Consider the following 457582-nt stretch of genomic DNA (forward strand, 5'->3'; position numbering starts at 1 on the left):
TGCTTCAAGCCAGGGCGACGTCTACAGCCAAAGCCAAAGCCAAAGCGGCTCTGGGTTGTCTGTGGCTTGGCGGGGCGGTGTCGGATTGCGGGGACGCCGTAAACCCCCAGACCGGCCCAGCCGCTGGCGGCTGTGCGTTCAGGCGCTTGCGAAGCAGTGCTTCGCAAGCAAAGCGCCCTCACCCCTGGGGGCTTGGCCGCGGCATCCATGCCGCGGACACCCCGCAATCCGACACCGCCCCACCTTCGACAGTTTCCCGGTGACGGTTGGATTGATCCTGGTGCGGCATGGGGTCATGGGGTCAGATCCGTTTTCCTTTGGAAAACGGATCTGACCCCAATTGATTTCGCTATCTGACAGAGATTCATCCACGCATGGCGTGGATCTACAGATCGCGGAAATCTGTCGAAGGCGGGGTGGGTCCGGTTGCGGGGGTGTCCGCGGCATGGATGCCGCGGCCAAGCCCCCAGGGACGGGTTTACGGCGTCCCCCGCAACCGGACCCAGCCCGACTCCCCGCAGGAAACCAGCTTCTGCTGTTGCTGTTGCTGTTGCTCCAGCTCGGAGCAGGTGCAGGGCGCAGCCCTGCCGAACACCCCCCTCTCATGCTGCGCCGCAGAATGCATTCGGCTGAACCTGCATGCTCTACTTGAATCGATCTAAATTCACGGTCACACGGGTCGGGCGTCATTCCAGGGGGAGCTTTCTGCCGGTTACGGCGAGGCTCAGCGGAACGGCGCCGGACGCCCCGGCCGTCTGCCTCCGTGTCATCGACTACAGGAACCCGACATGCGTCCAGTGCCGTCCGCTCCCGCCGTCCCATTGTCTTCGCGCCCGCTGGCGCGCCTGGCCTGCCTGCTCGCGCTGTCGGCGTCGCCGATGCTGCTGCAGGCCGCGCCGGCTGCGCTGGAACGCGAGGTCAACACCTTCATCGGCAGCAAGGACGACGGCAACACGTTCCCGGGCGCGTCGGCACCGTTCGGCCTGATCCAGGTCAGCCCGATCGGCAGCCACTACTCGGGCTGGCGCTATGACGACGAGAAGATCCGCGGTTTCGGCCACTCCTTCATCTCCGGCGCAGGTTGCTGGGAGCAGGGCGGCCAGGTGTCGGTGCTGCCGGTGACGGGTTCGATCGGCCCGGGCGGCGATTTCGATACCGGCAACGCCAAGCAGTTTGACCACAAGGCGTATGCCTCGTCGTACACCCATGACGGCGAGGTCGGCCAGGCCGGCTATTACAAAGTGCGGCTGACCAGCTACGGCGGCATCGACGCAGAATCGACCGCACGTACGCGCGCCGCAGCCGAGCGCTACACCTTCAGCCAGCGCCAGGGCGATGGCCACGTGCTGGTCAATGTCGGCCAGGCCAACGAGCGCCATTCGGTGATCGGCAGCGTGGTCGATGTGGTCGGCGACCGCGTGGTGGAAGGCAAGCTGGTCACCAAGAGTTTCTGTGGCGGCCACCAGTACACCACCTGGTTCCGCATCGAGTTCGATCGCCCGTTCAAGGCGCATGGCACTTGGGGCGAGGGTGGTGGCCTGCCGGGCGCACGCCACAGCATGGAAGGCGAACAGAAGCCGAATGGGGCCTGGCTCAGCTTTGATCTGGCCAAGGGCCAGTCGGTGACGGCGGTCAGCGCGATCTCGCACGTGGATGCCGAAGGCGCGCGCATCAACCTGCGCGCGGACGGCATGCAGGATGGGGCGCTGCTCGGTTTCGACCGCATGCGTGCGTTGTCCCAGCAATCCTGGCGCGAGCAGCTGGGCCGGGTGCGCGTGCAGGGTGGCAACGCCGACGACCGCGCGGTGTTCTACAGCGCGGTCTACCACGCGCTGCTGCAGCCGATGACCGGCAACGACGCCGACGGCCGCTACCGCGGCTATGACGATGGTATCCACCGTGCCGACGGCTGGACCTACTACGAGTACTTCTCGCTGTGGGATACCTACCGCGCGCAGAACCAGTGGCTGGCGCTGACCCGCCCGGACGTGGCACGCGATATCGGCCGTACCCTGCTGGCGATCGACGAGCAGGGTGGTTGGCTGCCGCGCTGGGGCTATGCCAACTTCGAGACCAACATCATGACCGGCGACCCGGTCACCCCGTTCATGGTCGACCTGTGGCGCTTCGGCGCGCTCAAGGGCCGTGAATCGCAGGCCTGGGATGCGCTGCGCCGCAACGCCTTCGGCACGCCGCCGTTGAACTCGCGCATGGCCGGCCGTTCCGGCAACCCGACCTATCTGGACAAGGGCTACGTGGTCTACGACCGCGCGTTCCCGTCCAAGGGCATGGACGTCGATCCGCACCATGGCGGTTCGGCCACCTTGGAATACGCGCTGGCCGACTGTGCGCTTTCGCAGATGGCCGATGGCCTCGGCCACGCGCAGGACGCGGCGACGCTGCGTGAGCGCGGCCGCAACTGGCGCAAGGTGTGGGACCCGCAGGTGCGTGACGCCGAGACCGGCTTCACCGGTTTTCCGCGCCCGCGCACCGAAGATGGCCAGTGGTACACGCCGGCCGATGGCCACTACAGCCCGCGCTCGCATCACGGTTTCCATGAAGGCACAGCGTGGCAGTACCAGTGGCTGGCGCAGCAGGACGTGCCGGGCCTGGTCGAGGCGATGGACGGCCGCGAACAGGCCGGCCGCCGCCTCGATGCCTTCTTCGCGATGGACGCGCTGCAGGCCGACCCGCTCAATGCCGCCCGCAAAGAGTGGGTGGTCGGGCCGTACAGCTATTACAACCAGTTCCGCTACAACCCGAACAACGAGCCCGACCTGCACTCGCCGTGGCTGTACACGCTGATCGGCCAGCCGTGGAAGACCGCCGCCGTGGTGCGCGCCGCGCAGCAGTTGTTCACCAACGCGCCCAACGGCGTGACCGGCAACGATGACCTCGGCACGATGTCGGCCTGGTACCTGTTCAGTGCCATCGGCGTGTATCCGGCGGTGCCCGGCAGCGGCCAGTTCCTGCTGCACACCCCGCGCTTCAGCAAGGTGGAAGTGGACATGGGCAACGGCCGCACCCTGCGCATCGACGCGCCGGGCGCCGATGGCCGCCGCCTGCAGTATGTGCAGGGCGTCCAGGTCGACGGCCAGGCGCATGCACCGGTATGGCTGGACTGGAACCGCCTGCAGCAGGGCCCGCGCCTGCACTTCGCGCTCGATGCGAAGGCGCCGGAGCAGGGCTGGGGTACGGCGGTGAAGGACCTGCCGGTGTCCTGGTGCGCGGCACCGGGCAGCCAGCTGCGCTGAGCCGGACTGTGCCGTTCGCGGTCACCCAGCGAACGGCACGGCACGACACGGCCCTGATCCATTAGGCTTGAGCCTCCAGCGGAGTCCGGGAAGACGATGAACGACAACGGCAGCAGTCCCAGCAAGCGCGCCGGCAAGGCGGTGACGGTGACCGACATCGCGCGTGCCATCGGCGTGTCACGGGCAACCGTGTCGCTGGTGCTGCGTGGCAGCCCACTGGTCAACGTCGATACCCGCGCCAAGGTCGAGGCCGAACTGCGTCGCCAGCGCTATGTCTACAACCGCGCGGCGGCCAACCTCCGTCGTCGAACGTCGTCAAGCATCGCGCTGGTGATCAACGATCTGTCCAACCCGTTCTTCGCCGAATTCGCCTCCGGCGTGGACGAGGCGTTGGGCGGGCGCGGCTACGTGACCCTGCTGGGCAGTACCGGTGAATCGCCGGAGCGCCAGCAGGCGGTGCTGTCCACGCTGATGGAACACACTCCGGCCGGCTTGATCCTGTCGCCGGCCGAGGGCAGCGATACCGCGCAGTTGCGGCAGGCGTTGGGTGCCAATGCCAACGTGCTGCTGTTCAATCGTGAACTGGACGGCGCCGACTGGGACTTCCTGACCTTGGACAACCAGCACGGTGCCTATCTGGCCACGCGCCACCTGATCGAGCGCGGCCATCGCCAGATTGCCTTCTTCGGCGGCCATGCTGCATCGAGCTCGTGCCACCAGCGCCGCGCCGGTTTCCAGCAGGCGCTGGCCGAAGCGGGCCTGTCACTGCCGCCGGGTTGGATGATCGAGTCGGCGCCGAACCGCCTGGAAGCCGCGGCACGTACCGATGAATTGTTTGCCGACGGCCATCGCCCGAGTGCGGCGGTCTGCTACAACGACACCGTCGCGCTGGGCCTGATGCTGGGCTTGAATTCACGTGGCATCCGTCCGGGCGGTGATTTTGCCGTTACCGGTTTCGATGATATTTCCGAGGCGTCGGTCGCGGTACCGCCACTGACCACGCTCACCGCCGATCCGCGCGAGCGGGGTCGGCAAGCTGCCGCGCTGCTGCTGCAACGATTGGACGAACCGGACGCGCCACCACGGCGCACGGTGGCGCCGGTGCAGTTGCGCATCCGCGAAAGCAGTGCCGCACGGCCGAACTGATTCCTTCCACATACCCCTTCCACGCAACAACGACCTTCCGCGCATCGAGGCGCGTACCGCATGCCGATCTCCGCAACGCCCCGTCCAACGGGATCTTCGGGCAACGCACCCGCCGTCACCAACGGCAAGGCGCTGGCTGTCGTCACCACGATCTTCTTCATGTGGGGCTTCCTGACCTGCCTCAATGACATCCTGATCCCGCACCTGAAGGCGGTGTTCGAGCTGAACTACGCCAAGGCGATGCTGGTGCAGTTCACCTTCTTCGGCACCTATTTCCTGATGTCGCTGCCGGCGGGTCGCCTGGTGGCGGCGCTGGGCTACAAGAAGGGCATCGTGGCCGGCCTGGTGATCGCCGGTATCGGTGCGCTGGGCTTCTGGCCCGCGGCCGAGCTGCGCGTGTACGGCGCCTTCCTTGGTGCGCTGTTCGTGCTGGCTACCGGCATCACCGTGCTGCAGGTGGCTGCCAATCCCTACGTCGCGCTGCTGGGCCCGGAGCAGACCAGTTCCAGCCGCCTGACCCTGGCGCAGGCACTGAACTCGCTGGGCACGGCCATCGCCCCGATCTTCGGCGGCATGCTGATCCTGTCCAACACGGTCAAGAGCGCTGACGACATCGCGGCGCTGCCGGCCGCCGAACAGCTGGCCTACCGCGCCGCCGAGGCGCAGGCGGTGCAGGGCCCGTACGTGGGCCTGGCGGTTGCGCTGGTGCTGCTGGCGCTGTTCGTGTTCCTGTTCCGCCTGCCGGCGCTGAGCGACGCCACCGAGCAGGCCGACCAGGGCCACCATCACAGCTACCTGGATGCGCTGCGCAAGCGCCACCTGCTGCTGGGCGTGCTCGGCATCTTCTTCTACGTCGGTGCCGAAGTGTCGATCGGCAGCTTCCTGGTCAATTACCTGTCGATGCCGAACATCGGTGGCTTCAGCGAACAGGAGGCCACCCATTACGTGTCGGCCTACTGGACGATGGCGATGATCGGCCGCTTCGCGGGCTCCGCGCTGCTGGCGCGCTTCTCGCCGAGCCGCCTGCTGGCGATCTTCGCGCTGGTCAACGTGGCCCTGCTGGTCACGACCATGCTGAGCTCCGGCAACATCGCGCTGTACTCGGTGGTGGCGATCGGCCTGTTCAATTCGATCATGTTCCCGACCATCTTCGCGCTGAGCATCGAGCGCCTGGGCCCGCTGACCAACAAGGGCTCCAGCCTGCTGATCATGGCCATCGTCGGTGGCGCCGTGGTGCCGTACCTGCAGGGCGTGCTGGCCGACCACATCGGCGTGCAGGCCAGCTTCATCCTGCCGCTGCTGTGCTACGGCTACATCATCTTCTACGGACTGGTCGGCGCACGTACGCCGGCTTCCGCAACGCAGGGAGGCTGAGTCCGGAATGGGTTCCATCGTTTGCTTCGGCGAAATTTTGATCGATCTACTGGCGCAGCCGCCGGCTTCGACCGACACCCCGCGCGCGTTCCTGCAGTACGCCGGCGGTGCGCCGGCCAATGTTGCGGTGGCGGCAGCGCGCCTTGGTGCGAAGACCCAGTTCGTCGGCATGCTGGGCCGCGACATGTTCGGTGACTTCCTGGCCGAAAGCCTGATCGAACACGGCGTCGGCACGGATTACATCGTGCGCACCGATGCGGCCAAGACCGCACTGGCCTTCGTCGCGCTGGATGCCAGCGGCGAGCGCAGCTTCAGTTTCTACCGCCCGCCGGCGGCCGACCTGCTGTTCCGTGACAGCGACTTCCAGGCCGCGTGCTTCGACAGCGCGCAGTGCTTCCATGTCTGCTCCAACAGCCTGACCGAGCCGGCCATTGCCGAGGCGACCTTCGCCGGCATGGAGCGCGCCCGTGACGCCGGTGCGGTGGTCAGCCTGGACCTCAATCTGCGCCCGGCGCTGTGGCCGGCCAACGAGGACCCGACGCCGCGCCTGTGGCAGGCGCTGGAACGTGCCGACCTGGTCAAGCTGTCGCGCGAGGAGCTGGATTACCTGGCGACACCGCTGGGTGCCGATGGCGAGGCAGTGGTGCTGAAGCGCCTGCTGGCCGCGCAGGCGCGCTGGGTAATCGTTACCGATGGTGCGGCCACGCTGCACTGGTATACGCGCGACGACCACGGCACGGTCACCAGCTTCCGTGTGGCCACCGTCGATACCACGGCCGCCGGCGATGCCTTCGTCGGTGGCGTGCTGGTCGGACTGCTGGAGCGTGGCGGGGCCGGTGCAGGCTTTGCAGCGTTCTGCCAGGACCCGGAGGCGATCACCGCCACGCTGCGCTTCGGTGCCGCGGTCGGCGCTCTGGCTGTTACCCGCAAGGGCGCGTTCGCCGCGATGCCCTCGCTCGATGAAGTGCAGCAGCTGCTGCAGGCCCAGGACATTACCGCATGAGCACCTCGCCCGATTTCCGTTCACCCGCGTTCCTGCGTGCGCATATCGCCGACACGATGGCGTTCTACCACCCGCGCTGCATCGATCCGAACGGCGGCTTCTTCCACTACTTCCGTGATGACGGCAGCATCTACGATGCCAGCCACCGCCACCTGGTGAGCAGCACCCGTTTCGTCTTCAACTACGCGATGGCATACCGCGAGTTCGGCAACGCCGAATACCGCGACGCAGTCGAGCATGGCGTGCGCTACCTGCGCGAGGTGCATCGCAATCCGGCCACCGGTGGCTACGCCTGGACCCTGCGCGACGGCAAGGTCGAGGACGACATGAACCACTGCTACGGCGTGGCGTTCGTGCTGCTGGCCTACAGCTGTGCGCTGAAGGCCGGCATCGAGCAGGCGCGCGCCTGGATGGACGAGACCTGGCAACTGCTGGAAGCGCGCTTCTGGGAGCCGCAGCACGGCCTGTACAAGGACGAGGCCGACGGCCAGTGGAACTTCACCGGCTATCGCGGCCAGAACGCCAACATGCACATGTGCGAGGCGATGCTGGCGGCGTTCGAGGCCAGTGGCGAACCGCGTTACGTCGAGCGTGCGCTGCAGCTGGCCGACAACATGACCCGCCGCCAGGCCGCCAAGGCTGGCGGCCTGGTCTGGGAGCACTACGATTCCAACTGGGAGATCGACTGGGACTACAACCTGGACGATCCCAAGCACCTGTTCCGCCCGTGGGGCTTCCAGCCGGGGCATCAGACCGAGTGGGCCAAGCTGCTGCTGATCCTCGATCGCCACGTGCAGGCCGACTGGCTGGTGCCGACCGCGCAGCATCTGTTCGACGTGGCCGTGGCGCGCAACTGGGACGACGCGCGAGGCGGCCTGTACTACGGCTTCGCACCGGAATCGCGCCGGCAGCCGGGCATGGATGGCGCGCCGATCGGTGGCGACAGCTTCGTCTGCGACGACGACAAGTACTTCTGGGTGCAGGCCGAAACGCTGGCCACCGCCGCACTGATGGCCAAGCGCACCGGTGATGACCGCTACTGGCAGTGGTACGAGCGCATCTGGGCGTACGCGTGGGAGCACTTCGTCGACCATCAGTACGGCGCCTGGTTCCGCATCCTCGATGCCGACAACCGCAAGTACAGCGACGAGAAGAGCCCGGCCGGCAAGGTGGATTACCACACCATGGGTGCGTGCTACGAAGTGTTGAACGTCGTGCGTTGAGGTCTGCCGCGCTGCGCGCTCGCCGGACGTGGTCCGGCGCTACCGTGGCGTGTTGAATTGGTAGCGCCGGGCCATGCCCGGCGGAAAAACAGGAGCATCCCGTGCATCGCCTTCCCCTCGTTGTCCGCCTGCTCCTGCTGCTGATCGCGGCCTCCGCCTTCCCGGCAACTGCAGTGCCTCTGCAGGCACAGTGGGAGTTCCGCATGTTGCCGGGCGACGCGCAGGGCGCCGCCCACCCGGGTCTGCAGCAATGGCGTGCGGCCACGGTGCCGGGCAGCGTGCACACCGACCTGCTGGCGCATGCGCTGATCCGCGACCCGTACGTGGGTGCGCCCGAAGCCGAGCTGCAATGGATCGGCCTGGCGGCCTGGGAGTACCGCGCGCGCTTCGACGTGGATGCGGCGACGCTGGCCAAGCCCAATGCCGAACTGCGCTTCGACGGGCTGGACACTTATGCCGAAGTCAGCCTCAACGGCAAGCCGCTGCTGCGTGCGGACAACGCGCACCGCACGTGGCGTGCGCGCGTGGATGGGCGCCTGCGCGCGAACGGCAATGAACTGCAGATCGTGTTCCGTTCGCCGATCCGCACGCTGCTTCCGGGCGTACAGGCGATGCCGCACAAGATCGCCGGCAACTATCCTTCGCCGTATGGCGACGAGCCGAAGGACGCGATGGTCGGCAACTTCGCGCGCAAGCCGGCTTACCACTTCGGCTGGGACTGGGGCCCGCGCTATGTCACGGCCGGCGTCTGGCGCGGTGTCGACCTGCAGGCCTGGGATACGCATCGATTGGCTGATCTGGCGGTGCGCACTGATGCATTGAGCGCGCAGCAGGCGAAGCTGACGGTGCTGCTGCAGGTGGAGCAGGGCGCGGCGGCGGGCTCGGCCGTGGTGAATGTGGATGTGCAGGATCCGCAGGGCCGCAGCGTGGCCCGGGTGAAGCGCACGGTGCTGCTGAAGCCCGGCCAGAACGCCGTCGAAGTACCGGTCGAACTGGTCAAGCCGCAGCGCTGGTGGCCGGTCGGCCACGGTGCACAGGACCGCTACACCGTGCAGGCCCGCCTGGATGATGGCGCCGATGCAACGCGGGCGCGCGAGCAGCGCATCGGCCTGCGCACGGTTGAACTTCGCCGCGAGGAAGACGGCAAGGGTGGGCAGGGCTTCGCCTTCGTCATCAACGGTGTGGAGATCTTTGCCAAGGGCGCCAACGTCATTCCTTTCGACGCCTTCCCCGCACGCGTCGATGCCACGCGATTGCGCCAGGTGCTGACCGCCGCGCGCGACGCCAACATGAACATGCTGCGCAACTGGGGCGGCGGCTACTACGAGGACGACGCGTTCTTCGACATCGCCGATGAGCTGGGCCTGCTGGTCTGGCAGGATTTCATGTTCGGCGGTGGCATGCAGCCCGGTTACGATCCGGCGTTCCGCGCCAGCGTGGTGGCCGAGGCGCGCGACAACGTGCGCCGCCTGCGCCATCACCCCAGCATCGTGCTGTGGTGTGGCAACAACGAGGAAGAGACCGCCTGGAAGGACTGGGGCCATGGTCGCGATCTGAAGGCGGCCGACCCGGCGTTTGCAGCGAAGGTGTGGCAGGGCTATGTCGACCTGTTCGGCAATGACCTGCGCCAGGTAGTAGGTGAGGAGGGGTTGGGCGTGCCGTACTGGTCCAGCTCGCCCAGCAACGACCTGGATGAGAAAGCCAACGATTCCAACCGTGGCGACAAGCACTACTGGCAGGTCTGGGGCAATCCGGCGCTGCCGGTGCAGGCCTACCTGCGCGAGACGCCGCGCTTCATGTCCGAGTACGGGCTGCAGGCGTGGCCGTCGGTGGCGACGGTGGACCAGATCGCCACCCGCGCCGAGCAGCGCATCGACAGCCCGGTGATTCGCGCGCACCAGAAGTTCATGGCGGGCGAGGGCAACAGCCGCCTGCTGCACTACATCGAACTGGGTTACGGCACGCCGAAGGACTTCGAGGACTTCGTCTACCTGAGCCAAGTGATGCAGGCCGATGGCATCGCGCTGGCGGCATTGCATCACCGCGCCTCGCGGCCGTACACGATGGGCTCGCTGTACTGGCAGCTCAACGACGTCTGGCCGGGCGCTTCCTGGTCCAGCGTGGACTATTTTGGCCGCTGGAAGGCACTGCATTTCGCCGCGCGGCGCTTCTTCGCGCCGGTGACGGTGGCGGCGCTGCGTGACGAGGGCAGCACGCGGGTGCGCCTGATCAATGATGGCGCCGCGCAGGATGCGCGTTGGCGGCTGCGGGTGATGGACATGGACGGCAAGGTGCTGCGTCGACGCGAGGACGCGGTGACGTTGACGGCGTCAGGCGTCACCTCGATCGGTGATTTCCGCGAAGCGGAGCTGCTGGCCGGTGCCGACCCGAAGCGCACGGTGGCCGTGTTCGAGCTGCTGCAGAATGGGGCGGTGAGCGCGCGGCAGGTGGTCGGATTCGTCGAAGCCAAGGACCAGGTGTTGCCGCGGCAGAAGCTCAAGGCCACCTTGTCCATCGAAGGCGGCCACTATCGACTACGGCTGGAAAGCGCGGCGTACGTGCGCGCGGCGTGGATTGATTTCGGTGCGTTGGATGTGCAGGTCGAAGACAACCTGCTGGACCTGCTGCCGGGCGAAACCCGCGATATCGCCGTACGCGGCCCGGTGGATATGACGACGCTGCGCGAAGCGCTGAAGGTGAAAACCCTCAACGACCGTTGAGGGCATCCGCCGGGCATGGCCCGGCGCTACCATTCATGGACCACGGTAGCGCCGGGCCATGCCCGGCGTGGGTGTGGACCGTTGAGGTGGGTGCGGACCGTAGGTCCGCACACCCTTACAGCTGGATCTGCTGGAAATTCTCGACCCGCTCGTGGCCGTTGGCGGTTTGGCCGGTACGCGGCAGCGGGTAATCGTCCAAGCGGTCGATCAGGCGGGTCTGCAGTCCAGCTTCGCGGGCGGCGTCCAGTTCCTCCACCACATCCGACAGGAACAGGATCTCGCCGGCCGGAACGCCAATGGCCTGCACGATGCGGCGATAGCTGTCGGCCTCGCGCTTGCCGCCGACTTCGGTATCGAACCAGCCCGACACCAGCGGGCTGAGGTCACCCGCATCGCTGAAGCCGAAGAACAGCTTCTGCGCCGGCACCGAACCGGAGGAGTACACGTACAGCGGCAGGCCGGAGGCGTGCCAGCCCTTCAGCACCGGCGCCACTTCCGGGTAGAAGTGCGCGGTGTAATCGCCGCGACGGTAGCCCTCGTCCCAGATCAGGCCCTGCAGCGCCTTCAGTGCGGTGTGCTTGCGGTCCTGGTCGATCCAGCCCTGCAGCGTCTCGGCCACCAGGCTGTCCTGGCAGGCACCGCCGATCTCGGTAGCCACCGCATCCAGCCAGCGGCGGACCTCCGGCTGCTGGCCATGTTCGGCGACGAACGCCGGCAAGGCCTTGCGGGCATAGGGGAACAGCACGTTCTTGACGAACGAGATGCTGCTGGTGGTGCCTTCGATGTCGGTCAGGATGACGCGGGGCTGCATGGATCAGGACGCCTGGGTAGGTACGTAACGGGGGAATTTCTGCGCGATGTCGGTACCGGTGAAGTGACCGACCCAGCCATCCGGCTCGGTGAAGAAGCGGATCGCCACGAAGCTCGGCTCCTCACCCATGTCGAACCAGTGGGTGGTGCCATCGGGCACGGCGATCAGGTCGTCCTTCACGCACTCGATCTCGTAGACCTTGTCTTCCACGTGCAGGGTGAACAGGCCGGACCCGGCGACGAAGAAGCGCACCTCGTCTTCCTTGTGGAAGTGCTCGTCGAGGAACTTCTTGCGCAGCTCGGCGCGGTTCGGGTTGTCCGGGGCGATCGAGGCCACGTCCACGCTCTTGAAGCCGTTCTCGGCGACCAGGCGGTCGATGTCGGCGCGGTACGCCGCGAATACTTCCTCCTGGCTGGCACCGGGCGCGACCGGTGCGGTGGCCTGCCAGCGTTCGAAGGTAACGCCGATCTTCTGCAGTTCGGCAGCGATGAGCGCGCCGTCCTGGGTGTCCAGCAGCGGCGATTCGGGGCGGGTGTCGTCGTAGATGCGCAGTCGGCTCATGGCGGCAGCTTGAACGTCTCGGGGGGAAGACAGGGTAGCAGGGTGGGGGCGAGGCGCAGATTCCGGATCGGCATCTGCACCTGCGCGCCGGTTCAGCCGCGCAGCCTGCGCAGCTCGAGCTCGCAGTGGAACAGGAACTCGAACGCTTCCAGGTGGCGACGCGCCTCGGCCATGTCGCGACCCCAGGCATACAGGCCGTGGCCATCGATCAGGTAGCCCCACAGGTTCTTCTGGTCGAGCAGGTCATCGACCTGCTTTGAAAGCACGTTCATGTCCTGGGTGTTGGCGAACACCGGTACGTCGATGGCCATCTCGTGGGTGCTGTTGCCGGCGAAGGCCTTCAGCAGCTCGTAGCCTTCCAGGCGGATATGGCCCTGCGGCGCGTACAGGCGCGAGGCGATGGTCTGCACCGGCGAATGGGTGTGCAGCACGCAACCCACTTCGGGGAAGCGGCGGTACAGCTGGGTGTGCAGCAGGGTTTCGGCGGACGGGCGCAGCGGGCGGCCGACGGCCTGGCCGTCGAAGTCCACCACCATGATGTCGTCCTCGATCAGGCGGCCCTTGTCCTTGCCCGAGACGGTGATCGCAGCGTGGCGGTCGTCCAGGCGGTGGGAGAAGTTGCTGCTGGTGGCCGGGGTCCAGCCGGCGTGGGCCAGTTCGCGGACGTTGTCGATCAGCAGCTGGGCCAGTTCGCTCAGGCGCGTGGTGTCGTACGGGAAGGTGGGGGCGTTCATGCCGGCGATTTTACTGGATTCGGCCAACGGCTGAGCCCCTCGTGGCTGGAGGCGGGGCTGGATTTCTTGCTTTGGCCGGGCGGGTGGGCTGTGCAGGGGACGCCGTGAACCCGTCCATGGGGGCTTGGCCGCGGCATCCATGCCGCGGACACCCCTGCACAGCCCACCCGCCCGGCCATGGACAGTTTCCGTGCGCGCCAGCCACGGAATGAAGAAGGAAGAGCGAAAAGCGGGTCGCGGCGCTGCGCTTGCTTGGAGCGGAGCATGGCTCCGCTCTACAGAGGATTCATCGAACGGAGAAAATTCATTTCCCGGATGAATTCATCCACGCATGGCGTGGATCTACCGGACGCGCCGGGAGACTGTCAGGGGCGGGGAGGCATGGGTTCGCGGGGGTGTCAGCCGCATGGATGCGGCTGCCAAGCCTACATGGACGTACTTGCGGCGTCCCCCGCGAACCCATGCCTCCCCGCCAAACCCACAGTCCCGCTCTTGCCGTTGCTCCGGCTTCAAAGGCGGGTGCAGGGCGGCAGGCCCTGCAATGCAAAACCCCTTACTTCCCCCGCAGGCGGCTGTGCCTGAAGCCGTAGCAGAAATAGATCACGAAACCGACGAAGGTCCAGACGCCCATCAGCATCCAGTTGTGCATCGTCATCGCCGACAGCAGCGCCAGGCAGCTCAGCACGCCCAGGCTGCAGATCAGCCAGGCCATCGGCATGCGGAACGGGCGCGGCAGGTCCGGCTGGGTGCGGCGCAGGATCAGCACGCCGGCACACACGGCGGCGAACGCGATCAGTGTACCCATCGAGGTCAGCTCACCGAGGATGTCCAGCGGGAACAGCGCCGCCAGCAGCGCGATGCCGATGCCGGTGATCACGGTGTTGATGTGCGGGGTGCGGTACTTCGGGTGGATCTTGGTGAACACCGGCGGCAGCAGGCCGTCGCGGCCCATGATCATGAAGATGCGCGGCTGGCCGATGATCATCACCAGCACCACCGAGGACAGGCCGACCAGCGCGCCGACCTCGACCACCCAGCGCAGCCAGCCCAGCTGCGGATGCGCGGCCACGGCAGTCACCACCGGCTCGTCGGTGCCGAGCAGCTGGAACGGCACCAGCCCGGTCATCACCGCGGCCATCGCGATGTAGAGCACGGTGCAGATCACCAGCGACAGCATCATGCCGAACGGCATGTCGCGCTGCGGATTCTTCGATTCCTGCGCCGCCACCGACACCGCCTCGAAGCCGATGTAGGCGAAGAACACCATCGCCGCGCCACGCAGCACGCCTTCCATGCCGTACTTGCCGGGGCCTTCGTTGGCGGGGATGAACGGCGTCCAGTTGCTGGTGTCCACATACTTCCAGCCGACCACAATGACCAGCAGGATCAGGCCGGTCTTCAGCACGACCATTGCCATGTTCATCGCCGATGACTTGCTGATGCCGACGTAGCACAGCCAGGTCAGCAGCAGCACCAGTGCGGCGGCCGGCAGGTTGGCGATCGCGCCGGTCGGGCGCAGCTGTGCGTCGAGCGGGGCACTGACCAGCGCCGCCGGTAGATGGATGTCGAACTGGCTGAGCAGGCTGAGGAAATAGCCGGTCCAGCTGACCGCGACCGCCGAGGCGGAGACGCCGTATTCGAGCACCAGCATCCAGCCGATGAACCAGGCCGAGAGCTCGCCGAAGGTGGCGTAGGTGTAGGTGTAGGCGCTGCCGGAGACCGGCACCATCGAGGCGAACTCGGCATAGGCCAGCGCGCAGAAAGCGCAGCAGATGGCGGCCAGCACGAAGGACAGCATGATGGCCGGGCCGGCGTGGTTGGCGGCGGCCTGGCCGGTGATGACGAAGATGCCGCCGCCGATCACCGCGCCGATACCCAGGGCGGTCAGGCCCCAGGGGCCGAGGTGGCGGCGCAGGCTCAGGCCGTTGGCGTCTTCATGGGCGGCATGCGGGTGCTTGGTGGCCCACAGTTGCTTGAACATGTGTGGTGGTCTTGTCGAAGCGCGCCATGACCGGCGCGCGGGGAAAACGGACGGGCCGGCGCGAGGCCGGCCCGTAGGCGGATCAGGGCGATTTGGCCAGCTTGCTGTTGCGGATGCCGTAGCCCAGGTAGATCAGCAGGCCGAGCAGCGTCCAGCCCACGAACAGGTGCCAGTGCACCACGAACGCCTGCCAGAACAGGAACAGGCAGGTGGCCGCGCCCAGCGGGCAGATGATCCACACCATCGGCACGCGGAACGGGCGATGGATCTCCGGCTTGGAATAGCGCAGCACGAGCACGCCGATGCAGACCGTGGCGAAGGCCAGCAGGGTGCCCATCGACACCAGTTCACCCAGCACGTTCAGCGGCACCAGGCCAGCCAGCGCGGCGGCGATCACGCCGACCACGATGGTGGCGACGTACGGGGTGCGGAAGCGGGTGTGGACCTTGCCGAAGAACTTCGGCAGCAGGCCGTCGCGGGAGATCGTGTAGGCGATGCGGGTCTGGCCCATCATCATCACCAGCACCACCGAGGACAGGCCGGCGATGGCGCCGATCTCAACGAACGTCTTCAGCCAGGACAGGGTCGGGTAGGGCTCCAGCGCGGTCGCCACCGGCTTGTCGGTGCCCAGCAGGTGGTACGGCATCATGCCGGTCAGCACCGCACAGACGATGATGTAGACGAGGGTGCACACGGCCAGCGAGCCGAGCAGGCCGATCGGCATGTTGCGCTGCGGGTCCTTGGTTTCACCGGCGGCGGTGGAAACCGCATCGAAGCCGATGTAGGCGAAGAACACGATGGTGGCCGCGCGGAACACGCCGCTCCAGCCGAATTCACCCGGCACGCCGGTGTTTTCCGGAATGAACGGCTGCCAGTTGGCCGGGTCGATGTGGGCCGCGCCGATGCCGATGAACAGGCAGATGACGGTGACCTTGATCGCCACGATGATCGCGTTGACGAAGGCCGACTGGGTCACGCCCACGTACAGCAGGCCGGACACCGCCGCCACGATCAGCACCGCTGGCAGGTTGAACAGCTTGCCGGAGGCGATGAACTCGCTGCCGGTCCAGGCGATGGGCGCGGCACTGAGTGCATCCGGGAACGGCATGTGCAGCGTGGTGGTGATGAAGCTGATCAGGTACGCCGACCAGCCCACCGCGACTGAGGCCGAAGCGAACAGGTATTCCAGCACCAGGCACCAGCCGATGAACCAGGCCATGCCTTCGCCGAGGGTGGCGTAGGAATAGGAGTAGGCACTGCCGGAGACCGGCATCATTGCCGCGAACTCGGCGTAGCACAGGCCCGCCAGGGCGCAGGCGAAGCCGGCGATCACGAACGACAGCATCACTGCCGGGCCAGCATGGTTGGCCGCGGCCTGGCCGGTCAGCACGAAGATACCAGCGCCGATCACCGCACCCACGCCAAGCAGGATGAGGTGTTTAGCCGTGAGGGTCCGTTTCAACGTGGCTTCGCCGTCCAGGCTGCCTTCGATGGGTTCGCCAGCATCGACGTGCCCGGCCGGTTCGACCGGCTTGACCCTCAACAGAGCTTTCAGCATGCAGTACTTCCTAGTGATCGGATGGGGTGGGACGCCGATACGTTGCCGGCAACCCTGGAATGGTGAAGGCCGCGCGAACGGCCCGCTGTACCTTAGCCAAAGCTGAAGCCAACGCACAAGCGCAATCGCAACAATGAACGGCGATAATGAGCAGTATTTTTCCAAACGCCGCCCATTCATGAGCCAGACCGCCGAAACCCTTGCCGTGCTTGACGATCGCCTGCGTGGCCTGCTGCGGGACTATGCCCGCCGCGAGCCTGCCCACGACGCACTGGCTGCCGAATTCGGCACATTGTTGGACGATCCGGAAGATCCGTTCCGCCGCGAGCGCCTGGCCGGCCACTTCACCGCCAGCTGCTGGCTGGTCAGTGCCGATGGCCAGCGCCTGCTGCTGACCCACCACCGCAAGCTGCAGCGCTGGCTGCAGCTGGGCGGCCACGCCGACGGCGACCGCGACCTGGCCCAGGTGGCGCTGAAGGAAGCCGAGGAGGAGTCCGGATTGAGCGGCCTGGTGCTGGAAGACCCGGCCATCTTCGATCTGGACAAGCATTGGATTCCGGAGCGCAAGGACGTGCCGGGACATTGGCACTACGACGTGCGTTTCGTGATCCGGGCGCTGGGTGGCGAGGCCTTCGTGCTCAGCGAAGAGTCGCTGGAACTGGCGTGGCGGCCGGTGACCGAAGTCGCCGCCGATCCGGAATCGGATGAGTCGATGCAGCGCATGGCGCGCCGGTGGTTGGCGCGCTAGCAACCTGTAGAGCCGAGCCGATGCTCGGCTCGATGCGGGCCGGAACCGCAGCCGAGCATGGGCTCGGCTCTACACGTGCAAGGCGGGACGCGCGTCAATACAGGATGCGCGTCCGCAGCGTGCCCGGAATCGCGGCCAGCTCGTCGCGCACGGCGGCGGCCTGCGCGTCGCTGGCGGTGATGTCGATCACCACGTAGCCCACCTTCGGGTCGGTACGCAGGAACTGGCCGTCGATGTTGACGTTGTGGCGCGAGAAGATCTCGTTGACCTTGGACAGCACGCCCGGCACGTTCTGGTGGATGTGCAGCAGGCGCAGGCTGTCTTCGTGTTCGGGTAGGGTCACTTCCGGGAAGTTGACCGCCGACAGGGTGCTGCCGTTGTCGCTGTAGCGCACCAGTTTGGCCGCCACTTCCACGCCGATGTTGTCCTGCGCTTCCAGCGTGCTGCCGCCTACGTGCGGGGTCAGGATCACGTTGTCGTGGCGGGTCAGCGGCGATTCGAAGATATCGCCGTTGCCCTTCGGCTCGACCGGGAACACGTCCAGTGCAGCGCCGCCGACGTGACCGCTGGCCAGTGCGGCATCCAGTGCATCGATGTCGACCACGGTGCCGCGCGCGGCGTTGATCAGGTGCGCGCCCTTGCGCATCTTCGCCAGCTCCGTGCTGCCGATCATCCACTGCGTGGACGGGGTTTCCGGCACGTGCAGGGTGACGATGTCGGCGCGCGCCAGCAGGTCGTCCAGGCTGGCGGCAGCACGGGCATTGCCCAGCGCCAGCTTGGTTTCCACGTCGTGGAAGATCACCTGCATGCCCAGCGATTCGGCCAGCACGCCGACCTGGGTGCCGATGTGGCCGTAACCAATGATGCCCAGCGTCTTGCCGCGCACTTCATGGCTGCCGCTGGCCGACTTCGACCAGCCGCCGCGATGGCATTCGGCGTTCTTCTGCGGAATGCCGCGGGTCAGCATGATGGCCTCGGCGATCACCAGCTCGGCCACGCTGCGGGTATTGGAGTAGGGCGCGTTGAACACCGGGATACCGGCCAGCTCGGCCGCGTCCAGGTCCACCTGGTTGGTGCCGATGCAGAAACAGCCCACCGCGATCAGGCGCTTGGCCTCGGCCAGCACCTCGGCACTGAGCTGGGTGCGCGAGCGGATGCCGACGATGTGCGCCTCGGCGATGCGTGCCTTCAGTTCGTCCTCGGGCAGCGCCTTGGTGTGCGCTTCGATCTGGCTGTAACCGGCCGCGCTGAATACCTCCACGGCGGTCTGGCTGACCCCCTCCAGCAACAGCACGCGGATATCCTGCTTCGGGAACGAGGTCTTCTTCGGCGACATGGGGCAACACGGCCAGTGGGACAGGGGCTGACCACTATGCCAGATTGGACCGCCGATGGTGCAGTGCGCAATTGGTTGCATCCGTAGCGATCGGCGCGGCTGCGGGGCTGGACGCTGGCGCGCGCCGCTGGCACGCTTGCCCGTTCTTCACGCACCGCGCTGGACCGTCATGACTGATTCCCGCATTGCCTCGCTGCTGCTGGCCTGTCCTGGCCTGAAGCTGAAGACCGACCCGGCCGACCTGGAGCATTACGGGCGCGACTGGACCCGGCGCTGGACGCCGGCGCCGCTGGCGATCGCACTGCCGGCCACGGTCGAGGAGGTGCAGGCGGTGATGCGCTGGAGTGCAGGCGAGGGTGTGGCCGTGGTGCCGTCCGGCGGCCGCACCGGCCTCTCCGGGGGCGCGGTGGCGGCCAACGGCGAGCTGGTGCTCAGCCTGGAACGGATGAACAAGGCACTGGCCTACGACGCGGTCGATCGCACCCTGGTGGTGCAGGCCGGCATGCCACTGGAAGCTGTGCACAATGCCGCGCTGGACCACGGCCTGATCTACCCGGTGGATTTCGCCGCGCGCGGGTCCTGCACGATCGGCGGCAACATCGCCACCAATGCCGGCGGCATCCGTGTGATCCGCTACGGCAACACCCGCGAATGGATCGCCGGGCTGAAGGTGGTCACCGCCAGCGGCGAGTTGCTGGAGCTCAACAAGGGCCTGATCAAGAACTCCAGCGGCTATGACTTCCGCCAGCTGCTGATCGGCTCGGAGGGCACGCTGGGCGTGATCGTCGAAGCCACGGTGAAGCTGACCGACCCGCCGCCGGCCAGCAATGTGATGCTGCTGGCACTGCCCAGCTTCGAAGTGCTGATGCAGGTATTTGCTGCGTTCCGCGCGCGCCTGCAGTTGCAGGCCTTCGAGTTCTTCACCGACCGGGCGTTGGAGCACGTGCTGGCGCACGGTGCGCAGGCGCCGTTCGACGAGGTGCATCCGTACTACGTGGTCACCGAGTTCGCCGCCGGCGACGACGCTCAGGAAGCGGCGGCGATGGCGGCCTTCGAGGACTGCATGGGCAACGGCTGGGTCAGCGATGGGGTGATCAGCGCCAGCGACGCCCAGGCCGCCCAGCTGTGGCGCCTGCGCGAAGGCATCACCGAGTCGCTGGCGCGCTACAAGCCCTACAAGAATGATGTCTCGGTGCGGATCTCGTCGATGCCGGCGTTCCTGGCTGAAACCCAGGCATTGATCGGGCAGGCCTACCCGCACTTCGACGTGGTGTGGTTCGGCCATATCGGTGACGGCAACCTGCACATCAACGTGCTCAAGCCGGATGACACCAGCGACGCCGATTTCGTGGCGCAGTGCGAGCAGGTGACCAAGTTGTTGGCGCAGGTACTGGCGCGCTTCGACGGCAGCATTTCGGCTGAACACGGCATCGGCCTGGTCAAGAAGGGCTACCTGGACAGCACCCGCGGCCCGGCCGAGATCGCGCTGATGAAGGCGGTCAAACGCGCGTTCGATCCCCAAGCGCGGCTGAATCCCGGCAAGCTGTTCGACGTTTGAGCCGGACAAATCCTTCACGCACCCGTTACGCTCCACGCTTCCTCACAACCGGCTTCGAACCGATGACCCGTCCGCTTCTGCTGCTCGCCCTGCTGTCCCTGCCGCTGGCCGGCTTCGCTTCCAGCTTCGCCGGTACGTCGGCCGGTTCGGCCACGGGTGCGTCCTCCGGTTCCTCGGGCAGCAGCTCGGGTGATGACAAGGTGGTGCTGGCTGCACGCGACGATGCGGCTGCATTCGTCGCCAGCGATGGCGAGATTCGTGGCGCCCGCCTGCAGGCCGCACTGGTCCACCTGCGTGAGCAGAGCGCCGCGGCACAGCAGCAGAGCGATCTGGAACTGGCCCGCGCGCTGCTGGCACGTTGATCCAGGCTGCATGACCTCGGCGTCATCGCCTTCTGTAGAGCCGAGCCATGCTCGGCTGCTGTTGCGATCCGCATGCGCCGGGCATTCAGCCGAGCATGGCTCGGCTCTACAGAGGCACAGCGGGCGGTGCGGGTGGATCGCCGCATTGGCGTGGCTGCTCATCCCTTCCGCGCACGCGGCTGATCGCCTGCTGCTTGATCCGTCCGGTCTCGACCCGGCGCAGCAGCAGCTCGCCAGCCAGACCCTGGCCGACGTGCAGTCCCTGCTGCCCGATGGCCTGCTGCGTGCATTGCCGTCACAGGTCCAGGTGCGTTGGCGTGATGACCTGCCGGCCGATGTGCACGGCCGGGCCTTCGCCGGGCGCATCGCCCTGCGTCGCGAGCTGCTGGATGATGCCGTGCCCGGCGCGCGTCGCGCACGCCGCAGCGCGCTGGTACACGAACTGGCCCATGTCGCCGACCGTACGGGGGCGAACTGGTCGCGCAGTGTGCGCTGGCGTGATCTGGCCGGATGGCAGCGCAAGCCCTGGCATCTCGGCCGTGGCGACAACGACTTCCGTGACCGCAGTCCCGATGCGTATGAACTGAAGGACCCGGCCGAGTACCTGGCGGTGAACGCCGAGCATTTCCTGCTGGACGCTGAGTTCGCCTGCCGGCGTCCGGCGCTGGCGCAGTGGTACCAGGTCCATTTCGGAACCCCGCCATCGCTGCCGCAGTCGCACTGCGCTACGACGCTGCCCTTGCTCCAGGCCGACTCAGAAGAGGGTGCCGCATCGCTGCTGCAGCTCGACCCCGCGCGTGTCTATGCCGTGGACTACCTGTTCGCCGAAGGCAGTGCGCAGCCGATGAGCCGCTGGGGCCACAGCATGCTGCGGCTGGTGATCTGCCGGCCCGGCCGCACGCCGGGGCCGGACTGCCGCCTGGACCTGGAGTACCACCGCGTGCTGTCGTTCCGCGCGTTCGTCGGCGATGTGCAGATTTCCAACTGGCGTGGCCTGACCGGTGGCTACCCGTCGCGCCTGTTCGTGCTGCCGCTGCAGCAGGTGGTGGACGAGTACACCAAGGTGGAGCTGCGGGGGGTGCAGTCGCTGCCGTTGCAGTTGTCGCCCGGCGAGATCGCCACCCTGCTCGAGCGCACTGCACAGGTGCACTGGAGCTATGACGGGCGCTATTACTTCGTCGGCAACAACTGCGCGGTGGAAACCGCAAAGCTGCTGCAGGCGGGTGTGCCGCGCCTGGGTGAGGCGGGCCTGGCCCAGCTGAGTCCACGCGGGTTGAAGCGTCGGCTGTCCAGGCTGCATGTGCTGGACGAGCAGGTGCTCACGGACCGCAATGCAGCGCAGGCGCAGGGGTACTACTTTGCTTCGGCGCGCGACCACTACCAGCAGTTGTTCGCGGTGGCGAGCTCACAGCTGGGGCTGCCGGTGCGCGATGTGCGCGGCTGGCTGAAGTTGCCCGCACCGCAGCGTGCGCCGTGGCTGCTGCAGGGTGACCTGCGTGCCAGCGCCGGGCTGCTGCTGCTGGAGCAGGCGGCGCAACGCCGCGCCGAACTGCGCGCGCGCGATGTGCTGAAACGGCGCCTTCTGGCCGCACCGGCCAGTGCCGAGACGCGCGGCCTGCGCCAGCTGCTGGAGCAGGGTGGGCAATGGTTGCGCCCGGGTACGCTACTGGCGGACGGTGGCTATGGGTTGCCGCTGGTCGATGAGCAGGCGGTGCTGGCCAAAGCGGTTGCCACCGCCAGCGCACAGGCGGTGCCGGCCTGGCAGGCGCTGCGCGTGCAGCTGCGCCAGCAGTTGCCGGCAGGCCAGCGCAACGAGATGGATGCGATCGATGCCAACCTCGCTGCACTCGGCGCGCGCCTGCGGGAACAGGCAGCCGCGCCCGCTACTGGCGCGGCAGTTCGATGACGAAACGGCTGCCACCGGCGTTGCCCGCCGTGCAGTAGACGCGGCCGCCGTGCGCGTCGGCGATGGCCTTGACCACCGCCAGGCCGAGGCCACTGCCACCGCCCTGGCGTGAACGCGAGCCGTCGGCACGCATGAACGGGCTGAAGATGTCGGCGTGCAGCTCCGGATCGATGCCCGGGCCCTCATCCTCGATTGCTACCTGCACATGGCCTGGTGTGTCATGCACGGCAATCCGTACCTTGCCCGGGCTGGCATAGCGACGCGCGTTTTCCAGCAGCGCCAGCAGCGCCTGGCGCAGGCGCGTGGGATCACAGTGCGCGTTGTGTTCCTCGCGGCTGGTTTCCAGCTCCAGCACGAAGCCTGCAGCGCGGAACTGCGGATCGACCAGGGTCATCACCGAATGCACCTCGGCCACCACGTCGGTGCGCGCGCGACGCACGTCCAGCCGCGCATTGTCAGACAGGCTCAGCACGCGCAGATCTTCAATCAGGCGGGACAGCCCTTCGACCTGGGCAAGCAGGCTGCGGAACTGCGACTCGTCCGGCTGGAACACGCCCTCGGCCAGCCCCTGCAGGCGGCCACGCAGGATCGTCACCGGGGTCCGCAATTCATGGGCAATAGCCGCATGCCACATCGCGCGCTCGCTCTCCATGTGCTGCAGGCGGCGCGCCATCGCATTGAAATCCTCGACCAGGGTTGCCACTTCGCCCGGTGAGTTTTCCTCGACGCTGGCGCGCGCACCGAGGTCGCCGCCGGCGAGCGCGCGCACGCTGTCGACCAGCGAATTCAAGGGCGACAGGATGCGATGCGCCAGTCGGAACGAGGCGGCGATGGCCAGTGCCAGGCCGGTCAGGATCACCCCGACCATCCATGCCAGCTCCGGGCCGGTCGGCAGCCAGCTTTCCGGTTCCTCGGCACTGCCGGGGAAGAACTCGACCAGCACCGCGTACAGCAGCCATGACGACAGGATCATCATCACAATGACGCCGATCACCATCAACGACATCGAGACGATGATGTGTCGGCTGAGCCCGGAGCGGCGCAGGTGCGCCATCAGCGGTCGGCCATCAGCCGGTAGCCGACACCGCGCACGCTGGCCGGAACATTGACCATGCCTACTTCGTCCAGTTTGCGGCGCAGCTTGCTGACATGGCTGTCGACGGTGCGTTCCAGCGCTTCGCTTTCCGGCAGGCATTCGTGCATCAGTTCGCTGCGGCTGAAGATGCGGGTCGGCGCCAGCGCCATGCAGTGCAGCAGCTTGAACTCGGTGAGCGTGAGCAGCACTTCGTGGCTGTAGCCTTCGCCCTCCACATGCACGGCATGGGTGGCCGAGTCGATCAGCAGCGGGCCGGCCCGCAGCGCGGTCGGTGCATCCACGCGCGAGGCGCGCAACGTACGCCGCAGCACGGCGCGCACGCGTGCTGCCACTTCGGCCGGATTGAACGGCTTGACCACGTAGTCGTCGGCGCCCATGCGCAGTGCGGTCAGCTTGTCCAGGTCCTGGTCCAGTGCGGTCAGCATGATCACCGGCGTTTCGCCGCGCTGGCGCAGCTGCGTCAGCACGCTCCAGCCATCCAGGCGCGGCAGCTGCACATCGAGCAGGACCAGGTCGGGGCGGGCGCTGCGGTGCAGGTCCAGTGCGCTGTGGCCGTCGGCGGCGCGCAGTGTACGCAGTCCTTCGCGTTCCAGATAGGCGGTGAGAATATCGGCGATCTCGGCCTCATCCTCGACGATCAGGACGAGGGCGGCGAGGGCAGGGGCGGCATGCATGCAGGGGCGGGGCCTTAAGGTGCTTGCCTCCATCGTATCTCCACAGTTCCTCCATCGAAACCCCATCATTGCCACGCACACTTCACGCTTCAGAACCTATCAGCCGCCTGCGCGGCATTGTGCACAGCAATGAGAACCTTCAGGACTCCGGCCACGTTGATCGCGGCCCTCGCCCTGGCCATGACGGCCTGCTCAACCCCCGAAGCTACGCCGGAAGCCACGCCGCGTGTCAGCGTGGTCACCGTCGGCCCGCAGGTGGTACAGCGCGATGACGAACTGCCCGGCCGCGTGGCTGCCGTGCGCACCGCACAGATCCGTGCCCAGGTGGGCGGCATCGTGCAACGCCGCCTGTTCGACCAGGGCGCAGAAGTGAGCGCCGGCCAGGCGCTGTTCCAGATCGATCCGGCGGCATTCCGTGCAGACGTGGATTCGGCACTGGCAGCACTTCAGCGCAGCGAAGCGGCGCTGGGCCGCAGCCGCGTGCAGTCACAGCGCCTGCATGCACTGGCGGCCGCGCAGGCGGTCAGCCAGCAGCACCGCGACGATGCCAGTGCCGAGTACGAACAGGCCCGTGCCTCGGTGAACGAGGCGCGCGCGATCCTGGCCCGTCGCCAGCTTGACCTGCGCTATGCCACGGTCAGTGCACCGATTGCCGGCCGCATCGACCAGGCGCTGGTGACCGAAGGCGCACTGGTGGGCGTGGCCGATGCCGAGCCGATGGCGGTGGTGCAGCAGATCGACCAGGTCTACGTCGATGTGCGCCAGCCGGCGGCCCAGCTGGAATCACTGCAGCGCAGCGCTGCCGGTGGCGGCGAGCTGCCGGTGACGATCATCGGTGCGGCCGGCAAGCCGCTGTCCGAGCGCGGCCAGATGCTGTTCTCCGGCATCAACGTCGATGCGCGTACCGGTGATGTGATCCTCCGCATTCTGGTCGACAACCCGCAGCGCCAGCTGCTGCCGGGCATGTACGTGCGCGCGAGGGTGCCGCGTGGTGCGCCGGCCAGTGCACTGACCGTGCCACAGCAGGCCGTGCTGCGCAGCGCCGGTGGCCAGGCCTATGCCTGGGTGATCGGTGGCGATGGCAAGGCGGTAATCCGCACGCTGGAGGTCGACGGCAGCGTTGATCGCCAGTGGCTGGTGCGCACGGGCCTGAAGGCGGGCGAAAAGGTAGTGGTCGAGGGCCAGGAACGCCTGCAGGAAGGCGTGGTGGTCGATGCGCGCGATTGGCAGATGCCGGTCGCCAGCGCCGGCGCGGTGCAGGCCGGCAGCAAGGGCTGAGCCTCTACCGGGCTGGTCCCTCCAGGGAAATCCAACATGGCACGTTTCTTCATCGATCGCCCGGTGTTCGCCTGGGTGCTGGCGATCTTCATCATCCTGGCTGGCGTACTGGCGATCCCACGGCTGGCCGTTGAGCGCTATCCGGCGGTGGCGCCACCCAGCGTCAGCATCTATGCCAGCTACCCGGGTGCCAGCCCGCAGACGCTGAATGACGCGGTGGTCGGCCTGATCGAGCGCGAGCTGTCCAGCGTCAAGCACCTGCTGTACTTCGAGTCGTCGGTGGATACCTCCGGCGAAGCCTCGATCACTGCGACCTTCAAGCCGGGTACCAACCCGGAGCTGGCGCAGGTTGACGTGCAGAACCGGATCAAGGCGATCGAACCGCGCCTGCCGCGCAGCGTGCGCCAGAACGGCCTGTTCGTGGAGGCCGCCGATTCCGGCTTCCTGATGCTGGTCGGCCTGCGTTCGCCGGATGCCAGCGTCAGCGAAGCGGCGCTGGGCGACTTCATGGCGCGCAACATCATCGAAGAGCTGCGCCGCATCGATGGCGTCGGCCGCGTGCAGCTGTTCGGCGCCGAGCAGGCGATGCGTGTGTGGCTGGACCCGACCCGGTTGACCGGCTACGGCCTGACCATGGGCGACGTCGCCGCCGCCATCGAGCAGCAGAACCTGGAGATCTCGCCGGGACGCATCGGCGATTCGCCGGGTGTGCCGGGCCAGCGCATTACCGTGCCGTTGAGTGCCGACGGCCAACTGTCCACGCCGGAACAGTTCGCTGCCATCGTGCTGCGCGCCGGGGCCGACGGCTCGCGGGTGCTGCTGGGCGATGTCGCCCGCGTCGAGCTGGGCGCCCAGAGCTATGCCTGGGGCACCCGCGAGGACGGCCATCCGGCCACCGCCGCCGGCGTGCAGCTGCGTCCTGGCGCGAACGCGGTGCGCACCGCGTCGGCGGTGCGTGAGCGCATGGCCGAGCTGGCACCGCTGCTGCCGCGCGGCGTGGAAGCGAGCATTCCGTTCGATACCGCGCCGTTCGTCAAGATCTCGATCCAGAAGGTGGTGCAGACGCTGCTGGAGGCGATGCTGCTGGTGTTCGCGGTGATGTACCTGTTCCTGCAGAACTGGCGCTACACGCTGATCCCGGCGCTGGTCGCACCGATCGCACTGCTGGGCACCTTCGCTGTGATGCTGGCGCTGGGCTTCTCGATCAACGTGCTGACCATGTTCGGCATGGTGCTGGCAATCGGCATCATCGTCGACGACGCGATCGTGGTGGTCGAAGGCGTGGAACGGATCATGGCCGAAGAAGGGCTGCCGCCGCGCGAGGCCACCATCAAGGCGATGCGTGAGCTGACCGGCGCAGTGATCGGCATCACCCTGGTGTTGACCGCGGTGTTCATCCCGATGGCGTTGGCCAGCGGCTCGGTGGGCGCGATCTACCGCCAGTTCACCGTGGCGATGGCGGTGTCGATCCTGTTCTCGGCGCTGCTGGCATTGAGCCTGACGCCGGCGCTGTGCGCGACGCTGCTGCGCCCGAACAGCCATGGCCATCATGGTCGTGGTGGGCTGTTCGGCGCCTTCAACCGTGGCTTCGAGCGGATGACCGGGCGTTACCAGCGTAGTGTGGCGTCGGTGCTGCAGCGGAGCGGGCGGGTCATGGGCGTGTTCGCCGCGCTGGTGGCGGCGTTGCTGCTGGGCCTGCACTGGCTGCCGGGCGCATTCCTGCCGGAAGAGGACCAGGGCTACTTCATGACCTCGATCCAGCTGCCGGCCGAAGCGACGGCCGAGCGCACGCTGGCCGTGGTCGAAGCCTACGAAAGGCATGTGGCGTCACGCCCGGGCATCGGCTCCAACCAGTCGATCCTCGGCTACAGCTTCTCCGGGTCCGGCCCGAGCGCGGCGCTGACCTACACCATGCTGAAGGACTGGGGCGAGCGTGCAGGAGCCACCGCGGCCGGCGAAGTGGAGGCCGCGCAGAAGGCGATGGCGACGATTGCCGAGGGCGAGGTGATGAGCGTGATGCCGCCGGCCATCGACAGCCTGGGACGCTCCTCCGGCTTCTCACTGGCGCTGCAGGCGCGCACCGGGCAGAGCCAGGCAGAGCTGCGCGCGGCCCTGCAGCAGCTGCTGAAGCGGGCCGAGGCCAGTCCGCTGCTGTCGGAGGTGCATGCCGATGGCCTGCCAGCAGGCACCAGCGTGCGGCTGGACATCGACCGCGCCAAGGCCGAGGCGATGGGCGTGGGGTTCGAGCAGATCAGCAGCACGCTGTCGGCGGCGATGGGCTCGCAGTACGTCAACGACTTCCCCAACAAGGGCCGGCTGCAGCAGGTGATCCTGCAGGCCGATGCACCGCACCGGATGGAGCTGGAGGATGTGCTGAAGCTGTACGTTCGCAACAGCGAAGGCGGCATGGTGGCGTTGTCGGAACTGGTGACGCCGCACTGGACCGAGGCGCCGTTGCAGCTGCAGCGCTATCTCGGCTTCCCGGCGCTGAACCTGTCCGGCGCACCGGCCTCCGGCGTGTCGACCGGCCAGGCCATGGCGGAGATGGAGCGGTTGGCGCAGAAGCTGCCGTCCGGCTTTGCCCTGCAGTGGACCAGCCAGTCGCTGCAGGAGCGGGAGTCGGGGGCGCAGGCACCGTGGCTGCTGTTGTTGTCGATGCTGGTGGTGTTCCTGGTGCTGGCGGCTCTCTATGAGAGCTGGTCAATCCCGCTGGCGGTGATGCTGGTGGTGCCGCTGGGCCTGCTCGGTGCGGTCGCCGCGGTGCTGCTGCGGGGCATGCCCAACGACGTGTTCTTCAAGGTCGGCATGATCACCGTGATCGGGCTGTCGGCGAAGAACGCGATCCTCATCGTCGAGTTCGCGCGCCAGCTGCAGCAGCAGGGTCGCGGCCTGGTCGAGGCGGCATTGGAAGCTGCCAGGTTGCGCCTGCGGCCGATCGTGATGACCTCGCTGGCATTCGCGCTGGGCGTGGTGCCGCTGATGCTGGCGCAGGGCGCGTCGAAGGAAACCCAGCAGGCGATTGGAACCGGTGTGTTCGGCGGCATGGTCAGTGCGACCGTGCTGGCGGTGTTCTTCGTACCGGTCTTCTATGTAGTAGTGCAGGGCGCGCGGCAGTGGATCGCGCAACGCCTGCGCAGGCGCCGGCCGATGCCGGAAGGATCCGTGGATGGAACGGAACATCGTTGAAGATCTGCATGAACAACAGTTGATGGTGCTGGAGCAGCGCCTGTGCGCAGCGTTGCTGGAAAATGATCACGATGCGCTGACCGCGCTGGTATCGCCGGCCTTGTTCATGATGGATGGCCAAGGCGGGCGCATGCTCGATCTGCCGTGGCTGGGCGATTGGCTGGCCGGCGGCCTGCAGGTGCGAAGCCTACAGCTGCACGCAGTTGAAACGCTGCTGTGTGGTCGCCTGGCACTGCTGTCCAGCAACGTGCGGTTGTCAGTGTGGCAGCAGGACCAGGAGCGTGAAGTGAAGCTGCGCCTGTTGCGCGTCTGGACCTGCAGTTCCGGCGGCAGTGGCGCACAGCTGCTGTCGATGGCGGTGCTGGCCGCCTGAGTGCGGTCAGGCCGCTTTCAGGCCCCGCTCACCGGCAGATGGTAGGGTCGAGCCTCTCTGTAGTGTCGACAAGGAGTCGAGCCATGCGTGTAGTTCCCAGTCTGTTGGCAGCCTCCCTCGGGGTGGTGCTGGCTGCGTGCCAGCCGGCCCAGGCACCCGCTGCGGGCGGCAATGACACCCCGCCTGCCACGCCGCAGCCAAGTGCCAGCACCGAAGGTGGCAGCGAGACCACCTACCAGTGTGGGGATCTCAGCGTGCGCGCGACCTTCACTGGCGAGGATACGGCCACGGTGGTGATCGGCGAGCGCACCTTTGCCATGACCTCCGAACGCGCGGCGTCCGGCGCCAAGTATGGCGATGGCCAGGGCAACAGCTTCTGGACCAGGGGCAGCGATGACGGCCTGCTGAGCCTGAAGGGCGAGGCGGACCGCGAGTGCCATGCGGTCGAAGCCACTGAAGGCGATGGCAGCGCCGGCAATGCTGCGTTCCGTGCCACCGGCAATGAGCCCGGCTGGCTGGCAGTTGTCGACGGCGACACGCCGGGCTTGCAGGTGGAAGTGGATTATGGTGAGCGTCGCTTCGATGTCGCCAAGCCCACCGAAGGTGCTGATGGCTGGAGTGGCAAGGCATCCGATGGCACCGACGTCAAGCTCAGCTTCCAGCGCACCACCTGCCAGGACGACATGAGTGGCGAGGCGTTCGAGGCCAAGGTGATGCTGACTGTCGGCACGCGCCAGTACCACGGCTGTGGCAATTTCGGCGCGAAGCAGCCGTAAGCCCTCTGTAGAGCCGAGCCCACGCTCGGCTGCGTTGTGCTCTGCACAGGCACTGCAGCTGAGCGTGGGCTCGGCTCTACACCACTGCTATCAACGATGCGCTGCTTGCTGCCTGCGGCGAACACGCCGCAGGCAGGGACAGGCAGCCGATCAGCGCAAGGCGCTTAGTCGGCATGGCCAGCGAATTCGCCGGTGGCGGTGTTCACCAGCACGCGTTCGCCGTTGACGATGTACTCCGGCACCATGATCTCGATGCCGGTGTTGAGCTTGGCCGGCTTCGGGCGCTTGGTGGCGGTGCCACCCTTCAGTTCCGGCGGGGTTTCGATCACTTCCAGCACCACCGAGGCCGGCAGCTGGATCGCCACCGGCTGCTCGTCGATCACCTGCACGTAGATGCCGGTCAGGCCGTCGGTGATGTAGCCGGCGTCATCGCCGATCACGTCCGCGTCCAGGGTGTAGGGGGTGTAGTCCTCGTCATCGAGGAACACGAAGGCATCGCCATCCTTGTACGAATAGGTGGACTGGCGGCGCAGCAGTTCGACCTCGACCAGGTTGTCGTCGGCATCGAAGCTGGCGTCGAGCTTGTTGCCGCCCGGCACGCTGTACATGATGAAGCGGAAGCGGACGTTGCCGCCGCGACCCTGCGGCGAGCTGCGTTCGATGTCGCGGATCTGGTACACGCCGTTGTTGTACTCGACGACGTTGCCCTTCTTGATGTCGTTGGCTTTCATGGTGATCTAGGTCGTTGGGGGAGGGCGCCGTCCCGGCGCCCGGGGGAATCACTTCGGAGCGAGGCGGGTAGCGCCGTCCAGGCGGATGGTCTCGCCGTTGAGGTAGGTGTTGCCAAGGATGAAGCCGACCAGGCTGGCGAAGTCTTCCGGCTTGCCCAGACGCGACGGGAACGGGATCGAGGCGGCCAGCGACTGCTGCACGGCCTCGGGCATGCCATCGACCATCGGCGTCCAGAACACGCCCGGGGCGATGGTGTTGACGCGGATGCCAAAGCGCGACAGTTCGCGCGCCATCGGCAGCGTCATCGAGACCACGCCGCCCTTGCTGGCGGCATACGCGGCCTGGCCGATCTGGCCTTCATAGGCAGCGATGCTGGCGGTGTTGATGATCACGCCGCGCTCGCCGTCGGTACCGGCTTCGTTGTGCTGCATGCGATTGGCCGCGGCCTTGGCGACGTTGAAGCTGCCGACCAGGTTGACCATCACCGTGCCCTGGAAGCCAGCCAGCGGCATCGGGCCTTCCTTGCCCAGCACGCGGCCGGCGCCGAGGATGCCGGCACAGTTCATCGCCACGTTCAGGCCGCCGAGGAAGTCGTGGGCCTGGTCGATGGCCGCAGCCACGGCCGCCTCATCGCTGACGTTGACGTTGAAGTAGCGGGCCTTGTCGGCACCCAGCCCGGCAACGGCGGCTGCACCCTTGTCGTCGTTGAGGTCGAACAGGGCCACCTTGCCGCCCTGGGCGACGAGGTGCTGGGCCACGGCCAGGCCGAGGCCGGAGACGCCGCCAGTGATCACGGCACGTACGGAAGACAGCTGCATTGAACGGTCCTGCAGGTTCGAGAACCGCCGATTCTAACGGAAGCCGCGACCGCCGCTGTTGTGCACTGCGCCGCCTTTGCGGGGCGGCGCCGTGCGGTGGTCACCCGGTGGCGGCCAGCGCCTGCCCGGTGCGGCTGGCGGTGGCGCGTCCGAGCAGGCCGGCCAGCCAGCGGCCGGTCTCGGCCAGGGCCGGCAGGTCCACGCCGCTGTCCAGGCCCAGGCCCTGCAGCAGGTAGACCACGTCTTCGCTGGCGACGTTGCCGCTGGCGCCCTTCGCATACGGGCAGCCACCGGCGCCGGAGACGGCACTGTCGACCACACGCACGCCTTCTTCCAGGCAGGTGGCGATGTTGGCGATGGCCTGGCCATAGGTGTCGTGGAAGTGCACGGCCAGCGCCGCCATCGGGATCTCGGCGGCCACCGCCTGCAGCATCGCCCGTGCCTTGCGCGGGGTGCCGACGCCGATGGTGTCGCCCAGCGAGATTTCGTAACAGCCCATCTGGTGCAGGGCGCGCGCCACCCGCACCACGTCGGCCAGCGGCACCTCGCCCTGGTAAGGACAGCCGAGCACGGTGGAGACGTAGCCGCGCACGCGCACGCCATCGGCGGCGGCACGGCGCAGGATGGGCTCGAACCGCGCCAGCGACTCATCGATGCCGGCATTGGTGTTGGTGCGGTTGAACGCCTCGGACGCAGCGGTGAACACCGCCACTTCCTCCACGCCCACTGCCCGGGCGCGGTCGTAGCCCTGTTCGTTCGGTACCAGCACCGGGTAGTGGATGCCCGGCCGGCGCTGGATGCCGGCATAGACCTCGGCGGCGTCGGCCAGCTGCGGGATCCACTTCGGGCTGACGAAGCTGGTCGCCTCGATGCTGCGCAGGCCGGTAGCCGACAGGCGGTTGATCAGTTCGATCTTGTCGGCGGTGGATACCGACTGCTTTTCGTTCTGCAGGCCGTCACGCGGGCCGACCTCGACGATGCGGACGTAATCGTTCATGCGGCCTCCCCGGTGGCGGGGCGGTGGCAGACCGCCTCGATGTTGTTGCCATCCGGGTCGAGCACGAAGGCGCCGTAGTAGTCGGGGTGGTACCACGGGCGCAGGCCCGGGGCGCCGTTGTCGCGGCCGCCGGCGGCGAGGGCGGCGGCATGGAAGGCGTCCACCTGGGCGCGGCTGGCGCAGGCAAAGGCCACGTGTACGCCGTGGCTGGCAGTGCCGCCATTGCCAAGCCAGAAGAACGGCTTGCCGTCGCTGCCGAAGCCGATGTGGTCGTGGGCGCCAGTCTGTTCGGCGGTCACTTCCATCACCACGCCGATCTGCAGCGGCGCCAGCGCCTGCAGGAAGAAGGTCTTGCTGCGCGCCAGGTCGGCGCTGGTCAAACCAAGATGATCGAGCATGTTCAGGCTTCCGTGACCCAATGGGGGGCGCGCTTGTCGAGGAAGGCGCCCAGGCCCTCCTGGCCCTCGGCGGACACCCGCAGGCGCGCGATCAGGGCCGCATTATCGCGATCCAGGGCGTCGCGGTCATGGCTGTCGCGGACCTGGCGCACCAGCTGCTTGGCGGTGGACGAGGCGATCGGGCCGGCCTTGTCGAGCAGGGCCAGCTGGCGTTGCACGGCCTCGTCCAGGCGTTCAGGCTCGAACAGTTGGTGGACCAGGCCGATGCGCAGCGCGGTGTCGGCGTCGAAATGCTCGCCGGTGGCGAACCAGCGGCGAGCCTGGCGGGGGCCGATGGCCTCGATCACATAGGGCGAGATCACCGCCGGCAGCAGGCCGAGGCGGCTTTCGGTCAGGCCGAAGCGGGCCGAGGTGCTGGCGATGGCGATGTCGCAGCAGGCGACCAGGCCGACGCCGCCGCCGAAGGCCGCGCCATGGACCCGGGCCAGGGTCGGCTTGGGCAGCTCGTCCAGGGTGCGCATCAGCCGGGCCAGGGCCAGCGAGTCCTCGCGGTTATCGGCTTCGCTGGCCGCAGCCATGCCGCGCATCCACTGCATGTCGGCGCCGGCCGAGAAGGAGGCGCCGTGGCCGGCCACTACCACCGCGCGCACCGAATCATCGTGGCCGGCGGCCTCCAGTGCGGCGGTCAGCCGGGCGATCAGCCCGGCGTCAAAGGCGTTGTGCAGCTCCGGCCGGTTCAGCCAGAGGGTGAGGACGGCGCCGCTGCGCTCGATCTGCAAAGCATCGTTCATGGGATTCCAGGGTCACTCCATACCTGTATGGATCATAGCGGGCCATTGGTCATGGGCCATGACGCGACGCGGGAATGTTAGAATCGAGAACCATTTACATCCAGCAGAGAACACGCTAGATGACGCTGTCCGAACTGCCGCTGCACACCTCGGCCGTGGTCGAGTCCGTGCAGGACCTGCATGCCAACGATGCCATCGCCCGTCGCCTGCGCGAGCTGGGTTTCGTGAAGGGCGAGGAAGTACGCCTGGTGGCCAAGGGCCCGGTGGGGGGAGAGCCGCTGCTGGTGCAGGTCGGGTTCACCCGTTTCGCGCTGCGGATCAGTGAAGCCAAGCGGGTCGTGGTCGACGCCGCCAGCCAGGAACGACGCGCATGACTGCTACTGCCACTACCGCCCCCCTGCGCGTTGCGCTGGTCGGTAACCCCAACAGCGGCAAGACCGCTCTGTTCAACCAGCTGACCGGCAGCCGGCAGAAGGTTGCCAACTACACCGGCGTCACCGTCGAGCGCAAGGAAGGCCGCCTGCGTGCGCCGTCCGGCCGCGAGTTCGCGGTACTCGACCTTCCGGGGGCCTACAGCCTGCATCCGGCCAGCCTGGACGAGGCGATCACCCGTGACCTGTGCCGGGGCTTCTATCCGGGCGAAGCCGCGCCGGATGTGCTGCTGTGCGTGATCGACGCCACCAACCTGCGCCTGCACCTGCGTTTCGCGCTGGAACTGCGCGAGCTGGGCAAGCCGATGGTGGTGGCGCTGAACATGGTCGATGCGGCCCAGCGCCGCGGCATCCAGGTGGACGTGGCCGCGCTGGAGCGCGAGCTGGGCGTGCCGGTGGTGGAGACCGTGGCGGTGCGCAAGCAAGGCGCCAAGGCCCTGGTCGAGCGCCTCGATGCGATGGTGCCGCACCTGGATGCACCGGTGCCGGGCCCGGAAGGTGGCATCGACTACCATGCCAAGGTGCGCGAGATCCTGTCGGTCGCCGTGCGGATGCCAGCGCGGACCGCGAAGATCGACGACGCGCTGGACCGCTGGCTGCTGCACCCGGTGTTCGGCCTGGTCAGCCTGGCGGTGGTGATGTTCCTGATCTTCCAGGCGGTGTACGCCTGGGCGACGCCGTTGATGGACGGCATCGAAGCCGGCTTTGCCTGGCTGGGCGAGTTTGTCGGCAGCGTGCTGCCGGAAGGTCCGCTGGCCAGCCTGCTGACCGACGGCATCATCGCTGGTGTCGGTGGCGTGGTGGTGTTCCTGCCGCAGATCCTGATCCTGTTCTTCTTCATCCTCGTGCTGGAGGAGTCCGGTTACCTGCCGCGCGCGGCGTTCCTGCTCGACCGCATGATGGCCGCCGCCGGGTTGTCCGGCCGCTCGTTCATCCCGCTGCTGTCCAGCTTTGCCTGCGCAGTGCCGGGCATCATGTCCACGCGCAGCATCCAGGACCCACGTGACCGCCTGGCCACGATCCTGGTGGCGCCGTTGATGACCTGTTCCGCACGCTTGCCGGTGTACGCGCTGCTGATTGGTGCGTTCATTCCGCAGAAGACGGTGTGGGGCGTGTTCAACCAGCAGGGGCTGGTCCTGTTCGGCCTGTACGCCGCCGGTATCCTCAGCGCGCTGGCGATGTCGTGGATCATGAAGAAGTGGCGTCGCGACAAGAGTGAGCATCCGCTGATGCTGGAGCTGCCGTCTTACCGCCTGCCGCATGCGCGCGACCTGGCCGTGGGCCTGTACGAGCGTGGCATGATCTTCCTCAAGCGCGTCGGTGGCATCATCCTGGCGCTGACCATCCTGCTGTGGGTGCTGCTGTCGTTCCCGGCGGCTCCCGCTGGCGCCACGATGCCGGCCATCGACTACAGCTACGCCGGCCAGATCGGCCATGCGATGGCCGTGTTCTTCGCGCCGCTGGGCTTCAACTGGCAGATCTGCATCGCACTGATCCCGGGCCTGGCCGCGCGCGAAGTGGCGGTATCGTCGCTGGCCACGGTCTACGCGCTGTCCGCGGCCGATGACGATGCCGCCAGCCAGGCGCTGACCCCACTGATCAGCGACGGCTGGTCGCTGGCGACCGCGCTGTCGCTGCTGGTCTGGTACATCTACGCCCCGATGTGCATCTCGACGCTGGCCACCATCAAGCGTGAGACCAATTCGTGGAAGCAGATGGGCTTCGCCGCGTTCTACCTGTTCGCCGCGGCGTATGTGGCTGCGCTGATCACCTACCAGGTGACCAAGGCGCTGGGAGGCGGCTGATGGATACCGGCCTGCTGATCCAGTACCTGATCATCGCGGTGGCCGTGCTGGTCAGTGCCTGGGTGGTGCTGAAGAAGCAATTCCCGGGCACCGTGCGCACGCTGCGCGGGGCCTTGGCGCTGGCCCTGCTGAAGCCGGGTCGCCCCGGCTGGATGCAGGCGCTGGGGCGGAAGATCGCGCCGCCGGCGACTGGAGGTGGTGGTGCCTGTGGTGGTTGTGACAGCTGCGGGCCAACTCCACCGAAGCAGCACTGACGCTGCTTTTCCTGCGCTGGTGGGTGCGAACCCTGGTTCGCACGCTTGCGGGGTTCATTCCACGCATGGCGTGGATCTACTAGACCTCTTTGCGGATGATCGCCCGGAAGCGACCATCCTGATTCAATCGCCGCACCGATTCCCGGTTTCCATGGCTGGCCGCGAAGCCGGCCACGTCGGCAAGGGCAAAGAGCAGCAGGCCTTTCAGCGCGTCGCGGTTGCCGGCCTGCAGCAGATCTTCAAGATCCTGCTGGATGAAGGTCCGGCGCAGGCCTGGCGTCTCTTCGATCCGCCAGTCGACATGGGGCGTGGGAATGCTGGAGCGGTACCTGAAGGCCGTTTCAAGATCGTCAGGCGCGAGCGGATACTCGAGCAGCTCTGGAAAGTAGAGTCCAGCATTCACATAGAAGCCCCGGCTTTCGTTGGCGCGTTGGTGATTCACGACAAGCAGGGCGGCATCCAGCAAGCGGTAGCGGGTCGTAGACGTTCCGGCAAAGCCGGTCTTCCTGGCGCACTTGCTGAAGACGGTCGAGGATTTCATGGGCTTTGCCTGGGCCGGAAGAGGGCGCACAGCCTTGAGGCGCAGTGCCTGGCGGTCAATTGGCAAACGCGACATCCGGAACACTGGCCAGCATTTCATCCACGCATGGCGTGGATCTACCGGGCGCGTGAGCCCAGCTCTGCTGCCAGCGCCAGCCACCGATTGCGTTGCTCCGGCGAGCTGCTGCGTACCGCACCGAGGCGGCTGACACGCACCGGGCGGATGCCGCAGAACTGCAGGATGGTGGCGCGGATCTGGCTGATGCCCGGGGCGCGGTAGATCCAGCGGTAATACCAGGGCGGCGTGTCCAGGGTGGTGATCACCCGTGCGCTGCGTCCGGCCAGCAGCCGGTCCCACCACACCGAATCGCGCCGGTAGCGGAAGGCGTACCCCGGCAGCAGCACGCGATCGAAGAAGCCCTTCAACAGCGCCGGCATCCCGCCCCACCAGGTGGGATAGACCAGCACCAGATGATCGCAGGCTTCAATCGCGTCGGCGGCGTCCTGCAGATCCGCTTCCAGCGGCTGGATCTGGCGGTACCCGTGGCGCAGCACCGGGTCGTATTCAAGGTCGCCCAGTGCGATCAGGCGCACCCGGTGGCCGGCATTCTCGGCGGCGGTGGCGTAGCGCTGGGCGAGGGCGCCGCACAGGCTGTCGCGGTCGGGATGGCCGAGCAGGATCAGGACGGAACGGGACACGGCAACCTCGGGCAATGGAAAGTGCGCGAGGTTGGGGTCTGCCCCAGGGGCAGAGTCAAACCGGGGTGGTGCAGCCGCTGGGATCCAGGATGCAGTCGCCGCTGCCGGAGTGCAGCCACTGCTGCAGTTCGGCGCTGACCTGCTGCAGGGCGAGCTCGACCTGCGCCAGCCGAGCCCGTTCGCTGGCAATGCGTGTGCGCTGCTGTTCCAGCAAGGCCAGCACCGCAGGCCAGTCGAGCCGTCCGTCGCGGCGCTGCAGGCGCGAGATCGCGGCCAGGCTGATGCCCAGCCCCAGTGCCTGTCGGATCAGCTGCACCCAGGCCACGTCCTGTTCGCTGTAGTCGCGATAGCGGTTCAGGCGTGGCACCGGCGGCAGCAGTCCGCGCGCCTCGTACAGGCGGATGGCCTTGGCGCTGGCACCGGTCAGGCGGCTGACTTCGGAGATGCGCATCGGCTCAGTCCCGCACCAGCCCGCCATCGACCACCAGATTCTGGCCGGTCACCGCACGCGACCACGGGCTGGCGAAGAACAGCGCGGCATCGGCGAACTCGGTCGGCGTTGTGACGCTGCGCAGCGGGGTGTTCGCAGCGATGTAGTCGAACACCGCTTCAGGCGTAGCGGCACTGGCATCGGTGGTGCGCAGCAGGCCGCCGGACAGCATGTTTACCGTGATGCCATGCGGGCCGAGGTCGCCGGCCAGGGTGCGGGTCAGCGACAGCAGTGCGGCCTTGGCGGCGGTGTAGTCGTGGTAGGGCACCACCGGGTTCTGGAACAGGTTGGTGCCGATGTTGATCACGCGGCCGAAGCGGCGGGCCTGCATGCCGGGCAGGGCGGCCTGCACGGTGTTCAGCGCGCCGCGCACGCTGCCCTCGAACTGCGCCTGGAAGGCCGGCCAGCCGATATCGGCGGCGCCGTCGCGGGCATCGCCATTGAACGAGAACGCCGCCAGCGCGTTGTTGACCACGGTTGTCACGCCTTGCCCGAAGTGGGCCAGTGCCTGCTGCAGCATCGCATCGACCTGGCCGCGGTCGGTGACGTCGGCCGGCAGTGCGATCGCCTGTCCGCCCAGCTCGGCAGCCAGGGCACGTGCGGCGCCTTCGCTGCGGTGGTAATTGACGATGACGCGCGCGCCCTGTGCGGCGAAGGCGCGGGCGATGTGCTGGCCAAGGCCGCGGCCGGCGCCGGTGACCAGCACCAGCTGTTCGCTGATCTGCATGAGGGAGCTGCCATCCATTGCATGAAAGGGCATGCAGCGTAGCAGCGATGGCGCTTGCCGGAGCGGGCGTGCTGCCGCTAGCCTGCAGGCATGAACCAGACTCCCCTGCGATTGCTCATTCACGGTGCCTCCGGGCGCATGGGCCAGGCCCTGCTGCGGCTGGCCGCCGAACATCCCGAAACCCTGCAGATCGTGGCCGCAGTGGCCGGCCGTGCGCCGGCGCAGCGCGTGGTCGACGGCGTGCCGTTCTTCGGTGCCAGCGAACTGCCCGGCGCGCCGGTGTTCGACGTGGCGATCGACTTCAGCCTGCCGGAGGGTTTCGACCCGATGCTGGCGTTGTGCGTGGAGCGGGGTGCCGGGCTGGTGTCGGGCACCACCGGGATCTCCAGCACGCAGCGCCAGGCGCTGGACGCGGCGGCTGCGAAGATCCCTCTGGTCTGGGCCTCGAATTTCAGCCTGGGCGTGGCGGTGCTGGACGAACTGGTCGAGCGCGCGGCGCAGGCGTTGGCCGGCTGGGACTGCGACATTGTCGAATCGCACCACACCCAGAAGAAGGATGCGCCTTCGGGCACCGCGCTGACCCTGGGTGCTGCCGCGCAGCGGGGCGGGGCGGAGCCGCGCTATGCCAGCCTGCGTGCCGGTGACATCGTCGGTGAGCATCTGGTCCAGTTCACCGGGCTGGGCGAGCGCATCGAACTGGTGCACCGGGCCACCAACCGCGACATCTTCGCCCGCGGCGCCCTGTTCGCCGCCCGCCAGCTGCACGGCCGCGCGCCGGGCAGCTACCGGGTGCGCGATCTGCTGGACGGGCCGCGTTAACCGGTAGCGCCGGGCCGTGCCCGGCGTCGGTGTCGGTTCCGCCGGGCATGGCCCGGCGCTACCAGCGGGCGCCGCATACGCCGCCGGATTGAAATGAATACGCAATCGCCTGTTCATGAAGCGCGATAACCGCTGGCGCGAGCGCCCCGGCAGCGCTACAATTCGCACTCGCCGAATCACGAAAGCCGGACCGGTCCCAGACCGTACGTCCGCGCTTTTTTGCAACCGGATTTCCGTGAAGCGCAGGCGTGACTTCGGCAGCCCCCTCGGTAGCCAAAGTGAGATTCCCGTGACCCAAGCCGCAATCCTCGTCCTCGAAGACGGCACCGTATTCGAGGGCGAATCCGTAGGCGCGCCCGGCCTGTCCGTCGGTGAGGTGGTGTTCAACACCGCCATGACCGGCTACCAGGAAGTGCTGACCGACCCGTCCTACGCCCGGCAGATGGTCACGCTGACCTATCCGCATATCGGTAACACCGGCATGACCGACCAGGACAATGAAGCGTCCAAGGTGTGGTCGGCCGGCCTGATCGTGCGCGACGTTCCCCGCCGTCCCAGCAACTGGCGCAGCCAGGTGTCGCTGCAGGACTGGCTGATCCAGCGCGGCGTGGTCGCCATCGCCGGCATCGACACCCGCAAGCTGACCCGCATCCTGCGCGAGAAGGGCGCGCAGAACGGTGCACTGATGGCCGGCGACATCGACGTGGAAAAGGCACTGGAAGCCGCCCGCAAGTTCCCGGGGCTGAAGGGCATGGATCTGGCCAAGGTTGTCACTACCGAGAAGACCTACACCTGGACCGAGGGCCAGCTCGACCTGGATGCCAACGCCTTCGTCAGCGTGCCGTCCCGGTTCAAGGTCGTGGCTTACGACTTCGGCGTGAAGACCAACATCCTGCGCATGCTGGCCGAGCGTGGCTGCGAAGTGACTGTGGTACCGGCGCAGACTCCGGCCGCCGAAGTGCTGGCGCTGAAGCCGGACGGCGTGTTCCTGTCCAATGGCCCGGGTGACCCGGAACCGTGCGACTACGCCATCGAAGCGATCAAGACCTTCATCGACGTGAAGATCCCGACCTTCGGCATCTGCCTGGGCCACCAGTTGCTGGGCCTGGCCTCGGGCGCGCAGACCATGAAGATGGGCCACGGCCACCACGGTGCCAACCACCCGGTGCAGGACCTGGACAGCGGCCGGGTGATGATCACCTCGCAGAACCACGGCTTCGCGATCGATGAAGCGACCCTGCCGCCGACCCTGCGCGTGACCCACCGTTCGCTGTTCGACGGCACCAACCAGGGCGTGGCCCGCACCGACGTGCCGGCGTTCTCGTTCCAGGGCCACCCGGAAGCGTCGCCGGGCCCGACCGACGTCGGTCCGTTGTTCGACCGCTTCGTGGTGCTGATGGAGCAGGCCAAGGCGTGATCAGTACGCCGCCGGCCCCCCGGTGGCGTCGCGATGGACCGTAAGCCGCCGCATCGCTGCTGCCCCCGGCGCGGCGCTGCGGATCAAGATTCCTGATCGACAGCGTGCGATCACTCCCCCTTGTCACGCTGTACTGACTTAGAGAAGAAAATGCCCAAGCGCACTGACCTCAAGACCATCCTCATCATCGGTGCTGGCCCGATCGTCATCGGCCAGGCCTGCGAGTTCGACTACTCCGGCGCCCAGGCCTGCAAGGCCCTGCGTGACGAGGGTTACCGCGTGGTGCTGGTCAACAGCAACCCGGCCACGATCATGACCGACCCGGAGATGGCCGACGCCGTCTACATCGAACCGATCAACTGGCAGACGGTCGAGAAGATCATCGCCAAGGAAAAGCCCGACGCGCTGCTGCCGACCATGGGTGGCCAGACCGCGCTGAACTGCGCGCTGGACCTGGCCGACAACGGCGTGCTGGAGAAGTACAACGTCGAACTGATCGGCGCCAAGCGCGAAGCGATCCGCATGGCCGAAGACCGCGAGCTGTTCCGCGTGGCCATGGGTGAGATCGGCCTGGAATGCCCGACCGCCGCCGTCGCCCACACCCTGGACGAAGCGCTGGAGATCCAGACCCGTGTCGGCTACCCGACCATCATCCGCCCCAGCTTCACCCTGGGCGGCAGCGGTGGCGGCATTGCCTACAACCGTGAAGAGCTGGTCGAGATCGTCAGCCGCGGCCTGGAACTGTCGCCGACCACCGAAGTGCTGGTGGAAGAGTCGGTGCTGGGCTGGAAGGAATTCGAGATGGAAGTGGTCCGCGATACTGCGGACAACTGCATCATCGTCTGCTCGATCGAAAACCTGGACCCGATGGGCGTGCACACCGGTGACTCGATCACCGTGGCGCCGGCGCAGACCCTGACCGACAAGGAATACCAGCGCCTGCGCGATGCCTCCATCGCCGTGCTGCGCAAGATCGGCGTCGATACCGGTGGCTCGAACGTGCAGTTCGGTATCAACCCGAAGACCGGCCGTGTGGTCGTCATCGAGATGAATCCGCGTGTGTCGCGTTCCTCGGCGCTGGCTTCCAAGGCCACCGGCTTCCCGATCGCCAAGGTCGCCGCCAAGCTGGCCGTGGGCTACACCCTGGACGAACTGAAGAACGAGATCACCGGTGGCCTGACCCCGGCCTCGTTCGAACCGTCCATCGACTACGTCGTCACCAAGATCCCGCGCTTCGCCTTCGAGAAGTTCCCGGCCGCCGACGCTCGCCTGACCACCCAGATGAAGTCGGTGGGCGAGGTGATGGCGATGGGCCGTACCTTCCAGGAATCGGTGCAGAAGGCCCTGCGTGGCCTGGAAACCGGCAAGGTTGGCTTCGACCCCACCGGCCTGGACCTGGCCAACGAGGAAGACCTGCAGACCCTGCGTCGCGAGCTGAAGGCGCCGGGCCCGGAGCGCCTGTTCTTCGTCGCCGATGCGTTCCGTGCTGGCATGAGCGTTGAAGAGATCTACGCACTGTCGTTCATCGATCATTGGTTCCTGGACCAGATCGAGGAAATCATTGCCGCGGAGGCCGCCGTCGCCGTCGATGGCATCGACGCGCTGGACGCTGCGCGCCTGCGCAAGCTGAAGCGTGCCGGTTTCTCCGACGCCCGCCTGGCGCAGTTGACCGGCACCAATGAGGCGGCCATCCGCGCGCTGCGCCGTGCGCACAAGGTGCGCCCGGTCTACAAGCGCGTGGACTCCTGCGCCGGTGAGTTCTCCACCGGCACTGCCTACCTGTACTCGACCTACGAGGACGAGTGCGAGGCCGCACCGAGCAACCGCGACAAGATCATGATCCTGGGCGGAGGCCCGAACCGCATCGGCCAGGGCATCGAGTTCGACTACTGCTGCGTGCACGCGGCACTGGCGCTGCGCGAGGATGGTTATGAAACCATCATGGTCAACTGCAACCCGGAAACCGTGTCGACCGACTACGACACCTCCGATCGCCTGTACTTCGAACCGCTGACCCTGGAAGACGTGCTGGAAATCGTCGAGCTGGAACAGCCGAAGGGCGTGATCGTGCAGTACGGCGGCCAGACCCCGCTGAAGCTGGCGCGAGCGCTGGAAGCCAACGGCGTGCCGGTGATCGGCACCAGCCCGGACTCCATCGACCTGGCCGAAGACCGCGAGCGCTTCCAGCAGCTGGTCGACAAGCTGGGCCTGAAGCAGCCGCCGAACCGTATCGCCCGCAACGACCAGGAAGCCCTGCTGCTGGCCCGTGAGATCGGCTACCCGCTGGTGGTGCGCCCGAGCTACGTGCTGGGCGGCCGTGCGATGGAAATCGTCTACGGCGAAGCCGACCTGGCCCGCTACGTGCGCGACGCGGTGAAGGTGTCCAACGATTCGCCGGTGCTGCTGGACCGCTTCCTCGACAACGCCGTTGAGTGCGACGTCGACATCATTGCCGACAAGGATGGCAACGTCCTGATCGGTGGCGTGATGGAGCACATCGAAGAAGCCGGCGTGCACTCGGGCGATTCCTCGTGCTCGCTGCCGCCGTACTCGCTGTCGGCGGAAACCCAGGCCGAGCTGCGCCGCCAGGTGGTGGAGCTGGCCAAGGCCCTGAACGTGGTCGGCCTGATGAACACCCAGTTCGCGATCCAGACCAGCGACGAAGGTGCCGACACCATCTACCTGCTGGAAGTGAACCCGCGTGCCTCGCGCACCGTGCCGTTCGTGTCCAAGGCCACCGGCATGCCGCTGGCGAAGATCGCCGCCCGTTGCATGGCTGGCAAGAGCCTGGCCGAGCAGGGCGCGACCAAGGAAATCGTGCCGGACTACTACTCGGTGAAGGAAGCGATCTTCCCGTTCGCCAAGTTCCAGGGCGTCGACCCGATCCTCGGGCCGGAGATGCGCTCCACCGGTGAGGTGATGGGCGTCGGCCGTACCTTCAACGCCGCTTTTGCGCGTGCGCAGGAAGCCGGTGGCATCAAGGCGCCGCCGGTCGGCAAGGCCTTCGTTTCGGTGCGCGATCCGGACAAGAAGCGCGTGCTGCCGGTGGCCAAGGCCCTGCTGGCGCGTGGTTACAGCCTGGTCGCGACCCGTGGCACCGCCGCATGGCTGCAGCAGCACGGCATGGACTGCGAGATCATCAACAAGGTGGTCGAAGGCCGTCCGCACATCGTCGACTCGATCAAGAACGGCGAGATCGTCTACATCGTCAACACGACCGAAGGTCGTTCGGCGATCAACGACTCGTTCTCGATCCGTCGCGAGGCGCTGCAGCATCGCGTCACCTACTCGACCACCATTGCCGGCGCCAAGGCGCTGGTGGATTCACTGGAATTCCGCGGCACCGGCCCCGTCTGGTCGCTGCAGGAGCTGCACAAGGAGTTGAATGCATGAGAGCCCCCATCACGATGAAGGGCGCGCAGCGTCTGCGCGATGAACTGGATCACCTGAAGTCGGTCAAGCGCCCGAAGGTGATCGCCGCGATCGCCGAAGCGCGTGAGCACGGCGACCTGAAGGAGAACGCCGAGTACCACGCTGCGCGCGAGGAACAGGGCTTCATCGAAGGCCGCATCAAGCAGCTGGAAGGTGAGCTGTCGCACGCCGAGATCATCGACGTGAGCAAGCTCAACGCCGGCTCCAAGGTGGTGTTCGGCGCCAGCGTGACGCTGGCTGACGTGGAAACCGACGAAGAGAAGAAATACCAGATCGTTGGTGACCTGGAAGCGGACATCAAGCTGGGCCTGATCGCGATTTCCTCGCCGGTGGCGCGCGCGATGATCGGCAAGCTGGAAGGCGATTCGATCGTGATCGACGCCCCGGCCGGCCAGCGCGAGTACGAGATCGTCAGCGTCAGCTACGTGGACTGACCACGTGGCGACGGCGACCCTGCTGTTGCCGGCACGCAGCCGCTTTGCCGCGGCTGCGCTGCCTGATGACGTGGCGCGCGCCCTGGGCCGCGCCAACGTCTCGCAGTTCGAAGCCGGCGAGCGGGCACAGCTGCAGCGCCATTTCACCGTCGCCGCGCCACACTGGCCGGTGGCCGCACTGAGCCGCCAGCGCGACGTCGGCGATGCGGCGGGCGCGTGCTGGCTGCGTGCCGACCCGGCCTGCATGGTGCCGGACATGCATGGCGCACGGATGATGGCTTACGGCGAGACGCTGCGGCCGACCCTGGCGGACTGCCTGGCCCTGTTGCCGGTGCTGCAGCCGCTGTTTGCCGATGCCGGATTCGTGCTCGACGCACCGGATCCTTCGCGCTGGTACCTGCGGCTTCCGATCGACCTGGCGTTGCCTGACTTCGACAGCCCGGATGAGGTGCTCGGCGATGACCTGTTCTCGCACCTGCCGGCAGGCGAGGGCGGCCGTCGTTGGCGGGCGCTGATGACCGAGGCACAGGTGCTGCTGCACAACCATTCCTGGAACCAGCAGCGCGCCGCGCAGGGACAACAGCCGATCAATTCACTGTGGTTCTGGGGCGGTGGCGTGATGCCGGTGTCGGTCGGCACGCCGCACGCACAGGTGCGCAGCCGCGATGCGCTGCTGCAGGGTCTGGCCCTGGCTGCGGGCGTTGCCGCGGATGGCGAGCAGTCGGTGGATGCATTGGTGGATCTGCGCCAGCTGCGCTCTTTGCAGCAGCTGGGCAATGATGCGATCCGTCCGCTGCTGGCCGCGCTCAAGCGTGGCGAACTACAGCGGCTGGTGCTCGATTTCGAGGACGGCCTGCAGTTCCAGCTGGACCGTGGACAGCGCTGGCAGTTCTGGAAAAAGCCGCGCCAGCTTCACGATGCCTGAAGCATCCAGGTAGCGCCGGGCCATGCCCGGCGGGTGCCCTAGCGGAACTCCGAAACGTAGGTCGGCAGCTGCCAGGTGGAGGCGCCAGAGCCACTGCAGGTGCCGCCGACGTATTCCATGGCCAGCTGCATCCGCTGCCCATCCCACGACCAGTAGCGCCCGGTTTCGCAGCGATCCTGGTCGGTCTCCACGGTTTCCTCGAGAAAGACCGCCTCGGGCGAGCGCGCAAAGAGTGCGCCCTGGGTAATGAATACGGGATTGAACGGTGCCTGGTCGTTGATCACCCACGTGCCCGCCGGCACGTTGAGCGCCTGGGTGTGGCAGACAACAGAGGCGAGCAGGTGATGATCGTCCAATCGCTGGATGGCGATGGAATGCGGCGCGGTCTGCTGCACATCCGGGGCGCATGCCCAGTCGACCTTGCTGCTGGGCTGAAGCAGACGGCGCAGGTCCTCGGGGTCCTCCAGGTGTACGTCTTCCTCATGCGGCTCGACCGCCATGGATGGCGTGGCAAGCTGTGGCTTCGGGAGGGCGGGTGGCACGCGCGACTCCGGTCTATGCCCTCGTCTCACCAGCGCGCCAGGCGTCTCCAGGCGCTGCTGGAACTGATCCATCTTCAGCATCAGCGCGGCTGCGCCGGATGCGGAGAGCGACCATGCCTGGCCCTTGCTGTCGGTGACGCTGATGGGTGAATGCTCGATGAGGGCTGCACTGAACGCCTGCACCTGGGCCGGTGTCAGCGTTGCATGCTCCGTCGCCGACTCCAGTATGCCGATGCTGCCGGCGGGCGTTCCATCCAACCGCAATTGCAGTTCGCCGGTAGGGGACTGTGCCTGCGCTTCGGGATCGTCAACGCTGTCGCGGGCGAGTGTCAGCCGGATCTCCACCGCGGCTCCGGGGCCGCCATTGCGCTCGATCAGCGCGGCCAGCCTCAGCGGCGCCAGTGCGCCGACACCGGCGAGACGACAAGTGCGCGTGTTGTCGCAGGCCATGAACCAGTCGCCATCGGCGAACGATCCGCCCACCGCATCCGTGACCGAAGCAGCCGAAGGCATCATCAGCAAACCCAGCAGGAACAGGGGCGCCTGCAGTAGAGAAGGAGCGCCCATTCAACGCACCTCGCTGAGCAGGGTTGGCAGCATCCAGTGCCCGCCCGGCATGCCACGGCACAGGCCGGTACTGAACGCACTGCTGGGCTGGAATCTGTGGCCATCCCATACCCAGTCCGAACCGGAAACGCAGTCGCCGATACCGCGGCCCTTGTAGCGCGCGTAGAGCGTGCGTTCGCCGCGCGAGAAGCCCTCTGCTTCCATCGTGACCGTCTGCGGGGCGAACGGGGGCTGGTCGCGCGCGATCCAGAAGCCATTGCTGTAGTTGTACGCGCCCATCTGGCACAGCGCCTGCACCAGTACGTGGTGCTCGTCCAGCCGCTCGATCACCATTTCCGGGGTGCCCGTGTACTCGATCATGCGCGGACAGTCGTCACTGTCGCCGAGCGTGGCGATCAGCGCGTCGCGCAGCGCTTCGCTGCTTCCCAGTTCGCTGTCTCCAGGGTGTGGGGCCACCAGTGCCGCGCTCACGATCACCGGCTTGGCGTGCGCAGCCGGCACGCTCGTTTCGGCATGCGTGCCACGCCGCACCAGGGCGCCGGGTGTTCCGATCCGCCCTTGTGCCTCGTCCATTTTCAGCAGTACGGCGGCAGCCCCACGGTCGGAAATCGGCCAGCGGGTGCCGTTGTTGTCGATGACCTCGATGCGGGCCTGGCCGGGCAGGGCCGCCAGCAGGGCTTCCACCTGCGCGGGCCGCAGCGTCACGGCCTCGTCGGCACCGGTGTCCTGCACCGGGCCCAGATCACGGCCGTTCACATGCAGGCGCATCGCTCCCTCAGGCATTGCGCTTTGGCCATCCTCGCCCACCCGCAGCCGCGCCTTTACTGCCGTACCGGGACCGCCGGCACGTTCCAACATCAGGCCCAGCAGGCTGTCTGCGTTCTCGGGGCCATAACCCGCGGCACGGCAGGTACCGGTGTTGTCGCAGGCCAGGAACCAGTCGTGGTGCACGAACTCGATACCGGCTGTGACCGGCGTGTTTGCGGCATGGCTGGCGAGCGGCAGCAACAGGCCGACAATCAGTGCGGACAACGGGCGATACATGGCGAATTCCGTTTCAGAAGCGAACAAGCATGGGCGATCGCCACCTCTGCGCCAAGCCCGGGAAGAGCCCGGCAAGCCGGGCGGGGTATCATGCCCGGGTCTTCCGTCACCCGGCGATGCCGATGTCCCTTGCCGCCGATGCTGTGCAGCCGTCCTCTGATACGCCGATGATCCGCCGCCGTGATGCGGTCGCACCCGGCAGCTGGCCGGACGGCACGCTGCCCCTGCTGGCGCGTCTCTATGCCAGCCGGGGCGCGGGCACACCGGAGCTGGCGCAGCCGAAGCTGGGCAATCTGCACGCCCCCGAACTGCTGACCGGCATCGACGATGCGGTGGGCCTGCTGGTCGAGGCCATCGCCGACGACAAGCGCATCCTGGTGGTCGGCGATTTCGACTGCGATGGCGCCACCGCCTGTGCGGTCGGCGTGCGTGGCCTGCGCATGCTCGGCGCGCAGCATGTCTTCCATGCGGTGCCGAACCGCATGGTGCACGGCTATGGCCTGTCGCCGTCGCTGGTGGAAGAACTGGCCGAGTTGAAGCCGGACCTGCTGGTCACGGTCGACCACGGTATTGCCTGCCATGCCGGCGTGACTGCGGCCAAGGCACGTGGCTGGCAGGTACTGGTCACCGACCACCATCTGCCGGGCCCGCAGCTGCCGCCGGCCGACGTCATTGTCGATCCGAATCTGGACGGCGACGCCTTCCCCAGTAAATCGCTGGCCGGTGTCGGCGTGATCTTCTACGTGCTGATGGCGCTGCGCCGACAGATGCGCGAAGCCGGTGTCTTTGCCGATGGCAAGGGACCGGACCTGACCACGCTGCTGGACCTGGTGGCGGTCGGCACCGTCGCCGATCTGGTAGCGCTGGACCCGAACAACCGTGCATTGGTGAGCGCGGGCCTGCGTCGTCTGCGCGCAGGGCAGGGCTGTGTAGGCCTGCGTGCGCTGATCGAAGCCAGCGGCCGTTACGCCACGCGACTGACGGCCACCGATATTGGCTTCGCACTCGGCCCACGCCTGAACGCGGCGGGCCGGCTGGAAGACATGGCGCTGGGCATCGCGCTGCTGCTGACCGAAGACCCACGGCAGGCGCGCGAGATCGCGCAGACGCTGGAGCAGATCAATGCGGAACGGCGCGCCGTGCAGCAGTCGATGACTGACGACGCCGAGCAGGCGTTGACCCGCGTGGTGCTGGACATGGCTGGCCAGCGACCGGTGGCGGCCTGCCTCTTCGATGCAGACTGGCATCCGGGCGTAGTTGGCCTGGTCGCGTCGAAGATGAAGGATCGCTTGCATCGCCCGGTGATCGCCTTCGCACCGGCCGAGCCGGGCGCCGACACCCTGCGTGGCTCGGCGCGCTCGATCCCCGGCCTGCATATCCGTGACGCACTGGCATTGGTCGATGCGCGCCATCCGGGCTTGATCGAACGCTTCGGCGGCCACGCCATGGCGGCCGGCCTCAGCCTGCGCCTCGATCACGTCGATGACTTCAAGGCGGCCTTCGTCGCCGTGGTGCTGGAAATGCTCGACCCGGCCGCGCTCCAGCAGCAGGTACTCAGCGACGGCGAACTGGCGGCGGACGAACTCGACCATCGCCACGCCGACGCGCTGCGTCTTGCTGGACCGTGGGGCCAAGGCTTCCCCGAGCCGCTGTTCGACGGCCACTTCGAAGTGGCCAACTGGCGCGTGCTGAAGGAACGCCACCTCAAGCTGGAACTGCGCCTGCCAGGCGTACCCGGCACGATCAACGCGATCCACTTCGGCGGCTGGCACGGGAACGCGCCGGGCCGCCACGTGCATCTCGCCTACCGGCTCGCCTGCGATGACTATCGCGGTGGCAGCGCCATCCAGCTGATTGTGGAGCACAGCCTCCCCGCTTGAAGAAAAAGGGACGGAGGGGATCAAGTCGTTTTTGCCTTGTTTGCCATTGCGACTTGATCCCCTCCGTCCCCTTTTTTGGGACCCCGCCAACCCCGTTCCGGCAGCTCGTGCGTTCAACGGTCTACGATCCCACTGGAGTCCGGTCATGGTCTTCGCCCGATGCTGCACTGTGTTGTTGCTGGCCCTTGTGGCCTGCCCCGCTGGCGCGCAGTCGCCGCCGATCTCCCGGCCGCAGGCCGCCACGCCGCTGCTGATCGCGCCGGCCGCCGAACAACCGGTGCAGCTGCAGCGCGCACGCATCGAGGGCGAAGTCCAGGCGGGCATCGCCCAGACCCGGATCACCCTGGAATTCCATAACCCGAACCGGCGCGTGCTGGAAGGTGAGCTGCAGTTCCCGCTGGGCGACGGTCAGCAGATCAGCGGCTTCGCGCTGGATATCAACGGCGAGATGCGTGACGCGGTGCCGGTGCCCAAGGACCGCGGTCGTCAGGTATTCGAGGAGATTGCCCGCCGCGGCGTCGACCCGGGCCTGCTGGAACAGACCGCTGGCAACCAGTTCCGCCTGCGCATCTACCCGCTGCCGGCCGGCGGCAGTCGGCGCGTGCAGCTGGTGATGCGTGAGCCGTTGGCCTTCGACGGCCACGGCTGGCAATGGACGCTGCCGCTGCAGTTCGCCGCCGGTGCAGCCTCGGTTGAACTGAAGCTGCAGGCCCCGGGCGCGACGGCCGCGGGTACGGCGCCATTCCGTATCAGCGCGGGCCAGCTGCAGTGGCAGGGCAGGGGCGCGCAGTTGCCGAAGCAGCTGCAGTGGAGCCTGCCCGCAGCACGTCAGGCGCAGGTCCAGGTGGCGCCCTGGCAGGACGGGCACTACCTGTTGGCGCAGCTGCAGGTGTCGACCGGCAGCACGCCGCGCACGTTGCCCCGCGAGATCGGCCTGCTGTGGGATGGCTCCGGCTCGGGTGGGCAGCGTGACCGCACGCGCGAGTTCGCCCTGCTGGATCGGTACTTCGCCGCGATGGGTGACGGCACCGTGGCGTTGACCGTGCTGCGCGATCGCGCCGAACAGGTGCGTCGATTCCGTATCCGCGCCGGCAACTGGAGTGAACTGCGCGCAGCCCTGCAGGCCGTGCGCCCGGACGGTGCCAGCGCGCTGGCACAGTGGCAGCCGCAGCCGGGCGTGAAGGAATACCTGCTGGTCAGCGATGGCCTGCTGACCTATGGGCCGGAACAGCTACCGGCGATGGTGGCGGATCAACGCCTGTTTGCGATCAGCAGCGCCGGTGCGCGCACCGATGCCGTGCGACTGCGTGGTTGGAGCGAAGCGCATGGTGGCCGCTTTGTTGCACTGGGTGAGGATGTCGATGCAGCGGCGCGCGAGCTGCTGTCGTCGCCGTTGGATGTGCAGGTCGATGCGGGGCGCGGCGTGCAGGACGTGGTGATCGATCGTCGCAGTGAAGCCCAGGGCTGGCTGTGGCTGCACGCACGACTGGCCGCCGACGGTGTGCCGATGCGGGTGCGCGTGGGTGGCGGCGAATGGCAGGCGCTGCCGGCCACGCAGAAAAGCGATGACGGCGAACTGCTGGCCGGCCTGTGGGCGCAGGCGCGCCTGCAGCAACTGGCCGTCGACCGCCGCAGCAACCGTGAGGCCATGCAGCGCCTGTCCCAGCAGTTTGGCCTGGTGGGGCCGGATACCTCGCTGATCGTGCTGGAGACACTGGACGACTACCTGCGCTATGCGATCCGTCCGTCTGGCACGCTCCGCACCGAATACGATGCACGATTCGCCGTGCAGGTGGCGGATCGCGCCGCTGCGGATCGCGAGCGCCTGGATGAAGTGGCTGCACGCTGGAAGGAGCGCCAGCAGTGGTGGAACCGCAGCTGGCCGAAGGGAATGCCGCCGCAGCCGAAGGGTGGGGCACTGGAAGTGGCCTCCGCGGACTACGCGATGGAATCGGCGCCGGTGGCGATGCTCGCCGCGCCGGCCCCTGCGGCACCGCCTGCCCCGGCACCGATGGCCGCCGCCGAGCAGCGCATGGAAGCCAGCAGCGCGCGTGCACGTCGCTCAGCGCCTGCATCGAACAAGGCCCTGGATTCAATCACGGTCACGGGTGGCCGTGTCGCTGCGCCCGCTGCCGCCAACGAGGGCGAGCTCGGCATCCAGCTGGCGGCCTGGCAGCCGGACTCGACCATCGCCCGGCGCCTGCGCCAGGGCCCGGCGTCGCAACTGTATGACCGCTACCTGGCCGAGCGCGATGCCCATGCCGACAGCAGCGCATTCTTCCTCGACGTGGCCGACCTGCTGCTGGCGCAGGGTCAGCGCGACCTGGCACTGCGCGTGTTGTCGAACCTGGCCGAGATGGACCTGGACAACCGCCACCTGCTGCGCGTGCTCGGCTATCGGCTGATGCAGGCCGATGCCCCCGCGCTGGCGGTGCCGGTGTTCGAGCAGGTGCTGGCCATGGGCCAGGAAGAGCCGCAGAGCTTCCGCGACCTCGGCCTGGCACTGGCGGCGGCCGGCAAGCCGCAGCAGGCGCTGGCGCCGCTGTACCAGGTGGTGGTGCGGCCGTGGGACAGCCGCTTCGATGGCATCGCCCTGATCGCCTTGGATGAACTGACCAACCTGGTGGCCCGCAGCACGCCCCGGCTGGATACCACCAGCATCGACCCGCGCCTGCTGCAGGCGATGCCGCTGGACCTGCGGGTGGTGCTGTCGTGGGATGCCGACAACAGCGACATGGACCTGTGGGTGACCGACCCGAACGGCGAGCGCGCCTACTACGGCAACCGCCTGACCTACCAGGGCGGGCAGATGTCGCAGGACTTCACCGGCGGCTATGGTCCCGAGCAGTTCTCGCTACGCAACGCCAAGCCGGGCAAGTACAAGGTGGAGGCGAACTACTTCGGCAGCCGCCAGCAGCTGGTGACCGGGGCGACGACGCTGATGCTGCGCCTGACCACCCACTGGGGCACGTCGAAGCAGAAGGACCAGATGGTCACGATGCGGTTGAAGGACCGCGCCGAAACCGTGCTGGTGGGCGAGTTCGAGGTGCGTTGACCGCTCGCACGCCCGTATGGAGTCGAGCGCGCTCGACCACGTTGGTGTAGAGCCGAGCCCATGCTCGGCTCATGGCAGAGGCAGCCGAGCGTTGGCTCGGCTCTACAACTGCGCAGCGTGTGCAACCGGCGATGCTGGCGGATTGGCGCGCAGGCCGAACAGGGGCCGCAGCCAGCGGGAGCGTCGGATCAGCAGTTCGTGGATCAGCAGGCAGCCGCCGACGGTGCCGCCCAGCAGTAGCGACGGCTCCAGCCAAGGACCCAGTTGCAATGGCTTGAGCCAGAACAACAGCACGATGATCAGGCTCTGGTGCAGCATGTACCAGGGATAGATGGCCTCGGTGCAGTACGGCAGCCAGCCGAACGGGCGGTCGAGGAAGACCTTGCCCCAGCCGAGGATGGCCAGCAGCGCGGTCCAGACATACACCGACTGGCTGGTCCTGCCCTGCAGGTCCCAGAACGTTTCAGGCCATTGCCGCAGCGAGGAGTCAGCCGGCAGCACCTGGCCGAGGATGCGCAACCCCAGATACCAGCCGACCGCCGCCAGCGCCAGCCACAGCGTGGTGCGGCGCAGGGAGACCACGCGCTGCCAGAACACCGGCTCGCGACCGAGCAGGTAGCCGGCCAGGAACACTGTCGCGTACTTCGCGTGCTGGTACCAGTCGCCAAGCAGGGTATTGGTGGACGGATAGACCGGCTCCAGCCAGATCACCCAGGCCAGCAGCAGCGCAGACGGAATTCCGATCAGCAGTATCGGCGAGGCGGCGCAGAACGCGATCGCACGGCGCACCACGGCCGTTCCCAGCAATGGCATCAGCAGGGCCAGGGCCAGCGTGTAGTTCCACAGATAGGCCAGGTACCACAGGTGGTTCCAGGTGATGCCGTATTGCCAGCCGGCGAAACTGCCTTCCGGCCACGGCCGCACCTGCCAGTAGCGCAGCAGGAAATGCCCGAAGCCGGGCGCAACATGACCGTTGGCCACGCCCTCGCAGTAGGGCTGGATCGGCACGATCACGAACATGCCGAACAGCAGGGGCGGCAGCAGCCGCCACGTGCGCAGGCCGGCAAAGCGCAGCAGCCTGCTTTCCGGCCGCATCAGCGCGATGGCGATGCCTGAAATCAGGAACAGCAGCGACATCCGCCAGCGGTTGACGAACAGCATCGGCCACTGCAGCCATTCGGCGGTATGCACGCTCTTGAGGTGGAAGCCCCAGTCGTCCACATAGGCCATGGCGGTGTGGTAGAGGATCAGCAGGGCGAAGGCGAACACGCGCAGGGCGTCGATGTCGTGGCGTCGGGTCATGGTGGAGGTGTGCCGGAAGGTCGAGCCAACGTGACGCCGTCCGGCCTGTGCAGCCACTGCCAAGGGGCCGCCGGAACCCGCGCAGTGACCAATGGCGGGGGTGGCGGGACCAATGGAGCGGCTACCTTTGGTCTCTTGAGGCAGGCTGGAGCACCGCAACAACATGGATGCAGCAATGACCCAGGGCCGACCATCGCGCTGGCGTACTTCAACGCGCCTGCTGGTATGGGCGACCATCCTGTCGGCTTCAGCAGTGACCAATGCGCTGGTGGAAGTGATGGACGCCAGTCGCCGCGGCGCCGATCTCGGCCTGTGGGAACCGATGATCTGGGAGTTCAGCAGCCTCGCCCTGATCCTGCTGACCCTGCCGCTGCTGTGGTGGGGCTGTGAGCGCTGGCCGCTGCATGCCGATACCTGGAAGCGGCGGTTGCCACTGTATCTGCTGGCCAGCGTGGGCTGGTCGCTGCTGCACGTGGTGGGGATGATGGTGCTGCGGCACCTGGCCTATGCGTCGATGGGCTACCGCTACCAGGACGATGCAGGATGGCTGGAGCGTCTTGCCTACGAATACCTGAAGGATATCCGCACCTTCGCGATGTTCGTGGCACTGGAGCACTTCGCCAGCTGGTTCGGGCGGCGCAGGCAGGGTGAGGCGAGCCTGCTGGCCGAGCCTGACGTCGGCCCGCCGGTGGAACCGGTCGAGCGCCCGCAGCACTTCCTGGTGCGCAAGCTGGGCAAGGAGTTCCTGGTCGCCACCGCCGACGTGGAGTACGCCCAGGCGGCGGGGAACTACGTGAACCTGCGGGTACGCGGGCACGACTACCCGCTGCGGATCACCATGGCGGTGCTGGAGCAGCGGCTGGACCCGGGTGAGTTCCTGCGCCCGCACCGCAGCTGGCTGATCCATCGCGGCCAGCTGCGCTCGATCGAGCCGCTGGAGGGGGGCGAGGCCCTGCTGCACATGGCCGACGGGGCCAAGGTGCCCTGCAGCCGGCGCCAGCTGCCGCTGCTCCGGCAGGCGTTGGGGGCCGGATGAGGCCCTCATTCCGGGCATCCCCGGCCTGCGGTATCATTACCAGTCATCTTTTGAATGCATAACCGCCGACATGATCGAACTGAATCCTGTCCGCCAGCGCATCACCGATCTGACCGATCGCGTGCTGTCGCTTCGGGGGTATCTTTGACTACGACGCCAAGAAAGAGCGTCTTGAAGAAGTAACGCGGGAGCTGGAAAGCCCCGACGTCTGGAACAACGCCGAGTACGCCCAGAATCTGGGCCGCGAGCGCTCCAGCCTGGAAAAGACCGTGGGCGGCATCGCCTCGGTGCTCGACGGCCTGGCTGATGCCACCGAACTGCTTGAGCTGGCCGAGTCCGAGCAGGACGAGGACACCGCGCTGGCCGTGGTCGCCGACCTGGACAAGCACCAGTCGCACGTCGAGAAGCTGGAATTCCAGCGCATGTTCTCCGGCGAGATGGACAATGCGGCCGCATTCGTCGACATCCAGGCCGGTGCCGGTGGCACCGAAGCCCAGGACTGGGCCGAGATCCTGCTGCGCATGTACCTGCGCTGGTGTGAATCGCGCGGCTGGAAGACCGAGCTGATGGAAGTCTCCGGTGGCGACGTCGCCGGCATCAAGTCGGCCACCCTGCGCGTGGAAGGCGACTACGCCTATGGCTGGCTGAAGACCGAGACCGGCGTGCACCGCCTGGTGCGCAAGTCGCCGTTCGACTCGGACAACCGCCGCCACACCAGCTTCACCTCGGTGTTCGTGTCGCCGGAGATCGATGACAACATCGACATCACCATCAACCCGGCCGACCTGCGTACCGACGTGTACCGTTCGTCCGGTGCCGGTGGCCAGCACGTGAACAAGACCGAGTCGGCGGTGCGAATCACCCACATCCCGACCAACATCGTTGTGGCCTGTCAGACCGGCCGCAGCCAGCACCAGAACCGCGACAACGCGATGAAGATGCTGGCCGCCAAGCTGTACGAGCTGGAGATCCAGAAGCGCAACGCCGAGAAGGACGCGGTGGAAGCCACCAAGTCCGACATCGGCTGGGGCAGTCAGATCCGCAACTACGTGCTCGACCAGAGCCGCATCAAGGACCTGCGCACCGGCATCGAACGGTCGGACACGCAGAAGGTGCTGGACGGCGACCTGGACGAGTTCGTCGAGGCCAGCCTGAAGGCCGGCCTGGCCGTGGGCTCCAAGCGCGTCGATGCCTGATCGGCGCGCCTGCGCGGATATCGTCACCCTCGTGCGCAACGCCGAGGGTGGCTGATCACGCTTCCGATGTGGGGCCGAGCCCATGCTCGGCTGCTGTTGGCGCAGTAGCAGATGCGTCGAGCATGGCTCGACGCTACAACGGGTACGGCGGTAGCGATGATGCGCAGCGAAAGTGAACGCAAGGAACTCGGCGGCTTTCTCAAGGCCTGCCGCGCCCGTGTCGATCCTGCCACGCTCGGCCTGCCGGCCGGGCGCCGGCGTACCCCGGGCCTGAAGCGCGAGGAAGTCGCGCTGGCGATCGGGGTGAGCGTCAGCTGGTACACCTGGATCGAGCAGGGCCGTGAAGTGCGCGCCTCGCCCGAGGTGCTGGAGCGCCTGGCGCAGGTGCTGCGCATGAGCGACGACGAACGCGCCTACGCGTTCGCGCTGTCCGGCTACGGCGTGCCGCTGGAATCACCGGACGAGAGCGTGACCGACGGTTTGCGCCAGCTGGTGGAGGCGATGCAGCCGATCCCGGCCTATGTGCGCAACACCCGCTTCGACATCCTCGCCTGGAACCCGGCCATCGCCGATCTGTTCGTGGACTACAGCCAACTGGCGCCGCATGAGCGCAACACGCTGCGGCTGATGTTCCTGTACCCGCCCTACCGCACGCTGATCCTCAACTGGGAAGAAATGACCCGCGGCCTGCTGGCAGGCTTCCGTGCGGCGATGGCGCAGGCGCCGGACAAGGCGCCGTTCCTGGCGCTGGTGGAGGACATCGCGGCGCATAGCGAGGAGTTCCGCCAGTGGTGGCCGGAGCACGACGTGCGCCGGTTCGATGAGGGTGCGAAGAAGCTGAACCATCCCACGCGCGGGCTGCTGGACCTGCAGTACGTGGCGCTGGTGCCGGAGAGCCGGCACGATCTTTCCCTGGTGACTTACCTGCCGCGGAAGTAGGGGGTGTTCGGCAGGGCTTGCAGCCCTGCACCAGCAGAGGCCGAAGCGACAGCAACAGCAACAGCAACAGCGGGCATTCCGTGGGATGGCGGGGCGGTGTCGGAGTGCGGGGACGCCGTAAACCCGTCCCTGAAGTGACCCCCGGGAGTTGGACACCAGATCCAACCCCGAGGGATACATGAACAGATACGACGCGCGTTTCAAACTGCAGGTCGCCAAAGAGGCCTGCAAGACCTCCACATCGGTCAAAGCCGTTGCTCGTCGCCACAGCCTGGAGTTTTCCACGGTCAGGCGCTGGGTGGCGACCTATCGGCTGCACGGTTGGCGCGGGTTTCACCGCCAGGCCCGGTCCTATGACCTCGCGTTCAAGCTGGCTGTCCTGGAGAAGATGAGCCAGGACGGCATGTCCGGGCGCGAAGCCACCACCTACTTTCAGATTGGTGATGCCGGCGCAGTGGGGCAGTGGCGGCGCCTGTATGCTCAGGGCGGTGCCCAAGCGTTGGCACCGCCCCTGCCGCCGCCCCGAAAGCCGATGAAAAAGACCCGTTCGTCCAAGCCACCTGAGGATATGAGCCGCGATGAGCTGCTCAAGGAAGTCGCCTATCTGCGCGCGGAGACCGACTACCTAAAAAAACTCGATGCCTTGATCCGGGAAGAGCAGGCGGCGCGAGACGCAAAGCGCAAGCCATCCAAGGATTGAGGCAGGTTCATACGCTGTCGCTTCTGCTCGAAGCGGCAGAGCTGTCACGCAGTACGTTCTATTACCAGAACCATGTCCTGGCCCATCCGGATCAGGACGAGGCAGATCTGCGCGAGCGCATCCGTGCAATCTACGATCAAAGCCAAGGGCGCTATGGCTATCGCACGGTAACGCTGGAATTGGCCAATCAGGGCCATCGGACCAATCGCAAGCGGGTACAGCGCCTGATGGGGGAGATGGGCCTGAAATCGCGCGTGCGCGTGAAGCGCTATCGGGCCTTCAAGGGAGCGGCCAATATTGTGGTTGGCAATGACCTCAATCGTGAGTTCCAGGCCGAGCGGCCCAACCAGAAGTGGGTGACTGACGTGACCGAGTTCAAGGTGCAGGGCATGAAGCTGTACCTGTCGCCGATCATGGACCTCTACAACGGTGAAATCGTGGCTTATCAGATCAAGCGCCAGCCCGTGTTCGATCTGGTGGGTCAGATGCTGGAGGAGGCCATCAGCAAGCTTTCCCCGGATGAGCGCCCCATGATCCATTCTGACCAGGGCTGGCAGTACCAGCATGAAAACTACCGGCACATGCTGGAAAAGCACTCGTTGAAGCAAAGCATGTCCCGGCGTGGCAACTGCTTGGACAATGCGGCAATGGAGAGCTTTTTCGGGACGCTGAAGTCGGAGTTCTTCTATCTGAACAGCTTTGACAGCATCGAGAGTCTGGAGGCTGGGCTGGTGGAATACATCCAGTACTACAACGAAGAGCGCATCAAACTGAAACTGAAAGGCCTGAGCCCGGTAAAGTACCGGGAGCAGGCCCAATCGGCCGCTTGACCCCGTCCAAGTCTCGGGGGTCACTTCACCCTGGGGGCTTGGCAGCCGCATCCATGCGGCTGACACCCCGCACTCCGACACCGCCCCACCTTCGACAGGTTCACGTGGCTGTAGGTAGGTGTCGACCTTGGTCGACACATCTGTCAGATATCGAATGAAATTCCGGGGGTCAGAGCCGTTTTCCATAGGAAAACGGCTCTGACCCCAAAAGTATTTCCGACAGATCGCGGAAAACCGTCGAAGGCGGGGTGGGTCCGGTTGCGGGAGTGTCCGCGGCATGGATGCCGCGGCCAAGCCCCAAGGACGGGTTTACGGCGTCTCCCGCAACCGGACCCACCTCGCCATCCCACGGATAGCCCGCTGTTGCTGCTGCTTCGGCTGTTGCAGTTGCCTCTGCGGGTGCAGGGCGCAGCCCTGCAAGAGCCCCCATTCAGACAGGTAAGTGCATGTCACAGGATAAGCAGACGCCTTGTTGCCTCCGCCAATCGGGTCCACATTCCTGTGCAGGAGACGGGCCACCGCCCGTTGTCGAGACAACAGGAGCCCCGCATGTCCGCTGCCCCCAGCACTGCCATTTCGCGCGATCCGGCCACCGGTGAACAGATCGCCAGCCATCCCTTCGCCACCGACGCCGAACTGGAAACAATCCTCGATCGCGGTCAGGTCGGCTTCGCGGCCTGGAGCGCCAAGAGCCTCGAACAGCGCGCGGATGTACTGCGTGCGATGGCCGCGGTACTGCGCCGCGACCGTGAGAAGTTGGCTGCGCTGGCTACCGCCGAGATGGGCAAGGTGCAGGCCGAATCGCTGGCCGAGATCGAGAAGTGTGCCGTGCTGTGCGACTGGTACGCCGACCACGGTGCGCAGTTCCTGCGCGACGAGCCGACCCAGGTGCCCGACGACAAGGCTTACGTGTCCTACCTGCCGCTGGGCGTGGTGCTGGGCATCATGCCGTGGAATTTCCCGTACTGGCAGGTGATGCGCGCGGCGGTACCGATCCTGATGGGCGGCAACGGCTTCCTGCTGAAGCCGGCCGAGAACATCGTCGGCACCGCGCAGCTGCTCGATGCCGCCTGGCGCGATGCCGGGCTGCCGGAAGGCACCTTCATCGCCGCCAACATCAGCCGCGACGGCACCAGCCGGGCGATCGCCGATGACCGCATCGCGGCGGTGACCCTGACCGGCAGTGTGGCCGCCGGCCGCAGCATTGCTGCCCAGGCCGGGCAGGCGCTGAAGAAGGTGGTGCTGGAACTGGGCGGCTCGGACCCGTTCATCGTGCTGGCCGACGCCGATCTGGACGCTGCCGTCGATGCGGCGGTGGCCTCACGCTTCCAGAACACCGGGCAGGTCTGCATCGCCGGCAAGCGCATCATCGTTGAAGACGCGGTATACGACCGTTTCGTGGCGCAGTTCTGCCAGAAGGTGCAGGCGCTGACCATCGGCGATGGTCGTGAAGCGGGTAATCGCATTGGTCCGATGGCACGCCAGGACCTGCTGGAACAGCTGGATGCGCAGGTGCGCGCCTCGGTGGACGCGGGCGCGAAGCTGCTGGTCGGTGGCCATCAGCTGGATCGCCCGGGCGCGTTCTACGCACCCACCGTGCTGGCCGACGTGGAGCCGGGCATGCAGGCCTTCGATACCGAGACCTTCGGTCCGGTGGCCTCGATCAGCCGCGCTCGTGATGCCGACCATGCGGTGGAGCTGGCCAACCAGAGCGAGTTCGGTCTCAGCGGCAACATGTGGACCGGCGACCGTGCCCGTGCGATGCAGCTTGCGCGCCGGCTGCAGACCGGCGGCGTGTTCGTCAACGGATTCTCTGCTTCGGACCCGCGCGTGCCGATCGGGGGCGTGAAGAAGAGCGGCTTCGGCCGCGAGCTCTCCCACTTCGGCATCCGCGAGTTCGTCAACGCGCAGACGGTCTGGTTCGACAAGCGTTGACGCGCAGCTTCCATCCTTCCTGCAACGATCCATCATCAGTCCAGCGAAAAGGACGGCATTCCAATGTCCAAGGGTTCAGATCTGCTTGTCGCCGCGCTTGAGAACGAAGGCGTCGAGCGCATTTTCGGCATCCCCGGCGAAGAGAATCTCGACGTGGTCGAGTCGCTCCGCCATTCCAGCATCGAGCTGGTCATCACCCGCCACGAGCAGGCAGCGGTGTTCATGGCGGCCACCTATGGCCGCCTGACCGGCAAGCCCGGCGTGTGCCTGGCCACGCTCGGCCCGGGTGCGCTCAACTTCACCACCGGTGCGGCCTATGCGCTGCTCGGTGCGTGGCCGGTCATCATGATCACCGGCCAGAAGGGCATCGTCGCCAGCAAGCAGGCGCGCTTCCAGATCGTCGACATCGTCAGCACGATGAAGCCGCTGACCAAGCAGGCGCGGCAGATCGTCTCGGCGCGCACCATCCCGACGATCGTGCGCGAGGCATTCCGCACCGCGCTGGAAGAGCGCCCGGGCCCGGTGCTGCTGGAGCTGCCCGAAGACATCGCGGCCGATGAGGTCGGGGACGTGGCGCTGATTCCGCCGCACGCGGTGGATCGTCCCATTGCCAGTCCCGAAGCACTGGACCGCGCGGCGGACATCATCCGCAACGCCAAGCGACCGTTGCTGATGATCGCTTCAGCGGCGTCGCGGCCGCAGTCCAGCGAGGCGCTGTCGGCGTTCGTGCTGCGTGCTGGTATTCCGTTCTTCACCACGCAGATGGGCAAGGGTGCGGTGGCCGGTGGTTCGGGCCTGTACATGGGCACCGCGGCGCTGACCGAGCGCGACTACGTGCACATGGCCATCGACCAGGCCGATGTGATCGTGACCATCGGCCATGAGGTCACCGAGAAGCCGCCGTTCGTGATGCGCCCGGGTGGGCCGACCGTGATCCATATCGGCTACTCGCAGGCGGCGGTGGAGCAGGTGTATTTCCCGCAGGTGGAAGTGATCGGTGACATCGGTCGTTCACTGACCCAGCTGGCCGACCGTATCGAAGGCGCGGTGCCGCATGCTGACGCGCTGCTGCCGCTGCGCACGACGATTCTCGAGCACCTGGCTGACCGTGCCGAGGAGGCTGGATTCACGCCTCAGCGGCTGGTGCACGACGTGCGCCAGGTGATGCCGCCGGACGGCATCGTGGCGCTGGACAACGGCATGTACAAGATCTGGTTTGCGCGGAACTACCGCACCCAGGTGGCCAACACGCTGCTGCTGGACAACGCGCTGGCGACCATGGGCGCGGGCCTGCCGTCGGCGATCATGGCGTCGATCCTGTATCCGCAGCGGCGGGTGCTGGCGGTGTGCGGCGACGGCGGGTTCATGATGAACAGCCAGGAGCTGGAGACCGCGCGCCGGCTGGGCCTGAACCTGGTGGTGCTGATCCTCAACGACGGCGCCTACGGCATGATCCGCTGGAAGCAGGCGGTGGATGGCTTCACCGACTACGGCATGACCTTCAGCAATCCCGATTTCGTGAAGTACGCGGGGGCCTATGGCTGCAAGGGGCATGAGGTGACCGCCATCGAGCAGTTCATCCCGACGCTGGAGGCGGCGTTCAACGAGGGAGGCGTGCACCTGGTGTCGGTGCCGATCGATTACTCGGAGAACCAGCGGGTGCTGGTGGACGAGCTGCGGCAGGCCTTCCCGGGGAACGGCTGAGGTAGCGCCGGGCCACGCCCGGCGGATTCGTGCGCCGACCGACCGCCGGGCATGGCCCGGCGCTACCGGGCGCTGCCGGGGCCGGGGCGGGGCGGTTTTGGTATGCTGTCCAACCGGCTTTGCCGGCGCAGCATCCCCCCTCACTACACGATTCCCGCAGATCCATGAGCGAAGCTACCGATACCCCCCCCGTCGACGAAAACAAGTTGATTGCCGAGCGCCGTGAGAAACTCAAAGCGCTGCGTGGGCAGGGCATCGCGTACCCGAACGACTTCCGTCGCGAGGACTTCGCCGGCCGCCTGCAGGAAGAGTTCGCCGATGCCGAACAGTGGACCGCCGAGGCCCTGGAAGGTAACGGCCGCCAGGTGAAGATGGCCGGCCGCCTGATGGCCAAGCGCATCATGGGCAAGGCCAGTTTCGCGCAGATCCAGGACGAGTCCGGTCGCATCCAGCTGTTCCTGCAGGGCACGGTGCTGGGCGATGCCTATACCGCCTTCAAGGGCTGGGACGTGGGCGACATCATCGCCGTCGAAGGCGGCCTGACCCGTACCAAGACCGGCGAGCTGTCGGTCAAGGCCGAATCGATCCGCCTGCTGACCAAGTCGCTGCGCCCGCTGCCGGACAAGTGGCATGGCCTGGCCGACGTCGAGCAGCGCTATCGCCAGCGTTACGTTGACCTGATCGTGACCCCGGAATCGCGCGCGGTATTCATCAAGCGCTCGAAGATCATCCGCGCCATGCGCGCGTGGCTGGACAACCGCGACTTCCTGGAAGTCGAGACGCCGATGATGCATTACATCCCCGGCGGCGCGGCGGCCAAGCCGTTCACCACCCACCACAACGCGCTGGACCTGGACCTGTACCTGCGCGTGGCGCCGGAGCTGTACCTCAAGCGCCTGACCGTGGGTGGCCTGGAGCGCGTGTACGAGATCAACCGCAACTTCCGCAACGAAGGCGTCAGCACCCGCCACAACCCGGAATTCACCATGATGGAGCTGTACGAGGCCTATGCCACGTACAACGAGATCATGGACCTGACCGAAGGCGTCATCCGTGACGTGGCCAAGGCGGTCAACGGCGGCACCGAGGTGGAGTGGGACGGTGCGAAGATCGACCTGGGCCCGGCGTTCCGCCGCTGGCGCATGGACGAGGCGGTGCGTCACCACAACCCGGAAATCTCCGCGGCCGACTGCACCGATCGCGACGCCCTGCTGCGCCATTGCGAGCGCTTGAAGATCCGCGTCAAGCCGTCCTACGGCTGGGGCAAGCTGCTGCTGGAGATCTTCGAGGCCACTGTCGAGCACACGCTGATCCAGCCGACCTTCATCACCGACCACCCGGTGGAAGTCTCGCCGCTGGCCCGCGCCAACGACAACGATCCGGGCTACACCGACCGCTTCGAGCTGTTCGTCAACGGCAAGGAGCTGGCCAACGGCTTCTCCGAGTTGAACGACCCGGAAGACCAGGCCCAGCGCTTCCAGGCCCAGGTGGCGGCGAAGGAGGGTGGCGACGACGAGGCCATGCACTACGACGCCGACTACATCCGTGCGTTGGAGTACGGCATGGCCCCGACCGGCGGCCTCGGCATCGGCGTTGATCGCCTGGTGATGCTGCTGACCGGCAGCAGCTCGATCCGGGACGTGCTGCTGTTCCCGTACATGCGTCCGGAGCAGTAAGTCGTCTTTTTGACTCCTGTTTGTGCGCGCCGTCGCGAAATGAGACGGCGCGATTGACGCCTCCCGCACTCGGCGTATCGTTAATGCACTACCTTGACGTCTGTTATGGCTTGATCGGCGCCAGGGGGAGTACGCATTGTGGAGAGTCCGCTTCACAATGTGATGACGATCATGAACCGGGACGCATGACACGGGAGTCAGGCCGATGCAGGGTGCGAGCGTTCGCAGCGGCAGGGTATCCTCGCCTGCTGATGATCCAGCATGGTCGAGAAACCAGGCAGAGTACGCGTTGAACATCGTCATTGTTGACGACCAGACGTCCGCCCGGACGATGCTGCGTCACGTCATCGAAGACATCGCGCCCGAACTGAGCGTGTATGACTTCGGTGATCCGCTGACCGCATTGGCCTGGTGCGAGGCGCATCCGGTCGACCTGCTGCTGCTCGATTACCGCATGCCGGAGATGGACGGGCTGGAGTTCGCCCGCCGTTTCCGCCGCCTGCCCAAGCATCGCGACATTCCGGTGATCCTGATCACCGTGGTCGGCGACGAGCCGATTCGTCAGGCGGCGCTGGAAGCGGGGGTCATCGATTTCCTGGTCAAGCCGATCCGCCCGCGCGAACTGCGCGCGCGCTGCTATAACCTGCTGCAGCTGCGCCAGCAGACCGAGAACGTGAAGCAACGCGCGTTGTCGCTGGAACAGCGCTTGCTGGCGAGCATGCACGAGGTCGAGGAACGCGAACGCGAGACCCTGTCGCGATTGGCGCGGGCGATCGAGTTCCGTGATGCCGGCACCAGCGCCTACCTTGAGCGCATGGCACGCGTGGCAGGGCTGATCGCCGAGCAGCTGGGCCTGCCCGAAGACGACGTGCGCCTGATCGAGATGGCCGCGCCCCTGCATGACATGGGCAAGATCGCCATTCCCGATGCCGTGCTGCTCAAGCAGGGCAAGCTCAACGACGAGGAGCTGGCGATCATGCGCCGGCACCCGCGCATCGGCCATGAACTGCTCAGCGGCAGCCAGAACCGCTTCATCCAGGTCGGCGCATTGATCGCGCTGCGCCACCACGAACGATACGACGGCAGCGGCTACCCGGATGGGCTGGTCGGTGAGGCGATTCCGCTGGAAGCGCGCATCGTCGCCGTGGCCGATGTCTTCGACGCACTCATCTCACCCCGTCCGTACAAGGAAGCATGGACCATGGAAGCCACACTGGCTTATCTGTACGCCCAGCGTGGCCGACTGTTCGACCCGCGCTGCGTGGATGCGCTGATGCGCGGTCACCAGCAGTTGATGGATATCTGCGCCCAGCACTCGACGGCATCGACGCGACCGGGTGGGTGACATGCAGGACCTGTTCGCACGCGTGAGGCGTCGGCTGGCGCAGCGTCCGGATTCGGAACATGGCCAGGCGATCGTGCGGGTGGTGCTGATCTCGCTGATCCTGGTCTATGTACTGTTGTCCGGTGCCCGCCTGCACCGGCTGGACCAGTACCAGGGCGTGCTGGCAACGGTGCTGACCGGGCTGGGCCTGTCGCTACTGCTGTGCGGTTGGCTGCTGTGGAAGCCTGAGCGCTCGGACCCGCGGCGGGTGGCCGGGATGCTGGCCGATTACGGCCTGATCGCGGTCGGCATGATCCAGATGGGCGAGCCGCTGGCGTGGGTGTACGCGGTGGTGATGTGGGTCACGGTGGGCAACGGCCTGCGCTTCGGGCCGCGCTACCTGGCCGCTGCCATCGTGCTGGCGATGGTCAGTTTCGGCACCACCGTGCTGTTGACCCCTTACTGGCAGGCCAATCTGGGCCTGGCCATTTCCCTGTGGTTGGGGTTGCTGGCAGTACCGTTGTGCTGCTCCTCCCTGCTGCGCCGAAGGATGCGACATCCGACCATGGATACGACGCCCGCCGCTGGCTCCGACAAGCGCTCGCTGCTGGCCCGCTTCAAGCAGCGCCTGTCCGGGCGCGAGGACAGCGAGCACGCGCAGAACCTGATCCGCATCATCATCACGGCGCTGTTCATCAGCTATCTCGGCTGGCGTTCGCTGAGCGGTGGCGGTGAAGCGCTGACGACGACGTGGCTGATCCTCGCCTTCGAGCTGACCATTTCCGCCGGCCTGCTGACCGCGATCCTGGTCAATCCGGGTGTGTCGCATGTGCGCAGGGTGATCGGCATGCTGACCGACTACACCTGCATGGCCTGGATCATGACGATCCAGGGCGAGCCGGCGGCACCGCTGTATGCGGTGATGCTGTGGGTCACGATCGGCAACGGCATGCGCTACGGCAGCACCTACCTGCGCGTGGCCACTGCCATGGGCTGCCTGGCCTTCCTGTGCACGGTGATGCTGTCGCCATACTGGCGCGGCCACGACTATCTGGGCTGGGGCCTGCTGCTGGGCCTGGGCGCGATTCCGCTGTACTTCGATTCGCTGCTGCATGCCTTGACCCGGGCGGTGGCCGAGGCGCGCCAGGCCAATGAAGCCAAGAGCCGCTTCCTGGCCAACATGAGCCATGAATTCCGCACGCCGTTGAACGGGCTGGCCGGCATGACCGAGGTGCTGGCCACCACCCGCCTGGACGATGAACAGCGCGAGTGCCTGAACACCATCCAGGCCTCGACGCGCAGCCTGCTGGCGCTGGTGGAAGAAGTGCTGGACATCTCCGCGATCGAAGCCGGCAAGGTGCGCGTGGAGTGGCACGAGTTCGCGCTGGCCGATGTGCTGCAGGCGATCAACCTGATCCTCACCCCGCAGACCCGCTCCAAATCGCTGGACTATCGCGTGCAGGTGGACGACAACGTGCCGCCGCGCCTGCTGGGTGATGCCGGGCATCTGCAGCAGATCCTGCTGAACCTGATGGGCAACGCGGTCAAGTTCACCGACAGCGGCTACGTGCATCTGCGCGTGTCCAGCCCCGATGCGCTGGGCAGCGAGCGGATGCGCCTGCGATTCGAGATCGTCGATACCGGCATCGGCGTGCCGATGGCGTTGCGCGGGCGCCTGTTCAATGCCTTCGAGCAGGGCGATGTCGGCCTGGCCCGTCGCCATGAAGGCACCGGTCTGGGCACGGCCATTGCCAAGGGCCTGGTCGAGTCGATGGGCGGGCAGGTCGGCTATGCGCCGAACAGCCCGCGCGGCAGCGTGTTCTGGGTCGAGATCACGCTGGACGTCGCAGACACCTCATCAGCCCCGGCGGTTCCGTCCGAGGTGGCTGAAGCTGGGAATGTCATCGCGTTTTCCAATCCCTTCCTGCGCCATCGTGCACGGGTGCGCAGCCTGCGGGTTCTGGTGGCCGACGACCACGAAGCCAACCGCATGGTGCTGCAGCGGTTGCTGGAGAAGGCCGGCCACAAGGTCACCTGCGTCAATGGCGGCGCCGAAGTGCTGGATGCGTTGGAGCAGGCCAGTTACGACGCAGCGATCGTCGACCTGCACATGCCCGGCATGAGCGGACTGGACCTGCTCAAGCAATTGCGGGTGATGCAGGCCAGTGGCATGCCTTACGTTCCAGTCATGGTGCTGAGCGCGGACGTCACCCCCGAGTCCATCCTGCGTTGCGAGCAGGCCGGTGCCCGCGCCTTCCTTGCCAAGCCCGTGGTGGCCACCCGCCTGCTTGAAGTGCTGGCCGATGTCGCCGCCAACACCCGCGCCGAATCCGGCATCCAGTCGGTGCCGGCATTGCCGGTCGGCGATGGCGTGCTCGATACCGCAGTACTGGACGAGCTGGCGTCGCTGGGCATGGGCGATGGCTTCGAACGCAAGTTCATCGACCAATGCCTGGCGGACGTCGACGCGAGCATGGGCCAGCTGCAGGGCTGCGGCGAGCGCCAGGCCTGGGAGGATTTCCGCGAGCACGCACACGCGCTGCGCGGTGTGGCGAGCAACCTGGGGCTTGTCCAGGTTGCCGCCTCCAGTGGCGAAATCATGCGCATGGCGGACTGGCAGCTGAAGGGTGAATGGAGCGCCCGCCTCGGCAGCCTGGCGACCGCCCTGCGCAACGGCAGGAATGCGTTGGCTGCCCGTGGCGCGGGGGCACCGCACCGCGACGACAGCGAGCGCAGCCCGTCCTGACCCGCCAGACGCTCAGGCCGGGTCGCCATTGCGCCGGGCCTGCGCCCGTACCAGCCGATCCATGGTGCGCAGGGACTTCTCGCCGAGCTGCATGGCGGTGTCCACCCAGATCTCGGTGATCCGCATCATTTCATGCAGCGGCACCATGGTGGCGATCTCGTTGACCTCACGCATCGCTGCCCATGCGTGCGGAATGCGTCGGCTTTCCTTGATCACCTGTTCGACCGCAGCAACGCCTTCGCCCGCCGGCACCACGATGTCGACCAGGCCCATCTCCTTCAGCTGGCTGGCGGTGTAGAGGTTGCCTTCCAGCATGATCTTCTCGGCCAGGCGCGGGCTGATCCGCTGGCACAGGAAGGAGTAGGCGCCCATGCCCGGGAACAGGTCGAACAGCACCTCCGGCAGGCCCATCAGCACGCCTTCCTCGGCGACGATGGTGTGGCAGCTGAGTGCGGCCTCGAAGCCGCCACCCAGTGCATTGCCCTGGACCAGGGCGATGCTGTGGGCACGGGTGCCCAGGCCGGCATGGAAGGCATGCACGCCGCGCACGCAGCGCTGGGCATAGTCGAGCAGGCGGGCGCGGTCGCCTTCGCGGATCAGGCGGCAGAACAGTTCGAGGTCGCCCCCCAGGTTGAACACGTCGCTGTCCGAGGCAAGAACGACATGGGGTGACAGGGCGTGCGAGGCGCTGAGGCGGTCGCCCAAGTCGCGCTGGTAGTCGACGATGTCATCGACCAGGCGCGAGGCGAAGCACGGCCGGCCTGGCTGGTTGACCAGGTTGGCGTGCATGTGGATCCAGTAGACATCCCGCTCGGGCTCCTCGGTGATACGCAGGGTAGGGTGCTGCGAGGGGCGGGTGATGATGGGGCGTACTGCGGACATGGGAGTTCTCCGTGTGACCGTCCGGCCAACCGCAGAGCGGACGGAGAGGAGTGAGGGGGCGGGCTGAACGTGCGGCGGCGACTGATTCTATGCACCCGTCGTGAACCGCCCGCAAGCGCTGTACCGGCCATGTTCCGGTAACAGAAAGACCCCGCCGTCTCCGGCGGGGTCCCTGTATTGTCCCGTTGCCCGGAAACCCTTACTGGGCGGGCGTATCACGCAGCTCGCGACGGAGAATCTTGCCGACATTGGTCTTCGGCAGCTCTTTTCGGAATTCTACGATTCTGGGGTGCTTGTAACCGGTCAGGTTTGCCCGTGCATGTTCCTTGACCATTTCCGCGGTCAGGTTCGGGTCCTTCTTCACGATCACGACCTTGACCACTTCGCCGGACTTCTCGTCCGGGACACCGACGGCGGCGACTTCCAGCACGCCCGGCATCATCGCGATGACGTCTTCAACCTCATTCGGGTACACGTTGAAGCCGGACACCAGGATCATGTCCTTCTTGCGGTCCACGATGTAGAAGAAGCCCTTTTCGTCCATCTTCGCCATGTCGCCGGTGTGCAGCCAGCCGTCGGCGTCGATGGCGGTGGCGGTTTCTTCCGGCCGCTGCCAGTAGCCCTTCATCACCTGCGGGCCCTTGATGCACAGCTCGCCCACTTCGCCCAGCGCCAGGATATTGCCGTTGTCGTCCTTGATGCAGGCATCGGTGGACGGGATCGGCAGGCCAATGGCGCCGTTGTACTCGGGCAGGGTGAGCGGGTTGATGCAGGCTGCCGGCGAGGTCTCGGTCAGGCCGTAGGCTTCGACCAGGGTCACGCCGGTGACCTTCTTCCAGCGTTCGGCCACGGCACGTTGCACCGCCATGCCGCCGCCCAGAGTGAACTTGACCGAAGAGAAGTCGATCTCGTCGAAGCCCGGGGTGTTGAGCAGGCCGTTGAACAGCGTGTTGACGCCGGTGATGGCAGTGAAGCGGGTGCCCTTGAGCTCCTTGACGAAGCCCTTCATGTCGCGCGGGTTGGTGATCAGGTGATTGCAGCCACCGAACTTCATGAAGACCAGGCCGTTCGCGGTCAGCGCGAAGATGTGGTACAGCGGCAGGGCGGTGATGATCACTTCCTTGCCCGGCTCGATGCCCGAGGTGGACAGCCACGCCGACGCTTGCTGCATGTTGGCGATCACGTTGCGGTTGGTCAGCATCGCACCCTTGGCCACGCCGGTGGTACCACCGGTGTACTGCAGGAAGGCGATGTCGTCGTGGTCGATCTCGACCGGCGGAAGCGCGTGGCGGCTGCCCAGCTTGAGCGCCTGCTTGAAGCGGACGGCGCCCTTGATGTGGTAGTTGGGTACCATCTTCTTGACGTACTTCAGCACGAAGTTGACGATCGCGCCCTTGGCGCCGAGCAGGTCGCCCAGGCCGGTGGTGACCACGTGCCTGACCGGCGTGTCGGCGATGACCTGCTCGACGGTGTCGCCGAAGTTGTCGACCACCACCAGCGCACTGACGCCCGCGTCGACCAGCTGGTGCTTGAGTTCGCGCGCGGTGTACAGCGGGTTGACGTTGACCACGGTCAGTCCGGCGCGCAGCACGCCGAAGGTGGCCACCGGGTACTGCAGGCAGTTGGGCATCATCAGGGCGACGCGGTCACCCTTCTTGAGCTTGAGCTCACCCAGCAGGTAGGCGGCGAACTGGGTGACCAGCGCATCCGTCTCACCATAGGTGAGGACCTTGCCGAAGCTGGAGTAGGCGGGACGGTCGCGGAATTTCGCGACGGAAGCGTCGAAGACCGAGGCGACCGAATGGAATTCGTTGACGTCGATTTCGGCGGGAACGCCTTTCGGATAGCTCTGCAGCCAGGGACGATCCAGACTCATATTCCCCCTCCAGGAATCGTGATGTATTAGGTTCGGCCCTGAGCGTAGCGACAATGGCCGTTCATTGCAGCATACCCCGCCGTAGGGAAAACGCGAAGAGGCCCCGAAGGGCCTCTTTGCTGGGTAGTGCCGGCCGCTGGCCGGCATCTGCGCTCGATCGGGCCGCTTGCGTCAGCCCTGCTTGCGCACCGGTGCGCCGTTGGCCTTGTAGTACGGCGCGGTGCTGCGGGCCAGCGGGGTGCGGCCGCGGATCACGTCGGCCAGCTTCTCGGCCATCATGATGGTCGGCGCGTTGAGGTTGCCGGTCACCACCTGCGGCATGATCGAGGCATCGACGATGCGCAGGCCTTCCAGGCCGTGCACGCGGCCCTGGCCATCGACCACCGCCATCGGGTCATCGGCATGGCCCATCTTGTTCGAGCACGACGGGTGGTAGGCGGTCTCGGCATGCTCGCGCACGAATGCGTCGATCTGCGCGTCGGTCTGCAGCGCGCTGCCCGGCGAGATCTCGCGGCCGCTGTACGGTGCCAGCGCCGGCTGCGCGAAGATCTCGCGGGTGATGCGGATCGCCGCGCGGAACTCACGCCAGTCCTGCTCGTGCGACATGTAGTTGAACAGGATGCTCGGATGTTCGCGCGGATCCTTCGAACGCACATGGATGCGGCCGCGGCTGGGCGAGCGCATCGAACCGACGTGCATCTGGAAGCTGTGCGCCTTGATCGGGTTGGAGCCGTTGTAATTGATCGCCACCGGCAGGAAGTGGTACTGCAGGTTCGGCCAGTCGAATTCGGCATCGCTGCGGATGAAGCCACCGGCCTCGAACTGGTTGCTGGCGCCGATGCCGGTGCCCAGGAACAGCCACTCGGCACCGATCGCCGGCTGGTTGTACAGCTTCAGTGCCGGCGCCAGCGACACCGGCTTCTTGCATTCGTACTGCAGGTACATCTCCAGGTGATCCTGCAGGTTGGCGCCGACGCCTGGCAGGTGGTGCACCAGGTCGATGTCCAGGCTGCGCAGCAGGTCGGCCGGGCCGACGCCCGAGCGCTGCAGGATCTGCGGCGAGGCGATGGCGCCGCCGCACAGCAGTACTTCGCGGCGGGCGGTGGCACGCTGCGGCTGGTCGTTGTGCAGCCACTGCACGCCCACCGCACGCTTGCCCGAGAACAGGATGCGGTCGGTCAGCGCGTGGGTGACGATGGTCAGGTTCGGACGCGGCTTGGCCAGGTCCAGGTAGCCGCGGGCAGTGCTGGAGCGACGGCCCTTCGGGGTCACCGTGCGGTCCATCGGGCCGAAGCCTTCCTGCTGGTAGCCGTTGAGGTCGTCGGTGCGCGGATAGCCAGCCTGCACGCCGGCTTCGACCATCGCCGCGAACAGCTCGTTGTTGCCGGCCTTCGGCGTGGTCACGCGCAGCGGGCCGTCGCCACCGTGGTAGTCATTGGGGCCGATGTCGCGGGTTTCGGCCTTGCGGAAGTAGGGCAGGCAGTCCAGGTAGGTCCAGTCTTCCAGGCCCGGCATGCTGGCCCAGTTGTCGTAGTCCATCGCGTTGCCGCGGATGTAGCACATGCCGTTGATCAGCGACGAGCCGCCCAGGCCCTTGCCGCGGCCGCAGTCCATGCGGCGGTTGTTCATGAAGGGCTCGGGATCGGTCTTGTACGCCCAGTTGTAGCGCTTGCCCTGCAGCGGGAAGGCCAGTGCCGCCGGCATCTGGGTACGGAAGTCGAGCCGGTAGTCCGGGCCACCGGCTTCCAGCAGCAGCACGCTGACATCGGCATCTTCGGTGAGGCGGGTGGCCAGCACGTTGCCGGCCGAACCGGCGCCGATGATGATGTAGTCGTACTCGTTATGGGTGCTCATGGGTGTCTCCTGCAGGCCGGGGCGCGCTGCATGCACGCGTCCCGGCGGAATGTCGGATCGGCACGATGGCCGGACGATGGGGCGCGCGCAGCGCGCGCCGGTCAGAACACGCTGGCGTAGTCGCCCAGCTCGACCTGCACCGACTTGATGCGGGTGTAGTGGCCGAGGGTGGAGATGCCGTTCTCGCGGCCGACGCCGGATTCCTTGTAGCCGCCGACCGGCATTTCGGCCGGCGATTCGCCCCAGGTGTTGATCCAGCAGATGCCGGCTTCCAGGCGGTGGATGATGCGGTGGGCGCGGCTGACGTCCTTGCTGACCACGCCGGCGGCCAGGCCGAAGGTGGTGTCGTTGGCGCGGCGCACCACTTCGTCCTCGTCGTCGTAGGCGAGGATGCTCATCACCGGCCCGAAGATCTCTTCCTTGACGATGGTCATGTCATCGCGGCAGTCGGAGAACACGGTCGGCAGCACGTAGGCGCCATTGGCCAGCGCGCCTTCGGTGGCGCGGCCGCCGCCGGTCAGCAGGCGGGCGCCTTCGGTCTTGCCGCTTTCGATGTAGCGCAGCACGTTTTCCATGTGCGGGAAGCTGGTCAGCGGGCCGAAGTTGGTCTCGGCGGCCATCGGGTCGCCGATGCGGATGCGCTTGACGCGCTCGACAACAGCGGCTTCGAACGCGGCCAGCATGCTGCGCGGCACGAACACGCGGGTACCGTTGGTGCAGACCTGGCCGGAGCTGAAGAAGTTGGCCATCACCGCGATGTCGGCGGCACGGTCCAGATCGGCGTCATCGCAGATCACCAGCGGCGACTTGCCGCCCAGCTCCATGGTCACTTCCTTCAGCGACGAGGACGCGGCGCTGGCCATGACCTTCTTGCCGGTGGCGACGCCGCCGGTGAAGGAGATCTTCTCGATCACCGGGTGCTCGGTCAGCCACTGGCCGATCTCGCGGCCCGGGCCCTGCACGACGTTGAACACACCGGCCGGCACGCCGGCTTCGGTGTAGATCTCGGCCAGCCGGATCGCGGTCAACGGGGTGACTTCGGAGGGCTTGAACACCATTGCGTTGCCGGCGGCGAGGGCCGGGGCCGACTTCCACATGGCGATCTGGATCGGGTAGTTCCAAGCACCGATGCCGGCGACCACGCCCAGCGGCTCGCGGCGGGTGTAGAAGAAGCTCGATTCGCGCAGCGGCAGCTGGATGCCTTCGATGGCGGTGGCCAGGCCGGCGTAGTACTCGACCACGTCGGCGCCGGTGACGATGTCCACGGTGGTGGTTTCGGCCAGCGCCTTGCCGGTGTCCAGGGTTTCCAGGTGGGCCAGTTCGTCGTTGCGCTCGCGCAGGAGCTCGACGGCACGGCGCAGGATGCGCGAACGCTCCATGGCCGTCATCGCGGCCCACACCTTCTGGCCTTCGGCTGCGCTCTGCACGGCACGCTCGACGTCGGTCTGGCTGGCGACCTGCACTTCAGCGATCACCTCGCCGGTGGCCGGGTTGATGGTCTTGAAGGTCTTGCCGCTGGTGGCATCGACGCGCTGGCCGTGGATGTAGAGCTGTTGGACGGGCAGGGTGGTCATGGGGCGTACTCCTTGGAAGGGGGCGGGTGCTGAAGCGCTTATAGCGCGACAGCCTGCAACTGGAAGTCGATATAGCCGTAAGCGATGCGCCGGGACTTCTCGGCATTGAACTGGCCGCCGACCAGGCTGCCGCGCAGCCACAGGCCGTCAATCATCGCGGCCAGGCCGCGGGCGGCCAGGCGGGCCTGCGGGTGGGGCAGCAGGCGGTTGAACTGGTGGCACAGGTTCGAGAACAGGCGCTGGTCGTTGGCGCGCTGCAGCCGGGCCAGTTCCGGCTGGTGCATGCTCGCGGCCCAGAAGGTGAGCCAGACGCGCATGGCGGTGCCGTTGATCTGGCTGTCGTCGAAGTTGCCATCGACGATGGCGCGCAGCTGCTCGCGCGGGTCGTCGCTGGCGTCGGCCCGGTAGCGGGCGACCGCGTCCTTCAGTTCGCGCAGGATCTGCCGCATTGCAGCATTGAGCAGGCCGTCCTTGTCGCCGAAGTAGTGGGCGACGATGCCGCTGGACAGCCCGGCCTTCTTCGCGATGGTGGCGACGGTCGCATCGGCCATGCCGATCTCGTCGATGGTCTGGAAAGTGGCCCGGATCAGCTGCTCGCGCCGTACCGGTTCCACGCCTTTCTTCGGCATTGTCTCTCCACGGATTGCGACCCGAAGGATCGGGCTGCCCGCCATTATGCTTTTTATTGATTGAACGTTCAATCAATAAACCCTAGGATGCGCTCGCGCCCCACGCCATGGGCCCGGTTTACCGGTCCGGCCCCGCCCATGTGCTCCCTCGGACTTGATGAGACGACCCCATGTCTTCCCTGGCTCATCCCAAGCGTTCGCCCCTGCGCTTGAACCGTTTTGTGTTCTTCAGTTCCTCGGTGTCGATCGGCATCCTCGGGCTGCTCACCGTTCTCTATCCCGAAGGCAGCGAGCACTGGCTGCAATGGGCGCAGGCCGAAGTGTCGGCCGCGTTCGGCTGGTGGTACATGCTGCTGATCGTGCTGTGCCTCGGCTTCGTGCTGTGGCTGGCGTTCTCGCCGTATGGCCGCATCCGCCTGGGCCACAACGAGGAATCACCGGCCTTCGGCTACGTCGCATGGGTGTCGATGCTGTTCTCGGCCGGCATCGGCATCGCGCTGCTGTACTACGGTGCCTACGAACCGCTGGACCATTTCCTCAATCCGCCCGGGCAGCCCGGCGGCACCGTGGCCGCCGGCCGCGAGGCGATGGTGCTGACCTTCCTGCACTGGGGCCTGCACGGCTGGGCGCTGTACGCGCTGGTCGGCGTGGCGCTGGGCTACTTCGCCTACCGCCGCGACCTGCCGCTGGCGTTGCGCTCGGCGCTGTACCCGATCTTCGGTGAGCGCATCCATGGCCGCATCGGCGACATGGTGGATGGCTTCGGTATCCTGGCTACGCTGATCTCGATGGTGACCAACCTCGGCATCGGTGCGCTGGTGGTGCAGTCCGGCCTGGTCTATCTGTTCCACATCCCGGATACGCCGCAGGTGCTGGTGGCGATCGTGCTGGTGATGATGGTGGTGGCCACCATCGGTGTGGTGGCTGGCGTGGAAAAGGGCATTGCCTGGCTCTCCAACCTCAACGTGCGTCTGCTGTGCGGTCTGCTGCTGTTCGTGCTGGTCACCGGCCCGACCCTGCACCTGTTCGACGGCCTGATCCAGAACACCGGCGACTACCTCGGCGCGTTCGTGCGCAAGAGCTTCGACATGTACCTCAACGACCCGAAGGGCCGTGAGTGGATGGGTTCGTGGACGCTGTTCTACTGGGCCTGGTGGATCGCCTGGGCGCCGTTTGTCGGCCTTTTCGTGGCGCGCATCTCGCGTGGCCGCACCATCCGTGAAGTGATCATGGGCGTGCTGCTGATCCCGCTCGGCTTCACCCTGGCCTGGCTGTCGATCTTCGGCAACACCGCCATCGACCTGGTGCTCAACCATGGCCAGGCGATCCTGGGTGAGGTGGCCCAGCACGATGCGGCGATGACGCTGTTCAAGCTGCTGGAATACCTGCCCGCCGCGCCGTATGTAGCCGGTGCCGCGGTGGTGATCGGTTTCGTGCTGTTCCTGACCCCGGTCGATTCGGGCACGCTGATGATCGCCAATCTGTGCACCCGTCGTGTCGATGACGGCGTCGAGGACGGTCACGACGCACCGATCTGGCTGCGCGTGTTCTGGGCGGCCGGCATCACCGTGGCCAGCGTCGGCCTGCTGCTGGCCGGCAACTTCAGTGCGATGCAGACCGCAGTGGTGCTGTGCGGCCTGCCGTTCTCGTTCACCCTGGCGTTCTACATGTGGGGCCTGCTGAAGGCGCTGCGTACCGACCCGGACGCGCCGCGGCGCTGAGGTCAGGAGGTCGCGATTTCGTTGTTGTCTGAAAGACAGCTGCGCCTGCCGGCTGCAATCATCGCTCGACATTTCGCTGCTGGAGTCGAGTGATGATTCGCACGCTGGGTCTTTCTTTACTGTTGTCCCTTTCCTGCCTGCCTGCGGCGTTGGCCGCACCTCCGGTGCAGCTTGATTTCCCGGTGCTGGCGCTGGGCGAAACCGCGCCGGTACGCCTGCAACTGGCTCCGCATGCGGGCGGGCTGGCTGCCTACTCGATCCACACGAACAGCAGGTACAGCGCAGTAGTCAGTGGCTACGAGGTGACCAGTGTGCAGTGCCCGCCGGGCTTCCAGTCCAACCTGTATGGCGAAGGCCGCGGCGCGGTCTGCTATCGCACCGAGGACGTGCTGCATGCTGGAGGCGTGATGGTGGTGCAGGTCGTCAACGTCGACGCACCCGATGGACACACCGCCTGGGAAGAGGGGCTGGGCTTCCTGGATGCCCATGGTCCGCTCCAGAATGCCCCGTGGCATCTCTTTGGTGTGCGACCTTGAGCGTGTAAAGCAGACGGCCGGATCCTTGGATCCGGCCGTCTGGGTAATGCAGGTGGTCGCAGTAGAGCGAGCTCGACTCTACTTGGCTGCCAGCTGGCGCAGCACGTACTGCAGCAGGCCGCCGTGGTGGGCGAGGAGGCGCGATTGCGAACCACTGGTTCGCGCGTCTCCGCAGCGCCCCCGCGCTGGCGCGGGGGCCGGGCTTCCGCCCGTTGGTACCGGGGGAAGGCTCAGCGACCTGCCAGCTGGCGCAGCACGTACTGCAGCAGGCCGCCGTGGCGGAAGTACTCGACTTCCTTCGGGGTCAGCAGCATCACCGACACCTCGAAGGTCTTCTTCGTGCCGTTGGCCTTGGTGGCGGTGACCGTGGCGCGCTTGCTGGCGCCGTCCTGCAGGCCGGTGATGTCGATCACTTCCGAGCCGTCCAGGCCCAGCGACTGCGCGTTTTCGCCGTTGCGGAACTGCAGCGGCAGCACGCCCATGCCGACCAGGTTGGAGCGGTGAATGCGCTCGAAGCTTTCGGCGATGACCGCCTTCACCCCCAGCAGCAGGGTGCCCTTGGCCGCCCAGTCGCGCGACGAGCCGGTGCCGTATTCCTTGCCGGCCAGCACCACCAGCGGCACCTTGTCAGCCTTGTACTTCATGGCCGCATCGTAGATCGCCAGCTTCTCCGGCTGACCGCCGCCGGCGGGGTAGTACAGGGTGTTGCCGCCTTCTTCGCCACCGAACATCAGGTTCTTGATGCGGATGTTGGCGAAGGTGCCGCGGACCATCACGTCATCGTTGCCGCGGCGGCTGCCGTAGCTGTTGAAGTCGGCCGGCTGCACGCCGCGTTCCTGCAGGAAGCGGCCCGCCGGCGAGTCCTTCTTGATGTTGCCGGCCGGGGAGATGTGGTCGGTGGTGATCGAGTCGCCGAACAGGCCCATCACGCGTGCGCCGTGCACGTCGTCGATGCTGCCGGTCTGCATGGTCATGCCATCGAAGTACGGCGGGTTCTTGATGTAGGTGGAGGCATCGCTCCACTCGTACAGGTTGCCGTCCGGCGAGGCGATGGTGTTCCAGCGGGTGTCACCCTTGAACACATCGGCGTAGTTCTGCTTGAACATCTCCGGGCCGATGGTGGCGGCGATGACATCGCCGATTTCCTTGTTGCTCGGCCAGATGTCGCGCAGGAACACCGGTTGGCCATCGCTGCCGGTCCCCAGCGGCTGGGTGGTCAGGTCGATGTCGGTGGTGCCGGCGATGGCATAGGCCACCACCAGCGGCGGGCTGGCCAGGTAGTTCATCTTCACTTCGGGATGCACGCGGCCCTCGAAGTTGCGGTTGCCGGAAAGCACCGAGGTCACCACCAGATCGCCGGTGGCGATGCCGGCGCTGACTTCGGTCGGCAGCGGGCCGGAGTTGCCGATGCAGGTGGTGCAGCCATAGCCGACCACGTAGAAGCCGATCTTCTCCAGCTCCTTCAGTACGCCAGCCTTTTCCAGGTAGTCGGTGACCACGCGCGAGCCTGGGCCGAGCGAGGTCTTGACCCACGGCTGGCGGTTCAGGCCCTTGGCGGCCGCGTTGCGCGCGAGCAGGCCGGCACCGATCATCACCGCCGGGTTGGAGGTATTGGTGCAGGAGGTGATGGCAGCGATGACCACCGCACCATCCTTCAGCCGGACCTTGCGGCCTTCGATCTCGATGTCGGCGAAGCCCTTGGCCAGTTGCTCGTTGCCGACTGCGGCGCCGCCGCCTTCGTTGACGAACGAGGACACGTCGTCGCTGCGCTTGTCGCGGTTGGCGGTCATGCCGACCAGCGCTTCGCGGTAGTTCTTCTGCACGTCTTCCAGCAGCACGCGGTCCTGCGGACGCTTCGGGCCGGCCAGCGACGGCTTCACCGTGCCCATGTCCAGTTCCAGCGTGGTGCTGTACTGCGCATGCGGGCTGTTGACGTCGTGCCACAGGCCCTGCGCCTTGGCATAGGCTTCGACCAGTGCGATCTGCTCTTCGCTACGGCCGGACAGGCGCAGGTAGGTCAGCGATTCGTTGTCGATCGGGAAGATGCCGCAGGTGGCGCCGTATTCCGGGGCCATGTTGCCGATGGTGGCGCGGTCGGCCAGCGGCAGGTGCTGCAGGCCGTCGCCGTAGAACTCGACGAACTTGCCGACCACGCCCAGCTTGCGCAGCATCTGGGTGACGGTCAGCACCAGGTCGGTGGCGGTGGCGCCTTCGGGCAGCTTGCCGGTCAGCTTGAAGCCGACCACCTGCGGGATCAGCATCGACGAGGGCTGGCCGAGCATGGCTGCCTCGGCCTCGATGCCGCCCACGCCCCAGCCGAGCACGCCGATGCCGTTGATCATCGTGGTGTGGCTGTCGGTGCCGAACACGGTATCGGGGTAGGCGATGGACTTGCCGTCCTTGTCCGCGGTCATCACCACGCGGGCCAGGTTCTCCAGGTTCACCTGGTGGACGATGCCGGTGTTCGGCGGCACCACCTTGAAGTTATCGAAGGCCTTCTGGCCCCAGCGCAGGAAGCCGTAACGCTCCTGGTTGCGCTGGAATTCGATCTTGCCGTTAAGGTCCAGCGCGTCGGGCTTGCCGAACACATCGACCTGCACCGAGTGGTCGATGACCAGTTCGGAGGGGATCTGCGGGTTGATCTGCTCCGGCGAGCCGCCGAGCTTGACCACCGCGTCGCGCATCGCGGCCAGGTCGACCACGCAGGGCACGCCGGTGAAGTCCTGCAGGACCACGCGCGCCGGCATGAAGGCGATCTCGGTGTCCGGCTCGGCCGCCGGGTTCCAGCGGGCCACTGCTTCGATGTGGTCCTTGCCGACGGTGATGCCGCCATCCTCGTGCCGGAGCAGGTTCTCCAGCAGGATCTTCATCGAGTAGGGCAGGTGGGAGATGTCGAAGTGCTGGCCCAGCGTGGGCAGGCTGAAGTAGTCGTAGGTCTTGCCGCCGACGTTCAGTTGGCTGCGGGTGGAGAACGAATCGCTCATGCGGGGTAACTCCTTCTTGCGGATGGCTTGCAGTGGCCCGCGCATGGGCGGACCTGCTTGCGGTCGCCGCGGGCCTGGTGGCCCCGGAGGTTCCAGTATGAACCCGAAACTGAATGGATTCACCCGGGCCGGGTCCGGCCTGCGGCATCGGTTCCAGACTACAGGGGAAGGTGTATGGCGTATGTCACGTTTGTGGCCGATCCTTTGCGAGGCAAGGGCTGGCGGGTCGCCGGTCCTGTTCAGAGTGGAAGTATGCCCGGGGAAGTATGTATAATTTGTGCATACTCTGGAGGGCCTACCGATGGAAGCCACTGTTGCAGAACGTGGACAGATCACCCTGCCCAAGGCGGTGCGTGATGCCCTCGGCCTGACCAAGGGCACGCTGCTGAAGGTCGAGCTGGACGGCAGCCGTATCATCCTGCGCAAGAGTGTTGACGATGCCATTTCACGGGCGCGCGGCAAGTTCGCGCTGGACGGCTTCGAGTCGTCCGATGCGGCAGTACGCGCGGTGCGCGACGAGGAATAAGCCGTGATGATCGCCGTCGATTCACCGGTACTGGTCGAGCTGCTCAGCAATGGCCCGCAGGCCGATGCCGTGGAAGCCATCCTCCGGCAGAGCCTGGTCGGCGGCCGCGTGGTGGTCTGCGGCGCGACCCTGGCCGAAGTCTGCGCATCGCTGCGCGGCGGCGCCGAGGTGCTCGAAGCGCTGGAAGAAATGGGCGTGCACTTCAACCCGATGGAAGCCAAGTCGGCGTTGCGCGCCGGCGAGATGCACCGTCGCCACCGCCAGCGCAGCGGCAGCCGCCGCAGCCTGGACGAATTCATGGTCGGCGCCCACGCACTGTTGCAGTGCGATGGCCTGATCACCTGGAACGACACGTTTTACCGCGACTACTTCAAGGGCCTGAAGCTGATCGTGCCGCACGCCTGAGCCCACTTTGTTATTTCAACCTACGCATTACCCGGGAGTTGTCATGTTGGAAGCCTACCGCCACCACGTCGCCGAGCGCGCTGCGCTTGGCATCCCGCCGCTGCCGCTGAGCGCGCAGCAGACGGCCGATGTCATCGAACTGCTGAAGAACCCGCCGCAGGGCGAGGCCGAGTTCCTGCTCGACCTGCTGACCCACCGCGTGCCGGCCGGCGTCGATGACGCCGCCAAGGTCAAGGCCTCGTACCTGGCCGCGATCGCGCTGGGCAGCGAGCAGAACCCGCTGATCAGCCGCGAGCGCGCCACCGAACTGCTGGGCACCATGCTCGGCGGTTACAACGTCGCTCCGCTGGTGCAGCTGCTGGACGACGCCAGCGTCGGCACCATCGCCGCCAACGGCCTGAAGAAGACCCTGCTGGTGTTCGACGCCTTCCACGACGTGCAGGAAAAGGCCAAGGCCGGCAACGCCAACGCCCAGGCCGTGCTGCAGAGCTGGGCCGATGCCGAGTGGTTCACTGGCAACCCGGAAGTGCCGCAGAGCCTGACCGTCACCGTGTTCAAGGTGCCGGGCGAGACCAACACCGACGACCTGTCGCCGGCGCCGGACGCGACCACCCGCCCGGACATCCCGATGCACGCCCTGGCGATGCTGAAGAACAAGCGCGACGACGCGCCGTTCACCCCGGAAGAAGACGGCAAGCGCGGCCCGATCCAGCAGATCCTGTCGCTGAAGGACAAGGGCCACCTGGTTGCCTACGTCGGCGACGTGGTCGGCACCGGCTCCTCGCGCAAGTCGGCCACCAACAGCGTGCTGTGGTGGACCGGCGATGACATTCCGTACATCCCGAACAAGCGCGCCGGTGGCGTGTGCCTGGGCGGCAAGATCGCGCCGATCTTCTACAACACCATGGAAGATGCCGGTGCGCTGCCGATCGAGCTGGACGTGTCGAAGATGGAGCACGGCGATGTGGTCGAGCTGCGTCCGTACGAAGGCAAGGCGCTGAAGAACGGCGAAGTGATCGCTGAGTTCCAGGTCAAGTCCGACGTGCTGTTCGACGAAGTGCGTGCCGGTGGCCGCATCCCGCTGATCATCGGCCGTGGCCTGACCGGCAAGGCGCGCGAGGCGCTGGGCCTGGCCCCGACCGACCTGTTCCGCCTGCCGGTGCAGCCGGCCGACACCGGCAAGGGCTTCTCGCTGGCGCAGAAGATGGTCGGCCGCGCCTGTGGCCTGCCGGAAGGCCAGGGCATGCGCCCGGGCACGTACTGCGAACCGAAGATGACCTCGGTCGGCTCGCAGGACACCACCGGCCCGATGACCCGCGACGAGCTGAAGGACCTGGCGTGCCTGGGCTTCTCGGCCGACCTGGTGATGCAGTCGTTCTGCCACACCGCCGCCTACCCGAAGCCGGTGGACGTAAAGACCCACCACACCCTGCCGGAGTTCATTTCCACCCGTGGCGGCGTTTCGCTGCGTCCGGGCGACGGCGTGATCCACAGCTGGCTCAACCGCATGCTGCTGCCGGATACCGTCGGCACCGGTGGTGACTCGCACACCCGTTTCCCGGTGGGCATTTCGTTCCCGGCCGGTTCGGGCCTGGTCGCCTTCGCCGCGGCCACCGGCGTGATGCCGCTGGACATGCCGGAGTCGGTGCTGGTGCGCTTCAAGGGCAAGATGCAGCCGGGCGTGACCCTGCGTGATCTGGTCAACGCGATCCCGCTGTACGCGATCAAGTCCGGCCTGCTGACCGTGGCCAAGGCTGGCAAGAAGAACATCTTCTCCGGCCGTATCCTGGAAATCGAAGGCCTGCCGGAGCTGAAGGTCGAGCAGGCGTTCGAACTGTCCGACGCCTCGGCCGAGCGTTCGGCCGCCGGTTGCTCGGTGCGCCTGAACAAGGAACCGATCATCGAGTACCTGACCAGCAACATCACGCTGCTGAAGTGGATGATTGCCGAGGGTTACCAGGATCCGCGTTCGTTGCAGCGCCGTATCGAGAAGATGGAAGCGTGGCTGGCCAACCCGCAGCTGCTGGAGCCGGATGCGGACGCCGAATACGCTGCCGTCATCGAGATCGACCTGGCCGACATCCACGAGCCGATCGTGGCCTGCCCGAACGATCCGGACGACGTGAAGACCCTGTCCGAAGTCGCTGGCGCCAAGATCGACGAAGTGTTCATCGGTTCGTGCATGACCAACATCGGTCACTTCCGTGCCGCTGCGAAGCTGCTGGAAGGCAAGCGTGACCTGCCGACCCGCCTGTGGGTGGCCCCGCCGACCAAGATGGATGCCTCGGAGCTGACCAAGGAAGGCGTGTACGGCACCTTCGGTGCCACCGGCGCACGCATGGAAATGCCGGGCTGCTCGCTGTGCATGGGCAACCAGGCGCAGATCCGCGAAGGCTCCACCGCGATGTCGACCTCGACCCGCAACTTCCCGAACCGCCTGGGCCGCAACACCAACGTGTACCTGGGTTCGGCGGAACTGGCCGCGATCTGCTCGCGCCTGGGCCGCATCCCGACCAAGGAAGAGTACATGGCCGATGTGGGCGTGATCGCCGCCAGCGGCGCGGAAATCTACCGCTACATGAACTTCGACCAGATCGAGGAATACCAGGACGTGGCCAAGACGGTCGCTGCTTGATGAGGTAACGAAAAACCTCCGGCTCGCGCCGGGGGTTTTTTTGTGCGCCGACGATGCACGGTAGTGCCGGCCGCTGGCCGGCCTCCCGTTGAAACGAAGAACCCCCGGTGAAAGCCGGGGGTTTTTGTCTGCTGCATCCGCTATTGCACGGTCCAGTCTGCGTTGCCCTGCAACCGACGGCCGCCGATCAGCACGTTGCCGCGCTTACCGGAGACATCCATCTCGAACCAGGGCAGTCCATCACGGTCAAGTGGACGCACGTAGGCCTGGCGCTTTGCACGGTTGAATTCGATGTAGTAGCGGCGATGCACGTTGGGGTACGGCGGGATCGACGCGCCTTTCCAGCTGACGCTTACCGCGCCGGGGTCTTCGCGACCCACCAGCATCAGCATGAAGAACACATCACCCTGCTTGGCCTCGAAGTAGAACAGATCGCCACTGGCGCTGGCGGGTGCCAGTGGCAATGAAAGCAGTACGGCCGCCAGGGCGGCCTTCCATATGCCTTTGATCATGTGCAGCATTCCTTGTGCAATACCGCTATCAAAGCACACATGCGGGTAACGCGTTGAAACGAAGAACCCCGATGAAAACCGGCGCCTTTTTCTGTTGCCTGATGGCCTGTAGCGCCGAGTCCATGCTTGGCTGCTGTTCGTGCGATGCGCGCTGAGTCGAGCGTGGCTCGACTCTACACCGGCATCCACGCATGGCGTGGATCTACTGCTCGCGGAGTCCTTGGGCCGCGGCGCGCAATCAGCCGCGGGCGAGGGCGAGCAGACGTTCGGCAATCCGCTCCAGCGGCACCTGTTCCTCGGCGGCGCCAAGCTTGAACGCTGCACCGGGCATGCCCCAGACCACACTGGTGGCCTCGTCCTGCACCAGTGTCGGCGCGCCGGCCTGGCGCATCTCCAGCAGGCCGCGTGCGCCGTCATCGCCCATCCCGGTGAGTATGGCACCGATGGCGTTGCTGCCGGCGTTCTGCGCGACCGAACGGAACAGCACGTCCACCGCGGGCTTGTGCCGGTTCACTGCCGGGCCGTCATCGACGCGGCAGCGCCAGCGCGCACCATCGCGGATGATGCGCAGGTGCTTGCCGCCGGGTGGGAGGTAGGCGTGGCCGGGCAGCACCGCTTCGCCGTCGCTGGCCTCGCGCACGGCCATCGCCGAGTGTCGGTCCAGGCGTTCGGCAAAGGCGCTGCTGAAGCTGGCCGGCAGGTGCTGGGTCATCACCACGGCGGGCGCGTCGGCGGGCATGCCTTCCAGCACCACGCGCAGCGCTTCGGTGCCACCGGCTGACGAGCCGATCGCGATCAGGCGATCGGTGGTACGGAACTGCGGTGAGGCGGGGCGCATCGAGGGGGCTGCGTCCAGCATGAGTTTCGGGACTGCAGCGCGCACCAGCGGGCGCACCCGCGAGCGCGCCGCCATCTTGACCTTGGCGATGATCTCGTCGGCGTAGCCCTGCAGGCCGCGTGCGACGTCCAGCTTGGGCTTGGAGACGAAGTCCACCGCGCCCAGAGCCAGCGCCTGCAGCGTAGTGTCGGCGCCGCGTTCGGTCAGCGACGAGATCATCACCACCGGCAGCGGGTGCAGGCGCATCAGGTTTTCCAGGAACGCCAGCCCGTCCATGCGCGGCATTTCCACGTCCAGGGTGATCACGTCCGGGGCCAGGCGCTTGATCTTCTCGCGCGCCAGCAACGGGTCGGCGGCGGTGCCGACCACGTCGATGGCCGGATCGCTGGACAGGATCTCGGTGAGCATCTGGCGCACGACGGCGGAGTCGTCGACGATCAGGACCCGGCAGGGGGCGTTGCCGGTCAGGGTCATTCGAACAGCTCCACGCCGCCGGTGACCGGGGCCTTGGACAGGCGTGCACGCACCGCCGATTCGGTCGCGGCCACCTCGGCTTCATGGGCGTGCGGCAGGCGCTGCACCACCACGCGGCCGGTATCGGCGAAGAACCAGATCTTGCGCGGATGGATGCCGCACAGGTCCTCGGCGATGATCGGAATATGCTCGGCCTGCAGGTACTGGCGCACGAACTCGGCGTTGCGCGTGCCGACCGGATTGCTGGTGAAGCCCTTGAGCACGTTGGCGCCGCCGAACACCTTGGCTTCGATGCGCTTGCGGTGGGCGCCGCGCTTGAGCATGTCGTTGATCAGCAGTTCCATCGCATAGCTGCCGTAACGCGCGGGCGCGCCGTCACCGGCATTGCCCTCGGGCAGCAGGAAGTGGTTCATGCCGCCGATCTTCAGTACCGGGTCGCGCAGGCACGCGGCCACGCAGGAACCCAGCGTGGTGGTCAGCGCGGTGGTGTCGTCCACCACCAGGTACTGGGTCGGCAGCAGCTTGGCCGCGATGGTCTGGAAGCGCGCATCCTGGTAGCGCATCACATCGTCGGTACGCAGCGAGGCGTTCATGCGCCGGCCTTTGCCGCACGGCGATACAGCGTACGGCCGCAGGGCTGGATCAGGTCGGCGGCGTGCAGGTAGTTCTCCGAGTGTCCGGTGTAAAGCAGGCCGTCATCGGCCAGGTGCTGCACCAGGCGGCCGAGGATGGCACGCTGGGTCGGCTTGTCGAAATAGATCATCACATTGCGGCAGAACAGCGCGTCGAATGGTCCGCCGACGTCGTAGCGCGGGGCGAGCAGATTCAATGGGCGGAACTCGATCAGCTCGCGTAGTGCCGGCAGCACGCGGCACTGGCCCTCATTGGGGCCGCTGCCACACTGGAAATAGCGCCGGCGCAGATCCGGGTCGAGATTGGTGACCCGGTCGATGTTGTAGACGCCACGGCCGGCGGTGGCCAGTACCTGGGTATCAACATCGGTCGCGACGATGCGCACCGGCGGCTTCAGCGTACCGAAGGCCTCACAGGCGGTGATCGCCATCGAATAGGGTTCTTCACCGGTGGACGCCGCGCATGACCACAGCAGCAGCGGCGTGCGGCTGGAGCGCTGCTGCAGTTCCTCGCGCAGCTTGTCGAAGTGGTGCGGCTCGCGGAAGAACGAGGTCAGGTTGGTGGTCAGGGCGTTGGTAAACGCCTGCCACTCGTCGCCGTCTTCCTGCTCCAGATGGTCCAGATACTGCTGGAAGCTGCGCATGCCCAGCGTGCGCAAGCGGCGCGACAGGCGGCCATAGACCATGTCGCGCTTTGCCGGTGCAAGGGCGATGCCCACGCGCTGGTAGATCAGGTCGCAGACGCGGCGGAAATCACGGTCGGCGAACTCGAATTCGCGCGGGCCGGTGACGATGGGAGTAGGACTTTGCACGGGGGACGTGTCCATCGGCAGAGGCGGCGGCCGAAGCCGCCGCGGGTGGGTCTCAGAATTCCTGCCAGTCGCTGTCGCTGGCGACGAAGGTGCTGGCGTTGCTGCCGGTGCGGCGGACCGGTGCCGGCGTTGGAACCGGCTGCGGGCGCGCCACGGCGGTGGCAACACGCACCGGTTCGACACGCGCGGCCACCGCCTTCATTGCGGCGGAGACCTGGTTGTCCAGGCGGAAGATCGCCACGGCGTCGGCCAGCTGGCCAGCCTGTTCTTCCATCGCGCGCGCGGCAGCGGTAGCTTCCTCCACCAGCGCGGCGTTCTGCTGGGTGGTCTCGTCCATCTGCACCACGGTCTGGTTGACCTGCTCAATGCCGGCCGACTGTTCCTGCGAAGCAGCGGAAATCTCGGCCATGATGTCGGTCACGCGCTGCACCGAGGCGACGATCTCGCCCATGGTGCTGCCGGCCTGGTGGACCAGGCTGGAGCCTTCGGCAACCTTGCCGACCGAATCATCGATCAGGCCCTTGATCTCCTTGGCGGCGGCGGCCGAGCGCTGGGCGAGGGTGCGCACCTCGCTGGCGACCACGGCGAAGCCGCGGCCCTGTTCACCGGCACGAGCGGCTTCCACTGCAGCGTTCAGCGCCAGGATGTTGGTCTGGAACGCAATGCCGTCGATGACGCTGATGATCTCGGCGATCTTCTTCGACGAGGCTTCGATGGCCGACATGGTGTTGACCACCTGGCCAACCACGCTGCCGCCTTGAGAGGCAACACCCTGCGCGCCGATCGCGAGCTGGTTGGCTTGGCGGGCATGCTCGGCGTTCTGGCGTACGGTGGAGGTCAGCTCCTCCATCGACGCGGCGGTTTCTTCCAGGTTCGCAGCCTGCTGCTCGGTACGGCGCGACAGATCGCTGTTTCCCGAAGCAATCTCACCGGCGGCCAGGGTGATGCTGGAGGCACTGGCCTGGATCTGGCCGACGATCTGGGTCAGCTGCGCGACGGTTGTGTTGGCGTCGTCACGCATGCGGGCGAACACGCCCTGGTAGTCACCCTGCATGCGCGCGGTCAGATCACCTTCGGCGATGGCCGACAGCAGCTGCGAGAGCTTGCCGAGGTTGTCATCGCTGACCGCCATCATCGCGTTGAGGTTTTCCAGCATCAGGCGGAAATCGTGATCGAAGCGCTGCGCATCGCCACGGCGGCTGAAGTCGCCGGCAGCGGCGGCACTGGCCAGCTGCTTGATTTCGGCGTTGATGCGGCCGAGATTGGCCTTGACGGTGTCGACGGTGGTGGTCATCGCCGCCTTTTCGCCGGGGTAGCGGGCGATGTCGCGGCTCAGGTCGCCGACCGCGTACTGCTGTACCACGTCCAGCACGTCATGCAGGGTCTGCACGTGGCCGCCTACCAGGGCGTTGGTTTCCTGCACCATCAGCCCGTACTCGCCGGGGAAGGCACTGGCGTCGATGCGATAGCTCAGTTCGCCGGCATCGTGGCGGCGGGCCATTTCGCGCTGGCCGCCGATCACTGCGTGCAGCTGCTGCTGCATGCCGGACATGGCGTCCAGCAGGCGACCGGGTTCGTCATGCGCCTGCGGACCGATGTGGCTGTCCAGCTTGCCGCGGGCGATACCCTCGGCGACGGCCGTTGCCTGCTTCAGCGGCACGGCGATGCGGTTGCCGATGAGCCAGCTCAGGGCCAGCACGATCAGTACCAGCACGCCACCGGAGACGGCCATGATGGCGGTGAACACCAGCGCCTGCTTCTGCACGTCGTCCATGTAGACGCCGCTGCTGACCACCCAGTTCCAGGGCGCGAACAGGCCGGCGTAGGCCACCTTCTCGACCTCGCCCTTGCTGCCGGGCTTGGCCCAGCGGTAGTTGACGAAGCCGCCACCGGCCTTGGCTGCTTCAACCTGGTCGTAGTAGATGCGCACGCCGTCGTCGGTGCGGAAGTCCTTCATGTCCTTGCCGACCAGATCCTTGCGGAACGGGTGCATCAGCAGGCGGTAGCCGGTGTCGTAGATGTTGAAGTAGTAGGCATCGCTCTCGGCGCGCATCACTTCCAGCGCCTGCAATGCCGCGCTCTTGGCAGCGTCCTCGCTGAGCTGGCCGGTACCGGCCAGCCGGTGATAATGCTGGAGGATGCCGTAGCTGAGTTCGACCTGGGTCTTCAGCGCGGTCTTGCGGGTCTCGGTGAGGTCCAGGTACTGCATGCGGGCGGCGATCACCGAGAGCGCGATCACGCCGAGCGCGATGAGCAGCGTCAGCAGGTTGAGCTTGCGCCGGACGGAGAGGTTGCTGAAGTAGTGTTGCCAGCGATGCAGGAGATTCATCGAGCAGGACCAGGTCGAAGCGGGCGGGCGGCGCCGAGCCGGTCAGCGGCGGGACAAGCCGTGACAACCCCGTTATCGGCCGATGGGGCGGGGGATTGAGGCGCAGTGTCCGAACGTATTCAGGTTTCCTTGCAGCGGCGGCTGCGGCGCTGCCTGCGGCAGGCTTTTGAAGCAACGGCAACGGCAACGGCAGGTCATGGCGATGGGTTGCTACGGGTTGGCCGGGTCGGGGTGGGCAGGCAGGACACGCCGTGAACCTGTGGTGGTCTAATCAACTTGGACACTCGATAGGATCAATTTCAAGCATCGAGGTAGACCCATGGCAAAGCAGATCACTCAGGGCATGAGGGACGAGGCGGTTCGCCTTGTGGTTGTGGAGGGGCAGACAGTCAGGGACGTCTGCCAGCTGATGGATGTCGGCCCGACGGCGCTGAGGCGCTGGATCGAGCAATGGCGTCGAAAACATGACCCGCAGGCCGAGGCACCGCCCGTAGATGCCCAGGTCAGAATCGCCGAGCTGGAGGCCCAGAATCGCAGGCTCAAGGAGGAGCGCGACCTACTAAAAAAATCCATCGCCTTCTTCATTCGGGACAGCGATCACCGGAACAGGTGATCCAGGAATTGGGGAAGGTCGCTCCGATCCGGTTGGTGGTCAGTTGATGGACTATCCCCGTAGCAGCTACTACGCCTGGCTGCACCGGGAGCCCCGGATTGACCGGGAACTGCTGGCCCAGGTTGATCTGGTTCGTCGCATTCATCAGTCCCACCGGGGGAGCTGTGGCTCTCGCAAGATGGCCAGGGAGCTGACCAATCGCGGCCTGCCAGTGGGTCGCTACCGCGCCCGGACGCTGATGCGCCGGGCCGGCGTCAGGGCGCGGCAGCACCGGCGGCACAAGTACCACAGTCTGGGGCCGCAGGCACTGACCGCGCCCAACGTGTTGGAACGCCAATTCAACCCGGAGGCACCCGACCAAGTTTGGGCAGGGGATATCACCTACATCCCGACCCAGCAAGGCTGGCTCTATCTGGCCATCGTGGTGGATCTGTTTGCCCGACGGATCGTGGGCTGGGCCCACTCTCACGAAGGGGATGCCTGGCTGGCCGTCAGAGCCCTGCGTGGGGCTCTGAAACAGCGTCGTCCCAACGGGCGACTACTTTTCCACTCGGATCAAGGTCGGCAGTACACCAGCCATGCCATGGCCGAAATTCTGCGTGACAACGGCATCACCCAAAGCATGAGCAGGAAGGGCAACTGCTGGGACAACGCGGTGGTGGAACGGGTTTTCGCCACCCTCAAAGGGGAGTGGCTTTACTCCAAATACCCCACTCGACAGGAGGCTGCAGCAGACATCGAGCAATTCGTGGACTGGTACAACCACCGTCGGCCGCACAGTGCCAACGGCCTTGTGCCACCTGCGCTTTGTGAAGAGCAGGTGGCCTGAACTCCCTTTGGGAGTGTCCAAAAATACTTGACCACCACAACCCATCCATGGGGGCTCGATGGCGCCATCCATGGCGCCAACGGTCCTGCCTGCCCACCCCGGCCCAGCCCTCCCGGCATTTCGGTGTCGGACGGCAAGAGCGTTGGGTTTCCAGGTGGAAAGAGGGGTCAGATCCGTTTTCCTGCGGAAAACGGATCTGACCCCGGAAGCAACGCGGCTCTTGCTCTTGCTCTTCTTTCTTCAATCCGGGGTGGACGCGCACGGAAATTTTCCGTGGCCGGGAGGGTGGGCTGCGCAGGGGTGTCCGCGGCATGGATGCCGCGGCCAAGCCCCCAGGGATGGGTTTACGGCGTCCCCTGCGCAGCCCACCCTCCCGGCCAGCCCTCAGTAGCCAAGCGCTCTCCGCGACCACCCCGAGGGGCTTCGCCGTTGGCTGGATATCCAGATACCCCGTAAACGAAAACGCCCCGGCGCAGGGCCAGGGCGTCTTCGTGGATCAGGTCAGGCTGGAATCAGAACTCCTGCCAGTCCCCGTCGGCCAGTTCCGTGGCCATCGGGCGACCACCCGCGGTGCGCCGGGCCGGCGGTGCGACCGGTGCCGGAGCGACCGGCGCCGTGGCGCGCGGGGCAGGGGCAGCGACGACGCGCGGGGCGGCCACGACCTCGGCTTCGTCCACCACGAAGATCGACACGGCCTCGCTGAGGTGGCCGGCCTGTTCTTCCATCGCGCGGGCGGCGGCGGTGGCTTCTTCCACCAGTGCAGCGTTCTGCTGGGTGGTCTCGTCCATCTGCACCACGGTCTGGTTGACCTGCTCGATGCCGGCGCTCTGTTCCTGCGAAGCCGCAGAGATCTCGGCCATGATGTCGGTCACGCGCTGCACCGAGGCGACGATCTCGCCCATGGTGGCGCCGGCCTTGTGTACCAGGGCCGAGCCGTCGTTGACCTTGCCAACGGAGTCGTCGATCAGGCCCTTGATCTCCTTGGCGGCAGCGGCCGAGCGCTGGGCGAGGGTGCGCACCTCGCTGGCGACCACGGCGAAACCACGTCCCTGTTCACCGGCACGTGCGGCTTCCACGGCGGCGTTCAGTGCCAGGATGTTGGTCTGGAACGCGATGCCGTCGATGACCGAGATGATTTCGGCGATCTTCTTCGACGAGGCTTCGATCGCCGACATGGTGGTGACCACCTGGCCGACCACTTCACCGCCCTGCGAGGCGACGCCATGCGCGCCGATCGCGAGCTGGTTGGCCTGGCGGGCGTGTTCGGCGTTCTGGCGCACGGTGGAGGTCAGTTCCTCCATCGAGGCAGCGGTTTCTTCCAGGTTGGCAGCCTGCTGTTCGGTACGGCGCGACAGGTCGCTGTTGCCCGAGGCGATTTCGCCGGCGGCCGAGCTGATCGCACGGCTGGACTGCTTGATGCGGGTGACGATCTCGCTCAGCTGCGCGGCCGTGGCGTTGGCGTCGTCGCGCATGCGGGCGAACACGCCCTGGTAGTCGCCCTGCATGCGCACGGTCAGGTCACCCTGCGACAGTGCGGCGAGCAGGCCGGAGATCTGTTCGATGCTGCCGGCATTGGCGTCCAGCAGGCCGTTGATCTGCTGGGCCAGCTGCAGGAAGAAGCCTTCCTTGTCGCTGGAATCGATGCGGCCGGACAGGTCGCCGGCGGCTGCCTGGGCGATCACGCGCGCCACTTCGGCTTCCACCTGCGCTTCCTGGGTACGGTCGCGCCATTCCACCACGTAGCCGACGGTGTCGCCGCCTTCATTGCGGATGGTCGAGACCACCTGGGCGAACTGGGCATCGCCGTACTGCATCGGGCGACGGGCCACGCCGTGTGCCTTCAGGTTACCCAGCAGGGTCTGGTCCATTTCACCGCGGTGTTCAAGCACGGTGACCGGCTTGCCGATCAGCGAGGCCTGGGCGTCGAAGTCCGGCAGGTCGCGGCGCACTTCGTCCTGGTACTGGCTCAGGGTCTGCTGCAGGGCGCGGTTGCTGTAGACGATGGTGTTGCTGGTGTCGGTCAGGTACACGCCGGTCGAGCTGTAATCCAGCGCCGTGCGGATGCGCAGGTTCTCGCGCGCCACGGCCTGGTCGGTTTCGATGCGCTCGCGCAGGTCGCGCTGCATGCGCTGCATGGCCTGCATCAGTTCGCCCACTTCATCCTGGCGGCTGACGTCGATGTGGCCATCGAGCTTGCCGCCGGCCACGTCGTTGGCAACCGACACGGCGCCGCGCACGCTGCCGACCAGGGCGCGGGCGAACAGCCAGACCAGCACCAGGCCGAGCGCGGCGCCGCCCAGCAGGGCGATCACGGTCAGCACGGCCGAGGCGGAATACGTGGAGGCGGCCTGTTCGCGCGACGCGCGGGCGAGGCGGTTGTCTTCGGCGATCAGCGCTTCCAGCGCCGAGGCGGCCTTGCGGTGCTTGGTGCGGGTTTCGCCGACGAAGGTATCGATGGCGTCGTCCGGCAGGTCCAGTTCCAGCATCTCGGTGACGCTGTCATAGGAGGCCAGGGCGTCCTTCCACTCCTTGGCGAAGGTGTCGAACAGCTTCTTCTGCTGCGCGTTGTCGACCAGGGTCGGATACTCCTTGATCGACTTGTCCATGCTCGCGCGCAGCTCGACGCCCTGCTTGCGTGCATCCGCCTTGACGTCGTCGCTGGCGCGGATCAGCTGCTGGTAGGCGGCGTTGCGGTATTCACCCAGCATGCCGCGCATCTCGCCTGCCATGCGGATGCTCTCCATGCGAGAACCCGCCAGCTCGGTGGTGACATTGTTCAGCGAATGCAGGCCACGATAGGCGACGATGCCCTGCAGCAACATCACCAGCAGGAGGACGCCGAAGGTCAGCAGCAGCTTCGGCATCAGTTTGAGGTTGTTGATCCACGGCATGGGCGTTGCGATCTCCTAAGGCAGACGCGTCCGGGCGTCGGGCCCGGTTGCAGCAGAAACCACGCCGGCACCAGGTCCGGCGTGGTTCGACGGACAGCGGATTACTTGATGTTGGCCAGCTTCAGGCCGGCCGGCGAGCTGACTTCGATTTCCGCGCGCGAGGCGTCGCGCTGGATCTTGCCGATCACGCAGACGGTCTTGCCTTCCAGGGTTTCCAGCGGGAAGGAGAACTTGCCGCGGTTCTCGCCGGCGATGCGCGCCGAGAAGGTGTGGCGCGGGAAGGCGCCGCCCATGTACAGGAAGGTCGGCTGGCCTTCGGAACCTTCTGCGTAGCGGGCCTTCTCGACCTTGCCGCAGACCATGCCGTCCTTGCCGACCGAGCGCGGTGCCAGTTCCGGCGGGATCATGTCGGCCGACTGGGCAAACGCGGCGGAAGCGGTGGTGGCCAGGACAGCGGCCGAAACGAACGCAAGCAGGGACTTCATCGAGGTGTATCTCCGGGGATGGTGATGGTCGTTCCGGTTCTGCGCGCTCCTGCGCGACCGGCTTCTGTCCCCCTATCGGCACTGCCGGAGGGAACTGAAGGGTTGTGTGACCAGAACGTGAAGCAGGTCCGCTTGATCAGGCGGCGGCGTCTTCAACGACGTTGGCCTGGCCCATGTCGGCGCTGTCCAGCAGGGTCTCGATGTCGAGCAGGATCAGCATGCGGTCGTCCTGCGTGCCGATGCCGGAGATGAAGCGGGTATCGACGGCGGCGCCGAATTCCGGGGTTGGGCGGATCTGCTCGGCCGACAGCGGGATCACGTCCGAGACGCTGTCGACCACGATGCCGACCACTCGGTCGTCGACGTTCAGCACGATCATCACGGTGAAGGCGTCGTAGCGGGCGTCGTCCAGGCGCAGCTTCAGGCGCAGGTCGATGACCGGGACGATGGTGCCGCGCAGGTTGATCACGCCCTTGATGTAGTCCGGTGCATCCGGCACCCGGGTGACCGCGTCATAGCCGCGGATTTCCTGCACCTTGAGGATGTCCACGCCGTAGTGCTCGGCACCGAGGGTGAAGCTGAGGAATTCGCCACCGGCGCTGGCGGTGGAGCTGGTCTTGTCGTTCATCGAGGGGTCCTGGTTCTGCCGGAAGTCCCGGTGTCAGGCTCGATATCGGCCCCTCGTCGGGGGACTTTAGGTTTGGGCCCCGCGTTGTCGCGAGGTTGCCGGCCAGCGGCCGGCACTACCGGTTGGACGAGCCCTACAGCTCGCCGTTGCGGCGCGCCTTGCGCTGGCGGTCGATGCGGAAGATATAGCGTTGGATGGCGCTGTCGGCGCCACGTGGCAGGATGTCGAAGCGCATGCCCACGCGCTTGATCTCGATGCCGTTGGGTTGGCGCTGCGGCAGCAGGTTGCAGACGACCAGCTCGATCTCCAGGTCCGGGCCGTCGGGCAGCGACAGCACCGCCGGGTAGCGCTTCTGCAGGCTGAACACCGCGCAGTCGGTAGGCACGGCCACCGCCAGGCCGCCACCACTGATGTCCACCACCCGCATCGACAGCGCTTCGGCGCGGCTCTCGCCGGCGGGGACCAGCAGCTGGGGCGAATCGGTGACGGGCGTCTCCAGCCGGTACATCTCACGTCGTTGCAGATGGACCAGCTCGTCCGGCAGAGGGGCGCGGAAGGCGACGTGGCCGTCATTGTCCACACGCTGCAGTGCCTGCAGGCGGAACCGCACCAGCACGCGTTCGAGCTGGGCGAAGCACAGCAGATGATCGGCCTGTTCGGCGGCGCGGTTGGACGCCTCCTGCGGGCTGCCATCGAGCAGCAGGGTGTCTTCGTCCTCGTCGAGCTCAAGCAGCGCGGTCGGGAACGAGCGGTCGCGGCCGTCGATATGCGCATTGATCAGTGATCGCTGGTCGATCAGCGATCGCAGCAGCTGCCGCAGCTGGCGCGGATTACGGACCAGGAAACGTTCGTCAGCGGCGTCAGCCGCGTGGACATCATGCACTGCAGTGTCGTTGCCGTCGGACATGGAATCTACGGTCAGGGGCGGGCGCCTGCACGCGTTGGCGCGAGGCTCGATGGGGATATCGGCCACTGTGCCGGATTATGAAGTGAGAATTGCATCACTTTCCATGCGTCCGGGGTCGGATCCCCTTCCCGAAGGAAAGGGATCCGACCCCGGGTACATCAGAACTCCTGCCAGTCGCCGTCTGCGGCCAGCGCCGGCTGGGCTGTCGCGGTGCGCAGCGTACGCGCCGGGACCGGCTTTGCGGCCGGTGCGGCGGCTGCAACCTGGCGCGGTACCGGTGCCGCCAGCGGGCGTGCCGGGATGGCCGTCGTGCCCTGTGATGCCAGCCGGAAGCGGGCCACGGCTTCACCCAGCTGCACGGCCTGGTCTTCCATTGCACGCGCGGCGGCGGTGGCTTCCTCCACCAGCGCGGCGTTCTGCTGGGTGGTCTCGTCCATCTGCACCACGGTCTGGTTGACCTGCTCAATGCCGGCCGACTGTTCCTGCGAAGCAGCGGAAATCTCGGCCATGATGTCGGTCACGCGCTGCACCGAGGCGACGATCTCGCCCATGGTGCTGCCGGCCTGGTGGACCAGGCTGGAGCCCTCGGCAACCTTGCCGACCGAATCATCGATCAGGCCCTTGATCTCCTTGGCGGCAGCCGCCGAGCGCTGGGCGAGGGTGCGCACTTCGCTGGCGACCACGGCGAAGCCGCGGCCCTGTTCACCGGCACGCGCGGCTTCCACGGCGGCATTCAGCGCCAGGATGTTGGTCTGGAACGCAATGCCGTCGATGACGCTGATGATCTCGGCGATCTTCTTCGACGAGGCTTCGATGGCGGACATGGTGGTGACCACCTGGCCGACGACTTCACCGCCCTGCGAGGCGACGCCATGGGCGCCGATGGCGAGCTGGTTGGCCTGGCGGGCGTGCTCGGCGTTCTGACGCACAGTGGAGGTCAGTTCCTCCATCGAGGCAGCGGTCTCTTCCAGGTTGGCGGCCTGCTGCTCGGTACGGCGCGACAGGTCGCTGTTACCGGAGGCGATTTCGCCGGCGGCCAAGGTGATGCTGGAGGCGCTGGCCTGGATCTGGCCGACGATCTGGGTCAGCTGTGTGACCGTGGCGTTGGCATCGTCGCGCATGCGGGCGAACACGCCGTTGAACTGGCCTTCCATGCGCGCGGTCAGGTCGCCGGTGGCGATCGACTGCAGCAGCTGCGAGAGCTGGCCGAGGTTGCCGTCAGCCACCTGCATCATGGTGTTGAGGTGCTCGATCATCAGCTTGAAGTCGTGCTGGAAGCGCTGTGCGTCGCCGCGCTGGCTGAAGTCACCGGCGGCGGCCGCCGCAGCCAGGCGCTGGATCTGTGAATTGATCGCCAGCAGGCTGGCCTTGGCCGCATCCATGGATTCGTGCAGGATCGCGCGGCTGCCGGGCAGGCGGCGTGCATCCGGGGTCAGATTGCCGATGGCATACTGGTTGAGTACTTCAATGGCATCGACGATCGCATCGAGGTGTTCGAAGATCACCGTGTTGATGCCGTTGGCCAGCTGGCCATAGACGCCCGGGAAATCTTCCGGAATGCGGTGGCTGATGTCCGGGCCGGCATGCATCTGGGCCATCAGCTGGGTCTGCTCGCTGAAGCGGCGCAGCATCGCGGTCATCTCCGCGGTGGCGGCCAGCATCTTGCCGGCCTCGTCCTTGCTGGTGGCCTGGGTGCTGACGCTGAGGTCGCCGCGGGAAACTGCCTGGATGGCATGCACGGCCTTGCCCAGCGGACCGGTGACCGCACGCGAGATGACGATGGCCAGCGCGGCGGCCACCAGTGACAGCAGTACGATGCAGCCGATGATGGCGATCATACTGTTGCGATGGGTGGCGTTGGCGTCGGCGATCTTGCCGTCCATCTGCCCGGCGATGTGGGTGCCCAGTGCCTTCATTGCAGCGAACAGGTCGCGACGTGCCGGGCGCGACTGCTCGTCGGAGATCTGCTGCGCCAGGGCGCCGTCACCGGCGGTCACGGCGTCGCGCATCGCCTTGTTGGCGGCGAAGTAGCGATCCAGCTGCGTGCTGGCCGCGCGATAGAGTTCGCGCTCCTTCTCCAGCGCCGGCAGCGCCGAGTACGCCGCCAGTTCGTCATGCACGGCTTTGGCGGTATCGTCCATGCGCTTGTTGTAGTCGGCGACCTTCTCCGGCTGGTCCAGCATGCTCAGCTGGGCCAGTTCGTAGGTACGGAACTCACCGAGCTGCGAGCGCGCCTCGCCCAGGTGCTGGACGGAGGGGATATCGTTGCCGGCCATCTCGCGCAGCTGCGCGTTGGCTTCGCTCAGGCGCAGCAGGGCGAACGCGCCGAGGACCAGGGTCATCAACGTGGTGAGGGTGAACCCCACGGCCAGCTTGCGGGCGATGGGCAGATCTTGGAACCACTTCATGCAGGGTGCTCCAGGTGGGCAGAGTGCCGGCGTCTGTGCGCCGGTTTGGGGGTGGTTGCAGAGCGAACGGTGGTGCCCGGTGGGGGTTCGGTGACGGCCGTCAAAGCGAAATAGCGGCGCAGTCCGGATGGACTTTATGGACGCAGATCACATTCGGTTGCGTAGGGATGACGGCGCGAAAGTGCCGCCGTGGCGGGGCTTGCGCTGGTGTGACGTAGTTGCGCGCGAAACCGTCGCGTTGACGGAGTTCACGGAATGCAGGGCGCAGTGGGTTGGGGGCAGATCCCTTGGCAGGGCGCGCACAGACGAAAACCGCCGCCCGGAAGGGCGGCGGTCCAGTACACGCCTGCAACGTAGATCAGGCGGCCTGCGGCATCCGCAGCGAACGCACCAGCCCGCCGATGTCGACGATCAGGGCCACGCGGCCATCGCCGAGGATGGTGGCACCGGACACCCCGCCGATGCGGCGGTAGTTGTTCTCGATGTTCTTCACCACGACCTGTTGCTGGCCGACCAGTTCGTCCACTTCCAGCGCGATCTTCTGGCCATCGCCTTCGACCACCACCACCAGCGATTCGCTGCCCGGCGCACGGTTGCCGTAGCCGTAGTATTCGCTCAGCGACAGGATCGGCAGGTACTCGCCACGTACGCGCAGCACGCGGCCTTCGCCGGCCATGCTGCGGATGTCCTCGGCCTGCGGCTGCAGGGCCTCAAGCACATAGGCCAGCGGCAGGATCAGGGTTTCACCGGCCACTGCCACGGTCATGCCATCGAGGATGGCCAGGGTCAGCGGCAGGCGGATCAGCGTGCGGGTGCCGTTACCAAGGCTGCTTTCGATCTGCACCTCGCCACCCAGCGCCTGGATGTTGCGGCGGACCACATCCATGCCGACGCCACGGCCGGACAGGTCGGTGACTGCATCGGCGGTGGAGAAACCAGGCTGGAAGATCAGGTCCCAGACCTGCGAATCGGTAGGGTTGTCCGGCACTGCCAGGCCGCGTTCGTGGGCTTTGGCCAGGATCTTGGTGCGGTCCAGGCCGCGGCCGTCGTCGCTGACTTCGATGACGATGTGGCCACCCTGATGCGAGGCTGCCAGGGTGATGGTGCCGGTTTCGTCCTTGCCCGCGCCGCGACGCACGTCCGGCATTTCCAGGCCGTGGTCGATCGAGTTGCGCACCAGGTGCACCAGCGGGTCGGCGATCTTTTCGATCAGGCCCTTGTCCAGTTCCGTGCCTTCACCGACGGTGCGCAGGCGGACCTGCTTGCCAAGGCGGCTGGACAGGTCGCGGACCAGGCGCGGGAAGCGGCGGAACACCGCATCGACCGGCAGCATGCGCACGCCGATCACGGCTTCCTGCAGGTCGCGGGTGTTGCGTTCCAGCTGGTCCAGGCCGGCGAACAGGCTCTCGGCGTGGACCGGGTCCAGAGCGTGCGAGACCTGCTTGAGCATGGCCTGGGTGATGACCAGTTCGCCGACCAGGTTGATCAGCGCATCGACCTTGTCGACGCTGACTCGGATCGAGGTTTCGGCTTCCTGGCTGGCGCCGCCGCTGGTGGCGGGCGCAGCAGGCGCCGCCGGTACGACGGCAGCCGGTGTGGAAGGGGCGGTTGCAATGGGCGCCTGTGTAGCCAGGCTCGGCGGTGCGGCCGGACGGATGTCCAGTTCGCAGTCGTCCAGTACCCAGGCGAAGGTGTCTTCGATCTTGCTGCGCGGCACCTTGCCGACCAGGCCCAGATCCCACGCTAGATGGGCCTCGAGCGGGTCGAGCTGGGCGAAGCCCGGCAGGCGTTCCATGCGCGCGGCGACCTGCAGCGAACCGAGATGCTCCAGTTCGCGGATGATGCGCAGCGGGTCGTTGCCGCTCATGAACAGCGACGGTGCCGGGGTGAAGCCGATCTGCCAGGCTTCCGGCGTATCGTCCACCTTGGCCGCGACGGCAGCGGGGGCGCTCGGTGCGGCCTGGCCGGAAAGGACCGCTTCCAGGCGCGCCTTCACCGCAGCGACTGCAGCCGGATCGGCAGCCTGGCCGTGTTCGGCTTCGCGCAGCAGGGCGCGCAGCACGTCCACCGAGGACAGCATGGCGTCGACCGCGTGGCCTTCCAGCGCCCGCTTGCCGGCACGCAGTTCATCGAGCAGCGTTTCCAGCACGTGGGTCAGGCCGGCGATCGTATCGAAGCCGAAGGTGCCGGCGCCGCCCTTGATCGAGTGGGCGGCGCGGAACACCGAATTGATGATCTCCGCGTCCTGCTGCCCCGATTCCAGGGCCAGCAGTCCAGCCTCCATCGCGTCGAGGCCTTCGCGGCTCTCCTCGAAGAAGGTGGCGTGGAAGCGTTGCAGGTCCATGCTCATGGCAGTGGTGGTCCGGAAGCGAAGAGGGGGAGCGGTGGCGGGCGATCAGCCCAGCACTTTCTGCACGGTGGCGACCAGCTGTTCGGGATTGAACGGCTTGACCAGCCAGCCGGTGGCGCCGGCGGCCTTGCCTTCGGACTTCTTGTCGGCGGCCGATTCGGTGGTCAGCATCAGCAGCGGGGTGAACTTGTAGTCCGGCAGCTGGCGCAGTTCGCGGATCAGCGCGATGCCGTCCATGTTCGGCATGTTGACGTCGGTGACCACCGCATTGAAGCGCTGGCCCTTGGCGCGACCGAGCGCGACCGCGCCGTCTTCGGCTTCTTCGACGGCAAAGCCGGCCGAGGTGAGGGCGAAGGAAACCATCTGGCGCATCGACGCCGAATCGTCCACCACCAAGATACGTGCGCTCATGCAGCGTTCTCCACAGATTTCAGGTTGTCATGGGTTACGTCCAGGCCCAGGGCCTGGGTGACGCCCAGCAGGCGCGCGGCGTCACGGAAGGTTGCAGTGCAACCGTGGAAGCCGGTGCCGAGACCTGCCTCGCGGCGGGCCTGCACGAACGCACACAGCACCTGCACGGCGGCCGTGTGGATGCGGGCGACCTGGCTTGCATCCAGGGTCAGCTCGCCTGCCTGCGCCACCAGCGGGGCGAGGCGGTTCTTGAGCTCGGTGGTGCTCTCGATGCCGAGATCCCCACCCAGTTCGACAGTGCTCATCGTTGCTCCGGACAAACGGTTCCGTGATCCATAACGGCACCCCGGCGGGGTTCTTTAGGGGAATCGACGCGGTGCGTCCCCGACAGGCAACGCGTCGGCGCAAAGCGCCGACTCAGCTCAACAGCCGCGTGGCATCCAGCAGGATCATCGGGCGCTGGCTGACCCGGGCGACGCCGCGGAACAGGTCGTTGGAGATCTGGCAGATGCGCGCGGTATCGGGCGGTTCGATCTGCGAATCGGTGAGGTTGGCGACATCTTCCACCGCCGACACGCGCAGGCCGATGGTCTCGCCGTCTTCTTCCAGGACCACGATACGGGTCTGTGAGTCGTCTTCGGCGGCCGCGGCTCCAAGGTGCAGGCCCAGATCCATCACCGGCACCACCTGGCCGCGCAGGTTCATGATGCCGAGCATGGCCGGTGCGGTGCCGCGCAACGGCAGCAGCGGCACCGGCAGCACCACTTCCTGCACCTTCAGCAGTTCCAGTGCATAGGCCTGGGTGCCGCAGCGCAGGCGCAACCAGCGCGAGGTGCGCTCGCCGGCGCGTCGGTTCTGCGGATGCGGACTGCTGGCGGGCCGATGTGCCTGTGCCTGCAGTTCCTGCCAGCTGTTCGGACGGTTGCCTGCTGGCGCGTCCACGGCCACGCGCGGTGGCGGCGCGGCATCGGTGCGTGCCGCTGGAGCGGGTGCTGCGACTACGGCCGGTGGTGGCGCAGGAACGTCCTCGCCGCCTGCTGCGGCCTCGAATGCAGCCTGCAGGCCGGGGCTGTCGGTGTGGGCGAGGCGATGGCTGTCGGCCGTATCGGTCTCGTAGATCACTTCGTCCGGCAGATCGTCCCAGGTGGGTTCCGGACCTGCCTTGGCAGCAGCCGGAGCAGGGGGCGTCTCGTGGATCACCTCGTCAGGCAGGTCATCCCAGGTCGGTTCGCGCTCGGGAGCGGCGACAGGCATTGCGGCGGCCTCGAAGGCGGCTTCCAGTGCCGCGTCGTCCTCTGCCGGGGCAGCAGCAACAGCCTCCGTTTCGTAGATCACCTCGGCCGGCAGGTCGTCCCAGGTCGGCTCGCGCTCGGGCGCGCCAGCAGCGGCCTCGAATGCAGCTTCCAGCGCAGCGTCGTCCTCAATCCGCGTGGTGGCTGCGGTGTCGGTCTCGTAGATCACTTCGGCCGGAAGATCGTCCCAGGTCGGCTCGCGTTCGGCGTCCGCTGCAATCGCCGGGCACGCTTCGTCGCTGGCCGGCGGCGGTGCAGCCGGTGGCGCCACGGCGATCGCTTCGCCCAGCAGTTCGTCCAGATAGTCGTCCAGTACGCCGGTGCTGTTCATGCGGCCTGCTCCAGGGCGCGGGCATCCTCGCCGAGGATCCAGTTGAGGGCGCGGCGGTAGGCAGCCAGGCCGCGGCCCGGGTAGTCCTCACCAACGCTTGGCAGGGTCAGGCCGGCGGCGTTGCTGATGCGGGTGTCGATGGGAATGGCGTCTTCCCAAACGCGGGTGCCGTGACGATCCTGCATCGTGCGCAGCGATTCGTTGCCGGCGCGGGTGCGGCGGTCGAACAGGGTGGGCAGAATCGAGATCGGCAGCGGGCGGCGGCGCGAGCGCTCGACCATCTCGCCGGTGCGGACCATCCCCTCCAGGCCATGCAGAGCCAGCGGCTCGGCCTGGGTGGGAATGATCAGGCGGTCGGCCGCGGCCAGTGCGTTGATCATCAACAGACCGAGGGTGGGTGCGCAGTCCAGCAGGATGTAGTCGTGCTGCCCCTGATGGCGGGCAAGCGCGTTCTGTAGGGCCAGGCCGAGGCCGGGCTGGTTGGCGCTGCGGCGTTCCAATGTGGCCAGCGCGGATTGTGCACAGACATAGTCCAGGCCGTGGATGCTGCTGGCATGGCACAGGCTGGAAAGATCGGCCGGCGGTGCGCCGAACAGTTCCAGCACGCCGGCCGGCGGCGGATCGACCGGCACGCCGAAGGCGCGGCTGAGCGAGGCGTGCGGATCGAGGTCGATCAGCAGCACGCGATGGCCAAGCGCGGCCAGGCCACGGCCGAGGGCGAGGGTGGTGGTGGTCTTGCCGACTCCGCCCTTCTGGTTGGCGACTGCCCAGATGCGCATCGGTTTACTCCTTCATTGCCGGGGGAACGGCGGCGCCGACGCGGCTGCCAGCCGGCACCGGCGGCAACTTCACCGGTGCGATGGGGGAGGTGGGGGCGGTAGCCGGAGTTGCCGCGGCTTGCTCGGTGTCGGTGCTTTGGGTGGCACCGGTGGCTGCGTTCAGGCGCTGGCCGAGCGGGTCCACCGAATGCGAGGTGTCGGCCAGGATGATGACCATCACCCGACGGTTGCGGTTGCGGCCCTGCGCGCTGTCGTTCTCTTCGCGCGGGCGGAACTGGCCGTAGCCGACCATCGCCAGCCGCGACGGTTGCACGCCCTGGTCGGCGAACAGGTGCACCACGCTGGCCGCGCGGCCGGCCGACAGTTCCCAGTTTGAAGGGAAGGTGGCGGTAGCAATCGGTACATTGTCGGTGTGCCCTTCCACGCGCACGCTGTTGGGCACGTCACGCAGCACCTCGGCCAGGCTGGCCAGGGTCTGCCGTGCATGCACGTCCAGCGCGGCCGAGCCGGTGGGGAACAGGATGTCGCTGTTGATCTCGACTTCGATCCACAGCTCGGTGCGGCGCACGCTGATCATGCCGCGGTCGATCAACGGCGCCAGTGCAGCGGTAAGGCGGTCGGCGATGCTGTTGAGCTGGCGCTCGGCGCGCGCGATCTGCTCCTGGTTGTGCACCGACACCGGCATGCGCATCTGCGAGGCCATCGATGGCAGCAGGGTCGGGTCGTGCGACGGTGCAGGCGCTGAGGGTCCGATCTTGGTGCCGGACTTGATCACCGAGGGGCTGTCCCAGCCGCCCCCCTGCACCTGTTTGTTACCCACCTGCACCGGATTGATGGTGCGCGGTGCGCCGCCGAAGGCATCGGTCAGCGCGTCGGCCATGATCCGATACTTGCCCTCGTTGACCGAGGAAATCGCGTACATGACCACGAAAAAGGCGAGCAGCAGCGTCATCAGGTCGGCATAGGGAATCGCCCATGCTTCGTGGTTGGCGTGCTCTTCGTGGTGCTTGCGGCGGGCCATGTCAGTGCAGGAAGCCGGAAAGGTTGGTTTCGATGTTGCGCGGGTTCTCGCCCTGGGCGATCGAAATCAGGCCTTCGATGACCATTTCGCGATCGCGGGTGTTGTGCGAGATCACACTCTTGAGCTTGGCGGCCACCGGCAGGAACAGCAGGTTGGCCGAGGCGATGCCGTAGATGGTGGCGGTGAACGCGGCAGCGATGCCGTGGCCCAGCTTGCTCGGGTCGGCCAGGTTCTTCATCACCGCGATCAGGCCGAGCACGGCGCCGATGATGCCCAGCGTGGGCGCGTAGATGCCCATCGCCTCGAATACCTTGGCACCGGCCTGGTCCTGGTGTTCCTGGCTGCCTAGTTCGATTTCCAGCATGTGCCGCATCGATTCGGGCTCGACGCCGTCCACCAGCAGCTGCAGGCCCTTGCGCAGGAACGGGTCCTGCTGCGCTTCCACCTGCGATTCAAGGCCCAGCAGGCCCTGGCGACGGGCGATGTTGCTCCACTCGACGATCTGCTGGATCAGTTCGCGGCGATCGCTGTGCGGCGGGCGCACGACCCAGCGCACGATCTTGAACGCATGCTTGAACACCGCCGGCGAGGTATGCAGCAGGATCGCGGCGACGGTGCCGACGATGACGATCACGAACGCCGCAGGCGACCACAACGACGCCAGGCCGGCGCCCTTGAGGATGCTGCCACCGACCAGCGAGGCCAGGGCGAGAAAGAGTCCAATGAGGCTGAGTCTATCCATGGTTCCGGTATCGGCGTGTATGAATGGGACTTGAGACACCGGTAGATCGCGTACAGACGGTAGTCACAGTTTTCGGGTCGCCGGGCGACGCCCGGCGGGGGTCATCGCAGTCCGTCCACGTCCAGGATCAAGGCCATGCGACCATCGCCGATCAAGGTTGCACCTGCATAACCACGCAGGCCGCGCAGGGCTTTCGGCAGCGGCTTGATGACCACTTCCTCGCGCCCGCGCACCTGGTCCACGACCAGCCCGAAGCGCGCTTCGCCGGCCTGCAGCACCACGATGGTCAGCAGGGGCGAGGCGGCCGGCGTCACATCCAGCCACTGGCGGAGATCGACCAGCGGCAGGGTGTGCGAGCGGCGGTCGAGCACGGCACGGCCATCGAACCAGCCCAGCGACGTGCGCGGTGCGTGCAGCACTTCCATCACGCGCGCCAGCGGCAGCGCGTAGACGTCCTCACCGGCCTGCACCAGCAGGGTCGGCAGGATCGCCAGGGTCAGCGGCACGCGGATCAGGAAGCGGCTGCCACGGCCCAGCTCCGACTGGATCTGGATCTGGCCGCTCAGTTCGCGGATGCGTGACTGCACCACGTCCATGCCGACGCCGCGGCCGGAGATGTCGGTGACCTGCTGCTTGGTCGAGAAGCCGGGCAGGAACACCAGGTGCAGGCATTCCTCGCTGCTCAGGCGCGCAGCGGCTTCCGGATCGATCAGGCCCTTCTCGCGTGCCTTGGCACGCAGCTTTTCGGGGTCGATGCCGGCGCCATCGTCCTGCACCTCGATGCTGACGTAGTCACCTTCCTGCTGCGCCGAAAGCCGCACGTGGCCCATCCGCGGCTTGCCCTGCGCCTCGCGCAGGTCGGGCATTTCCACGCCATGGTCGATGGCGTTGCGGACCAGGTGCACCAGCGGGTCGGCCAGCGCTTCGACCAGGTTGCGGTCGAGCTCGGTCTCGGCGCCGATCAGTTCCAGGTCCACTTCCTTCTTCAGCGAGCGGGCGACGTCGCGGGCCACCTTGGGGAAGCGGGAGAAGACCTTGCCCACCGGCTGCATGCGGGTACGCATCACCGCCGACTGCAGGCGGGCCGTGGCGATGTCCAGTGTGGACACGGCGCGGTCCAATTCTTCATCGCGCAGGCGTGCACGCAGGGTCTTGAGCCGATTGCGTGACAGCACCAGTTCGCCGATCAGGTTGACGATCGCGTCCAGGCGCTTGGTGTCTACGCGTACGGTGTGTTCGGCCTCGGCCAACGGCTTGGCGGCCGGCTTTGCCACCGGTGCCGGTGCGGCGACCGGGCGCGGGGCTGCAACCGGCGCCGGTGCCACGGCGGCAACAGGCTTGGTGCCCGGTGCGGCGCCACCGTGCAGCTGGTCGAGCAGGGCTTCGAACTCGTCTTCGCTGATCAGTCCGTCGTCGGCTTTCTTCGCTGGTGCGACCGCGGTCGGCGCGTTGCCACCATGCAGCTGGTCGAGCAGGGCCTCGAATTCGTCGTCGGTGATCAGGTCGCTGCCACCCGCGGCGGGTGCTGCTGCGGCGGCGGGTGCCGCCACGGTACCGCCGTGTACGTCGAACTGGGCGATCAGGTCCGGCGGTGCATAGCCCGGCTCGGTGCCGGAGGAAACTGCATCCAGCATCGACTGCAGGTAGTCCAGCGATTGCTGGGCCGCGTCGAAGTGATGGGCCTGCAGCACCGCCTGGCCGGCACGCGCGGCGCCCAGCGCTTCTTCAGCGGCATGGCACAGCTCCACCATGGCGGTGACGCCGAGGAAGCCGGCGCCGCCCTTGAGCGTGTGATAGCCGCGGAACACCGCGTTGAGCTGATCGCTGTCCTGCGGTGCCTGCTCCAGCGACACCAGCTGTTCGCCGAGGCGATCCAGGATTTCCTGTGCCTCGATGATGAAATCGGCAGTGATGTCGTCGGATACCGCGCTCATGCTTACAGCCCCAGATCCGACAACAGGTCGTCGGCGTCGTTCTGCGAGACCGCGTGGCGGTCCAGTCCCTTCAGTGCCGGCCCGGCCAGTTCCGGGTCGGTGCGATGCTGTTCCGGTGGCAGGCCGAGTGCGCCGAAGCCTTCGTGCACGCGGCGGACGATGCCCACCACGCGACGGATGATCTGCCCGGTCAGGTCCTGGTAGCTCTGGGTCAGGGCGATCTCGGTCAGGTTGTGGCGGATGCGCTCGAGCTGCGCGTCCTGGCCCGGCTGCAGGCCTTCGGCGCGCAGCTGTTCGGTCAGGCTGCGGCATTCCTCGGCCAGGTCCAGGGTGCGGTGCGTGGCCTGCTCGGTCATCGCCACCACGTGGTCCAGGCGCGCGCAGGCATCGTCCAGTTCCCCGGCTTCGCTCGGCACGGTCGGCAGTTCACCCAGCGCCTGCCCCAGTTCGCGGGCCAGCCGCGAGAGCCCACTCATCATCGGCTGCGTGCGCAGCGCGACCAGTCCGTCGATGCGCTGCCGCCAGGCGGCTTCGTCACCGGACTCGAGTGCGTCCAGGGCCTCCTGCAGGCGCAGGGCGAGGGCGCTCTTGTCGACCGTGGTATCCATCAGGCGCTGGCCGCCAGGCGTTCGAAGATCTTGCCGAGCTTCTCTTCCAGCGTCTGCGCGGTGAACGGCTTGATGATGTAGCCGTTCACGCCGCTCTGGGCGGCTTCGATGATCTGTTCACGCTTGGCTTCTGCGGTGACCATCAGCACCGGCAGGGTCTTCAGCTTGGCATCGGCACGGATCGCCTTGAGCAGCTCGATGCCGGTCATCACCGGCATGTTCCAGTCGGTGACCACGAAATCGAACGGCTGGCTCTGCAGCAGCGACAGCGCGGCATGCCCGTCCTCGGCTTCGGCGGTATTGGTGAAGCCCAGATCGCCCAGCAGGTTCTTGACGATTCGACGCATGGTCGAGAAGTCGTCGACGATCAGGATGCGCATGTTCTTGTTCAAAGCAGAATTCCTTTGTTGTTCATTCCGGACGGCCGGGGGCAGCCGCCTCGGGGATGTTCATTCTTCGAGGCCGGCGTCGGCGGCCTCGAACAGCTTCAGCCGGCCACGCAGGCGCAGTACCGCCTGGCCGTGGATCTGGCAGACCCGCGACTCGCTCACGCCGAGCACCGCGCCGATCTCCTTCAGGTTCAGTTCCTGCTCGTAGTACAGCGAGAGCACCAGCTGTTCGCGCTCGGGCAGGTGGCCGATGGCCTTGCCCAGCTCGCGGCCGAACTCGCCGCGCTCCAGCACCTGCTGCGGGGTCGGGCCGCCCTGGGCCACGGTGTCCAGCTCGCCCTGGTCCTCGATGCGCGATTCAAGACTCAGCACCTGGCCACGGGCAGCGTCTTCCATCAGCCGCAGGTACTCGGGCAATGGCATCTCCATCGCGGCGGCCACTTCGGTGGCGCTGGCGGCACGGCCACTGCTCTGTTCCAGGCGGCGGATGGTGGCGGCGGCATCACGTGCACGGCGGTGCACCGAGCGCGGCACCCAGTCGCCACGGCGGATCTCATCGATCATCGAACCGCGGATGCGGATCGAGGCATAGGTCTCGAACGAAGCCCCCTGGTCGGCGTCATAGCTGCGCGAGGCTTCGATCAGTCCCATCATGCCGGCCTGGATCAGGTCGTCGACCTCGACGCTCGCCGGCAGGCGTGCGGCCAGGTGGTGGGCGATGCGCCGCACCAGGTCCGAATGCTGGGCGATGACCTCGTTGGCCGCCGTGCGCTGGACTTCCCGGTACTGGGCTGCGCCTTTCATGCGGCCACCCCGCGCTGCTTGAGAATACGCTCGAGGAAGAACTCAACGCCGCCGCGCGGTTCGGTCGGCGCCTGCCAGCGTGCGGTACGGCGGGCAATCTCGGTGATCGCCAACGCGGCCGGGCTGGACGGGTAGGCCTTTACCACTGGCTGCTGGCGCTGCACCGACAGGCGCAGCCAATCATCCTGCGGCACACAGCCCAGATAGTTCAGCGAGACATCGGCGAGGAATTTCTCGCAGACCCGGGTCAGCTTTTCGTACAGCACGCGGCCCTCGTTGGGGTCGCGCACCATGTTGGCCACCACCTGGATGCGGTCCACGCCGCGCTCGCGCGACAGCACCTTGATCAGCGCATAGGCGTCGGTGATCGAGGCCGGCTCGTCACAGACCACCACCACGGTGTCCTGCGCGGCCTGGCAGAAGGTCAGCACGCCATCGGTGATGCCGGCGGCGGTGTCCACCACCATGATGTCCAGTTCGCGTTCCAGTTCGGAGAACACGTTGACCAGGCCGACGTGCTCGGCCGGGGCCAGCTCGGCCATGTGCCGGCGACCGGACGCGGCCGGGACCACCAGCACGCCGTTCGGGCCTTCGACGATGACGTCATCCAGCGTGCAGCGGCCGGCGACCAGGTCGGCCAGGGTAAAGGTGGGGTTCAGGCCCAGGATCACGTCGATGTTGGCAAGGCCAAGGTCGGCGTCCAGCAGCAGCGTGCGCTTGCCCATGCCAGCCAGCGCCACGGCCAGGTTGGCCGAAACGTTGGTCTTGCCCACGCCGCCCTTGCCGCCAGTGACGGCAATGGTGCGCACAGGGCCGAGCGGCTCGCTGCGGGTGGCCGACAGCGGGAAGGTCTTGGTCAGCTTGGCGTACTCACGCGACGGCATGGTTCAACTCCGGGTTGCAGGGCATATCGGCCGCGCGGCGCAAATCTTCAAGGCGAAGTACGAGATTGGCCGCACTGGCCCGGTGCAGGTCCTCCGGAACGTCCTGGCCATCGGTCACCCAGGTGATCGGCAGGGCATGGTCCACGGCCACCGACAGGGCGTTGCCGAAGCGGCCGGTCTCGTCCAGCTTGCTCAGCACCAGACCCTGCAGGTTGGCGGCGCCGAAGCGGCGGACCACCTCGTCCATGTCGCCGAAGCTGGTATTGGCCGGCAGCACCAGCAGGGTGCGCACCTGGCGGGCGGCACGCAGCCACTGCAGCTGGGCGGCCAGCGCGCGGTCGCGCGGGCCCAGGCCGGCGGTGTCGATCAGCACCAGCTTGTAGTCCTTCAGGCGTTCCAGCAGCTGGTCCAGGTCGGTGCCACTGTTGGCCTCGTGCACCGCGATGCCGAGCTGGCGGCCGTAACCGTACAGCTGCTCGCGGGCACCGATGCGGGTGGTGTCGGTGGTGACCAGGGCCACATCACGCGGCGCGTGCTTCTCGGCGAAGCGCGAGGCCAGCTTGGCGATGGTGGTGGTCTTGCCGGCGCCGGTCGGGCCAACCAGGGCGATCACGCCGCCTTCTTCCAGCGGGTCGACCGGGGCGATCGGCAGCTTGCGCGAAATCAGCCCCAGCATCAGGCCGCGGCCACGGTGGGCTTCGGTCTCCAGCGGGATCTGCATGGCCACGTCGCGGGCCAGGCCGGCGTCGAAACCGTACTCGTCCATCAGGTCCAGCGCGGTGGCGCGCACCGGGCAGCCACGCAGGCGCTCGTCGGTGAAGCGGTTCATCTCGCGCTCGATCACCTGGCGCATGCCGGCCACTTCCTGGCGCAGCTGGCGGATCTCGGCGTCGTCCTGGGCGACCACGGTCAGCACCGGGGCCGGGGCGAGGGTGGGCTCCGGCGAGGTTTCGATGACGGCGTCGGCCACTGCCGGTTCGCTGGCGGCGATCTCCGGCTGTGCTTCGGTCGGAGCCGCGCCCGGCAGCGGCGGCGGCTGCACGGCGGGGGCCGCGCTTTCGTGATGCATCTCGTGCGGCGGGTCGATCTGGAAGCGGGCACGGTTGGCTGGCGCGCTGTCGGCCGGTGCCGATGCCGGTGCAACGATGGCCTCGGCGAACGGGGCGAAGATCTGTTCGGGCAGCGCCGGTTCGTTGACGGCAGCGCGGGCCAAGGTCGCGGCGAAGCCGGTGCTGCCGCGGGTCGGCACGATCTCGTCGGCGCTGTCCAGGGTACGGCCGGTGGCACCGACCGCGGCGCGGGCGAGGGCGGCCACGGCCGAGGTGGTCGCGGCAACCGGTTCCGGAGCGGGGGTGTTGCTGCGACGGCGGGTGACTGCGGCAATGACGGCATCGGCGGCGGTGCGCGGCTTGGGTGCCGGCGGCGGTGCCACGTCACGGCGCGAGGCTTCCAGTGCACGCTGCACGGCGCTCTCGTCATAGTTCGCGGCGGCGACGATCTCGATGCCTTCCTCGATCCGGCGGTTGGACAGGATCACGGCGTCAGGACCATGTTCCTTGCGCACCAGGTTCATGGCCGAGCGCATGTCGGCGGCGACGAATCGTTTGATTTTCATGCTGTGGTCACGGGACGAAGACGGCGGGGTGGCGGTCGGAGAACTCGGGTGGTCGGTGGTCTGCACGGTGCGGGTTCCCCTTGGTGTCTGTCTGTTGCGTTGGTTCGAAAGTGGTGTCTGTTTTCTGGCGCATCGGTGGGCGGCGTCAGCTGATCGTTCCGACCAGCTTCAGTCGCTTGTCCTCCGGCACCTCGCTGTAGGCCAGGACCGACAGCGACGGGACGCTGTGGCGGACCAGGCGCGCCAGCGCGGCGCGCACCGGGCCCGGTACCAGCACGACCGCCGGCTCGTTTCGCGCTTCCTGCTTGCTGACACATTCGGCCAGGCTCTGGTGCAGTCGCTCTGCGAGTCCGGGTTCCAGCGCGGCGCCGTTGCCCTGCGTGGACTCCTGCAAGACACGTTCCAATTGCGGGTTGAGGGTGAACACCGGCAGCTCCGCCGACATTCCGGCGATCTCCTGCACGATGAAGCGGCCCAGTGCGGTGCGCACCGCGGCGGTCAGCACGGCCGGGTCCTGGCTGCTGGGCGCATGTTCGACCAGTGCCTCGGCGATCTTGCGCAGCTGGCGGATCGGAATGCGCTCGACCAGCAGGTTCTGCAGCACGCGCACCACCGCCGACAGCGGCAGCGCCTTCGGCGTCAGATCTTCGACGAGCTTGGGCGCGCTCTTGGCCAGGTTGGCCAGCAGGTGCTGCACTTCCTCATGGCCGAGCAGCTCGGGTGCGTGTTCGCGGATCAGGTGCGACAGATGGGTGGCGACCACGGTGGCCGGGTCGACCACCGTGTAGCCCAGCGTTTCGGCCTGGGCGCGCTGGTGCGGCTGGATCCAGGTGGCATCCAGGCCGAACGCGGGATCCTTGCCGGCAATGCCCTCCAGTGCGCCGAGCGCGCTGCCCGGGTCCAGGGCCAGTTCCCGGTCGGGGTGGATCTCGGCGGTGGCCACCGGCACGCCGTGCACCAGCACGCGATAGCCGTTGGCCGGCAGTTCCAGGTTGTCGCGGATGTGCACCGACGGAATCAGGAAGCCGACGTCCTGGGTCAGCTTGCGGCGCACGCCCTTGATGCGCGCCATCAGTTCGCCGCCCTGGTTGGCGTCCACCAGCGGGATCAACCGATAGCCGACCTCCAGGCCCAGTGGATCGACCGGGCGCAGCTCGTCCCAGCTCAGTTCGGCGGTGGGCGCCGGTGCGGCCGGGCGACCCAGTGCGTTGAGCGCGGCGGCGTCATTGCCTGCGGCTGCCGGGTCGGTGGCCTCGGCCTTGCCCTTGCGGTAGACCTTCCAGGCGAAGAAGCCGAGGATCGCGGACAGCGTCAGGAAAGCGACGTTGGGCATGCCCGGCACCAGGCCGACCACGCCGATGATGCCGGCGGTGATCGCCAGCGCACGGTACTGGCCGAACACCTGGCCGGTCATGGCCTGGGCCATGTCCTGCGAGCGCGAGGCGCGGGTGACCAGCATCGCCACCGCGCTGGAGACCAGCAGCGCCGGCAGCTGCGCCACCAGGCCGTCACCGATGGAGAGCAGGGTGTAGGTGGCGGCGGCGTCGCCGAACGGCATGCCATGCTGCAGCACGCCCACGGCCAGGCCGCCGAGCATGTTGATGAACAGGATCAGGATGCCGGCGATGGCGTCGCCGCGGATGAACTTGCTGGCACCGTCCATTGCACCGTAGAAGTCGGCTTCCTCGCGGACTTCTTCACGGCGCAGCTTGGCTTCTTCACGCGTCAGCAAACCGGCGTTGAGGTCGGCGTCGATCGCCATCTGCTTGCCGGGCATGGCGTCCAGGATGAAGCGCGCGGTCACTTCCGAAACGCGGCCGGCGCCCTTGGTGATGACCACGAAGTTGATGATGGTCAGGATTGCGAACACCACGATGCCGACCGCGTAGTTGCCGCCGATCACGAATTCGCCGAACGCGGCGATGACCTTGCCCGCGGCGTCGTGGCCGTTCTGGCCGTTCAGCAGGATGACGCGGGTGGAGGCCACGTTCAGCGCCAGCCGCAGCATGGTGGTGATCAGCAGCACGATCGGGAAGATAGTGAAGTCCAGCGGGCGCTTCACGTAGACCACCGCCAGCAGCACCATCAGCGAGATGGCGATGTTGAAGGTGAACAGCGCATCGAGCACCGGTGCGGCCAGCGGGACCACAACCATGGCCAGCAGGGCCAGCACGATCAGCGGCGCGCCAAGGCCCTGGCGGATCATTTCCAGAGCGCGGCGGGTGTTGAAACCGGTGGAGGGCTGGGCGCTCACGGGCGGCCTCCCTTGCCGAATTCATCCACCTGGATGTGCGGGGCGTCCGGCATCGGGCCAGTGCGCCAGGCGCGCAGCTGGTAGACGTAGGACAGGACCTGGGCGACGGCCGAATACAGTCTCACGGGGATTTCCTTTCCGAGTTGGCCTTCCCGATACAAGGCGCGTGCCAAAGGCGGGGCAGAGACGATCGCGACCTTGTTGCCGTCGGCCACTTCACGGATGCGCAGGGCGGTCTCGTCCACGCCCAGCGCGACCACGGTGGGGGCGTTCATGGCGCCACCCTCGTATTTCAGGGCCACCGCGTAGTGGGTGGGGTTGACCACCACCACGTCGGCGGTGGGCACTGCCTCCATCATCCGGCGGTTGGCCATCTGCTGCTGCAACTGGCGGATGCGGCCCTTCACCTCGGGACTGCCCTCGCTTTCCTTCATCTCCCGGCGCAGTTCCTCGCGGGTCATCTTCAGCTTGCGCATCCAGTTCCAGCGCTGGTACGGCGCATCGATGGCGGCCAGCACCAGCATCGCACCGGCGGTGGCCAGCAGCAGGCGCAGGGTGAAGCCGAGGCCATCGGTGATGGCAGTCTCCAGCGGGTGGTGGATCAACCCGCGGAGGGTGTCGAAGCCAGTCCAGACCACCAGGCCGGCGGCGACGCCGACGAAGGCCACGCGCAGCAGCGACTTGGTGAACTCGGCGATGGCCTCCGGGCCGTACAGGCGCTTGAGCCCGCTCATCGGGTTCATGCGGTTGAAGTCGGGCAGCATCGCCTTCTGCGACCAGCGCAGGCCGCCCATTACCAGCGGGGCGACAAAGCTGGCCAGCAGGCAGGCCAGCACCAGCGGCGCGATCACCAGCATGAACTGCAGCAGCAGGTCGCCGAAGTGGCCGAACAGCTCCTTCGGGTTCTGCCGCAGGCTCTGTTCCGGGCTCAGCGCCTGCTTCATCCAGGCCGTGGCGCCACGGCCGATCGAGCCGCTCATTGCCATCACCGCGAGCACGCCGGCGCCGAACACGGCGGCGGTGCCGAGCTCGCGCGAGCGCGGCAGGTTGCCCTGTTCACGGGCGTCGCGCAGGCGTTTTTCGGTAGGTTGTTCGGTCTTTTCGCCGGCGGATTCGTTCTCGGACATCACGGGCACTGCGGCAGGGGTTGCCGGGGTGGGTGCAAGAACTGTTCCGCTGCCCATTACCTGGTCTGGTGCGTTACCGCATGTGACCGTGGGGTGGGATTGCATGCACTTGATACATGAGCCTTGCTTGATTCAGTTGGTGAATCGGCGGTTGCTATAAACCTCGCGTTGCTATAAAAATGCAAATGCGAATGGTTCGCATGCGCATAAAAATTGGTGCGGGCGACATTCGCTCACAAGATGTGAACGTCAAAACTAATGAAAAGGAGTTTCAATGAACGTGTTTCGCTCACTGGGCTTGGTATCCATTGGCTTGGTCGCATGCATTCTCGGACCATACAGTGTCGAAGCTTCGGAAGACCAAACAGGCAGTCTCGCGCTTGAGCTTGCCAGCGCGTTACAGGAGACGCACAAGAGCCTGGCGCCGATCAGAACGAAGGCTGAACTCGAGCGCCACCTGGCCGCAGATGAATCCTCACCGCTAAGAAAACTGTCCGCGGAATCTCAGCGGAAGTTTGTCGACTCCCTCGTCTTCCTGGATGGAGGGCTGGCGTCCTACTCGCACCTTCCACTGAGAGATCTCTCTGTCAGCGACAGCTATAGAGTTCTGGCTCTGTTCGGCGCACAAGGAGATCTTTCGCTCAACAAGACTAGAGAGGCCGTGAACTCGTCGGAGGAGTCGATGCTTCTGCTGAGCAATGTGGAAGTCGCAGCGTTCCCGCCGACGCGTTATCCGAACGCGGTATGCATGGTTCGAGGGCCCAAGTTGGCGATGTGCGAGTATGACTACGGCTCCACCTGTGATGGGACGGTGTGCAAGCCCAAGCGCTGATCGATGGACCTGCAGTTATCTGACTGGTTCCGCCCCTGACGGGGCGGAGCTCGAATCGTGATCGAACGATGGAGTCATCATGAAAGCTGAGCTAGGGCGAAGAATTGCGAGCGTATTTTTGCTCGGATTGATGATGGAAACAGGAGCTGCCCGCTCGGAATCGGTTGCGCCTGCGTCGAATTCAAATAAGTACATTCAGGCGCTTGCCATTGCCAAGGACAAGGCGTTGCATCAAGACGAAAAACTCTATCGATTGAAGCTGTTGGTCGATTCGGTAAATAAGAGTCATTTGGGTCGAGCGAACAGCGCGGGGATAGAAGAAATCCGTGATCAATTGAAGATGCTCGATGTCGTTCTCTCCCACGATCTTGTCTTCAAAGGGCCGGATTTCAAAGCGCATCTAAAAATCGCAGTGGGACTGCTGGATGATCTCGAGTCGAGGGGGGCTGGGACAAGGGAGGATCGCGACGTCTTACTGAGAGCCCATCTTGCTGCATGGGACATTGAGAGTGCCAATAGGCTGATGGCCGTAGACCCCGGTTCGAACGCAGCTAACTCAGTTGAGAGGCTTAGGTTTCAAGGCTACGTGCCAGGCCAGCCTGCCTATGTGCGCCTTGAAGGAGGTGAAGCGACTGTCAGCAGCATTGATTTCTCAACAGGGCCGAAAGTCGTGGTTGTAGCTGGATGCGGGATTTCAGATCTGGCGGCAACTGATATAGATAAAGATGTCCGTCTGAAAAAAGCCATGTCCGCCGCCAACGCATTGTGGCTGGCACCGGCGAGCATGAACCCTAATCTGGAAGCGATCCGAGCCTGGAACATCAACATGCCATCGCAACAGATCGCTGTAAGCTATGACAACACTCAATGGCCCGATCTGGACTTTTCCAAGATGCCTGTCTTCTATTTTTATAGGGATGGAAGACTCGTCGGCAGCATCCACGGGTGGACAGCAGATAGTTCAATCCCCGCAGGTTTCGATGATCTTCTTTCAAAGATCGGACTTGGCCCTATGGATCAACAGTGATGAATTCGCAGCGTCGCGACGACCAAAGCGCGCTTTCGTCGTCCCCACCTTTGGCAGATAGCTGAGCCAGCAATTGCAGGCGCTCAGGTCCCTGCGTCTGTCGGAGGAGGCTCCGATCGAAGGCTCTGCGCCAGTTCCACCCGCGGCCGCGGCAGGTCGTGCAGCTGCATGAAGCGCGCCGCATCGACCGGGCGGCCGAGCAGGTAGCCCTGCAGGTAATCGCATCCCAGCCGCTCCAGGTAGGCGCGCTGGGCAGCGGTTTCCACGCCTTCGGCGACGATGTCCATGTCCAGCGCATGGCCCAGCGCCACGATCGCCGAGACGATCACCACATCCTCGGCGCTGTGCTCCAGATCGCGCACGAACGCATGGTCGATCTTGATCTCGGTGGCCGGCAGGCGCTTCAGGTACAGCAGGCTGGAGTAGCCCGTGCCGAAATCATCGATGGAAATGCCCACGCCCAGGGCGGAGAAGCTCTGCAGCATGCGCAGGCTGGTATCGGTATCGCGCATCACCGTGCTCTCGGTGATCTCCAGCACCAGGTTGCGCGGGGCGATCGCGTAGCGCTCGATCACCTCGCGTACGTCCTGCAGCAGGTGCGGGGAACTGAACTGCACCGGCGACAGGTTCACCGACATCGTCCAGCCGTCGTGGCCGGCATCGTGCCAGTGCCGCAGCTGCTGGCAGGCCTGGTCCAGCGCCCAGCGGCCGATGTCGTTGATCGCGCCGCTGCGCTCGGCCAGCCGGATGAAGCGGTCCGGCGGGATCAGGCCATGCTCCGGATGGCGCCAGCGGATCAACGCTTCGGCACCGGCCACCTTCTGCGTGGCTACCTGGATCTTCGGTTGGTAGTGCAGGAACAGCTGCTCGCTGCCAATGGCCCGGCGCAGGTCGGCCAGCAGCCGGAACTGTTGTTCGGCGCTGTCATTCATCCAGTCGGCGAACAACACGAAGGCGTTGCGTCCGGATTCCTTGGCCTGGTACATCGCTGCATCGGCAAAGGCCATCAGCTGCCGCTCGCTGGCAGCGTGGTCGGGACAGATCGCCACGCCGATGCTGGCGGTCACCTGCAGTTCGTTGTCCGGTAGCAGGGGCCCACTGCCGACCGCCTGCAGGATGCGCCGGGCCAGGGTCGGAAGGTCCTCGTCATGCTCGATGCGCACCACCAATACGAACTCGTCCCCGCCCAGACGGGCCAGCATGTCGTGGGGGCGCAGCAGCTGGCGCGTACGTTCGGCCACCGCCACCAGCAGTGCATCACCGGCCTGATGGCCATAGGCATCGTTGACCTGCTTGAAGCCATCCAGGTCCATGAACATCACTGCGAATCGGCTGCCGCCCTGTTCGGCCTCGGCCAGTGCCTGCACGATCCGACGCTGCAGCAGCAGGCGGTTGGGCAGGCGGGTGAGCGGGTCGTGCAGTGCAGCCTGGGTCAGTTCCTGCTGTGCGTCGGTCAGCGAGGTGCTCAACAGGGAATTGCGCAGGCGCAGCAGCTGCGCCTCCACCCGCTGGTCCAGCCAGGACACCACCAGCACCACGGCCAGGATTGCGACGGTCAGTACCACCACCAGCATCGCCAGCCATTCGCTCTGCAGGCCATCGCCGACCGCCGCGCCACAGATGCTGCCTTCCGGAAAACGTGCGGCGGCCATGCCGGTGTAGTGCATGCCGACGATCGCCAGCCCGAGCAGGCCGGCCGCTGCCAGGCGGTCGCCGACACGGGTGCGCTGCGCACGCAGGCGGAACGCCACATACAGGGCCGTCCACGACGCAGCGACTGCCACCATCAGTGAAAACAGCAGCCAGCCCGGGTCATAGTCGATGCCCGGCTGCATGCGCATTGCGGCCATACCAACGTAATGCATGCCGGCGATGCCGGTACCCATCAACAGTGCGCCGCCAGCCAGGCGCGGATGCGGCAGGGTGCGCAGCGAGACCAGCCACAGTGCGAACACTGACGAGGCGATGGCCAGGGCCAGGGAGAGCAGGGTGATGGGCAGGTCGTAGCCGAGCGGAATGGGCAGGTCGAAAGCGAGCATGCCGATGAAATGCATCGACCAGATGCCCAGGCCCATGGCGAAGCCACCACCGAGGCGCCACCACCACGCCGCGCCCTTGCCGGGTGCGGTGACCGTGCGCCCGGCCATCGCCAGCGCGGTGTACGAAGCCATTACGGCAACCAGCAACGAGATCGCCACCAGCCACGGGTTGTACGTGCCTACCAGCATTCGTCAGTCTCCCGGACCTGCCTGTCGACGGAAACCACGGTGGGGCATGCATGAGGCAGGCCGACGCAGGGCGGCGGCCACGTGCGGCATCCCCCCGGTTGCCGCGCATTCACTCTAACGCGCAGACCCGGGGGAAGGGCAAGCAGTAAAACGTGAAATTGCGCCCCTGTAGAGCCGAGCCCATGCTCGGCTGCCGCTCCTGCCGAAGACAGCCGAGCATGGGCTCGGCTCTACAGAAACAAAGGCATGGCAAGCAGTAAAACGTGATGATCAGTTCAGTGTGTGACCGCGTCCGCAGCCTGGAAGGCGGCATCGAACAGGCGCTGTACCGGCGGACCCATTTCCCCGGCCAGCAACGCTAGCAGGAACAGGCCCAGCAGCAGCGAGACCGGCAGGCCCAGCTGGATCGGGTTCAGCGCCGGGGCGGCCCGGGCCAGCACGCCGAACGCCAGATTCACTGCCAGCATCGCCACGGTCAGCGGGATCGCCAGGGTCAATGCGCCGCGCAGTACGGTCAGCAGGAAGGTCGGGGCGATGCTGAAGAAGGCGTGCGGGTCGGGCAGCGGCGCGCCGATCGGCAGCGCCCGGTAGCTGTCCACCACCAGTGAGATCAGCGCCAGGTGCCCGTTGGCGGTGAAGAACAGCAGGCCGAACAGCAGATAGAACCACTGGCCGATCACGCCCGAGGTGCCGCCACGCAGTGGGTCACTCATCTGCGCGAAGGCCAGGCCGGTGCCCTGGGCAATCAGTTCGCCGGCCATCGCCCCGGCCTCGAACACCAGCCGTAGCAGGAAGCCGATGGACACGCCGATGGCCAGTTCGCGGGCGATGGTCAGGACCGTGGCGGCATCGAAGCCCGTCCAGTCCGGTACTGGCGGCAGCAGCGGCGCCAGCGCGATGGCCAGGGTCCCGGCCAGCACGACGCGCACCCGCGCGGGAACGGCACGGGTGCCGACCATCGGCATGGCCATGGCCACGGCACCGATGCGCAGCATGGTCCACAGCACGGTGCCGATCATGCCGAAGGCCTGCAGGCCGTCGGCTGCCATCTGGGTGGCGGCGTCCATCGAAGCGCGTGTCCTAGCCGATCAGGTGTGGAATGCGCTGGAACAGCAGCGTGGTGAACTCCACCAGGTGGCCGATCAGCAGGCTGCCCAGCGCGAACAGCACCGCGGTCAGCGCCGCCGCCTTGGCAACGAAGGCGATGGTCGGTTCGTTGAGCTGGGTCGCGGCCTGCACCACGCCCACCACCACGCCCACCACCAGCACGGTGAGCAGCAGCGGGCCAGCCACCCACAATACGGTGATCAGGCCGCCACGCAGTTCGGTCAAGGCAAGTTCGGGAGACATTCGGATTCCATCTGCTTATGTAGAGTCGAGCCAGGCTCGACTGCCTTTCGATCACGCCGGATTGAAGCTCGCCGCCAACGTACCCACGGTCAGCACCCAGCCATCCACCAGCACGAACAGCAGGATCTTGAACGGTGCCGACACCAGCATCGGCGACAGCATCATCATGCCCATCGACATCAGCACGCTGGCCACGACCAGGTCGATGATCACGAACGGGATGAAGATCAGGAATCCGATTTCGAAGGCGGTCTTCAGCTCGCTGGTGACGAACGAGGCGACCAGCACCGGGAACGGAATCGCATCGGGGCTGGCGTAGGTGCCGTGCCCGGCGATGCCGGCGAAGGTCATCAGGTCGGTCTCGCGGATCTGCGCAAGCATGAAGGCGCGCAGCGGCGAGGTGGTCAGCGTCCAGGCGGTCTGGAAGTCGATCTCGCCATTGAGATAGGGCGCCATGCCGGTGCTCCAGGCCTTGTCCCAGGTCGGCAGCATGATCATTGCGGTCAGGAACAGCGCCAGACCCAGCAGCACCTGGTTGGACGGCGTCTGGCCGGTGCCCAATGCCTGGCGCAGCAGGCCCAGCACGATGATGATGCGGGTGAACGAGGTCAGCACCAGCAGCATCGACGGGATCAGGGTGATCGCCGTCATCAGCAGCAGGGTCTGCAGCGGCAGGCTGACCGGCGCACCGCCGATTTTGCCCACGTTGATGTCCGGCAGCGGCGTGGTCGGGGCGCCCGGGGCGGCGAAGGCCAGTGCCGGCAACAGGCACAGGGCAAGCATCAGCAGCCACGGCATCAGGGTGGCAAGACGGGTACGGGTGACACGCATGTCAGGGGTCCTTGCGCAGCCGCTGCTGCAGCAGCTGGGCGAAATTCGGCAGGTTCTTGAAGTCCGGCACGCGCACCGGTGCCGGCGGCGGCAGCGGTTCGGGCAGGGTATGCAGGGTGTTGATGCCGCCGGCGGTGACGCCCAGCAGCAGTTGCTGGCCATTGACCTCGACCACCACCACGCGTTCCTTGGCGCCGACACTGAGGCTGGCCACCAGCTTCATGCCTTCGGCCGGGCGGAAGCCGCTGCCGGGCATGCGCTTGAGCAACCAGCCCAGGCCGACGACCAGGGCCAGCACGGCCAGCAGCGCCAGCACCGCACCGAACAGGCTGGGTGCGGCGGCCGCATGCTGGCCGACCTGCGGGCCAACCGGGGCGGCGGTCTTGCCGACCGCCAGCAGGGTGGAGGCCAGCAGGCTCAACGCAGTCTCCGGATCCGCTCGCTCGGGCTGACCACATCGGTCAGGCGCACGCCGAAGCGGTCATTGATCACCACCACTTCGCCATGGGCGATCAGGGTGCCGTTGACGAACACATCCAGCGATTCGCCGGCGCCGCGTTCCAGTTCCACCACCGAACCCTGGTTGAGCTGTAGCAGGTTGCGGATCGGCAGGCGGGCGCGACCGACTTCCAGCGACAGGGTCACCGGCACGTCCAGGATCACGTCCAGGTTCAGGTCAGGACCGTTCGCCTCATCGGCCTGCAGGCTGCTGAACTGGGCCGGGGTCGGTTCGAGGGCGTCGATATCGTTCATTGCGGGTCTTCCTGGATGACGGGTGCGCGCGGGCGGGTGCCCGGCGGATGGGTAGCGGTGATCTTCACGGCGTTCATGCCGTTGGCGATGCCGAACTCGCCGGTGAACACGGGAATGTTCTCCACGCACAGCGGCACCTGCGGGCTGAGTTCGATCGGCAGGATGTCGCCGACCTTCAGCTGGGTCAGGTCGCGCAGGGTCATGCGCTTGCTGGCCAGTACGCTGGACAGGGTCACCTCGGCGATGTTGAGCTGTTCGCGCAGGGTCTGGCCCCAGCTCTCGTCGCGGTCATTGCGGTCGCTCTGGATGCCGGCGTCGAGCAGCTCGCGGATCGGCTCCAGCATCGAGTACGGCAGTGTCACGTGGATGTCGCCGCCACCGCCGTCGAGCTCGACGTGCAGGCGGCACACCACCACGTACTCGCGCGGCGTCACGATGTTGGCGAAGTGCGGGTTGATTTCCGAGTTGATGTACTCGAAGTCGACATCCATCACCGGTGCCCAGGCTTCGCGAAGGTCGGCGAAGGTCTGCTTCAGCAGCAGGTGGATCACCCGCATTTCGGTGGCGGTGAACTCGCGGCCTTCGATGCGGGTGGGGTAGCGCCCGTCGCCGCCGAAGAAGTTGTCGACGATGGCGAACACCAGGGTCGGTTCGAACACGATCAGGCCGGTACCGCGCAGCGGCTTGAAGCGGATCAGGTTCAGGTTGGTCGGCACATACAGCGAGTGCATGTAGTCGTTGAACTTGATCAGCTCGATGCCGCGCACCGACAGTTCGGCCGAACGGCGGATCAGATTGAACAGGCCGATCCGCCACAGCCGCGCGAAGCGCTCGTGGACCATTTCCAGGGTCGGCATGCGACCACGGATGATGCGGTCCTGGCTGGCGAAGTCGTACGAACGCGCCTCGCCTGATGGCGGTTCCGGATCGGTCTCGACCGCACCACTGTCCACGCCGTGGAGCAGGGCATCAATCTCGTCCTGGGACAGCAGGTCATTCATCGGTGCGCCCTTACTGGGTCACGAAGCTGGTGAACAGCAGATCGTCGGCGCCGTTGCTGCCGGTCTCGGCCTTGAGCACTTTCTGCACTTCGGCCAGCGAAGCGGCCTGCAGCTTCTGCTTGCCGGCGACATCGGCGATCTGGTCCGGGCTGACCTGCGAGAACAGCATCAGCAGGCGTGCGCGGATGGCGGGGGCATGGGTCTTGATCGCTTCCAGCGCGGTCGGGTCACGCGTCATCAGCTGCACTTCCAGCTGCAGGTAGCGCGGGCCGTCGACCGGGCCGTTGAGGTTGACCACGAACGCGGGGTCCAGCGCGAAGTACTGCGCCGGTGCCGGAGTGCTGGCCTTCTTCGGGGCCTGCGCGGTCTTCTCTTCGTGCTTGGACTGGATGAAGAACCAGACGCCGCCACCGGCGGCAGCGGCGGCCAGTACGGCCACCAGTGCGGTGATCAGGATCGGACTACGCGGCTTGGCGGCCTTGTCCTTCTCGGCGGTCTTCTTGGTTTTGTCAGCGGCTGCGGCCACGGGGTGAAGCTCCTGAGGGTTGCTTCACCGGGATATGCAAGGGGTGTGCCGGAGCCGGGGCGGAGGGATGCGACGGAATTCCGTCGGATGCCTGTATCGGTAGCGCCGGGCCATGCCCGGCGGAGGGTTGGGGCTCCGCCGGGCATGGCCCGGCGCTACCCGCTCGCGCGGTGTCAGGCGTATGCGTCCAGCAACCCGCGCTGGCGGATCAACTGCGCGGACGACAGGCTGGCGTCGCCTGGCGACGGTTCTCCGTCACCTGCCATGCCGCCGCCACCGGACTGGCCCGACGCATTGCCGTCACCACCGGGGGCCTGGTGGCCGACATCGGCATGAGCCAGCTGGAAGCCCTGCTCGCCGAGAAGTTCGCGCAGGCGCGGCAGGCTGCTTTCCAGTGCCTGGCGTACATCCACGTGCGGGCTGCTGAAGCTGGCATGCACCTTGTCGCCGTTCAACTGCAGGCGCACGTCGACCGGGCCCATGTCGTCCGGACTCAGGCGGATGTGGGCATGGCCGATCTTCTGGTCGGCCAGCCAGCCCAGGCGCGCACCAATGGCCTGGTCGAAACCATCGTCGCCGAGCACCGGCTTCGGTGTCGGTTCGCCATTGAAGATGGCATTGCCCGTGGCCAGCGCGGCCTTCAGATCCTGCACAGCCGCGTTGCCCGGTGCATGCAGCAGCGGCGCCGTGGCGCGGTCGCCGATGAGGGTTGCGTCGCTGCCTTCACCGCGCTCGCCGCGCTTGCCGGGCAGCACCAGCTCAGGCAACGGCAGAGTGGTCGCCTGGTCGGCCCCATTGGGGGCGTCGCCTTCGGCGGTGGCCGTAGCGGTCGCCGCTGCTGTGGAGGGCAGGGCTGCTGCGACCGGCAGTGCAGCGGGCGAGGGCAGTGCGTTGCCGTCTGCATCGGTGGCCGTCGCCACTGCTGGCAGAGTGGCGGCAGGATCGGCAGGTGTCGGTACCGCCAGTACCAGTCCTGCCAGGCCGAGCGGCGGCCATGGGGCTTCCTCGGTCGTCGCCGAGGCGTCCTTTTCGGCAGCGGGCCTGGCTTGCACCGGGGGCACCGTCGCTGCGGTCTCTTCGGGTACGGCAGCGCTGTCCGGCCTGCGCTCGGCGCTGGACTGGCCATTGCTGTCGGATGCCGGCCCCTGTGCAGGCGACGTGGGCATGTTCGAGGGCCTGGAGGATCCATCGGCGCCCGGCGCACCCCCCTGCAGCAGCTGGCTGAAATCCTTGCTGCCCTCACCGCGTGGCGCGCGCGTTGCGCTGCTGCCGGAATTCTGTGGCTGCGCGTTGGCGCTGCTGGTCAATGGCGCGGGCATCACGAGCGGCCTCCCTGCTCGGCGCCGTCCTGGTCTTCGATCTGTACCAGGCGGGCGCGGCGGGCACCGATGTCATCCATCTCGCGCTGGTCGCGGCGGTCCGTCACCACCTTCTCCTGTGCGCGGTAGCTGGCGGCCAGTTGTTCCAGCACGGCCTTGTCACGGCTGGCCAGGATCAGCCGGGCGCGCTCGGCTTCCACCTTCTCGCGGTTGCCATTGACCGTGGCCTGCTGCTGTTCGACCGCACTGTCGAGGCGGTCGAGAAACGCGCGCCGGTTCAGCAGCTGCGCCGGGCTGGTCGCCGCCATCTGCGCATTCGCATACTCCTCGGCGTAGCGGCGCAGTTCGTCCAGTCGCGACAGATGGGTATCGAGCACGCGCTGGCGTTCGGCCAGATCGCGGGCCACCGCGTCCTCGTGTTCCTGGGCCCGCTTCAGCAGGGGATCGATGCGCTTGGACTGGTTCATGGCTTAACTCTCTTGTTCCACCAGGCGCTGCAGCGCCGCCTGGCTGTGCGGGAGATCTGCGGCCTTGGCAACGTCCTGGCCGAGGAACTCCATGATTTCCGGCCAGCGTTCCAGGGCTTCGTCGGTGGCCGCGTCGTTGCCGCGCTGGTAGGCACCGATGGCGATCAGGTCGCGGTTGGCCGAGTAGGCCGAGACCAGTCGCTTCAACTTGCGGATGCGCAGGCGCCACGGCTCGTCGGCGATTTCCGTGACCACACGGCTGACCGACGATTCGACGTCGATGGCCGGGTAAAGGCCGCTGTCGGCCACGCGCCGCGAGAGCAGGATGTGGCCGTCGAGGATCGCGCGCGCTGCATCGGCGATCGGATCCTGCGGATCATCGCCTTCGGTCAGCACCGTATAGAACGCGGTGATCGAGCCACGGCCCTTGGCGCCGTTGCCGGCGCGTTCGACCAGTGCCGGCAGCTTGGCGAACACCGACGGTGGGTAACCACGGGTGGTCGGCGGCTCGCCGACCGACAGGCCGATCTCGCGCTGCGCCTGGGCGAAGCGGGTCAGTGAGTCCATCAGCAGCAGCACGTTCAGGCCCTGGTCGCGGAACCATTCGGCGATGGCGGTGGCACGGTAGGCGCCGTGCAGGCGCGCCAGTGGCGGTCGGTCGGCGGGGCTGGCCACCACCACGGCGCGGCGCAGTCCTTCTTCGCCCAGCGTGGTCTCGACGAAATCGCGGACTTCGCGGCCACGTTCACCGATCAGGCCGACCACGATCACGTCGGCGGCGGTGTAGCGGGTCATCATGCCCAGCAGCGTCGACTTGCCGACGCCAGAACCAGCGAACAGGCCGACACGCTGGCCGCGGCCGATCGGCAGCAGCGCGTTGATCGCACGCACGCCCACGTCCAGCGGCTGGGTGATCGGTTCACGTGCCAGCGGATTGATCGACACGCCGGCCATGCCGACATGGCCCTCGGCGCGGATCGGGCCCTTGCCGTCCAGCGGCACGCCGTCGCTGTCGATGACGCGGCCGAGCAGGCCTTCGCCCACTTCAACGCCGCCACGGCGTGCGGACGGCACCACCCGCGCATTGGGCAGCAGGCCGTGCAGTTCCGCGCTCGGCATCAGGTAAGTGCGCTCGCCGGCGAAGCCGACCACTTCGGCATCGACCCAGCCACCATCGACCACTTCCACCTTGCAGCTGGCACCCAGCGGCGCTTCGCAGCCGACCGCTTCCAGGGTCAGTCCGACCGCGCGGCGCAGCACGCCTTCGCGGATCAGGCCACGGCCATGGGCGGTATCCACGCGCAGGCCATCGAGCCGACGGGCCAGGCGCAGGTTGCGGGCGATGGCCCAGTCGGCCGGTGGCGGCGTCGGCTGCGGATCGGGGGTCATGCATTGGCTCCGGTCTGGCGGATCACCGCGTCCAGCGCGCCGCGCAGGCGGGCTTCCAGGGTGCCGTCGATGCGCACGGCTTCGGCGTGCACGCGAAGATCGCCGCGGCTGAGGCTGGTGTCTGGCACCAGGCGCTGTTGTGGCGGCAGGCTCAACAGCGGGGCGAGGGCGGCGATGTCGTCAGGGTGCAGTCGCACTTCGACCTCGCGGGTGCTGCCGCCCACCGCGTCGATCGCCTCACCGACCAGCTGTGCCAGCAGTGCCGGGTCAGCTTCGTAGGCGCGGCCGACCAGCGCGCCAGCGATGCGTACCGCCAGTTCGCCCAGTGCGCCGACCACTTCGTTCTCCAGCCGCACCAGCGGTCGGCTGAAGTTGTCGAGGATGCCTTCGATCTGCGCGGCGAGGCGACGCACCTCCGCCTGACCCTGGCCGTAACCTTCGTTATGGCCGTGTTGGAAGCCTTCCTTCTCGGCGCTGTCCTGGATGGCCTGGATTTCCTCCAGGGTCGGCAGCTGCAGCGGTGGCTCGGGTTCGTGTTCCGGGTCCGGCTCGGTGAGTTCGAACGCATCCTCCTGATCCAGCACCGGGTCGGGCTGGGCCAGCAGGTCCGGGGCAAGCCAGCGCACGACGTTGCTCACAGCATGGCCTCCGCGCTGCCACCAATGGTGACGGTGCCTTCATCGGCCATGCGCTTGACGATGGCCAGGATCTCGCGCTGCGCGCCTTCCACGTCGGACAGGCGCACCGGGCCACGGGCTTCCATGTCTTCCAGCAGGATCTCGGCCGCGCGCTGCGACATGTTGCGGGTGATCTTGTCGCGCACCTTGATGTCGGCACCGCGCAGGGCCAGGCCCAGGCGCTCGCCGCTCACTTCGCGCAGCACCAGCTGCATCTCGCGGTCGTCCAGGTCCACCAGGTCGTCGAACACGAACATCAGGTCCTGGATGCGGTTGCTCAACGGCGCATCGATGCGGGCGATTTCGCCCAGGATCGCCTGGTCCTGGCCGCTGTCCATGAAGTTCAGGATGTTGGCCGCGCACTGCACGCCGCCGATGTTGGACGACTTCAGGTTCTGGTTGCCGGCGAACTGGCGCTCCATGATCTCGTTGAGTTCATTGAGTGCGTTCGGCGGAATGCCGTCGAGCGTGGCGATGCGCAGCAGCACGTCCACGCGGGTGCGGTCCGGCAGCAGCTTCAGCGCGTCGGCGGCCTGGTCGGTTTCCAGGTGCGCCATCACGATAGCGATGATCTGCGGGTGCTCGTTGCGCACCAGATCGGCCACCGCGCGCGGGTCCATCCACTTCAGGGCGTCCAGGCCGGTGGTGTTGCGGCCGAGCAGGATGCGGTCGATCAGGTTGCCGGCCTTCTCGCTGCCCAGCGCCTGCACCAGCATGTTGCGGATGTAGTCGTCCGAGCCCACGCCCAGCGAGGTCTTCGAGCCCAGTTCCTGGCCGAACTGGTCCATCACCCGTTCCACCTGTTCGCGGGTGATGTCGGTCATGGTGGCCATGGCGATGCCGATCTTCTGCACCTCCTTGGGTTCCATGTGGCGCAGCACTTCGGCTGCATCCAGCTCACCCAGGGACAGCAGCAGCACGGCCGCGCGCTGCACGCCGGTCAGTTGTGCCTCAGTCATTGGCCACCCAGCCCTTGACCACCTGGGCCACGCGCTTGGAGTCGGTCTTCACGGCTTCACGCGCCATCCGCAGTCGTTCCTCATATGAATCCACCGGCAGGGCCAGTGCATCCGGCCCGCCCAGGCTGGCCCGGTCGGCGCCCAGCGCCGGCAGCGGCATGCCATCGTCATCGACCAGCTGCACGTCCGCGGTGTGCGGTTCCAGTGCCTGTTCGTCGTTCTTCCTGTTCTGGCCGGTGATCGCACGCAATGCCGGGCGCAGCACGCCGAACAGCAATGCCAGCACCACCACGGCGCCCAGCAGCATGCGGCCGGCATCGTGCACCCACGGCAGCTCCCACCAGGCCGGGCCTTCGACCGGCGTGGTATCACGCACGAACGGAGCGTTCATCACCGACACGGTATCGCCACGCTCGGCATTGAAACCGACGGCCTGCTTGACCAGTGCCTCGACGCGGGTCAGTTCGGCGGCCGACAGCGGCTGCGGGCTGACCTTGCCGTTGGCGCCGGCGCGCGGCACGTTGTCCACCAGGACCGCCACCGAGACGCGCTTGATGCGGCCCGCCGGCTGACGGGTGTGCTGCAGGGTGCGGTCCAGCTCGTAGTTGCGGGTCGCGTTCTTGCTGCTTTCGGTCGGCGCCTGCGCGGTGGCCGGCGCGGCCTGCTGGCCCGGCGGGCTGTTGCTGGTCGCGCCCGGCACGCCTTGCGGGCCCGGGGTGCTGGTGGTGTTCTCGCTCATCTGCTCGCTGCGCAGCTTCTGCGGTTCACCGTTGTAGAGCTCACGGGCTTCCTCGGTTACCGAGAAATCCATGTCCACGCTCACTTCCGGGTTGACGCGGCCGGGGCCGGTCATCGGTTCCAGCAGCTCGCGGATGCGCTGGTTGAACGAGGTTTCCTGGCGGCGCACCTGTTCGAACTGGGCAGCGTTGACCGCCGCCTCACTGTTCGGGTCGCTGACGCTGAGCATGCGCCCGCTCTGGTCGACCACGGTCACCCGTTCCGGGGCGAGATCCGGGATGCTGGCCGCGACCATGTGCACGATGGCGTCCACCTGGCTGCGTTCCAGCTGCTGGCCGCCACGCAGTTCCAGGGTCACCGAGGCGCTGGCCACGTCACGCTGGCGGGTGAAGGCGCTGGGCTTGGGAATGGCCAGGTGCACGCGCGAATCGCGCACCGGGCGCAGCGTGTTGATGGTGCGCGACAGCTCGGTTTCCAGCGCATGCTGGTAGCGCGCGCTTTCGACGAACTGGCTGACGCCGAAGCCCGGGTCGCGCTCCATCAGCTCGAAGCCGAGCTTGCCGCTGTCGGTCAGGCCGGAGCCGGCCAGCTTCAGGCGCGCGTCGTGCAGGTTCTTTTCCGGCACGGTGATGCCACCGGTGGCCGGGTCGAGCGCGAACGGAATCTGCGCGGCGCGCAGCAGGTCGGTCGCTTCAGCGGTCGCCTTCTGGTCCAGGCCGGTGTACAGCGGGACCATGCCCGGCTTCTGCGACCAGAAGAACACGGACAGGCCTGCCGCCACCGCCACCGCGATCATCGCCATCAGGCCCAGCCGACGGGTGATCTGCAGACTCTGCAGGCGGTCGAACCATTGCCCGGCCTTTTCGGCGTTCAGGCTGTCCTTGGAGAGCGTCAGTGCCATGCGTCTCTATTCCTTACAGCGGCATGTTCATCACGTCCTGGTAAGCCTGGACGAGACGGTTGCGGACTTCCACGGTGGCGCGGAAGGCGATCTGGGACTGCTGCGAGGCGACCATCACCTTGGCGAGGTCGGCGCTGGGGTCGCCCATTTCGAAGGCTTTGGCGAGGGCGCCGGATTTCTGTTGCGCATCGTTGACGCCGGCAATCGCACCACGCAGGGTTTCGGTGAAGCTGGCCGGCTGGGCCTGCGGTGCGTCCAGCACCGTGCCCGGCAGGGCGTTGCTGCGCGGCGTTTCGCCCAGCGGGTTGAGCGCCGGCTGTCCCATCTGGGTCTGATAGGAGCGGATCTGCGAAAGGATCGAAGTGACGGAGTGGGACATCTGCAACGGTTCCAGAAACAGGGATGGGGTTGTCTGCTGGAGCCAGTGCAAGTGCCGTGCCGAAACCGGTTTTCGATTCAGTGAAGTGAGGAGGTTGGGTGTGCTGGCAGGGCTGCGCCCTGCACCCGCCGAAGCAACGTCAACGTCAACGTCAAAGGCGGGGCATCTGTGGGTTGGCGGGGTGGGTCCGGTTGCGGGGGACGCCGTAAACCCGTCCTTGGGGGCTTGGCCGCGGCATCCATGCCGCGGACACCCCCGCAACCAGACCCACCCCGCCTCCGACAGTTGGCCGCTGCTGTTGGTAGGTGCCGACCGTTGGTCGGCATGCTGCTCCTGGTGGGTGTCGACCTTGGTCGACACGCTTGATCCACGGCATGGATAGATAGATGGCGCGATTCTGGGCCGTGACGCGCCATTTAACCGGCGTCGGTTTTCTGGCCTACGGCTGCGGTGTCCAGCGGCCGGCGTTCCGGCGCTGTAGATGCGCAGGGCTCCGACCCCGGGTTCTGGAAACACGAACGCCCGGGCAAGCCCAGGCGTTCGTGCCCCCTTCATGCTGGTAGCGCGCTTCAGCCGGCCAGTTCGGCCTGCTCGCGTTCGATACCGTACTTGCGCAGCTTTTCCACCAGGGTGGTGCGGCGCAGGCCGAGCAGCTGGGCGGCGTGGGCGACCACGCCCTGGGTGCGTTCCAGTGCTTCGTTGATCAGGCCCAGTTCGATGTTGGCCATGTGGTTGCGCAGGTCCATGCCTTCGTCGGGCAGGGCGGCCGGTGCCGCCGGGCGATTGACGGCGATGCCGTGCTCCAGCGCCGGCTGGTTGCCGCTGCCGGGGGTGTGGAACGAGAAGCTGCGCAGGTCCAGGCGTTCTTCGTTGGCAACCGTAGCTGCCGGTGCCGGTGCAGCCACCGCTGCCAGTGCGGCATCGCCACGGTAGCGGGCCGGCAGGTCCTGCACGCGTACTGAACCGCCCGGATGCAGCACCGCCAGGCGCTCGACCAGGTTGGTCAGCTCGCGCACGTTGCCCGGCCATTCGTAGCTGGACAGCGCCTGCAGCGCTTCGGGAGTGAAGCGCACTTCGCCACGGCCGGTGCGGGCCAGCTGCGCGGCGATGGTTTCCACCAGCGCCGGCAGGTCCTCACGGCGCTCGCGCAACGCGGGCACTTCGATCGGGAACACGTTGAGGCGGTAGAACAGATCCTCGCGGAACTTGCCCTCGGCGATGCGGGTCTCCAGGTCGCGGTGGGTCGCGGCCACGACGCGCACGTTGCAGCGGATGGTCTGGTTGCCGCCGACGCGCTCGAAGCTGCGTTCCTGCAGCACGCGCAGCAGCTTTACCTGCATCGGCAGGCTCATGTCGCCGATTTCGTCGAGCAGCAGGGTGCCGCCCTCGGCCATTTCGAAACGCCCCTTGCGGGCGGTCAGTGCGCCGGTGAACGCACCCTTTTCGTGGCCGAACAGTTCGCTTTCCAGCAGGTCCGGCGGAATGGCGCCGCAGTTGATCGCCACGAATGGGCCATCACGGCGCGGCGAGCGCTGGTGGATCGCACGCGACACGACTTCCTTGCCGGTACCGGATTCGCCCAGCACCAGTACGGTGGTATCGAACGCGGCGACCTGCTCGATCATGGTGCGCAACGCAGTCACCGCCGGGCCGTTGCCGGTCGGGCCTTGCTCCTGCGCGGCGCCGGCCTGGTGCTCGGCGTCCAGGCGCTTGAGGCTGGCGCGTCGCAGCAGGGCTTCCATCTGCGCATGGCGCAGCGGCGTTTCCAGTGGCCAGATGTTGGCTTCGTGCAGGCCGTGCTGGCGGGCAAACGTTACCCCGTCACCATCGGCCAGCAGCACCGGCGGTGGCAGGCTGCTGCCGCCCAGCCAGTTGTAGAGTGCGGTGCTGGCGGCGTTGTCGTCCAGGTTGCCGACGATCACGGCCATCCAGTCGTTCTGGCGCTGGCGACCCAGGTCGAAGTCGGCCGCGTCGGACACCCAGCGCGGGTTGAAGTCCATGAATTCCAGCAGGGCAACGGTGCGCTCTGCGCGCACGGCGTCGTTGTCCAGCACCAGGATGCGCGATTCGCTCACGATCGATCCTCCCTGAGGCCTTCCAGGATCGGCATGACTTCCTGGATGTAGGACAGCTTGCTGACGAAATTGTCGGCGCCAGCGCGCAGCGCGTGTTCGCGGTGCTCGGCGTCGTCGAAGTGGCTGGCGATCACGATGTACGGTGCATCGTCCTGCGACTTGATCAGGCGGGTGGCCTGCAGGCCACCCATCTCCGGCATGGCCAGATCCATCAATACGACCTGCGGGCGCAGCGTTTCCGAACGCTCGATCGCTTCCAGGCCGTTGCCGGCACTGCCGACGATCTGCAGCCAGTCGATCTTGCGGAAATGGCGCATCGCCGCATTGATGAAGCCCTCGTGGTCATCGACCAACAGGACCGTGAGCTTGTTCATGTCCAACATCCTTTTCAGCCCACCCGGGCCAGCTGCGGTTGCCTGGCGCCAAGCCGGCGCCGTTCACGGGCCGGGGCGATGTCCAGTTGTTCTCGGTATTTTGCGACGGTTCGGCGGGCAATGTTCACCCCCTGGCGCGACAGCAGGCCGGCGATGGCCTCGTCGGCCAGCGGCCGGCCGGCCGGTTCGGCGTCGATCAGGCGGCGGACCATGGCCTTCACGGCCTGGCCGGAGACGCTGGCGCCTTCCAGGCGCACGGCGAAGAAGTGCTTCAGTTCGAAGGTGCCGCGCGGGGTCTGCAGGAACTTGCCGGTGGTGATGCGCGAGACGGTGGACTCGTGCATGCCGATTTCCTCGGCCACTTCCTTCAGGGTCAGCGGCGCCATGGCTTCCTCGCCTCGCACCAGGAACGCGGCCTGGCGCTCGACGATCACCCGCGCGGTGCGCAGCAGGGTGTCGTAGCGCATCGACAGGCCGCGGCTGAACCAGCGCGCTTCCTGCAGCATTTCGCGCAGCGCCGGTGCGGCCTCGCTGGTCTCGGCCAAGGCCTGTTCGTACTGGCTGTTGATCGAGACCCGGCGGCTGGTGGCCGGGTTGAGGGCAACTTTCCACTGGCCGTCGGCGTGCCAGGCGACCACGTCCGGTACCACCACGGCATTGCGTTCGGGCAGCAGGCTGTCACCCGGGCGCGGCTGCAGCGACAGGATCAGGCGCACGGCTTCGCGCACGTCGTCGATCTCGGCGTCGTGCAGGCGGGCGAGGGCGGGGTAGTCGTGTGCGGCCAGTGCTTCGAGTGCGCCGTGGAGAATGCGGGTGGCCAGATGGCGGGCGGGAACTGCGCCATGCAGGCTGCGCAGCTGCGCCTGCAGGCCTTCGCGCAGGTCCTGCGCAGCCATGCCGGCGGGCTCACCGTGCAGCAGCTGCTGGCGGATGGCTTCGACGCCGTCGGCGGCGATATCGAACTGGGCGCTGGCCAGCAACTGCAGCTGGTCCAGCGGTGCCTGCAGGTAGCCGGCCTCGTCGCAGTGATCGAGCCAGAACGCGGCCACCGCCAGTTCGCGGTCGTCCATATCCAGCGACAGGCGCTGAAGCACACGCAGCTGCGGGTCGGTCGATTCGCCGGCGGCGATGCGCGCCATGCGGTCGTCGTCGCCGTCCTGCCAGCTGGCGCCGGCCACGTCCCACATCGAAGACTCCGGCAGCTCGTCGAAGGCGGCGGTGTCCATCGTCGTGGCGCTGGCCTCGGTGGCATCGGCTGCGGGCGCTTCGGCCTCTTCGATCTCCAGCAACGGATTGGAGTCCAGCAGGCGCTGGATTTCCTGTTCCAGGTGCAGCCCATCGAGCTGCAGCAGCCGGATCGACTGCAGCAACTGCGGGGTAAGGTGAAGTTGTTGGCCCAGCTGGGTCGAGAGTGCAGCCTTCATCGTGGTTCCCCGGCACCGCTCCCCGGCGCCTTGTGGAACGCATCTTGCTTTTGATCCGGCGGGGGCGGAATCAGGGGGTTCCTGAGGGGCTTCGTGAATGTCCTGACAGGATGTAGGGGTATTCCCTACATCGGCGCGGAATGTTGACGATGATCGCGCCTAAGTTGCTGATTTTCGGTGTGGTTGCCGGGTTGACCGGGCTGCGCCGTGTACGGGTTCCTGTCGGAGCGTGTCAGGGTGACGGGAATTCGTCGCCGGTGCAGTGCCGGGCAGGGGTCAGATCCCTTTCCTGCGGAAAGGGATCTGACCCCATTCGCAGGCAATCACTCCAGCTCGTGCTGGTGGCGCGCGGCCAGCAGCAGCAGATCGTTGGCGCGGCGGCAGCCGAGCGATTCCATCATGCGTGCGCGGTGGGTCTCCACCGTCTTGACGCTGATGCCGAGGTCGGCGGCGATCTCCTTGTTGCTCTCACCCTTGCCGATGCGGCGCAGGATCTCGCGCTGGCGTGGCGACAGCGCGGCGATGCCGGTGGGTTTCTCACGGCCGAGCATCGGTGCCAGCATCTTGGCGGAGATCTGTGGGCTCAGGAACACCTGTCCGGCGTGCGCGGCACGCAGCGCCAGTTCCAGCTCCTGCGGCGCCGCATCCTTGACCAGGAACCCGACCGCGCCGCGATCGAGTGCATCGCGCACGTGCGCGGCGTCGTCGTGCATGGTCATCATCACCACCCGCGTGCCGGGAGCGCGCAGGCGGATGTCACTGAGGGCTTCCAGGCCGGTGCGGCCGGGGAGTGACAGGTCCATCAGGACCACGTCCGGGGCGTGCTGCAGGGCCAGCTGCAGTGCCTGCTCGGCATTGCTGGCCTCGGCGACGAGCTGCACGTCGGCAAACCCCTGCAGCAGCCGCGCCAGGCCGGCGCGGACGAGGGTGTGATCGTCGACGATGAGAACTCGCACAGGCACGCAACAGATCCGTGTAGGGGAGTCCACCTTAACTTAGCTGAACGGGCGCGCCAAGGCTTGCCCATCCGCCGCCATGGTGGCAGGTTTCAGCGGGCGCGGCGTGCTTCGGCCACCTGGCGGCGATGCAGGCGGAACAGATGCCGCTCCATCGCCATTTCCAGGCCATCGCCGAGGCGCTGGAAACGCAGCCACAGGTAGTGGCCACCGCCGCCGTCGGCCGCTTCGGCGATCACTTCCACGGGCAGGTCGATATGGTCGGGCAGCCAGTCGCTCGGCTGCAGGCGCACCACGCCGGCCTGGCCGGTGCTGGCACCGCTGCGCGGACCCAGCTGCAGGCGGATGCCGCGCCGTGACCAGCGCACCGGGCGCAGGGTCAGTTCCTGGCCCTGCTGGCGCACTAGCCGGCCCAGCAGCACCATCGCCAGATCCAGCTTGGCTTCCAGCCGCTGCAACTGCAGGCTGGCTTCATTGCGGTCGTCATGTTCGTCCACGCGGCTGTCTTCAACCAGCGCCAGGCTGCGCAGCAGGCCTTCGGCGCTGCTGGTGCGACCGGCCGCGCTGCCTGCCTGGAACTCGGCCGGCAGGGCCAGCTCGCAGCTGAGCGTCTCGTCGAACAGCTCGCTTTCGGCCGGGTGATGCAGCGACGTGGTCGGCAGTTGGGTCATGCCAGCGATTCTGCCTGCAGGTAGGCATGTGCCGCGCGAAGGGAGCGCTGGCCGTCGTTCATCAGCGCGGCGACGGCATCACGGCGCTGGCGCAGCAGGCCGAGCAGGTTCTGCTGGCGTTCGAACAGCGCGGTCAGCGGCGCGTGGTCGGCGGCGGTCAGCGGCTGGCTGAGCAGCGCATGCAGCGTGCTGTCGTGGCCGTCGAGCAGGCTGTCGGCCTGGTCAAGGGATTCTTCGCGAAGGGCCTTCTCGAAGGCGTCCAGCTGGGCGTGCAGTTCATGCAGGCTCATGGCGCCACCGCGGCCGGGCGGCGCTGTTCCTGCGGGATCGCATTCCAGGCGCTGTCGATCTCGCCCAGCAGCTGCAGCGACTCGTCCAGCGCGGCGCGGTCGTTGTGCAGATTGGCCTCGGTCAGGCGCTGCAGTACATAGTCATACAGTGCCGACAGATTTCCGGCGATCTCGCCGCCGGCTTCATGATCCAGCGAGCCGTTGAGGTGGCCGACGATTGCGCAGACCTCGCCGATCGCCTTGCCCTTGCCGGCCTGATCGCCACGCTCGAGGCTGGCCAGGGCACGCCGCACGCGCTCCAGCGCGCCGGCCAGCAGCATCGCCACCAGCTTGTGCGGATCGGCATCGGCGACCGCACTGGTCACTCCCACCTGGCGGTACTGCTCGGCATATTGACGGCTGGAACCGTACATTCGTGATTCTCCTTGCGCGGGGTGCCGTCGGGCGATCGTGGGGACCGTTGCCGACGGCGCGGCGATGATTGCTGTTGCGTCCGTTATCGGTGCGTTACACGTCAAACTTGAGCGTCGCACGCAGTCCTTTAGCGGTTCAGCTGTGCCAGCTGTTGCTGCAATGCGGTGTTGCTCTGCTGTAGTTTGCCCATCAGGCTGTCCAATGCCAGGAACTGCTTCTTGTAGCGTTCCTCGACGTTCTTCATGCGGACGTCCAGGTCCTTGCGTCGCTTGTCGATGTTGTCCAGCGTGGTGTTCAGGCCCTTGGTACGGGCGACGAAGGCGCCCTCCTTGCCCGTGGTCGTACTGACGTAACCGTCGACCATCGTGTAGAGCTTGCCGGCGCCGCCGGTATCACCGGTGATCGCCGAGCGGATCTTCTCCGGCTGGCTGGCAAGCGCCGCTGCGAACTTGGTCGCGTCCAGCACCAGGCTACCGTCGGCATTGGGATAGCCACGGGTCTGCAGGCCGAGCTTCTTCGGATCCAATCCATCCGCGGACAGGTCCTTCAGTACAGCGCCCATCATCGAACGCAGCTGACTGGATGCGCCGCGCATCTGCGCATCGCCGGTCAGCGTCGCCGCTTCCTTGGTCTTGGCGTCGTACTTGGTCTCGGTATTGATGGCGGCGATCGCATCGTTGTAGGCCTTGACGAAGTCCTGCATGACCTTGGTGGCTGCAGTGGTGTCGGTACTGATCACGACCGTGCTCTTGCCCTTGACCTTGAGGTTCAGGGTCAGGCCTGGTACGGCATCGGTCACGGTGTTGCTGTCGCTGATCACCGTGACGCCATCAATGGTCAGCTCGGCATCGGCGGCCGCGGTGTTCTCCTGAAGGCTGCCAACCAGCGCGCTCAACTTCGGGTCGCTGCCACCGTATTCGAGCTTGATTGCATTGGCGGCGCCGGTCTTCTCCTGGGCGATCGACAGGTACTGGTTGTCGCCCGAAGCGATCAGGGTCGCCTGCACGCCTTCCTTGCGGCCTGCCGCGTCGATCTTGTTGCGCACGGTGGTCAGCGTGTCGCCGGCCTCCACCTCGACCTTCATCGTCTTTGCTTTGTCGCCCACACCAACGGTCAGCGTCAAGGTTCCGGCGCCGAAGGTGTCGGTCTTGGGCACCGAGGCGTTGGCAATCAGCTTGTGTGCTGTGGCGAGGGATTTCACCTCCACCTGGTGCGTGCCGTTGGCGGCTGCCGCCTTGGTCAAACCCTGGTCGTACAGTGCCACCGATGCCGACAGCACGTCGTCGGCATTGTTGGGTCCGGCCTTGCCGGTGGCGGTTACGGTGCGGGTGTCGAAGGCTGTCGTGGCCTTCAGTGCGGTCAATGCAGTCTTCAGCTTGTCAAAGGCCGAGGTGACGGTGCCGATTGACGACAGCTGCATCTTGGCCTTGGACTGCTGCAGGTTCAGCGCGTTGTCGGCGGGCTTGCGGTCGGCCGCCACCAGCTGGCTGACGATGTCTGAAATGTTCAGGCCCGAGCCGATGCCACCGTATCCAAAGCTTGCCATGTGATTCTCCTGGTATCGGGCCTGGCCGCTAGGTGCTGGCCCGTCGTCAACGAAAATAGCGGCCTGCGCCGCTGGGTCTTGAGGACTTCGTTGATGCATGCGCCGTGCCAATGGTCTGGCGCAGGTTCTGGCACGCAGATTGCAGGAGGATTGGGGCAGGGTGCGGGGACATTCACCGCGGGCTGCCGGGGGTCTGCAAAAGACCCTCCCCCAATGCAGGGGAGGGATCAGGCTACTGACAATCGGGGGGAGACGAAGCCGCCCGGTACGTACAGTCAAAGGTACAGCGCTGAAAGAGAGGTCCGCAGGAGCGGGCGATGCCAAGCCGGTTCGGGAGTGATCCCGGGCCGGGCATGGCCCGCGCCTTCGTGCACCGTGACTTCCGGGTTGCTGCTACCGTCGGTTTGACCCGACGGTAGCGGCACCTTCTTGCCGTGGATCAGCGCAGCAGGCTGAGCACGCCCTGCGGCACCTGGTTGGCCTGGGCCAGCATGGCCGTACCGGCCTGCTGCAGGATCTGGGTGCGGGTCAGCTCGGCGGTTTCCTTGGCGAAATCGGTATCCTTGATGCGGCTACGCGAGGCGGACATGTTCTCCGAGGAGGTCTGAAGATTAGCCACCACCGAGGTGAAGCGGTTCTGGATCGCACCGAGGTCGGCTCGGGTGCTGTTGATCGAACCCAGTGCGTTGTCGACGATCTGGAGGGCCTGCTGGGCTCCAGCGAAGGTGCTGATGTCCAGGTCACCCACGCGCTTCGGCGAGGATGCCGGAGTGCTGGCAGCATAGGTTGCGCCGGTTGCCATGTTTGCCGTGATTGCTGTGGTGCCTTCCTTCCAGGCATCCAGCACCACGTCACCTGCGCTGTCGACGGTTGCAGTTACACCATGATCGCCGGTCTTGGCATTGATCGATGCTGCCAGCGCATTGCCGACTGCCAGCTTGCCAGCGGCGGCAGCGTCGCCCGTGTTTGCATAGGCATCGGTGGAGCTCGCGGCGACGGTGACGTCGCCAATATCAGTGCCATTGATCTTCAGGCCGGCCATGCTGACCGCGTTGTAACCGAAGGTCGTGGCAGGTGCGGCTGCAGCAGTCGTAGCAACCGCTGCGACCGTGATCTTGCCCGAAGCAAAGTCGGTTGCACCCAGCGCGGTAGAGCGCGCGTCGACAATCTTGTCGATCGCGATGCCCTGGCCGGCGTTGGCACCAACCTGGAACAGCTGGCTGGTGAACGAGCCATCCAGCAACTTGGTGCCGTTGAACTCGGATTGCTTGGCAACGCGATCGATTTCGGCCTTCAGCTGGGTGACTTCCGACTGCAGTGCCTTGCGATCGCTGGCAGAGTTGGTGGCGTTCGACGACTGCACGGCCAGTTCACGGATACGCTGCAGGTTGTTACCGATCTCGGTCAGTGAACCTTCGGCGACCTGGGCCAGCGAGATGCCGTCGTTGGCATTGCGGATCGCAACATCGGTGCCGCGGATCTGGGTGCCGAAGCGCTCGGAGATTGCCAGGCCGGCGGCATCGTCCTTGGCGCTATTGATGCGCGAACCCGACGACAGGCGCTGGATGGTGGTGGCAAGCGAGCTGCCACTGGTGCTCAGGTTGCGCTGAGCGTTCAACGACATCGTATTGGTATTGATGACTTGTGCCATGATCATTTTTCCTTTGGCTAAGTACTCAAGTGCCGGGATTAGAGGCCGGTGTTGCCACGCGGCCTCATATCATCGGTTTAGGATCAGCGCAGGAGGCTGAGCACGCCCTGCGGCACCTGGTTGGCCTGGGCCAGCATGGCCGTACCGGCCTGCTGCAGGATCTGGGTGCGGGTCAGCTCGGCGGTTTCCTTGGCGAAGTCCGTATCCTTGATGCGGCTGCGCGAAGCCGACATGTTCTCCGAAGAGGTCTGCAGGTTCGCGACCACCGAAGTGAAGCGGTTCTGGATCGCACCGAGGTCGGCGCGAGTGCTGTTGATCGAACCCAGAGCATTATCGATGGTCGACAGCGCCTTCTGTGCACCGGCGAGGGTTGAAACGTCAACATCCGAGATGTGTTCGGTCGATGCCGTTCCGGCAGCGAATGTGACTGCGGTCGCACCGATCTTGACATCAATGTCGGCGGTCGCCATCGCGACGCCATCCTTGACCTGGGTCAGATTGATCTTGCCGGCAGTCTTGTCCATGACAGCCAGAACGCCGGTTTCACCGATCTTGGCATTGATTGCCGTAATGATGGCTTGGTTCTGCTCATCTGCAGTCGCATCCTTCTTCAGTGCGACGGTATCAAGCTTGATGTCTTTCCCTCCCACCTTGATTGTGCCCGTGAGGTCACTATCAGCAGCCAGCGCGGCAGCTACAGGGGTAAGTGCGCCACCAGCGTAGCTGGAGGTTCCAAGCTTCGAGACGGTTGCGTCGATCACCTTGTCGATGGCAATGGATTGACCCGCATTGGCGCCGACCTGGAACAGCTGGCTGGTGAAGGAGCCGTCCAGCAGCTTGGTGCCGTTGAACTCGGACTGCTTGGCGACGCGATCGATTTCCGACTTCAGCTGGGTTACTTCGGCCTGCAGAGCCTTGCGGTCGCTGGTCGAGTTGGTAGCGTTCGATGACTGCACAGCCAGTTCACGGATGCGCTGCAGGTTGTTGCCGATCTCGGTCAGCGAACCTTCGGCGACCTGGGCCAGCGAAATGCCGTCGTTGGCATTGCGGATCGCAACGTCGGTACCGCGGATCTGGGTGCCGAAGCGTTCGGAGATCGCCAGGCCAGCGGCGTCGTCCTTGGCGCTGTTGATGCGCGAACCGGAGGACAGGCGCTGGATGGTGGTGGCCAGCGAGCTGCCGCTGGTGCTCAGGTTACGCTGAGCATTCAACGACATCGTGTTGGTGTTGATGACTTGTGCCATGAGGAGAGGTCCTTGAGCGGTTGCACGTGAGTTGGGTTAGACGCCCCCGACGTGCCCCGGGGGCGGCTCATGTCAGCGCTGCAACAGGCTGAGCACGTTCTGCGGTACCTGGTTGGCCTGGGCCAGCATGGCCGTACCGGCCTGCTGCAGGATCTGGGTGCGGGTCAGTTCGGCGGTTTCCTTGGCGAAGTCGGTATCGCGGATGCGGCTGCGCGAGGCCGACAGGTTCTCCGAGGAGGTCTGCAGGTTGGCCACCACCGAGGTGAAGCGGTTCTGGATCGCGCCGAGGTCGGCGCGCACGCTGTTGACCGATTCCAGAGCCTTGTCGACGATTTCCAGCGCCTGCTGGGCTCCCGCTACAGTGTCAATCTTGATGTCGGCGACGTGGGCGGCAGTGGCGCCGGCGGCAGGATTGTTCAACTTGTCAGGGGTTGCGGTGTTGATGGTCACCTCTACGGCCGTCGTGGTGTTGTCGGCCTTCACCGAAGTGAGTGCAATCTCGCCTGCGGTAGTGGTGGTGGCAGCATGGAGGCCCGTCTCACCAATTTTCCCGTTCAGGGCAGCGGCGAGCGCCTTGGTTGCGTTCTGCTGATTGGCTGCACGAACTGCAGCGATCTCAGGTGCGGTAGCTGGCGCGCCAGGCGGGGTGGTGTAGTCGAACTTGACATCGCCAAGGCTTATGCCACCTACAGTGACGTTCGCGAGAGTGCCCTTCGCAGTGTCGACGCGCGCATCGGTCATGTTGATCGAGCCGGCATTGACGAAGGTGGTCGTGCCGAGCGATTCAGCCTTTGCATCCACCACGCTGTTGATCGCGATTGCCTGACCGGCATTGGCGCCGACCTGGAACAGCTGGCTGGTGAACGAGCCGTCCAGCAGCTTGGTGCCGTTGAAGTCGCTCTGCTTGGCGACGCGGTCGATTTCGCTGACCAGCTGGGTCACTTCGGCCTGCAGGGCCTTGCGGTCGCTGCTGGAGTTGGTGGCGTTGGAGGCCTGCACGGCCAGTTCGCGGATGCGCTGCAGGTTGTTGCCGACTTCGCTCAGCGAGCCTTCGGCGACCTGGGCCAGCGAGATGCCGTCGTTGGCGTTGCGGATGGCCACGTCCAGGCCGCGGATCTGGGTGCTGAAGCGCTCCGAGATCGCCAGGCCGGCGGCGTCGTCCTTCGCGCTGTTGATGCGCAGGCCGGACGAGAGGCGCTGGATGGTGGTGGCCAGCGAGTTGCCGCTGGTGCTCAGGTTGCGCTGAGCGTTGAGCGACATCGTATTGGTGTTGATTACCTGTGCCATGGGGTCGTCTCCTCTTATATGGAACCCGTTGGTGAATGAAACGAAGCGCCGCCTGTTTTTTTGTGTGGCTGTGTGCTTCGTTGTTGCCAAATGAATAACGGCGCTTTGTCAACAACCTTTAGCCGTGAATTCCGCTGAAGCCGTAATTCGTTGCCGGAGGCTGTTTTTCCGGGGTTTTCCAGCCCTGGAGGGGCGTGAAGGCGACCCCGGAGGGGGCGGTCGGGCATGCCCAACCAGCGCTGATGAAGGTATCGGCGGGCTCCGGCCGGGCTTGATGGGTAATCACGGAAAATCCGCGGAAGGTGGGTCGGCGCGCCCGGCGGCAACGGGCCCCAGAAACGAAAAAGGCCGCGATGCAGGGCATCGCGGCCTTTGAGAGCTGAGGTGGGAGCGCTGTCAGCCGATCTTGTTGAACAACGACATCGACTGCATCTGCGAGAAGATCGTCTGTGCCGCCTGCAGTGCAGTGCTCTGCAGCTGGTACTGGCTCAGCGCATCGGCGTAGTCCAGGTCGCGCATCTGCGACAGCGTGGTCTTCAACGTCACGCTGTTGGCTTCACGCATGTCGGCGGCATTGTCCAGGGCTTTCAGCTGCGCACCGCCGGCCGCACGTGAGTCGATCATCCGCTCCGACGCCCGTGCCACGTCGCGCAACGCGCTCTGCAATTCGTTCTGCTGTGCGCTCATCTTCGCGGTGGTGCCGGTGTCGGCGTCAAGCGCGGTGATCAGCTTGTCCATGGTGTCGAAGATGTCACGGCTGCTCGCCGGCTTCACGTTGAAGCTGTCGCCTGCGGCAGGCGCACCGGTGATCTGCAGGCGTACGCCGTTCACTTCCAGATCATCACCGGCCTTGTAGGTGCCGGTGCCGGTCACATTGCCGGCACCATCCAGCACTTCGTAATGGTTGGCGGCGGTGAAGCGGACGCTGAAGCTCTGGCCGTTCCAGCTGTCGCTGCCATCGCGGGTGATGTTGGTCAGCACGCCGTTGCCGGTGTTGCCGGCGGCGGCACCGCCATCGACGAAGCCATCGCCGGTGGGGATGCGCATGAAGATCTCGCTGCCGGGCAGGGCATCGCGGACGTAGGTATCGGGGCCGACCTCGATCTGGCGCTGGGTCTGGTCACCGCGGTAGACCACCTTGCCGTCGATCTTGGCGAACGGAGGATCACCATCGTTGGTGCCGCCGAACACATAGCGACCGGTGCCGTCCTCGGCGTTGGCCAGCGACAGCAGGCCGTCGCGGATCTGGTTCAGCTCGGTTATCAGTGTCTTCTTGTCGGCCGCGCTCAACGCGGGGTTGCTGGCCTGGATGGTCAGGTCGTTGACCCGCCCCATCAGATCGTTGACCTGTGCCAGGGTGTTTTCCTGCACACCCAGGCGGTTCTGTACGTTGCCGGCGTTGAGCTTCATGCGGTCCAGTGCGGCCAGGCTGCGGTCCAGTCCGACCGCAGCGCCGGCGCCGACCGGATCGTCCTTGGCGGTGACGATCTTGCTGCCGGTGGCGATCTGCTGCTCCAGGTGGCTGAGCTTGGCCTGCTTGGCCATCATCAGCGACACCGACTGGTTGTACATCATGCTGGTGGAGATGCGGCTGCTCATCGGCGGACGGCTCCCAGGATGGTCTGGAACATGCTGTCAGCGGTGGAGATCAGCTGCGAGGCTGCCTGGTAGGCCTGTTGCAGGCGCAGCATGTCGGCGGCCTCCTCGTCCAGGTTGACGCCGGACACTTCATCGCGCGCTTCCTGCGCCTTGTCGTTGATCACCAGCTGGGCATCCAGCGAGTACTCGGCCGAACGGGCCGCGGCACCGACCTGGGTGGTCAGGCCGCCCAGCGCGCCGTTCAACGTCACCGTGCCGGCGTTGAAGGCCTTGGCGCTCTCGACCTTGGCCAGCTTGGCGGCATTGCTGTTGTCAGAGGACCCGGCCGGGGTCGGGGTGATGTTGAAGGTGTCGCCGACCTTCGGAGCGCCGTCCAGCACGAAGCTCCAACCATTGGCACTGATGGTCTGGCCGGGGGTGTAGGTCTGCGGCGGGCCACCGTCGATGGTGTAGGTGGTGGCCGAGGTGAACACGATGGCCGCCGGGTTTCGCAGGTTGGCGTTGCTCGCATCGGTCACGGTCACGCCGCTCAGCTTGCCGGTACCGGTGTTGGCGGTCGCGGCCGCGCCTTTGACCGCAGCCGCAGCGGCAATGCGCGACGGATCGGTGATGGCCATCTCCATGCTGCCGGCCACACCTGCGGTGGGCTGCAGCAGGAAGCGGTCGTTGGCCGACGGCGTGCCGCCGACCACCAGCTTGACGCCGTTGATCATCAACGGGTCGGCAGCGGTGCCAGAACCGGTCAGCGGCACGCTGGCGCCGGTGTCGGCCCGGCTGGCCTTCCAGTTGGTGCCATCGAACTGCAGCACCACGTTCTGCGCGTCCAGCTTGCCCAGGTCGCCATAGGTCGCGCTGAGGCTGGCAGTGCCGGTATTGCTGTTGTTGGCGGTGACGCGCGGGTTGCCGATGTTGAAGAAGTCGCCGCCCATCTTGCCGTACAGGTCAACACCCTGGTGGTGGGCCTGGTTGAAGGTCTCGGCCAGGCCCACGGCCAGCTTGCCCAGTTCGGCCTGGGCCGGGGTCAGCACGGTGTCGCGGAACTCCATCAGGCCACCGATCTGGCCGCCGACCGCCTTTGGGTCGAGGCGGATCGTGTTGCCCTGGGTCTCCAGGGCGAGCTGCAGGCGTTCGGGCTGGTAAGGGTCGGCCACGGTGGTGACTTTGGTCGCCGTGGTGCCCACAACCAGCGCGTTGCCGCCGGCGGTGTAGACATTCATGATGCCGCCGTCCTGGATCACCGCCGTGCCACCGGTGTAGCCGATCAGCTGGGTGATCAGCTGGTCACGGCGATCGAGCAGGTCGGGTGCGGCCGTGGCGATGTTGGTGCCGATGGCGCCGTTGATCTGCGCGATCTCCTGCGCAAGCCGGTTGATCTCGGTGGCACCGGCCAGCAGGCCGTTGTTGACCTCGCTGTTGAGGTTGTTCAGGTGGGTATTGAGCTGCACGAAGCGGTTGGCCAGGGCCTTGCCGCCGTCGAGCATGTTCTGGCGATCGGCGGTGCCGGAGGCATTGGAGGACAGGCCGCTGACCGAATCGAAGAAGTTCGACCAGACGCCGGAGACGTTGGTGGCAGGATCGGAGACCAGCGCGTTGACGCGGTCGGCCATGCTGGAAAGCTGCTTCAGGCGCGCCAGTTCACCGCTGCTGTCGAGCAGCCGCGAGATCGCCAGCTGGTCGGCGGTGCGGCGTATGTCGGTGATACGGGTGCCGTTGCCGACCGTGCCATAGCCGTAGTTCTGCGGATCGGCGGTGGCGAAGTTGACCTTCTGCCGGCTGTAGCCGGGTGTATTGAGGTTGGCCACGTTGTGGCTGGTGGTCGCCAACGCACGCTGGAAGGCGAGCAGGGCACCGGTACCGGTGGAAAGTACGCTGGACATGGGGTTCCTCAACGACGAGTGATACCCAGCGCCGCGGTTGCGGTGCTGGCGAAGGTCTGGCCAAGGCGCGAGCCGGCATCGGCGACGGCACTGACGGCGCGCTCGATGGTCGGTCCGCCGGCGATCGCGGCGATCTTGGCCGCATAGCGCGGATCGGTGGCATAGCCGGCGCGCTGCAGGCCGCGGGCGAAGCCCTGCACGTCGGTGCCGGCCTGCAGGGCCTGCTGGTAACGCGGGCTGGTCTTCAGCAGGCGCACGTAGTCGGCGAAGCTCTCAGCCGGCGAACTGTAGGCGCGGAAGCTGGCGGTCTCGTTGCGGCGCACGCCGTCGACATATTCATGGGTGCCGGCCGTGGCGCGCTGGCCGTTCCAGCCGTTGGCCTTGATGCCGAACAGGTTGTGCGAAGTGCTGCCGTCGGCATGCTTGATGTGGCGCTTGCCCCAGCCGGTCTCCAGCGCCGCCTGGGCGACCAGGGCGCGGGCATCCACGCCCAGTTCCTTGGCTGCACTCTGCGCGTGCTGCCAGATACTGGCGACGAAGCCTTCCGGGGTGTGTTCGCCCAGCTGGGCGACGGCGGTGCGGGTAGCCATCGCATCGGCTGGGCTGATGGCCGTGCCGCGGTTGCTGGCAGTAGCCGACCACTGATCGCTGCTGGCGGCCCAGTCCTCGCCCTGCAGGCTGCCGATGTACGGATCCTCGGTGCCCAGCGAGCGGTGCATGCTGCTGCTCTCACGGCCGGCGATCAGGTCCAGAGCCTGCTCCATCGGCGCGACAGCCGCCTGTGCACCCTGCTGTGCACCGGCGGCCATCTGCTGCAGCAGGCGCACGGCCTGGCTGCCATCTTCCAATGGCAGCGACGGCGCCGGCTTGGCCGGTGCATTGAGCTGGTAAGCACGGCTGGCCTTGGCCGGGTCCACGCGGGTATCCAGCGCCGGACCCTCGGCGGCCTGCCCGGACAGCTGCCGGCTGATCATGCCCGACAGTCCCAGGCCCTTGCCGCGGGTCATCGCCTCGGCAATCTTCTGGTCGTACATGTCGCGGAACATCTTGTTCTCGCCGGGGAACAGCGAGTCGCCGAAGCTGGCGTCACGCATGCTCTTGACCAGCATCTGCGCGAACTGGCCTTCCAGTTGGCGCGCGACCTTGTCGATCTTGGCCGGATCGTTCTGTTGCGCCGGGTGCAGATCGAATGCGGGATTGATGCGCATATCAGATCACCTCGAGCTCGGCACTCAGGGCGCCGGCCTGCTTCAGGGCTTCCAGGATCGCGATGAGATCGCCTGGTGCTGCACCCACGGCGTTCACCGCGTGCACGATCTCGTCCAGGGTGGTGCCGCCGCTGAACTTGAACATGCGGCTGCCGTCGTTGGTGGCGGTGATGGTCGACTGCGGGCTGGCCACGGTGCGGCCGCCGGACAGCGCATTGGGCTGGCTGACGTTGGTGTTCTCCTGGATGGTCACGGTCAGCGAACCATGCGAGATCGCAGCCGGTCCCACGCGCACCTGCTGGCCGATGACCACGGTGCCGGTGCGCGAATTGACCACCACCTTGGCCGGGGCGCTGCCGGGGGTCAGTTCCAGGTTCTCGATGCGCGCCAGCAGGCCGATGCGTGCGCCCGGATCGGTCGGCGCGGTGACCGCCACGGTCACGCCGTCGACCGCACGCGCGGCACCTTCGCCAAAGGCGTTGTTGAGCGCGGCGACCATGCGCGAGACCGTGGTGAAGTCGTTGTTGTGCAGGTTCAGGGTGATGTCGCCGCCATTGGCCAGCGGATCGGGCAGGGCACGTTCCACGGTTGCACCGTTGGGAATGCGGCCGACGCTGGGCACGTTCACCGAGACACGGGAACCATCCTTGCCCTGCGCACCAAAGCCGCCGACGATCAGGTTGCCCTGGGCGATCGCGTAGATCTGGCCGTCGGCACCGCGCAACGGCGCCATCAGCAGCGAACCGCCGCGCAGCGACACCGCGTTGCCGATGGAAGACACGGTGATGTCGATCGGCTGGCCCGGCTTGGCGAACGGCGGCAGTTCGGCGTGGATCGCCACGGCGGCCACGTTCTTCAGCTGCGGGTTGACGTTTGGCGGCACGTTTACGCCCAGCTCGCCAAGCAAGTTTTTCAGGCTCTGCACGGTGAAGGGGGCCTGGCTGGTGCGGTCGCCGCTGCCATCCAGGCCGACCACCAGGCCATAGCCCACCAGCGCGTTGCCGCGAACGCCGCCGACCTGGGCCAGGTCCTTGATGCGCTCGGCACTGGCGGGCGCCGTCACGGCCAGCAGCATCAGCGCGGCGAACGACGCCACGCGGCGCTGCCAGGAGGAAGTGAGAAAGAGTTTCATGGCCATACTCAGAACGGCGTCAGGCCGGAGTTGAAGAAGCGGCTCAGCCAGCCCATCGCGTTGGACTGCGCGACCGGGCCGCGGCCGCCATAGACGATGCGGGCTTCGGCCACGCGGCTGGACGGAATGGTGTTGTCTTGGCTGATGTCGCCCGGGCGGACGATGCCCTGCACCTGCACCAGTTCATCGCCCTGGTTCAGCCGCAGGTTCTTCTGCCCCTGTACCACCAGGTTGCCGTTGGGCAGGCGTTGGACCACGGTGACCGTGACGCTGCCCTGCAGGCGGTTGCTCTGCGCGCTGTTGCCCTTGCCGGTGAAGTCACGCGCGCCCTTGGCCGTGGCACTCAGAATGTCCTTGCCGCCGAGGGTGACCGGAGCGCCGAGAATGGACGGTGTGCCCAGGCTCAGGTTGGATTCCTTGTTGGTGGCCGTGTTGGCACTGGTCTGGGCGGTGGTGTTTTCCAGCAGGGTGATGGTCAGCAGATCGCCAACATCGCGTGCGCGGCGGTCCGAATACAGCTGCAGGGTCGGGCCGGCGGCATAGATGGCACCCGCGGTCGGCTGGGCCTGCGGCGGCATGATCGGCTGGATCGGCGCCATCGTCGGGTAGGGACGCACGTCGCCGGCGATCACGCAGCCACCGAGCAGGGCGGCCACGGCGCAGGCGAGGGCAGTGCGGGCGAAGTTGGAAATGGGCGACATGGCGGTTTCCCGGTTTGGCCGGTCAGAGCTTGTTGTTGAGGTAGCCGAGCATCGAATCGGTGGTGGAGATCGCCTTGGCGTTCATTTCGTAGGCGCGCTGGGTTTCGATCATCGACACCAGCTCTTCCACCACGTTGACGTTGCTGCCTTCCAGCGCGCCCTGCACCACAGTGCCGAGGCCGTTGAGTCCGGGGTTGCCGTTCTGTGCCGGACCAGAAGCGGTGGTCTCCAGGAACAGGTTCTCGCCGCGGGCCTGCAGGCCAGCCGGATTGACGAAGTCGGTCAGGGTCAGCGCACCCACTTCCACCGACGCCGCACCGTCGGCCATCTTCACGCTGATGGTGCCGTCGGTACCGATGGTCACCGACTGCGCGCCTTCGGGAATCTGGATGCCGGGCTGCACCGGATAGCCGCTGTTGGTGACCAGCTCGCTGTCCTGGTTGATCTTGAACGAGCCATCACGGGTATAGGCCGAGCTGCCGTCGGGCATCTGCACTTCAAAGAAGCCACGGCCGTTGACCATCACGTCCAGCGCGCGGCCGGTCTGCTGCTGGCCCCCCTGTTCGAAGTTCTTGGCGGTGGCGACCACGCGCACGCCGGTACCCAGCTGCAGGCCAGTCGGCAGCTGCGTCTGTGCCGACGAGGAACCGCCCGGCTGGCGCACCTGCTGGTACAGCAGGTCCTCGAAACTGGCACGGTCCTGCTTGAAGCCGGTGGTGTTGGTGTTGGCGAGGTTGTTGGAAACCACCGACATGCGCATCTGCTGCGCATCCAGTCCGGTTTTCGCGATCCACAATGCCTGGTTCATCTTCGGTGTCCTGTCTGGTGAAGCCGGCCGCGTGGTGCGGCCCTTGAATGCGGGTGTGCAAGCGGTGTGCCAGCGCCGGCATCAGCCGGCGCCGGAATTCCGTCAGCTGCCCAGGCGCAGCATGCTGTTGGCGCTGCGCGCGTTCTCGTCGCCGTGCTTGATCACCTGCACCTGCATTTCGTACTGGCGCTGCAGCTGGATCATCTGCACCAGCGCGCCAGCGGCGTCCACGTTGCTGCCTTCCAGCTGGCCGCTGTGCACGGCCGTACCCTGTGCCGGTACGAACGGCTGGCGTGGGTCGGTGTTGCGGAACAGGCCATCCAGGCCACGCTCCAGGCGTTCATCCGGTGCCTGCACCACTTTGATGCGACCGATCTGTGCCATGGTCTGCGGGCCTTCGCCCTGCGGGATGATCGAGAGCGTGCCGTCGGCACCGATCTCCATCGCCTGGTAGGGCGGGATGGCGATCGGGTTGTTGTTGTCATCCAGTACCGGACGGCCGCTGGAGGTCACCAGCTGGCCGTTCGGCGTCACCGACAACGCCGCGCCGCGCGTGTAGGCCTCGCTGCCGTCACTGGATTGCACGGCCAGCCAGGTGCCGGTCTGCAGGGACAGATCCAGCGGCTTGCCAGTGATGTGCTGCGAGCCGGGCGTGCGGTTGAATCCGGCGTCGACATGCAGCGCATCCACCCGCGAGGCAAAGCCCGGGCCACGGATCGGGAAGGCTTCGGTATTGGCCAGCGCTTCCTTGAAGCCGGGGGTGTCGGAGTTGGCGAGGTTGTGGCTGAGCGTGCCCTGCGCCTGCAGGGAGGCGCGGGCACCGGTCATCGCCACGTAAAGGGCTTTATCCATGCGGGGAGTTCCGTGACAGGGTCAGCGCGTCATCAACGGATGTTGATGACGGTCTGGGTGATCTGGTCCTGGGTGGTGATCATCTGCGCGTTGGCCTGGAAGTTGCGCTGCGCGGTGATCATGTTGACCAGCTGCTCGGTGAGGTCGACGGTGGACGCTTCCAGCGAGCCGGCCTGGATCTTGCCGAGGTTGGAGGTGTCCGGCATGCCGGTGCGCGGCGTGCCCGAGCTGAAGGTATCCACCCACAGGTTGTTGCCCTTCGATTCCAGTCCCTGCGGATTGTTGAAGGTGGTCAGCGCGACCTGGCCCAGCGGCTTGTCGGCACCGTTGGAGTAACGGGCGTAGACCACGCCGGTTTCCGATACCGTGATTTCGTTGAGCTTGCCGGCGGCGTAGCCGTCCTGCTGGGTGTTGCGCAGCGCGAACTTTTCGCCGTACTGGGTCGAGCCGCTCACATCCAGCGTCATGTTCAGCACGCCCGCACCGGTGGTCGGGGTGAAGGTGCCGAGGCTGACCTTGCCGTTGGCTGGCGCGGTGAGCTTGCCGCTGTTGTCGAAGGTGACCGGGGTCGGCGCGCCGGCCGGCTGGCCATCCACGTAGTTGCGCACGGTCCACTCGTTCGGGTTGGCACCCTTCACGAAGTACGAGACCTGGATGTGGCTGACGCCCAGCGAGTCGTACACAGTGATGCCACCGCTGGAGTGGTTGTAGCTGTTCGAATCGGTCGGATCGAAGGTGGTGACCGTCGGCTGCTTGGCGTTGGCCGGCAGGGTGAAGCCGACCTTTACTTCGCTGGTCTGCTTCGGCGGGCTGTCGGTGGTCAGCAGCTGCAGGTCGACCATGCGGCCGGCATCGAAGTTGGTGCCGTCTGCATTCGGCGCGAACACCTGCAGGCGTGCGCCCTGCGGGTTGACCACGTAACCGGACGGATCGGTCTGGAAGTTGCCGGCGCGCGAGTACACGCGGCTGCCGTTCATGTTCATGGTGAAGAAGCCTTCACCGGAAATGGCCATATCCAGGCTGCGGCCGGTCTGTTCGTTGTGGCCCTGCTTGAACTGCTGGGCGACGTTGGAGACGCGGACGCCCGAACCGACCGCGTTCTTCGACAGGCCGTAGCCGGTGGCCGAGAACAGGTCGGCGAACTCGGCGCGCGATTCCTTGAAGCCGGTGGTATTGACGTTGGCGACGTTATTGGCAGTAACGCTCAGGTCGGAATTGGCGGCATTGATGCCGGACAGCGAGACATTGAAGCCCATGGGATGCTCCTGATAAGTACGGGGTGTGCGGCTCAGCTGACGCGGAGCACGTAGTCGATCGGGGCCGTGCCCAGGCCCTTGAGGTTCAGGTACAGGCCGTCGGAACCGACGGTCACGCTCTCCACCGGTGCCTGTACGTAGGTGGACAGCTTGGTGCTCTTGCCGGCGGTGTCGACGTGGTTGGCGACGACCGAGTACTTGCCCGGTTCCATGCGCTTGCCGTTGGCGTCCTTGCCGTCCCACTGGAACGCGGTTTCGCCGGCGGCCTTGGCTTCAACGCTCAGCGAAGTGACCTTGGTGCCGTTGGCATCGGTGATGTCCACGGTGATGATGCCGGCCGAGGGTGCGGCCACCGTGCCCTCGACGTTGCCTTCCTTTTCCAGCACCAGCTTTTCCGATGGCACCAGTACCTGGTGGCCGACCAGCGCAGCGCCACGCAGCACCTGGTCGCTGGCCATCGATTCCTGGAAGCCCTTCACCGTCTTGTTCAGATCGGTGATGCCCTGCACGGTGGACATCTGCGCCATCTGCGCGACCATCTGCGTGTTGTCCATCGGCTTCAGCGGATCCTGGTGCTGCAGCTGCTCGGTCATCAGGCGCAGGAAATCGGCCTGGTCCAGCGTGTTCTTCTTCTTGGTGGCGTTGCTGTTCGGGGCGTTCAGGCCCAGCGCGGAATAGACGTCCTGGCTGGTCTGGTTGTTGACGGCGGTGGTCATGGCGGTATCCGGTGCTGCGGGGCTCAGCGGCCCATGGTCAGGGTGGCCAGGGCCAGTTCCTTGGCGGTGGTCAACATCTCCACGCCGGCCTGGTAATTGCGCGAAGTCGAGATCAGGTTGACCATCTGCGCCACCGGATCGACGTCGGGCTGGTAGATGTAGCCATCGCCGTCGGCCAGCGGGTGGCCCGGCTCATAGCGCTTGATCGGCGCGGCCTCGCTCTGGGTGATCTCCTTGACCTTCACCGAGGTGATGTTCGGATCGTTCTTGCTGGTCACGGCCTGGAAGATCGGCTCCAGCGGCTTGTACACGGCGTCGGCGGAACCGGCGACGGTGTCGGCGTTGGAGAGGTTGGAGGCGATGGTGCTCATGCGCACCGACTGCGCCTGCAGCGCGGAGCCGGCGATATCGAAGATCGGCAGGTTGCTCATGGCTTATTGCCCCGTGATCGCGGTCAGCATGGAACGCACCTTGCTCTCGACGAAGCTGAGCGAAGCGCGGTATTCGAGTGCGGCGCGGCCATAGGCGGCACGCTCGGCATCGGGATCGACGGTGTTGCCGTCCAGGCTGGGCTGTACGCCGTCGCGCGCGATCTGGAACGGATTCAGGCCACTACTGATTTCGTAGTGCTGCTCGTTGGTGGTGGTCATCAGGCCGTTGGCATCCTGCCCCTGGGCATGGCGCAGGGCGGCATCGAAGTCCAGGTCCTGGGCCTTGTAGCCGGGAGTGTCGGCATTGCCGAGGTTGCTGGCGATCAGCTTCATCCGCTGTTCGCGCAACGGCATGGCCTGGGCGTGGACGCCCAGGTAGTCGGTAATCAGGTTGCGCACGGTGCACTCCCACGGGAACGTTGCCCGGGAAGCTGCAAGGGGTGTGCCAAAGCACGCGCGACATCGCGTCCGCCGGGCATGGCCCGGCGCTACCCCAGGGGTGGGGGAGGTTGTGGTAGCGCCGGGCCATGCCCGGCGGAGACCCGTGACGCGGCCCTACGCCGCCATCGCCACCTTGCGCAGGCGGTCCAGCACGAAGTCAGCCAGCTCGTGCGGCGAATACTTGGCGACGAACGCGTTGGCGCCCACGCGCTCGACCATCGCATTGTTGAATACGCCCGACAGCGAGGTGTGCAGCAGCACGTACAGGCCGGCCAGGCCCGGATGGCGCCGGATTTCCGTCGTCAGCGTATAGCCGTCCATGGCCGGCATCTCGATGTCCGAGATGACCATGGCGTAGCGCTCGGCCGGGTTCTCGCCGGAGGCATGGATCTGCAGCAGGTGGTCCAGTGCCTGCTTGCCATCGGAAAGCAGGGTGGCGCCCACCCCCAGCTGGTCCAGCACGCTGCGGATCTGCTGGCGGGCTACGCGCGAGTCGTCCACCACCAGCACCTGCAGCTGCGGGCCGTCGGCCGGCATTGCCATGGTCGGGTCCAGCACCGCTTCGCCACGGACCTGGGCGATGTCGGCCAGTACGCTTTCCACGTCGATCACCTGGATCAGCTCGCCCTGGAAGCGGGTCACCGCGGTCAGGTAGCTCGATTCGGCGCCCAGTTCCGGCGGCGGGTGGATGTCTTCCACCGCGATGTTGACGATGCGCTCCACGCCGCTGACCAGGAAGCCCTGGATCGAACGGTTGAATTCGGTGACGACCAGATAGCCGGGCGAGGTGTCCGCATCGGGCTCGCGCTCGGGATGGCCGATCGCCAGCCCGAGGTCCAGCACCGGCACCGAACGGCCGCGCACGTCGGCCACGCCGGAGAACTGGCTGGGCAGCCCGGGCACCTGGAACAGCTCCGGGCGCCGCAGGACCTCCTGCACCTTGAAGACATTGACGCCAAAAAGCTGACGTCCGCCGAGACGGAACAGCAGCAGCGCCAGGCGGTTGTGGCCGGCCAGACGGGTCCGCTGGTCGATCCGGTTGAGCAGGTCATGGGACATGGCTGCTGTATCGGCGCCGCAGTGGCGGAACTTGAGGGCGCCCTGCCGCCCGCGTGGTCCGCACCGCAATTGTGGCGTCGCGCCATGTTCGACCGAGGCTCGACTCTACAAAACGCAGCTCTGCCCCTCTGGCACACCCCTTGCACGCACCAGGGCCAGATCCCATCGACAGGAGGCGCCATGCGCCGGGTCACATCTCTCTTCGCCATCGCGTTGGCCTTGGCCTCGCCGTGGGCGGTTGCCGCCGACTGGCAGCCGGTGGCCAGCATTCGCGCCGCGGCGTTGTCGACGCTGCCGGCCGGCAGCGAGGGCGAGGCTCAGGTGGCCGATGCGCTGCGCCTACCCAGGTGTGGTGGCGCGCTGCAGGTGCAGCCCACCGCCAACACCACGGTCGAAGTCAGCTGCCCGGATGCCGGTGGCTGGCGCCTGTTCGTGCCCGTAAAGGTGCGGCGCAACCAGACCGTGCTGGTGCTCAATCGTGGAATCGGCACTGGAGAAACCCTCACCGCCGCCGATATCACTACTGCCCAGCGTGACGCCGCCCGGATTGCCGGTGCAGTGCTGGCCGATCCCAACGCGGCGATCGGCCGCATCGCCCGCCGTCCGTTGCAGGCCGGAGCCCTGCTGTCGAACAACGATCTGGTGGTGCAGCGTCTCATTAAGAGGGGAGACAATGTGGCCCTGGTATCGCGTCGCGGCTCGGTCGAGGTCCGCATTGCCGGTCGCGCGATGGGCGATGCCGGTGAAAACGAACGGGTCTCGGTAGAGAACCTGTCCTCGCGGCGGATCGTGCAAGGCACGGTCGATGCCGCCGGTGACGTAATCGTGGCGCGTTGATTTACCGCAAAATATCCCTAAAGATCACGGCCCTGCGGCCGTTATCCCTTGTGAACGGCAACTCCAGGACACCCCATGAGCCAGAAAATCGACGGCAACCTGCAGGTCCCCCAGGCACTGCGCAGCGTGACGCCCCCGGCCAACAAGCCCGGCGTCAGCACCGATGCGGCAGCACGTCCGGTCGAAGCGGCCGACAGCCTGCGCCTGACCGGCGAGGCCACCAATCTGCAGGCCATCGAGCGTGAGCTGACCACCGCCCCGGCGATCGACGCCCAGCGCGTGGCCGCCGTGCGCGAATCGCTGCAGAACGGCACCTACAAGATCAATCCGGACGCGATCGCATCGCGCATGCTCGAGCTGGACCAGCAGCTGCACGGATGACCGCGGCGATGAGCGAGCCGCTGCAGCGCCTTGCCCAGGCCCTGGACGTTGAACGCCAGGCCTTGGTCGAGCACGACGTGCACGCCCTGATTCGGGCCACCGGCGCCAAGCTGGAGGCGCTGCGTGCGCTGGAAGGCGCGCCGCCGGTGGGCGAGGGCGAACAGCTGCAGGAACTGGCCGAGCGCAACCGCGCCAACGGCGTACTGCTGTCGCGCCGCCGCCGCGAGGTCAACTGGGCATTGCGCCAGCTCGGCCGCACCGAAGATGCCTCGGCCTACGATGCCAAGGGCCAGGCGCACACCGTCACTGCGCGCCGTCCACTCGCCGTCGCCTGACGCGACGGCGGTCGCACAACCCATTCCTGCGGGCTGAAGCCCGCTGCGTGACCGCGTATATTGGGCGCCTGTTCGAATGCCCCGAGTCGCCGTGTCCGCTGCCAACGCCCTGGTTACCGCCCCCCTTCCGCCACAGCCGGTGCTGCAGGCCCTGCTTGAGCGCCTGCGCGAAGGGCTGCTGCTGTTCACTGAAGACGGGCAGGTGGCGCTGGCCAATCCGGCCGCGCAGAACCTGCTGGCCAGCGGCGAGGGTGGCGGTCTGCCACCACCGCAGCGCCTGCGTGAACTGCTGCCGCCCGATGCCCTGGAACAGGCGCGCCAGCATGGTCACTGGAATGGCAGCCTGCCGCTGGGCGAGGGCGTGGTCATCGCCCATCTGTATCACCACGGCCCGGTGGGCCAGGGGCACTTCCTGGCGTTGTTCCGCCATATCGAGGGGCAGGAAGACTACGAGCGCGAGCTGCAGCAGCGCCATGCCGAGCTGCGCCAGGCCTACCTGCGCCTGAACGGCACCCAGGAAAAGCTGCTGCAGTCGGAAAAGATGGCCTCGATCGGCCAGCTTGCTGCCGGCGTCGCGCACGAGATCAACAACCCGATCGGCTACGTGCACTCCAACCTGGGCAGCCTGCAGGAGTACCTGCGCAGCCTGTTCACCGTGATCGAAGCCTACGAACGCGCCCTGCGCGCGCCGGACCCGAAGGCGTTGATTCCGGAAATCGACGATATCCGTGACCGTCTGGACATCGATTTCATCAGCCGTGACCTGCCGCAGCTGATGGCTGAATCGCGCGAAGGCATCGAGCGGGTCACCCGCATCGTGCGTGACCTGAAGGACTTCTCGTATTCCGGCCGCGACGAATCGTGGAAGCTGGTCGACCTGCACGCAGGCCTGGAATCGACCATCAACATCATCTGGAACGAGCTGAAGTACAAGGTCACCCTGGTGCGGGAGTTCGGCCAGCTACCGCTGGTGGAATGCCTGCCGTCGGAGTTGAACCAGGTCTACATGAACCTGCTGCTCAACGCCGGCCATGCCATCGCCGAGCGCGGCACGATCACGGTGCGCACCGGCGTTGATGGCGATCACGTGTGGGTCGAATTCGAGGACACCGGCGGCGGCATCTCGCCGGAACTGCGCCAGCGCATCTTCGATCCGTTCTTCACCACCAAGCCCGTTGGCAGCGGCACCGGCCTGGGCCTGTCGATCTCCTACAGCATCATCAACAAGCACCACGGCCGCATCGACCTGGACAGCACCCCGGGCGTGGGCTCGCGCTTCCGCGTGGTGCTGCCGGTGAAGCAGCCGCGCTGATCGACTCTACATGTGGGTCACCGCAGCGGACGATCCTCACCGCCATCTCCGCTCTCCACCGGCGCCGGACCGGCGTTGCTGCGGCGTTGCTCCTCATAGGTGCGGAACGCCTGGTGGATGTGCTTGCGCAGCTCGTCATCGTTCCACGGCTTGGTCAGGAAGCGATAGATCGCACCGCGGTTGATCGCGTCGGTCACGGTGTTCAGATCGGTGTAACCGGACAGCACCAGGCGGATCGTGTCCGGGTACAGCATCTTCACCCGGCCCAGGAACTCGGTGCCGCTCATGTCGCTCATGCGCTGGTCGGACAGGATCACCTGCACGTCGTTGATCGCCAGCAGGTCGAACGCATCGCGCACGTTGCCGGCGGCCAGGATGCGGTAGCCATCGCGACGGAACAGGCGCACCAGCGAGCGCAGCACGTTCTCCTCGTCGTCCAGCAACAGCAGCGTGCGGTCGGGACGGGTCTCGGCAAAGGCCTCCGGGCGCAGGTAGCGGCGGCGCAGGGTCATGCCGGCGGCATCGGCCGACATCGGTTCGCCGAACAGGTAGCCCTGGAACACGTCGCAGTCGTTGCGGCGCAGGAAGCCCAGCTGCGCCTGCGATTCCACGCCGTTGGCGATCACGGTCATGCCCAGCTGGTGGCCCATGGCGATGATCGCACGAGCGATGGCCGCTTCGCGGTTACCGGCCGGCGCACTCTTGATGAAGCTGCGGTCGATCTTCAGCTTGTCCACCGGGTAGCGCACCAGCGCACTCAGGCTGGAATCGCCGGTGCCGAAATTGTCCAGGCTCAGGCTGATGCCTTCGTTGCGCAGGTTGGCCAGCGTCTCGTGCACGAAGTTGACGTTGTTGGTCAGCGCGCTTTCGTTGATCTCCAGCGTCAGCATCTGCGCCGGCACGCCCGCCGCCTGGATCAGGCCCATGACTTCTGCGAAGAAGTTGGGCCGCAGCAACTGCAGGGTGGAGACGTTCACGGCGATGGTGAAGTCGTCGAAGCCCTGGTCGCGCCACAGGCGGGCCTGCTTCAGCGCGCCCTCCAGCACCCAGGTGCCGATCTGCACGATGATGCCCAGCCGTTCGGCGGTGCGCATGAAGCGCTCCGGCACCAGCATGCCCAGCGTCGGCGACTGCCAGCGCAGCAGCGCCTCCATGCCCACCACGTGGCCGTCGCGGGCACTGACCAGCGGCTGGTAGCGAAGCTTCAGCTCGCCATTGGGGATCGCGTCGACGATCTGGCGCGCGATGATGCTCTCGCTGTGCGCGCTCGGCGGCGTGTCCACGGCGTGGATGCGCACCGCGTTGCCGCCTTCGCGGGCCGCCTGGTACAGCGCATCCTCGGCATGATCGAGCAGGCGTGAGGCGCTGCTTGCATGGTCCGGGCACAGGCTCACGCCCAGCTTGCCGGTCATGAACAACGTATACGGCAGCACCGACAGGGGCAGCTCCATCTGCTGCCGGATCTCCTCGGCAAAGTCCTCCGGCAGCGGCACGTCGGCCGTGCGTGGCACGGCGATCAGGAACTCATCGCTGCCGTGGCGCCACAGCTTGCCGCGCCCGCGCAGGTAGGACTGCAACCGCTGCGCCACCAGCGCCAGGGCCTGGTCACCCACCTCGGCGCTCATGTTTTCGTTGACCGAAGCGAAGTGGTCGATGTCGACATGCATCAGCATCAGTGCGGTGCCGCCCGAGGCCGCCTCGGCGACCATTACCTGCAGCTCGGGGTTGCCGGCGCCAAGGCGGTCAGGCGCATCATCGATGCTGACCGGGGGCTGGTTGGGATTCCACATAGGCTCAGTATTCCGGTGACTCAACGGCGGCCATGCTGGCCGCCTGGTAGGGGAGGTGGACGTCGATCAGCGTGCCTTCGCCGTGCGCGGATTCGATCCGCACATGGCCACCGACGCTCTGCGCGCGCTCACGCATCACGATCAGGCCCAGCCCGCGCGGACCATCGGGGTCGAAACCCTCGCCATCGTCGCGGATCTGCAGGTGCAGGCCGCGCTGGCCGACATCGCGCAGCTGCAGCTGCACCTGGCTGGCACGGGCGTGGCGCAATACGTTGGTCAGGCTTTCCTGCGCGATACGGAAGCAGGCCTGCTCGATGCTGTTGTCGGGACGGTGCGGCAGGGGCTCGATCTCGGCCAGCAGTTCCACCGGCGACGAACGGAACAGTACCCGTGCCTGCCAGCTCAAGGCTGCTTCCAGGCCCAGCGCGTCGAGCTGCGGCGGGCGCAGCAGGGTAGAGATGTCGCGCAGCTTGGCCACCGTGGTATCGGCCAGACTGACGATCTGCGCCAGATCCTCGGCGCGGCGCTGCGGATCATCTTCGTCCTGTGCTGCGTAGGCGGACAACTTGATCGCCGTGATCGCCTGGCCGATGTCGTCGTGCAGATCGCGCGAGATCGCGCGGCGTTCATCCTCCTGCAGCGAGAACAGGCGGCCGGCCATCGCCTGCAGTTCACGGTTGCTGGTTTCCAACGCACTGCGGGTGCGCTCGGAATCGCTCAGGTCGCGCACGATCAGCAACTTGCAGTCGCGTCCGCCATAACGCACTTCACCTACCGCCAGGCCGGCATGGAAGCTGCGGCCATCAGCGCGCTGCATCGCCACCACGCTGCTGTGACCGGGCCCCAGATGGGGCTGGCCTGCACGCAGCTGGCTACGCACGCGGGACAGATCGGCGTTGTCCACCAGTGCCGACAGCGGCTCGCCCAGCAGGGTGTGGCTGCCATAGCCGAACAGGCTGGCGGCCCAGGCATTGGCGTACAACACGTGTTCGTCGGAGAGGATCACCACGCCATCGGGCAGTACCCGTACCAGCTCGCGGAACTGCTCCTCGCGCTCGCGCAGCAGGCGTCGCGACTGCTCGCGCTCGGTCACGTCCTGCAGCGTGCCCAGCACGCGATTGCGGCCGGCCTCGTCGATGCCGCTGGCAGCACGCAGATGCACCATCAAGGCGCGGCCATCCATCGACAACAGCGGCAGCAGCACGTCCACGTGCACGGGATCGCCGGAGCAGAGTTCGGCCAGCAGCTGTTCGGTCTGGGTAGCGGTGGCCGGATCGGCCGGCACCAGCAGTTCGTCGAAGCGATGCCAGCGCCGGGCCTCGGGCGGGCGGCGACCCAGCAGGCGGTAGACCTGGTTGGAATAACGGCCGAGCCCGGTGGACGGGTCCAGCTCCCAGGCGCCGATGCGGGCCAGCTCGTGGGCTTCTTCCACCCGGGCCAGCGCCTGGTCGCGGCGCAGTTGCGCCAGATCCTCCGCAGTGCGGTCGATGGCAATCAACAAGCGGGCGTTGTGGCCGTCGTAGCTGATGGCGTTGGAGCGCAGCTCCATCTGCCGCAGCGAGCCGTCACGCAGCTGCAGCTGGGTACGCAGGATGCACAGTTCCTCTGGTGCCTCGCGGATCGCCTCCAGCTTGGTCTGCAGTGCCTGGTCCTGGCCTGGCGGCCACAACGCGTCGATGGTCTGCTCCAGCAGTTCGTCACGGTCCCAGCCGAAGGCGGTGCAGGCCGCCGGATTGGCATCGAGGATCGCCAGCGTATCGAGGTCATAGACCAGGATCGGGCCGGGGTTGCCTTCGAACATCTGCCGCAGGCGCAGCTCCGAGGCCTGCTGGCGTGCATGGGTGTGCAGCACGTGCTCGGCCAGCGGGCGCAGCAGCAGATACAGCAGGCCCGCACTGGCAAGGGCGAAGAACGAGCCCTTCAGGCCCTGCCACAAGGCCGCCTGCTGCGGGTCAGGCACCAGTGCCTGCACCGCACTGTCGGTGGAGATCATCCAGGCCAGCGCCATCGCCAGGTAGCTCAGCACCACCCGGCGCCGGTCGCGGCTCAGCGCCTGCGCCATCCGCGGGTCGGGAACTGGGGCGTTGCCGGTCGGTTCTGCGGGCATGGACAGGGCGGAAGAAAGGGGCGCCGGCCATCTTACCGCGCAGGTGCGCCCAGACCACTCAATTATCCGCCGCAGGCGCCGTTAACCACTGCGTGCCCCGCTGACGGGCGTGTCATCCGGAGCAAGATCGCGTGGACCAAGGGATCATCGCCAGCCTGCTGCAGCACCCGCTTGCGTCGGCGCTGGTCATCGTCGACCGCACGGGCCGCCCGCTGGCGGCCAATCCGGCTGCGCGCGAGCACGGCTTGCCGGCTACCGTGGCTGCGTATGCGCCGATGCTGGAAGATCTGCGCCTGATGGCCGCCGATGGCGGCATCGTGGCCTGCACGCTGCCGGGTGGCCCGCACGGGCACTACGACGGCCACCTGCGGGCCGTGCACGATGGCGCCGGCAATCTGCTGGCCTTCACGCTGAGCATTCCCGAACCGGTGCCGCTTGGCGGCGGTGGGCGCTGGGAGCTGGCGCTGGACAGTGCCGGGCACAGCCTCTGGGACTGGGACATTCCCAGCGACCGTGTGGTGCGCACCCCGGCGCTGGGTGACGAAACCGCCACCGAGATCCTGGCCCGCGTGCACAGCGAGGATATCGCCCAGGTGCGGGTCGCACTGGACGAGCATCTTCGTGGCTTGAGCGAGCAGTACAGCGCACAGTTCCGTTTCCGCCAGGCCGATGGCCAGTGGCGCTGGGTACTGGACCGCGGGCGCGTGGTCGCGCGCACCGCCGATGGCCAGCCGCTGCGCATGGTCGGCACGCATACCGATATCGAACAACAGAAGCAGCTGGAAGGGCTGCTTCAGGAACAGCAGCTGCACCTGAGCGAGGCCCAGCGCATCGCCAGCATGGGCAGCTGGTCGTTCGACCCCAACAGTGGTCATTTCTGGTGGTCGCCGGAACTGCGCTCGATGCTGGCGCTGGAGCAGGGCAGCGCGCCCGGTCAGCGCCGCTGGCTGAAGCAGCTGCATCCGCGCTCGCGGGGTGCGTTGCGTGCAGCCTGGCGGCGCCTGTGGCGTGATGGCCGGGCCGCCAACATCGAACTGGAACTGACCCGCGGCCACGAACCGTCGCAGCATCTGCGGCTGTGGATGCAGCCGCTGCTGGACATGGATGGCCAGCCCAAGCGCCTGCTCGGCCAGGTGCAGAACATCACCGAGCAGCACCAGACCGATGCACTGATCCGCTGGCGCACCGAACTGCTCAACCGTGTTTCCGCGCTGGGTCGCATCGGTGGCTGCGAGATCGAGGTGCAGACCCGGCACATGCAGTGGACCGAGGAGTGCTACCGCATCCACGGCCTGCGCAAGGAGCCGATCACCCTCGACCAGGCGCTGGCGCTGTACACCGAAGATTCGCGCAATGCCTTCGACGCCGCATTGGTCCGGATTGCCGGCGGCGGACTGCCCGAACAGCTGGACCTGTGCTTCTACCGTCAGTCCGGCCTGCGCGTGTGGGTGCAGGTGCTGATCGAGCTGGACCGTCGCGACGGACTGCCGCCGCGCTTCGTGGTGCTGTTCCGTGACATCACCCGCGAGCGCGAGGCGAATGAGCGCATCGAGCTGCTGGCCCACTACGATCTGCTCACCGGCCTGCCCAATCGCGTGCTGCTCGGCGAACAGACGGCAGAAGCCATCGAGGAAGCGCGCGACCGTGGCACCTCGCTGGCGATGCTGTTCATCGATCTGGACGGTTTCAAGACCATCAACGACAGCTTCGGTCATGCCACCGGTGATGCGCTGCTGAAGGCCGCTGCGACGCGCCTGCACCAGAACCTGCGCAACAACGACCTGTTTGGCCGCTTCAGTGGTGACGAGTTCATCGTGGTGCTGCGCGATCTGGCCGAGCCGGAAGACGCCGGCCACGTGGCGCGCAAGCTGATCGCCTCGTTGGCCGAGCCGCTGCGCCGTGGCGAGACCACCTTGAAGGTCGGCGCCAGCGTCGGCATCGCGATGCTGGGCGATGCGCAGACCGACTTTGATTCCCTGCTGCGTGCTGCCGACGCCGCGATGTACGCGGCCAAGGAAGCCGGGCGCAATACCTACCAGTACTACAGCCAGGACGCGCTGGCCCGCATCCAGCGCAAGCTGGAGCTTGAGCACGCCCTGCACGGCGCCATCGAGCGCGAAGAGTTCAGCCTGGCCTACCAGCCGCTGCTGCATGCCCACCATGGCGAGCCGCCTGCAATCGAGGCGCTGCTGCGCTGGCACCGGCCCGGGATCGGCTACTGCAGCCCGGCCGAGTTCATCCCCATTGCCGAAAAATGCGGCGAGATCGTGCGGATCGGCGACTGGGTGCTGAATGAAGCCTGCCGCCAGGCCACCGCCTGGGACCGCGCCGGCCTGCGCTTCGACCGCATTGCGGTGAATGTCTCTGCGGTGCAGCTGCGTGACCGTGGTTTCGCCGAGCGCGTGATCGAGATCTGCCACGCCCATGGTTGGCCGCCGCAGCGACTGGAACTGGAACTGACCGAGTCGGCACTGATCCGTGACACCGACATCCTGCGCCATTGCTTCGATGTGCTGGAACGGCACGGCGTGCCGCTGGCGGTGGATGACTTCGGTACCGGCTTCTCCAACCTCAATTATCTCAACCGCTTCCCGGTGGGCCGCCTGAAGATCGACCGCAGCTTCGTGCAGGGCATGCTGCATGATTCGGGCACGGCCGAAGTGACCCAGGCCATCGTGCACCTGGGCCACGCGCTGGGCATGAAGGTGGTGGCCGAGGGCGTGGAAACACACCAGGAAGAAGACATGCTGCGCCGCCAGGGCTGCGACGAGATCCAGGGCTACCTGTACTCGCGCCCGCTCAGCCCGCGCGACCTGGCGCAGTGGCTGCGCCAGCCACAGCCGGTTTCGCTGCGTACCGATGCCAGCGGGGAAGTGGTGCTGGCGCGCTGATCAGCTGCACTGGTTGGAACTGACCTTGGCTGCTGTGTCTATCCACGCATGGCGTGGATCTACCGCAACCCGTTTTGGTGGCTGCTGACCTTGGTCGGCACGAATGCCTCCTGCACGCGCGACCATCCACGCATGGGGTGGATCTACCTTGGGAACTCCGCCTTCAACTGCATGCGCAGCGCTTCGACGATGGCCGCATAGCGCCGCCTCTGGACCAGATAGCTGGCCAGGAACAGCGGCAGCACCAGCAGCATGGGCGCCACCATCGGGCGCATCGCCACCAGCGGCAACAGCAACAGCGACAGGATGGCCACGAACCAGCTGCACAGTCCGATCACCCGCACCTCGTGCCGTCGCGTGTTGAGTACGATGCGACCGCGCATCACGGGGAAGTAGCGCAGGCCGAAGCTCGGCGCGAAGCTCTCGCGGAACGCCATGCTGCCGTCAGGCAGCGCATGGAAGGCCAGTTGCAGCCATCTGTCCTGCGGCAGGTCACGTTCCAGGCTGCCCAGCGAGAGCCGGGCCTGCATGGTCGGTGACGCCGCGATGCGCTCATTGAACAGGGTGATGCCCCAGCTGAAATGGCCGGCCACCCACGCCATGAGAAGGACGGTCTCGATCAACAGCACTGCGATCAGGGCGATGGCCATCGGTCTTCCATGAACGGGACCGGGGCATCATGCCATGGGGATGGCCGGCGCTAGCACTGCGGGTTCGAGTGCGAGCAACAGGTCACATGCGTTGCCGGATCAATTTGGCTCAATCTTCTTCCACCAGATCGCTGAGATCCAGAATCCGTGGAGCAACACTGTGCGCAACGACGCTTTGGATCATTCCGGGCTTGGGCCGAAGTGAATAGGCTCGCATCGTGTGGATGGGATTGAACTCCAGCCACGGGCAGGATGAATGCCCCACGATAACCGGCATGTTGAAACTGATGTCCTTGGGATCATCCAGTGGGAGAGTCCATTTGCCGCCGTGATGCTGACACACGGTTTCCCCAAGATATCGTGCAAACACAACTCTCAAGGCAGCCTGCTCGTCCTTCGATAACGTTGCGGCCATCAACGTGTACAGGGTTTCGAGGCGATCAAGGCTCTCCAGGCTACCGTCTAGGTCGACGCCGCGCTGCTGCGCCTGCTCGATCAGCCATTCAATCTGATCGTCCATGATGATCAGAAACTGTTCGAAGGCTTCTTGCGCTTCTTCCGGATTGAATGCCATGACGCTGTCAAGGAGGGAGAGCGATGAGTGTGCCCGGAGCCGGTGATTCAGACCATGCAACAAATCTGAAATGGTGGGTGGCCGCTACCATTTCATCCACGCATGGCGTGGATCTACTTCAGCGCTTCCCCATCCAGCCCCAGGTCCCACGCCAGCCCCAGCAGCGCCTCGTCCGCGCGGGACGGCGCCGGCCGCGCATCGGCCAGCTGCTGCAGCTCGCGGATCTCCTCGCGTGCCACATCCTCCAGCTGTTGCAGCTGCTCACGCACGCTCGCGTTGCGCGGGCGCTCGGTATCGGTGAGGGAGGGCAGGGCACGGATCAGGGTCATGGTGCGCGTACAGGATGCATCCAACGGCGGGTCACAGGCAAAGGCCCCGGAGGAACCGGGGCCTTGCGGGCTGCCGGCGAGGGCAGCGGACATCAGGGTCAGAACAGCTCGACGGTGCCGGCGCCCATGCTCTGCTGGGCAACCGGCTTGTGCGGCGGGCGTTCCCATTCGCTGCGCAGTTCGCGCAGGCGGCTGCCGGTGCGCTGCAGGGCGGTGGCGATCTCTTCGTCGAACACGCCGCCGTTGCGGTGCAGCAGTTCCTGCAGGGCGACTGCTTCGCGGTTGATCGCGGTCAGGCGGTCCAGGTGGGTGTGCACGCCGCCCAGCGCCTGGGTGGCGATGTCTTCGAACTGCAGGGCGCGCACGGCTTCGGCCACGCTGCCATCAATCGAACGGGCACACTCGGAGACTTCGCGCATGCCATCGCCCAGCGAGGCATTGATCTGGGCCACGTTGTCGAGCATCGCGGCCGCTTCCTGGCGCGCTTCACGGGAGCGATCCATGTCACGCGACGCCATGTGCGAGACCGTCTCGCGCACCTTGGCAATGGCGTCCTTGGAGCTGTGCGCCAGCTTGCGGATCTGCTCGTTGAAGGTGGTCGAGCGCTCGGACAGGTTGCGGACCTCGTCGGCCACCACGGCGAAGCCGCGACCGGCTTCACCGGCACGCGCTGCTTCAATTGCAGCGTTCAGGGCTAGCAGGTTGGTCTGGTCGGCGATCGATTTGACGTCTTCCAGCAGCGCGAAGATGCCATCCAGGTGCTGCGCCATCTGGTCGATGTGCTGCACGGTGGTGCTGCTCTGGCCGCTGACCTGTTCCAGCGCTTCGACCAGCTGTTCCATGCGGTGGCTGGCGTGCTGGGCGAAACGGGCAACGTCGAGGCCGGCATTGCCTTCATCACCGGCGCGATCGACGATACGCGACAGGGCCTGGCTCTGCTGGCGCGACTTGCGGTTCATGGCATCGAAGCTGCCCCCCAGGCTGGAGACGGCCTGGCGGATCAGGTCACGGGCACGTTCCACTTCGCCGCGCGAACCGTCGATCTCGTTGCCGACGAAGTTGCGCAGTTCGGTCAGCAGCTGGTCCTGCTCACGCAGGACACGGGCATGTTCCGGGGAACGGTGCGCCTGGGCGCGGGTGGTCCACCACGCAAAGCCGAGCCAGCTCAGCGTCATCGTGGTCAGGATCGCCCAGCGCAGGGCGGCCGGCCATTCGAAACCGATGGCGAAGGGGAGCAGCAGGGTCAGAGCCAGGGGGGCGGCCAGACGGATGAAAATGCGTGAGTACATGGACGTTCTCGGGAGGTGCACGGAGGATGTATCGGCCGTACCCCCTTTCTCTTTAACGTCGATGTGCCCGGAAGTGCATTCTGAATGCGCCGGTTTTCCGGCGCCTTGGCGGCTTCAGGGTCAGAGCCCTTTCCGTGCCGGAAAGGGATCCGACCCCATGACCTCAGGCCAGCTGCCGGTCCACGGCCTCGATCATCGCCTTGCGGCTGAACAGGAAGTCCCAGTAGCTGCCGCCCAGCTGGCGCCACAGCACCGCCGAGCGCACCGCGGCCAGCAGCAGGGCGCGGATCTCGGCCACAACGCCAGCCTGGCCCAGATAGTGCGGGTTGCCCTGCACCATCACCCGCGGCTTGAGGTGGCTGATGGTGTCCGCGTAAAGGCCGCCCAGGTTGGCCAGCACGTCCGGATGGCTGCTGTCGCCCAGCTCGGTGGCCTGGCGCTGGGCGCGCTCGATGCCCGAGGCGACCTTGTTCACGGTGGCGCCGTCCTGCACGAAGCGACGCTCCAGCTGCAGCACCGACAGGGCCAGCTTGGGCAGGATTGGATCCTGGCCCTGGCTGCGGAAGTAGTTGTGCAGCAGGCGCAGGCCGGCCTTCAGTGCATGGCGGTCACCGAACACCTCCTGCGGCGAGGACGCATCGACACGGAACACGCTGTCCACGGCGGTGCGCACGGCGGCGGCGTCGGAATGGCCGGTATCGGCGATGCGGCGTACCTGCTGCAGGGCCTGGGCAATGCCGGCCAGGGCCAGGACGCGGTCGTCGACAGTGAAACTCATGCAGCGATTACCTCAAAAGGGGAGGGGGTGGTGCGCAGGCGCTGTTCCAGCGGCGCATCGGTGGCGGCGATCACCGCGCCACCCAGGCACACGTCACCGTCATACAGCACCAGTGATTGACCGGGGGTAACGGCGCGCTGCGGGCGCGCGAAGGTGACCAGCACGCTGCCATCGTCCAGCACCTCGACCGTACACGGCTCGTCGGGCTGGCGGTAGCGGGTCTGGGCGGTGCATTCAAAGCGCCGTGCCGGCGGCGCGCCGGCGATCCAGTGCGCGGTTTCCGAGCGCAGGCGATCGGACAGCATCCACTTGCTGTCGCGGTCCTGATCCACGTACAGCACGTTGCTGGCCACATCCTTGCCGACCACGTACCACGGCGCGGCCGGACGTCCACGCACGCCGCCGATGTTCAGGCCTTCGCGCTGGCCCAGGGTGAAATAGAACACGCCCGGATGTTCGGCGATGACGCTGCCGTCGGCCGGGTCGAGGATCTGGCCGGGCTTGGCCGGCAGGTAACGGCCGAGGAATTCACGGAAGTCGCGCTCACCAATGAAGCAGATGCCGGTGGAGTCCTTCTTGGCGTGGGTCGGCAGGCTGACGTCACGTGCGATCCGCCGCAGGTCGGTCTTTTCCAGGTCGCCGATCGGGAACAGGGTGGCCGCCAGCTGTTCCTGGCCCAGCTGGTGCAGGAAGTAGCTCTGGTCCTTGGAGCGGTCGGCGCCGCGCAGCAGCAGCCACTGGTGGCCGCGCTGGGTCACCCGCGCGTAGTGGCCGGTGGCGATGCGTTCGGCGCCCAGCTCGCGGGCGGCGTCCAGGAAGTGCTTGAACTTCACTTCGCGGTTGCACAGCACGTCCGGGTTCGGCGTACGGCCGGCCGCGTACTCGGCCAGGAAGTGCTCGAACACGCCCTGCCAGTATTCGCTGGAGAAATCGCGGAAGTGGAACGGAATGCCGAGCAGGCCGCAGACGGCCACCGCATCGCGGCGGTCGTCCTCGGCACGGCAGTCGCCGCTGCCGTCGTCGGCCCAGTTCTGCATGAACAGACCGGCTACGGCCTCGCCCTGCTGTACCAGGCGCCAGGCGGCGACCGAGGAGTCGACGCCACCGGAGACGCCCACCATCACGCGCGGAGTGCTCATGCGACCTCCCGGACCAGGGAAAGTGGATGGCGCTGGCCACCCAGGTAATCAGCCACCACCTGCCAGACCAGCGGGCTGCGCTGGCGCTCGCCGGCGGCTTGCAGTTCGGCCGGGGTCAGCCAGAGTGCGCGGTCGATGCCGGTGTCCAGTGGCTGCGCCGGGTCGTGCGAGACCGGGCGCGCCGCGTAGCAGAAGCGCAGGAAGGGGGTGCCGTCGCCGGCCGTCCACTGGTAGCAGCCGATGAAATGGGTCAGCTGCACGGTCCAGCCGGTTTCCTCGCGGGTCTCGCGCAGGGCTGCCTCGGCCAGGCTTTCGCCCGGCTCGAGGTGGCCGGCCGGCTGGTTCAGCACCTGGCGGCCGTCGATGGTCTCTTCAACCAGCAACACGCGGCCGCCGTCGACCACCACGGTGGCGACGGTGGCGTGCGGTGCCCAGCGCGGGTCCGGCGTAGCGTTCAACTCAGAACTCGTCCTTCTTGGTCAGTTCCAGCTCCATGGCGTCGGCGGTGCGGATGGCCGCATCGATGGCGTCGCTGAGCTGGTCGGCCGTGGCATCGGCGTCGATCTTGACCACGAACATGGCGGTGGTGTCCTGCTTCACCCAGCCGCCCATCTTGGCGTCCTGCGAATCTTCCAGCAGGCGGTTGGCCACGGCCACCGGGAACTGCTTGGTCTTGGCGTTGTAGGCCGGCGACCAGATCTCGCGGATGTTGTGGGTGCCGAAATCTTCCACCGACGAGCGCACGTAGACCATCTGGGTGCGGTCACCCTCGACGTCGAACACCATGCGGTAGTCGCCGTCCTCGTCGACCTCGTAGGTGTAGCCCAGCTTGTCCAGGTGGCGGGCCACGGCCTTGTCGGCCTGGGTCTCGGCGGCGGCGGAGCCGGCGGCGGCCAGGGCGATCAGCAGGGCGGAGAGAAGGGTCCTTTTCATGAAGATCCTGTGAAACAGTGTTGAGAGAGGATGCAATTGTGACGGCGGCGGTGCGTGCCGTCCAATCTGCGGCGGGCCGACGCAGGCCCGCTCGAGCCTCTATAATGAGCAGATGCCCCGCGAGTCTTCCCCCGATTCCCATCACGAGCACGGCGTTGCCGTGGAACCCGCGCGCCCGGAAGTGGCGCCGCCGCCGTTCTACCAGGTGATGCTGCTCAATGACGACTACACCCCGATGGATTTCGTGGTGGACGTACTGCAGCAGTTCTTCAACATGGACCTGGACAAGGCCACACAGGTGATGCTGCACGTCCATACCCGCGGCCGCGGCGTGTGCGGGGTGTTCACCCGCGAAGTGGCCGAGACCAAGGTTGCCCAGGTCAACGAGTATTCGCGGATGAACCAGCACCCGCTGCTGTGCACGATGGAAAAGGCCTGACCGCCCCCGACCTGTAGAGCCGAGCCCACGCTCGGCTGCTGTTCACCCAGGCATCCAGATCTCTGCCAGCAGCAGCCGAGCGCAGGCTCGGCTCTACAGCTGGATCAGGCCTCCGCCAACGCCTCCAGCGCCATACGCGCCACGGCCTCGTCGACCTCGGCGGGGGCGCCGTCATCCCGGAACCAGACTGCCGACAGCCCCGCGCTGGCTGCGATCCAGCGCAGCAGGCGCGTGCGCTCCAGGCCCGCCAATGCACTGACCTGTTCCAGCCGGGCGGCAAACCGCTCAGGCTGCGTCGCAACGTGGATGCCCGGACCGCACAGGTCCGGGTTGCTGAACAGTGTCGTGTAATCAAAGGCGCGATCACCCAGCAGCCGCTTCGGGTCGATCGCCAGCCAGCCACGTGCGCCGAAATCGAGCACGTTGTCGTGGTGCAGGTCGCCGTGCAGCGGCCGGATCTCGCGCTCTTCCTGCAGCAACCCCTCCGCCAGTGATCTGCACTGTTCCAGCAGTGGCGGCAGCGCAGCCCTTGGCTGCAGCAGGTCGGCGAACCATCTACGGAGGCAGACCAGTTCCGCTGGCGGCGCGTTCCGTGGCCGGTGCAGCCGCTGCAGGACCTGGCACAGGATCGTGGTGCAGGCGTCATCGTCGCCCTCGATCGAGCGTTGCCGCAGCGAGTCGCCGCCGGCACGCTCGATCAGGATCGCCGGTCCCTCGTGGGCCAGCAGGCGGGCGGCGCCATCGCCCTCCCACCAGCGCAGCAGGCGATGGCTGTTCTGCTCTTCGGTTTCGCTGCTGATCTTCAGCATGGCCGGCTCGCCGGCGATGGTCAGCACTGGCCAGAGCTGGGCATGGGGCGTTTCGATGGCTGCGCCATCACGCCGCAATCGCCAGCGGCTCAGGTAGGGTTCGCTCATGCTGGGCGGGCTGTCCTGGAGTGAATGAAGATCAAGCGATGTGTACTGCTAACGCCATCTGAACGCAGCAATCCGCTAGGGTGATGGAAATCGCGTAGTCAGGCCGCATATTGTCCCCATCTGCCGCCGGAGTAATCCATGTTCAGCAAAGACCTCGAACACACCATCGGCCAGTGCTACAAGCGCGCCCGTGAGGCCCGGCATGAGTTCATGACGGTCGAACACCTGCTGTTGGCACTGCTCGACAACCCGTCCGCCCAGGCCGTACTGAAGGCGTGTGGCGCCGACGCCGAACGCCTGCGCCAGGAGCTGGAGCAGGCCATCGAGGCCTCCGTGTCCCGCCTGGCCGAAGATGACGGCCGCGATACCCAGCCGACCCTGGGCTTCCAGCGCGTGCTGCAGCGGGCCGTGTACCACGTGCAGTCCTCGGGCAAGAAGGAGGTCACCGGCGCCAATGTGCTGGTCGCCATCTTCGGCGAAAAGGACTCCCACGCCGTCTATTACCTCAACCAGCAGGACGTCACCCGGCTGGACGTGGTCAATTACCTGTCCCATGGCATCGCCAAGCTGGGCGAAGAAGGCGAGCAGCCGTCCTCTTCGTCCGAGGGCGAAGGCCGCATTGAAGGCGGGGAGGGCGAGCCGAAGGGCGATGCCCTGACCGAGTTCGCCAGCAACCTCAACGAACAGGCCCGGGCCGGTCGCATCGACCCGCTGGTCGGTCGTGCCGACGAAATCGAGCGCACCATCCAGGTCCTGTGCCGCCGCCGCAAGAACAACCCGCTGTACGTGGGCGAGGCCGGCGTGGGCAAGACCGCGATCGCCGAGGGCCTGGCCCGCCGCATCGTCGAGGGTTCGGTGCCTGAGGTGCTGGCCGACGCGGTGATCTATTCGCTCGACCTGGGCGCACTGGTGGCTGGTACCAAGTACCGTGGCGACTTCGAGAAGCGCCTGAAGAGCGTGCTGACGGCACTGAAGAAGGTGCCCAACGCGGTGCTGTTCATCGACGAGATCCACACCATCATCGGTGCCGGTTCGGCGTCGGGCGGCACCATGGATGCGTCCAACCTGATCAAGCCGGCGCTGGCGTCGGGCGAGCTGCGCTGCATCGGCTCGACCACGTTCCAGGAATACCGCGGCATCTTCGAGAAGGACCGCGCGCTGGCGCGCCGCTTCCAGAAGATCGACATCGTCGAGCCGACGGTGGGCGAGACCTACGAGATCCTGCAGGGCCTGAAGTCCAAGTACGAGCTGCATCACGGTGTGACCTACTCCGACGAGGCCCTGCAGGCCGCAGTGGACCTGTCGGTGAAGCACATCGGCGACCGCCTGCTGCCGGACAAGGCCATCGACGTGATCGACGAGGCCGGTGCCCGCCAGCGCCTGCTGCCCGAGGAGCAGCGCAAGGAGCTGATCGACGTTGAAGAGGTCGAGGCAATCGTGGCCAAGATGGCGCGGATCCCGGCCAAGCAGGTCAGTGCCACCGACAAGGATGTGCTGCAGCACCTGGAGCGCAACCTGAAGATGGTGATCTTCGGCCAGGACCCGGCCATCGAGACGCTGTCCTCGGCGATCAAGCTGGCCCGCTCGGGCCTGGGCAATCCGGAAAAGCCGATCGGCAACTTCCTGTTCGCCGGTCCGACCGGTGTCGGCAAGACCGAGGTGACCAAGCAGCTCGCGCTGCAGCTGGGCATCGAGCTGGTCCGCTTCGACATGTCCGAGTACATGGAGCCGCATTCGATCAGCCGCCTGATCGGTGCCCCTCCGGGCTACGTCGGCTTCGACCAGGGCGGCCTGTTGACCGAGAAGATCGTCAAGACGCCGCACTGCGTGCTGCTGCTGGACGAAATCGAGAAGGCGCACCCGGACATCTTCAACATCCTGTTGCAGGTGATGGACCGCGGCGTGCTGACCGATACCAATGGTCGTGAGGCGAACTTCAAGAACGTGGTGCTGGTGATGACCACCAATGCCGGCGCGGCGCAGGCCTCGCGGCGTTCGATCGGCTTCACCAAGCAGGACCATGCCACCGACGCGATGGAGACCATCCGCCGCAGCTTCACCCCGGAATTCCGCAACCGCCTCGACGCGGTGGTGCAGTTCCAGGCGCTGGGCTTCGAGCACATCCTGCGCGTGGTCGACAAGTTCCTGATCGAGCTGGAGATGCTGCTGCAGGACAAGCACGTCAGCCTGTCGGCCACCCCGACCGCGCGCGACTGGCTGGCTCACCACGGCTTCGACCCGCTGATGGGTGCGCGCCCGATGGCCCGCGTGATCCAGGACAAGATCAAGCGCCCGCTGGCCGACGAGCTGCTGTTCGGCAAGCTGGTCAACGGTGGCAAGGTCAGCATCGATGTCCGCGACGACGAGCTGGTGGTCGAGACCCAGGCCGAGCCGGAGCGGCTGCTGCCGGTTACGGTGGAGTGAGCTGAAGGCTTGGCGTGAAAGACTGGAAACAACAAGGGCGGCTTCGGCCGCCCTTGTCCTGTCCGGGGTCAGCGGCTGCGGCGGCGTGCTTCGCGCTTGAACCGCTCGGCATCGATCGGCTCGATGCGCGCAACCTCGCAGCTGCCGCGACCGGTGTCCAGAGCGCTTCGGCCCTCGCTGCACAGCTCGCCAGCCTCCTTGCCGTCGGTCTTGAAGCCGAGGCGGGTGGCCAGCACGGCAGAAGGGCAGCTGTTGCGGAAATGCACGACATAGTGGTCTTCGCCGGAGCGAAGCAGGATGTTCTTGTCGGCGCCGGCACGAACGATCTGCTGTTCGCCGGTCAGTGGTACGCACTGCGCCGGCGGGGTGTCGGCGGCATGGGCGGGCGACGCCAGCAGGGTGGCGGCAGACAAGGCCAAGGGGATGAGCAGGGAAGAGAGGTTCATGGCGGGGCAGGGGGTGGCGATCCGGACTGGATCGGATCCCAGGATGCCGCCGCCGCTGCAAATGCGAATCTGCCGCAAGCAGGGCTGACCGACGTCACGGTGAGATCGGTCACGATGACCTTTGGCGCATCAGGCTGCGATCGAACGGAATCCCTGCTGGCGCCCCTGGTTGCCGCCATCCTCGATGACGAATGCGACCGCTTCATGCGGAATGTGCAGTCGCTGCTTGAGTGTGCTGCCCATGTGTGGGACCTCGCGCTGCACGGCCAGATACAGTGGGTGGGATGCGTCCATGCTGGTGCAGACCAGGCAGGGCTGGCCGAACCAAGTGCCGTCCGGGCCCTTGCTGGCCTAGCAGCGGCTGGTGACGGACTGCGGGTCCAGGACGATCAGGTAGGTCATGCGCGCAGCGCCTTCTGTGAAGAACGCGTTGAGTCTAGAGTCCCGGCGCGATGCCGGATTTCAGACAAGGACGAAAATCGAACGATCTCGGTGCCGCGCATTTTCTTCCGCGCACGACAAAGGGCCAGCAGCGAGGCCGGCCCTGTCGGAGTGGCGCATTGCGCCGACCGCTTACTTCATGCGGTAGGTGATACGGCCCTTGGTCAGGTCGTACGGGGTCATTTCAACCTTGACCCGGTCACCGGTGAGGATGCGGATGTAGTTCTTGCGCATGCGGCCGGAGATGTGGGCGATGATTTCGTGCCCATTTTCCAGACGAACGCGGAAAGTGGTGTTCGGCAGCGTCTCGCTGACGGTGCCCTCGAACTCGATGGAATCGTCTTTCGACATGTAGTCCTGTGCGGTTCAGAAAACGGCCACGCTGGGCCTAAGGCGCGGTATTTTACGCGTGATGGGCCCGGCTTGCAAAGTTTGTGTTAACCCCCGGCCAAACGCCGTGCTGGCAAGCGTCCGACCGCCTGGGTCCAGGGGCCTTCACGGCCGTCACGGTGTACGGCCTGACGGACGTGCTCCAGAAAGTCCGCGCGCGGCAGGTGTTCGGCGCCCATCCGCAGCAGGTGCGGATTCTCCACCTGGGCATCGATCAGTTCCCAGCCCCAGTCACGCAGGGTGGATGCGAGGGCCGCCAGGGCGATCTTGGAGCCGCCGCTGGCGCCACTGAACATGCTTTCGCCGAAAAACATCGATCCGATCGCCACCCCATAGATGCCGCCGACCAGCGTCTGCCGGTCCCAGACCTCGAAGGAGTGGGCAAACCCCAGGTCGTGCAGCTGGCTGTAAGCCTCGACCATCGCCGGGCTGATCCACGTACCGTCCTGGCCCGGTCGCGGTGCTGCGGCGCAGGCACGCATCACACGACTGAAAGCGGTGTCGGCGGTGATCTCCCACGTGCTGCCGCGCAACTGGCGGCGGAAGCGGCTGGACAGGTGCACGCCCTCGGTGCGGAACACCATGCGCGGGTCTGGCGACCACCACAGGATGGGCTCGCCCTCGCTGAACCACGGGAAGATGCCACCGGCATAGGCGTTGAGCAGGCGCACCGGATGCAGGTCGCCTCCCACCGCGAGCAGGCCGTCGGGCTGGCGCAGTGCGGTTTCAGCCGGAGGGAAGGGAGCGTCCGGCGCATCGGCCAGGCGCCAGGGCAGCTGGCGGGTCATGCCGCCATTGTATTCGTCGTGGCGATCGCTGATGTCTGGCACCATCAGCGTCCAACGGCAAGGAGCCCACGCATGAGTGACGCGATCACCGCCATCCTCGATGTGCACGATATCCCGCGCACGCGCAACGACAGCCAGGGCATGCTGCTGGCGCTGGCCACTGAACAGCCCGGCCAGCTCGGTGCGCTGATGCTGCTGGCCCTTGCCCGGCGTTCACCCAGCTCGGCCTTTCTCGACATGGCGCTGGATCTGCTGCCCGATGAAGCGATTGTGCCGGTCTGTGCCGAGGCCTGGCGCCGCTATCGGGATGGCGAGCGCGGCGAACTGCTGGCCAGCGTGATCGAATTCACCAGCTACCAGGCGCCGCAGGTGCTGCAGGACGACTGGGAGGCCTTGCTGGCGCTGGCCACCGAAGACGAGCTGCAGCTGGCTTCGCAGGTATGGCAGGGCCTGCCCTCCGTCATTGCCGTGCAGTGGGCGCAGATTCTGGTTGAGGCCGACGACGATCGCGAGATGGCGCGGGCCAGGGCGCTGCTGCTGGCGGCGCAGCCCGAGAGCTATGCCGTTGCCCGCGGCTACCTCGCTGACTGGGGCGCGCTGGATGCTGAGGTCTGGGCGCACTGGGCCGGCGTCGCGGACGGACCGCAGCCGCGGCGCCTGCATGGGGAGCGGCCGCTGCACATCCGCTTCGGCCGCGAGCAGCATCGCGCGCAGCAGGCGGACGAACCGAGCTGGCGCAAGCGCATCTGGCGCCTGCACCCGACCTGGAATGGCGGGCAGGTACAGTACGCCGGGCAGATGGGAGGGCCGCTGGAATCGTTGTGTGGCAGCTGCCATGCACCGCTGCAGCGCCTGCTGCGAACCGACGCTGCCGCGCTGCAGCCGGGCGCGGCGGGTGAGATCACGCTGGGCCTGTGCCTGGACTGCTGCGGCTGGGAAGATCCGCCCGTGCGTTTCTATCGCCACGATGCCAGCGGCCTGCCCAGCTGCCACCCCAGCCAGCGTCTGGAGGTGCCGGCGACGCCGACCGACAGCGGTGACCTGATGCAGGCCGAGGTCGGCCTGGCCGCCATGGATACCTCGCGCTGGCGGCAGCAGGACTGGGGACAGTCCAATCATCGGCAGAACCTGTCGCGCGTGGGCGGCGCACCGAGCTGGGTGCAGAGTGCCTGGTATCCGGCGTGCATCGATTGCGGTGAGGAGATGCCCTTCGTGATGCAGCTGGATTCGACGCTGCCGACCACCAGTGGAGGCGCGCTGCTATGGGGCAGTGGCGGCATGCTCTACACGTTCTGGTGTGCGAAGTGCCGGGTGAGCGGGCACTTCTGGCAGTGCACCTGAGCACAGCGCCATCGCTATTGCTCTGATAGATGCCAACGTCGGTTGGCACGCCTCATTGCCCCGGTAGGTGCCAACCTTGGTTGGCACGCTTTTCCGCACCGCGCAAGTCGAGCAAGCTCGACGCTACGGCTCTGCGCGGAACGGCCCATGCCCCTGCAACTCCTGCTGGTACCGCCGCACACTCTGCCGCTCCTGTCGGCACCAGTCCTGCAGTGCCTCTGCGAAATCCGGATCGGCCACCCAGTGTCGGCTGCGCACCAGCGTCGGCAGGAAGCCGCGTGCCAGCTTGTGCTCGCCCTGTGCGCCGGGTTCGAAACGGCTCAGCCCTTCGCGCAGGCAGTATTCGATGCCCTGGTAATAACAGGCCTCGAAGTGCAGGCCGGGCAGGGTGGCGCCGCCCCAGTAGCGGCCGTACAGCGTATCGCCACCGCGCAGGCACAGCGCGCCGGCAATCGGCTCGCCGTCCTGTTCGGCCAGAAACATCACCAGCCCGCGGCCCAGTGAAATGGCCAGATGGCGCAGGAAGGCCTCGGTCAGGGCCGGGGCGTTGCCATACTCGAGGAACGTCTGCAGATAGAAGCGGTACATCGCCTGCAGGTCGGCGCGGCCGGCCTCGTCGCCATGTACCACGCGGAAGGTGATTCCCTGGCGGGTGACTTTGGCCCGTTCCTGGCGGATGTTCTTGCGATGCTTGTGGTCCATCGCAGCGAGGAACTGGTCAAACGTCGCCCAGTCACCCGGATTCTGCCATTGGAACTGCACGTCCTCGCGCAGCAGCCAGTCGTCATCGAACAGAGCCTCATCGCTGGCGGTGTGGAAGTTGATATGGGCCGAGGATACGTGCAGCGCGGGCAGCGCCTCGCGCAATGCCGACAGCAGCGCGATGCGCCCTGAATCGTGACGGGCCAGCAACCGCGGGCCGGTGACCGGCGAGTACGGCACCGCGCCCAGCCACTTCGGATAGTAGTCGCGGCCGTGGCGGGCATACGCGTTGGCCCAGGCATGGTCGAACACGAACTCGCCGTGCGAATTGGTCTTCAGGTAACCCGGAATGGCGCCGACCAGCGTGCCGCCCTCCCACAGCGTGAAGTGCCGGGGCTGCCAGCCCCAGTCCTCGCGCAGGCAACCGTGCTGTTCAAGTCCGGAAAGGAAGGCGTGGCTGACGAAGGGGTTGCGGCCGTCGTGCAGGGCATCCCAGTCGGTCGCGGCAATGGACTGCAGGGAGTCGAGGAAGCGGGGGGAAGACATGGGGGAAGGATAGGGCAGATGAAACAGAAAGGCCGACGCACTGGCGTCGGCCTATCATCCGGAGTCGGGCCTGGCTCGACCCTACAGGAGCGGGTCAGCCTCTCAGCTGGCCTTGCCCTGGGCGTCCAGGTAGCGCTCGGCATCCAGTGCGGCCATGCAGCCGAAGCCGGCCGAGGTGATCGCCTGGCGGTAGTGCTGGTCGGCCACGTCGCCGGCGGCGAACACGCCTTCCACCGACGTCTGCGTTGCATTGCCACCCAGGCCCGAGCGGATCTCCAGGTAGCCGTTGTTCATCGCCAGCTGGCCGTCGAACAGGGTGGTGTTCGGGTGATGGCCGATGGCCACGAAAAAGCCGTGGGCATCGATGTCGCGGGTGCTGCCGTCCAGGGTGGACTTCACGCGCACACCGGTCACGCCGGCGTCGTTGCCCAGCACTTCTTCCACCTGGTGGTGCCAGACGGTCTCGATCTTGCCTTCGGCCACCTTCTTGAACAGCTTGTCCTGCATGATCTTTTCCGCCTTCAGGGTGTCGCGGCGGTGGACCAGGTAGACCTTGCGGGCGATGTTGGACAGGTACAGGGCCTCTTCCACGGCGGTGTTGCCGCCGCCGACCACGACCACGTCCTGGTCGCGGTAGAAGAAGCCGTCACAGGTGGCGCAGGCGGACACGCCGCGGCCCTTGAACTCGTCCTCGGTCGGGATGCCCAGGTACTTGGCGGTGGCGCCGGTGGCGATGATCAGCGCATCGCAGGTGTACTCGTGGCTGTCGCCGATCAGCTTGAACGGGCGCTGCGACACGTCGGCGGTGTGGATGTGGTCGAAGATGACCTCGGTCTCGAAGCGCTCGGCATGGGCCTGCATGCGCGCCATCAGGTCCGGGCCCATCAGGCCGTGGGCATCACCCGGCCAGTTGTCCACCTCGGTGGTGGTCATCAGCTGGCCGCCCTGCTGCAGGCCGGTGATGACGACCGGCTTCAGGTTGGCGCGGGCGGCGTAGACGGCGGCGGTCCAACCGGCCGGGCCGGAACCGAGGATGACGAGGCGCTGGTGGCGGGAGGGCAGGCTGGTGCTCATGTAAACTCGCGAAAAGGTAGATGGGACAAGGTGCTGGCGATGTTTGCGCAGCATCCAAGGCTGGTCATAGAGTGGCGGCTGGGGCAGGGCGATTCAAGCCGATGAACAGAACGCCGTCATCCGGCGATGGTTCCGGCGCTCTGAACGCCCTGTCGGATGTCGCATAACTGAAAACTGACGCCGTCTCATTTATTATCAATCACTAACAGCGCATTCCAAAGGTATGGTCTAAGGTGGCGAAGCAGGTCCCCGAACGCTCCAAGTCCGACGACAGCAAGGCGTCACGTCGCACGGCTGCGGCGGCGACGACCGACAATCCACGCCGCCAACGCCTCTGGCGCGATCTTGGCCTGATCGCCATCGCGCCGGCCTTGCTGTACCTGGCGGCCAGTCTTTTCACCTATTCAGCGACGGACCCGGGCTGGTCGCATACCGGCAGCGTGGTCGCGCCGGTGCACAACCTCGGCGGTCGCGCCGGCGCCTGGATCGCCGACGTGCTGCTGCAGCTGTTCGGCTACATCGCCTTCCTGCTGCCGGTGGTGCTGGGCGCGCTGGCGTGGATCGCCATGTTCGGCCTCAAGCGCGAGAGCAAGGGCGAGAACGACCTGGACCCGGCGCTGCGCCTGGTCGGCCTGGTCGGCTTCCTGATCGCCGGGACCGGCTTCCTGCACGTGCGCCTGTTCAGTGGCGATGTCTCCAGTGCCGGCGGCATCCTCGGCAAACTGGTGGGCAACTCGCTTACGGTGGGCTTCGGGGCGCTGGGCGCGAATCTGTTCGTGCTGGTACTGCTGTTGGCTTCGATCACGCTGGCCACCGGGCTGTCCTGGTTCACGGTGATGGAGAAGATCGGCCGCGGGGTGATGTCGCTGGCGCCGCTGCTGGCGCGCAAGAAGGAAGAAGTCACCGAGTGGCAGCAGACGCGGGTGATGCGCGAGGAGCGACAGGAAGTGCGCAAGGCCGACGCCGAGGTGCGTGCCAAGCGCGAGCCGGTGAAGATCGAGCCGCGCCCGGAACCGGTGATCGAGAAGAGTGATCGGGCCAAGCGCGACACGCAGATTCCGATGTTCCGTGGCGTCAACGGCGACGGCTCGGACCTGCCGCCGCTGGCCCTGCTGGACGACCCCAAGCCGCAGCCGGTGGGCTACGACAAGGAAACCCTGGACGCGCTGTCGCGGCAGATCGAGTTCAAGCTGAAGGACTTCCGCATCGACGCCCAGGTGGTCGGCGCCAACCCCGGCCCGGTCATCACCCGCTTCGAGATCGAGCCCGCGCCGGGCATCAAGGTCAGCCAGATCAGTTCGCTCGACAAGGACATCGCGCGTGGCCTGTCGGTGAAGTCGGTGCGCGTGGTGGACGTGATTCCGGGCAAGTCGGTGATCGGCCTGGAAATTCCGAACGTCACCCGCGAGATGATCTACCTCTCCGAACTGCTGCGTTCCAAGGAATACGACAAGTCGGCCAGCGTGCTGACCCTGGCGCTGGGCAAGGACATCGCTGGCCGCTCGACTGTGGCAGACCTGGCGCGCATGCCGCACCTGCTGGTGGCCGGTACCACCGGTTCGGGCAAGTCGGTGGCGGTCAACGCGATGGTGCTGAGCCTGCTGTTCAAGGCCTCGCCGAAAGACCTGCGGATGCTGATGATCGACCCGAAGATGCTCGAACTGAGCGTCTACCAGGGCATTCCGCACCTGCTGGCGCCGGTGGTCACCGACATGAAGGAGGCCGCCAACGGCCTGCGCTGGTGCGTGGCCGAGATGGAGCGCCGCTACAAGCTGATGAGCGCGGTCGGCGTGCGCAACCTGGCCGGCTTCAACAAGAAGGTGAAGGAAGCCCAGGACGCCGGCCAGCCGCTGATGGACCCGCTGTTCAAGCCGAACCCCGAGCTGGGCGAGGCGCCGCGCCCGCTGGAGACGCTGCCGTTCATCGTCATCTTCATCGACGAATTCGCCGACATGATGATGATCGTCGGCAAGAAGGTGGAAGAGCTGATCGCGCGCCTGGCACAGAAGGCGCGTGCGGCCGGCATCCACCTGATCCTGGCCACGCAGCGCCCGTCGGTGGACGTGATCACCGGCCTGATCAAGGCCAACATCCCGACGCGCATCGCCTTCCAGGTCAGCTCCAAGATCGACTCGCGCACCATCCTCGACCAGTCCGGCGCGGAAACCCTGCTCGGCCACGGCGACATGCTGTACCTGCCGCCGGGCACCGCGCTGCCCGAGCGCGTGCATGGTGCGTTCGTGTCCGACGATGAAGTGCATCGCGTGGTCGAGCACCTCAAGGCGATGGGCCCGGCCGACTATGTCGACGGCGTGCTGGACGAAGTGCAGACAATGGGCGACGGCGTGGTCGTCGGCGCCACCGGACTGCCGGAGAACAGTTCGTCCGGCGACGAGTCCGACCCGTTGTATGACGAGGCCCTGCGGGTGGTCACCGAGACCCGCCGCGCCTCGATCTCCGGCGTGCAGCGCCGGCTGAAGATCGGCTACAACCGTGCAGCGCGACTGATCGAGGCCATGGAAGCGGCCGGCGTGGTCAGTTCGCCCGAGCACAACGGCGACCGCACGGTGCTGGCTCCGCCGCCGCCGAAGTAAGACCCGACGTATCCCCCACGACGTCCAAGGAACCGACGCATGCTTCACCCCGTACCAAGCGCGCTGGCACTGGCGCTGGCAGCCTTCCTGGCTGCCGGCCCGGCACTGGCAGACACCGCCACCTCCGCGCCCGCCACGGCGCCGCCTTCCACCAGCGGCGATACCGAAGCCAGCAATAATTTCAGCATTGTCCGTTACCGCGCCGACTACCAGGTGCGGCCGGATGCGGGCAATGTGCAGACCGAAACCTACGAAGTCCTGCTCAAGACCAAGGCGTCCGTCGAGCAGTTCAGCCAGGTGCGGCTGAGCTACAGCGAGAAGATGGAGACGCTGGAAGTACTCGGCGCCTACACCATCACCGCCGACGGCCAGCGCCGCGACGTGCCGGCCGACCGCATCTACACCCAGGAGAGCTACTCCAGCGCCTCGGCGGCAATGTATGCCGACCGCAAGGTGCGGGTGATCGTATTCCCGAACCTGGCCCCGGGCACGCGCCTGTACTACCAGGTGCGCCGCACCCAGGTCACGCCGTACTTCCCGGGCTACTTTGGCCTGTGGGAAACCTTCAACGTCTTTACCGAGTACGAGGACGCTGAGGTCACCCTGAGTGCGCCGGCCAACCTGCCGATGTTCGTCGACAGCCGTGGCGTGCAGGGCAGCGATCGCCCGACAGTGAAGAATGGCCAAGCGCAATGGCGCTGGCGCTACCAGCGTCGCGAAGCCATGCCGGCACAGAACTGGTCGGCGGCGGGCTGGGAGTTCGGTCCGAACATCATGGCCAGCACGTATCGTGACTGGTCGCAGATGGGGCGCGCCTACCAGCTCAAGGCTGGCCCGGCGGCGCAGGTCACGCCGGAACTGCAGGCGCTGGCAGACGAAATCACGACGGGCATCAGCGACCGTCGCGATCAGGCTGATGCGCTGTACCGCTGGGTGGCGCAGAACATCCGCTATGTGGCGGTGTACCTGGGCAATGGTGGCCTGGAACCGAACAGCGCGCAGAGCATCCTCGACAACCACTACGGCGACTGCAAGGATCACGTGACGATCCTCGAGGCGCTGCTGGCGGCCAAGGGCATCGCCAGCTCGCCGGTGCTGATCGGTGCGGGCGGCGGCCCGACGCTGCCGAAGATTCCGGTGCTGGGCCGCTTCAACCACGCCATCACCTACATCCCCGAATTCGATCTGTACCTCGATTCGACCACCGCGTGGGCGCGCTTCGGCCAGCTGCCGGAGGGTGACCTGGGTGCGCCGGTGATGCGCACACGCGACGCCACGCTGGCACGCACCCCGGCCAACACGCCGGAGCGCAACGCCACCTCGATGGAAGTGCGTTTCACCTTCGACGCCAACGGCAACCTGCGCGGCGAGACGATCCCGAAGCTGGGCGAGAACGCCGAGATCGGCATGCGCGCCCAGTTCTCCCAGCTCAACGCGCAGAACCGTGCGCGCGCTGAAGAGCAGATCATGGCCGCCTCCGGTTTCGACGGGCGAGGGCAGCTGCAGATCCAGGGTGTGCCGGTCGACCTGACCCGGCCGTTCGGCTACCGCATGGCGTTCCAGGCCGAGGATTACGCCGACTTCAGCGTGGCCGGCGGCATGGCCGTGCCGGATCCGCCGGGTGGCGAGTCGGTGCGTGGCTTGTACGCCACTGCCTCGGCGCCGGCCAACGAGACGCCGTTCTACTGCAATGCCAGCCTGCGCGAGGAGACCTACCGCCTGCAGTTCCCGGCCAGCGCGCCGATCATCGCCATCCCGGCCAGCCAGCGATTCGCCAACGCCGCCGGCGAGTACCGCGTGGACTGGAGCCGCGAAGGGCAGGAGGTGATCGTGCACCACCGGTTGCAGCAGAATGCGGTGCGCGGCCCGGAGGCATTGTGCCAGCCGCGGGATTATCCGGCGTTCCGCGCGCTGTATCGCGAAGTGCGGCGCGGCTTCCGTGGCCAGGTGCTGTACGGCAAGCTGCCGGCATCCGGCGGCTGAATCGCCGATGGACGTTCAGGGCGGCATAATGTCGCCCTGATCGCCCATTCATCTTTCCCCGGGCACACTGGCAACCACCTTTCCTGGCGCCCGCGCCCACAGGATTCCCGCATGAACTTCCGCTTCCGCCGTTTTCTTGCCACCACCACCCTGGCCGTAGCCTGCGCCGCCGCCGGCAGCGCCTGGGCTGGCGCCCGCGATGACCTGAAGACCTTCACCAGCGGCCTAAAGGGCTTGGATGGCCAGTTCAGCCAGCAGGTGTTTGACAGTCGTGGCAAGGTGAAGGAATCGACCAGCGGCCGCGTGGCCCTGTCGGCGCCGCGCCTGTTCCGCTGGGAGTACGTGCGCCCGCACGAACAGCTGATCGTGGCCGACGGCAAGAAGGTCTGGATGTACGAGCCGGACCTGGAGCAGGCCACCGTGCGCGAGCAGGGCAAGGAAGAGCAGAACAGCCCGCTGACCGCGCTGATCAACCCGGCGCTGCTGGAGCAGCAGTACGACGTCAGCGAAGAGGCCGCGCAGCGTGACGGCCTGCAGTGGCTGTCACTGTCGCCGAAGCGGGAGACCGAAGCCAGCTTCCAGTACGCCGCGCTGGGTTTCAACGCCCAGGGCCTGGTCAGGATGGAAATCACCGACGCGGTCGGCCAGCGCACCGTGATCAGCTTCAGCGGCTGGAAGCGCAACCCGGGCTTCGCCGCCGGCACCTTCAGCTTCACCCCGCCGAAGGGCACCGACGTCATCGGTAACTGAGGGCGGCCGCCGGGCATGGCCCGGCGCTACCTGCTCTGGTGGGTATCAACCGGTACCGCCTTGGTGGGTGTCAATCTTGGTTGACACGCTCTTGAACTGCCGGCCAGCGGCCGGCACTACCGGAATCGTGGTCACCCGGCGCGGTACAATAGCCGCGTGCCAAGACATCGCTCCACTTCCTTCCCCGGCCCCGATCTGCTGAGCGTTGATCGGGATCACCTGCGCCCGCTGGCCGAGCGCATGCGCCCGCGCACCCTGGACGAAATGGTCGGGCAGAAACGCCTGCTGGCGCCGGACAGTGCGCTGCGTCGCGCCGTCGAATCCGGGCGCGTGCATTCGATGATCCTGTGGGGGCCGCCGGGCTGCGGCAAGACCACGCTGGCGCTGCTGCTGGCCGAGTACTCCGACGCTGAATTCCGTGCCATCTCCGCGGTGCTTTCCGGGTTGCCGGAAGTGCGCCAGGTGCTGGCCGAGGCCGCGCAGCGCTTCGCCGAAGGCCGTCGCACCGTGCTGTTCGTGGATGAGGTGCATCGCTTCAACAAGGCGCAGCAGGATGCGTTCCTGCCGCACATTGAACGCGGCACCATCCTGTTCGTCGGCGCCACCACCGAGAATCCGTCGTTCGAACTGAACTCGGCGCTGCTGTCGCGTTGCCGCGTGCATGTGCTGGAAGCGGTCTCGCCAACCGATATCGTCGAGGCGCTGGAACGTGCACTGGGTGACCGCGAGCGGGGCCTGGGCGAAGAGGGCATCGAGGTCGCGCCTGAGCTGCTGCTGGAAATCGCTACCGCTGCCGATGGTGATGTGCGCCGTGCGCTGACGTTGCTGGAAATTGCCGCCGAGCTGGCGGGCGGGGAGGGTGGCCGCATCACGCCGCAGACCCTGACCCAGGTTCTGGCCGATCGTACCCGCCGCTTCGACAAGGGCGGCGAGCAGTTCTACGACCAGATCTCGGCGCTGCACAAATCCGTGCGCAGCTCCAACCCGGATGCCGCGCTGTACTGGCTGACCCGCATGCTCGATGGAGGCTGCGATCCGTCATACCTGGCGCGTCGGCTGACCCGCATGGCCATCGAGGACATCGGCCTGGCCGATCCGCGCGCGCAGAGCATGGCGTTGGAAGCCTGGGACATCTACGAAAGGTTGGGCAGCCCGGAAGGCGAACTCGCCTTCGCCCAGCTGGTGCTGTACCTGGCCAGCACCGCCAAGTCGAATGCGGGCTACGCCGCGTTCAACCAGGCCAAGGCCGACGTGCGCGAAAGCGGCACCGAAGAAGTGCCGTTGCACCTGCGCAACGCGCCGACCAAGCTGATGAAGGAACTCGGCTACGGCGCCGAGTACCAGTACGACCATGACGCCGAAGGCGGCATCGCGCTGGACCAGACCGGTTTCCCGGATGCGATGGGCGAGCGCGTGTACTACAACCCGGTACCGCGTGGCCTGGAGATCAAGCTGAAGGAAAAGTTGGATCGGCTGCGCGCCGAGCGCGAAGCGGCGCGGGCCGCGAAGGGCCGCTGACCCGGCTTCTGTAGAGTCGAGCCATGCTCGACTTCGCTCTTGCATGGGCTTACAGGTACCTCTTGGAACAGCAGCCGAGCATGGCTCGGCGCTGCATTGTCCTGCGCGCGTTCATTTGGCACACTGCGCGGCTTCTCTTTTCAAGGATCGATGCCGTGCAGGAAATGATTCTGCCGTTGAAGCGCTATGCCCAGTTCGAGGGCCGCGCCAACCGCCGCGAGTATTGGATGTACCAGCTGTTCCTGTTCCTGGTGGCGACGGCAGTGATGCTGCTGGCCGGCGTGCTGGCGATCCTCCTGCGCAACAGTCCCGATGCGCTGGCCGGCATCCTGATCGGGATGGTGGTGCTGCTCTGCGTGATGTGGCTGGCGACGATCGTGCCGCTGATCGCGGTGACCGTGCGCCGCCTGCATGACTGCAACCAGTCGGGCTGGCTGTTCCTGCTGGCGCTGGTGCCGGGCGGTGGAATCGTGATCATGATCTTCTCGCTGCTGCCGGGCACGCCGCAGGAGAATGTCTATGGTCCGGTTCCGTCCGGGCCCTGACACTGCGTGAGTCGCACACGGCCCGACGCTACAGCACAGGTGAATGGAGTCGGCGTAACGCCGGCTTCATTGTTTCCGGGCCGCTGCCGGCGCTACGCCGCGCGCGCCGTTATGGGCAGGCCCAACGGGCTGTTGTGGATGATGCCCCATTGTGGGTACTGGCTGTCGTGCAGCTTGACATCGACGAAGCCTGCTTCCTCCAGCAATCGCACCAAGTGCGGGTATGAAAAGATCCTCAGTTCCAGCGTGGAGCCGTCACCGCCGTGGAAGGACAGGTCAGAGAATCGCTGCTCCCTGCCATCCTTGGTGATGTTGACAAGGATCCGGTCCGGGCCCGTGCCCTCGATCCGGTAGTCGTTGAGTTCGGGAAAGTGCTCGATCGTGACGTCGTGATATCCATAGGGAACGGTGAGTGCAAGAAGTCCGCCCGGCTTCAGCAGCGCCCGCAGGTTCCCGAGCGTGCGTTCGCACGGTCCGTCCACGTGTTCCAGGACATCGGAGCTGACAACGAAGTCATGTTTCCCCAGGTATTGCTCTGCCGGGTGCCGGATGTCCAGCATCGGCTGGGTGTGGAAGTAGGTATTGATGTAGTCGAACTTCCGCCGCAGGGCCACGGCATAGATGTGCGCGTCGGTCATTCCGATTCCCTTGAGCTGTTTGCAACCGGGGATGCGTTCAAGCACGCGGACCTCCCGCCCCTCGTCCATTTCGGTCTGCAGTGCCGCCATGAGGGCTCGGAACCGGAGCGTGGATCCGCAGCCGATGCAGCTACGCGCCTCCCGCTCGGCGATGACCTCCCGAGACGCCCGCAAACGGAAGCCACAGATGTTGCAGGCGGGCCTTTCGGCGCTCGGGACGCTCACGGCAAAGACGTGCGGGCGAATGGTGTCGAGCGCTTTTCGGGCAAGGTTACGGCAAATGGCGTACACGCTGTGACAGTCCCTGTTTGTGTTGATGTTGCGTAGCTTGCCGCATGCCCGCTGCACGAATCCAGCCTGAAGGCCTTCATCGCGCGCGTGATACACAGCGTGACGTTCGATCGATGTGATAATCATTCGCGTTTAAGGTAGACTGCGGTCCCTTGTGAACCGGCGGCCCTGGGCCGCTTCTGCTGCCGCTGATGAAGCATTTCGTCCCGCCTTCGCGCCGTGGTCTGCTGGCCCGCGGCCTGGCCGCCTTGATGATGGGTCTGCTCCTGGCCACCCCGTATGCCTATGCACAGCAGCGCAATCCGCTGCAGAAGATCGGCCACACCGTGCTCGACGAGCCGGCGGCCAGCTACCGCTTCGAGCATTTCGTGGTGGACAGCCCGGACCGGCAGCGCCGTTGGCGGGTGAACCTGGCAATCCCGGCCAAGGCCGGCAAGACACCCTCCCCAGTGTTGTACGCGCTGGACGGGAACGCCGTCGCCATGGTCCTGGACCAGCCGCTGCTGGCCGAACTGGCCACGCGCAAAGCACCACCGGTGCTGGTGCTGATCGGCTACGACAACGACCTTCGGATCGATTCCAAGGCGCGCACCCGCGACTACACCGCGTGGATCGACCGTGCCGACGACGAGAGCGGTACAACCCAGGCGGTCGGTGGTGGTGCCGCGGCCTTCCTGGATGTGATCGAGCGCCGCATCAAGCCGGAAGTCGAGCGTCGCGCACGCATTGATACGCAGCAGCAAGCGCTGTGGGGTCACTCGCTGGGCGGCCTGTTCGTGCTCAATGCGCTGTACACCCGTCCCGCCGCCTTCCAGTCCTACCTGGCGGCCAGCCCGTCGCTGTGGTGGAGCCAGGGCGCGGCGCTGGGTGATCCGGAACAGCAGTTCGTGCAGAACGTGCATGGCCAGTCGGCAAAGCTCTGGCTGATGCTGGGCGGCGCCGAGCGGGTCGGTGATCGTGGCAAGCGCGACATGAACAATCCGCGCGTGGTCGCGCACCTGCGCCGCATCGGTGGCGCCACCCCGGATGCGGCGATGCAGTTGTCCGAACGGTTGGCCAAGGTGCCGGGCCTGAGCGTGCAGTACCGCGAGTTCGACGGCCTCGGCCATGGCCCGATGCTGCCCGCGTCGTTCCATGCCGCGCTGCATGAGTTGTACGGCGTGACCGACCGCAGCGCCGGTGACGGTGTCCCCACGGGCGGTGACAACGCCGCCGAGTGAATCCCTTCGCACGCGATGCCGTGCGACCCCACTACCCAGGCGAGGCTGCCGATGTGCAGCGGCCCAGGCAACCGATGAATCCCGCGCCACGTGGCGCGGCCTACGTGTGCAAGGAGCCTTCCATGTCGTTCCGTCCGTCTTTCCGTCTCACCTCTCTCGCCGCCGGCCTTTTGCTCGCGGTGACCGCCAACGCGCAGCCGGTGTTCGATCAGCCGGCCAACGCCACCTTCAAGGGTGAGGTCGTCTCGCGCGGTGAGAACGTGGTTCCCGGCAGCACCGCCGACGTGGTCGGCCGCGGCTTCGTGCCGGGCCAGAAAGTCAGCCTGCTGCGTGGCGACAGCGTGCTCAACACGCAGCCGGTGGTGGTCGACGCCGATGGCAACTTCAAGACCCAGCTGAGCATTCCGACCGACGCGGTGCCGGGCACTCACCCGGTGGTGGTGCGCGCCAGCCAGCCGGCTGCAGCCACCGTGCTGAAGCTGCGCGTCTCGCCGCAGCTGCCGCTGTCCGGCCAGGCGCAGTTCGCCACCCAGTCCAACAAGCTGGTGCCGGGCCTGTACCAGTCCGCCTACAGCGCCGCCAGCAACGCGGTGTTCGTCACCTCGGCCGTGGGCCGCCCGCCGGTGACCCAGTCGCAGCTGCTGAAGCTGGACCCGAAGACCCTGAAGGTAACCAAGGCGATCACCCCGGCGCAGGTGCCGGGCAGCACCAATGGCGCGGTCTATGCGGTCTACGGTGTGGGCGTGGATGACACCAACGGCAATGTGTGGGTGACCAATACCCGCCAGAACTCGATCGCGGTCTACCGCCAGAAGGACCTGTCGCTGGTCCACCAGTTCCCGGTCGACACCGTGCCGCACGCGCGCGACGTAGTGGTCGACGGCACCCGCGGCAAGGTGTTCGCTTCGGCCACCGGTGAGGACCACCTGTCGGTGTTCGATGCCAGGACCTTCAAGGAACTGGCGCAGGTGACGCTGGAATCCGGCGTGGATGACGGCAAGTTCACCCCGATGAGCCTGGTGCTGGACGAAAAGGCTGGCAAGCTGTTCACCGTCAGCATCGGCACCCCGGAAGCGGCAGTGATCGATGTGGCCAGCGGCAAGGTCGACAAGGTCATCGACCTGGGCAATTCGATCAGTGCCTCGGGCGTGGCCTTCGACGCGGCACGCAACCGCCTGTACGTGGCCTCGCAGGGCACCGACAACCTGCTGATCGTCGACGTGGCTGCCGGCAAGGTGCTGCATGACGTGCCGGTCGGCGCCGGCGCGCTGAACGTCGCCTTCGATGATGCCTCCGGCCTGGCCTATGTCAGCAACCGTGGCGCTGGCACGGTCACCGTGGTGAATGGTGACGGCAAGGTGGTCGCCAACCTCGATGGTGGCACGCTGCCGAACCATGTGCGCGCCGATGGCAAGGGCAACGTGTTCGCGGTGAACAAGTCGCGCGGCGCCGAAGACCCGAAGGGTGACCGCATCACCCGCATCACCCCGAAGCAGTAAGTCACACGGTGGGGCGGCGTGTGCGTCGCCTCACCAGCAAGGAGAACGAGCATGAACATCGCGTCCCGTCTGCGCCTGTGTGCGCTTCCGTTGGCTGTTTCGCTGGCGCTGGCCGCCTGTGGCGGTGCGTCGACGCCGCCTGATGGCAAGACGCCTGCCGAGCCGCCCGCGGCAACGGCGGCGGCTGCGGAAACCGCGCTGCCGGCAGGTTGGCAGCGCGTGGCCGGTGCCGAAATGCCGGCCGTGCACGACCAGAAGGCCGTGCTGCCGGCCAAGGTGCATTCCGATGATGGTGCCGACGTCGAAGTGGCCGACACCAGCCGGATCATTGCCGGTGGTGACGATGTCATCGCGGTGATCGAGGCGCTGGGTCTGGGCAAGCAGGTATTTGCCGCGCCGACCAACACCACCACCCAGGCCGGCCTGGCCGCACCGCATCAGTTCCTGTTCAACCGCACTACCGGCGTGGAGGGCGTGCTGAGCCTGCAGGGCTCGCTGTTCCTCGGCAACAGCCTGCGCCGCCACACCGAGCTGGCCAGGAAGCTGCGCGAAGTGGGCGAGCCGGCCGTGGTCATCGATGACCTGCAGCCGGCCCCGGACAAGGTGCGCAAGGTCGCCGCCGCACTAGGGCTGGCCGAGGCAGGGCAGGCGCTTGCCACGCAGGTGCAGCGCCAGCTCGACGAGGCTGCAGCGATTGGCAAGGGCCTGGGCCATGCGCCACGAGTGATCCACGTGTCGGCAACTGGTGCCGGTGGCTCGCCGACTGTTGCCGGTGCCGACAGCGCATCGGCGCAGCTGATCGCACTGGCTGGCGGCGTCAACATCGGCACCGAGGCCGGGGTGAAGAACTACTCGCAGCTGAGCAATGAAGGCGTGGTTGCCGCGGCACCGGAGGTGATCCTGGTGACCGAGCATGACCTGGAGCTGTTCGGTGGTGCCGAGGGCCTGTGGAAGGCGTACCCGACGTTGAAGCAGACCCCGGCCGGGCAGGCCAATCGGGTCTGGGTGATGCCGGATGTGCAGCTGAAGTACACCAGTGTCGGTTCCGGTGCTGGCGCACTGGCGCTGGCCAAGGCCCTGGCGGCGTTGCCCAAGGCATGAGTCCGGCGGATCGGCGCCGCCGTCGCGGGCGGACAATGTTGCTGGTGGCGTTGCTGGCACTGCTGGGTGCGGTGCTGGCCTCGTTCGCTGTGGGCCCGCTGCGGCTGCCGCCGCTGGAGGTGATGCAGGCATTGGCGGTGAAGCTGGGCCTGCTGGATCCGCAGGCGGTCAGCAGCCGTGATCTGGCGGTGGTCTGGCAACTGCGCATTCCGCGTGCCCTGCTGGGGGCGATGGTGGGCGCGTCTCTGGCGATGGCCGGTGCCAGCCTGCAGGGCCTGTTCGGTAACCCGCTGGCCGACCCCGGCATCGTCGGTGTCAGCCAGGGTGCTGCACTGGGTGCGGTGGCCGCCATCGTGCTGGGCGCCGCCGGTGCGGCGGGCTGGCTGGTGCCTGTGGCCGCGTTCGTCGGCGGTGCGCTGGCGATCGGCCTGACGTATGCGTTGGCCCGGCCTGGCAAGGGCACGGGTAACGCCACGCTGCTGCTGGTCGGTATCGCGATGGCCGCGTTCTGCTCGGCGCTGATTGGTTTCCTCACTTACATCGCCAGCGAAAGCGAACTGCAGTCGCTGGTGTTCTGGCAGATGGGCTCGCTCGCGCGCGCCAACTGGGCCGACGTGGCTGCGGTGGTACCGTTGTTTGCGATTGGCGTGTTCGCGTTGCAGCGACTGGCCACGCCGCTGGACATGCTGGCGCTGGGCGAGCGCCAGGCACAGCATCTCGGGCTGGATGTCACCCGCACGCGGCGTCGCCTGGTGGCGTTCAGTGCGCTGCTGGTGGGTGCGGCGGTGGCATTCGCTGGTTCGATCAGTTTCGTGGGCCTGGTGGTGCCGCACGTTGCGCGCCTGCTGGTTGGCCCAGGCCATCGCTGGCTGCTGCCATTGTCCGGCCTGCTCGGCGCGTTGCTGATCGTGGTGGCCGACACCGCCGCACGCACGCTCGATCCGCCCGCGGAGATTCCGCTGGGCTTGTTCTCGGCCGCGCTGGGCGCACCGTTCTTCCTCTGGCTGGTGCTGCAGCAGCGCCGCAAGGCGGCCCCATGAGCGTGCTACTGAAACTGCACGAGGTGGTGGTGCGCCGCCAGCAGCGCGAGATCCTGCATGGCATCTCGCTGGCGTTCGAGCCGGGTACGGTGACCGCCCTGGTTGGACCGAATGGCGCGGGCAAATCCACGCTGTTGGCGGTGGCTGCCGGTGACCTGCGCGCTGATGTGGGCGAGGTGAGCCTGCTGGGCAAGCCGCTGGCCAGCTACAAGGCCGGACCACTGGCGCGCGAGCGCGCGGTAATGCCACAGGAGCACGGCGTGCGCTTTGCCTTCAGCGTGGAAGAAGTGGTGGCGATGGGGCGTTTGCCGCATCCGCCGGACCCGGTCACGGACGATGCCCGGGTGGAAGCGGCCATCGATGCAGCCGAACTGCAGGCGCTGCGCCTGCGCGAGGTGCAGCAGCTGTCCGGTGGCGAATCGGCTCGCACCACGTTCGCGCGCGTGCTGGCGCAGGACACGCCGCTGTTGTTGCTTGATGAGCCAACGGCCGCGCTGGATCTGCGCCACCAGGAGCGCACGCTGCGCAGTGTGCGTGCCTGTGCCGAAGCCGGTGCGTGCGTGATCGTGGTGCTGCACGACCTCAATCTGGCCGCAGGCTATGCCGATCGCATCGTGCTGCTGGAACAGGGCAGGGTGGCGGCCGATGGCACGCCATTGCAGGTGCTGACCGAAGACAATCTTCAGCGCGTGTACCAGCAGGATGTGGTGGTGCTGGAGCATCCACGACGTGGGGTGCCGCTGGTGGTGGTGACCTGAGCGAAGGCCGTCAGGTTGCTCCGGGTATCATGGTTGCTTCGTTTTCTTCAATGGACTGATGCCATGATCCGTACCGTTACGCGCGGCGTGCTGCTTGCCGCGATGGTTGCTTCGGTGTGCGCTGCCAATGCAGCGTCGACCTCCCAGGTTTCGCTGGCCAATGCGGCCGAGCACGCCTCGCTGATCGAGACCCGGCATTCCAGTGGCGACGGTGCCGCTGTGACGTCGATGAAGACGCAGTACTTCGCCAACGAGGAAATGTCCGTGAGCTGGGACGACCAGCAGGTGCTGGTACTGTGCAGGGAGACGGCTTACCTGAAGATTCCTGCCGCCAAGCTCAAGACCGGAGCGTTGACCGCCGAGCAGCGGCAGATGATCGTCTATCAGGCGCTGATGTCCGGCCTGGGGGCTGTCGCCGGCGTTGTCGGGCCGGCAGGCGAAGTGGTAGTCGTGGCCGATGACGGTGGCGAGACCCGCAGCGTTGGCGAAAACAGCTGGGCCTATGGTGTTGAGCGATACGAGGTGATCACCCAGCGGTTGCCGGACGGTGCACTTCGGGTCCGGACCCGCAAGACGGAAACCGTGAATACCACGCCTCCGGCGGGCCCGGACGATATGTTCAGCACCGAGGACGACCAGGCGGCACGCTTGTCCGAACTGGCGCCGGTGGGCAGCTGGACCGAAGTAGTGGTGCGCGGTGGCGCGCGCCAGCCGCATGTGGATCCGGCGATGTCGCTGCAGGGCTGGATCTCGATGGGCGATGACCGGGCTGCGACGGTGGCCGAGGCGCGCAAGCTGCACGGCTGCAAGTAAGGGCCGCCAGGGGTCAGATCCCTTTGCCAGGGGCAAAGGGATCTGACCCCTATCGTTGCCGGCCTCATCGTTCCATTTATGTGCTCAATATTCACTTGCGCGCCAGATTGGCAGGTCTAGAATGCGCCCCATGAACCGGATGCCGCTCCTGAAGTTTTTCACCCTGACCCGCGCAAGCGCGGAACGGGCGTGTCTGCCTGGAGCCCCACGAGGCCGTTGAGACGGCCATCGCTGGACCTTCGACAGAGCGCCCTTCGGGGCGCTCTTTTCGTTTCCGCAGTTCCATTTCCCGTAACCCGATGTACCGCAAGGAGAACGTGCCATGCACCAGATCGCCGAGACCGAACGCTAGCCGCGCACCCTGTCGCCAACCGGGGTGCGCGGCCCCCGAAGTTGGCTTTGCAGGAACCTTTCTCATGAACACCCAAGTCCTTTCCCGCCGTCGCAACCTCGGCATCATTGCCCACATCGATGCCGGCAAAACCACGCTGACCGAACGCCTGCTGTGGAAAAGCGGCGAGATCCACCGCGTCGGCGAAGTGCACGACGGCAATGCGACCACCGACTTTTCGGCGATCGAGCGCGAGCGTGGCATCACCATCGGCGCTGCCGCCGTGCAGGCGCAATGGGCACCGCGTGACCTGCCGCCGCATCGGCTGACCCTGATCGACACCCCCGGTCACATCGATTTCGCGATCGAAGTCGAACGTTCACTGCGCGTGCTCGACGGTGCCGTGGCCGTGTTCTCGGCCGTGGACGGCGTGCAGCCGCAGTCCGAGACGGTGTGGCGCCAGGCGCGCCGCCATCGCGTGCCGCTGATCGCTTTCGTCAACAAGATGGACCGCGTTGGCGCTTCGTTCGAGCGCGTGCTGGAGCAACTGCAGGACAAGCTGCGGGCGCGGCCGTGGGCACTGGGCGTGCCGTTGGGCAGCGAAAGCGGCTTCAACGGCTGGGTCGATCTGGTCGAAGAGCGCGTGCTGCAGTGGCAGAATGACGCCGCAACCACGATGACCCCGTGGGACGACGCGGTGCGCGCCCAGTGGCAGGCACAGCGCGATGCGCTGGTCGAAGCCGTGGCTGATCACGACGAGCAACTGGCCGATGCCTGGCTGGAAGGCCGCGTGATCGATGCCGGGACGCTGCGTGCGGCGATCCGTCGGGCGACGCTGGCAGGTGCGGGCGTGCCTGTGCTGGCCGGTGCTGCGTTCAAGGACAAGGGCATCGAAACGCTGCTGGACGCCGTGGTCGATTACCTGCCGTCGCCGCTGGATCGCCCTGCGGTGAGCGCCGAGAGCGAAGGTGGCGAGGTGGTGCTGCCGCCGGATCCGGACGGTCCGCTGGCGGGCCTGCTGTTCAAGATCACCCACCAGCAGCACGGCGCGCTGAGCTTCGTGCGGCTGTACTCGGGCACCTTGAAGGTGGGCGACGCCGTGGCCAGTTCGCAGCATCCGCAAGGGCGGCGCGTCAGCCGCCTGGTTCGCGTGCAGGCCGACCAGACCCACGACATCGAACAGGCCGTGGCCGGTGACATCGTCGCGGTACTGGGCTGGAAGGATGCGGTCAGTGGCGAGACGCTGAGCGGCCGTGCGCAGCCGCTGCGCCTGGAGAACATCCAGGCACAGGCGCCGGTGCTGGCCTGGCGGCTGGAGCCGGCGCGTGCGGCTGACCTGATCCGGATGGCGCAGGGACTGGCCAGCCTGGCCCAGGAAGATCCGTCGTTCCGCGTCGAAACCGATCGCGATACGGCGGAAACCCTGGTCTGGGGCATGGGCGAGCTGCACCTGGAGGTGATGGTCGAACGCCTGCGCAGCGAATGGAAGGTGGACGTGGGCGTGGGCTCGCCGCGCGTTGCCTACCAGGAGACGCCGATGCGTGCGATGACGGGCGTCGTCGGGCGGCTGGTCAAGCAGACCGGCGGCCAGGGCCAGTTCGCGCACGTGGTGCTGGACGTGGCGCCGCGTAAGGACGACCAGATCGTGTTCAACGATCGCATCGTCGGTGGCGTGGTGCCGCGCAGCTTCATCGCGGCGGTGGAAAAGGGCGTGCGTGCCGCACTGTCGGAAGGGCCGCAGGGTCATCCGGTGGTCGGTATCGAGGTCAGTCTTGTCGATGGCCAGACCCATGCCAAGGACTCGTCGGAGATGGCGTTCCATCGTGCGGGTGCCGAGGCGATCAAGACGGCGCTGGCCGAGGGTGGCACGCAGCTGCTGGAACCGGTGATGGCGGTGACGGTGCATTCGCCGTCGGCGTCGGTGGGTGATGTGGTGGGCGACCTCAACCGTCGGCATGGTCGCATTGCCCGCATCGACGACCAGGACGGTCGCGCCGAGGTCAGTGGCTTTGCGCCGCTGGCGCAGCTGGTGGGTTACACCACGTCGCTGCGTTCGCTCAGCCAGGGGCGGGCGAGCAGCGAGGCGCACCTGCACGGCTATGAGCCGGTACGCGCTGCATGAGGAAGGTGAGGGGAGCCCGTTCGCGGGCTCCCTTTTTTTTGTGGTCGGGAACGCGCATCCACGCATGGCGCGGATCTACTGGGAGTTGGCGGGTTTCCGTATCCACACAAGGCGCGGCGATTCCGCAGTAGATCCATGCATGCGTGGATGGAGCCCTCGGCATGCGATTTTTTGCATTGCATTGCAACAAAACTGCAGAAAAGGCTGGATTAAAGTGATGCCTCACGATAAATTGCGCACCCCCCGTTGCTCGCCGCCGCCCGCACCCCTCTCATGCGTGATGACAAAGACCCCGGAACCCTGGAGCTGACCCTGCCGCGAAAGCGCGGTCGTCCGCCCAAGTTCGGGTACGCCATGAGTGATGCGCAGCGGGCCGCGCGCTACCGCGCGCGCCGGGCAGGGCAGGCCAACCACGCCGATGTGCGCTCCTGCTCGGACATGGTACTGCTGGACAAGATCCGCGCCGCAGTCAGCGCGCGCGACACCGAGCTGGCCGGTTTCCTGGTCCACGTGCTCTGGCAGCGCTACCCCCTGCAACTGAAATAGGCCGTCGGTGGGGTGGCCGTTGTCATCGAGCTTGTTGATAATGCGGGATTCAGGTTGTTCCCGCTGGCGCGCCCGGGATGGCAGGCGCGCATGATCGAACGGTTCCCAAGATGACGACCACCAGCGACACCACCACCGAAGCGGCGCCGAGCAGCGCCCCCCTGTTCTACACCCGTCCGGTGCCGCTGCAGGCCGATGTGCATGCCGATCTGCGCATCCTGCCGGGCAAGCTCGAGTTTGCCGCCGGCAACAACGCCATTCCGCTGGTGCTGGGCGAGTTCTCGCTGGCCCTGCACCACTTCCCGATCCTGTTCGCTGGCCCGACCGCCGTGCCGATGGCCGCCGTTGGTGTTTCCGACCAGAACCTGTTCATCAAGGACGGCCTGTGGGAAGACGAGGCCTATATTCCGGCCTATCTGCGTCGCCACCCCTTCATCTTCATCGACACCGGTGCGGACAACGACTTCCTGCTGGGCATCGACGAAGAGAGTTCGCGCGTGGTCAAGGGCGGTGACGAAGGCCAGCCGCTGTTCGTGGACGGCAAGGCCACCGACATGGTGCAGCAGGCGCTGGAGTTCTGCGGCCAGTACACCCGCGAGCATGAACAGACCCAGGCCTTCTCCAAGGCCCTGATCGACAACGGCCTGCTGGTCGAGCGCAATGCCACCGTGCGTACCCCGGATGGCCGCGAGTTCAATCTCAACGGCTTCCTGGTGGTGGACGTGGAGAAGTTCGTGGCGCTGCCGGAAGCGACCGTGGTCGAGTGGCACCGCAGCGGCTGGTTGGCGCTGATCCATCAGCACCTGATGTCGCTGGGTCGCTTCAATGACCTGACCCGTCGCCAGGTCGAGCGCCTGGCGGCCTGATCAGGCCGATGGTGCGGCTTCCGCCCTGCGGGAGCCGTGCCACTGCTGCAATCCCTGCAGCAGCCGCCGCGCCTGGACCCAGTCGGGCGCGGCCTCATGCCCCATCTCCCACAGAGCGGCCGCCATGCCGGCCTGATCCATTGCCCGGCACATCTGCAGCGTGCCCTGCAGGCGGTGCGCATGGTGGCGTAGTGTCGCAGCATCGACGTCGTGCACGGCCTTTTCGATCCTGGCCAGCTCATAGGCAATGTCCGCAGCGTAATCCGGCTCGACGCCAGGGGCGTCATCGGGCGCAGTACGGTGCGCCGGGGGCGGAAGGCCCAGCGCCTGCAGCAAGCTCGCAACCCGCAATGGCTTGACCAGGATGGCGTCGAATCCGGCCCTTCGGCAGCGCGCCGCATGGCGGCGCCCCATGCGGGCGGACAGGGCAATCACTCGCAGGGGGGACTCTGCCTGCGCGCGCAGCTGCTGCGCCAGAGCGTAGCCATCCGAGTCGCGAAGCCCGATGTCCAGCACGACCGTGGCGCGCGGTCGTAGCGCGTGCTCGGCCAATGCGGTGTCGGCATCGGCAACCGCGCGTACATCCGCACCCAGCCGGCGCAGCTGCTCTGCGACGATGTGCCGGCTGAGTGCATGATCTTCGACCAGGAGCAGGTCGATGCCGGCCAGTGGTGTCTGCTGCAGCGGCTCGATGGGTGGCGGATCGCCGTGGACGGCGCGGACCGGCAATCGCAGGGTGAAGCGGCTGCCGCGCCCATGCACGCTGTGTACGGTCAGGTTGCCGCCCATGGCAACGGCCAGTTCGCGCGCGATCGTCAGGCCCAGCCCGGTGCCGCCACGTCTCTGGCCAACCTCGCTCTGCTGGAATGGCCGGAACAGAAGCGCCAGTTGAGCGGGCGCAATGCCGATGCCGCTGTCGATCACATCCAGCAACAGCTCCCGGGGAGACAGGGCGGGCGATAGTTGCAGGCGCATTTCGATACCACCGACATCCGTGAATTTCAATGCATTGCCCAGCAGGTTGTCGACAATCTGGCGCAGTCCATCGGCATCCAGCGCGACCACCGGCGCTGGATCGGGCGTGCGATCGAGCTGGAGTGACAGGCCTCTCCGTAGTGCCTCCGGCCGGATGGCTTCCAGTGCACGGGCACAGAGCTGACCGACGTCACAGGGCACGGGATGCGGCCTGAAGCTGCCGCTGGCAAGGCGCGAGAACGCCAGTGAGCGATCGAGCAGCCTGCGCAGCGACTGGCCGGCAGCAAGCGCTGCCGCGAGCAGCTCGCGCTGCCCCTTGGGCAGGTGTGACTGGCTCAGCAGGTCGATCGAAGCCAGAATCGTCTGCGCGGAATTGCGCACCTCATGGCTGATCATCCCCGCCGCGCGCCCCAGGCGGCGTTCCGTGCGGCCGATTCGCCAACGTAGCGCCTGCCAGAGCACGGGCAGGCCGATGAGTGCCGTGGCCAGACACAGCAGCCATCGCAGGAGCGGGAGGCGCATCTGGTCAAGTGGGCTCTCGATGGATGCGGGCAGCATCTGCTGTGCCCACAACTCCAGCAGCCCTGCGTGCTCTTCGAGCGTGATGGCGCGCAGCGCCTGATCGATGCGCGCCAGCAGCTGCTGGTCCTCGCGGCGGACAAACAGGTGCAGATCGGTGGAAAAATCGCTGTCGAACGGGTGCAGTTGCAGGTTGCCCGCGAAGTGCTTCCGGATCATCGACTGCAGCGTTGCTTCCAGGCCGATGGCCGCATCGGCGATACCGCTCTCCACGGCGGCCAGCGCCGCATGGCGGTCGTGAAGGTGCAGCAGGTGGATCTGAGGATGGTGGGTCGCCAGCCAGTCGGCATAGGGGCCACCGTCAACGACGGCCAGCACCTGCGCCCTCACCCCGGTGACGTCACGGGGTGGGCGCTCGCCTCTACGCGAGGCCAGCACCGTCCTGCCGCCATGGAAAGCGCCCGATGCCATCAGGTCGGGACAAGGAAGCGGGCGATGCGAAGGATTGCCCATGACCAGCACCAGGTCAGCCTCGCGCCGGCAGACGGCAGCGACCGCCGCGCTCGTGCTGGTGTAGTTGAGATCGCGGAAGCGCAGGCCGGAATGCTGAGCGACAAGGTCGGCATAACCATGGGCGAGGGTAGGGGGCGTGCGTGAATCCTCCAGCGCTGCAGGTAGCGGGCGCAGTGATGGCGCGGTGGCAACCCGCACTTCGCGGCCGGCGGACCATTCCTGCAGTTGCGCATCCTCGGCGGAGGCTGCGGGCAGCAGGATCAGGGCCAGCAGCAAGGTGCACGAAGTGCGCAGACGGAGACGAGCGCGGCGCCTCATCGCCCCCCCAGCTGCCGCCGCAGTGCATAGATCTCCACGTCATTGCGCAACCCGAGCTTGCGCAGGGCGGCGACCTTCTGGGTGCTGACCGTCTTGACGCTGCGGTGGCGGTGCAGCGCGATCTCGGAGACGGTCAGGCCTGCCAGAAGCAGGTCCAGCACTTCGCGTTCGTTGCGACTGAGTTCCTCGCGGTTGGCCGGGAACAGGCAATCGGCGGGCAGGCGGCACAGTCCCTGCGATATGCGTACGATGGCTTCAGACAGCATCTCCAGGGGCTCGGACTTGCTGACCACGCCGCTGATGCCGGCCGTCAGCAGGTGATCGATGCGGGTGGTTGGCGTCAGCGTGGCGAAGGCGAGCAGGGGAACATGAGGAAAGCACTCGCGCAGGAGAGAAACCAGTTCATCACTGCTGCGGTCGCCGGGCGCCAGGGTGAGATCGATGATGGCGACATCCACTGCCAGCCGGCGCAGGCTGCCAACGAGCTCATCGCTGCGGGTGTGGCTGGCGACGATGTCGAAGCGGATGTCGCGGGACAGGTGCAGGACGGTGCCGCGGCGGACGACTTCGTGATCGTCGAGGAGTGCCAGCCGCAGTCGGCGCGGTGCAGGGTATCCATTCATGCGCTGGGAGGTGATCGGCGCCCGAAGGGCGTGGCGATCATTCTGGCGCTGCTGTCGCGTCGAGCATCGAATTTGTTGGATTTTTGCGATTATTCCTAAGGGTCGATGTACAAGATCCATCAATCCAGTGTTGCCGATTGATGCAGTGGATCGTCAGGCCACAGTCAGGCCCTTCAGGGCACGTCGCCCCCGCTGCGCAGGTCGCGGGCCATTTCGCTGGTCGCAGCCCATCCGAGATCGGCATACAGAGGCTTCCCTTGGGCGGTAGCGTGCAGCACCGCGTAGGCCACCCCTCGCCCGGCGAACGCGTTGTCGGCCAGCTTCATCAGCTGGCGGGCGATGCCGCGACGCCGGTAGCCGGGCTCCACGTAGACATTAAGTACGTAGCCGCGCGAGTCCTGCTCTGGATGGGCGGGGTGGGGCGGCCAGTCGATCAGCATCAGGCCGATGCCTGCGATGGGTTGTCCATTGTCGGAAAGGACATGGCCGAAGTAGTCGCCCGACATCAGGCGCGGCTCCAGCCATCTACGGAACGGGGCGGCCATCTGCTGCAGGACCTCTTCGCTCCGGCCGCTTTCACGGAACATCGCTTCACGGTGGGCACAGATGAGGTCGAGATCGCACGGAAGGATCTGCCGGACGACGAAGCCATTCCAGGAGGCTGTGATGGTATTGTCCGGAGTGCTGTCCATCGATCGTGTATCCGTTCAGACCCTGCTGGCTTGCCCAGCACCGTATCTGAAGGGCGCATGGTGAAAGCACCACGTTGCAATGATTGATGATCGATTGTTGCTCCAGGACGATCCACCGGGGACGAGGGTGCGGTGTCATCGCACCGACTGCGGTACCCGCCTCAGCGTGCGGGTGTCGTAACCCATCGCCGCAATCCGCTCGACTGCCTGCTGGTAGTCTCTGTCCGACACCTGCGGGGTGCGGGCCATATACCAGACGTAATCACGCTTGCTTCGCGCCACGATGGTCTGGCGGTAGCCTTCGTCGAGCCAGGCGATCACGTACTCAGCCTGGATCGGCCAGATGAACTGCATGCCCCAGATCGCGCCATTGCCTTCCTTCTCGACACGGCCGATGGGGTGCATCGACTTCTGTGGCGCATCAAAACTGCCCTTGCGATAGGTGAAGGTGGTCTGGATGCGCCCATCGGAGCGCAGGGCATAGCTCTCCACGGCGTCGAAGGCCTCGCGTTCAGGGCGCGATGGGATATGCGCGATCACGTACCAGTCACCCATGAAACGCGGCACATCCACCGCTGACGGACGCGGCAGTGGGCGCGTGTCGCTGGAGCTGCAGCCGGAACCGAACAGGCCGATCGCGATCAGGGGAAGCAGTGCAAACTTGCGCATGTCACACCTCAGCGGGGACGGAACAGGTAGTGGGCCACCAGCCATTGCTGGCCGTCGTCGTAGCCGAACAGCTCGGCACACGCCATCCAGAACATCCGCCAGCGTTGCCACCAGATCCGCGCAGCCGCCGGCCCATAGGTCGCCGCCAGTATCGGCATCACCCGGTCGCGTGCCGCATCCTGATTGGCCAGCCAGTGCTCGGCGGTGCGCTGGTAGTGGGTGCCGTCCAGCAACCAGCGCTGATCCAGCCGCAGGTCGCGCTGGAAATGCAGAAGGGTATCGGCGGCCGGCATCAGTCCGCCGGTGAAGAAATGGCGGCCCATCCAGTTGTCGCCACCCTCGGTTTCGAACGGGTACATCAGCGTGCGATGGGCAAAGATATGCACGAACAACGCACCGTCTGGCTTCAGCCACTGCGCGATGCGCGCCAGCAGGCGCTCGTAGTTGCGCACGTGTTCGAACATCTCGACCGACACGCAGCGGTCGAAGCGTGCCGCGGGCAGCTCAAGCTGGTTGACATCGCGGGTGATCACCTCGACGTTGCGCAGCCCCCTGGCTTCACACTGCGCCATGATGTGCTGGCGTTGGCTGTGCGAATTCGAAACGGCGGTGATGCTGGCCTGCGGGTAGCGTTCTGCCATCCACAGGGTCAGTGAGCCCCAGCCGCATCCCAGTTCGAGAATCTGCTGGCCATCGGCCAGGCCTGCGCGCTGGCCGTACAGTTCCAGCATCGCGTCCTCCGCCTGGTCCAGCGTTTCGCGCCCGGTGGGGTAGTAGCAGCTGCTGTACTTCAGTCGCTTGCCCAGGCAGGCCTGGAAAAAGGCTGCTGGCACTTCATAGTGCTGTCGGTTGGCTGCGTCGGTGTGTAATGCGAGTGGGCTGTCGGCCAGCTCGGCGATGCTCCGGCTGAAGCGCGCCGACTGGCCTTCGATGCCACCCTCGCTTTCCTCATGCAGGCGTCGCGCGCACAAGCGGCGGATGCCGGCACGCAGCGCCGCATCGGGGACCAGCCCGCGTTCGGCCCAGGCGATCAGCCCGGTTTCCGCGTCTTCGGCAGGATTCAGTGAGGGGATCGCGTTCATGCGGAATGCTCCTTGGAAGGGCGGGGGAACCAGGGAAAGAACATCGGCGTGCTGCGCTGATAGGCCTGGTAGTCGTCGCCGCGGCTGCGCAGGGCCTGCTTCTCGGTGAACGGGATGCCGCTGAGATAGCGCAGGAACACATACATCAGCACGGGGCCGAGCCAGGCCAGCCACCACAGCGGGGAGCCGACGGCCAGCAGCACGTAGGTGAACCAGTGCAGCCACTCGAAGAAGTAGTTGGGGTGGCGGGAATACCGCCAGAGTCCATCACGGCAGGTGCGGCCCTTGTTCGCCGGGTTGGCGCGGAACCGGGCCAGCTGCTGGTCGGCCAGCGATTCTCCGCCCACGCTCAGCAGCCAGACGAGCGCAGCCGCCATCACCCAGGGTGCCGTGCCTGCGGTTTGATTGGCGGCGACCGCGACGAAGGGCAGGGCAAACAGCACCACCAGCAGTGCCTGTGCCATGAAGAACCCGAAGATCTTTCCCTGGTGTCCTTGCCAGTGCTCACGAAGGTAGCGATAGCGCCCGTCCTCTTCTTCGTGCCGGACCCGGTGCCAGAGATGAAGGGCCAGGCGACCGCCCCACAGGCCACCGAGCACAGCCAGCGCCACCCGTGGCGTGACCGCACCCTCGCCCAGCAACGCCAGTAGCAGCGCGGCGGCGCCCACGCCCTTGGCCCAAAGTACGTCCACAACGCCGATGTTGTGGTGGCGGCGCTGCCAGGCCCAGCCCCAGCTCATCACCAGTACCGCGTAGAGCAGCACCCAGAGCAGGTTGATCATGATGACGCTCCGACCAGAGGTGGTTGTGGCGTGGTACGCGGGCCGCCACGGGCGGCGCGGCACAAGAGGGAAAGCGCAATGGCCCAGCCTGCACCCAGCACCAGGACGCCATGCCACATCGGGCTGTTGAACTGCACTGCATCGAATCCACGCGCGGCCGACAGGTAGGCCAGTGGCGCCAGCAGCAGGCCGAACAGAGGCGGCAGGGCAGGGTGTCGCTGAAGGAAGCGCATCGAGGTGGTCAGGGTCATGGCGAATGCCGCCCACAAGGCCATGATCCAGAGCGGTGGCGCCCACCCCGGCGGGGCAGCGGCGTAGCGCACGGTGCCGCTGGCGGCCGCAGTGGCATCGACCAGCCAGGCGCAGGCCAGCGCAAGCACCAGCAGCCGCAGGTCCAGTCGCGGATGCGCCGACGCCAGCAGCTGGCTGCCGATGTAGAGCGACGCGGCCAGCAACGCAGGCCACTGCCAGCCGCGGCCCGCGCCGGCTACCGCGCACAGCCATACCAGCTGGTTGCCAAGCAGATTGGGCCAGAACCGGCGCATTTCAGTTGCCTTCACCCGGTGCGCCCGCGGGCCGATGGCCCGGGCGCGCCAACAACAGATGCGAGACGCCGATCGAACGCTCCAGGAAGCCGCCTTCGCAGTAGGCCAGGTAGAAATCCCACAGGCGGCAGAAGCGGGCATCGAACCCCTGCGCCTGCACGGCAGGCAGCTGCGCAAGGAAGCGTTGGCGCCAGGCGCGCAGGGTCAGCGCGTAGGAATGGCCGAAGTCCTGCTGGGCGATCAGCTGCAGGTCGCTGGAACGCGTCTTGGCGGCCATGATCGCGTTGATCGATGGGATGAAGCTGCCCGGGAACACATAGCGCTTGATGTAGTCGACGCTGCGCCGGGCCTGCTCGTAGCGATGATCCTCGATGGTGATGGCCTGCAGCAGGGCAACACCATCGGGCTTCAGCAGTCGCTGCAGCGTGCCCATGTAGGTGTCCAGGTATTCCGCGCCGATGGCTTCGATCATCTCGATCGACACCAGCTTGTCGAACTGGCCCTGCAGGTCGCGGTAGTCCTGCATCAGCAGCGTGACATGGTCCTGCAGGCCCGCTGCCTGCACGCGCTGGGCAGCCAGCGCGTGCTGCTCGGCGGAGATGGTGGTGGTGGTGACGTGGCAGCCGTAGTGCTGCGCGGCGTGCAGCGCAAAACCACCCCAGCCGGTGCCGATCTCCACCACGCGATCGCCCGGCTTGAGCTGGAGTTGCTGGCAGATGCGGTCCAGCTTGCGGCGCGAGGCGGACTCCAGCGATTCGGATTCGCCGGTGAACAGCGCCGACGAATACATCAGGTCAGGCGACAGGAACAGGGCGAAGAAATCGTTGCCCAGGTCGTAGTGGGCGGCGATGTTGCGCCGGCTGCCCTCACGGCTGTTGCGGTGCAGCCGGTTCCATCCGCGCAGCAGCCAGCCAGCCACACGGGCCGGGCCCTGCTCCATGCCGTCCAGCAGTTCGCGGTTGCGTACCAGCAGTTGTATCAGGGCAACCAGATCATCGCAGTGCCACTCGCCCTGGATGTAGCTCTCGCCGGCGCCGACGCTGCCCTGCGCAGCGACCTTCCGGTAGAACGCGGGGTCATCGATGGTCACCGTTACCTGCAGCCCTGCGTGGGCGTTGCCCAGCCGGACCTCGCCAAGGGCATCGCGCACGCACAGGTGGCCATCGCGCAAGGGGGCAAGCTGCGCCAGCAGGCGGCGGCGCAGGAAGGCGTCCAGCGCGCCGGGGCGCGGCAGGGTCACCGAAGGCGTCATCGAGTTCATCGTGGTTTCCCGGCAAGGGTGGGGTGGTCGTGTACGGGGTTGCGCTTCAGCCACAGCCGCAGCGCGTGCCAGTGGATGGCGGCCACCACCTGGGTGGTCATCAGTGGGTAGCAGGCGAGGAGCCGCGCCAGCCCGCGGCCATCCAGGCGGCGGCGGTGCATCGTCTGGGTGGCATCGAACTGCCGGATGCCGTCGCGCCAGACCTGCATGTGCACGCGCAGGTCCTCATCGGGGCTGCTGAAGCGCCAGTCGTAGCGGCAGTCCATCGGCATGAACGGCGAGACGTGGAAGCATTTGTCGAACTGCCAACGCAGTGAGGTGCCGTCGTGCGTGGCCGTAGCGACCGGCAATACATAAGCGTGCCGTTCCTTCCAGGGCGTGTTGGTGATCTCGGCCACGATGCAGTCCAGCGTGCTGCCGTCGGCCTGGTAGCAGTAATAGAAGCTGACCGGGTTGAATACATGCCCGGCAAAGCGAAGGTGGGTGAGCAGGCGCACCGGCCCCGAAGGTCGATGACCGAGCGTCTTCGCGGCATGGTCGCGCACGGCATCGGCCAGAGGCTGTGCGGGATCGCCGAAGTAGTCACTGCGCCGGAACTCGGCGAGGTTGCGGCGATTGAGCGACCACAGCCAGCGCCCGGCAAACACGGTCTCCAGCTCATCAAGGTCGAGCAACAGCTGCGCAACGGGGTAACGGAACGCATGCGGGTGCGGATGATGGCGGCGGTGTACCACCTGCCCGAAATACAGTGCGCTGGCGCTCATGCCGCCACCTCGCCCGGCAGCGATACCTCGCGATGCGGTGCGCAGGCCTCCAGCGCATCCACCACGCGGCGGGCGCTGCGGATGCCATCTTCATGGAAGCCCCAGCCCCAATAGGCGCCCGCAAACCATGTGTGGCGGCGGCCCTGCAGTTCCGCCCAGCGCTGCTGTGCGCGCACTGCAGCGTGGTCGTGTACCGGGTGCGCGTAATGCAGGGTCCGCAGCACCTTGGCCGGATCGATCGCCTCTCTGCGGTTGAGGGTCACTACCAGGGGGACGTCACCCGGCAGGCCCTGCAGCAGGTTCATGCAGTAGCTGACCGTGCAGGGCGCCGCGCGATCCTGTGGCACGTGCGCGTTCCAGGCCGCCCACGCTTTGCGGTTGCGCGGCAGCAATGACGCATCGGTATGCAGCACCGCCTCGTTGGACTGATAGCGGATGGCGCCGAGGACCTCACGCTCGATGGCATCTGCGTCGGCAAGCAACGCCAGTGCCTGGTCGCTGTGGCAGGCCAGGATCACTTCGTCGAAGGCCTCCACGCCGGCGCTGCTGTGCACGCGTGCACCCCAGGGCATGCGTTCGACCCTGCTGACCGGGCATTGCAGCCGCTCATGCACACGCCAGCGGCGACGCAGCGCATCCACGTAGCGCGTCGATCCCCCGCTGACCACCCGCCAGCTTGGCCTCCCGGTCATCTGCAGCATCTGGTGATTGGCCATGAACTGGGCCAGGTAGCGCGCCGGGAACGCCTGCACGGTAGCCGTCGGCGAGGACCACAGCGCCGAGGCCATCGGCAGCAGGTGCTCGTCGATGAACGCCTCGCCATAGCGCTGGCTGCGCAGGTACTCGCCGAGCGTGGGACCGTCTTCTTCGGCCAGCAGCAACGGCGCGTCGCGATAGAACCGGCGCAGGTCGGCCAGCATGCCCCAGAAGCGCGGCGATACCAGATTGCGGCGCTGGCAGAACAGCCCATCCAGCGAGGTGGCGTTGTACTCCACACCGCTGCGCTCACTGTGCATGGAGAAACTCATCGTGGTCGGTTGCGAGGCTACACCCAGCTCGTCGAACAGCGCCGTCAGCAGCGGATAGTGCTGGGGGTTGAACACAATGAAACCGGTATCCACCGCCAGGCGTGCGCCATCCACCTGCACGTCGTGGGTGTGGGTGTGGCCGCCGAGGTAGTCGTTGGCCTCGAACAGCGTGACGTCGTGCTGGCCATCCAGCCACCAGGCACTGGCCAGCCCCGCGATACCCGAGCCGATGACCGCGATACGCACGTCAGTACCTCGCCTTGGCCAGAACCCACTCGGGGATGGGCTTGAGCCCTTTGACCAGGCCCAACATCGACATCGCGCGCAGTCCGTACCAGGTGAGGTCCACTTCCCACCAGCGGAATCCCTGGCGCACGGTGCCGGGGAAGAAATGATGGTTGTTGTGCCAGCCTTCGCCGAAGGTGAGCAGCGCCAGCCACAGGTTGTTGCGGCTGTCGTCGCGGGTCTCGAAGCGGCGGCGACCGAAACGATGAGCCAGCGAGTTGATGGTGACGGTGGCATGGAACAGCACGATGGTGGAAATGAAGAAGCCCCAGACCAGCAACTGCGGTCCCGAGGTGTGCAGGCCAGGCGCCCAGTGCTCCAGGGCGGCGCCCAGTGCGTACAGCGCTGCGGCCAGCACGACCGGCACTGCGGTATCGAAGCGGTCGAGCCAGCGCAGTTCGGGGAAGCGCGCCAGGTCAGGTACCCGCGACAGATCGGTGGCGAATGCCTCGCGGGTGAGGAACCAGCCCATGTGGCTGCGCCAGAAGCCGCCTTCGCGCGGCGAGTGCGGATCCAATGGCTGGTCGGCGTGACGATGGTGGTGGCGATGATGGGCAGCCCACCACAGCGGACCGCGCTGCACGCTGGAAGCGCCGATGACAGCGAACACGAACTGCACCGTTCGCGACGCGTGGAAGGTGCGGTGCGAGAAGTAGCGGTGATAGAACGCGGTGATGGCGAACATGCGCACCGCATAAAGCGCCATGGCCACGGCGACCGCCGTCCACGACACGCCTACCCAGACCACCGCGATGCACGCCAGGTGCATCAATGCGAAGGGTACCGCGCGCAACCAGTCGATGCGGCCGGGCCGTTCACCGGTGGCCACTACGCCATTGCCGGTATCGAACCAGCTCTGGAACGTACGCAGCAGGCGCCAGCGTCGACGGGGGAGGGGCGCTACAGAGGCCATGGCGGATCTCGGCGGGTGTCTTGGCTATCTGTACGCAGCAGAGCGTGCAGTGGATGCGACGCGACGCGGAAAATTTCGCCTTCACCCGGGCGTCACGGTGCAGCCGTCAACCAAGGGCTGGGTCCATACCCGCTGCCAGTCGCTTGCCGGGCGTTCGGCAGCTGGCGAGCTGAAGCGCACCGTCACCTGCGGGTAGCTGCCGCGGGCATCACGCAGGTTGCTGGTGCCGCGGAATTCCAGCAAGCGACGGTCGGCGTTGGCATAGACCAGTGACAGGCGGGGCGCGACGCCGCCGTACCAGGTGTCCAGACTGACGTCGATCGATTGGCCATCGATACCCTGCCAACGTACCGGACCGATGCGCCGCACCTGCACCGGGAAATAGCGCTGCCGTCCCGGCACCAGGAAGGGCAGGCTGATGCGTTCGCCGCGCAGCAGCGCCGGCCAGTGCGCGCGCACCGCGGCGTCGAACCCTGCATCGATCACCGCGTCCGGTGGCAGTTCAAGCTGGCGCCGCCGCAGCTCGCTGGCGGCATCCTCCTTCCAGGCAATCGACACCGAGTCGCCAGTGGCATCGACTACAGCAGCCTGGCCGCTGCGGCGGTCTTCCAGCGAGTAACCCCGTGCCTGCGGGCGGGCACTGGCGGGCAGATGCTTGCGGGCGAAGGGTTGACCACCCGGGCACTGGTACAGCACCCAGCGCTCGGCGCCCTCCGTTGCCTCGCGCCGCCAGTGCACTTCACGGTAGAGGATGCCGCCCTGCGCGGAGGTGGCCACGCCCTCGCTTCGCAGCCAGGGTGCCGCCAGCGCGGCGTGAGGCAGGCACAGCAGCAGCCAGGCAGTGCGCATGGGTCGTGATCCGGAAGGGAGGGCTCAGGGCGTACGGCAGCGGCGGCCGGTTGGATGCACAGCGCCGGCTGCATCCAATTGCTGCCCCTGCGCGTACAGAGGACAGACCTTCACCCGCCCGCTGCGAACCCAGATGTACCCTGACGCCGCCAGCACACTCCTCAACTTCGATAGCGCACGCACCGTGTCCAGTTCCCAGCAGCCGAGCAGCGAGCCGACGAACTGGGCCGGTGACATGGACGGCGTGGCGCGCCTGCGCGACCGCGACTGTTTCATGCGGATCTACGACTACTTCATGCCGCGATTGTGCGTGTACCTGCGCGGCCTGGGTGCACCGGATGCGGTTGCCGAGGAACTGGCGCAGGAATGCCTGCTGCGCCTGTGGCTGCGAGCGGCCGACTACGATGCGGCCCAGGGCGCGCTGAGTACGTGGCTGTACCGGATTTCGCGGAACCTGCATATCGATCGCATCCGTCGCGAGCGAAGCTGGATGCAGGTGCAGTCAGCGGTGGAGGATGCTGCCACACTTGACGTGATCGAGCGCAGCAGCGCCGAGCAGTTCGCAGACCAGGCACGGCTGCGCCAGCGCATCAACGAGTTGCCCGCGGTGCAGGCGCGGCTGGTGCGGATGTCCTATTTCGAGGCCAAGAGCCACAGCGAGATCTCAGAGGCGCTGGGCATGCCGCTGGGGACGGTCAAATCACACCTGCGCCGTGCGTTTCTGCAACTACAGGCCAAAGTGGGAGGTGCGTCGTGAACCCGCATCACCACTTGCACGAATCCACCCTGATGAGCTATGCCGCCGGCGCGCTGCCGGCGCCATTGAGCATCGTGGCCGGTGCTCATCTGGAGCAGTGCCCGCATTGCCGTCACCGCCTGCGCGACGCAGAGGCGATCGGCTCGGTGCTGCTGGAGCAGACCCAGCCACCCGCAGCCGACACGCGACGCGAACAGCTGCGTGAGGCGATGCTGATGCAACTGGCCGCGGAAGCGCCGATGGCCATGGCTGGGGTCGCACGCCCCGTGCCGAAGGAGCGGCCCGAGGCCGATCCGGACCATCTTCCTGCTTCGCTTCACCCGTATTTCGGTGCGTCGCTCAGTGGCCTGCGCTGGCGCTGGATGGCGCCGGGTGTGCACTGCATCCGTGCAGAGCAGATGCCTTCGCTGATAATGCTGAAGATCGCCCCGGGCAAGTGCCTGCCGATGCACAGCCACGGCCGCAGCGAGCTGACCCAGATCCTGCGGGGCTCGTACAACGATGCGCTGGGGCTGTTCGCGCCCGGCGACGTGGCGGATCTGGATGAAGACGTGGAGCATCAGCCGGTGACTGCGCCCGGGGTTCCCTGCATCTGCGTGTCCGCGTTGGATGCACCGTTGGTGTTCAGTGGCTGGCTGGCGCGGAAGATCCAGCGTTTCGTGAAACTCTAGCGGGGGCGACGATGGCCGGGACGGGCGCATTACGGATTCTGTTGACCGGTGCCGCAGGCCTGGTCGGGCAGGGTGTGGCGTTGGCTTGCCAACGCTCACCACATGTGTCCGGCCTGACAGCGCTGGTCCGCCACCCGGGAAGTCTGAGCGGTGCCGGCAGCGAACTGATCGTTCCGGACTTCCTGCGTATCCAGGGGCGGTTGGAAGAACTGGCCGGGTTCGATGCCTGCTTCTATTGCGCCGGCGCACCACCGGTCGGCACCACTGAGGCCGAATACCGGCGCGTGACCTTGGACACGACATTGGCGGTGGCCCGTGCCTGGGCGGCTGCGAATCCCGAAGGGTTTTTTTTGTATGTATCCGGTGCCGGTGCGGACCCTCGGAGCCGGCTGATGCCGTTGAGGATCAAGGGCGAGACCGAGGTCGCATTGCAGGCCCAGCCGGTGCGTACCGTGATGCTGCGCCCGGGCGGCGTGCGGCCGGTATCGGGAACCGGCACGCGCCACGCGGTGCTCAAGCCCTTGTACTGGGGTGGCGCGCCGTTGATGAAACTGGCTGGCGCACTCGTCCCTTCACTGGTCACCAGCAATCTGGCGGTGGGCCAGGCGATGATCGCACTGGCCGGAAGAGAGCATCCGCCTGCGACGGTGGAGTGCGCGGACATCAACCGGATCGCGGCAGGCATGCGTGATCCGGCCGCGTGAGCTCAGTGCGCGGCAGCGTCCAGCGCGGTGCGTACCGCCTGCGCAAGGTCACTGCGGGTAAACGGCTTCGGCAGCAGCGCTGGGAACCGCCCCTGACTGCCCACCGCTTCGTGGTCGCGTGGATAGCCCGATGTGAAAAGCACGGCAATTTCTGGCCAGCGCTCGCGGACCTCGCGGACCAGCTCCCAGCCCGACATGCCGGGCATCACCACGTCGGAGAACAGCAGGTCGACCCTGGTGTCCGGCCGCTCCAGCAACCGCAGTGCGGATGGTCCGTCATGCGCTTCCAGTACGCGGTAGCCCAGCAGGCGCAGTGAATCAACCGTGTGCGCGCGCACATCGTCGTTGTCCTCGGCCACCAGGACGGTTTCCTCGCGCGGCGCGTAACCGGCCAGGCCAGCCTGCGGCGCACGTGCTTCGCAGGGCAGGGCCAGCGGTGAGCGCGGGAACATCATGGTGATACTGGTGCCGCCGCCTTCCACCGAATCGATCAGCACGTGGCCGCCGGACTGCTTGACGAAGCCATGCACCATCGACAGACCAAGCCCGGTGCCGCGGCCGACCTGCTTGGTAGTGAAGAACGGTTCGAACACGCGCGCCAGGGTAGCCGCGTCCATGCCGTGGCCGTTGTCGCGCACCCGCAGCATCACGTACTCGCCCGGCGTTGCATCCGGGAACAGGGCGGCGTAATCGTGGTCGAGGTGGCTGTTGTCGACCTCGATCACCAGCCGGCCGCCATGTGGCATCGCATCGCGGGCATTGACCGCCAGGTTCAGTACGGAGGCCTCCAGCTGGCTGACGTCGATCTCCACGCACCAGATGTCCTGGGCGCTGCGGATCTCCAGCTGCACCAGCTCGCCCAGCGCACGCTGCAGCATGTCGTGCATGTCCAGCAGGCGCTCGTTGAGGTTGGCGGCCTGGCTGTGCAGCGGCTGGCGTCGGGCAAAGGCCAGCAGGCGCTGGGTCAGGCTGGCGGCACGGCCCACGCCCTTCAGCGCATTGTCCAGCGCACGGCTGACCATCGCACCGGGTTCGCCTGCGCGCTCGTTGAGCAGCATGGCGTGCTCAACGTTGCCGGAAATGACCGTAAGGATGTTGTTGAAATCATGCGCGATGCCGCCGGTGAGCTGGCCGACCGCCTCGATCTTCTGTGACTGGCGCAGCGCATGTTCAGCCTGCAGCCGCGCGGTGGTTTCCACCGCCTCGGAAACCACGGCTGTGACCACGCCTTCGGTATCCAGCAGCGGACGGAACGAGAAATCGAAGCTGCGCCGGCCGGTCGGGAGCTCCAGCTCCAGTGCATGCAACGAACTCCGGCCCTGTACGGCTGCGGCGACGGCCCGGTCGATCAGCGCGCCGATGCCATCGGTTGTGCCGAACCAGATCGATTCGCCAAAGCGCTGGCCAATGACGTCCCCCTTGTCTGCCAGCACCGCGGCCAGTGACGCGTCATTGGCATCAACCACGCGTCCGGACAGATCCAGCAGCACCTGATGCTGGAAGCTGGATTCGAAGATCGCCTGCAGGCGCCGCTTGCTGGCCCTCAGTTCGGTGGTGCGCGCCTGCACCTGTCGTTCGAGTACCTGGTTGTCCTCGCGCAGCGCCAGTTCGGCCTTCTTCAACAGTGAAACATCGCTGCCCATGCAGATGTAGCCGACCACGCTGCCATCGGCGGCTTGCTCAGGCACGCAGTCCATCTGCACGAACCGTGATTCGCCGCTGCGGTGGATCAGTTCGACCTGGAAGCTGGTGCGTTCGCCCCGCAATACCCGCTCCAGGCTGGGCAGGGCGTGCTCGAAGGCAGAAGTCCCGCTGACATCCCGTGCCGCGCGACCCAACAGTTCTGCAAGGCTGAATCCGTGCCAGTCCAGGAACGCCTTGTTGGCAAACCGGTAGCGATGGTCCTTGTCCAACTGGGCGATCAGCGCCGGGACGGCATCGGTTACCTGCTGCAGCTGGGCCTGGCTTTCGTTCAGCGCGGCCTGCGCATTGGCCAGCTGGGTACGCTCGTGCGCCTCCTGGCGGGCGCGGCGGATCGCATCGGGCAAGCGTTGCAGGCGTTGCTTCACCACGTAGTCGCGCGCACCGCGCGTGAGTGCCTGTACCGCCAGTTCCTCGGTCAGCGTGCCGGAAACAAAGATGAAAGGCGTCTGCGGCACGCGTTCGCGTGCCAGGGCAAGTGCTGCGTCACCATCGAAGCCTGGCAGGACATGATCGGCGAGGATCACGTCAAACGCACGGTTGTCGATGGCCTCGATGAACGCATTGCGGGTCCACAGGCGCTCGGCCTCGAAGTCGAGGCCGGCGCGCTGCAACTGTGCGCTGATCAGCTCCGCATCAAGCGCGCTGTCCTCCAGCATGAGGATGCGCAGGCGCTCGCTGCGGCGCGATCCATCACGCATTGTGCTGCCCCGAGCCGTTGGGCCGATGCGGCGGCGGCTGGTTGGTGATGCCCCAGAACATGCCCAGCCCCTGGATGGCGTCGAAGAACTCCTTGAAGTCGACCGGCTTGACCACGAATGCGTTGACGCCCAGTTCGTAACTGCGAACCAGGTCCTGCTCTTCACGCGAAGAGGTCAGCATCACCACCGGCGTGCTGCTCAGATCCGGGTCGCTACGCACCTGTTCCAGCACCTCCAGGCCGTTGACCTTGGGCAGCTTCAGGTCCAGCAGCACCACCACCGGGCCGCCGTGCATGGCGCCGGCAAACTTGCCTTCGCAGCGCAGGTAGTCCAGCGCTTCGGCGCCGTCGCGTACATGGATGACATCGTTCAGCAACTGGCAGCGCGACAATGCGGCCAGAGTCAGCTCTGCATCCTTGGGGCTGTCCTCAACCAGGAGGATCGGCCGCAGGTCCCTCATGGGTGATCTCCTGTGGAACGGGGTAGGGTGAAGTGAATGGTGGCGCCCTTGCCGGGCTCGCCCTCGGCCCAGGTACGGCCGCCATGGCGGCTGATGATGCGGCGTACATTGGCCAGGCCGATGCCCGTGCCTTCGAACTCTTCGACGTGATGCAGGCGTTGGAACACGCCGAACAGCTTGTCCACGTAGCGCATGTCGAAGCCGCAGCCGTTGTCGCGCACGAAGAAGTGGTCTTCGTCGTCGCTGCGTTCGTGACCGACCTCGATAACAGCCTGGTCGCGCTCGCGGGTGAACTTGATCGCGTTGGCCAGCAGGTTCTGCCAGACCAGGCGCAGCATCGTCGGATCGGCTTCGACCTCCGGCAGCGGTGCGAGCGTCCACTGCACGTCGCGGCCGGCGTAGTCCAGGGCCAGGCTCCGGCGCACATCCTCGGCCAGCGCGGTCATGTCCATCCGCACACGCCCCAGCGTGGAGCGCCCCATCTGCGAGAAGCTGAGCAGGTCATCCACCAGTGTTCCGGCGGACTTGGCCGATTCCACGATCGTGTCCAGGAAGCGGCGCTCGGTATCGTTCAGGCGCTCGCCCGCCGAGCTGCCCAGCAGTTCGGAATAACCGACAATGTGACGGAACGGAGCGCGCAGGTCGTGGCTGACCGAGTAGGAGAAGGCTTCCAGTTCCTTGTTGCTGCGGAGCAGCTGCTCGTTCAGTTCGGCCATTTCCTCGGCCTTGCGCAACACGATATCGACGATGGCCGTGCGCATCTCGTGTGCCGCGTCGCAGTCAGCATCGCTCCACGGCAGGCTGCGCTGCTGCACGGTCTCCTTCCAGGCCTCGAACGAGTTGCGCGGAGACAGCGCCACGCCCGGTGCTGCTTCCTTGCGGGGATCGCCACCCCAGCGCACGGTGCGCACCACTTCCGGCCGGAACCACATCAGGTAACTGTCATGCAACTGCGAAATGGACACCGCCAGCACGCCGCTGGCTACGTCGGCCAGGTGCGCGGCAGGTGACCAGTCGGCTGCCAGGTGATCGGTGCAGTAGGTTTCCTGGCCGGCCTGCTGCGTGGCCAGCCAATTCGCCAGGGCCAGCACGTCGCTGGCAGAAGGGCACTGGCCGACACGCAGGCAATCGCCCTTGTGCACGATCACCGCGCCGGCCGCGCCAGTCAGCGACAGCAGGCTGGCCTCGTCGTCGCGCAGTGCGGCCATGAAGTCCTCATCACCGGCCATGCGTGCCAGCAGCTTGACCAGCACAGAACGCCGGGCCACGCGCTCTTCGATCGCACGCGCACGCTCCTTCAACGCAATCTGCAGCGACAGGATCTGGCCCATGAACTCGCAGGCAGTACGCACGTGGTACGGCAGGCGGCGCGGCTGCACGGTGTGACAGGACACCAGGCCCCACAGCCGGCCTTCATGCACCAACGATACCGACATCGACGCACCAGTTCCCATGTTGCGCATGTAGTGCAGGTGTACGGGCGAGACGCTGCGCAGCACGGCCAGGCTCAGGTCGGTGGGCGGCGCGTCGCGATGGTCCTCGGCCCGCATCAGCGGGGCAGGGGTGTAGTTGTTGTCCGCAATCAGGCGGACCCGGTTGCGCCGATATAGTTCGCGGGCCTGCGCGGGAATGTCCGACTCAGGGAAGCGCAGGTCCAGGTAGGACGGCAACAGGCCGTTGCCATCCTCAGCCACCACGATGCCGTTCCAGCCGGCATCGAACTGATAGACCAGGGTGCGGTCAAAGCCGGTGAGCCGCCGCATGTGCGCGGCCGCAAGCCTGCACAGGTCTTCCACGGTCGCCGCCGATTCAATGCCGGTCATCAGCTCGCGGATGGCCGGATACAGTTCTTCCAGTGAGCCCGGTTGGCCGGGAACCGGTGCTTCCAGTTCGACCAGCAGATCGTTGGCGGAACGGTGCACCAGCAACTGATGCCGGCCGAGGCCATCCAGATGCACGGCACCGACATGGGCACTGCTGCCGATCACGGCCTGCTGGAACAGGCCCTGGAACGGCGCCAGCACGCCGCCAAACACCTCGCTGACATGCTGCGTCAACGGTTCGCCGAACTGCTGCAGCAGGCCGGGATGGCTGATGGCGCGCTCGCGCACCTGCAGGGACTGCGGTTCAACGACCAGAAGCACACCGTAGGGCTGGATCGCGCCGGGGGTGTGGATCGGTTCGCGCGCGCAACTGGACAAGGCAGTGTCGTGCGCGGACTCAGCAGAAGGCATCAAGGGCGGGACTCATCATTTGTGGATGGCTGGAAAGGCCCAGTGGTACATCCGGTACCCCTCAATGGTGAAGCAAAATCATGCATTCGCCTACCAGTGTATGCGTGTGAAGCGTGCTTCTGTCCAAGCTGAATTCTTCATGTGGGGACGAGGTCGAGCACTTGCAGTTTTCGCGAAGAATACATCTCCGCTGCACATCAGCTCGACAGGTCATTGCCTAGAGTGGATCCACTTCCCTGAGCGACCGCCCCGTGAACCTGCAGCCCGCGCCCCTGTCCCCGTACCGCATGCTGGCTGACAGCTGCCAGTTTGAACTGCTGGATGTGGATGCGCTGCAGGATCCGGCCAGTGGCCGGCTGCTGCACCTGTATTCGCTGGTTGCCCGCTGCCTGTCCTGCGAGACGATCTTCAAGGCCGAAGAAGGGCAGGGCCTGGTCAGCCATACTGCGGCACGGGTGGTGCGGTGCCCCACCGGCTGCGGCCAGCAGGCATTCAAGCCGGCCCTGCTGCGGACCTGGCGCCCGCAGGCCATTGCCCAGGCGTGAGCGGCAGGCGACCTTGTCATAGCAGTCCGGGATTGGCTCGCCATACCGCAAAGTTGAGCGCCGAGGCGAACGAAATCCAGACCAGGTAAGGAAGCAACAGCACCCCCGCAATCGGGCGGGTGCGCGCGAACGTGACGATCGTCGCGCACACCAGCACAATCAATACAAGAATGTCGGCGAAGGCAAGCGCGCCCAGCCTCCAGCCGAAGAAGAGCCAGCTCCACAGTGCGTTGACGGCCAGCTGCACCAGATAGAGCACCAGCGCGGGTCGTGCCCCACGCCAGCCACGTTCGCGCCAGGCCAGCCACGCGGCAATCGCCATCATGGCGTAAAGCAGCGTCCACACCGGGCCAAAGACGCTGGCCGGTGGCGCCCACCCGGGGAGGGCAAGGGTGGCGTAGAAGGTGGCCGCCGATGTGGATGCCCACGCGCCCAGGGCGGCCGCCGCGAAGGTGATCGTCACCCATCCCAGAAGACCGGAAATCTGTGAACTCCGCTTCATACCGTACAGCTCCCTGATGCGCATGCTCCCGTATACGCACAGAGGCCGCGAATGGATGCAGGCTGCGGGCCTTCTCAGTCTGAAGAGCCGGCGGTGCTCGTGCCCTGGCTTGCCGGCAGCAGGGAAGGCTGTTGATCAAACCACTCACGTGCCTTGGACAGATGCCATTGGCGCCGGTCACCGTCCAGCTCGATGCCCGCACCCAGCAGTCCCCAGCGCAGGTAGAGATCGCCGCGTTTGCGCTGTTCCAGAAGATCCAGCCGCGCGCGTACCGACAGGCGATCATTCTCGGCCTGCAGTCCATCGATGACCAGATGGCCGGGGCGCCAGCGCAGCGTCGCCTGTGCCTGCACCTGACCGGAATCGAGGAGGGACAGCGTCCAGCGTGGGTAGTCGGTGCGCTCTGCGAACAGCGCGAGCAACGGACGGGCATCGCTGAGATCCAGATCCGTGGTGGCATCCACCTGGAATGGCGACTGCGCATCGATACGGCCACGTTTGAAGGCCGCGCGGCCTTTCCAGGCGGTTGCGCGCTCCGTACCCGCCACCTGCACGTTGCGTAGCTCGACCGTGGTGCCGGACAGATCAAAGTGGCGCTGGTTGAAGTCGCCACGGCGCAGCGTTGCGTTCACGTCGACGTCGCCGCCCATGTCCAGCCCCGCCACCTTGGCACTGGCGTTGCGCCCCAACAGCCGGGCCGTGCCATGGCCAACGCGGCCATCGGTATCGAGGGTGGCATCACCGCTGAGTGAGCCGGTGCCGCGCAGCAGGCGCACCTGTTTTGAACCGAGATAACGGTTGTAGGCCGACAGATCTGGAATGGTGGCTTCGCTGAAGCTCAGGTGCGCGCGCACGCCCTTGCGCAGCTCCTGCAGGCGACCGTCGCCGGTCAGATCCAGCGCCAGATCACGACCATCGAACAGCCGAACGTCCTTGGCATCGGTGGGACGCGCGGTGAAGCGGGGCAGGCGGACGGCAAGCAGGGCCAGATTTGGAGCGCCTGACTTCAGTTCCCCGTGCGCGCTGGCGGCACCGGCAAGCCGGACGCCGGCGACCTCGGCAACTGCTTCGGCAGAGGGAATGTCCACCGTGCTGCCTTCGCTCAGCTCGCCGTTGCGCAGCCGCAGGTCGGCCTTCAGTGTGCCGCCGCCGTCCAGTTGCAGCCACGGCTTGCGGACGAACAGGGCAGGGATCCAGTTGAGTGAGGTGAACGTCCATTCGCCGCGCACCGTGCCGGAACTGCGCTCCAACAACTGAGCGAGGTCCTGGAAGGGGATATCACGGCCGGTGATGTGCAGGTCCGCGTCCACTTCGCTGCCTGAGCCGGGCTTTGGCGGCAGGCGGGCCTGCAGGCGCAGGTCGTTGGCCACGTTGAGCTGCAGGGCCAGCACGCCGCGATCGGGGGCGCCGTCACCGAGATAGAGCGGCACCTGCCACAGCGCGTGGTCCTTGGGCTGCAGTTGGCCGTCGATCAGGTGCAGCGCCAGCTGCAGGCGGCCGGGCACGGGCGCGCTGGAGATCTTCGGCTTTGTGACATCCGTATCCATGCGCAGTCCCTGGCTGCGTGCATCAACGTCCAGCTGGGCATGCAGGATCTTCAGTTTGGCGAGGCCCGGCGCCTGGTCCCGGTAATGACGCGGATAGCTGAAGCGTGCGGCAAGGTTCATGTCATCCAGCACCTGCACGCCATCGAAGCTGGTGTCCGCACCCTTGAACGTGACGGCTGAATCGAGCAGTTCCGAGGGGCCACCGCGCAGCTGCTTGATGAAGCCGACCGTGCCCTGGCCCTTGCCGATGATCAGCAGCTTGCCGAAACGGGCGCTGCGGATGCTGTCGCTGTGGATGGCATCGAAACGCAGCGTCCAGCCCTGGTCGCTGCGCGGGGGCGGCGGAATGGCCTCGTCAACGCGGCTGATCTCGGCCGATACGCCCGTGGCCTGCAGGCGCGGAACCCGTACTTCGCGCTGGAACAGAGGCAGGACTGCCAGCCTGGCGCTTGCCCGGTCGGCATGCAGCACGTAGACGGTGTGGTTGACGTGGCCGCGCATGTGCACGTTCCAGGCGATCACGTGGCCGGGAAGCAATGTGATGGCCGGGCCTGTGGTCATCACGAACTTGTGCGGTTTGCGGTTGGTGACCTGGTCGAACAAGGGCGTGTTGAGGAAGATGTTGCCGGCCAGGAGGTACAGCGCGTAGAGGCCCAGCAGGATATAGATGGCAATGCGCCATCGCCGTGACAGGTAAAGCGCGGGCGCAGGAGGAGGGGACATGTACCACTCGAACAACGAGGACCCCCGCACTATTGCGAAGTGAGCGGCGGCAACGTGTGAAGCCGGTGCGCTGCGCAGGTTCGTTGTGATGTGCCACGCTAAATCAATTGCAATCCATCGGGATGGGGTTGGGTTTCATACAATCCTTCCGGGACCTGCTCAACATCCAAGGAAGACACTGTGAGACAACGCGTCATCGTATGCCCGCTGATCCAGAACCAGGGCGCCTATCTGCTGTGCCGTATGCCGTTGGATCGTGGTGCATTTCCAAGCCAATGGGCGCTGTCCGGTGGCGGGCTGGAGCCAGACGAACGCATCGAGGATGGCCTGCGCCGGGAAATCCGTGAAGAGCTGGGGCCCGCGTTGCGGATCGGCGCCATTCAACCGTGGACCTTCCGCGACGACATCCGCACCAAGCTCTATCCGGACGGTTCCAGTGAGCAGATTCACATGATCTACCTGATCTTCGACTGCGAAGCACTGAACCGTGACGTTACGATCAACGAAGAGTTTGATGCCCATGCCTGGGTAGAGCCGAAGGATCTGGGTGCGTACGACGTCAATGCGGCGACCCGGATCACGCTTCTGGCGAAGGGGCTGCTTTCGAACTAGTGCAGGAAGAGGTGCCAGGTCGAGATAGAGGGCCTGCGCCAGCGGACTGCCACAGGCCATTAACGTGACGCATCACACCGGGCGGAAATCACGTTCCTGTCAGGGCAAGTGGCCGGCCGATACAATTGGAGGCGGGAGAACGATGAAGGTCCTGCTTTGGGCGCCTACAGCTTTATTTGCCTTGCTGTCATTGAGAGCGTTGGCTTTCGTGGCCTATCAAGGACTGAATGGAGCCGCCTTTAAAGAGGAAGAAATCATTGTCGCGGGGGTCGGCTTGGTTTGCGGCTGGATTGCCTGGGTCATGCACAAGACCCTGATTGGACGATGGAGGAAGCCGTAGCTGCCAGGCCGCGAGGGGCACGCTGGGGAGGCTGGCTTCTTGGCTTGGCATAGCAAGGCCGGTGATTGAGGTGAGCGGTACGCCAGCGTCCTCGGGGATGCTTTGAACATAATATACATTATGCGAAATGGCGTATCGCATTTGCCGCGTGTGGTTTTCAGAAGAAGTCGTCCATCCTCGCAGTAGTTAAATGTCCATACGTCTGCGTACCCATCCATGCTGGCTCTCTCTCTCTCTCTTGAGTTGCCTCCAATCCTGCTGACTGCCACAACGGAAACGCCCAAGATCCCACAGCTGTCCGCCCGTATTTCCCCACAAGGACGCCCGCGATTTCCAGATCTCCCCCAAAGATGCCCTTGATTCCTGGATCCGCACCTAAGACGCCCTCGATTTCTGGCTCCACATCCAGCTCGCCCTTGAGTTCCCAACTGCGCACCTGATCGGTCAGAGCTTGTCGCCTGCACTTCCCAGTTCCGCCAGTCGCGACATTGGTCGCAAGAACAATTAGACGAGATCTCGGGCCTGAACGTGCGAACAGTTCAGCGGGTTGAGCAGGACTACAACACCGCGACTTCCCTGGGTGACGCGCCACGCCCCGCTCCACCTGCTCAAGCGCGTCGCTCGCCCCCTGACCAAGCTTTGACCTTAACTGGGCGTCGGTGACTCCCTCCCGTTCTGGTCGGCATCTGGGCCTTGTAGCGGCTCAAGCGCTGAGCTATAACGCCTTAGCCAGTCGCTATAAAGCGCCGGTGTTGTGCCCGCATAGCCAATAGGCTCCGGGTGCCCGAGGTCCACCCAATGGGGGCACGGGAATCCTTCGATTCCGGAGCCATCCATGACCGCCAAACGCCGCAGATCCCTTCGCACTTCTGCCTTCTACGCCCAATCGGGCCGTTGCTTCTATTGCGGCCTGCCGATGTGGCTCACTGCACCCTCAGAGCTCGGGCTGAAGGCCAGTAAGGCCCGAGCCTTTCAATGCACCGCCGAGCACCTGGTGGCCCAACAGGACGGGGGCAGAGACGTGTCCGGGAACGTGGTGGCCGCGCATAGCCGGTGCAACCAGGGCAGGCACCAGCGGAAGGGACCAGCCCCTTCCGCTGAAGCGTTCCGGGCGCTGGTTCAGACGCGGCTGGCAATGGGGAGATGGTGGTCCCGACTGCCATCAGGGATTGCACGTGCTTCCGTATGGCCAATTGAATTGAATCTTTGCAAGGAATCGGCAGCTGCTTGCCTGATTCGCTAGTCCACACTAGTGGCGCCCGGTTGCGGTGCTAGAACGGCGAGTCTGCTGCGAAATGGTCGCGCATTGGGCCTAACAAGGTCTGCGACCCTGTCAACACGTCCGAGAATTCCACCTGTCGCCACCTTCTCGTTCCAATATCGTTCCATCCACTCGGCTTTATCCAGGATCTTACCCGGAGCGCCTAGCAGCCTCTTGGCGATGAAATGCCGGATGAGAGCGGCCTGGCTATCGAGAATCACGACGCCCGCCCTTGGATTAGAGTCATAAGCGCTGTACGAGATCAGATAGTGGACATAGTGGCGGTCTGGCTCTTCGTCATCCCACGTCAACAGGTTGCTTAACCCCGCAGCGCGAGCATCCGATCGCACCTCTTCGCTCACGAGCACCATGGGATTGCGTGCTTCCTTACATTCCATGCGATAGGCGTCCAGCATCGCCGGTCCGAAGATCATCTGAGAATCATGATGAATGCTTCCAACTGTGAGCCCTCCACGTATCAATATATCAACCACTAGCAGGTTCTCGGCCAACATTCTGATGCAGCTCAGGATGTCGGCAAGGCCAGCAGGAGAGCGGCTGCTTGATATGACGATGCAGTCGCTGAAGTAAGTGAACAAAAGTCCTGTTGCTGGGTTGCAGCACGCTGTGTTCTTTAGTCTGTCGATGGCCTCTGCTATTTCATCAAGCTTGCTCATGTCGGCTGCCGACTCTTGGACAAGTGTGGAGAACCCGAGCATGTCGATGAAGGCGACGTACTTATCTTGGTAGAGCATGAAGAACTCCTTAGATGGTCGTGCCCATGGTGCCGAGGGCGGTTCCATTTGACCAGCGGGTGCGGGGCACGTCATAGGCCATGGAGCAATGTCAGCGACCTGGCTCGCGCACTAGTCTCGCAGAGGCTTGTTACGGCGCATCTTCGCATCGGATAGAAGCGAGCGAACGAGAGAGTTGAAGTCCATCCTGGCCCTAAAAGTTTCCTTCACCCTTGGTTAAACGAATGTCCGCTTTCGGTCAGAAGCGGACCAAAGTAGCCGGTGCTCTTCGCAGCCCGTACGCGACTTGGAGTCATATCATCAATCTGTATCAGGGCTCAGACCTAAGTGCCTGATGGTCCAATTCAGCGACACTATCCAGCTTCGGCGTCATCGCACACTTCGGGATACAGCCAGCGCGATCCGCTTATGGAACCAAACCGCACTGTGCCTTACTCTTAAGGAACATTGCCAACGGCAACCTTCGGCAATTGAATTTAGAGAATCCGGGCGGTTCATCCCGCGCGGCCCGTTAATGTCTACAGCTGTGGAGTTGTGAATGGCAGAAGATCAAGGTGGTGAAGAGGTAATTAGGGAGATAGGGAAGGCGCTAGCCCTTGCGTCTGAGCTTGATCCACAAATTGTTAGATCGCTTCGCTCCGCGATTGTTCAGGCGATGTCTGATTACGAGGACGACACGAATGCACAAGCTGCAGCCGCACTTGCGGCGGTTCTCGATTTTAGACCTGTGACGACCCAAGACGCCCTCTCGCAAACCTTGGGTGAGATCGGGAAGCTGGTCCAAGGTCTCACCGGACTGGAGGACGTTCATTACACTGTTGAGACACCAGAAGGTCGCCGAGTTCGCTCAATCCGGTCACATCTACCAACTGTATCACCCCAGCGTTTGACGGATCACGAGCAGGCAGATCTTGAGGCCTATATCGCTCGATATCTGCCACCGGACGACCCTCGCGAGGAACACGCGCCACGAGGACCGCGACTGTGACGATCAGTAAGTTAGCAATCCTCAACGCTGTGAAAGCAGCCATTTCGCGTGCTAAGGCGAGCGGGTCTCCCTACGCGCAAGGAAAGGCTTACGAACTTCGGGTGCTGCTTAGGCTTCTGCGAATCATCGATAGTGCGGGCTACAAGCTCACGTGTACCCCCAAGATGGCAGGCGTCCTGACGTTTGGAGGATCTCCATGCAAAGCAAACCATCCGGATCACGATTACATCAGTGGATCTACGTCTACTGAGAAGCTCGAGATTAGGATTTCAGTGCAGGTCACCACACTAAGCCATAGCTGGAAAGGCACGACGGTGGTCAAAGCGGCTGACCGTCACGAGATTGACGTCGGTGTATATCGTCCGATTAAGACCCGTCGCTATCCCGCATTTACGGAGTTACTTCTTGGGGTCTCGTGCAAGACTGGCGGCTGGAACAAGGCGTACGTCCGCGAGGCGCTAGGTATGCGTAGGGAGCTAGGATTCCTCACATCACCTAGGACGAGCTTGACGAGCTCAGCTCCGTGGTTCATCGCAACAGTTCCCTGCGATCCTCCGGTTCCCTTTGCCTTGTACGCGACCAACGCTGGGTCCGCCGTGTATGCGTCGTTGGCAGCTTTGGGGCTCTACGTCGAGCACTACAAGGGGTAGCGGAAACAGGCTTTGGAGTACGGATCAACTCAGGTGTGTCGAGAACGATGCCCGCTTTGGGTCGAAGGCGGATGCCATCACCGGGCCGGTCGCCGCCCAATGTCCGCTTCCGGCCAGAAGCGGACATCCACCCTGCCCTCGATAAACATCCCAAATCCACGGACGACCTTGGTCTGCTTTGGCCTTCTGCCTTAGGGCCAGACCTGAACTTCGATTTCAGCCCCTAGCGTATTTGACTCCCGCGACCTAGATCTCTCCTAGATCCTTGAGCAGGGCTTGCCCCTTCTGCAGAAACCCAACTAGCAGTCGACCTCCTGCTACTTTCCGGCCCAATTGCCCATTGAGGTAGCTGACCTGGAGACGCGCATGGGCCAGCAGATCCACCTGGGCCATGCTAGGGGTCGCGGCCTGGAGCGGTTCGCCCGGCGACGCCATCTGCCCCCCGATCGGCTGGACAACGCAAGGGCGCCGGCTGTCACTCTTCGCATACGCCGTGGCCATCATCCGGCCGTTCTTCAACGACCATCCACCAAGCACCAACTCGGTCCCGAGTTGCTCGATCGGCAATCCCGCTTCGCTAACCGCTTTCTCAAAGTTCGGCCAGAGTTGGTCCACCACCAGCCCTAGCTCGGCAGATAGCTGTTCTATTGTGAAATCTGCGCGGAAGCTGGCCTGCAGTGCAAGCTCGTAGATGCGGAGGAAGGGGGAACCGCAGAATTCGGAAAAAATCGTACGCTAAGCTAACGGTGTTCTCGTGACAGCTCTTTGACTAGGCTTTCTAAGGGGTCGTCTCAGAAAACGGAAAATAAAGCACGCTAAGGCATAGCCGAACCTGCCAAGCTTGCTCCACCCTGTAGTGACGCGATCAGCGGGCAGGAAACGTTCCCCCTTCGCGCATGGCAGGCGCGCACCAACTCAGACAGCACGGCCTCCATGCGCGCCAGGTCAGCCATTTTCTCGCGCACGTCCTTGAGCTTGTGCTCGGCCAGACTGCTGGCTTCCTCGCAATGGGTGCCATCCTCCAGCCGCAGCAGCTCGGCGATCTCATCCAGGCTGAAGCCCAGCCGCTGGGCTGATTTCACGAAGCGCACCCGCGTTACATTCGCCTCGCCATAGCGGCGGATGCTGCCATAGGGCTTGTCAGGCTCCAGCAACAAGCCCTTGCGCTGATAGAAACGGATGGTCTCCACATTGACCCCGGCCGCCTTGGCGAAAACGCCAATGGTCAGGTTCTCCAAATTGTTTTCCATATCGCTTGACTCCGTACATGAGTACGGAAGTAAGGTTACGCTATCCAATTTCAATTCGAAAGGACAAGCGCATGTCTGAACCAAAAACCGGGCGCGGCGCGCTCTTCACTGGAGGGCTTGCCGCCATCCTCGCCTCGGCTTGCTGCCTCGGGCCGTTGGTTCTGATCGCCTTGGGGTTCAGCGGCGCTTGGATCGGCAACTTGGCGGTGTTGGAACCCTATCGCCCCATCTTTATCGGCGTGGCGCTGGTGGCGTTGTTCTTCGCCTGGCGGCGCATCTACCGGCAGGCAGCGGCCTGCAAACCGGGTGAGGTCTGCGCGATTCCCCAAGTGCGAGCTACTTACAAGCTCATTTTCTGGATCGTGGCCGCGCTGGTTCTGGTCGCGCTCGGATTTCCCTACGTCATGCCATTTTTCTACTGATCGGAGTTCACCATGAAGAAACTGTTTGCCTCCCTCGCCCTCGCCGCCGTTGTTGCCCCCGTCTGGGCCGCCACCCAGACCGTCACGCTGTCCGTACCGGGCATGACCTGCTCCGCCTGCCCGATCACTGTCAAGAAGGCGATTTCCAAGGTCGAAGGCGTCAGCAAAGTTGACGTGACTTTCGAGACACGCCAAGCGGTCGTCACCTTCGACGATGCCAAGACCAGCGTGCAGAAGCTGACCAAGGCAACCGCAGACGCGGGCTATCCGTCCAGCGTCAAGCAGTGAGTCACTGAAAACGGCACCGCAGCACAACGGACGTCATTGTCTGGCGCCACAAACGATAAAGGATCTGTTGCATGACCCATCTAAAAATCACCGGCATGACTTGCGACTCGTGCGCGGCGCACGTCAAGGAAGCGCTGGAAAAAGTGCCAGGCGTGCAGTCGGCGCTGGTGTCCTATCCGAAGGGCACAGCGCAACTCGCCATCGTGCCGGGCACATCGCCGGACGCGCTGACTGCCGCCGTGGCCGGACTGGGCTACAAGGCAACGCTAGCCGATGCGCCACTGGCGGACAACCGCGTCGGACTGCTCGACAAGGTGCGGGGATGGATGGCCGCCGCCGAAAAGCACAGTGGCAACGAGCCCCCGGTGCAGGTAGCGGTCATTGGCAGCGGTGGAGCCGCGATGGCGGCGGCGCTGAAGGCCGTCGAGCAAGGCGCGCAGGTCACGCTGATCGAGCGCGGCACCATCGGCGGCACCTGCGTCAATGTCGGCTGTGTGCCGTCCAAGATCATGATCCGCGCCGCCCACATCGCCCATCTGCGCCGGGAAAGCCCGTTCGATGGCGGTATTGCGGCAACTGTGCCTACGATTGACCGCAGTAAGCTGCTGGCCCAGCAGCAGGCCCGCGTCGACGAACTGCGGCACGCCAAGTACGAAGGCATCCTGGGCGGTAATCCGGCCATCACCGTTGTGCACGGTGAGGCGCGCTTCAAGGACGACCAGAGCCTTACCGTCCGTTTGAACGAGGGTGGCGAGCGCGTCGTGATGTTCGACCGCTGCCTGGTCGCCACGGGTGCCAGCCCGGCGGTCCCGCCGATTCCGGGCTTGAAAGAGTCACCCTACTGGACTTCCACCGAGGCCCTGGCGAGCGACACCATTCCCGAACGCCTTGCCGTAATCGGCTCGTCGGTGGTGGCGCTGGAGCTGGCGCAAGCCTTTGCCCGGCTGGGCAGCAAGGTCACGGTCCTGGCGCGCAATACCTTGTTCTTCCGTGAAGACCCGGCCATCGGCGAGGCGGTGACAGCCGCTTTCCGTGCCGAGGGCATCGAGGTGCTGGAGCACACGCAAGCCAGCCAGGTCGCCCATATGGACGGTGAATTCGTGCTGACCACCACGCACGGTGAATTGCGCGCCGACAAACTGCTGGTTGCCACCGGTCGGACACCGAACACGCGCAGCCTCGCGCTGGACGCAGCGGGGGTCACTGTCAATGCGCAAGGTGCCATCGTCATCGACCAAGGCATGCGCACGAGCAACCCGAACATCTACGCGGCCGGCGACTGCACCGACCAGCCGCAGTTCGTCTATGTGGCGGCAGCGGCCGGCACCCGTGCCGCGATCAACATGACCGGCGGCGATGCGGCGCTCGACCTGACCGCAATGCCGGCCGTGGTGTTCACCGATCCGCAAGTGGCGACCGTGGGCTACAGCGAGGCGGAAGCCCACCACGACGGGATCGAGACCGACAGCCGCACCTTGACCTTGGACAACGTGCCGCGTGCGCTCGCCAACTTCGACACACGCGGCTTCATCAAGTTGGTTATCGAGGAAGGCAGCCATCGGCTGATCGGCGTACAGGCGGTCGCGCCGGAAGCGGGTGAACTGATCCAGACGGCGGCTCTGGCCATTCGCAACCGCATGACGGTGCAGGAACTGGCCGACCAGTTGTTCCCCTACCTGACGATGGTCGAGGGGTTGAAGCTCGCGGCGCAGACCTTCAACAAGGATGTGAAGCAGCTTTCCTGCTGCGCCGGGTGAGAAAAAGGAGGTGTTCAATGAACGCCTACACGGTGTCCCGGCTGGCTCTTGATGCCGGGGTGAGCGTGCATATCGTGCGCGACTACCTGCTGCGCGGATTGCTGCGCCCGGTGGCGTGCACACCAGGCGGCTACGGCTTGTTCGATGACGCCGCCTTGCAACGGCTGTGCTTCGTGCGGGCGGCCTTCGAGGCGGGCATCGGCCTCGACGCGCTGGCGCGGCTGTGCCGGGCGCTGGATGCGGCGGACGGCGACGAAGCGGCCGCGCAGCTTGCCCTGCTGCGTCAGTTCGTCGAGCGTCGGCGCGAAGCGTTGGCCGATCTGGAAGTGCAGTTGGCCACCCTGCCGACCGAGCCGGCACAGCACGCGGAGAGTCTGCCATGAACAACCCCGAGCGCTTGCCGTCCGAGACGCACAAACCGATCACCGGCTACCTGTGGGGCGGACTGGCTGTGCTGACTTGCCCCTGCCACCTGCCCATCCTCGCTGTCGTGCTGGCCGGCACAACCGCCGGTGCTTTCCTCGGCGAGCATTGGGTCATCGCGGCGCTCGGTTTGACCGGCCTGTTCCTTCTGTCCCTGTCGCGGGCGTTGCGGGCATTCAGGGAAAGAGAATGAGCGCTTTCCAGCCGGATGGATGGACGACGCCGGAACTGGCCCAAGCGGTCGAGCGCGGGCAGCTTGAACTGCACTACCAGCCCGTCGTCGATCTGCGCAGTGGTGGGATTGTCGGCGCGGAAGCCCTGTTGCGCTGGCGTCATCCGACGCTTGGACTATTGCCACCGGGCCAGTTCCTGCCCGTGGTCGAATCGTCCGGCCTGATGCCTGAAATCGGCGCTTGGGTGCTGGGCGAAGCCTGCCGCCAGATGCGTGACTGGCGAATGCTGGCATGGCGACCGTTCCGGCTGGCCGTCAATGTTTCGGCGAGCCAAGTGGGACCGGACTTCGACGGGTGGGTAAAGGGCGTGCTGGCTGATGCCGAGTTGCCCGCCGAGTATCTCGAAATCGAGCTGACCGAATCGGTCGCGTTTGGTGATCCGGCGATCTTCCCCGCCCTGGACGCCTTGCGGCAGATCGGTGTGCGCTTCGCCGCCGATGACTTCGGGACGGGGTATTCCTGTCTGCAACATCTGAAGTGCTGCCCAATCAGCACGCTCAAGATCGACCAATCGTTTGTCGCCGGGCTCGCCAACGACCGCCGCGACCAAACCATCGTGCACACCGTGATTCAGCTTGCGCACGGGCTGGGCATGGATGTGGTGGCTGAAGGCGTGGAAACATCGGCGAGTCTTGATCTATTGCGACAAGCGGACTGCGACACAGGACAAGGCTTCCTGTTCGCGAAGCCAATGCCGGCGGCGGCATTCGCCGTCTTCGTCAGTCAATGGAGGGGTGCCACCATGAATGCAAGTGACTCGACCACCACCAGTTGCTGCGTGTGCTGCAAGGAAATCCCGCTCGATGCCGCCTTCACCCCGGAAGGCGCGGAATACGTCGAGCACTTCTGCGGGTTGGAGTGTTATCAACGCTTCGAAGCGCGTGCCAAGACAGGGAACGAAACCGATGCCGATCCGAACGCCTGCGACTCGCTACCGTCAGATTGAGGCATACCCTAACTGGATGTCAGGCAGGGTGTCATTTTCAGAAGACGACTGCACCAATTGACGGGGCGTAACGCCAGATGTGCAGGCGACTCCTGACAACGCAATATCAGAAGTCATCTGCACCAATCTCGACTATGCTCAATACTCGTGTGCACCAAAGCGAGGTGTGAGCATGGCGTCAGACACATCATTGATTGCCGAGCAAGGCGTGGCCACCCTGCCCGATGCGGCTTGGGCGCAGGCCCGGCAACGGGCGGAAATCATCGGGCCGCTGGCAGCGCTTGATGTGGTCGGGCATGAAGCCGCCGATGCCGCTGCTCACGCGCTTGGCCTGTCCAGGCGGCAGGTGTATGTCCTAATCCGCCGTGCCCGGCAAGGTGCTGGGCTTGTGACGGACCTGGCTCGCAGCCGATCCGGCGGCGGAAAAGGCAAGGGACGCTTGCCGGAATCAGTTGAGCGCATCATCCGCGAGTTGCTGCAAAAGCGCTTCCTGACCAAGCAGAAGCGTAGCCTGGCAGCGTTCCACCGCGAGGTCGCGCAGGCTTGCAAAGCGCAAAAGCTGCGGGCGCCGGCGCGCAACACCGTGGCTCTGCGGATCGCCGGCCTCGATCCGCTCAAGGCCACTCGCCGCCGGGAAGGTCAGGATGCGTCCCGCAGCCTGCAAGGTGTCGGTGGTGAGCCTCCCGCCGTGACCGCGCCACTGGAACAAGTGCAGATTGATCACACGGTCATCGACCTGATCGTGGTGGACGAGCGCGACCGGCAACCGATTGGCCGTCCGTATCTGACCATCGCCATCGACGTGTTTACCCGCTGCGTGCTCGGCATGGTCGTCACGCTGGAAGCGCCGTCATCTGTTTCGGTCGGCCTGTGCCTTGTGCATGTCGCCTGCGACAAGCGTCCCTGGCTGGAGGGTCTGAACATAGAAATGGAGTGGCCGATGAGCGGCAAGCCCAGGCTGCTCTACCTGGACAACGCGGCCGAGTTCAAGAGCGAAGCGCTACGCCGAGGCTGCGAGCAGCATGGCATCCGGCTTGACTATCGCCCGCTCGGGCAGCCGCACTACGGCGGCATCGTGGAACGGATCATCGGCACGGCGATGCAGATGATCCACGACGAATTGCCAGGGACGACCTTCTCCAACCCTGACCAGCGCGGCGACTACGATTCCGAAAACAAGGCCGCCCTGACGCTGCGTGAGCTGGAGCGCTGGCTCACATTGGCGGTCGGCACCTACCACGGCTCCGTGCACAACGGCCTGCTCCAGCCGCCGGCAGCGCGCTGGGCCGAAGCTATCGCGCGGACCGGCGTGCCAACCGTCATCACTCGCACCACGGCTTTTCTGGTCGATTTTCTGCCCATCATCCGCCGCACGCTGACCCGCACCGGCTTCGTCATCGACCACATCCATTACTACGCCGATGCGCTCAAGCCGTGGATAGCTCGGCGCGACCGCTTGCCTGCGTTCCTGATCCGGCGCGACCCGCGCGACATCAGCCGCATTTGGGTGCTGGAGCCGGAGGGGCAGCACTATCTGGAAATTCCATACCGCACCTTGTCGCACCCGGCTGTCACCCTCTGGGAACAACGACAGGCGCTGGCGAAATTGCGGCAGCAAGGGCGCGAACAGGTGGATGAGTCGGCGCTGTTTCGCATGATCGGCCAGATGCGCGAAATCGTGTCCACCGCGCAGAAAGCTACGCGCAAGGCGCGGCGCGACGCGGATCGACGCCAGCATCTCAAGGCAACGGCAGTTCTTTTCAAAACCACGCCACCACCGGACGCGGACATGGCTGACCCGCAGGCAGACAACCAGCCACCTGCCAAACCGTTCGACCAGATTGAGGAGTGGTAGCCGTGGAAGAATATCCCATCATCGACTTGTCCCACCTGATGCCGGTGGCCCAGGGCTTGGCCCGTCTTCCGGCGGACGAACGCATCCATCGCCTTCGCGCTGACCGCTGGATCGGCTATCCGCGAGCAGTCGAGGCGCTGAATCGGCTGGAAGCCCTGTATGCGTGGCCGAACAAACAACGCATGCCCAACCTGCTGTTGGTCGGTCCAACCAACAACGGCAAGTCGATGATCGTCGAGAAATTCCGCCGCACCCACCCGGCCAGCTCCGACGCCGACCAGGAGCACATTCCGGTACTGGTCGTGCAGATGCCATCCGAACCGTCGGTAATCCGCTTCTACGTCGCGCTACTTGCCGCGATGGGCGCGCCATTGCGCCCGCGCCCACGGCTGCCGGAAATGGAGCAATTGGCGCTGGCACTGCTACGCAAGGTCGGCGTGCGCATGCTGGTGATCGACGAATTGCACAACGTCCTGGCCGGCAACAGCGTCAACCGCCGGGAATTCCTCAACCTGCTGCGTTTCCTCGGCAACGAGCTGCGCATCCCGCTGGTCGGGGTCGGCACACGCGATGCCTACTTGGCGATCCGCTCGGACGACCAGTTGGAAAACCGCTTCGAGCCGATGATGCTGCCGGTGTGGGAGGCCAACGACGATTGCTGCTCACTGCTGGCCAGCTTCGCGGCTTCGCTCCCGCTGCGGCGACCCTCGTCGATTGCCACGCTGGATATGGCCCGCTACCTGCTCACGCGCAGCGAGGGCACCATCGGCGAGCTGGCGCACCTGTTGATGGCGGCGGCCGTCGCTGCCGTGGAGAGCGGTGAGGAAGCGATCAACCATCGCACGCTCAGCATGGCCGATTACACCGGTCCCAGCGAGCGGCGGCGGCAATTCGAGCGGGAACTGATGTGAAGCCAGCGCCACACTGGCCACTGCATCCGGCTCCCAGGGAAGGCGAAGCCTTGTCTTCGTGGCTCAACCGCGTGGCCCTTTGCTATCACATGGAGGTGTCCGAGCTGCTGGAGCACGATCTTGGTCACGGCCAGGTTGATGACCTGGACACCGCGCCACCACTGGCGCTGCTGGCGATGCTCTCCCAGCGGAGCGGCATCGAGCCGGACCGGCTGCGTTGCATGAGTTTCGCCGGCTGGGTGCCTTGGCTACTGGACAGCCTTGATGATCAGATTCCAGATGCATTGGAAACCTATGCGTTCCAGCTCTCGGTGCTGCTGCCGAAACTCCGCCGTAGGACGCGATCCATCACGAGCTGGCGTGCCTGGCTGCCCAGCCAGCCGATACATCGCGCCTGCCCGCTCTGTCTGAACGATCCGGAGAACCAAGCCGTACTGCTCGCGTGGAAGCTGCCCCTGATGCTGAGCTGCCCACTGCATGGCTGCTGGCTGGAATCCTATTGGGGCGTGCCAGGGCGGTTTCTCGGCTGGGAGAACGCCGACGCCGAACCGCGCACTGCCAGCGACGCGATTGCGGCGATGGACCAGCGTACCTGGCAGGCACTGACGACCGGCCACGTGGAGTTGCCGCGCCGACGCATCCACGCCGGATTGTGGTTTAGGCTGCTACGCACGCTGCTCGATGAGCTGAACACCCCGCTTTCGACGTGCGGCACCTACGCGGGGTATCTCCGCCAAATCTGGGAATGCTGCGGGCATCCGCTGCGTGCTGGGCAAAGTCTGTGGCGACCGTATGAAACCCTGAACCCGGCAGTACGGTTGCAGATGCTGGAGGCGGCGGCAACGGCAATCAGCTTGATTGAGGTGAGGGATATAAGCCCGCCAGGCGAGCACGCAAAGCTATTCTGGTCCGAGCCCCAAACCGGGTTCACCAGTGGCCTGCCGGCGAAAGCGCCGAAGCCCGAACCCGTCGATCACTGGCAGCGTGCAATCCAGGCCATTGATGAGGCCATCATTGAAGCACGACACAACCCCGAGACGGCACGCTCGCTGTTCGCGTTGGCTTCCTATGGTCGGCGCGACCCCGCTTCCTTGGAACAGTTGCGCGCCACCTTCGCGAAGGAAGGCATCCCCCCGGAATTTCTGTCACATTATGAGCCTAGCCTACCCTTTGCATGCCTTAGACAGAATGACGGGTTAAGTGACAAATTTTGACGTGCAGAGCTTCCCGATGCAAACTGTCACATAATCGAACGTATATGTGACAGGTACAAGATGCTGATTGGCTACATGCGAGTATCGAAGGCGGATGGCTCCCAGGCGACGGACTTGCAGCGCGATGCGCTGGTCGCGGCCGGTGTTGATCCGGCGCATCTCTATGAAGACCAAGCGTCCGGAAAACGCGAGGATCGTCCCGGTCTGGCGAGCTGTCTGAAGGCACTACGGCCAGGCGACACGTTGGTCGTTTGGAAACTGGATCGGCTCGGGCGCGACCTGCGCCATCTGATCAATACCGTCCATGACCTGACCGGACGCGGCATCGGCCTCAAGGTGCTGACCGGGCACGGCGCGGCCATTGACACCACGACCGCCGCCGGCAAGCTGGTCTTCGGTATCTTCGCCGCGCTGGCCGAGTTCGAGCGCGAGTTGATCGCCGAGCGCACCGTGGCGGGCCTGGCCTCAGCACGGGCACGCGGCCGGAAAGGCGGCCGGCCGTTCAAGATGACCGCCGCCAAGCTGCGGCTGGCGATGGCGGCAATGGGGCAGTCAGAGACCAAGGTCGGCGACCTGTGCCAGGAACTTGGCATCACGCGGCAGACCCTGTATCGGCATATTTCACCCAAGGGCGAGCTACGTCCAGATGGCGAGAAGCTACTCAGCCGAATTTGATGCCGACATGAGGCGACGTAGCGAAAGCGTGGTTTGTCTCAATTTGACGGCGGCGAACCGCAAGCGTTCGGTTCGCCGCTCGTTTCGGTCGCAGTGCTGGCCCGCGCCTGGAAACGTTGATAACACTCCAGCCCGCAGAAGTGCTCGACGTACTCCGCGCCTTCCGGTGTGAAGGCGGCATCGAGCGGAATTTCCTTGCAGCACACGCAGCAACTGGTGGCGGTCGGATCATTTGCATTCATGGTGGCACCCCTCCATTGACTGACGAAGACGGCGAATGCCGCCGCCGGCATCGGCTTTGCGAACAGAAAGCCTTGCCCGCGCTCGAACGCTTGGGCCCTCCGCCGTAGTCCATCCATCCGGCCGGGAAGCGCTCATGATCTTTCCCTGAATGCCCGCAACGCCCGCGCCAGTGACAGAAGAAACAGGCCGGTCAAACCGAGCGCCGTGATGACCCAATACTCGACAAGGAATGCACCGGCGGTTGTGCCGGCCAGCACGGCAGCGAGGATGGACAGGTGGCAGGGGCAAGTCAGCACGGCCAGCGTGCCCCACAGGTAGCCGGTGAACGGTTTGTGCGTCTCGGCCGGCATGCGCTCGGGGCTGTTCATGGCAAACTCTCCGCATGCTGTGCCGGCGCGGTCGGCATGGCGGCCAACTGCACTTCCAGATTGGCCAACGCTTCGCGCCGGCGTTCGACGAACTGACGCAGCACAGCAAGCTGCGCGGCAGTTTCATCGCAGTTCGCCGCATCCAGCGCCCGGCACAGCCGCGCCAATGCGCCGAGGCCGATGCCCGCCTCGAAGGCGGCCCGCACGAAGCACAGTCGCTGCAAGGCGGCGTCATCGAACAGGCCGTAGCCACCCGTGGTGCAGGCGACTGGCCGCAGCAATCCGCGCAGCAGGTAGTCGCGCACGATATGCACGCTCACCCCGGCATCAAGGGCCAGCCGGGACACCGTGTAGGCGTTCATCGAACACCTCCTTTTGGTCGGTTCACGGCAATGCATATACCGTTTCGCCGAGTTCAATCCGCGCGCTGCGAATCCGATGCCGGTGCCGTAGAACATTGGGTCGATATCCGATCACGGTGTCCTAGATGACATGGTCTGCAACAGATGTCGATTAAACTCCTGGCCCAAGCCGAAAGCCTCGTGGACACTGACGATCGCCAATCCTTCCAATCCTTGATGCTTGGAGGCCCAGTCTTCCGCCGTCGGGACAGATGCAAAGAAATGTACATGGCAACAGAAGGACTGACGAACGTCGGCTGCTTCCTGCGGCAATACCAAGGACACCGCCATGCCGGCAGGTTCGACAGCCTGTATCTCGCTGGGTGAAACCGTAAGCGAAACGGGTGCTCCAGTTGCAGCGCAATGCGACGAGACGCGAGCTGTACGGCCGATTAACGCCGGGAGCATCAGGGTGTCCAGCGCGCACCAGGCATACAGCCGGCGGTTGTCAATTTCCAAGACATGCGACGTCTCGCGCAAGGTGAGGACATAGCCGATGATGTTCCCATCGTTGTCGTATTCGGTACTGGTGGCTTGTTCGAGCACAGCCGCCACTTGCTCAGCGGGCCAGCCAAGAGTCCTGGCAAGCGTAGTTCGCGAAATCGGGCGTCCCTTGGCAAGTTCACCCAGTAGCGCGACCAAGAACTCCGCAAAACCTTTGGGCCGGTTGGTCGGGGTGAGACGTTCTAAAATATATGGGGCGAGCTTCATGGTTCCATCTCCTATTTGAATTGGATAGCGTAACCTTACTTCCGTACTCATGTACGGAGTCAAGCGGTATGGAAAATAATTTGGAGAACCTGACCATTGGCGTTTTTGCCAAGGCAGCCGGCGTCAACGTGGAGACCATCCGGTTCTATCAGCGCAAGGGCTTGTTGCCCGAGCCGGACAAGCCCTATGGCAGCATTCGCCGCTATGGCGCGGCGGACGTGACACGGGTGCGATTCGTGAAATCGGCCCAGCGGTTGGGCTTCAGCCTGGATGAAATCGCCGAGTTGCTGCGGCTCGACGATGGCACCCACTGCGAGGAGGCCAGCAGCCTGGCCGAGCACAAGCTCCAAGACGTGCGCGAGAAGATGGCCGATTTGGCGCGCATGGAGGCTGTGCTGTCTGACCTGGTGTGCGCCTGCCATTCGCGGCAGGGGAATGTTTCGTGTCCGCTGATTGCGTCGTTGCAAGGTGGAACGAGCTTGGCAGGGGCTTCCACAGCTTAGCGTGCTTTATTTTCCGTTTTCTGAGGTGCCCCCTACCAGCAACGCACCGCCGAAGACCGGCAGCAGGAGCGCGAGCAATTCCAGATGGTTAACCGGGGCCTGAAAGACCAGATTCAAGACCTGCAAAACCGGCTCATCCAAGCCGAGTCAAGAGCGTCCGAGCTGATAGACACTAATGCGCAATTACAACGACAAACGCATGAGCTCGAACAGGCCAATGCGATGCACAAAAGCACCTTGGATAGGCAAGTGGCCGATATCCAGAACTTGGAGCATCAACTTAACGACGCCTCGGCAAAAAACCGGGAGCGGAAGCATGAAAGCAAACAATTGGCGGATAATATTGCCGCACTCGCAAGCCAGAAAGCAGATGCCGATAAGCAGGTGGCCGTACTATCCCAAGCATTAGAGGTCACCAAAACGGATCTGAAAGCCTCTCAGAATAGAGCGGAAGTTCTGTCCGATGAGAACAAGTTGATTCTTCAGGAAAAAGCGGTGATTCAGGGGCAGTTTAAGCAGCTTCAGGAGTCACTGTCGCGATAAAGGCTTTAGTCAAACATTCATCGAAAAAGCTATATTAATCAATATATTATATACGAAGTGGCTAATTCCAACGCTTTTACCGGCCGGACCTCAAGTAGCTGCACCGGCCGCCATTTCATTCAAAGAGGCCTCGACGACAGTCAAAACTGTTCGACGCACGTCGATCTTCCATCGCACGCGCTCGACGCATCGGTCCAGGCTTTCGCTATCGTCTGCGTCCAATGCTTTGCAAAGTCGCGCCAGTTCGTCGAGCCCAATTCCGGACTCGAAGGCTGCGCGGAGAAACCGCAGCCTTCCGAGTGTTTTGTCATCGAAAATGTTCTAGCCACTTTCGGTTCGCCGAGCAGGGTGCAACAAGCCGCGTATCATGTAGTCGCGCACGACATGCACGCTGACGCAAGCATCATCAGCCAGCTTCGATATCGAGTACGCATTCATACTGGGCTTTCCTCGCAGTCCTCTAGCAGCTTAAGCGCGACATCATGACCAAGGTCGAACGCACTCTCGACAGGCACGACCTCAATCCCTTGGTGGGTCGAAGCCCACGAATTTGCAATAGACGGAGACGCAAAGAAATGCACATGACAGCAAAACGAACAACGAATGTCGGGCGAAGTATCCGGAGTTCGCAGTGAAACCATTGCTTCTGCCGGTTCGACATGAAGCACTGCTTCTGGTGCAACGGTGAGAGTGATCGGCCTACCGGTGGCGGCGCAGCGGGAAGTGACACGGGCAATCTTGCCGGTCAAGGCGGGAAACATCAAGGTGTCCAGCGCACACCATGTGTACAAATGACGGCCATCCACCTCAAAAACGTGAGAGGTTTCACGTAGTGTCAGCCCCAGTCCAATGATATTGGCCTCGTCGTCATATTCCGTACCAGGTGCCTGCTCAAGTACCGTTGCAACTCTCGCTCCAGACCATCCGAGTGCGCCGGCGAGCTTTTCGCGTGATACAGGTCCCCCCATCGCTAGCTGTCGGAGCAGCGCGACAAAGAGCGTTGCGAACTCTTTAGGATGATTGCCAGATGAAAGGCTTTCGGCAATCTTTTTGGAATAAATAGTCTTGTCCATTTTCCACCTGTTATATCGGGCAGCGATCAACCGGGATAAACCTTACTCGGCGGTTACGTCCTGCGCTTAACAAAGACGAATTACTTTGTGCCTTGCCGGCGTTGCCATTCCTCGGCCAGCAGCTGGGCTTGCTGTAACTGTTCGGGCTTCATTTGAGCTGCATAGTCTGCAACGACTTTTGCTGCTGTCGGTTCTCCCGACGCTGCGGCCAGACTCATCCACTGGTATGCCTGCACCTGGTCGGGCGCGATGTCGGTAAGACCCTTTGCAAACAGCTGGGCCAGCCTGACTTGAGCCTGCGTGTGTCCCTGCTCGGCAGCGAGGCGGTACCACTTGAAAGCCTCTGCATCGTTGGCAGGAGCCGCACGCCCATTCTTATACATACCGTCGACTTCACTTCCGTAGAGGCGCCCGAGGTTGAACTGTGCATCGGCTTCACCCTGCTCGGCCGCCCTGCGGAACCACTGGATCGATGCCGCGTGGTTTTGCTTTACGCCCATACCGCATTTGTACGCAAGACCCATGATGTTCTGAGCCATGGCATCGCCAGCCCTGGCCTTCTTTTCCCAATCACTGACGGTCTCTGGCGACAATGTTTCAATCGCGGCGCCGAGCTTAGAAAAATCATAAGCCGCCAACGCTTGGTTTGGCATGCCTAACGTTGCGGTACTTGCCAGTACGATCGTCAAGCACGCGCGTACACGGCGTAATTTAAGTCTGATGTCACAAAACATAAAAACTCCTCTGTCCCTGTTTTGGTGCCCAAGGTTTAGCCGGCACAGCACGATAGCTGTGTCACATCCTTCGAAAAAGTCTGTGCCACCAGTTTGAGACCTTCAACCATGGTGAGGTAAGGGAAAAGCTGGTTAGCCAGATCCTGGACGGTCATGCGGGCCCGGATGGCAATCGCGGCAGTCTGGATGATTTCGCCTGCTTCCGGTGTCACAGCCTGGACTCCGAGAATGCGTCCGGACCCTGCCTCAGCAACAAGCTTGATAAAGCCGCGGGTATCGAAGTTGGCGAGTGCACGCGGCACATTGTCGAGCGTGAGCGTACGGCTTTCGGTTTGCAGACCAATGCGCTGGGCCTCTGCTTCACTGTAGCCTACCGTGGCAACTTGCGGATCGGTGAACACGACTGCCGGCATGGCGTCGAGATCGAGCTTTACGTCGCCGCCGGTCATATTAATGCCAGCCCGGGTACCAGCCGCGGCTGCAACGTAGACGTACTGAGGCTGGTCAGTGCAGTCGCCAGCTGCGTAAATGTTCGAAGCACTCGTGCGCATGCCTTGATCGATCAGGATGCGATGTTGCGAGTCAAACGTCACACCTGCGCGCTCGAGATTCAGGCTTGCGGTATTTGGCGTGCGGCCGGTGGCAACAAGCAATTGATCCACCTTTAACTCGCCCTGCGCGGTCGTCAGGATGAATTGGCGGTCGCAATAGGTCACGGCACTCGCCTGCGTCTGTGTCAGCACCGTGATGCCTTCCGCACGGAAAGCTGCAGTCACGGCCTCGCCAATGGCAGGGTCGTCACTGGCAAACAAGGTGCGCCGGGCCAGGACCGTCACCTCGCTGCCCAAGCGCGCAAACGCTTGTGCCAGTTCCAGTGCTACGACCGAGGCGCCAATTACTGCCAGCCGTTTAGGAATGGCTTCGCTAACCAGGGCTTCGGTGGACGTCCAATATGGCGTTCCTGCAAGACCAGGCAACGGCGGGATGGCAGCGCTTGCACCAGTGGCAATGAGACAGCGATCGAAGGCCACTTCGCGAGTGTCACCTTCTGCCGCTTCCACGATAAGCGTTTGGCCATCCTTGAATCGGGCGCTGCCTCGCACCAGATTGATCGACGGATTGCTTTCGAGGATGCTTTCATATTTAGCATGACGCAGCTCGTCCACACGGGCCTGCTGTTGCGCCAGCAGACGGTCACGCAGGACAACTGGGGGCGTTGCCGACAGTCCCACGTCAAAAGGACTTTCGCGTCGCAGATGAGCGATATGCGCTGCCCGAATCATGATCTTAGAAGGGACGCAGCCCACGTTGACGCAGGTGCCGCCGATAGTTCCCCGCTCGATCAGGGTGACACGGGCACCGTTTTCAGCTGCCTTCAGCGCTGCTGCCACAGCGGCGCCGCCAGTACCGATGATCGCCACATGCAGCTGACCTGCCGGTTTCTCCACCGCGCGCTCGCCGCTCAGCCACTGGGCGGCTTTGCCAAGGAGTCCTGGCTGTTCAACACTGCGCTCTTTGCTTTCAAATTCGTCTGTAGGCGTAGCACCGTAACCAAGGGCGCCCACTGCTGCTACGAGCGCGGACACGTCAAGCCTATTGCCTGTGACTTGCGCCTTGTTCGATGGATAATCGACAGCCGCTCGCGTTACGCCGGGGACCGCCAGCAGCGCGTCCTCAACGTGCCTTGTACAACTTGGGCAAGTCATTCCCGCCACGCTCAAACCAACTTCGTTTAACTCTTGCATTCCGCTCTCTCTTTTATCCGTTGTGCCCAAGCCAACTAGTACGACGCCTCGGTCACTGAATCGGTTGTGCGCTTCAGGGAACAGGCTCCGTGGGTCGTTTACAGGCTGCTCACGCGATGACGACCGGCAGAATCGCCTGAGCGGCATCTCTGCCGTGGTTCTAGCGATGCTGCCGTTATTTGTTGCCTTACTTCTTCAGCTCAGATGGGTAGCCTACATCCGTCGTCGCCTTGCTAAGCGCCTGGACGTTGGTCTTCGCATCGTCAAACGTTACGACGGCAAGCTTGGTTGAGAAGTCGACCTCGGTCTTGCTAACACCGTCGACCTTGCTCAAGGCCTTTTTAATGGTGATAGGACAAGTCGCGCAGGTCATGCCAGGAACGGCCAAGGTGACCGTCTGCGTGGCGGCCCACACCGGGGCAACAGCGGCGGCGAGGGCAAGGGAGGCAAACAGTTTCTTCATGATGAACTCCTGGTTAATAGAAAAATGGAACGACATAGGGAAATCCAAGCGCGACCAGGACCAGCACGGCCACGATCCAGAAAATCAGCTTGTAGGTGGCGCGCACCTGCGGAATCGCGCAGACCTCACCTGGCTTGCATGCCTGCACGGGCCGGTAAATCCGCTTCCAGGCGAAGAACAGCGCCACTAGCGCCGCGCCGATGAACAACGGTCGATAGGGTTCCAGCACCGTCAGGTTGCCGATCCAAGCACCGGAGAAGCCCAGGGCGACCAGTACTAGCGGCCCCAGGCAGCAGGTCGATGCAAGAATGGCGGCCAGCCCGCCGGCGAAGAGCGCACCGCGCCCGTTTTGTGGTTCAGACATACGTTGGCCCTTTTGAATTTGGATTGGATAGCGTAACCTTACTTCCGTACTCATGTACGGAGTCAAGCGATATGGAAAATAATTTGGAAAACCTGACCATTGGCGTTTTTGCCAAGGCGGCCGGGGTCAACGTGGAGACAATCCGCTTCTATCAGCGCAAGGGCCTGTTGCCGGAACCGGACAAGCCTTACGGCAGCATCCGCCGCTATGGGGAGGCGGACGTGGTTCGGGTGAAATTCGTGAAATCGGCACAGCGGCTGGGGTTCAGTCTGGACGAGATTGCCGAGCTGTTGCGGCTCGACGATGGCACCCACTGCGAGGAGGCCAGCAGCCTGGCCGAGCACAAGCTCCAAGACGTGCGCGAGAAGATGGCCGATTTGGCGCGCATGGAGGCTGTGCTGTCTGACCTGGTGTGCGCCTGCCATTCGCGGCAGGGGAATGTTTCGTGTCCGCTGATTGCGTCGTTGCAAGGTGGAACGAGCTTGGCAGGGGCTTCCACAGCTTAGCGTGCTTTATTTTCCGTTTTCTGAGACGACCACAGATCAGAAAAGACTGTGCAGCCGACTCTTGATATTCCGTGCAGTCACCTTCTGAAAATGACACAGGGCCGCGCCGCTTAGTCAGAATAGAGTCATCTTTCGCATTTTTTGACACATGCCTGCGAAGGTCATAGATTTCAGCCTGACAGAAACGGGGTTTGAGGCACAACGGAACAGAAGGAGCACTTAAGCCGCCTTCAACCAAGGAGACATCGTGCAGGGGCACCGCATCGGCTACGTCCGGGTCAGCAGCTTCGACCAGAACCCGGAACGCCAGCTGGAACAGACACAGGTGAGCAAGGTGTTCACCGACAAGGCATCGGGCAAGGACACCCAGCGCCCCCAGCTCGAAGCGCTGCTGAGCTTCGTCCGCGAAGGCGATACAGTGGTGGTGCACAGCATGGACCGGCTGGCCCGCAACCTCGATGACCTGCGTCGCTTGGTACAGAAGCTGACTCAACGCGGCGTGCGCATCGAGTTCCTGAAGGAGGGCCTGGTGTTCACTGGCGAGGACTCGCCGATGGCCAACCTGATGCTGTCGGTGATGGGGGCCTTCGCTGAGTTCGAGCGCGCCCTGATCCGCGAGCGGCAGCGTGAGGGCATCACCTTGGCCAAGCAGCGTGGCGCGTACCGGGGCCGCAAGAAAGCCCTGTCCGATGAGCAGGCTGCTACCCTGCGGCAGCGAGCGACGGCCGGCGAGCCCAAGGCGCAGCTTGCCCGCGAGTTCAACATCAGCCGGGAAACCCTCTACCAGTACCTCCGCACGGACGACTGACACATGCCGCGTCGCTTGATCCTCTCGGCCACGGAGCGGGGCACCCTGCTCGCGTTGCCAGAAAGCCAGGATGACCTGATCCGCTACTACACCTTCAACGACTCCGACCTGTCGCTGATCCGTCAGCGGCGCGGCGACGCCAACCGCCTCGGCTTCGCCGTGCAACTCTGCCTGCTGCGCTACCCCGGCTATGCGTTGGGCACTGACAGCGAGCTGCCCGAACCGGTCATCCTGTGGGTGGCCAAGCAAGTCCAGACCGATCCGGCGAGTTGGACGAAGTACGGCGAGCGCGATGTGACCCGTGGCGAGCACGCCCAGGAACTGCGCACCTACCTTCAACTGGCCCCGTTCGGCCTGTCCGACTTCCGCGCCCTGGTGCGCGAGCTGACCGAACTGGCCCAGCAGACCGACAAGGGCTTGCTGCTGGCCGGCCAGGCGCTGGAGAGCCTGCGGCAGAAGCGACGCATCCTGCCGGCGTTGAGCGTGATCGACCGGGCTTGCTCGGAGGCCATTGCACGGGCCAATCGGCGGGTCTACCGCGCCCTGGTTGAACCGCTCACGGACTCGCATCGGGCCAAGCTGGACGAGCTGTTGAAGCTCAAGGCCGGCAGCAGCATCACCTGGTTGACCTGGCTGCGCCAGGCACCGCTGAAACCCAACTCTCGGCACATGCTTGAGCACATCGAGCGGCTGAAGACATTTCAGCTGGTGGACTTGCCCGAAGTCCTGGGCCGGCACATCCACCAGAACCGCCTGCTCAAGCTGGCCCGCGAGGGTGGGCAGATGACGCCCAAAGACCTCGGCAAGTTCGAGCCGCAGCGGCGCTATGCGACCCTGGCCGCCGTGGTGCTGGAGAGCACTGCAACCGTGATTGATGAGCTGGTGGATCTGCACGACCGCATCCTAGTCAAGCTGTTCAGCGGCGCGAAGCACAAGCATCAGCAGCAGTTCCAGAAGCAGGGCAAGGCGATCAACGACAAGGTGCGCCTGTACTCCAAGATCGGCCAGGCGCTGCTGGAGGCCAAGGAAGCCGGCAGCGACCCCTATGCCGCCATCGAGGCGGTGATCCCCTGGGACGAGTTCACCGAGAGCGTCAGCGAAGCCGAGCTGCTGGCCCGGCCGGAGGGCTTCGACCACCTGCACCTGGTCGGCGAGAACTTCGCCACCCTGCGCCGCTACACGCCGGCTCTGCTGGAGGTATTGGAGCTGCGCGCCGCCCCGGCCGCGCAGGGCGTGCTGGCAGCCGTGCAGACGCTGCGCGAGATGAACGCCGACAACCTGCGCAAGGTGCCGGCCGATGCTCCCACCGCCTTCATCAAGCCGCGCTGGAAGCCACTGGTGATCACCCCGGAAGGCCTCGACCGGCGCTTCTACGAAATCTGCGCCCTGTCCGAGCTGAAGAACGCCCTGCGCTCCGGCGACATCTGGGTCAAGGGCTCGCGGCAGTTCCGCGACTTCGACGACTACCTGCTGCCGGCCGAGAAGTTCGCCGCGCTCAAGCGGGAACAGGCCCTGCCGCTGGCGATCAACCCGAACAGCGACCAGTATCTGGAAGAGCGCTTGCAGCTGCTGGACGAGCAGTTGGCCACTGTCGCCCGCCTGGCCAAGGACAACGAGCTGCCCGATGCCATCCTCACCGAGTCCGGGTTGAAGATCACCCCGCTGGATGCGGCGGTGCCGGATCGGGCGCAGGCGCTGATCGACCAGACCAGTCAGTTACTGCCGCGCATCAAGATCACCGAACTGCTGATGGACGTGGACGACTGGACGGGCTTCAGCCGCCACTTCACCCACCTGAAGGACGGGGCCGAGGCCAAAGACCGGACGTTGCTGCTGTCCGCGATCCTCGGTGATGCGATCAACCTCGGGCTGACCAAGATGGCCGAGTCGAGCCCCGGTCTGACCTACGCCAAGCTGTCCTGGCTGCAAGCCTGGCACATCCGCGACGAGACCTATTCGGCGGCCCTGGCCGAGCTGGTCAACCACCAGTACCAGCATGCCTTCGCCGCCCACTGGGGCGACGGCACCACCTCATCCTCCGATGGCCAGCGTTTCCGGGCTGGCGGCCGGGGCGAGAGCACCAGACACGTCAACCCGAAGTACGGCAGTGAGCCGGGACGGCTGTTCTACACCCATATCTCCGACCAGTACGCGCCGTTCAGCACCCGCGTGGTGAATGTCGGCGTGCGCGATTCCACCTATGTGCTCGACGGCCTGCTGTACCACGAGTCCGACCTGCGGATCGAGGAGCACTACACCGACACGGCCGGCTTCACCGATCACGTCTTCGCCCTGATGCACCTGCTGGGCTTCCGTTTCGCGCCGCGCATCCGCGACCTCGGCGAAACCAAGCTGTACGTGCCGCAGGGCGTGCAGACCTACCCGACGCTGCGGCCGCTGATCGGCGGCACCCTGAACATCAAGCACGTCCGCGCCCATTGGGACGACATCCTGCGCCTGGCCAGCTCGATCAAACAGGGCACCGTCACTGCCTCGCTGATGCTGCGCAAGCTCGGCAGCTATCCGCGCCAGAACGGCCTGGCCGTGGCCCTGCGCGAGCTGGGCCGGATCGAACGCACGCTGTTCATCCTAGACTGGCTGCAAAGTGTTGAGCTGCGCCGCCGCGTGCATGCCGGCCTGAACAAAGGTGAGGCGCGCAACTCGCTGGCCAGGGCGGTGTTCTTCAACCGCCTTGGGGAAATCAGGGATCGGAGCTTCGAGCAGCAGCGCTACCGGGCCAGCGGCCTCAACCTGGTGACGGCGGCTATCGTGCTGTGGAACACGGTGTACCTGGAGCGCGCCACCCAGGGGTTGGTCGAGGCCGGCAAGCCGGTGGACGGCGAGCTGCTGCAATTCCTGTCGCCGCTGGGCTGGGAGCACATCAACCTCACCGGCGATTACGTCTGGCGGCAGAGCCGCAGACTGGAAGACGGGAAGTTTCGGCCCCTACGGATGCCCGGAAAACCTTAGCGTACGATTTTTTCCGAATTCTGCGAGCCCCCCAGGAAGAATTGCGTAGACCCGCGCGCAGCAAGCACTACGTTGTGCTGAGGGATCAGCAGCAGCTTTGCCCCCGCGGAATACGCCCCTGTGAGAGCATCCTCTGCCAGGGTATCCGCTGCGACGACGAGGTGGTCACGAGTGAGGAGAACGTTGAGGATGCTCATTGCGGGATCGTCTAGACGTTTGCAGACTATCGCCTTCCCCTCCCCTCCTGTCCAGACTGCTATGGCCTCCGCGATCACACAAATTCTTGGTCGCCCCAATGCTTGCGAGAACGCACTTGAGATACGCCGCGGCTACCTCAAGGCGATGGAAGATGCGCTGCGGGTTTCGCTTCTGATCCACCAAGATCCAAGGCTTCTGTTCGACACGTGGGCCAGACTGCTCCCCTTGATCGCTCAAAGCCACGAGAGTGACGGCAGCCAGCCATTTGCGACCGGGATCGTCCGCTCGCGCGATCATGGATCCCGGCGGTTGGCTGGCTGAGCGTATGGTTGCAATATAGGAAGCAATCGCGCGCGGACCAGAACGCTGTTCATCGCAGACATTCTTAGGGTGCCATTGCAGAGATTTCAGCTTTTGAGGAATAAAATTTCAGTGCAAGACGGTCCATTGCAGAAAAATTTGACTTGCGACTGACGCAACGCAGAAATTGCTGATGCACGGATGATGCAATGCAGAGATTACCGGCTAACAGATGCTGCAGCCCAGCCGGCCAACTGAGGGCTTTGCCCGATGGACGAGCCGTTACTCTTGCCTGCAGATCACGATTCTAGGATGACTTGTGCCTCAATCGGCTGACCAGGATCGGGCGTCTGTGCTGGAGGGCTCCTTAGAGCTCTTGGGTGAAATTCGAGCCGCTTGGATGGAGATAGAGCATGGACGTGACCGAAGATCGACGGCGGTGGCGGCACTTTGCCAGATGTCCCTTGATCACGCCGTGGCAGTACAGTCCCTGATCGCTACTCTGCCCCAGTCAGCAATCTCGCTGGTCCGGCCCCAGTATGAGGCCCTCGTGCGTGCAACCTGGGCATGTTATGCAGCTACCGACACCGACATCGAGAAGCTTCTTGCGCCCCTGACTCTGGAGAGTCAGCAAGCGGCAAAGAGGCTCCCTGGCGTTCAGGACATGCTCGTAAAGCTTGAGTCCTCTGGGCCCCGAGGAGCATCACAGTTGTTGGGCAGAGCCAGACAATGCCTTTATGTCGGCTTGAACTCCTATCTCCATGCCGGGATTCACCCCTTGGCAAGGCAGTTAAATGGCTACCCGGGCGCGCTTCTGGCGGGGGTGGCCATGAACAGCAATGCGCTTGCCATGCTAACCCTTCTGAATCTGGCGCACCTGTGGCCAGGCGAACCAGTTCTGGCATGGATGAATGCACTGCATCATCAATTTGGGGGTGTTTTGCCAGAGTTGGAGCCATTGACCCCCCATCAGCCCTCGCCATAGAGCTGTCCCGGATCGCCTGCGCGTCTAGGGTGGGGTCTGTGGTGAGTGACTAGGCAGTTGGGCCTCGCCCCCCTCTGGGGGCACGGGGAGAACATCACGGGCGCATAAGCAGTTGCCCCGGATTTCTCGTTGGGGCAAGTCCTGGCAGTTGATCTGTGTCGGGGGCCTGTCGGGCGACTGTCATGTTTCCAAGTTCGGCACCCTCCTAATCTGGGCTCCCTACCCCTCCGGAGTTATCTTCTATGACCACCAAGACCCCGCCTCGCCTGCTTACCGCTGCTGAGGTTGGCGCCTGCATTCGCCAGTTCCGCCAGTTGCGTCATTGGTCGCAAGAACAATTGGCCGAGATCTCGGGCCTGAACGTGCGAACAGTTCAGCGGGTTGAGCAGGGTGACTCGGCCAGTTTCGACACCCGTCGCGCACTGGCGCGCGCCTTCGATTTCAATGACATCGATGCACTCAACAAGCCTTTCTCGCTGCCGACAGACGAGGAACTGCAGGCGGCGCAAGCGCAGTTTGAGCGCGACTACATCACCCTGGCGGTGTCCCCGCTTGCTGCTGGGCGCGAGCTGGCCAGCCTGATCGTTTCGTGCGACATGGATCTGTCCGAACCGGCTTTCGAGCTGTCGCGCGAGGCGGCGAGCGAGTTTGCTGCACTGGTCGACTACTACCGTGAGTATCGCGACTGCCAAGACCTGTATTCAGAAGTCGACAAGCTAGACATCTACGACGGGCTGCAGCAGCGCATTGAGGTCCTGCGGGAACTGGGAGTATCACTGTCGCACGGTCAGCGTAAGGTCGTCATTCGGATGGGCTCAGGTATGCCGATGGATGCCACGGTCCTGTACGTCGTGGCGTTTCGCCTCGGCCACGAGTGCAGTCAGATCGTAACTCCTAAGGCAGCACGCATCGGCTGAGTCAGCATTCATTAGATCGATAGTGGTGGCGATACATCTGACAGATGTCTATTGATCGCGCCGTCGCAGTACAGTCCCTGGAGGTTGCCCTGCCTTAGTCAGCGATAGCGCTGGTCCGGCCCCAGCACAAGACCCTGATTCGTGCGACAGCAAGGTTCTTAGCTTTCGAGGCAGCGAATTTTTGATGTGCCCTGAACCCTCGCGAAGATCCACTATGGAGACGCCGTCGATTTCTGGATCCAGACCTAAGAAGCCCTCGAGTTCTGGATCCACAGGCAACTCGTCCTTGAGTTCCTGACTGCGCACCTGAGTGGTCAAGCTCCGCCCGGGTGAAGGCTCTGCGCCCAGTACTCTAGGAACTCCTCTTGAGCAATCGTTTCGATTGCGCCTGGCCTGGCATGCCGCACCATGTGGATGGCATCCGATGCCCGCTTGGCCTCGCCAGACTGCAGCAAAAGCATGGCAGCGACCGTTCCCGCGCGTCCCAACCCCCCCTTGCAGTGGACCACGATCCTTTGACCGCTCAGCATGTCAGCGACGAGCTCAGCACTTAGCTGTAGCCAATCTTTGAGGAGTCTGTCGTCTGGTGCGGCTCCATCAGTGATTGGCAGTCCATGCCAAGAGATGCCCTTCCCCGCCACTATCGCCGGTAAGCTCTCGATTCGAAGGTCCTTGAGCTCCCAAGGCTCAAGCAAGGTGACTAGGTGAGTGGCACCCCAGTCCTGAATAGCCGAGACGTCCACATCTAGGTCTCTCGCCCATGCTCCAGTCATGGCGACTTCCTGGTACTTGCCTGGCGCAAATGTCACCCCTATGCCGCCTCCATGGGCTCCAACAGGCAACTCTGCAATCAGTAACGGGTGGCTAGCGCTGGTGCGCATCATTTCGGCTCTCCCAACATGCGGTAACGTTCTGCGTCGTGCGCCGGGGCGCTCCCCGCTCATTCGCTGCACGGCTAGGATATCGGATGTTCAGATATCGTTGAACTGGAGAGAACACCTAAGGGTCAATATCGGAAAGTCAGATAGACAGTCTGTGGGCAGGTTGATATCCTGACAACTGGTATCGCGATTTGAGGGCTGTGTGGCCTATGTCGTTAGCCAACCGACCCTCATCGCGCCCTGGCCAGAACTGGACAATTTCGTTCGTTCAATAGGTCCCTTTCTTGCGTGCGCGTGGTGCGCGCTAGAGCGCTCAAGAACGGCTAGTTCGCCGGTAGCTGCTGAGGGGTTGGCCTCGCAGGCACTTGACACGCTTGCGACGCTGCGCGTCCTCCATCGCGAACCAGTCGAATGTTCTCGGCTTGCCGCAAGATCTCTGTATGAGCCCCTGGCTTGGTCCTACAAATCTCCGTGGTCTCGCAGTGACTTGAACCTTGAGTCGGCATTGACCCGGTCGCTCACCCAGTGGGCGGCTGAGTGCACGCCCAGTGCGAGGCGGAATCTCGGAATTTCACTGGCATCCACCGAAGCTCGAGCGTACTTGGCAAACCTTCTGCGGAAGCATCGGTTGGACCCGAAGCTAGGCGACGGGCTTCAGTCGATTGGATCGCCTGAATGGAATGCGCTCAGCTTGGGGCGTAAGCGCTACGTGCTGTGGGCGAGCATGCGAAATTCTGCCTCGGAGTTCATACAAAGCGGTTTGGATGAGCATGCCGCGAGGCGAGCACTTGATCGCGAGATAAAACGCAGATGCATCTGGTTAGCTGGACGCGAGCAAGCTGGAACCCTCGCCCGGAAGGATTTTTGCTTCTTGCCTGGTCAGGGTTGGCGTCAGCCGTTGATCCTGGACGTTGCAATGGAGACTTTCCTGCCGCTGGGCATGGCGTACTGGCTGGAACCTAGCGGCAGTTGGCAGCTTTAGCTTCTAGTCTGAGTAGACCGACCAGCTGCCACGGGTCCATGAGATGGTTTGAGGGGGCTCAGGACTCTATCGCGGTAAACGCCCCCCCAGGTCTATATCGACGGTTCTCCAACGAAGCGCTGGACCTTGGTTGACCGGCGAGCCTGTGGCCCATTGGACGCTGGCCAAGAGATGGCCCTCTAGTACTCGTTCAGTCGCTTACGGATTGCCTCGATGGCATCGTCCAGTCCCGCGTCGTCCTCGGGGTAAGGAGAACAAAACAGTTGAACCGGGACCCAGCAATGTTCCTGTCCCGGTTGTACATAGGGGGCGTAATCATCTAGTAGCCATGCAGAGCCGATGGGCTGGGAAACGTTGGCAAGATCCTTCGTCGGCCCAGTCCAGTCTATGTATGGCAAGCGGGCAAACCAACCCGGGGCCGCTCCTTCGCAAGCCAATAGGTCGGCAATCTCGCGAAATCTAGGCTCCGGAACTGTGGTGAAGATGACTAGACCCTCAAAGAGCGACTTTGCCGACTCCAGAAATTCGTAGAGGCCCGGGCGCGGGATCTGGCTTACAGCGTTGGAAATCAGCGTTCCTTCTAAGTCCAAGGCGAGGATGGACGGGCGCATTGTGTAATGGTCCTCTTTGGCGGGGGTGAACGTCGGTACCGCTACCAAGCCCCGCCGGAGGGTGATCCGCCGGCGGGGCTTGGTAGCATCAGACATCTTCGAACTCGCTCGCTTGCTTGAGTTGGTTCTCAAGGAAATCAATGCGCTTCTGAAGATCGGCACTTAGATAGGCTTTGTCCGTAAAGTCCATTGCTGTCTCAGGGATCATCTCCAGCTCGACGCGTGTGGATGTAGCTTGACGAATTGCCAAGGTGGTCCAGGCCTTATCGCCCTTGACGAATCCGACAGTGAATCGAGCCGTAACATGGTGTTCGGGCTTGAGGCCTTCGATGGAACGGAAATCGCTGCGCACCTTCGACGTGGCTACAGGCTGTACATCGCCATTGATGTACAGCGCCGCATTCCAGCTCGCTTCGCTCAATGGCAGTGTTGAGCGGTTGATGATGCGGGCGGTGATGACTGGCTTGGGCCCAAAGAAGCTGTTTTCCATCCGGAACTCTGGATCAACCGCACTGACCCTCTTTAGCTCGGCGATAGTAGGAAGTTGATCGTTGGCCTCCTGTCGTAGCGCTTCTATCTCCTTGGGATTGCTATCCCTGATGTGCTTAACCTGCCCTCTCACCACCTGCCTTACGGAAGCGTTTGGGTAGGTCTGGTTCAGTTTTTCAAGAAGGTCGGCAGGGATTCGTGAGAAAAACAGCCGAATCGTCTCTAACACCATGATTCAACGAGGAAACACCCCTCGACGTCAGGCAGTTCGTGGATTACAGACCTAGGCTTGATTGAACCAGAAGCCGCGTGACACAGGCATTCCTGGAGTACTGCTCAGGCACGCGTGCCCTTCTTGAATATTGGATTCAAGAGTTTCCACGCTCCTGACCCAACGGAAACCTTCAAGAAGGCTCTGACCGTCGCCTGATCCATTGCAGTAGTTCCTCGTGCGGGATCGTACGTCCAGCGTCGACGTCGGCCATACCCTCGCGGGTCCGCCGTTCCTTCTCTTCCTCGGTCAATCCCGGAAGGAGTGCTAGTAGCTTATCTTCAGGGCTCATAGGCCGATGAGCTGTGCTCAAGTTGGCTTGATTCTCGTGAAAAAATATGGGCAGGATCTGGGGATCATCCAAGCCCGCCGGCAAAGGCAGCGATACGTCGTGGACCGCCAAGTCGATGATGACGTCCAAATCTGAGCATAAGGGCTGTATGGCGGTGGTCACCAGACGAGCCGCCCGCTCGGCGAAAGCCAGGTCCACCACCAGCCAGATCAACAGACCGGGAGGCTGTTCGACGCCCCCTGACGAGTGAGTTTCCAGGAGATAGGCCGACGAGACGAAGTCGGCGTGCTCAAGGCTGCCGCTGATGGCCGGAGCGAGCCAAGCCGGCGCGGCCTGGGCAGGTCTCACCGCGAACTCCGCCGGCGCCAGACGTTCCACCCTGGCCAGAAAGCCCGTATCCAACAATGTCGCAACCTCTTCCGGGTACAGGACAACGCCGCCGTAGTTGGGATTGAGCATCAACGTCGCGCCGCGAGTACCGGTTAGCAGCTCACGGCCTGAAACTCCCAGAATTCTGACAGCAGACGAGCTGGCCGCCTGCGCCTTGTCGAGCGAGGTAAAGAAAGGGATCGCATCGAAACCGTCAGGATGGCGGAACTGGACCAGCCGCAGTGTCTGCGCGTCGTCCGAGATGGGCGCATGCACGTACACGATCGCATCCATCAGTCGCTTGAAGAATGCGCGTTCCTCGGCCGCACTGTCGCGGGCCCGTTCAAAGGAAGCCTCCAGCGCTGTCTCCGCAGACGTAGTCCCTCTTCCACGCGGCCTGCTCGGTTGCTTCATGGTCAGATGCGATGAGGGCCGAGCGGGTACCCGGAGAACCAATCCGCCTCGATCTCGCTGCTCAGGTAGGGTCGTACGAAGGCCGACTGGGTCAGCGCTCGCAGCCGCTCTTCGTGCTCAGCAATCGCCTCGATGTCGCTGACGGTTGGATAGTGCCGCAGCAGTCGATATGCCTCTTGCCGCACCTCTTTAGGCACGGCTTGGCTGGCCGCTAGCTGCCTGAGGAACGCGCCCGCCTGCAGCACATTGCGGGTGCGCTCAGATGGCATCGTCATGACATCAAGAATGACTAGCACTAAGGAATGCTTAGCTTATCGCGTTTGTGGCCGGCCAGGGCACGGTGCAACTACAGACCTTGCGATTCCTGTATTAATGTAATATAATCAATAACTTAATTCGCATAAGTGAGCGTTATGTCCATGGAGTGAGGGCCAATAGGAACGAGCAGGTAGCCTGAGCCTTCCCATGATGGGAAGGTCAACAACGCGGGACGGATTACCACTCAACTTGCCTGTCGTTTGACCTTCCCACCGTGGGAAGGCTCATCGTCACGCCGTCGGCAAACCGCCGATGCTTTTGGAGGGTTGTCCATGAATCTCGTTGTTGAAGGTATGACCTGTGGTCACTGTGTCCGAACGGTCACCCAAGCCATTCAGGCCCTTGACCCCCACGCCCAGGTGGACGTCGATCTGGGCAGTGGCGTGGTCAAGATCGAGGGCCTGCTTGCCGTAGAACAGGCGGTTGAGGCTATCCAGCGGCAAGGCTATGTGATCGCTGCGGTGCTCCCTTCTGAGGCTGGTACGCCGGCCGCCCCGGCCGTCGCATCCTCCTGCTGCGGCGGATGCCACCGCTGAGTCCGCGCGAGGGCTTGATCCTGATCAATGACAGTCGGCCCCAAGAGGGCTAGACTGGCCATCATGAGAGCTCGCACGTCCCCTGCCCTGATCTGCCCAGCGTCCGCAGGCGCTGCTTCGGGCGTGCGGGAGCTGTCATGGTGAGGCTGCTGAGGCGATGGCGGCGACCCCGTTCTCGTGCCCGACTGGCATGGCTGGGACTGTGGGCGCTGCTGCTGCAGCAACTCGCGCTGGTGGCTTACGCCTGTCCGCTGGAATCGGTGGAAGCTGGACAAGCGACCCTGATGGTCGGTTGCGAAGAGATGTCCACGCCGGATCCCGATGCTCCGGCGTTGTGCGACCAGCATTGCCAGCGCGATCACATCGCCACGGCCGATGCGAAGGCCCCTCAAGTGCCTTACCAGCCCGCGCTGGCCGCCTTCGCGCTGGTGCAGGCTCTGTTGCCACCGGTACACGCGCAGTTGTATCGGGATGTTCCGGTGTGCGTGTCCGATCCGCCTCCCCTGCAGCGCTTCTGTAGCCTGCTGATTTAAGCCCCCTCCTGGATTGACCCGTGCTCGTGCTGCATGCGTTGCAGCGCGCTCGTTGTCGTTTCCCGGAGGTCTTATGGAGATGTCTTTCTTCTTGCGTGCAAGGCGCAAGATGGCGTGTGGGTTCGTGTTTGCCCTGGCGCTCAGTGGTCCTGTGCTGGCGGCATCGCCCGCTATCCCGATCAGCTACACAGAAGCCCTACAACGGGCGCTTGCTAACGCCCCAACCCTGCAGGTGCGCCGATCGCAGATCGATGCCAGTACCGAAGAAGCCGCGCGTGCTGGCGCGCTTCCCGACCCACGTTTGATCGTGGGGCTGGCGAACTGGCCCGTCAGCGGACCCGATGCCTTCAGCTTGCGGGCCGATGAGATGACCACCCAGCAAATCGGTCTGATGCAGGAGTTTCCTGCGCGTGCGAAACGACGTGCCGAGCACGCGTTGGCGCAAGCGACGCTGGCGCAAGCGCGCTCACTGTCGATGGCCGAACAGCAGATGGTGGCCCAAGCGGCCGCGCTGGCCTGGATCGAGCTGTGGAGTACGCAGCAAGCCGTAGATGCGTTGGAAGGTCTGCGCGAGCCGGCCCGTATAGCCGAGCGTGCGGCGCGTGCTCGCTTGGCAGGCGGCACGGCCGGGGCCAGTGATGTGCTTGCCGCCCAGGCCGCCCTACTGCAGTTGGACAATCGCCTGGAGCAGGTACATGCGGAGCACGCCGCCGCGCAGGCCGGCCTGGCGCGGTGGTTGGGTATTGCACCAGAGGCGATCTTGGCCAGTGGTGCGGCACCGGATTTTTCGCAGTTGCCATTGGAGCCCACCCAACTGCTGGCCAAACTGGACCAACACACGCCACTACTGGGCTGGGAGGCACGCGAGAGCTTAGCCCAGGCCCAGGTGGATGCGGCCGTGGCCGAAACCCGCCCGGATTGGAGTGTGGAGCTCACCTACGGACGTCGCGAGCGCGCACCCGACGGCATGGCGCGCAGCGACATGCTCATGGTGGAAGTGGGTGTGGGCCTGCCGCTGTTCCAGAAGAACCGCCAAGCACGAGGCATCGCGGCACGGCGGGCCGAGCTGGAGGCGGTGTCCGCAGAGCGCGATGAGGCCCGGCGCATCCAAGCCGAGTCGGTGCAACGCGCGATAGCGCGATGGCGCGGGTTAACCGGCCAGTTGGAGCGCCAGAACACGCAGAGCCTGCCTTTGGCGCGCGATCGTGCACGCACGGCGTTGGCCGCCTACGGCGCCGGTGCCGACCTGCAGCCGTGGCTGGAAGCGCGGCGCGATGAGATCGAATTGCACCTGGAGAACGCCCGTCTGCTGGGCGAACAGGGCCGTGCCTGGGCGGCACTGGCCTATCTGCTACCCCATGAGGAGAACACGCCATGAGCCCGACCAAGACGCGTCTCACACAGCTCGCCGTGGCCCTCGGGTTGCTGGCGCTCGGCTTTGCCGGCGGCTACGCCTGGATGACTCGAACCTCTGATACCACCCCGCCCCCCGGCACGAGCGTCGCAGATCAAGCACGCAAGGTGCTGTACTGGTACGACCCCATGGCGCCGGAGCAGCGATTCGACAAGCCGGGCAAATCTCCGTTCATGGATATGGAGTTGCTGCCCAAATACGCAGATGAGGCCATAGGGGGCGGAACGCAGATCGATCCGCGCCTGCAGCAGAACGTGGGCATACGCACTCAGGAAGTGACGGTAGAGTTACTAGGGACTGCCGTACGCGTGCCGGGCACACTGACGTGGGATCTGACCCAGGAAAGCGTGATCAGTGCGCGCATGGAAGGCTTGATCACCCACGTGCAGGTAAAGGCGCCGTTTACCGAGGTTCGTCGTGGTCAAACGCTGGCCACCGTGCAGGCCCCGGCATGGAACGCGGCCATCGCCGAAGCACATGCCCTGAGCCAAGCTCAGTCCGCGGGCGCGCGTGAGCTGCAGGGTGCGGCGCAACAACGGTTGCGTTCGTTGGGTGTTCCTTCTGGCGCCTCGGCCAGAAGTGGCGTCGTGCTTAGCGCAGACCACAGTGGTGTCGTGACCGAGATCCTGGCACGCGAGGGACAGACGGTGATGCCCGGTACGCCACTGTTCAAGATCAATGGGCTGGACACGTTGTGGCTGGAGGCCTCGGTACCCCAGGCAGCGCTGGGCACCTTGCGGCCGGGGACCTCAGTGCAGGCCACGGTCAGTGCCTGGCCGGCAGAGCGCTTTGCCGGACAGATCCAGGCGTTGCTTCCCCAGGTCGACATGGCTAGTCGCACGCAGCGGGCGCGAATTGTGCTGCGCAACCCGCAGCGTCGGCTGGTGCCGGGCATGTTCGCCGAGGTTCTGGTGCAGCCCGACGCCGAGCAGGCCCTGCCAGTCGTTCCCACGGAGGCGCTGATCGCCACCGGGCGGGACAGCCGGGTCATCGTGCAGGATCCGGACGGGAGCTTCCGGCCAGTGCGGGTGAGTGTGGGACGTAGCGTGCAAGGGCGCACGCAGATCGTGGCAGGCTTGGCCGGTGGTGAACGCGTGGTCGTCTCGGGTCAGTTCTTGCTCGACTCCGAAGCCAGTCTCTCCGGTGCGTTGGAGCGCCTGGGTGCTGCACAACCGACACGCCCTGCCAGCGCATCAGGTGTGCACGAGCGCCATGACGCCGGGCACGAACCACGCACTGTCGTGCCGTCACCGTCCAGACAGCCGGCGCCTGTCGCGCCAGACACCTCCACCTCTACGCCGCCGCGCTGCCCGGTGCAGTACTGGTATGACCCGATGGTGCCGGAGAAGCATTTCGACAAGCCGGGCAAGTCACCGTTCATGGATATGCAGTTGGTACCCAAGTTCGGCCCCGCCGCAGCCGCTGATTGCCAGGCAAGCGAGGTCATGTCCGAAGCGATGGAGGGCACACCATGATCGCGCGCCTGATCCATGCTTGCATCGCCAATCGCGTGCTGGTGCTGGTTGCCGCCGCGCTGCTGGCGGTGGTCGGTATCTGGTCGGTAAAGAACACGCCGCTGGATGCGCTGCCGGACCTGTCCGATACCCAGGTCATCATCCGCACGCAATGGGCGGGGCAAACCCCGCGCATCATCGAAGACCAGGTCACCTACCCGTTGGCCACCACGATGTTGTCCGTGCCGGGCGTGAAGGCGGTACGCGGCTTCTCCTTCTTCGGTGATTCATTCGTCTACATCCTGTTTGACGATGCCACTGATCTTTACTGGGCGCGCTCTCGAGTGCTCGAGTACTTGAGCCAGGTACGCGATCGACTTCCGCCGAATGTGAATCCGGCGCTGGGTCCTGATGCGACAGGACTGGGCTGGATCTACCAGTACGCCTTGGTGGATCGGACAGGTCAACGTGATGTGGGGCAGCTGCGTGCGTTGCAGGACTGGTTTCTTCGTTATGAGCTAAAAACCGTGCCGGACGTGGCTGAAGTAGCCAGTGTGGGCGGTGCGGTGCGCGCCTGGCAGATCCAGCCCGATCCGCAGGCGTTGGCGGCCCGTGGACTGACGGTGGCCGAGCTCATCGAGGCGGTGGATGCGGCCAACGGCGCTACCGGGGGCTCGGTGATCGAACAAGGCGAAGCCGAACTGATGGTGCGCAGCGAAGGCTACCTGCGCACACAGGAGGCGTTCGAACAGGTGCCGGTAACCGGCAACGACGGCATCCCCGTCCTGCTCGGCGAGGTGGCCACGATCAGTCGCGGGCCGGTCTTCCGTCGTGGTATCGCAGAGTTGGATGGTCAAGGTGAGGTGGCCGGCGGCGTGATCGTCCTGCGGACCGGCAAGGATGCCTTGGGGGCCATTCGGAACGTCAAAGCGCGACTGCAGGCGTTGCAATCCAGCTTGCCCGAGGGCGTGGAAGTGGTGCCGGTGTACGACCGCTCCGAGCTGATCCAGGATGCGGTACGCAACCTCACCCACAAGCTTGGCGAAGAGTTTCTGGTCGTAGCGCTGGTATGCCTGCTGTTCCTGTGGCACCTACGCTCGGCGTTGGTGGCCGTCATCACCCTGCCTTTGGGTATCCTGGCGGCCTTCATCGTGATGCACGCCCAGGGGATCTCCGCCAACTTGCTGTCATTAGGCGGCATCGCCATCGCCATTGGTGCGATGGTCGATGCAGCGGTGGTGATGATCGAAAATGCACACAAGCATCTGGAGCACTGGCGGGAGGCGCACGGCCGGGAACCTCAGGGTGAGGAGCGCTGGCAGCTGATGGCCCGCTCGGCGGCCGAGGTCGGACCGGCCCTGTTCGCCAGCTTGCTGGTCATCACCCTGTCTTTCGTGCCGGTTTTTGCCCTGCAGGCGCAGGAAGGGCGATTGTTCTCGCCTCTGGCCTACACCAAGACCTACGCGATGGCCGCCGCAGCAGGGTTGTCGGTGACCTTGATCCCCGTCTTGATGGGCTACCTGATCCGCGGCCGCATCCGCCCGGAACAGCAGAACCCCATCAATCGCATCCAGATCGCTGGCTATCGGCCCATCCTGCTGTGGGTCCTCAAACATCCCGGTGTCACCTTGCTGCTCAGCGGCCTGCTGCTAGTGCTCACCTTGATCCCCTTTAGCCGGTTGGGCAGTGAGTTCATGCCGCCCTTGGAAGAAGGCAGCCTGTTGTACATGCCCACGGCCCTGCCCGGCCTGTCCGCCGACAAGGCCCGTCAGTTGCTCCAGCTCTCGGGCCGGATGATCAAGACCGTACCGGAGGTTGAGCACGTGTTCGGCAAGGCGGGCCGTGCCGAAAGTGCGACCGATCCGGCACCGATCGAAATGTTTGAGACCACCGTGACCTTCAAGCCGCGGGATCAATGGCGCCCGGGCATGACCCCCCAGAAGCTACGCCAGGAGTTGGACGCAGCGGTCAAGATTCCCGGTCTGACCAACCTATGGGTCCCGCCCATTCGCAATCGCATCGATATGTTGGCCACCGGCATCAAGAGCCCGATTGGGATCAAGGTCTCCGGACCCGATGTGGAGCAGATCGAGCGCCTGAGCCAGCAGATCGAGCAGGTGGCCAAGACTGTGCCCGGCGTGAGTTCGGCACTGGCCGAACGCGTCACGGGTGGGCGCTATGTCGATGTACAGGTGCGCCCGGAAATCGCTGCACGTTACGGATTCACTCAAGGCCAACTCCAGCAACTGATTGCCACGGTCGTTGGCGGTGATCCAATCGGGGAAACGATCGAGGGGCGCGAACGCTATCCCATCGTCTTGCGCTACCCCCGTGGCCAGCGTGACTCGTTGCAGGCCTTGCAGGATCTGCCGCTGATCGCGCCAGGCGGTGTGCAACTGACCTTGAGCCAGGTGGCGGAGCTGTCAATCAGCCCAGGCCCGCCGATGCTCAAGAGCGATAACGGCCGGTTGGTGGGCTACATCTACGTGGATGTGGCCGATCGCGACTTGGGATCGGTGGTCCAGGACCTGCAAGCCGCGGTGCAGACCCAGGTGAGTTTGCCTGCCGGCTATGGTCTGGCGTGGTCGGGGCAGTACGAGTATCTGCAACGGGCTTTGGCACGCCTGCAATGGGTGGTGCCCGCGGCGTTGGCGATCATCTTCCTGGTCATCTGGATGGTGTTTCGCCGGCTTAGCGATGTATCCATCATCCTGCTCAGCTTGCCCTTGGCGTTGGTGGGCGGTTTCTGGTTGATCTGGGGGCTGGGCCATGCGATTTCGGTGGCCAGCATGATCGGATTCATCGCCCTGGGCGGCGTTGCGGCTGAGTTCGGCGTCATCATGCTGCTGTACCTGCGTCATGCCTGGGAGCAGCGCTTGGCCAGCGGTGCGCCGGAAGATGTGTCTACCCTGCAAGAGGCTATCTACGAAGGCGCCGTGCAACGGGTGCGCCCGAAGGCGATGACGGTAGCCGTCATCCTGGCCGGGTTGTTTCCGCTTTTCGTCGGTGCCGGTGCCGGCTCGGAGGTCATGCAACGTATCGCCGCGCCGATGCTGGGTGGCATGCTCACCGCACCGGTGCTCTCTATGGTGGTGATTCCCGCAGCGTTCTATCTAGTGCGGCGACGTGGATTGCGCGCGGCGCGGGGCGACCAATGAGAGACAGACTGAGCACTTGAGGTAAGTCCCCACAAAAAGACGCCAGTCATGGAAGAAGTCATGACTGGCGTCAAAGGGGAGAGTACCGCCTACATGCTTACTTATCAGTGCCCGGCGTGCGGGGAAATCTCAAAGCTCAGCGACGCCCGATCCGACACAAAATCCAAACCCTTTTGTGTAGAGGGCACAATGTGATTGGTGTGGATGTACCAGGTCTTGGCGGTGGTCACCTGGAAACTGGCTTGGCCTTGGGCATCGGTGCGCAGGAGCGTAGCGCTACCGTGCCCACCCTTGACCGGTGCGTCAGCACGATGACCGACGTACACGCGTAGGTTGGGCACTGGCGTGCCCTGCTGCAGCACCTGGAACGACAGCTGTTCGCCGACCTTCACGCTTCCAGGATTGCGGGCCAAGCGGATCTCCAGCGGATAGCCCAGCGAGGCAGCGAAATCGTCGGTCAGTTTTGTGCCCACCTGTCCAATGGTACGAGCATGCTTGGTATAGCTATAGGTGACCCCTTTGGGAAACTTGCTCGCATCATAGGTGGCCAGGGTATCGGGCAAGTCTTCCAACTCCAGGTACTTGCCGAACTCGCTGGCCGTACGCGTGCTGGTGGAGGCCATCGTCGAGACCCCCAGCAGATAGGTGCCCTCGCCCGCCGGATGCACGGTGAGCTGGCTCTGCTTGCCGACCTCTTTCCAACTGGCCAAGTCCGGTGCAGCCTTAGCGCCGCCCTGACTCAGCGAAACGTCCTGTAGACGCGCTCGGGTGACTGCACCTGCACTTTCATCGAAGGTGCCATTGTTCACCAACGCTGTGTTCGCCTCGCCCGCTGCGGTGCCAGGCTTGGAGAAAGCGACAAACAGGTCGTGCGCACCGGCACTGCCGGCCACAGCGAACAGCAGTAGTGTGGCGGATAGTTGCGTGTTTCTCATGATGTGTAGCTCCTCGTGATCGTGGCTTACCAGTGGTAACCAAAGCGGACATTCCAGCGACGACCCAGCAAGTCGTACGTCATGGTGTCGGTGTCGGTGTTGGGGTTGTTCTTCACGAACGGCGCCTTCTTATCGAGCACTTTTTCAACGCCGGCGGAGATATCCCACTTCTTCTTGATGCCGTAGCTCAGTTGCAGGCTGTGGTACACCACGCTGGACACATGCGAGCCGATCGTGTCGGGCACGGCGATGATGTCGTCCGCGCTGCCGATGTACTGCGCCGAATAGACGCCGGTCCAACGGTTCTTGCCCATACGCAGTGAGCCCAAGCCACGCCACTGGGTGTAGCTACCCAAGCCGCTGGTGATCTTGCCGGCGTACTCAATGGTGGTGGCCCCGGGCGTGAGCGCCCCCAACCCACGCGGGGTGAGTCTGGAGGTCCTGGAAGCCCTGCTGGATCTGGTCATGGCCTCGGGCAAGGTACGTGTGGTCGACGTGGCGGAACTGTGTCCGCCCCTGGATCCGGATCAAGCCACCGCACGTGTGGCCGCGCGTTTGATCCACCGAATGGTCAGTGCGCAGGCTCAGTGAAGTGATATCGGCTGGCAAAAGGCAGTGAGCTAATGGGAACGCTCAGCCAGCAACTGCTTCATTTGCGCGATCTCCTGTGTCTGCGAGGTAATAATGTCCTGGCAGAGCTTCACCAACTCAGGATCCTTCAGACGATTCTCCTCACACATCAGGATGGCGCCAGCGTGGTGGGGAATCATCGAACGGATGAACTGTTTGTCAGTGACCGCTGCTTGAGTGCGAATGCCCCACCAGCAGAACAGCATGAACGCCACCGTCAGACCAGCCAGAATCAGATTGCGTCGGCGATCGGGGTACATGCTGGACATTAGCCACAGCTCGATCAGCAGCATGGGAGCGGCCATCAGGCCCGCCATGTAGAACTGGTTCACGTTGTTATAGACGTTAGCCCACTGATCGACCATTGCGTACATCAATGCGTACATGGCCACGAAAGACAGGCCCATCATCAACAACAGGCGGCCGTAATGGCCTTGATGCCCTTGTTGTGCCTGGTGGGCAGGTTGGTGTGAGGCGTGCGGTTTTGCGTGCTGGGACTGCGGGTCTTGCGCGTTTTCGTGCGTACCGTGCGAAGAGGACATAACAATCTCCGTGGGAATGGCAGAACGGCGGAAGAACCCGCGAACTGTTGGAACAGCTCCCGGGCTGAGAACACTTACATACCCTTGCCGGCAGCGAATTCCTGCGGGCTCAGCTTGCCATCTTTGTTGCTATCGAGCATGCCAAAGTGCGGCGCCAGCTTGTGCTTGGCCAGTTCTTCCTTGGACAGCGAGCCGTCCTTGTTGGCATCGAGCTTGGTGAAATCGGCATCGGCCGCCGCCGGCTTGTGCTGACCGTGGTCGGTGGTGGGCGTGGTGGTCTGGCCGCCGGCGAAGGCCGCGCCCGCCATCAGGAACAAGGCCATCATCGAGAGGGAGGCATAACGCTTCATTGCAGTACTCCTTGTGGGATATGAGCCATCAGTGACAGGAATGGCCGCGCGCAGGCTCATCGGCGCGGTCAGGGTGGGGGGTGGCAACAACGGTGGAGCCGGACAAACGCAGGGCATTGGTGACCACCGAAACCGAGCTCAGGCTCATGGCCAGGGCCGCCATCATCGGACTGAGCAAAAGGCCGAAGCTGGGATACAGCAAGCCGGCGGCGATAGGCACGCCGATGGCGTTGTAGACGAAGGCGAAGCCCAGGTTCTGCTTCATATTGGCCACCGTCAAAGACGAGATGGCACGGGCTTGCACGATGCGCCTCAAATCACCCTTGACCAGGGTGAGCTGGGCGCTGGACATGGCCACATCCGTGCCCGTCCCCATCGCGATGCCCACATCGGCTGCCGCCAGGGCCGGCGCATCGTTGATGCCATCGCCAGCCATGGCCACGCGACGACCCTGGGCTTTGAGTTGCTGGACCAGGTCGGCCTTGTCCTGCGGCTTGACGCCACCACGCACATCCTCGATGCCCAGCGTGCGCCCCACGGCCTCGGCCGTCGCCTGTGCGTCACCGGAGGCCATCACCACGTGCAGGCCATCGGCACGTAGCAGGTTCAAGGCAGGCAAGGTCGTGGCTTTGATGGGATCAGCCACCGCAATGGCGCCGGCCAACCTACCATTGACCGCCAGGAACATCACGCTAGCGCCTTCTTTCCGAAGACGCTCGGCGCTGCTTTGCAAAGGTGCTACATCGGCGCCAACCGACGCCATCAGGCTTTGGTTGCCGAGCACGACATCCTGATCGGACACGCGCCCGCGGACGCCTTGGCCGGTGAGCGAATCAAAATCTTGGGCGGCCACCAGGTTCAAGCCACGTCGCTGGGCTTCAGCCACGATGGCCTCGGCCAAGGGGTGCTCACTGCCCTGCTCCAAGCTGCCGGCCAAACAAAGGATCTGATCGGCGTCGAAGCCGGCGTTGGAGAGCGTGTCGCGAAAGGCTGGACGCCCCTCGGTCAACGTACCGGTCTTGTCCACGATCAACGTGTCGATCAGACGTAGCTGCTCGATCGCCTGAGCATCGCGGAACAGGACCCCGACCTGCGCAGCGCGGCCAGTGGCGACCATGATCGACATGGGGGTAGCCAAACCCAAGGCACACGGGCAAGCAATGATCAGAACCGATACGGCATTGAGGACGGCAAAGGTCCAGGACGGTTCGGGTCCAAACAGACCCCATCCGAAGAACGTGAGCACCGCCGTGGCCAGCACGGCCAGGACAAACCAGTACGCCACCTTGTCCGCCATACGCTGCATCGGCGCGCGGGAGCGCTGGGCTTGGGCTACCAACTGCACAATCTGCGCCAGTACCGTCCCGGATCCGACTTTGTCCGCCCGGATGACTAAGGCGCCCGTCCCGTTGAGCGTGGCGCCTATAACGTGATCACCGACAGCCTTCTCCACCGGAATGGGTTCACCGGTCAGCATCGACTCATCGACACTGGCGCGGCCTTCGATGACTTCCCCATCGACCGGCACCTTCTCGCCCGGTCGTACGCGAAGCAGATCACCCACGTGCACGTGATCCAGCGCAACGTCCTCTTCGCCCCCATCGGGTTTGACGCGGCGAGCCGTCTTGGGCGCCAATCCCAGCAGGGACTTGATGGCCGCCGAGGTTTTGGAACGCGCCCGCAGTTCCAGCAGCTGTCCGAGCAGGGTGAGCGAGACGATGACCGCTGCCGCCTCGAAGTAGACCCCTACCCGTCCATGCTCGCGGAAAGAGTCCGGAAACAGGTCCGGTGCCACGGTGGCCACCACGCTGTAGCCAAACGCGGCGGCCACGCCGATGCCGATCAGCGTCCACATGTTGGGGCTGCGATTGCCGATGGACTGTAGGCAGCGCTCAAAGAAAGGCCACCCCGCCCAGAGCACCACCGGGGCGCTCAGCACGAGCTCAATCCAGGTGCGCGCCTGCGTGGACAAGCCGGGCAGACGGTGTCCCAGCATGGCCAAGACCAGGACGATCAACGTCAAAGGCAACGTCCACCAGAACCTTCGGGTGAAATCGCGTAACTCTGGATTGTCGTCCTCCTCCAGCGAGGGCATCTCCGGCTCCAGCGCCATGCCGCAGATCGGACAGGTGCCGGGACCTGGCTGACGAATCTGCGGATGCATCGGGCAGGTGTAGACCGTGGCGTGGGTACCGCTGGGTTGGGCCACCGCTGCTGGGGCGGTCACTTCAACTTGCTGGGGAGCATCGTCCGTATAGCGGACGGGATTGGTGATGACCCGTCCATCCGCAGCCTCGACAGGGGCTGCGCCTGCAGAATGGTGATGGTCATGGGACGACGGTGAGTTCATGCCGATGCTCGCTTTAGTGGGGATGGACTGCCAAGGCAGTGTGCCATTGCGGGTTACACAGCTATTCGGGGCTGAGCGTCCCGAGCACTGAAACAACAATCAGGATCAAGATGGCCAGCGCGGCCTCAGCCGTAACACTCTGCCGCAAAGCCCGCACCTCCTGCGCGGGATCTCCGCTGGTCAGCGCTCGTTCCAAGCGCGGCACCAGCGTCCATCGGTGCAGCGCTCCCAAACCCAGCATTCCAGCGAACAGGGCCAGTTTGAAAAGCAGCAACTTCCCGTAGGTGCTCTGGAACAGGGCCGAAAACGACCACGCGGTGAGATCCCCGTAGTGCGCGATGCCGGACACGATGAGCGCACCAACGAAGATCGTTCCCAGCGTCGAAAAACCATGCAGAAAGTCATGCGTTGATCGCAGACGCCCGCTGCCGTTCGTCTCTTTGCCGCGCAGCAGCATGGCAAGGAACATCAGGACCGCTGCGATCCAGCCGCCTGCCGCGAGAAGATGGACGATGCCTGCAGCAAGCCGGACCGCGCCTGCCAAGCCCTCGCCAGCGGCGGCGTGGCCGTTCCATGCCAGCGAAGCGAGTGCGCCGCCCGCCAGCATCGCCCCCAGCGGGAAGGCGGTCTCCACCTTCCCGCGGCGACGATGCCATCCGAGCACGAACATAAGGGCGACCAGCAGCGCGCCTCTCGCCATGGCTGCCCGGCCCGCGGACGTCTCGAGCAGATACCAGCCAAGCGATGCGCGATCAACCTCGGCAAGCGGCATTCCCATGATGCCCGCGGTCTTGAAGACGACATCGAGCCCGGTGAGCACGAGACCGGCTACGGCACCCGCCAATAGAACGCCCATGAGTGACCACCCGGCCAAGGCGTCGGCGAGTGCCGATCGACGCGACCCGTACCAACCGAAGAGTGGAACCCCGAAAAGAACCATGATGACAAGGTATTCCAAGAATCTCAGTGCATAAGCCGACAGGTCGAACATTCGCGACTCCTCAGCGCACCGTGAAGCTGAAGCTGCCCGGCATGGGGTGGTTGTCACCACCGACGGCGCGGTATTCCACGGTATAGACGCCCGGAGCCAGCGGTCCAGGCAACTTGGCACGCAGGGTCTTGCCGTTGTTGACGATCTCGGTCGTGAAATTCTCGATCGGCATGGTGGAACTGCCGTGCTTCATGAGCAACTTGAGACGCGACGCCCGCGGAATCAATGTCTCGTTGAACACGAGATCGATCTGGCCTGGCGAGGCCACCACCGCATTTGCCGCCGGTGTGGACTGCTGCAGCGCGGCGTGGGCGTGCGCGACCTGCAGCGAAAACTGCCCGGCCGCGATTGCGAGGACGAGCGCGAAGGAGCGAATGACGTTGGACGACTTCATATGGATAAATCCTCATTGGAATGTGATGCAAAGCCCGTTCGGGAGGGGCCGCGCTGTGTTCGATGCGACAAGCGTTAGATGTCGGACTGTCACTGAAACCACGATTTGTCGGATTTTCTTGATACTTCCGCTTTCGCGAGACGAGGATCCCACCGGCTCAGGCGGGATCCTCGACGCATTACGCTGCCATGGCGCTGCAGCTTTCCGCGCAGCGGCGACAAACTTCGGCGCAGCGCGTCATCTCAGGGTCGTTCATGGCGTCGCATGCATCGGCGCACTGGCGGCAGATCTCCGCGCAGGCACCGCAAACCACGTCGTGAACGCTGGCACCGCGCAGCATCGCGTCGGCACTGGTTGCGCAGGTATCGGCACACGTCGCCAACAGGGCGATGTGCTCCGGGGCCGCGTGAACACCTCCTTTGGTCAGGCAGTAGTTGATGGTCTCCAGGCAGATCGCATGGCATTGCGTGCAGTTGTCGATGCACTCGTTCATGGCCTGGGGCCGGTGTGCTGCGGAATGGTGAGTCATGTAGTTCTCCTTCTTCCTCGCGGGCGAGAATCGGCGCGCCCGCAACACCGTCCCCTGTTGCTGCGACGGATCAGTGCTGTGCGAACGGTTCAGTGGTTCCGTCGCGATGTATCAGCTCGACCGTGAACGGCTGCTGGCGTCCCTCCGGGACCTCCATGCCCGGAGAACCAAGCGGCATCCCTGGGAGGACCAGGCCGCGTGCGTTCGGCTTTTCTTCGAGGAGACGCTTGATGTCCGCGGCCGGAACGTGGCCTTCGATGACGTATCCGCCGATCTCGGCCGTGTGGCAGGAGCCCTTTGCATAGGGGACACCCAACCGCTCCTTGACCAGACCCAGGTCATCCATGTCGTGCACATCCACGGTGAATCCCGCCTTCTGCACGTGGTCGATCCAGACACCGCAGCACCCGCAGGTCGGGGTCTTGTGGACGGTCATGCGTGGCAGGGCTGCTGGAGTCGCGTCGGCTGATTGGACGACAACCTGTGCGGAGGGCGAGGTTGTGGGTTGCGCGGATGAAGCATCCTGGGTGCAAGCACCCAGACCAGCCACGGCAAGGACCACAAAAGTCAGACGGTGCAATGTGAGCGTAGTCATTTCAATCTCTCGACTCAGCGCTTGGTCCGCGAGGACCAGTGGATGTGGACGATCCGCCAGCCGTCCGCGGTCTCCTTCAGCACCATCGTCTCGTCGCTCTGGACGGTCAGTGGCTGGCCGTCCTTCTGGGCATGCAACTCGCTTTCGGTTCCGACCCACGCGAACTCGCCAGCGGCTCGTGCGCGCTGACGGAGCAGCTGGCGATGGGCGCCCTTGAGGAACGCCGCATCGCTGACTGCGTGATGGCCCATGTATTCCTCGCGGCTGCGTTCGGCGCCCCCGGACTCGAGGATGAGAACGTCGGCAGCGAGCAGGGCTTCGACCGTGGCCAGATCGCCGCTAGACAGGGCCCTGTTGAAACGCTCCGCTACGGCGACCGCGGCCTCTGCAGTGACTGGGACGTCGACGTCCGCAGATGCCGCGGCAGCGGGGTGATGTGCGTGCGGCTGTGTCGCCTGCGCCATTGCGGGGGACACGACGGCCAGTGCCAGTGCGAGGGTGAACGAGATTGCTGTTGCGTTCATTGCGTGGGCTCCAAGAAGATCAATGGGGGTGCGCATGGCCGTCATCGGCCACGGGCGTGTGTGGTGCAGGGTGCGACTCCACCTTGCCGTCGGGATGGCCGTGGCTCACCAACCCGACTTCCGTGTCGCTGGGTGTCGGGCCGTGGTGATCGTCGTCCACGCCCGGCGGGTGCGCATGCGGCATGGAGTTGTTGCCCGGCTCGAATAAGGCAGGGTGATCCTCGGCCTTTTCGTCGTCATGGTGGCCTTGCGTCTCGCCGCCGCCATGCGAATGGCCCTCGCTGCTGTCGACAAGTTCCTTGTACGCAGTCGCGTCCAGCGTGGGCAACTTCTGCAGGAAGGCCGACATGTTCCATATGAACTCATCGTCCATGCTGCCGCCCCAAGCGGGCATGCCGCTGGCCTTGATGCCGTGCTTGATCACCCAGAACGCCTCAGCTGGAGCGACCGGCTGTTTGCTTAGGTTCGGTGGCGCGGGGTACAGGCCCTTGCTCATCTCGGTGGCCGCCGCGTCTGGTGAAAGATGGCAGGTCACGCACATGGCGTTGTAGTTGCCCGCACCCTGGCGGATACGCTCAGGATCATCAAGGTTCGTGGGTAGCTGAAGCTTGGCGGCGCGCACCTCAATGGAACGCTCGCGCGCCGTTTCAAGTAGCGCATACACCGGGCGACTATGCGGATCGTCGGCGGCCACGTTGTACACGCCCAGAGAGAGCGTGGCGGTTGCGACCACCGCAACCAATGCCACGCCGGCACCGAGCCATACCCACATCTTTTTGTTGGATTTCATTGTCAGTTCCCCTTAGAACCAGGTACGAAGGCCGATGACCAAGCGCGTGTCTTCAAAGGACTCGCCATGCTCGCGTCGCATGTCTGCGGTATTGCCAAACGCGCGCTCGTACACCACGCCGATGTAGGGAGCGAACTTTCGGGTGAACTCATAGCGAAGTCGTAGCCCCGCCTCAGCGGCACTCAGACCCGAACCTATCCCGCGCAATGGATCGTTCTTGCCATAGGCGGTGACTTCCACCAGCGGCTGCAAGATCAGCCGGTTGGTTAGCAGCAATTCGTACTCGGCCTCGACATTGGCGGCAGTCTGGCCCCCTTCGCCGAGATAGGCTGTGGCGGACACTTCGAACTTCATCGGCGCCAAGCCCTGTACACCGATAGCGGCGAAGTTCTGCGATGCCCCAGGCTTGAAGTCATGACGCACACCGGCCACCACATCCCACCACGTGGAGATACTGCGGCCGTAAAGCACTTCCAGATCAGCCGACTCGGTCTGACCATCCGTGCGTTCGCCTTCACTGCGGAGCCAGACGCGATTGAGGTCCGTACCGATCCAGCCCTGGCCCTCCCAGCCCAGCCCGGTGCCCGGATCGGCATCCCAGGTTTCCAGGCGATTGAGCAGCACGTAGCTCTTGATCGAGTTGTCATGCACCGGATGCGCGTGTTCCGGCGCGATGGCCGCCTTGCGATCCGCGTCCGTCACCGCGGGAATCGGGGTGCGCGGCTGCGTTGGCGCTGCAGGCCCGTGTCCCATCTGACTGTGGTCCATGCCCTCCATCGATTGCATTCCCGCTTCTGGTGTAGCGGGCGCGGGCGAATCATGGCCCATCTGCGAATGGTCCATCCCCTGCATCGCAGGCGTGGCCGTGCCGGAGGTGTCGGCTGCAGCGGGCTGTGCCATCTGACTGTGATCCATGCCCTGCATCGACTGCGCCTGCGCTGTGGGCGCCGCAGGTGTGCTCGCGGGCGAGCCGTGCCCCATCTGCGAATGGTCCATGCCCTGCATGGCAGGCTCGGCTGCGTTAGCCTGCGGCTCGGCGTGGCCCATCGCCGCATGATCGATCGTCGCTTCGCTCGTCTTGGCCGGTGTTGCAGGCTTTTGGGCTGGCGCAGGTTTTGATGTCGGTGCCTGATGTGCAGAGTGATCCTGAGTCTGGGTCTGCGCGCCCTGCTCCATCTGCATGGAGCCGTGCTGCATAGATTGGGCGCTGGCCGCATTGGCCAGGGCCAGCGAGATAGCCGTCAGCGCAGTCAGGGTGGTATCGCGTCTATTGATGTTCATTCGTCGACCCTCACCGTGCGCATCATTCCGGCTTCCATGTGATAAAGCAGGTGGCAATGGAACGCCCAGCTGCCCAACGCATCGGCACGCACGCGATACGTGCGTCGGCTACCTGGCGGCATATCCACCGTGTGCTTGCGCACCATGAAGTTGCCGTTGTCGTCCTCCACGTCACTCCACATGCCGTGCAAATGGATGGGATGGGTCATCATCGTGTCGTTAACCAATACGATGCGCATACGCTCGCCGTAGTTCAGCCGCAGCGGCTCGACATCGGAAAACTTCTGACCGTTGAAGCCCCAGGAGAATTTCTCCATGTGTCCGGTCAGATGCAGCTCGATCTCGCGACCGGGGTCGCGTCCGTCAGGGTCTTCAAAGGTGCTCTTGAGCATGGAATACGTCAGCACATGACGGCCGTTATCGCGCAGGCCATTGCCCGGATCATCCAAGCGCGAACTCACGCTCATGGCTTGGTTGTCCAACAGGGGATTGTTGGTCTCGCTAGCAGGGTGTGATTGCATGCCCCCGTGCTGCATGCCTGCCATGGCACCATCGCCGGCGGCGGGCATCGCATGGCCTGCATGGGCCGAGGTCGCGTTACCGCTGACAGGTGGGGTCATGCCAGGCATGCCCATGGCCGCACCACAGCCGCCTTCCATGCCCTTGCTGCCGCCAGACATATCCATCGACCCATGATCCATGCCCATGTCTGCCATCGTCAGCAGCGGCCGGGGATCCACAGACGGAACGGGCGCGCGTAATCCTTCGCGCACAGCGAGCGTGCCGCTGATGTAGCCGGTGCGACCGGAGTCTTGGGCAAAGATGGTGAATGCGTCCTGCCCGGAGGGCTCCACGATCACATCGAAGGTTTCTGCTACCGCGATGCGGAACTCGTCGACGGAAACCGGATGGACATACAAGCCATCTGCCGCCACCACGGTCATCTTCAGCCCCGGAATACGCACATCGAAGTACGTCATGGCAGAGCCATTGATGAAACGCAGGCGCACCTTCTCGCCACTGCGGAACAAACCGGTCCAGTTGCCCAGTGAGGTCGTGCCGTTCATCAGGTAGGTGTAGGTGTTGGCGTTGACGTCGGACAGGTCCGTGGGCGTCATCCGCATCACGCCCCACATCTTGCGATCTTCCAACGTGGCCGACAGGCCGTTGCGCTTCACATCGCGCGCAAAATCGCCGACCGTGCGCTTGTAGTAATTGTCATGGCCCGGCATCTTCTTCAAACGATCGAACAGGGCCGTCGGGTCCAGGTCTGTCCAATCGCTCAGCATCACGACGTAGTCGCGATCGAAACTGAAGGGCTCCGGCTCCAATGGGTCGATGACGATCGGGCCATAGAGCCCGGCTTGTTCCTGGAACCCTGAGTGGCTGTGGTACCAGTAGGTTCCGCCCTGATGCAGGGTGAACCGGTAGTGGTAGGTCTCACCACGTCCGATACCGTCAAAGCTCAGACCCGGCACGCCGTCCATGTTGGCCGGCAAAATGATGCCGTGCCAATGGATGGAGGTGTCCGCGCCATGGATGGAGTTAGCGGGCAATGCATTAGAGACGCGCAAGTTGACCGTGGTGCCTTCCCGCCACCGCAGCAACGGCGCCGGAACGGACCCGTTGACCGTGATCGCGGTGCGGGTCTTGCCGGTGAAGTTCATCGGCGTCTCGCCAATGGTCAGGTCAAACTCAGTGCCCGATAGTACGTTGGGTTGTCCCGGCCCCTTGAGCGCCCAACTGGCTTTGGGCCAGAAACCTAATCCTGCGACTGCGCCTCCCAAGGCCAAGCCTTGGACAAATCGCCGCCGCGAAGGCAGCAGCGGTCCACCGCGTGGACCACGAAAATCATCATGCGACATGAAAATGCTCCAAGCGTCGTGTTGCCACCGGCGGGCGGTGGTACAGAGCGGGCGGCTGGCCTAAACAGGCATGCAAGCCACACCAACGGCGCCATTGCGGCGCCTAGGGACGCTTAGCCGATCGGTGGTCGGATCAGATGAGGCAAGGCAGGTGCCGCATGCCCTAGGGGCAGCGGCATGACATCCAGGCCCAAGGCCAGTTGCACCGAAACATGCAGGCGCGCAGGAAGTGCGCTCGCGCAAGCGTGTACGCAGGCGCACCGGCACGCAGAAGACTTGCAACAGTCGGGACCGGCATGGTCGCCATGCCCAGTGCCAGCCTTTTCAATCGATGTGGCATCGGGATGATGCTCAGCACTGTGATGGGCGAAGCAGTCTTCGTCGACTTGCACCGCGGCAGCCACTTCGCTGGCCTGCTCTTCCATGACCGGGTTCATACTGACGGACGCAAACGCCGACCACGCGCCGTTAAGCACGAGCATGGCGATCAGGAACAGTCGCAGTAGAAGTGAGGAGGCTGACACGGGCGACATGGTATATCACTTTAGACAAGGCGCGTGTGTATCGGTCGTGAACAAAATCTCAAGTAAGCCTGAGATGTCGCGACTTGTCAGTCGCACTAGCCGCGGACACTGCAGCTCCCTCCAGAAGCGCCCAAAGGGCGGGTTGAGGCGAAGAGTTGCCCATAGGGCGAGCGCTTGTTCGGTTTACTTCTCGGGCGTGGCCTCGATCAGCTTCACCAACTCGCGCTTCTGCTGCTTGCTTAGCGAGCCCCAGCGCAGGAGCAACTTGGCCAGCAGATCATCGTCGGTGTAAAGGAAGGCGGCGGGGATCCCCAACGCTTGGGCCAACCGCTCAGCAATCTCCAGCATGGGCTCGTGCTTGCCACGCTCGTACTGGTTGATTCGGGGGCTGGCCACGTGAGGATCCAGACCGGCCCGGATGCCCAACTCCTTCTGCGACAAACCCGTGTGCAGGCGGGCTTGTTTGAGGCGTCGAGCGAAGGTCGGTGTTGAGTCGACGGACAAAGTCACGCGCGCACCCCATGGAGACCCCATAAGGATGGCGGATGTACCCAGCCTTGCATACTAAGATATTCTTAGCTTTGAGGCAACCGGCGACACCGGTAGCGCCGCCCCCCCCCCCCCCCAGGAGCCACGCCGCTCCCTCATCCCCGGAAACCGCATGCCCGGAACCTCGTCAATGACGCCATCTGGGGTCGCCAGCATCGAGGAGTTGGGCCTTCGTGGCACCCTTTTCCTAGCCGCACTGTTAGCCGCGCAGCTACGACACCTACCGGTGGCGCCCACACGCCGCTCCACCTTGCTGGTGCTGGACACGCTGCGAGACTTGGCCTTGATCCAAGTTCCCTGGCCAGCGGATCGATGGCAGATCCGCCCCGATGCCGAGGTCACGCCCATCGAAGATCTGCAATGGGCTTTCGCCTGGTCTACCCACGAGCGCAGGCACCTGCTCCCGGTGCTGGAAGACCAACTCGGCGATATGGCACACGATGTAGACTTGGCGGACGCGAAACTGGAGCTGTGGGATGAACTTGCACTCTGGGAGACCGAGCAGTTTCTGGAGCAGCAATTGCTCAAACATCACTTCGACCCAGGCTGGGCACGTGATGTGGGGTTCGTCTTTCAATCCGGACCGCGGGGCTTGCCGATCGCGCGGTGGCGTTACTGCTGCTGGGCGGCGGTACGCCAAGGTGCCTCGGTGGCGATGCGTCTTGGCGTGCACGACAGCGCCCATGTGCGGGAAGCCATCTTTCAGGAGGTCCAGAAGCGCCTGCGCTACCTGATGACCAGTTCGCCCGAGCAAGGCATGTTCAAGCCCTATCATTTGGCACCGGAGTCCTCAGTAGCCAAACTGTTTGTAGATTGGGTCGTCCCTATGGAATGGGCGTACTGGACAGGTGAGCGCCACCCCAGCCGCTAGCAGACAAACGAGCAGCCTCGTCAGTCGGCTCCCCCATCTTGCGCATGGCCGCGCCGAGTTTTCTTCACCGCATTTTGTGCTGGCGTCAGTTGATTCAGTAGAGGCTCTAGCGCTTCAAGACGTGCATTGGCACGCAACGCATCGGCTTCAGCGCTCTCGCGGCGCTCACGCTCCCGCGCAAGGGTGTCTTGAACTTGAGCTAGCTCGTTGCGCATGGTATCCAAGGTCTTGGCGTCAGTCTTCCAGCGCTCCTGCAGTGCCAAATAGTCCGTCGCGGTCTGGCGCAACGCCACGACCTCGCTGTGTTGGCCTTCGTGGGCCTGTCGTAGCTGGGCAAGCTCACGCTCAATCCGCCCGTGGCGCTCCAGCCATTGACCATTGTCGCGGTTCAGCACCAACAGCTCCTGATTCTTCGCGCCCAAGGCTTCATTGGCCTGACGTAAGGCTACTTGCAGCTCTTGGACCTGATGCTCGTGACGGCGAAGCTCTTGCTCACGCTGCTCTTTGGTTGAAGTGCGGTAGTGCTCAAGCGCTTCCCGGGCATGGGCATGCTTGTCCTCCAGAGAACGCGTATGCGCCTCATGATCAGCCAGCCGCACCGTCATGCCAGCGATGCGCTCGTTCAACTGGGCGATTTCCGCGATCCTGTCACCTAGATTCTGTTGAAGGAGGGCGTGAGCAGCTTGCTCTTGGTGCAGGCTTGCTTCGGTGCGCTGCAGCCGAGTGCTCAAGGCGGCAGCCTCCTCTTGGGCACCGGAAAGCGCCTGTTGCCGACTGTGGAGCTCAGCCTGATGGCGCTCACGCTCCTGGGTGAGGATGGCCTCTGCTTCCTCCTGGAGCCGCGAGGCCAAGCGCGCAACCAAGTCCTGCAAAGCATCACTAACGGCTACCGTCCTCGCCGGACCGCCGCCTTCCTCTCCTTCCAGTTCACGCAAGTAGCGGTGGATCGTGGTCTTGGAGCCCGTGTTGCCCAAGGCCACTCGCACCGCGTCGACTGACGGCTTCTTGCGTTGGGCCAGCAGCGCGTCGCGCGCCTTCTGGACGTCACTCTTATAGAGTCCTGCGCGCGCCATCGTGCCACCTCACTTTATTTCGTAATGTATTACATACCATGTAATTACATACTATTAAAGCAGGTAGACGACCGCTCGTCGGCGAAAATAGTTATACGGGATAATATTGAATTATCCCGCGTAAGGCGGATTCTGACCCTTCCCGGCGTCCCAAGCAGTACGAAACCGCCCAGGGCCGGCGATCGCTGGGTAGTATGGCCCAGAGCGGAAAGGAGGCCAGCCAGGGTGCAGGCAGGCTCCGCCACCGAGCCCGTTGGCCATCATAGGACTGTGCATGCCGATCGAACGTATCGTCATCGACAACTTCAAGTCGTTTCGCCATCTGGACCTGCCCCTCAATGCCCACATGAACCTGGTGGTGGGCGACAACGAGGTCGGTAAATCCACCCTGCTGGAGGCCATCCACGCGGTGGTCACCGGCCAGCTGCATGGGCGCAATCTTGCCTACGAGCTCACGCCCTACCTGTTCCACCAGCCCACGGTGCAGGAGTACTTGGGAGCGCTTGCCACGGGCACGCCGGCCTCGCCGCCACGGATCTCCATCGAAGCCTATCTGGGCGCCGACGCCGCGCTGGCGTCGTTACGCGGCACCAACAACTCCCTGCGTCTGGATACCGCCGGCATCCGGCTGCTGGTCGAGCTCAACGACGACTACCGCGAGGAGTTCAACGCCTACCTGCAGCAGCACCAGGGCGCGGTCAGCCTGCCGGTGGAGTACTACACGGTGCGCTGGTACTCCTTCGCCAACAATGGCGTCACCGCCCGTAGTATTCCGTTCGACTCGACCATCATCGACACGCACGGCATCAAGACCTTGTCCGGTGCCGATCGCTATATCGCCGGCATCATCGAGCAGGCACTGACGCCTGCGCAGCGCGTCTCGCTGTCGCTGAGCTTCCGCCGCATGCGGCAGAGCTTTTCCGAAGAAGCGGATGTGGCAGCGATCAATGCCTACTTGACCGAGCACACCGGGGACATCAGCCACAGGGCATTGACGGTAGGCGTGGACACATCGCCGCGCTCAACGTGGGAAACCAGCCTGTCACCCTACCTGGATGAGCTCCCGTTCACCCAGGCCGGCAAGGGCGAGCAAAGCGCGGTGAAGATGAAGCTGGCGATGCACGCGGCCGGCGCGGCTCACGTGCTGCTGATCGAGGAGCCGGAGAACCATCTGTCCTATTCCAGCATGACCCAGCTGATCGACAAGATTGCGGCCCTCTCCACCGCCCAGCAGGTGATCATCGCCACCCACAGCAGCTTCGTGTTGAACAAGCTGGGCGTGGACAACGTGATCCTGTTCAGCGCGCAAGGCCAGATGAAGCTGGACCAGCTGCCCAGCGATACCCACGACTATTTCATGAAGCTGCCGGGCCACGACACGCTGCGGTTGATCCTGGCCAAGCAGGCGATCCTGGTGGAAGGCCCTTCCGACGAACTGATCGTGCAGCGTGCCTACAGTGACCATCACGGCGTGGCGCCGATGGCTCACGGCGTAGACATCATTTCGGTCAAGTCGTTGGCATTCAAACGCTTCTTGCAGATTGCCGATCGACTGAGGATTCAGGCCAAGGTGATCACCGACAACGACGGTGATATCGCAGTTGTGCAAGAGCGCTATGCCGAGCACATCAACGCGATCTATTACGATTCCGACGAGAGCGCCCCTTCGCTGGAAGAGCAGCTGATCAAAGCCAACTCGCTGGCCGAACTCAATACCGTGCTGGGCAAGGCCTTTGCCGATGAGGTGGCGCTGCTCAAGTACATGAAGGGCCATAAGACCGATACGGCCTTGGCGATTTTCAATAGCCCGCACTCGATCAGGTTCCCGGACTATGTCCAGCGTGCCATCACCTAACCGGGTCCTGCTCTCGGCAGCCGGCTCGGGCAAGACCACGTTGCTGGTCCGGCAGGCCTTGGAGCGACCTGAGCGCCGCATCGCGATTGTCACCTACACGCTGGAAAACCTGGAAGAGATCCGGCGCTCGTTTGAGGCCCACGCAGGCGCGGTCCCCGCGCATGTCACCTTGCACAGCTGGTATGGCTTTCTGCTGCGCCAGTGCATTCGCCCGTACCAGGCTGCGCTTTGCCCTGAGCCTCGCATCGAGACCATCCTGTTCGTAGAAGGTGTCACCAACAACCGCGCCCCACGCACCCAGGTGGCGCGCCACTACCTGGCGGGCAACCGGATGTATTCGGACCGAGCGGCCGATTTCGCTGTGCGCTGCGATGAGCTGACCCAAGGCCAGGTCGTGGCGCGATTGGCGGCGATGTACGACGAGCTCTACATCGACGAAGTCCAGGATCTGGCCGGCTTTGATCTGGATCTGGTCGAACGGCTGTTGAAGAGCGAGATTGCCATCACGTTGGTAGGCGATACGCGCCAAGCCACGTATGCGACCAACTATGCGCAAAGGTACAGCCAATACCGTGGTCCGAATCTGGCAGCGCTGTTTCAGATTTGGGAGGCCGACGGCTTATGCCGGCTGGATCACCGCCTCACCAGTCTGCGCTGCGTCCAGGCCCTGTGCGATATGGCTGACACGCTCTATCCGCAGATGCCGCGGACCCAATCAGGCAATGGCGAGGTCACCGGACACGATGGCATCTACCTCGTCGCTCCAGGGGATGTGGCCGCGTACATGCAGGAGTTCGCCCCCACCGTGCTCCGGCATGACCGGCGGCAGGCGTGCGACGGACTGCCGGCGGTGAACTTTGGGCAGTGCAAGGGCCGCACCTACAGTCGGGTCCTCATCTTTCCGACCGGGCCGTTGACGCAGTACCTGCGCACGGCCGATGCAGCGCGTATCACCGCGCCGCCGAAATACTACGTGGCCTTCACCCGGGCGCGGCAAAGCGTGGCCTTTGTGTATGCCGGCGCGTGCGCGTTGCCGGGTCATCAGCTCTATGCGCCTGCCAGCGCAGACGCATAGAGCCAGGGGCTGCGATCACATCTTCTTTAACGGCGCCGCGGTGGGCGGCGGCGGTACCGGGCCCGGGTCGTTGAAACACAGCATGATCTGATCGATGCCGAATTGATCGGCCAGGACCTGGGCAATCACAGCATGCACCAGGTCCAGGTCGACCGAGGGCGCCGCGACCGTGATGGTGGCCGCGATCGCACGGCCATGCTCACCGGCGACCAGGCGCAGGTCGTCCACCGCTTTCACGCCCGGGTCGGTAAACATCGCCGCACGGACCTGTTCCAGGTTGAGCTCGTTCATGGGGACTCCAAAGCAGTGCTACCGGCGCGGGGAGCTCGGTCGCGATGCAGCCAACGATAGAGCACCGGCAGCACCAACAAGGTCAATGCGGTGGATGAGACGATGCCGCCGATGACGACAGTGGCCAGCGGCCGCTGCACTTCCGAGCCAGCACCGACATTCAAGGCCATGGGTAGGAAGCCCAGCGAGGCTACCAGGGCGGTCATCAACACCGGTCGCAGGCGTCCAAGGGCGCCGTCGCGCACAGCGTCGTCTAGCGGATCGCCCTGTTCGCGCAGACGGCGGATGAAGGCGATCATGACCAGCCCGTTGAGTACGGCCACGCCCGACAGCGCGATGAAGCCCACGCCGGCAGAGATCGACAACGGAATCCCGCGCAGAGCCAGTGCCAGCACACCGCCGGTCAGCGCCAGCGGCACGCCACTGAACACAATGGCCGCATCCTTGGCCGAGCCGAAGGCCATGAATAGCAGAGCGAAGATCAACGCCAGTGTCACCGGAACGACCACGCCCAGGCGTTGGGTGGCCGAGATCAGCTGCTCGAAGGTGCCGCCGTAATCGATCCAGTAGCCCTCTGGAAGCGCGACATCCTGGCCGATGCGTGTGCGCAACTCGCCGACGAACCCGCCCAGATCGCGCTCGCGCACGTTGGCGGTGATCACCACGCGGCGCTTGCCGTTCTCGCGGTTGATCTGATTGGGCCCGCGCTCTACCTGGATCTTCGCCACTTCCCGCAGCGGCACCGTGCGAGGCCCCCCATTGGCGCCGGCGGCCAGACGGCTGGACTCATCGACACTGGTGCTTGCCGGCAGCGGAATGGGCAGATCTGCCAGCACAGCGGGGTCTTGGCGCTGCGCTTCGGGCAGGCGCACGACCAGGTCGAAGCGGCGGTCGCCCTCGATCAACTGGCCGGCAACACTGCCCCCAATGGCGGTGGCCACCGTTTCCTGCACATCGCCCGGGTTCAGGCCATACCGTGCCAATGCCGCCGGATCTGGCGTGATGGTCAGCAGCGGCAGGCCGGAGACCTGCTCGGCCTTGACGTCTTCGGCGCCGGGGACGCTACGCATGACCCGCTCGACCCGGCTGGCCAGGCGCGTCAACTGGTCAAGGTTGTCGCCGTAGACCTTGACCGCCACGTCCGAACGGACGCCGGAGATCAACTCGTTGGTGCGCATCTGGATGGGCTGGGTGAACTCGTAGTTGCTGCCCGGGATTTCCTTGGCCGCCGCCTCCAGCTCTTCCACCAGCTCGGCCTTGGGCTTGCGCGGGTCGGGCCACTGGTCGCGGGGCTTGAGCATCAGGAAGGTGTCGGCCATCGACGGCGGCATAGGATCGGTGGCCACCTCGGCGGTGCCGATCTTTGAGAAGATGTTGGCCACCTCCGGGAACTGGGCCAGGCGCTTCTCCAGCGTTTCCTGCATGGCCACCGACTGCTCCAAGCTGGTGCCGGGAATACGCATGGGCTGCAAGGTGATGTCGCCCTCATCCAGGCTCGGCACGAACTCCGAACCCAAGCGGGTGGCCAGCACGCCACAGCCCACCACCAGCACGGCCGCGCCGGCCAGCACCACCACGCGCCGACGCAGGGCCCAATCCAGCAGCGGCGTATAACGGGCACGCGACCAGCGCATCAGGCGGTTGTCGTGCTCAGCCACACGGCCGCGCAGGAAGCTGGCGATCGCCGCCGGCACGAAGGTCAGCGACAACACCATGGCGCCGGTCAGGGCCAGCACCACCGTGATCGCCATCGGGTGGAACATTTTTCCTTCTACCCCGGACAGCGAGAAGATCGGCAGGTAGACCGCGGCGATGATGCCCAGGCCAAACAGGCTGGGACGGATCACCTCGGCGGTGGCCGAGGCGGTCAGGTCATAGCGCTCTTCATCGTTGAGCTGGCGGCCTAGCGCGTGCTGCGCCTCGCCGAACCGGCGCAGACAGTTCTCGATGATGATCACCGCCCCGTCCACGATCAGGCCGAAGTCCAGCGCGCCCAGGCTCATCAGGTTGCCCGACACGCCGCCACGCACCATGCCGATGATGGTGAACAGCATCGCCAACGGGATCACCGCCGCGGTGATCAACGAGGCGCGCACATTGCCCAGCAGCAGGAACAGCACCACCACCACCAGCAGCGCGCCCTCGATCAGGTTCTTGGACACCGTGCCGATGGTGCGATCCACCAGCGCGGTGCGGTCATAGACGGCCTTGGCATGGACGCCGGCAGGCAGGCTGGCGTTGGCGGCATCCAGCTTGGCCGCGGCCGCCTGGGAGACTTCCCGGCTGTTGGCGCCGAACAACATGAAGGCGGTACCGACCACGACCTCGTGGCCATTCTGGGTGGCCGCGCCCGTGCGCAGCTCCTTGCCTTCGCCCACGCTAGCGACGTCGCGCACCCGAATGGGCACGCCATCGCGCCGGTCCAGCACGATGTTGCCGATTGCCTCCAGATTGGCTAGCTGGCCCGGCACGCGCACCAGGAACTGCTGTCCGTTGCGCTCGATGTAGCCGGCGCCGATGTTCTGGTTGTTGCGCATGACCGCGGCGACCACGTCGTTCAACGTGAAGCCCAGCGCCACCAACTGAGCTGGATCGGGAGTGATGTGGATCTGCCGCTCGAAGCCGCCGATGGTGTTGACCTCGGTGACGCCGGGCGTGGTGCGCAGCTGCGGCCGGATCACCCAGTCCTGCAGGGTGCGCAGGTCCGTGGCCGTGTACGGGGTGCCGTCGGGCTTGCGAGCGTTGGGCTCGGCCTCCACGGTGTACATGAAGATCTCGCCCAACCCGGTGGAGATCGGCCCCATTTCCGGGTCCAACCCTTCGGGAAGCTGGGAGGCGATCTGCTGCAGGCGCTCGGCGACCTGCTGGCGGGCAAAGTACAGGTCGGTGCCGTCCTTGAAGACGACGGTGACCTGCGAAAGCCCGTAGCGCGACAGCGAGCGGCTGTAGTCCAGCTTGGGCAGACCGGCCATGGCCGTTTCGATGGCAAAGGTGACCCGTTGTTCGGCCTCCAGCGGCGAGTAACCCGGGGCCTGGGTGTTGATCTGGACCTGGACGTTGGTGATGTCGGGTGTGGCGTCAATGGAAAGGTGACGGTAGCTCCACACGCCCAGCGCAACCAGCGCAGCGGTGAGCACTAGCGTCAGCCAGCGATGGCGGATGGACAGCCCAATGAGGCGTTCGAGCATGGCGGGCCTCATTCTTCTTCCACGGTGGACTTTTCGATGTCGGCCTTGATCAGGAAGCTTTGGGCCACCACCACCTGTTCACCGGCCTTGAGGCCTTCCAGCACTTCGGCGCGTTCGGCGTCGCGGCGCCCCAGCTTCACCGGCCGGGTGTGGTAGGTTTCGCCCTGCTGCACGTAGACCACGTCCTGGTCTTCTGCGGTCTGCAGCGCCGTGATCGGCACCACCAACGCTGCCGATTGGCGATCCACGGTGACCCGCGCCTTGACCGCCGACCCCGGCCGCCACAGGCCATCGGTGTTGGCCACCGTGCCGCGCGCAATGGTGCTTTGGCTGGCGGTGGCGGTGCCGGGCAGGACGCGCTCCAAGGTGGTCTGTGCGGTGACGCCATCGCTCAAGCGGGTAACCGTCACCGGCACGCCAGCACCGATGTGCTGGGCGTCGGCGCCGAAGATGTGCAGGTCCACCCACAGCGTGGACAGGTCGGCGACCTCAAACAGCGGCGCGCCCTCAGCGGCGGCCATGCCTACGGCGGCCGTGCGCGCCATGACCACGCCACTGATCGGCGCGGTGACGGTATAGGTGGTCAGGCTCAGGTTGCTCTCTACCGTGGCCAGTGCCTGGCCGGCCCGTACCTGATCACCCACGCCCGCACGCACGGAGCGGACCGGTCCGGGGAAGCGTGCCGTGACCTGCGCGATGCGACCGTCAATCGGGGTCAACAGCCCTTGCACCTCATGCTCGTCAGCAATCTCACCGGGGCCTGCCGGTGCGACCTGGATACCCGCTGCCTGCGCAGCTTTGGCGGCAATCTTGGTTTCCAGCGGCGCTTCCTCGTGCTCGCCGTGCTCTTCGCCCTCAGCGGCGGCGCCGCCTTCGGACGCTTCGTTGGGGGCCGACGCGTTGCAGGCGGCCAGCATCATCAGGGCCATGCCCAGTGCGGTCCAAGAAAAGCGATTCATGGGGTCTCTCCGGTGGAAGCAGCCGCCGGCGGCGCGACAAGCGCTTGGCCGGTCAGGCGTTGAATTTCGATCAGGGCGCGCTGCGCATCGAGCGCCACGTCCAGCTGCTGCTGGGCCATGGCCGTGCGTTCGGACTGCAGCTGTGCCCATTCCAGGTAGCTGATCGCGCCGGCGCGATAGGCGCGCTCGGCGGCCTTCTCAGCCCGGGCCAACTTCGGCAGCACCTCGCCTTGCAGCCGTGCCACCTCGGCCTGCGCCACGGTGTAGCGACCATGGGCTTCGACCAGCGTGGAATACAGCGACAGGCCCTTGGCCTCGCGCTCGATCGTCAGAACCTCCAGCTCGGCTTCGCCGGCGCGGATCTCCGGCTGCGCGCGGCTGCGGCTGCCCAGTGGCATGGACAGGCTGGCCACCAGCGCGGTGTCGTCAGTCTCCTGCAGGCGGCGCACGCCCAGCTGCCACGACAAGTCCGGCGAGGCCGCCGAACGCGCCAGCTGCAGTCGTGCCTGCGCGATCCGGCGGGCATCGGCAAACTGCGCCAACTCGGGAGTGCGCTCCAATTCCTCGGCCAGCGACTGCATGGACGCGATCGCCGGCAGGGTCATGGGATCCGCCGCGGCCACCTCGAAGCTCGGAGCACGTTCGCCCCAGAGGGCAGCAAGGTGCTGCCGGGCGGCAATGCGCTGCTGCTCGGCCCGATCACGGGTCAACTCTGCTCTCGCCAGTGCTGCTTGTGCGGTGAGCATCACCGATTCGGGAGACGCGCCAGCCTGCAGGCGCTGCCGGGCAGCGGCGACGGTCCGCTGGCGCTGGCCGACATCCATGTTCGTCAGGCTGCGTTGCCGGTCGGCACCGACAACGGCCAAATAGCGCTGCGCCGTCTCGGCGAGCAGGTCCAGCCGCCTGGTCTCGCGCTGCACGGCCAGTGCATCAATCCGGCTTTGGGCCAAGGTGCGGCGGGCGTCGAGCTTGCCGCCGCGCTCCAGGACCGAGCTCAGGCTCAAGGTCAACTCCGCGCTGTCCAGGCCACGGGCCGCGCCCGTGCCCAGCGCATTTTCAACCTCCGCCCCCAACGTCCACGGTGGCCGCTGCACGGCCTGGTCGCGCTCGGCAGCGAGCACCGTGGCTCGCGCATCGACCAGGCGCAGCTCGGGGTGGGTTTGGGCCACGCGTGCAAACGCGTCGTCCAAGGTCATCAGCTCTTCTGCTGTCGCCGGCGTTGCCGCCGCGCTCAACAGTAGCCACGCGGCCAGGGCCGCCAATCGCACATGCATGAAGTACTCCAGAATTTTCGATAGCCAACAGGGATCCGGCGCACGCCGGCGCGCATCACCCTGCGATCGGCGGCCGGAACGGCGCGAGCAGGTGCTCATGCCGATATCTGTCCGCATGGGCTGTCGCCGACGGCCAATGCCGGCCGATATGAGCAATGGCCAACACTATTTCTGGAGCCGGCGCGGCCTGGCTACAGCACAGCACCAGCTGCTGTAGCCGGTGCAGCGCGGCGTCTACGCCACGCTCGGAAGCTGGTGATGCCACTGCCGGGTCATGGTCGGCCGCGGCCAGATGGGTTTGAGCATGGAGCTCGCCAACCACTGCCAGCACCGGCTGCGTCACAAGGCCCACGGCCAAGTGCGCCAGCAGCAGCCAGCGCAGGCCACAGCTCAGCCGGCCAAGCGCTGTCATGCAGGCGTTTTGCGCGCGTCGGCACGCGCCCGGCGAGCATCACCCAAGATCTCGAAAGCCTCCTTGATCACATACAGGCCGATCAGGGCGCCGATCACGAAATCCGGGTAGGGGCTGGCCAGCCACCACACCAACAGGCCGGCCAGAATCACCCCAACGTTGGCCACCACATCGGCGCGGGTAAACAGCCAGGTCGCTCGCAGATGCACTTCGCCAGACTTCAAGGGGGCGAGCATACGGAGCACCTTCAGGTTCACGGCCAGCGAGACCAGAGCGGTACCGATCATCCAACCGCTGACCGGCTCGGCGCCGTACATCACCCGGCGGCCGACTTCGACCAGCACGCCTACGCCCAGCACCAGCAGCACGCTGCCACTGACCCACGCGGCGTTGGCCTTGAAGCGCGCCGTGCGCCCGATAGCGACCAGGCCAATGGCATAGGCGGTGGCGTCAGACAGCATGTCCAGCGCGTCAGCCAGCAGCCCGGTGGAATGGGCAATCCAGCCGGCAATGCCGCCGATCACGGCCATCGCTGCATTCAGGACCAAGGCGATCCAGAGGATGCGTCGCTCCTCCTTGTTCTTGGCTTCGTGGTGGCACCCGCAATCACTCATGTCTTGGTCCTCTGCTGTGTTGTTTCATTGCTTGTTTGCGCCTGGCTGTCTACGCACACCGGAACGGGCATTGGCGAGGAACCCCACGATGGCGGCGGTGCCTACCAATACCTGCGCCAGCAGCGACTGCCAGGTGGGATACAGGCCGATCCACTCGATGCGCGGCAACGCGAGCGGTGTTTGAGAGATCCAGCCCGCTTCCTGCAACGCGGCCACGCCTTTACCGATCAGGATGACCGCCATCACCGCGATGAGAATCGAGCTGATCGAAAAGAACCGGCCAATCGGCAGCCGCCTGCTCATGCGCAGCATCCAGTACGCCACCGCAGCCAACACCGCGATTCCCGCCGCCAGGCCTGCGAGGATGGCGGTGGACGCCTGATCGCTCCACATCGCGATGTAGAACAAGATCGTCTCAAACACCTCGCGGTACACCGCGACAAAGGCCAGCATGAACAGGAAAACAGCCGAGCGCCGTGTCAGCGCAGTCGTCAGCTTGGCGTGCAGGTACTCCTGCCACCGCCCTGCAAGGCTCTTTTGGTGCATCCAGATGCCTACGCTGAGCAGGACAGCGGCAGCGAACAAGGCCGAGACGCCCTCAGTGACTTCCCGGTTCGCACCGCTGATATCAACAAAGTAAGTGGCCACCGCCCAGGTAGCTGCGCCTGCCAACAACGCGCAGATCCAACCCGCATGCACATACGGCAACACATCAGACCGCTCGGCTTTACGCAAGAACGCCACGATACCAATCACGATCAGCAGCGCTTCCAGTCCTTCGCGTACCAAGATGGTAAAGCTGCCTAGAAACGCGGTGCTGGCGCCTATTCGGGTGTCCTGCAGCGCCACGTCCGCGCGATCAAACAGCTGGGCAATTTGCGCTGCCTGCCCGGCAACGTCAGCCGCGGGCGCATGCTGATCCAGCTGCGCGCGGTAGCCTGCCATGGCCGTCTCGATCTCTCGCAGCAATGACGGATTGCGCGTGGCCAGCGTGGGTTCAAGCGGCTCTACACCATCCAGATAGGACGAGAGCGCAAGCTTTTTGGCTTGAGCCAGGTCCTCATCAGCGTAAGCGCGCTGGCTGGCGGCCAGTCGCTGCCGCGCCACCGCAAAGCGATCGGCTCCTGGTACCGCTTCGTTTACTACCTGTGGCTGCGAACGCAGGTAGGCGATGATCGCGTTTGCCTGATCGGCGGGCATCGTGGTGGCAAGATCGGCCTCTCGCGTGCGTGTCAGCGCTTCGAGCGAGGGAATGTGCGTATGGGCCTCGGCACTGGTGCGCCATAACGCCTCACCTTGAGCCTTGGCTTGCGAGGAGTACCCCAAGCTGCCCACATAGAATGCCAACGCCCAGCGATCACTTTCTGACAGCCCAGAGAAGCTGACCATGCCGGTACCCGGCACACCCTGGGAAATGACCTCGTACAACGACAGCGGCGTTCGCTGCGCGGCGCGAGTGGCATCGGTGAACGCGATCGGCGGCGGACTTAACGCTTGCGCGGCGGGGCCATCACCGTGACCTGTGGGGCCGTGACAGGCCGCGCACTGCTGGCTGTAGATGGACGCGGCCTGGGAGGTCTTCGGCGCGCTCGCCGGAACAGCGCCGATCGGGTAGCGGGCCAACAGCGTCGTGCCGAGCCCGCGCGCCAACGTTGCCACTTGCGCCGGGTCGGCCTTCTCTGCCACCGCCTGGACCAGGCGGTCGGCCTGGGCCGTCAGCTCCTGCTGGTTCTGGCCACTGGGCAATGCTGCCAGCTGACTGCGCACGGCGCCGGCAAACTCGCTCATTTCGGCGTATTCGTTGGGGGCAATTACGCGACCGGCCTGGACCGCGCCGGGGTAGTCGACCGCGATGTAATCGAGCATCTGCCAGGTTTGGCGCAGGTCTGCTGCGGCAGGCTCCGCCTGAGCAGAAGCGGGCAGAACCCAGCCGATCAGCAAGGCAATCAGGCAGTAGCGAATCAAGGCGATGGGCAGTGGCATGGTCGTCACATGCAGCGCCGCGGCCGGAGTGGCGGCGGATACGGGTTCAGCGTAAAGTCCGTAGCTACTACGGAGTCAAGCGTACTACGAATGAAAATCAGTGAGGCTGCCGACGCCAGCGGATGCCACTTGGAGACGATTCGCTATTACGAGCGGATCGGGTTGCTGCCGCGCCCGGGGCGCACGGGCAACGGCTACCGGGTCTATGGCCCGGCCGACATCGAGCGGCTGCGCTTCATTGCGCGTGGCCGGGACCTGGGCTTCAGCCTGGAGGAGGTCCGCAGCCTGCTGCAGCTGGCCGGCGATGAGGAGCTTTCGTGCGGGGACGTGGACCGGTTGGCCCGCAGCCATCTGGCCGACGTGCGCGCCCGCATGGCCGACCTGCAGCGCATGGCCAGCGAGCTGGAACGGGTGATTGCCAGTTGCCATGGCGGGCAGCGGGCGGAATGCACCATCCTGTCGACGCTGCGCCAGACGACCTCGGTGGAGGCCACGCGCCAGTGACCGAACTGGACCGCTACCTCGATGCGGCCACGCGCCAGAACACGGTGCGCAGCTATGCGTCGGCGCTGCGGCACTTCGAGGTTGAATGGCAAGGCCACCTCCCAGCGACACCTGACAGCGTGGCCCGGTACCTGGCCGCTTATGCGCAGACCTTGGCGACCAGCACCCTCCGCCAACGTCTGGCGGCCATCGCCTCTTGGCACCGCGACCACGGCTTTGTCGACCCGACCCGATCGCCGCTGGTGCGCAAGGTGCTCAAAGGCATCCAGACCCTGCACCCGGGCCAGGTCAAGCAAGCCGCGCCGCTCCAGATTCGGCGGCTGGTCGAGCTCGATGACTGGCTGGCCGCGGCGATCGCTGCGGCACATGCCCGGGGCGATGGGCCGGCGGCGCTGCGCCATCAACGAGACCGAGCGCTGGTGCTGCTCGGGTTCTGGCGGGGATTCCGTGGCGATGAACTGCTGCGTCTGGACGTGGCCCATCTCACGCTGGTGCCGGGACAGGGGATGACCTGCTTCTTGCCACGCAGCAAGGGTGATCGCCAAGCAGCCGGCGTCACCTACAAGGTGCCGGCGCTGTCGCGGTTATGTCCGGTGGAGGCGACCCAGGCGTGGCTGCAGGCGGCCGACCTGCAAGAAGGGCCGGTGTTTCGGGCAGTCAACCAATGGGGCCAGGTGAGCGCCGAAGGCCTGCATCCCAACAGCTTGGTGCGCCTGCTGCGCGAGTTGCTGACCAGTGCAGGCTTTGCCGATGCGGGGCTCCACAGCAGCCATTCGTTGCGCCGCGGCTTTGCCAGCTGGGCCAACGACCAAGGCTGGGACATGAAGGCCTTGATGGAGTACGTGGGCTGGCGCGATGTGCAGTCGGCCATGCGTTACCTGGACGGGCGTGACCCGTTTGCCCGGGACCGCATTGAAGCAAGCCTGCCCAGTCCAACCGTGCCGGTACCGGCGATGGCACTGCCGGCGCCGGAGGGCAAATCGGCCCTGCAGCTGCGCCTGCGCATGGTGCTGACCCCGTTTGCCTGCACGGGCCGCGGCGCGGCCAAGGCCCGAGGCCGAATTGAAGAGATCTGCTTGGCCCCGTTCCAGGCTGTGCGCCTGAACACCGCCAGCAGCGAGTACCAGTTGACTGCTCCCACCGATCCCGAAAGGGATCTGGATGAAATCCTGGCCACGTTGCTCGATGACATGCACCGCATGGCCGATACGCACCAGTGCTTCCTGGAAGCGTCGCTCAGTACAGACGACGGCCGGCACTGGGACTGATCCCCCTCACACCCTCCGGATCCAATGGCTACCCTTCACGAGACCGCCTACCCGCGACTGAAGCCTGATCCCACCGCCAAGGAACTGGAGGAGATCTATACCCCGACCGCCGCTGAGATTGCATTCGCCAAGCAGCTGACCACCCAGCCGGGTCCGCAGCTGGCGGTACTGATTCATCTCAAGCTCTTCCAACGCTTGGGCTACTTCACGCTGTTGGCCGACGTACCCGAGCGGATCCGGAAGCACATCGCCAAGGCCGCCCGACTCGGGCGCGTATTGGACACCGACCAGCTCGAACGCTACGACGCTTCCGGCAGCCAGCGCCGGCATATGCCGCAGCTTCGGCAATTCATCGGGGTACGTCCCCTGGATAAATCGGGCTTGGCTTGGCTGGACACAGTGGCCACCGGAGCAGCCCAGACCAAGCACACCATCCCGGACATCGTGAACGTCCTGCTCGAAGAGCTGGTGCACCATCGCTACGAACTGCCCGGTTTCCGCACTCTGGAGCTGGCCGCCATCGGCGCCCGTGAGCGGGTCAATCTGGGCTACTACCGCAGCATCAGCCACGCGCTGACGCCTGCCACGCGCACGCTCATCGACGAACTGCTGCGCGCACCGGAAGGGTCCAGGTTCACCGGCTGGCAATCACTCAAGCGCGAGCCCGGCCGGCCCACCAACAAGGAAGTTCGGTTCTACCTGCAGCACATCCGCATGCTGCAGCAGTTGGCCGACCAGCTGCCTCCCATCGATGTGCCGGTGCCCAAGCTCAAGCAGTTCCGTGCAATGGCTCGGGCCTATGACGCCAGCGAGCTGGCCGAACTGGCTCCGGACAAGCGCTATGCGCTGGCCACCATCTTCATTCGCGCCCAGCATGCCAAGACACTGGATGATGCAGCCGAGTTGTTCATCAAGCAGGTGCGCGGGCTGGAGAACACGGCCCAGCAGAAATTGCTGGCCTACCAGCTCGAACATGCCAAACGGGCCGACTTCCTCATCGGCCAGCTCAAGGAAATCCTGCAGGCCTATCAGCTAGACGGCAGCGATAGTCAGAGCGTGGATGCCATCGACAACAGCCTGGAAGCGGAAGTGTCGACCTTGCTGGCCGAATGCGAAGAACATATGGCCTACGCCGGGAAGAACTACCTGCCTTTCATGCTGCAGCCCTATGGCGCGGTCAGGCCGCTGCTGTTCAATGGGCTGGAGCTGATGAAACTTCGGGCGACCAGCCACGACGCCGGCATGGAGCCGCTGATCGCAGCGGTGCTCTCGCTGCGCAACCAGCGCCGTGAGCTGATCGAGGTCGCCTCCCTCGGTTTGGACCCGGAAAAGGACTTTGACTGGATGTCCAAGCTCTGGTGTCAGCACGTGTTCGGCAAGCGGGCCAGTGCAGCCGGCGCCGGCTGGATGCACCGTAAGTACTTCGAGCTGGCCGTGCTGGTGCAGGTCAAGGACGAACTGAAGTCCGGAGATCTCTTCATTCCCAGCAGCGAACGGTTTGATGACTACCGTGAGCAGCTGGTCGATGAAGCCACCTTGGCCCAGGAACTGGAAGCCTACGGCCAGGTGTCAGGCCTGCCCACCGACGCCGAGTCTTTCGTGGCGGGATTACGTGCACAACTGACCTCCCTGGCCGATGAGGTCGACGCGCGTTTCCCGGAGAACGTACATGCGGACATCCTGGATGGGCGCCTGGTGCTGCGGAAGGGGCAACGCGCCGAAGTCTCCAGCGCGATTACCACGGTGGATCGCCTCATCGCCGAACGGCTTCCAGAATCCAGCATCGTCGATGTCCTGATCGATGCCAGCCAATGGCTGGATCTGCACCGTTTCTTCCGCCCGATCGCCGGCACCGAGAGCCAGGTCGAAGATCTGCCCCGACGTGTGATCACCACGCTATTCTGCTATGGCTGCAACCTGGGGCCGACGCAGACGGCGCGGTCGATCAAGGGCTTCAGCCGGCGCCAAGTCGCTTGGCTCAACCTGAAATACGTGACCGAGGATGTGCTTGAGAAGGCCATCGTGGAGGTCATCAATACCTACAACAGATTCGACCTGCCTGGCTATTGGGGCAGCGGCAAGAGCGCATCAGCTGATGGCACGAAGTGGAGCGTCTACGAGGACAACCTGCTGTCGGAGTATCACATCCGCTACGGCGGCTACGGTGGCATCGGCTACTGCCACGTGTCCGACAAATACGTAGCGCCGTTCAGCCACTTCATTCCCTGTGGCGTGCACGAGGGCATCTACATCCTCGACGGTCTGTTGGCCAACACTTCCGACATCCAGCCTGAGATCGTCCATGGCGACACGCAGGCCCAAAGCTATCCGGTCTTCGGCCTGGCCCACATGCTGGGCATCCAGCTGATGCCCCGGATCCGGAACATCAAGGACCTGACATTCTTTCGGCCCGAACCGGGTAGGGCTTATAAGAACATCCAGGCACTGTTCGGGGACAGCATCGACTGGCAACTGATCGCCACCCATCTCCACGACATGCTGCGGGTGGTGATCTCAATCCGATTGGGCAAGATCACCGCGTCCTCGATCCTGCGCCGGCTGGGCACCTACAGCCGGAAGAACAAGCTGTACTTCGCCTTCCGGGAACTTGGCAAGGCCGTTCGAACGCTGTTCTTGCTGCGCTACATTGATGACAATGAGATCCGCAAAACGATCCATGCTGCCACCAACAAGAGCGAGGAATACAACGGCTTCGTGAAATGGGTGTTCTTTGGCAGCCAGGGGATCATTGCTGAGAACGTCCAACACGAGCAGCGCAAGATCATCAAGTACAGCCAGCTGGTGGCCAACATGATCATCCTCCACAACGTGGAAGGCATGAGCCGGACCTTGGCCGAGATGAGGAAGGAGGGGATTGAACTGACGCCCGAGATCCTGGCCGGCCTGTCGCCTTATCGGACCAGCCACATCAATCGCTTCGGCGACTACCACCTGGATCTTGAAAGGGAAGTGGCGCCGCTGAGCTACACAGCCAAGGTGCTTGAACAGACCCCATAGATGGGGAGAACCTGATCGAGAGACGAGCAATCAACTTTGAAATTCAGTCGCTTAGGCAGCTTTTGGCCCTGTACGTAATGATTCCCTGCCGACCCTCTTCAAGGTTCATCCCAGCGACTGCCCAGTTGAAGGCCGCTCTTTCGTGGGCATTGAGTTCCGCGTCGATAGCGTCAATTGACTGCCGGTATTGCTGCTGGGTTCCATTCGTAACCATCTTCTTGTCTGTCGGACCGCTGCAGGCAGCTAGCAGTGCTGATGCTGCCAGGATCAGTGTTGCTCTGCTTCTGGCCGCGGTGATGAAGCGGTATGGCTGTTCGCTCATGCGTCCCCCTGTCAATGAAGAAGACAGAATATCTGGTTTTTAGATATCGGAGAACTGGATATAGCTTTCTAGGCCGCTCAGCCAAGGCGCGGTCGTGTCGAAGTCCATCCATCGAAAAGAGTACGCTGCCCTCATTGAGGCTGTTCGCGAGGCGCGGCTAGCTGCCGGTCTGACCCAGGCCCAGGTGTCCAGCATGCTGGGCCGCAGCCAGTCATTCATCAGCGACGTCGAAACAGGCAAGAGAAGGGTTGATGTGGTGGAGCTGAGAGATATCGCCCGCCTGACAGGCCTTTCGCTGGGCAAGTTGATCACAAACTTTGAGAAGCGAATCAAAGACTAAAGCCCCTTAGGGTGTAGCGGTAGGTTCGCGCTTCTTGCCGGCCGGTCGGGACCAGGCGCACACGCCAGTGACAGACGGCCAACCGGATGGAAGGGGCACGCCCTGCCGGAAATCCGTGACGTAGATCGGCCTCGGCGTGCCGGGTCGAAACTTTAGGCTGTTTTGTGGAACCGTGGGGTCTGAACCCTCGTGTAGATCCGGGTGAAGCGACGTCTTTACAGTTGTTGATGTGAAGACATTTCTCCGACCCACTCCACAGCAGCTCCACAGGTCGCTAAAGCGAACCCCTAAATGCCTCCGATGGGCTTGTCGCGGGGCCTATACCCTTTCGGCGCGACTGTCTGACGTGGAGGATTGCGCCCTACACAAGCTTCGAGACGCAAAGGCTATCGCTTGGCGGCGGCAGCGCAAGATGCGCAGCTGGGCCGCGAAGCATCCCCGGTTCCTACTGTTAGCCTTTCCGCTTTGGGGTGATCCCCGGTCATTCGCTGAGTTACCGGAACAGAAGCTTTGGCCGCGCATTCTTGGCGTTTTCGCGCTTGTTAGCCCCCATCATCGATGCGCTACAAGCCGATCCAGGAAGTGGCCAGTCACTAGTTCAATGGGCAGAAGTTGCTGGCGTATCCTCTCGGACTCCTGCAAGACGCTGGGTTGCCGCTACTGGCCTGGGATGTTGTGAGTGGCGCCAGAGGCTGAAGCTTGCTGCGTCCCTCCCTCTCCTCCAGAGCGACTGCAAAGTTGGTGATGTTGCCAAGCGGCTGGGCTATAGCGGCCCCTCCCCTTTTATTGCAATGTTTCGCCGACTAACCGGCATGTGCCCAACTCAGCTGAAGAGCGCTGTCTAGATGCAACTTCACCTTGAGGAGAGGGCCCTTTGAACCTGGCTAGCCGAAGAAGCGTTCCCCGAACAAGGAGAACGGGCCTAAAGCGGCCCGTTTTCATTTGAACTGCAGCTATGCAATTGTCTTTCAGCGCTTGGTCGAGGTGTCATCCACGACCATGACCTCGTCAGGCTTCTTGCGAGCTGCGTACTCCGCCAGTACCACACCAAATACTGCCATCAAACCGCCACCCACGACCCAGGTGCTCAGAGACTCTTTGAGGACCACCACCGCAAGCAATGCAGTGACGATCGGGACGAGATTGAAGAACCCGGCCACGCGAGCAGAGCCCAGCCGATGCAGGCCGGTCATCCATGCCAACGGTGCCATGATCGAAGCGCCGATTGCTGCGAATGCAATGCAGCCGATGGCTGCGCCACCCTGGACGCCAGTGCCTGCGACAAGGAAAAGAGGTAGCAGCAGGATCGTTGCAGACATGGCTTGAAGAAACAGGGATTCGATCAGCGTTACGGGAATGCGCCACTTGTGCATCAGCAAATTGTAGGTGGCAAAAGCCAAAGCGCCCAGCAGCATCAGGGCGTCACCTTTGTTGATTCCATGGGAAACCAAGGCTTCAAAGTCACCATGGGACACTACCGCTATCACCCCAACCAAGGAGATGATCGAACCAATCACTGCGCCACCGCGGACTGCGTGACCCATGAAGATGCGCGACAAGGCAAGAGCGATCAACGGGATGAGTGCCTGGATAACGCCCATGTTGGTCGCAGAAGTGAAATGTGCGGCGTAGTACGCCAGGCATTGGAACATGACACCGCCCAAAGCACCGAGCACGAGGAAGCGTGCCCAATTGGCTTTCAGGACCGCTAGGTTCGACTTCAGGCGCGGCAGGGCGAATGGGAGCAAGATGATGGCCGCAGCAAGCCATCGCCAGAAGCTAATATCGACCGGGCCGACGGTCCCTGCAGCGAGCTTTGTAACGATGGTGTTGGCGCCCCGGAGAAGGCAGGCCAGGAGGGGGAGCAGGTAGTACATGGCATCCTCAGATACTGGATATCAACAGCCAGTAGCGTAGACTTGGCGGAATTTCGTTACATCCATAATTTGCGCCAATCTTCATCTTGAATGCGACATGGCAATGGACCCCGTCCCCTCGTTCAGCTCCATCCCTGGAGACATCTACGTTCGGCAAGGGACTTTGCCTCCCTCCGACTGGGATGCTCGTGTGCATCCGTGGGGGCAGTTCAACTATGTTGCGCAGGGTGTCATGGAGTTACAGGTAGGCGAGGACTGGATGGTGTCCCCTACCCACTATGCGATATGGATTCCGCCTGGTGTTCACCACTCATCCCGAAACCGTGGTGCGGTTGCTTATCGATCCGCATACCTTTCGGTCGGCGCGTCGGCGCAGATGCCCAGCATTCCGACTGCGTTAGCGGTTAGCTCGTTGCTTAGGGAGATCTTGGACGAACTGGCCCGTCGTGACATCGGCGAGGCCGTTAAGCCAGAAGACCGGCGACTCTCCGCGGTCGCCCTTGACCTGATTCTGGCCGCGCCGGTGATGTCGAGCTTCCTGCCGCTGGCCAGCGGTGACGTGCTAAAGCGGATTCTGAGCTATGCCGAGACCTCCCTTCAGGACTCTCCGTCGGCACTTGAGGTCGCAGAGCGCCACCACATTAGTGTTCGATCACTTGAGCGCTTGGCAAAGCGCGAGCTAGGGATGGGGTTCGGAGAGTGGCGCAGTCGGCTTCGTTTTCTGAGGGCAATTGATGCCTTGGGTTCAGACCGATCAATTACGCAGATTGCAGACGATCTGGGCTATGCAAACTCAACGTCTTTCAGTGAGATGTTCAAGCGACACTCTGGCCGGACCCCAGACCAGTATAGAAGGGGCCTCAGTCCGCTCCAGCGAGAGGTGGAGCCCTCCTCCCGCTGAATCGAGGCAGGCCTCGAAGCTGTTGGGTCAACCATTTAGCTGGCCCAGACAGTGGCCATTCGGATCGATGGATCATCCAGAGGGTGTCAACCACCGGAGATCCACAGTCAACCACCTCAATTGCGTCTTGCCGAGCGAAGGATTCACGGGCGTGTCGCGGAATGACAGTGAATCCCAGCCCGAGCGATACCGGCTCAAGGATGAGCGCAACCTGATTGGTGAAGCCGTGTATAGGAAGCGCGCGTACGCCTGGATTTCCTGGGAACTTGCGGGCGAGAAGGCGGGTGGCCATAGCCTGGCCATCTGGATGATCAACGAAACCCAACTTTTGAAGATCCGCCCAGCTGTCCGCGCAGGCACCTCTCGGAACTACCAGCTCAAGCGCCTCCTCGGTGAAGGGCTCAGCCCGCAGCCGAGGGTCATCCGGCCGAAGTGCAAGTAGACCCACCTCGTACTTCTTCTCCAGTACCGCCGATAGGATTTCTGGGTCCGGCGAGAAGCGATGACGAATGATCAAGCCGGGATGGGTGCGCTGGAAGTCCAGCAACACCGGGTAAAGAGCAAGGCCAACACTCCCGGGGGTTATCAGCGCAAACTCCCCCTGATCGCTGTCCGCGCTCGCGAGCTTGGCTTGAAGCCGGCGATCGGCCGAATCCATCTCTTGGCAGTACTGCAATAGAGCCATTCCCGCCGGCGTCAGCTCAATAAATCGTGGTCTGCGCAGAAACAGGGCACCCAGCTGTTGCTCAAGATGACGTACATGCTGACTGACCGCAGCCTGGGTGAGCTGCAGCTGGCCTGCGGCCCTGGTAAAGCTCCCGACCTCTGCGATAGCCCGAAAGGATCGGAGCCAATGCTCATTCAGCATAAGAATATTTTATCAATCTGATAAAAATGGATCAGATCATGGTTGAGTTGCAGGGTCTAATCTTGCGGCTACCCCTCTCTTCAGTGGTGTGCCGTGCCTGCCCTACCCCCTCCCTACCCTCGCGCCTTCTCCCACATCGGCCTGTCTGTTACCGATCTCGATGCCGCGGTTTCCTTCTATACAGAAGTCTTGGGCTGGTACCTCGTCATGCCGCCGACCAGGATTGCTGAAGACGAAAGCGCAATTGGCGTGATGTGCACGGATGTGTTTGGGCCTGGATGGGGCAGCTTCCGCATTGCACATCTATCCACTGGTGACCGGGTTGGAGTCGAAATCTTCCAGTTCAATAACGCCGAGCGTCCCGCGAACAACTTCGAGTACTGGAAGTCGGGCGTCTTCCACTTCTGTATTCAGGATCCGGACGTTGAAGGCCTGGCCGCTCGGATTGTGGCAGCTGGTGGAAAGCAGCGAATGCCGGTTCGAGAGTACTTCCCAGGGGAGAAGCCCTATCGGATGGTTTACATGGAGGATCCGCTGGGCAACATCCTGGAGATCTACAGCCACAGCTACGAGCTTACGTATTCAGCTGGCGCGTACGTCTAGCTCCACGCACACCCTCAGCCAGCTTTCGACTGCCAGGCAGTCCTCGCCAAACTGAGACACGACGGTACGGAGCAAGTGTCTCGGCTGTAGAAGTCAGAGGTCTGCAAGTTAGAAGCTGGCGAACGTAATTTTAACGATTCATCGGCGAGCCGCGCCGCTAGCCCTAAGGAGCATATGATGAAAATGAACGGCATTCGTTGGCCGGAAGGCTACCTTCCTGGTTACACCGAAAACTTTGTCTCGAATGAGCTGATCGTCCTCGGCCTTGCCGCAGCTGATGTTTGGCCGTTGCTTGAAGAGCCACGTCTGTGGCCGACCTACTACGGAAATTCAGCCAATGTGCGCTTCCACGATGGCGCCGGCCCTCTGTTGCGAAACGGGGATCGATTCTACTTTGAAACCTTTGGCTTCCCCGTGGAGGCTCAATGCGTCGAGCATGAGGCTCCTACCTCCGAGGGTCCGGGCCGGATCGCTTGGCATGGCTGGGCCGGTGAGCCCGGGTCTGCCGATCGACTTGACGTTCATCATGCGTGGATTGTCGAAGACCTTGATGGTGGCCGAGTGCGGATCCTCACGCAGGAGACGCAGAAGGGACAGCCTGCAGAAGCCCTGCGTCTGGCCAAGCCGAATCCAATGATCAATGGTCACCAGGATTGGCTGGACGGCCTGGTGGAAGCAGCTCGAGCCGCCAAGTCAACGTCCTAAGCCGGAGTAAATCCCCGTGCTTGCTCCTCTTGCTCTCCCCAAAGCCCCGTTTATGTCTGCCCTGTTTAGCCCATTCGAGCTCAAAGGTGTCACTCTTAAGAATCGTATCGCGGTGCCGCCCATGTGCCAGTACAGTGCGGAGGACGGCCGTATCAACGATTGGCATCTCAGCCACTATGCCGCGCTTGCGCGCGGAGGCGCTGGGCTCGTGATTGTCGAGGCTACCGCCGTGTCTCCGGAAGGACGCATCACCCCGGGATGTGCTGGCCTGTGGGGTGATGAGCAAATTCCAGGAATGGCAGCCATCGCTTCTGCCATCAAGCAAGGCGGTGCCGTAGCTGGCATCCAGATCGGCCACGCAGGGCGCAAGGCTAGTGCAAATCGGCCATGGCAAGGCGATGACCACATCGCAGCCGATGATCCCGCAGGATGGGCGATCCTTGGTCCCTCGCCGATCGCCTTTGGCGGCTCGCTCGATAGAGTTCCCAACGAGATGACGGTTGAGGACATTCATCGCGTTCAAGCGGATTTCGTCGCTGCAGCCAAGCGTGCGCTTGCTGCAGGATTTGAATGGCTGGAGCTTCACTTCGCTCATGGCTATCTGGCGCAGAGCTTCTTCAGCCCCGACAGCAACAAGCGGGAGGATCGCTACGGTGGCAGTGCGGAGAACAGAGCACGCTTCCTGCTGGAGACATTGGCGGCCGTCCGTAAGGTTTGGCCCGAGCATCTGCCGCTGACCGCGCGCTTTGGAGTTGTGGAGTACAACTCGCGCGATGGCCAAGCACTGGTCGACTCCATTGAGATTGGCAAAGAAATGCGAGAGTTGGGGCTTGATCTGCTCAACGTGAGCATTGGCTTCAGTGCTCTTGGTGGCCGCGTCCCATGGGGTACACAGGCGTTCCTGGCACCCCTTGCTGAGCGATTTGCTAATGAAACTGGGCTTCCGGTGGCCACAGGTTGGTGCATCGATGATCCACAGACTGCCGAGCGCGTTGTAGCGGACTGTCAGGTTGACCTAGTGATGATCGGGCGGGCCCACCTATCCAATCCGCACTATCCGTACCAAATGGCCATTGCGCTTGGCCAGGAGCTCCCAGCCAGCGTGCTACCCACGCCTTACAGCTATTGGCTGAGCAGATACAAAGGCCCGGGCAAGGCGTCGGCTCAATAGGAGCGAGCCAGCCCCCTCCTCCATCGAGCAATAGGGGCAAATGATCTGGCTCCCATCGAGAATCCCTAACGCCATTGCAAGCTGCTACCCCGCCTCAACACAGGCGGGGACAGGCACCATTAAAGTTGCTCCGCCTTGTCCGCCAGGGGTCACCGAAGCGGCTGCGTGAGCGAGACGGGATGGGAGGTCTGACTAGGCGCCGAAGAAGACTCGAGCTAGCGAGAGGCACTTGGCCGACGCTGCCTTGCCGGCATGCTCAAGCGCGAGCGCTCCGCCGCCGACAAGATGACCATCAGCACAAAGGGGTTGGCTACCTGAATCATGACTACGGACGTCTCTGAGATTGCACCTTGCAGCAGGAGAATCATCGGAATAGTGAGTAGGGCATGGAACAACACTCCCGCACCAACCAAAAGGGCTAGTGCTCGATAGCTCATACGACCCGCGCCAAAGGATGTGTAGATCATCCAAGCGCAGAGGGGGATGAAGATGATGATCGCAGTTAGCGTTCCCGCGCCGTAGCCGACCCCGAGAATCAGCGGGATCACGTGGAAGACAACGTTGATCATGATGATGCTGTAGATCGCATAGCCCCTTGAGCCAGGGCAAGGCTGGAAAGATTGAAGGCGGCGATCGCCTGCCCTGGGTGAAGACGCGTGGTGAGGACAACTACGCGATCTCAGAGCAAATCGGCTGGCAGGTCCATGTCTATGGACGAGCCAGTACTGAACTAAAGGGCTGGTGCGACAGCCGCGGCATGGCTCTTCGCGAGTTTACCTGGCACGAAGAACATGGCCGCGCTGGACGTCAGCAGGACGCTGTCTACGTTCTGCGGCCTGACACTTGGGTGGGATTGGCACAGCCAACGCAGTCCCTAGACGAGCTGCAGCGCTATTGGGATTCCCGCATGGGCAAGAGATTGAGCACGTGAGCGAGATGCAACCTAAGTGGAGTCGTCGCAAGGAGGCGCGGCCGCTCGAGATTGTAGACGCTGCGGTAGATGTTTTCCTTGAGAACGGCTTTGCTGCCGCAAAGCTCTCTGATATCGCGAAGCGCGCACGAGTCGCGAAGGGCACGATCTACCTCTACTTTGAAACCAAGGAAGAGCTGTTTCGAGCCGCAGCGCGCCAGTTGATCTCCACAAATCTGGAAGGCCTTGAGACGGCACAGGCGACCTTCGACGGGTCGATTGAGGAGCTAATCCCGACGCTCCTCCAGCGAGCGGTCTCATCAGGTGGCGATGCCCGCTTGTCTGCAGCATTGCGAATGGTGCTATCGGAGAGCCGAATGTTTCCTGAGCTTGCGAGGATCTGGCATGACGAAGTTGCATCTCGCATGATCCGGCTGGTGGCAAGCGCTGTCGAGCGGGCGCAGGCCAAGGGGACCGTCCGCGCCGGCGACTCAAATCTCATGGCCTTTTCAATCATGGCTCCGATCGTAATGGGTGTGCTGTTCCACGAGCTGTTCGGGACCTCGAGTCCGCATGCACCTGCGCTGGACAAACTTGCGTCCCAGCATGCTTCAATGATCCTTCATGGCATCACTGTGGATGCGATGTAAGCCGCCCTCACGGAGTTGTTAAGGGTTAGGCCACATCTATCCCTCCATGATTGAGATCAGTTGTCCTAGCCCTGCGACTTCGAGGGTGATCGTCTGCCGGCCAGAAGCAGATTCAGCGCGGCACAATCCTAGCCAGCGCATGCGCCCAAGGCATTGCTACTTGAAGGATGGGCAGCCATTGGCAAGCCACCAGCAGGCTACCGTCCTTCGTCGCCCCATGCGCACCGTCACGCAGTTCGAGCAGGGCATCCGGCCCGGGTTAGTCGTCCATCCCGCTGCAGACGATCAGGTCGAAACGACCCGTCGGCCACTCCTGCAGTTTCTGGGCGCAGGCCGCCGGAAGCGATAGAACGTTGAGTGTCGGTCCGAGGGCTGGCGCACCTCGTAGCCGCTGCCTCGATATCCCCCCGAGAACCGCTGGCCGAACGCAAGCGTCAGCGCCTCCACGCTCAGCACCACGTTCCAGATCCTTCGTGGCCCCACTTGCCGCTTCGCTTCCTGCGTTACGACGGCCAGCGCAACGGCCCCGATGACCGCGGACTGGTACCGGAGTTCAGGCACCACTCGCCGAGCTCCCGCGCGCCTGCGATCAGACGAAGACCTCATCGAGCAGGTCCCGCAGCGCGCCGTTCAGCCTCGGGTCGCCCTGTCCCTGCAAGGACAGGTACAGCGACAACGGGTCCACGACGGTGCCCGCGCCACCCAGGCGGGTGGAGTACGCCCAATGCTGCACGTCTGCATAGCCCTCGCCGGCCACGGGAAACCATTCCGGCTCCGGATGCCGACGGAAGCAGTCTCGTCCGATCGCAGCGATCGGACGCGATGGCGCCGCCAGTTCGGTGAGAACGGACAGGCCGGTTTCTCCCGCAGCACGACAATGATCGGCCAGCAGCATGTCCAAGCCACTTTTGCCGATGCAAGTGGTGCGCAGCACCGGCGAGCGCAGCCGCGGCAGCGCGACCGCCCACAAGGAGCGGCGCGCTTTCAAGAACCGTAGCTTCGTCTCCCGCCCCTCGCGCTGGGCGCTGACGAGGTTAGCCGCCACCAGTTCACGGGCGACCCGCGAGGCAGTCATGCGTGAGTAGCCTGCCTCGCGCGCCAGGTCGAGCGGCACCCACGGGACGCTGCCAGGGATGCCGCGCTCCTCCAAGTCGGGCCGCAACAGGGCCGCGATCAGAACCGCTTGTGCCGGATGGCTCAACCGCTCCCCAGCGGATGTGAGCACCCTTGGAGACGAATCGCGCTCGCGTAAGCTCATCAGGAAGCTCGGAGCGAACAGTTGGCTACCAGGCACAACGAAATCCACCCGAGACTCGATGAGCTTGGAGCGAATGTAGGGCGAAACGCCGGAGAGCACGAGAATGACCCTCAAGCCGGCCTTTTCCGCCAATCGATGCACCTGCGCGATCAGCCGCAAAGGTGGCAACGGTTCCGTCTGCGCCGGGACGGTGGCCAGCAGCACCCTGTGGCCGAGCAGGTCAAGCTCGGCCAGGCCGAATAGGGTGGCGAGGAAGTGGGGTAAGCCGCGCGTCTTGGAGCTGGGCCAGGGCTCGAGCTCACCGACCATGTCGGGTAGTAGACCCTGAAGATAGCGGGCTGCGGCGTCGAGGTCGTTCATAGCAGCGAATGTAACGGAGGTTCTTTACCGTAACAAGGCGCGGTGACAGTGAAACTGCTCTGTTACAGTCCAGTGCACCAGGCCCCTGCTACATCGCCAGGCGAGTTCCCCCGTTCAGACGCCAGCTACTCCCTCCGACTCCGCACGATTTGCCGGATAGCCCTCGGCAGTGGATTACTAGAGAGAGGTTTGTGACTATTACCGCGTAGTTGTAACGAACAGCATTTGCATGGGCTATTCATTAGGCAGCACGATTGTGTCGTAGTTGAAGTCTCGAGGCCGCTGACCGGTTGCCTTGATTGCTTCTTCGACGGCTCTATCGAGCATGAGCAGGTACTTTTTAACGATCTCGCTCCCCCGCCCCTTTTTCATCTCTTCTTTTCTCAGAAAGAGTTCCTGGATCTCCTTAAGTGCACTCACAGCCGTTGCTGATTGCTGCAGCGCAATCGCCAAGGATCGGTTCGGCACGTCAACATAGTTGACTGAATCGAAAGCCTTATGAAGCTGGGTCAGATGCGCCAAGATCAGCCGGGGGCCGCCGAATCCTCCCTCGAACTGCGCCAGCATCAGTGTCGCTGGAAATCGCGCATAGGAAATCAGCTCTATGAGGGACTGTGTGACCTCCCGTCTCCTGACTCTGGCGTGCCAAAGGGGGATCAGTCCCGCGGCGATGATGGCTGCGATGCTGCCGATCGCTTGCACCCACGCCGGCCAGTCAAGCGCTAACGTGGCGGATTTGGGACTCGGCTTGCTCATGAGTGCCCAAGTCAAGACGGCTCCTGCGGCAAAGGTCATCACAGCGACCACCGCCCAATCTCTGTCAGTTCTTCCCTGCTTCATGGCGTTCCTCCTCCGGCGTGCTGGTTTCTACCGTTCGTACGGGGCCTGTCGCGCCGTGCTCTCGGGCGCGGTCGAGGATGAACTTTGGGGGGGGGCGTGTACGTCCTCCAAGTCTTTCGGGGAAAGAAGCCTTGATCGAATGGATGGCCTCAAGTCTTAGATTTCCTGCTATTGGGTTCTTGTGTCGGCTCGCCCACTCTTCTGGGCGCGGTGCGGCGTGGCTTGCTTTGCCTGCTTGGCGTTGCCGTGTTCGCTCTCCCTTGTCGGAGTGCCTCGGTAACTTGCCGAGTGGTTTCCTTCAGTGACGTCAGCTGCGCCTCCAAGCCATCAGCCCGCGCGTTCACGCCTTCCAGTCGGCGCAATGCCTGTTGCTCGCGGTTGGCAGCAGCAATGGCTTGTTGCTCGCTCTCTCGCAATGAGGTGGCCAAGGCCATGCGCTCCCGCCCCCACTCCTGCTCGGCTGACCGCAACGCCTGGCGATGCCGGTCAACCTCCGTATGGGCACGATCCTCCACTGCCCTGACGTGCGCCTGGAGCGCCCTCCTCTCTTCTTCGTGAGCGGCCGCGGCCTCGCCCAGACTGCGGCGTACGGCATCCAGTTCCTGCTCGAGTCGCTCCGCCCGTCCATAGGCTCCATCGCGTTGGCGCAGCAGGTCTTGTACTTGTGCCGTCATCTGGGAGACCTGTGCCGCCAACTGCTCCGCGGTGGTGGCGGCGGCCTGAGTCTGGACCTGAGCCTCCCTTTCGCGCTTCTGGCTGGCCTCAATCGCCAGCGTCAGGGCCACCCGGTCCTCCTCCAGCAGGCGCTCGCGTTCCTCCAGTGCGTGCCTGGTCGACTCCAGCTGGGTCTGAGCGAGCTCGCCGGCATCCTGCAGCGCGGCCTGCCACAAACGCTGGCTCAGGTGAGCTACCCGCTCTGGGATGCCTGGAACCGCCGCCTCAATGGCGCGCTGGCGCAGGCGAAAGCCTACGGTCTGCCACCAGGTCTCCAGCCAACGCGTGACGGTGTTGGGCGAGCCGGTGCCCAAGTGGGCTCGGATTCGCTCGACGGTGGGACGTTCGCCGGCGGCGATGATGTCGTCCGCTGCCTGGTGCACATCCAGTTCGCTGATGCCCTTGGCCATTGGGTGTCCTTCTGCGGAACGGTGAGAATTGGCAGGCCATGTCTGATAAGGCATATTTATCAGATGTAGCTCAACCTAATCATAGTGCACAATACATAGTACATATGAATAATATCACTGCTGCGTCAGGGGAACTCGTTTCGGGGCTGGTTCCGGAGCGGCTGGCCACTTCCGCCGCAGAAGCGGTGCGAGACATCCTGCAGGAGGCCGAAGCGCCTAACACCATTCGCAGCTACGCCGGCGCCCTGCGCTATTGGGCGGGCTGGTTCGAAGGGCGCTATGGCAGGCCCATCGCCCTACCCGTCCCCCCGGCGGCAGTGGTTCAGTTCATCGTGGATCACATGGGGCGCTCAGGCGATTTGGGGCTTCGTTGGGATCTGCCTGCAGACTTGGATAGTGCCTTGGTGCATGCGGGCCTGAAGAAGAAGCCTGGGCCGCTGGCGTTCTCCAGCCTGGTCCACCGGGTGGCGGTCTTGTCGGCGGCCCACAAGCAGGCCCGCCAAGACAACCCTTGCGAGGATCGCGCCGTGAGGACCCTACTGTCCAAGGGGCGCAGGGCTTCTCACAAACGAGGCGAGCGCCCGGCCAAGAAGACCGCGCTGTCAGCCGCAGATCTGCGCGCAATGGCGGCCACCTGCGACACCTCGCTCAAGGGGAAGCGCGATCGCGCCCTGCTCTACTTTGCCTTTGCTAGCGGCGGGCGCCGCCGCAGCGAAGTCGCCGAGGCGACGGTGAATCACCTCACCCGACTGCCCGAAGGCGGCTACACCTATCGCTTGGATCACGGAAAAACCTTGCAGTCCGGGCCAGTGGTTGGCAGCAGCCCCGACAAGCCCATCCTGGGAGAGGCAGCCACCGCACTGCAGGACTGGCTGGACATGGCCGAGATTACCGACGGCCCCCTGTTCCGGCGCGTCTGGCCACGGTCATTGGGCGGCGCGCTCAGCGGCAAGGCGGTCGCCGCCATCGTTAAGGACCGGGCGCGGTTGGCCGGTCTGGACGGGGACTTTGCCGGCCACAGCCTGCGCTCGGGCTTTGTTACCGAAGGTGCGCGGCGTGGGGTGGCCCTGCCGGCGCTGATGGCGATGACCGATCACCGCTCCGTGGCCAGCGTGATCGGATATTTCCAGCAGGGCGGCGTCGGCAGCAACCCCGCCGCGCGCCTGATGGATGAGGACTGAGCCTCCGGCCCGAGCGGCCAGCAGTGCGCGTTGAATGTGCCCCGCTCGGGCCCTATCCTGCACAAGACGCGCACCATCCACGGCAGGAATCAGGGGGCAGCATGAAGCTAGTCAAGGCACGGATCCGAAACTTCCGTTCTGCAGAGGATTCCGGAACGTTCGATGTCGGAGAGCTGACCTGCTTGGTCGGTAAGAACGAGGCGGGCAAGACTGCAATTCTGACGGCGTTGTTTGGTACCCGTCCCATCGCCGACCAGTTTGCTTACGACACGGTGCACGATTACCCCCGCCGCTTCCTCACGCGGTATGAGGAACGCCACGACGACGAACCCGCACCGGTTGCCACCCTGACCTGGGAGCTCAGCCACGAAGACCAAAAGGCGGTCGCCGACGTCCTGGGTGCCGGCGCGTTAAGTAGTACGACCGTTGACGTAACGACAGATTACAGTGGCCACAGCACTTGGAGCATTCACGTCGATCCCAACGTGGTGCGCGCGTTTCTGCTCGACCAGCACGGTGTGGCAGGCGAGGAGCGGGAGAAGTTTTCCAAGATATTGCTGGATCGACTCGTGGTCGAGATAGATGCGCACCCCGAGCCGTCTGACCAATTGCAGGCGGTCAAGCGGTCCATCAGCGGCTTCCGCAAGGGGAAACCAGTGCTGGCGGCCATCGATATCCTGCAGAAAAGGATGCCGGCGTTCTTCTATACCTCTCACTTTGATCGCATGTCCGGGGAGATATCGCTGGACAAGCTGTCTCGTGACACCCAAAGCGGCGCGACGATCTCCCCGGGTGACCAGATTTTCCTCGACTTCCTCGAGTACGCCGGGACGTCGGTCAGCGAATTGCAGTCCAGCACACGCCTGGAAGAGCTCAACGCACGTTGCCAAGCCGCCTCCAATGAAATTACCGATGAGATCTTCGAGTTTTGGAGTCAGAACGACGCGCTCAGTGTAGAGATAGCGCTTGCCCAAGGCCTCTCCGAGGATCCCGCCCCCTTCAATAGCGGGACTGTTGCCAAAATCCGCATTCGGAATGACAACCACAAGGTTTCGGTGCCCCTGTCTGAGCGCAGCGCCGGATTCGTCTGGTTCTTCTCCTTCCTGTCGCAGTTCAAGCAGATGCGAAAGAGGAACCCCGGTGCGATCATCCTTCTGGATGAGCCTGGATTGACGCTACATGGAAAGGCGCAAGCTGATCTGCTCCGCTACATCATTGAGCGTCTACTCCCCGACCCCCAGGTCATCTACAGCACCCACTCGCCCTTTATGGTGCCGGCCGATCGTCTTGCGGACGTTCGCGTCGTCGAGGACGTTGTCACCTACGACCAGCGTCGCCGCCCCACCGTTAAGGGCACACAGGTCTCCGCGGACGTCCTGAGCGTCGATCAGGACACGCTGTTCCCCCTTCAGGCCCATCTCGGTTACGAGGTTACCCAAAGCCTGTTTGTGGGAGCGCATACCCTGTTGGTCGAAGGACCTTCGGATGTGCTCTATCTTCAGGCGGCATCGCACGCGCTCAAGCAACGCAAGCGCCAAGGCTTGGACAGCCGGTGGGTGATCTGCCCCACAGGCGGCATAGACAAAGTGCAATCGTTCGCCTCGCTCTTCTCTGGCAAGGGCATCCACATGGTCGCCTTGTGTGACTACGGCAATGGCGATAAAGGCAAGGTGCAGCGGCTGAGGGAGTCTCAGATCATGAAGACTTCCGGCGTCTTGGTAGCCACGGATTTCACCGGAAAGGCGGAGAGCGACATTGAGGACTTCTTCGCACCCGCCGTCTTCGCCGACATCCTCAACGGTGCCTACGGTCTGAAGGGAAAAGGGCAAATTTCCGCCCGGCAGTTCAGCCAAGACGGTGCCCTGACGCGCCAGGTCAAACAGGCCGAAGCACTGTTTAATGTCATGGGGGCTTCCGTTCCGCCCCTGGATCATTTCACTCCCGCCAACTGGCTCATCCAGAATCAGCACGTGCTGGCCGCGGAAACTACGGCCATCAATGAAACGCTGGAGCGCTTTGAGAAGGCCTTCGCTGAGATCAATGCGGCGCTAGGGGCCGGTGCGTAGATGAACCTCTGCCAGAGCTCCGCAATGGCAGCGGGTTCCTCTCCCGGCGCGCACTCATCGGAGGGCAGGACTCGGCTGCCTGACTCCCGCGCCATGAAATCGGCCTCTAACAGTGCGCCCTTTCCCTGCCATGCTGGCCCTGCGAATGCCGGGTCCGCAGAGGGCGCTTTAGACGCGCCAAGCCCAGTCTGATCCGTGAATGCGGCGACCACCCTGCCGGTTCCAGCGGAACGCCTCCCACATCAGAGTCGGCGGCGTTCCACCGTACTTCAACTCATCAGCCAACCGGATGAACACCTCATCGGTAATCCAGGTTGACGGGGCAAGGTCCAGGTCCGTGAGCTTGGCCGCATGATTGGCCGCGCGTCCAACCCAGACGATGTCGTTGCCGCCTCGAATACCCGTGCGAGCAGCTCGGATTGGGCTGCTGTCGATTCCGACGACATGCCTCACGGTACCTGTCCAGTCGGGGTACTGCTGTTTCAACGCTGGCATGACGATCATCTTGACCGCATAGTTGATTTTCAACCCGGCCTTAGCCGCCGGCGTGGCTTGCCGGTCACCCACCCAGATGCCCATGACACGATCTCCGTCGTAGGAGGTGATCTTGCCGCCCTCTTTCCTGATGATCGTCGCTGCACAGTGCAGGAACGCTTTGTAGATCTCTGCACTCAACTGCCAGGCTTCGGTGTCGACCATATTCGTTGAGCCGTTCAGGTCCGCGTACAAAACAGTGGCACGATCAAACTCCACTGCGTCATTGCCCAATCGCAGATCTTCTGGATCGGGTACAACTTGACCTCTCCGTGTAGACCATCGGGTTTGTGCTATCGCCTGCACGGCGGCCGTCATCTCTTCCAGCAGTGCCACCGTCAGTCCCTCGGCCCAGCTTCGAGAATGCGGGAGCGAATTTGTTCGCATGCCGGTGCAATCAAAGCCCGGGCGTCCGGGCCAGGGGTGTATCGGTAGGGGACGGTCGTGAGCCCCGTGAGATCACTGGGAAGCTTCAGCTTGTCTTCGCGCGGCTCCATCAAGAAGGCGCGCCGACGCCCCAGGAATCCAATGAACATACCCAGTTCAAAGACGACGTTGTCGCGCATGACAGGCCACTCGTCACCGCGGCTGATGACCATGTCATCCGCGTGGGCCACGGCAATGGCAAAGTCTGCCTGTTCCAGCTGGCGCTCGAGCTCGTCAAGTGTGTAGTTGGCGGCGCGGAACACCCCGTGGTCCCATACCACCGTCAGGAACGGGTCGTGCTCGAAGTGCTGTACCAGCAACCGCGTGACAGGGAGCGCCTCCACCGACGACATCACAAAGACCCGGACCTGTCCGCGAGGTTGGGTAATCATGTGATTGCGCTCTTTTAGACGGCGCGAAAGGGTCGCGGCCAGCCGCCGCCAGATGACGGGGTGTGAATCCGCAATCCTGCTGAAATCGATTTCCGGCACCTTTAGCACTACGGTCGGCTCGCGTGCAGTAACAGTTGCCGCCCGCAGTTGCGCCGGTTCGATGGCTGCCATTTCGCCGACGTGGTCCCCAGCCCTTCGGGTATTAACCACTTTGCCGTTGACCAGCACGTCCACGGAGCCGGAGACAATGAAGAAAACGTCGGTCTCTGGGGCGCCCTGAGTGATAAAGGCCTGCCCTGTCCCCACGTCGAGCAATTCCCCGGCCTGTGCCAGCTGGGCTGCGGCCGCGTCCAAGCCGGCCAGCAGGCGGAACTCAGCCAAGGCGGCGATCAGTCGCCTGCCATCATCCGCCGCGAGGCGCTCGACGATCCCAGTCCCCATACTGCCCCCTTGAAAGTGTGAACTGGGTCCCAATATACGCCCAAAGGAGCTGGAATGAATCCGGCTGCCAGCCACGCCGTAGGCGACGCGACCCGCCCGGCCTGGCCTCCTCTTGGGCGCAGGGAGTAGCACGATGGGACACAGCTGGAAAAAAGATCGCACCAAGAAGCGCATTGCCACCCGTTACGCCGAAGTCCGCGACGTGGACATCCGCGATTACAAGCGGGAAACCTCGCTGGTGGATATTCCAGTCAATCGCGCCTATCGCGTCCAAGGGGCGCATGTCTACATCGACATCGTCAATCTGGCGGACATGCTTAGCTGCACTGACATCGAAGGCGAAACCTGCCACAAGCGGGCCCTTCGATTCCTGAATCAGCACTACCGCGCCGTCCATCGCATCCTCGTTGAAAGTGATGCCATCCGTGTGGACTTTCACAACCAGCGGCTGCATGCGGTTGTGACCAAGCCGTACGGCGATGCCAACGAACGCGCCCGGATCGAGCGCGCGGTTGCGATCGCCCAGCTCGCCATCGATGTGCTGGCTGAAACGGGCGACTCGGACGCGCACATCCCCAATGCCCAGGTTCGTGTCGGCATTGACAGCGGGATGGCGTTGGCCGTCAACAATGGTCGTCGCGCCAGCCGAGAACCTCTTTTCTTAGGCTCCCCAGCCAATCAGGCGGCCAAGTGTGCCGGGCATGGAGGGGCTGAAGGCATCTACCTGACGCACGGCGCACGTGCCGTGCTTGAACTGCCTACCTTGACCGGCAACAAGGACCGCACCACTTCGCTGACCGATGCTCAGATTTCCGCATGCGTCGAGGCCGCTGCACTCGGCATTTCCAAGTCGCGCATCATCGAACTCTGGAAAGATGAACAGGCCGAGCTCCCTATCGGCGAATTCAAGTTCAGTCGACCGACGCCTCCGCTTTCTGATCTGGACTTCTCCCTGCTCAGCGCGGCGAACTCAAGGCGATTTGATGGCGTTTCGATCTATGCCGACATTGACGGATTCACCGACTTCGTGGACAAGCACTTAGAGGAGGATCCCGAACATCTGGTTCGAACACTGCACGTATTGCGCTCTGAGCTGGATGCGGTCGTACACGAGGATTTTGGAGGGCGTCGTGTCCGTTTTATTGGCGACTGCCTTCATGGGGTGCTGCTGGAGGGCACGTCACAGACGACAGATGCGCAGGACACGGTCAGCACCGCTGCCCAGTGCGCGGGTGCATTGCGCAGCAGTTTCTCCACTGCCCTGGAGCAACTGAGCGCCGAAGGCGCGGAAGTGGCAGAGCTGGGATTGGCCATTGGCTTCGAACTTGGCCCCCTTGCCATTTCCCGCCTGGGCATGAAGGGGAGCCTTCTGCGGTGTGCCACGGGGCGAGCGGTGTTGGAATCTGAAGCCCAACAACGACTCTGCGACGGTGTGGAGACGGCCATTGGTGAAAATGCCTACAAGGCCGCCAGCGCCGCGATACGGACCGTCTTTACCGACAAGCGAAAGGCGGCGAACCTAGACTATGCCGCAGCGGTGGAGGAACTCGCCGCATCCGGGGACCGCGTGGCGAAGGCAACACTGGAGGCACACTACGCTGAAGTGGCACCCGCAGTGGCTCCTGCGCTCGCGCAGCCGATCCGTCCTCATGTGGCCGCGACGTGACGCCAAGGCCTTTGGAGCTGCTGCAGCGCGTGGCACCGGACTACGGTGCCACGTTGATCGTAGACCCTGTCGGGGGGCTGGTTGGGATCACAGTGGTTCGGGCCGGCGGAGCCGAGTACGCATTTAGATTGCTCGTCTCCGTTGCAGGCGAGCACGTCTCAGTGCGCGAGATCGCCGACCCCGGCATGCTGCCGGGGTTCTGTCCCGATCGGCATATCAACGGTGACCGTAGCTTCTGCCTCGGCTGGGGAGAAGACAATCCGAGCCGGATCCAAGACGAAGCAGCAGCGAGGCATTGGTGGGCCACGGTCTACCAGTACCTGACCTACCAGATCGGCGCGAACGCCCGCCGGGTCTTTCCTGGAGCGGAGAACGGCCGCGCGCACGGTCGTGCTGCGCAGCATCAGGCCAATGCTGAGCAGGCAGCCGAACGACTGGGTCCGGCATTCAAGGCAGATGTGCTCGCGGGGCAGTTCATGGTCCGCAAGGATTCGCGCCCTCAGAAGCGGAGGCTCGAGCTCTGGCACGGCAAACTACTCCTTGCTCGGGTGTCGACGCGCACTGAAACCTTGGTCGGGAGACCCCCAGTCTGCCCATGTGGCCGCGATCCTGACGGTGCGATCACTGCATGTGGCGACCACGCTGCGGCCCTGGTCACTTTCATCTTGGAACAGCACCGATGTGCGCTGGCCGACACAGCTTTCCTTGAGGATTGTGCGGCTGCAGGAGCGCGCTGCTGCGGAACGCTGGACATCTGCGGTCTTCGATCTGCCATCAAACGAACACAAACCGTATCCCTCAAGACAGAGAACTCACCCCGTGCAAGAACCTCAAAATTCTGGCGGCCACCCGCCAAATCAAAGCGACCGCGTTAGTGCCGCTTGGCAGCAGCTGAATTTGGTCTTGGGCTTCTTCTCCCGTGTAGACACAAAACTCTCGGTCGGCCTGGGTATCAACCTGGGCATGCTTGCCATGATCGCGACGCGGCTGCCGAAACTTGATGAACTAACGGCCCTGATCTCGGTTGCGGGCGTTTTGTTCCTTACACCGCTTACTGTTAGCTTCTGGCACCTGTGGTACGGATATTTTCCGGAACTGCGAGGCGGGTCAAATTCGCTCATCTTCTTTGAACGGGTGTCGAGCATGGCCGAGCACGAGTTCTTGCAGAAGTGCGCGGAGCGTACGCTGATGGAGTTCGAGGAAGACCTCCTGGGTCAATGTTGGCGCAATTCCAAGATTCTCTCGTCAAAATTCAGCTGTTTGAAGTACGCGTACATTGCCACTGTTCTGGCAATCGCCCCATGGATGGCACTCATCGTTGTGCTGCCTCCGCCGGCAAAGTGACACACAAGTGGCTTCTGCTCATCCAGTTGTTGAGCCGGAGCCCCGGGCAGCGCTGACAGGGCCGGGCCTTCCGGCCCAAGTCGGCCCAAGGTGAGAAACGGTGCTGGCCATTGCCGGAGTTTGGCCATCGGCTATCACACGCACGTCGCAGTTAGCTCCCTTTCGGAAGGGGATGCCAGCCTAGACGTGCAGCAAACTCACGACGATAGACGGTGTCAATCTGGGGCGGGGCTCGCCGGACGTACTCTTCTGCGAGCGTCGCAGTTTGCCCTGAGAGGCTTGCGAGGTAGGCAACTGCTTCTTCCACTGATGGGACGCGTTGATTTTCCCCGTTGAACTTCGGTGGCAGCGCCGTCCATAGCACAGTGGTAATCCCGCGAGCAGCGGCCCAGTCAGCGAGCCCAGGAATACTCGCCGGTGCTGGACAGCCATGTGTCCAGACCCCCAAGTGTCGCTCCATGTTCTTTGAGGGAATGGCTTCCCGCTCACGCAAGGCTCGCTTGGCGTCGCCCTCGTCGTCGGTACCAGCCTCAACCCAGAAGGAGGTGACAGCAGACGCGGCCGCATGCATGACCAACGTAAGCCGTCCATTGCCGGATTGCCTTAAAAACTCTACGCAAACCGTTGGCCCGTCTGCCAGCCACTGTCCACGAACCGGTAGACCGTCGGGTTGCCATACCAGCGACCCCCAACCAAGATAGGCAATCATCTTGAGCCTCTACTCGACTGCGACAGCCGTGCCGCCCACCACAAGCGGCTCATTTCGTAATCGGTCGAGCCTTTAGTCTCTGCGCTCACCATCCTGGATGCCTCCTCGTCTCAACAAGACTCTGTATTGATAGCGCTACCGCGCCATCTGCCGCGATGTTGCGCTGCAGGGTCCGACGCCGGGCGAGAAGAAGCGCGAAGACGGAGCATGCTGCTGATTGCGGACTACCCGCAAGAGCGGGTGACGCATGCCTGGGAGATAGTCGAACCCGCTGTCTTCAAGCTCAAGTACGAGGCGGGAGAGAACCTCATGCTGCAGGAGCAAGCGGCGTCGCGACGATGCAATCCGAACACCCCGGCACCCTGTGAAAGGAAGCACGAAATGGCTGAAGTACCAGAACAGCTCTTCGGCAATAAGCTGGATGGGACTATCCTGCCCCACCAGTAGCAGGCAATCGTGCAGTGCACGCCCCAAGGCAAAGCAGTCATGCCGTCTGCCCTGCTCATGGGCGACCCTCAACATCACCACTAGTGCCGCCAGGCTATCCAGAGTGCCCAGCCCGCACAAGCCCTCGGTGATCTCTCGTAACCGACGGTCTCGGCGGACAAACATGCCGGCTCGCAAGCTCGCTCCGCTGAACACTTCCAGTTGCACAGGTGCACTGAGCGACATGAGTATTGATTCTCCACAACCGCCAAGTGCCTCGTGGACATTCAGAGCGGCCCAGACCGGTGAACATAGAACCATGCGGGAGCCGGGATAGCGCGCCTCGGCTGCTGCCTGCGTCGCCTGGGACGGGACGTGTTCCGCATGGGCGTATTTCACCCACACATTGGAGTGGCAGCCGGGACGCTCCGGGGATATCGACTGTCCGAGCGCGTATGCGCTGGATAGGCCCATTCGGCTTCGCAAGCATTCAAACCACAATCCGACACTGAGTGATCGCAGGCAGTACGGCACGGCTCGGTTGGCGGGAAGTATGCTCGTGCTTGCACGCATGCGGGCAAGTCGCGCCTCGCCGTAAAAGGGTATCTCTTTGAGCGCCATGGCCGTGCCCCTCCCCATTCACCTTTGATGGGTAACGAAACGCGAGTTTGTTACTCCTTCCACCATCCGTATTAGAGGGGCAGAATCAGGAGGACACAAGCGACGGGGTGTGACCACGCCATGACGGAGCGGACCAACGAATCAATCCTGGCCCCGGAACGCCGTGAGATCGAAAGAGAATTGACCTTTCATTTCGGGCCTCTCATCGGCTATGAAAACTTGCCGCGAGCTCTTGGCTATCGCTCCAGCCACGCGCTCCGCCAAGCAGAGGCACGCGGAACCTTGCCCGTGAAGATATTCAAAGTGCCCGGCCGCCGCGGCAAATTTGCCTTTGCGATGGACATCGCCGACTGGATGGTTGGGCTGAGGGCCGCAATCAGTCCGCCGGCAGTATCTGGCACCCCGCAAGATGAAGCGGCTGCTCTGAAGCCCAACCAGGAATGACGCCCCACAACCCAAACTCAAGGGGCCGGGCTTGTAGCGTTTCAAGAACAGACTCAAGACGTCCCCGAAGATGCGCTCGCCGAGCGCCGAGGAGAGTACCAAGAGCCGGAAACTAACATCTCCGAACCCTGGAAATGACTTGCCCCCGTTGGCGCGGGGGCAAGTGACATCTGTTGGAGCAGATGGTGGTGAAACTCAGCCTGTACCCTGAGGCTCACCCTTTTCCTTGACAAAGTCAAGCGACTTCCCGTTCGCGCGGAGGGGTGCGCCCATTTCCTCCCCATCTCATATGGCGGAGGCGAACCTGAATGGGCACCTTGTTCCAATCTCGAGACCGGGCAGACGTTCGCAAGCCGACGGCTGAGGAGCAGGATGATGACCGCAGGAAAAAGCGCGACCGCCAAACCGACGGACGAAGACCGCCGTGAGGGGCATCTGCCCCATTCCCCTCTCGAGCTAGCACGCGGCAAGCGCGACCGCCGCGAAATCTTTGTATTTCAGTCCCCGAAGAATGGGCGGACCGTAACGGTGGCCGACCTGGTCAACTTTTGCCAGGCGCTGATGCTCGAATTTGACCCCCAGGTGGAGATGTATGTTGAGAGGCCGCGTCGAATCACGGTAGGCGAGAAGCGCGACCTTGAGTTGAGCTTCTGGGTCGGGCGGAGGGATGGCACCCAGCACTACCAGTTTGTAATCCCTACAAAACGGGTGGCTTCACTGAGTGTTGGCTTAGTCAAGCTTCCCGCAGATGACGAGCTCATCCACATGGCCTTGAATCAAGGGCTCGTATTGCGACTTGTCCACGAAAACTCTCTGGCATCTCGCGCCAGCGAGGTCGCTGTTGCCTACGAACTACTTCCGCTTGTCTGGGCCAATGCAAAGATCGCGGGGGCCAGGCAGTTGGAAGTGAGGATTGAGGACATGCTCCAGAACGTTGAGCGCCTCACCATGAGCGCATTACAACTGCAGACGGGCCAGGCCCGGTTCGCAGTGGCTTGCGCAGTGGCAAGCCTCGTCTACACCGGCCGCGTACAACTCGTGGACTATCGCCCAGGGGATCCGGATGCCCTCGTGGAGGTGCGTCATGGCTAGGTACGAAATCTATGATCAGGCGACACTCGACGAGTGGTACTCCCCACATCCGGTTGATATTGCACCAGATCATCTCTCCAAGTTCCGCGTGGCCAAGGAAGCACTCACCGCCTTGCTTCTGGGCCGTTCCACCATCACCGCTATATCCCGGAGATATGGAATCTGCCACAAACGCCTGAAGCGCATGGCAATGAAAGCGCCCACGATAGCCCACGATGGCATGCCGCACGGATTTCGCGTATGCATTCCATGGGGCAGTTACTCGACTGAGCTTTCCTTCGAACCCGCGGAATTGCCGCTGGTTCCAGGAAGATTTGCGTGGCACAAAGTCTCCGAAGCTGTGCCGAGTGTTAAAGCCTTGATCGATGGCTTTGCAACCCATCTGCCGCCGGGCCGCCCTCCAAGCGCGTTCGTAAAATTGCACCAACGAGTCCTTGCGGAGCTGAAGCAGCACAACCTGGAGGACAAATTCCCCCTGAACGATCCTGGCAAGGGGAAGCGCTCGCTGCTTGCTTTGCTCAAGCGGCGGCAGTCGGCAGTAGCCGACGTGGACCTTTATGAACCTCAATCGGCATCGAACGCTCCTGTCGCTTTGGAGCAAGCAGTACGGATGGGCCTGTTCGCCAGAACGGAGTTTGACGCGCACCAAATCGATGTTGAATGCAAGATCTCCATCGATATGCCCAATGGCGCGCGTGTTACGCGCAAAGTGTCACGGCTATGGCTTCTCATCGAAATAGAGACTGAATCCAGGGCGGTAACGGGATGGCTTCTCTGTGTCGGCCAGAGCTATGACAATCTTGATGTAGCGCTCTGCTTGTCCAAGTCAATGGAACCCTGGGCTCCCAGGGACCTGACGATCCCGGACCTCTTCTACGCACCTGGCGCTGGAATGCCCGTCTATCAGGCAGCAACGCCGATAGTCACGCGCTCGGCCGCTGTCGCACTGGACAACTTCCTTGCGCACTCGGCCCATGCACTCGAAGCAGCATTCTGCAGGGCTCGGGGAGGTGTGATGATCTTCGGAAAGTCGCACACACCGCGCTCACGACCCATTGTAGAGCAATTCTTCTCGCGCTTGGAACGTGGTGCGCTGCGTAAGATCCCCGGCGGTTTTGAGCCCGCCAAACGGCTGGGGGAAAACAAGATCAGGATCAGCAACTTCTCTCCGGATGCCCATCCCATCCAGATGCACCTTCTCGAGGAGCTCCTGGACGTCATCATAGCCAACTACAACGCGACGCCTCACTCCGCACTCGGACAGATGACGCCGCTAGCGTATCTCACGAATCGCAAAGAGTCAGCGTTTGCGTTTGCGCCGGAAACCTGTGGCCTGGATGCTGCAGATATGGCTTCGACAATCGTAAGCCTGCCCGTAAAAGGCAACAAGGATAATGGGGAGTTGCCCCATGTCACCTACTTGTATGCGGACTACCGATCCCCTTCCCTTAACGATAAATGGGGACTGATTGGCACCAGGATTCTTGCGCGCGTGAATAGGCGCGATCTTCGTTCAATCGTGCTACTTCAAAGTGCCACCGTGCCATTCGGAGTGGCTACCGCGCGAGCGCCTTGGTCGCGCGCGCCGCATGACGAGAGGACGCGAAGGATCATCTGTCGTTGGTCCAAACAGCGCAGTGATTTCTCAATCGCTGGCGTGGAGTGTGCAATTGAAGCCTTCATAGCGCATCTTCGATCTACTGCAGACACGTCCCAACCCGCAGTCGACCAACTTGCGCGCTTGCAGCAGTTGCACTTCGGCCGTCTGCCCGACATTCGGTCCCAGCCAGCTCACATCCCGGTAAGAGTCCCCCGGGGAGGCAAGGTGAATCTTGATGACTAGATCGGACCTTGCGGAGGCCATCATGGCCGTCCGTCGCCTTGACCCCGACCATCCACTTTTCATTGAGTCTGGCTACCGTATCAACACGAAGCCTGTCGAACGCATGGCGGATTTCGTTCTGTACAACATTCAGCAGGGTCATCATGGGTGCTCTCTTTATTCAGAGAGCGGGGTTGGCAAATCCACGGCGCAAGACTATCTAGTCGAAACCGACTGGCGCTGGCTCGTGGAGGACGGACGCCGCGCAGGTGTGGCCAGGGCAATCGTCGCAACCTCAGATGCATGCAGGAGCCCGCTGAGCTTCTGGCACGCGCTTTCACATCAACTGGGAATGCCGCGCTGGTCATCGGCCAGGCCTCACGAGCTGAGGGCACGAATACACAATCACATGCGCGCCGCGTGTGGGCACGCCGACGTACGCAGGTACGTATTGTTCATCGACAGTGCTCAACGGCTCACCAATCTTGAGTTTCAGTGCTTAGAAGATCTTGATAACTTGATGAGCAAGGACAGGCTTACTCTCTTTTTGGTCTTTGTGTACCAAAGTGACCAGCAGGGCATCGAGCTTGGCGACATGTGGCAGCACCATCCGTCACATGTTGTTCGCCGGTGGTTTCTGGACTCAGCCCCATTTCTTCCTCTTGCGGCGCGAGATGAGGTCAGGCATGCCCTGTCGCGCTACGACGGCGCAGCATGGTGGCCGACAGAGGACATGCCATTTTCTAGATACTTCGCCACCGACGCATTTGATCGCGGATGGCGGCTGGAATCTGAAACGGAGATGATTTGCGATGCTGTGTCCGCCCTCCGGAGGGAGGTGGGACTTCCCGAACATAGTGGCTGGCCGATGTGCTCCTTCACATCGACCGTGCGGAATCTGCTAACGAACGCTTGGTTTCAGCAGAGTTTCGAACGCTTCACTCCATCTGACGTCCGTGCTGCGCTTGTGCATGTCGGGTACCTGCGAACCGAGTTCATTCGCATGCGCGAGAAGATGTCCGACAAGGCAATCGCCATCATTGAGAAGATACAGAATACGGCAAACCAGGTAGGGGGAAGCAATGAATAGCTCTCGCGCCGTAAATCCTTCTACGCCTCGGATTGTCGGCGCAGAGCATGAGTTCTATCCATACATATCGGGCTACGGCGTGCTGCAGCGGATCGTTGCACTGGGCATGCCAACAAGTGAGCAACTCATGATCATGGGGGTGAGGCGTAAGACTGGGCGCTCCATGCTCCGCCCTTTGCTTCTGCCGGGCCGGGTGCAGGATACTTTTGCGTCAGCCATCGAAGTCCGTGACGTCACAACGAAGAATCTATGGAATCCGGCCGCGTGGCTTCCAGTTCAATCACTTCGACTTCTCGCGGGTAGTGAGCTTCCATATATGCGGTGCCCCGCATGCGCACTTCACGGCTACCATTGTTCACTATTTCTCCTTCCTTCCATCTCTGCGTGCCCTTGGCATGGCGAGAAGCTCATCAGCCACTGCGAGGCATGCGGAAGGACGCTGGGCACCAGTTTTGACCACTCCGGTGGTCTCGGGACTTGTACTTGTGGATTTCAGCCAATCGACGCCCACACAGCGCTACTGGACGTCAGGCAATTTCCCGCTCGTGAAGTGTCGCAGTGGGTGGATGACTACCTTCATTGGGCATCACGCCAGCGGGCAGGCCGAGTGATTCACTTCCCCAGTGATGCGCAAAGCTGGCCTTCAGCTCTGGCGCGCCTGATTGATAGAACGACTCCTATGCCGCCCGTCCACCAGGACGATGGCAATGCTCACGTAAGGTATGAGGCTTTCCAGCCATCCGCTGACGATCCGGAGCCAGGGGCGTTCTGGGGCTGGGCAATGATTGGCGGCAACTCGGGCCTCATGTGCGCTCCGCTCCCATTGATGGCCTACGATGCTTTGACGCGGGCCACTGCAGCGGCATGCGCCAGGGTCGGACTTGAAGGCCTATCTGTCCTGAGCTTCCGCTCAACGCACTACGACACCCAAGGACCCACTGAGGTAGAGCGGCACGAGTCGTTCCTAGCTCCCTATGGTGTTTCTGCCAGCGGCGCGACTTGGCTCAATCTCTCGGTTGTCGACCCGATGGTAACGTTAGCGTGCGGCACAGCGCTGGAGCTGGCCGCTGCGGCCTTTGGTATCGCGAACGACAAGCCGGATAGGTCCCCTTCCGTAATCGTCGCTTCGGTATTGGACAGCATTAAGGGAAGATCCGCCTTGGTCGACGCGCTTGTGTGGGTTCTGGCAACCGCTTATGAGGAAGGCTTGGCGTTGACGCTTGCAAGGGTGTTCAAGCTGAATCCGAAGGATGTACTGCCTTCAGGTGGGTATCCGGTCATCGAGCTTCAGGGTTCCGCCCGTTCCTTGAGAGAAGTCCGGGTCGCCTGGGTGACACCTCGAAAAACAGCTAGAATCCAGCAGAAATCCTAAGGCAGGCAGTTCTTAGCAATTTTTGCCATCATTGGGGCAACGGCACTGTCTCGTGCCGGACTGCGAACGGCAGTAGCCTTCATGCGAGTACGCAACACAAGGGGAGGCTTTGCCGCCGCGTGGGCTAATTGGCAATTCTAATGAACCCCCGGCAGTCGTGGGCGTGTTTTATGGGCTTCCGGAACTGTTGGGCGTTATTTATGTACTTCTGGAAATGCCGGGCGTCTTTGGTGAACTTCCGGGAATATCGGGCATCTTTGGTGGACTTCCGGAAATATCGGGCATCTTTGGTGGACGGAAGCTGCCAGGAAGAGGCTAAGCTCACCCCATCCATATCTTCTAAAATCAATGCGTTAGAGGCCGGGCGTTTTCGGTGCGGCAGACACCTGCCACTGGGTCTGCTGTGATTCTATGCATCAGACAGTTGGAGTACGCTTTCTCCATGGTCAAGCCCAATTCCAGCCGTTCCGAACCTGAGTCAGCTGAGGTGGTCGAGAGCGGCTGCGGCCAACACTACACGCAGCTATGCCACTGCCCTGCGCTACTGGGCCGGCTGGCACCAGGGACGCTACGGGACCGAGCTGGCGCTGCCGGTCAGCGAGGCTGTGGTGATCCAGTTCCTGGTTGACCATATTCAGCGCAAGAGCAAGGCCGAACTGGTCAGCGAGCTGCCGTCGGCGCTAGACCAGGCGCTCGTGGCCGCAGGGCTCAAGGCTAGGATCGGGCCGTTGAAGCTGTCGACCGTGGTCCAGCGCGTGGCCGTACTGTCCACTGCCCACAAGCTCAAGCGGCTGGCCAATCCTTGCGAGTTGCCTAGTGTCCGCACCCTGCTCAGCCGCGCCCGACGAGCCGCGGTGAAGCGGGGAGACCGGCCGACCAAGAAGACCGCCATTACCCGTGCCGAGCTTGAGGCCATGCTGGCCACCTGCGATGACACCCTGGAGGGCCTACGCGACCGCGCCCTGCTCTGCTTCGGCTTTGCCAGCGGAGGGCGCCGGCGCAGTGAAATCGCGGCCGCGGATATGCGGGACCTGCGCAGGGTCGGTGAGGACGGCTACATCTACCGGCTGGAGTACTCCAAGACCCAGCAAGCGGGGGTCACGGCGGATTCGACGCCTGACAAACCGATTCTGGGGCGCAGTGCTGAAGCGCTCGCGGCCTGGCTCAATGCGGCAGAAATCCAGGAAGGGGCGGTCTTCCGGCGGATTTGGAAGGGACGGGTCGGCCCTCCCCTGCTCCCAGGTTCCATAGCGACGATAGTTAAGCGGAGGGCTAGTTTGGCAGGTCTAGAGGGGGACTTTGGGGGCCACAGCCTGCGTTCCGGCTTCGTGACCGAAGCAGGCAAGCAAGGTGTGCCTCTGCCGGCTGTAATGGCGATGACCGAACACCGGTCGGTGGCGAGCGTGATCGGGTACTTCCAAGCCGGAGCAGCGGAAGACAATCCAGCTGCTCGCTTACTGAAGTGAGGAACGGTGATCGCTGGCTCGCCTTGTCTGTGTCAGGCCAGCACGAGACCCTCAATTGTTGCGATGCCGAGCCAGTACGACTGCCCCCGAACCTCACTTGAAGCAGGTGACGCCCGAATCCCTGCACGTCCCTGCTGCTGACATAAACTTACGGAGTATTCCCGTCGGCAGGGAGAACATTGGAGGTATCGGTGGATAACGTGGATGTCCCAGGTCCGAACCGCATGTCGAGCCCAATTGCTACGGGCGGTTCGGGTGTGTTCTTCGAGCAACATGTCGCGGCCTACTGGTTAGCCCAGCTGCTTGTCCGCAGCATTCCGCCGATCTTGACCGATGCCGGGGTAACCGAAGTCCATTTCCAGACCGAGCATCTCGGCTTCAATACGGATGACTTCCTTGTCGTCTGCACGCGCGCAAGTGCAGCGAATGCGCAGCTCGTAGGTCAGGTGAAACGCAGCTTCACCGTCAGTGCCGCCGATGACGAATGCAAGAAGGCCATAGGCGATTTCTGGAGGGATTTCAAGAATGCCGATCCTTTCGATCCTCTGAATGACCGTTTCGTGCTCGTCACGCTGCGCGGCACTAATACGCTTCTCGAGAATTTGGTCGGGCTGCTCGACTGCGCGCGGGGGGCGGCCGACGGGAGAGAATTCGAACGGAGGCTGTCTCTCGATGGATTCATCTCGAAGAAGTCCGTCCACCAGTGCAACGAGCTCTGCCAGATCGTCAGCGCTCTGGAAGGAGCTTCCATCACAGCCCAAGACCTGTGGCCCTTCTTGCGTCTGCTGCACGTCCTGAGCCTCGACTTACACACCTCCACCCGCCAGACCGAGGCGCACATCAAGACGCTTCTGGCCCTCAAGTCTACCGATCCGGCTCCTGTCGCCAGCGCGACGTCTGCGTGGAACGCCCTCTTAGCCTTTGCCAGCGAGGCTGGACCTACCGCGCGGAGCCTGAGACGCGCCGATCTTCCAGCCACTCTCGTTCAGGCGTACGGCGAGGTGGGCGCGAACGAGCAGCGCGTGTTGGCGGCGCTGAAGAACCACACGGAGTTCGTTCTGCGGAAGATTCGCACGACGATCGGGCCGGCTTTTAATCTGCGTCGCGCCGGCATCACCCAGAAGGTGCTTGCAGCCATCGAGGCGAAGCAGGTCGTCTTGATAGCAGGGCCGGCCGGCTGCGGCAAGTCCGTCATCGGCAAGGAAGCAGTAGCCTTCCTCTCCGGCGAATTCATCGCTCTCGGCTTCCGGGTCGAGGAATTCGCCGTTGCCCACATCGACGAAACACTCCACAACAGCCAGATTCCGGCTCGCGCCACAGAACTTCAGGCCATTCTTGGATCGCAGGGCCGCAAGTTGCTCTTGATCGAAAGCGTTGAGCGCCTTCTTGAGAAGCCAACGCGCGACGCGTTCAGCGACCTCATGACGCTCGCCCAGGATGACGACGGCCTCGGCATCCTGATGACATGCCGCGACTATTCAGTGGAGCAGGTACAGGCAAGTTTTCTTCAGGCGGCTGGGATTGATTGCGCGGTAGTCCAAGTTCCGCCGCTTGATGACGCCGAGCTGCTAGAGATCCAAGCGGCCTTTCCTTCACTGGCAGTACCACTCGCCAACCCCGCCCTGCGCGAGATACTGCGCAACCCCTACTTCATCGACAAGGCATTGCGAATTCCGTGGGATGCGGGACGTCCGCTTCCTGAGAACGAGCGCGGTTTCCGCACTGCCTTTTGGCGGCAGATCGTGCGAGCGGACCAAAATCCGACGAACGGCATGCCGCGCCAGCGCGAAGTCGCTTTGCAGGAACTGGCGGTCCGCAGGGCGCGTGCTCTGTCGGATTACGTGCCAGCTACGGGGCTGAATGCCGCAGCCATTACTCTCCTCAAGCAGGACTCCCTCGTTGTTTCGCCCGACGCCAATGCCCTGCTCGTGGCGACGGCGCACGACGTCCTCGAGGACTGGGCCATCCTGCAATGGATCGAGGAACAGCACCTCACGGATGAAACGTCTTTCAAAGCGCTGTCGTCCGCGATTGGGCCGCATCCTGCAGTGCGCCGTTCGTACCGGAAGTGGGTTGCCGAGCTGGTCGACCGTGATGCAGCCGGCGCGCACCGGCTGTTCAGTGCAGCGATCGCACAGGCTGACGTGCCCGCCCAGTTTCGCGACGATACGTTAGTCTCGCTGCTCAAGGCGCCGTCGGCGTCAGAATTCCTGACACGGCATGAGGCCGAGCTGCTCGCCAATGACCGCGCAATCCTTAAGAGGGTCATTCACCTCTTGCGCGTCGCCTGTGTGACGTCGCCCGCGTGGCTTGCCGACGTGCGCGGCCATAGCTCGATCCTTAGCGTGCCGGAAGGCGCGGCCTGGGCAACCGTGGTTAGACTGGTGTGCCGCAACATAGTCAATTTCGGACCGAACGACGAACTGCTGCTTCTCGCATTGATCGAAGATGCTGTGCGTGGCGTAAGCTGGTGGGCACCCGATATCGAAGGGGCCGAACATATTGCCGGCATTGCCCACTGGCTCCTCCCGCGCTTTGACCACTACCGGGGAGAGGACGCGCGCCAACGCATTCTGAAGGTAATTGCCAAGATCCCGAAGGCTGACCCCGCACGCTTCGAAGCCGTCTTGCGCGGACAGATCAAGAAAGGGCGCCGCCGCGATTCCATCGCCGAGGAATTCCGCGGCATCCTCCTTGCGGGCCTCGACGGTGCGCCAGCTGCGCGCGACCTGCCGGACCTCTTGATCTCCGTCGCACTTGATGCCTTCATCGCCACGGATGAGTGTCTGCGGTTGGAACCCTATAGCCGCTCACCCATCAACGTTGACCTTTACTTTGGCATAAAGGAACAAATGCGCCATGATTTCTTCCCAGCAAGTGCCTTGCGAGGGGCGTGGATCAACCTGCTCACGCAGCATCCAAGAAAGGGTCTCGATTTCCTAATCGAGGTCTTCAATCATAGCGCCGAGTGGTACGTGCATCCGCGTCTTCGCGATCCCCTCGAACCCGCTTGGGAAGTCGAGCTCACATTTGCCAACGGGACCAGGCGGAAGCAATGGGTGAACCCACGTCTCTGGGGGCTGTATCGCGGCATGACAGTTGGACCCTATTTGCTGCAGTCGCTTTTGATGGCCTTCGAGAAGTGGTTACTCAACTACGCCAAATCCTATCCCGAGGGGCTCGACGCGGTACTGCTCGAAATCCTCCAACGCAGCGATTCCGCTGCGCTCGCAGCCGTCGTTGCTAGCGTGGCAACCGCTCATCCTCACCGGTCAGGCGAGGCCCTCCTCGTGCTGCTGTCGGTGCAGGACTACATCGAGATCGACCGCAGCCGCATGGCCGGTGAGCACCAGGCTTCGAGCGTCACGGGATTGTTCCCCGCCCTCCATGTCGAAAACAAGATCTTCGAAGAGGAGCGTAAGGAGTCGAATGGGCTGCCGCACCGTAAACACGACCTTGAAGCGGCCATCGCAAACCTGCAACTCGGCCCTCTAGCCCTGCGGGCTCAGGCCATCATCGACCACCATATCGCGGCGCTGCCCGCGCCGGACCGGCGCGAGAAACGCGACCTTACATGGCAGCTTGCTCTCCACCGGATGGATTTCCGCCAGTACGATTTGGCCCCCGACCAGCCCGCAGAGGATGAAACATCAACAGCAGACGGCGGGGGCCGTCCGAAGAATTACATCCGCCTCGAACCCAAGCCCCCGGCTCCGGAAGTTCAGCGACTCATTGACGAGAACACGGAGAAGATGGGCGAGATGAATGCTCGCCTGGGTGTCTACATGTGGGGCGTCCATATCTTCCAGTGGAAGGCGGACTCTGCTGACCCGGCGCGGTGGCGAGAGAATCTGGTAAGTGCCAAGGGCATGGATCGCACCGCGGAACATCCCGACAACAGCCGTAATGCTCCAGGATTTGTGGCTGCCGTCTGCGTCCGCGATCACTGGGACGAGATGTTGCCTGAAGAGAAGGAGTGGTGTGTCGACGTCATCTGCTCCGAAATTTCCAGGCACGCGGACCAGTGGGGAACAGTCAACCGCTTCCAGCGGTTTTCGATGCTGGCTGATCGCCCCTGTGCCTTCGTGGTGACGCTGCTGCTCTCCAAGCCATTGGCAGAAGCCCAGGCGCCGCGCGTGCGGCAAGCCTTTATCGCGGCACTAACCCATCCGATCGACGAGGTCCGGTGGTACGCCATCCTGGGCATTAACGACAAGGTGTGGGCCGTGAACCCCGCTCTTGCCCTGCGCGCCGCGAACGCTCTCGCAACCGAGGCTGCTCTAGCCGACCGCGATTGGAGCGTTGAAGAGCGGAAGGGTTACGACAAGCGACGGACTCCGGACGCGATCTCCGCTGCGGCGGCCGCAGAAGTTCGCGAGCGGTTCTGGACTGAAGGGGAGATCGCGAAAGACGGATATATCAGGCTCGACACCACCGAGACATTCGGAGCCGAAGTGCACGCGAAGGTCCTCACGATCCTAGGCCAAGCTCCCCAGGAGCCATTGGCTGTGGCCGCACACCGACGTGCCAGCGAAGACCTCTTGGAGTGCTGGAACCGTGAGCACGATCGTTCTGCCGACCGGCGCGAGAGAGATTTTCACAGGGAGCAGGCCATATCTGACCGCATTCAGCAATTTGTGATGCGCGCATCAGATGCCAATGCGGAGCAGGTCCTCCAGCCAATCCTTGACGCAGTAGATCGGCATCCTCGTGAGGTCCACAACGTCATCCAGGGGCTCACAAGCAGCGAGGACAAGAACCCCAATACATCGCACTACTGGTTCCTATGGAACCTATTCGCCGAGAGGGTCAAGCGCGCCAAGTGGCTCACACATCTGGACAGGGAGCATCCTCACGGCGGCGAGGTGCTGTCAACGATATTCCTGACCGCGTGGTGGAAGGACAACGTCCGTCACTGGCGGAGCCTTGAAGGCTACGCCCAAAATGTAGACGCGTTATTCGACGCGCTGCCGCCGGTATGGATCGTACTTGACAGCTATGTCCGCTTCCTCTACCACATAGGCGAGCGCTCCCTCCCGATCGCATTTGTGCACATCGCGAATGCGCTTAGACGCGGCGACCCTGTCGACTTGCTGCACAAGTCGAATACTGTAGTCATGCTCGAAGTCCTTCTCCAACGGCATGTCTACGCAAGGCCGCTGGAACTCAAGCGCGATCCGGCCCTGCGCGAGCCAATCCTGTATGTGCTCGATAGTCTTGTCGAGAGCGGCTCTTCCGCCGCGTTCAGGATGCGAGACGATTTCGTGACTCCGGCTGCCTAGTGGGACCTACCGGTATTTTGGTTTAGGTCCACTAGATCCTCAGTGGACTCGTCCGCTTCCTCGTCAGGCTCGAGACAGTTTTTTCACAATCTTATGTACGCAAAAGCTCACGGCCACTGAGCCTAGCGCCCGCTTTGAGTCGAAAGCTGGCAGGCCGCCCTACCCCCGATAAATCGATCTAATCCCCTGCCCCAGTGCCGTCCGCTTCCGGCCAGAAGCTGACATCATCCACGTCTGATTTCAGCGACTGTCGACGGCCGTCCGCTGGAAAGACTCGCTAGGCCGATGGATCCTGACCTCATAAGGCGCCCATACATCCATCTGCTTTGATGTGATTGATGAACCCATCCGAGGCTCCCGTTTCGAAGTCCATCAATGCAATGAAGCCGCCTTTGCGATGTGGCTCGACGGATGTAACAGCTGTGACTCCTGGCGCTCGCAACAACAATTCCCTGAGGGCTACAGCCTCGTCCGGAGGCTGTCGGCGGATGCCTTCGCATGAGACGTGGTCCGAATTGCAAGCCTAACGCCTGACTTAAGCCAAACCGCAAAGCGGCGTCGGCTCGAATGAATTGTTAAAAGCCATCGCTACAGACCTTGTGAAGGCCATCTTGCCGCAGGGTGTGGACGGAACATCCAGGAAATGCATCAAGTACGGACTGCAAAGTGATGCTAATACAGCCAATCTCGTCTATTGACGTGCCGTTGAAGTGCAGCCGTTGCTTCTTCTTGGCGAAAATGTTGGACACATCCGCCACAAAGATGCCCGTTGGCTTTGCACCACGCACTCTCCACTCGTTGTAGCGTCCCGATGGAACTTCGAGACTTGCTAAAAGGGTCTCACGGGTTGGAACGTCACCCGCTGATCTCTCTTTACCCCCGAAGTCGGACGATCCAGAGTCATCTGCCAAGACCGATACAACCTGATCAATCTTCGGCTGGACGATCAATCCGATAGAGCCCGGCAGTTCCATCTCATGCCCAGGCCAGAGGGCACAGCACGACCGTGTCTCCTTATCATGATGACAGATCGCATGGAGTAGATCGTCTGGGAACTCAACCGAGTGACCCATCACAGCGAAGTGAGAAAAATGCACGATCACGACATTGTGATCTGAGAGGAGCTTCTGAAAGTCCGGATCGTTCACGTGCGACCGTCCATGGCGTCTAAAGGCTGAATTAAGCCGAGCCGCGAAGGGGCATCAGCTTGAATGTGTTGTTAGAAGGCACCTACTTCGTAGGAAATACGCACCTCATCATTGATCCTAATGCAGTGATCCAAGACAAGAATCCCTGCTCTAACAAGATTTATGTCCCGATCGCGGTTCATGTACTCAGGTGACCAGACCTTTGCGCCGTGGAAGAGGTTATTTCGAACCCTGCGAACCATTAGCAATGTCTGTTGTGCTTTCGGCAGATTGGCGTCTGGAGGTGAATCCTTCCAGCCCAGTCGCCCATCTTTAAGAACCTGCTTCCTCGGTGGTTCGGCCAGGAGATAGGCGACAGCCTCTTTGAATGCAGGGTCTTTCACTCGACGAAAGTGCCAGTCGATACTTGCAGCGAAAGAATCCCAGTTGGCTTCTACTGAGTTACCTCCGCCCCGGACGAACCCTGAGCCTTTGAGGGCGTATTCGCACCGCGCGAAAGTGCCAAGGAACTCGTACGTGAGGTCCGGGGGAAGCAGCATGTTCGGGAATGGAGCGTGCATCCATCTGTGCCTTCTAACGCCTGAAGTAATCCGCGTTGCGAGGCAACGTCGGCTTGAATGAGTGTTAGGCACTCCGCAGAGTACACCGGAGCCACTCATACATGACCTCCATGGCAAGCTTCGCATCCGCTTCCAGTATCGTGGCGGGATGCGCTTTGGTTGCCAGGAATCGCGTACCGAAAGCCTCGGGGTGACCAGGCGCCTTGCGATGAGTGAAAGGGTTCCGTAGTAGGCGAAGCCTGTCTGTGCGATCAAACAGGTCGCTAGGCAGTGGCAGTTTTTTCCGACCAGCCTTAATCATAAGCTCGAATGTGCGCCGCTCTTGCGGAGACATCACGTTCTCAAGTTCTTCGCTAAGGGTCTGCTCTACGAAAGAAGTTGCGAGGAGCAATGCGCCGACGAAGTGGCCGGAAATGAAACAGAGCCGAGCCTCTTCCAGCATGTGGAGCACAGCCAGCTCACCCATCACGGCCCCCGGATGGAAGTAGTGCTGAGCCAGCCACTCGATCCGCTTCACACGAGCGCTCCGCGACGATGCGTCGGCTAGTTCAAGAGCGGCATTAAGGTTTTCACTAGTTGCTTGAACGGGCATCGGAGTGCCTAACGCTTGAATTAGGCCTTGCCGCGAAGCGGCGTCGGCTTGAATGAATTGTTAGCGCTTCAGGTTGAATGTTGCTGCACCGGCCATCATGTTTGCCCCGATTGCCGCAGCCAACAAGAAGCTATTGGTGACAAAACTGATCTGAAGCGCATCGGTGCCTTTCGGAAGAAGAGTTGGAACTATTAGCGATGCTGCGAGGTTTACGCCAGCAATGACTGCGCCCCATCTAAATGCGACAACATGTGAACGCGCTTTCCATGTATGGAACAAGCCAAGCCCAACCAGAAGGATGAGCCAACCGCCAGCAAGTAGGGAAATGAGCATCGCCTCCCCTTAGCGCTAACTAACTAATAGCGGGCACCTGGGTCCAGTTATACAACTTATCTACAGCTCAACGTGCCGTGGGCTATCCCCTTGATACGTCTCTATCTTAGGTCGACTGGATCCGGCTAACAAGCCGACGTATAACCGGATCGACGAGACCGGCACTAGGGACTTCGAAGGTCCGCTTTGGGTCGAAAGATGCCACACCCCCTACCCCCGATAAACATCCCTTATCGCGATTGGACTGACTTGGCAGGCAGAACGAATTTTTGCGCAATCTCCAGCCTACTCACGTTGTCCACTGGCACAAGAACTGCAGCCTTCTGGACCGGCTCCCAAAGCACATAGCTATCCCCCAAGCGCCCCACCAGGCTCAGATTGCGCTGGACCTTCTCATCAATAGTCACATTGACCGTGTACTTGCTGCTGCCGGAAGTAATCGCCTTGGCGCGTTCGAAGCCAAGCCAGTTTGACGAGATCGGAACATAGACAATCATTACGAGCGCATAGGCCAGCCACGGCGAGTCCTTCACGGCGGCCGGCAACACTGGGGACAGGCGTACTGCCATTGCACATATACCCGTCAGCCCCACACCTATCAAAACGGGCCAGCCATTGGACCACCAAATCAAAGCGCCCATTCCGACAATACAAAGAGCCAGGGTCAGCCACATCAGCAGGTTGGCTTGGGACGGACTCGCCGTCACCTTCCCTTCGACCCACCCTCCAAGCAGCAGCGCAATCAGTATGAAGAACAACACCATGCCGATCCCCGCAAGCCCTGCCAGCGCAAGCTCACTCACCGCAACAAACTGAAAGGGATCCAGGCCGAAGTGCCCCCAATACGCCTTCAAATAGAAGGCCCCTTGAATCAATCCGAACGTGACGAGCGCCGAACCCCATCCAGCAACATCAGCCATCGTTAGCGTCTTCTGCGTACGTTCCATGTATCCCCTTCCATCGATGCAGCCCCGCCACATAGTGGCATGCAGCGCTCAGTCCTGCAGGATCCACCCCCATTAACGTGACGAGTCACGCCCGGTCACCCCGCCTATTGGCGCCCCACCCCTCCCCAACTATAGTTCCACCCCTCACAAGGACGAGGCGGCACACATGCCCTATATCGGAATCGGACTCCACGTACTGGCAGCCATCTACTTCGCGGTGCACGCCATCCGCTCGGGCCAGAGCCTCTACTGGCTCATCCTGCTCTTCTCGTTCCCGCTGCTCGGCAGCGTCGTCTACTTCCTGGCGATCTACTTCCCTGAAGTCCGGCACTCGCGCGGCGCCCGGCAGGTCGTCCGTTCCGCCAAGCAGCTCATGGACCCGGGCCAGGACTTGCGCAACGCTCGCACCGAACTGGCCCGCACGCCCACCGTGCAGAACCGGGTTCGCCTGGGCATGACGCTGCTGGATGCCGGCCAGGCCGAGGAAGCCAGGACCCTGCTCGAGCAGGCGGCCAGCTCGCCGCTGGGCGACGATCCCTACATCCTGACCGGCCTTGCCCGTGCCCGCCTCGAGTCCGGGCAGCCCGCGCTTGCGGTCGAGACGCTGGACGGCCTGTTCGCCCGCCATCCGGATGTGCGCCGCAAGCCGGAACAGACCCTGCTTTACGCGCAGGCACTGGCGGCTGCCCAAGCGCCCGGCACCCGTGCCGCGTTCGAGCGCGCTGTTGAATGCGGAAACGATGCGGCCGCTCGCTGCCTCTACGCCGAATGGCTGATGGCGCAGCCGCAACGCGACGATCGCGAGCAAGCCCGCAGACTGTTCGCCAGCATCATCGACGATGCGCAGCACTGGTCGCGCCACGCACGGAGCCACAATGCCACATGGCTGGAGCGGGCCAAGGTTGCGTTGAAGGGTTACTGACGCCTGGCGGCCCTTGGCAATCCTGTCGCATTCGCCTCGCTCGCGGCCTCGCCGGGCGGATGCCGACACTCGCTAGGCTTGCACCACCAACATCGCCGATAGCACTGCAGCGCAAGGCTCCAGCTTCGTTGCGTCGTATGCAACGATTCTGAAAATGTTGAAAGTGGTGTCGGCATCAGCCCTACTGCATTGGCATCGCGCACAACCGGGCGTATTCCTTGCTGTGCCACCTTGAACAGGTGGCCGGGCTTCGAAACCCCGGTTGTGCAATCGTAAAAAGCGCTTGCCAGTCGGCACCACTCCGCGTGGTGCCGACTGGCAATCCGTCAGCCGGCTATGGCGGGCGGTGCGTGGGGGCCTTGCGCCCGCCGGTCTGATTGCACACCGGGTTTCGAACCTCGCACCGTCCGCCACCTTTATCGGTGGCGGCTTCTGCATGCACGCAAGGAGCTCCGCCATGACCCAGCCCCACTCCCCTGCCCCGCACCCTATCCACGACGTGCCCGCGAACGGCCCTGCGCTGGATCCAAACACGCTCATCGCCCTGCTGCACAGCATCGGCGCCGGTGCCGCCTCCGATGGCCAGCCGTGGCCAGAACGCCATCAGATGCCCGGTCGACGCATCGCCTTGGCAGATACCGATTGCTCGCTGGCCGGCCTTCGGGTGGTGCTGGAGATCCTGCTGGCCGCGCAGCGCGCCCGCGAAAATGGCGAGCTGGAGCAGTACGTTGGCCCGCGCGTGATGGAAGGGCTGATCATGGCCGGAATCGGCCTTACCGCACACGCCAGTACCCGACTGCATCCGGAGGGCTGAGTGGCCTGGTGGCGCTGGGCGGCCACCGCGCTCTGTCTTGTGGTGGTGGTTGCGGCACAGACGCTGTGGCCGGCGCCGCCGGTGCCCTCGCCTGTCGCGTTCCAAAGCATCACCGACCATCGATTCTCACAACTGCGGCGCCAAGCCGTGCAGTTCGTGGAGGCTCGGCCACGACAGGGCTTCCAGTTCGTTGAACGGCAACGGGATGTCGCTTTCCAGATTCGTTGCAACGGCGTTCCGGTGCTCTTGCTGGAGAGGCGCCCGCAACATCTGCTGTTGTGGACCTCGCTGGACGCGAAGCAGCGGGCGCCCGCCGTTGTGCGGTTGCAGGCGCTCCTCCAATGGCAGTTGGAGCCGTTGGATTACCTGGAGCAGGTACTGGCTGGCGTGCCGGAACCTGTTCTGTTGGATCGGGTGCTGCAGATTCTTGCTGGTGATGTGCCTGATGGGGCGCGATGTGGCGTGCCGTAGTCGAGCATGGCCCGACTCTACAGGGTTGCGGGCAGCGAGGGTTCCGGCTGCAGCTCTGCCGCTCGTCGCCTGCGCGACAGGCATTTGCCCAGTGATCATGCGGGTCACCTCCCGGCATCGATCCAGCCCGCATCGCGCGCACGCGCAAGATCTTCTGGCGTATCGATATCCAGGCCCAGTTCCGGTGCCTGTAGGACATGCACCGTATCGACAGGAAGTTGCCTCAAGCGCGCTCCGAAGCCGCGGTCACCGGCTGCACCGACAGGGGTGAACCAAGCGCGCGGCACCACTGCAGGAACGCCAAGCGCGTTTCCATGACGGGTACCCGCGCACCCTGACGCCGAAGCGCGGGCACACGAAAGCAGCGCCTGCAGATGGGAGCGCTCGATTGCGGGCTGGTCGCATGCCACGACCATCACCGCGGTCACCGTGGGCAGCAGGTGTGCGCCGGCAACCTGCAGACTGCTCGCCAGGCCGCGTTCCCAGTGGTGGTTGGTTACCGGAGTGGCATCCAGCCCGGCAATGCTGGATGTCACGGCCTGTGCGTTCGCGCCCACCACGACCAGGACCTGCGCTGGCGCGACCTCCCGCGCCAAGCGCACTACGCGATGTACCAGGGTCTCGCCCTGCCGGGTCAGAAGCTGCTTGGGCTGGCCAAGCCGGGTGCTCCCGCCGGCAGCCAGCACGACGACCGCATGCGCGTCAGTCACGTGCCGTGCGCGCTTCGCCATTGCTGCAGCTGCGCGGCGATGCTGAGCGAAATCGCCTCTGGCCCTCGGCCGCCGATGTTCAGGCCGACCGGTGATCGAAGTCTCGGGGAAAGGCGGAGGCGCTGATCCGGTGTCAGCAGCTTGAACAGGTCCTCGCGCCTTCGACGCGGACCCAGCAGTCCAATGAACGCGACGTTGGTATCAGCCAGGGCCACCAGCGCCTCCCGGTCCAGTTCGAAATCGTGATGCATCACCAGTGCCGCGTCGCACGGGTCGCCATGAAGGGCCTCGGCCGGGCTGGTCTGAAGATGCGCATCCGCGCACTGCCCGGCTGAGGCCCAGCGCGCTCGCCGTTCGGCCACGCTGACCCGCCACCCCAGTCCCCGCAGCAGCGGAACCAGCAAGGGCGTTTCGGGACCGCCCCCCAACACCAGGGCCCGCGGAAGACGGGGCAACGGCAACCGCCATGCGCCCTCGCCAAAGGATTGCGCCCCCTCCATCGGATGCAGCTGCCATGCCTGCTCGCGATGGCCGGCGCGGAAGACGACCTGGCCCGACGTACGAAGGTCGCGCTGGAGTGACACGCCCTCGCGCAGCCAGACCTCGATGACGGCGTCGATGCCGGCCATGGCACGCAATGGCAGGAGCGCAATCCGCAGCCGGCCGCGGCACCCGAGCGCGGACCCACTCAACAGATCGTCGTCACTGCGGGTGTCGATCTCGATCCAGTCGACCCGCCCTGCCGCGCTCACCTGCTCCGCGCGTCGCGCGAGCTCCGGCTCCAGGCATCCGCCGCTGAGCCAGCCGACCTGGCTGCCGTTGCAGAACAGCACCATGTCGCCGGCACCGGCGTAAGTGGAGCCATCGGTTTCCAGCACCAGCGCGAGCACGGCGTGCTCCCCCGCGCGCATGCGCGTCAAGGCCGTATCGAGCACGCCGCGCGGGCTGCCTTCGGTGAGGAAGCTCGGCGGTGCGGACAGGTCCTCGGCAAGATCGCCGGGCTCCCCTCCGCCTGCAGCGGAGGCCTCCAGAGTGGTCGAGGCTGCGGGACGGTCCATGCGCAAGGGTCAGCCCACGTCGGGCAAGCCGGGCAACAGCTTGTCCAGGGTAATGGGATAGTTGCGCACGCGCACGCCGGTCGCGTTGTAGACCGCATTGGCGATCGCGGCGCCAACCCCGCAGATGCCCAGTTCACCCACACCCTTGGCCTTCATCGGCGAGATCACCGGATCCAGCGTGTCGAGGAAGACCACTTCCTGGTACGGGATGTCGGCATGCACGGGAACCTCGTAGCCGGCCAGGTCGTGGTTGATGAACAAGCCCAGCCGTTTGTCGACCACCAGCTCCTCCATCAGGGTCGCGCCCGCACCCATCACCATCCCGCCGATGACCTGGCTGCGTGCAGACAGCGGATTGAGGATCCGGCCGCCATCGCATACGGCAAGCATGCGGCGGATGCGCGTCTCTCCAGTGTAGGCATGCACGGCAACCTCGCAGAAATGCCCTGCATAGGTGCCGACGTCGTAGCCTTGTTTGAAGTCGCCGAAGGCAATGCCGTCCTCCGCCGACAGTGTGCCCGCCTCCGTCAGCTTGATGGTCCGCCCACCCGCCTGGATGCGGCCATTGGCGAAGTCTGCGGTGTCGCCGTCGAAGCCCAGTTTCTCGCCCACCTTGCGGCGCAGGCTGACGCACGCCGCGTACACGCCTGCGGTCGAGCTTGCCGCGCCCCACTGGCCGCCGGAACCGGCGGAGGCGGGATGACGGGAGTCGCCGAGGGTCACCTGGACCCGCTCCAGCGGCACGCCCATGGTCTCGGCTGCCGTCTGCGCGATGATCGTGTAGGAGCCGGTGCCGATGTCGGTCATGTCGGTCTCGACAATCACTCCGCCCTGGCCGTCAAGCCGGACCCGCGCCGCCGACTTCATCGTCGGTGCGCCGCGATAGCCCGCGGACACGCCCATGCCGACCAGCCAGTCCCCTTCCCTGACCTGCGCCGGCCTGGGGTTGCGCTTGTTCCAGTTGAAGCGCTCCGCGCCTTCGCGCAGGCAGCGCACCAGGTTGCGGTCGGAGAACTTCTTGGACGGATCGCCGGGTACCACCTCGGGCTCGTTGAGGATGCGGAACGCGATCGGGTCGAGGCCCAGCTTCTCGGCCATTTCATCCATCGCCACCTCCAGCGCCATGTGGCCCGGTGCTTCGCCCGGTGCGCGCATCGCATTGCCTTCGGGCATGTCGAGCGTGGCGATGTAGTTGGCCACCAGGCGGTTGGCGCCCGCATAGAGCTTGGGCGTCTGCAGGGTGCCGTTTTCGCCGTCCTCGCCGTTGATGTTGCCCGACCAGTTCTCATGGGCGATGGCGGAGATCCGGCCATCCTTTCCGCAGCCGATCCGCACGCGCTGGAGGGTGGCGTGCCGGTGCGTGGTGTTGTTGGGCATCAACGGGCGCTGCAGCGCGATCTTCACCGGTCGCCCGACCTGCTTGGCCGCCAACGCGGCCAGCACCGCGTCGGCACGGATGAACAGCTTGCCGCCGAAGCCGCCGCCGATATAGGGCGAGTCCACACGCACCTTGGCAGGATCGATGCCGAGGATCGCCGCCATGCCCTGCCTGGCCCAGTCGATCATCTGGTTCGCCGTCCACAACGTGAGCGTGTCACCCTCCCAGGCGGCGATGGTGGCGTGCGGCTCCATCATCGAATGACTTTCGTCGGAGGTGTGATAAGTCTCGTCGAGCTTGACCGCGGCGCTCGCGTAGGCGGTGTCGAAATCGCCCAGCGCCTGCCGGTCGGGCTTGCCGTCACGCCCCTTTGCCAGCGGCGCGGACGGTGCAAGGGCCGGGAAATCGAAGCGGCCCTTGCCGCGCTCGTAGCGGGTACGGATCAACGCCGCGGCGGCGCGGGCCTGCTCGAAGGTCTCTGCCACCACGCAGGCGATGGCCTGATGGTAGTGGGCCACTTCGGGTCCGCCGAACAGCGGCGCATTGTTCCAGTTCGATGTGCCGACCGGCTTGGTTTCCGGTGCGGTGATGACCGCCAGTACGCCGGGCGCGGCACGCGCGCGGGAGGCATCCATCGAAATGATGCGCCCTTTGCCGATGCCCGCGCCGACGATGTAGCCGTAGGCCTGGTTCGGCGCCACGTCATGGCGCTCGTAGGCATAGGGGGCGGTGCCGGTGGTCTTGCGTGGACCGTCGATGCGCGGCGTCGACTTGCCGACGACCTTGGCCTTGTCGAACAGGTTGTCGCCGGCGGGGGCGTTGAATTCAAGGGGCATCAGCGCTCTCCTTCCACCAGCACCGCTGCGAGGGTGCGCTCGGCGAGCGCGATCTTGAACGCGTTCTCCGGCGTCGGACGGGCACCGGCGAACACCTGCCGGGTCGCGGCCTTCACGCCGTCGCGCAGCAGGGGTTCGGCTGCCTCGACGCGCCACGGCTTCGGCGCGACCCCACCGAAGGCGAACCGCGCCGAGCCGTCACGCTGCACGACCGCGGCGACCGACACCAGTGCGAACGCATAGGACGCGCGGTCCCGCACCTTGTGGTACACGTGCCGACCGCCCAGAGGTTCCGGCAGCGTGACGTGGGTGATCAGCTCACCGCGCTGCAGCACGTTGTCCTGCTGCGGCCTGTCGCCGGGGGAACGATGGAAATCGGCAATCGGGATGCTTCGCGTACTGCCGTCACCCCTGACGGTCTGGATCGAGGCGTCCAGCACCCGCAGGGCCACCGCCATGTCGCCCGGATAGGTCGCGATGCAGCTGTCCGAGGTGCCGATCACGCCCATCTGCCGGGAGAACCCCTCGAGTGCGCCGCAGCCGGATCCGGGCAGGCGCTTGTTGCAGGGCAGATTGGGGTCGTAGAAATACGGGCAGCGCGTGCGCTGCAGCAGGTTGCCGCCGGTGGTGGCTTTGTTGCGCAACTGCCCGGAGGCGCCTGCCACGATCGCGCGGGTCAGCACCGCGTAGTCGCGGCGCACGCGCTCATGCGAGGCCAGCGCGGTATTGGTGACCAGCGTGCCGATGCGCAGGCCGCCCTCGTCGGTGGGTTCGATCCTGTCCAGGCCGATGTCCTGCACATCGACCAGGTGCGCTGGCGTCTCGACCTCCAGCTTCATCAGGTCGAGCAGGTTGGTCCCTCCAGCCAGGAATTTCGCGCCCTCGGTACCGGCGACGGCCCTGGCGGCCTCGGCCGGGGATTTGGCGCGTTCGTAACTGAAGGCCCTCATGAGCGCCTCCCTGCAGAGGTTGCGCCAGCGACCTCTGCCATCGCCTCGGCAATATTGGAATAGGCGCCGCAGCGGCAGAGGTTGCCGCTCATGCGTTCGCGCATTTCCATGTTGGTGGCCCGGGGCCGTGCGCTGACATCCGCCTGCACATGGCTGGGGACACCCCGCTTGATCTCGTCCAGGACCGCCACCGCCGAACAGATCTGCCCCGGCGTGCAATACCCGCACTGGTAGCCATCATGCTTGATGAAGGCGGCCTGCATCGGATGCAGGTCATCGGGGGTTCCGAGGCCTTCGATGGTGGTGATGGCGTCGCCCTGGTGCTGCACCGCCAGGCTGAGGCAGGCATTGATGCGCTCACCGTTGACCAGCACGGTACAGGCACCGCATTGACCGTGGTCGCAGCCTTTTTTTGTTCCGGTCAGCTTCAGATGTTCGCGCAGGGCATCGAGCAGCGTGGTCCGGGTGTCCAGTTCAAGTTCCCGCCGCTTGCCGTTGACGGTCAAGGCGACCGTGCTGATGACCGGCGGCCTGGGCGGCGGGGGCGCCGCCAGTTCGGCGGCGAGCGAGGAGGCCCCCGGTGCGGCGGACATCGCCACGGTCGTGACGCCGCCGGCGATCACCTGGCGACGCGTCAACTTCATTCCTTCATCACAACTTGGCACAGTGACCTCCTGGCGTTCGGGGAAACCCCGTGGCTGGATGGACGCGCTCACACTACCGAAGGGCTACTATGCCCCTCTGCGGGGCACAGACCTGTGAAGTCGGCGAAATGCACGAACATGATGCAGCACGCCCGAAGAAATCGTCTGCATCCAGCCACAGCGCGGCACTCTTGAGTCCTCAGCATGAGGAACATGATGGCCCGACGCTACAAAGGCGTTGGCTGGGAGGGCTCGGGTTCGTGGATGGAGCCCTCCAACAAGGCAACGTAGGTATCAAGCCTGGTGCGAAGGCCGATCAGCATCCAGCCCAGCAGGTACAGCAGCACCATGGCGAAGATCAGTAGTGCACCCAGCGGGCCAACATTGAAAGCGCCCGCCCAGTCGCCCCATTTCCATCCGCGGAACTGCAGGTAGAGGGCAATCAACAGCGGGAATGGTCCCAGCCGCTGCAGGCCGCCATACATCATGCCCATGCGCTCCATCATGTTTGTGCGCAAGGTGCTGACGAACTTGAGTCGCCGCTCGCGCTGGACGCGCGGGAATCCGCGAAGCTCGGTCACCACCGCTTGCCAGTGAGCGAAGTCTTCATCCATCTCCCGGGCGTGCGAGAGCCGCGGCTGGCTGAACTGGCGAATGCCCCTGCGGGCGGCCAGTACGCCACCGACAATGAACCCTCCTACTTCGATTGCCAGGCAGGCAACAACCACCTGGAGCACTACGCCAAGAGGCAGCCATCGATCCGGAAGCTGACCCATGAGAATGCCGAAGATCGCCGCACCCACGCCGATGCGAAACGCCCACGTCTCCACCCTGCCCGCCTTGGGGTAGATGCTGTGCTCAACCAGTCCCTGCACCCGCTGGTAGAGCCAGTGGAATGTCAGTTCCTGCGAATCGGTCTTTGCCGGCGGATCGAATCCGCCCCCTGCCTGCATGTCCATTGCATCCCCTGCCCCACCGGCCAGGTTGCCGGCGCCACCATCGTATCCGAGCTGGGTTGTGGCGGAATACGGCCTAGCCGTGTAATCGTCAGGGCCAGGACCTTCCCGGAGTCGAGCGTGGCTCGATTCTACAGAGGCGGAGCCTGCGGGCCGACCCGAACATGCACCACATGGCTGACGCCGCGATGGAACATCTTGGCGTATGGGCAGACGCGTTCGGTGTTGCGAACGAGTTCGCAGGCCAGGTTCTCATCCATGCCGGGAAGATGTACCACGATCTCGGCCGACAGCAGGTACAGCCCATCTGCCGGATCACGGGCGAAGGTGACCGCCACTTCGATGCTGGGGTTGTGCAGCAGCAGGCCGGCACGCGCGGCCACCAGCACCATGGCACCGTGGAAGCAGCCAGCGTAGCTTGCGGCCAGCAGCTGCTCGGGATTGGCGCCGCCGCCAGGCCCGCCGAGTTCCGGCGGCAGGCGCAGGTCCACCGCCAGTGCACCGTCGTCCGACCGCACGACGCCGGACGCCCGCCCGTGCTGGGCCTGGCCACCGCTCACCCGCACGCGGCCGGTGTACAGCGGCTTCACGTCGTCGCCCTGGTAACGGTCCAGCATGGCGGGCGAAGGAGGCTTCAGCTCGGTCATTGCGCGGCTCCATCAAGCGCAGCTGCGGCAGGTGATCGATTCGCCGCTCAGGCAGGCTGCCGCTGCAACAGGCCGGACTGCTGCAGCCAGGTGTCGAAATCGACCTGCCCCAGCCACGCGTGTCCGACCGGCACCAGCGTGTCGATCTGCAGCGGCGCGCCGAAGTACAGCGCCTGGGCATCCGCAACGACCTGCCGGGAATCACCCGTCATTTGCAGATACTGCCTGGCCAGATCCGCCATCGCGCTACGCTGCGGCCCGGCGATTTCCAGCACGCCATTGGCCGGCGGCTGCTGCGCGATGCGTGCCACCGCTTCGGCAACATCCTCGGCGGCAATCGGCTGCACGTCGGCGGCCGGCAGCCGCAGGGTCTCCCCATCGCCGGCGGAATGGATGATGCCCGGCAAGAACTCGAAGAACTGCGTGGAATGGATGATGGTGTACGGCAGGCCCGAGTCGCGGATCAGCCGCTCCTGGGCGATCTTGCCGCGGAAATAGCCACTGGCTGCCAGCATGTCGGTGCCTACGACGGAAAGCGCAACGTGGTGATGTACGCCGGCACGGATAGCGGCCGCAAGTATGTTGTGGCCAGCGGTCACGAAGAACGAAAGCACTGCCGCATCTTCGAACGAGGGCGAGTTGGCCAGGTCCACCACCACGTCGACGCCGTCCATGGCGGCATCCAGACCTTCACCGGTCAGCACATCCACCCCGGTCGAGGGCGCTGCCACCACGATCTCATGCCCGGCTACGCGCAGGCGCTCCACCACCTTGCTGCCGATGCGGCCGGTACCACCGATGACGAGGAACTTCATTGCATGTCTCCTGGAATGTGAAAGGGCTACTGGGGTGTGGCCGGGCGCAGGCATCGTAGGTAGCGCGGGCGCGAGGCAGTAGGTCCGTGACGGGCCGCGCACTGTTGCCCGGCACGCACCAGTACGCTCAGGCCCAGGCAGGCTGTGCGCCTGGGTTCAGAGGCGTGGCCTGCTGGCGCGCTTCCCAGTGCGAGATCACATCCAGCTCGAGCGCGCGCACCCGCTGCGTGCTGAAGTCGATGAAGGCCCGCACGCGCTTGGGCAGCTGGCGGCGGCTGAGGTAGCACAGGTAGTGGCCGCGATCGAGCGGCGCATGCCGATCCAGGCACGTCACCACCCTGCCCGCCCACAGCGCTTCACGCACCTGATAGCTGGGCAGCTGGGCGATTCCGAGCCCGTCGATGACGGCCTGCAGGACCAGGTCGGCATCATTGAACACCAGTGCGGCCGGCGGCTGCAGGTGCACTTCGGCACCGTCGACACGGAATTCCCAGGGCTGCATGCGTCCGCCCGGCAGGCGCCGCCCGATGCAGGCATGTATGGACAGCGCATCCACCGACACCGGTAGACCGTACGCCTGCACGTACGCTGGTGAAACACATACGACCAGCTGCATCGGCACCAGCTGCTTGGCGATCACCTGGCTGTCTTCCAGCAGGCCGTCGCGAAATGCCACGTCGATGCGGTCACCTGCCAGGTCGGGGGCCTGCTCGTCCAGCAGCAGTTCTACAGAGACCTGCGGGTACTCGGCGCGGAATGCGGCCAGCAAGGGGGCGATCACCCGCCGGCCGAAGCCGTGGCTGGCACTGATGCGCAGGTGCCCGCGCGGCGGACCCTCGCGCAGGTCGCGCATTTCCTCCAGCGCCTGCAGGATGCAGGTCACGCCCGGGTTGCAGCCCTCCAGGAACAGCTCGCCTTCCCGGGTGAGCGTGGTCGAGCGCGTGGTGCGCAGGAACAACCGCACGCCCAGCTGGCTTTCCAGCTTCTGCACGCTGCGGCTGACGGCCGAGCGGCCGATGCCGAGGCGGTCGGCCGCGCGCGCGAAACTGCCCTCGGACGCCACTGCAATGAAGGCCAGCACACCGGCGTAGCTGGTGGAGAAGGACGCATTGAGCGCATCGTGGCCGTCACTGGCCGCGCGGGGCGTTGCGGCATTCATGGGTGGCCTGGCTCCAGGCGGGCACGTTGTGCGTGCAGGTGGCTCCGCGCCAGCGCCAACCGTTGCCTGCACGTGGAAGGGTCGAGCCCCAGCAGGGGCACGATGTCCTCGAATCCGGCGCCCAGCACGTCGTGCAACAGCAGGATCGCGCGTGCGTCGGGCGGCAGTTCGCGCAATGCGGCGAGGAAGGCCTGCCAGACCTGTTCGCTGGCAGGGCGCGATGCGGTGCGCACGTGCGATGAGGTGTCCATGCCCGGCAGACGGCCGAGCATCGGCCGCTGTGACAGGACATTGGTGTTTTTCATGCAACAGCGTGCGGCCCGGCCCCCGCCTACCGGCGTTGCGAATGCAGGCCTAGCCTCGCTGTGCCCTTCACACGCTACAGGAACACACCATGACCGCACGCCTGGATTACGCCGCGCAATCCCCCGAACTGTTCAAGAAGCTCGGCCTGTACTCGCATGCCGCCCACACCGCCTCGATCGAAGGGGCCATCATTGATCTGGTCAACATCCGTGCATCGCAGCTCAACGGCTGTGGCTTCTGCCTGGACATGCACGTGAAGGAGGCCACCCTGCGTGGTGAGCGCCCGCTGCGCCTGCATCACCTGGCGGCATGGCGTGAATCAACGCTGTTCAGCCCGCGCGAGCGCGCCTGCCTGGCCTGGACCGAAGTACTGACCCAGCTGCCGGCGCAGGGGGTGCCCGACGAGCTGTACGCGCGCGTGCGCGGCCCGCTGTCCGATCAGGAAATTGTCGACCTCACCCACGCGGTGATGGCGATCAACGCCTGGAACCGCGCCAACGTTGCCTTCCGTACCACGCCCGGCACCCTGGATACGGCCTTTGGCCTGGACAAGGCCGGCCTGGCCTGATCCTTCCGCCGCTGCCCCATGCTGCGGCCCTCCTCTACCGCTTTGGAGACCTGCCATGCGTCGTTCTGTTCTGGTCCTGTTTGCGCTGCTGCCACTGTGCGGCGCTGCCGCCACCCCGCCCTCTCCTGCGCCCCAGCCCTTGGTGCGCGAGGTGATGACCCGCGCCCTGCCGGAGCAGCACGGCAAGGAAGCGCTGATCCTTACCGTGGAGTACCCGCCGGGTGGCGCCGATCCTGTCCACCGCCACGATGCCCATGGCTTCGTCTATGTCCTGGAAGGGCGGATCGTGATGGGTGTGGCCGGCGGCAAGGAAGTCACCCTTGGCCCGGGCGAGGCCTTCCATGAGGGCCCGGCCGATCTGCACACCGTAGGCCGCAACGCCAGCGCTACCGAGCCGGCGAAGTTCGTGGTGTTCCTGATCAAGGACATCGGCAAGCCGGCGGTGCTGCCGCCGCACTGATCGCACGTCCGGCGCTGGCACCAACGACAGGTTCCCGGGTGTCACAATCCGGGGACCTGTCCCGTCTACGCTGGCATGGACGAATCCACTGCGCTGTTCTCACGCCTCCGCCCACGCCTGTTCGGCGTGGCCTACCGCATGCTTGGGTCTTCGCACGAAGCCGAAGACGTGGTGCAGGATGTCTGGCTGCGCTGGCATGGCGCCGACCAGTCACAGATCGAGAATCCGGAAGCCTGGCTGGTGGCGGCCACCACCCGTCGCGCCATTGATGGCCTGCGCCTGGCACGGCATGCGCGCGAACACTATGTGGGCATGTGGTTGCCCGAGCCGCTGCTGACCGATGACGCCGCCACGCCCGAGTACGTGCTGGAAACCGCCAGCGATCTGTCGGTCGCCTTCCTCAGTGTGCTGGAACGGTTGGCCCCGGATGCACGTGCGGCCTTCCTGCTGCACGATGTGTTCGATCAGGATTACGCAGTGGTCGCGCGCACACTGGACAAGACGGAAGCCGCCTGCCGGCAGATCGTGCATCGCGCACGCCGTCAGCTCAGGCAGGAGCGCCCGCGCTACAACGTCCCGCAGGACGTGCACCAGAAACTGCTGCGCCGCTTCGCCGAGGCTGCATCCAGTGGAGATTTCCGCACGATGAAGGCGTTGATGGCCGAATCGGCCGAGCTGGTGGGTGACGGCGGCGGTATCGTCACCAGCTTTCCCGGGCCTTTGCTCGGCAGCACACGCATTGCCCAGCTGCTGTATGCCCCGCACCTGCGGCGCAGCGCGCAATTGCGGATGGTACCGGCCATGCTCAACGGACGGTTGGGACTGCTGCGCTATTTCGATGGCGTGCTGGAGGCGGCGATGGCCTTCGAGACCGATGGCGAACGGATCACGCAGATCCTGGTGCAGCGCAACCCGCACAAGCTGCAGCGGTTGGCTCGCCCTACCGCCATCCAGTAGTTTCACGCCAGGTGTGGATGGCGTCCGTTGTCGGCCTCGTCCTTGCGGGATTCGAGCGGGGCGCCGATGCGCCCCGTCGAAAACCCCTGCTTGCGCTGTATCCGCAGGATCCGATCAGAAGTCCCAGAACACCGGCACCCAGCGGAACGTCTCGCCCTCCAGCGACACCCGGCCCACTGACGGGAACGGAAGATGCGTGGCCACCAGCATTTCGCCGGTGCCGGCCAGTTCCTTCAGCAGAGCGATGCGTACGCGTGCGGATTCCTCCGGGTCGTGCTCAAAACCGTTGTGCCAGTTCGGCTGGTCGAAGCCGACCGCGAATACCGCGTCACCGGCAAAGGTCAAGGCGTGCCCCGCAGACGCCACGCGCACCACGCAGTGGCCCGGGGTATGCCCACCGGTACGGCGGGCCGTCACGCCCGGGGCGATCTGCTGTTCGTCCTGGAAGGTGTGCACATAGCTGCTGTACTCGGCCCAGAAGTGCTTGGCCGTGGCGCGTAGCGCATCGGGGAAACCCTGCGGCATGTTGGTGCGGCTGAAGTCCGGCGACTTCCAGAACTCCACCTCCGCTGCGGCCACGTGGATCTTCAGGTCCGGGCGCAGCTGTTCCTTCACACCTTCAACCAGCAGCCCGCCGACGTGGTCCATGTGCATGTGGGTGATCACCACATCGGTGATTTCGCCCAGGTTGATACCGGCAGCACCAAGGCGACGGATCAGCTGGCCGGCGCGCGGCAGCTGCAGGTCCGGGTCCATGCCCAGGCCGGCATCGATGAGAATGGTGCGATCCCCGCTGTGCACCACCATTACGTTCAATGCCCAGTCGAAGGCATCCTGCGGCAGGTACATCTCTTCGAACCATTCGGCACGGTCGGCCGCCGGTACGTTGTGGCCGAGCATCTGGGTGGGCAACGGCAGGACGCCATCGCTGATCACCAGCACTTCGACGTCGCCCACTTTCAGGGCGTAGCGCGAGGGCACCAGTTCATCGAGGGCGGGGGCAATGGGCGCGGCGGTGTTTTCCATACTGAACATGAGGGATCTCCACGAAGAGCCATTTGGCGGGCAGCAATGCAAGGCTGGCGCGAACGAATCCGGGCGCCTGCCCATGGCGCAGGCAGTGACATTGCCAGGGCACGGTTGCCTGGCAGGCCAGCGCTGCGGAGTTCATGGGAAGACGGGCCACTGCGCGGGCAATGGGCCCGGAACACGGCAGGTGCCGTGTGGGATCAGCCTAGGCAGTACGCCGCAGGTGCGGTAGCGCCGTGAAGGGGTACGTCATGTTGCGTTCCGGGAAGCAATGCGGAACCGGCTGCAATGCCACCATTGCAAGCGCCTCTGGCTTGTTCGGTAGCGCGCAGGCCCAGGTCGGGCAGCTTCGGATGATCATCCAGTCGACCCCACTGTGGATCCGTGCACTCAGGACGATCTATCAAGAAATTCGGACTTGTCATATCCCTGGCGCCTGATCGCGGGCGCAAAGTACGTCTCACCACCCACCCATGAGAGTTCCCGCATGAACACCTTCGCCCGTACCCTGGCCGTTGCCGCCCTCGCCCTCTCGGTCCAGGCCGGCCTGTCCGCGCAGGCCGCCGAACCGGCCACGCCGGCTGCAGTCACCAGCATCGCGCGCACCGCCAGCTACATCACCACCGCCGATGGCGTGCAGCTGTACTACAAGGACTGGGGCCCGAAGGACGGCCCGGTCGTCACCTTCAGCCACGGCTGGCCGTTGAACTCAGACAGCTGGGAATCGCAGATGATCTTCCTGGCCGATCATGGCTACCGTGTCATCGCGCATGACCGTCGTGGCCACGGTCGCTCCAGCCAGCCGTGGGACGGCAACGATATGGATCATTACGCCGATGACCTGGCCACGGTGATCAATACGCTGGACCTGCACGATGTGACCCTGGTGGGCTTCTCCACCGGTGGCGGCGAAGTGGCGCGCTACATTGGCCGGCATGGCACGGGGCGGGTGAAGAAGGCCGTGCTGATCAGCTCGGTACCGCCGTTCATGCTGAAGACCGCCGACAACCCGAACGGCCTGCCGATTGAAGTGTTCGATGGCATCCGCAAGGCGCAGATGGATAACCGCGCGCAGCTGTACAAGGACATTCCGTCGGGCCCGTTCTATGGCTTCAACCGCCCGGGCGCGAAGGTGTCGCAGGGGTTGATCGATGCGTGGTGGGCGCAGGGCATGCAGGGCGGCCACAAGAACACCTACGATTCGATCGCTGCGTTCTCGGCCACCGATTTCCGCGCGGACCTGAAGAAGTTCGATGTGCCCACCCTGGTCATCCACGGTGACGACGACCAGATCGTGCCGATCGATATCTCCGGCCGCCAGTCGGCGAAACTGATCAAGGGCGCAAAGCTGATTGTCTACCCGGGTGCGCCGCATGGCCTGACCGACACCCACAAGGACAAGGTCAACCAGGATCTGCTGGCGTTCCTGCAGGAAAAGTGAGTGACCGGGGCTCTGTTGTGATGGCAGAGCCCTTCCTTCCCAGAAGCAGGGCTGGCACCGGAGAAGCGCCGGGTGCCGCGTCAGTGCACGATTGCGGCCGTGGGATTTCAGGCCAACGATGGAGCGCGTTCCGCACTTTGATGAAGGGTTAACCTCCAACGGAGGACACTGCGCCCTCACGGCTCTTCTCCGGCGCAGAATCCTTTGCTCCCGTGTCCAGCCTTAGACGACACGGCCATGCATCCTCCCAATGCCTTCCGGATCCACGCGATCCAGCCCCTTCTTGCGCGCAATGGCGCAATCGTTCGCCTTGATCAGTTGCGATCTACCTGCAAGAGTTGCGGCCTGCGCTCGTCAATGAGCGAGAACGCCGGCATTCAGACAAGCCCATTGGGCACGACGCTCACTTGCCCCGCATGCGGTGCCACGGGGCTGATGGACGAGGTGGAGATATGGCACCACTGGCTCGAACAATGCCGCCGTGAACGGATGCTGGCGCTCTTTGATCCAAAGCCTGACGAACCTCTGGAACCAGACACTCCGGAATGACGAGCGCGTTCCGGGCGCTTGCGGACGCAGCGCCAGCTACGCGCCTCAACCGTCGCCCGGGTGCCGGCCCGCCAGGCTGCCCATCGTGAAGGCGTAGCCAGCTTCCTCCAGCAGCGTTCTCATGCGTAGCTCCACGCGCCTGGGTGAAAGCAGGCTGTTGGGCGCGTACAGGGCATAGACATAGCCGGCGCCGTCGATGATTTCGCGGCGCACGGCGCAGTCGCTGGATTCAGCTGCCTCGGACCAGACAGACATCAACCGGGCAGGACTGATGGACTGCCCGTTGCGAAGACGAAAGAACAGCCAGCGGACTCCCAGGGACGGGGCTGGATTCAACTTAGCCACTGCGAGCCTCCAATGCGCCGGAAAAGATCCCTGAGAACCTCAGGATCCAATCGTGGATGCTCGTCTTTCGAAGATCGCGGAAGGTCGATGCGCGCAGCACCCTTCACCAGTGCAGGCAGATCGGACTGAAGGTCGATCCACCATCCCGCGGGCAGACGGAGGCCCGTGCCCGTTCTATCGTAGATGCAGATCGTAAAATTCATCGCGTTGCTCCTGAATGACCCGAGCATACGCTTGCGCAATGTCAGGTCCGGATGCGACGCCTAGGGAGATGTCGCGTCGACGCGCTTTGCGCATTCGAATACGTGTGCTTCGTCCTGCTGGACCCTGCGGAATGATTCAAGCCAGCTGAATGCTGCGCCGCGATTGTGAATCATGTCGCCGAGCCTTCCGGTCAGGCATCGTGCGCATTCCATCCCGCCAGGGCTGGGTGCGTGGCAGCAACGGCATTGCGCCATCGTCGTGGTTCTCTCCGGACGACATTGGTACATGATCTTGGTCATCAGGCTGATCGCCTGGCTTTGCGAGGACATGCCCGCTCCCTGTCTACCGCGGAAGCAGCCGCGCGGCGCGCGGCTCCTCCTGTTCCTCAGCGGCGCGTATCGCCGCCGAGACCGCCCTTCTTTTCATCCGCTGGCTTCGGGCTCTCGCGATCCTTGTTGTCCTGCTGCTGTTGCTGTCCTTGCTTACCGGGCTCCTCCCCGCCGGGTTCGCCCCCCTCGCCCTGCCCCTGCTGTGCAGGCTGTTCTGCTTCAGCGGACGCGTTGGAGCGGTCATTCCTGTTCTGTTCGGGGACGCTGTTCATTTCGATTCTCCGCCGCAGCAAGTCTGCTGCCGATTGACTGTGGGCGTGTCGCCGTTACGGGAACGTACGGGGACGCGTCCCATATGAACAAGGGTCATGAACAGGCCCGCAGCAACAAGCGTGTACAGTGGAGTTTCGAAAAGGGGTAACGCCATGATCCATGGAAGAAGCAAGCACGTTGTCGACGTCGAGCGCGAGCTGGCCCACTGGAAAATCGCGTTCAACCTGGGCGCCCTGCCCGCGATGAGCTTCCGATATGAAGTGGCGCCCGTTATCCGGCTTGCCTGCGATATTTATGTGAGAGATCCGCATGGCACCCGGTCGGCATGGATCGACGATCTGCAGGACAGGCTTGCGAAGCGATCGAGCCTGCGCGGCCACCCTGGCGCAGCAGAGATTGCCGATCGGTGCTGGTCCCTGCTTGGCTGCGCTTAGGCGCGGCTGGCCGCGTGATTCCGCTCGCGCATCAACTCATCATTCAGTACGTGGACAATGGACATCACCGCGTCGGCAAGTCCACGAGAATCGCTGATGGATCCGTAGAAGTAGATCCTGGCGCCTTCAATGCGAACATCCGCCAGCTGGAGCTGGGACGCCAGGGCCCTGCACTTGATGAGGAACATCTCTGTCCAGCGAGCGCCGGGCGCCAGATCCAGCAGCGCGGTGATGGCTTCGTCGGTGGATGCGTCTACACGCTCATGCAACAACGGGACATCGAAGCCGACGATTCTTGGGAGCATGGAAGCGTTCACCTGACCATCCTCTCGCTGATGGGCGCTGCGAGTACTCCCACAGTACAACAGAATGCGTCCAGCCCCAGATGAGATGGCGTCAGCTGGCCTGTCCCAGCTCGCGCGCAAGAAACGGCGCCGTCCTGCTGCCCTTGGCGCGGGCCACCTGTTGCGGCGTGCCCTTCGCCACGATGGTGCCGCCCGCACCGCCTGCACCTGGCCCGACATCAATCACCCAATCTGCCTGTGCGACCGAACGCATGTCGTGTTCGATCATCACCACGGTGTTGCCTGCCTCCACCAGTCGTTGCAGCTGCGCCAGCAACCTGTCCGCGTCAGATGCATGCAGGCCGGTGGTGGGCTCATCCAGCACATACAGCGTGCGCCCGCGCTGGCTGCGCTGCAGCTCGGTCGCCAGCTTGATGCGCTGTGCTTCACCGCCTGAAAGCTCGGTGGCCGGCTGCCCCAGCCGCAGGTAGCCCAGACCTATTTCCTGCAGCAACTGCAGCGGGCGGGCAATGGCGTCTTCTTCGGCGAAGAACGCGTGCGCCTGGTCGACCGTCATCTGCAGGACCTCGGCGATGTTGCGGTCGTTCCACAACACCTTCAGCGTGGCCTCGTTGTAGCGGGCGCCATGGCAGGTCGGGCACGGCGCATAGACGCTTGGCATGAACAGCAGTTCGACACTGACGAAGCCCTCGCCTTCGCAGGTCTCGCACCGGCCCTTGGCCACGTTGAACGAGAAGCGTCCCGCATCGAAGCGACGGCGGCGCGCGTCTGGCGTTGCGGCGAACAGCTTGCGCACGTGGTCGAACAGGCCGGTGTAGGTGGCCAGGTTGGATCGTGGCGTGCGGCCGATGGGCTTCTGGTCGACCTGCACCACGCGTTGAATGGCGTCCACATCGCCGGCCAGCTGGCCCCGCGTCGCTTCCATCACGGTCGGCCCATCCGGGGGCGTGCTGTCGGCGCTGTCGTCCACGGGCTCGTGCCCCAGGTGCAGCAGCATCAGCTCGGGCAGCGCTTGTGCCATCAGGCTGGACTTGCCCGATCCGGAAATGCCGGTCACTGCTGTCAGCAGCCCCAGCGGCACCTGCGCGTCCACGCCCTGCAGGTTGTGGCGATGGATGCCCTTCAGTTCGAGCCAGCTGTTGGCACTGCGCTGCCGGCTGGCAGGCGCAGGCACCTGGTCGAACAGATACCGGGCCGTGCGCGAATCCTTTACCTGGCGCAGGCCATCGGGTTCGCCGCTGTAAAGCACGCGCCCTCCCCGCTCGCCGGCCTCCGGTCCCACGTCCACCAGCCACTGCGCGCGGCGCATCAGTTCCAGATCGTGCTCGACAACGAACACCGAGTTGCCGCCGTCGCGCAGCCGGTCCAGCGCGTCGTACAGCGCCTGGCTGTCAGCCGGATGCAGGCCGGCCGAGGGCTCGTCGAGCACGTACAGCACGCCAAACAGCAACGAGCTGAGCTGCGTGGCCAGCCGCAGGCGCTGCAGTTCGCCGGCCGATAGCGTGGGCGTGGCGCGATCAAGTGATAGATAGCCCAGGCCGAGCTCTCGCAGTTGCCGTACACGCGCCATGACCCCGCCCGCCAGGCGTTGTGCCGCCAGGCGCTTTTCCTCAGACAAGGCTGAGGTCAGGCGCACGTCGGGTGCGCCTTCGTGGGTCGCGCGGCCACTTGCTGCCCGCTTGGCGCGATCGCGGGGCGTTGCACGCCTGCTGGAACGCGCGCCGTGGCTGTGTGCACTGAAGTCGCCCCGCGCGATGGGCTCGAGCAACGCCGCCAGCTGGTCCAATGGCAGCCGCATGAACTCGCCGATATCCACACCGGCAAAGGTGACCGAAAGCGCCTCCGGCTTCAGGCGCTTTCCGTGGCAGGCGGGGCACAGCTTGCCTTCCATGTAGCGCGAAACACGCCTGCGCATCAAGGCGCTCTGGGTGTTGGCAAAGGTGTGCAGCACGTAACGGCGCGCGCCGGTATAGGTGCCCATGTAGCTGGGCTCCTGCTTGCGCTTGAGTGCGGTACGGGTCTCGGCCGGCGTGAAGCCGGCATAGACCGGCACGGTGGGCGTCTCCTCGGTGAGCAGGATCCACTCACGGTCCTTCTTCGGCAGTTTCTTCCACGGCACATCGATGTCGTAGCCCAGCGTGACCAGGATGTCGCGCAGGTTCTGGCCATGCCATGCCGGTGGCCAGGACGCGATGGCGCGCTCGCGGATGCTCAGCGACGGGTCCGGAACCATCAGTGCTTCAGTCACTTCGTAGACATACCCCAGGCCATGGCAGGTGCTGCAGGCGCCCTGTGGGGTGTTGGGCGAGAAGTCTTCGGCGTACAGCATGGGCTGGTGGGCCGGGTAGGCTCCCGCCCGCGAAAACATCATGCGCACCAGGCTGGACAGCGTGGTCACGCTGCCCACCGAGGAGCGCGCATTGCTGGCGCCGCGCTGCTGCTGCAGGGCGACCGCCGGGGGCAGCCCGTCGATGGCATCCACATCGGGCACGCCCGCCTGGTCGATCAGGCGGCGCGCATAGGGTGCGACGGATTCGAAGTAGCGCCGCTGCGCCTCGGCGAAAACCGTGCCGAAGGCCAACGAGGACTTGCCGGATCCCGACACGCCGGAGAACACCACCAGTGCATTGCGCGGAATGGAGACATCGACATTCTTCAGGTTGTGCTCGCGCGCACCGCGGACTTCGATGCAACCGCTGGCTGCGGCAGCACATGACGACTCGCCAAAGGGGGTGTTGGACATCTCAGCATTCCTGCAATCGGTGGGCGGCTCGCGCATGGTGCGCCCGGTAGGCCATTCTCGCTGTTGCGGGGTGAATGGCGTGAGGGGGTGCGCAACCACGTGCCGCATCAGAACGCCATGGCCGACGCAGACCGCGCCGCCACGCTGATTGTTAACGCGCGTTGCCTGAAGGATTGACGCCACGTTGCCCCGCCCTTGATGAGGCCGCTCACAGTGCATTCCTATGCTGGGCCCGCCACCTGCGAGGTGGTGATCAACCTGGAGATGCACCATGCAACGCGACCAGAAAGACCTTCCCCATCCGGACACGGAGGCGCAGCGCCCCGATCCTGTCAGTCCGCTGCAGGCGACGCTGCACAACCGCCGCAATCATGACGAAGCGCTGCAGGAAACCTTCCCCGCCAGTGACCCGATCTCCCCCTTCGTCGCTGCGCCCACGCCGGACGAGCAGGCCAAGCGCCTCGGGGAGCGGGTCAAACTGCCGGACCGCCACACGGATGAGGAGGCCGCGGGAGGTGACCAGTGATCCGGCGCGGTTTCGCCCGTGTCGCGGCGGCGACGGCGCGATTGTCTGGCAGCCTGGGGGCATTCGTCGCAGCGCTGGGGGTGATCATCACCTGGGCTGCCAGCGGGCCGGCCTTCCACTTCAATGACACGTGGCAGCTGGTGGTGAATACAGGAACCACTATCGTGACCTTCCTGATGGTGTTCCTGATCCAGCATACGCAGAACGCCGATACCGCTGCGCTGCACATCAAGCTGGATGAACTGATCCGGGTGAGCAAGGACGCCAACCAGGAGTTGTTGAACCTGGAGTCGATGGAGCCGGCCCATCTTGAAGAGATACGCCAGCGTTACGAGGCACTGGCGAAGACCGCTGCAGACATCAAGTCCAAGAAGGAGCGCTGCATGCCCTGCGATGCGGATGCAGCCGCCGAAGCCTGAGGTGGATGCCTGCGCCTACAGCTGTTCTGGTGTGAGGCCCTGCCTGGCAGGGCCTTCCAGCAGCGCTCCGGTGGCGGAAAAGCGGCTGCCGTGGCAGGGGCAGTCCCAGGTGCGCTCATGGCCATTCCATTGGACAACGCACTTCAGGTGCGGGCAGAGCGCCGACATCATGTGCAGGCGCCCGCACTCGTCGCGGTAGACCGCGGTGCGCTTTCCGTCCACGTCCAGCAGTGCGCCGCAACCACGGGCGAGCTCACTGGGTGAGTGCGACGGCGCCGTGGCAAGGCGATCTCCCACCATGTGCCGCGCCACCGTGGCGTTGGTGCGGGCCCAGCCCGATGCCGAGCGCACCGGCGTGAAACGCATGGGGCTGAGCAGCTGCTCGATCTCGCTGGCCGTGCCCATGATTCCCTCGGTGATCGCGCGCGCGGCCACGCCTGCCCAGGTCAAACCGTCCGGCCCATAGCCGGTAGCGACCCACACATTATCGTGCGCGCTGCTGCCGATGTAGGGCAGCTGGTCGGCGGGCCGGAATTGCTGGGCCGACCAGCACAGCGGCTCGCCCTGCACGTTGAAGTTGCGGCGCGCGTCGGCTAGCAGATGCTGGGCCGGATCCTCCGCTGGCGTTTCGCCGGTGCGGTGTGTTTCGCCAACCAGCACAAGCCAGTCGCGGCCATCAGCGCCGTGCACCCCGCGCAATGAGCGGTGCCGGTCGGCGATCCAGTGAATGCCTGCCGCAGGTAGGTTGGCAACCGGCACCGCCACCCCGTACTCGCGGTACACCTCCATCTCGGCCTGCACCAGGTTGAAGCCTGCGGGCGAATGCGTAGCCAGCACGAACTGCCTGGCCTGTATGCGGGCGCCATCGGCTGTCGCAACGCCGGCGGATGCCTCGATGCGGTTGATCCGGGTCCAGTCGTGGATGCGCACGCGACCTGCCAGATGACGTGCCAGTTGCCTGCAGAACGCCGCAGGATCCAACTGCGCCTGATCGGGAACGCGGAAGGCGTGGCCCAATGCAAACGGCAGCCCGGACTGCCGGTGTTCGCACTGCAGGCCGACGCGCTGATAGGCCTGCAGCTCACGCTCGAACTGCGCGGTGACCTCGCGGGTGCGATCCTGCACACCGTACTGCATGCCCACGCGTTGGAAGCCACAGCGCAGATCGTAGCGATGAACCAGTGTTTCGATGGACCGCAGCGCCTGCTGCCGCCACTGCACGACACGGCTGGCCGTGTCGCCGCCCCAACGGGAGATCAGATCGGCCAGCCGGGAGACGGGCGCGTAAAGATTGCCGGTGGACATCACCGTATTGCGCCCGCCGATGGGCCCCGCATCAACCACCAGCACATCCAGACCGCTATCGGCCAGGCGGGCCGCTGTCAGCAGGCCGGTCATGCCGGCGCCCACCACCAGCACGTCCGCGCGCGTCGTGCCGGCAAGGGGGCGGAAGCTGTGCGACTCGGTGTCAGCTGACCATAAGCTGGCGCGCGGTTCGGACATGAAAGAGATCCTTGCAGCTTCAGCTGGGAGGCCTCTCTGATACGCCTTGCCGGGTGAAACGACGGTGGCGTGGTCGTGCAGATGATGCTCACGCGCTGCCACGATCAACGCCATGGTCAAGGCCAGGTGAGCGTTGCGTGGGCAACACGCCTGTGTCGCCTCTGCGAACCGCAACTCCTTGCTTGCAGCGTGGTCGCTAACGTGCCTGGAAGGAGGATCAGGCAGTGAGCACGCACTTGGAAACCGATCTGATGATCGCGCAACTGGAGGAATTGCTGCCGACCTGGGCAGCGTTCTACCCCGAGCCGCAGTTCATCCGCATGCTCGCCGAGGCATTGGACTATATCGCTGCCAGCGCGGAGCCGGAGGCGCGGCTGTATTGCGTGATGCGCACCGGGCACCTCCATGTGTGCAGCGGCGAGATTCCGTGGGCCGAACGCTATGGAGGTCGCTAGGCCGGTGGATCACGCCGCGACGGCATAGGGTTCCACCAACCTGGCCAGGACATCCATCGCCGTCTCGGTTGGCGCTTCGTCACCGCTGTGCTGGGCGAACCCCGACCAGTCCGCGCACGCAAGAATTTTCAACTGCTCGGGTTGCGTCGGCAGCCAACGCATCGGCCAGAACGGGAGTCGCCGGTTGCCCACCCTGCCCCGCTGCAACTCGATGAGCCCTGCGTGGCTGGAAGCACCTACCACTCGCGAGTACGCCACGCTCAAGCCGTCCTCGGGTCCCTCCATGTACTGCAGGAAGCGGGCGCCATCGAACAGCAGAACTCCGGTAACGCCGGCATTTCGGTTGAAGCGGGCGGCATCATCGACCAGATCGTCCAGCTTCCCGCTGCGCAGGCCCAACGGGTCACCCGCAACGGCGGGGCCCGCTTCGCTGACGTATGCGACTGCCCTGATCGGCATTGACTGCTCCTGTAGTGAATCCCCCCAGATTCCGTGCCGCTAGGATAGGCCACCTGCGCCCCGCAGTTGTTCCCATCCTGTGCATTTTGTGAATCAGTTGGGACCCAGCCGACAAACGGCATGCAGGACGCCTCCCCGCCCAATGCCATGGATCGTTTACGCTTGGGGCAGATGACTCGGGAGCACCCCATGCCCAATACCGGCCTTTTCCATTTTCTGGAGCTGGACGCCGCTTCCGGCGTGCAGGGTATTGAGCGCGTCAGGTCCATTCGCGTGCGCTGCAACACCTGCGGCGGGATTACGCAGTTGTCGGGGGACGCGTTGGGGGCGGTACCCGGTGGAACGACGCTGGTGTGCGGTGCTTGTCCGTCGCGCCAGACGGTCAGCAACGCGCGGCTGGTCGAATGCGATCATGTATTGCCCGGTAGCGTGCAGGCGCCCGAAGCGTAGGCGCGGGCTACGGGTCTGCCTGCGCCCATCGCGCAAGATTCTGTTTCACTTTCCCGATACCGGCCCAAGGGTCTTTGCGCTGCCGTTTCAGCTTTGCTGGCACGTCCTTGATCGTGAACGCGTCTGCGCGCTTGAGTTTCGTCAGATCGCCCCAGGCGATCGGCAGTGCTACCGGTGCCCCCGGCCTGGCCCGCAGCGAGTAGGACGCAACCGCCGTCGCACCGCGCCCATTGCGCAGATAGTCCACGAAGATCCGCTTGTTGCGGAGGCTTTTGGTGGCCGTTGCCAGGAATCGCTGGGGCTCGGATTGCGCCAGCGCATCGGCGAAACCCTTCGCAAAGCGCCTGGTCAGGTCCCAGTCGCATCCCGGATTGAGCGGCACGACCACGTGCAGGCCCTTGCCACCGGATACACGCAGGAACGATTCCAGCTCCAGCTGCGCCAGCAGTTTCCGGATGTCGGTCGCCGCTTTCTTGACCTCGGCAAAGGGTACGTCCGGTCCTGGATCCAGGTCGAACACCACGCGGTCGGCCTTGTCGGGCGCTTCGGCGTGGCTGCCCCAGGGGTGGAACTCCAACGCGTTGAACTGCACCAGTTCAAGCAGGCTGGCTGCGTCCCGCACCACCAGGTAATGGGCGTTTATACCGCTTTCTTCTTTGAGCTTTACTGCGTCGACCAACTCCAGCCCGGCTGTATGGTGTTTCTGGAAGAAGCAGGGTTTTGCGGTGCCACTGGGGCATCGGATGATCGACAGCGGACGATCAACCACCTCGGGCAGGAGATGTTCCATCACTGCTGCGTAGTAGTCCCATACCTCCTGCTTGGTGTAGCCATCGCCAGGAAACAGGATCTTGCCGGGAGACGACAGCGCGGGCGGTGTGCGGTCGGTAGCGGGTGACGTTTTCGCATCGCGCGCAGGACGCGCCGTTGCGGACTTCCCACCAGAGACCGTGACCGGCCCGGCGCGATCGGAATCTGCGAGATCGGCGATGTCCTTGTCCGACCGTACCGCCTTCAGTGACGCCTGGTGCAACAGCTTCTGCCCGCCAATCCCGCGATAGAAGACTTCCACCACGAAACGCGGCGGGAACCAGGTCGCGGCGCGCAGGTCGGTGTCCTGGGTGGGTACGTGCGCCGTCGGCTTGCGGCCGCCGCCGCCTTCGATGCGCCTGCTGACTTGGCCGATCAGTTCGTCCGAGAACCCGGATCCGACGCGGCCGACGTAGAGCCAGCCATGTTTCGGGTCTGGCCGCGCCAGCAGCAGCGAGCCGAACCCGGTGCGGCTGCCTTTCGGCGTGGTGTATCCGACCACCGCAAACTCGTCGCTGGCCAGCTGTTTGGTCTTCCGCCAATCCTCACTGCGGCCACTGTGGTAGCTGCGATCGGCGCGCTTGGAAATGATGCCTTCGAAGTGCTGCTCACCGGCCAGGCGATAGGCCGCGTCGCCATCCCCCTGTACATGCGAACTGAACGCCAATGGCCTGCCCTGCCCTTCCAGCACGGATTGCAGGAGGGCCTTGCGTTCCAGCAAGGGCGCATCGGCGACGTCCACGCCATCAAGGTGCAGCAGATCGAACAATGCATACGTCAGCACGCCCTGGCGCTCGCCGGAGAGCGTGGCCTGCAGCAGGTTGAAGTCCTCCCTGGTGCCGGCGCCGGCGATGAGCTCACCGTCCAGTGCCGCCGAGGTGAGGCCCAGTGCCGCGATCGCGTCACGTATTTCAGGGAGCCTGCCGGTCCATTCCAGTGCGTTCCGCGACCACAGCTGCACGTTGCCCTTGGCCACCGTGGCAAGGATGCGGTACCCATCCCATTTGATCTCATGGACCCACTGCTCGCCCTGGGGCGGCGCTTCGCCCAGCTTGGCCAACTGCGGTTCGAAGGGACCGGACGGCGCTGCGGCCTTTCTTGCCTTGCTGAGCGCCAGGGCCTTCTTCGCCCAGTTCTTTCGTCGGGCGCGTGTGGCGGGTACGACCGTGAGTTTCTTCTTCGCGGTCTTTCCGGCCCCGGCACGCTTCAGGTCCACCGGGGGCGCTACAGCAACATCCGCCAGCAGATCGTCTGCCTCGATGTCGCTCGCAAATTCATCGTCGTCCTTGAACAGCAGCCACTGTGGCTGGCGCGCTGGCTTGCCTGAACGGACCAGATGCCATCCACCCTTGAGCTTGGCGCCGAACAGCTCGAATCGTAGATGGCCCTTGGCGAGCTGGGCTTCCGGGTCGCCCTGCGTAGCCCACACACCGTGGTCGAACTGGGCGACATGGCCGCCGCCGTACTGGCCTTTGGGGATTTCGCCTTCGAAGGTCGCATAGTCGACAGGATGATCTTCCACCTCCACCGCCATGCGCTTGACCTTCGGGTCGTAACTGAGCCCCTTGGGCACGGCCCAGCTCTTCAGCGCGTCACCCACCTGCAGGCGGAAGTCGTAGTGCCTGCGGCTGGCGTGGTGCAGCTGCACCACGAAAATGGCGCGTTGCCCTTTCGGTAGCGCCTTGCCCGGCTCGGGCTCCTTGGTCTTGTCAAAACTGCGCTTGCGGCGGTACTCGACCAGGGACATGGGCAACTCCGCGCTATTTTCCCAGATGCTTGCGGACAGCAACGGCTGTGGGGCCGACCGCCGCCACAGCGGCACGAAGTTCCTCGGCGGACACGCCCAGCGCCGTGGTCCAGTACTGCAGCTCGTAATCTTCGTTGACGTTGATGCGATCCCGGTCCGGGCGGCCGGTGTTCTTCTTGTCGTCGCTCATGGGAGTCTCCACGCGTGATCGGGCGTGAAGTGACCGTACCGGCCCGCTCATGGGCACCAGGCGATGTCACCGTGAAGCCATGGCGAAGGCCTGCCGGCATCGGGACTGCGGCAGGCAGGCGACAGACGCCACCTCGTGAAGACAACGCGCAAGGTTCGCGTTGGCGTTCACATGCCGCCTTCACCTGGCCCCCGCCTGATCGCAACCGGGCGGGACCTACTCTGAGTGCTCCATTCACAGCGGAGCCCAGTATGGCTATCAAGACGGCGGAAGACCTGTTCATCCACGAACTCTCGGACATCTACAGCGCCGAGAAGCAGCTGACCAAGGCCCTCCCGCGCCTGGCCCGTGCGGCCGAGAACCCGGACCTGGCCACGGCGTTTGAAACGCACCTGGAAGAAACCCAGGGCCAGATCGAGCGCATCGACCAGGTTGTGGAGATCCTGGGCATTCGCCTGAAGCGCATCAAGTGCGCGGCGATGGAGGGCCTGGTGGAGGAAGGCAAGGAAGTGATCGACAGCATCGACAAGGGCCCTGTGCGCGATGCCGCCCTGATCGGTGGCGCACAGAAGGTCGAGCATTACGAGATTGCGTCCTACGGCACCATCGCCGCGCTGGCCAAGCAACTGGGCTACAAGGACGCCCTGCCGTTGCTGCTCGAGACGCTTGAGGAAGAGAAAGCCACCGACGAAAAGCTCACCCTGCTGGCCAAGGGCGGCGGCAACGCCAAGGCAGCGCAGGCCGCCTGATCGACGCGCCCCGGAACCCGGCTGCCACGGACGGCAGCCTCAGGGCCCGTACAGCACTTGATCATTGGGGCAGAAGAACGTGTGTCGCCGCGTGGTCCCCATGTAGAGCTTGCTGATCGGGCCACCGCACACGGGACAGACCTTCTTCGTGTGCACCTGCCAATGCTTCTTCAGCTCAAGGCAGCGCTTCCATTCCAGGAAATCGAAGCTGTAGGCGCGGGCCTGCTCGATCAGCGCGGTAAGCCTGCGTGGCGGCAGGTCGCCCAATCGGGTGGCGGGATGCACGCCTATCCGGAACAGCACCTCGTTCTTGATGATGTTGCCGACGCCGGCGAAGACCGTCTGGTCCAGAAGCGCATCGCAGACAAGGACGTCCGGCATGGTTTTCAGCTTGCGCCTGGCCAGCTTCGGATCCCAGGCATCGTTCATCACGTCCGCCCGCCAATCGTAGATGTCGTCCAGAGGCTGATCGATCAGGCGCACGGAACACGCATAGAAGTTCAGCTCACCGTTGTCGAACACCAGCGATACCCGCGCCGGGGCTGGCTTCCGCTCGTCGATGCGCCAGCTGCCGAACATCATCAGATGGATGCGCAGCGTGTGATGGCTGAATTCCAGCAGGAAGTGCTTGCCCCAACTGCGGACCGCCTTGACCCTTCGGCCCTGCAGCGGCGACAGGTCGATGCGGCTGTTCCCGGAGACGGTGCGGACCACGTGCCCCTTGAAATGGCTCGTTGCTTCGCGCAGCAGGACGATCGAAGGGCCTTCAGGCATGTTCGTTCTCCTGCAGCAGCGCCTGCAGGTGCAGGGCATTGCCGGTGGCGTGACCCAGCGCGGTATTGTCCAGTACGAACCAGGCGGGTCGTTGCGCGTCGGCCTCGGCCAGCAGCTGCCGCGCAAGGTGGGCAAGGGTCGGCTCGTCGTAGGCACTGCGATAGATCTGCGGCTGGCCGTGCCAGCGCCAGTAGCTCCACGTGCGATCACCGCCGGGAATCGCTGCCGCCGGCACACGTGCTGGATCTGCGGCAACCCGTGCAACGCCATGCGCGCTCAGCAGCGCATCCACGTCCGCCGTAAACCAACTCGGATGGCGCGGCTCGCACGCTACTTCGGCCTGCGTGCGCGCGCGCAGGCCCCGCAGGAAGGCTTCGGCCGTGACCGTGTCGTACACCAGGCTGGGCGGCAACTGCAGCAGCAACGGACCGAGCTTTCCACCCAGTTCCAGCACGCCTTCAAAGAACCGCTCGAGCGGTTGCATTGCATCACGCAGCCGATGCTCATGGCTGATCTCGCGCGGGAGTTTCACCGCGAACCGGAAGCCCTCCGGCACGCTCGCCGCCCATCGCGCATAGGTCTTGGCCTGGTGCGGTCGATAGAAGGATGAGTTGATCTCCACCATCGGCAGGCGTGTGACGTAGCGCTGCAGAGCGCTGTCGCCCGCGCCGAACGCCTCCTGATCCGACCGCGACAGCGACCACCCCGCACAGCCGACGCGTAGCAGCTCAGGCACCACCGGGGCGGCTGACGACATCATCGTGCCAGCTGCCCGTCTGGTTCCATGATGCCGCCCGCGCCTGCTTCCGTCTGCGATTGCGAAACCGACAGTAGTCGATCCAGGGCGCTGGTGCCCGATTCCAGCGCCGACGCGCTGCGCACGAAGCCGGTCCAGTCGGATATGGCGATCTTCCCCAGCGCGAGCTCATCCACCCGCACGCTGCGCATCCGCCAGTGCGGAAACTGCCGGCGCCCCACCCTGCCCCGGTTCAGTTCGACGATCCCACTGTGGCTGCCGGCCGCGAGAATGCGCGCGTAAGCCGCATTGATCCCGGCCTCCGGGCCCTCCAGATACTGCAGGAAGCGCGAGCCGTCGAACAGCAATGTGCCGGTGACATCGGCGGACTCATTGAACTGCACCGCCTCTGCCACAAGTTCCTGCAGCCGCTGTTCCGTCAGGTTGCGGGAGGCTTCACTTACATAGGCAATCGCTCTGAAGGGCATGGCACCACCGGTTGTTGCAGACCGCTCTACCTTAGCCACACCGATCGTACGCGCGGTGAGACCGGTGTGGAGGCTGCGTCGAACTGTGGCGTGTACCTTCCGCATCGCGTTGACGCGCGGTTGGGCCGCTGAACGTGTGCCTGCCACTGTGCGCACGCACGAATGTTCGTGGAGGCCGGATGAGGAATCAGCGCCTTCGGGATGACGCGACGTTGGCAGTCGTGCCACCGCCGTCTAGCGCCGGATCTGGAAGATGGTCGCTGCCGCCAATGCGGCGGCTGAACCCAAGGAGACTTTCCATGGCCAACCAGAACCAGAACCAGGGCACCAGCAACCGCGGTTTCGCTTCGATGGACGAGGACAAGCAGCGCGAGATCGCCGCCAAGGGTGGACGTGCCGCGCACGAGTCAGGCAACGCCCATGAATTCAGCTCGGAAGAAGCACGCGAAGCCGGCCGCAAGGGTGGCGAAGCGGTGAGCCAGGACCGCCAGCACATGGCTGACATCGGCCGCGAAGGCGGCCAGAACAGCCGTGGCGGTGGTAACCAGGGAGGCGGGCAGCAACAGCAGCAACGCGGCGGCAACAACCGCGGTGGCCAGCAGCGCTGATCGGCGCTGAAACCCGATGCATCCCTTCGTGGGCGGACGTGATGTCCGCCCACTTTCGTATGCCCCACGCTGCCCAGGGGCGTTGCAACCGGGGCGCCGCACGGGCGCACCGGGTTCTTTCACGGCTCGCGTGGTGGCAGGTCCAGTGCGCCTGCGCCCGGGCCGGCCCCCAGCTCGGCCCCGGTGGTCGGCCGCGCTTCCGGGTCGGAGAGCGTGCGCAGGGTCATGGCCTGTACTGCCGCTTGTTCGCGTGGGTCCAGGTCCACCGTGCCGCCGCCGTCGCCACCATCCACAGCGGCCTGTGCCTCGCGGTCGCTGACCCGCTCCCAGAGCTCGCCGCTGTTCCAGCTGCCCTGCAGGTCGTCGGCGCCGTCGCCCTGCGACATGCCCATGTACAGATCGGTGAATGCAGGGTCCCCCGGCAGCTTGCCCGGCGGGAAGTTGGGCTGGATGCTGTGCAGCGCCTTCTCGAATGACTTCATGTGCGCGATCTCGCGCGTCATCAGGAAGCGCAGCGCATCCTTGATGCCGGGGTCGTCGGTGACGTTGATCAAGCGCTCATACACCAGCTTGGCGCGCGCTTCGGCCGCGATGTTCGAGCGCAGGTCGGCGGTGGGGTCGCCGATCGAGTCGATGTAGGCGGCTGTCCACGGCACCCCGCTGGAATTGACCAGCGCGGGGCCGCCACCGTACAGGATCTGTTCGGTGTGGCTGGTGCTGTTCTGGCCCAGCAGGCGCATGTCCTCGGCCTCGGCAAGCCCTTCGGACTGGATCGCCTTGGGCCCGCGGTTGAGCATGGCGATGATGGTGCCGATGATCTCCAGATGGCTGATCTCCTCGGTGGCGATGTCCATCAACAGGTCCTTGCGCCCGGGGTCGCATTCGCCAAGTCCCTGGGTGAAGTAGCGCATCGCCGCGGCCAACTCGCCCTGTGGGCCGCCGAACTGTTCAAGCATGAGACTGGCGAGCTGCGGGTTGGATTCGCGCACGCGTACGGTGTACATCAGCTTCTTGTGATGAAAGAACATGAGGGTTTCTCCGGTGGCTGGCGTGGGCTGGCTTCGGGGTCAACGCTTGGCCTGGGCGCCAGGCGTTTCGTCACGGTTGAGGAACGCTCCGACCAGTCCGTCCTGGTGGTCCTCCAGCCAACGCGCCATGGCAACCTCTTCCTGCAGGATCTGGCCACACACGGCCGCAATGTCGGGCGCGCCGGCGCGCTCGGCAGCGATCACCAGCGCTCGGTACGTGGCGATCTCGGTATTCTCGAAGCCGAACGAGAGGCCTACGCTCTTGACCACCTCGTCCTCCATCAGACTGGTGCCCGCCGCGTGGAGGGCGGCAGTCATGCTCGCGAACAGCCCCTTTGCGGTCGGCACGCTTCCCCCAAGCGCCTCAATGCACTCGCGCAGGGAAGCTGCCTGCCCCTGCGTCTCCTGGACGTGCTGGCTGACGCGTGCGGCAAGCTGGGGATAGTTCTCGATCCGCGAAGCCATGGCCTTCATCATGGTCTCCGCTTCCTGTTCCATGGCGTAGGCGTCCTGCAGCCACTTCAGCAGGCGCTCGCTTCGGGCGGTGTTCTGGTCTGCCATCTCGATCTCCGGTGCGGGGCAACATGCCTCCGGAGACCATGGTGGAGCGCTGGCAATCACCGCCTTGTCGGCCGCTGTGATCCGCCGAAGCTCGGCGCTGCACGCAGCGCTGATGCGGCGATAACAACATCCGCGTCCCCTTGCTGGACCCGGGCGCTCTCAGTTCGCCAAGGCGCTGGATACGCCTACGTTGACTGCAGGGCGCTGGCGCCTGGCGTTGGAGGCGCCAGCGCCCTCTGCCGCCATCACGGCCTGCATGACCCGATGTTCAGCACGATGCGCGCCGCCGTCCACGCCCACGACATAGACAAAGCGCCCATCAAACTTGGCCTGTGCACCGTCCAGGGCGTCGTCGGCCAGCAGCGCTCGCTTCAGCGACTTCATCCATGTCCGATCAGGCGTACGGTCCAGTTCCACGACAATGGCGGCGCCGCCACAATCGAGCGGCATGCACTCGATACGCAGCACGCCAGGAGAGGCCGCTTCGGTTCCGGATTGAGGCATGACAGAAACTCCGATAAGGGGTCGGCGGCAGTATCCACAGTGCATGCCAAGAAGCCGTCAACGAAATCCATAACGCCTTCCACGCCTCCTCCACGAGGTTGGCCACGCGCGCAGAGCTTCGCGCCGGACTGACAATGCACACGCAGGATCTTGATGCAGCACAGCAGAAACTGGTGTTCCCAGGACAACACAGGCATGCACGCATGCAATCCGCAACCGGCCAGCGCAGATGCAACCTGCTGCTGGTGGAAGACCAACTCGACCTGGCCGCACTCATGGAGCACGCCCTTGAGGACGTCGGCGATCAGGTGACGCATGCCTACAGCGTGTTCGACGCTCTCGGGCTGCTGGACACCCAGCGGTTCGACGGCGCCGTGCTCGATGTCGAACTTCGCGACGGTGTGGTCTTTCCCGTCGCTGATCGCCTGGCAGAACTCGGCATCCCCTACCTGTTTGTCTCTGCGGTCTACGACCAGCTGGTGCCGCAGCGCCACCGGCGCGCAGCCTTCGTGGCCAAACCGTTCCATGTGAGTCAATTGCAGGACACGGTCCGGCGCGTGCTGGGCGATACCTGCGCGCAGCCGCCCGCGCATTGACTCCATACAACCGTCACCCCAGGTACGGGGCCACCACCAGGCTCAGCTGGCGCAGCGCGCCACCACGGGAGAGGCCATCCCAGTTGCTGCGCGCCACGCTGCGGATCTCGTAGTAGGCAGGGATGAGGGCCTTCGTGGCCTGCCCTGTCCCAACGCTTTCCTAAACTGCACGCTCCCATAACACGGGACCCTTGCGTGACGGAGTCGCTGACCCTCAGGTGATCAGGGCGGGTGCTTCCGCGCCAGAGCGCTCGCCACCCAGCGCCGCCAGATAAGCGGAGAATCCACCTGTAGCGCGCCCCTGCAGACGCGCACTGGTCATCACCACGGGAGCGCTGGCCCATCGCACCTCCGCACCGCGGCGTTGCAGCGCTCTGACAAGCGCCACGTCTTCACTACAGTGCAGGGGAGCAAAGCCGCCAACGGCCCGATAGGAACAGGCAGAGACGCCGAGGTTGGCACCGTGGATGCGCCCATGATGGTCGCCCCACTGCTGCCTTGCCTGGAATGCCCTGCGCAGGCGCCGTTCACTCTGGCAGGTCGTCGCTATGTCCACCAGTCCGCAGAAAGTGTCACAACTGCTCTGAACCTGTGCGGCCAGCCACTCGGGAGGCACCTCACTGTCAGCGTCCGTGCTTGCCAGCCACCTGGCGCCCCGCCCCAGCAGTTCAGCAGCGGCTGCGGCCCGGGCGACACCGACGCAGCGTGCATCCAGCTGTACGCTCCCGACCCGGTATCGGTGGCAGATGGTGCCCGTTGCATCCGTACAAGCGTCCAGCGCGACCATTACCTCCACTGCTTCGCCGCCGAGGCCTGGGTGCAGGGCCGCCACCCGGATGGATTGCAGGCACCGCGCGATACTGTCCGCCTCATTGTGGGCGGGTATCAGGACGCCTATCACCGCAAGCCCTCGTTCCGGGCCAATGACAAGGGGCCCCGTGTCCATCCCTCAAGCACGAAGTCCGCATCGCGGTAGTGGAAGGCTTCCTGCAGGCCTTCCCCCAGGCATCGATGCACCACCTCGGTCCGGCTCGCGCGTCCCGGGAACGAGGGCAACCAATGGCAGGCGACCAGCAGGCCGTCATCGCGAAGTGCTTCATCGATGCCACCGCGCAGTTCGCGCAGTGCGCCTGCCCCCAGGTAGTAGCCCATTTCGCCGCAGACGATCAGGTCGAAGCGTCCTGGCGGCCATTGCTCGGGATGGCTGGCGCAATGGACCTGCACGTGCGGCAGATGGGCCAGGTTGCGGCGCGCCTGGAACGCCGCACGTGGACTGATGTCGGTTGCAAGCAGGCGTTCGCAACGTGCCGCCAGCGCCTCGGTCAGTACGCCGTTGGAACACCCCAGTTCCCAGCCGCGAGCGAACTGGCGCTGGCTGAGGCTTGCCAGCAGCAGCGCACGCTTGCGCTCTTCATACCACCGGCTGCGGTAGCCGAACGGGTCCTCCTGCTCATGCAGGTCATCAAAGTACGGTTGGGCGCTCATGCCAGAAACACCTCGTAGTTTCGGAAGAATCGGGCGAGTACATGTGCGGGCAGCACCGGCGGGCTGTTCAGGCCCGCCACGTCACCCGTCTGCGTCCGGAAATGCGCGATCGCGTTTCGTTTTGCGGACGCCACCGCTGAAATGTCGATCAGCTTCGGAACCTCCCACGCCATATGTGCGCAGGCAGGGTCAAGCCAGTGCCAGCCCCACACCGGGTACTCCAGCCGGTGGCAACCGGCCGCCCGCGCGGCGCGGCAGGCAGCGCGCCCTGCGGCTTCGTGATCGGGGTGGCCATCAAACCGCCATGGCGCCAGGACCAGATCGCGCGGTTGCAGATACTGCTGCAGCCAGCCTTCCAGCCCCTGCTCGTGCGCGCTGACCGCGCCGTCGGCGATACCCAGGTGGAAGATGGAGCCGACCGGAATACCGAGTTCGCCCAATGCCGCGGCAAGCTCCGCTCGGCGCGTTGATCGCAGGCGTTCGGGCGTCCACCACGGCTCGCCCGGATAGCATGCTTCACCGTCGGTCACCGCAACGACACTGACGTCGATACCCTGCCCCACAGCGTGATGCAGCAGCCCGCCACAGCCGAGTATTTCGTCATCCGGATGCGGCGCGACCACCACCATGCGGTCATGCCCGCTGCAGAGTGCGGTTGCCGGTATGGTCGGTTGCTGCCAGAGCCAATCGCAGTGCAGCCAGGCTTTCTCCTGGGTTCCTTCCCCTTGCAGGGGTGTCCTGGCTACAGCGCCCATGTCGCCTCCTGTGTGGCACGCTGCTCGCCCAGCCATTCCCAATCGCGATCGGCGTGGCTCTGGCGAAGGAACACGGTCAGGTCCGCGCAGCGCCGGGCATGGGAGGCCTCCAGGCACATCGGGCCCGGGCCCAGCGCGCGACCCGCCAGGTCCAGCACACGCGTTGCCGCACGCTCGACCACACAGCGCAGGCGCACCACATCTTCGCGATGGGCCAGTTCGGGCGCGGCGTCGATGCGCGCCGCCAGTTCGCGAAGCAGCGCGGCAGCCGGGCCCAGGGCGAGGTCCACTTCACCCAGCAGCCGCGCGCGATTCCCCTCGGTGCAGGCCGGTCGCATGCGCTCGGCCAATGCGGCCGCTGCGCCAAACCAGACCGCCGCGATGCCTGCCCCGCCATGCCAGAAGCCCGGGCGCTGAAGGTAGTCATCGCGCGTCCCCAGGATCACCATCGGTGCGCCGTCAAAGCGCACCGTGGTGGACGGGATTGCGGCCATGCCCACGGCGGGCCATGGCTCGCCTGCAAGTGTGTGCCAGTGTTCCGCCGCCACCTGGCATAGCCACACGCCCTGCGCGTTGCGAACCGTTACCAGTGCCGAATCCACCCATGCGCTGCCGGAACACCAGGGTTTGTCACCGTACAGTCCACCGCCGGCATCGATGCGAACGGTGTTGGCCGGACCCTCTGCAGCCCACACCGCCAGCAACGTGTCTTCAGCATGGATGGGCACCCTCAACTCGGCAGCAATCGCTTGGGCGTCATAGTGGGCCTCCAGTACCTTGGCCAGGCAGAGATCCTCTGCCCCCCAGGCTGCCAGCGCCTGCCAACGCTGCAGCGTCTGGCCGCCCCCGGGCAAAGGCAATGCCGGTTGCTGTACCAGCACCTGGCGTGCGCGATTGAACAGCGAAGAGGATGACGTCACATCCTGCATGGGTGGCAGACCTGCAATGGAGATACGCCATGAACGTAGGCGGCAGGCAGTCACATGCCTGTCTTGACGGCGTGGCGGGCACATGAATGCCCGGTACCGTGATCCTCACGGACCCGTCTGCGTGCGTTGCTCTCGTGCACGCACGCACTGCCGCAGTTCCCACAGCCATGGCAGCACCACCAGGCCCAGTGCCGGCAACAGGGTGAACCACCAGACGTCTGGTGCGGCAGATTTCACTTCGAGCGACCACCGGGGGTGCACCTGCCAGCCGACCCAGCCCAGCAGGACCCACGGCGCGGCATCCAACACGCTGTGCACATGTTGTTCCGCCGGGCTGATGCGTCGACGGCCGTCCGCGCTGACGGTATCGAAGTATCCGGCGACCGCGTGTGCGATGACCAGAAGTGCCAGAAACGTGAGGAGCGACAACGTGTTTTCCAGCAGCAGCCACGCCAGCACGCCGCTGCCGATCAGAAGCAGCTGCACCCCATGCAACAGGCTTTCGCGCATCGCGGAGGTGTGTGGAAGGTCGGTCCGGCGGTGAAAATGGAAGTCCAGCGAACCGGCAACCAACCACAGTGCGTACACACAGCCCACGACAATCGCACTCATGGCGCCACGCTCACGGTGTCAGAACGATCTTGCGGCAGTCGTCATCCTTGGCATCAAACATCGCATAGCCCTGCGCTGCATCGGCCAGGCGCATCCGGTGCGAGATGATGTCACCCGGGTCCAGCTTTCCTTCCATGATGGCGTCCAGCAGCTCGGGCATCAGCCCCTGGACATGGGTCTGCCCCATCTTGAACGTCAAGCCCTTGTCGAACGCGTCGCCCAGGAGGAAACCGTGGATGAAGCCGGCATAGACACCGGGGATGCTGACCACGCCGCCGCGGCGGGCCGCTGCGATGCACTGCCGGATCGCCACCCCGCTGCTGCCTTCCAGTTTCACGGCGGTCAGCGCTGACTCCAGCGCACTGCCTTCGGCCTCGAAGCCTACGGCCTCGATGCAGGCGTCTGCGCCGCGCCCGCTGGTCTGGGTCAGGATGTAATCGGCCGGGTCCTCGATCTCTCTGAAGTCGATGGGGGTCACCCCGTAGGCGCGACGCGCGTAGTCAAGGCGGTAGCGAAGATGGTCCACCATGAAGATGGTCTCGGCCCCCAGCAGCCGGCAGCAGGCTGCGCTCATCAGCCCCACCGGCCCGGCACCGAAGATGGCCACCGTCGAGCCTGCCTTGACCCCTGCGTTCAACGCAGCCTGGTAGCCGGTGGGGAGAATGTCAGACAGGAACAGCACCTGCTCATCAGCAATGCCTTCCGGAATGCGCAAGGGACCCACATTCGCCTTCGGTACACGCACGAATTCGGCCTGCCCACCGGCCACGCCGCCATACAGATGGCTGTAGCCGAACAAGGCGGCCGGAGGCAGTATGCCCTTCTGATTCAGTGCGGCGCCCTTGCCCGGATTTGTGGTCTCGCAGGCGGCATACTCGGCCAGCCGGCAGTGGAAGCACTCGCCACAGGCAATCACAAACGGGATCACCACGCGATCACCGGGTTTCACCTGGGTCACGCCGCTGCCGACCTCTTCCACCACGCCCATGAATTCGTGGCCCAGCACATCGCCATCGTGCAGGTCAGGAATCTTGCCCCGGTACAGGTGCAGGTCCGAACCACAGATGGCGGTGGCGGTCACCCTCAGGATCAGATCATCCTCGGCCGCCAGTACCGGGTCCGGCACGGTCTCGACGCGCACATCCTTGCGGCCGTGATAGGTCAATGCCTGCATCGCGGTGCTCCAGAAAGATCGGAACACCAGCATCGCAGGGCGCTCCTCCTACTGCGGTGACATCCGGGTGTGCGCAGCGTTCATTCCGCGGCGTCGTGGCGTTAACCCGGACCGGTGCAGGCTTCAGGTTCTCGCCGCAGGAGCTGCCCATGAACGACAAGCTGCCTTTCAATCCAACCACAGACGTGGACGATCAGTCGAAGGCCCATACGCCGGACAAACGTCGCAACGACCAGGCCAGGTGGAAGGACCACGACATGCCCGACGATGGGGACGGCCCCAAGGCGGTACCTGAAGACTACGAGCGGCCGGATCCTGACCCGACAGGCAAGCGTTGAGCCCGCCTCACATTCCGGATGCGCAGCAATCACGAGGCAAGGCCCTTTGCCCACGCAAGCTTCATGGACGGTCTTTGGAGCAGCCTGAACGAGGTGTTGCATGTGGAAACGCAACGGTCTCTCGCTGGTGCTGCTTGCGCTCACGTTGGTGTACATTGTGGGGCAGGCAGTTGCAGGGCATCACGTGCACAACCAGGAACTGGTCGAGCGCGGACGCATGCCGATCGATTTCTGGCACTACCTGGCTACCGGGCACTTCGTCAGCGCTACGTTCGAGAATTGGGAGAGCGAATTCCTGCAGATGGGGATGTACGTTCTGCTGACGGTCAGCCTGCGCCAGCGCGGTTCGGCCGAATCGCGGCCGCTGGACCCTGCGCAGGAACAGAATCGCATCGAACCCGGCCGCACGCCCTGGCCGGTCAGGCGCGGTGGCCTGTGGAAGGTTCTTTACGGTCATTCGCTGGCGATTGCGTTCGGGCTGTTGTTCCTGTTCAGCTTTACGCTGCATGCATTGGGAAGCTGGCGCGCCGAGGAGGCCGAACAGCAGTTGAAGGGATTGCCGCCGCCAGGCTTTGTGGAGCACCTCGCCAGCAGCACATTCTGGTTCGAATCCATGCAGAACTGGCAAAGCGAATTCCTGGCCGTGCTGTCTCTGGTGGTTCTGACGATCTTCCTGCGCCAGAAGGATTCACCGCAGTCCAAGCCGGTCGAGGCCCCGCACGCACAGACAGGTGATTGAGCCATGGGACATGATCCATCGACGGCCTTGCTGATCATCGACATGTTCAGCCGTTTCGACTTCCCCGGGGCGCAGGATCTTGCGCCCGCTGCGGAGCGGGCGGCCCGGCAGATCCGGCGTTTGAGAGACCACTTCGATGACCGCAGGTGGCCGGTCATCTATGCCAATGACAATTTCTCCGACTGAAAGCGTGACTTCCGCCAACAGGTCGCACAGTGCAAGCGGGACGGGGGGGCAGCCGGGCGGATAGCCGAGCTGCTCTCTCCCCTGCCCGATCACTACTTTGTGCTCAAGCCCAAGCACTCGGCGTTCCTCGCCACCCCGCTGCCGGTCCCGCTGGCCAAGCTGAGCGTGCGCCGACTTTGGCTCAGCGGGATGACAGCCGATTCGTGCGTGCTGGCAACCGCGTTGGACGCCAACGCCAGGGAGTTCGACGTCGTGTTGGCACGGGAGGCCGTGGCGGGGAGGCCGTCGCAGAAACAGCGGGCAATGGCGCTGCTCGCCGACTCGGGAGCAGCCCGAGTGGCACGAATTGCTTCTCTTGTGCCGGCATGACCAGCGGGATGGAGCTGCATCCCGCTCAAGCCCGGTCTGCGACACCCTTTACACCAGCATGACTGGCGCAATGTGCGCAGCAGAAGATCTGGCCGTTTCCCTCGACACCGTGTCCGATGATGGCGCAATCGCAGTGGGTGCAGCGCGGGGCGAACGCATGGATCGCGCATTCGAACGAATCGAACGTGCCGCTACGCCCGCCCTGCTGCACGGTGAAGCTCTTGTCGTAGTCGTTGCCGCACACATCACAGGTAGCCATCGGGCACCTCCTGCTCTGGAATGAACCTGCAGTGTGGCCAGTACGGATGTCGGTGGCCGTGAATGCAACGTGTCGTGCGGGTGTAGGGCGTTCGCACCGTCGCCAAGCAAGCGCGGCCTGCTTCATTCGTCTTTGCCGGGCTCGGCACTGCTACCACGTGATGCGCCGCGACCACAAGGAAACGCCGCCCGCAGCCCTTCGACAACCAGAGGAGACGCATCCTGCTGCAATCGCTCGCGGGGCAGTTGCCGGAGATGGGAAGAAACACGATCCACCAGCTCATGTGGAAGGATCTGGCCCTGCCCACACCACTGCCCGTGGCTGGCATCGGCAACGCCCTGGATATAGGCGCTGGCGCGAGCGCTGGACAGGCTCCGGCACTGCTCGCCGTCGCAGAACCCATCAGCGCCTTTGCCCTGCAGCAGGGTGATGAGTTCGGCTCCACTGACAAGCCAGGTGCGTGCCGGTTGCGTTGTTCCGGCGAAGGCGTATCCAGCCAGGGCGCAGAGGCCAAATGCGAAGAGCCGACGCATGCGGCGGCGCACGTGGGGGGGGTGATGTCCTTTCATGTCGGGGCCCTTGGTGGTCGTCTCTGTGGGTTCCACGCGGCGTTGGTCAAAGTCGATCGAGCTGGTTGCGCGGATGAAACTCCGGGTCGTCCTGGGCTTCCAGCATGGCCTCCACCAATGTCTCGAAGGGCGCGGTCGCGGTATCCAGGTCCGTGGAAGGCAGGAAGCTGGAGTCCCCCTGGCCGACCAGCGCAATCGCGGCAACGGTCTCCCGCTCACCTTCCTCGGCCCATAGGTAGTCGTGGATCAGTACCACGCCCCGGTCGCCCGCCTTCAGGAAGTCGGCGGCGCCTCGTGCCACAGCGAGAAACGCGATGAGATCGTAGAGGCTTTCCGAATATGTCAGCGATCCTGCAACAAAATGCGTGCTGCTGTGGTCATAGGCGGCAACCCGGATATTTTCAGCCTGTGCAGATGCCAGGAAGGCGTTCAATGCGGCGCGATTGTCGGGGTAGCGAGCCAGCAGCGCCTGGCAGTCCGCGAGCAGGTGATCCAACGCCTCGTCGCTTGAAGAGGCCAGGTATTCGCCGTTGCCCAGGTGCCACTGGCCGGCGATGCATCGCCAGTCGGACCATCGGGATGCTGCGGGCATGGGCGCCGCCAGCCATCTGGAGAGATCTTCGTGGCACAACTGCAGGCGGAGCAGCGCTGAATAAGGCTCTGACAAGGCGAGCATCCATCGTGTCTGCGTGTACAGATGGCTTGTAACAGACAACGGCTGGCCCGCCAACACCCGGACGGCGCTCTCAGGGTCGCCGCAATCGGGCGTCCAACTATCGCGCAGCCGTCGACCCTCTGACCACGCACCGGCCCGTCATCACAAGTCGGCGCACCGGCAGCTCCGGCGTGCGCAGGCGTTCAAGCAGCATCGACATCGCGGCCCGCCCCATCTCCTCAACCGGTTGCTCAAGCACGGTGATGCCCGGCACGACCAGCTCGGTCCAGCGTTCGTTGTCGAAGCCGGCCAGTGCCAACGCGTCTGGAATCGCCAGCCCTGCGCCGCGGGCGGCTTTCAATGCCCCCATCAACAGCAGGCTGTTGCTGGTGACCAGTGCTTCGGGGCGCGATGGCGCGGCCAGCCACTGCTCGACTGTCGCGATGGCGGCTTCGGCCGTGGGTTCAACCTCCCGGTAGTCCGGCTCCAACCCATGCGTGCGCATCGCAGCAAGATAGCCGTCGCGTCGCTCGGCCGCAGTGGTGCTGGTGCTGCCGAACAATCCGCCGATACGGCGATAGCCGCGCTCGACCAGGTGTTCGACCAGCCCCGCCATCGCCGCTGTGTTGTCGAGGACGACGCTGTCGATCGAGCCACCGGGTGCGGCACGATCGACCAGCACCGTCGGATAGTCCAGCGTGAGCCGCTCAAGTCGACCCACCGTGGTCCGGGTCGGCGCGAAGATCAGGCCGCTGATGCGCTCTTCGTGCATCAATTGCAGATACAGCGCCTCCCGCTCCGGGTCCTCATCGGTGTTGCAGAGGGTCACGCGCAATCCTTCGCGATAGGCCACCTCCTCCACCGCGCGGATCAGCGCAGTGAAGAACGGGTTGCGGATATCTGCCACGATCAAGCCGATGATGCCGGTGTGCCGGGAGCGCAGCCGTCTTGCCTGCAGGTTGGGTCGATAGCCGGTCTGGCGGATCGCCAGCTCGACCCTGCGGCGCACGTCCTCGCTGACCGGACCGCCCCCGAGCACCCGTGACACCGTGGATTTGGAGACCCCCGCCACGCGTGCGACGTCGTTGATGCTGATGCTCATTGGAAACGTTCCCGGAAACGTGCGCTGTTCATGGCCGAATGGCTGTCCAGGACAATCCTAACGCCAAAGGACTATTGGATTTTTGTGCACTGCACATTGAAATGCGGAGTGGGAACGTTCCCAATACGTCCCAGCCACCCCTTCCCGGAGCCCGCTTTGTCGCCCCTGACCTCCCCCTCCCCCGTCAGCCGGGAACTGATCCGCCTGGACGCGCGGGCACAGGACAAGACCGATGCCATCGCCCAGGTAGCCCAGATGCTGGTCGCCGCCGGCTGCGTGGCGCCGGGCTACGAGGCCAGCATGGGACGCCGCGAAGCGCTGGCGAACACGTTCCTCGGCCATGGTGTGGCGATCCCGCATGGGCTCGGCGAGGACCGCCACCTGGTGCGCCGCGACGGCATCGCGGTGCTGCAGTTGCCGGAAGGCGTGGAATGGAACCCCGGCCAGGCCACCCGCCTTGTGGTTGGCATCGCTGCCCAGTCCGATACCCACATCACCCTGCTGCGCAGGCTGACCCGCCTGATCCAGGACGAGGCCGCGCTGCAGCGGTTGTTCACCACCCCCGATGCGAGCGACATCGTCAATGCGCTGGCCAGTGATGTCGCGGTCACGGCAGCCCACGTGCCGGTGGCGGACCTGGCCGAGCGTTTCGACTGGACCATCGCTTACCCCAGTGGACTGCACGCGCGCCCGGCCACGCGCTGGGCCGAGACGGCGCGGGGTTTCACGGCCCGTGCGCAGGTGCGCGCGGGCGATCAGGTGGCCGATGCCAAGAGTCTGGTGGCGCTGCTGCAGCTCGGGCTTCGCGAGGGCGATGCCGTGAGTGTTTCTGCCGAGGGCGCCGATGCCCACGCCCTGCTGGCTGCACTGCGCAAGGTCATGGATGGGCTGGTGGCGCAGGAAAAGACTGATGCTGAGCGTGCAGCACAGCGAAAGGCAGCGCCGGTCGCGGGCTGGAGTCCGCCCGAAGCGCAGGCGGCGATCGTCGGCATCGGCGCCAGCCCCGGGCTGGCCATCGGACCGGTGCATGTACTGGCCAGCGCGCAGGCCGATGTTGCCGATCGCCCCACCCCGCTCGGCGAGGGCGGCGCACGCCTGCAGGATGCACTCAGCCGCACCCGCCAGCAGCTGGCCGCACTGCAGGACGACACGCAGCGCCGCCTTGGCGCCTCGGATGCGGCGATCTTCAAGGCGCAGGCTGCGCTGCTTGACGACACCGACCTGATTACCCGCACCTGCCAGCTGATGGTTGAAGGTCATGGCGTCGCGTGGTCGTGGCACCAGGCCATCGAGCAGATCGCCTCCGGGCTGGCGGCGCTGGGCAATCCGGTGCTGGCCGGGCGCGCTGCCGACCTGCGCGATGTGGGTCGGCGCGTACTGGCGCAGCTTGACCCCTCTGCGGCCGGTGGCGGCCTGGCCGATCTGCCGGCGCAGCCGTGCATCCTGCTTGCCGCCGACCTGTCGCCCTCGGATACCGCCAACCTCGACACCACCCGCGTGCTCGGCCTCGCCACCGCACTGGGCGGTCCCACCTCACACACTGCAATCCTCTCGCGCACGCTCGGCCTGCCGGCGCTGGTTGCCGGTGGCGCCGAACTGCTGGCGATCCAGGCCGGCCGCGAGGCGATCATCGACGGCAGCAGCGGGCGGCTCTACCTGTCCCCCTCCGAGGCAGATCTTGCTTCGGCTCGCGCCTGGATCGCTGGGCAGCAGCAGATCCGCGCGCGAGAAGCGGCGCAACGTGCGCAGCCAGCGCAGACCACCGATGGCCATCGCATCGACATCGGCGCCAACGTGAACCTGCCCGAGCAGGTGCCATTGGCGCTGGAACAGGGCGCGGAAGGTGTCGGCCTGATGCGCACCGAATTCCTGTTCCTCGAACGCGGCAGCACGCCCAGCGAGGAGGAGCAGTACGCAACCTACATGGCGATGGCCAACGCGCTGGACGGCCGTCCGCTGATCGTGCGCGCGCTCGATATCGGTGGCGACAAGCAGGTCGCCCACCTGGAGCTGCCACACGAGGAAAACCCGTTCCTCGGCGTGCGCGGCGCGCGCCTGCTGCTGCGCCGCCCGGATCTTCTGGAACCGCAGCTGCGTGCGCTGTATCGCGCAGCCAAGGACGGTGCACGCCTGTCCATCATGTTCCCGATGATCACCTCGGTGCCCGAGCTGGTCGCTCTGCGCGCCATCTGCGAGCGCCTGCGCACCGAACTCGAGGCGCCCGACGTGCCGATCGGCATCATGATCGAAGTGCCGGCCGCTGCCGCCCAGAGCGATGTGCTTGCCCGCCACGCCGACTTCTTCTCGATAGGTACCAACGACCTGACCCAGTACGTGCTGGCGATCGACCGCCAGAATCCGGAGCTTGCCGCAGAGGCCGACAGCCTGCATCCGGCCGTGCTGCGCGCGATCCGCGCCACGGTGGACGGTGCACGCACGCAGGGGCGCTGGGTGGGTGTCTGCGGCGGCCTGGCCGGCGATCCGTTCGGTGCGATGCTGCTGGCGGGACTGGGCGTGGACGAACTGTCGATGACCCCGAACGACATCCCGTCGGTGAAGGCACGCCTGCGCGGCACTGCGCTGGCCGATCTGCAGAAGCTCGCAGACACCGCTCTGGACTGCGAAACCGCTGAGCAGGTACGCGCGCTCGATGGAGCAGGCGCATGAATATCCGCGCAGTCACCGTCACGTTGAACCCGGCGATCGACCAGACCGTGCGGCTGGCCGGCCTGCGGCCGGGCCAGGTGCACCGCGCCCGCAGCAGCCACGACGATGCAGGAGGCAAGGGCATCAATGTGGCCGCCTGCCTGGCCGACTGGGGCGTGCCGACCACGGCGCTGGGCGTGCTCGGTGGTGGCAACGACGGTGTGTTCGGCACGTTGTTCTCGGCGCGTGGCATCGTGGATGGTTGCCTGCGTATTCCGGGCAGCACCCGCACCAACATCAAGCTGGTTGACGAGGACAACGGCGAAACCACCGACATCAACCTGCCCGGCCTGGCACTCGACGGTGCCGATCTGGATGCGGTGTCGCGCCGGCTCGCTGCCCTGCTGCGGCCGGGCCTGCCGGTGGTGCTGTCCGGCAGCCTGCCGTCCGGGCTGCCGGCCGATGCATGGGCGCGATTGCAGGTACAGGCCGGCACCGCCGATGCGCGCGTGCTGCTGGACACCAGCGGCGACGCACTTGTGGCTGCCTTGAGTGACGCCGCGGGTGCGCTGCCCTACGCGGTCAAGCCCAATCGCCACGAACTGGAGGCCTGGACCGGCACCCAGCTGCCGGACCGCGGCGCCCTGCGTGTCGCTGGCCAGGCGTTGGTCGAACGCGGTGTTGCGCTCGTAGCGATCTCGATGGGCACCGACGGCGCGCTGTTCATTGATCGCAGCGGCGCGCTGGTCGCACGACCGCCGCGACTGGCCCAGGGCAGCACGGTCGGTGCGGGCGACGCCATGGTCGCCGGCATCGCTGCCGCGATGCTGGAGTCCTCCCTAGATCTGGCCGGTTGCGCACGGCTGGCGACCGCGTTCTCGATGAGCCGGCTGCAAAGCGGTGACGCACGACGGCTGGACCCGGCGCAGGTACGCGCATGGGCCGGCGATGTACTGATCGAGCGGTTGGATTGATCCCTCCTGCCGGAGGCACGGCGGCTGGCTTCACGCCAACCTCAGCGCCCTCGGCAAGGACGAACCCGAAGAATTCCAGGAGTTCCCATGCACGCTTCCACCGTAGTCATCGCCGCTGGCGAGCGCAGCATCGAGGCGGTTCTTGCCGCCGAAGCGCTGCGCCGCGCCGCCCGCCAGTGCGGGCTCGAGCTGATGATCGAGATCCGCAGCGACCAGGGCGTGACCGGCGCACTGCCTGCATCGAACGCCGCCGCCGCGACGCACCTGCTGCTGGTGGGTGATGGTGAGGCGGACATCGCGCGCTTCGCCAATGCTGAGATCGCGCATGCCAGCCTGGGCGAAGTACTGGACGACCCGGTTGCGGCGCTCGCACCGCTCGCGGCCGCACATTCAAACGACGCCGGCACGAATGCGGACAAGCGCATCGTTGCCGTTACCTCCTGCCCCACCGGCATCGCTCACACCTTCATGGCGGCTGAGGGGCTGCAACAGGCCGCCAAAGCGCTGGGCCATGCAATCCGGGTCGAAACCCAGGGCTCGGTCGGCGCGCAGGACGCGTTGAGCGACGAGGAAATCGCGGCTGCTGACCTCGTCCTGATCGCCGCAGACCGCGAAGTCGATCTGTCGCGCTTCGCTGGCAAACGCCTGTTCAAGAGCGGCACCAAACCGGCGATCAACGACGGCCAGAACCTGATCCGCAAGGCGCTGGCCGAGGCCGGCGTGCAGGCAGGTACGGCAACTTCAGGGCGCACGACCGAAAAGACCAAGGCCACCGGGCCCTACAAGCACCTGATGACCGGCGTGTCGTTCATGCTGCCGTTCGTCACTGCCGGCGGCCTGCTGATCGCACTGGCATTCGCACTCGGCGGCATCTATGCCTTCGACGATGCCCACAAGGGCACGCTGGCCTGGTCACTTTTCCAGATCGGCGCCAAGTCCGGCTTCATGTTGATGGTGCCCGCACTGGCCGGTTACATCGCTTACTCCATCGCCGACCGCCCCGGCATTGCGCCCGGCATGATCGGCGGGCTGGTAGCAGTGAACATGGATGCTGGCTTCATCGGCGGCATCCTGGCTGGTTTCATCGCTGGCTACGGCGTGCACTGGATCAACCGTGCGCTGCGCCTGCCGCGCAGCCTGGAAGGCCTCAAGCCGGTGCTGATCCTGCCGGTCCTGGGCACGCTGCTGGTCGGCCTGTTGATGATGTATGTAATCGGTACGCCGGTGGCCGGGCTGCTGGCCTGGCTGACCGACTGGCTGCGCGGCATGCAAGGCAGCAGCGCGATCCTGCTTGGCCTGCTGCTGGGCGGCATGATGGCGGTGGACATGGGCGGGCCGGTCAACAAGGCGTCCTACGCGTTCTCTACTGCATTGATTTCCAGCCAGGTCTACACGCCGATGGCGGCGACGATGATCGGCGGCATGACGCCGCCGCTGGGTATCGCACTGGCGACATGGCTGTTCAGCAACCGCTTCACCGCCGAGGAGCGCGGCACGGCCGGTGCCGCCGGCGTGCTTGGCCTCAGTTTCGTGACCGAAGGCGCGATCCCCTACGCCGCGCGTGATCCGCTGCGCACCATTCCGGCGCTGATTCTTGGTTCTGCCGTGGCAGGTGCAATCTCGATGGCCGCTGGCGTCGAGCTGAAGGTGCCGCACGGCGGCGTGTTCGTGCTGCCGATCCCGAACGCAGTCACTCACCTCGGCATCTACCTGCTGGCACTGCTGGCGGGCGTGGCCGTCACTGCAGTCGCGTTGCGCATCCTCAAGAAGCCGGTCACCACGCCGGCCTGATCCACCCCATCGCCAAGCCCCTTCCACCGCCCCTGCGCACGCAGGGGCGCAGCGACCTAGGCCCTGCACAAGGACCCTCGCCCATGACCCGCTCTTCCCGACACATGTTGCCGATGGCGATCGCGCTTGCCCTGCCATCCCTGGCCACCACCGCAGACGCGAGCGACGTCTTCACTCGCAGGCTCGCCTACACCGGCGAAGCAGCCGCCACGCTCGACGGTGGCAAGCGCAGCGGCACGGCCTATGCCGGCCAGCTGATGTTCGGTGCCGACGTGGACCTGGACGCGGCGTTTGGCTGGCGAGGTGCGACGGTCAAGGCCTACGGCATCAACCGCCATGGCACCAATCTCGCCAACAGCAGTACGGGCAACAGCACCTCGGTGCAGGAGATCTACGGCGGCCAAGGCACGCGCCTGGCCAACCTGACCCTCGAACAGAAGCTGTTCAACGACCGGCTGGTGCTGGAAGCAGGGCGCAGCGTCGCCAACATCCACCACCTGGGTTCGGACCTGTGCCAGTACTTCCAGGGCAACTCGGCCTGTGGCAACCCGACCTACGTATTCCGCACCAGCAGTTTCACCTGGTGGCCGGTATCGAGCTGGATGGCCGATGCCACGGTCTGGGTGACGCCCGATGTCTACGTGCGCGTCGGCGCCTACCAGGTTGATCCCAGCCAGGCCGAGGATGGCCAGCATGGCCTGAAGTGGAATACGAACCAGGCCACCGGCTGGATCGTGCCCTACACGATCGGCTGGCGCAGCCCTGCTTCGGCACGACTGAAAGCCCGCTACGAACTCGGTGGCTGGCAGGACAACTCGACCTATCGCGATCCGCTGCGCGATGCCAACGGCATTCCCGCGCTGCTCAGTGGCCAGGAGTACGCGACACGTCACGGTCGCTCAGGCGCGTTCGCCCGCTTCGAGCAGCAACTCACCAGTGATGGCGCCGGCCGCGGCCTGACCTTTTTCGGTGCGGCGCTCAAGGGCACCTCCGGCCAGTTGATCGAGGATCATTTCCTGCAGGCCGGGCTGGTGCAGAAAGGCACGTTCGCCCGGCGGCCGCAGGACAGCATCGCTTTCGTCGTGACCCAGCAGAAGTACAGCAGCATGGCGCTGGAAGACCTGCGCCTCGCCCGCGCCGCAGCCGGTGGCAGCGGCACCCCGCACGGGAGCCAGGTGATGATGGAGCTGAGCTATGGCATCCAGCTCACCCCGCAGCTTCGTGTTGCACCGAACCTGCACTACATCGTGCACCCCGACCAGTTCAATGAGCCCGCACGCCAGCACGACCTGCCGGATGCGCTGATCGCGGGCATGCGGATCGACTGGAACCTGTAGGAAATGTCAGGTGGTCCTGGGCGCGGCCCGTGTCAGGCACCGGGTCCACGGCCGGTCCAGGCGGCGTACCGACCGTCCGGCACCCGGATGATCGCCTGCCCTGGCCGGGGTTTCAGGTGCTGTCCGCCGCCCACGCCAGGTCGAACGTCAACGCGAGGCGCTGGCCGGGCTCCAGCCGGTGCGGCGCCAGCGTGAAGCCGTCCGGCGGACCGCTCTGCGGCTCGACACAGGTGGCGTGCGGCGTGCCGTCGTAGACCACCCAATGGTCGTGGTCCGAGCGCAGCCGCAGGCGCTGGCCTTCACGTATCAGCGTGATGTCACTGTCGGCGATGAAGCAGTCATCCCAGGGACCGGTGGTCGGATCCACACAGGGCAGCGTGGCAATACCTTCCTCGTCCCGCGGGTACATCGCACGAGGCGTGAACAGCAGCCGGTCCGGCTTCCGGAACCAGGGATGCCAGCCCAGCACCGCCGGCATCGCCTGCTCGCCGGCCTGGACCGAAAGGCGCATCTGCAGGGTGTGGGCCTGCAGCTGCAGGTCCAGCATGGCAATGCCACCGAAGGGCCAGTAGCCGTCGCGCGGCAACGCCAGCGACAACCTGGCTGCCGCCGCATCCAGCCGGTCGATCTGCCACGGTCGCGAGAAGCCCAACCCATGAATGGCATGCCCGTCGAAGTTGAGCGGCAGCCGATGCGGCCTGTCGTCAAAGCGGAACGTTCCATGGCGGATGCGCCCGGCCCAGGGCACCATCGGGTAGCAGCCCCAGGCGATCGCAGCCGCCCCGCCCTCCTGCGCATCCACCAGCCACTCCACGCCCCGGTAACGCAGGTGCGCCACGCGCCCGCCCGCCCCTGCGGCGAGCGCAACCTCCAGTTCGCCGCATCTCAGCCAGTGCAGTTCACCGGCCGGCAGCGGGGCCAGCGCATCATCCACCGGCAGCATGCGCTCAGGCCCCATACGGATTGATCGTCCGGATGCTTCCGTCCGGCTCCATGTGCAGCGGCGTGCACTTGGCCGAGCGCAGGTGGGTGATGCCGCCGGACATCAGCGCATCGTGATAGAACAGGTACCACTGCCCTTCGAACTGGCAGATGGAGTGGTGGGTGGTCCAGCCCACGACGGGGGTGAGGATCACGCCAGCGTAGGTGAACGGGCCATACGGGCTGTCGCCGATGGCGTAGCACAGCTGATGGGTGTTGCCAGTGGAGTACGACAGATAGTAGCGACCCTGGTACCTGTGCAGCCACGGGCCTTCGAAGAAGCGGCGCGCATGGTCGTCCGCACGCAGCGGCTGGCCATGCTCATCCAGGATCTGCACTTCGCGGGTGGGTTCGGCCAGCTCGGTCATGCCGACATCCAGGCGGCCCACGCGCGGCCCCAGGGCCGGCGCGCTGCCCTCGGGCTCCTCGTGGGCCTCGCTGTACTGGTTGTCACGATACTTCTGCAGCTGCCCGCCCCAGATGCCGCCGAAGTACAGGTAGTGGCTGCCATCCTCGTCTTCGAACACGGCCGGGTCGATCGAGTACGCGTCCTTGATCGGCTCCGGCTGGGGCACGAACGGGCCCTCCGGCCGCGTACCGATCGCCACGCCGATGCGGAACCGGCCCTCGGCGTCCTTGGCCGGGAAGTACAGGTAGTAGTGGCCATCGCGGCAGGCGGCATCGGGGGCCCACATCTGTTTCCGCGCCCAGGGCACGTCGCGCACGTGCAGCGCCATGCCGCAATCCATGGCCGCGCTATCGGGCGTATCCATCTTCAGCACATGGTAATCCTGCATGCCGAAATGGCCACCTTCGTCGTCGAATGGCTGGCCACCGTCGATGTCGTGCGAGGGATAGATGTACAGGCGCCCCTCGAACACGTGCGCCGAAGGGTCGGCGGTGTAGATGTGGGTCACCAGCGGTTGCGAAATGGCGTGCGCGGTGAGCTGCGCAAGACGGGCTTTGCTGGCCTGGCCGTCTTCGCCGGCATGGAGGTCGATCATGGTTGTCATCTTGGCGTTACGCGGAGGCGTCGGCGGAACGTCGACGCAGGTGGAGGTCCTGCTCGATGCGGGTTTCGGTGCGCTTGTCGATCCTGTAGAAGAACAGCAGCGCCACGGCGAGCAGGAAAGGAAGGGAGCAGTAGGCGCTTACGGTCAAGCGGATGCCCTGCACCACGCCCTCAGGCTGTTGCGCCAGTCCTGCCTGGTAGCCGTAGTGGGCAAGGATCGCGGCGACCAGCGCGCCGCCGACGCTGAGGCCGATCTTCAGCCCGCACAACATCGCCGAGAAGATGATCGCCGTTGCCCTTCGATGGTTCTTCCACTCCGAGTAGTCCGCGACGTCGGCGATCATCGCCCACAGCAACGGGATGGTGATGCCATAGCAGAAGCCATGCAGCATGAAGGCTGCGAACGCCACCGCCACCGCCGTCGGGGGGAACAGGTAGAAGGCCAGCAGGAACAGGGTCGAGACAAACAGGGCGCCACCGAAGACATCGCGCTTGCCGAAGCGATCCGCCAGCCGCCGTGATGCGCCGATACCCAGGATCATGCAGAGGATGCCGCACGCGTTGAACAGGCTGAACGCCGAGGTGGCCGCATCCTTCGGCCAGGTGAACGCCGCGAAACCGGCGCTGGCCAGGGAGCCATTCAATGCACTGATCAGGCCGTTGAAGCCTGAGTTTTCCAGGAAGCCGGCCAGCGCCGCTTCGCTCATGTAGTACTGGAAGTAATAGATGTAGGTGCCGCCTTTCAACGCCAGGTTGATGAACACCAGCACGGTCAGCGCCAGCATCACCTGCCACGGGCGGTTGTGCAGCAGGTCCGAAAGGTCCTGCACTATGCCGCCGGTCTGCTCGCGCGTCGGCACGATGCGCTCGCGGGTGGTGGCGAAGGTGATCAGGAAGAACACCGTGCCGATCAGTGCGAAGGCGGTCATGACCTGTTCAAAGCCGCGCACCCGGTCGCCATTGCCCAGGATCAGCACCAGCGGCATCAGCAGCACCTGGATGATGAACTGCGCGATCATCACGGCCACGAAGCGGTAGGCCGACAGGCTATTGCGCTGGGCCATGCTGCCGGTCAGCACGCCGCTCAACGCGGAGTACGGCAGGTTGTTCGCGGCGTAAACGCAGACCAGCAGCGCGTAGGTGGCCAGTGCATAGATCACCTTTCCGCGCTCGCCCAGGTCGGGGGTGCTGAACGCCAGCAGTGACAGTACGCCAAAGGGAATGGCCGTCCACAGGATCCACGGGCGGAAGCGGCCCCAGCGGGTGGACGTTCGGTCAGCCGCGATGCCGATCAACGGCGTGAACACGAACGCACCCAGCAGGCCGACCACGAAGATGATCGTGGCCGCGGTGGCAGCTGGCAGGCGGTAGACGTCGGTGTAGAAGAACGCCAGGTAGGTGATCAGGGTCTGGAAGATCAGGTTGGCAGCGAGATCGCCCAGGCTGTAGCCGAGCTTCTCGCGTACCGATAGCGCGTGTTCAGTGCTTGCCATGCAGCGGACATCCTGGAAAAGGGATCTGGTCGAAGGGGAATCGATGCCGGCGGGGGCGATCAGTCATGCGCGGGCACCACGGTGAACCTGCCCTGCGCACGTATATCGGCACTGGACGCCCCCACCCTGACCTCGTAGGCACCGGGCTGCACCGCGTACGCCGCACGCGCCTCGTCATAGTGGCGCAGGGCCTGCGCCGCCTCCAGGGTGAACGTCACCGTGCGGCGTTCGCCCGGGGCCAGCTGGACGCGCTGGAAGCCACGCAGTTCCTGCACGGCATCGCCGCTGCCGGCGTGCTCGCGCCGCACGTACAGCTGTACCACTTCGTCACCGCTGCGCGTGCCCGTGTTGGCGACATCCACTGCCACGCCCAGGCGGCCATCGGCGCGGAGGCTGTCTGCATCGAGGCGGAGCGTTCCATAGTCGAACCGCGTATACGACAGACCGTGACCGAACGGATACAGCGGCGTGCCGCGGAAGTAGCGATAGGTGCGGCCCTCCATGGCGTAGTCGTCGAATGCCGGCATCGCTTCGCCGGCCTTGTAGAACGTGACCGGCAAACGGCCGGAGGGATTGACGTCGCCGAACAGCGCCTGGCCGACAGCGGTGCCGCCGCGTTGCCCCGGATACCAGCTCATCAGGATCGCCGGCAGATGCGCCTGCGCCCAGTCCACGGCGATGGCCGAGCCACCGGTGAGCACCATCACCACCGGCTTGCCGGTGCCGTGCAGGGCCTCCAGCAGGGTGCGCTGCGGCGCGGGCAGCCGCAGGTCGGTACGGTCGCCACCGGCAAAGCCCGGGTAGTTGACCGTCATCTCTTCGCCTTCGACATCGCCGGTGAGGCCACCGACGAACACCACCACATCGGCATCGCGTGCTGCATCCAGCGCTTCGTCGAAGGGCGCCTTGGCGCCGGGCATGCGCCACCCAAGGCGCAGGCCCGCATCGCGCTGGTCGTCGTAGTACTCCAGTGTCAGCGCATAGGCACGCCCGGCCTGCAGGTCCAGTTCGACGCCCTCGGCACGCAGGCGATCAGTATTCACCCAATGATCGATCACACGCTTGCCGTCCAGATACAGGCGGTAGCCATCATCGCCGGCCACCTCCAGCCGGTAACGGCCGGACATGGGTGGCAGCAGTTGGCCACTCCAGCGGATGCTGAAGCGGTCGTTGGGAATCCCCTGCCCCGGTGCCGCTTCGCCGCGTGCCAGCAGGTTGTCGGTCGGCGAGCCGCGGTCCCAGCGGAAGCCGATCTGCGCGTCGGTACGCACCAGGGCCGGAGTGCCGGACAGGTCGGGCGTGCGGAAGTACTCACCGCGCAGGCCGCGCTCGGGCGAGTCCGCCGAGGGCCGCAGGTAGGTCGGCTCGATCAGCGGTGTGGCGCCGGGATCGTCACGGCCTTCCACGAGGTCGACGCCGCGGGCATAACGCACTTCAACGCCCTTGGCCGCCTCGCGTATGCCCTGCAGGATCGTCACCGGCGCGGCCGGTGTGCCGAAGTAGTTGCCGAGCAGCGCCATGGTGTCGTCGGCGGTGGGTCCAACCACGGCAATGCGCTTGGTGTTGCGCGACAGTGGCAGGATGCCGTCGTTCTTCAGCAGCACCAGCGATGCCTGCGCAGCCTTGAGCGCGAGCGCATCATCGGCCGGCGCCTGGTTCACCGAGGCGGGAATACGCGCCCAGCGCACCCGCTCCGGTGGGTCGAACATGCCCAGGCGCATCCGTGCGGTGAACAGGCGGGTCACTGCATCGTCGATCTCCGCCTCGCTGATCAGCCCCTGGCGCACGGCCGAGGGCAATGTGGCGTACTCCTGGCCGCATTCCAGCTCGGTGCCGTTCCTCACCGCCAGCGCCGCAGCGGCTTCGCGCGTGGTGACGATACGGTGGTGCTTCCAGATATCGACGATGGCCCAGCAGTCCGAGACCACGTAGCCCTTGAAGCCCCAGTCGCGTCGAAGCACATCGCGCAGCAGGAAACGGCTGGCACTGGCGGACTCCCCGTACACGCGGTTGTAGGCGCCCATGACCGCATCGACGTCGCCCTCCTTCACCAGCGCCTCGAACGCCGGAAGGTAGGTGTCATACAGGTCGCGCCGGCTGGGCCGTGCATCGAAGTGATGGCGGTCGGCCTCCGGTCCGCTGTGCACGGCCAGATGCTTGGCGGTGGCGTCCAGCTTGCGGTAGACGGGGTCGTCGCCCTGCAGGCCACGTACGAAGGCCACGCCCATGCGCGCGGTGAGGTACGGGTCCTCGCCATAGGTTTCCTGTCCGCGGCCCCAGCGCGGGTCGCGGAAGATGTTGACGTTCGGCGACCAGAAGGTCAGCCCCTGGTAACGCCCGTGCGAGCCTTCGCGGAGGAACTGGTGGTGCTTTGCGCGGGCCTCGTCGCTGATGGTCGCGGCCACCTGCCCCATCAACGGTACATCGAAGGTCGCGGCCAGGCCGATCGCCTGCGGAAACACCGTGGCCTGCCCTGCCCGTGCGACGCCGTGCAGTCCCTCGTTCCACCAGTCGTAGGCGGGTACCCCCAGGCGTTCGATCGCCGGCGCGGCGTTCTGCATCTGCGCGGCCTTCTCTTCCAGGGTCATCTGCGCGACGAGTGCGATGGCCCGTTGCTCGAAGCTTGCCGAAACGTCCAGCCAGGGCCGTGGCGCGGCCGCGGACGCGGCAGCCGCCACGCAGGTCAGTACGAACAGGGCGGCCCCACCGCGCAAGGTACGGCGGCGGGCCTTGGACGAAATCGACAGCCTCATTTGCTTCTCCCGGTGCGCTCGTCGCGCGCGAAAGGACCCAGCAGTGCGCCCACGAAGCCGCCTGCCCGGTCCGTACTCAGAACGGTGCCGTCCACCCCGCCTGCGAGCAGTTGCCAGCCCTGCCCATCGCCGGTGTCGAACGAGAACGCATAGTCGCCCTCGTTGCCGGCAATCTTCAGGCGCAGTGCTGCAGGCACCGGTACTTCACGGCTGGCCAGCGTCCGCGTGCTGCGGCCACCGTCGCGCGCTTCGAGGAAGAGCGAGAGGCGCCCCCCGCCAAGGTCACGAACGCCAAGGAAGTACCAGTACGCCTCGCTCTGGAACGCCGCCAGGCCGGCGGCGACTCCGGAAGCTGGCGGGGTCATCGCGGTGCTCGCCTCGAAGCGCAGATGCTGCTGGCGCCGGCCGAGAAATGCCGGATTGCGCAGCGTGTCCAGATCCTCGGCGAGCGGGTGCACGGCCAGCATGCCGGGGCGCGTGGCCAGGTCGGCCCAGGCATGCCTGGGCACCCGCACGCGCAGCCACTGTGGATCAAGCGTCGGGCCATCGAAATTGTCGCGCGCTACGAAATTGCCGGTCGAAGGGGCCTGGGATGCCTCGCCCTGCATCCACGCGGGGGCCTTGGCCACGTAGGGAATGGCCTGGTCAACCGGCAGGATCTGCGGCCAGCCATCCTGCCAGCGTACCGGCAACAGGTAGGTCTCGCGCCCGGTGTTGTAGTGCCGCTTCTGGTAGTTGCGGCTGGCCAGGAACACCGCCCACCACGAGCCATCCGGGCCTTCGACCAGGTCGGCATGGCCGGCATTGGTGATCGGAAGTGGACGGTCGTCCGGCAGTTCTCGCTGGGTCAGGATCGGATTGCCCGTATAGGGAACGTAGGGGCCCCACACCGTGCGGCTGCGCAGCACCACCTGCGAATGCTGCGGCCCGGTACCTCCTTCAGCGTCGGACAGGTAATACCAGCCCTCCCGCTTGTAGATGTGCGGTCCCTCGATCCAGATGGGATTCTTCGCCGGCTCCACGCCTCCATCAACCAGCACCCGGCGCGGCCCGACCGGCCTGAATGCCGCCAGATCGATCTGCTGCATCCAGATGGCGCGGTGCCCGTCGTAGCGCGGCGGGCCGGGCGGTGCATCGTTGTTGACCAGGTATACCTTGCCGTCATCGTCGAAGAACAGTGACGGGTCGATGCCATCGATACCGGGCAGCCAGTGCGGATCGGACCACGGACCGGCCGGATCGCGTGCGGTGGCGATGAAGTTGCCACCACTGTCGGTGGCGGTGGTGACGACGTAGAAGGTACCGTCGTGGTACTCGATGGTCGGCGCGAAGATGCCGCGCGAGACGCTCAGGCCGTCGAAATCCAGTTGCGTGGGGCGGTCAATCACATTGCCGATCTGCTTCCAGTGCACCAGGTCGGCACTTTCGAACACCGGAATGCCAGGGAAGTAGGTGAAGCTGGAATTGACCAGGTAGAACCGGCCGTTCGCGCGCACGACGCTGGGATCGGCATGGAAGCCGGCCAGGACAGGATTGCGGTAGTGGCCGGCCGGCAGCGGCACTTCAAACGCCTGGTCATTGCCGCGGTACTCGAACCAGTCGAAGTACACCGGGGGAGCATCCGGCGGCGCGCTGGCCCGGGTGGTTGCGGCCGACAGCAGGAACAACGCCCCCAGCAGGTGGCGCGCCATCGACCTCAGGCCGGCCCTGTCGCGGGCCAGAGGGGACTGCTTGGACAACGTCATCATCGTCGGGCCTCGGCTTCGGCAATGGGAAGTTCGAACGGGCCGGCCGGCGCCCCGCTGCGGTCGCGCAGCGTGCACACCGGGCCATCGGCCCAGCAGTAGCGCACATGCGTTGCGCGCGTGGACAGCGGGCCGCGCAGCAGGATCCGGCGCGCATCCAGTCCGGCATCGGCGTACTCGCAGTGGCGCGTATGGCCCCTGGCCTCGCACAGTTCAAAGCCGATCGGACGCAGTGCGCCGGTCGCGGTGAGCGCGCCTTCGACATCCTCGAACGCAATGGCGACGCCCGTGGGCGTCCGCACGGCGGCGACCGCTCGCGGGCCCGACGGTGCCATGCCCTGCTCGCCGTACACCACATGGCGCGCCACGCGCGCCAGGCGGCGCCCGAGCTCCTGCTTGTTCGGCGGATGGATGTCGTAGGCGTCGCCGATGTCGATGGCAATGGCAAGACCGCTCTGCGCATCCTCGGCCGCGACGCGCCGCTGCGCCTCACGCACCTGCGCCCAGCCGCTGTCGGCGGGCGCAGCCGGCGGCTGGCCGTAGCCGGCCAGTTGTACCAGCAGCAGTGGCGTGCGCGCACCGAACTGCCGCCGCCAGTCCTCGCGCAGCGCACGCAACCGCACTGCATAGGCCGCACCATCGCCGGTGTTCGATTCACCTTGATACCAGAGCATGCCGCGCAGACCGAAGCCCCCGAGCGGTGCGATCATTCCGTTGTACAGCGTCGACAGCCCGGTGGCGGCCTGCCACGGGGCAAACGGCGGCGCCTGTTGGCCCGGCGCAACCCGATACATCCACGGCCCCTGCAGTGGCACCCGCTCGCCGGTATCGAACTGCAGGCGGTGTGCCGTTGAAGGACCGGCCAGGCCGCCTTCGCCGTAGGTGTCCAGCACGTTGACCGCAATGCTGTTGGATCCTGCCTTCAGCAGGCCATGTGGCAACGGGTAGCGCCTCTCGCCGGCGCCGTACTGGCTGCCGACGGCGACCCCGTTCACCCAGGTCACGTCCACCTCGTCAGCCGATGCCAGCTCCAGGGTCGCGCCGCGTGCAGCCTGTTCAGCGCTCAGCATCACCTGCGTGCGATACCAGACCATGCCGTTGTAGTCGGCAAGTGCGGGCTCGTTCCACCGCTCCCATGCGCCCAGTGTGGCCGGTGCGCGCGACCATCCGCGGTCATCGGCATCCGTCCGCCATGGTGCGTCACCTGACAGTGCGCCCTCGCGTGTGGCCCACCAGTGCTGCCAGTAGCGACCCCAGCGTGCATGTGCCTGCTGCGGGTCGTGGGCAGACTGAGCAAGGATGTCCAGGGGCTCGTCCATGCCGCCCTGCCCGCGCAGCGCGCCCGGGCTGGTCCACGCCTCGATCCGGGACCCGCCCCACGCCGCCTGGATCAAGCCCATCGGCACGGCAGCCGTGCGCTGCAGCTCGCGCGCGAAATAGAAACAGGCTGCGGAGAAGTCGCGCACCCTGTCGGGGGTTGCCGTTGTCCATGCAGGGTCGCCCTTGAAGCTCTCCTGTGCCTGCGCGGCCCCCTCCTGCGGCACGGTGAACAGCCGGATCCGTGGCATCGTGGCCGAGGCGATCTCGCTGGCAGCGTTGAGCGAGCGCCACACCGGCAGCTCCATGTTCGACTGGCCCGAGCACAACCACACGTCGCCCATCAGCACATCGCGCGCCGTCTGCCGGCGCGTTCCGTCGTTTACCTCCAGCGTGTAGGGACCGCCAGCGGCGACCGGGGACAGCATCGCCTGCCAGCGGCCTGCGGCGTCCGCCCGGCTGCTCACCGCCTGCCCCGCAAACGTCACGGAAACCGGCTGCCCGGGGCCTGCGTGCCCCCAGACCGCAATGGGCCGGTCGCGCTGCAGGACCGCGTGATCCTTGAACAGGGGATGCAGCAGTCCCGTCGTTTCCCGCGCCGCGGCCGGCATCGCCACTACTGCCGCAGCCATCATCAACAGCGCACACCCGACCGCTCCGAACCTGCTCATCGGCCATCCCCCGGTGCGAACGGAAACTGCAAGGCCTGGTAGTACGACAACGGATGCGGCGGCGGCCGCTCGCCGGCGGGCAGTGGCCGGCCACTGAGCGACTGGAAGTACGCCACGCTGGCGTCACGCCACCATTGCGCTTCGTTGTGCTGGATCTGCAGGAACGCCGCGACGTGCCGATGCCGCTGCGGATCGATCCGGTCGCTCAGGCCGGCCCAGGTCGCCTGCATCGACTGCACCTGGCGCACGCCGCGCGAATAGCGCCCGACCAGTTCGTCCCAGAGCGTCCTGCCCGAGCGCATGCGGTGATCCCACGGCACATGATGGAACCACAGCAGCAGCGACTCGGGCACCCGCTCGGGGTCGCCATAGACCTCGGCCACCTGCGACGCGTACTGGCCCACGGCGTTGCTTCCGCTGGCGCTGCGGTCAAAGCCGATGCCCTTGCTATCTGCGCGGTGGTAGTACACCGACGTCCAGTCCGCACGCGGGCCGCCGTCCACCCAGGGGCCGGGGCCGTAGTGATGGCCGCGTGCCATCAGGTGATGCAGGCCCAGCGGCGTCATGTAATCCACCACCGCCTCGCGCGAGTCCATCATCATCCGCACGATCGGGCCGGTCACCTGCGGGTCGGGCGAGAAGGTCAGCGCTGCCCAGTCTTCGGCAATCGCGCGCGCGGATTCCTGCGGGTTCCAGGCCAGTCGGCCGAAGGCGTACCAGTTGGCCTGATCGAAGTGCGAGCCACTCCAGGTGCGGTCCACGCCGATGTTGGCGACGCCGGCGATACCGGTCAGCGCATGCCCCTCCAGCGAGCCATCGACCACGCGGGAGACCGTGGAGCCTTCGCCGCGTGCATGGGTGTCGGCCTGCAGCACTTCCTCGTAGAGCGTTCCCAGGTACACCAGGTGCGTCGCAAAACCCAGGTACTCCTTGGTGATCTGCAGCTCCATCATCAGCGGCGTGCGCGGCATCGCGCCAAACAAGGGGTGGAACGGCTCGCGCGGCTGGAAGTCGATGGGGCCGTTCTTCACCTGCACGATCACGTTGGGGCGGAAGGCGCCGTCCAGCCCGACAAACTCGCTGTATGCCTGCTTGGCGCGATCTTCGGGAACCTCGTGCGAATACACGAAGGCCCGCCACATCACCACACCGTTGTAGGGCGCCAGCGCGTCGGCCAGCAGGTTGGCGCCGTCGGCATGGGAACGACCGTAATCCTGCGGGCCGGGTTGCCCTTCGGAGTTCGCCTTGACCAGGAAGCCGCCAAAATCCGGAATGCGCGCATGGATCTCATCGACCTTGTCGCGCCACCAGCGCCGCACAGCCGGATCCAGGGGATCAGCCGTTGCCAGGCCGCCGAGTTCGATGGGTGCACTGAAGCGCGCGCTCAGGTAGACCCGGATGCCATAGGGGCGGAACAGGTCGGCCAGCGCGGCGGCCTTGGCCAGATAGGCCGGCGACAGGCTCATCGCACTGGCATTGACGTTGTTGAGGACGGTGCCGTTGATGCCGAGCGAGGCGTTGGCACGGGCGTAGTCGGTGTAGCGCGGGTCACGCCACTGCGGCAACGTCTGCCAGTCCCAGAGCGAGCTGCCTGCATAGCCACGCTCGACGTAACGATCCAGGTTGTCCCAATGGTTGAGCAGACGCAGTGCGACCCGAGGCGACTCACGCACCTCCAGCCCCCGCAGCGACGTGCCACGCTGCAGCAGGCGCAGCAGATGGAAGGTGCCGTACAGCACGCCGACATCCTGGCGTGCCGCCACCAGCAGCACATCGCGCCCCCCGGTCCGGACCTGCCGGATCAGGAAGCCCTCGTCGCCCAACGTGGCGATCTCGTTGCCGAACGCGGCAACCAGCGCCGAAGACTGCGGCGTACCCAGCACCAGGGCATGGTCAGTAGTGATTGCCGTTCGCATTGGCGGGGCCGTTCCCAGCAATCCAGAAAGGCTGCGCGCAAGCTCGTCGCGGGTAGCGCGCTGCATCGGCGTGCAATCCGGGGCCACCACTTCGGCCAGTTGCCGCCGGTAATCGGCAGCGACCGTTGCGGCAACCGGCTGGTAGCGCATCCACAGCGCATAGCCATCCTCCGCCCGTGCTCCGCCAACACAGGCCAGCAGCACGAGCAGGGCCCACAGCTGCGTGCCGACAGCGCGCAACAACGGCGTTAACATGCGCCTTTGTAGACTACGTCCGGGCCCGGGACAGCGCATCATCGTCCTTCGCACCCGCGCGGCAGCGCCACCAAGAACAAAGGGATCGTGCATTGGACAAGCCGAAGAAATCGGTTCGCCGCAGAACCGCAGGCGTGACGATCGACGAGGTTGCGGCCCTTGCCGGCGTTTCGCCGATGACCGTGTCGCGGGTGATCAACCAGGGCAAGGTGCGCGACGTCACCCGCGAGCGCGTGCTGCGCGCCGTGCGTGAGCTGGGCTATACGCCCAATCTTGCCGCCAGTTCGCTGGCCGCCGCACAGCACACGCGCATTGCGCTGATCTACACCAACCCCAGCGGCGCCTACCTGCGTGAACTGCTGGTGGGCCTGCTGCGCGTCGCCTCCAGTTCCGCCATCCAGCTGGTCATCGACTACTGGGACAACCTGGATGCCGAATCCGAACGCAGGGCGGCGCGCGCGCTCGCCGGACGCGTCGACGGGGTGATCCTGCCGCCGCCCCTGTGCGAATCGCAGGCCGCCGTAAGCGAACTGGTCAAGGCTGGCATTCCGGTGGTGGCCATCGCATCGGGGCGCCTGAGCGAGGCCCTGTCCTGCGTCCGCATCGACGATTTCAGTGCGGGCAGGGAAATGACCGATCACCTGCTCCGGCAGGGACACACCCGCATCGGCTTCATCCGTGGGCGCGATGACCTGAGCGCAAGTGCGCTCCGCTACGACGGGTTCGTCACCGCCCTGCGCGAGGCCGGGCTGGCGGTGGACCCCGGCCTGGTCCAGCACGGTGACTACACCTACCGGTCCGGCCTGGCTGCGGCCGAGAAGCTGCTGTCCCAGCGCCGGCCACCGACCGCGATTTTCGCCAGCAACGACGACATGGGCGCCGCCGCCATCTCGGTGGCGCATCGGCGCGGGCTGGAAGTGCCGCGCGACCTGTCGGTCGTGGGTTTCGATGACACCTCGGCCGCCACCACCGTGTGGCCGGAACTGACCACGATCCACCAGCCCATCGCCTCGATGGCCAACGCGGCCGTCGACATCCTGCTGCGCACCATCCGCCGTCCGGCGGCGGACGCAACGGTGCTGCGCGATCATGTGATGCCGCATCGGCTGATCGCACGCGATTCGGTCGCCGCGCCACCCCGGCGGCGGTAGCGCAGGCATCATGCTCCGCATCCTAGGGTGACCTCGGCTTCGTTCAGCGCACCCAGCGCGACGCGTGACACGGAGATCGTCATCGCATCGCCCGTCACCACCGACCACGGCCGGTCGATCGCGTCCAGCTTGGCGCCCGCCTTGGCCAGGCACTTCAGCGGCACGCCAACACGCTTCCACTGGCCTTGTGGAAGCGCCGCCAGCGACGACCCGATGGCGATGCGTGCCGAGCAGCCCGCGCCGCAACCGACCGACAGCCACACCTCAACCTGCGGCGCAGCGTCGACCCGCAGCGTGGTCAGCAGCATCAGGTCGCCGTTGGATTCGCGCTGCAGGTCCACCGCCGTGTGCGACTGCAGTGCAGCGACGGCCTCGCCCTTGCCCGACCAGGCCAGGCGTCGCCCATCCTCCTGCGCCAGATGATCCACGCCGGTGATCTTCAGCCGGTCATCTGGCAATGCGTCCGGTACGCGGGTCACGGTCAGGCCCTGGCCAGCGGCATCCTCGAGTCGCAGCGCCATGCCAGGGCCTGCGTCACCACGCGCGAAGTAGACGCCGGTCGCGCCCTCGTTGCCAGTCACGCCCGATGCCTCCGGCAGCGCGGCCAGGTCGCCGTTGTCGGCGTAGGTCAGGCCGAAGCCGAACGCAAACAACGGATCGTAGTCCTTCTGGCCAACGTTGTTGGCGTACTGGGTGGCGGTGCGCGGCCAGCTGAAACTGAGCTTGCCCTTGAAATCGTGCTGCACGCGGCCATCGCTTCCGCGCAGCAGTACATCGGCAATGCCGGCGCCTTCCGAGCCCGGCAGCCATGCAGCCACGAAGGCATCGGCGGCATTGATTTCCCGGTTCACCCAGAGCGGCCGCCCGCTCAGGAAAACCGCAACAACCGGTATGCCTTCGGCCTTGAGCCGCTTGAGCAGCGCCAGGTCCGTTTCGTTGCCGGGCTTGTACGCCAGCGTCGGCCGGTCTCCCTGGAACTCGGCATAGGGGTCTTCGCCAAACACCACCACCGCCACATCGGGCTTCACTGCATAGCGACCGTCAACGGCAAGCAAGGCTTCACCACCCGCCGCGCTGGCCTGGCGCGCGATGCCCTCATAGATCGTGTCCGCATTGGGGAAGTCCTTGCGGGTGGTGCCGGTGCCCTGCCAGTTGAGCGTCCAGCCGCCCGCCTGCTTGCCGACATCGTTGGCACCGTCGCCGGCCACGAGGATCCGCTGCTTCGGAGACAGCGGCAGGACGTGGTCCTGGTTTTTCAACAGGACCAGCGATTCGCGCACGGCCTGCCGGGCGACCGCGCGATGTGCCGGCGCGCCGATCCGTGCGAACTGCCCGCCGACGGCCCGCGTGGATGGCCTGCCGGCCTCGAACAGCCCAAGGCGGAACTTGACCCGCAGGATCCGGCGCACTGCATCGTCCAGCCGCTGCGTCGTGATCCGGCCGTCCTTGACCGCAGCCAGCGTCGTCTCGTAGAAGCCCTTCCAGCTGTCCGAAGCCATCGCCATGTCCAGGCCCGCGATGATGGTGGCCGGGCAGTCTGTGGTGGTGCAGCCCTTGACCTGTCCATGACCATTCCAGTCACCCACCACGAAGCCACCGAAGTTCATGCGGCCCTTGAGCACATCGGTGAGGTAATGCCGGTGCCCATGCATCTTTTCACCGTTGACGCTGTTGAACGACGCCATTGCGGTCTGCGCGCCGGCGGCGATTGCCGGCGGGTATCCGGCCACGTGGATGCGCACCAGATCTGACTCGCTGATACGGGTGTCGCCCTGGTCCTTGCCGTCAGTGGTGCCCCCATCGCCCAGGAAGTGCTTCACCGAGGCGATTACATGGCGGCCATCGAGGAACTCCGGTGTTCCCACCCTGCCCTGCAATCCCTCCACCATGGCGCCCGCGTAGCTGGCCACCACCTCGGGCGATTCCGAGTAGCCCTCGTAGGTTCGGCCCCAGCGATCATCCTGGGGTACCGCAACGGTCGGCGCGAACGTCCACTCCATGCCGGTGACGCGGGTCTCCAGCGCGGTGATGCCACCGATCTGCCGCAGTAGCTCCGGATTGCGCGTGGCGCCCAGCCCGATGTTGTGCGGGAACAACGTGGCACCCATGATGTTGCTCTGCCCGTGCACGGCATCGATGCCGAACAGCAGAGGGATGGGCTTGCCGCCTTTGGACGTATCCATGGAGGCGTCGTAGAACGCGTCGGCCAGCGCCAGCCATTCGGCCGGCGAGGCGTCATAGCGGCCGCCGGGATCGGAGTTGCCTCCGGCCAGGATCGAGCCGAGGCGGTAGCGGCGCACGTCGTCGGGGGTGACGCTGGCGATGTCGCCCTGCACCAGCTGGCCGACCTTTTCCTCCACCGTCATGCCGGCCATCAGGTCGGTGATGCGCTTCTCCAGTGCCGGATCCGCGGCCAGCGGCCAGGCGACCTTCGGCCAGGGATCATTGTCGGTAGCTGCGGCGGCGGCAGCCCGGTCCTGGCCGCGGCAGCCGAGCAATCCCAGCATCAGTGCGGCGACCAACGCGCCGCTGCGGATTACCAAGGCCTGCGATGTCATGGCGCTCATCCTTCCATCTGCTCCAGTTCCTTGCCCTTGGTCTCGTGCACATGCCGGACCACGAAAATCACCGAGATCACGGCAGCCACCAGGTAGATGCCGTAGGTCGCTGCCAGCCCTGCCGCGGCCAGCAGCATCGGGAACGTCACCGTGACCACGAAGTTGGAGGTCCATTGCGCTGCGCCAGCGACCGCCAGTGCCGAACCGCGGATCTGGTTCGGGAACATCTCGCCCAGCATCACCCACATCACCGGCCCCCAGGACAGATTGAAGAACACGACGTAGGCATTGGCCGCCACCAGCGCCAGCGTGCCCATGCGACCGGGCAGCTGCAGGTGCCCGTCCGCCAGCGAACCGCTGGCAAAGGCCACCACCACCAGTGCAAGCGACAGCGACATCCCTGCCGAGCCGAACCACAGCAGGGGCTTGCGGCCGATCCGGTCAATCAGCAGCACCGTGACCACGCAGGCACCGATGCTCAGCGCGCCGGACAGCACGTTGATCAGCAGCGCGTCGTTTTCGGAAAAGCCGACCGCCTGCCACAGCACGGCGCCGTAATAGAACACCACGTTGATGCCGACCAGCTGCTGGAAGCAGGCCAGCCCGACGCCGACCCAGACAATCGGGCGGATCCGCCCGGTCGCCCGGCTCTTCAGGTCGGACAGTCGAGGGCGATGATGGTCGTTGGACAACGAGGCATCGATCTCCTCGAGCGTGGCGCGGGCCTTGTCGCTGCCCAGCAGCCGGGTCAGCACCCGTAGTGCATCGTCCTTGCGCCGCTTCACCACCAGGTAGCGCGGGCTCTCAGGAATGGTCAGCAACAGCAGCAGGAACAGCAGCGATGGCGCGGCCTGCATCCAGAACATCCAGCGCCAGGCGGCCTGCCCACCCCACAGCGGTTCGGTCGACGCGCCCGCTGCAGCCGCCAGCAGGTAGTTGGACAGGAAGGCAGCGGTAAGCCCGGTGATGATGGCGATCTGCTGCACCGTCGCCAGGCGGCCGCGATAGCGGGCCGGAGCGACCTCGGCAATGTAGGCCGGCGAGATCACGCTGGCCGCGCCTACCGCGAATCCGCCCACCACCCGCGCCGCAATGAACCAGCCTGACGAGACCGCCGCCCCGGCACCGAGCGCCGACAGCAGGAACATCACTGCCGAAAGGATCAGCACGTTGCGACGACCGAGGCGGTCGGCCAGCCGTCCAGCACTGAACGCGCCCACCGCACAGCCCAGCAGCATCGACGCGATCTCGAACCCCTGCATCCATTCGCCGGACCGGAACGCCTGGTGCAGGCCATCCTGGGTGCCATTGATCACACCGCTGTCGAAGCCGAACAGAAAACCGCCAATCGTCGCTACCACGCTGATCAGTACGATCAGTGGTGTGTTTTCACCGCTGCCTGCTGCCTGGTTCATCCCCGTCCCCTTGAGTGCACCGTTGCGCCCTTCGCCTGCCGCGCTCAGCGCAGCAGGTATTGGTTGAGCAGGTTTTCGTAACGCTCCTGCTTGCCGCTGGCCTGGCGCGGTTCGCCGAGCCGGGAGGCCAGTGCCGCCAGGTCCGGCAGGCTGAGCGTGCCACGCTCGAAATCCTGGCCGGCACCGCTGTCGAAACTTGCGTAGCGCTCCTTGCGCCATTGCTCCCAGGGCGACTCGGTCAGCAGTGCATGGGCAACCTCCAGGCCGCGTGCGAACGCGTCCATGCCGCCAATGTGGGCAATGAACAGATCCTCCAGGTCGGTCGACTCGCGGCGCACCTTCGCATCGAAGTTCAACCCGCCCTCCAGCCCACCCTGGCGCAGCACGACCAGCATCGCGCCGACGGTGTCGTACAGATCACTGGGGAACTGGTCGGTGTCCCAGCCGTTCTGCGCGTTGCCGCGGTTGGCGTCGATGCTGCCCAGCAGGCCGTGATCGGACGCGACCTGCAGATCGTGCTCGAAGGTGTGCCCGGACAATGTGGCGTGGTTGGCCTCGATGTTGAGCTTGAAGTCCTTGTCCAGCCCATGCTCCTTCAGGAAACCCACCACCGTGGCACTGTCGAAGTCGTATTGGTGCTTCATCGGCTCCATCGGCTTGGGCTCGATCAGGAAGTTGCCCTTCAGGCCAATGCTGCGGCCGTAGTCGCGGGCCATGGTCAGGAAGCGTGCGAAGTGCTCGATCTCGCGCTTCATCTGGGTATTGGCCAGCGACGCATAGCCCTCGCGTCCGCCCCAGAACACGTAATGCTCACCGCCCAGCTCGACCGTCGCTTCCAGTGCAGCCTTGACCTGCACGGCTGCACGCGCGACTACCGCGAAGTCGGGATTGGTCGATGCGCCGTTCATGTAGCGCGGGTGCGAGAACAGGTTGGCCGTGCCCCACAGCAGCTTGACGCCGGTGGCCTCCTGGCGCGCCTTGGCCAGGCCCACCATGTGCGCGAGGTTCTTCTGGTACTGGCCGATGTCATCGGCATCCGGCGCCAGGTCGATGTCGTGGAAGCACCAGTACGGCACGCCCAGCTTCGTGAAGAACTCGAACGCGGCGTCCACCTTTGCCTCGGCCGTGGCCAGCGGCGACGATGCCTCCCACGGGAACTGCCGGGTGCCCGGGCCGAACGGATCGTGCCCGGCATTGCAGAAGGTGTGCCAGTAGCACACGGCGAAGCGCAGATGCTCCTGCATGGTCTTGCCGCCGATGACCCGGTTGGCATCGTAGACCTTGAAGGCAAGCGGATTGTCCGAGCCCTTGCCCTCGAACGGAATGCGGCCGACGCCGGGGAAGTACTCCTTGGCGCCGATGAAGGGCTGCGTGCTCATGGTGCGTGCTCCTGTCGTTGTACGGGGTGTCGTGGAGGAGCCATCAGCCGTGCTGCAGCGGCGTGATGGCATCAAGATGGCTGAGGAAGCGTGCGTAGGCCCGTGCATAGGCTTCGCTGCGGTCCGGATCCGGCCGTGCGGACAGCGCGGGATCGACGGTGACGTGGCGCGCGGTGATGTCGCTGATCGAGGTGGCGTCTCCCTGCGCCCTGGCGAACGCCCACAACGCCTGTAGCGCCGCTCCAAATGCCGCACCTTCGGCCTGCACCGGGACGTCCACCGGCAGGCCGAACACATCAGCCACCAGCTGACGCCAGGCAGCGCTGTTGCTGCCACCGCCGGTGAGCACGATGCGATCGAACTGCATGCCTGCGCGGACAAAGGCGTCGTAGCCATACTTCAGGCTGTAGGTCGCGCCCTCCATGGCGGCGCGGTACACATGCGCCGGGGTGAAATTGGCGGTGTCCAGGCCAGCCAGCACGCCCTTGCCCAGCGGCAGGTCAGGGGTACGTTCGCCATTGAGGAACGGCAGCATCACCAGCCCGCCTGCTCCCGGTGGCGTCGCGCGCAGGTGCGCATCGCCGTCGCGAGTGCTGAAGCCGAAGGCACGGGCCACCTGTTCGGTCGCCACGGTGCAGTTCATGGTGCAGATCAGCGGGAGCCAGCCCCCCGTCGACGAGCAGAACGCTGCCCAGGCGCCGTCGGTATCGATCACCGGCGATCCGGAGTAGGCAAACAGCGTTCCGGAGGTTCCCAGGCTCATCGCCAGCCGACCTTCCGTGACGCAGCCGGTGCCGATCGCCGCCATCATGTTGTCGCCGCCGCCAACGGCCACCTTCACCGCCGTCGGCAGCCCCAGCGCGGCTGCCGCAGCAGGCGCGATATCGAACAGCGCATCGGGTGATGCGATGGGCGGCAGGCAGGCGGCAAGATCACGATCAGGGTCGGTTGCGCGCAGCAGCTGCTGCGACCAGGTGCGTGTGCGCACGTCCAGCCAACCGGTTCCAGACGCATCGCCAAGCTCGCAGAACCGCTGCCCGGTCAGCACGAAGTTCAGGTAGTCGTGTGGCAGCAGGATGGTCGCCATCCGCGCGTAGGCGTCGGTACGGTGGATCCGGGTCCAGGGCAGCTTGGACGCTGTGTAGCCGGCCAGGATCGGGTTGCCCGCCAACGCGATGGTCCGTTGCAACCCGCCCACGGCGTCCATGATCTGGATGCACTCGGCCGAGGTGCTGGTGTCGCACCACAGCTTGGCCGGCGCCAGTACTTCACCAGCATCATCAACCGGCACGAACCCATGCTGCTGGCCCGATACCGCCAGCGCGACGATGCGAGCGCGCAGCGAGGGATCGATCCGGGCAAAGCAGTCGCGCAGGGCCGACACCCAGTCGGCAGGCGCCTGTTCACGGCTGCCGTCGGTGCCGCTGTCCAGCGCGAGCGGCGCGCTGGCCGAGGCCACAACCGCCTGCTTCCGCGGGTCATAGACCAGCACCTTCAGGCTCTGCGTCCCTGCATCGATTCCTGCAACCAGACCCATCGAAACCGCCTCCATTCAAAAAAGGTAGCGCTAACATTCCGTGGACTCAAAAAAGGGGCGTGATGTTCAGCCCCTCCTTGCCACCGCTCGCGTCATCGCCACCGGTGTTGCCGCACTGTAACCAGCTGCAGCGGAAAAAGCGTGCTGCAACGCAAAACCCTGCTACGCGTTTGCTGCCGTCGAACGCCACACGTCAACGCCGGACCTGCAGTACTGCGCGATGAACTCCGCCTGCGTCGGCATCTGCGCGGCGGCCTGCTGCACCGGCTGCTGGATGCCCTTCAACAGGGTGCGCAGATCGGCGTCGCTCACTGCCCGCGCCAGCGGGTGGGCAGGACCGGGCGCGATGCCCTGCCCGAGCAGCACGCTGGTCCACGATTCCACGCGGAACAGCTCGCCGGGGTCCTGCCAGGCGTGTGCGCGCTCGCGCCACGCCTGCAGCCGCTGCTGCAGCGATTCGGGCACGCGCATTTCGCGACACGCCTTCCACATCGGTTCGGTGCGCTGCGTTGCGTGATAGTGCAGGATGATGAAGTCGCGCACGTGCTCCATTTCCTGGCGGCTGACATCGTTGTACAGCTTCACCAGCGACGCACGGATGCCGTCGAACGGGAACAACTGGATCAGGCGCACCACCGCGCTGATCGTCAGATGGATGCTGGTCGACTCCAGTGGCTCGATGAAACCGCTGGCCAGCCCGAGCGACACCACGTTCCCGTTCCAGGCCTTCAGCCGGCGCCCGCTGCGGAACGGCACCTTCCATGGATCGCGCAAAGGTGGGGCCCCGGCATCGCGCAGCAGCTTCGCTGCGGCCTCGTCATCGGACAGGTAGCGGCTGTCATACACCAGCCCGCAGCCAACGCGGTGCTGCAGCGCGATGTGCCAGCGCCACCCCGCTTCGTGGGCGATCGCGCGGGTATAGGGAACCGGCGGCGCCACCGCTTCGGTCTGCACCGCCACGGCCCGATCGCACGGAAGCCATTCGTGCCAGTCCTCGTAGCCGGTGCCCAGCGCCTGCTCGATCAGCAGGCCACGGAACCCGGTGCAGTCGATGAACAGATCGCCCTCGATCACCTGGCCGTCGTCCAGCACCAGCGCCTGCACCGAGCCGTCGTGTGCGTGCTGCCTGACCAGGGCGATCCTGCCTTCGATCCGGCGCAGGCCGTGGGCCTCGGCCCTGTGGCGCAGGAACCGCGCATACAGGCTGGCATCGAAATGATATGCATAGCTGGCCTGCGGCTGGGTGTGCAGCGAGAAGCGGTCGCCATGCGAGGCGATGCTCTCCAGGCAGAAGTCGCCCAGGTCCGAGGGCATGCCGCGGCGCAGGCTGTCCAGCCAGAAGTGATGGAAGGGAGCCGCCCAGGTGCCATGGCCGATGGTGCCGAACGGATGGAAGAATCGATCCCCCGGCAGCCGCCAGTTCTCGAACGAGATCGACAGCTTGAAGGTACCGGCCACCGCGCGCAGGAACTCCTGCTCGTCGATCTGCAGGAAGCGATGGAAGGTGCGGATCGGCGGCACGGTGGACTCACCGACGCCGACCGTGCCGATCTGCTCGGACTCGACCAGCGTGATCTGCAGTTGGTCACGGAACTGATGCGCCAGCGCGCAGCCGGCCAGCCATCCCGCTGTACCGCCACCGGCAATGACCACTTTACGGATGCGCCCTGCAGGCGTGCTCTCGGTATCCAACACGGTGCCCTCTCTCAACGGTTGAGCCTGCCCAGCAGCATCGCGCGCATGCGGCGGGCGCGCTGCTCGTCGAACGGTGCCAGATCCCCGCGCGCCGTGTCAGGCAGGTGCTGCCCGGCGCGCTCGCCGGGGCCGAATACGTAGTATCGGAAGAGCCCTTCCCAGGCCTGCTTCTCACGCGCTGGCAGGTCGCGCACGGACCACATCGCGTGCTGTAGCGCCGCCAGAGGCGCCCCCAGCCAGGCCGGCGAGCTTCGCCACCAGTAGTTCACCAGCACGTTGAACGGTTCCAGGCTGCGTACATGGTGCCACCACATGCTGGGAATGAAGATCGCATCGCCCGGCCCAAGCACCGCCCTGCGTGCATGCGCCAGCGCGTCGCGGAAGCGTGGATGCCGACCGAAGTCGGGGTGTTCGAAGTCCACCACGCTGACCACCTGTCCACCCGGCGTGGGATCGAGCGGACCCGGATAGAGGTTGTCGATCTGGGCGGGCGGGAACAGCGTGAACTCGCGCTGCCCCACCGCGCAGCAGGCGAGGTTGTCGGGTGTGTCGAAATGGCACGAGGCCGTCACCCGGTTGCCGATCCAGATGCTGGCGGTGGCGTCGATGCCCTGCTTCGCCAGCCCGGCGTCGTTGGCCTGCGCGAATGCCGGCAGCAGGGCCCGCTCGATCGGCAGCGAGGCCACGTAATAGGTTGGCGGCCGCGGCGCATGCAGCGTCGTGGCGATCTCTTCCAGCACCTGGGCCAGCAGGCCACGCCGCACTTCGAAGTTCAGCCGGGTGAAGTCCGCGCTGTAGAACGGGCGGCCTGCGATCTCGGGGCCGCCGAACGAGTACTGGATGGGCGCACCCGCATCGACGCTGCACAGGTACACCATCGCGTCGTGCACGCCGCCCAGTCCGGCCTGGACCAGTGGCCAACCGCTGGCGATGCCGCGCAGTACGACCGGCTCACCGGCGTCCACCAGGTCAGCCAATGGCAACGCGGCAGGATCGATGCCTTCCAGGATCCGCATCGGCAGGCTGGCTTGCACCGGTCAGTTCCTGACCGCCTGCGTGGTGCCGTCCTGGACGCGGAGACGGCGCTGCTTCTCGGCGATCAGGCGGCGCATGTTATGCAGCGAGGCAAGCATCAGGTACGCACCTTCCAGGTAACCGGCGCGGTTCAACGCAGCCAGGCGTGAACTGTCCAGCGCCGCCAGGCGCTCGCGGTCAATGCCGTGCAATCCGCTCACGCCCACGCGGTGATGCGGCGCGAGCTGCACATCAAGCGTCACCGGCTGGATGAGCCCGCAGTCGTCAAGCATCGTGAACATATTGGCCGCGAAGGCACTCCCCTCGTGGATGCCGCGCAGCACGCCGGCGATGTGGTCCAGGTAGGGCGTGTTGCCGCCCTGCGGCAGGAACACCGGCTCACCGGCGCCGGCGGTGACGCGCGGATGGTCCAGGTCCACGTGCATCACCGCATCCTGGGTGAGCACGCCATCCACGTAGTGCTCCTGGAACCCGATCAGGAACGGCCCTTTGGCGGCCGCGCCAGGCAGGTAGGAGGCATTCCAGCGCCCGTCCTGCAGGAACAGGTTCTCGTGTTGTTCGAAACCCAGCAGGGCCACGGACTGCCACGCTTCCGTCCCGGTTTCCCTTCGCAGGAAGATCGGATACTCACGCTGCAGTTCAGCGAACTCGCTGGGATAGGCCGGCACCATGCCCACCGCATCGCCGAACTGCGGCCCGAAGCCGGTGGCGACCTTCAGGTCCCGATGCGCGATGTTGTTGAGCATTTCATAGCGGGCCATCAGGATATCCAGTCCAGCGCGGGGTGGCTGGACAGCAGGGTAGCGCAGGCGCGACAGGTGCGGCGACACCGTCCCGGCACGGCACCGCTGGCGGGCAGCGGTGCCGTGCCGGACGCATCGGCAACCAGGCTCAGAACTTGTAGCGGACGCCCAGCATGTAGCGCGGGCTCTGGTCTGCCAGCTTGACGATCATCTGCGACGTGCGCGAGCGCCACCGCACATCCTCACCGGTCAGGTTGATCGCCTCCAGGCTGAAGGACCAGTGGTCATCGAGCGCGTAGTTGACGCTGAGATCCCACTGCTCGTACGGCTCCACATAGTACGGATTGCGGCTGGAGCCCTGGTTGGCCAGGATCAGGTACTGATCGCGCCAGTTCCATGCCAGTCGCACCGACCACCCGTACTTCTCGTACATCAGCATGGCGTTGGCGGTGTCGCTCAGGCCGGTGAGCGAGAACTGGTCGATACCCGGATCGCCGCCGTTGTTGTAGCCGACATCACCTTTCACCACCGTGTAGTTGGCCAGTACGCCGAACCCGGTGTCACCGAAGAAGTACTGCCCGCCCAGCTCCCAGCCGTGCAGCTTGGACTTGTTCTGGTTGATCGGGCGATTGACGTTGAACTGGTACAGCGGATCGTTGGCCTGCCCATACAGATCGTAGGCCGCTTCGGTGGCTAGGACCTGCGCATCGGTTCCGTTGTAGGCGCCCAGGCCGGCAGGATTGTTGCGCAGCAACGCCAGTGCGGTGAACAGCGAGGTGTCGTTGGCCGAGCAGGCGGCTGCGTTGGCCGGCCCGACCTGGGCGACGCAGGCGCCGCTGGTCAGGAAGTCCAACGCCGCCCGCGCATCCGGCCCGGAGGTCGGGTCGGTGAGGCCGTACAGGCTTTCCTGGACGACGGTGTTGCCGATGAAGTTGCTGACCGACTTGTTCCAGTAGGTCAATGACACATAGCTGGCATCGGCGAAGTACCACTCCAGCCCCAGGTCGAGGTTGTCCGATTCCAGCGGCTTCAGGCTCGGGTTCTGGGAATTGCCGCTGGCGCGCGACGAGGGATCGATCAGCACCGAGCCGAACGGTTGCTGGGCCCCGGGTCCTGCATAGAGATTGCCGTACGGCGCGCGGGCGATGCTTTTGCCGAACGACACACGGCCCTTCAGTTCCTCGGTGAGGTCGATGCTGAAATCAAGGTTGGGCAGGATGTAGCTGTACCGCGCCTTTTCCGTGAAGGGCTGCTGCTCATCGGACAGCACGATGCGGAAATCGTTGTTGGCCTGCCACTCGATGGACTCGGGAACGGCAATGACCGAGGTCGACACCACGTCGGTGGTTTCATAGCGCACGCCCAGGCGCGTGTTGGTGCGCATGCCCCCCAGTTCCCCGTCCAGCTCTACCTGGAAGTACGCCGCCTTGGTCTTCTCTTCCACGAAATTGTCGGCCGCGCGTTGCGGGTTCACACCCAGGCCAACGCCGTACTCGCGCGACGCCCATTGCGCGAGCTGCCCGGCATTGCCGCGCCAGGCCGGCCAGCTGTTTGCACTGTAGTCGTCGAACAAGCCGACGATGCTGACCGGTTGAAGCAGGTCCATCAGGCCCGCGGCGGTATCCCGGTCCACGTTGGCCACGCCCCAGTCGCCCAGGGTGGAGTAGGCCTCGGCGGCCTGGATGCGGTGGGTGGTGGACTTGTTGGTGTCCACGCCGAACTGGAAGCGGCCGTGGTCGAAGTTCCATTCGCCATCGACGCGCGCCTGCTTGATCTCGCTGATCTGGGTCTGCGCGTTGACGCGCAGCACCTGCGTGCCAACCTCGCCTTCCTGGAAGCCCGGATTGACCACGCCATTGGTCCCGGCGACCGCATCGGCGGTGCTGGGATACCAGACCTGGGTGCCAACCGGCAGGCCATTGTTGAAGTTCAGCTCCTGCACCCAGGAGCCACCGCAATGCGGGCCACGGGTACAGTTGTTGGTGCCGGCGATGCTCATGAAGATCGAACCACCGCCGGTCAGCGGATCATTCGGGCGGCTCTCGTTCTTCGAGTTGTGCGCATCGAAGCTGAGCTTGAAGCGGTCGCTGACATTCCAGACGGCGTTGAAGCCCAGCGAACCCAGCTTGTACTCCTGCATGCTGCGCTGCTGTTCCAGGCCGAAATCCTTGGTGCCGGCGATTTCGCGGATGTATACCGGCGTCGCGACGGCGCCACTGGTGTCGAACTCGACGTTGGTGTAGTTGCTGTTCTGCAACCACATGCCCTGCTCGCCGCGATTCTCGGTGATCTCGTTGGTCGAGTAGGTGTAATCCACGGTCAGGGTCAGGCTGTCCGTCGGCGCGAACTGCAGCACGGCCTGGCCGTTGACGCGTTCGCGCTCGAATTCGGAGAACGCGTAGCGCAGGTCATTGGGCCGCGCGTAAAGCTGGCCGACGGCCGGAGCATTGACCACGGTCGGGTTGCCCGGCATCGACCCTGTCCACGGCTGCACGTTCCAGTAGTTCTCCGTGGCCTGCACCGAGCCACCCTTGCGCTTCTGCTGGCTCGCGCTGAGGCTGACGCCAAAGGTCTTTTCCGGATTGCTGTAACTGAAGATGCCCGACAGCTCCGGTGTCAGGTCATTGTCGAACGGCTGGCTCTGGTCGGACACCAGCTTCGCCCCGGCGCTGGCCACGATGCCGGCGTGATCGAGCGGACGCGAGGTCAGGATGTTGATCGTCGCACCGATGCCACCGCTGGGCACCTGTGCCTGGCTGGTCTTGTAGACCTCGATGCCATTGATGGCCTCGGCGGCCAGTTGCGCGAAATTGAAGGCGCGGGTGCCGCCGTCGACACCGCCGATGGCCACCTGTCCGGAGGCACCGAACGCGTCCGCGCCCGGCATTTGCCGACCGTTGAGCGTGACCATGTTGAACTGCGGACCGAAGCCACGCGCGGTCACCTGCGCGCCCTCGCCGTCACGGCGCTCGATGGAGATGCCGGTGATGCGCTGCAACGACTCGGCAAGATTGGTATCGGGGAACTTGCCGATGTCCTCGGCACTGATCGCGTCGACCACGCCCGCCGAGTCGCGCTTGATGTCCATGGCCTGGCTCAGGCTGTTGCGTATGCCCGTGACCTGCACTGCATCAAGCTGGGTGGGTTGCGACTGGCTCTGCGGCTGCTGCCCGGTCGCCGGTGCGGCGTCCTGCGCAAAGGCGGGATTGATGACCAGGGCACCACCCACGAAGGTGAACATGGCCCGGGACCGGAACTTCGCCAACGCGCGGCTCATGAACCGGACCTCGGGCCCGGGGTGCCACGGAAACTGCAGGTGCTCATGAAAGTCCCCTCTGACATACGATCGAATGGATGTACCGCCCCCTCCCAGGGGCACGCACGGGCGTGGCCCGCATTCCAAACCGAACAGCACGGGTGCTCGGGCACGCCGCGACTTACACTTGCTTTTCAAGCCTGCCAGGACAAACACGCGGCAAAGAAGGCAGCCTCCCGGACCCTGGATCCCCGTCCGACTGGTAGCGCTACCATCGCGTTGCAGCGGAGAGTAATCACCGAGGTTCGCCGTTGTCACCATGCAGCGCAGCAAAACCGGCAGCGCGCGAAACAGCTGCTGACTCGGCCGTTGCTGCATCCGGTCACGCTCGCCCGCCGTAGGAAAGATGCCCGCGCTTGCGGGTCATCCAGAAAGGAACGCACCGTGAACGCTCTTCAGCGCATCGCCGCCGCAGTCGGCTTCGCCGTACTCGTTTCGTCCGGCTCCTCAGTTTTCGCCGCCAACACCGTCATCGTGGGCGGGGCAGAAATGTACCCCACCAGGACCATCGTCGAGAACGCCGTCAATTCCAAGGATCACACCACGCTCGTTGCAGCGGTCAAAGCAGCCGGCCTGGTCGACACCCTCAACGGCACCGGGCCCTTCACTGTTTTCGCGCCCACCAATGCGGCCTTCGAAAAACTGCCTGCAGGCACTGTCGATACGCTGGTGAAGCCGGAAAACAAGGCACGGTTGACCCGGATCCTGACCTACCACGTCGTCCCGGGCAGCTACAGTTCGGCCCAGCTTCTGGCCGATGCCCGCAAGCACGGCGGCAAGGCCACCCTGAAGACCGTACAGGGTGAGCCTCTCACCGTGGCGCTCCACGATGGCAAGCTCTGGGTGATCGATGCAGAGGGTGGCAAGGCAGGCATCAGCGTTGCAGATGTCAGCCAGTCCAACGGCGTCATCCACGTGGTCGACACCGTGCTGATGCCCAAGTAGGCGTCCTCATGCAACGGGCATCCGGCGCGATGCCCGTTGCCCGGGCCGGTCATTCCGCCGTCCGCATGCGGATGCCCGGCCGGCATGGCGCAGTGGCTACCACACCGGTCCCAGCAGCTTCGTCACTTCGGCCTCCAGTTTCTGCGCGGCCTCGTCCTGGGAGGCGACCTTGATGCACAACCCCGACTGTGCCGGTCCCGGCACCAGCTGGTAGCGGTTGATGGTGCCGCCACCTTCACCGTCCAGCGCTACCCGCGTCACTACCGTTCGGCCATTGGCGTGGAAGGTCCAGTCCTGATAATCAAACATGCTTCAGTAGGTGTGCGGCCAAGATGTCATCCCACTTTAGGCGGCACGACAGTGAAGAACGCTCCAGGAAGATGTTCAGCGCGCGTGGACATGATGACGACAGGGCCTATTGCAGTGTCCGCGCCAACTGCAGGACATCGGTGAAGAAGGAGGGATAGTCGTCCTGTGGAGCGCTGTGGCTCTCGCGCCGGTGGATCAGGCGCACTGCGACGACACGCTGTTCCGGGATGATCATCATGTATTGGCCCAGGTAGCCGTTGGCGGCGAAGCCGACGACCGGCCCACGTGTGATGTCGTAGAGATCGGCAAGCTTCAGCCCTCGCCCGGAGATCTGGCTGCCGTAACGCTGCGACCAGTCCGCGCCCAACTGATCGGCAAGGAAGGCCACCAGCGCGCTGCGGCTTTCGAATGCACGCCCTGCACTGGCCTGCAGTGCGCGCTGCACGTCGTCGTCCACCCTCCTTTGCACCAGCAGATCCTGTAGCCGGGGCTTGAGCTGGTAGCGTTCCCAGGCCGGTACCCGCCACCACAGCAGCCCGACATCTGGCGCACGGGCGCTTTCGGTCGTCATCAACGCGACCGACTGCTCACTCAGGAGACGTTTGCCATCCGGCGCCACGCCTCCTTCCAGCAACAGTTGCCCGATGGCGGCAAGATCGGCCGCGCGCAGGGACAGCCCGGCCATGCCCAGCGGGGTGCCTGCCTCATCCTTCATCCAGGTGTAGTGGGCAATGCCCAGGGGCTTGAACAGGCGCGCGTCCACATAGGCATCCAGCGGCTCGCCTGCCAGGCGCTCGACAATACCGGGCAGCAGGTTGGTGGCCTTGTTGTTGTAGGAGAACACGGTACCCGGGGCATCGCTCAGCTCGGCGGCCAGTGCCAGCCTGACCAGGTCCGGGGCCCCTTCCAGCTCTTCGCCCGCGTTCGCCACGTTCTGCAGGCCCGAGGTATGGTCCAGCAGCATGCGCACGGTAATGGCGCTCTTCCTGCCCTGCTTCCATTCGGGATAGATCTGGCTGACCGGCGTATCGATCGAAGCCAGCTTTCCTTCGTCCAGCAGCAACGCAATGGCCAGCGCGACGACCGACTTGGTGGCCGACATCAGGTGAACCGATTCCTGCCCCGCGGCGGGCTTCAGCTCAAGCAGCGTCTCCCGGTCGTGCATCACCAGGACCGCATCGGAATGCGCGGCGCGCGCGTTGCGCTCGATCGCGGCAAGGGCTTCGGCACGCGTCGCCGCTTGGGTGGGCCCGGCGATGCCGAACACCAGGGCCAGGGCGCAGGACAACCAGCAGGATCTTGGCATCGCAATCTCGTCCAATGAGCGTGTGTGCAGTTTGACTACATGTGTAGTCAAACTGCAGTGCCTGAAGTCATGCCGCGCTTGAGTGCTGAAGGTGGGCTGGGCGCCGCTCCGGCCCACCTGCAGCGCGGTCGACTACAGCGGTCGCCATGCCGCGCCGCACGGTATGATGCGGCGACCCGGAACCTGCGATGATTGCAGCGGCCGCCCATCCGCTGATCGCGCGCGCCAGGACCCCCTGCGCCGGGGTCGCTGCCGGTGCCGCTGAAGCCCCACTCCATGCTCGCCCCCCAAGCCCCCCTCGTGATCTGGGCAGCGGTCGCCGTTGCCACCATCGGCCTGCTGTTCCGTCCTTTCCGCATCCCCGAATATGTGTGGGCGTTGTGCGCTGCCGCCCTCTTGCCGTTGCTGGGCGCGGTGTCGCTGCACACCGCATGGGGCGCGGTGGCCGAAGGCCGCGACGTCTACCTTTTCCTGGTCGGCATGATGATGCTGGCCGAACTGGCGCGGCGCGAAGGCCTGTTCGATTGGGTGGCGTTGTACGCGGTCCGGCATGCGGGCGGATCGGGGCGACGCCTGTTCGACCTGGTGTTCCTGGTCGGCACGCTGGTGACGGTGTTCCTGTCCAACGATGCAACGGCCGTGGTGCTGACGCCGGCGGTCTACGCCGCCTGCAAGGCGGCGCGCGCCAATCCCCTGCCCTACCTGTTCGTCTGTGCCTTCATCGCCAATGCGGCCAGCTTCGTGCTGCCCATTTCCAATCCGGCCAACCTGGTGGTGTACGGCCAGCACATGCCGCCGCTGCTGCAGTGGCTGGCGCAGTTCGCGCTGCCGTCGGCGGCGGCGATCGGTGCCACCTACCTGGTCCTGCGCTGGGTGCACCGGCGCGAGATCGCCCAGCCGCTGGTGGCCGCGCCGGTGCATCGCCCGTTGACCGACGGCGGCCGGCTGAGCGCACTGGGCGTGCTGTTCACCGGCAGCGTGTTGCTGGTCACGTCCGCCTTGAACGGGCCATTGGGCCTGACCACGTTCTGCGCGGGCACGCTGAGTGTGGCGGTGGTGGCGATCCGTCAGCGGCGCAGCCCGCTGCCACTGCTGCGCCACGTGTCCTGGGGCGTGCTGCCGCTGGTGGCGGGACTGTTCGTGCTGGTGGAAGCGGTGGCGCAGACCGGTGTCATCCAGACCGCGGCCAGCGCCCTGCAGGCCCTGGCGCAGGCATCTCCCCGCCAGGCCAGCTGGCTGGCCGGTGGCGCGGCTGCGCTGCTGAGCAACGTAGCCAACAATCTGCCGGTCGGCCTGGCCGCCGGTTCGCTGGGGCAGATGGCCGACCTGCCGGCGCAGACCCGTGCCGCATTGCTGGTCGGCGTGGATCTGGGACCCAACCTGTCGGTCACCGGTTCGCTGGCGACGATGCTGTGGCTGGTGGCGCTGCGCCGCGAGGGCGAGCATGTCAGCGCGCTCGACTTCCTGCGCGTCGGCGCGCTGGTGATGCCGCCGGCGTTGATCGGAGCACTGCTGCTGCTCTGATCGGCGCACGAGCGGCATGCGCTTCTAGAAGGCCACCTGCAGGCGGGTGTTGAAGGTGGTGCCTTCATCCCTGCCCTGGCCGGTGCCGCTGCGGTTGCGGGCCTGCCAACGGATCGCCTCGAACATCACGCGGCTGAAGTCGTTGAGATACCAGTTCGCACCCAGCGTCCACGCGTGGCCGGTACCGCCACTGGGCAGCTCGGCATAGTCCACATCCTCGTAGCGCCCCTTCAGTTCCCATGCCCCGGCGCCGCCGCGGGTGACAGGATCGGCCACCTTGACCCGGCCCCAGGTGCCGGCCTTGCCCGAATAGGCCGGCCTTGCACCGGCCAGGAACCAGCCAGCCGAAATCGCCCAGGCCTGGTGGTCCAGATCGTAGCGCCCGCTGGCGTCGGCCCCGCGCAGGTTGCGCGTACCCCATTCGCCGGTCGCCCAGGCCGGCCCGAAGAAGCCTGCCAGTTCCGCGCCATGGGCCGTGCTGCGCTCGGCGCCCAGCAGTGTGCCCGGCGCGATCTTGACCAGGTCGTTGAAGTGCCCGGCGATGGCCGAACTGCGGACGACGCCGCTGGCCCCTGCGGCGATCTCCTCGTGGAAGGCCCAGGCCCCCAGGTGCACCGTGACCGCTTCGTTGGCCACCGGGTTCCAATGCACGCGCGTGGCCCAGGTCTGGCTGTCGTTGTCGGTGCCGGTGTTGTTGAGATCGTTGCCGGCCACCGACAGGCTGGCATGCCAGTCCTTGCCGTACACGCGCTCGGTCAGGCCGACACCGAACAGGCCGCGCTGCGGCAGCATCAGCGTGCCGACCACGTTGCGGTCCTGGAACGGCGTGTTGGACGTGCTGCTGGAGCCGTCGATACCCCGGTCGTTGAGGCGGTTGCCCACGGTCAGGTCGGCCGGCAGCCCGAACAGGCGGTGGTCCACGGTGGCGTAGACCGACTTCCACGCCACCGCGTTGTCGGCGAAGTCACCTTCCACCGCCCAGCCGAGGATGCCGTAGCGGCCTTCGGCGCCCAACCGCACCGAGCGGATCTCGGTACCGGAGATGTTGCGGTCACTCACTGAGGATCCATCGGTGCTGGATGCGTCGACGAACAGGCGTCCGCGCGGACGGAACACCACGCTGCCATCGGCACTGCTGAATTCCGGTGCGCCCTTGGACCAGGTGACCTTGGGCGCCTTGGCCTGGCTGGATTCCAGTGCGGCAATGCGGGTGTCCAGCGCGGGAGCCTGCGTTGCGACCGCCGCGCCGGAAGTGCCGCGCCCGCCTTCCACGGCACGCAGGCGCGCCTCCAACTGCTGGATCTGCAGCGCCTGCTGCTGCACCAGGCGTGAGAGTTCGGCCTGGCTCAGTGGTGCGGGAGGGGACGAAACAGCCTGGGCGCCAACATGGCCACTGGCCAACAGCAGGCCAAGCGCGACCGGCAGCACTGCCAGCGGCAGCACGGTGGAATGATTCATGGGCTCTCTCTCCGGCCAGCCGGCCCCCTGGCCCGGCGCTGGCCTGTTGCGGTGGTGCGGGGGAAGATCGGGGGAGGAAGTGCGCGCCGCCGGATCGGTCCGGCGGCGCGGCGGGCCGGCTCAGCGCGGCCGGTTCAGCTGGTGGCCTGTGCCTGGGCGTTGGGACGCCAGGTGATCAGCTTGTTCTCGACCACGTCCAGCAGGGCGTCGATGACCAGCACGAAGGCGGCCAGGATGATGATGCCGGCGAACACGCCCACGGCATTGAAGTTGCCCTCGGCCTGCGCGATCAAGTAACCCAGGCCCGCCGAGGCCCCGAGGTACTCACCGATGATCGCGCCGACCACCGCGAAGCCCACCGAGGTGCGCAGCGAGGACAGGATCCAGCTGGCTGCTGCAGGGAAGTAGACATGGCGCAGCAGGTCGCTACGGCTTGCGCCCAGGATGCGGGCATTGGCCAGCACCACCGGATTCACCTCGCGCACGCCCTGCATGGCATTGAAGAACGTGGTGAAGAACACCAGGGTGACCGCCAGCGCCACCTTCGACCACAGGCCCAGCCCCAGCCACAACACGAAAATCGGCGCCAGCACTACGCGCGGAATTGCGTTGAAGCCTTTGATGAAGGGGTCGAGGATACGCGCCGAGCGTCGGCTCAGGCCCAGCCACACGCCGCCAGCCACACCCAGGCCGGTGCCGATGATGTAGCCCAGCGCGGTTTCGGTCAGGGTGATGTAGACGTGCTGGTAGAACGAGGTATCGGACAGCCAGGTCCAGGCCTGCTGCACGATCGCTGTTGGCGAAGGGAAGAAGAACGGATCGATCACGCCCAGCGCGATACCGCCTTCCCAGCCGCCGAAAACGGCGACTACCAGGGCCAGCTGGATGAATTTGTCAGTCTTGGCGTGCATAGCTCTTCTCCACTTCGCCGCGCAGGCAGGCCCAGATGTCGCGGTACAGGTCGGTGAAACGGTCATCCAGCTTGATCTCGGCCACATTGCGCGGACGCTCCAGATCCACGTCGAAGCTGCGCACCACGCGGCTGGCTGGGCCGGAGGACAGCACCACCACGCGATCCCCCAGGGCGATCGCTTCTTCCAGATCGTGGGTGATCAGGATCACCGAGCGCCGGTCCTCCTGCCACAGGCGCAGCAGCTCGTTCTGCATCAGGTGCCGGGTGTGGATGTCCAGCGCCGAGAACGGTTCATCCATCAGGATCACCTTCGGCTCGACGATCAGCGCCTGCGCCATCTGCACGCGCTTGCGCTGGCCACCGGACAGCTGATGGGGGTAGCGATGCTCGAAACCGGCCAGGCCGACCTTGGCCAGCCACGCGTTGGCCTTGGCCTTGCGTTCGGCTTCGGGCACGCCGCGGAAGCGCAGGCCGAGTTCAACATTCTGGTAAGCCGTCTTCCACGGCAGCAGCGCATCCTGCTGGAACAGGTAGCCGACCGACTCCTGCACACCGCTGACGGTGCGGCCGTCGATGCTGACCTGCCCGGAAGACGGCTTCAGCAGACCCGCCACGGAATTGAGGATGGTGCTCTTGCCGCAGCCGGTCGGGCCGACGATGGCAAGGAACTCGCCGTCACCCACCTGGATGTCGACATCACGCACGGCGGTGAATTCGCCGAAGGACATGGTCACCTTGTTGAGGGCGACCATGGTCTGTGCAGGCTCCAGCTGCGGCGCGCCGTTGAGCTGGCGCACGGTGGCATTGAGGGCCATGGGGTTACCTCCGCTTACGGTTGGGCCGCCGGCGCCGCAGCGTTGGCACGCTCGACGAAGGCATTGGTGTAGGTCCTGGACAGATCGATGTTGGCCTTGGCCACATCCGTGTTGAACTCGCGCAGCACCTTCAGTGGGGTTTCCAGGTCGGCCGGCGTGAAGTGACCGTCCCGGGTAAAGATCGCGCGGGCGTTCTCCACCGCGCGGGCATAGGTGGCGCGGTCGCCGGAGACGTAGCTGTCCGGCAGGGCCGCGACGATCTCCTCGGCGCTGTTGTCGGCGATGAACTTCAGCGCCATCTGCTCGGCCCGGGCAATCTTCGCGGCCGCCTCCGGTCGCTTGTCCAGGAAGCTCTGGTTGGCGTACATCACCGAGGTCGGGTACAGGCCGCCATAGACCTGGCGGGCGCCGTCATCGCTGCGCGCGTCGAGGAGGATCTTCCCGACCTTGCGCTCGGTGATCAGGGTGGCGGCCGGGTCGTAGTTGACCAGCAGGTCGATCTTGCCCTGCTCCAGCGCGGCGACCGCTGCGGCGCCCGAGCCGACGCCGATCAGCGAGATGCTATCGGCCGGAATATCATGCTGGGCGAGGAAGTGACGGACGAAGAAGTCTGACGAGGAGCCCGGTGCGGTAATGCCGACCTTCTGGCCCTTGATGGTCTCCGGGCGGGCCGGATCGAAGGTGGCATCCTCGCGGCCGGCCATCACCAGGCCGGAGTTGCGCGAGAGCAGCACGAAGGCCACCACGTCCTTGCCCTTGGCCTGCATCTGGATGGTGTGGTCGTAGAAGCCGACGGCCACGTCGGTGGAATTGGCCACCAGCGCCTGCAATACCTTGGAGCCGCCCTGGGCGAAGTTCTCGGTCTTCACTTCGAGACCGACATCCTTGAAATAGCCCTTTGCGTCGGCGATGAAGAACGGCAGGTTGTTGAGGTTGTAGGAGCCGACGCTGATGCGTACCGGTGCATTGTCAGCGCTGCCTGTGGTCGCACCTTCGGCGCGGCCGCTGTTGCTGCATCCGGCCGCGGCCAGACCAGCCGCGCACAGCGCGGCCATCAGGAACTGCTTGTACATCATCCCTCCCAGGAGTGAAGCATCTACGTTGTAATGGCGGGCATGCGTGTCTACGCCGGCCCGTCCGGATTCAGATCATGCCGCTGACGTCCATTGGCGGGCTTGGGTGGCACTGGCCGTGGTGGGCGCGGGCGAAGTCGCGTACACGCGCCCCTCGAACAAGCGGCGCGCGGTGCGGACCACGCTGGCAATCACCGGCGAATCGCCCGAGCTGCGACTGAGGCCCACCTCCAGGGCCCCGCTCGGATGTTCGAGGGTAATGCGGCCGGGAACGGACAGGCATCCGACCAAAGTGTGGGCCAGCGTGCCCGGCGTGACGGCGGCGGTGGCCAGGCCAACGGCACCGGTAATGGCCAGCGCGGTGTGGCATTGATGCGGCATGAAATAGCGCACCTGCAGATCGCCCCCATGTTGCGGCGCCGACAGCAGCACCGGCTTCGGAATGACCTTGTTGCCGGCGTCGGCGATGCCCATGCGGGCGCCCGCCTCGATGCGCAGCGCTTCCAGCCGGCGCATGAATACCGCGTCCGCGTTCAGTTCGGCGGGCGGGGCATCGCCGCGCATGCCCAGGTCTTCGGCACGCACCAGCATCATCGGCATCGCGCAGTCCACCAGGCTGACCGGCACTCCATCAATGGTCTCCTGCGCGTGCCCGCTGGGCAGCAGCTTGCCGGTGCGGGCACCTGCCGCATCAAGGAAGGAGAGCCTGACCGGCGAAGCCGAGCCCGGCGCGCCGGCAATGCGCGTGTCACCTCGGTACACCACGTTGCCGCCGGGCGTTTCCACCGTGGCGACGATCAGCTTGCCGGTGTTGACGTTGTGGATGCGCACCTCGGTCTGCGGATCCTGCGCCTGCACCAGCCCACGCTCGATGGCATACGGGCCTACGGCCGCCAGCATGTTGCCGCAGTTGGGCGAGGTATCCACCACCTGCTGCTCTACCCGTACCTGGGCGAACAGGTAGTCGACATCGGCGTCCGGACGGCTGGAGCGGTCGATGATCGCCACCTTGCTGGTCAGCGCGTTGCCTCCGCCGATGCCATCGATCTGCAGCGGATGCCCCGATCCCATCACTTCCAGCAGCAGGCGATCGCGTTCGGCGGTGTCCGCCGGCAGGTCGCTGGCCAGGAAGAAAGGGCCCTTGGAGGTGCCGCCGCGCATGAGGACGCAGGGAATGCTGAGCAGATCGTTGGACATACGTGTGCTAGATTGATGCGTATAGGGGATGAATGACCCCTCTGTGATTCGATACTGGCATGACCCCAATTGATCTGTGAATTGCTGATTTTTGGATGATTGATACCTAATGAGCATCAATTGCGAAATCCTGGATCTGCGTGCGTTCCTGCTGGTGTCGGAGACCCGCAGCTTCCATCGCGCCGCGGAAATCCTGCACGTCTCCCAGCCAGCATTCAGCCGGCGTATCCAGAAACTGGAACAGGCGGTGGGGTCGCCGCTGCTGGAGCGCACCACGCGCAGCGTCAGTACCACCGCTGTCGGCGAGAACCTGCTGCCGCTGGTGCGCCGCATGCTGGAGGAATTCGATGGATCACTGTTCTCGCTGCGCGGCCGCGAGGACACCCGCGGCGCGACAGTGACCATCGCCTGCCTGCCGACGGCGGCGTTCTACTTCCTGCCCAGCGTGATGGCGCGTTTCCACGAAGCGCACCCGAACGTGCGCTTCCGCATTCTGGATATCCCGGCCACGGAGGGTCTGCAGGCAGTGGAACGTGGCGAAGTGGAGTTCGGCATCAACTTCATGGGCGCCAACGATCCGAATCTCGATTTCGACGTACTGGCAGAGGACCCGTTCGTGCTGGCGTGCCGTCGCGATCATCCGCTGGCGCGCAAGCGCAAGGTGGAATGGGCCGACCTGGCCGAGCACCAGTTGATCACCGTGCATCGCACCAGCGGCAACCGCACGCTGCTGGATGGTGCGCTGGCGCGCGAGAACCTCAAGTTGAGCTGGCACTACGAAGTGACCCACCTGTCGACGTCACTGGGCATGGTCGAGGCGGGCATCGGGGTGTCGGTGCTGCCGAAGATGGCCACGCCAGATGGGGATCACCCCACCCTGGTGACGCGCGCGATCGGCAACCCGGTGGTGTCACGCACGATCGGCATCGTCCGCCGCCGCGGCGCCCTGCTCTCGCCCACGGCGGAGCGATTCCTGCAGATGCTGATGAGCCAGTGGCGTGGGGAGGCGTGAGCAGCCCCGCAGTTCACGCACCCATCCGTTCCGGCACACTGGGCGCTGACAGGGCCGCCCTTCATGACGAGGCCGCGAAGATCGACGCAATACCTGCAAGCGATCCCACGGCCACCCATGAGAGCGTGGCGAATGCAGTCAGCAGTACCTTCGGGTGGACGGCCTGCGCTTCGTTCTGGGCCTCCGACCGTCGCGCATAGGGCCTGGAGAAACCCAGCAGTTCGCCGGTGACAGTCAACACCCCCATCAGGATCAGTGCGGTCACGCAGAAGCCGAACATGGAGCCTATGAAGGCCAAATGGCGGGTGTCGCCGATAGCCGGCTGAGTCCCGGCCAGGGCTTCCACAAGTTGCCCCGTCCACCGTGCGGGCAGCCAAGCCAGGGCTGCGACAATGCCGAATTGACTGGCCACGTTGATCCAGAACCAGGATGTGGTCTTCATGACGTCAGCGTTTCCGGTGTTGGCCAGTGGCGGGCATCGTGACGCCTGCGCCAGCCCCGCGCAACGCTGCATGGGGAAGCCAGCCAGCGGCCGGCACTACCAGGTCAATCAGCCTGCGGTTTCCAGCCCCTTGCCTGCCGCATCCATCCGCAACGAGGCCAGGTACCGGCAGTACTTGCCGACGAACATGAGCGGTCCCTTGGTGAGCGGTGGCGAGGGGCCCTCGCCTTGGCGCTCACTATTCGCTTCCGCCCCAATGGCGACCAGTGACAGCTGTCAGTCTTCGTGGATTACGCCGCGCGCACCGCGACCACGCTGCCGGTACTGCTCGATCCACTCCAGCGAGGGCGCAACACCGCCGAACGGGAACAGGTGCGGACTGACCTGGCCATGCGCGCTGGTCAACCCCTTCACCAGGCGATCGACGAAAACCTCCGGCCCCGCCGTTCCGAGCAGGCGGCCGATCGAGATGCCATACCGGGCGAGCATCGATGCACTGGCGCCTACGCCGCACATCGCCGCATAACGCAGCAAGCGGGTGATGCTGGCCGGACCCGGCACACCGACCAGCACCGGAACGGTGATGCCACGCGTGCGCAGTGCATCCAGCCAGGTCAGCACGGTATCGGCATCGAACGCGAACTGGGTGACGATCAAGGGGGCCATGCCGCGTGCTTCTATGCGCTGGCATTTGTGTTGAAGCGCCTGCCAGCGTTCGTCACTGCTCATTACCGGGTGGCCTTCCGGATGCCCGCCGATGGCGGCGACCTTGATACCGTGTCGCTCCAGAAGACCGGTCTCGATGATCGACGCGCTGTCTGCAAATGGTCCGATGGGCGTGGCCAGGTCACCCGCGATCAGCAGGCAACGCGCGACCCCGGCTTCGCCGGCGGTACGTTCCAGGAAGCGTTCAAGCGCTGCGTGTGACCCGATACGCCGCGCGGAGAGATGCGGCATCGGCTCGAAGCCGAGCTCGCGCACCGCGCATGCGGCGGCCAGGCGTGCGTCGTCGTCCTCGCTGGCCAGCCAGGGAATGGAGATGATTGTGCCGCGCGGTATGCGGGCCGCCTCGGCGCGCAGCGCAGGCATGGCTTTCGCGCTGACTTCCAGTGAAAAGGCGTTGATGAAGGCTTCCGCGTGCGCTGAGGTACCGACCGGCATCAGCGCGCCTCGCGTGCATTGCCGGCAAGCGGCGAGCTGTTGCGGGCCAGTTCGATGAAGGCCTGCAGGTAGTCGATACCGGTATCGGCCTCGCGCGCGCCCAGGTAGATCTGCTTGGGGATGCCCTTGGCGCCCAGCCGTACGGGCACCACGTCCATGCGCGTGGCGTACTCCTCCACCAGCCAGCGCGGCATGGCAGCCACGCCGCGGCCGCTGGCCACCATCTGCATCATGATGTCGGTGGTTTCAATGGCCTTGTGGCGCCGCGGCGTGATGCCGGCCGGCAGCAGGAACTGGTTGTAGATGTCCAGGCGCTCGAACGGCACCGGGTAGCTGATCAGCACTTCCTGGCCGAGCTGGCGCGGCTTTACGTAGTCCACCTTGGCCAGGGCGTGGTTGCTGGCCACCACCAGCACCTGCTCGTAGTCGAACACGGGAATGAACTTCAGGCCTGGCTTCAGCAATGGGTCGGGGGTGACCAGCAGGTCGATCTCATAGCCGAACAGCGCGCCGATGCCGCCGAACTGGAACTTCTGCTTGACGTCCACATCCACATCCGGCCACGCGGCCAGATACGGCGAGACGATCTTCAACAGCCACTGGTAGCAGGGATGGCACTCCATGCCGATGCGCAGCGCGCCGCGCTCGCCCTGTGCGAACTGGCCCAGCCGCTCCTCGGCCAGGTCCAGCTGCGGCAGCACGCGGTTGGCGACTGCCAGCAGGTATTGCCCGGCCTGGGTCAGCCGCAGGCTGCGGCCTTCGCGCAGCCACACATCGGTGCCGAGCTGCTGCTCCAGCTTTTTCATGCTGTGGCTCAGGGCTGACTGGGTCAGGTTGAGCACGCCGGCCGCGGCGGTGAGCGAGCCCTGCTGCTCAACCTGCTGCACGATGCTGAGGTGGATCCGTTCCAGCATGACGATGAATCTCGCTCATGGATTGGTGAAGTAATACCATTTTACGTCATGGAAGGCACTGACTAGGATCGGGTCATGCTTTCACCTGCCCACCCCCTTCGAATCGTCGCCGTCTCCGGCGGATTGCAACGCCCTTCCAGGGCCGCCACGCTGGCCGAGCATCTGCTGGACCTGATCGGCGAGGACATCCATTGCGAGCAACACCTGATCGAACTGGGCGAGCTGGCGCCGCAGCTGGCCGGCGCACTGTGGCGCTCACAGTTGCCCGACGCTGTGGAGCGGCAGCTGGTTGCTGTTGAACAGGCCGACGTACTGGTGGTGGCAACGCCGGTCTACCGCGGTTCGTACACGGGGCTGTTCAAGCACTTCTTCGACTTCATCCACCAGGACGCACTGGTCGACACCCCCATCCTTCTGGCCGCCACCGGTGGCAGCGAGCGCCACTCGCTGGTGATCGACCATCAGCTGCGCCCGCTCTTCAGCTTCTTCCAGGCGCGCACCCTGCCATTGGGTGTCTACGCCACCGATCGCGATTTCGCCGACGGCCGCGTGCACAGCGACGCCCTGATCGAGCGGGCGCGACTGGCGGTACGGCGGGCCATGCCGCTGCTGGCGCTGCCCCGCCATCGTGCCACCGCCCTTGAGGCCGCCGCAGCGCTTTGAATGCCGGATGCCCTCGCCCGCATCCGGATGCCACCCCGCAACACGGAACGCCGCCCATGACGACCGACACCTTCACCTTCAGCATCACGCGCATCCCCTTCAACGAGGACTACCAGCCCGCCGATGGCACGCGCATCACCACCAATTTCGCCAATCTGGCGCGCGGGGCATCCCGGCAGGAGAACCTGCGCAACACGATCAGCATGATCAACAACCGCTTCAACGATCTGGCGCACTGGGACAACCCGAGCGCGGATCGCTATGCGGTCGAGCTGGACATCATCTCGGTGGAGATGCACATCGACGGCAGCGATGGCAGTGATCCGTTCCCGTTGATCGAGGTCCTGCGCCCAACCATTGTCGACACGCAGACCGGTGCGCGTACCGAGGGTATCGTCGGCAACAACTTCTCGTCCTACGTGCGCGACTACGATTTCAGCGTGGTGCTGCCGGCCAGCAACGAGGGCAAGGCCACCTTCGGCATTCCAGAGGGCTTTGGCGACCTGCATGGCAAGCTGTTCAAGCACTTCCTGGAGTCTGACGCCTACCGTGCCAACTTCAGCAAGGGGCCGGTGATCTGCATCAGCGTATCCAGCAGCAAGACCTACCACCGCACCGAGAACCACCATCCGATCCTGGGCGTGGAATACCGCCAGGGCGAGTTCTCTCCCACTGACCAGTATTTCGACAAGATGGGCCTGCAGGTGCGCTACTTCATGCCACCGGGCAGCGTGGCGCCGCTTGCCTTCTACTTCCAGGGCGACCTGCTGGGGGATTACTCGAATCTGGAACTGATCGGCACCATCAGCACGATGGAAGCGTTCCAGAAGATCTACCGCCCGGAGATCTACAACGCCAACTCCGTGGCCGGCAAGGTCTACCAGCCCAGCCTGAAGCACCAGGACTATTCGTCCACCCGCATCGTCTACGACCGCGAAGAGCGCAGCCAGCTGGCGGTCAAGCAGGGCAAGTTCACCGAAGAACACTTCATCAAGCCGTATCGCGCCGTGCTTGAGCAGTGGGCTGCCCGCTGATCCATCGATTTTCCATTCGCCCCCAGGAAACAAGACGCAATGTCGACGAAGAAACTGCTCCCTACCTCCACCGCCGGCAGCCTGCCCAAGCCGTCCTGGCTGGCAGAACCCGAAAAACTCTGGTCGCCCTGGAAGCTGCAGGACGAAGGCCTGACTGAAGGCAAGCAGGATGCCCTGCGCCTGTCCCTGCAGGAACAGCAGCATGCCGGCATCGATATCGTCAGCGACGGCGAGCAGACCCGGCAGCACTTCGTCACCACCTTCATCGAACACCTCAGCGGCGTTGATTTCGAGAAGCGCGAGACCGTGCGCATCCGCAACCGCTACGATGCCAGCGTGCCGACCGTGGTCGGCGCAGTGAGCCGTCCGAAGCCGGTGTTCGTGGAGGATGCGAAGTTCCTGCGCCGGCAGACCACGCAGCCGATCAAGTGGGCACTGCCTGGCCCGATGACGATGATCGACACGCTGTACGACGCGCACTACAAGAGCCGTGAGAAGCTGGCCTGGGAATTCGCGAAGATCCTCAACGAGGAAGCAAAGGAGCTGGAAGCCGCTGGCGTGGACATCATCCAGTTCGACGAGCCGGCCTTCAACGTGTTCTTCGACGAAGTGAACGACTGGGGCGTAGCCGCGTTGGAGCGTGCGATCGAAGGACTGAAGTGCGAGACCGCCGTGCACATCTGCTACGGCTACGGCATCAAGGCCAACACCGACTGGAAGCAGACGCTGGGGTCGGAATGGCGGCAGTATGAAGAGTCGTTCCCCAAGCTGCAGACCTCCAACCTCGACATCATCTCGCTGGAATGCCACAACTCGCACGTACCGATCGACCTGATCGAGCTGGTGCGTGGCAAGAAAGTGATGGTCGGCGCCATCGACGTGGCGTCCAGCACGGTGGAGACCGCCGATGAAGTAGCCAACACCCTGCGCAAGGCCCTGCAGTTCGTGGATGCCGACAAGCTTTACCCGAGCACCAACTGCGGCATGGCGCCGCTGGCCCGTGAAGTGGCACGGGGCAAGCTGCGTGCGCTCAGCGAAGGGGCCCGGATCGTGCGTGAGGAGCTTTCGGTGTAGCCCTGGCTGGAGATGTGTTCCCGTTTCGGCGCGAGGAGGATGGAATCTGGCCGGGTACAGACCAGGCTCCACCTCGTCCCTGCACCTCGGGCCTGGCGGCCATCATGCGCGGCCTTGGTGTCAGCGCTTCCTTGATCCTCCCCATCTCCCCTGCCCCGGCTTCAGCCAGGCGCCGGGCCTGCTGCCGCTGCTCCCGCGTCAGCACCTGCGAGGGCACGGCGCCCGCGCCGGGCGCAACAGCCACCAACCGCGCCACCGCATCGCGCAGAGGCAACTGCGGGCAGAGCCGTGCAGCACACCAGCGCTCGGCGTAGCGCTTGGCCTGACGGGCGCTGGCGGCGGACACGACCTTGGCCTGTGACATCTTGCGTGCGTCCAGATACAGGCGGAACCCGAGCACGGCATGCGGCACGATACTGGCCACCGAACGGCCGTTCCACCACAGATCCCAGCGCTCGCCGCTTTGCACCCACCCGGATGGCCGGGAGGCGGTCATGCACGCAGGGAATTTGAACGAAGAAGAGGCCATGGCGGGAAGGATACGAACACCCGTCGCATGACTTGAGACCGGGCGAACACCTGCGCAGAAGGCTGCCCGGATGCACCATTAACGTGACGCATCACGCTCGATGATGCTTTCGATCCAGTTGAGGTAGCGGGACACGCGGACGTTGTAAACCACCTGGCCATAGAAGCCCGCCTCTAGCGCATGCTCGGGAACGGCGGTGATCCAGGAGCCGAGGCCCACCAGCTGCCAGGTCCCTTCCTTACTGATCAGCAGCGGGCCGCCGCTGTCGCCGTTGCCGAGCACGCCCTCAAGGGGAAGGCCCTGCGGAGGTGGATCGAACCGGTACCAGAGATAGCGCGTGTTGCCGCCGGTGATCGCGTTGCAGGCTCGCCGCAGCGTCGTACGATGCGACCCGCCGGGCGCCAGCCCCACGGCACCGTTGCCGGTGGCGCCTTTCCCTATCAGGGAGGCGACCTGCGTGACCTCGTCGGCGCCACGGTAGAGTGCGACCGGCGGCACACCGCTCACCGGGGCGGCAAGTCTGATCAGTGCAATGTCGTCCGACGCTGCCAGAAACGCATGGATTTTCGATGCGCTCCCGGTTGCCATCGCTTCCTTGCCCAGCGCCTCGGGCATCCTCCGGTAGCCGGGGTGCAGGAAGACACGCTCGACGCCGTAGCCCTTCCCATCGATGGTGATCGTGGCATCCATCCCCTCCATCGGCGCGGCATGCGCGGCAGTCAGCACCCACTGCGGTGCGATCAGGACGCCGTGCCCCTCGCCCGGCATGTCTGCAAGTGCCGGGAACACCGATGCGTCGATCCGGTACCTGGCATCGTCAACATCATCGCGGATGACCACGGCACCGGCGGCGAACGGGAGCGTGGCCAATGCCAGGAAAATCCAGCGGTTCATGATTGCTTTCATCCTTGCAGTTCAATCACAACAGCCTAGGGGATATCCCTGCAATACGGGGAGATCGTGCGACCACTCCCGGCGATGGCCGACGAACCCGGGGAAACGGGAGTTGAAGCCAGGTGGGCCATGCCCTACCTGCGGCCACGATAGGGTTCACAGCCCACGCCGTCATTGTCACGATCGAGGTGCGGGCCATACCCCGGATCACCACGCCGTACCGGCGCAACCCCGGCGGCGCGGGCCTCCGCGCAGTTGGCAAATGCCCGGGAACCGCGCGCGGGGGCGGGGGCGAAACTCCTGCGCGGAGTGTCGACGTATCGAGGGGCAGCTGGAGCGCCTCGATGGCAGTGATACTCACCCGTTTTCCGGTTGGTGTGGCAACCCTGCTTGTCGAGCCCGCCCGGATGCGCGAGCGCATTGGCGGACAGTGCCAGTGCGAGCATGCCGGATGCAGCCAATACGATGGAATCTCGGCGCCGGGTATCCATGCCTTCCCCCTGTCAGGCAATCCTGCCAAAGGGAAGGCTAGCATGGTGTCTCGACCGCCAGGCTTGACGCTGCAGCGGCGACCACTCAGCGCTGGTAGTCCTTCAGGAACAGCCAGGTGATCAGCGTGGCATCCGGCCCCTTCGGGTCGGTGAATGGCAGGCCCGACTGGCTGCCGCTCCAGGCATGCCCCATGCCCTGCACCACATAGTGCTGGACCAGCGTCCTGCCGCCGTACGCGTAGGTGTCGACGGTATACGCGCGGCCGCCCGGCACCTGGCCGTGATAGATGCTGGTCGGCACGTACTTCACCGAATCGTTGTCCATGCCGTCGTCGGCCAGGTCATTGGTCTGCAGGAACTGGCGCACGGCCTGCTGCCCGTTCACCGGGTTGACGGTGAGGTCGGCGCTGCCATGGAACACCAGCACCGGCAGCGGTCGCGGCGACGGCGAACCTGAACACTGCCATGCCAGGCGACCGTTGCTGTCCGGCGAGTAGATGCTGCCAGCCAACAGTGCGTAGGCGCTACCGGAAATCGTGGTCGCGCCCTTGAACATGCCACCGGAATGGATGGCACCTGCGGCGAACACGTCCGAATAGCAGCCCAGCATGATCGAGGTCATCGCGCCGCCCGCCGAAATGCCGGTGACGTACACGCGATGCGGATCAACGCTGTAAGCCGCCTTCACCTTTTCCACGATGCCGGCCAGGAGCGAGGGCTCGCCACTGTCGCGTGCCTGGTTGATCGGCAGCTGCCAGTTCCAGCAGCGGGCCGGATTGGAGGTGACGTTCTGCCGCGGGTAGACCACGATGAAGCCTTCGGTGTCGGCCACATCGTTGAAGCCCGAGGCCTCGCCCATCAGGTTCGGCCCGGTCACGCAGCCGTGCAGCACCAGCAGCAGAGGCAGCGGTTGTGTGTCGTCGTAGCCGGCGGGCACCCACACCTGGTATTCGCGGGCGCCGAACAGATTGCCGTACAGGCCAATGTCCCAATGCCCGGCCGGGCCTGCGGCAACGGCGCTGCCCGCCATCGCCAGCCAACTGCACAGTATCAGCAGTACAACCTTGATCGAATCGATTCCGGATTTCATGGCCAGATCCTCATGCGTGAGTCGTGGATGAAGGGGTACCGGGATGCGCTTCCGGCTGGGGGCGCGCCCAGTATCCGCATCCGGCGGCCGCTGCCGACTGGACCTAGGTCCACTCGCCGCTGCCCGATGACACCGCTAGCCTTGGCTGCAGGGGTGGCAATGGGCCATCTGCAAGCACCTGCCTGGGGGAGGACCGAATGAAACGGAATTGTTTGAGTCTCATGATCGGCGCGCTGCTGGCCTCCGGGCCGGTACTGGCACAGGAAGCACCCCAGGCCACGCCGACGGTGAGCAGGACTGCATCACCCACCAACCTGGGCAGCATCAAGGTCACCGCACGCAAGCGCGAGGAAACCCTGCAGGAGGTGCCGGTTGCCGTCACTGCGTTTACCTCCGAGGCGCTGGACAAGATGAATGTCCAGGACATCAGCGACCTGGATGCGCAGGTGCCCAACCTGACCATCTACGCTGCCCGCGGCGCCAGCAGCACGGTCACCGCCTACATCCGTGGCATCGGCCAGTCCGATCCCACCTGGGGCGCCGATCCGGGCGTGGGCATCTACCTGGACGACGTCTATATCGCGCGTCCGCAGGGTGCGCTGCTGGATGTGTTCGATGTCTCGCGCATCGAGGTGCTGCGCGGCCCGCAGGGCACGCTGTATGGCAAGAACACCATCGGCGGCGCGATCAAGTACATCTCGCGCGGCCTGCCCACCCAGACCGAGGGCTTCGCCCAGATCACCGTGGGCAACTACAGCCAGCTGGATGCGAAGGCGGCCATCGGTGGCCCGATCGGCGGTGCCGACAGCGGCCTGCGCGCCCGTGTGGCGGTGGCCAGCATGAACCACGACGGGTTTGGCGAGAACACCTTCAACGGCCAGCCGGTCAGCGACAAGCAGATCAACGCGGCACGCCTGAATCTGGGCGCGTATGCGGGCGATGACCTCGACGTGCAGTTCGCACTGGACTGGATCGACGATCAGTCCGGCATGCGCGGCTCGAAGATGCTGGCGCCCAATCCGTTCCTGCGCGCCTACCCGCCGATGGACAGTCGCTATGACATCCGCTCGGGCATGCGCAACCTCAACAACGTGGAGAGCAAGGGCGCCTCGGCCACGGTGAACTGGCGGCCGAACGAAGACATCGCACTGAAGTACGTGATCGCCAAGCGTGAATCGGACAGCGAGGCCAACATCGACTTCGATACCGCGCCGGTCAAGCTCGCCGACGTGGGTGGCACCTACCACGACGACCAGGTCAGCAACGAAGTGCAGGTGAACTACGATGCCGGCGGCCGGATGCGCGGCGTGGTCGGCCTGTACCAGTTCAGCGGCGAAGCTGGCGGGCAGATCCAGAACAACTACTTCAGTGCGCAGTTCGCCGACAACCAGGGCAAGGTGCTGACCGACAGCATCGCGCTGTACGCGGACTGGACCTTCGACCTGACCAGCAGACTGAAGCTCGATGTCGGCGCCCGCTACACCGACGAGGACAAGCGCGCGATCGTGCTGAACCGCCTCTACGCCGACCCGGGCTTCAGCCGGCCGGTGGCGGTGACCGCCGATTTCGACAAGAAGACCAACTTCAAGAACGTCTCGCCCAAGGTCTCGCTGGACTACCAGATCACCCCGGACATCATGGTCTATGGCCTGGCGACGCGTGGCTTCAAGTCCGGTGGCTACAACATCCGTGCCAACGCGGCGGCGGTACCGCGCTCGGCGGAGCCGTTCGATGACGAGACCGTGGACAGCTACGAAGTCGGCAGCAAGATGGCCTTCCTCGACCAGCGCCTGTTCCTGAACCTGTCGGCGTTCTACAACAAGTACAAGGACATCCAGCTGTCGGTGTTCACCGGTCTGGATACCAACGGCGATGGCATCGACGATTCCTTCTTCGGCGACTTCACCAACGCCGGCGCCGGTACCGTCAAAGGCCTGGAAGTCGAGTATCAGTACCTGCCCAGCCAGCACTGGCTGATTTCCGGCAACCTGGCATGGCTGGATACCAGGTACGACGAGTACATGGACCGCGGCATCAACGTGGCCAGGCAGATGAAGTTCACCAATGCCCCGGAATTCTCTGGTGCGTTCAACGTGGAATACCGCACCGACCTGGCCAACGGCAGCAACCTGTCGGCACGGGTGAGCTACAGTTACCAGAGCGAAGTGTGGCCGACCACCGACCTCAGCCCGGTGATCCGACAGCAGGGTTACGGGCTGGTCAATGCCGGCGTCATCTGGCGCTTGGATGACGCGTGGACCTTCTCGCTGCAGGGCACCAACCTGGCCGACAAGGAATACCGCACCACCGGCTACAACATCCCGGCGGTCGGCACGCTGATTGGCTTCTATGGCCCACCACGCGAATATAGCCTCAGCGTCCGTTACGATTTCTAGCGCATCCGTTACGATCTTCAGGAAGCTTCTGCATGACGCAGTCTTACGACGACCTGTACTGGAACAGCAATGATGGATTGCGCCTGCATGCGCGCGACCATGCACCCGATGCGGGGCAGGCAGCGCGTGGCACAGTGGTCTGCATTCCAGGACTGACCCGCAATGGTGCCGACTTCGATGCGCTTGCCAATGTACTCACCGCCGAGGGCTGGCGCGTGATCGCGGTCGACCTGCGTGGTCGTGCAGGCTCGGAACGCGCATATGACCCGTCCAGCTACAACCCGCGTGCCTATGCGGATGACATGGTTGCGTTGCTGCGCTCGCAGAGCATCGACAAGGCGGTGTTCATCGGCACCTCGCTGGGCGTGCTGGTGACCATCACCCTCGCCTCGCGCGCGCCCGGGCGGATTTCCGGGGCGGTGCTCAACGATGCCGGCCCCAAGGTGCCACGCGAGGCGCTGGCACGGATCGGCAAGTACGCCGGCAAGCCGGTCCCGCCGATGGACCTGGTGCAGGCCACGGCCTACGTGGAATCCATCGGCAAGGCTGCGTTCCCGCGCTTCAGCACCGACGACTGGCGGCAGATGGCGGTGCGCACCTTCCGCCCGCGCAGCGATGGCCTGTTGGAACTGGACTACGACCCGGCAGTGATCCGTACTACCCGGCCATGGTTGCTGTGGCTGTTGCGTCCGCTGCTGTGGCGTGCGGTCCGCGGGCTGACCGCACGGGTGCCGGTGCTGGTGGTACGTGGTGCGCTGTCCGACATTCTGCCGGCCGATGTCGCGCGGCAGATGGCGGCCACCTCGGAAAGTGCCCGCCTGGTGGAGGTGCCCGATGTGGGGCACGCGCCGATGCTGTCCGAGCCAGAGGCGCGTGACGCGATCCTGACCTTGCTGGAGCGTGTGGCGTGAGTGCGGACAGCGACCTGCCTCCCGCCCTGCAGGCGTTGCAGCAGTGGGCAGCCAGCGAGCGGCTGAGTGGCGTGACCCGCGTGGACCAGACGCGTATCGATGCCTTTGCCGACGCCACCGGCGACCACAACTGGATCCATGTCGATCCAGCGCGGGTGCAGGCCCAGATGCCGGGTGGGCAGACCATCGCACACGGCTTCCTGCTGCTCTCGCTGACGGTGGAGGACGATGTGGCCGCCCTCGCTGGCTTCCCCGGCATCGCCCACGTGCTCAACTACGGCTTGAACAAGGTCCGCTTCCTGGCGCCGGTGCCGAGCGGGTCCGAGGTGCGGGTACGCTCGCAGCTGGTGTCACTGGACGCGCGGCAGCCCGGCCAATGGCTGCTGACCCAGCGCAAGGCCGTCGAGCGGGTTGCTGATGGCGAGCTGGCACTGGTCGCTGAGCAGCTGTCACTGATCGTGATCGCCTCCTAGCACCACCCTCCCCGCTTCTCTCCCTACACTGGAGCGATGTTGACGCCCTCCATCGTCCTCTTCGCCTGCATTGCATGGACCGCACTGCTGTTTGGCGTGGCGCTGTGGGGCGAGCGCCGGGGGCACCGGCTTTCGAGGGCATGGCCGCTCATCTATGCACTGTCGCTGGCCGTGCACTGCACCGCGTGGACCTACTACGGCGCGGCCTCGCAGGGGCTGCAATGGGGCTTTCCGATTCCACCGACCCTGGCCGGGATGGCGCTGATCTTCGCCTTGGGCCTGCCGTTCCTGCTCCGCCTGGGGCGGCTGGCCAAACAGCACAACAGTGCCACCATCGCCGATCTGGTCGTTGCACGACTGCGTGCCGATCGTGGTCTTGGCTTCACCATCACCCTGGTGGCGCTGTTCGGCATCATTCCCTACATCGCACTGCAGCTGAAAGCCGTCAGCCAGGGGCTGGGCGCCCTGCTCGGTGATCGGTTCGCGCCTGCCGGTGCGCAGCTGGACATGTCGTTCTGGTTCGCGCTGACGATGGCTGCGTTCACCCTGCTGTTCGGTGCACGCAAGGCCTCGGCCACCGAGCCCAACCGCGGCATCGTGGTCGCGCTGGGCCTGGAATCGGTGTTGAAACTGGTGGCGCTGTTGGCCATTGGCCTGTATGCGGCGCTGTCCGTGCACACGGCCGGCACACCGCTGCTGGAGAAGATGGTGCAGCTGCCGCCCCCGGCCATCGTGCCGGACTATCTCACCATGGTCGCGCTGGGGGCGATCTCCGCGTTCACCCTGCCTCACCAGTTCCACGTCGGCGTGGTCGAGCTTCGCCAGACATCGGACCTGAAGACGGCACGCTGGATGTTCCCGGTCTACCTGCTGCTGATCGGTCTGCCGTCGGTGCCGATGGCATTGGCCGGTGCTGCGCAGCTGCCGGCCTCGGTATCACCGGACCTGTACGTGCTGGCGCTGCCGCAGGCCGGTGGCCATCATCTGCTGGCGCTGCTGGCCTATCTGGGCAGCCTGAGCGCGGCCACCGGCATGATGATCCTCTCCGGGCTGACCCTGTCGATCATGCTTGGCAACCATGGATTCGGTTCGCGCCTGCTCGGCGGCATCGAGGGTGGCGTGGCCAACGCCGATCTGCGCCCGCGCGTGCTGGCGTTCCGCCGTGCCGGCATCCTCGCCGTGTTCCTGATGTCGTGGCTGTACAGCCGCGCGATGAGCGGCACCGAGGCACTCAGCGATTTCGGCCTGATGTCCTTCACCGCCCTCTCGCAGCTGGCACCGGCTGTGCTGCTGGCGGTGTATCGCCCACGTACGCCCTCCGCGGCCATCATGGCCGGCATCGTGCTGGGCTCGTTGGCCTGGCTGTGGCTGGTACTGCTGCCGATGGTGATCCCGGCCGCGACGCCGTCGGTCGACGCCGACGGGCTGCATTGGTTGTCGGTGGTCTCGCTGCGCGTGCAGCCGGGGCATATCGCCATCAGCATGGGGGCCAGCCTGGCGGTCAACCTGCTGGCCGTGGCCTTGGTGTCGCGGGCCGTGCGTCCGTCCTTGCCGCGGAGGCGGGATGCGGTGGCTGCGGCGTCCCTGCGCAGGACCGCCGGACGCTTCCTTGGCCAGGAGCGTGCGCGCCAGCTGCTGGAGGGCCACGCCGGGCAGATGCTGGATGACGACCGGGTCACCGCCGTCGAGCGTGAGCTGACGGCCGTGGTCGGCGCAGGCATGGCACGGCTGTTGGTCGAAGCCGCACGCGAGGGCGGCGCCGCGCCGCTGGACGCGGTGACCCGCGCCGTCGGCGAGGCCACCCAGGTGCTGCGCTTCAACCAGCGCCTGCTGGAAGCTGCGCTGGAGAACATGAGCCAGGGCATCAGCGTGGTCGATGCGCAGCTGCAGCTGGTGGCCTGGAACAGCCGCTACGCCGCGCTGTTCAGGTTCCCGCCGGAGCTGCTGCAGGTCGGGCAGCCGGTGGTCAACCTCACGGCATGGGCACTGGGACAGCTGAAGATCGGCGACGGCCCTGGCGACACGCCGACCAAGGCATTGCAGCGCCGCGTCGCGCATATGCGCCGTGGCACGCCACACCTGTCCGAACGGATCTTCCCCGATGACACCATCGTCGAGATCCGCGGCAACCCGATGCCGGGCGGTGGCTATGTAGCCACCTTCACCGATGTCACGGCGTTCCGCCGCGCGGAAGATGCGCTCAAGCGCAGTAATGAGAATCTGGAGCGCCGGGTACAGGACCGCACCGCGCGGCTGCAGCAGGCGGTACAGGAGGCCGAGCGCGCGAACGCAGCGAAAACGCGCTTCCTGACGGCGGTCGGCCATGATCTCATCCAGCCCCTGCATGCGGCCCAGTTGCTGACCGAGGCGATGTCGCAGCACATCGAGTCCGAGTTCCTCGACAGTTTCCTGCGGCAGATCCGCGGCGCATTGGATTCCACTGATGACCTGCTGTCCGGCCTGCTGGATATCTCGCGACTGGAAGCCGGTGGGCTGGTGGCCGATCCGCGCCCCTTCGCGCTGTCGACCGTGCTCGATCCGCTTGCGCAGGAGTTCGCGGTGCTGGCGGCGGCGCGTGGCCTGCAGTTCCGCCACGTGCGGAGCCAGGCCTGGGTCCATAGCGACCCGCTGCTGCTGCGCCGGGTGCTGCAGAACTTCCTGGCCAACGCCATTCGTTACACCCGCCATGGCGGTGTCTTGCTGGGTGCGCGCCGCCAGGGGCAGGCACTGATGATCGGCGTGCATGACACCGGCCCCGGCATTGCTCCGGAGCAGCAGGCGGTGGTGTTCGAGGAGTTCCACCGGATCGATCGCAGCAACGGGCAAGGACTGGGCCTGGGCTTGACCATCGCGCACCGCATCGCCGACCTGCTGCATGCACCCTTGCACCTGCGCAGCGTACCCGGGCATGGCTCGGCCTTCTCGATCAGCGTGCAACGCGCAGCCCCCCCTGTGACTCCGCGCAGTCCACCACCGACGGGCGGCAGCAGCGCCCTGAAGGGAATTCGTGTACTGGTGGTGGACAACGACCCGGACGCACTGGAGGCGATGCGGCAGCTGCTGCATTCCTGGGGTTGCGATGTGATCGCGGCAGGCAACGCCGATGACATCGGACCCTCAGCGCACGAGGCGGCGCTGTGGCTGTTCGACTATCACCTGGATGATGGCGATACCGGTGTTGCGCTGTGGAAGCGGCTGGTGGGCATGCATGGGCCGCGGCCGACGGTGATCCTCAGTGCCGATACCGGCAGCGATACGCGCGAGGCGGTGCGCGGCGTTGGGCTGTCCCTGCTCAACAAGCCGTTCAAGCCGTTGGCGCTGCGCTGGGCGATCAACCACCTGCTGGCGACCACTGCCACGCCCTGACCCATCAGGGCTCGGGAAGCTCTTCGATCTGCCGGGACGGATCGGCCAATCCCATTTCGTGCAGCACGCGGATGGCCTGCGCGCGGTTGCGCACGCCCAGCCGCTCCATGATGCGTGTCATGTGTGCCTTGACCGTGCGCAGCTGTACGCCCAGCCGGTCGGCGATCTGCTTGTTGAGCAGGCCCTCGGCCACCAGCCCCAGCACCTTGTACTGATGTGCCGACAGGCTGGCCAGGCGTGCGGCCAGGTCGGCATCCCTGCTGAACGGTGCCACCCGCGCCACCGGCTCGCGCAGCAACGCTGGAATCCAGCGCTCACCCTCCAGCACGGACTGCAGCGCGGACTGCAGTTCGTTCAAGCCCGAGCTCTTGGGCAGGTAGCCTGCGGCGCCGAGGTCGATGGCACGCCGGATGACCTGCGGCTCCTCGTTGGCGGAGACGATGATGATCGCCAGGCCCGGCTGCAGGGCACGGATCGTGGCCAACCCGGCCAGCCCATGGTTGCCGGGCATGTGCAGGTCAAGCAGCATCAGGTCGATCGACTGGTTCTCGATCACCTCCAGCACGCCGTCCAGCGAATCAGCCTCGCTGATCTGCAGATCGGCGACCGCCTCTTCCGCCGCGCGATGCAGTGCCGCACGGAACAAGGGGTGATCATCGGCGATGAGCAGGGTTGGCATGTCCTGGCGAGATTATCAAATCGGCTGCGCGCGGGAACAGGTACCTAGGTACGCTGGTACAGCAGGAAGGGCTTGCTAGTGTGGGGCGGAGAAGGCCGGCGACCGCAACGCCGTCCACGAGGAAATGCCATGTCATCCGCCCCCACTCCCGATGCCCATGCCTATCCACTGCTGATCAAGCAGCTGCTGCTGATGCCGCTGGCGGTGAGCCCTGGACAGGAAATCGTCTACGGCGACCAGGTACGGTTCGATTACCGCACCCTGCACGCGCGCATCGGCCAGCTGGCAGGCCTGCTGACCTCGCTGGGAGTCGGCCACGGCGACACGGTGGCGGTGATGGACTGGGACAGCAACCGCTACCTGGAGGCCTACTTCGCGGTGCCGATGATCGGTGCGGTGCTGATGATGGTGAACGTGCGCCTGGCCCCCGAGCAGATCGCGTACACGCTGAACCACAGCGGCGCGCGGGCGATCCTGGCCAACCGCGAGTTCCTGCCGCTGCTGGACGCCATCGACGAGCAGCTGCCGGACCTGCGCACCCGCATTCTGCTGGACGATGCTGATGGCCCGCTGCCGCCAGGCTTCGCCACCGAGTATGAAGCGGGCCTGCGTGATGCCACGCCGGTCGTCCGCTTCCCGGACTTCGACGAGAATGCCCGTGCCACGGTGTTCTACACCACCGGAACCACCGGGTTGCCCAAAGGGGTCTATTTCAGCCATCGGCAGCTGGTGCTGCATTCGCTGGCGGCGATGGCCGCGCTCGGCGGCGCCCCCCGCCAGGGCCGCCTGCACCGTGACGACGTCTACATGCCCATGACCCCGATGTTCCATGTGCACGCGTGGGGCCTGCCCTACGTGGCTACCGCGATGGGCATCAAGCAGGTCTATCCGGGGCGCTACCTGCCTGCGAAGCTGCTGGCGTTGATCGCGCGCGAAAAGGTGACCTTCTCGCACTGTGTGCCAACCATCCTTCACATGCTGCTGGAGCATCCGGACGCGGCGCAGACCGACCTGGAGGGCTGGAAGGTGATCATCGGCGGTGCGGCCCTGCCCCGTTCTCTGGCGCAGCGTGCACTGGCACGGGGCATCGACATCTTCGGCGGCTATGGCATGTCCGAGACCTGCCCCCTGCTCACCATCGCCCAGATCGACCTGGACAGCATGACCGATGCCGACGAGGTGCTGTCACTGCGCACCAAGGCCGGCACTCCGGTGCCGCTGGTGGACCTGCGCATTGTCGACCCGGACATGGGCGATGTCGTCCACGATGGCGTGGCCACCGGCGAAGTGGTGGCACGAGCCCCCTGGCTGACCCAGGGTTACCTGCACGATCCGGACGCTTCGGCAGCGCTGTGGGCGGGCGGCTACCTGCACACCGGCGACATCGGCAACATCGATGCAGGTGGCTACCTGCGCGTCACCGATCGCATCAAGGACGTGATCAAGACCGGTGGCGAATGGATCTCCTCGCTCGCGCTCGAAGACATCATCGCACTGCACCCGGCGGTCAGCGAGGTCGCGGTGATCGGTATCGCCGATGCGAAATGGGGCGAACGGCCGCTGCCACTGGTGGTCAGGCAGCCCGGCCGTGATGTGTCAGAGGCGGAGATCATCGAACTGGTCGCAGCGCGCAGCCGTTCCGGAGACATCTCACGCCATGCGATTCCGGAGCGTGTCAGCTTCGTGGATGCGATCGAGCGGACCAGCGTGGGCAAGATCAACAAGAAAAAACTGCGCGGGCTGCATGATCCGGGCGCTGGCACCGGCGGGCGCTGACGCCCTCTGCCGGCACGGCTCAACCGCGCGATGCCCTGCCCTGCAGCAACTGGACCCAGGCCTGGAATCCCTCCAGGAAGCGCTGCAGGCGCTTGCGCGTCGCCGCGTCGAAATCGTCCGCGTCATTGTTGTAGGCGGCCGCTGCTTCGGCCACATAGAGCTGTGGCGAGGCCATGGTCAATGCCCCCATGGCGGTCAATGTATGGCGCAGCTGCGGCTGCGCCAGTTTGGTGCCCCAGTGACCCGGCGTGGCGCCGATGATCGCCACCGGCTTGGCCGAAAGGACCGTGCGGTATTCGGCATCGTCGCGGGACAGCCAATCGAGCGTGTTCTTGAGTACGCCGGGCAGTGACTGGCTGTACTCCGGCGTGGCGATCAGCACGCCGTCAGCGGCTGCAATGGCCGCGCGCAGGCGCTTGACCCCGGCAGGACCGGCCGGGTCGGCGGCTTCCAGGTCTTCGTCGAACAGCGGAATATCGGCAATGGTGTCATGCACGGTCAGCAGCAGGCCCGCAGGCGCGGCGCCTGCTGCAGCCCTGACCAGGCGCCGGTTGTAACTGTTGCTGCGCAGGCTGCCGGCAAACGCCAGGATGTTCAGCGGTGGAGGGTTGTCGGACATGCGGGATTCCTGGAATGAGTCGGTGCGGGGTCACGGGCCAGGCATCGACAGCGCGGGAGGCACCGGGAACGGTCGCGCACAGCGTACCCCAGAAGCATCGCGCCCCAGCTGCAGGTGCAGGTGTCCGCCAGGTCCCGTCAGCCCGTGGCCAGCACGATCACCTGGTCGGCTGCGGTCACCACGCTGCGGCGATGGGTGATGGCCACGATCGTGACATCACCGGCAAGCGCGCGGATATGGCCCATGATCTCGCGCTCGGTCGCCTCGTCCAGCGCCGAGCTGGCTTCATCCAGGAACAGGATGGCGGGCTCTCCGTAGAGTGCACGCGCAATGGCGATGCGCTGCCGTTCGCCGCCGGAAAGTTTCAGGCCGCGCTCGCCCACCGTGGTTTCAAAGCCCTCGGGCAGCGCGTCGATCAAGGCCAGGATCGACGCCTTGTGGGTCGCGCGGCGCAACCGGGTGTCGTCGCGCGGGCGCCCCAGCAGGATGTTGTCGGCCAGGCTCTCGTTGAGCAGGATGACATCCTGGGGAACGACGGCGACGGCGGCGTGCCACGCGGCACGGTCGATGTCGGCCAGGTCGATGCCATCCACCAGGATGCGACCGTGCTGGGGCTCGATCGACTTCAGTGCCAGCTTGAACAGCGTCGACTTCCCTGCCCCGGTCTCCCCCATCAGGAAGTTGATGCCGCCGCGCCCGGCGTGGAAGGACGCATCCCGGACGCCACGGCCATTGCCGTAGCGATGGCTGACATGCTGGAACTCGATCCGGCCGCATTCTCCGTGGAATCGGCCGGCGTTTGCTGCCTGCCGCTCTTCGGGTGCCGCCCACAGGGACGATAGCGGCGTCAGCAGCGTCCACGAACGGGCAATGTCATCGATCGAGCGCGCGATCATTTCAAAGGGCATGTTGAGCTGCAGCAACAGCAGGTTGAACAGCACGATATCGCCGACGCTCAGGTCACCGCTCTGATAGCGCGGGAGCAGCAGTGCGAAGGTGACGATGAACTCGACCGCCAGGCCGATGCCCAGCAGCGCGATGAAACCGATCCGCTGCAGCACGTACGCCCGCCAACTGTCGCGGACCTCCAGGGCCTTCTGCTCGAAGCGCTGGATCATCCACGCGCTGCCGCCGAACTGGCGCAGCGTCTCCATCGCATTCATCGCATTGCCGACGAAGCGCGCATTCTGCTGGCCCGCTTCGACCGCCGCCTCACGATGGATCCGTGCTCGCCGCGTAGCGATGGCCGAGAGCGTGACGGCCACAGAACCGTAGCCCAGCACGATCGCCACCATCTGCAGGTTGATCAGCGCACCCAGTGTCAGCAGGGTCAGCAGGATCTGCAGTGCGCTGGGAATGAACACCACCAGGCCAAGCTGCACCACGATCTTCAGGGCGTTGCGGCCCTTCTCCCCGGCCACCTGCAGTTCGGCTGCGTTGTAATCCAGGAAGAAGCTGTGTGTCTTCTTCAGCAGCCGCGCGAAGTAGCGGGTGCTGGTGATGAAACCCAGGTTCTCGCCACTGAGGAACGACAGGTACTGCACGGTGTTCTGCAGGATGCTGGCGGCGCCGAGCATCACCGCGTAGAGCAGGAACCATCCCGCCAGTTCACGGATGCCTTCCGTGCTGATGCGGTCGATCAGGCGCGAGAACAGGTACGGCCCTGCCACCGTGGCCAGGCTGGAAAGAACGACGATGGCGGCAATCAACAGCAGCAGCCTGCGGTCCGCCTTCCAGTACGCGGTGAGGATCTCGGTGACCGGCGGCGGCAGCGCGAACATTCTCATCAGCGTCGGTCCGGCATCGGTGCAGTGGCTCCTGTGTGGCGGTGCGCCTGCCGTCGCCCCTCGGCACAGCAAGAGATCGTCGCGCATCTTGAATGATATGATATAACATCGCTATTGAAGGCGCGATGGCTCGTGCCGCAGACCAACATCCGATGAGATCGATGGACCGGGGCATGAACAACGCATCCACCGCCAGGCCGGCGGCATTGGTGGTCACCAGCCTGGCCGCCGCTCTGCAGCTCAACGCGCCGGCAATGGCGCAGGATGCCAGCGTTCCCGGCAGTCCTGTCCAGGGCGACCGGCGATCCGATACCGCCACGCTGGACAAGGTGATGGTCATTGGCAGCAACATCCGCGATGCCATTGGCGGCGGCGCCTCCCCGGTCATCGTGATCGACCGGGAGGCCATTGATCGAACCGGGGTGGCCTCGTTGCAGCAGCTCTTCGAGAAGCTGCCGCAGAACTTCGGCGGTGGTGCCAACGGCGCCAACGTCGGCAACCTCGGCGTCGACCGCGATACCGGCAACAACTTCGGCCAGGGCACCGCCATCAACCTGCGTGGCCTCGGCACGGGCACCACGCTGACGCTGATCAACGGCCACCGTGTGACCTCCTCGAACCGCTATCAGTACGTCGACATCTCGCTGATTCCGCTGAGCGCCATCGAGCGCGTGGAGATCCTCACCGATGGCGCCTCGGCCATCTACGGCACCGACGCCGTCGGCGGCGTGGTCAACATCGTCCTGCGCCGCGACTTCACCGGCTATGAGACCTCGCTGCGCTATGGCAGCGTCACCCGCGGCAACATGGACGAGTACCAGGCCTCGCAGTCGGCCGGCTGGTCGTGGGAGGGTGGCCACCTGATGGCCAGCTACGAGTTCCTGAAGCAGTCCAACCTCGCCGCGGTCGACAAGGACTTTTCCAGGAACGTCACGGTCAGGCCGTACGACATCTATCCCGGCTCGAAGCGGCACAGCCTGTATCTGGACGGCGTGCAGGCGCTCAGTGATGTGCTGACGCTCAACCTGACCGGCTCCTTTGCCAAGCGCGAGATGGACACCACCATTTCCGGCACTGCCGACGAGACCCGCCTGTTCCCGCACACGCGGCAGTTCGATGTGTTCGCCGGCCTTACCCTCGAGCTTCCGCGCCAGTGGCAGGCCCGTCTGAATTCCGGATTCGGCAGAAGCGACGTCTCCTACGAGAGAACGACCATCACCGGCAGCTCGGTCAGCACCGCACCGCCGACGGATACCCATTCCGAATCGCGCTACCTGGAGATGATCGCCGACGGCGAGCTGTTCAATCTTCCGGCCGGTGGCGTACGCGCGGCATTCGGTGCGGGCTACCGCCGCGATGGCTATGAACTGCTCGATCACCGTGGGCTTGAGAAGCCGCTGGATCTGCAGCGAACGATCCGTTCCGCTTTCGCCGAGCTCAACATTCCGCTGCTGGCAGGCATGCCTGGCGTTCGCCGGCTGTCGCTGACTGCGGCCGCACGCTACGACGACTACAGCGATTTCGGTTCCACCCTCAATCCCAAGCTCGGCCTGCTGTGGGAAGCAACGGAAGGACTTTCATTCCGCACCAGCTACGGCCGCTCCTACCGGGCGCCGGTCTACCAGGACATGCAGCTGAACAACACCGTGGTGGTGGCCAAAGTACCCAACCCGAGCGCGGCCAACGGAAGCACGGTGCTGATGATGCTCTCCAACGGCAACCCGGACCTGGGGCCCGAACGTGCCAAGACCTGGACCGGCGGCTTCTCGTTCGCGCCCCCGTCGCTGCCGGGCCTCAAGATCGACGCGAACTACTACCACATCGAGTATGCCGACCGGATCGGCAGCGGTTTCGGCGGCAGTTTCCCGTCGCTGTTCCTGCAGTCCACCGCGCCCTATGCGGACCTGCTGACCGTCAACCCGACGCCGCAGCAGATCCAGCAGGCGCGCCAGCTGGGTGCCTCCGGCCTGGGACTGTTCGTATCGCGGGTGGGCCCTTATGCGCTGACACCAGGAACCGATGAAACCAGCAGCGAGGTCATCCTCGACAACCGCTTCCGCAACAACGCGTTCACTTCGCAGCGCGGCGTCGACTTCAATGCCTCCTACGATTTCGACGCCGGCCAGACCCGTATCGCATTGAACCTTGCCGGCCAATACATCATCGATTCCAAGCGCCGCGTGACCGCCACCTCGCCCGAGGTCGACGCGGTGAACGCGGTGTACTTCCCGGTCGACCTGAAGGTGCGCGGTGGCCTCGCCGTAAGCCACCGGCAGGTCGCCGGTGGGTTGTTCGTGAACTATGTGGACAGCTATCGCGATCCCGCCAACCGCGCCGACCCCCATGTCAACGCGTGGACGACGGTCGACCTCAATCTCAGGTATGACTTCAGCGGTTCTGCCGGCACCGGCCAGGGCACCTCGCTGGCCTTCAACGTGCAGAATCTGTTCGACAGGAATCCGCCCTTCATCGTCAACAGCATCAACACCGGTTTCGACCCGACCAATGCAACGGCGCTCGGCCGCTTCCTGTCCATGACATTGACCCATCGCTGGTAGGGCGCCCGCCGTGAGCGATGCCTCCCCCGCCCTCTCCAGACCCGCGTCCGCCCTGCGCCAGGCGCTGGCCGTTGCCGCGACCCAGCTGAAGCTGATGTGGCGCGAACGGCGCCTGTTGTGGCTCGCGCTGACCCTGCTTCTGCTTGCGGGAGCGTCGGTTACCACGGGCGCAGCACGGCTGGCGCAGCAGGCCCAGGAGCGCCAGATCGTAGCGGAGCAGGAGGCCGGGCTGTGGGACAGCCAGGGCACGATCGACCCGCATGCTGCCGCGCACGTCGGCCGCGCCATTCCCGCGCCGGTGCGGCCGCTGGCGGCGCTCGACCCGGGCATCACGGATTTCGTCGGCACCTCGGTGTTCATCGAAGGCCATGCGCAGAACCCGGCCCGGCACCGACCCATCGACGCCGGCACCGCGCTCAGCCGGTTCGATGGCTTCTCCGCCGCATGGGCGCTGCAGGTCGTGGCGCCCCTGCTGATCATCCTTGCCGGATTCGCCAGCCTCTCCGGCGATGTCGCCCGCGAGACCCTCCGCCAGGAGCTCGGCAGTGGTGCATCGGCCCACGTGCTGATCGGTGGCCGCCTGATCGCGCTGGCAACGGCATCGCTGCTGCTGGTCCTCGCCCTGCTGGCGGTCAGCCTTCCGGGCATGGTCGGCCGCACCCTCGGCACGGCCGACATCATGGCGCTCGTTGCGATGTTCGCGGCGTATGCGCTCTATCTCCTGGTGTTCTGCGCCATCACCATCGGTGTCTCGGCGCGCTTCAGCGCAGCACGCACGTCGCTGGTGGTGCTGCTCGGCTTCTGGGTGGTGGCCACCCTGCTCGCGCCGCGGGTGGCCCCCGCACTGGCCGAATCGCTGTATCCCACGCCTACTGCACCCGCGTTCCGGGCGGCGGTCACCGAGGACGCGGAGCACGGCGCTGATGGTCACGACCCGGCGGACAAGCGGCTGGACGCACTGAAAGCAGAGATGCTGGCACGCTACCAGGTGAAGGACGTGGACGATCTTCCGGTCAACTTCCGCGGTGTGGCGCTGGAGTTCGCCGAAGCGAATTCCACCGAGACCTACAACCGCCACTTCGAGCGCATCTACGCCACCTACCAGCGGCAGGCGATCACGCAACGCGCCTTTGCGGCGCTGTCCCCCACCCTCGCGCTGCAGGCCGTGTCACGGGCACTGGCGCGCACCGACTTCCCTGCACATCTGGCGTTCCTGCGCGGGGTCGAGGACTATCGCTACCGGCTGATCCAGGCACTCAACCTGGAAGTGAAACAGCACAAGGCCGCGAACGGCAGCAAGCATCTGGCCGATATCGCGACCCTTACCCGCTCCGTGGCGTACAGCCCGCAACACCCCCCGCTGGGCCACATCGCCGCGGCACAGTCGTTGAACTTCGCCATCCTGCTGGCCTGGGTGCTGCTGGCCCTGGGGCTGGTGTTCACGTCGGCGCGGCATCTCGGGAGTGCCCCATGAGCAGCCTGTCGATCGCAGGGCATGAGATCCGTCGCCTGCTGCGTGACCGGGCGTTGCCGGTGCTGCTTGGCCTGCTGGCAGTGCTGGCGGCCTTTGCAGCATGGAATGGCAGTACGTGGGTCGGGCAGCGCGAGGCAGCCATCAGCCTGATCAACGCGGAAGAACAGGATGCCAGGGACCGAAGCCGGGGATTCGTTGGCAAGGCTCCGTCGGTACTGCCCCGCGTCCAGCCGGTGCTCCCTCCCGGCCCGATGGCGGCATTGTCGATTGGACAGGCGGACGCCTACCCCTACACCGCCGACGTGGTTGCGCTGGGCGACCGTAGCCAGCTGCTCAGGCATGTGTGGTCCGACATCGGCAATCCTGCCGTGCAGGCCGCTGGCCGATTCGACCTGGCCTTCGTCATTGTGTTTCTGCTGCCCTTGGTCATCCTGGCGACCACCTTCGACCTCTGGTCGCGCGAACGCGAGCGCGGCATCACCGCGTTGATGTTGTCACAGCCCATCGCGGCGGGACGGCTGATCGCGGTCAAGGCGCTGGCCCGCGCTGCCATCGTGCTGCTGCCTGCGCTGGCGATCATCCTTGCCGTTGCCGCTGGTTCGGGGGCCACGAGTCCTTCCGGCCTGGCCGCGCTTGCCCTGATCGTGCTCGCCTACGGCAGCATCTGGCTGGCGCTGGCGGTGCTTATCGGCTGCTTCGCCCGGCGCACCACCGAGGCCGCGATCGCTTCCGGCGCACTGTGGCTGCTGATCGTTGTCATGGCCCCGTCACTGGTCCTGGCAGCGGTGAACCTGAGGGTTCCACCGCCCTCGCAGATGCAGCTGGCGACCGCATTGAAGGCGCAGCTGGCCAACACTGCCCGCCAGCAGCAGCTGCGCCACGCGGCAGCCTCCCCCGCCACGCGTTCGCCAGCACCGCGCATTGCGGACGCCGTGCGCGTGGCCTATGCCGATCTTGTCCAGGCCGATCAGGCCATCGCGCCCTTGATCGCCGCGCACACGGAGGCTGAGGACGCGCGGCGCCAGGCACTCGACCGGGCGCGCCTGCTGCTGCCTTCGGTCGCGGTGCAGGATGCACTGGACCGCCTCGCCGGATCCGACGCCGACCGGGCGCTGGCGTTCCAGCAGCAGGTCCTCGCGTACTGGCACGCACGTCGGCAGCTGCACAAGGACTATCTGGACCGTGACGTGCCACAGACGCTGGCCGAGTACGACGCCCTGCCCCGTTTCGAATTCCAGGACACGGCGGGCGCCCTGCAACGCGGTGTACTGATCGACCTGGCCGCATTGGCCGTCGCCACCCTGCTTCTGCTGATCGCGGCGTGGTCGATGCGGCGTCGGCTGGCCACCCCCTGAGGTACATCACACATGCTGACTGCAACGCATCTGGTCAAGGAACACGGCACGCATCGGGCGCTGGATGATGTGAGCTTCACGGTGCGCCCCGGCGAGATCTTCTGCCTGCTGGGTGCCAACGGGGCCGGCAAATCGACCACGATCAAGCTGTTCCTGGGCTTCCTCGAACCCACCTCCGGATCCGCCGAGGTTGATGGGCTCAGTGCCTGGCAGCAGCCACACGAGGTACGCCGGCGCCTGTTGTACATCCCGGAGAACGTGGCGCTGTATGACGAACTGACCGGCTATGAAAACCTGGATTACTTCGCGCGCCTGGCTGCGGTGGAGCAGCGCTCGTCCGCACGGCTGAAGGATGCGCTCAGGTCCGCTGGCCTGGCACCCGAGGCATTCGGGCGGCGCGTCGGGCTTTACTCCAAGGGCATGCGCCAGAAGGTGGGCATCGCGCTGGCCATCATCAAGGAAGCCAGGGCGCTGCTCCTCGATGAGCCGACGTCCGGCCTGGACCCGACCGCCTCGGCCGAGTTCCACGAGCTGATCGTGCGCCAGCGCGATCGCGGCACGGCGATCCTGATGGCCACCCACGATCTGTTCCGTGCCCGCGAAGTGGCGACCACCATCGGACTGATGCAGGCCGGCAGGCTGCGCAGGACGCTGGATGCCAGCACGATCACCGCCAATGATCTTGAGAGCCTCTACCTTGAGGAAATGAGCCGGAGCACCTAGGCCACGCCGGCTGCGGGCATGCCTGGCGCGCCCATCCAGCGCCTGAGCCAGGCTTCGATGTTGACCTGCGGACCGAAGATGCCCAGCACCTGGGATGAGTGATCGGGGCTGACCCTGCGGATGCCCGCGTCGGCCGATGCGCTGTCGATGTAGCCCCGCCGGGCCAGCAGGCCATCCACCAGCAGGCCCCTGATGAACTGCTGATGCCGCTGGGTGACGGCCACCGAGTGATCGTCCAGGTAGGACTTCACCTTGCGCGAGAGCAGCGCCTGCGGCAGCAGGCCCTGCAGTGCACGACGCGCGATCGTCCTGTCTTCCGCGCCGGCCATCAGCAGGTGCAGCGGCAGGCGGGCGAACAGTTCCACCACAGGCTGTGCGCTGATGGGGGATACGCCGTGCCAGCGTCCTGCACCCTCGAAGGGATCGAGCACGCTGGTCGCGAAGATCATCCGGCCAATGTGCGCCAGCTTGTGCGGAGAGAGCCTGTACCCCTGTGCGCGTGCATGCCGCAGCCAGGCCGGCGGCAGGCCATCCTGTTCGGACGCATCCACCTTCACCCATTCGCACGGGTTGCCCCAGCGGCCGTTGATGCTGCCTGGCTTCTTGAACACGCCATGGACGAAGGCATCCTTGAATACCCCGTACAGCGAATCGCCCGACTGCGCAGTTTCGAACGCGACACGGAAGAAGTCGCGGTCGATCCCACGCCGCCACGCATAATCGATGGCAGCGGCATTGCCCTTGAAGCGGAGGAAGACCGCATCGCCGCCGACACCGGTGAACTGCACCGTGTCCGCGTCAACATCCACGTCGCGCCGATGCAGCAGGTAACCCGAGCAATGCGCAGGACGCGCGGTTCGCGGGAAGTCCATGATCTCTTCCAGCGAGCAGTGCGGCTGCCGTTGGTACTCGACGAACTCGCAGCTCCTTCCGGAGGATTCACGGGCACCGGCAACGGCCATGCGCGCGAACATGCGCTCATCGGCACCAATGCCGGCATCGTAGTGATGGACGCACTTCACCTCCGGTGCGGAGGGCGCATGCAGCAGGCCGGCGAGGACGATGGAGGAGTCCAGCCCGCCGGACAACTGAAGCTGGATGCATCGATGCTGGCTCGCCAGCGCACCAATGCAGCCCAGCAGCGTTGCACGTGCCAGCTGCACGGCTTCCTCCAGATCTTCGATGGGCGCTTCACTGGCCTGCCGCACCACATCCCACTGGTAGTGCCGGCCGATCGGCCGGCCATCACGGATCGTCACTGCCTCGCCCGCCTCGAGCGCGGTGACCTCCTCGAAGCCTGTCTGCAGGCCGTCACGGAACGGGAACAGCAGCGAGTAGGACAGGAACGACCAGTCGACGTTGAAGTCACCCACTCCCAGCAGCAGGCAGTCTTCCATGCTCGAAAAGACCACCGTCAACTGATCGACCGTGGTCATGTAGCACGGAATCTCCGCCGTCGGATCGCGCAGCACGAACCAGCTGGCGGTATCCGGCTGGTAGCCCACGGCAACGTAGCGCCCCCAGTACTGCTCCACCAGGCTCCTGCCCTGCGTACTGCAGGCGCTGTCTGCGGATGCAGCATCGGGAAATGCCTGTGCGGGAACGGTATCGGCGGCGAACACCTTGTGGAACAGCTTGCCGAGTATCACCAGCGGGCCGGACCGGCTGTACTCGAAGTAGCCGGGGTTGTCGGTCTGGGCATAGATGGCGCCGCCGCTGCCCTTCATCACGCAGGCGATTCCGGGGCGGTCTGCCTCGATCCGTTCCATGGCCTGCAAAGCCTGCGCACGAGCGGATTCGGAATGTTCGTTCCAGAACAGAGCGATGTATCGGTACATGCCTCAAGCCGGTTACAGCACCAGGATGGGCGTCATCCGGCGCAGATTGAAGGGGATGTCGGTCAGGACCTGGTCGCCGTGCTGCAACCAGCAATGCGCTGCGAACGGCTGGGTGCGCACCGCGAACACCCACGCGGGAACGATGCCGTACCGCGACAGGAACTCACGCATGGCCAGGCAGTAGAGGAAGCACTCATCGGTCTTCCTGAAGGCGATCGGTCGCAACCAATCGAACACCCGGACCAGGAGGGCCAGCTGCTGCAGATCCACCTCGCCCGGCGTAGCTTCCTGACCGCGCCTGCGGGCTGCCGACACCGTGTAGCTGAAAGGCAGGAACGTCCTGCTGCAGGCCGCGCGCGTGACCGAGGCCAGGAACCGGCGCACATCGCGGGCCGTGATCGGCGGACATCCTCGGGACTCGCCCTCGCGCACCCAGTGCCGGGGCAACGCGATTTCGGCGCTTGCTGCGGATTTGCCACGCAGCGGATCCTGGGTGATCAGGCGCCGATCAAGCAGCGACTGCAGCATCCTCGGCCTCGGCGCTCCATCGGAAGCCAGGGGCCAGTCCTGCACCAGCCCGCCAAGCGCCGCCGCTCCGCGCCGATCGATGGAGAGATAGCTGCCGGAGGCCTGATCAAGAATGACCATTGCGTCACCGGTCACACAGACATGTGCGTGCTTCGAAAGAAAGTAGGTGGTTTCAGGCTGGTCCATCGCGAGCGTGATCTCATGCTGCTGCAGGCATCAGAGCGGTGCATGCGGGGGGCATGCACCGCAGGTCATGCAGGGTGCGATGGATCAGGGCGAGGTGGTCGGGAAGACGCCATCCCACAACGTGCCGTGGTTGTGCGCCTTCGTTTCGGAAACCACCGAGCCCAGCTCGATCAGTTCACTCGGATCTTCGTGATTCTGCTCACCAGCCACTACGCCCAGCTCAATCAGTTCGTTCATGAACATCTCCTCTAGTCAGTGGATGCACCCACGCGATGCAGCGGATGCACAGCGGCCAGGCCAGCGTCGCCCTGCGCGTTTCAGGACGATTGCCGCCAAGGCACGTAAATGTTACGATATAACATATTATTTTGGTGTGACGGCCGACCGTGATCGGGCGTCGCTGCAGCGACTCCCAAGAGAGCGAGATGGATGCCCACCGAGATCAATGACGATGGCCTTGATTCCACCCTTCTGCTGAAGGGCCTGTTTCCGCTGCCGAAGTTCATCCGCTTCGTCAGGGAGCGTTGCCCACCAGGAAGCTTTGATGAAGCGATGCTGGTGGAGCAGTGGCGGGATGCCCGCGCCCTCGTGCGTCACCTTCATCACGACGAAGCAGACGACGCCGATGCCATGGACGTCCTCGACCTGCCCGAAGAGATGCGGCCACTGGCCGAGCAGGCGCTTCGCCAACCCTCGATGCACCGCATGACGAGCATGGTCCCACGCAGTTGGAAGATGGTGGAGATCGACCGGCTGGTGGTCTTCCAGGAGTGCATCAACCTGCGCCACATCGATCAGCTTGCAGCGGCCACGGCCGCGTCACCCGATGCAAGCGAGATCATGGAGCTGGTGGCGCGACGTGGACGCCACACACATCCGGATGTGCGCTTTACCCAGTCCGATGGCATCTACACGTTCGCATCTGCGTCCAACGACCTGCGCTTCCTCGACGTGGCGACGATTGACCCTCGCACCATCGCCGGTTACGAGCCGTTCGGCGCAGCCAGCCACGCCCTTGTCGTCTATCTCGGTTTCAGCGACAACCTGATCAGCGCCACACGCATTGGCCGCCGGATCATCCTGACCAACGGCTCGCACCGGCTGTACCTGCTGCGCAGGCTCGGCTTCCGCCATGCCCCCTGCCTGGTGACCGATGCGTCCGACAGCGATCTGTCCGACGTGTTGCTGCCCGCCGCGGTGAAGCAGGATCGGCCGTTCTATCTGGGCGCTTCGCGACCGCCGATGTTCAAGGACTACCTGGATCCACGCCTGACCTGCACCGTGCCGGTCACCCGCAAGCACTATGCGCTCAGGGCCAAGCTGGATCTGCAGCGGATCACGGTTCCAGCGGTGTAGAAAGGCCGTGGGCATCAAGCCCGACGGCGGTAGCCAGCCACATCAGGTCGTCGCCCGCAGAACGCCTTTCAGATACGCGTCGTCGCCATGAACCGTTCACGATCCTGCTGCGTGCGCCGGCGGATCTCCTCCAGCGCCTGGCTTTCGGTCGCCTGCAGCATGGCTTCGAACAGGCGCTGGAAGTGATGGCGCATCGCATTGCGTGCGGCCACCGGATCACGCGCACGCAGGGCTTCGAAGATGGCCATGTGCTCGTCGGCACGGCTGGCGCCATCATCGTGGCAGACCCGGGCATAGACCTCGCTCACCCGCGGCAGTTCGCTGCGCATGCGCCAGATTTGCTGCACGAAAAATTCCACCACCGGATTGCCGGAAAGCCGTGCGATGGCCAGGTGGAAACGGCGGTCGTACTCGCCGGCTTCGGCGTCGCTCAGGTCGCGACGGCACAGCGCTTCGGCCAACGACTGCAATTCGGCAATGCCGGCATCATCCAGATTGCTGGCAGCCAGCGCGGCAGCCTCGGCTTCGAATACCGCGCGGGCAGCGGTGAGGTCGAAGGCGCTGACAACCGGCAGCCCGCCGGACGCCTGCGTCGGGCGCGGCTTCACATGCACGCCCGAACCGATGCGGATGGCGATCCAGCCCTGTGCTTCCAGTGCGATCTCGGCTTCGCGGATGGTGACCCGGCTGACACCGAACCGTTCGGCCAGTTCACGCTCGCCCGGCAGCCGCGAGCCCGGCGGAAATTCGCCGTCCTCGATCAGCTTGCGGAGCTTGGCAGCGATGGTCTGGTAAAGGCGGTTGGCGGACATGCGGCTGACCCTTGGCGATTCCCTCCGGGTCCCTGCCCTGCCACCGCGGCCGGCAAGGGTCCGGTTGGAGCGACGGCGCGACCACTGGCCGCGCCGCCCTGTTCAGAACTTGTATCGTACACCGAAATACGCACGCCGCCCGTAGGTCACCACTTCGCGGAAGTTCCCATAAAGCGGCTGGTAGGCCACGCGCGGCTCGTTGGTCAGGTTCATCAGCTCCAGCGACAGCGACAACTGCTTGTTCACCCGGTAGCGCAGGCGCAGGTCCACGCTGGTGTTGTCATCATAGTAGCGGTTCTGCTGCGCGGTGTTGCCGGTGAAGTCCTGGTAGTAGTGCGAGCGGAACTTGCCGATGGCCTGGATGTTGAAGCGCCCGACGTCCCAGTAGATCGAGCCGGACAGGACGTGCCGCGAGAAGCCGCTGAGACCCGCCGGCGGCACGATCGCCGGAATGATCGTGCCATCACTGGCCAGCTGCTCGCCCAGTCGTGAGTCCTGGGTCCGGTAGTCGGCATCGGCGTAGTTGTAGCTGACCTTGAAGCCCAGCCCGTCGAACGGCTTGGGCAGGTACGACAGTCGATGGGTGGCGGTCAGCTCGAAGCCGGTCAGCGTGCTGTCCTCGTCGGTGGTTACCTGCTGCCGCACCGGCACAGTCACGCTCTGGCCGTCGATGGTGTAGGTCTCCGGCACCAGCGCGGTGGCGGTGCCGCCGTTGAACTGCTTCCAGTACACCGCGCCGGCCAGCATCGTGTCCGGGTTCGGGTACCACTCCAGTGACAGGTCGCCGTTCCAGGACATCAGCGGCTGTGCCGCCGGGTTGCCACTGGCGCTGATGTCATCCAGCGCATCGGCCAGGTTGCCGTAGGTGGCATCACTGCTCACGTTGATGGTGCGCCCCGCACCCAGCGCGGCGATGTCCGGCCGTGACATCGCGCGGTATGCACCGACCCGCAGCAACACATCCGGGCGCAGTTCGAAGGCCGCGTTGAGGCTGGGCAGCAGCTTGTCGTTGCCCGCCTTGAACACCTGCGTGCTGTACTCGCCGGTGGGTTGCAGGCGGATCGTCCCGTCACCGTTGTCCTCGATACGCAGGCCGGTACGCACGCCTTCGGAGCGAACATCGGTCTTGACCCAGCGCAGGCCGAGGTTGCCGGTCACCGGCAAACCGAACAGGCTGCTGCTGAACTCACCCAGCAGATAGAGCGCGCGTGTCTTCTCGGTGATATCGACATTGTTCGGATCCTGGAAACCCGGATCCAGCCCGCTGTCGAGGCTGCCACGGAACGACTGGTACAGGCAGTTCGGATCGAAGTACGCCCACGAGGAGATCGTGTTGCCGCTGGCGGCATCCATGAAGTCATCCTGGGGGAATGGTGCACGGCAGGCCTGGTTGGCAGCGATGATCTTCGCCTTGTCGGCCGCCACGCGCTGGTCGTAGTCGGTTACCAGAGTGTTGTCGCGCAGGCGGTAGTCGGCCTGGCTGGCGCGCACGCCGCCCTTGATGCGGGTGAAGAAACCGGACTCGGGCATGAAACTGGCATCGAAGCGGCCGGCCTTGATCTTGTGGTCATTCTCCGTTGCGCTTGAGGTCACCCGCGCCGCCCCGGTGTAGGCGTCCCAGTTGGTGGGGTCGAAGTTCGGCGCCAGCGCGACACTGGGCACTTCGCCGTGCCAGTCCCAGTCATAGTCCACGTAGCCGGTGGCACCACTGCTGATGCCGGGCACGGCGGCATTGTTGACGTCGCGCTGGTTCGCGCGCAGGCGGGTCATGCGCTCGCTATCGAGGCGATTGGTATGCGAGTACGAAAGATCGGTGGACAGCTCCCAGGCCGGGGTCGGTCGCAGGATCAGGTTCAGGCCACCCCCGGTGTATTCCTCGCCACGCCAGTAGCGGTTGGAGGTGGAGTCGATCGAGGTGCTGCCATGCAGGTGGCGCACGATGCCGTCTGCGTCCACGTCGCGCTGGGTGATGCCGCGACGTGCGTTGGACAGGCTCAGATCGCTGCGGTTCTCGTACCAGTTGCGCTCGGTGTGTTCGAAGTCGAGATTCACTTCAACCACGTCATTGGGCCGCCACTGCAGGGCAGCGAACTCGCTCTGGCGGTCGTTGCGCTCCTGCTTGAGCCGGTAGATGCGGCTGCTGGGCACCAGGTAGTACGGTGCGCCGTTGGCGATGGCCTGCGCGGACACTTCATTGCAGTTGGCATTGCCCACGTTCTGCGTGCCATCGCAGGCATACCAGGTGGAACCGCTGGTGATGCTCTCTTCCGGATCGGTGCCGTCCAGGCGCTGGAAACCCAGCGAAATGCCCAGCTTCTGCCCGTTGCCGAACTCGAACTGGTCGATGTAGCTGGCGGTGCCGCGGTAGCCGATGCCGTCGTCGTCGCGGTACTTCTTGTCATACTCGGCCCAGCTGCCACGCAGATCGATCTGCGCCGCCCGCTTGCCGTACTCCAGTGGGCGCACTGTTTCCAGGCCGATGGTGCCGGCCACGCCGCCTTCGATGATGTCGGCGCGCTGGGTCTTGTAGATGGCGACCGTATTGATCAGCTCGGCGGGGAACATGTTGAAGTTCACCGAGCGGTCGCCACTGCCGTTGGTGATCTCGCGGCCATTGAAGTTGGTGCTGCTGAGGAAGGCGCCCAGGCCACGGATGGAGATTTCCGAGGCCCCGGTCTTGTCTCGGGTCGAGGCGGCGCCGGTCAGGGTCTCGATCGCGTCGGCCAGCGAGGGCGCCGGCAGGTCGCCGATGTCATCGGCCGAGAGCACATCGGCAATGACCGTGTCGTCGCGCTTCTTGTTGATCGAACTCTGCATCGATTCGCGGATGCCGGTGACCTGCACCTGGTCCAGCGTGGTGGGATCCTGCCCTGCTGCCTCCTTGCTGGATTGCGCCTGGGCCGTGGGCAGGCCCGCCAGCACGGCGAGCAGCGCCACGATCAGGGGTGTGGGGGACAACGAGATGCTATGCACTGCTCCGGCGGGTCGCCGCATGGTTTCCTCCTCCCAAAGGATCGCCTGCATGCCAGGCGTGGGACGCAGCTTCGGCACGGCGACATGAAAATGTCAACCAATTGGTATGTGAATGTTCAAATGCCTTTGATCCATACCAGTTGATCGCAATTTAATGTGCTTCTGCAGCATGACTTTGCGCGAAAGCTGGCTTACAACAGACCCGAAAGTGGTATGCAGACCCACCCTGAAACGACGGCCGGGCCGTCCCTGGAAGGATTTCATGCGCATTCACTCGCTGGCACGTCACCCGTCCAACTATCCATCACTGTTTTGCCTGGCCACTGGTCTGGTCATGTGCCTGACCACTTCAGCGGCAAGTGCTACCAGCTGGCTCGTCCACGATGTCGCTGAGTTCACTACCGCCGCCTCGGCGCTGCAGCCCGGCGATGAGATCGTGTTGGCTGACGGCATCTGGACCGACGCCCGGTTGCTGCTGAAGGGCCAGGGCACGGCAGCCGCGCCGATCACGCTGCGCGCGCAGACCGCCGGCAAGGTCGTCTTCAGCGGGCGCTCGGACCTGCGCCTGGCAGGGAGCTACCTGCAGGTGTCCAACCTGGTGTTCCGCAACGGCTACGCACCGGGTGATGCGGTGGTGGCATTCCGCGAATCGAGCAAGGCCGTCGCCAGCAACAGCCGCGTCACCGGCCTGGTGATCGACGACTACACCAACCCCGATGCCAGCGACCAGGACTACTGGGTTTCCTTCTATGGCAGCCACAACCGCCTCGATCACAGCCAGCTGCGCGGCAAGACCAATGCCGGGCCGACCGTGGTGGTGGTGCGCGATGCCACCCAGGGCCTGGACAACCAGCACCGCATCGACCACAACTGGTTCGGCCCACGCCCAGCGCTGGGCGTCAACGGCGGTGAAACGATTCGCGTCGGCACCAGTGACACCTCACTGAGCAATTCCAACAGCACGGTGGAGAACAACTGGTTCGAAGGCTGCGACGGCGAGACCGAAATCGTCTCCAACAAGTCTGGCGGCAATACCTTCCGCGGCAACGTGTTCTATCGTTCGGCCGGAGCACTGACCCTGCGCCACGGCAATGGCAACCGGGTCATCGACAATGTCTTCCTCGGCGATGACAAGGCCGGCACCGGCGGCGTACGCATCATCAACGCCGACCAGACCGTCAGCAACAACTACTTTGAACGGCTGGCCGGGTCCAGCAACCGTTCGGCACTGGCGGTGATGGATGCGCAGGCCAATCCGCCGCTGTCCGGCTATGCGCCGGTGGTGAATACCACGATCAGCGGCAACACCTTCGTGGACGTGGCGAAGATCAGTTTCGGCGTCGGCCATGATGAGGCAAAGGGCATCGTGGTGGCCGCCAGCAACAGCCGCTTCACCGGCAACCTGATCGTCAACCGCACCAGCAGGAACCCGCCCAATGCCGCCAGTTCGCTGGCCGGTATCGACTTCAGTGGCAACGTGCAGTCGCCGGCAGCCAGCACTGTGTTCCCGGGAGGCGTAGAGAGCCGTGGTGTCAGCCTGCAGCAGGCTGATAGCGGATTGTGGGTTGCCACGCCTGCCCTGCCCGCCGTGGGTGCCGATCCTGCCCTGGCAATGACCGCGCGCGAGGCGACCGGCGTTGCCTGGTATCCCAAGGTGGGCGAAGTTGCCCTGCCACGCACCCGCAATGGAGTTGATCGATGAGGTTGCAGCCGCTGTTCATTTCCCTGGCTTTGGCCGCCCCCTTCGCCCTGCTGCCGAGCGCATCGCTGTTCGCAGCCCCCACTGCTGCCGTGCGACAGGCCGAGGCCGCGCCGGTGCTGGTCACCGCCGCACAGTGGCAGCAGATGGCCAGCGAAGGCCGCCGCTACCCGTGGTTTTCCAAGGAACAGGCGCGCACCGAGGCGACGCTGAAGAAGATGATGAAAGCCGGTATCGACGTGCCGGTACCCAAGGACAAGGGCGGCGGGCGCACCCATGAACAGCACAAGCGCAACTACCAGGCGCTGCTGGCGGCGGGCACGCTGTACCGGCTGACCGGCGACAGGGCCTACGTGGACTATGCGCGCGACATGCTGCTGCAGTATGCCCAGCTCTACCCGACGCTGGGCCCGCACCCGGAAGGCCGTGGGCAGATCCCCGGGCGCGTGTTCTGGCAGGTGCTCAACGATTCGGTATGGCTGGTCAACGCCATCCAGGGCTACGACGCGATCCGCGACGCGCTGTCCGCCGAAGACCGCAACACCATCGAATCGAAGGTGTTCCGGCCAATGGCCGAGTTCCTCGTCAGCGAGCCGAAGAACTACGACCAGATCCACAACCACGCCACCTGGGCGGTGGCCGCCACCGGCATGACCGGCTACGTGCTGCGCGACCCTGAGCTGGTGGAGAAATCCCTGCGCGGCAGTCGGAAGGACGATCATTTCGGCTTTCTTCGGCAGATCGACCTGCTGTTCTCGCCCGATGGTTACTACGAGGAAGGCCCCTACTACCAGCGCTATGCACTGGCGCCGTTCCTGCTGTTCGCCAATGCCATAGAACGCAACGAACCTCAGCGGAAGATCTTCGCGCGCCGTGACGGCGTGCTGTTGAAGGCCGTGGATGTGCTGGTGCAGTCCAGCTACAACGGCTTGTTCTTCCCGATCAACGACGCCATCCTGGACAAAGGCATCGACACCGAAGAGCTGGTGGCCGGCATCGGCATCGCCTATGCGCGTACAGGTGATGACCGCCTGCTGTCCGTGGCCCAGCAGCAGAAGCGCCTGCTGCTTTCGCCCGAAGGGCTGGAGGTGGCGCAGGCGCTGGCGGCGAACAAGGCCAAGCCTTTCGACTACAGGCCGATGCTGCTGCGCGACGGCCCTGACGGCGACCGCGGCGGCTTGGCCATTCTGCGCATGAACGGCGAGCGCGGCCAGGCGCTGGTGCAGAAGGACACCATGCAGGGCATGGGCCACGGCCACTTCGACAAGCTCAGCTGGTTGTTCTACGACAACGGCAACCCGGTGGTGACCGACTACGGCGCGGCCCGCTTCCTCAACGTGGAAGCCAAGCGCGGCGGCATCTACCTGGCCGAGAACCGCAGCTGGGCCAAGCAGACCGTGGCCCACAACACCCTGGTGGTGGACGAGCAGAGCCACTTCAAGGGCGACTGGAAGCGCGGCGAGGAGCATGCCCCGCAGGTGCGCTTCTTCCAGGCCGATGCCGATACCCAGGTCGCCTCGGCAACCATGCGCGATGCGTATCCAGGCGTGATCTTCACCCGCACCCAGGCGCTGCTGCGCCACCCCGACCTGGGTCTGCCAGTGGTGCTGGATCTGTTGCAGGTGCACGGTAACAAGGCCGCGCGCTACGACCTGCCGCTGCACTTCAACGGTCACATCGTCACCACCGGCTTCGAGGCCGAACACTTCCCCGCCCAGCGCCCGGTGCTGGGCAAGGACAACGGCTACCAGCACCTGTGGCTGGATGCACGCAGCAGACCCGGCAGCGAACCGCGTTCGCTGGCCTGGCTGCTGGACGGCCGCTTCTACACCTACCGCTTCGGCAGCAGCGCACCCGCGCAGGCGCTGCTGGTGGAAAGCGGTGCCAACGACCCGGAATTCAACCTGCGCCGCGAACCGGCCTTGCTGCAGCGCGTGGAAGGCCAGAAGGACGTGACCTTCTTCAGCGTGCTGGAGCCGCACGGCGAGTACAACGGCACCGCCGAGTACGTGCACGGCGCCGACAGCCGCATCAAGGACATCGTGCGCACCCGTGGCAGCGATGCCGAGGTGATCGAACTGCGCCTTGCCAGTGGAGCCCGCATCGCGCTGGGCGTGGCCGATGACAGCAGCGCCAAGGGCGAGCACAGCGTGACCGTCGACGGCCATGCCTACCGCTGGAGCGGCAGCCACGCGCGCATGGACCGCAGCAAGGGGGACGCGAAATGAACGGCCCTGCGGTGGTGGCCAACCTGCGCAAGGTGCCGGTGCGTTCAACAGTGCGCTGGCTGATCGTGGGCCTGATCGCCGTGGCTACGGTCATCAACTACATCGACCGCAACGCACTGGCGGTGATGTGGCCGGAAATCGCCAGGGAAGTGGGCGCGACCAAGGATGACTACGCGCTGCTGGTGACGGTGTTCATGCTGTTCTATGCCGCCGGCCAGTTCCTGTTCGGGCGCCTGTTCGACATGATCGGAACGCGCCTGGGTTTCGCTCTGTCGATCAGCGTGTGGTCGATCTCCATCGCCCTGCATTCGGTCACCCATTCGATGCTGTCCTTCAGCCTGGTGCGGGCGATGCTCGGCATCAGCGAGGCCGGTGCCTGGCCAGGCGCGGTCAAGGCCAATGCCGAGTGGTTCCCGGCACGCGAGCGCGCACTGGCGCAGGGCGTGTTCAACGCAGGTGCGTCGATCGGCGCGATTGTCTCCGCACCGGCCATCGCCGGCCTGTACCTGTGGCTGGGCTGGCGCGGCACCTTCGTGCTCGTCGGTGCGATCGGCTTCCTGTGGCTGCTGCCATGGCTGTTTGTCTACCGCGCCGGGCCGGACAAGCATCCGTGGGTGAGCGATGCGGAACGCCGCTTGATCATGGAAGACCAGACCGGGCAGCAGGATGTCGCCGCGCCGAAGGTGAGCGTGCGTTCGCTGCTGGCCCATCGGCAGAGCTGGGGCATGCTCGCCTGCCGCTTCCTGCTGGACCCGATCTGGTGGTTGTTCGTGTCCTGGCTGCCGATCTACCTGGCCGAAACCTTCGGCTTCGACATCAAGCAGATCGGCCTGTTCGCCTGGGTGCCGTTTGTCGGCGCGATGCTGGGCAGCCTCAGCGGCGGTTGGCTGTCCGGGCGGATGATCCGCGCCGGGCACAGCGTGGACCGCGCCCGCAAGCTGGCCATCACGCTGGGCTGCGTAATCATGGCCCCTGCCCTGCTGGCTGCCGTGCTGGCCAACCAGCCGCTGCTGGCGGTGCTGGCGATCGCTGCCGTGCTGTTCGGCTTCCAGGTGGCCATCGGCAACATCCAGACCCTGCCGGGCGACCTGTTCGACGGCCGCTCGGTGGGCACGCTGGCGGGCCTCGGTGGCCTCGCGGCCGTGGCCGGCACCTTGATCACCACCTGGCTGGTGCCGGTGCTGACCCGCCATTCCTACGCTCCGATCTTCATCCTCGTTGCCGCGCTGGTGCCGCTGTCGCTGGCTGCGCTGTGGTGGTGGACCGGGCCTATCCAGAAGCTCGACCGCCGCGCCGGTTGAGCCTGGGTCTCCTTCTTTTCCAAGTACATCCATTCCCCCGCAAACCAAGGAGTTTTCCGCATGTCGTTCCAGGACAAGGTGGCCATTGTCACCGGCGGCGGCCGCGATATCGGCCGCGCCGTTTCGATCAAACTGGCTGCCGCCGGTGCACGCGTCTGCATCAACTACGCCAATGATGAAGCCAGTGCCCAGGAAACGCTGGCGCAGATCCAGGCGGCCGGTGGCCAGGCCATCGTGCATCGCGCCGACGTCACCGATGCCGCTGCCGTCGCCGGCCTGGTCGCTGCGGCACAGGCCGCGTTCGGTGAGCGCATCGACCTGCTGGTGAACGTGGCCGGTGGCATGGTGCAGCGTCGCCCGCTGGCCGAGATCGACCCGGCGTTCTTCCACACGGTGATGGACCTCAACATCACCTCCACCTATCTCACCACGCACGCGGTGGTGCCGCACATGCGCGAAGGCGCGGCCATCGTCAATTTCGCCTCGCAGGCCGGTCGTGATGGCGGCGGCCCGGGCGCATCGATCTACGCCACCGCCAAGGCGGCGGTGATGACCTTCACCCGCGCCATGGCCAAGGAGCTGGGGCCGAAGGGTATCCGGGTGAACGCACTGTGCTGCGGCATGATCGCCACCCGCTTCCACGACGAATTCACCAAGCCGGAAGTGCGCACGGCCGTTGCCGGCGCCACCCCGCTGCGCCGCCAGGGTGCGCCGGACGAAGCCGCTGACGCTGCTGTATTCCTGGCCTCGGATGCGGCGGCGTTCATCACCGGTGCGAATCTGGACGTCAACGGCGGCACCTACTTCTCCTGACTGGAATCCTGCTCATGCAGCGCTGGACGCTCCTGCTTTCATTGACGATCTGTTCCGCCGCGGCCGCGCCTGCCGCTTTGGCTGCACCGGTCTGGGTCACCGCCTGGACCGCCTCGCCGGCACCTGACCGCAAGGATGGCACCGCCGAGGCACCCGTACAGTTCGCCGCACAGACCGTGCGCCAGGACATGCGTATCGGCAGCCGTGGCGATGCGCTGCGCCTGCGCATAAGCAACGAGCTCGGCACGGCACCCTTGCGGGTCGAGGACCTGCGCGTGGGAGTAAAGAACGGCAAGGCCGCACCGCTGCCGGTAACGGTGGATGGCCGCGCGGTCATCGAGGTGCCGGTGGGTGCAGCGCTGCTGAGCGATCCGGTGCGGATGCCGGTGGCGGCGCTGCAGGAAATCAGCGTGAGTGCCTATTTCCCGCAGCCCACCCGTCCCGCCGTGCGCCGCACCGAGCTGCGGGTAGCGGACGGCAGGCAGGCAACCGTTGCCGACAGCGTGCGGCTGAGCTACCAGCAGAACGTGTTCTCGGCGGTGATGGTGCAGCGCGCAGATCGTCCCCAGGTGATCGTGGCGCTGGGCGACTCCATCACGGAAGGTGCCACAGCCCGTCGCGGCACCTTCAACCAGTGGCCGGAGCGGTTGGCGCAGCGCCTGCAGCAGGCCTGCCCGAACCGGTTCGTGGTGCTCAACCAGGGCATCAGCGGCAACAAGCTGCTTGACCATGGCCGCAGCCACAGCGCACTGTCACGATTGGATCGCGATGTGATCGCGGCGGCCGATGCCGATCAGGTGATCCTGTTCGAAGGCATCAATGACATCCGCCACGGTGGTGGCGCGCAGCCGCTGCCTGGCCGCAACGCGGCGGACATGCTGATGGGCTATCAGCAGGTTGCGGCGCGGCTGCATGCGCATGGCATCCGCGCCTGGCTGGGTACGTTGACCCCATTCGGCGGCTCCGAGCGCTATGAGCCCGTGTCCGCAGCCACCCGCACCACGATCAACCAGTGGGCACGCGGTGGGCAGACCGGGTTCGATGGCATCATCGATTTCGATGCCGCCCTGCGTGATCCGAAAGCGGCGGAATCGTTGCCCAACGAGATCACCCGCGACCATCTGCATCCCAACGACGAAGGCTACCGGCGCATGGCCGATGCCATCGATCTGCGCATGCTGGGCTGCGCCACCGCCGACTGAGAGGGAACCGATGAGCCGCGTCGTTTGTTTCGGTGAGTTGCTGCTGCGCCTG

412 protein-coding genes and 4 pseudogenes (1 of these 416 only partly in view) are annotated in these 457582 nt (G+C 65.1%); 167 read left to right on the forward strand and 249 right to left on the reverse strand.

The window, feature by feature from the left end:
- Positions 1-914 precede the first annotated feature (914 nt).
- From M1L61_RS10060 to M1L61_RS10085, 6 genes and pseudogenes are all read left to right on the forward strand, one after another.
- Positions 915-3254: pseudogene (locus M1L61_RS10060) on the forward strand (GH92 family glycosyl hydrolase); the annotation flags it as partial.
- A gap of 96 nt (positions 3255-3350) precedes the next feature.
- On the forward strand, positions 3351-4400 hold the full coding sequence (locus tag M1L61_RS10065) for a LacI family DNA-binding transcriptional regulator (protein WP_010482566.1): 1050 nt from the start codon (positions 3351-3353) through the stop codon (positions 4398-4400).
- Between the two features lie 60 nt (positions 4401-4460).
- Positions 4461-5774, forward strand: a complete 1314-nt coding sequence (fucP, locus tag M1L61_RS10070) for an L-fucose:H+ symporter permease (protein ID WP_049409375.1) — start codon at positions 4461-4463, stop codon at positions 5772-5774.
- 7 nt (positions 5775-5781) lie between these two features.
- Positions 5782-6777: a carbohydrate kinase gene (locus M1L61_RS10075; RefSeq protein WP_248854682.1), complete on the forward strand. Its 996-nt coding sequence runs from the start codon at positions 5782-5784 to the stop codon at positions 6775-6777.
- Positions 6774-8000 carry an AGE family epimerase/isomerase gene (locus M1L61_RS10080; protein WP_248854683.1) on the forward strand — a complete coding sequence of 409 codons (1227 nt, stop codon included), beginning with the start codon at positions 6774-6776 and terminating at the stop codon, positions 7998-8000. Before M1L61_RS10075 ends, M1L61_RS10080 begins: the two co-directional genes overlap by 4 nt.
- A gap of 101 nt (positions 8001-8101) precedes the next feature.
- Positions 8102-10720, forward strand: a complete 2619-nt coding sequence (locus M1L61_RS10085; protein ID WP_248854684.1) for a glycoside hydrolase family 2 protein — start codon at positions 8102-8104, stop codon at positions 10718-10720.
- A gap of 115 nt (positions 10721-10835) precedes the next feature.
- On the opposite strand, the gene mtnC is transcribed toward M1L61_RS10085, so the two are convergent.
- The 5 genes from mtnC to M1L61_RS10110 form a co-directional block, all read right to left on the reverse strand.
- Positions 10836-11531: an acireductone synthase gene (mtnC, locus tag M1L61_RS10090; RefSeq protein WP_191863919.1), complete on the reverse strand. Its 696-nt coding sequence runs from the start codon at positions 11529-11531 to the stop codon at positions 10836-10838.
- Between the two features lie 3 nt (positions 11532-11534).
- Complete coding sequence (locus M1L61_RS10095; protein ID WP_019336326.1) at positions 11535-12092, reverse strand: acireductone dioxygenase; 558 nt, start codon at positions 12090-12092, stop codon at positions 11535-11537.
- A 92-nt stretch (positions 12093-12184) separates the two neighbouring features.
- On the reverse strand, positions 12185-12826 hold the full coding sequence (locus M1L61_RS10100) for a methylthioribulose 1-phosphate dehydratase (RefSeq protein WP_010482557.1): 642 nt from the start codon (positions 12824-12826) through the stop codon (positions 12185-12187).
- Positions 12827-13379: 553 nt separating this feature from the next.
- Positions 13380-14807 carry an amino acid permease gene (locus M1L61_RS10105; RefSeq protein ID WP_010482555.1) on the reverse strand — a complete coding sequence of 476 codons (1428 nt, stop codon included), beginning with the start codon at positions 14805-14807 and terminating at the stop codon, positions 13380-13382.
- Positions 14808-14889: 82 nt separating this feature from the next.
- Positions 14890-16365 (reverse strand): amino acid permease, encoded by a 1476-nt coding sequence (locus tag M1L61_RS10110; RefSeq protein ID WP_019661442.1) that lies wholly within the window; start codon positions 16363-16365, stop codon positions 14890-14892.
- Between the two features lie 133 nt (positions 16366-16498).
- Between M1L61_RS10110 and M1L61_RS10115 the strand changes: the two genes are divergently transcribed.
- Positions 16499-17113 (forward strand): NUDIX hydrolase, encoded by a 615-nt coding sequence (locus M1L61_RS10115; protein ID WP_014037032.1) that lies wholly within the window; start codon positions 16499-16501, stop codon positions 17111-17113.
- Between the two features lie 94 nt (positions 17114-17207).
- Here M1L61_RS10115 and serA read toward each other — a convergent pair whose 3' ends face one another.
- On the reverse strand, positions 17208-18449 hold the full coding sequence (serA, locus tag M1L61_RS10120) for a phosphoglycerate dehydrogenase (protein WP_248854685.1): 1242 nt from the start codon (positions 18447-18449) through the stop codon (positions 17208-17210).
- Between the two features lie 169 nt (positions 18450-18618).
- Here serA and M1L61_RS10125 point away from each other — a divergent pair, with 169 nt between their 5' ends.
- From M1L61_RS10125 to M1L61_RS10135, 3 genes are all read left to right on the forward strand, one after another.
- A complete protein-coding gene (locus M1L61_RS10125; protein ID WP_248854686.1) occupies positions 18619-20007 on the forward strand; it encodes an FAD-binding oxidoreductase in 1389 nt (462 codons plus the stop codon).
- 62 nt (positions 20008-20069) lie between these two features.
- Positions 20070-20369, forward strand: coding sequence for a DUF2388 domain-containing protein (locus M1L61_RS10130; protein WP_010482550.1), 300 nt, complete (start codon positions 20070-20072; stop codon positions 20367-20369).
- A 145-nt stretch (positions 20370-20514) separates the two neighbouring features.
- On the forward strand, positions 20515-22275 hold the full coding sequence (locus M1L61_RS10135; RefSeq protein ID WP_248854687.1) for a DUF4105 domain-containing protein: 1761 nt from the start codon (positions 20515-20517) through the stop codon (positions 22273-22275).
- On the opposite strand, the gene M1L61_RS10140 is transcribed toward M1L61_RS10135, so the two are convergent.
- Together M1L61_RS10140 and M1L61_RS10145 are read right to left on the reverse strand one after the other, a co-directional pair.
- Complete coding sequence (locus M1L61_RS10140; RefSeq protein ID WP_019338525.1) at positions 22253-23329, reverse strand: ATP-binding protein; 1077 nt, start codon at positions 23327-23329, stop codon at positions 22253-22255. The genes M1L61_RS10135 and M1L61_RS10140 overlap by 23 nt on opposite strands.
- On the reverse strand, positions 23329-24045 hold the full coding sequence (locus M1L61_RS10145) for a response regulator (RefSeq protein WP_020424480.1): 717 nt from the start codon (positions 24043-24045) through the stop codon (positions 23329-23331). Before M1L61_RS10145 ends, M1L61_RS10140 begins: the two co-directional genes overlap by 1 nt.
- Before the next feature lie 129 nt (positions 24046-24174).
- On the opposite strand from M1L61_RS10145, the gene M1L61_RS10150 reads away from it, so the two are divergent.
- The 4 genes from M1L61_RS10150 (at position 24175) to M1L61_RS10165 (ending at position 29658) form a co-directional block, all read left to right on the forward strand.
- Positions 24175-25323: an efflux RND transporter periplasmic adaptor subunit gene (locus M1L61_RS10150; RefSeq protein ID WP_248854688.1), complete on the forward strand. Its 1149-nt coding sequence runs from the start codon at positions 24175-24177 to the stop codon at positions 25321-25323.
- A gap of 36 nt (positions 25324-25359) precedes the next feature.
- Positions 25360-28509, forward strand: coding sequence for a multidrug efflux RND transporter permease subunit (locus M1L61_RS10155; RefSeq protein ID WP_071306652.1), 3150 nt, complete (start codon positions 25360-25362; stop codon positions 28507-28509).
- Positions 28490-28882 carry a nuclear transport factor 2 family protein gene (locus M1L61_RS10160; protein ID WP_010482541.1) on the forward strand — a complete coding sequence of 131 codons (393 nt, stop codon included), beginning with the start codon at positions 28490-28492 and terminating at the stop codon, positions 28880-28882. The genes M1L61_RS10155 and M1L61_RS10160 overlap by 20 nt, the downstream gene beginning before the upstream one ends.
- Before the next feature lie 83 nt (positions 28883-28965).
- Positions 28966-29658: an MliC family protein gene (locus M1L61_RS10165; RefSeq protein ID WP_126559864.1), complete on the forward strand. Its 693-nt coding sequence runs from the start codon at positions 28966-28968 to the stop codon at positions 29656-29658.
- Positions 29659-29822: 164 nt separating this feature from the next.
- Here the strand turns inward: M1L61_RS10165 and yeiP are convergent, their stop codons facing one another.
- The 5 genes from yeiP to M1L61_RS10190 form a co-directional block, all read right to left on the reverse strand.
- A complete protein-coding gene (gene yeiP, locus M1L61_RS10170) occupies positions 29823-30389 on the reverse strand; it encodes an elongation factor P-like protein YeiP (RefSeq protein WP_248854689.1) in 567 nt (188 codons plus the stop codon).
- Positions 30390-30437: 48 nt separating this feature from the next.
- Positions 30438-31208 carry an SDR family oxidoreductase gene (locus tag M1L61_RS10175; RefSeq protein ID WP_043399005.1) on the reverse strand — a complete coding sequence of 257 codons (771 nt, stop codon included), beginning with the start codon at positions 31206-31208 and terminating at the stop codon, positions 30438-30440.
- A 100-nt stretch (positions 31209-31308) separates the two neighbouring features.
- Complete coding sequence (locus M1L61_RS10180) at positions 31309-32205, reverse strand: hydroxymethylglutaryl-CoA lyase (protein ID WP_248854690.1); 897 nt, start codon at positions 32203-32205, stop codon at positions 31309-31311.
- Positions 32202-32603, reverse strand: a complete 402-nt coding sequence (locus tag M1L61_RS10185) for a VOC family protein (RefSeq protein WP_197579392.1) — start codon at positions 32601-32603, stop codon at positions 32202-32204. The genes M1L61_RS10180 and M1L61_RS10185 overlap by 4 nt, the downstream gene beginning before the upstream one ends.
- Positions 32604-32605: 2 nt before the next feature.
- Positions 32606-33394 (reverse strand): enoyl-CoA hydratase/isomerase family protein, encoded by a 789-nt coding sequence (locus M1L61_RS10190; protein ID WP_248854691.1) that lies wholly within the window; start codon positions 33392-33394, stop codon positions 32606-32608.
- A 119-nt stretch (positions 33395-33513) separates the two neighbouring features.
- Here M1L61_RS10190 and M1L61_RS10195 point away from each other — a divergent pair, with 119 nt between their 5' ends.
- Genes M1L61_RS10195 through M1L61_RS10205 form a run of 3 tightly spaced genes read left to right on the forward strand, consistent with a single transcriptional unit; the run spans position 33514 to position 35884 of the window.
- Positions 33514-33768, forward strand: a complete 255-nt coding sequence (locus M1L61_RS10195) for a FeoA family protein (RefSeq protein WP_005409473.1) — start codon at positions 33514-33516, stop codon at positions 33766-33768.
- Positions 33765-35630 carry a ferrous iron transporter B gene (locus tag M1L61_RS10200; RefSeq protein WP_049481564.1) on the forward strand — a complete coding sequence of 622 codons (1866 nt, stop codon included), beginning with the start codon at positions 33765-33767 and terminating at the stop codon, positions 35628-35630. The genes M1L61_RS10195 and M1L61_RS10200 overlap by 4 nt, the downstream gene beginning before the upstream one ends.
- A complete protein-coding gene (locus tag M1L61_RS10205; RefSeq protein WP_010482530.1) occupies positions 35630-35884 on the forward strand; it encodes a DUF6587 family protein in 255 nt (84 codons plus the stop codon). The genes M1L61_RS10200 and M1L61_RS10205 overlap by 1 nt, the downstream gene beginning before the upstream one ends.
- A 79-nt stretch (positions 35885-35963) precedes the next feature.
- Here M1L61_RS10205 and M1L61_RS10210 read toward each other — a convergent pair whose 3' ends face one another.
- From M1L61_RS10210 to M1L61_RS10225, 4 genes are all read right to left on the reverse strand, one after another.
- Positions 35964-36425, reverse strand: coding sequence for a DUF4304 domain-containing protein (locus M1L61_RS10210; RefSeq protein WP_053442947.1), 462 nt, complete (start codon positions 36423-36425; stop codon positions 35964-35966).
- Positions 36426-36541: 116 nt separating this feature from the next.
- On the reverse strand, positions 36542-37123 hold the full coding sequence (locus tag M1L61_RS10215; RefSeq protein WP_248854692.1) for an NAD(P)H-dependent oxidoreductase: 582 nt from the start codon (positions 37121-37123) through the stop codon (positions 36542-36544).
- A gap of 55 nt (positions 37124-37178) precedes the next feature.
- Positions 37179-37574 (reverse strand): MerR family transcriptional regulator, encoded by a 396-nt coding sequence (locus M1L61_RS10220; protein ID WP_049409020.1) that lies wholly within the window; start codon positions 37572-37574, stop codon positions 37179-37181.
- A gap of 4 nt (positions 37575-37578) precedes the next feature.
- On the reverse strand, positions 37579-38358 hold the full coding sequence (locus tag M1L61_RS10225; RefSeq protein WP_197601781.1) for a 3-oxoacyl-ACP reductase: 780 nt from the start codon (positions 38356-38358) through the stop codon (positions 37579-37581).
- 72 nt (positions 38359-38430) lie between these two features.
- Between M1L61_RS10225 and dapB the strand changes: the two genes are divergently transcribed.
- The 5 genes from dapB (at position 38431) to M1L61_RS10250 (ending at position 45367) form a co-directional block, all read left to right on the forward strand.
- The gene (dapB, locus tag M1L61_RS10230) at positions 38431-39159 is read left to right on the forward strand and encodes a 4-hydroxy-tetrahydrodipicolinate reductase (RefSeq protein WP_248854693.1); all 729 of its coding nucleotides are present in this window, start codon (positions 38431-38433) and stop codon (positions 39157-39159) included.
- A gap of 289 nt (positions 39160-39448) precedes the next feature.
- On the forward strand, positions 39449-40576 hold the full coding sequence (gene carA / locus M1L61_RS10235; protein WP_010482524.1) for a glutamine-hydrolyzing carbamoyl-phosphate synthase small subunit: 1128 nt from the start codon (positions 39449-39451) through the stop codon (positions 40574-40576).
- 150 nt (positions 40577-40726) lie between these two features.
- Complete coding sequence (carB, locus tag M1L61_RS10240; RefSeq protein ID WP_248854694.1) at positions 40727-43969, forward strand: carbamoyl-phosphate synthase large subunit; 3243 nt, start codon at positions 40727-40729, stop codon at positions 43967-43969.
- An 8-nt stretch (positions 43970-43977) separates the two neighbouring features.
- On the forward strand, positions 43978-44442 hold the full coding sequence (greA, locus tag M1L61_RS10245; RefSeq protein WP_170272484.1) for a transcription elongation factor GreA: 465 nt from the start codon (positions 43978-43980) through the stop codon (positions 44440-44442).
- A 4-nt stretch (positions 44443-44446) separates the two neighbouring features.
- Positions 44447-45367, forward strand: a complete 921-nt coding sequence (locus tag M1L61_RS10250; protein ID WP_248854695.1) for a phosphoglycerate mutase — start codon at positions 44447-44449, stop codon at positions 45365-45367.
- A 38-nt stretch (positions 45368-45405) separates the two neighbouring features.
- Here the strand turns inward: M1L61_RS10250 and M1L61_RS10255 are convergent, their stop codons facing one another.
- Positions 45406-46425: a DUF1176 domain-containing protein gene (locus tag M1L61_RS10255; protein WP_248854776.1), complete on the reverse strand. Its 1020-nt coding sequence runs from the start codon at positions 46423-46425 to the stop codon at positions 45406-45408.
- 51 nt (positions 46426-46476) lie between these two features.
- Positions 46477-47520 (reverse strand): DUF1176 domain-containing protein, encoded by a 1044-nt coding sequence (locus M1L61_RS10260; RefSeq protein WP_248854696.1) that lies wholly within the window; start codon positions 47518-47520, stop codon positions 46477-46479.
- A 122-nt stretch (positions 47521-47642) separates the two neighbouring features.
- On the opposite strand from M1L61_RS10260, the gene recJ reads away from it, so the two are divergent.
- Entirely contained in the window at positions 47643-49400 is a 1758-nt protein-coding gene (gene recJ, locus M1L61_RS10265) for a single-stranded-DNA-specific exonuclease RecJ (RefSeq protein ID WP_248854697.1), read from the forward strand.
- Between the two features lie 145 nt (positions 49401-49545).
- Positions 49546-52455, forward strand: a complete 2910-nt coding sequence (locus M1L61_RS10270) for a VIT domain-containing protein (protein ID WP_248854698.1) — start codon at positions 49546-49548, stop codon at positions 52453-52455.
- Positions 52456-52557: 102 nt separating this feature from the next.
- On the opposite strand, the gene M1L61_RS10275 is transcribed toward M1L61_RS10270, so the two are convergent.
- Positions 52558-53757, reverse strand: coding sequence for an acyltransferase family protein (locus tag M1L61_RS10275; RefSeq protein ID WP_248854699.1), 1200 nt, complete (start codon positions 53755-53757; stop codon positions 52558-52560).
- 175 nt (positions 53758-53932) lie between these two features.
- On the opposite strand from M1L61_RS10275, the gene M1L61_RS10280 reads away from it, so the two are divergent.
- The 9 genes from M1L61_RS10280 to M1L61_RS10320 all read left to right on the forward strand — a co-directional run bounded on the left by M1L61_RS10280 (position 53933) and on the right by M1L61_RS10320 (position 67843).
- Positions 53933-54793, forward strand: coding sequence for a LytTR family DNA-binding domain-containing protein (locus M1L61_RS10280; RefSeq protein ID WP_197577244.1), 861 nt, complete (start codon positions 53933-53935; stop codon positions 54791-54793).
- A 70-nt stretch (positions 54794-54863) separates the two neighbouring features.
- A protein-coding gene (gene prfB, locus M1L61_RS10285) for a peptide chain release factor 2 (protein WP_097048047.1) occupies positions 54864-55989 on the forward strand; the annotation gives its coding sequence in 2 pieces (ribosomal slippage) (positions 54864-54938 and positions 54940-55989; 1125 coding nt in all).
- Positions 55990-56145: 156 nt separating this feature from the next.
- Positions 56146-56928, forward strand: a complete 783-nt coding sequence (locus M1L61_RS10290; RefSeq protein WP_019661470.1) for a helix-turn-helix transcriptional regulator — start codon at positions 56146-56148, stop codon at positions 56926-56928.
- Between the two features lie 178 nt (positions 56929-57106).
- A protein-coding gene (locus M1L61_RS10295; RefSeq protein ID WP_099560046.1) for an IS3 family transposase occupies positions 57107-58458 on the forward strand; the annotation gives its coding sequence in 2 pieces (ribosomal slippage) (positions 57107-57554 and positions 57554-58458; 1353 coding nt in all).
- Positions 58459-59007: 549 nt separating this feature from the next.
- A complete protein-coding gene (locus M1L61_RS10300) occupies positions 59008-60393 on the forward strand; it encodes an NAD-dependent succinate-semialdehyde dehydrogenase (protein ID WP_248854700.1) in 1386 nt (461 codons plus the stop codon).
- A 63-nt stretch (positions 60394-60456) separates the two neighbouring features.
- Entirely contained in the window at positions 60457-62097 is a 1641-nt protein-coding gene (locus M1L61_RS10305; RefSeq protein WP_248854701.1) for an acetolactate synthase large subunit, read from the forward strand.
- Between the two features lie 164 nt (positions 62098-62261).
- Entirely contained in the window at positions 62262-63773 is a 1512-nt protein-coding gene (gene lysS / locus M1L61_RS10310; protein WP_010482504.1) for a lysine--tRNA ligase, read from the forward strand.
- Between the two features lie 205 nt (positions 63774-63978).
- A complete protein-coding gene (locus M1L61_RS10315) occupies positions 63979-65118 on the forward strand; it encodes a two-component system response regulator (RefSeq protein ID WP_006364528.1) in 1140 nt (379 codons plus the stop codon).
- Position 65119: 1 nt separating this feature from the next.
- On the forward strand, positions 65120-67843 hold the full coding sequence (locus M1L61_RS10320; protein WP_099560710.1) for a response regulator: 2724 nt from the start codon (positions 65120-65122) through the stop codon (positions 67841-67843).
- Positions 67844-67855: 12 nt separating this feature from the next.
- Here M1L61_RS10320 and M1L61_RS10325 read toward each other — a convergent pair whose 3' ends face one another.
- The 5 genes from M1L61_RS10325 to betI all read right to left on the reverse strand — a co-directional run bounded on the left by M1L61_RS10325 (position 67856) and on the right by betI (position 74658).
- Positions 67856-68725, reverse strand: a complete 870-nt coding sequence (locus tag M1L61_RS10325; RefSeq protein ID WP_019338547.1) for a crotonase/enoyl-CoA hydratase family protein — start codon at positions 68723-68725, stop codon at positions 67856-67858.
- A gap of 199 nt (positions 68726-68924) precedes the next feature.
- Complete coding sequence (locus tag M1L61_RS10330) at positions 68925-70601, reverse strand: long-chain fatty acid--CoA ligase (protein WP_248854702.1); 1677 nt, start codon at positions 70599-70601, stop codon at positions 68925-68927.
- Between the two features lie 171 nt (positions 70602-70772).
- Positions 70773-72455, reverse strand: coding sequence for a choline dehydrogenase (betA, locus tag M1L61_RS10335; RefSeq protein WP_010482497.1), 1683 nt, complete (start codon positions 72453-72455; stop codon positions 70773-70775).
- Between the two features lie 101 nt (positions 72456-72556).
- Complete coding sequence (gene betB / locus M1L61_RS10340; RefSeq protein WP_019338548.1) at positions 72557-74029, reverse strand: betaine-aldehyde dehydrogenase; 1473 nt, start codon at positions 74027-74029, stop codon at positions 72557-72559.
- A 38-nt stretch (positions 74030-74067) separates the two neighbouring features.
- The gene (gene betI, locus M1L61_RS10345) at positions 74068-74658 is read right to left on the reverse strand and encodes a transcriptional regulator BetI (RefSeq protein WP_005409501.1); all 591 of its coding nucleotides are present in this window, start codon (positions 74656-74658) and stop codon (positions 74068-74070) included.
- A gap of 170 nt (positions 74659-74828) precedes the next feature.
- On the opposite strand from betI, the gene M1L61_RS10350 reads away from it, so the two are divergent.
- Together M1L61_RS10350 and M1L61_RS10355 are read left to right on the forward strand one after the other, a co-directional pair.
- Positions 74829-76379, forward strand: coding sequence for a BCCT family transporter (locus M1L61_RS10350; protein WP_049453529.1), 1551 nt, complete (start codon positions 74829-74831; stop codon positions 76377-76379).
- Between the two features lie 92 nt (positions 76380-76471).
- Positions 76472-76915, forward strand: coding sequence for a hypothetical protein (locus M1L61_RS10355; RefSeq protein WP_227200522.1), 444 nt, complete (start codon positions 76472-76474; stop codon positions 76913-76915).
- A 230-nt stretch (positions 76916-77145) separates the two neighbouring features.
- On the opposite strand, the gene acnA is transcribed toward M1L61_RS10355, so the two are convergent.
- Entirely contained in the window at positions 77146-79899 is a 2754-nt protein-coding gene (acnA, locus tag M1L61_RS10360) for an aconitate hydratase AcnA (protein ID WP_248854703.1), read from the reverse strand.
- Between the two features lie 301 nt (positions 79900-80200).
- Between acnA and M1L61_RS10365 the strand changes: the two genes are divergently transcribed.
- From M1L61_RS10365 to acnB, 3 genes are read left to right on the forward strand one after another with little or no spacing between them, the layout of a single operon-like run.
- Complete coding sequence (locus tag M1L61_RS10365) at positions 80201-80425, forward strand: AbrB/MazE/SpoVT family DNA-binding domain-containing protein (RefSeq protein ID WP_005409505.1); 225 nt, start codon at positions 80201-80203, stop codon at positions 80423-80425.
- Positions 80426-80431: 6 nt separating this feature from the next.
- Positions 80432-80830 (forward strand): type II toxin-antitoxin system VapC family toxin, encoded by a 399-nt coding sequence (locus tag M1L61_RS10370; RefSeq protein WP_010482492.1) that lies wholly within the window; start codon positions 80432-80434, stop codon positions 80828-80830.
- Between the two features lie 43 nt (positions 80831-80873).
- On the forward strand, positions 80874-83465 hold the full coding sequence (gene acnB, locus M1L61_RS10375) for a bifunctional aconitate hydratase 2/2-methylisocitrate dehydratase (protein WP_019338552.1): 2592 nt from the start codon (positions 80874-80876) through the stop codon (positions 83463-83465).
- Between the two features lie 140 nt (positions 83466-83605).
- Here acnB and M1L61_RS10380 read toward each other — a convergent pair whose 3' ends face one another.
- The 5 genes from M1L61_RS10380 to M1L61_RS10400 form a co-directional block, all read right to left on the reverse strand.
- Positions 83606-83977, reverse strand: coding sequence for a hypothetical protein (locus M1L61_RS10380; protein WP_043398942.1), 372 nt, complete (start codon positions 83975-83977; stop codon positions 83606-83608).
- 238 nt (positions 83978-84215) lie between these two features.
- A complete protein-coding gene (locus M1L61_RS10385) occupies positions 84216-85289 on the reverse strand; it encodes a chemotaxis response regulator protein-glutamate methylesterase (protein WP_019338554.1) in 1074 nt (357 codons plus the stop codon).
- Positions 85286-85882, reverse strand: a complete 597-nt coding sequence (gene cheD, locus M1L61_RS10390) for a chemoreceptor glutamine deamidase CheD (RefSeq protein ID WP_014037083.1) — start codon at positions 85880-85882, stop codon at positions 85286-85288. Before cheD ends, M1L61_RS10385 begins: the two co-directional genes overlap by 4 nt.
- Entirely contained in the window at positions 85879-86748 is an 870-nt protein-coding gene (locus tag M1L61_RS10395) for a CheR family methyltransferase (RefSeq protein ID WP_248854704.1), read from the reverse strand. The genes cheD and M1L61_RS10395 overlap by 4 nt, the downstream gene beginning before the upstream one ends.
- Before the next feature lie 37 nt (positions 86749-86785).
- Positions 86786-89062, reverse strand: coding sequence for a methyl-accepting chemotaxis protein (locus M1L61_RS10400; protein ID WP_248854705.1), 2277 nt, complete (start codon positions 89060-89062; stop codon positions 86786-86788).
- Positions 89063-89381: 319 nt separating this feature from the next.
- Here M1L61_RS10400 and M1L61_RS10405 point away from each other — a divergent pair, with 319 nt between their 5' ends.
- Complete coding sequence (locus M1L61_RS10405; RefSeq protein ID WP_019338990.1) at positions 89382-89675, forward strand: transposase; 294 nt, start codon at positions 89382-89384, stop codon at positions 89673-89675.
- A 46-nt stretch (positions 89676-89721) separates the two neighbouring features.
- A complete protein-coding gene (locus M1L61_RS10410) occupies positions 89722-90504 on the forward strand; it encodes an IS3 family transposase (RefSeq protein ID WP_248854706.1) in 783 nt (260 codons plus the stop codon).
- Between the two features lie 512 nt (positions 90505-91016).
- Here the strand turns inward: M1L61_RS10410 and M1L61_RS10415 are convergent.
- From M1L61_RS10415 to flhB, 20 genes are all read right to left on the reverse strand, one after another.
- Positions 91017-93395 carry a methyl-accepting chemotaxis protein gene (locus tag M1L61_RS10415; protein ID WP_126560348.1) on the reverse strand — a complete coding sequence of 793 codons (2379 nt, stop codon included), beginning with the start codon at positions 93393-93395 and terminating at the stop codon, positions 91017-91019.
- Between the two features lie 101 nt (positions 93396-93496).
- Positions 93497-93880 carry a hypothetical protein gene (locus M1L61_RS10420; RefSeq protein WP_010482470.1) on the reverse strand — a complete coding sequence of 128 codons (384 nt, stop codon included), beginning with the start codon at positions 93878-93880 and terminating at the stop codon, positions 93497-93499.
- A 136-nt stretch (positions 93881-94016) separates the two neighbouring features.
- Positions 94017-94508, reverse strand: a complete 492-nt coding sequence (locus M1L61_RS10425; protein WP_010482468.1) for a chemotaxis protein CheW — start codon at positions 94506-94508, stop codon at positions 94017-94019.
- A 133-nt stretch (positions 94509-94641) separates the two neighbouring features.
- Positions 94642-95415: a flagellar brake protein gene (locus M1L61_RS10430; RefSeq protein WP_029550863.1), complete on the reverse strand. Its 774-nt coding sequence runs from the start codon at positions 95413-95415 to the stop codon at positions 94642-94644.
- 158 nt (positions 95416-95573) lie between these two features.
- Positions 95574-97823: a methyl-accepting chemotaxis protein gene (locus M1L61_RS10435; RefSeq protein ID WP_248854707.1), complete on the reverse strand. Its 2250-nt coding sequence runs from the start codon at positions 97821-97823 to the stop codon at positions 95574-95576.
- Between the two features lie 358 nt (positions 97824-98181).
- Positions 98182-100173, reverse strand: a complete 1992-nt coding sequence (locus tag M1L61_RS10440; protein WP_191851287.1) for a chemotaxis protein CheA — start codon at positions 100171-100173, stop codon at positions 98182-98184.
- A 45-nt stretch (positions 100174-100218) separates the two neighbouring features.
- The gene (locus M1L61_RS10445) at positions 100219-100584 is read right to left on the reverse strand and encodes a response regulator (protein WP_005409521.1); all 366 of its coding nucleotides are present in this window, start codon (positions 100582-100584) and stop codon (positions 100219-100221) included.
- On the reverse strand, positions 100581-100889 hold the full coding sequence (locus tag M1L61_RS10450; RefSeq protein WP_014037092.1) for an STAS domain-containing protein: 309 nt from the start codon (positions 100887-100889) through the stop codon (positions 100581-100583). Before M1L61_RS10450 ends, M1L61_RS10445 begins: the two co-directional genes overlap by 4 nt.
- A 112-nt stretch (positions 100890-101001) precedes the next feature.
- On the reverse strand, positions 101002-102207 hold the full coding sequence (locus M1L61_RS10455) for a chemotaxis protein CheW (protein ID WP_248854708.1): 1206 nt from the start codon (positions 102205-102207) through the stop codon (positions 101002-101004).
- Positions 102204-102986: a ParA family protein gene (locus M1L61_RS10460; protein WP_019338560.1), complete on the reverse strand. Its 783-nt coding sequence runs from the start codon at positions 102984-102986 to the stop codon at positions 102204-102206. Before M1L61_RS10460 ends, M1L61_RS10455 begins: the two co-directional genes overlap by 4 nt.
- A 4-nt stretch (positions 102987-102990) precedes the next feature.
- Complete coding sequence (motD, locus tag M1L61_RS10465) at positions 102991-104007, reverse strand: flagellar motor protein MotD (protein ID WP_049434715.1); 1017 nt, start codon at positions 104005-104007, stop codon at positions 102991-102993.
- Position 104008: 1 nt separating this feature from the next.
- Positions 104009-104749: a flagellar motor protein gene (locus M1L61_RS10470; RefSeq protein ID WP_010482457.1), complete on the reverse strand. Its 741-nt coding sequence runs from the start codon at positions 104747-104749 to the stop codon at positions 104009-104011.
- 101 nt (positions 104750-104850) lie between these two features.
- Positions 104851-106683 (reverse strand): chemotaxis protein CheA, encoded by a 1833-nt coding sequence (locus tag M1L61_RS10475; protein WP_248854709.1) that lies wholly within the window; start codon positions 106681-106683, stop codon positions 104851-104853.
- Between the two features lie 2 nt (positions 106684-106685).
- Positions 106686-107291: a protein phosphatase CheZ gene (locus tag M1L61_RS10480; protein ID WP_010482455.1), complete on the reverse strand. Its 606-nt coding sequence runs from the start codon at positions 107289-107291 to the stop codon at positions 106686-106688.
- Positions 107291-107683 (reverse strand): chemotaxis response regulator CheY, encoded by a 393-nt coding sequence (gene cheY, locus M1L61_RS10485; RefSeq protein WP_006365466.1) that lies wholly within the window; start codon positions 107681-107683, stop codon positions 107291-107293. The genes M1L61_RS10480 and cheY overlap by 1 nt, the downstream gene beginning before the upstream one ends.
- Before the next feature lie 57 nt (positions 107684-107740).
- Positions 107741-108484, reverse strand: coding sequence for an RNA polymerase sigma factor FliA (locus M1L61_RS10490; RefSeq protein WP_010482450.1), 744 nt, complete (start codon positions 108482-108484; stop codon positions 107741-107743).
- Positions 108481-109368 (reverse strand): P-loop NTPase, encoded by an 888-nt coding sequence (locus M1L61_RS10495; RefSeq protein ID WP_010482449.1) that lies wholly within the window; start codon positions 109366-109368, stop codon positions 108481-108483. The genes M1L61_RS10490 and M1L61_RS10495 overlap by 4 nt, the downstream gene beginning before the upstream one ends.
- On the reverse strand, positions 109355-110983 hold the full coding sequence (flhF, locus tag M1L61_RS10500) for a flagellar biosynthesis protein FlhF (RefSeq protein WP_248854710.1): 1629 nt from the start codon (positions 110981-110983) through the stop codon (positions 109355-109357). Before flhF ends, M1L61_RS10495 begins: the two co-directional genes overlap by 14 nt.
- A gap of 145 nt (positions 110984-111128) precedes the next feature.
- Complete coding sequence (flhA, locus tag M1L61_RS10505; RefSeq protein ID WP_248854777.1) at positions 111129-113189, reverse strand: flagellar biosynthesis protein FlhA; 2061 nt, start codon at positions 113187-113189, stop codon at positions 111129-111131.
- Between the two features lie 44 nt (positions 113190-113233).
- The gene (flhB, locus tag M1L61_RS10510) at positions 113234-114364 is read right to left on the reverse strand and encodes a flagellar biosynthesis protein FlhB (protein ID WP_248854711.1); all 1131 of its coding nucleotides are present in this window, start codon (positions 114362-114364) and stop codon (positions 113234-113236) included.
- Positions 114365-114638: 274 nt separating this feature from the next.
- On the opposite strand from flhB, the gene M1L61_RS10515 reads away from it, so the two are divergent.
- Both M1L61_RS10515 and M1L61_RS10520 read left to right on the forward strand, forming a co-directional pair.
- Entirely contained in the window at positions 114639-115196 is a 558-nt protein-coding gene (locus M1L61_RS10515) for a hypothetical protein (RefSeq protein ID WP_125438486.1), read from the forward strand.
- A 79-nt stretch (positions 115197-115275) separates the two neighbouring features.
- Positions 115276-116223, forward strand: a complete 948-nt coding sequence (locus M1L61_RS10520) for a hypothetical protein (protein ID WP_125438483.1) — start codon at positions 115276-115278, stop codon at positions 116221-116223.
- 83 nt (positions 116224-116306) lie between these two features.
- Here the strand turns inward: M1L61_RS10520 and M1L61_RS10525 are convergent, their stop codons facing one another.
- From M1L61_RS10525 to M1L61_RS10710, 38 genes are all read right to left on the reverse strand, one after another.
- Positions 116307-118451, reverse strand: a complete 2145-nt coding sequence (locus tag M1L61_RS10525; protein WP_248854712.1) for a bifunctional diguanylate cyclase/phosphodiesterase — start codon at positions 118449-118451, stop codon at positions 116307-116309.
- Positions 118452-118726: 275 nt separating this feature from the next.
- Positions 118727-119518: a flagellar biosynthetic protein FliR gene (gene fliR, locus M1L61_RS10530; RefSeq protein ID WP_043395550.1), complete on the reverse strand. Its 792-nt coding sequence runs from the start codon at positions 119516-119518 to the stop codon at positions 118727-118729.
- 13 nt (positions 119519-119531) lie between these two features.
- A complete protein-coding gene (locus M1L61_RS10535) occupies positions 119532-119801 on the reverse strand; it encodes a flagellar biosynthetic protein FliQ (RefSeq protein ID WP_005413254.1) in 270 nt (89 codons plus the stop codon).
- 51 nt (positions 119802-119852) lie between these two features.
- Positions 119853-120632: a flagellar type III secretion system pore protein FliP gene (gene fliP / locus M1L61_RS10540; protein ID WP_043395553.1), complete on the reverse strand. Its 780-nt coding sequence runs from the start codon at positions 120630-120632 to the stop codon at positions 119853-119855.
- A 1-nt stretch (position 120633) separates the two neighbouring features.
- Positions 120634-121053 (reverse strand): flagellar biosynthetic protein FliO, encoded by a 420-nt coding sequence (gene fliO / locus M1L61_RS10545; RefSeq protein ID WP_010482437.1) that lies wholly within the window; start codon positions 121051-121053, stop codon positions 120634-120636.
- Positions 121050-121385 carry a flagellar motor switch protein FliN gene (gene fliN / locus M1L61_RS10550; RefSeq protein ID WP_005409543.1) on the reverse strand — a complete coding sequence of 112 codons (336 nt, stop codon included), beginning with the start codon at positions 121383-121385 and terminating at the stop codon, positions 121050-121052. Before fliN ends, fliO begins: the two co-directional genes overlap by 4 nt.
- Positions 121382-122386 carry a flagellar motor switch protein FliM gene (gene fliM / locus M1L61_RS10555; protein ID WP_010482429.1) on the reverse strand — a complete coding sequence of 335 codons (1005 nt, stop codon included), beginning with the start codon at positions 122384-122386 and terminating at the stop codon, positions 121382-121384. The genes fliN and fliM overlap by 4 nt, the downstream gene beginning before the upstream one ends.
- Positions 122387-122396: 10 nt before the next feature.
- Positions 122397-122912: a flagellar basal body-associated FliL family protein gene (locus tag M1L61_RS10560; protein WP_019338982.1), complete on the reverse strand. Its 516-nt coding sequence runs from the start codon at positions 122910-122912 to the stop codon at positions 122397-122399.
- Positions 122913-123085: 173 nt separating this feature from the next.
- Positions 123086-124231 carry a flagellar hook-length control protein FliK gene (locus M1L61_RS10565; protein ID WP_248854713.1) on the reverse strand — a complete coding sequence of 382 codons (1146 nt, stop codon included), beginning with the start codon at positions 124229-124231 and terminating at the stop codon, positions 123086-123088.
- Entirely contained in the window at positions 124231-124698 is a 468-nt protein-coding gene (gene fliJ, locus M1L61_RS10570) for a flagellar export protein FliJ (protein ID WP_010485935.1), read from the reverse strand. The genes M1L61_RS10565 and fliJ overlap by 1 nt, the downstream gene beginning before the upstream one ends.
- A 3-nt stretch (positions 124699-124701) precedes the next feature.
- Positions 124702-126087 carry a FliI/YscN family ATPase gene (locus M1L61_RS10575; protein WP_010485933.1) on the reverse strand — a complete coding sequence of 462 codons (1386 nt, stop codon included), beginning with the start codon at positions 126085-126087 and terminating at the stop codon, positions 124702-124704.
- Entirely contained in the window at positions 126084-126725 is a 642-nt protein-coding gene (locus M1L61_RS10580; protein WP_019338565.1) for a FliH/SctL family protein, read from the reverse strand. The genes M1L61_RS10575 and M1L61_RS10580 overlap by 4 nt, the downstream gene beginning before the upstream one ends.
- Positions 126722-127708, reverse strand: a complete 987-nt coding sequence (fliG, locus tag M1L61_RS10585; protein WP_024958226.1) for a flagellar motor switch protein FliG — start codon at positions 127706-127708, stop codon at positions 126722-126724. Before fliG ends, M1L61_RS10580 begins: the two co-directional genes overlap by 4 nt.
- Before the next feature lie 7 nt (positions 127709-127715).
- Positions 127716-129362 (reverse strand): flagellar basal-body MS-ring/collar protein FliF, encoded by a 1647-nt coding sequence (gene fliF, locus M1L61_RS10590; protein WP_010485928.1) that lies wholly within the window; start codon positions 129360-129362, stop codon positions 127716-127718.
- A gap of 13 nt (positions 129363-129375) precedes the next feature.
- Positions 129376-129741: a flagellar hook-basal body complex protein FliE gene (fliE, locus tag M1L61_RS10595; RefSeq protein ID WP_005409552.1), complete on the reverse strand. Its 366-nt coding sequence runs from the start codon at positions 129739-129741 to the stop codon at positions 129376-129378.
- Between the two features lie 569 nt (positions 129742-130310).
- Positions 130311-131816: a sigma-54 dependent transcriptional regulator gene (locus M1L61_RS10600; RefSeq protein ID WP_248854714.1), complete on the reverse strand. Its 1506-nt coding sequence runs from the start codon at positions 131814-131816 to the stop codon at positions 130311-130313.
- Positions 131813-132190, reverse strand: a complete 378-nt coding sequence (locus M1L61_RS10605) for a response regulator transcription factor (protein WP_010485922.1) — start codon at positions 132188-132190, stop codon at positions 131813-131815. The genes M1L61_RS10600 and M1L61_RS10605 overlap by 4 nt, the downstream gene beginning before the upstream one ends.
- 14 nt (positions 132191-132204) lie before the next feature.
- Positions 132205-133614 (reverse strand): RNA polymerase factor sigma-54, encoded by a 1410-nt coding sequence (rpoN, locus tag M1L61_RS10610; protein WP_019336601.1) that lies wholly within the window; start codon positions 133612-133614, stop codon positions 132205-132207.
- A 323-nt stretch (positions 133615-133937) separates the two neighbouring features.
- The gene (locus M1L61_RS10615) at positions 133938-134570 is read right to left on the reverse strand and encodes a response regulator transcription factor (protein WP_010485918.1); all 633 of its coding nucleotides are present in this window, start codon (positions 134568-134570) and stop codon (positions 133938-133940) included.
- Between the two features lie 92 nt (positions 134571-134662).
- Positions 134663-135241, reverse strand: a complete 579-nt coding sequence (locus tag M1L61_RS10620; protein ID WP_248854715.1) for a PilZ domain-containing protein — start codon at positions 135239-135241, stop codon at positions 134663-134665.
- Positions 135238-135531, reverse strand: a complete 294-nt coding sequence (locus M1L61_RS10625; protein ID WP_248854716.1) for a hypothetical protein — start codon at positions 135529-135531, stop codon at positions 135238-135240. The genes M1L61_RS10620 and M1L61_RS10625 overlap by 4 nt, the downstream gene beginning before the upstream one ends.
- Positions 135528-135944 (reverse strand): flagellar export chaperone FliS, encoded by a 417-nt coding sequence (gene fliS, locus M1L61_RS10630; protein WP_005409561.1) that lies wholly within the window; start codon positions 135942-135944, stop codon positions 135528-135530. The genes M1L61_RS10625 and fliS overlap by 4 nt, the downstream gene beginning before the upstream one ends.
- Before the next feature lie 128 nt (positions 135945-136072).
- Positions 136073-137491, reverse strand: coding sequence for a flagellar filament capping protein FliD (gene fliD, locus M1L61_RS10635; RefSeq protein ID WP_010485908.1), 1419 nt, complete (start codon positions 137489-137491; stop codon positions 136073-136075).
- Between the two features lie 439 nt (positions 137492-137930).
- Entirely contained in the window at positions 137931-139142 is a 1212-nt protein-coding gene (locus M1L61_RS10640; protein ID WP_248854717.1) for a flagellin, read from the reverse strand.
- 83 nt (positions 139143-139225) lie between these two features.
- Entirely contained in the window at positions 139226-140386 is a 1161-nt protein-coding gene (locus M1L61_RS10645) for a flagellin (protein ID WP_248854718.1), read from the reverse strand.
- 72 nt (positions 140387-140458) lie between these two features.
- Positions 140459-141673 (reverse strand): flagellin, encoded by a 1215-nt coding sequence (locus M1L61_RS10650; RefSeq protein ID WP_248854719.1) that lies wholly within the window; start codon positions 141671-141673, stop codon positions 140459-140461.
- A gap of 396 nt (positions 141674-142069) precedes the next feature.
- Positions 142070-143272, reverse strand: coding sequence for a flagellar hook-associated protein FlgL (gene flgL / locus M1L61_RS10655; RefSeq protein ID WP_248854720.1), 1203 nt, complete (start codon positions 143270-143272; stop codon positions 142070-142072).
- Entirely contained in the window at positions 143269-145149 is a 1881-nt protein-coding gene (flgK, locus tag M1L61_RS10660) for a flagellar hook-associated protein FlgK (protein ID WP_049436366.1), read from the reverse strand. The genes flgL and flgK overlap by 4 nt, the downstream gene beginning before the upstream one ends.
- 8 nt (positions 145150-145157) lie before the next feature.
- Entirely contained in the window at positions 145158-146357 is a 1200-nt protein-coding gene (gene flgJ, locus M1L61_RS10665; protein WP_248854721.1) for a flagellar assembly peptidoglycan hydrolase FlgJ, read from the reverse strand.
- 1 nt (position 146358) lies between these two features.
- On the reverse strand, positions 146359-147495 hold the full coding sequence (locus M1L61_RS10670) for a flagellar basal body P-ring protein FlgI (RefSeq protein ID WP_049481298.1): 1137 nt from the start codon (positions 147493-147495) through the stop codon (positions 146359-146361).
- A 2-nt stretch (positions 147496-147497) separates the two neighbouring features.
- Positions 147498-148190: a flagellar basal body L-ring protein FlgH gene (flgH, locus tag M1L61_RS10675; RefSeq protein WP_010485899.1), complete on the reverse strand. Its 693-nt coding sequence runs from the start codon at positions 148188-148190 to the stop codon at positions 147498-147500.
- Positions 148191-148212: 22 nt separating this feature from the next.
- Entirely contained in the window at positions 148213-148998 is a 786-nt protein-coding gene (gene flgG / locus M1L61_RS10680; RefSeq protein WP_005409571.1) for a flagellar basal-body rod protein FlgG, read from the reverse strand.
- Positions 148999-149100: 102 nt separating this feature from the next.
- On the reverse strand, positions 149101-149850 hold the full coding sequence (locus M1L61_RS10685; protein ID WP_049408900.1) for a flagellar basal body rod protein FlgF: 750 nt from the start codon (positions 149848-149850) through the stop codon (positions 149101-149103).
- A gap of 32 nt (positions 149851-149882) precedes the next feature.
- On the reverse strand, positions 149883-151106 hold the full coding sequence (flgE, locus tag M1L61_RS10690) for a flagellar hook protein FlgE (RefSeq protein ID WP_049436368.1): 1224 nt from the start codon (positions 151104-151106) through the stop codon (positions 149883-149885).
- 32 nt (positions 151107-151138) lie between these two features.
- Positions 151139-151822 (reverse strand): flagellar hook capping FlgD N-terminal domain-containing protein, encoded by a 684-nt coding sequence (locus tag M1L61_RS10695; protein ID WP_049436369.1) that lies wholly within the window; start codon positions 151820-151822, stop codon positions 151139-151141.
- Positions 151823-151845: 23 nt separating this feature from the next.
- Positions 151846-152253, reverse strand: coding sequence for a flagellar basal body rod protein FlgC (flgC, locus tag M1L61_RS10700; RefSeq protein ID WP_010485892.1), 408 nt, complete (start codon positions 152251-152253; stop codon positions 151846-151848).
- A 3-nt stretch (positions 152254-152256) separates the two neighbouring features.
- Positions 152257-152652: a flagellar basal body rod protein FlgB gene (gene flgB, locus M1L61_RS10705; protein WP_010485889.1), complete on the reverse strand. Its 396-nt coding sequence runs from the start codon at positions 152650-152652 to the stop codon at positions 152257-152259.
- Positions 152653-152808: 156 nt separating this feature from the next.
- Positions 152809-153753: a chemotaxis protein gene (locus M1L61_RS10710; protein ID WP_010485887.1), complete on the reverse strand. Its 945-nt coding sequence runs from the start codon at positions 153751-153753 to the stop codon at positions 152809-152811.
- Between the two features lie 180 nt (positions 153754-153933).
- Between M1L61_RS10710 and flgA the strand changes: the two genes are divergently transcribed.
- The 4 genes from flgA to M1L61_RS10730 all read left to right on the forward strand — a co-directional run bounded on the left by flgA (position 153934) and on the right by M1L61_RS10730 (position 156618).
- On the forward strand, positions 153934-154590 hold the full coding sequence (gene flgA / locus M1L61_RS10715; RefSeq protein WP_010485884.1) for a flagellar basal body P-ring formation chaperone FlgA: 657 nt from the start codon (positions 153934-153936) through the stop codon (positions 154588-154590).
- A 75-nt stretch (positions 154591-154665) separates the two neighbouring features.
- Positions 154666-154971 carry a flagellar biosynthesis anti-sigma factor FlgM gene (flgM, locus tag M1L61_RS10720; RefSeq protein ID WP_010485883.1) on the forward strand — a complete coding sequence of 102 codons (306 nt, stop codon included), beginning with the start codon at positions 154666-154668 and terminating at the stop codon, positions 154969-154971.
- Positions 154968-155306 (forward strand): flagella protein, encoded by a 339-nt coding sequence (locus M1L61_RS10725; RefSeq protein WP_010485882.1) that lies wholly within the window; start codon positions 154968-154970, stop codon positions 155304-155306. Before flgM ends, M1L61_RS10725 begins: the two co-directional genes overlap by 4 nt.
- Before the next feature lie 91 nt (positions 155307-155397).
- Entirely contained in the window at positions 155398-156618 is a 1221-nt protein-coding gene (locus M1L61_RS10730) for an ATP-binding protein (RefSeq protein ID WP_019337422.1), read from the forward strand.
- A gap of 17 nt (positions 156619-156635) precedes the next feature.
- On the opposite strand, the gene M1L61_RS10735 is transcribed toward M1L61_RS10730, so the two are convergent.
- Positions 156636-158408: an EAL domain-containing protein gene (locus tag M1L61_RS10735; RefSeq protein ID WP_019337423.1), complete on the reverse strand. Its 1773-nt coding sequence runs from the start codon at positions 158406-158408 to the stop codon at positions 156636-156638.
- A 4-nt stretch (positions 158409-158412) separates the two neighbouring features.
- Positions 158413-160515: a PAS domain-containing sensor histidine kinase gene (locus M1L61_RS10740; protein ID WP_197597435.1), complete on the reverse strand. Its 2103-nt coding sequence runs from the start codon at positions 160513-160515 to the stop codon at positions 158413-158415.
- Positions 160516-160646: 131 nt separating this feature from the next.
- Here M1L61_RS10740 and M1L61_RS10745 point away from each other — a divergent pair, with 131 nt between their 5' ends.
- The gene (locus tag M1L61_RS10745; protein WP_049408904.1) at positions 160647-163406 is read left to right on the forward strand and encodes an EAL domain-containing protein; all 2760 of its coding nucleotides are present in this window, start codon (positions 160647-160649) and stop codon (positions 163404-163406) included.
- A 143-nt stretch (positions 163407-163549) separates the two neighbouring features.
- Here the strand turns inward: M1L61_RS10745 and M1L61_RS10750 are convergent, their stop codons facing one another.
- The 8 genes from M1L61_RS10750 to M1L61_RS10785 all read right to left on the reverse strand — a co-directional run bounded on the left by M1L61_RS10750 (position 163550) and on the right by M1L61_RS10785 (position 169098).
- Positions 163550-164056, reverse strand: a complete 507-nt coding sequence (locus tag M1L61_RS10750; protein ID WP_248854722.1) for a hypothetical protein — start codon at positions 164054-164056, stop codon at positions 163550-163552.
- Between the two features lie 109 nt (positions 164057-164165).
- Complete coding sequence (locus tag M1L61_RS10755; protein ID WP_019337427.1) at positions 164166-164630, reverse strand: hypothetical protein; 465 nt, start codon at positions 164628-164630, stop codon at positions 164166-164168.
- Positions 164631-164743: 113 nt separating this feature from the next.
- Positions 164744-164959 (reverse strand): hypothetical protein, encoded by a 216-nt coding sequence (locus M1L61_RS10760; RefSeq protein WP_032966708.1) that lies wholly within the window; start codon positions 164957-164959, stop codon positions 164744-164746.
- Positions 164960-165057: 98 nt separating this feature from the next.
- Positions 165058-166248 (reverse strand): methyl-accepting chemotaxis protein, encoded by a 1191-nt coding sequence (locus M1L61_RS10765; RefSeq protein WP_010485867.1) that lies wholly within the window; start codon positions 166246-166248, stop codon positions 165058-165060.
- Positions 166249-166411: 163 nt separating this feature from the next.
- On the reverse strand, positions 166412-167026 hold the full coding sequence (hflD, locus tag M1L61_RS10770) for a high frequency lysogenization protein HflD (protein WP_248854723.1): 615 nt from the start codon (positions 167024-167026) through the stop codon (positions 166412-166414).
- Positions 167023-168165, reverse strand: a complete 1143-nt coding sequence (mnmA, locus tag M1L61_RS10775) for a tRNA 2-thiouridine(34) synthase MnmA (protein WP_010485863.1) — start codon at positions 168163-168165, stop codon at positions 167023-167025. Before mnmA ends, hflD begins: the two co-directional genes overlap by 4 nt.
- A complete protein-coding gene (locus tag M1L61_RS10780) occupies positions 168162-168623 on the reverse strand; it encodes an NUDIX hydrolase (RefSeq protein ID WP_126561112.1) in 462 nt (153 codons plus the stop codon). The genes mnmA and M1L61_RS10780 overlap by 4 nt, the downstream gene beginning before the upstream one ends.
- A gap of 1 nt (position 168624) precedes the next feature.
- Positions 168625-169098: a hypothetical protein gene (locus M1L61_RS10785; RefSeq protein ID WP_010485859.1), complete on the reverse strand. Its 474-nt coding sequence runs from the start codon at positions 169096-169098 to the stop codon at positions 168625-168627.
- Positions 169099-169210: 112 nt separating this feature from the next.
- On the opposite strand from M1L61_RS10785, the gene clpS reads away from it, so the two are divergent.
- Positions 169211-169537: an ATP-dependent Clp protease adapter ClpS gene (gene clpS, locus M1L61_RS10790; protein ID WP_019337429.1), complete on the forward strand. Its 327-nt coding sequence runs from the start codon at positions 169211-169213 to the stop codon at positions 169535-169537.
- A 104-nt stretch (positions 169538-169641) separates the two neighbouring features.
- On the opposite strand, the gene M1L61_RS10795 is transcribed toward clpS, so the two are convergent.
- Positions 169642-170454 (reverse strand): APH(6) family putative aminoglycoside O-phosphotransferase, encoded by an 813-nt coding sequence (locus M1L61_RS10795; protein ID WP_049408909.1) that lies wholly within the window; start codon positions 170452-170454, stop codon positions 169642-169644.
- Between the two features lie 138 nt (positions 170455-170592).
- Here M1L61_RS10795 and clpA point away from each other — a divergent pair, with 138 nt between their 5' ends.
- On the forward strand, positions 170593-172878 hold the full coding sequence (gene clpA / locus M1L61_RS10800; protein WP_049481282.1) for an ATP-dependent Clp protease ATP-binding subunit ClpA: 2286 nt from the start codon (positions 170593-170595) through the stop codon (positions 172876-172878).
- A gap of 68 nt (positions 172879-172946) precedes the next feature.
- On the opposite strand, the gene M1L61_RS10805 is transcribed toward clpA, so the two are convergent.
- The 4 genes from M1L61_RS10805 to aat form a co-directional block, all read right to left on the reverse strand.
- On the reverse strand, positions 172947-173324 hold the full coding sequence (locus M1L61_RS10805; RefSeq protein WP_019337442.1) for a hypothetical protein: 378 nt from the start codon (positions 173322-173324) through the stop codon (positions 172947-172949).
- A gap of 129 nt (positions 173325-173453) precedes the next feature.
- Positions 173454-173618: a hypothetical protein gene (locus M1L61_RS10810; protein WP_248854724.1), complete on the reverse strand. Its 165-nt coding sequence runs from the start codon at positions 173616-173618 to the stop codon at positions 173454-173456.
- A gap of 279 nt (positions 173619-173897) precedes the next feature.
- A complete protein-coding gene (gene infA / locus M1L61_RS10815; RefSeq protein WP_005409596.1) occupies positions 173898-174116 on the reverse strand; it encodes a translation initiation factor IF-1 in 219 nt (72 codons plus the stop codon).
- Positions 174117-174202: 86 nt separating this feature from the next.
- A complete protein-coding gene (aat, locus tag M1L61_RS10820) occupies positions 174203-174943 on the reverse strand; it encodes a leucyl/phenylalanyl-tRNA--protein transferase (RefSeq protein ID WP_049409900.1) in 741 nt (246 codons plus the stop codon).
- Between the two features lie 72 nt (positions 174944-175015).
- On the opposite strand from aat, the gene M1L61_RS10825 reads away from it, so the two are divergent.
- Complete coding sequence (locus M1L61_RS10825; protein ID WP_191862396.1) at positions 175016-176284, forward strand: hypothetical protein; 1269 nt, start codon at positions 175016-175018, stop codon at positions 176282-176284.
- Between the two features lie 123 nt (positions 176285-176407).
- Here M1L61_RS10825 and M1L61_RS10830 read toward each other — a convergent pair whose 3' ends face one another.
- On the reverse strand, positions 176408-177532 hold the full coding sequence (locus tag M1L61_RS10830) for a GNAT family N-acetyltransferase (protein ID WP_159360124.1): 1125 nt from the start codon (positions 177530-177532) through the stop codon (positions 176408-176410).
- Positions 177533-177634: 102 nt separating this feature from the next.
- A complete protein-coding gene (gene trxB, locus M1L61_RS10835; RefSeq protein ID WP_014037154.1) occupies positions 177635-178606 on the reverse strand; it encodes a thioredoxin-disulfide reductase in 972 nt (323 codons plus the stop codon).
- 233 nt (positions 178607-178839) lie between these two features.
- On the opposite strand from trxB, the gene M1L61_RS10840 reads away from it, so the two are divergent.
- The 5 genes from M1L61_RS10840 to M1L61_RS10860 all read left to right on the forward strand — a co-directional run bounded on the left by M1L61_RS10840 (position 178840) and on the right by M1L61_RS10860 (position 185996).
- Positions 178840-181200: a DNA translocase FtsK gene (locus M1L61_RS10840; RefSeq protein WP_010485837.1), complete on the forward strand. Its 2361-nt coding sequence runs from the start codon at positions 178840-178842 to the stop codon at positions 181198-181200.
- 39 nt (positions 181201-181239) lie between these two features.
- Positions 181240-183183: a DUF3857 domain-containing protein gene (locus M1L61_RS10845; RefSeq protein WP_010485836.1), complete on the forward strand. Its 1944-nt coding sequence runs from the start codon at positions 181240-181242 to the stop codon at positions 183181-183183.
- A gap of 111 nt (positions 183184-183294) precedes the next feature.
- Entirely contained in the window at positions 183295-183933 is a 639-nt protein-coding gene (gene lolA / locus M1L61_RS10850) for an outer membrane lipoprotein chaperone LolA (protein ID WP_010485834.1), read from the forward strand.
- Positions 183934-184173: 240 nt separating this feature from the next.
- Positions 184174-185451: a replication-associated recombination protein A gene (locus M1L61_RS10855; RefSeq protein WP_227199431.1), complete on the forward strand. Its 1278-nt coding sequence runs from the start codon at positions 184174-184176 to the stop codon at positions 185449-185451.
- Between the two features lie 155 nt (positions 185452-185606).
- Positions 185607-185996: a DUF805 domain-containing protein gene (locus tag M1L61_RS10860; protein ID WP_029550756.1), complete on the forward strand. Its 390-nt coding sequence runs from the start codon at positions 185607-185609 to the stop codon at positions 185994-185996.
- A gap of 92 nt (positions 185997-186088) precedes the next feature.
- Here M1L61_RS10860 and M1L61_RS10865 read toward each other — a convergent pair whose 3' ends face one another.
- Positions 186089-187051 carry a methyltransferase domain-containing protein gene (locus M1L61_RS10865; RefSeq protein WP_019337453.1) on the reverse strand — a complete coding sequence of 321 codons (963 nt, stop codon included), beginning with the start codon at positions 187049-187051 and terminating at the stop codon, positions 186089-186091.
- Between the two features lie 65 nt (positions 187052-187116).
- On the opposite strand from M1L61_RS10865, the gene M1L61_RS10870 reads away from it, so the two are divergent.
- The 9 genes from M1L61_RS10870 (at position 187117) to M1L61_RS10910 (ending at position 197221) form a co-directional block, all read left to right on the forward strand.
- On the forward strand, positions 187117-188145 hold the full coding sequence (locus M1L61_RS10870; RefSeq protein WP_248854725.1) for an alpha/beta hydrolase-fold protein: 1029 nt from the start codon (positions 187117-187119) through the stop codon (positions 188143-188145).
- Positions 188146-188267: 122 nt separating this feature from the next.
- Positions 188268-189644, forward strand: a complete 1377-nt coding sequence (locus M1L61_RS10875) for an ATP-binding protein (protein WP_248854726.1) — start codon at positions 188268-188270, stop codon at positions 189642-189644.
- A 51-nt stretch (positions 189645-189695) separates the two neighbouring features.
- A complete protein-coding gene (locus M1L61_RS10880; protein ID WP_248854727.1) occupies positions 189696-190745 on the forward strand; it encodes an ABC transporter substrate-binding protein in 1050 nt (349 codons plus the stop codon).
- Positions 190742-191785, forward strand: coding sequence for an iron ABC transporter permease (locus M1L61_RS10885; protein ID WP_019337457.1), 1044 nt, complete (start codon positions 190742-190744; stop codon positions 191783-191785). Before M1L61_RS10880 ends, M1L61_RS10885 begins: the two co-directional genes overlap by 4 nt.
- The gene (locus tag M1L61_RS10890; protein WP_248854728.1) at positions 191782-192543 is read left to right on the forward strand and encodes a heme ABC transporter ATP-binding protein; all 762 of its coding nucleotides are present in this window, start codon (positions 191782-191784) and stop codon (positions 192541-192543) included. Before M1L61_RS10885 ends, M1L61_RS10890 begins: the two co-directional genes overlap by 4 nt.
- 63 nt (positions 192544-192606) lie before the next feature.
- The gene (locus M1L61_RS10895; protein ID WP_126561102.1) at positions 192607-193356 is read left to right on the forward strand and encodes a hypothetical protein; all 750 of its coding nucleotides are present in this window, start codon (positions 192607-192609) and stop codon (positions 193354-193356) included.
- Positions 193357-193772: 416 nt separating this feature from the next.
- Positions 193773-195809, forward strand: coding sequence for an elongation factor G (gene fusA, locus M1L61_RS10900; RefSeq protein ID WP_248854729.1), 2037 nt, complete (start codon positions 193773-193775; stop codon positions 195807-195809).
- Between the two features lie 273 nt (positions 195810-196082).
- Positions 196083-196355 (forward strand): hypothetical protein, encoded by a 273-nt coding sequence (locus tag M1L61_RS10905; RefSeq protein ID WP_005409616.1) that lies wholly within the window; start codon positions 196083-196085, stop codon positions 196353-196355.
- 110 nt (positions 196356-196465) lie between these two features.
- Positions 196466-197221 (forward strand): SapC family protein, encoded by a 756-nt coding sequence (locus M1L61_RS10910; RefSeq protein ID WP_010485810.1) that lies wholly within the window; start codon positions 196466-196468, stop codon positions 197219-197221.
- Here the strand turns inward: M1L61_RS10910 and M1L61_RS10915 are convergent, their stop codons facing one another.
- The 12 genes from M1L61_RS10915 to M1L61_RS10970 all read right to left on the reverse strand — a co-directional run bounded on the left by M1L61_RS10915 (position 197222) and on the right by M1L61_RS10970 (position 209039).
- Complete coding sequence (locus tag M1L61_RS10915) at positions 197222-199546, reverse strand: ATP-binding protein (protein WP_248854730.1); 2325 nt, start codon at positions 199544-199546, stop codon at positions 197222-197224.
- Positions 199543-200289, reverse strand: coding sequence for a response regulator transcription factor (locus M1L61_RS10920; RefSeq protein WP_231298857.1), 747 nt, complete (start codon positions 200287-200289; stop codon positions 199543-199545). Before M1L61_RS10920 ends, M1L61_RS10915 begins: the two co-directional genes overlap by 4 nt.
- A gap of 53 nt (positions 200290-200342) precedes the next feature.
- Positions 200343-200861, reverse strand: a complete 519-nt coding sequence (locus M1L61_RS10925) for a GNAT family N-acetyltransferase (protein WP_010485804.1) — start codon at positions 200859-200861, stop codon at positions 200343-200345.
- Positions 200862-200996: 135 nt separating this feature from the next.
- Positions 200997-201530, reverse strand: coding sequence for a lipocalin family protein (locus tag M1L61_RS10930; RefSeq protein WP_126561098.1), 534 nt, complete (start codon positions 201528-201530; stop codon positions 200997-200999).
- A gap of 8 nt (positions 201531-201538) precedes the next feature.
- Positions 201539-202612, reverse strand: coding sequence for a cyclopropane-fatty-acyl-phospholipid synthase family protein (locus M1L61_RS10935; protein ID WP_126561097.1), 1074 nt, complete (start codon positions 202610-202612; stop codon positions 201539-201541).
- Positions 202609-203394, reverse strand: coding sequence for a DUF1295 domain-containing protein (locus M1L61_RS10940; RefSeq protein WP_010485798.1), 786 nt, complete (start codon positions 203392-203394; stop codon positions 202609-202611). Before M1L61_RS10940 ends, M1L61_RS10935 begins: the two co-directional genes overlap by 4 nt.
- Positions 203391-203939, reverse strand: coding sequence for a DUF2878 domain-containing protein (locus M1L61_RS10945; RefSeq protein WP_057502827.1), 549 nt, complete (start codon positions 203937-203939; stop codon positions 203391-203393). The genes M1L61_RS10940 and M1L61_RS10945 overlap by 4 nt, the downstream gene beginning before the upstream one ends.
- Before the next feature lies 1 nt (position 203940).
- A complete protein-coding gene (locus tag M1L61_RS10950) occupies positions 203941-205200 on the reverse strand; it encodes a cyclopropane-fatty-acyl-phospholipid synthase family protein (protein ID WP_227199413.1) in 1260 nt (419 codons plus the stop codon).
- Complete coding sequence (locus M1L61_RS10955; RefSeq protein WP_126561095.1) at positions 205197-205964, reverse strand: DUF1365 domain-containing protein; 768 nt, start codon at positions 205962-205964, stop codon at positions 205197-205199. The genes M1L61_RS10950 and M1L61_RS10955 overlap by 4 nt, the downstream gene beginning before the upstream one ends.
- Positions 205961-207238, reverse strand: coding sequence for an FAD-dependent oxidoreductase (locus M1L61_RS10960; protein WP_248854731.1), 1278 nt, complete (start codon positions 207236-207238; stop codon positions 205961-205963). The genes M1L61_RS10955 and M1L61_RS10960 overlap by 4 nt, the downstream gene beginning before the upstream one ends.
- A gap of 1 nt (position 207239) precedes the next feature.
- Positions 207240-208190 carry an acyl-CoA desaturase gene (locus M1L61_RS10965; protein WP_049455041.1) on the reverse strand — a complete coding sequence of 317 codons (951 nt, stop codon included), beginning with the start codon at positions 208188-208190 and terminating at the stop codon, positions 207240-207242.
- 81 nt (positions 208191-208271) lie between these two features.
- Entirely contained in the window at positions 208272-209039 is a 768-nt protein-coding gene (locus tag M1L61_RS10970) for a hypothetical protein (protein ID WP_248854732.1), read from the reverse strand.
- Between the two features lie 133 nt (positions 209040-209172).
- Between M1L61_RS10970 and M1L61_RS10975 the strand changes: the two genes are divergently transcribed.
- Genes M1L61_RS10975 through M1L61_RS10985 form a run of 3 tightly spaced genes read left to right on the forward strand, consistent with a single transcriptional unit; the run spans position 209173 to position 211171 of the window.
- Entirely contained in the window at positions 209173-209796 is a 624-nt protein-coding gene (locus M1L61_RS10975) for a sigma-70 family RNA polymerase sigma factor (protein ID WP_248854733.1), read from the forward strand.
- Positions 209793-210467, forward strand: a complete 675-nt coding sequence (locus M1L61_RS10980) for a ChrR family anti-sigma-E factor (protein ID WP_019337473.1) — start codon at positions 209793-209795, stop codon at positions 210465-210467. The genes M1L61_RS10975 and M1L61_RS10980 overlap by 4 nt, the downstream gene beginning before the upstream one ends.
- Positions 210468-210478: 11 nt before the next feature.
- Entirely contained in the window at positions 210479-211171 is a 693-nt protein-coding gene (locus M1L61_RS10985) for an oxidoreductase (RefSeq protein ID WP_049481247.1), read from the forward strand.
- 2 nt (positions 211172-211173) lie between these two features.
- On the opposite strand, the gene M1L61_RS10990 is transcribed toward M1L61_RS10985, so the two are convergent.
- Genes M1L61_RS10990 through M1L61_RS11000 form a run of 3 tightly spaced genes read right to left on the reverse strand, consistent with a single transcriptional unit; the run spans position 211174 to position 216267 of the window.
- Positions 211174-213573, reverse strand: coding sequence for a hybrid sensor histidine kinase/response regulator (locus M1L61_RS10990; RefSeq protein ID WP_053443004.1), 2400 nt, complete (start codon positions 213571-213573; stop codon positions 211174-211176).
- Complete coding sequence (locus M1L61_RS10995; RefSeq protein ID WP_010485778.1) at positions 213566-214033, reverse strand: response regulator; 468 nt, start codon at positions 214031-214033, stop codon at positions 213566-213568. The genes M1L61_RS10990 and M1L61_RS10995 overlap by 8 nt, the downstream gene beginning before the upstream one ends.
- Positions 214030-216267 carry an ATP-binding protein gene (locus M1L61_RS11000; protein ID WP_312659844.1) on the reverse strand — a complete coding sequence of 746 codons (2238 nt, stop codon included), beginning with the start codon at positions 216265-216267 and terminating at the stop codon, positions 214030-214032. The genes M1L61_RS10995 and M1L61_RS11000 overlap by 4 nt, the downstream gene beginning before the upstream one ends.
- Positions 216268-216518: 251 nt before the next feature.
- Between M1L61_RS11000 and M1L61_RS11005 the strand changes: the two genes are divergently transcribed.
- Positions 216519-216812, forward strand: coding sequence for a hypothetical protein (locus M1L61_RS11005; RefSeq protein ID WP_049409812.1), 294 nt, complete (start codon positions 216519-216521; stop codon positions 216810-216812).
- Between the two features lie 16 nt (positions 216813-216828).
- Here the strand turns inward: M1L61_RS11005 and M1L61_RS11010 are convergent, their stop codons facing one another.
- Positions 216829-217314: a TspO/MBR family protein gene (locus M1L61_RS11010; RefSeq protein ID WP_049481336.1), complete on the reverse strand. Its 486-nt coding sequence runs from the start codon at positions 217312-217314 to the stop codon at positions 216829-216831.
- 74 nt (positions 217315-217388) lie between these two features.
- Positions 217389-219584 (reverse strand): hypothetical protein, encoded by a 2196-nt coding sequence (locus M1L61_RS11015; RefSeq protein WP_248854735.1) that lies wholly within the window; start codon positions 219582-219584, stop codon positions 217389-217391.
- A gap of 180 nt (positions 219585-219764) precedes the next feature.
- Between M1L61_RS11015 and nudI the strand changes: the two genes are divergently transcribed.
- The 4 genes and pseudogenes from nudI (at position 219765) to M1L61_RS23165 (ending at position 221779) form a co-directional block, all read left to right on the forward strand.
- A complete protein-coding gene (nudI, locus tag M1L61_RS11020) occupies positions 219765-220196 on the forward strand; it encodes a nucleoside triphosphatase NudI (RefSeq protein ID WP_248854736.1) in 432 nt (143 codons plus the stop codon).
- Positions 220197-220338: 142 nt separating this feature from the next.
- On the forward strand, positions 220339-220536 hold the full coding sequence (locus M1L61_RS11025) for a hypothetical protein (RefSeq protein WP_248854737.1): 198 nt from the start codon (positions 220339-220341) through the stop codon (positions 220534-220536).
- Positions 220537-221016: 480 nt separating this feature from the next.
- A pseudogene (locus M1L61_RS23160) lies at positions 221017-221199 on the forward strand (hypothetical protein); the annotation flags it as partial.
- 253 nt (positions 221200-221452) lie between these two features.
- Positions 221453-221779: an HNH endonuclease gene (locus M1L61_RS23165; RefSeq protein WP_323162603.1), complete on the forward strand. Its 327-nt coding sequence runs from the start codon at positions 221453-221455 to the stop codon at positions 221777-221779.
- Here the strand turns inward: M1L61_RS23165 and M1L61_RS11030 are convergent.
- Positions 221776-222552 (reverse strand): hypothetical protein, encoded by a 777-nt coding sequence (locus M1L61_RS11030; protein ID WP_049401587.1) that lies wholly within the window; start codon positions 222550-222552, stop codon positions 221776-221778. The two genes, M1L61_RS23165 and M1L61_RS11030, sit on opposite strands and share 4 nt — an antisense overlap.
- Positions 222553-225005: 2453 nt before the next feature.
- Complete coding sequence (gene merR / locus M1L61_RS11035) at positions 225006-225440, reverse strand: Hg(II)-responsive transcriptional regulator (RefSeq protein ID WP_005413387.1); 435 nt, start codon at positions 225438-225440, stop codon at positions 225006-225008.
- A gap of 71 nt (positions 225441-225511) precedes the next feature.
- Here merR and merT point away from each other — a divergent pair, with 71 nt between their 5' ends.
- The 10 genes from merT (at position 225512) to M1L61_RS11090 (ending at position 234164) form a co-directional block, all read left to right on the forward strand.
- Positions 225512-225862 carry a mercuric ion transporter MerT gene (merT, locus tag M1L61_RS11040; RefSeq protein ID WP_003131974.1) on the forward strand — a complete coding sequence of 117 codons (351 nt, stop codon included), beginning with the start codon at positions 225512-225514 and terminating at the stop codon, positions 225860-225862.
- A gap of 12 nt (positions 225863-225874) precedes the next feature.
- Positions 225875-226150 (forward strand): mercury resistance system periplasmic binding protein MerP, encoded by a 276-nt coding sequence (gene merP / locus M1L61_RS11045; protein WP_003131987.1) that lies wholly within the window; start codon positions 225875-225877, stop codon positions 226148-226150.
- Between the two features lie 71 nt (positions 226151-226221).
- Entirely contained in the window at positions 226222-227907 is a 1686-nt protein-coding gene (gene merA / locus M1L61_RS11050) for a mercury(II) reductase (protein ID WP_003156770.1), read from the forward strand.
- Positions 227908-227924: 17 nt separating this feature from the next.
- Positions 227925-228290 (forward strand): mercury resistance co-regulator MerD, encoded by a 366-nt coding sequence (gene merD, locus M1L61_RS11055; protein ID WP_000995360.1) that lies wholly within the window; start codon positions 227925-227927, stop codon positions 228288-228290.
- Positions 228287-228523, forward strand: a complete 237-nt coding sequence (merE, locus tag M1L61_RS11060; protein WP_003132004.1) for a broad-spectrum mercury transporter MerE — start codon at positions 228287-228289, stop codon at positions 228521-228523. Before merD (M1L61_RS11055) ends, merE (M1L61_RS11060) begins: the two co-directional genes overlap by 4 nt.
- Positions 228520-229509 carry a DUF3330 domain-containing protein gene (locus tag M1L61_RS11065; protein WP_345779132.1) on the forward strand — a complete coding sequence of 330 codons (990 nt, stop codon included), beginning with the start codon at positions 228520-228522 and terminating at the stop codon, positions 229507-229509. The genes merE (M1L61_RS11060) and M1L61_RS11065 overlap by 4 nt, the downstream gene beginning before the upstream one ends.
- A gap of 172 nt (positions 229510-229681) precedes the next feature.
- Positions 229682-231364, forward strand: coding sequence for a DDE-type integrase/transposase/recombinase (locus M1L61_RS11075; RefSeq protein ID WP_010791757.1), 1683 nt, complete (start codon positions 229682-229684; stop codon positions 231362-231364).
- 2 nt (positions 231365-231366) lie between these two features.
- Positions 231367-232275 (forward strand): TniB family NTP-binding protein, encoded by a 909-nt coding sequence (locus tag M1L61_RS11080; RefSeq protein WP_000393453.1) that lies wholly within the window; start codon positions 231367-231369, stop codon positions 232273-232275.
- Positions 232272-233489, forward strand: a complete 1218-nt coding sequence (locus tag M1L61_RS11085; protein WP_011405615.1) for a TniQ family protein — start codon at positions 232272-232274, stop codon at positions 233487-233489. Before M1L61_RS11080 ends, M1L61_RS11085 begins: the two co-directional genes overlap by 4 nt.
- A gap of 60 nt (positions 233490-233549) precedes the next feature.
- Positions 233550-234164, forward strand: a complete 615-nt coding sequence (locus M1L61_RS11090) for a recombinase family protein (RefSeq protein WP_010981357.1) — start codon at positions 233550-233552, stop codon at positions 234162-234164.
- A 38-nt stretch (positions 234165-234202) separates the two neighbouring features.
- Here the strand turns inward: M1L61_RS11090 and M1L61_RS11095 are convergent.
- The 4 genes and pseudogenes from M1L61_RS11095 to merB (M1L61_RS11110) form a co-directional block, all read right to left on the reverse strand.
- Positions 234203-234484: pseudogene (locus M1L61_RS11095) on the reverse strand (DUF3330 domain-containing protein); the annotation flags it as partial.
- Between the two features lie 54 nt (positions 234485-234538).
- Complete coding sequence (gene merE / locus M1L61_RS11100; protein WP_005413392.1) at positions 234539-234775, reverse strand: broad-spectrum mercury transporter MerE; 237 nt, start codon at positions 234773-234775, stop codon at positions 234539-234541.
- Complete coding sequence (gene merD / locus M1L61_RS11105; protein ID WP_000995361.1) at positions 234772-235137, reverse strand: mercury resistance co-regulator MerD; 366 nt, start codon at positions 235135-235137, stop codon at positions 234772-234774. Before merD (M1L61_RS11105) ends, merE (M1L61_RS11100) begins: the two co-directional genes overlap by 4 nt.
- Positions 235138-235248: 111 nt before the next feature.
- Positions 235249-235887: an organomercurial lyase MerB gene (gene merB / locus M1L61_RS11110; protein WP_011405612.1), complete on the reverse strand. Its 639-nt coding sequence runs from the start codon at positions 235885-235887 to the stop codon at positions 235249-235251.
- A gap of 68 nt (positions 235888-235955) precedes the next feature.
- Between merB (M1L61_RS11110) and M1L61_RS11115 the strand changes: the two genes are divergently transcribed.
- Together M1L61_RS11115 and M1L61_RS11120 are read left to right on the forward strand one after the other, a co-directional pair.
- Positions 235956-236390: a mercury resistance transcriptional regulator MerR gene (locus M1L61_RS11115; RefSeq protein ID WP_010981353.1), complete on the forward strand. Its 435-nt coding sequence runs from the start codon at positions 235956-235958 to the stop codon at positions 236388-236390.
- 84 nt (positions 236391-236474) lie between these two features.
- On the forward strand, positions 236475-236933 hold the full coding sequence (locus M1L61_RS11120) for a hypothetical protein (RefSeq protein WP_011405611.1): 459 nt from the start codon (positions 236475-236477) through the stop codon (positions 236931-236933).
- Positions 236934-237023: 90 nt separating this feature from the next.
- On the opposite strand, the pseudogene merD (M1L61_RS11125) reads toward M1L61_RS11120, so the two are convergent.
- The 6 genes and pseudogenes from merD (M1L61_RS11125) to M1L61_RS11150 form a co-directional block, all read right to left on the reverse strand.
- A pseudogene (merD, locus tag M1L61_RS11125) lies at positions 237024-237371 on the reverse strand (mercuric resistance transcriptional repressor MerD).
- The gene (gene merB / locus M1L61_RS11130) at positions 237368-238006 is read right to left on the reverse strand and encodes an organomercurial lyase MerB (protein ID WP_011405610.1); all 639 of its coding nucleotides are present in this window, start codon (positions 238004-238006) and stop codon (positions 237368-237370) included. Before merB (M1L61_RS11130) ends, merD (M1L61_RS11125) begins: the two are co-directional and overlap by 4 nt.
- 80 nt (positions 238007-238086) lie before the next feature.
- Positions 238087-238740, reverse strand: a complete 654-nt coding sequence (gene merG, locus M1L61_RS11135; RefSeq protein WP_011405609.1) for a phenylmercury resistance protein MerG — start codon at positions 238738-238740, stop codon at positions 238087-238089.
- Positions 238741-238775: 35 nt separating this feature from the next.
- Entirely contained in the window at positions 238776-240485 is a 1710-nt protein-coding gene (gene merA, locus M1L61_RS11140) for a mercury(II) reductase (RefSeq protein ID WP_011405608.1), read from the reverse strand.
- Positions 240486-240672: 187 nt separating this feature from the next.
- A complete protein-coding gene (gene merP, locus M1L61_RS11145; RefSeq protein WP_011405607.1) occupies positions 240673-240948 on the reverse strand; it encodes a mercury resistance system periplasmic binding protein MerP in 276 nt (91 codons plus the stop codon).
- A gap of 13 nt (positions 240949-240961) precedes the next feature.
- The gene (locus M1L61_RS11150; RefSeq protein WP_001294663.1) at positions 240962-241312 is read right to left on the reverse strand and encodes a mercuric transport protein MerT; all 351 of its coding nucleotides are present in this window, start codon (positions 241310-241312) and stop codon (positions 240962-240964) included.
- 71 nt (positions 241313-241383) lie between these two features.
- On the opposite strand from M1L61_RS11150, the gene M1L61_RS11155 reads away from it, so the two are divergent.
- From M1L61_RS11155 to M1L61_RS11165, 3 genes are all read left to right on the forward strand, one after another.
- Positions 241384-241818 (forward strand): mercury resistance transcriptional regulator MerR, encoded by a 435-nt coding sequence (locus tag M1L61_RS11155; RefSeq protein WP_032490487.1) that lies wholly within the window; start codon positions 241384-241386, stop codon positions 241816-241818.
- Positions 241819-242065: 247 nt separating this feature from the next.
- Positions 242066-242626 (forward strand): recombinase family protein, encoded by a 561-nt coding sequence (locus M1L61_RS11160; RefSeq protein ID WP_010921730.1) that lies wholly within the window; start codon positions 242066-242068, stop codon positions 242624-242626.
- 3 nt (positions 242627-242629) lie between these two features.
- On the forward strand, positions 242630-245596 hold the full coding sequence (locus tag M1L61_RS11165; RefSeq protein WP_248854738.1) for a Tn3-like element TnAs1 family transposase: 2967 nt from the start codon (positions 242630-242632) through the stop codon (positions 245594-245596).
- Here M1L61_RS11165 and M1L61_RS11170 read toward each other — a convergent pair.
- On the reverse strand, positions 245593-245793 hold the full coding sequence (locus tag M1L61_RS11170; RefSeq protein ID WP_032966765.1) for a hypothetical protein: 201 nt from the start codon (positions 245791-245793) through the stop codon (positions 245593-245595). The genes M1L61_RS11165 and M1L61_RS11170 overlap by 4 nt on opposite strands.
- Positions 245794-245854: 61 nt before the next feature.
- Here M1L61_RS11170 and M1L61_RS11175 point away from each other — a divergent pair, with 61 nt between their 5' ends.
- Positions 245855-246115 (forward strand): hypothetical protein, encoded by a 261-nt coding sequence (locus M1L61_RS11175; protein WP_049401600.1) that lies wholly within the window; start codon positions 245855-245857, stop codon positions 246113-246115.
- Positions 246116-247321: 1206 nt separating this feature from the next.
- Positions 247322-247996 carry a helix-turn-helix transcriptional regulator gene (locus M1L61_RS11180; RefSeq protein WP_005413401.1) on the forward strand — a complete coding sequence of 225 codons (675 nt, stop codon included), beginning with the start codon at positions 247322-247324 and terminating at the stop codon, positions 247994-247996.
- Positions 247997-248310: 314 nt separating this feature from the next.
- Here the strand turns inward: M1L61_RS11180 and M1L61_RS11185 are convergent, their stop codons facing one another.
- The 5 genes from M1L61_RS11185 to M1L61_RS11205 form a co-directional block, all read right to left on the reverse strand.
- Positions 248311-248940, reverse strand: coding sequence for a cyclin-dependent kinase inhibitor 3 family protein (locus M1L61_RS11185; protein ID WP_306341171.1), 630 nt, complete (start codon positions 248938-248940; stop codon positions 248311-248313).
- A gap of 1098 nt (positions 248941-250038) precedes the next feature.
- Entirely contained in the window at positions 250039-250566 is a 528-nt protein-coding gene (locus tag M1L61_RS11190; protein ID WP_021201831.1) for an NIF family HAD-type phosphatase, read from the reverse strand.
- On the reverse strand, positions 250559-251188 hold the full coding sequence (locus M1L61_RS11195) for a hypothetical protein (protein ID WP_136191796.1): 630 nt from the start codon (positions 251186-251188) through the stop codon (positions 250559-250561). Before M1L61_RS11195 ends, M1L61_RS11190 begins: the two co-directional genes overlap by 8 nt.
- 175 nt (positions 251189-251363) lie before the next feature.
- Positions 251364-252305 carry an SseB family protein gene (locus M1L61_RS11200; RefSeq protein ID WP_049401588.1) on the reverse strand — a complete coding sequence of 314 codons (942 nt, stop codon included), beginning with the start codon at positions 252303-252305 and terminating at the stop codon, positions 251364-251366.
- A 2-nt stretch (positions 252306-252307) separates the two neighbouring features.
- Complete coding sequence (locus tag M1L61_RS11205) at positions 252308-252601, reverse strand: BPSL0761 family protein (RefSeq protein ID WP_223224794.1); 294 nt, start codon at positions 252599-252601, stop codon at positions 252308-252310.
- Positions 252602-252895: 294 nt separating this feature from the next.
- On the opposite strand from M1L61_RS11205, the gene M1L61_RS11210 reads away from it, so the two are divergent.
- The 5 genes from M1L61_RS11210 to M1L61_RS11235 all read left to right on the forward strand — a co-directional run bounded on the left by M1L61_RS11210 (position 252896) and on the right by M1L61_RS11235 (position 259718).
- Positions 252896-253159: a cation transporter gene (locus M1L61_RS11210; protein ID WP_021201833.1), complete on the forward strand. Its 264-nt coding sequence runs from the start codon at positions 252896-252898 to the stop codon at positions 253157-253159.
- 137 nt (positions 253160-253296) lie between these two features.
- Positions 253297-253692, forward strand: coding sequence for a hypothetical protein (locus M1L61_RS11215; RefSeq protein WP_005413404.1), 396 nt, complete (start codon positions 253297-253299; stop codon positions 253690-253692).
- Between the two features lie 73 nt (positions 253693-253765).
- On the forward strand, positions 253766-255070 hold the full coding sequence (locus M1L61_RS11220) for a TolC family protein (RefSeq protein WP_170935783.1): 1305 nt from the start codon (positions 253766-253768) through the stop codon (positions 255068-255070).
- Positions 255067-256581 carry an efflux RND transporter periplasmic adaptor subunit gene (locus M1L61_RS11225; protein WP_005413406.1) on the forward strand — a complete coding sequence of 505 codons (1515 nt, stop codon included), beginning with the start codon at positions 255067-255069 and terminating at the stop codon, positions 256579-256581. Before M1L61_RS11220 ends, M1L61_RS11225 begins: the two co-directional genes overlap by 4 nt.
- Positions 256578-259718: a CusA/CzcA family heavy metal efflux RND transporter gene (locus M1L61_RS11235; protein WP_248854739.1), complete on the forward strand. Its 3141-nt coding sequence runs from the start codon at positions 256578-256580 to the stop codon at positions 259716-259718. Before M1L61_RS11225 ends, M1L61_RS11235 begins: the two co-directional genes overlap by 4 nt.
- 104 nt (positions 259719-259822) lie before the next feature.
- Here M1L61_RS11235 and M1L61_RS11240 read toward each other — a convergent pair whose 3' ends face one another.
- The 15 genes from M1L61_RS11240 to M1L61_RS11310 form a co-directional block, all read right to left on the reverse strand.
- Positions 259823-260653 carry a DUF4198 domain-containing protein gene (locus M1L61_RS11240; RefSeq protein ID WP_005413408.1) on the reverse strand — a complete coding sequence of 277 codons (831 nt, stop codon included), beginning with the start codon at positions 260651-260653 and terminating at the stop codon, positions 259823-259825.
- A 26-nt stretch (positions 260654-260679) separates the two neighbouring features.
- Complete coding sequence (locus M1L61_RS11245) at positions 260680-261120, reverse strand: TonB-dependent receptor (RefSeq protein ID WP_229298439.1); 441 nt, start codon at positions 261118-261120, stop codon at positions 260680-260682.
- A gap of 153 nt (positions 261121-261273) precedes the next feature.
- The gene (locus M1L61_RS11250; protein WP_031269107.1) at positions 261274-261825 is read right to left on the reverse strand and encodes a DUF305 domain-containing protein; all 552 of its coding nucleotides are present in this window, start codon (positions 261823-261825) and stop codon (positions 261274-261276) included.
- 74 nt (positions 261826-261899) lie between these two features.
- A complete protein-coding gene (locus M1L61_RS11255; RefSeq protein ID WP_005413412.1) occupies positions 261900-262175 on the reverse strand; it encodes a hypothetical protein in 276 nt (91 codons plus the stop codon).
- Positions 262176-262203: 28 nt separating this feature from the next.
- Entirely contained in the window at positions 262204-264525 is a 2322-nt protein-coding gene (locus M1L61_RS11260) for a copper-translocating P-type ATPase (protein WP_219625521.1), read from the reverse strand.
- 61 nt (positions 264526-264586) lie between these two features.
- Entirely contained in the window at positions 264587-265516 is a 930-nt protein-coding gene (copD, locus tag M1L61_RS11265; protein WP_017354978.1) for a copper homeostasis membrane protein CopD, read from the reverse strand.
- A 10-nt stretch (positions 265517-265526) separates the two neighbouring features.
- Entirely contained in the window at positions 265527-265910 is a 384-nt protein-coding gene (copC, locus tag M1L61_RS11270; protein ID WP_005413416.1) for a copper homeostasis periplasmic binding protein CopC, read from the reverse strand.
- Between the two features lie 178 nt (positions 265911-266088).
- A complete protein-coding gene (locus tag M1L61_RS11275; protein WP_012480213.1) occupies positions 266089-266439 on the reverse strand; it encodes a four-helix bundle copper-binding protein in 351 nt (116 codons plus the stop codon).
- Positions 266440-266509: 70 nt separating this feature from the next.
- A complete protein-coding gene (locus tag M1L61_RS11280) occupies positions 266510-266875 on the reverse strand; it encodes a DUF411 domain-containing protein (protein ID WP_019184727.1) in 366 nt (121 codons plus the stop codon).
- A 173-nt stretch (positions 266876-267048) separates the two neighbouring features.
- On the reverse strand, positions 267049-267594 hold the full coding sequence (locus tag M1L61_RS11285) for a nuclear transport factor 2 family protein (RefSeq protein WP_223224792.1): 546 nt from the start codon (positions 267592-267594) through the stop codon (positions 267049-267051).
- Positions 267578-268348 (reverse strand): cytochrome c, encoded by a 771-nt coding sequence (locus tag M1L61_RS11290; RefSeq protein ID WP_005413420.1) that lies wholly within the window; start codon positions 268346-268348, stop codon positions 267578-267580. The genes M1L61_RS11285 and M1L61_RS11290 overlap by 17 nt, the downstream gene beginning before the upstream one ends.
- A 12-nt stretch (positions 268349-268360) precedes the next feature.
- Positions 268361-269629, reverse strand: a complete 1269-nt coding sequence (locus M1L61_RS11295; protein WP_005413421.1) for a copper-binding protein CopB — start codon at positions 269627-269629, stop codon at positions 268361-268363.
- Positions 269626-271494 carry a copper resistance system multicopper oxidase gene (locus M1L61_RS11300; RefSeq protein WP_012480217.1) on the reverse strand — a complete coding sequence of 623 codons (1869 nt, stop codon included), beginning with the start codon at positions 271492-271494 and terminating at the stop codon, positions 269626-269628. The genes M1L61_RS11295 and M1L61_RS11300 overlap by 4 nt, the downstream gene beginning before the upstream one ends.
- A gap of 113 nt (positions 271495-271607) precedes the next feature.
- Positions 271608-272027, reverse strand: a complete 420-nt coding sequence (gene copL, locus M1L61_RS11305) for a transcriptional regulator CopL (protein ID WP_012480218.1) — start codon at positions 272025-272027, stop codon at positions 271608-271610.
- 174 nt (positions 272028-272201) lie between these two features.
- The gene (locus M1L61_RS11310; protein WP_043033515.1) at positions 272202-272552 is read right to left on the reverse strand and encodes a helix-turn-helix transcriptional regulator; all 351 of its coding nucleotides are present in this window, start codon (positions 272550-272552) and stop codon (positions 272202-272204) included.
- 127 nt (positions 272553-272679) lie between these two features.
- Between M1L61_RS11310 and M1L61_RS11315 the strand changes: the two genes are divergently transcribed.
- Positions 272680-273438, forward strand: coding sequence for a hypothetical protein (locus M1L61_RS11315; protein ID WP_248854740.1), 759 nt, complete (start codon positions 272680-272682; stop codon positions 273436-273438).
- 20 nt (positions 273439-273458) lie between these two features.
- Here M1L61_RS11315 and M1L61_RS11320 read toward each other — a convergent pair whose 3' ends face one another.
- A complete protein-coding gene (locus M1L61_RS11320; RefSeq protein WP_248854741.1) occupies positions 273459-274511 on the reverse strand; it encodes a DNA-binding protein in 1053 nt (350 codons plus the stop codon).
- 274 nt (positions 274512-274785) lie between these two features.
- Between M1L61_RS11320 and M1L61_RS11325 the strand changes: the two genes are divergently transcribed.
- Both M1L61_RS11325 and M1L61_RS11330 read left to right on the forward strand, forming a co-directional pair.
- Entirely contained in the window at positions 274786-276366 is a 1581-nt protein-coding gene (locus M1L61_RS11325) for an AAA family ATPase (protein WP_026070029.1), read from the forward strand.
- Positions 276344-277441, forward strand: a complete 1098-nt coding sequence (locus M1L61_RS11330; RefSeq protein WP_248854742.1) for a UvrD-helicase domain-containing protein — start codon at positions 276344-276346, stop codon at positions 277439-277441. Before M1L61_RS11325 ends, M1L61_RS11330 begins: the two co-directional genes overlap by 23 nt.
- A gap of 15 nt (positions 277442-277456) precedes the next feature.
- Here the strand turns inward: M1L61_RS11330 and M1L61_RS11335 are convergent, their stop codons facing one another.
- Genes M1L61_RS11335 through M1L61_RS11365 form a run of 7 tightly spaced genes read right to left on the reverse strand, consistent with a single transcriptional unit; the run spans position 277457 to position 286162 of the window.
- Positions 277457-277732 (reverse strand): hypothetical protein, encoded by a 276-nt coding sequence (locus M1L61_RS11335; RefSeq protein ID WP_019184735.1) that lies wholly within the window; start codon positions 277730-277732, stop codon positions 277457-277459.
- On the reverse strand, positions 277729-280920 hold the full coding sequence (locus M1L61_RS11340; protein WP_049402758.1) for a CusA/CzcA family heavy metal efflux RND transporter: 3192 nt from the start codon (positions 280918-280920) through the stop codon (positions 277729-277731). The genes M1L61_RS11335 and M1L61_RS11340 overlap by 4 nt, the downstream gene beginning before the upstream one ends.
- A gap of 8 nt (positions 280921-280928) precedes the next feature.
- Positions 280929-281879, reverse strand: a complete 951-nt coding sequence (locus tag M1L61_RS11345; protein ID WP_021201906.1) for an efflux RND transporter periplasmic adaptor subunit — start codon at positions 281877-281879, stop codon at positions 280929-280931.
- A complete protein-coding gene (locus tag M1L61_RS11350) occupies positions 281876-283153 on the reverse strand; it encodes a TolC family protein (RefSeq protein ID WP_043033510.1) in 1278 nt (425 codons plus the stop codon). The genes M1L61_RS11345 and M1L61_RS11350 overlap by 4 nt, the downstream gene beginning before the upstream one ends.
- Positions 283154-283208: 55 nt before the next feature.
- Entirely contained in the window at positions 283209-283565 is a 357-nt protein-coding gene (locus M1L61_RS11355; protein ID WP_012480228.1) for a hypothetical protein, read from the reverse strand.
- On the reverse strand, positions 283562-284179 hold the full coding sequence (locus M1L61_RS11360) for a cation transporter (protein ID WP_005413376.1): 618 nt from the start codon (positions 284177-284179) through the stop codon (positions 283562-283564). Before M1L61_RS11360 ends, M1L61_RS11355 begins: the two co-directional genes overlap by 4 nt.
- Before the next feature lie 24 nt (positions 284180-284203).
- A complete protein-coding gene (locus tag M1L61_RS11365; protein ID WP_043033508.1) occupies positions 284204-286162 on the reverse strand; it encodes a cytochrome c/FTR1 family iron permease in 1959 nt (652 codons plus the stop codon).
- A gap of 90 nt (positions 286163-286252) precedes the next feature.
- Between M1L61_RS11365 and M1L61_RS11370 the strand changes: the two genes are divergently transcribed.
- The 3 genes from M1L61_RS11370 to M1L61_RS11380 are packed head-to-tail and all read left to right on the forward strand — an operon-like array spanning position 286253 to position 290952.
- Positions 286253-286666: a helix-turn-helix domain-containing protein gene (locus tag M1L61_RS11370; protein ID WP_012480230.1), complete on the forward strand. Its 414-nt coding sequence runs from the start codon at positions 286253-286255 to the stop codon at positions 286664-286666.
- On the forward strand, positions 286663-287934 hold the full coding sequence (locus M1L61_RS11375) for a site-specific integrase (protein WP_080356427.1): 1272 nt from the start codon (positions 286663-286665) through the stop codon (positions 287932-287934). The genes M1L61_RS11370 and M1L61_RS11375 overlap by 4 nt, the downstream gene beginning before the upstream one ends.
- A gap of 24 nt (positions 287935-287958) precedes the next feature.
- A complete protein-coding gene (locus M1L61_RS11380; protein ID WP_248854743.1) occupies positions 287959-290952 on the forward strand; it encodes a Tn3 family transposase in 2994 nt (997 codons plus the stop codon).
- Between the two features lie 43 nt (positions 290953-290995).
- Here M1L61_RS11380 and M1L61_RS11385 read toward each other — a convergent pair whose 3' ends face one another.
- Complete coding sequence (locus M1L61_RS11385) at positions 290996-291274, reverse strand: hypothetical protein (protein WP_033835997.1); 279 nt, start codon at positions 291272-291274, stop codon at positions 290996-290998.
- Positions 291275-291368: 94 nt separating this feature from the next.
- On the opposite strand from M1L61_RS11385, the gene M1L61_RS11390 reads away from it, so the two are divergent.
- Positions 291369-291614, forward strand: a complete 246-nt coding sequence (locus tag M1L61_RS11390; RefSeq protein WP_043033505.1) for a helix-turn-helix transcriptional regulator — start codon at positions 291369-291371, stop codon at positions 291612-291614.
- A 968-nt stretch (positions 291615-292582) separates the two neighbouring features.
- On the opposite strand, the gene M1L61_RS11395 is transcribed toward M1L61_RS11390, so the two are convergent.
- Complete coding sequence (locus M1L61_RS11395) at positions 292583-293491, reverse strand: DMT family transporter (RefSeq protein ID WP_248854744.1); 909 nt, start codon at positions 293489-293491, stop codon at positions 292583-292585.
- Positions 293492-293588: 97 nt separating this feature from the next.
- On the opposite strand from M1L61_RS11395, the gene M1L61_RS11400 reads away from it, so the two are divergent.
- The 5 genes from M1L61_RS11400 to M1L61_RS11420 all read left to right on the forward strand — a co-directional run bounded on the left by M1L61_RS11400 (position 293589) and on the right by M1L61_RS11420 (position 297739).
- Entirely contained in the window at positions 293589-294392 is an 804-nt protein-coding gene (locus M1L61_RS11400; RefSeq protein WP_043033503.1) for a helix-turn-helix transcriptional regulator, read from the forward strand.
- A 151-nt stretch (positions 294393-294543) separates the two neighbouring features.
- Entirely contained in the window at positions 294544-294834 is a 291-nt protein-coding gene (locus tag M1L61_RS11405) for a hypothetical protein (RefSeq protein ID WP_049402761.1), read from the forward strand.
- A 519-nt stretch (positions 294835-295353) separates the two neighbouring features.
- Positions 295354-295863, forward strand: a complete 510-nt coding sequence (locus tag M1L61_RS11410) for a lactoylglutathione lyase family protein (RefSeq protein ID WP_033836000.1) — start codon at positions 295354-295356, stop codon at positions 295861-295863.
- Positions 295864-296040: 177 nt separating this feature from the next.
- Positions 296041-296568: an SRPBCC domain-containing protein gene (locus tag M1L61_RS11415; protein ID WP_223224789.1), complete on the forward strand. Its 528-nt coding sequence runs from the start codon at positions 296041-296043 to the stop codon at positions 296566-296568.
- Between the two features lie 52 nt (positions 296569-296620).
- On the forward strand, positions 296621-297739 hold the full coding sequence (locus M1L61_RS11420) for an NADH:flavin oxidoreductase/NADH oxidase (protein ID WP_049402762.1): 1119 nt from the start codon (positions 296621-296623) through the stop codon (positions 297737-297739).
- A gap of 215 nt (positions 297740-297954) precedes the next feature.
- Here M1L61_RS11420 and M1L61_RS11425 read toward each other — a convergent pair whose 3' ends face one another.
- Positions 297955-298308, reverse strand: coding sequence for a hypothetical protein (locus M1L61_RS11425; RefSeq protein ID WP_043033501.1), 354 nt, complete (start codon positions 298306-298308; stop codon positions 297955-297957).
- Positions 298309-298334: 26 nt separating this feature from the next.
- On the opposite strand from M1L61_RS11425, the gene M1L61_RS11430 reads away from it, so the two are divergent.
- Together M1L61_RS11430 and M1L61_RS11435 are read left to right on the forward strand one after the other, a co-directional pair.
- On the forward strand, positions 298335-298670 hold the full coding sequence (locus M1L61_RS11430) for a hypothetical protein (RefSeq protein ID WP_043033500.1): 336 nt from the start codon (positions 298335-298337) through the stop codon (positions 298668-298670).
- A gap of 5 nt (positions 298671-298675) precedes the next feature.
- The gene (locus tag M1L61_RS11435) at positions 298676-299299 is read left to right on the forward strand and encodes a TetR/AcrR family transcriptional regulator (RefSeq protein WP_043033616.1); all 624 of its coding nucleotides are present in this window, start codon (positions 298676-298678) and stop codon (positions 299297-299299) included.
- 589 nt (positions 299300-299888) lie between these two features.
- Here the strand turns inward: M1L61_RS11435 and M1L61_RS11440 are convergent.
- The 3 genes from M1L61_RS11440 to M1L61_RS11450 all read right to left on the reverse strand — a co-directional run bounded on the left by M1L61_RS11440 (position 299889) and on the right by M1L61_RS11450 (position 302881).
- Positions 299889-300917 (reverse strand): hypothetical protein, encoded by a 1029-nt coding sequence (locus tag M1L61_RS11440; protein WP_049402763.1) that lies wholly within the window; start codon positions 300915-300917, stop codon positions 299889-299891.
- Between the two features lie 234 nt (positions 300918-301151).
- Positions 301152-301757 (reverse strand): hypothetical protein, encoded by a 606-nt coding sequence (locus tag M1L61_RS11445; RefSeq protein WP_033836002.1) that lies wholly within the window; start codon positions 301755-301757, stop codon positions 301152-301154.
- Positions 301758-301906: 149 nt separating this feature from the next.
- Positions 301907-302881 (reverse strand): DNA-binding protein, encoded by a 975-nt coding sequence (locus M1L61_RS11450; protein WP_049402764.1) that lies wholly within the window; start codon positions 302879-302881, stop codon positions 301907-301909.
- A 104-nt stretch (positions 302882-302985) separates the two neighbouring features.
- Between M1L61_RS11450 and M1L61_RS11455 the strand changes: the two genes are divergently transcribed.
- Both M1L61_RS11455 and M1L61_RS11460 read left to right on the forward strand, forming a co-directional pair.
- The gene (locus tag M1L61_RS11455; protein WP_049401586.1) at positions 302986-304062 is read left to right on the forward strand and encodes a site-specific integrase; all 1077 of its coding nucleotides are present in this window, start codon (positions 302986-302988) and stop codon (positions 304060-304062) included.
- Positions 304063-304163: 101 nt separating this feature from the next.
- Positions 304164-306128, forward strand: coding sequence for an AAA family ATPase (locus tag M1L61_RS11460; RefSeq protein WP_049402765.1), 1965 nt, complete (start codon positions 304164-304166; stop codon positions 306126-306128).
- 168 nt (positions 306129-306296) lie between these two features.
- Here the strand turns inward: M1L61_RS11460 and M1L61_RS11465 are convergent, their stop codons facing one another.
- A complete protein-coding gene (locus tag M1L61_RS11465) occupies positions 306297-306998 on the reverse strand; it encodes an adenylate/guanylate cyclase domain-containing protein (RefSeq protein ID WP_024956864.1) in 702 nt (233 codons plus the stop codon).
- Positions 306999-307000: 2 nt separating this feature from the next.
- Entirely contained in the window at positions 307001-307921 is a 921-nt protein-coding gene (locus M1L61_RS11470; RefSeq protein WP_088428977.1) for a TIR domain-containing protein, read from the reverse strand.
- Between the two features lie 133 nt (positions 307922-308054).
- Here M1L61_RS11470 and M1L61_RS11475 point away from each other — a divergent pair, with 133 nt between their 5' ends.
- From M1L61_RS11475 to M1L61_RS11520, 10 genes are all read left to right on the forward strand, one after another.
- Positions 308055-309587, forward strand: a complete 1533-nt coding sequence (locus M1L61_RS11475; RefSeq protein WP_043033494.1) for an adenylate/guanylate cyclase domain-containing protein — start codon at positions 308055-308057, stop codon at positions 309585-309587.
- A 597-nt stretch (positions 309588-310184) separates the two neighbouring features.
- Entirely contained in the window at positions 310185-310931 is a 747-nt protein-coding gene (locus M1L61_RS11480) for a Pycsar system effector family protein (protein ID WP_126412175.1), read from the forward strand.
- 916 nt (positions 310932-311847) lie between these two features.
- Entirely contained in the window at positions 311848-312087 is a 240-nt protein-coding gene (locus M1L61_RS11485; RefSeq protein WP_126412177.1) for a hypothetical protein, read from the forward strand.
- A gap of 720 nt (positions 312088-312807) precedes the next feature.
- Positions 312808-313131, forward strand: coding sequence for a hypothetical protein (locus tag M1L61_RS11490; protein ID WP_024956858.1), 324 nt, complete (start codon positions 312808-312810; stop codon positions 313129-313131).
- A 375-nt stretch (positions 313132-313506) separates the two neighbouring features.
- Positions 313507-314223 carry a hypothetical protein gene (locus tag M1L61_RS11495; protein WP_049401583.1) on the forward strand — a complete coding sequence of 239 codons (717 nt, stop codon included), beginning with the start codon at positions 313507-313509 and terminating at the stop codon, positions 314221-314223.
- Positions 314216-316066 (forward strand): hypothetical protein, encoded by a 1851-nt coding sequence (locus M1L61_RS11500; protein ID WP_024956856.1) that lies wholly within the window; start codon positions 314216-314218, stop codon positions 316064-316066. The genes M1L61_RS11495 and M1L61_RS11500 overlap by 8 nt, the downstream gene beginning before the upstream one ends.
- 22 nt (positions 316067-316088) lie before the next feature.
- Complete coding sequence (locus tag M1L61_RS11505) at positions 316089-317135, forward strand: ATP-binding protein (protein ID WP_072167141.1); 1047 nt, start codon at positions 316089-316091, stop codon at positions 317133-317135.
- A gap of 826 nt (positions 317136-317961) precedes the next feature.
- The gene (locus tag M1L61_RS11510) at positions 317962-318507 is read left to right on the forward strand and encodes a hypothetical protein (protein ID WP_126412179.1); all 546 of its coding nucleotides are present in this window, start codon (positions 317962-317964) and stop codon (positions 318505-318507) included.
- A gap of 455 nt (positions 318508-318962) precedes the next feature.
- Positions 318963-319973 (forward strand): tyrosine-type recombinase/integrase, encoded by a 1011-nt coding sequence (locus M1L61_RS11515; RefSeq protein ID WP_197576507.1) that lies wholly within the window; start codon positions 318963-318965, stop codon positions 319971-319973.
- Between the two features lie 224 nt (positions 319974-320197).
- On the forward strand, positions 320198-325255 hold the full coding sequence (locus tag M1L61_RS11520) for an ATP-binding protein (RefSeq protein WP_248854745.1): 5058 nt from the start codon (positions 320198-320200) through the stop codon (positions 325253-325255).
- A 575-nt stretch (positions 325256-325830) separates the two neighbouring features.
- On the opposite strand, the gene M1L61_RS11525 is transcribed toward M1L61_RS11520, so the two are convergent.
- From M1L61_RS11525 to M1L61_RS11545, 5 genes are all read right to left on the reverse strand, one after another.
- Positions 325831-326403: a hypothetical protein gene (locus M1L61_RS11525; RefSeq protein ID WP_197576485.1), complete on the reverse strand. Its 573-nt coding sequence runs from the start codon at positions 326401-326403 to the stop codon at positions 325831-325833.
- A gap of 71 nt (positions 326404-326474) precedes the next feature.
- Positions 326475-326963: a hypothetical protein gene (locus M1L61_RS11530; RefSeq protein WP_197576484.1), complete on the reverse strand. Its 489-nt coding sequence runs from the start codon at positions 326961-326963 to the stop codon at positions 326475-326477.
- A 64-nt stretch (positions 326964-327027) separates the two neighbouring features.
- Complete coding sequence (locus tag M1L61_RS11535; RefSeq protein ID WP_248854746.1) at positions 327028-327480, reverse strand: hypothetical protein; 453 nt, start codon at positions 327478-327480, stop codon at positions 327028-327030.
- 135 nt (positions 327481-327615) lie between these two features.
- Positions 327616-327888 carry a hypothetical protein gene (locus tag M1L61_RS11540; protein ID WP_153065972.1) on the reverse strand — a complete coding sequence of 91 codons (273 nt, stop codon included), beginning with the start codon at positions 327886-327888 and terminating at the stop codon, positions 327616-327618.
- Between the two features lie 230 nt (positions 327889-328118).
- Positions 328119-328835: a hypothetical protein gene (locus M1L61_RS11545; protein ID WP_010485763.1), complete on the reverse strand. Its 717-nt coding sequence runs from the start codon at positions 328833-328835 to the stop codon at positions 328119-328121.
- 166 nt (positions 328836-329001) lie between these two features.
- On the opposite strand from M1L61_RS11545, the gene M1L61_RS11550 reads away from it, so the two are divergent.
- From M1L61_RS11550 to M1L61_RS11560, 3 genes are all read left to right on the forward strand, one after another.
- Positions 329002-329757, forward strand: a complete 756-nt coding sequence (locus tag M1L61_RS11550) for a tetratricopeptide repeat protein (protein WP_248854747.1) — start codon at positions 329002-329004, stop codon at positions 329755-329757.
- Positions 329758-330214: 457 nt separating this feature from the next.
- Positions 330215-330571 (forward strand): hypothetical protein, encoded by a 357-nt coding sequence (locus tag M1L61_RS11555; RefSeq protein ID WP_044570193.1) that lies wholly within the window; start codon positions 330215-330217, stop codon positions 330569-330571.
- Positions 330572-331042: a hypothetical protein gene (locus M1L61_RS11560; RefSeq protein ID WP_248854748.1), complete on the forward strand. Its 471-nt coding sequence runs from the start codon at positions 330572-330574 to the stop codon at positions 331040-331042.
- 104 nt (positions 331043-331146) lie between these two features.
- Here M1L61_RS11560 and M1L61_RS11565 read toward each other — a convergent pair whose 3' ends face one another.
- The 10 genes from M1L61_RS11565 to M1L61_RS11610 all read right to left on the reverse strand — a co-directional run bounded on the left by M1L61_RS11565 (position 331147) and on the right by M1L61_RS11610 (position 340500).
- Positions 331147-331773 carry a nucleotidyltransferase family protein gene (locus tag M1L61_RS11565; protein WP_248854749.1) on the reverse strand — a complete coding sequence of 209 codons (627 nt, stop codon included), beginning with the start codon at positions 331771-331773 and terminating at the stop codon, positions 331147-331149.
- The gene (locus M1L61_RS11570; RefSeq protein ID WP_248854750.1) at positions 331749-332810 is read right to left on the reverse strand and encodes an XdhC/CoxI family protein; all 1062 of its coding nucleotides are present in this window, start codon (positions 332808-332810) and stop codon (positions 331749-331751) included. The genes M1L61_RS11565 and M1L61_RS11570 overlap by 25 nt, the downstream gene beginning before the upstream one ends.
- Before the next feature lie 9 nt (positions 332811-332819).
- Positions 332820-335024, reverse strand: a complete 2205-nt coding sequence (paoC, locus tag M1L61_RS11575; RefSeq protein ID WP_248854751.1) for an aldehyde oxidoreductase molybdenum-binding subunit PaoC — start codon at positions 335022-335024, stop codon at positions 332820-332822.
- Positions 335024-335974 carry a xanthine dehydrogenase family protein subunit M gene (locus tag M1L61_RS11580; protein ID WP_021202434.1) on the reverse strand — a complete coding sequence of 317 codons (951 nt, stop codon included), beginning with the start codon at positions 335972-335974 and terminating at the stop codon, positions 335024-335026. The genes paoC and M1L61_RS11580 overlap by 1 nt, the downstream gene beginning before the upstream one ends.
- Positions 335971-336618 (reverse strand): aldehyde dehydrogenase iron-sulfur subunit PaoA, encoded by a 648-nt coding sequence (paoA, locus tag M1L61_RS11585; RefSeq protein ID WP_138970006.1) that lies wholly within the window; start codon positions 336616-336618, stop codon positions 335971-335973. The genes M1L61_RS11580 and paoA overlap by 4 nt, the downstream gene beginning before the upstream one ends.
- A gap of 227 nt (positions 336619-336845) precedes the next feature.
- Positions 336846-337577 (reverse strand): hypothetical protein, encoded by a 732-nt coding sequence (locus M1L61_RS11590; protein ID WP_248854752.1) that lies wholly within the window; start codon positions 337575-337577, stop codon positions 336846-336848.
- Between the two features lie 128 nt (positions 337578-337705).
- Positions 337706-338221, reverse strand: a complete 516-nt coding sequence (locus M1L61_RS11595) for an Ohr family peroxiredoxin (RefSeq protein WP_012480266.1) — start codon at positions 338219-338221, stop codon at positions 337706-337708.
- Positions 338222-338268: 47 nt separating this feature from the next.
- Complete coding sequence (locus M1L61_RS11600; protein ID WP_248854753.1) at positions 338269-339036, reverse strand: SDR family oxidoreductase; 768 nt, start codon at positions 339034-339036, stop codon at positions 338269-338271.
- Positions 339037-339163: 127 nt separating this feature from the next.
- Positions 339164-340195, reverse strand: coding sequence for a LysR family transcriptional regulator (locus M1L61_RS11605; protein ID WP_071305198.1), 1032 nt, complete (start codon positions 340193-340195; stop codon positions 339164-339166).
- Positions 340192-340500 carry a sigma factor-like helix-turn-helix DNA-binding protein gene (locus M1L61_RS11610; protein WP_191862353.1) on the reverse strand — a complete coding sequence of 103 codons (309 nt, stop codon included), beginning with the start codon at positions 340498-340500 and terminating at the stop codon, positions 340192-340194. The genes M1L61_RS11605 and M1L61_RS11610 overlap by 4 nt, the downstream gene beginning before the upstream one ends.
- An 89-nt stretch (positions 340501-340589) precedes the next feature.
- Here M1L61_RS11610 and M1L61_RS11615 point away from each other — a divergent pair, with 89 nt between their 5' ends.
- The 3 genes from M1L61_RS11615 (at position 340590) to M1L61_RS11625 (ending at position 342486) form a co-directional block, all read left to right on the forward strand.
- Entirely contained in the window at positions 340590-341069 is a 480-nt protein-coding gene (locus M1L61_RS11615) for a carboxymuconolactone decarboxylase family protein (RefSeq protein WP_053443027.1), read from the forward strand.
- A 55-nt stretch (positions 341070-341124) separates the two neighbouring features.
- The gene (locus M1L61_RS11620; RefSeq protein ID WP_049455240.1) at positions 341125-341529 is read left to right on the forward strand and encodes a cupin domain-containing protein; all 405 of its coding nucleotides are present in this window, start codon (positions 341125-341127) and stop codon (positions 341527-341529) included.
- 75 nt (positions 341530-341604) lie between these two features.
- On the forward strand, positions 341605-342486 hold the full coding sequence (locus M1L61_RS11625; protein ID WP_248854754.1) for an RNA polymerase sigma-70 factor: 882 nt from the start codon (positions 341605-341607) through the stop codon (positions 342484-342486).
- Positions 342487-342600: 114 nt separating this feature from the next.
- Here M1L61_RS11625 and M1L61_RS11630 read toward each other — a convergent pair whose 3' ends face one another.
- Positions 342601-343521, reverse strand: coding sequence for an MBL fold metallo-hydrolase (locus tag M1L61_RS11630; protein ID WP_058982997.1), 921 nt, complete (start codon positions 343519-343521; stop codon positions 342601-342603).
- A 481-nt stretch (positions 343522-344002) separates the two neighbouring features.
- On the opposite strand from M1L61_RS11630, the gene M1L61_RS11635 reads away from it, so the two are divergent.
- Together M1L61_RS11635 and M1L61_RS11640 are read left to right on the forward strand one after the other, a co-directional pair.
- Positions 344003-344956 carry an alpha/beta hydrolase gene (locus M1L61_RS11635; protein ID WP_248854755.1) on the forward strand — a complete coding sequence of 318 codons (954 nt, stop codon included), beginning with the start codon at positions 344003-344005 and terminating at the stop codon, positions 344954-344956.
- Between the two features lie 237 nt (positions 344957-345193).
- Positions 345194-345505 carry a hypothetical protein gene (locus M1L61_RS11640; RefSeq protein ID WP_099560612.1) on the forward strand — a complete coding sequence of 104 codons (312 nt, stop codon included), beginning with the start codon at positions 345194-345196 and terminating at the stop codon, positions 345503-345505.
- 45 nt (positions 345506-345550) lie between these two features.
- Here M1L61_RS11640 and M1L61_RS11645 read toward each other — a convergent pair whose 3' ends face one another.
- Positions 345551-345850, reverse strand: coding sequence for a hypothetical protein (locus tag M1L61_RS11645; protein ID WP_019336576.1), 300 nt, complete (start codon positions 345848-345850; stop codon positions 345551-345553).
- Positions 345851-346439: 589 nt separating this feature from the next.
- Positions 346440-346655: a hypothetical protein gene (locus M1L61_RS11650; RefSeq protein ID WP_044570206.1), complete on the reverse strand. Its 216-nt coding sequence runs from the start codon at positions 346653-346655 to the stop codon at positions 346440-346442.
- 153 nt (positions 346656-346808) lie between these two features.
- Here M1L61_RS11650 and M1L61_RS11655 point away from each other — a divergent pair, with 153 nt between their 5' ends.
- Positions 346809-347090 carry a hypothetical protein gene (locus tag M1L61_RS11655; protein WP_248854756.1) on the forward strand — a complete coding sequence of 94 codons (282 nt, stop codon included), beginning with the start codon at positions 346809-346811 and terminating at the stop codon, positions 347088-347090.
- Here the strand turns inward: M1L61_RS11655 and M1L61_RS11660 are convergent.
- On the reverse strand, positions 347087-347407 hold the full coding sequence (locus M1L61_RS11660; RefSeq protein WP_019336574.1) for a hypothetical protein: 321 nt from the start codon (positions 347405-347407) through the stop codon (positions 347087-347089). The genes M1L61_RS11655 and M1L61_RS11660 overlap by 4 nt on opposite strands.
- 79 nt (positions 347408-347486) lie before the next feature.
- Positions 347487-350138: an excinuclease ABC subunit UvrA gene (locus M1L61_RS11665; protein ID WP_248854757.1), complete on the reverse strand. Its 2652-nt coding sequence runs from the start codon at positions 350136-350138 to the stop codon at positions 347487-347489.
- Positions 350139-350409: 271 nt separating this feature from the next.
- Here M1L61_RS11665 and M1L61_RS11670 point away from each other — a divergent pair, with 271 nt between their 5' ends.
- Both M1L61_RS11670 and M1L61_RS11675 read left to right on the forward strand, forming a co-directional pair.
- Complete coding sequence (locus tag M1L61_RS11670) at positions 350410-350664, forward strand: hypothetical protein (protein ID WP_043395782.1); 255 nt, start codon at positions 350410-350412, stop codon at positions 350662-350664.
- Complete coding sequence (locus tag M1L61_RS11675; protein ID WP_019336571.1) at positions 350661-351083, forward strand: low affinity iron permease family protein; 423 nt, start codon at positions 350661-350663, stop codon at positions 351081-351083. The genes M1L61_RS11670 and M1L61_RS11675 overlap by 4 nt, the downstream gene beginning before the upstream one ends.
- A gap of 15 nt (positions 351084-351098) precedes the next feature.
- Here the strand turns inward: M1L61_RS11675 and M1L61_RS11680 are convergent, their stop codons facing one another.
- Positions 351099-352586: an FAD-dependent oxidoreductase gene (locus tag M1L61_RS11680; RefSeq protein WP_345779136.1), complete on the reverse strand. Its 1488-nt coding sequence runs from the start codon at positions 352584-352586 to the stop codon at positions 351099-351101.
- 224 nt (positions 352587-352810) lie between these two features.
- On the opposite strand from M1L61_RS11680, the gene M1L61_RS11685 reads away from it, so the two are divergent.
- Positions 352811-353041 carry a hypothetical protein gene (locus M1L61_RS11685; RefSeq protein WP_241885113.1) on the forward strand — a complete coding sequence of 77 codons (231 nt, stop codon included), beginning with the start codon at positions 352811-352813 and terminating at the stop codon, positions 353039-353041.
- A gap of 9 nt (positions 353042-353050) precedes the next feature.
- On the opposite strand, the gene M1L61_RS11690 is transcribed toward M1L61_RS11685, so the two are convergent.
- Entirely contained in the window at positions 353051-353500 is a 450-nt protein-coding gene (locus M1L61_RS11690) for a BLUF domain-containing protein (RefSeq protein WP_043395790.1), read from the reverse strand.
- Positions 353501-353689: 189 nt separating this feature from the next.
- Between M1L61_RS11690 and M1L61_RS11695 the strand changes: the two genes are divergently transcribed.
- On the forward strand, positions 353690-353950 hold the full coding sequence (locus M1L61_RS11695; RefSeq protein WP_248853476.1) for a hypothetical protein: 261 nt from the start codon (positions 353690-353692) through the stop codon (positions 353948-353950).
- 7 nt (positions 353951-353957) lie between these two features.
- On the opposite strand, the gene ligD is transcribed toward M1L61_RS11695, so the two are convergent.
- A complete protein-coding gene (gene ligD, locus M1L61_RS11700; protein WP_248853477.1) occupies positions 353958-356507 on the reverse strand; it encodes a DNA ligase D in 2550 nt (849 codons plus the stop codon).
- Positions 356508-356520: 13 nt separating this feature from the next.
- Positions 356521-356697, reverse strand: coding sequence for a DUF3606 domain-containing protein (locus tag M1L61_RS11705; protein ID WP_019336566.1), 177 nt, complete (start codon positions 356695-356697; stop codon positions 356521-356523).
- A 251-nt stretch (positions 356698-356948) separates the two neighbouring features.
- Between M1L61_RS11705 and M1L61_RS11710 the strand changes: the two genes are divergently transcribed.
- Positions 356949-357446 (forward strand): DUF892 family protein, encoded by a 498-nt coding sequence (locus tag M1L61_RS11710; RefSeq protein ID WP_019659711.1) that lies wholly within the window; start codon positions 356949-356951, stop codon positions 357444-357446.
- A 39-nt stretch (positions 357447-357485) separates the two neighbouring features.
- Here the strand turns inward: M1L61_RS11710 and M1L61_RS11715 are convergent, their stop codons facing one another.
- Genes M1L61_RS11715 through M1L61_RS11725 form a run of 3 tightly spaced genes read right to left on the reverse strand, consistent with a single transcriptional unit; the run spans position 357486 to position 359444 of the window.
- Positions 357486-358220: a DNA-formamidopyrimidine glycosylase family protein gene (locus tag M1L61_RS11715; RefSeq protein ID WP_248854778.1), complete on the reverse strand. Its 735-nt coding sequence runs from the start codon at positions 358218-358220 to the stop codon at positions 357486-357488.
- Positions 358213-358980 (reverse strand): DUF72 domain-containing protein, encoded by a 768-nt coding sequence (locus M1L61_RS11720; RefSeq protein WP_248853478.1) that lies wholly within the window; start codon positions 358978-358980, stop codon positions 358213-358215. The genes M1L61_RS11715 and M1L61_RS11720 overlap by 8 nt, the downstream gene beginning before the upstream one ends.
- Entirely contained in the window at positions 358977-359444 is a 468-nt protein-coding gene (locus M1L61_RS11725) for a BLUF domain-containing protein (protein ID WP_043395806.1), read from the reverse strand. The genes M1L61_RS11720 and M1L61_RS11725 overlap by 4 nt, the downstream gene beginning before the upstream one ends.
- A 299-nt stretch (positions 359445-359743) precedes the next feature.
- Here M1L61_RS11725 and M1L61_RS11730 point away from each other — a divergent pair, with 299 nt between their 5' ends.
- On the forward strand, positions 359744-360052 hold the full coding sequence (locus M1L61_RS11730; RefSeq protein WP_019337684.1) for a KGG domain-containing protein: 309 nt from the start codon (positions 359744-359746) through the stop codon (positions 360050-360052).
- Positions 360053-360171: 119 nt separating this feature from the next.
- On the opposite strand, the gene M1L61_RS11735 is transcribed toward M1L61_RS11730, so the two are convergent.
- From M1L61_RS11735 to M1L61_RS11745, 3 genes are all read right to left on the reverse strand, one after another.
- The gene (locus M1L61_RS11735; protein ID WP_248853479.1) at positions 360172-361080 is read right to left on the reverse strand and encodes a manganese catalase family protein; all 909 of its coding nucleotides are present in this window, start codon (positions 361078-361080) and stop codon (positions 360172-360174) included.
- 39 nt (positions 361081-361119) lie between these two features.
- Entirely contained in the window at positions 361120-361641 is a 522-nt protein-coding gene (locus M1L61_RS11740; RefSeq protein ID WP_019337686.1) for a ferritin-like domain-containing protein, read from the reverse strand.
- A gap of 159 nt (positions 361642-361800) precedes the next feature.
- Positions 361801-362145, reverse strand: a complete 345-nt coding sequence (locus tag M1L61_RS11745) for a hypothetical protein (protein WP_099560605.1) — start codon at positions 362143-362145, stop codon at positions 361801-361803.
- Positions 362146-362348: 203 nt separating this feature from the next.
- Here M1L61_RS11745 and M1L61_RS11750 point away from each other — a divergent pair, with 203 nt between their 5' ends.
- Positions 362349-362741 carry a response regulator gene (locus M1L61_RS11750; protein WP_019337688.1) on the forward strand — a complete coding sequence of 131 codons (393 nt, stop codon included), beginning with the start codon at positions 362349-362351 and terminating at the stop codon, positions 362739-362741.
- A 214-nt stretch (positions 362742-362955) separates the two neighbouring features.
- On the opposite strand, the gene M1L61_RS11755 is transcribed toward M1L61_RS11750, so the two are convergent.
- From M1L61_RS11755 to M1L61_RS11780, 6 genes are all read right to left on the reverse strand, one after another.
- The gene (locus M1L61_RS11755; protein WP_248853480.1) at positions 362956-363642 is read right to left on the reverse strand and encodes a glycosyltransferase; all 687 of its coding nucleotides are present in this window, start codon (positions 363640-363642) and stop codon (positions 362956-362958) included.
- Complete coding sequence (locus M1L61_RS11760; protein ID WP_248853481.1) at positions 363639-364226, reverse strand: SAM-dependent methyltransferase; 588 nt, start codon at positions 364224-364226, stop codon at positions 363639-363641. The genes M1L61_RS11755 and M1L61_RS11760 overlap by 4 nt, the downstream gene beginning before the upstream one ends.
- Positions 364223-364981 (reverse strand): PIG-L family deacetylase, encoded by a 759-nt coding sequence (locus M1L61_RS11765; protein WP_197654009.1) that lies wholly within the window; start codon positions 364979-364981, stop codon positions 364223-364225. The genes M1L61_RS11760 and M1L61_RS11765 overlap by 4 nt, the downstream gene beginning before the upstream one ends.
- Positions 364969-365910 carry a hypothetical protein gene (locus M1L61_RS11770; RefSeq protein WP_053443035.1) on the reverse strand — a complete coding sequence of 314 codons (942 nt, stop codon included), beginning with the start codon at positions 365908-365910 and terminating at the stop codon, positions 364969-364971. Before M1L61_RS11770 ends, M1L61_RS11765 begins: the two co-directional genes overlap by 13 nt.
- A gap of 105 nt (positions 365911-366015) precedes the next feature.
- A complete protein-coding gene (locus M1L61_RS11775) occupies positions 366016-366522 on the reverse strand; it encodes a hypothetical protein (protein ID WP_197654008.1) in 507 nt (168 codons plus the stop codon).
- Between the two features lie 10 nt (positions 366523-366532).
- Positions 366533-367696, reverse strand: a complete 1164-nt coding sequence (locus tag M1L61_RS11780; RefSeq protein WP_029550776.1) for a zinc-dependent alcohol dehydrogenase — start codon at positions 367694-367696, stop codon at positions 366533-366535.
- Between the two features lie 149 nt (positions 367697-367845).
- Here M1L61_RS11780 and M1L61_RS11785 point away from each other — a divergent pair, with 149 nt between their 5' ends.
- From M1L61_RS11785 to M1L61_RS23175, 4 genes are all read left to right on the forward strand, one after another.
- A complete protein-coding gene (locus M1L61_RS11785) occupies positions 367846-368034 on the forward strand; it encodes a hypothetical protein (RefSeq protein WP_019337695.1) in 189 nt (62 codons plus the stop codon).
- Positions 368035-368134: 100 nt separating this feature from the next.
- A complete protein-coding gene (locus M1L61_RS11790; protein WP_248853482.1) occupies positions 368135-368773 on the forward strand; it encodes a DUF6766 family protein in 639 nt (212 codons plus the stop codon).
- A gap of 3 nt (positions 368774-368776) precedes the next feature.
- Positions 368777-368959: a hypothetical protein gene (locus M1L61_RS23170; RefSeq protein WP_345779120.1), complete on the forward strand. Its 183-nt coding sequence runs from the start codon at positions 368777-368779 to the stop codon at positions 368957-368959.
- Positions 368960-369028: 69 nt separating this feature from the next.
- Positions 369029-369328: an isochorismatase family protein gene (locus M1L61_RS23175; protein ID WP_345779137.1), complete on the forward strand. Its 300-nt coding sequence runs from the start codon at positions 369029-369031 to the stop codon at positions 369326-369328.
- A 25-nt stretch (positions 369329-369353) separates the two neighbouring features.
- On the opposite strand, the gene M1L61_RS11800 is transcribed toward M1L61_RS23175, so the two are convergent.
- The 4 genes from M1L61_RS11800 to M1L61_RS11815 form a co-directional block, all read right to left on the reverse strand.
- Positions 369354-369587 carry a hypothetical protein gene (locus tag M1L61_RS11800; RefSeq protein WP_049409748.1) on the reverse strand — a complete coding sequence of 78 codons (234 nt, stop codon included), beginning with the start codon at positions 369585-369587 and terminating at the stop codon, positions 369354-369356.
- Positions 369588-369709: 122 nt separating this feature from the next.
- Positions 369710-370120, reverse strand: coding sequence for a Rap1a/Tai family immunity protein (locus M1L61_RS11805; RefSeq protein ID WP_248853483.1), 411 nt, complete (start codon positions 370118-370120; stop codon positions 369710-369712).
- A gap of 82 nt (positions 370121-370202) precedes the next feature.
- On the reverse strand, positions 370203-370832 hold the full coding sequence (locus tag M1L61_RS11810) for a hypothetical protein (RefSeq protein ID WP_248853484.1): 630 nt from the start codon (positions 370830-370832) through the stop codon (positions 370203-370205).
- Between the two features lie 97 nt (positions 370833-370929).
- Positions 370930-371913, reverse strand: coding sequence for a LacI family DNA-binding transcriptional regulator (locus tag M1L61_RS11815; protein WP_010485719.1), 984 nt, complete (start codon positions 371911-371913; stop codon positions 370930-370932).
- Positions 371914-372069: 156 nt separating this feature from the next.
- On the opposite strand from M1L61_RS11815, the gene ptsP reads away from it, so the two are divergent.
- The 4 genes from ptsP to M1L61_RS11835 all read left to right on the forward strand — a co-directional run bounded on the left by ptsP (position 372070) and on the right by M1L61_RS11835 (position 378661).
- Positions 372070-374580 carry a phosphoenolpyruvate--protein phosphotransferase gene (gene ptsP / locus M1L61_RS11820; protein ID WP_248853485.1) on the forward strand — a complete coding sequence of 837 codons (2511 nt, stop codon included), beginning with the start codon at positions 372070-372072 and terminating at the stop codon, positions 374578-374580.
- Positions 374577-375533 carry a 1-phosphofructokinase family hexose kinase gene (locus M1L61_RS11825; protein WP_248853486.1) on the forward strand — a complete coding sequence of 319 codons (957 nt, stop codon included), beginning with the start codon at positions 374577-374579 and terminating at the stop codon, positions 375531-375533. The genes ptsP and M1L61_RS11825 overlap by 4 nt, the downstream gene beginning before the upstream one ends.
- A gap of 87 nt (positions 375534-375620) precedes the next feature.
- Positions 375621-377324, forward strand: coding sequence for a fructose-specific PTS transporter subunit EIIC (locus M1L61_RS11830; protein ID WP_248853487.1), 1704 nt, complete (start codon positions 375621-375623; stop codon positions 377322-377324).
- Positions 377325-377407: 83 nt separating this feature from the next.
- Complete coding sequence (locus M1L61_RS11835) at positions 377408-378661, forward strand: carbohydrate porin (protein ID WP_126559535.1); 1254 nt, start codon at positions 377408-377410, stop codon at positions 378659-378661.
- A 112-nt stretch (positions 378662-378773) separates the two neighbouring features.
- Here M1L61_RS11835 and M1L61_RS11840 read toward each other — a convergent pair whose 3' ends face one another.
- The 7 genes from M1L61_RS11840 to M1L61_RS11870 are packed head-to-tail and all read right to left on the reverse strand — an operon-like array spanning position 378774 to position 390804.
- The gene (locus M1L61_RS11840) at positions 378774-379619 is read right to left on the reverse strand and encodes an aldose epimerase (RefSeq protein ID WP_248853488.1); all 846 of its coding nucleotides are present in this window, start codon (positions 379617-379619) and stop codon (positions 378774-378776) included.
- Entirely contained in the window at positions 379609-380646 is a 1038-nt protein-coding gene (locus tag M1L61_RS11845; protein WP_049409728.1) for a glycoside hydrolase family 43 protein, read from the reverse strand. Before M1L61_RS11845 ends, M1L61_RS11840 begins: the two co-directional genes overlap by 11 nt.
- 16 nt (positions 380647-380662) lie before the next feature.
- Positions 380663-382147, reverse strand: a complete 1485-nt coding sequence (locus tag M1L61_RS11850; RefSeq protein ID WP_248853489.1) for an MFS transporter — start codon at positions 382145-382147, stop codon at positions 380663-380665.
- 59 nt (positions 382148-382206) lie between these two features.
- Positions 382207-384900 (reverse strand): glycoside hydrolase family 3 protein, encoded by a 2694-nt coding sequence (locus M1L61_RS11855; RefSeq protein ID WP_248853490.1) that lies wholly within the window; start codon positions 384898-384900, stop codon positions 382207-382209.
- Entirely contained in the window at positions 384897-386591 is a 1695-nt protein-coding gene (locus M1L61_RS11860) for a glycoside hydrolase family 43 protein (protein ID WP_010485708.1), read from the reverse strand. Before M1L61_RS11860 ends, M1L61_RS11855 begins: the two co-directional genes overlap by 4 nt.
- Positions 386592-386644: 53 nt before the next feature.
- Complete coding sequence (locus M1L61_RS11865; RefSeq protein WP_248854779.1) at positions 386645-388597, reverse strand: sialate O-acetylesterase; 1953 nt, start codon at positions 388595-388597, stop codon at positions 386645-386647.
- A gap of 32 nt (positions 388598-388629) precedes the next feature.
- Positions 388630-390804, reverse strand: a complete 2175-nt coding sequence (locus M1L61_RS11870) for an alpha-glucuronidase family glycosyl hydrolase (RefSeq protein ID WP_248853491.1) — start codon at positions 390802-390804, stop codon at positions 388630-388632.
- 92 nt (positions 390805-390896) lie between these two features.
- Between M1L61_RS11870 and M1L61_RS11875 the strand changes: the two genes are divergently transcribed.
- Entirely contained in the window at positions 390897-391955 is a 1059-nt protein-coding gene (locus M1L61_RS11875) for a LacI family DNA-binding transcriptional regulator (RefSeq protein ID WP_019337710.1), read from the forward strand.
- An 8-nt stretch (positions 391956-391963) separates the two neighbouring features.
- On the opposite strand, the gene M1L61_RS11880 is transcribed toward M1L61_RS11875, so the two are convergent.
- The 8 genes from M1L61_RS11880 to M1L61_RS11915 form a co-directional block, all read right to left on the reverse strand.
- Positions 391964-394522 carry an exo 1,3/1,4-beta-D-glucan glucohydrolase gene (locus M1L61_RS11880; protein ID WP_248853492.1) on the reverse strand — a complete coding sequence of 853 codons (2559 nt, stop codon included), beginning with the start codon at positions 394520-394522 and terminating at the stop codon, positions 391964-391966.
- Positions 394519-395928 (reverse strand): sugar porter family MFS transporter, encoded by a 1410-nt coding sequence (locus M1L61_RS11885; RefSeq protein ID WP_099559335.1) that lies wholly within the window; start codon positions 395926-395928, stop codon positions 394519-394521. Before M1L61_RS11885 ends, M1L61_RS11880 begins: the two co-directional genes overlap by 4 nt.
- Positions 395929-395972: 44 nt before the next feature.
- Entirely contained in the window at positions 395973-397307 is a 1335-nt protein-coding gene (gene xylA / locus M1L61_RS11890) for a xylose isomerase (RefSeq protein ID WP_049409713.1), read from the reverse strand.
- A 43-nt stretch (positions 397308-397350) separates the two neighbouring features.
- Complete coding sequence (gene xylB / locus M1L61_RS11895) at positions 397351-398844, reverse strand: xylulokinase (RefSeq protein ID WP_197617482.1); 1494 nt, start codon at positions 398842-398844, stop codon at positions 397351-397353.
- A gap of 162 nt (positions 398845-399006) precedes the next feature.
- Entirely contained in the window at positions 399007-400539 is a 1533-nt protein-coding gene (locus M1L61_RS11900; RefSeq protein WP_248853493.1) for a tryptophan halogenase family protein, read from the reverse strand.
- Positions 400540-400550: 11 nt separating this feature from the next.
- Entirely contained in the window at positions 400551-401573 is a 1023-nt protein-coding gene (locus tag M1L61_RS11905; protein ID WP_019337715.1) for a cupin-like domain-containing protein, read from the reverse strand.
- Between the two features lie 3 nt (positions 401574-401576).
- On the reverse strand, positions 401577-402335 hold the full coding sequence (locus M1L61_RS11910; protein ID WP_043395877.1) for a SapC family protein: 759 nt from the start codon (positions 402333-402335) through the stop codon (positions 401577-401579).
- 130 nt (positions 402336-402465) lie between these two features.
- On the reverse strand, positions 402466-405594 hold the full coding sequence (locus tag M1L61_RS11915) for a TonB-dependent receptor (RefSeq protein ID WP_241883308.1): 3129 nt from the start codon (positions 405592-405594) through the stop codon (positions 402466-402468).
- Between the two features lie 423 nt (positions 405595-406017).
- Between M1L61_RS11915 and M1L61_RS11920 the strand changes: the two genes are divergently transcribed.
- Complete coding sequence (locus M1L61_RS11920; protein WP_043395883.1) at positions 406018-406578, forward strand: fasciclin domain-containing protein; 561 nt, start codon at positions 406018-406020, stop codon at positions 406576-406578.
- Positions 406579-406674: 96 nt separating this feature from the next.
- Here the strand turns inward: M1L61_RS11920 and M1L61_RS11925 are convergent, their stop codons facing one another.
- Both M1L61_RS11925 and M1L61_RS11930 read right to left on the reverse strand, forming a co-directional pair.
- Positions 406675-406887, reverse strand: coding sequence for a hypothetical protein (locus M1L61_RS11925; protein WP_248853494.1), 213 nt, complete (start codon positions 406885-406887; stop codon positions 406675-406677).
- A gap of 106 nt (positions 406888-406993) precedes the next feature.
- Positions 406994-408175 (reverse strand): serine hydrolase domain-containing protein, encoded by a 1182-nt coding sequence (locus M1L61_RS11930; RefSeq protein WP_049481179.1) that lies wholly within the window; start codon positions 408173-408175, stop codon positions 406994-406996.
- A gap of 294 nt (positions 408176-408469) precedes the next feature.
- Between M1L61_RS11930 and M1L61_RS11935 the strand changes: the two genes are divergently transcribed.
- Entirely contained in the window at positions 408470-409717 is a 1248-nt protein-coding gene (locus M1L61_RS11935) for an arsenic transporter (RefSeq protein ID WP_248853495.1), read from the forward strand.
- 24 nt (positions 409718-409741) lie between these two features.
- On the opposite strand, the gene M1L61_RS11940 is transcribed toward M1L61_RS11935, so the two are convergent.
- The 5 genes from M1L61_RS11940 to M1L61_RS11960 all read right to left on the reverse strand — a co-directional run bounded on the left by M1L61_RS11940 (position 409742) and on the right by M1L61_RS11960 (position 415173).
- Entirely contained in the window at positions 409742-411175 is a 1434-nt protein-coding gene (locus M1L61_RS11940; protein ID WP_248853496.1) for a porin, read from the reverse strand.
- 134 nt (positions 411176-411309) lie between these two features.
- Positions 411310-412086, reverse strand: coding sequence for an ABC transporter permease (locus tag M1L61_RS11945; RefSeq protein WP_005409726.1), 777 nt, complete (start codon positions 412084-412086; stop codon positions 411310-411312).
- A complete protein-coding gene (locus M1L61_RS11950; protein ID WP_143993698.1) occupies positions 412070-412903 on the reverse strand; it encodes an ABC transporter ATP-binding protein in 834 nt (277 codons plus the stop codon). Before M1L61_RS11950 ends, M1L61_RS11945 begins: the two co-directional genes overlap by 17 nt.
- A gap of 14 nt (positions 412904-412917) precedes the next feature.
- A complete protein-coding gene (locus tag M1L61_RS11955) occupies positions 412918-413976 on the reverse strand; it encodes an ABC transporter substrate-binding protein (RefSeq protein ID WP_248853497.1) in 1059 nt (352 codons plus the stop codon).
- 75 nt (positions 413977-414051) lie between these two features.
- Complete coding sequence (locus M1L61_RS11960; protein ID WP_191851443.1) at positions 414052-415173, reverse strand: 4-oxalomesaconate tautomerase; 1122 nt, start codon at positions 415171-415173, stop codon at positions 414052-414054.
- A gap of 109 nt (positions 415174-415282) precedes the next feature.
- Here M1L61_RS11960 and M1L61_RS11965 point away from each other — a divergent pair, with 109 nt between their 5' ends.
- Positions 415283-416185, forward strand: coding sequence for a LysR family transcriptional regulator (locus tag M1L61_RS11965; protein WP_248853498.1), 903 nt, complete (start codon positions 415283-415285; stop codon positions 416183-416185).
- A gap of 61 nt (positions 416186-416246) precedes the next feature.
- On the opposite strand, the gene M1L61_RS11970 is transcribed toward M1L61_RS11965, so the two are convergent.
- The 3 genes from M1L61_RS11970 to M1L61_RS11980 all read right to left on the reverse strand — a co-directional run bounded on the left by M1L61_RS11970 (position 416247) and on the right by M1L61_RS11980 (position 418702).
- Positions 416247-416627 carry a hypothetical protein gene (locus M1L61_RS11970; RefSeq protein ID WP_248853499.1) on the reverse strand — a complete coding sequence of 127 codons (381 nt, stop codon included), beginning with the start codon at positions 416625-416627 and terminating at the stop codon, positions 416247-416249.
- A gap of 276 nt (positions 416628-416903) precedes the next feature.
- Positions 416904-417788, reverse strand: coding sequence for a methylenetetrahydrofolate reductase (locus M1L61_RS11975; protein ID WP_019337725.1), 885 nt, complete (start codon positions 417786-417788; stop codon positions 416904-416906).
- The gene (locus tag M1L61_RS11980) at positions 417788-418702 is read right to left on the reverse strand and encodes a LysR family transcriptional regulator (RefSeq protein ID WP_019337726.1); all 915 of its coding nucleotides are present in this window, start codon (positions 418700-418702) and stop codon (positions 417788-417790) included. The genes M1L61_RS11975 and M1L61_RS11980 overlap by 1 nt, the downstream gene beginning before the upstream one ends.
- 75 nt (positions 418703-418777) lie before the next feature.
- On the opposite strand from M1L61_RS11980, the gene msuE reads away from it, so the two are divergent.
- Genes msuE through M1L61_RS11995 form a run of 3 tightly spaced genes read left to right on the forward strand, consistent with a single transcriptional unit; the run spans position 418778 to position 421473 of the window.
- A complete protein-coding gene (gene msuE / locus M1L61_RS11985) occupies positions 418778-419365 on the forward strand; it encodes an FMN reductase (protein WP_043395912.1) in 588 nt (195 codons plus the stop codon).
- 56 nt (positions 419366-419421) lie between these two features.
- On the forward strand, positions 419422-420399 hold the full coding sequence (locus M1L61_RS11990; RefSeq protein ID WP_054171777.1) for a DUF1852 domain-containing protein: 978 nt from the start codon (positions 419422-419424) through the stop codon (positions 420397-420399).
- Positions 420400-420438: 39 nt separating this feature from the next.
- Entirely contained in the window at positions 420439-421473 is a 1035-nt protein-coding gene (locus M1L61_RS11995) for a methionine synthase (RefSeq protein ID WP_049455201.1), read from the forward strand.
- Here M1L61_RS11995 and M1L61_RS12000 read toward each other — a convergent pair.
- The 3 genes from M1L61_RS12000 to M1L61_RS12010 all read right to left on the reverse strand — a co-directional run bounded on the left by M1L61_RS12000 (position 421430) and on the right by M1L61_RS12010 (position 424477).
- Positions 421430-422002 carry a hypothetical protein gene (locus tag M1L61_RS12000; RefSeq protein ID WP_238794387.1) on the reverse strand — a complete coding sequence of 191 codons (573 nt, stop codon included), beginning with the start codon at positions 422000-422002 and terminating at the stop codon, positions 421430-421432. The two genes, M1L61_RS11995 and M1L61_RS12000, sit on opposite strands and share 44 nt — an antisense overlap.
- A gap of 78 nt (positions 422003-422080) precedes the next feature.
- Positions 422081-422896, reverse strand: coding sequence for a trypsin-like serine protease (locus tag M1L61_RS12005; RefSeq protein ID WP_057504109.1), 816 nt, complete (start codon positions 422894-422896; stop codon positions 422081-422083).
- Positions 422897-423472: 576 nt separating this feature from the next.
- Positions 423473-424477 (reverse strand): PHB depolymerase family esterase, encoded by a 1005-nt coding sequence (locus M1L61_RS12010; protein WP_241872781.1) that lies wholly within the window; start codon positions 424475-424477, stop codon positions 423473-423475.
- Positions 424478-424698: 221 nt separating this feature from the next.
- Here M1L61_RS12010 and M1L61_RS12015 point away from each other — a divergent pair, with 221 nt between their 5' ends.
- From M1L61_RS12015 to M1L61_RS12030, 4 genes are read left to right on the forward strand one after another with little or no spacing between them, the layout of a single operon-like run.
- The gene (locus tag M1L61_RS12015) at positions 424699-426873 is read left to right on the forward strand and encodes a TonB-dependent receptor (RefSeq protein ID WP_248854780.1); all 2175 of its coding nucleotides are present in this window, start codon (positions 424699-424701) and stop codon (positions 426871-426873) included.
- Positions 426874-426905: 32 nt separating this feature from the next.
- A complete protein-coding gene (locus tag M1L61_RS12020; RefSeq protein ID WP_248853500.1) occupies positions 426906-427784 on the forward strand; it encodes an alpha/beta hydrolase in 879 nt (292 codons plus the stop codon).
- A complete protein-coding gene (locus M1L61_RS12025; RefSeq protein ID WP_049409684.1) occupies positions 427781-428257 on the forward strand; it encodes a MaoC family dehydratase in 477 nt (158 codons plus the stop codon). The genes M1L61_RS12020 and M1L61_RS12025 overlap by 4 nt, the downstream gene beginning before the upstream one ends.
- A gap of 36 nt (positions 428258-428293) precedes the next feature.
- A complete protein-coding gene (locus tag M1L61_RS12030; protein ID WP_248853501.1) occupies positions 428294-431623 on the forward strand; it encodes a PAS-domain containing protein in 3330 nt (1109 codons plus the stop codon).
- A 4-nt stretch (positions 431624-431627) separates the two neighbouring features.
- Here M1L61_RS12030 and M1L61_RS12035 read toward each other — a convergent pair whose 3' ends face one another.
- On the reverse strand, positions 431628-432302 hold the full coding sequence (locus tag M1L61_RS12035) for a response regulator transcription factor (protein ID WP_010485636.1): 675 nt from the start codon (positions 432300-432302) through the stop codon (positions 431628-431630).
- A 129-nt stretch (positions 432303-432431) separates the two neighbouring features.
- On the opposite strand from M1L61_RS12035, the gene M1L61_RS12040 reads away from it, so the two are divergent.
- Complete coding sequence (locus M1L61_RS12040) at positions 432432-434078, forward strand: fatty acid--CoA ligase (protein ID WP_248853502.1); 1647 nt, start codon at positions 432432-432434, stop codon at positions 434076-434078.
- A 19-nt stretch (positions 434079-434097) separates the two neighbouring features.
- Here M1L61_RS12040 and M1L61_RS12045 read toward each other — a convergent pair whose 3' ends face one another.
- Together M1L61_RS12045 and M1L61_RS12050 are read right to left on the reverse strand one after the other, a co-directional pair.
- On the reverse strand, positions 434098-434697 hold the full coding sequence (locus M1L61_RS12045; RefSeq protein WP_248853503.1) for an NADPH-dependent FMN reductase: 600 nt from the start codon (positions 434695-434697) through the stop codon (positions 434098-434100).
- A gap of 137 nt (positions 434698-434834) precedes the next feature.
- A complete protein-coding gene (locus M1L61_RS12050; protein WP_248853504.1) occupies positions 434835-436484 on the reverse strand; it encodes an ABC transporter ATP-binding protein in 1650 nt (549 codons plus the stop codon).
- 173 nt (positions 436485-436657) lie between these two features.
- Between M1L61_RS12050 and M1L61_RS12055 the strand changes: the two genes are divergently transcribed.
- The 4 genes from M1L61_RS12055 to M1L61_RS12070 are packed head-to-tail and all read left to right on the forward strand — an operon-like array spanning position 436658 to position 442594.
- A complete protein-coding gene (locus M1L61_RS12055; protein ID WP_248853505.1) occupies positions 436658-439042 on the forward strand; it encodes a TonB-dependent receptor in 2385 nt (794 codons plus the stop codon).
- A 10-nt stretch (positions 439043-439052) separates the two neighbouring features.
- Positions 439053-440516, forward strand: a complete 1464-nt coding sequence (locus tag M1L61_RS12060) for a DUF3526 domain-containing protein (RefSeq protein ID WP_248853506.1) — start codon at positions 439053-439055, stop codon at positions 440514-440516.
- Positions 440513-441871, forward strand: a complete 1359-nt coding sequence (locus tag M1L61_RS12065) for an ABC transporter permease subunit (protein ID WP_248853507.1) — start codon at positions 440513-440515, stop codon at positions 441869-441871. The genes M1L61_RS12060 and M1L61_RS12065 overlap by 4 nt, the downstream gene beginning before the upstream one ends.
- 12 nt (positions 441872-441883) lie before the next feature.
- Positions 441884-442594 carry an ATP-binding cassette domain-containing protein gene (locus M1L61_RS12070; protein WP_248853508.1) on the forward strand — a complete coding sequence of 237 codons (711 nt, stop codon included), beginning with the start codon at positions 441884-441886 and terminating at the stop codon, positions 442592-442594.
- On the opposite strand, the gene M1L61_RS12075 is transcribed toward M1L61_RS12070, so the two are convergent.
- The 3 genes from M1L61_RS12075 to M1L61_RS12085 all read right to left on the reverse strand — a co-directional run bounded on the left by M1L61_RS12075 (position 442591) and on the right by M1L61_RS12085 (position 445383).
- The gene (locus M1L61_RS12075; RefSeq protein ID WP_248853509.1) at positions 442591-444363 is read right to left on the reverse strand and encodes an asparagine synthase-related protein; all 1773 of its coding nucleotides are present in this window, start codon (positions 444361-444363) and stop codon (positions 442591-442593) included. The genes M1L61_RS12070 and M1L61_RS12075 overlap by 4 nt on opposite strands.
- An 81-nt stretch (positions 444364-444444) precedes the next feature.
- Positions 444445-445146, reverse strand: coding sequence for a lasso peptide biosynthesis B2 protein (locus M1L61_RS12080; protein WP_049481139.1), 702 nt, complete (start codon positions 445144-445146; stop codon positions 444445-444447).
- Positions 445147-445230: 84 nt separating this feature from the next.
- Positions 445231-445383, reverse strand: a complete 153-nt coding sequence (locus M1L61_RS12085) for a hypothetical protein (protein ID WP_162257677.1) — start codon at positions 445381-445383, stop codon at positions 445231-445233.
- A 192-nt stretch (positions 445384-445575) separates the two neighbouring features.
- Here M1L61_RS12085 and M1L61_RS12090 point away from each other — a divergent pair, with 192 nt between their 5' ends.
- Complete coding sequence (locus tag M1L61_RS12090; RefSeq protein ID WP_248853510.1) at positions 445576-446502, forward strand: hypothetical protein; 927 nt, start codon at positions 445576-445578, stop codon at positions 446500-446502.
- A gap of 68 nt (positions 446503-446570) precedes the next feature.
- Here the strand turns inward: M1L61_RS12090 and M1L61_RS12095 are convergent, their stop codons facing one another.
- Together M1L61_RS12095 and M1L61_RS12100 are read right to left on the reverse strand one after the other, a co-directional pair.
- Positions 446571-447314: a FadR/GntR family transcriptional regulator gene (locus M1L61_RS12095; protein ID WP_248853511.1), complete on the reverse strand. Its 744-nt coding sequence runs from the start codon at positions 447312-447314 to the stop codon at positions 446571-446573.
- Positions 447315-447416: 102 nt separating this feature from the next.
- The gene (locus M1L61_RS12100) at positions 447417-450308 is read right to left on the reverse strand and encodes a TonB-dependent receptor (protein ID WP_126561208.1); all 2892 of its coding nucleotides are present in this window, start codon (positions 450306-450308) and stop codon (positions 447417-447419) included.
- A 241-nt stretch (positions 450309-450549) separates the two neighbouring features.
- Here M1L61_RS12100 and M1L61_RS12105 point away from each other — a divergent pair, with 241 nt between their 5' ends.
- The 6 genes in view from M1L61_RS12105 to M1L61_RS12130 are tightly spaced (at most 60 nt apart) and all read left to right on the forward strand, a layout consistent with a single transcriptional unit that may run on beyond the window.
- Positions 450550-451989, forward strand: coding sequence for a polysaccharide lyase 6 family protein (locus M1L61_RS12105; RefSeq protein ID WP_043395962.1), 1440 nt, complete (start codon positions 450550-450552; stop codon positions 451987-451989).
- Entirely contained in the window at positions 451986-454214 is a 2229-nt protein-coding gene (locus M1L61_RS12110) for an oligoalginate lyase (protein ID WP_248853512.1), read from the forward strand. Before M1L61_RS12105 ends, M1L61_RS12110 begins: the two co-directional genes overlap by 4 nt.
- Positions 454211-455515 (forward strand): MFS transporter, encoded by a 1305-nt coding sequence (locus M1L61_RS12115; RefSeq protein ID WP_248853513.1) that lies wholly within the window; start codon positions 454211-454213, stop codon positions 455513-455515. Before M1L61_RS12110 ends, M1L61_RS12115 begins: the two co-directional genes overlap by 4 nt.
- A gap of 60 nt (positions 455516-455575) precedes the next feature.
- Positions 455576-456328: a glucose 1-dehydrogenase gene (locus tag M1L61_RS12120; RefSeq protein WP_049409649.1), complete on the forward strand. Its 753-nt coding sequence runs from the start codon at positions 455576-455578 to the stop codon at positions 456326-456328.
- 14 nt (positions 456329-456342) lie between these two features.
- Positions 456343-457530 carry a GDSL-type esterase/lipase family protein gene (locus M1L61_RS12125; protein ID WP_248853514.1) on the forward strand — a complete coding sequence of 396 codons (1188 nt, stop codon included), beginning with the start codon at positions 456343-456345 and terminating at the stop codon, positions 457528-457530.
- A 10-nt stretch (positions 457531-457540) separates the two neighbouring features.
- Positions 457541-457582: the start of a sugar kinase gene (locus M1L61_RS12130; RefSeq protein ID WP_248853515.1), read on the forward strand. 978 nt of this gene lie beyond the right edge of the window; only the first 42 of its 1020 coding nucleotides appear in the window; its start codon is at positions 457541-457543; the stop codon falls past the right edge of the window.

Source organism: Stenotrophomonas sp. NY11291, from assembly GCF_023277365.1.
In the GTDB taxonomy this organism is placed as follows: domain Bacteria; phylum Pseudomonadota; class Gammaproteobacteria; order Xanthomonadales; family Xanthomonadaceae; genus Stenotrophomonas; species Stenotrophomonas geniculata.

Bases quoted from the DNA above. Each gene is read 5' to 3' on its own strand.
- M1L61_RS10065 (WP_010482566.1), top strand. From the start codon at position 3,351: ATGAACGACAACGGCAGCAGTCCCAGCAAGCGCGCCGGCAAGGCGGTG.
- fucP (WP_049409375.1), top strand. From the start codon at position 4,461: ATGCCGATCTCCGCAACGCCCCGTCCAACGGGATCTTCGGGCAACGCA.
- M1L61_RS10075 (WP_248854682.1), top strand. From the start codon at position 5,782: ATGGGTTCCATCGTTTGCTTCGGCGAAATTTTGATCGATCTACTGGCG.
- M1L61_RS10080 (WP_248854683.1), top strand. From the start codon at position 6,774: ATGAGCACCTCGCCCGATTTCCGTTCACCCGCGTTCCTGCGTGCGCAT.
- mtnC (WP_191863919.1), bottom strand. From the start codon at position 11,531: ATGCAGCCCCGCGTCATCCTGACCGACATCGAAGGCACCACCAGCAGC.
- M1L61_RS10095 (WP_019336326.1), bottom strand. From the start codon at position 12,092: ATGAGCCGACTGCGCATCTACGACGACACCCGCCCCGAATCGCCGCTG.
- M1L61_RS10100 (WP_010482557.1), bottom strand. From the start codon at position 12,826: ATGAACGCCCCCACCTTCCCGTACGACACCACGCGCCTGAGCGAACTG.
- M1L61_RS10105 (WP_010482555.1), bottom strand. From the start codon at position 14,807: ATGTTCAAGCAACTGTGGGCCACCAAGCACCCGCATGCCGCCCATGAA.
- M1L61_RS10110 (WP_019661442.1), bottom strand. From the start codon at position 16,365: ATGCTGAAAGCTCTGTTGAGGGTCAAGCCGGTCGAACCGGCCGGGCAC.
- M1L61_RS10115 (WP_014037032.1), top strand. From the start codon at position 16,499: ATGAACGGCGATAATGAGCAGTATTTTTCCAAACGCCGCCCATTCATG.
- serA (WP_248854685.1), bottom strand. From the start codon at position 18,449: ATGTCGCCGAAGAAGACCTCGTTCCCGAAGCAGGATATCCGCGTGCTG.
- M1L61_RS10125 (WP_248854686.1), top strand. From the start codon at position 18,619: ATGACTGATTCCCGCATTGCCTCGCTGCTGCTGGCCTGTCCTGGCCTG.
- M1L61_RS10130 (WP_010482550.1), top strand. From the start codon at position 20,070: ATGACCCGTCCGCTTCTGCTGCTCGCCCTGCTGTCCCTGCCGCTGGCC.
- M1L61_RS10140 (WP_019338525.1), bottom strand. From the start codon at position 23,329: ATGGCGCACCTGCGCCGCTCCGGGCTCAGCCGACACATCATCGTCTCG.
- M1L61_RS10145 (WP_020424480.1), bottom strand. From the start codon at position 24,045: ATGCATGCCGCCCCTGCCCTCGCCGCCCTCGTCCTGATCGTCGAGGAT.
- M1L61_RS10150 (WP_248854688.1), top strand. From the start codon at position 24,175: ATGAGAACCTTCAGGACTCCGGCCACGTTGATCGCGGCCCTCGCCCTG.
- M1L61_RS10155 (WP_071306652.1), top strand. From the start codon at position 25,360: ATGGCACGTTTCTTCATCGATCGCCCGGTGTTCGCCTGGGTGCTGGCG.
- M1L61_RS10160 (WP_010482541.1), top strand. From the start codon at position 28,490: ATGGAACGGAACATCGTTGAAGATCTGCATGAACAACAGTTGATGGTG.
- M1L61_RS10165 (WP_126559864.1), top strand. From the start codon at position 28,966: ATGCGTGTAGTTCCCAGTCTGTTGGCAGCCTCCCTCGGGGTGGTGCTG.
- yeiP (WP_248854689.1), bottom strand. From the start codon at position 30,389: ATGAAAGCCAACGACATCAAGAAGGGCAACGTCGTCGAGTACAACAAC.
- M1L61_RS10175 (WP_043399005.1), bottom strand. From the start codon at position 31,208: ATGCAGCTGTCTTCCGTACGTGCCGTGATCACTGGCGGCGTCTCCGGC.
- M1L61_RS10180 (WP_248854690.1), bottom strand. From the start codon at position 32,205: ATGAACGATTACGTCCGCATCGTCGAGGTCGGCCCGCGTGACGGCCTG.
- M1L61_RS10185 (WP_197579392.1), bottom strand. From the start codon at position 32,603: ATGCTCGATCATCTTGGTTTGACCAGCGCCGACCTGGCGCGCAGCAAG.
- M1L61_RS10190 (WP_248854691.1), bottom strand. From the start codon at position 33,394: ATGAACGATGCTTTGCAGATCGAGCGCAGCGGCGCCGTCCTCACCCTC.
- M1L61_RS10195 (WP_005409473.1), top strand. From the start codon at position 33,514: ATGACGCTGTCCGAACTGCCGCTGCACACCTCGGCCGTGGTCGAGTCC.
- M1L61_RS10200 (WP_049481564.1), top strand. From the start codon at position 33,765: ATGACTGCTACTGCCACTACCGCCCCCCTGCGCGTTGCGCTGGTCGGT.
- M1L61_RS10205 (WP_010482530.1), top strand. From the start codon at position 35,630: ATGGATACCGGCCTGCTGATCCAGTACCTGATCATCGCGGTGGCCGTG.
- M1L61_RS10210 (WP_053442947.1), bottom strand. From the start codon at position 36,425: ATGAAATCCTCGACCGTCTTCAGCAAGTGCGCCAGGAAGACCGGCTTT.
- M1L61_RS10220 (WP_049409020.1), bottom strand. From the start codon at position 37,574: ATGCGCATCTCCGAAGTCAGCCGCCTGACCGGTGCCAGCGCCAAGGCC.
- M1L61_RS10225 (WP_197601781.1), bottom strand. From the start codon at position 38,358: ATGGATGGCAGCTCCCTCATGCAGATCAGCGAACAGCTGGTGCTGGTC.
- dapB (WP_248854693.1), top strand. From the start codon at position 38,431: ATGAACCAGACTCCCCTGCGATTGCTCATTCACGGTGCCTCCGGGCGC.
- carB (WP_248854694.1), top strand. From the start codon at position 40,727: ATGCCCAAGCGCACTGACCTCAAGACCATCCTCATCATCGGTGCTGGC.
- M1L61_RS10255 (WP_248854776.1), bottom strand. From the start codon at position 46,425: ATGATGCCTTCGGCTGCTTCGGTCACGGATGCGGTGGGCGGATCGTTC.
- M1L61_RS10260 (WP_248854696.1), bottom strand. From the start codon at position 47,520: ATGTATCGCCCGTTGTCCGCACTGATTGTCGGCCTGTTGCTGCCGCTC.
- recJ (WP_248854697.1), top strand. From the start codon at position 47,643: ATGTCCCTTGCCGCCGATGCTGTGCAGCCGTCCTCTGATACGCCGATG.
- M1L61_RS10270 (WP_248854698.1), top strand. From the start codon at position 49,546: ATGGTCTTCGCCCGATGCTGCACTGTGTTGTTGCTGGCCCTTGTGGCC.
- M1L61_RS10275 (WP_248854699.1), bottom strand. From the start codon at position 53,757: ATGACCCGACGCCACGACATCGACGCCCTGCGCGTGTTCGCCTTCGCC.
- M1L61_RS10280 (WP_197577244.1), top strand. From the start codon at position 53,933: ATGACCCAGGGCCGACCATCGCGCTGGCGTACTTCAACGCGCCTGCTG.
- M1L61_RS10290 (WP_019661470.1), top strand. From the start codon at position 56,146: ATGATGCGCAGCGAAAGTGAACGCAAGGAACTCGGCGGCTTTCTCAAG.
- M1L61_RS10300 (WP_248854700.1), top strand. From the start codon at position 59,008: ATGTCCGCTGCCCCCAGCACTGCCATTTCGCGCGATCCGGCCACCGGT.
- M1L61_RS10305 (WP_248854701.1), top strand. From the start codon at position 60,457: ATGTCCAAGGGTTCAGATCTGCTTGTCGCCGCGCTTGAGAACGAAGGC.
- lysS (WP_010482504.1), top strand. From the start codon at position 62,262: ATGAGCGAAGCTACCGATACCCCCCCCGTCGACGAAAACAAGTTGATT.
- M1L61_RS10315 (WP_006364528.1), top strand. From the start codon at position 63,979: ATGCAGGGTGCGAGCGTTCGCAGCGGCAGGGTATCCTCGCCTGCTGAT.
- M1L61_RS10320 (WP_099560710.1), top strand. From the start codon at position 65,120: ATGCAGGACCTGTTCGCACGCGTGAGGCGTCGGCTGGCGCAGCGTCCG.
- M1L61_RS10325 (WP_019338547.1), bottom strand. From the start codon at position 68,725: ATGTCCGCAGTACGCCCCATCATCACCCGCCCCTCGCAGCACCCTACC.
- M1L61_RS10330 (WP_248854702.1), bottom strand. From the start codon at position 70,601: ATGAGTCTGGATCGTCCCTGGCTGCAGAGCTATCCGAAAGGCGTTCCC.
- betA (WP_010482497.1), bottom strand. From the start codon at position 72,455: ATGAGCACCCATAACGAGTACGACTACATCATCATCGGCGCCGGTTCG.
- betB (WP_019338548.1), bottom strand. From the start codon at position 74,029: ATGACCACCCTGCCCGTCCAACAGCTCTACATCCACGGCCAGCGCGTC.
- betI (WP_005409501.1), bottom strand. From the start codon at position 74,658: ATGCCGAAGAAAGGCGTGGAACCGGTACGGCGCGAGCAGCTGATCCGG.
- M1L61_RS10350 (WP_049453529.1), top strand. From the start codon at position 74,829: ATGTCTTCCCTGGCTCATCCCAAGCGTTCGCCCCTGCGCTTGAACCGT.
- M1L61_RS10355 (WP_227200522.1), top strand. From the start codon at position 76,472: ATGATTCGCACGCTGGGTCTTTCTTTACTGTTGTCCCTTTCCTGCCTG.
- acnA (WP_248854703.1), bottom strand. From the start codon at position 79,899: ATGAGCGATTCGTTCTCCACCCGCAGCCAACTGAACGTCGGCGGCAAG.
- M1L61_RS10365 (WP_005409505.1), top strand. From the start codon at position 80,201: ATGGAAGCCACTGTTGCAGAACGTGGACAGATCACCCTGCCCAAGGCG.
- M1L61_RS10370 (WP_010482492.1), top strand. From the start codon at position 80,432: ATGATCGCCGTCGATTCACCGGTACTGGTCGAGCTGCTCAGCAATGGC.
- acnB (WP_019338552.1), top strand. From the start codon at position 80,874: ATGTTGGAAGCCTACCGCCACCACGTCGCCGAGCGCGCTGCGCTTGGC.
- M1L61_RS10380 (WP_043398942.1), bottom strand. From the start codon at position 83,977: ATGATCAAAGGCATATGGAAGGCCGCCCTGGCGGCCGTACTGCTTTCA.
- M1L61_RS10385 (WP_019338554.1), bottom strand. From the start codon at position 85,289: ATGACCCTGACCGGCAACGCCCCCTGCCGGGTCCTGATCGTCGACGAC.
- cheD (WP_014037083.1), bottom strand. From the start codon at position 85,882: ATGAACGCCTCGCTGCGTACCGACGATGTGATGCGCTACCAGGATGCG.
- M1L61_RS10395 (WP_248854704.1), bottom strand. From the start codon at position 86,748: ATGGACACGTCCCCCGTGCAAAGTCCTACTCCCATCGTCACCGGCCCG.
- M1L61_RS10400 (WP_248854705.1), bottom strand. From the start codon at position 89,062: ATGAATCTCCTGCATCGCTGGCAACACTACTTCAGCAACCTCTCCGTC.
- M1L61_RS10405 (WP_019338990.1), top strand. From the start codon at position 89,382: ATGGCAAAGCAGATCACTCAGGGCATGAGGGACGAGGCGGTTCGCCTT.
- M1L61_RS10410 (WP_248854706.1), top strand. From the start codon at position 89,722: ATGGACTATCCCCGTAGCAGCTACTACGCCTGGCTGCACCGGGAGCCC.
- M1L61_RS10415 (WP_126560348.1), bottom strand. From the start codon at position 93,395: ATGCCGTGGATCAACAACCTCAAACTGATGCCGAAGCTGCTGCTGACC.
- M1L61_RS10420 (WP_010482470.1), bottom strand. From the start codon at position 93,880: ATGAAGTCCCTGCTTGCGTTCGTTTCGGCCGCTGTCCTGGCCACCACC.
- M1L61_RS10425 (WP_010482468.1), bottom strand. From the start codon at position 94,508: ATGAACGACAAGACCAGCTCCACCGCCAGCGCCGGTGGCGAATTCCTC.
- M1L61_RS10430 (WP_029550863.1), bottom strand. From the start codon at position 95,415: ATGTCCGACGGCAACGACACTGCAGTGCATGATGTCCACGCGGCTGAC.
- M1L61_RS10435 (WP_248854707.1), bottom strand. From the start codon at position 97,823: ATGAAGTGGTTCCAAGATCTGCCCATCGCCCGCAAGCTGGCCGTGGGG.
- M1L61_RS10440 (WP_191851287.1), bottom strand. From the start codon at position 100,173: ATGAGCATGGACCTGCAACGCTTCCACGCCACCTTCTTCGAGGAGAGC.
- M1L61_RS10445 (WP_005409521.1), bottom strand. From the start codon at position 100,584: ATGAGCGCACGTATCTTGGTGGTGGACGATTCGGCGTCGATGCGCCAG.
- M1L61_RS10450 (WP_014037092.1), bottom strand. From the start codon at position 100,889: ATGAGCACTGTCGAACTGGGTGGGGATCTCGGCATCGAGAGCACCACC.
- M1L61_RS10455 (WP_248854708.1), bottom strand. From the start codon at position 102,207: ATGAACAGCACCGGCGTACTGGACGACTATCTGGACGAACTGCTGGGC.
- M1L61_RS10460 (WP_019338560.1), bottom strand. From the start codon at position 102,986: ATGCGCATCTGGGCAGTCGCCAACCAGAAGGGCGGAGTCGGCAAGACC.
- motD (WP_049434715.1), bottom strand. From the start codon at position 104,007: ATGGCCCGCCGCAAGCACCACGAAGAGCACGCCAACCACGAAGCATGG.
- M1L61_RS10470 (WP_010482457.1), bottom strand. From the start codon at position 104,749: ATGGATAGACTCAGCCTCATTGGACTCTTTCTCGCCCTGGCCTCGCTG.
- M1L61_RS10475 (WP_248854709.1), bottom strand. From the start codon at position 106,683: ATGAGCGCGGTATCCGACGACATCACTGCCGATTTCATCATCGAGGCA.
- M1L61_RS10480 (WP_010482455.1), bottom strand. From the start codon at position 107,291: ATGGATACCACGGTCGACAAGAGCGCCCTCGCCCTGCGCCTGCAGGAG.
- M1L61_RS10490 (WP_010482450.1), bottom strand. From the start codon at position 108,484: ATGAAAGGCGCAGCCCAGTACCGGGAAGTCCAGCGCACGGCGGCCAAC.
- M1L61_RS10495 (WP_010482449.1), bottom strand. From the start codon at position 109,368: ATGCCGTCGCGTGAGTACGCCAAGCTGACCAAGACCTTCCCGCTGTCG.
- flhF (WP_248854710.1), bottom strand. From the start codon at position 110,983: ATGAAAATCAAACGATTCGTCGCCGCCGACATGCGCTCGGCCATGAAC.
- flhA (WP_248854777.1), bottom strand. From the start codon at position 113,189: ATGATCCGCCAGGGCCTTGGCGCGCCGCTGATCGTGCTGGCCCTGCTG.
- flhB (WP_248854711.1), bottom strand. From the start codon at position 114,364: ATGTCCGAGAACGAATCCGCCGGCGAAAAGACCGAACAACCTACCGAA.
- M1L61_RS10515 (WP_125438486.1), top strand. From the start codon at position 114,639: ATGAACGTGTTTCGCTCACTGGGCTTGGTATCCATTGGCTTGGTCGCA.
- M1L61_RS10520 (WP_125438483.1), top strand. From the start codon at position 115,276: ATGAAAGCTGAGCTAGGGCGAAGAATTGCGAGCGTATTTTTGCTCGGA.
- M1L61_RS10525 (WP_248854712.1), bottom strand. From the start codon at position 118,451: ATGCTGGTAGGCACGTACAACCCGTGGCTGGTGGCGATCTCGTTGCTG.
- fliR (WP_043395550.1), bottom strand. From the start codon at position 119,518: ATGGACGCCGCCACCCAGATGGCAGCCGACGGCCTGCAGGCCTTCGGC.
- M1L61_RS10535 (WP_005413254.1), bottom strand. From the start codon at position 119,801: ATGTCTCCCGAACTTGCCTTGACCGAACTGCGTGGCGGCCTGATCACC.
- fliP (WP_043395553.1), bottom strand. From the start codon at position 120,632: ATGCGTGTCACCCGTACCCGTCTTGCCACCCTGATGCCGTGGCTGCTG.
- fliN (WP_005409543.1), bottom strand. From the start codon at position 121,385: ATGAACGATATCGACGCCCTCGAACCGACCCCGGCCCAGTTCAGCAGC.
- fliM (WP_010482429.1), bottom strand. From the start codon at position 122,386: ATGAATGACCTGCTGTCCCAGGACGAGATTGATGCCCTGCTCCACGGC.
- M1L61_RS10565 (WP_248854713.1), bottom strand. From the start codon at position 124,231: ATGCCCGCGCCATTGACCAGCAGCGCCAACGCGCAGCCACAGAATTCC.
- fliJ (WP_010485935.1), bottom strand. From the start codon at position 124,698: ATGAACCAGTCCAAGCGCATCGATCCCCTGCTGAAGCGGGCCCAGGAA.
- M1L61_RS10575 (WP_010485933.1), bottom strand. From the start codon at position 126,087: ATGACCCCCGATCCGCAGCCGACGCCGCCACCGGCCGACTGGGCCATC.
- fliF (WP_010485928.1), bottom strand. From the start codon at position 129,362: ATGGCACTGACGCTCTCCAAGGACAGCCTGAACGCCGAAAAGGCCGGG.
- fliE (WP_005409552.1), bottom strand. From the start codon at position 129,741: ATGTCCCACTCCGTCACTTCGATCCTTTCGCAGATCCGCTCCTATCAG.
- M1L61_RS10605 (WP_010485922.1), bottom strand. From the start codon at position 132,190: ATGAACAAGCTCACGGTCCTGTTGGTCGATGACCACGAGGGCTTCATC.
- rpoN (WP_019336601.1), bottom strand. From the start codon at position 133,614: ATGAAGGCTGCACTCTCGACCCAGCTGGGCCAACAACTTCACCTTACC.
- M1L61_RS10620 (WP_248854715.1), bottom strand. From the start codon at position 135,241: ATGACCCAACTGCCGACCACGTCGCTGCATCACCCGGCCGAAAGCGAG.
- M1L61_RS10625 (WP_248854716.1), bottom strand. From the start codon at position 135,531: ATGAGCCTGCATGAACTGCACGCCCAGCTGGACGCCTTCGAGAAGGCC.
- fliS (WP_005409561.1), bottom strand. From the start codon at position 135,944: ATGTACGGTTCCAGCCGTCAATATGCCGAGCAGTACCGCCAGGTGGGA.
- fliD (WP_010485908.1), bottom strand. From the start codon at position 137,491: ATGGCAAGCTTTGGATACGGTGGCATCGGCTCGGGCCTGAACATTTCA.
- M1L61_RS10640 (WP_248854717.1), bottom strand. From the start codon at position 139,142: ATGGCACAAGTCATCAATACCAATACGATGTCGTTGAACGCTCAGCGC.
- M1L61_RS10645 (WP_248854718.1), bottom strand. From the start codon at position 140,386: ATGGCACAAGTCATCAACACCAACACGATGTCGTTGAATGCTCAGCGT.
- M1L61_RS10650 (WP_248854719.1), bottom strand. From the start codon at position 141,673: ATGGCACAGGTAATCAACACCAATACGATGTCGCTCAACGCTCAGCGC.
- flgL (WP_248854720.1), bottom strand. From the start codon at position 143,272: ATGAGCAGCCGCATCTCCACCAGCATGATGTACAACCAGTCGGTGTCG.
- flgK (WP_049436366.1), bottom strand. From the start codon at position 145,149: ATGTCCAGCGTACTTTCCACCGGTACCGGTGCCCTGCTCGCCTTCCAG.
- flgJ (WP_248854721.1), bottom strand. From the start codon at position 146,357: ATGCGCATCAATCCCGCATTCGATCTGCACCCGGCGCAACAGAACGAT.
- M1L61_RS10670 (WP_049481298.1), bottom strand. From the start codon at position 147,495: ATGGCCATGAAACTCTTTCTCACTTCCTCCTGGCAGCGCCGCGTGGCG.
- flgH (WP_010485899.1), bottom strand. From the start codon at position 148,190: ATGTCGCCCATTTCCAACTTCGCCCGCACTGCCCTCGCCTGCGCCGTG.
- flgG (WP_005409571.1), bottom strand. From the start codon at position 148,998: ATGAACCAGGCATTGTGGATCGCGAAAACCGGACTGGATGCGCAGCAG.
- M1L61_RS10685 (WP_049408900.1), bottom strand. From the start codon at position 149,850: ATGGATAAAGCCCTTTACGTGGCGATGACCGGTGCCCGCGCCTCCCTG.
- flgE (WP_049436368.1), bottom strand. From the start codon at position 151,106: ATGGGCTTCAATGTCTCGCTGTCCGGCATCAATGCCGCCAATTCCGAC.
- M1L61_RS10695 (WP_049436369.1), bottom strand. From the start codon at position 151,822: ATGACCACCGCCGTCAACAACCAGACCAGCCAGGACGTCTATTCCGCG.
- flgC (WP_010485892.1), bottom strand. From the start codon at position 152,253: ATGAGCAACCTGCCGATCTTCGATATCGCCGGCTCCGCGCTGCAGGCG.
- M1L61_RS10710 (WP_010485887.1), bottom strand. From the start codon at position 153,753: ATGTCCCATGACCTGCTCAACCGGATCGACCAGCGGACCCGTCTGGCC.
- flgA (WP_010485884.1), top strand. From the start codon at position 153,934: ATGCGCCGGGTCACATCTCTCTTCGCCATCGCGTTGGCCTTGGCCTCG.
- flgM (WP_010485883.1), top strand. From the start codon at position 154,666: ATGAGCCAGAAAATCGACGGCAACCTGCAGGTCCCCCAGGCACTGCGC.
- M1L61_RS10725 (WP_010485882.1), top strand. From the start codon at position 154,968: ATGACCGCGGCGATGAGCGAGCCGCTGCAGCGCCTTGCCCAGGCCCTG.
- M1L61_RS10735 (WP_019337423.1), bottom strand. From the start codon at position 158,408: ATGTGGAATCCCAACCAGCCCCCGGTCAGCATCGATGATGCGCCTGAC.
- M1L61_RS10740 (WP_197597435.1), bottom strand. From the start codon at position 160,515: ATGCCCGCAGAACCGACCGGCAACGCCCCAGTTCCCGACCCGCGGATG.
- M1L61_RS10750 (WP_248854722.1), bottom strand. From the start codon at position 164,056: ATGGCCATCGCCCTGATCGCAGTGCTGTTGATCGAGACCGTCCTTCTC.
- M1L61_RS10755 (WP_019337427.1), bottom strand. From the start codon at position 164,630: ATGGCATTCAATCCGGAAGAAGCGCAAGAAGCCTTCGAACAGTTTCTG.
- M1L61_RS10760 (WP_032966708.1), bottom strand. From the start codon at position 164,959: ATGACCCTGATCCGTGCCCTGCCCTCCCTCACCGATACCGAGCGCCCG.
- M1L61_RS10765 (WP_010485867.1), bottom strand. From the start codon at position 166,248: ATGTACTCACGCATTTTCATCCGTCTGGCCGCCCCCCTGGCTCTGACC.
- hflD (WP_248854723.1), bottom strand. From the start codon at position 167,026: ATGAGTTTCACTGTCGACGACCGCGTCCTGGCCCTGGCCGGCATTGCC.
- mnmA (WP_010485863.1), bottom strand. From the start codon at position 168,165: ATGAGCACTCCGCGCGTGATGGTGGGCGTCTCCGGTGGCGTCGACTCC.
- M1L61_RS10785 (WP_010485859.1), bottom strand. From the start codon at position 169,098: ATGAAAAGGACCCTTCTCTCCGCCCTGCTGATCGCCCTGGCCGCCGCC.
- clpS (WP_019337429.1), top strand. From the start codon at position 169,211: ATGCCCCGCGAGTCTTCCCCCGATTCCCATCACGAGCACGGCGTTGCC.
- M1L61_RS10795 (WP_049408909.1), bottom strand. From the start codon at position 170,454: ATGAGCGAACCCTACCTGAGCCGCTGGCGATTGCGGCGTGATGGCGCA.
- clpA (WP_049481282.1), top strand. From the start codon at position 170,593: ATGTTCAGCAAAGACCTCGAACACACCATCGGCCAGTGCTACAAGCGC.
- M1L61_RS10805 (WP_019337442.1), bottom strand. From the start codon at position 173,324: ATGAACCTCTCTTCCCTGCTCATCCCCTTGGCCTTGTCTGCCGCCACC.
- M1L61_RS10810 (WP_248854724.1), bottom strand. From the start codon at position 173,618: ATGGACGCATCCCACCCACTGTATCTGGCCGTGCAGCGCGAGGTCCCA.
- infA (WP_005409596.1), bottom strand. From the start codon at position 174,116: ATGTCGAAAGACGATTCCATCGAGTTCGAGGGCACCGTCAGCGAGACG.
- aat (WP_049409900.1), bottom strand. From the start codon at position 174,943: ATGACCCGCCAGCTGCCCTGGCGCCTGGCCGATGCGCCGGACGCTCCC.
- M1L61_RS10825 (WP_191862396.1), top strand. From the start codon at position 175,016: ATGAGTGACGCGATCACCGCCATCCTCGATGTGCACGATATCCCGCGC.
- M1L61_RS10830 (WP_159360124.1), bottom strand. From the start codon at position 177,532: ATGTCTTCCCCCCGCTTCCTCGACTCCCTGCAGTCCATTGCCGCGACC.
- trxB (WP_014037154.1), bottom strand. From the start codon at position 178,606: ATGAGCACCAGCCTGCCCTCCCGCCACCAGCGCCTCGTCATCCTCGGT.
- M1L61_RS10845 (WP_010485836.1), top strand. From the start codon at position 181,240: ATGCTTCACCCCGTACCAAGCGCGCTGGCACTGGCGCTGGCAGCCTTC.
- lolA (WP_010485834.1), top strand. From the start codon at position 183,295: ATGAACTTCCGCTTCCGCCGTTTTCTTGCCACCACCACCCTGGCCGTA.
- M1L61_RS10855 (WP_227199431.1), top strand. From the start codon at position 184,174: ATGCGCCCGCGCACCCTGGACGAAATGGTCGGGCAGAAACGCCTGCTG.
- M1L61_RS10865 (WP_019337453.1), bottom strand. From the start codon at position 187,051: ATGATTATCACATCGATCGAACGTCACGCTGTGTATCACGCGCGCGAT.
- M1L61_RS10870 (WP_248854725.1), top strand. From the start codon at position 187,117: ATGAAGCATTTCGTCCCGCCTTCGCGCCGTGGTCTGCTGGCCCGCGGC.
- M1L61_RS10875 (WP_248854726.1), top strand. From the start codon at position 188,268: ATGTCGTTCCGTCCGTCTTTCCGTCTCACCTCTCTCGCCGCCGGCCTT.
- M1L61_RS10880 (WP_248854727.1), top strand. From the start codon at position 189,696: ATGAACATCGCGTCCCGTCTGCGCCTGTGTGCGCTTCCGTTGGCTGTT.
- M1L61_RS10885 (WP_019337457.1), top strand. From the start codon at position 190,742: ATGAGTCCGGCGGATCGGCGCCGCCGTCGCGGGCGGACAATGTTGCTG.
- M1L61_RS10890 (WP_248854728.1), top strand. From the start codon at position 191,782: ATGAGCGTGCTACTGAAACTGCACGAGGTGGTGGTGCGCCGCCAGCAG.
- M1L61_RS10895 (WP_126561102.1), top strand. From the start codon at position 192,607: ATGATCCGTACCGTTACGCGCGGCGTGCTGCTTGCCGCGATGGTTGCT.
- fusA (WP_248854729.1), top strand. From the start codon at position 193,773: ATGAACACCCAAGTCCTTTCCCGCCGTCGCAACCTCGGCATCATTGCC.
- M1L61_RS10905 (WP_005409616.1), top strand. From the start codon at position 196,083: ATGCGTGATGACAAAGACCCCGGAACCCTGGAGCTGACCCTGCCGCGA.
- M1L61_RS10910 (WP_010485810.1), top strand. From the start codon at position 196,466: ATGACGACCACCAGCGACACCACCACCGAAGCGGCGCCGAGCAGCGCC.
- M1L61_RS10915 (WP_248854730.1), bottom strand. From the start codon at position 199,546: ATGAGGCGCCGCGCTCGTCTCCGTCTGCGCACTTCGTGCACCTTGCTG.
- M1L61_RS10920 (WP_231298857.1), bottom strand. From the start codon at position 200,289: ATGGATCTTGTACATCGACCCTTAGGAATAATCGCAAAAATCCAACAA.
- M1L61_RS10925 (WP_010485804.1), bottom strand. From the start codon at position 200,861: ATGGACAGCACTCCGGACAATACCATCACAGCCTCCTGGAATGGCTTC.
- M1L61_RS10930 (WP_126561098.1), bottom strand. From the start codon at position 201,530: ATGCGCAAGTTTGCACTGCTTCCCCTGATCGCGATCGGCCTGTTCGGT.
- M1L61_RS10935 (WP_126561097.1), bottom strand. From the start codon at position 202,612: ATGAACGCGATCCCCTCACTGAATCCTGCCGAAGACGCGGAAACCGGG.
- M1L61_RS10940 (WP_010485798.1), bottom strand. From the start codon at position 203,394: ATGATCAACCTGCTCTGGGTGCTGCTCTACGCGGTACTGGTGATGAGC.
- M1L61_RS10945 (WP_057502827.1), bottom strand. From the start codon at position 203,939: ATGCGCCGGTTCTGGCCCAATCTGCTTGGCAACCAGCTGGTATGGCTG.
- M1L61_RS10950 (WP_227199413.1), bottom strand. From the start codon at position 205,200: ATGAACTCGATGACGCCTTCGGTGACCCTGCCGCGCCCCGGCGCGCTG.
- M1L61_RS10955 (WP_126561095.1), bottom strand. From the start codon at position 205,964: ATGAGCGCCAGCGCACTGTATTTCGGGCAGGTGGTACACCGCCGCCAT.
- M1L61_RS10965 (WP_049455041.1), bottom strand. From the start codon at position 208,190: ATGGCCTCTGTAGCGCCCCTCCCCCGTCGACGCTGGCGCCTGCTGCGT.
- M1L61_RS10970 (WP_248854732.1), bottom strand. From the start codon at position 209,039: ATGCGCACTGCCTGGCTGCTGCTGTGCCTGCCTCACGCCGCGCTGGCG.
- M1L61_RS10975 (WP_248854733.1), top strand. From the start codon at position 209,173: ATGTACCCTGACGCCGCCAGCACACTCCTCAACTTCGATAGCGCACGC.
- M1L61_RS10985 (WP_049481247.1), top strand. From the start codon at position 210,479: ATGGCCGGGACGGGCGCATTACGGATTCTGTTGACCGGTGCCGCAGGC.
- M1L61_RS10990 (WP_053443004.1), bottom strand. From the start codon at position 213,573: ATGCGTGATGGATCGCGCCGCAGCGAGCGCCTGCGCATCCTCATGCTG.
- M1L61_RS10995 (WP_010485778.1), bottom strand. From the start codon at position 214,033: ATGAGGGACCTGCGGCCGATCCTCCTGGTTGAGGACAGCCCCAAGGAT.
- M1L61_RS11000 (WP_312659844.1), bottom strand. From the start codon at position 216,267: ATGCCTTCTGCTGAGTCCGCGCACGACACTGCCTTGTCCAGTTGCGCG.
- M1L61_RS11010 (WP_049481336.1), bottom strand. From the start codon at position 217,314: ATGAAGCGGAGTTCACAGATTTCCGGTCTTCTGGGATGGGTGACGATC.
- M1L61_RS11015 (WP_248854735.1), bottom strand. From the start codon at position 219,584: ATGTCCCCTCCTCCTGCGCCCGCGCTTTACCTGTCACGGCGATGGCGC.
- M1L61_RS11025 (WP_248854737.1), top strand. From the start codon at position 220,339: ATGAAGGTCCTGCTTTGGGCGCCTACAGCTTTATTTGCCTTGCTGTCA.
- M1L61_RS23165 (WP_323162603.1), top strand. From the start codon at position 221,453: ATGTGGCTCACTGCACCCTCAGAGCTCGGGCTGAAGGCCAGTAAGGCC.
- M1L61_RS11030 (WP_049401587.1), bottom strand. From the start codon at position 222,552: ATGCTCTACCAAGATAAGTACGTCGCCTTCATCGACATGCTCGGGTTC.
- merR (WP_005413387.1), bottom strand. From the start codon at position 225,440: ATGGAAAACAATTTGGAGAACCTGACCATTGGCGTTTTCGCCAAGGCG.
- merT (WP_003131974.1), top strand. From the start codon at position 225,512: ATGTCTGAACCAAAAACCGGGCGCGGCGCGCTCTTCACTGGAGGGCTT.
- merP (WP_003131987.1), top strand. From the start codon at position 225,875: ATGAAGAAACTGTTTGCCTCCCTCGCCCTCGCCGCCGTTGTTGCCCCC.
- merA (WP_003156770.1), top strand. From the start codon at position 226,222: ATGACCCATCTAAAAATCACCGGCATGACTTGCGACTCGTGCGCGGCG.
- merD (WP_000995360.1), top strand. From the start codon at position 227,925: ATGAACGCCTACACGGTGTCCCGGCTGGCTCTTGATGCCGGGGTGAGC.
- merE (WP_003132004.1), top strand. From the start codon at position 228,287: ATGAACAACCCCGAGCGCTTGCCGTCCGAGACGCACAAACCGATCACC.
- M1L61_RS11065 (WP_345779132.1), top strand. From the start codon at position 228,520: ATGAGCGCTTTCCAGCCGGATGGATGGACGACGCCGGAACTGGCCCAA.
- M1L61_RS11075 (WP_010791757.1), top strand. From the start codon at position 229,682: ATGGCGTCAGACACATCATTGATTGCCGAGCAAGGCGTGGCCACCCTG.
- M1L61_RS11090 (WP_010981357.1), top strand. From the start codon at position 233,550: ATGCTGATTGGCTACATGCGAGTATCGAAGGCGGATGGCTCCCAGGCG.
- merE (WP_005413392.1), bottom strand. From the start codon at position 234,775: ATGAACAGCCCCGAGCGCATGCCGGCCGAGACGCACAAACCGTTCACC.
- merD (WP_000995361.1), bottom strand. From the start codon at position 235,137: ATGAACGCCTACACGGTGTCCCGGCTGGCCCTTGATGCCGGGGTGAGC.
- merB (WP_011405612.1), bottom strand. From the start codon at position 235,887: ATGAAGCTCGCCCCATATATTTTAGAACGTCTCACCCCGACCAACCGG.
- M1L61_RS11115 (WP_010981353.1), top strand. From the start codon at position 235,956: ATGGAAAATAATTTGGAGAACCTGACCATTGGCGTTTTTGCCAAGGCA.
- M1L61_RS11120 (WP_011405611.1), top strand. From the start codon at position 236,475: ATGGTTAACCGGGGCCTGAAAGACCAGATTCAAGACCTGCAAAACCGG.
- merB (WP_011405610.1), bottom strand. From the start codon at position 238,006: ATGGACAAGACTATTTATTCCAAAAAGATTGCCGAAAGCCTTTCATCT.
- merG (WP_011405609.1), bottom strand. From the start codon at position 238,740: ATGTTTTGTGACATCAGACTTAAATTACGCCGTGTACGCGCGTGCTTG.
- merA (WP_011405608.1), bottom strand. From the start codon at position 240,485: ATGCAAGAGTTAAACGAAGTTGGTTTGAGCGTGGCGGGAATGACTTGC.
- merP (WP_011405607.1), bottom strand. From the start codon at position 240,948: ATGAAGAAACTGTTTGCCTCCCTTGCCCTCGCCGCCGCTGTTGCCCCG.
- M1L61_RS11150 (WP_001294663.1), bottom strand. From the start codon at position 241,312: ATGTCTGAACCACAAAACGGGCGCGGTGCGCTCTTCGCCGGCGGGCTG.
- M1L61_RS11155 (WP_032490487.1), top strand. From the start codon at position 241,384: ATGGAAAATAATTTGGAAAACCTGACCATTGGCGTTTTTGCCAAGGCG.
- M1L61_RS11165 (WP_248854738.1), top strand. From the start codon at position 242,630: ATGCCGCGTCGCTTGATCCTCTCGGCCACGGAGCGGGGCACCCTGCTC.
- M1L61_RS11170 (WP_032966765.1), bottom strand. From the start codon at position 245,793: ATGAGCATCCTCAACGTTCTCCTCACTCGTGACCACCTCGTCGTCGCA.
- M1L61_RS11175 (WP_049401600.1), top strand. From the start codon at position 245,855: ATGGCCTCCGCGATCACACAAATTCTTGGTCGCCCCAATGCTTGCGAG.
- M1L61_RS11180 (WP_005413401.1), top strand. From the start codon at position 247,322: ATGACCACCAAGACCCCGCCTCGCCTGCTTACCGCTGCTGAGGTTGGC.
- M1L61_RS11185 (WP_306341171.1), bottom strand. From the start codon at position 248,940: ATGAGCGGGGAGCGCCCCGGCGCACGACGCAGAACGTTACCGCATGTT.
- M1L61_RS11190 (WP_021201831.1), bottom strand. From the start codon at position 250,566: ATGTCTGATGCTACCAAGCCCCGCCGGCGGATCACCCTCCGGCGGGGC.
- M1L61_RS11200 (WP_049401588.1), bottom strand. From the start codon at position 252,305: ATGAAGCAACCGAGCAGGCCGCGTGGAAGAGGGACTACGTCTGCGGAG.
- M1L61_RS11210 (WP_021201833.1), top strand. From the start codon at position 252,896: ATGAATCTCGTTGTTGAAGGTATGACCTGTGGTCACTGTGTCCGAACG.
- M1L61_RS11215 (WP_005413404.1), top strand. From the start codon at position 253,297: ATGGTGAGGCTGCTGAGGCGATGGCGGCGACCCCGTTCTCGTGCCCGA.
- M1L61_RS11220 (WP_170935783.1), top strand. From the start codon at position 253,766: ATGGAGATGTCTTTCTTCTTGCGTGCAAGGCGCAAGATGGCGTGTGGG.
- M1L61_RS11225 (WP_005413406.1), top strand. From the start codon at position 255,067: ATGAGCCCGACCAAGACGCGTCTCACACAGCTCGCCGTGGCCCTCGGG.
- M1L61_RS11235 (WP_248854739.1), top strand. From the start codon at position 256,578: ATGATCGCGCGCCTGATCCATGCTTGCATCGCCAATCGCGTGCTGGTG.
- M1L61_RS11240 (WP_005413408.1), bottom strand. From the start codon at position 260,653: ATGAGAAACACGCAACTATCCGCCACACTACTGCTGTTCGCTGTGGCC.
- M1L61_RS11245 (WP_229298439.1), bottom strand. From the start codon at position 261,120: ATGACCAGATCCAGCAGGGCTTCCAGGACCTCCAGACTCACCCCGCGT.
- M1L61_RS11250 (WP_031269107.1), bottom strand. From the start codon at position 261,825: ATGTCCTCTTCGCACGGTACGCACGAAAACGCGCAAGACCCGCAGTCC.
- M1L61_RS11255 (WP_005413412.1), bottom strand. From the start codon at position 262,175: ATGAAGCGTTATGCCTCCCTCTCGATGATGGCCTTGTTCCTGATGGCG.
- M1L61_RS11260 (WP_219625521.1), bottom strand. From the start codon at position 264,525: ATGAACTCACCGTCGTCCCATGACCATCACCATTCTGCAGGCGCAGCC.
- copD (WP_017354978.1), bottom strand. From the start codon at position 265,516: ATGTTCGACCTGTCGGCTTATGCACTGAGATTCTTGGAATACCTTGTC.
- copC (WP_005413416.1), bottom strand. From the start codon at position 265,910: ATGAAGTCGTCCAACGTCATTCGCTCCTTCGCGCTCGTCCTCGCAATC.
- M1L61_RS11275 (WP_012480213.1), bottom strand. From the start codon at position 266,439: ATGACTCACCATTCCGCAGCACACCGGCCCCAGGCCATGAACGAGTGC.
- M1L61_RS11280 (WP_019184727.1), bottom strand. From the start codon at position 266,875: ATGACCGTCCACAAGACCCCGACCTGCGGGTGCTGCGGTGTCTGGATC.
- M1L61_RS11285 (WP_223224792.1), bottom strand. From the start codon at position 267,594: ATGCGCACCCCCATTGATCTTCTTGGAGCCCACGCAATGAACGCAACA.
- M1L61_RS11290 (WP_005413420.1), bottom strand. From the start codon at position 268,348: ATGAAATCCAACAAAAAGATGTGGGTATGGCTCGGTGCCGGCGTGGCA.
- M1L61_RS11295 (WP_005413421.1), bottom strand. From the start codon at position 269,629: ATGAACATCAATAGACGCGATACCACCCTGACTGCGCTGACGGCTATC.
- M1L61_RS11300 (WP_012480217.1), bottom strand. From the start codon at position 271,494: ATGTCGCATGATGATTTTCGTGGTCCACGCGGTGGACCGCTGCTGCCT.
- copL (WP_012480218.1), bottom strand. From the start codon at position 272,027: ATGTCGCCCGTGTCAGCCTCCTCACTTCTACTGCGACTGTTCCTGATC.
- M1L61_RS11310 (WP_043033515.1), bottom strand. From the start codon at position 272,552: ATGGGGTCTCCATGGGGTGCGCGCGTGACTTTGTCCGTCGACTCAACA.
- M1L61_RS11315 (WP_248854740.1), top strand. From the start codon at position 272,680: ATGCCCGGAACCTCGTCAATGACGCCATCTGGGGTCGCCAGCATCGAG.
- M1L61_RS11320 (WP_248854741.1), bottom strand. From the start codon at position 274,511: ATGGCGCGCGCAGGACTCTATAAGAGTGACGTCCAGAAGGCGCGCGAC.
- M1L61_RS11325 (WP_026070029.1), top strand. From the start codon at position 274,786: ATGCCGATCGAACGTATCGTCATCGACAACTTCAAGTCGTTTCGCCAT.
- M1L61_RS11330 (WP_248854742.1), top strand. From the start codon at position 276,344: ATGTCCAGCGTGCCATCACCTAACCGGGTCCTGCTCTCGGCAGCCGGC.
- M1L61_RS11335 (WP_019184735.1), bottom strand. From the start codon at position 277,732: ATGAACGAGCTCAACCTGGAACAGGTCCGTGCGGCGATGTTTACCGAC.
- M1L61_RS11340 (WP_049402758.1), bottom strand. From the start codon at position 280,920: ATGCTCGAACGCCTCATTGGGCTGTCCATCCGCCATCGCTGGCTGACG.
- M1L61_RS11345 (WP_021201906.1), bottom strand. From the start codon at position 281,879: ATGAATCGCTTTTCTTGGACCGCACTGGGCATGGCCCTGATGATGCTG.
- M1L61_RS11350 (WP_043033510.1), bottom strand. From the start codon at position 283,153: ATGCATGTGCGATTGGCGGCCCTGGCCGCGTGGCTACTGTTGAGCGCG.
- M1L61_RS11355 (WP_012480228.1), bottom strand. From the start codon at position 283,565: ATGACAGCGCTTGGCCGGCTGAGCTGTGGCCTGCGCTGGCTGCTGCTG.
- M1L61_RS11360 (WP_005413376.1), bottom strand. From the start codon at position 284,179: ATGAGTGATTGCGGGTGCCACCACGAAGCCAAGAACAAGGAGGAGCGA.
- M1L61_RS11365 (WP_043033508.1), bottom strand. From the start codon at position 286,162: ATGCCACTGCCCATCGCCTTGATTCGCTACTGCCTGATTGCCTTGCTG.
- M1L61_RS11370 (WP_012480230.1), top strand. From the start codon at position 286,253: ATGAAAATCAGTGAGGCTGCCGACGCCAGCGGATGCCACTTGGAGACG.
- M1L61_RS11380 (WP_248854743.1), top strand. From the start codon at position 287,959: ATGGCTACCCTTCACGAGACCGCCTACCCGCGACTGAAGCCTGATCCC.
- M1L61_RS11385 (WP_033835997.1), bottom strand. From the start codon at position 291,274: ATGAGCGAACAGCCATACCGCTTCATCACCGCGGCCAGAAGCAGAGCA.
- M1L61_RS11395 (WP_248854744.1), bottom strand. From the start codon at position 293,491: ATGTACTACCTGCTCCCCCTCCTGGCCTGCCTTCTCCGGGGCGCCAAC.
- M1L61_RS11400 (WP_043033503.1), top strand. From the start codon at position 293,589: ATGGCAATGGACCCCGTCCCCTCGTTCAGCTCCATCCCTGGAGACATC.
- M1L61_RS11415 (WP_223224789.1), top strand. From the start codon at position 296,041: ATGAAAATGAACGGCATTCGTTGGCCGGAAGGCTACCTTCCTGGTTAC.
- M1L61_RS11420 (WP_049402762.1), top strand. From the start codon at position 296,621: ATGTCTGCCCTGTTTAGCCCATTCGAGCTCAAAGGTGTCACTCTTAAG.
- M1L61_RS11425 (WP_043033501.1), bottom strand. From the start codon at position 298,308: ATGATCAACGTTGTCTTCCACGTGATCCCGCTGATTCTCGGGGTCGGC.
- M1L61_RS11435 (WP_043033616.1), top strand. From the start codon at position 298,676: ATGCAACCTAAGTGGAGTCGTCGCAAGGAGGCGCGGCCGCTCGAGATT.
- M1L61_RS11440 (WP_049402763.1), bottom strand. From the start codon at position 300,917: ATGAACGACCTCGACGCCGCAGCCCGCTATCTTCAGGGTCTACTACCC.
- M1L61_RS11445 (WP_033836002.1), bottom strand. From the start codon at position 301,757: ATGAAGCAGGGAAGAACTGACAGAGATTGGGCGGTGGTCGCTGTGATG.
- M1L61_RS11450 (WP_049402764.1), bottom strand. From the start codon at position 302,881: ATGGCCAAGGGCATCAGCGAACTGGATGTGCACCAGGCAGCGGACGAC.
- M1L61_RS11455 (WP_049401586.1), top strand. From the start codon at position 302,986: ATGAATAATATCACTGCTGCGTCAGGGGAACTCGTTTCGGGGCTGGTT.
- M1L61_RS11460 (WP_049402765.1), top strand. From the start codon at position 304,164: ATGAAGCTAGTCAAGGCACGGATCCGAAACTTCCGTTCTGCAGAGGAT.
- M1L61_RS11470 (WP_088428977.1), bottom strand. From the start codon at position 307,921: ATGGGGACTGGGATCGTCGAGCGCCTCGCGGCGGATGATGGCAGGCGA.
- M1L61_RS11475 (WP_043033494.1), top strand. From the start codon at position 308,055: ATGGGACACAGCTGGAAAAAAGATCGCACCAAGAAGCGCATTGCCACC.
- M1L61_RS11485 (WP_126412177.1), top strand. From the start codon at position 311,848: ATGCTGCTGATTGCGGACTACCCGCAAGAGCGGGTGACGCATGCCTGG.
- M1L61_RS11490 (WP_024956858.1), top strand. From the start codon at position 312,808: ATGACGGAGCGGACCAACGAATCAATCCTGGCCCCGGAACGCCGTGAG.
- M1L61_RS11495 (WP_049401583.1), top strand. From the start codon at position 313,507: ATGACCGCAGGAAAAAGCGCGACCGCCAAACCGACGGACGAAGACCGC.
- M1L61_RS11500 (WP_024956856.1), top strand. From the start codon at position 314,216: ATGGCTAGGTACGAAATCTATGATCAGGCGACACTCGACGAGTGGTAC.
- M1L61_RS11505 (WP_072167141.1), top strand. From the start codon at position 316,089: ATGGCCGTCCGTCGCCTTGACCCCGACCATCCACTTTTCATTGAGTCT.
- M1L61_RS11510 (WP_126412179.1), top strand. From the start codon at position 317,962: ATGGCCTACGATGCTTTGACGCGGGCCACTGCAGCGGCATGCGCCAGG.
- M1L61_RS11520 (WP_248854745.1), top strand. From the start codon at position 320,198: ATGTCGAGCCCAATTGCTACGGGCGGTTCGGGTGTGTTCTTCGAGCAA.
- M1L61_RS11530 (WP_197576484.1), bottom strand. From the start codon at position 326,963: ATGCACGCTCCATTCCCGAACATGCTGCTTCCCCCGGACCTCACGTAC.
- M1L61_RS11540 (WP_153065972.1), bottom strand. From the start codon at position 327,888: ATGCTCATTTCCCTACTTGCTGGCGGTTGGCTCATCCTTCTGGTTGGG.
- M1L61_RS11545 (WP_010485763.1), bottom strand. From the start codon at position 328,835: ATGGAACGTACGCAGAAGACGCTAACGATGGCTGATGTTGCTGGATGG.
- M1L61_RS11550 (WP_248854747.1), top strand. From the start codon at position 329,002: ATGCCCTATATCGGAATCGGACTCCACGTACTGGCAGCCATCTACTTC.
- M1L61_RS11555 (WP_044570193.1), top strand. From the start codon at position 330,215: ATGACCCAGCCCCACTCCCCTGCCCCGCACCCTATCCACGACGTGCCC.
- M1L61_RS11565 (WP_248854749.1), bottom strand. From the start codon at position 331,773: ATGGCGAAGCGCGCACGGCACGTGACTGACGCGCATGCGGTCGTCGTG.
- M1L61_RS11570 (WP_248854750.1), bottom strand. From the start codon at position 332,810: ATGGACCGTCCCGCAGCCTCGACCACTCTGGAGGCCTCCGCTGCAGGC.
- paoC (WP_248854751.1), bottom strand. From the start codon at position 335,024: ATGCCCCTTGAATTCAACGCCCCCGCCGGCGACAACCTGTTCGACAAG.
- M1L61_RS11580 (WP_021202434.1), bottom strand. From the start codon at position 335,974: ATGAGGGCCTTCAGTTACGAACGCGCCAAATCCCCGGCCGAGGCCGCC.
- paoA (WP_138970006.1), bottom strand. From the start codon at position 336,618: ATGAAGTTGACGCGTCGCCAGGTGATCGCCGGCGGCGTCACGACCGTG.
- M1L61_RS11590 (WP_248854752.1), bottom strand. From the start codon at position 337,577: ATGGACATGCAGGCAGGGGGCGGATTCGATCCGCCGGCAAAGACCGAT.
- M1L61_RS11595 (WP_012480266.1), bottom strand. From the start codon at position 338,221: ATGACCGAGCTGAAGCCTCCTTCGCCCGCCATGCTGGACCGTTACCAG.
- M1L61_RS11600 (WP_248854753.1), bottom strand. From the start codon at position 339,036: ATGAAGTTCCTCGTCATCGGTGGTACCGGCCGCATCGGCAGCAAGGTG.
- M1L61_RS11605 (WP_071305198.1), bottom strand. From the start codon at position 340,195: ATGAATGCCGCAACGCCCCGCGCGGCCAGTGACGGCCACGATGCGCTC.
- M1L61_RS11610 (WP_191862353.1), bottom strand. From the start codon at position 340,500: ATGAAAAACACCAATGTCCTGTCACAGCGGCCGATGCTCGGCCGTCTG.
- M1L61_RS11615 (WP_053443027.1), top strand. From the start codon at position 340,590: ATGACCGCACGCCTGGATTACGCCGCGCAATCCCCCGAACTGTTCAAG.
- M1L61_RS11620 (WP_049455240.1), top strand. From the start codon at position 341,125: ATGCGTCGTTCTGTTCTGGTCCTGTTTGCGCTGCTGCCACTGTGCGGC.
- M1L61_RS11625 (WP_248854754.1), top strand. From the start codon at position 341,605: ATGGACGAATCCACTGCGCTGTTCTCACGCCTCCGCCCACGCCTGTTC.
- M1L61_RS11630 (WP_058982997.1), bottom strand. From the start codon at position 343,521: ATGTTCAGTATGGAAAACACCGCCGCGCCCATTGCCCCCGCCCTCGAT.
- M1L61_RS11635 (WP_248854755.1), top strand. From the start codon at position 344,003: ATGAACACCTTCGCCCGTACCCTGGCCGTTGCCGCCCTCGCCCTCTCG.
- M1L61_RS11640 (WP_099560612.1), top strand. From the start codon at position 345,194: ATGCATCCTCCCAATGCCTTCCGGATCCACGCGATCCAGCCCCTTCTT.
- M1L61_RS11650 (WP_044570206.1), bottom strand. From the start codon at position 346,655: ATGAACAGCGTCCCCGAACAGAACAGGAATGACCGCTCCAACGCGTCC.
- M1L61_RS11655 (WP_248854756.1), top strand. From the start codon at position 346,809: ATGATCCATGGAAGAAGCAAGCACGTTGTCGACGTCGAGCGCGAGCTG.
- M1L61_RS11665 (WP_248854757.1), bottom strand. From the start codon at position 350,138: ATGTCCAACACCCCCTTTGGCGAGTCGTCATGTGCTGCCGCAGCCAGC.
- M1L61_RS11670 (WP_043395782.1), top strand. From the start codon at position 350,410: ATGCAACGCGACCAGAAAGACCTTCCCCATCCGGACACGGAGGCGCAG.
- M1L61_RS11680 (WP_345779136.1), bottom strand. From the start codon at position 352,586: ATGTCCGAACCGCGCGCCAGCTTATGGTCAGCTGACACCGAGTCGCAC.
- M1L61_RS11690 (WP_043395790.1), bottom strand. From the start codon at position 353,500: ATGCCGATCAGGGCAGTCGCATACGTCAGCGAAGCGGGCCCCGCCGTT.
- M1L61_RS11695 (WP_248853476.1), top strand. From the start codon at position 353,690: ATGCCCAATACCGGCCTTTTCCATTTTCTGGAGCTGGACGCCGCTTCC.
- ligD (WP_248853477.1), bottom strand. From the start codon at position 356,507: ATGTCCCTGGTCGAGTACCGCCGCAAGCGCAGTTTTGACAAGACCAAG.
- M1L61_RS11705 (WP_019336566.1), bottom strand. From the start codon at position 356,697: ATGAGCGACGACAAGAAGAACACCGGCCGCCCGGACCGGGATCGCATC.
- M1L61_RS11710 (WP_019659711.1), top strand. From the start codon at position 356,949: ATGGCTATCAAGACGGCGGAAGACCTGTTCATCCACGAACTCTCGGAC.
- M1L61_RS11715 (WP_248854778.1), bottom strand. From the start codon at position 358,220: ATGCCTGAAGGCCCTTCGATCGTCCTGCTGCGCGAAGCAACGAGCCAT.
- M1L61_RS11720 (WP_248853478.1), bottom strand. From the start codon at position 358,980: ATGATGTCGTCAGCCGCCCCGGTGGTGCCTGAGCTGCTACGCGTCGGC.
- M1L61_RS11725 (WP_043395806.1), bottom strand. From the start codon at position 359,444: ATGCCCTTCAGAGCGATTGCCTATGTAAGTGAAGCCTCCCGCAACCTG.
- M1L61_RS11730 (WP_019337684.1), top strand. From the start codon at position 359,744: ATGGCCAACCAGAACCAGAACCAGGGCACCAGCAACCGCGGTTTCGCT.
- M1L61_RS11735 (WP_248853479.1), bottom strand. From the start codon at position 361,080: ATGTTCTTTCATCACAAGAAGCTGATGTACACCGTACGCGTGCGCGAA.
- M1L61_RS11740 (WP_019337686.1), bottom strand. From the start codon at position 361,641: ATGGCAGACCAGAACACCGCCCGAAGCGAGCGCCTGCTGAAGTGGCTG.
- M1L61_RS11745 (WP_099560605.1), bottom strand. From the start codon at position 362,145: ATGCCTCAATCCGGAACCGAAGCGGCCTCTCCTGGCGTGCTGCGTATC.
- M1L61_RS11750 (WP_019337688.1), top strand. From the start codon at position 362,349: ATGCAATCCGCAACCGGCCAGCGCAGATGCAACCTGCTGCTGGTGGAA.
- M1L61_RS11760 (WP_248853481.1), bottom strand. From the start codon at position 364,226: ATGAGCGCCCAACCGTACTTTGATGACCTGCATGAGCAGGAGGACCCG.
- M1L61_RS11765 (WP_197654009.1), bottom strand. From the start codon at position 364,981: ATGGGCGCTGTAGCCAGGACACCCCTGCAAGGGGAAGGAACCCAGGAG.
- M1L61_RS11770 (WP_053443035.1), bottom strand. From the start codon at position 365,910: ATGCAGGATGTGACGTCATCCTCTTCGCTGTTCAATCGCGCACGCCAG.
- M1L61_RS11775 (WP_197654008.1), bottom strand. From the start codon at position 366,522: ATGAGTGCGATTGTCGTGGGCTGTGTGTACGCACTGTGGTTGGTTGCC.
- M1L61_RS11780 (WP_029550776.1), bottom strand. From the start codon at position 367,696: ATGCAGGCATTGACCTATCACGGCCGCAAGGATGTGCGCGTCGAGACC.
- M1L61_RS11785 (WP_019337695.1), top strand. From the start codon at position 367,846: ATGAACGACAAGCTGCCTTTCAATCCAACCACAGACGTGGACGATCAG.
- M1L61_RS11790 (WP_248853482.1), top strand. From the start codon at position 368,135: ATGTGGAAACGCAACGGTCTCTCGCTGGTGCTGCTTGCGCTCACGTTG.
- M1L61_RS23170 (WP_345779120.1), top strand. From the start codon at position 368,777: ATGGGACATGATCCATCGACGGCCTTGCTGATCATCGACATGTTCAGC.
- M1L61_RS11800 (WP_049409748.1), bottom strand. From the start codon at position 369,587: ATGGCTACCTGTGATGTGTGCGGCAACGACTACGACAAGAGCTTCACC.
- M1L61_RS11805 (WP_248853483.1), bottom strand. From the start codon at position 370,120: ATGCGTCGGCTCTTCGCATTTGGCCTCTGCGCCCTGGCTGGATACGCC.
- M1L61_RS11810 (WP_248853484.1), bottom strand. From the start codon at position 370,832: ATGCTCGCCTTGTCAGAGCCTTATTCAGCGCTGCTCCGCCTGCAGTTG.
- M1L61_RS11815 (WP_010485719.1), bottom strand. From the start codon at position 371,913: ATGAGCATCAGCATCAACGACGTCGCACGCGTGGCGGGGGTCTCCAAA.
- M1L61_RS11825 (WP_248853486.1), top strand. From the start codon at position 374,577: ATGAATATCCGCGCAGTCACCGTCACGTTGAACCCGGCGATCGACCAG.
- M1L61_RS11830 (WP_248853487.1), top strand. From the start codon at position 375,621: ATGCACGCTTCCACCGTAGTCATCGCCGCTGGCGAGCGCAGCATCGAG.
- M1L61_RS11835 (WP_126559535.1), top strand. From the start codon at position 377,408: ATGACCCGCTCTTCCCGACACATGTTGCCGATGGCGATCGCGCTTGCC.
- M1L61_RS11840 (WP_248853488.1), bottom strand. From the start codon at position 379,619: ATGGGGCCTGAGCGCATGCTGCCGGTGGATGATGCGCTGGCCCCGCTG.
- M1L61_RS11845 (WP_049409728.1), bottom strand. From the start codon at position 380,646: ATGATCGACCTCCATGCCGGCGAAGACGGCCAGGCCAGCAAAGCCCGT.
- M1L61_RS11850 (WP_248853489.1), bottom strand. From the start codon at position 382,147: ATGGCAAGCACTGAACACGCGCTATCGGTACGCGAGAAGCTCGGCTAC.
- M1L61_RS11855 (WP_248853490.1), bottom strand. From the start codon at position 384,900: ATGAGGCTGTCGATTTCGTCCAAGGCCCGCCGCCGTACCTTGCGCGGT.
- M1L61_RS11860 (WP_010485708.1), bottom strand. From the start codon at position 386,591: ATGGCGCGCCACCTGCTGGGGGCGTTGTTCCTGCTGTCGGCCGCAACC.
- M1L61_RS11865 (WP_248854779.1), bottom strand. From the start codon at position 388,597: ATGATGGCTGCGGCAGTAGTGGCGATGCCGGCCGCGGCGCGGGAAACG.
- M1L61_RS11870 (WP_248853491.1), bottom strand. From the start codon at position 390,804: ATGTTAACGCCGTTGTTGCGCGCTGTCGGCACGCAGCTGTGGGCCCTG.
- M1L61_RS11880 (WP_248853492.1), bottom strand. From the start codon at position 394,522: ATGAGCGCCATGACATCGCAGGCCTTGGTAATCCGCAGCGGCGCGTTG.
- M1L61_RS11885 (WP_099559335.1), bottom strand. From the start codon at position 395,928: ATGAACCAGGCAGCAGGCAGCGGTGAAAACACACCACTGATCGTACTG.
- xylA (WP_049409713.1), bottom strand. From the start codon at position 397,307: ATGAGCACGCAGCCCTTCATCGGCGCCAAGGAGTACTTCCCCGGCGTC.
- xylB (WP_197617482.1), bottom strand. From the start codon at position 398,844: ATGGGTCTGGTTGCAGGAATCGATGCAGGGACGCAGAGCCTGAAGGTG.
- M1L61_RS11910 (WP_043395877.1), bottom strand. From the start codon at position 402,335: ATGGCCCGCTATGAAATGCTCAACAACATCGCGCATCGGGACCTGAAG.
- M1L61_RS11915 (WP_241883308.1), bottom strand. From the start codon at position 405,594: ATGAGCCGCGCGTTGGCGAAGTTCCGGTCCCGGGCCATGTTCACCTTC.
- M1L61_RS11925 (WP_248853494.1), bottom strand. From the start codon at position 406,887: ATGTTTGATTATCAGGACTGGACCTTCCACGCCAATGGCCGAACGGTA.
- M1L61_RS11935 (WP_248853495.1), top strand. From the start codon at position 408,470: ATGCTCGCCCCCCAAGCCCCCCTCGTGATCTGGGCAGCGGTCGCCGTT.
- M1L61_RS11940 (WP_248853496.1), bottom strand. From the start codon at position 411,175: ATGAATCATTCCACCGTGCTGCCGCTGGCAGTGCTGCCGGTCGCGCTT.
- M1L61_RS11945 (WP_005409726.1), bottom strand. From the start codon at position 412,086: ATGCACGCCAAGACTGACAAATTCATCCAGCTGGCCCTGGTAGTCGCC.
- M1L61_RS11950 (WP_143993698.1), bottom strand. From the start codon at position 412,903: ATGGCCCTCAATGCCACCGTGCGCCAGCTCAACGGCGCGCCGCAGCTG.
- M1L61_RS11955 (WP_248853497.1), bottom strand. From the start codon at position 413,976: ATGTACAAGCAGTTCCTGATGGCCGCGCTGTGCGCGGCTGGTCTGGCC.
- M1L61_RS11960 (WP_191851443.1), bottom strand. From the start codon at position 415,173: ATGTCCAACGATCTGCTCAGCATTCCCTGCGTCCTCATGCGCGGCGGC.
- M1L61_RS11965 (WP_248853498.1), top strand. From the start codon at position 415,283: ATGAGCATCAATTGCGAAATCCTGGATCTGCGTGCGTTCCTGCTGGTG.
- M1L61_RS11970 (WP_248853499.1), bottom strand. From the start codon at position 416,627: ATGAAGACCACATCCTGGTTCTGGATCAACGTGGCCAGTCAATTCGGC.
- M1L61_RS11975 (WP_019337725.1), bottom strand. From the start codon at position 417,788: ATGCCGGTCGGTACCTCAGCGCACGCGGAAGCCTTCATCAACGCCTTT.
- M1L61_RS11980 (WP_019337726.1), bottom strand. From the start codon at position 418,702: ATGCTGGAACGGATCCACCTCAGCATCGTGCAGCAGGTTGAGCAGCAG.
- msuE (WP_043395912.1), top strand. From the start codon at position 418,778: ATGCTTTCACCTGCCCACCCCCTTCGAATCGTCGCCGTCTCCGGCGGA.
- M1L61_RS11990 (WP_054171777.1), top strand. From the start codon at position 419,422: ATGACGACCGACACCTTCACCTTCAGCATCACGCGCATCCCCTTCAAC.
- M1L61_RS11995 (WP_049455201.1), top strand. From the start codon at position 420,439: ATGTCGACGAAGAAACTGCTCCCTACCTCCACCGCCGGCAGCCTGCCC.
- M1L61_RS12000 (WP_238794387.1), bottom strand. From the start codon at position 422,002: ATGGCCTCTTCTTCGTTCAAATTCCCTGCGTGCATGACCGCCTCCCGG.
- M1L61_RS12005 (WP_057504109.1), bottom strand. From the start codon at position 422,896: ATGAACCGCTGGATTTTCCTGGCATTGGCCACGCTCCCGTTCGCCGCC.
- M1L61_RS12010 (WP_241872781.1), bottom strand. From the start codon at position 424,477: ATGAAATCCGGAATCGATTCGATCAAGGTTGTACTGCTGATACTGTGC.
- M1L61_RS12015 (WP_248854780.1), top strand. From the start codon at position 424,699: ATGATCGGCGCGCTGCTGGCCTCCGGGCCGGTACTGGCACAGGAAGCA.
- M1L61_RS12020 (WP_248853500.1), top strand. From the start codon at position 426,906: ATGACGCAGTCTTACGACGACCTGTACTGGAACAGCAATGATGGATTG.
- M1L61_RS12030 (WP_248853501.1), top strand. From the start codon at position 428,294: ATGTTGACGCCCTCCATCGTCCTCTTCGCCTGCATTGCATGGACCGCA.
- M1L61_RS12035 (WP_010485636.1), bottom strand. From the start codon at position 432,302: ATGCCAACCCTGCTCATCGCCGATGATCACCCCTTGTTCCGTGCGGCA.
- M1L61_RS12040 (WP_248853502.1), top strand. From the start codon at position 432,432: ATGTCATCCGCCCCCACTCCCGATGCCCATGCCTATCCACTGCTGATC.
- M1L61_RS12045 (WP_248853503.1), bottom strand. From the start codon at position 434,697: ATGTCCGACAACCCTCCACCGCTGAACATCCTGGCGTTTGCCGGCAGC.
- M1L61_RS12050 (WP_248853504.1), bottom strand. From the start codon at position 436,484: ATGAGAATGTTCGCGCTGCCGCCGCCGGTCACCGAGATCCTCACCGCG.
- M1L61_RS12055 (WP_248853505.1), top strand. From the start codon at position 436,658: ATGAACAACGCATCCACCGCCAGGCCGGCGGCATTGGTGGTCACCAGC.
- M1L61_RS12065 (WP_248853507.1), top strand. From the start codon at position 440,513: ATGAGCAGCCTGTCGATCGCAGGGCATGAGATCCGTCGCCTGCTGCGT.
- M1L61_RS12070 (WP_248853508.1), top strand. From the start codon at position 441,884: ATGCTGACTGCAACGCATCTGGTCAAGGAACACGGCACGCATCGGGCG.
- M1L61_RS12075 (WP_248853509.1), bottom strand. From the start codon at position 444,363: ATGGAACGGATCGAGGCAGACCGCCCCGGAATCGCCTGCGTGATGAAG.
- M1L61_RS12080 (WP_049481139.1), bottom strand. From the start codon at position 445,146: ATGGACCAGCCTGAAACCACCTACTTTCTTTCGAAGCACGCACATGTC.
- M1L61_RS12085 (WP_162257677.1), bottom strand. From the start codon at position 445,383: ATGAACGAACTGATTGAGCTGGGCGTAGTGGCTGGTGAGCAGAATCAC.
- M1L61_RS12090 (WP_248853510.1), top strand. From the start codon at position 445,576: ATGCCCACCGAGATCAATGACGATGGCCTTGATTCCACCCTTCTGCTG.
- M1L61_RS12095 (WP_248853511.1), bottom strand. From the start codon at position 447,314: ATGTCCGCCAACCGCCTTTACCAGACCATCGCTGCCAAGCTCCGCAAG.
- M1L61_RS12100 (WP_126561208.1), bottom strand. From the start codon at position 450,308: ATGCGGCGACCCGCCGGAGCAGTGCATAGCATCTCGTTGTCCCCCACA.
- M1L61_RS12105 (WP_043395962.1), top strand. From the start codon at position 450,550: ATGCGCATTCACTCGCTGGCACGTCACCCGTCCAACTATCCATCACTG.
- M1L61_RS12110 (WP_248853512.1), top strand. From the start codon at position 451,986: ATGAGGTTGCAGCCGCTGTTCATTTCCCTGGCTTTGGCCGCCCCCTTC.
- M1L61_RS12115 (WP_248853513.1), top strand. From the start codon at position 454,211: ATGAACGGCCCTGCGGTGGTGGCCAACCTGCGCAAGGTGCCGGTGCGT.
- M1L61_RS12120 (WP_049409649.1), top strand. From the start codon at position 455,576: ATGTCGTTCCAGGACAAGGTGGCCATTGTCACCGGCGGCGGCCGCGAT.
- M1L61_RS12125 (WP_248853514.1), top strand. From the start codon at position 456,343: ATGCAGCGCTGGACGCTCCTGCTTTCATTGACGATCTGTTCCGCCGCG.